Consider the following 461373-nt stretch of genomic DNA (forward strand, 5'->3'; position numbering starts at 1 on the left):
CATGTACAAAGTGGAAATAGTGCAGAACATGCACTCCTTGTACTAACGCGTACAGGGTACTCGTCCATACCTGTATTAGATCTGAAATATCGACTTCAAGGTTTACTTAGCATGAAAATGATTACCGAATCGATTCTTGGTCTTGAGCATATTGAATACGAAAAGCTACCTGATATTAAAGTTGACTCTATAATGGACAAAGAAATTGCCGTATTGAAGTTGACGGATACGTTCCAGCGAGCTTTAGATTTAGTCATTAACCACGCCTTTTTATGTGTAGTAGACGAAGACGGTACATTTGCAGGGATCTTAACAAGACGTGTTATTTTGAAGCAATTGAAAAAATATATTTATCAAAAAGAGTAGTAGCTTAAGAGGGAACTCAGATGAAAATCATGAGGCCCTCTTTGCTTGTAGTGGAGGTTTAAAGATTGATGGCAACAGAGGCAGAAGTATTAAAAATTTTAGCTGAAGAACGCAATATGCGGAAAGCAGCAGAGCGTCTATTCTTATCCCAACCGGCCCTTTCTCAACGATTACAAACGATTGAAAAGGACTGGGGTGCACAGTTATTTATTCGCTCACAAAAGGGGCTAACTGCAACTCCCGCTGGAGAACAGGTGATTGCGTATGCGAAGGAAATGCTAGCTAAAAAAGAAGAGATTTTTGAAACCATTCAATCCTTAACAACAAAGGTCAACGGGACATTAAAAATTGCCTGTGCATCCATTGTTGGTCAAAACTGGCTACCTAAAATTTTAAAGGATTTTGTGTCAAAATATCCTGAAGCTAAAATATCACTGATGACGGGCTGGAGCTCTGAAATTGTCAAGGCACTCTATGAGGGCGAGGCACATGTAGGCATTGTACGTGGCCAAGTTGACTGGAAGGGAGAAAAGATTCACCTTTTCAGAGATACTCTTTATTTAGTGGACAAAGAAGTTAAGACCATTGAAGATGTGTTGAAGACAGACCGTCCATTTATACAATATAAAAGTGATTCTAACTACTATCAAGAAATTCAACAATGGTGGCAACAGCATTTTGCATCAAATCCTAGAAAACAAATTTTAGTGGATCAAATTGAGATTTGTAAGCAAATGGCCTTAAATGGCATCGGCTATGCTATTTTACCTTCCATTACTTTAAATGACCACGATGCCATTCATAAAATCCCGCTGTCCAATGATGAAAAGGAATTTGGGCTTACGCGAGATACTTGGTTAATTGGCTATGAATCCTCCTTTGAATTGAGACAGGTAGAGGCTTTTGTTGAAGTAGTGCAGGATCATGCACGTTGTTTGTTTGATTATACAAAATAGCCAAAAAGGCAATTCCAAGTCATGTCGGAATTGCCTTTTTGTATTCATTATTAAATCGCTTATTTCTTAAGAGTTTATGAATATTCATGAAGATATCATAAGAAATGGAACAAAATGCAATTTAAATCGTATAATTATGTAACCATCTATTTACATAAAAAGGAGTTGAGCTTTTGAAAAAGACAAAAATGACGGCACTGACCTTATTAGTCATGCTTGTAATTAGCTTTTTATTGCCTTCTACACAGGCAAGTGCTGCTGCTACATTAGAGGTCAAAGCAACAGCGGGTATTTCAGGTAAAGCTAAATATCAATCAGTGGTGCCACTACAAGTAACAGTAAAAAATAATGGTGCAGATTTTTCTGGAGATATGGCCATTAATTCTGCCAATTCTTATGAGGCTGCATCAGCAATCGTCGTTCCAATCGATATAGCAGCAGGAGAAGAAAAGACATTTACTTTCTATCAGGATGGGTTAGCTGACTATAGTTATTCGGACGCAGATTTATTTGCCTTTTATGAGGGAAGCATTGAGAAAGGAAAAAAGGTTGCCTATAAAGGAACTAAACGCCTACAATCTAATTTTTTAGATCCTTCAGCAACGTTTATTTATACATTAACAGATAAAAGTGATCGACTATCGGCCTTTTTACGTTTATCAACATTTGTTGTTCAAAGCAGTGTCGAAGTATTTAATATTAATCAATTAAAAGATTATACATTCCCAGAAGATTCACAGGGACTTGCTATGGCCAATGTCATTGTAGTGGATGAAGTGGCGATAGCCGATTTAACACAAAAACAACAAGAGTCCTTACTAAAATGGGTACAAGATGGCGGTACATTACTCTTAGGGGCTGCTGACCAAATTGATGCCACAGCAGGTATTTTGAAAGAGTATTTACCATTATCATTATCACAAGAGATGACTTCTATTTCTGCAGAGGCATTAACTAAATTATCGGGTGGAGGCATTTTTACACAGCCTATTTCGGTTTACTCGTCTACTAGTAGTGAAGGAAGTTTACCAGTACTAACAGAAAATAATACAGTGTTAGCAGCAAAGAAAAAAATTGGTAGTGGAGAAATTATTCAAACAGCTTTCTCTTTAGGTGATCAACCGCTTGCATCAATGGACGGCTATGCTGCCCTTATAGCTAAAATGATTGATATTCAGAACATTTCGCAGCAAGGGATGATGAGACAGGGGCAATCATCACTCGACCAAATTTCTTATGAGCTTCGTAACATTAATGAATTATTTCCATCCTTTGAAGTATCAGTAAGCTATATGCTAATTGTCATTATTCTTTATATTTTAATTATCGGGCCACTGCTTTACGTTGTTCTTAAAAAAATGGACAAGCGTGAGCATGCATGGTGGATCATTCCATCGATTTCAATTGTCCTTTCAATTGTTCTCTTTATTGTTGGAGCCAAGGATCGTATTGTTCAGCCACAAGTTCAACAATCTGCATTCTATAAAGTAAACGAAGATAGTAGTGTAAATGGTTATTATGTAGAGTCGATTCTAACAAATCGTAGTGGGGATTTTGTGGTCAATGCTGATCAAAATACGACTGCCATTGCTTTGAGAAATTACAATAATTTCACAGGGACGATGGGAGCTTTGCATGAATCTTCTTATATAAAAGAAAATGCTAACGGTTCGACGTTAACATTACGCGACTTAAGCTACTGGTCTGTGCAATCCTTTGGTGGAAAAACGTCAGCTCAAAATATGGGCAAGATGGATATTGATATAACATTGAAAAATGAAAAGCTAACAGGAACGGTTAAAAATAATTTCCCATTCACATTAAAAGATGTCACATTAATTTCTGGTGTGAAAGAAGTGAAGCTAGGGGATATTGAAGCGAATGGAACGTTACAGGTTAATAAGGAACTGAAAACAACGGTTCTTCAAAAACCATCGATATTCAATAATTATAATTATAGTTACCCATCGAAGAAGGATGAGGTAGACCCAATGCGTATTGAAAGAATGAAATCATTAGCATTACCGCTTGTAGAAAATGATAACCAGCCAATACTCACAGCTTGGACAGATCAAGCTCTTGTAGGAGTAGAACTAGAAACAAGTGCTAATATGTCACCGATTACTACGCTTGTTCAACCGTTTAAAGGAAAAGTGGAGCTATCAGGTCCATTTACAATGAAGCGCAATAACTTCACTTATACATTAGTACCACTTTCAGCAAGTGGACACTATGAAAAAATTGATGAATTGAACAATTGGTACCTATCTGATGGTTTATACGAAGTCACAATGGCAATGCCAGATCAATTTATGGATGCTGTTCAATCACTTAATGAGCTCACAGTTTCCAATAAGGATGTTGCACGTATGCAGATAGCGATCTGGAATAATGAAACTAACGTATATGAACCACTGGTAGATACAAAGCAAGTGTTTACGGATAAAATTTCAAAGTACTTTAATCAAGATGGAGAACTGCGAATGGAAATAAAATATGGTCCTGATCCATCTGGAGAACAAACGAAATTACCAGATATAGAGCTGAAAGGAGTGGCAAAATAATGATAGAAATTCGTGACTTAACGAAACGATATGGCTCCTTTACAGCATTAGATCATTTAAACTTGTCCTTAGAAGAAGGCGTTGTATTTGGATTTGTTGGTGCTAACGGGGCAGGGAAATCTACAACATTCTCTATTTTAGCCACACTATTGTCGCCAACTTCTGGTGATGCCTTGATCAATGGCAAAAGTGTTGTGAAGGAACCGAAGGAAGTGCGCAAGCAAATTGGCTATATGCCTGATTTCTTTGGTGTCTATGACCAGCTAAAAGTAGATGAATATTTAGATTTTTATGGTGCGAGCTACGGTATTCAGCTAGCAGAGCGTCAAGTGTTAATTCCACAACTATTAGAGCTAGTGAATTTAACAAACAAACGCTATGAATATGTGGATTTATTATCACGGGGGATGAAGCAACGCTTATGTTTAGCCCGTGCCCTTATCCACGATCCCAAGGTATTGATTTTGGATGAGCCTGCATCAGGTTTAGATCCGCGAGCTCGTGTGGAAATGCGAGACATTTTACGGAATTTAAAATCCATGGGGAAAACCATTTTAATTTCCTCGCATATTTTGCCAGAGCTTGCTGAGATGTGTGATGAAATCGGCGTCATTGATAATGGCAAGCTAATTGCACATGGCAATGTAGCTGCGATTCAAGCACAACTACAGGGAGAAAAGCGTATTGTGATGAAAGTGACAGATCGACTCGATGCAGTACGTGCATTTTTAGAGGAAGATCCCCATATTTCTTCTATTGATGTCATCGATAATCGCTTAGAAATAGCCTTTAATTATCGTGGAACAGACGCAGAGCAAGTGTCATTACTGAAAAAGGCAATGCTTGCCGATTTACCGATTTATGCATTGAGTGAGGAAGAGAAAGATTTAGAGGATGTCTTTATGGCGATTACGAAGGGAGCGGACAATCAATGATGGAAAGATTTTATAATCCGGTACTCGTAAAAGAATTGAAGTTGCGCTTCCGTTCTTTTAAAAGCTTCTCAGGGTTAATGTTTTATTTAGCAGTACTGTGTATTTTCATTGCAGGATTTTTATTGCTTACGACTGAATTTACTGGCAGGGGCTTCTTTAGACCAGAAACAAGCTTTATGATGTTTGCTGTGCTAACCATTTTACAAATGGCATTAGTTCTTTTCATTACTCCAAGTTTAACTGCAGGTGCCATCAGTAGTGAACGTGAGAAGCAAACTTTAAATATTTTACTAACAACAACACAAAGTTCTACACAAATTGTTATTGGAAAATTATTATCCTCTGTAGCATTTCTAGTATTGATGCTGGTAGCAGGATTACCACTATATAGCTTAGTATTTCTATTCGGTGGTGTATCACCTTCACAGCTTATTTCTATATTTTTATTTTATTTAGTTACTGTAGTAGCAATAGGTAGTATTGGTGTGATGTTTTCAACAATTACAAAGAGAACCATTGTGGCCATGATTGCAACATATGGATCGATTATTTTTTTAGGTGGTATTACAGCATTCTTCTTCTTTTTAACAATGGCCTTTCATCAAATGGGTAATGCCATTGGTACAAGCACCTCCTTTATGACTTATTTTTGGGCGTCTATCAATCCAGGTGCCTTGATGTTGACGCTTATTTCACCAGAGATGGGTGATGCGTTAGCTGAGCTTTCTGGTATAGAACTACCTGTATGGATTATGTATTTAATTGCTTATGTATTGATTATTGTACTTTGTTTAACGATTGCAATTAAAAAATTACGTGCCAACATGAAAAGTAACCGATGAGGAGGAATTGGTATGGAGCGTCGTAAGCAGTTACGAAAATATATTCAGCGTGCAAAGTCGAGCTTAACTCTTGAAAGAAGTATTCCCATTGCACAGTACGGTTTGTTTTTGGCATTGCTTTCGAGTGCTTCTCTCGTTTTAATTTCCCGACTATTTGTTTGGCCATATTATCGTCAAATAGCATTAGGTGCATTCATTACTGTTATGGCTGCAACTACTGTTTACATATGGTGGAAACGTGTCAACGAAAGAGAGGCTTTGCATACTCTGGATCATTATTTTTCTCATAATGAGTTAGTGACAGCATTATCGTTTAAAGATGATCAGGACCCTCTTGTCCAATCTTTATTATCTAAAGCCATACAAAATGTTGAAAAAGCTTTTGCTGACTTTAAGGCTCGAAAGAAACATCTGTTTCGTCCAAAGGCATTTATCGGATTATTCGTCACAACAGTTGTACTAGCCATTCTTTATATGTTCCCGGCAGCGACGCAAATAGAAGCAATCGAGGTTGAAAAAGAGCAAGCTGTTATCGAAGATATGAAAAAGGAAGTTGCTGAACTAGAGAAAAAAGCACAAACAAAAGAAGTTAAGGAGCAATTGCAAGAGCTTCAAAATACTTTAAAAGAGGCTGAAACGGCAGAAGAGGCTTTACGGGAAGTTGTGAAAAAGCAAAAGGAACTAGCCCTAAAGGAACAGCAATTAAAGGATAAACAAACGGCTAGTCAAGATGGGGCAGAAGAAGAACAAAGCTTATCGAAGGAAGAGGTTGAGCAGCTAAAAGAGCTTGCTCAAATGCAGCAAGGGCTAACGGAAAATGCAAATGCTACTCAAACGGCTATGAGCAAGCTTGGTAAGCCAGCAAGTAATTCCTTACAAAATGCTATTGCTAGTGCCAATCATAATGCAAGCAGTAACAAACAAAACAATCAACAGTCTTCTGGCAATGCCCAACCTAGCAATCAGCAAAGCCAAGCAAGTCAGTCTGGTCAAAATAATGCTCAAAGTGGTTCCAAACAACAAGGACAAGGACAAGGACAGGGACAAGGACAAGGACAAGGACAGGGACAAGGACAAGGACAAGGACAGGGGCAAGGACAAGGACAGGGGCAAGGACAAGGCCAAGGACAAGGACAAGGTCAAGGAGCAGGAAGTGGCCAAGGCGGTCGAAATTTATTAACGACACCTAATCGAGTTGGCGGATCAAGTGAGACATCAGTAGATGGTGGAGCGTTAGGAGATGGTTCTCATGTATCTGAGCAACAGGGAAATGGACCAATAACAAAGGGCTCTATTCGACCATATGAAGAAGTAATTGGCTCCTATAAAGACAGCTATTTAGAAAGCTCAGAGCGTTTACAATTACCAAAGGATTTACAAAATGTCGTGCAATCTTATTTCACGTCAATTGAGTCGCAGTAGGAGGAAAAGAAATGGCATTTACAGAGCAACAGTATGTAGAGATGAGCGCGAAATTACACCAAGTAAAAGAAGAAATTCATCGCTTCATTGTTGGACAGGAAGAAGCAATTGATTATACGCTGTATGCAGTTCTAGCAGATGGTCATGCCTTATTAGAAGGTTTACCAGGATTAGGGAAAACAATGTTAATCCGTACAATTTCTGAAGTACTAGATTTGTCGTTTTCACGTATTCAATTTACACCCGATCTTATGCCTGCTGATATAACAGGGACAAGTATGATTGAACGGACGCCTGATGGCAAGCAACAATTTACATTTCAACCTGGGCCAATCTTTAGTCAAATGGTGTTAGCCGACGAAATTAACAGGGCAACACCGAAAACACAAAGTGCCTTGTTGGAAGCAATGGGAGAAAAAACGGTGACGATTTTGGGGGATACGAAAAAAATGGCGAAACCATTTTTCGTGTTAGCGACTCAAAATCCTATTGAAATGGAAGGAACCTATCCATTACCTGAAGCACAAATGGACCGTTTCCTTTGTAAAATTCTTGTACCGTATCCTGAAAAAAGTGAACTTATGGAAATTATGAAGCGAACGACAGGTGCGCAGGAAATTGGTTTACAGAAGATGATGAATACTGAGGGTCTTATGGAAGCTCAGCAAATGGTGAAAGAAGTAATGGTTGCCGATGAAATGCTGGAATTTGCCACAGATCTAGTGGTGGCTACGCATCCTGAAAGACCAGATGCTCTGGATGAAGTTAAACAATATGCCATGTATGGCAGTGGTCCACGTGGTTTGCAAAGCTTAATAAAACTAGCAAAGGCTAGAGCACTTATGAACGGACGTTTCCATGTTTCTGTAGCTGATATAAAATCTGTTGCAAAACCGGTTTTACGTCACCGAATGCTGTTGAATTATGAAGGGGAGGCTTCAGGGAAAACAGCTGATGATGTGATTGATGTTATTTTAGAAAAAGTTCAACAAGGTGTTAGCAAGTGACAGCAAAATACTTATTGCCCGAAGACTGGTTAGCAAAAATCAGTCGCTTTCAAGTAGCGACGGCCTCCAAACTACGCGGGCAGCATAAGGGTTCGCACCGTTCACAACGCTTCGGGGCTTCTCTCGATTTCTCAGATTTTAGAGAATACCATTTAGGTGATGATGTACGCCAAGTAGATTGGAACGTTTTTGCTCGAACAGATAAATACTTTATCAAGAGGTTTTTAGACGAGCAAGAGATGCGTGTACACATTTTACTCGATACTACTAAATCAATGGGGGAGAGCGCTAAGTGGCTATTTGCTCGTCAAATTGTGGCTTCCCTCGGCTTAATGGTGCTCGGTCGTGATGATCGTTTGTCTTTTTCGTTTGTCCAAGATGAGGTGAAACCACCGTTTCGACGGAAGGGTGCCGTGTATCGTCGAGCTTTTTTACAAGTAGTAACAGATATAGAAGAAGCGAATTATGCCAATCGATTTGCACAGGGTGCACTAAAAGCTATGCCTAAGGATAGTACCGTACTCTTCATTATTACAGATGGGTTAGAGCCAATTGAGGAATGGGAGCAGCTGTTAAAAAGGCTACCACGCTATGCTGGGGATGTTCGCATTTTGCAAATTGTTACGCAAGAAGAGTTATCACCAAATTATTTGGGGGATGTCCGCCTTCTTGATCGTGAAACAGGCAATGATGTCAATGTGACGATGTCTACTAAAGTATTAGACACCTATCATGCAAGACGATTATTACATGAAGAAGAATTTGAAGCCATTTGCCGTCGCTTTGGCGTTCGAAAATTACAATTGAAAGTGGAAGATGGACTGCAACATGCGATCTTTCAACAATTATTAAAAGCACATTGGATTAGGTGAGGTGAGCCGTATTGGGCTTTAGTCAAATTATATTTAGCTGGACGGCCATCATCCCGGTCATTGTCCTACTCTATTATTTCTTTCGTAAAAAATATACTGATCAAACTGTCTCTTCGACTCTATTTTGGTCTGAAATTATGCAGGAAACCCGTGTATCACCTTATTTAAAGCATTTACAAAAAAATGCCTTACTATATTTACAGCTGCTAGCCTTACTGCTACTTGTATTGGCGCTGATGAATCCATATGTGAAAAAATCAACCATTGTGGGTGCGCAAACGATATTTATTGTTGATACATCAGCCACGATGCTAGCAGGAAAAGATTCATCAACCTTTGACACACATAAGCAAGAAATGTTGACATTGATGGAAGAGTTGAATGGGCGACCTGTTACATTGATTACAACAGGTGCCGCTCCAAAAGCCGTTTTGCAGCAAGAAACAAATATGAATGACATTGAAAAAGCGATTAAAGATTTACAAGTATCCTATGAAACGGCTGAAATGACGAAGGCACTGGATGTTGCACAGGCATTTGTGGGTGATACACCGACTTCTATCTATGTTTTTACAGATACGCTTGATAAAAAGCAATTACCAATGGATAAAGATTCAGTGAAATGGCTAGTTAGAGGTGCTGCAAAAGACTTAACAAATATTGCCATTACACGCTTTGCTGCAACGACAGATGGTCAGGTTACGATGGCACTTGTACAGCTCCATAATGATACAACTGCTGAACAAAAGGTGACATTAGCGATACAAAATGCAGAGGGTGAAGAGCTGGTAGCAGAACATGTCGTTGTGCCTCCAAATGAAGCCGTTACGAAAACCTTCAAAGATTTGCCCTTAGCAAAATCGATGACAGCTATTATTGATGCAAACGATGATTATGCCGTAGACAATCAACAAACCGTCTTACTACAAACGACTACTTCAAAAATTGTTGTTGATCAGGGTATGCATCAGTTGATACAAAAAGGTTTTCAAAGTGTCAGTAGCGGCGTGAAAATCGTTCCGTCTTTACAAGTAGCTGACAATCAGGATGCAACTGTCATCACAAACCAAACGGCCTTATTGGAGAAGATGGAGAAACCGCTAGTATTATTTGGACGTGATGATGCCGAAAAAGTGGAAGCAAGTGGTACAGTAAGTGCTAAAAGTGATGCATTATTTGCTTTTAGCGAACTAAAGGATATTTATGTTAGTGCTATTTATCCTGGATTTTCGGATTATGAAACCATTGCTTCTGTAGGAGATGAGCCGTTTATCCAACGCTCTCCTAAAGGAGATATCGTTGTTTTAGCGGATATTGCTGATACAGATTGGCCATTGCATCCATCATTCCCGCTATTTTTATGGAGTACTGAGCAACAGTTAACAGAATCAGTCGGTTCACTTGGTATTTTCACACCGAATGAACAGCGTGCAGTAGCCTTAGCGCAAGGAGACTGGAGTGTTTATTCGCAAGAAGATGAGTTTATTTCTTCTATTACACAGGGCATGTTAATTGCACCAAAACAACCAGGTATTTATATGGTACGTTCAAATAATGAAGAAAAACAATTTATTGTGCAATTGCAAGCCCAGGAACGTGTTATTGAACAAGGAACAAGCTATACATTAGGCGACATTTCAGACAATGGGAAGGAAGAGGTATCGATGGCCTCCTTCGTACCTTGGTTAATTGTAATAGTTTTAATTTTGCTTGTTGCAGAGTGGGAGGTGCAACGACGTCGTGGATTTACGAATTGATACGCCATTAGTATTGTTGCTATTACTTCCATTGTTCTTGTATTTTGGATGGACTTATTTTCGAGAACGGCAGCGACTAAAAAAGAGTCATATTGTTGTGCTTGCTATTCGCATAGTAGCGATATGCTGTTTAGTTTTGGCACTTGCAGGGCCGTATTTATTATTACCGATAAAAGAAGAACAGATCGTGTATTTACTAGACCGATCTGCGTCTATGAATGGTACAGAAGATGAGATGGTTCAGTTTATACAGGAGAGCCTACAATCTAAAAAAGAACCCCAACTTGCAGGGATCTATTCTTTTTCTTCCACTTTACAAACAGAAGCCATTTTGTCTAAAGAATTAAAGGATGTACCGAAGCTTACAGAAATCAAAGCAACAGATCAAACGAATATTGAACAAAGTCTACAGCTTGCAACAGGCATTGTTGATCCTAAAAAAGCGACTCGCCTTGTATTATTAACAGATGGTAATGAGACAAAAGGAGATGCTTTAGAATTTGTCTCCAGATTGAAAGGTGCCAATATTAGTGTGGACGTTGTACCTTTTAGTCTACCAGTTGTCCATGATGTGTCGCTCAAAAGCTTTGTCTCTCCTCAGGTTGCTTATGTAGGAGAGCAGCAACAATTAGTAACAGAAATTCATGCAACAGCAGCAGGGCAAGGGGAGCTGTTATTATATGAAAATGATGAGCTAATTCATCGCGAGGCAGTTGAGCTGACGGAAGGTACAAATGTGTTTACCTATAAACACGCAGCAACAGCTGAAGGACTTGTAAAATACGAAGCAGTTATTCAAGTTGGGCAGGATGCTATTTTTGAAAACAATAAATTAACAAGTGTCACAATGGTACAAAGTGAACCCCATTTACTCATCGTCAATGGCTATGAAACAGCTTCACCTATCGCGGCAGCACTTGGTAGTCAATCCATTGCCTATGATGTTGTCGATCCTAAAAGCCTACCAAATGAACTGTCCAGCTATTTACAATATAATGCGATCATTTTTGACAATGTGCCTGGTCATTTAGTTGGTGAGGCGAAAATGAGTGTGATTGAGCAAGCAGTCAAAAACTTTGGGGTTGGTTTCACGATGGTTGGTGGAGAAAATAGTTTTGGTTTAGGAGGCTATTTTAAAACGCCAATTGAAACGTTATTGCCTGTGGAGATGGAAATTAAGGGCAAGGAGCAATTACCTTCATTAGGGCTAGTCATAGTGCTGGATCGTTCTGGCAGTATGCATGGCTCGAAGCTAGAGCTAGCTAAGGAAGCAGCGGCACGTTCTGTTGAAATGCTACGAGATGAGGATACATTAGGCTTTATCGCCTTCGATGATCGTCCTTGGGAAATTATAGAAACCGCGCCTCTTAAAAGTAAAGAAGAGGCAGTGGATACCATTCTATCAGTAACACCAGGAGGCGGAACAGAAATCTATAGTTCATTAGCTAAAGCCTATGAAAATCTCGCCGATTTAAAGCTTCAACGTAAACATATTATTCTTTTAACCGATGGGCAATCACAGTCTGGGAATTATGAGGATTTAATTGCTGAGGGAAAAGAAAATGGTATCACTTTATCAACAGTAGCGATTGGACAAGATGCTGATGCTAACTTACTCGAAGCACTTAGTGATATGGGTAGTGGACGGTTCTATGATGTCATTGATGAACAAACCATTCCTTCTATTTTATCTCGTGAAACAGCTATGATTTCTCGCACCTATATTGAGGATAATCCGTTTTATCCAGCAATTTATAATGCCGCAGGATGGAATTCGCTATTTGCCAATGGCGTCCCTCAAATGAATGCTTATATTGGAACGACAGCTAAGCAAGGGACAACCGTAATTGCAGAAAGTGAGAAGGAAGATCCTGTGTTAGCACAATGGCAATATGGACTCGGTAAAACATTTGCTTTTACATCCGATTCAACGGGTAAATGGACAGGAGATTGGGCAAGATGGCAGGACTGGGGAACATTTTGGCAGACGCTTATTTCACAAATGTTGCCAAGCTATAATGATGTTGCCTATGATGTGAGATTAGAAGCTGATGGCTCCTTTATGATTACAGACCCTACAAATGAAGCCGCATTTTTAGACATTGTAGCGGTTAATGAAGCAGGGGAGGAGTTAGAAACTCAGTTAGAAACCATTTCAGCCTCCCAAGTTCGAGCTGTTGTACAGGCCGAACCTGGATTGATTTTCTTCCGTATAGCGGATGAGCAGCAGGCCATTTATCAGGCAGGCCTAAGTGTTCCTTATAGTGCTGAGTATGAACTGCTCCCTGTTAATGAAAAACTGGTTGAAGAGTTAACAAATCAAACAGGGGGAGCCGTTTTAAAAGAACCACAAGATGTGTTCCGTGACTTTACAACCAAAGGAGCGGATCGACAAAACATTGCCACATGGCTTCTTTTAGCAAGTATGCTTCTATTCTTTATGGATATTACCATAAGACGTTTTGGGTGGAGTTTCCTAACAAAAACGAATAAAAAAGAGCAGCCAATTGAGGAGAAACCTGTACAAGCAGAAGACACGAACGTAGCCCAGCTATTAAAGGGTATGAAAAAACGATCATAATAGAGTGAAGGCAGTGCAAAATCATTCCATTTTGCACTGCTTTTTTAAATGCTTTGAGGTTTTAAAAAATGGTGGTTTCCGCTAGGAAAGGGGTGCAAAGGTGATTGACACAGTGCAGCCTTCGAAAAGTGCTTCTCGGGGGAGAGAGACGCTCATAAAGAAACGAACCCCGCTCAAAGACTAGAAAAGAAATCTTCTCGCACATCTTAAAGGATTTCCAAAATCAAAAAGCACTCAGCACCACTCAATAAAGCGAAGAATTAAAGCTCTTTACTGGTACCGATTTTCGCAAAGTGCTAGCTACCATAACACCTAAGATGGCCCCGATGGTACTTGATGTTAAAAAGGCTGGCATGAAGAATAATGCGGCTACGGATGTCTCCATAAGCAATTTTGCATAGGGTACGGCAATAAGTGAAGCTAAAATACCAGTGCCAAAAACTTCGCCGAATCCTGCTAGCCATGATTTTCTACTGTATTTGTAGGCAAGGGCCGCACACAATGCTCCAATGACGCTACCAGGAATCGCTAAAAGAGAGCCTGTACCAGTAAAGATACGAATGATGGCTGTCACAAAGGCAACTAGAACTGTTGGCACGGGTCCTAGTATAATAGCTCCTATTACGTTAACAGCATGCTGAACGGGGTAGGCGCGTGCGATGCCTGTTGGTATGGATACAAAGGTAGATCCTGCTACAGCAATCGCTACTAATAAAGCCATGATTGTCATTTTACGAATTGACATAAGGTTCACTCCTCTTGAATAAAATCATGAGGGAAATTAAAAGGCCGCTTCCTTTAAACAATAGGAAGCGGCCTTGCATAGACAATGATAGTAGCAAGTAGCGCCACTTCCCTCCGCTAGTATGAACTAGATCAGGTTCAAAGGGTCCGTACATCATCATATACGTCTCAGCCTTTTAAAGGCTCCCCTAGTGGTAAATATCATTCAATTTTATTAACCAACATTACTGTAACATAATGTTAAAAATAGTCAATGATTTTTCTGACTATTTCGTATCAGGATGCATTAGATGAGGTGCTTTTTTCAATGTCCAGATGAGTGCAAGGAAGAAGCAGGCTAATAATATGATAGATCCGAAAATATATGGACTGTTCATATTCCAGTCAAATAGTAAACCTGCTAAGGCTGGTCCAATCATATTGCCAAGGCTCATGTAAGCATTATTCAAGCCCGCAGCAAACCCTTGTTCTTTCTCTGCAAGCTTTGAAATTAGTGTATTTACAGCAGGACGAATTAGTGTTGTTGCTGTAGAGAAAATAGTTGCTACAACTAATATAAGAGCGAAGCCAGATACAAACAATATTAAGAAAATAGCAACAGATGCAATAAATAAATTGACTAACACAACTTTCATTTCACCAAAGCGATTAAAAAGTGGTGTAATCACAAACATTTGTACAACTACCCCAAAAGCACCACCGACAACTAAAATAATCGCAATATCTACGGGTGTGTAATTAAACTTTTCTGTCACAAATAATGACAAGGTTGTTTGGAAGTTGGCAATTCCGAACGAGAACACGAGCATGATAATGAGCATAACGAAATAAGGCATATGTATGGAACGAGCCATTTGCTTCGCCAGATTTTCTTGCTTTTGCTTGTCATGTGAAGTGTTTGGTTTAGTAGATGGTAATAAAAAGTAAGATAAAACAGATGCAAGTATGGCAGCAACTCCTGCCGTGAAAAATGGAAAATGTAAACTAACCTTTGCTAAGAAACCACCTATTCCTGGCCCTATCATAAAGCCCAGTGACATAGCAGCACCTAACATACTCATACCTTTTCCACGTTCCTCGTAGGTAGTAACGTCAGCTACAAATGCCATAATAGGAGGTGCAACAAATGCGGAACCTAGACCGCCTAAAAAGCGTGCTAAAAATAGCATCCAGACGTCTGTGGCTAGGCCAAAACCGATTTGTGCAAGACCTGTCACAATAAGACCGAAAATAATTAAATTTTTCCGACCATACTGATCCGAAAGATTCCCAGCAATTGGAGAAAATACGAATTGAGCTAAGGCGAACGTTGCAATTAGCATACCTAGAACTTGTCCTGCTGCACCAAAAATTTTTAAATACTCTGGCATGACAGGAATAATAATTCCAATACTCCCCATTGCGATAAACATATTAAACATTAAAATATATAAAGCCGCCTTATTGGACTTCTGCTGGGTCATCGAATGAACCCCCTTTTTATAATCAAATATACTAAAGTCTATCATAAGATATCCTATCATCATATCGGTTGAAAGTCTGAAATGAAACATACCTGCTAGTGCAGCAATACCAATCCACGATGTAGAAAAGAATAAACAGACAATAGGTGAGGTGCTGCCAGAAGCAGGAAGATAATAGAAAAAGGTCTATCGACAAAATAAAAATTCATCGATAGACCTTTATATGCTTTAACGAATACTCATTTTAAATTCTAAAAACAATTCATTATATTTCCCTAAATAGTCTGGTCCTAAATTTTTATAAACTTCTAATGTATCGCGTTGTTCTTCAGAAGGATAGTAGCGTTCATCAGAAACAACTTCTTCATCCATTAAGTCCATAGCAGCTATATTAGGCGTAGAGTAGCCTACATAATCGGCATTTTGTGCACCCGATTCAGCACTTAGCATGAAATTGATAAAGGCATGGGCACCGTCGATATTTTTCGATGTTTTAGGGATGACCATATTATCGAACCATAAATTCGAGCCTTCCTCAGGTACAGCAAAGTCTAGCTCCTCATTTTCATACATCATATCTGCTGCTTGCCCAGACCAAGTAAGGGCTACAGTGGCCTCATTGTTGATCATTAATGGTGTAATTTCATCTCCAATGATGGCTTTTACATTTGGTGCAAGTGTGATTAATTTATCAGTAGCCTTACGTAGTTCCTGATTATCTAGTGAATTCAAGGAATATCCGAGACTGTTTAAGCCCATTCCAATGACTTCACGAGCACCATCCACTAAAAAGACTTTTCGTTTTAAGGATGGATCCCATAAATCATCCCAAGAAGAGAAATCTAAATCTCCCACAAGGCTTGGATTGTAGACAATGCCTACTGTTCCCCAGAAATAAGGGACCGAATATTTATTGTCATCATCGAATGGTAAATCTAAAAAGTAAGGATCGATATTTTTAAAATTAGGGATTTTTGTTTTATCTAAAGGAATCAATAAATTTTCTTCCTTCATTTTTTCTATCATATATTCAGATGGAACGGCAATATCATATGCTGTTCCACCTTGTTGAATTTTGGTCATCATCGCTTCATTGGAATCAAATGTCTCGTAGATGACATGAATGCCTGTTTCTTTTTCAAATTGTTTCAACAAGTCAGGATCAATATATTCTCCCCAGTTAAAGATTGTTAACGTGTCTTTTCCACTTTTACCGCCGCCTACACTTAAGGCGTCAGCCGCATAGAATAAAAGGGCTGAAACAACAAGGATGGCGATGGTAGCTTGAATTAATGACTTCATCGTTGTCCCTCCATTCTTTTACTCGTACGACTTGTAATGAAATAATAACCAACAACGACTAACACCGTAACAAAGAATACCAAACCAGAAATAGCATTAACCGTTAAAGAAATACCTGCACGGGCCATGGAGTAGATTTCTACAGATAATGTGCTGAAGCCATTACCCGTTACGAAAAATGTCACGGCAAAATCATCTAAAGAATACGTAAGGGCAAGGAAGAAGCCCGCAAAAATCCCTGGTTGAATATAAGGAAGAATGACACGCATCATAATATCCTTTTTCGTAGCCCCTAGATCTAATGCTGCATCGATTAAGGATTTATTCATTTCTAGTAGTTTAGGTAAAACCATTAGAACAACAATCGGTACACTAAATGCGACATGGGCTAACAAGACAGACGCAAAGCCAAGCTTAATGCCAACCATTGTAAATAAAATTAAGAAGCTAGCACCAATAATAACGTCTGGGCTGACGATTAAGACATTGTTTAAGGATAGTAAAGTATTGCGCATTTTTGAATCCTTGACAGTCACAATACCGATTGCACCTAGTGTGCCAATAATAGTAGAAATCAAAGCAGAAAGTAATGCCACGATTACAGTATTAATTAATATAACAAGAAGACGTGAATCTTCAAAAACAGCTTTATAATGCTCTAAAGTAAAGGATTCAAAGTGATTCATGGAGCCGCCACTATTGAACGAGTAAAAGATTAAATAGAAGATGGGAGCATACAGAACGATAAAAACAATCGTTAAATAGACTTTAGCTGATGCAGATAGTTTGTTCATCGTACGCGACCTCCTTTATCTTTTTGTCCCGTAATGAGCATAATAATTACCATGAATAAAATTAAGAACACAGCAATAGTAGAACCCATCCCCCAATTTTGTGTTACAAGAAATTGCTGTTCAATCGCTGTACCAAGGGTGATGACGCGATTTCCGGCAATTAAGCGTGTAATCATAAACAGGGATAGCGCTGGAATAAAGACAACTTGAATTCCAGATTTAACGCCATCCATTGTTAATGGTAAAACGACACGGCGAAAAGTTGTAAAAGCAGAGGCACCTAAATCGCGTGCTGCATAAATAAGTGTTGGGTTTAATCGATCTAAGGAGTTGAAGATCGGTAAAATCATAAACGGAATAAAAATATAGACCGATACAAAGACAAAGCTAATATCCGTAAAGAGCATTTGCTTAGGATCGAAGCCAAATACTTCAATAAATGCATTAATTGGTCCATACAATCCAAAAATGCCGATAAAGGCATATGTTTTTAACAATAGATTAATCCAAGAAGGAATAATGATGAGCAGAAGCCAAAGCTGTTTATGCTTTGTCTTCGTTAAGAAATAAGCAGTTGGGTATGAAATTAATAAAGTAAAGAATGTAATTAAAAAGGCATACCAAAACGAGCTCAATGTCATCTTTAAGTAAACAGAAGTAAAGAACGCTTTATAGTTATCGAGCGTGAAATTGCCATGTAAATCAAGTAGGGAATAATAAACAACGAGGGCAATCGGCGCGATAACGAAAAAGGCAATCCATAACACATATGGAAATAACGCTGATTTCGATGTCTTAGTTTGCATCTTCATCGTCTCCATACGATTCTAATCGTTTATCGAACTCTTCCTCAGTTTCATTTAAGCGCATTACGTGAATAGCCTCAGGATCAAAGCCTAAGCCAATTTCTGTCCCTACTTCTGCTTTTTTCAATGAATGGACTAGCCATTCATTGCCATCCTTATCGTACGTCGATAATTCATAATGTACGCCTCGGAATAATTGTGTATCCACTTTCACCACAAGTTTCCCTTTATCGATAGTTGTCATTTCTAAATCTTCTGGTCGAATAACAATATCAATTTTTTCATTTGGTTTCATCCCTTGGTCGACACATTCAAAAATTTTGCCAGCAAATTCAACTTTGAAATCTTCAATCATCACACCTGGTACAATATTAGATTCACCAATAAAGTCAGCCACGAAGCGGTTAATCGGTTCATCATAAATATCCACTGGCGTACCTGATTGTTGAATTTGTCCTTCACTTAAAACAAAAATCTCATCACTCATAGCAAGTGCTTCTTCTTGATCATGTGTAACAAAGACAAAGGTTTTGCCAAGACGTTGCTGTAATTCACGCAATTCATACTGCATTTCAGTACGTAGCTTTAAGTCTAATGCGGAAAGTGGCTCATCCAGTAAAATGACTTCAGGGTCATTAACAATGGCACGCGCAATCGCCACACGCTGACGCTGCCCACCAGACATTTCAGAGATTTCACGGTTGCTGTAGCCTGCCAAATTGACAAATTTTAATGCCTCAGCCACACGTTCCTTTATTTCATTTTCAGGCAGCTTTTTAATGCGTAGTCCAAATGCGACATTTTCGAAAACATTTAAATGAGGAAATAGCGCATAATCTTGAAAAACAGTATTGACCTGACGTTCATTTGCAGGTACTGCATTAATTTTTTTATCGTGGAAAAATATATCTCCAGTCGTTGGTTCTGTGAAACCAGCAATAATTCGTAAAATGGTTGTTTTTCCACAACCAGATGGACCAAGGAGTGTATAAAATTTACCTTTTTCAAGCTCCAAGTTGATATTCTTTAAGACGACGGTACCGTCACTATAAGACTTTGAAACATTTTCAAAGCGGATAATGGAATTCGTTGTCATTGATGCGCCTCCTTAAGCTATAAATAAGAATCTGTTGCAACGAGTAAAATTTTAGTTTCATCTGCATGTGCATTGAAAATTTGATGATGATCTGTCGCGTCAAAATAAAGAGCATTGCCCTCACTTGCAATATACTGTTCATTCCCTAAAACAAGACGAATACGTCCTTTGACAACATAAATAAATGTTTCTGAGAGCGACGGCTCAAATTGCTTGAATTCGCCATCAGCAGCAAAGGTTAAGAAAATGGGTTCCATCTCTTTTTCGTTAGATGTAGGGATTAGCCATTGAATTTCATAATTTTTTTCTTCATCTGTATAGATAGATTGGTCTTCTTCTGTATAGACAACCTTTTGTTCAGGTGAGTCATCATCAAAAAAATCTTTAGGTGTTGAACCTAACACTTCCAAAATAGAAAATAATGTTTCAATAGAAGGTGAGTTTAAATCACGTTCTAATTGGGAGATATAACCTTTACTTAAATCTGTACGTTCTCCAAGTTCCTCTTGGGTAAGACCTTTTTTTAAACGAAGCGCTTTAATTTTTGCTCCTATTTGCATCTTTTCCCTCCTAGAAGAAGTTTAGCAATCATAAACTTTTGAAATACGAAGTTTACTTTAACGAAACTTTTAGTTTACTAAAACCATTACAATTATACATAATAATTTTTTTTTTGCAATCATTTTTCGTGAAAAAAATAGCTATAAAATGTTAAAAAAACAGGCATAAAGAAAATGGAGAAAAATTTTGTATAGGGTAGAATATTTTTGTTAAAAATAGTGAATAAATAGGCTGTAGCAGTCATTTCATTTGTGGATTTGACGATTTCTTGTCATGCCACTTCAAACGTACAAACGAGCGGAGTTTACTTGTTTGAAAAACTGCGGTTACTCTGCTATCGTAGAAGATGAGTTCGCTTGTGCGAATGGAATATATAAACTACATATTTATTCGGAGGGATTTATTATGGCAGAACGCATGGTAGGTAAACAAGCACCTGACTTTACAATGGAAGCAGTACTTTCAGACAAATCATTTGGTAAAGTATCATTAGAAGATATTAAAGCACAAGACAAATGGACAGTTCTTTTCTTCTATCCAATGGATTTCACATTTGTATGTCCAACTGAAATCACTGCGATGAGTGATCGTTATGACGAGTTCGAAGACTTAGATGCAGAAGTAATCGGTGTTTCTACAGACACAATCCACACTCACTTAGCATGGATTAACACAGACCGCACTCAAAATGGTCTTGGTGAATTAAAATACCCATTAGCTGCAGATACAAACCACCAAGTTTCGAAAGAATATGGTGTTTTAATTGAAGAAGAAGGTATCGCATTACGTGGTCTATTCATCATCAACCCAGAAGGCGAATTAAAATACCAAACAGTATTCGATAACAACATCGGCCGTGATGTTGATGAAACGTTACGTGTACTTCAAGCACTTCAAACTGGTGGTCTTTGCCCAGCAAACTGGCGTCCAGGTCAAGCAACTCTATAATCTAAATAGAGTCGAGTCATTATGGAACAAATTAAGAGTCCCCACGACAAGTTTGTGGGGACTTTTAACTGAATTTTTGTTTTTGAGAAGGGTTTTCAATTGTTATCGAACTAGTTGAAAACAACCTATATATTAGAGGAGGATTTTTATGAAACTTCGTGAACAAATGCCTGAGCTAGTAGGTGCAACGACTTGGTTAAATGGGGAAGTAACAAAAGCTGAATTAGTAGGCGAGAAACCAACATTAATCCACTTTTGGTCAGTAAGCTGTCATTTATGTAAAGAAGCAATGCCGGACGTCAACAATTTCCGTGATCAATTTAAAGATGAATTAAATGTTGTAGCAGTACATATGCCGCGTTCTGAGGCAGACACTGATTTAGATACAATCAAAGCAGTAGCAGCAGAACATGATATTGTGCAACCAATCTTTGTAGATAGTGAAATGAAACTAACAGATGCTTTTGAAAACCAATATGTACCAGCATATTTTGTGTTTGATAAAGATGGTCAGCTGCGTCATATGCAAGCTGGAGGAAGTGGCATGAAAATGCTAGAAAAGCGTGTCAATCGCGTGCTAGATGAGATGCGTAACGCTGAATAATAAAAAGAAGTTTAGACGGGGATCAAGATCCTCGTCTTTTTTGTTATCCAACATTGACGAATAGACTCTTGTTTTAACAATACATATGATAAAGAATAAGCTACAATGATGGTATAGTAGTTTTCGGAGGGATTTTTTATGATGAAAAAAGAGTTTGCGGTCATAGGGCTTGGACGTTTTGGAGGAAGTATTGTTCGTGAATTAATGAGTCAGGGTGCACAGGTGATGGCAATTGACCATTCTTCAGAGCGTGTAGATGAATTTGCCTCCATTGCTACCCAGGCTGTCATTGCAGATTCAACTGATGAATCGGTACTGAATTCATTAGGTATCCGTAATTTTGAGCATGTTATTGTAGCAATTGGTGAAGATATTCAGGCGAGTATATTAACAACGATTATTTTAAAGGAAATTGGTGTTGAGCAAATTACAGTAAAGGCTCAAAATGACTATCATGAAAAAGTTTTACGTAAAATTGGTGCAGATTTTGTCGTCCATCCTGAGCGAGATATGGGGATTCGTATTGCTAATAATATGTTATCTAATACAGTGCTAGATTATTTAGAGCTTTCGGATGAACATTCAATTATGGAGTTAAAGGCAAATGACGCGATTGCAGGATACTCCATTATGGATTTAGATATTCGAGCAAAATATGGCATTAACATTGTAGGAATCAAGCGTGGAGCTGATATTATCGTGTCTCCACAAGCAAGTGATAAGATTTTACTAGGAGATATTATGCTTGTGATAGGTGCTGACGTTGATATAAATCGCTTTGTTAAAAAGGCATTGAATGGGTAATGGCAAATGACTAAACGAAGATGGAGACTTGTTATTTTTGCCGCTGTTTTACTAATTGGTGCTTTTATCATGCAATATCGAGAAAAAAATGAAGATGAGGCAATCTCCTTAATTTTAGATCATGCCACAGAAATCGATGCAATTGAATTATTGCAAGGGGACCAATCTTTATTGCAAGCTACAGGAGATGAAGCAAAAGACTTTATAGAGAAACATCCATTAAGTCATGTAAGAGATCTTTCTAAAAAGGAAAGAACAATTTTTGAAGAAGAGCCAGCTTATCATATTGTTTATAAAATGAAAGAAAAGCCTCTTTATGAGGTGGAAATTTTAGAGGTAGCCATTCGTTCTGAGCTTGATGAAGAATTGCAACAAATGGTCTTCACCGTTGGCGATACACAATATTTGGTTTATTGGGCCAATGAGAAAAAAGCCCTCGAACAATCAACCAATACACAACGGTTACTCGAACAATTCGGACAATAACGCAAGTAGTGATTCAGCAATAAGGGCTGGTCACTACTTTTTTTATAAAAGTGGAAAGTAATATTTGGAAAAAATGTTTGATTTCTGTCTGATGGTTGAATTACACTTTGCATAAAGAAGGAGGTAGAAAAATGCAGTTTATAACAAGTAACTGTGTGATAGAGCCATTACAACCAGAACATTACAAAGCTATACATATGCTTTACTCCAATGAACAAGTTAGAACCTATCTTGGAGGTGTACCACAGGACAGCTATATAGAGGCATCCTTTAAAGGCATGCTAGCAGCACCATTTCCTAATACATATTTATATATATCATTAAAGACGACAGGTGAATTTATTGGTCTTGTTTCTATCGATGAATACCATGATAAAGAGTTATATGAGCTTTCCTATCAATTTTTACCACAGTATTGGGGAAAGGGGCTAGCTTTTGAAGTCCTTACAGCGGTGATGGAGGAGGGCCTGAATTATTTAGATATATCATCGATTGTGGCAGAAACACAAACTGCTAATAAGGCATCTTGTCACTTACTCGAAAAGTTAGGGATGCACAAAGTACAGGTGTTAGAAAGATTTGGTCATGAACAAGCCCTGTACGAAATAAAGAAAAACCATAAAGAGTCAAGATAAATTATTGCACAATCAGCAGGTGGATTTTCGCGGCAAATCCCTTCATTTATCGCTGACTATATTTTGCATCAAATGAACGAATCAAAATATATTTTACTCAGCATGCCATCATTAAGAACGAATAATGCAGATTACTAAATTTTAAAGAGAGAGGAACTTTACATGCTAATACGAGAAGCAACACGCAAGGATAGTACACAGATTATAGCTGTTATGACAAATGCAGAGGCATCCAATCTTATGCTATTTGGCCCAGGTGAGCGAAAATTAGAGCCCGAGCAATTTGGAAGCTATATTGAAAAGCTATATCATAGTCACCATTCAGCTTTATTCGTGGCGGAAATGGAACAAAAGATTGTTGCTTATTTAATTTTACAGGGCAATGAACCATCTAGAATTGCTCACCGTGCTTATCTTGTAATAGGCATACATAGTGACTATCGAGGAAGGAAAATAGGGACGGCATTATTTAATCATGTAGAGGATTGGGCAAAAGTTAATGGTATCCATCGTTTAGAGTTAACCGTTATGGAAAATAATGAGGCTGGAATTGCTTTATATAAGAAAATGGGATTTGACATAGAGGGAATAAAGCGAAATTCCTTATATGTAGATGGTCAATATATCAATGAATATTATATGTCAAAGCTATTATAATTTGATAGGGAGAGGAATGTACGTATGACGACACAGATCAATATCGGCATTTATTCACCATCCTCACCAGCAACGGTGACGGCGTTGAAACGTTATGAACGTGCCAAATTGTTTCTAGAAGAGAAAAACCTTCAAATCGTAACAGGTTCTCTTACTGGCAAATCAGATTATTATCGCTCTGGTTCACCAAAGGAACGTGCGGAAGAATTAAATGAATTACTACGCAATCCAGATGTGGATATCATTATGTCTACAATCGGAGGGACAAATGCCAATAGTATGCTGCCCTACATTGATTATGAGGCGTTTCGTCAACAGCCCAAAATAGTCGTAGGTTATTCGGATGCAACAGCCATTTTACTTGCTCTTTATGCAAAGACAGGTATAGCAACTTTTTATGGTCCAGCGTTTGTCCCTTCTTTTGGCGAGTTTGAACCATTAGTAAATGACACCTTCAAGTTTTTTGAGGATTATTTCTTTAAACCGCAAGCACTACCTTATGAAATGCCAATGCCCTCTTACTGGTCAGATGAACCTGTTAACTGGCTCGAGAAGACGGTCGATAAAAAGCTCAAGAAAAATGAATGGTTAACAATTCAGGAAGGGGTTGTAGAAGGTAGGTTAATTGGCGGCAATGTAAATGCAATGTACGGTTTTATTGGCACGCCTTATTTCCCTGAAATTTTGGAAGGTGACATTTTATTAGTGGAGGACTGCTTAAAAAATGCTGCTATTGTTGAAAAGAATTTTGCTATGCTGAAATTGCATGGTGTCTTTAATAAAGTAAGGGGCATTATTTTGGGCAAACATGAATGCTATGATGATTTAGGAACGGGCAGACAACCCTATGATATTCTACTTGAACAGTTGGATGGAATAGAGATACCTCTATTAGCAGAGGTGGATATTTGCCATACACATCCTATGCATCCAATAGCGATAGGGAAACGAGTAAAGCTAGATGCAACAGCTAAAAAGATATATTGTGTAGAAAAATGGTTGTAATGATAAAGTCTTGCATATGGAGCAAGGCTTTGTTTGCTAAAGATTTCTATAATCATCATCAGTGATGACGTACATTTTCACATTTTGGTATTTTCCTTTAACAAACATACTTTTGCGTAAAATTCCTTCAAATTGCATGCCTGATTTCTCCATAACCTTTTAAGAGGCTATATTTTCTTCAAAACATCGCGCTTGAATACGTACTAAATTTATTTCCTTAAAGCCAAAGTCAATCAGTTTTTTTTGTTGCTTCTGTAGTGAATCCTTTATTCCAATAATCCTCCGAAAGTACATAACCAATTTCTGCATATTGATGTGTGTTGCTAATCGTAACAAAATCGATTGTACCAATTAGTGTACTTCGATGCCCAAAAGTAGGAGATTACCTTGCTGATAGCCATTTAATATTCGTTTTAAAAAAGCTTTAGTATCCTCTAAACTTGTATGGGCCTGCCACGTCACATAGCGTGCCACATTTTCGCGAGAAGTGTAATCATACATCGCCTCTAAATCTAGTGGAGCAATAGGTCTTAAAAGTAGCCTTTCCGTTTTCAAAATAGGTATTGCATGTTTCATTTATTTCCCTCTTTAAATTGAAAAAGTCGACCCAATTTCTTAATACATTGGGTCGATTTTTTATCTTAATATCCTTAAGAGCTGTCTGGTGAAAAATCCTACTAGCTTCACTTTATGGATAACGTTTAGCAGTAGCTGAGGAATCCTTTGTGTTGGATTTATGTTGTTCGTCTTTCACTTTTTCATTCAGTTCTTCAACAGGTATTGGATCGACTGTTTTCATATCCTCGTGTTGATCGAAAATGCTTTTTTTATCTGTATCCAGTACATCAGGGTTGTTTGTATAACGAGTTTTCGCTTGTTTTTTTTCAGTCATTCATTATCACCTCTTACTATAAGCTTTCACTTTTTTACTAGAGTTTAAACATATTAGTTTTAGGTGATATGTGGACTAATCGTTTGTTGGCTTACCAGCAGCTAACAAGACTTTACTTCCAAGTAAGAAAAATCCTTGAATGAAAAGTAATATTCCTGTCCCTATTAGTAGCCATTCGATAGCAATTATATCAGCTATTGGACCAAAAATAAGCATACCTAAAGGCATCATAGAGGTAGAAATCATGCTAAGAATACCAAATACTCGCCCCATATAATCACTTTCTACTTTTTCTTGTAATAACACCGTTGCGGGTGTATTAAAGATTGGCATAGCTATTCCTGTAACAGCCATTATCACGAGATACAGCCAAAAAACAGGAATAATTCCAAGAGCCATTGTACAAAGACCAAATAATAAAGCAGATAATGTCATGGTATGCACTTTATTTTTAAAGCCACCCCATGTCGCGATGGCAATACCACCGATTAACATACCAATGGCAAAGGCCATTTCGATGGCAGTCAAACGCCATACATCATCGCCAAAGCTACGTGTAACTTGCAAAGGTGTTAAAAAGGCAGCAGGTGCAGCGAGCAACATGAAAAAGGCAAAGAACAAGAATAATTGTTTTAAGAAAGCATGCTCTTTAATGTAGATGAAGCCTTGTTTCATATCACTAAAATAGCTTGTTGTCTGTGGCTGATTCGCTTTGGCATGTGCAGGAATATGCAGAAATAATAAGAAGATGGTGATGGCAATAGCAGCTGTCGTCACATCAATAAAGAAAATGGATTCGATTGAAGCCATCGTTAATAATGCCCCACTTGCCATGGGTGCAAGAATCATGATAAAAGCTTGAATACTGCTGTTTATCCCATTAACCTTCATTAAATGCTCTTCAGGCACAAATTGAGGTAAAATAGCGCCTACAGCAGGTGTTTGAATACCTGCACCAACTGCACGTACCGCTGATATAACAAATAATAGCCAGAGCTCATCATAGCCAGTTAAAAATAAAATAGCTAAAATTAACGTGGATAAGGCAATCATGCCATCTGCCAAAATAATAAGCCATTTACGATTGTAGCGATCTGCCCAAACACCAGCAATTGGTGCTAAGAAGAAGGTCGGTACAAAACCGCAAATAATCGCAATGGTCATCATGATGCCTGATTGCGTTGTAAGTGTGATATACCATGTAATGGCATATTGCACTAGAGCAGAGCCAAAAAGTGAAATGGTTTGACTGCTTAAAAAAAGTATCGTATTGCGTTTCCAATGATCCAAATTCGTCATCCCTTTCTAACAGTAGTGCCTGTGTGGAAAGTTGAAAGACAACAAAAAAGAGGGGGTGTTGCAGTCCCCTCTCTTCCTGTATTCCTAAAACAGACTAGACTAATCCCATTTCCCTTGCACAGCAGGCAAAGTGTACACATATTTAGTTAATAATGTGAAATCGTAGTCTGATTGAAGCTGTCATTAGGAATACCTCCGTTCTATATAAGTTGTGTTGATTGTAGCATAAAGTTTATCTACGCGTAAAGAACGAATCAAACACCTTAACATTTTAGGACCAGAGCTAATAACAAGGGAAATGATAGTAAAATAACAAATTGCCGAGAAAAGCATTTCACCGCTCTCTTGGCTGTTTTTTTGTTTTGATTATACAGATTTTAGAATCAACTAAAGTATTTGATAAAATGAATGACAACAAAAAGTATCATTTAATAGTGCTATTAATTTATAGATTTTAAGCTGCTTCTTCTTAAATAGACGGAAATACTTATGACCGTATTATTTCATTCATCCAGTGAAGTATCTTTGGAGACGTGCATTTAGCGAGAACCTATCATATACTAAAATAGAAAAATAGCAAATGGAGGAAATATGAGAAAGAATAATAGTAAATGGAAACTTATCACTTTTGTCGCGATGATTTTTGTGTTATGCCTATCGACAATTCCTGAAAAGACAGCGATGGCAAGCACGACACAGCCGAAAAGGGAAATGCGGGCTGTCTGGATTTCAACGGTTCTTAATATTGATATGAAAGCGGGTATGACTAAGGAGCAGTATACAGCTTGGACACGCCAAACATTGGATCAATTAAAAGCCAGCAAATTGAATACAGTTATTTATCAAGTAAGGCCAACAAATGATGCAATGTATGCGTCTGAGCTAGCGCCATGGTCATCCTACATAACAGGGAAAAAGCAAGGTACAAATCCTGGTTACGATCCTCTTGCAATTATGGTAGAGGAAGCACATAAACGAGGGATGGAGCTGCATGCCTGGATGAATCCTTATCGTGTAACAATGTCTGGACAAAAACTAACAGACCTTGCTGCCGATAATGTGGCAAGAACCCATCCAAACTGGGTTGTCAAATATGGCAAACAATATTATTTAAATCCTGGTTTACCAGAAGTACAAGACTATTTAGTGGAAACAGTAAGAGAGCTAGTAGCCAATTACGATATTGATGCAGTCCATATGGATGATTATTTTTATCCATATAAAATTGCAAATGAAGTCTTTCCAGATCAAGCAGCTTTTAAAAAATATGGTGGTTCCTTTAAAAAGGTGGAAGATTGGCGACGAGATAATGTCAACCAACTTGTAGAAAATCTATACACAGCCATTAAAGATACAAAACCATATGTTCAATTTGGTATTTCTCCATTTGGCGTATGGCGCAATAAATCACTGGACAAAACAGGAAGCGATACGCGAGCTGGTGTCAATAATTACGATGATTTATATGCAGACGTCAGAACATGGATTCAAAATGGCACGATTGATTACATTACACCACAAATTTATTGGTCAAGAACATTAGCTGTTGCGAAATATGGGACATTGCTAGATTGGTGGAGCCATGAGGTACAAACATATGCAAAAACACACCCTGTTCATCTATACATTGGACTTGCTGATTACAAGGTTGGCAATGACAGTGATGCAGCATGGAAAAACAAAATGGAATTACCAAGTCAAATACTAGCGAATCGTTCGGAAAAGGTAGTAGCCAAAGGGCAAATGCACTTCTCCTTAAAAAGTATTCAAAACAATAAACTGGGCTATGCAACGATTGTTAATCAACAACTATATAATTATACAGCACTGACACCAGGTACAACTTGGGATGATGACACTAGGCCGAATAAGCCGACTTTTGTACAAGTGACAAAGGGAGCGACTGGTCGCAAAATTGACATTATAGACGAAAATGAAACACAACCACGCAAGTATGTCATTTATCGTTTTGCAGGGAACAAAGAGGGTTCTTATAATGATCCTCAAAATATAGTGGATGTTGTTTATAATATGGATGGCATCACTGAATTTGTGGACAAGACAGCTCTTGCTAAGCAAAGCTACACATACGGCATTACGGCTGTATCTGCTGCAGGTGTGGAAAGCAAGGAAGTTTTTGTGGTGAAAGATAATCAGTAAATAGCTTATGATAAAAAAACAGCTACTCATGCAATATAACTGCATGAGTAGCTGTTTTTTATTAATTTTCTTCAATATCTTTACGGTTTTTCTTTAACATTTTAGACAGCATTTCATAGACAATTGGTACAACAACTAATGTTAATAGTGTTGAAGATAGTAAACCACCAATTACAGTAATAGCTAAGTCTTTCGAAATTAAACCACTGCCACCAGAACCAAGTGCCATTGGAATCATTGCCCCGATTGTGGCAATGGCTGTCATTAGGATTGGACGTAAACGTGTTGCCCCTGCTTCGAGGATCGCTTCACGCATGGCAAGACCATCATGTTCCATATGAATGATACGGTCGACTAATACGATGGCATTGGTTACGACGATACCAATCAACATCAACAGACCCATCATTACAGATACAGAAATAGTTTGACCTGTAACGAATAAACCAATAAATGCTCCAATTACGGCGAATGGTAGGGAGAATAGAATAGCGAATGGAGCTAAACCTTCTCCAAATGTTACTACTAAGATGAAGTAAACAATGGCAATTGCCGCTAACATAGCAATACCAAGCTTAGTGAATGTTTCTTGCATATCGGCAGCAACACCTGCAACACCAGTTGTAACACCTTTTGGTAAATCTAATTTATCAATTTTCTTATCAGCAGCAGAAGTGGCTTTTGAAATATCGTCTCCGATAATCGTACCAGATACAGTTGCAAAGTATTCACCTTTTGAACGAGATAACGAGTTAAGTGTCGTACCTTCCTCGACATCAACTAATTCACCGATTGTCATGGTTGTGCCTAAAGCCGTTTTAATTTCAGTAGCTAAGACATCATCTAAGGAAGTAGCAGCTGCTTTAGCATCACGTTGAACGATCACATCAATATCTTTACCATCATTTTTAACGGTAGTTAATACTTCTTTTGTTGTATTCGAATTTAATGCCATCACGATTTGAGCTGTTGTTAAACCATATTGTAGGACATTTTTTTGTTCTACTTTTAGTACATGCTCTACGTATGGATCTTCGTTATCAGATTTAATATCTTCTAAGCCATCCACTTCTTTTAGGACACCTTCTACTTGTTTCACAGCATCTCGAAGTTTATCTAAGTCATCACTATATAATGTGTAGCTGACTTCGTTTGAAGACATAGACATAGAAGAGAAGTTTTGAGACTTCCATTCTCCTGATTGACCGATATTGAATACATAGTCTTCTACTTCTTCACGAGCTTTAGGGAAGTCTTCCATATCTGGATCAAAGATAAGGTACATTAAGGCACCACCAGCGCCTCCACCCATCATCATTGCTGATGGATCAACATTATTTGCATCCGTTATGGAAACTTGTAAAATATTAACGTCTTTACGCTTCATTAATTCTTTTTCTACTTTTTCAACATTCGCTGCCGTTTCATCAGCTAGCTCTCCAGTTGAAGGAGTATACGTTAAGTACATTACTTTTTCTTCTTGTGATCCCATGAAACTAAAACCAATAAGTGGTGTTAATGCAAGAGAACCAGCAAGTAAGACAATTGCAATGATAGAAGTAATAATTTTGTGATTTAATGTTTTTTCTAAAATACCTCTGTACCAAGTAGCAAGTTTCCCAACTTCTTTATGTTGGCTTTCTGTTTTCTCACCGTATAATTTTTTACGGAATAAGAAGTGAGATAATGCAGGTACGATGGTGATAGCTACTAATAGTGATGCACCTAGTGCAAATGTCATTGTTAGGGCGAATGGCATGAATAATTCGCCTACCATACCACCTACGAAAATTAGTGGAGCAAATACCGCTACCGTTACTAATGTAGACGAAAGAATTGGTTTAAACATTTCAATCGTTGCTTCACGAATTAGGGCACGACCCGTAAGTTTTTCTTGTTTTAAGTGAATGCGTCGATAAATGTTTTCAACAACTACGATCGAGTCATCGATCACACGCCCAATTGCGACGGTAATCGCTCCAAGTGTCATAATGTTGAGTGTGATATCCATCCAGTTTAATAGCAGTAATGCCATGAAGACAGAAACTGGGATAGAAATAATTGAAATAATAGTTGATTTGAAATCGCGTAGGAATAGTAAAATGATTAAGACTGCAATAGCGCCACCAAATACTGCTTTTTCGATCATTGTAAATACAGAATCTTCAATTGGGGCTCCTTGGTCAAGGGAAATATCTACATTTAAGCCGTCTAATCGTTTTTCTTCATCTTTAATAAGGTCTTTTACTGCATTAACAACTGTTACCGTATTCGCATCCTGACCTTTCACGATTTGAATGGCGATGGCATCTTGCCCATTTGTACGTGAAACAGATTGTACTTTACCTTCTACTTCAATTTTAGCAATATCACCTAGACGAACGAAAGGTGAAGGATTTGTAGCTGAAGGTGTAACTGGAATTAATAAATCTTTTAGCTCATCAACAGATTGTACTTTACCATCTACTGAAACAGCCTGTTCGCCAACAGTAAACTGATATAAACCAAGTGACAGTGACATATCACTTGCCTGAATCATTTGTTTAACTGTATCCTCCGTTAAACCAAGTGCAGCCATTTTTTCTTCATCATATTTAAATGATACTTGTTCAATGTGCTGACCTGTGATGGTCGCAGAGGCAACACCATCAATTTTTTCGATTTTCGGAAGTAACACGTCTTCTACTGTAGAAGTTAAGTCTACAATATCTTCCTTAGAGCTACTTACAGATAAAGCAACTACTGGCATCATGTTCATGCTAATCGCCATAATAGTGGGCTCTTGAGCACCTTCAGGTAGTTTAAGATTATCTAAAGCTGCTTCTAATTGACGTTTCTTCTCATCCATATCAATTCCGTAGTCGTATTCTACTTGAACTTGTGCTACGTTGGAAGAGGATGTTGAGTAAACAGCTTTCACATCTTCTAAGCTTTCTATGGATTTTTCAAATGGAATGGAAAGCTCATTCATTACTTGTTCAGGCGTTGCGCCAGGATATACTCCCATGACAATTAAATATGGGATTGAAATATCGGGTATTGATTCCATTTTCATTCTTGTACCGGAATAAATACCAGAGACAGTGATGATAATTGTTAGTAACCAAACTGCCAATTTGTTTTTTAATACGAAATTAACTAAACCTTTCACCTTCACACCTACCCTTTATTGACTATCTAAATTCAATTATTTATACTAATGACTAATCGGTCATTTGTCAACGAAATGCATTAGGAGAGATTTAAAAATATGTTAAAAAAGCAATTAATTATGGAGAAAGCGATAGAACTATTTTCTGAACAGGGTTTTGAAGCTACGTCAGTTCAACAAATTACAGAACGCTGTGGAATTTCTAAAGGTGCATTTTATTTATCCTTCAAAACAAAAGATGAGCTCGTTATTTCAATGGTGGATTACTATTTACAGCAGTTCATTACAGATATTGACCAAGTAGTCAGAGGAACCTATAGTAAAGAAACCGTATTGGTTGAATTTTATAAAAGCATCTTTCAAGCATTCAAAGCACATTCTACATCTGCTCGTGTGTTCTTTAACGAAAAGGTCTTTCTAACAAAAAAAGAGCTATTTCATAAAATAACAGCGTATGAAGCAGAAATGTCGAAATCAATCATCTATATGCTTGAACAACTTTATCAGGATAAATTACAAGAAACGAAATATGATGTGATGTATTGTATAAAAGGATTTATGAAGAGTTATGCTGAGCTTTTTATTTTTTCAGATATGCCACTAGATTTAGAGCAGTTGGCAAAATCTTTAGCAGAGAAGACAGATATTATTGCACACCATACAACCATTCCTTTTATTACAGCAGATCTTGTGCCATTTATTGCAAAACCTTGTGAACAAGATGTTTCAAAAGATGCTTTACTACAATTATTGGAGCAAAATATTGATCCTACTGAGGATCCTATTGTAAAAGAATCCCTTATGCTATTGAGACAAGAAATAGAAAATCCTACTTACAGTAAAGCCATCATTAAAGGGCTAGTAGAAAATCTACGTCAAGACACAGCCTATCATTGGATTGCTTATGTAAGCGCAAAATACTTTAATATTTAAACTACTGGATAGAATTGTTCACGTTATGTAGGTGAACAATTCTATTTTTTAGTGGGTGAGTGAGGGGACAGATTGCCAAGCCTCTAACGCACTATTAAAAGGGTCTTGAATCCATAATAGCCGTTCAAGAAAATCTTTGACTTCAATCGGTAATTTCAATTCTTGCTGCCAGGCTTGCTCTTTTCGTTTGCTTGGCTTGTAGTTTGAGTACAGTAAAAATAATAAAAAATGACCGACAAAATATAAATCGCTAATATGATTTTCTGCTCGTTTAGGATTTTCAATAGCAGAGAGGTCGATGTGCTTCTGATAAGTGGTAGCGAGACCAAAGTCAATAATATGCAATTGTTGATGGACTAGCAATATATTAGGAATACGTAAATCGCGATGAACAATACCATGATTGTGTAATTCAATAATTTGTTCTAAAAGTTGCTTTGTAATGGCAAGTGATTGAACAACTGTAAACTTGGCACCATCCTCAAAAATCAGTTGTTCAAAAGTTTGCCCATTGACATAGTCCATAATAAAAAATGGACTTTCTTGAATCGTTCCTGTTGAATGGATGGTAGGAACATAGGGCAGTGAAACTTGTTGGAGTATGTGTATTTCTTGTTTAAATTTTTGGATGGTTTTCTTGTGGTGACGGTGTTTGGGACGCAAGCATTTTAAGACAAATAGCTTTGATGAACAATCCTCAATCAAATATGCACGACCATATGCACCATAGCCAAGCAATTTTTTAAAAGAGAAGTTGGGATGTTTGCCAATGTAATGTGCTACAGCCTGATCGAAGCCTTTTTCGGATAGTCGCTTCCACCACATTAACTGCTAAAGAAACTCATTGAGCTGAAAAGACTACGTGAGCTTTTACGAGAGCCAAATTTATAATGCTTATGACCATAATAATTATGTCGTTTAGAATACTTGCGACGGCTACTCGATGAAGAATAACGACGTTTGGATTTACCATTGAACAAGGAATGAAGAATTTTATCTAGCATAAAAAACGCTCCTTTAGATGTTGTTATAACTATATACGTAAAAATAAAAAAGGAGGTTTCAATATTTCAAAAATAAAAAAGAAGCTATGTAAACTTTACATAGCTTCTTCACAAGAGGTTAAACCTCCATAATAATCGGTAGAATCATTGGTCGACGTTTTGTCTTTTCGAATAGATACGGCCCTAAAACATCAGTTATTTCATTTTTCAATTCTGTCCATTGAGGTGTTTTGCCTTGAATCGTTGCATTCAGATGACGATTTAGCATTTTCTGTGCCTCGTTAATCATCGTACCTGATTCACGCATATAGACAAAGCCACGTGAAATGATGTCAGGACCTGAAACGATTTTTTGGTTTTCCATATCTACACTAACTACTACAATGACCAGACCTTCTTCAGAAAGGATGCGACGATCACGTAATACGATATTGCCGATGTCGCCAATACCATTACCATCAATATAAACATCTCCAGAAGGGATACGACCGGCAACATGCGCTTCATTGGCACTTAATGCCAACACATCACCGTTTTCCATCACAAATGTATTGTCGAGTGGAACATCGCAATCTTCTGCTAGATGTGTATGCATTTTTAACATACGGAATTCACCATGGATAGGCATAAAGAATTTAGGCTTCATTAAACGAAGCATCAGTTTTTGTTCTTCTTGTGAGCCGTGACCAGATGTATGGATATTGTTTAATGCGCCATGAATGACTTCTGCACCTGCGCGGAACAATAAATTGATAATTTTATTAACACTCACAGTATTACCTGGTACTGGGGAAGAAGAAAAGATAACCGTATCGCCAGGTTGTATTTGAATCTGACGGTGCGTACCATTGGCAATGCGTGATAGGGCTGCCATTGGTTCACCTTGAGAGCCTGTACATAAAATCATCACTTCGTTTGCAGGAAGTCGGTTGATACTTTGAGCATCGATAAATGTATCCTTTGGAGCGGTAATATAGCCAAGCTCACGACCAATGGTAATAGCATTGTCCATGGAGCGACCAAAGACAGCAATTTTTCTTCCGTATTTTATGGCAGCATCTGTGGCTTGCTGTAATCGGTGAATATTTGACGCAAATGTAGCAAAAATAATACGACTATCCACTTTACGGAAAATCTCATCGATACTCTTTCCAACTGTACGCTCTGACATTGTGAAATTAGGCTTTTCAGCGTTGGTACTATCTGATAGTAAGCAAAGCACGCCATCACGTCCAATTTCAGCCATCTTCGTTAAGTTGGCTGGCTCACCCACTGGTGTAAAATCAAATTTAAAGTCACCTGTGTGAACGATATTACCAGGTGGTGTTTTCACAACAACACCATATGCATCAGGGATACTGTGTGTTGTTCTAAAGAAGCTCACAGATGTTTTTCTAAATTTAATAACATCCTCTTCTTTAATTTCGATTAGCTTTGTTGTACGTAGCAAGCCATGTTCTTCTAATTTATTACGTAATAAGCCAAGTGCAAGCTTACCACCATAGACAGGGACATTTACTTGACGTAAAAGGTAGGGAATACCACCGATATGGTCCTCGTGTCCATGTGTAATAAACAGTCCTTTAATTTTGTCGACATTACGTACTAAGTACGTATAATCAGGAATAACATAGTCAATGCCGAGTAAATCATCTTCTGGAAATTTAATGCCAGCGTCAATTAAAATGATTTCATCTTGAAATTGAACGCCGTAAGTGTTTTTGCCGATTTCGCCCAGTCCGCCGAGCGCGAAAACAGCTGCTTGGTCATTTTTAACAAACTTCATGTTTGTTAAATTTCCTCCAAGACGAAGTTCGGGCTTGCTTGTTCGTACTCTAAATAGTTACCTTCAAGCAGTTGAACGAACTCGATGTTGTAGTTACGGTCTTTTAGCTTTTGACGTACTTCGCGTTCTGAAGCAGCTTCAAGGTATAGACTTTTAGTGTTTTCGCGAACTGGAATCTCATTTGCATTTTCTTGATAATAAACTTTGTAAATCATAGTTTGCTCTCCTTTAATTGCGTACAATTTTCTTGCACCTTTGACTACTACCACACACGTGCTACAAGAAAACAACGAATTTCCTTCATAAAGAAATGTACGTTTGTAATTCTTGTATCTCAAAGCTTCAGCTGTGCACTATGTTTTAAATTTATATAGGAAGTAGTGAGACAGTGGTTGCGTATAGCCAAATAAATGCATTTCCTTTATATTATCACGCAGTTCCTCTAAAATAAAGAAAAGCCCTTCAAATAATGAAGGGCAAATGTTAGGCAATTGATTTTTTTCCGAGTACGCCACGAAGTTGCTTCAACAATTTCCGTTTTAGTTTCTTCAGCATGGCACATCACTCCTTAGGATCATTATAATAAAAATTATTGTCTATGTAAAGTCATTTACCTTGAAAGGATGCTATTTATGGAAATGGTTAATAAAATGAACAAAATTTTGTTTTTTGATGTAGATGGTACGCTTTATAACAGTGAAAAAAAATTACCTGCATCTGCAAAAGAGGCGCTTTTGGCAGCACGTCGAAATGGCTATGAACTGGCAATTGCAACAGGACGAGCTCCGTTTATGATTGAGTCACTACTAGAAGAATTAGAAATTGATACGTATGTTACTTTCAATGGACAATATGTTGTATACAAGGGTGAAGTTGTCTATACAAATGGCATTGAAAAGGAAGAACTAGCAAAAATCATTGCCTTTGGTGAGGCTCGTAATGAACCAGTAGTATTTTTAGATGATAAACGTATGATTGCCTCTATTAACGATCATCATATGGTAGCTGAGAGCTTAGATACACTGAAATATCCATATCCAGCATTAGACTCTTCTTATTATATGCAGAACAATGTATATCAAACACTTATTTTTATGGAAGAAAAAGATGAATCTTTATATTGTGAGACATTCCCAAATGTTCAATTCATACGATGGCATCGCTATTCTTGTGATATTTTACCAAAAGGTGGCTCAAAGGCTGCTGGTATCGAAAAGGTGCTAGAAAGAATGGGCATCACTTTACAAGATGCTTTTGCTTTTGGAGATGGTATAAACGATATTGAAATGCTGCAAGCTGTTGGGACAAGTGTTGCCATGGGGAATGGTCATGAGCGAGTGAAGGCGGTGGCACATCATATTGCCGACCATGTAGATGAGGATGGTCTTGCAAAAATCATGCGCAAGCTAGCAATTATATAAAAAAACAACTAGTTGGAAAAATTTCAACTAGTTGTTTTTTTATTATGACTAGTTTTCCTCAATGTTGACGACTTTTATTTGAATGCTTTTATCGGAAAAATGCTGAATCGTCTTTTTAGAAAGTGCATTGTCTGTGATAATGACATCTATGTCAGTCAAAGGACAAACTTGAATCGCTACATCCTTATTAAATTTGGAGGAATCTGTAGCAACGTAAACTGTTTGGGAGATAGAGATAATTTGTTTTCTAGTAATTGCCTCATCCAAACTAAAATCAGAAATACCTTTTTCAATGGAAACGCCACTAGCACATATAAACGCTTTATTGATATTCAAATGTTCAAAGCGGAATAAAAACTCATTCGATGTCACTGATTTTTCGGAATGACGAACTTTACCACCGATTAGTATAACCTCAATATTAGAGCCGATTAGATCAAATGCTATAGGTAGTGAGTTTGTTACTACTGTTAATTTTTCCTTGTTCAATAAAAAGGGGGTCATTTGATAGGTAGTGGTTCCACTATCGACAAAAATACACTCCCCATTTTCCACGAGTGAGGCACAAGCTTTGGCAATGGCGATTTTCTCTGCTAACTGCTCATGAAGTCTTTGATCGATTATTCCCTCAACAGGCTCAATATATTTAATACCCCCATAAAACTTTTCAATTTTCTTATCATGCATCAGCTGTTGGACATCGCGGCGAATTGTTTCCATCGAAACATTAAATTCTTTTGTGAGTGTTACTAACTTAACAACCTTATGTTGTCTTACATACTGCAAAATTTGATGTTGTCTTTCTATCATATACATGTTATCACCTCTACTAGATATTTACTCAAAATAATCATAACTTTGTCAACACTTAGTCAGAATTTACTCAACATTTACACAAAAATGCATTTTCCTTTACAAATGGTCACTATACTAAAGCTAAGAACTGAGAGAGGTGACCAATTTGTTAGAGCTAAAAAATATCGCAAAAAGCTATAAAAATAAGAAAGTTTTAGTAGATATCAATGTAACCATCGAATCAGGTGAAATCATTTCGTTACTAGGGCCAAGTGGTTGTGGTAAAACTACCTTGCTCAATATCATCTTAGGGCTTGTAGATCAAACGGCTGGACAGCTTGTCTACAATGGACAAGATATATCCAAGCAGTCGATGCAAGAAAGAGGTTTTAATATTGTGTTTCAGGATTTTGCGTTATTTCCTCATTTAAATGCATACGACAATATCGTTTATGGTTTGAAAAATAAGAACGTGCAAATGTCCAAAGAGGAGATACAAGAATATATCGATTTTTTAGAGCTAACACCTCATCTGCAGAAAAAGATTCACGAATTATCTGGTGGGCAAAAACAACGAGTTTCCATTGCGAGGACACTTGTGATGCAGCCTAAAATACTATTGTTAGATGAGCCACTAAGTGCATTAGATGGCGTCATTAAGGAATCCATCAAGGAGCGTATTAAATCTATTGCCCGTGAATTTAAATTGACAACCATTATCGTGACACATGATCCAGAAGAAGCCCTCACATTATCTGATAAAGTCATGATTATTAATGAGGGAACAGTTGCTCAATTTGGTACGCCTCATGAAATAGTAACAGCACCAAAAAATCAATTTATTGAGGACTTTATTTTAAGGCAGCTTCATATTAAGCGACATAACATCTATCAATTGTTTGGAGAAACATATGCTTAAAACGAATAAAATGATGAAATTGATTTTTCTACCGATTCTTATTTTTTTCCTATTCTTTTTAATTGTGCCATTACTTTATATGTTTTGGCAGTCTTTCAAAATAGGAAATGTGGTGACCATTCAAAATTATATAGATGCTTTACAAAATATCGAAATTCGAGAAGCCTTTATCAATAGCTTTAAAGTTTCTTTTGTAGCCTCAGTGATCACAACCATTTTAGCTTTTTTATTGGCCTATGCTGTTCATTTTACAACGATGCATCGCCATGCGAAAAAGCTTGTGCAAATAGGCATTACTTTGCCCATGCTTCTGCCAACCATCACCTATGGTTTTGTGCTGATTTATACATTTGGTAATCAAGGAATTCTAACGAAATTAGTGGGGCAACCCCTTTTTACAATTTATGGGTACAACGGTTTGGTGCTTGGTTACGTTTTATATACATTGCCAGTCGCTTTTATTTTAATGCAAAACTCCATGCAATATATCGACAAACGATTTTTACTGGTGTCCATTTTAATGCATGATCATTCACTTCGTCGCTTTTATCATACCGTATTCCGTCCAATGTTAGGTACGATTGGTGGTGCTTTTATTTTAACGTTTATTTTAAGTTTCACAGACTTTGGTATACCCGCATCTGTTGGTGGAAATTACACAGTGATTGCCACTGAACTTTATCAAGCGATGTTAGGCTCCATTGTCCATTTTGAGCGTGGCGCAGTGATATCAGTGTTAATGCTAGTACCTGCCGTACTTGGTGTTGCCCTATTAACAATTTTAGAGCGTTTCAATTTTCACTATAAACAAGGTGGGCGAAGTGACCTTGTAAAGCATCGTCTGCGTGACACGTTGTTTACTATTTATTCAATTGTCTGTGTGACGATCGTATTCATCATTTTTGCAACGATGTTTATTGTGCCTTTTACGAAAGGCTATCCATATAACTTCAGCTTTACATTAGAGCATGTTCAAAATGTACTAGCAGAGAAGGATTTAATAAAGGTATATGTCAATTCTCTTATCGTGGCAGTATTAACAGCTATATTAGGCGTGGTCATTACATTCCTGTCAGCGCTACTCAATGTTCGAACACCGTTAAAAGGAAGAAAAAGCTTAGATGTAGCCTCCATGATTACAAATACAGTACCAGGAATGGTGCTTGGATTGTCCTACTTGTTTTTCTTTAATGGAAGTTCATTAAAAGGTACATTTTTCATCATTGTTGCATGTAATATTGTCCATTTTTTTACGACACCTTATTTAATGGCGAAAAATTCATTACAAAAGATGGACCCTACATGGGAAGTGACAGCTGAGCTATTAAAGGATTCTTGGTTAAAAACCGTTAGACGAATTATTTTGCCGAATATTAGACCAACGATTTATCAAATGTTTAGTTACTTTTTTTTAAATGCTATGGTCACGGTTAGTGGTGTTATTTTCCTTGTCAGCACGAAGACAATGCTTGTCTCAACACGCATCAAAGAGCTTCAGCATTTCGCAAAGTACACCGATATTTTCGTACTATCAATATTCATTTTATGTACAAACCTCATTGTGAAATTAGGTTGTGATTATATAACAGCACATAAAGAAAAAGCGGAGGAGATATCAAAATGAACAAGTCAACAGGCATGATGTTAGGGACAATTAGTGCAGCGGCGGTTGTTTTAGCTGCGTGTGGAGGGGCTGCAGCTGATTCCAAAGAGCAAGTCATTATTTATTCAAATGCTGATGATGAAGCAACTGAAGTAATGGAATCCACATTAGATGATAAGGGCTATCAAGGTAAGTATTTAATCCAATCATTCGGTACTTCTGAGTTAGGTGGCAAAATGATGGCAGAAGGGACAGATATTGAAGCAGATGTTGTCACGATGGCTTCCTATTTTATAGAAAGTGCTCAAACCTCTAAAGCCATGTTTGTAGATATTTCTTCGGACTTAAAGCCACTTGATGGAGGAGTTACATATGCACTGCCGATTTTAGGCAATGTTGGCTCCATCTTTATTAATACAGAGGTATTGCAACAAAAAGGGCTAGCAGTACCGAAATCGATTAAGGATTTGACAGACCCTGCTTACAAGGAATTAGTATCCTTCCCAAATATTATGGATTCCTCAACAGGCTGGCTTTTAGTACAAGCCATTATAAATGAATATGGTGACGATGAAGGACAAAAGGTGTTAGCCGATTTAATTAAAAATGCTGGCCCACATATTGAAAGCTCAGGTTCTGGCCCTATCAAAAAGGTGAAAACTGGTGAGGTTGCTGCAGGCTTTGGTTTACGTATTCAAGCGATTGATGCTAAAAACGAAGGATTGCCGATTGAATATATTGACCCGACAGAAGGAAACTTCACTTTAACGGAATCTGTGGCTGTTGTGGATAAAGAAGGTGATGAAGCTTTAGCTAAAGAAATGGCAAAGGTGATCGCAACGGAGGCTCGCAGTGGTTTATTGGAGCAGTATCCTGTAGCTCTATATGAAGGGGAACAGGTAAAGGATGAGTATGTTCCAACTTATTTAAAAAAATGGGATACAACATTAACGGTTGATTTATTAGAAAAACATCAAGCCTTCTTTAAAGAAGCGCAGCGATAAGGAGTTATAGCAGATGAGTAACTATAAATTATTGACACCAGGACCATTGACAACAACTGAAGCGGTAAAACAAGAAATGTTAAAAGATCGTTGTACATGGGATGACGACTATAAAAATGTGACACAAGTGATTCGCAAGCAACTTTTAGCGTTAGCTCATGTCGAGGAGCCTGAATATACCACGGTGCTTATGCAAGGAAGTGGAAGCTTTGTCGTAGAGTCTGTACTAACAACTGCGATTGGTGATAACGATAAAGTACTAATTCTAACAAATGGTGCTTATGGTGAGCGAATTGTTGAAATGGCTAACGTTTTAAAGTTACAACATGTTGTTTATAGTGTCCCTTACGATGAACAGCCATCCTCATTAGAAGTTCAAGCTTTTCTTGAAAAAGATGCAAGTATTACACATGTAGCCGTAGTGCATTGTGAGACAACTACTGGTATTTTAAATCCAATAAAAGAAATAGGAGAAGTTGTTCATTTATTCGATAAAACGTTTATCGTGGATGCGATGAGTAGCTTTGGTGGTGTACCGATGGATGTATCCAATTTGCATATTGATTTTTGCATTAGTAGTGCCAATAAATGTATTCAAGGTGTGCCAGGTTTTGGATTTGTTATCGCGAACACAAAAGCTTTAGAAAAATGTAAAGGACAAGCCCGTAGCGTAGCATTAGACTTGTATAGCCAATGGGAAGTGATGAAGCAAGATGGAAAGTGGCGTTTCACATCACCTACTCATGTAGTGGCAGCTTTTGCGAAGGCGCTTGAGGAGTTAATCGATGAAGGTGGAATCGATGCCCGCCATAAGCGCTATGCGCATAATAATCATATACTTCGCTCTCGTTTGTCAGTGCTTGGGTTTGAAGCGTACGTTTCAGAAGAGCTTCAATCACCTATTATTACAACGTTTTTATTCCCACACAACGAGTTTACTTTTGAGCATTTTTATCAGGAAATGAAAAAAGCAGGTTTTGTCATCTATCCTGGTAAGTTGACTGATGTGGATACATTCCGTATTGGCAATATTGGTGATATTCATGAGGAAGATATGCTGACGTTATGTGAGGTCATAGAAAATTATATGGTGGTGAAAACGAATGAAAATTGAAACGGTTATTTTGGATTGGGCAGGAACAGCAGTAGATTTTGGTTGCTTTGCCCCTGTAAATGTTTTTTTAACGATTTTTGAAGATGCAGGTGTCACAGTTACACTGGAAGAGGCTCGTAAACCAATGGGTATGCTGAAAATTGACCATATCCGTACGATGCTGGAAATGCCAAGAATTGCTGATGAATGGCAACGTGTGCATGGACAAGCCTTTACAGAAGAAAATGTAAGTGCATTATACAAGCAGTTCGAAACAAAGTTAATGGAATCGTTGGCAACTTATACAGATCCTATCCAGCATGTGAAAGCGACCGTACAGCAATTGAGAGAAGCGGGAATTCGAATTGGCTCAACGACAGGCTATACTGATTCCATGATGGAAGTAGTGACAAGACATGCAGCTGACAAGGGTTATCAACCTGATTTTCTCGTAACACCTACACAGGTAGGGGATAAAGGACGACCATACCCATTCATGATTTTTAAAAATATGGAGGCATTAGGGTCAAAAGCAACAAAGCAAGTTGTGAAGGTTGGCGATACAACCTCAGATATAATGGAGGCCTTGAATGCAGGTGTTTGGGCTGTTGGTGTTATTATTGGAAGTTCAGAAATGGGACTTTCTGAAGCAGAGTTCCAAGCATTAACTGTTGAAGAACAACAGCAAGTGATAGCGAAAACGAAATGCATTTTTGAAGAAACTGGCGCTCATTATACGATTGAAACTATGGCAGAGCTACCTGCGTTAATTGAAACGATTAATGAACGTATAACTAGAATATAAACAAAACAAACCTCGGCAGATGTGGATAACTGCCGAGGTTTGTTTTTAGTCTCGCTCATATGGGATTGAATCTGGTATTTCGGCAAATGGATTTTTTTCATTAATTCGGTCATAAAACATAACACCATTCAGATGGTCTAATTCATGCTGAAATGCAATAGCCGGCAATCCTTTAAGGCGCATCTTTTTCTCTTCACCATCAATTGTTTTAAATTTTACTGTGATGCGTGCATGACGTGGCACATACCCAGGAATATTACGATCAACAGAAAGACATCCTTCTCCTGCTGATAGGTATGTGTTTTCGACAGAGTGGCTAACGATCTTTGGATTAATGGCCACAAAGCTTAATTGTTCGCCAGCCTCATCTTTTAAATGAAGGGCAAACATACGCTGTAAGCAATTTACCTGATTGGCAGCTAAGCCAATGCCACTACGCAAATTATATTTTTCGGCCATTTCAGGATCTTGGCTGTTGATTAAATATTGAAGCATATCCTCTGCAAGCTTTCTTGTTTCATCAGTTAAAGGGAATTTAACTTCCTCTGCTTTTGTGCGTAAAGTCGGATGACCTTCGCGGATAATATCATCCATTAAAATCATATAGTAATCTTCCTTTCAACTTTGTAGTGCCTTATTAATAAGTATACATCACGTCTTAAAACAATCACATGAAAAAAGACCTTATTTGAATATACTCAAAAAATTTTTCTAATGCTATTAGATTTTCGAGAATGGGGTATTCTACTAGGGGAAAAGCTGTGAGAAAACGTATGAGCTGTACGGTGTAAATAAGGTGTTGTAATACAGAATTTGAATATTACTGATACAGTATAGGACAGCAATGTTTGATTGTTATTCTAGAAAAAATCTTTGTATAGAGCAGTAATAGATGATTGACCGACAGTATTTTATTCAGTATACTGAATTTCAAGAATAAGTTGTACTAGTTAAAAAGGTGATTTATTTTAATACAGCTGAAAGGGAGATGTGACAAATGAGCAAGAAAAACAATAATATTTTTGATGCTAAACAAACGCTAACTGAAATCGAAGATAAGTTTGAAATGTTTCAAATTTTGAATGAAGAAGGCGAAATTATAAATAAAGAGGCAGATCCACAATTATCAGATGAGGAACTAGTTGAACTAATGACACGTATGGTTTATACACGTATTTTAGATCAACGTTCAATCTCACTAAACCGTCAAGGTCGTTTAGGCTTCTACGCGCCGACTGCTGGTCAAGAAGCTTCGCAACTTGCTTCTCATTTTGCGTTAGAACAAGAAGATTGGATTTTACCAGGTTACCGTGATGTACCACAAATTGTATGGCATGGCCTACCTTTAGATAAAGCGTTTTTATTCTCTCGTGGACATTTTATGGGGAACCAAGTACCTGAGGGTGTAAATGTTCTAGCACCACAAATTATTATCGGTGCTCAATATATCCAAGCAGCAGGTGTTGCACTAGGTATACAAAAGCGTGGGAAAAAAGCTGTTGCAGTAACTTATACTGGTGACGGTGGTTCTTCTCAAGGCGATTTCTATGAAGGAATTAACTTTGCAGGTGCGTTTAAATCACCAGCAATCTTCATCGTACAAAATAACCAATATGCAATTTCAACACCTCGTGAATTGCAAACAGCTGCTAAAACAATTGCACAAAAAGGTGTGGCAGCTGGTTTACCAAGTATTTTAGTAGATGGAATGGATGCGCTTGCAGTTTATGTAGCAACGCGTGATGCACGTGAGCGCGCAGTTAATGGTGAAGGTCCAACATTAATTGAAACAATGTGTTACCGTTATGGTCCTCATACAATGGCTGGGGATGACCCAACACGTTACCGTACATCTGATACAGATAATGAATGGGCACAAAAAGATCCACTTGTTCGCTTCCGTAAATACCTAGAAGCAAAAGGTTTATGGGATGAAAAGAAAGAAGAAGCAGTAATCGAACGTGCAAAAGAAGAAATTAAAGAAGCAATTAAAAAAGCAGATGCTGCTCCAAAACAAAAAGTAACAGAATTAATGGAAAACATGTATAAAGGCGAAATGCCATCTAATTTAAAAGAACAGTATGAAATCTATAAAGAGAAGGAGTCGAAATAACCTATGGCACAAATGACGATGATTCAAGCAATTACAGATGCACTTCGCACAGAATTAAAGAATGATGAAAACGTTCTTGTATTCGGGGAAGATGTAGGTGTCAACGGTGGGGTATTCCGCGCGACAGAAGGCCTACAAAAAGAATTTGGGGTTGATCGCGTTTTTGATACACCATTAGCAGAATCAGGTATTGGTGGCTTAGCAATCGGTCTTTCTCTTCAAGGATTCCGTCCAGTTCCTGAAATTCAATTCTTCGGTTTCGTTTATGAAGTAATGGATTCAATCAGTGGTCAATTAGCACGTATGAGCTACCGTAGTGGCGGGGTATATAATGCACCAGTAACAATCCGTTCACCATTTGGTGGTGGTGTGCACACACCTGAAATGCACTCTGATAGCTTAGAAAGCTTAATGACAGCACAACCAGGATTAACAGTTGTTGTTCCATCAACACCATATGATGCAAAAGGTTTACTTATTTCATCTATCCGTAATGACAACCCAGTTATTTTCTTAGAGCATTTAAAACTATACCGTTCATTCCGTGAAGAAGTACCTGAAGAAGCATACGAAATTCCACTAGGAAAAGCAGATGTAAAACGTGAAGGTACTGATTTAACAATTGTGGCTTACGGTTTAATGGTTCATGAAAGCTTAAAGGCTGCTGAAGAACTAGAAAAAGAAGGACATTCTGTAGAGGTCATTGATCTACGTACAATTCAACCGATCGATGTGGAAACAATTATCGCATCAGTTGAAAAAACAGGTCGTGCAATCGTTGTCCAAGAAGCTCAAAAACAAGCAGGTATCGCTGCAAACGTAGTAGCAGAAATTACAGAGCGCGCAATTTTAAGCTTAGAAGCTCCTGTTCTTCGTGTGGCTGCACCAGATACTGTGTACCCATTCCCACAAGCTGAAGGTGTTTGGTTACCAAACTACAAAGATGTAATGGAAACAGCGAAAAAAGTTTTAACATTCTAATAAAGCTTCTAAACTTGAACAACAGTAACTAGAAAGGATGGGTACACATGGCATTTGAATTCAGATTACCGGATATTGGCGAGGGAATTCACGAAGGCGAAATCGTGAAATGGTTCGTTAAAGCTGGAGATACAGTAAAAGAAGACGATATTCTTTGTGAAGTCCAAAATGATAAAGCGGTAGTAGAAATTCCTTCACCAGTTGAAGGAACAGTTGAGGAAGTTTTAGTAGGAGAAGGAACAGTTGCTGTAGTTGGCGATGTCCTAATCCGTTTGGATGCACCTGGCTATGAGGACTTAAAGCTAAAAGGTGATCATCATGCTGAAGAAAAAACAGAAGCACAAGTTCAGGCAACTGCAGAGTCTGGTCAGGACGTAGAGAAAGCTCCTGCTAAAGAGGAAAAGGCACCAGAAAAAGCTCCTGAAAAAGCGGAGACAGTGATTGATGAAACAAAACGTGTGATTGCAATGCCTTCTGTACGTAAATTTGCACGTGATAAAGATGTTAACATCCGTGAAGTGAAGGGTACAGGTAAAAATGGTCGAATCTTAAAAGAAGATATTGAAAACTTCTTAAAAGGTGGTGGCTCTGTAGAGGCTGATACGGCAACTGTTGAATCAGTTGATGCAACAGTTCAGCAAGAGGCAGCAGCTCCAGCAGCACCTGTAGTTCTTGAAGGGGAATTCCCAGAGACTCGTGAGAAAATGTCTGGTATTCGAAAAGCGATTGCAAAAGCAATGGTACACTCGAAACAAACAGCTCCGCATGTTACACTTATGGATGAAGTCGATGTAACAGCTCTTGTAGCACATCGTAAAAAATTCAAAGATATCGCTGCTGAAAAAGGTGTCAAATTAACATATTTACCATATGTAGTAAAAGCACTTATTTCAACTTTACGCGAGTTCCCTGAATTTAACCGCTCATTAGATGATGCAACGCAAGAAATTATTCAAAAGCATTACTATAATATTGGTATTGCTGCTGATACTGAAAGAGGCCTATTAGTACCCGTTATTAAGCATGCAGATCGCAAATCTGTATTTGCAGTGTCTAATGAAATCAATGAGTTAGCGACGAAAGCCCGTGAAGGCAAGCTTGCGCCACATGAAATGAAAGGTGCTTCTATGTCCATTACGAATATTGGCTCTGCGGGAGGACAATGGTTCACGCCAGTAATTAATCATCCTGAAGTAGCTATACTAGGTATTGGTCGAATTTCAGAAAAACCTGTAATAAAAAATGGTGAAATTGTAGCCGCACCTGTGTTAGCATTATCATTGAGCTTTGATCATCGTATGATCGATGGAGCCACTGCACAAAATGCTTTAAATCACTTAAAGCGTTTGTTAAGTGAGCCAGAATTATTATTAATGGAGGCGTAACAAAATGGTAGTAGGAGATTTCCCAATCGAAACAGATACTCTTGTCATTGGTTCAGGTCCTGGAGGATATGTAGCAGCAATTCGTGCAGCTCAAACTGGCCAAAAAGTAACAATCGTTGAAAAAAATGTACTTGGTGGTGTGTGCTTAAACGTAGGTTGTATCCCATCAAAGGCATTAATTTCAGTAGGTCACCGTTTTGAGCAAGCTAAACATTCAGATGACATGGGAATCATCGCTTCTGATGTGAAATTAGACTTCTCAAAAGCACAAGCATTTAAAGACAGCGTTGTTAAAAAATTAACAGGCGGTGTTGAAGGCTTACTTAAAGGTAACAAAGTTGAAATTGTACAAGGTGAAGCTTATTTCGTTGACGCTAACTCAGTGCGTATCATCAATGGTGAATCTGCTCAAACTTACACATTTAACAATGTCATTATTGCAACAGGTTCTCGTCCAGTTGAAATTCCAACATTCAAATTCTCTGATCGCGTACTAAACTCTACTGGAGCACTTTCTTTACAAGAAGTTCCTGGTAAATTAGTTGTTATCGGTGGCGGATATATTGGTACAGAGCTAGGTTCAGCATACGCAAACCTAGGTTCACAAGTTACAATTATTGAAGGCGGAAAAGATATTTTAGCTGGCTTCGAAAAACAAATGACGCAAATCGTGAAAAAAGGCCTTAAAAAGAAAGGCGTTGAAATGGAAGTTAACGCATCTGCAAAAGGCGTTGAAGAAACTGAAAACGGCGTAGTAGTAACTTATGAAGTTGGTGGAGAAGAGAAGAAAGTTGAAGCTGACTATGTATTAGTAACTGTGGGGCGTCGTCCAAATACAGATGAAATGGGCCTTGCTGAAATCGGTGTTGAATTCGGTGAACGCGGTCTAATCAATGTTGACAAACAATGTCGTACAAATATTTCAAACATCTATGCAATTGGTGATATCGTTGCAGGTCCTCAGCTTGCACATAAAGCTTCTTACGAAGGTAAAGTTGCTGCTGAAGCGATTGCTGGTGAAAAATCAGTTGTTGATTATCTTGCTGTACCGGCTGTATGTTTCACAGATCCAGAAATGGCGACAGTTGGTTACAACGAAGAACAAGCGAAAGCAGAAGGCATTGAATACACTGCAGCGAAGTTCCCATTCGCAGCAAACGGCCGTGCGCTTGCATTAAACCAATCAGAAGGTTTCGTGAAGCTTGTTGCTCGTAAAGAAGATGGCTTATTAATCGGTGCTCAAATCGTAGGTGCTGGTGCATCTGATATGATCGCTGAGATGGGCTTAGCGATTGAAGGCGGCATGACTGCTGAAGATATCGCTTTAACAATTCATGCTCACCCAACATTAGGTGAAATTACAATGGAAACTGCTGAAGTATTACTTGGCAACCCAATCCACATTGTAGCGAAAAAATAATTTGAATAAAGGAGTGTAGAAAAAGCGGATGTTCATTCGCTTATCTACACTCCTTTTTTATTTACAATTGTTTTCTTAAATGCAGCTTGTCGTTGAATAAAATAAATAAAAGGTAATAACTTGAAGATGTGGCCCTATGGATATTAAATTTTACTTTATGCATAAAAAATAGTATTATAATTGATAATAATTATCAATTAAAAATGAAGGAATGGGTTACGATGAATGAGCGCTACCGAACATTTATTTTATTAGCACAATACAAATCATTTACTGAAACAGCGAAGCAGATGTTTTGTTCCCAACCAACAGTTTCTCAGCATATTCAGCAATTGGAAAGTGAATTAGGCTGCCAGCTGATCTCACGGAAAAAACGACAAATCGAGTTAACTACACAAGGCGAAATGGTGTTGGCTTATGCGCAGAAGATGCAGGAAATGGACCAACAATTGCGAATAGCAGTAAAGCAGACACAACAGGAAAATATCAAATTATATATAAGTCACTATATTGCAGATAGCTTTTTTGACGAGCTATTTGATAAAAATAATAGCACATATAAACAATATCCATATGAAATTAATAGCTATTGCTATGAAGATTTAAAAAGTAGTTTAGTAGAAAACCATGCCAAATTTGCTGTGATGCCGATTTATGATGCTGATAAGATTGTTCACGAGTCATTTGATATCGATATTTTATTTGAGGAAGAATTAGTATTAGTGATGACAAATGATCATCCTTTAGCAAGTCGTCAAATCATTTATACAAGAGATTTGAAAAACTTATCGATGCTATTGTCCCAAAGTTCTTATTTGAATCAGCATATTAAACAAGCTTTACATCAGAAGGCAGTACCTGTTTATTATATACAGATGACTAATTTTGAAATTATTAAGAAGGCTGTGCAGCAGGGTATGGGCGTATCCTTTTTACCTTATAAATCAATAGAGGATAGTCTAGATAAATTAACGTTTAAATATGTGAAAGGTCTATCTATTAAACGAAAAAATGGTATTGTATTTAACCGTAACCAGATTTTAAATGAGCAAGAACAAGCATTTTGTGAACGTATAAAGAAGAAATTGAAGATAGAGTCTATCAGGTAAGTTAAACTTATAAAGGTAAATAAATCCTTTCTAGTGTTTCTTCTATTATATTTATTTTTACCATTATATTCATTAAAATAAAATATTTTCTAAATTAATCCAAGCAATATACGAAGCTCTTATTTACTGTTTCGTAATTGTTTGGGTTTTTTTATCTTAATTTAGCATCTATGCCAGCAGTATGGTAGCACTTCGAGGAATTTATATAGCTTTTCTGCGATGACTTCCAAGAATCATTTTTGATAGAATATCATCCTTCATTTGTAGGTTTATAGCATTCTATAAGAAAATGTAATAGTACAATAGGAGATTTTTATAATTCGAGAAAAACGGATAAGTGGACAGCGAAAATTAAAATCTTACACCTTACATGATATTGATAATCGTTATCAATGGTGATATAGTTCGAAATGCAAGGAGGTATGAAGATGTCAAAAGACTATATTGTTGTTCATCCATGTAATATTTTTTCTCAAGGCAAAGCAGATGAAAATTTTGAAATTGTAGATATGTATGATTTACCGAATATTGAGCTGTCTTCTTATAAATGTATGATAATTTTAGGGTTTGTCGATCAAGAATTTTTGCAAGAAAAGAAGCAAATTATCGCAGATTTTTTGGCAAGTAAAAAGATTGTATGCTTCTTCGGTAACTTAGTCACAAATTGGTTGCCAGGACAGCAGGCATTTATTGCAAAGGAAATTCGAAATCATTGGGATTATGACATCTCAATTGCGAAACAACACAGAATTTTTGCAGGTGTAAAGGAAGAAGATATGACAATAAATAAAGGTGTGAAAGGATTTTTTGCTCGTGGACATCATCCAGCACCTACAGATGCGGAAATTTTATTAACCTTGCCAGACGGTGAGCCTGTGACATTTATTGACCGAAGCTCAACAAATGGGACTATTTTTATGCATGCAGGTAATAATCTTTTAACTATTGGAGGCATGACACCGTCATCATCAAAAACAACCAGTCGTATTCCTACACAGCTAATGCAATGGGTACAAGAAGAATACATGTATTTAGCGGAAAGGAGTGTCAAGTAGTGCGTAAAATAGCTGTTATGTATAGTGGTAGTTCACAACATTGGCGTACATATAAGACATCTGAATTCGCTCAGTATATTGATCAATTGATTCCAGTGCGTCAGTTAGAGGAAGAAAATTTAGATGCCTTTGATGTATTAATCATCCCTTCTCAATCTCATACAGGGTTATTAGATAAAAATATTCAAAAGATCTATGATTTTGCGAATACAGGTAAAGTAGTGGTCACATTTGGCCCTCAGCACAGAGATTGGTTGCCAATGCATAATTGGGAATCTAGGCCAACTAATTTTTGGTGGTGGCTAGAGCCTAATGCTGATAGTGGCTTGCGTTTAATAGAGGCAACGCATGATTTATTTAAGAATTACCTTACATTGGAGGATGCAACTTGGCATCAACATGGTGTGTACTGGCCAAGTGAGGGCTGTGAAGTTTTAGTATCGACAGATGATGGTGGGGCCGTCTTATATATTGATCGAGTGAACACAAATGGGATTTGGGTCAATACAACATTGGATCCAGATTATCATTTTGGATCTTATTTTATGCCGGCAACAGAACGCTTCTTACGAGGATTTTTACCTTGGCTAAAGAAAGGGCAAATATAAGGAATGCTAAGTGCGCAAAATGATTACTAATAGCTCTATTTGAGACGCAAGTGTTAGTAGTATGTTGGTTCAAGGTTTTGACAGGAAAGCTTGCCGTACATAGTGTAGAAAAATAAGCTTGTGGTATTAAATTAATTATTTTGGAATTTGCTCGTCATTGGTACGGAAATTTTTTGATAAAAGAAAGTAGGAGAACTAGTGGAACCTATTGCTTATGTTGGCATTGATATTCAGTTTACTCGATTAACGGCTGAGGATCGTGAACGTGGCTTAGTATTTTTATATTTATATGATTTACCCTATGTTGATTTAACTGCCTATGCAGGAATAATTATCACAAATCATGTAGAAGAGCAATTTCTACTAGAACATAAAATGATTTTAGATGAATATTTGCTACAGGGTGGTGTTATCTTTTCACTGACAGAAATATCATTGCCATGGTTAGCAAATGTAGCTAATTGGAAACGCTCTCCTATTCCATTGAAAGATCGCGAAATCATGATTGAACAAGCTAATTGTTCTTTATTTAAAGGGATAGAGCCTTATGATATTAATTATCGAAAAGGTGTACGGGGCTTCTTTTCTCGTGGCTATTTTGAAGAATTACCAGCACATGCGGAAGTGTTAATTACAGATCAAAGTGGTGTACCGATACTTTATGTTGATCGACACTCAACAAATGGCACCATTTTTGCAGGGGCAGGTACCGATATTTACAAGGTATTTATGCATGAAGAAAATACATCGAAAAAGCTTAGTATGCAAATGCTAGATTGTATTCGTGAGGAAGCTAACCGCAATTATGCAAGTGGAGGTATGGGCAAATGATAGGGATTGTGACGAATGGCTTACCATTTCAAAATCGCTTTTTTGCAGAGCAAGAATTTCATTATTTATATGATGAAGTGCTACATATTCGCCACTTTCATCAATATGATTTAACAAAGTATGACACACTTATTTTATCTTGTCGCTTAGATATCCGTTCTTTAAAGCGGTATCAGTCACAATTACTGAAATTTGTTAATGCTGGCAAAAGACTGATTATTTTTGGTGAAATATTGGATTGCTGGTTTCCGACAATTGATTGGGAAGATTCTGAGGTCAATTTTAGTTGGTGGGTGAGAGATGGCGGTGATTTACCGATGAAAATGCAAAATAATGTGCATCCACTTTTTAAATACGTGACATTGCATGATATGAAATGGCATTATCACGGTTCTTTTTTACCACCACAAGGAGCGCAATCGTTACTAGATATTCCAAATGGACGATCGTTATTTTATGTAGATAATGTGAGTTTTAATGGAGAACTAGTTGTCACTACACTTGATCCGATGTTTCATATTGGACTAGGTTTTATTGATCAATCAAAGCCGTTTTTACATGGGATGGCAAAATGGTTAAGAGAGGAAGAAAAACATTGAAGAAGTATGGACTTGTCGCTGCTGTAGCACTAACAATGTTGCTGGCAGCTTGTAATAATAACAACGAAGAGACGCAAAATAATACTAAGCCTCAGGTGGAGCAACAATCATCAGAGTTACAAACGACAAAGGAAGAGAAGCTTGTAGTTGACCAATTAGGACGTGAAGTAACAGTACCAAATTCGATTGAGCGTGTTGTAATGGGAGGCATTCTTCCATACTTCTCTACTTGGTATGTAGCAACAAATTCTACAAAAGAAATTGCTGGTATGCATCCAAATTCGTATAATGCAGCAAAACATTCGATGCTAGCAAAAATGTCTCCAGATGTTTTAAAGGCTGATACTTCGTTTATTCAGAATGGCGAAGTCAATGTGGAAGAATTAATGAAAGTAAATCCACAATTATATATAGAGATTGCAACAGATGAGAAATCAATCCATAAAGTATCAGAGGCAGGTATTCCTGTGGTTGCGCTCAAGGCAATTGACGCAGCTGCGGCAGAGCCATTAGCTACCTTTAATAGCTGGTTAGAAATAACAAGCCAAATAACAGGCACAACAGAACGTGCTAATCGCTTCCTAGAGGAAGGCAAAAAAGTACAAGCTCAATTAGATGAAAAGTTAAAAACGATTGAAGAAAAAGATAAGCCTCGCGCGATGATGTTGTTTAGACATAATGAAAAGTCGATTACAATTGGAGGGAAAAACTTCTTTGGTAATCAATGGCTCAATGCGACGGGAGCAATTGATGTAGCTGAAAATGATATCCAAGGACAAAAAGAAGTCAATATGGAACAGGTATATACTTGGAATCCAGATATTATTTTTATTACCAATTTTACAGAGACACAGCCAGCTGATTTACTTGAAAATAAGATAGCTGGGCAGGATTGGAGTCAGGTGAAGGCAGTTCAGGAGGGTAAAGTGTATAAGATTCCATTAGGCATTTATCGTTGGTTCCCACCTAGTGGAGACGCACCTTTAATGTTAAAGTGGCTTGCACAAAAAAATCACCCAGCGCTATTTGATTATAAAATAGAGGATGAGATTAAAGCATATTATAAAGATTTTTATGAATACGATGTGACAGATGAAGATATTCAAGCTATTTTAAATCCGTCTTCAGAAGCAGCTAAATATTAAGGGATGATTGGTAAATGCAAAACTGGAAAAAGATTATTTTATGGCTCCTCCCCTTGGTGATTGCCGTTATTTCTCTTGGTGTAGGACGCTTTGAGGTTGGTATCGAGCAGCTATTAAAGATTCTTGCTTCACAGATTTTCCCTATAGAGCCGACATGGACAGAGATGGAAGAAACGGTTATTATCAATATTCGCTTGCCACGTATTCTTCTCGCATTGTTAATTGGTGGAGGTTTAGCAATTGCAGGTGCTAGCTTCCAAGGGATGTTTGGTAATCCGCTAGTATCACCAGATATTTTAGGTGTTTCGGCGGGAGCTGGCTTTGGTGCTTCTCTTGGGATATTATTGTTTGGGCAAAATTTTGCCACACAGATAATGGCATTGCTTTTTGGATTAGGTGCTATCGGCTTTACGTTTTTAATTGCTGGCGCACGCAAAAATGCCCCTATTTTTATGTTTGTCTTAGCAGGTGTTATTACATCGGCACTGTTTAATGCGCTTATTTCGTTAACTAAATTTGTAGCTGACCCAGAGGAAAAGCTACCTGCGATTACCTATTGGTTGATGGGTAGCTTAGGAACGGTTACTTATAAAGATTTATATATAGGTGGACCACTGATTATTATCGGTATGTTAATACTTTATTTCCTAAGATGGCGATTAAATATTTTAACCCTCCCAGAGGATGAGGCAAAATCAATGGGAATTTCTGTAGTGCCTTTGAAATGGATGATTATATTTGGTGCGACTTTGATTACTGCGGTATCTGTTGCGGTTGCAGGAATTGTTGGCTGGGTGGGTTTGATTATTCCACATGTTGCTCGTATGCTTGTTGGAAACAATAATCAGCATGTATTACCAATGTCGATTGCTATTGGAAGCGTCTATTTGTTAGTAATTGATAATTTAGCACGTTCTATAACAGCAACAGAAATACCTTTATCGATTTTAACAGCGATTATTGGTGCACCATTCTTTGCTTATTTACTGCGTAAATCTGGAGGTGGATGGGCGTGATAATTGAAGTGAAAAATGGCAATTTTTATTATGAAAAGCATCGTAAGAAATCCCAAAATCTTTATGTAAACAATATTAATTTTACACTGGAACCAGGACAAATTATGGCCATCCTTGGTCCTAATGGAGCTGGAAAGACAACGATGCTCAAATGTATTACAGGGTTACTAGAGTGGAAGCAGGGAGAAACCTATATAGATGACAAGCCATTGTCTACTGTCAAGCGTAAGGAGCTTTGGCAACGTATTGGCTATGTACCGCAAGCTCATAAAATGGTATTTGGTTTTACAATAGAAGAGCTTGTTGTGATGGGAAGAGCCCCTTTTATTAGTACATTGGCCCAACCATCAAAAAAAGATTTAGAAGCGGCGCATTTGGCATTAGATACAATTGGTATCGTCCATTTAGCAAAAAAATCATGCAATGAGGTAAGTGGCGGCGAGCTACAGCTGGCTTTAATAGCTCGCACACTGGTTGCCGATCCAGAAATACTTATTTTAGATGAACCAGAGTCACATTTGGATATTCAAAAACAAATTACTATTTTACAAACAATCAAGCAATTAGCGAGAGAACGTGGCATTTCTTGTATTATTAACACGCATTATCCTAATCATGCCTTTTATTTAGCTGATCGGGTCCTGATGACGGCAAAGGATAAGGGTGTTGTATATGGCGCTGTACGTGAAATAATGACGGAGGAAAGAATGCAGTCGTTTTTTGGTATCGAGCTAAAAAAAATACTGTATGAAGAAGAGAATTATGTGGTAGAAACAATGGTTCCACGTGCATTAGGTGCAGAAAAATAAGGAGTGCCGCTGGCTTGACTCCAATCAACCATTCTGCAAAAGTGTCTTTTCCTCTTTCATACTAGCCGTTGGGGACTAAATAACCCTTTATTTGTCTTATTAGAGAGAGGATAGACCCTTATTTTCAAGATGGAGAAGTGATGAGTGACAACACCCCTCCATAAAATGGGTAGTGGAAATCTTTGCTAAAAAGATAACCTTTTTATGGATTGGAAGGCTACTTGACTCCGATGGGATAGCGAGACAGGCGAGCCCACAGGAAAGCAAGTAGCCGGAAATCCATTTTCACCTTTCACAAACATTCTATGGATAGTTTTGTTTTTCCACACTATGTAGCATGTAGTTGTTTTCCCAACTACATGCTTTTTAGCTATTTTACTGTATTAGCTTGGTGCGTGAGTCGGCTACATTGATAATCAGGTAGTGGTATTGCCTTCAAATATTATTTGCAAGCTCCTTTAATTATTCTGAATAATCGATAAATGCTATAATGATAGCATTGTAGAAAGTAAGGGAGGATTTCATAGTGGAGCTTAATTTAACTGGGAAAGTAGCAATTATTACAGGATCGAGTAAAGGAATTGGTTATTATACGGCCATGCAACTTGTCAAAGAGGGGGCTCATGTTGTACTTTGCGCACGTGGAGAAAAACAGCTACAGGTGGCGGCTGGATGTATTAAAAACGAAACGGATGTGGATGTTTTAATTGTTCCAGCTGATGTTACAAAGGAAAAGGATTGTAAGTATTTAATTGAGCGTACAGTAGAACATTTTGGACGCATTGATATTCTCATTAATAATGCAGGTACGGCTTCAGCGAATCCCTTTGAGTCAGTGAGTAGTGAGCTGTGGCAAGCAGATTTAGATTTAAAAGTATTTGGGGCTATACATTGCTCCAAATATGCTGCACCATATATGCGTAAGGCTGGTGCAGGTGCAATCGTTAATGTGACAGCGGTGATGGCTAAGACACCTCCAGCAAGCTCGCTTCCTACTACAGTTAGCCGCGCTGCGGGACTTGCTTTGACAAAAGCGATGAGCAAGGATTTAGGGAAGGATAATATTCGCGTAAATTCTGTATGTATTGGGCTTATTCGCAGTGATCAGATCGAAAAGAATTGGAAAAAGGAAGAACCTAATTTATCGTGGGAAGAATATTCTCGTATGGTAGGGAAAACTATTCCACTTGGACGTGTAGGTGATACGCAAGAAGCCGCTAACGTCATCACATTTTTAGTTTCTGATGCAGCAAGTTATGTTACAGGGACTTCAGTGAATATTGATGGTGGCTCTGGTCACGCATTATAAATAGGATAATCTTTTTTAGGAAAATAATTTTAATGATGTCTCATTAAATTATGATGAGACAACCCCTATATTTCTCTTAATTAAAAGAAGAAAGCCATCCGCTTTCTTTTTTTATATTATTTTCCTAAAATTATAATAGACAGAAAATTCTTGCAGATGTAGAATGAACGATATAGGGGGTGAAAAGTGGCGAAATGTTGAACGAAAATTTTGCTGCGCTATTGTTGCGAGTTATTCGTATCATTGCTCAAATTGGCATACTGACGATTTTTTATTACATGGGGGTGGGAATAGTAACATATTTACACATACCTCTTCCAGGAAGTGTTATTGGATTACTATTATTAGCACTTTCACTCATGTTTAAAATCATTAAGGTGGAATATATTCAAGACGGTGCCAGTTTTTTAATTGGTATGTTAACATTGTTTTTCATACCAGCAACGGTAGGTGTTATTGATTATCCAGAACTCATGTCAGTCACTGGCCTGTTGATTATTTTAGCCGTTATTGCTAGTACATTAATCTCTATTTATGTCACGGGTTTACTGACACAAATCATTGAGAAAAAAGAATTGGCGAAAAAAGAAGGTACGGAAACCACTGTTGATGAAGGGAAGGGAGAGTTAACGGTTGATTGAAGCAATTGTTGTCCTAAGTACCGTCATTATGTTTGTATTGTTCACAAAGCTTTATCAGCGATTTCCACATCCCATCATGATCCCCTTGGTCACTACTACAGTGGTCAGTGTGATGATTTTACTTATATTCGATATTCCATATGCAACATATATGAGAGGTGGAGAATGGCTTCAGAAAATGCTTGGACCAGCAGTTGTCGCACTTGCCTATCCTCTCTATAATCAACGAGCTATTATTCTAAAATATAAGTATTCTATTTTATCAGGACTTTTCATCGGTATGATTACAGGCTTAATGACAATTTTTGTATTACTAAAATGGATTGGTGTAAAGTCTAGCTGGATGCTGACGGCCTTACCTAAATCATTAACCACGCCTGTTGGGATGCAGGTAAGCGAAACGATAGGGGGTATCCCGCCTCTAACTGCTGTTTTTGTGATGATTGCAGGATTTGTAGGGGCTATTATTGGACCATTCGTTATTAAATATGGCAAAATCAACTCGGCCGTTAGTAGAGGTGTGGCTGTAGGCAGTGCCTCACATGGTGTAGGTCTTGTAAAATTAAGAGAATATGGGGAACAGGAATTATCAGTTGGTTCATTATCGATGGGCTTAACCGCTGTTATTGGGGCATTTTTCTGTCCTTTATTTGTTTATTTATTTTTATAATCCAATTGTCGCTTTGTGCAAAAAAAGAGTTGTCTCAAAAACTATTTGAGACAACCTCTTTAGCTTTTTTCAATAATCAATTGAATCGTATGGGCTAGCCCAGTGTGTAGCATTCCTTCATGTCGAATTTGCTCACCTGTAAAAAAGTGGATAATTTTATATGCTTGACACCATTGAAGGACATCTAAAGGGTTATATAAAAAATCGAGTTGCTGTGGACCACCTGAAGCATAAGGGAGCTGATAAATGGAATATAACTCCATCATAATTCGCCCTCCTGGTTTGACTGAATCGATAATCTTTTGTATGACCGTTTGTTGTTGCTTTGCTGGAAAATGTCCAAATACCATAATGGCCGCATCATATTTATTAACGGGAAGCTCATCCAGCAGTAAATCGGCTAGCTTAGTTTGAACTGTCACTTGATGCTTCAGTGCTAATTGTTCAGTTTTTTGAAGGCCACTCTGTGCATAATCATAGGCAGTAACCGTATGTCCAGCTGTGGCTAAAAAAACAGCATTACGTCCTTCACCCTCTGCATAGGCGGCGATATTAGGGGAATCTTTCAAATAATATACATAATCTTTAATAAAGGCATTAGGTTGTTCGCCATAAACGTATTCTGCTCCTTGAAAACGTTGATCCCAAGTATTCATTTAGTTCACTCCCTTTTTTATATTGTAAATAATATAGATTGCTTATTCTAATTTTTAGCTTATTAGTTGAAAGCTTCAAAAAGCAAATCATAAATTCTTAAGTAATATTCAAGTACCATTTATTATGTAATTAATAATGATTGGGACAGGTAAAGAGAAATTTCTAAAGCTGCAATGATATCCAAGCATAGCAAAGCTCACATGAGTGTTTTAGAGATAATGAAAAAGCTAGCTCTTCACAATGAAGAACTAGCTTTTAATTTTTAAAAAATAGGTTTTCGTTCTTTTATTACCCGAATTGTTTTCAATGTTGTATCCTCGGGTCCTTGTACTGGTAAACCTGCTTCAATATTCATTTGAATATAATGAATATTTTCTTGTGTAATTATTTCCCCGGGAATAAAAATCGGAATTCCAGGAGGATAGACCATAATAAATTCTGCACAAATACAGTTATCCGCTTCTGCAAGAGGAACGACTTCTGTATCGGCATAAAAGGCATCACGTGGTGACATGGCAAGAGCTGGGATTTCTGGTACATTCACTACAGCTTCTGTGATAGCCGCTTCAGAATCGAATGCTTTTGACATACGAGTAAGTGCATTTACTAAAAGATTAATTTCTTTTTTCGTATCTCCCAATGTCACTAAACATAAAATATTGTAAAGGTCAGACAGTTCCACTTCAATATTGGCATTATATCGTAACCATTCCTCAGCTCTATGACCAGAAATACCTAAATCTTTTACACTAATAAGCAGTTTTAATGGGTCCATATCATAGGTCGCCGATGAATGTAATTTTTCCTTACCTGCACACTTTAAGTGCGCTATTTGATTGATGCGTTTACGCGCATCTTTTGCTAAACGCAATGCATCGTCGATTAAATCATATCCATGAATGGCTAGCTGGCGACGAGCTGTGTCAAGCGAAGCGAGTAATGGATATGAAGTCGATGTCGTTGTTAGCATGGAAAAGACAGCTTGTACACGTTTCGCTGAAACAAGACCTTCACGGACATTTAAAATGGAAGTTTGCGTCATGGAGCCACCGAGCTTGTGTACACTTGTTGCTGCCATATCTGCACCTGCCTCCATTGCTGAATACGGTAGGTCATCATGGAATTTTATGTGTACACCATGTGCTTCGTCTACGACTACTGGAATCTGACGATCATGAGCGATTTCGACAATGCGCTTTAAATCAGCTGTAAAGCCAAAATAAGTTGGATTAATAACAAGTACAGCTTTTGTGTCTGGATAAGCATTCAACGCTTTTTCGACAGCTTCAGGCGATATGCCATGAGAAATTCCATATTCACTGTCGACTTCTGGGTGAATAAAAATTGGAATTGCACCAGCGAATACAATCGCCGACATAATAGATTTATGAACATTCCGTGGCACTAGAATCTTATCACCTGGGCCGACGACGGTCAGAATCATCGTCATGATGGCGCCACTAGTACCTTGGACGGAAAAGAATGTATGATCAGCACCAAAGGCTTCAGCTGCAAGGCTTTGTGCTTCTTTAATAGCACCCTTTGGTGAATGTAAATCGTCTAGTGGAGCAATATTAATTAAATCAATTGATAAAACGTTGTCGCCGACGAATTCTCGGAAAGCAGGGTCCATCCCTTGCCCTTTCTTATGGCCTGGAATATGGAATTGAATTGGATGTCTGTTCCGATGTTTAAGTAATACGTCGAACAATGGAGTCTCTAGTTGTGACAACGCAGGTACCACCTCACTTTATAATATCTAAGAAAACAAATGAATTATAGCACCTAACGACACGAAAAAATAGACTTTTCATAAAAATAAAAGGTTTTTTTCAGGATAAAGAGAAATTAGTATCGAACGAAAGGGGAGGTACTATGAATTGGAATACACGTGTGACGGAGCTTTTGCAGGTTAAATACCCCATTATTCAAGGAGGGTTAGCCTATTTAGCATATGCTGATTTAGCGGCAGCTGTATCGAATGCTGGCGGTCTAGGGCAAATAACAGCCATGAGCTTACGAGATCCTAATTTATTACGAGCAGAGATCCAGAAAGTCCGAACATTAACAGATAAACCGTTTGGCGTAAATTTTGCGATTGGTCTGCATGGTATAGGCTTTGAGGAGATGGTGCGCGTTGCAGTTGAGGAAGAAGTACCAGTTATTACGATGACTGGAGGAAACCCAGCACCTATTTTTGAGTTGCTAAAAGGAACAGTTATCAAAAAATTGGTACTTGTAGCTGCTCGTAGACAAGCCCAAAAAGCTGAACAACTAGGAGCAGATGCTGTGATGGTTGTTGGTCAAGAGGGGGGAGGTCATCTTGGGCGAGATGACGTTGGCACAATGGTGCTAGTTCCTCAAGTGGTTGATAGTGTGAAAATTCCAATCATTGCTTCTGGAGGCATTGGTGATGGGCGTGGTTGGCTAGCTGCACACGCATTGGGAGCTGAAGGTATTGAAATGGGCACACGCTTTATTGCCACAAAAGAATGTGTCGATGCATCAGAGGCTTATAAAGAGGCTCTGCTTGCTAGTACGGAGGCTGATACGACGATTATTAAGCGTTCTATCGGCGCGCCAGCACGAGCTTTACGTAATGAATTTACGACAAAGATTTTAGAAATTGAGGAAAAAACACCAACATATGAGGCTTTAAAAGACTATATCAGTGGTTCAGCCAATAAGCGTTTTATTTACGATGGCAATCAAAATGAAGGCTTTGGCTGGGCTGGTCAAGTGACGGGAATGATTCACGATATCCCAACCGTAGCGGAACTTATTAATCGAATGGTTGCAGAAGCTGAAAGTATCCGGTTAAAATGGGGGCAATAACATAAAGGTGGTTTTGTCGAATGGAATATTCTTATCCGTTTTCAACTGATTGGTCCACAGAGGAAATTGTGGATGTCGTTCAATTCTTTGAAGGAATTGAGAAAGCTTATGAAAAGGGCATCAAGCGTGAAGTCATGCTGGCTAAATATCGTCGCTTTAAAGAGATTGTTCCATCTCAAGCAGAGGAAAAAACAATTTTTCGAGAATTCGAAGAGGCAAGTGGCTATATTAGCTATCCTGTCGTCAAACAAACCAAGGAAGCCGAAGATGGGATGCTTATAAAAATTGTCCCTAAAAACGGTCGATAAAAAATGGATGTGAGCACAACTCACATCCATTTTTTAATTTTTTGTGTTAAAAAACGACATTTTGCATAAACTACATCAATAAAAATCATCATTAAATGAATCTAAGTAAAACTATTTTCCAACAATGACGTTGTAAAGAGGAAGTAAGCGATTAAATGTTTCCTCTGTTAATTGTTGTAACTCGCTAGCTGTTAGCTTTGTCGCTTGCTCTTTTGGAATGTGACGACCAACCAAGAACTCACCTTTTTTGACATCTCGTAGTCGTATAAGCAATGCTTCAAGCTTGTCTTCTTTTGCCTCTTCGAGAGAAATGGCCTCAGGGGACATATGATCACCTGACACAATAAAATCAGTAGGAAGTTGCTCCAATAAAGATTTATGGGCAAGTAAACGCTCAGCCATAACATTTTTTTGCGGTGCTTCATAAATAATAGCTAAGACGATGAATAAATGTGTGTGCCATAGACCAATCTGAAAGTGAGGCAATGATTTATAACCTCTTTTATAGGGAGCGAAGGCAACCCAACTATCCTTTGGTGGGTTAACAGTTCTTCGAGCATGTTTGGCAACATGAGGGAAGAATTCTTCACCTAGTTGGCTAGAGAAATAAGCAGAAAAGTCTTCTCCTAGCTGATTGAATTTTGGACGTACAAGGGAAGTTAAAGCATCCATTCTTTGTTCTAAACCGTCTATTGTAAAAACATTAAAGTCTTTGTTTGTCCACTTTGTTTTTGGCAATTTTATTTTACTCCTTTCGTTTTATAAGGTTTATTTTACGCTGATTTTGGGAAAAAATCTTATAACAAGAACTTTATCGAAATAAAAAAGTTTTTGTAAAAAAAATTAAAAAAGGAAGTGTTTTTTATGAAACCTATCGTAAAAATTATACGTAAAGTTGACATTGAAAAGCAATATGAACACATTTTACAATTAGAATTAGATTATGAATTAGCATCACTCTTTGAGGCGATGAATGAAAAAAATGATATTGAAATTGAAAAAAGTAAAAAACGTCTGGCTGAAATACAGATGGAACTTGAAAGCTTGCACGCCTATGCGTAATCAAAATTTAATACCTATTTAAAAAATCACTTGCTGAATATTCCGACAGCAGGTGATTTTTATTGTGACAAAGGGTAAAATAGAAATTATATCAAATTGCAGTCCTCTGTTTTTTTATAGTCGAAACAAATGGTTAAGTGATGGAAAAGGTATGAGGAGCATAAAGAGAGCTAGAGAGCCTTTTCTTATATTCGAAGGGTGGGTTTTGAGTGCATTTACAACAAATTGATGAATTTGCAAAAAGTATCATTTTTGAAGCTGGAAGACGTATTCGAGAGGCTTTTTCGTATAATCTAGTTATTGAGACAAAATCAGGTGCAAATGATCTCGTTACCAATATTGACCGAGAGACCGAATTATTTTTTATCGAGCAAATTAAAGCTTTTGATCCAACCCATAAAATTTTAGGGGAAGAAGGAATGGGCGAAAAGGTCGAATCATTAGATGGTGTTGTCTGGATTATTGATCCGATTGATGGCACGATGAACTTCGTCAAACAACATCGTCATTTTATGATTTCTATCGGTATTTTTGTAAATGGTGTTGGAAAGTTAGGGTACATATTTGATGTTATGCGAGAGGATTTATTTAATGCCATTGAAGGTCAAGGGGCATGGTATAATGATTCACCATTGCGTAAACTACAGTCTGTCTCAATGGAGGAGTCGGTCATAGGCATTAATGCACATTGGGTGGCACCCAATCGACATATCCACCATGAAAAGGTGATAGAAATGGTTCGCAAAGTGCGTGGTACACGATCCTACGGGTCAGCGGCAATGGAAATTGCATTTGTTGTTAGTGGCAAACTAGATGCATATGTCTCCATGCGACTAGCACCATGGGATATTGCAGGCGGAACCATCATTGCTCAGGAGGTTGGGGCAGTTGCAACAAATTTACATGGAGAAGGCTTTGATTTCCTCCATCAAGATACTTTTATCATCGCCAATCCTTCCATCCATAAAGAATTATTAGAAAAATATATTGTGCCGTACGATTAAATAAAAAGGAGCCGTCTAGTAACTAGACAGCTCCTTTTCATGTTGATTGCTTATTTTTTCAGTGGGTTTTCAACCAGCTAAATTAACATCTGCCAAGGCATACTTGATTAAAGTAAGCCTTGTGTACGTAGTTTACGCTTCATTTTAAAGGCTGTCATGAAAATGACACAAGTTGCCACAATACCTGCTATTGCACCAAATACACTACTAGCCGCAACAGAATAGCCGATAGAGCACATTGCTAGTACAGCTGCTAATGCATAGATAGCCATTACGATTTTTGCACGATTCATAGCCTAGCCTCCTATATAAAAAATTTGTAAATCAAATATATTTTTTAGAATGATGGAAATTCTAATAAGGACATTTCTATCCTTCTTGTGCTATAATATCACAGTTAAACATTCGAAAAAAGAATATGGAGTGGAATAATGACAAACTTACGTCAAGATCTTCGCAATATCGCAATTATCGCCCACGTTGACCATGGTAAAACTACCTTAGTCGACCAATTACTAAAACAATCAGGTACATTCCGTTCAAACGAACGTGTTGAAGAACGTGCAATGGACTCTAATGATATTGAACGCGAACGTGGTATTACGATTTTAGCTAAAAATACAGCAGTAAACTATGAAGGAACTCGTATCAACATCCTTGATACGCCTGGACACGCTGACTTCGGTGGTGAGGTAGAACGTATTTTAAAAATGGTAGACGGCGTTTTACTAGTTGTCGATGCGTATGAAGGTTGTATGCCTCAAACACGTTTCGTACTGAAAAAAGCATTAGAACAACGCTTAACACCAATCGTTGTTGTTAATAAAGTAGACAAAGATTCAGCTCGTCCACTAGAAGTAGTGGATGAAGTGCTTGAATTATTTATCGAGTTAGGTGCAGATGACGATCAATTAGATTTCCCTGTTGTCTATGCTTCAGGTGTAAATGGTACAGCTTCTTTGGACGCAGATCCATCTAAACAAGAAGAAAATATGAAATGTCTATTCGAAAAAGTGATCGAGGCTATTCCAGCACCAGTGGATAACTCAGAAGATCCATTACAATTCCAAGTAGCTCTACTTGACTATAATGACTTCGTTGGACGTATCGGAATTGGTCGTGTATTCCGTGGAACAATTTCTGTAGGTCAACAAGTTGCACTGATGAAATTAGACGGTACAGTGAAAAACTTCCGTGTAACGAAAATCTTTGGTTTCTTCGGTTTAAAACGTGAAGAAGTAGAGACAGCAAAAGCTGGTGATTTAATCGCCGTTTCAGGTATGGAAGACATCAACGTTGGTGAAACAGTTTGTCCTGTTGAACACCAAGAAGCGCTTACACCATTACGTATTGATGAGCCGACTTTACAAATGACATTTTTAGTAAACAATTCGCCATTCGCAGGTCGTGAAGGGAAATGGGTTACTTCTCGTAAAGTAGAAGAGCGTTTACGTGCTCAATTACAAACGGACGTATCTTTACGTGTTGAAGATACTGATTCTCCAGATGCTTGGACAGTTTCAGGTCGTGGTGAGCTTCATCTATCAATTCTTATTGAAAATATGCGTCGTGAAGGTTTCGAATTACAAGTATCTAAACCGCAAGTAATCGTGCGTGAAATCGACGGCGTAAAATGTGAGCCATTCGAACGTGTTCAAATCGATGTACCAGAAGAAAATGTTGGTTCAATTATTGAATCAATTGGTGCACGTAAAGGTGAAATGCTTGATATGGTGAACAACGGCAGTGGTCAAGTTCGTTTAACGTTCTTAGTACCAGCTCGTGGTTTAATTGGTTATACTACTGAATTCATGTCGATGACAAAAGGTTTCGGTATCATCAACCATACGTTTGATTGCTACCAACCATTACTACCAGGTAAAATTGGTGGACGTCACCAAGGTGTACTAGTTTCAATGGAAACTGGTAAATCAACAACTTATGGGATGATGCAAATTGAAGACCGTGGTACACTGTTCTTGGAGCCAGGTACAGATATTTACGAAGGTATGATCGTTGGAGAAAATACTCGTGACGCTGATATCACTGTAAACATCACAAAAATGAAACAAAAAACAAACATCCGTTCAGCAAATAAAGACCAAACGAATGTTATTAAAAAACCACGTATTTTATCTTTAGAAGAAGCGCTTGAATACCTAGGTGATGACGAGTACTTAGAAATCACACCAGAATCTATTCGTCTGCGTAAAAAAATTCTTGATAAAAATGAACGTGAGAAAGCAGCGAAAAAATTACGTAACGCAGAACAATAATTTTCCGCTGACATGAAAGGAAGAGGAGTCTTGGATATTAAGTCCGCTTTATTGGGTGAACTAAATGTTATTCAAGTTGCTGCACAGACAAGTTCCGATGAAACAACAAGAGTTTATGGAAGAATGGCGGGTATAACTAGATTTTTATACGAAAATTTACCAAGCTATGAAATTGCAGGCTATGTTGTATTTCTTCTTGTATTTGCACTTTCTGCCATTGTCTATAAGTTAGGCTTTGCCAAGAAATTAAAACTATCTCAAAACATTATTATTTATGCGTTCCTATTTTTAGGTTGTATCATGCTAACGTTTTTCGCCCTATTCTTGCCAATGATTGAGGGTCTGATTGTGGCAGCCTTAATTTTAATCGTATATAAAACAAGATTATGGCGTGAAAAAAGAGAAGAGCAACAAGCTACCAATCAGTAACAAGTATGTATTTTATAATAAGAATTTTTATACAGTCTTAGCGATTATTACGCTAAGGCTGTTTTCTTTTGTATCAATTCTCGAGCTTGTTCGAAAAGTGCCTTCTCAAAAAAATTATTTGATGTACCTGACGCTAAATAATTGCTAAATCAAAATAAATTGGTAGGCACCGAAATCTTCTAATGTGAATAAGTTAATGTCGATAGGCTTATTTTCATCACATCAAGGAGGAAAGGGAATGCGTGGGCTTACAAAAGGTTTGCTATTAGGTGTCATTGCTTTGTTACTCCTTTCTTTGACAGCATGTAATAAAGCAGAGCTAGAAAAAGTCAAAGTAGGAGAAGTAACTCGTTCAATTTTTTATGCGCCACAATATGTAGCACTTGAGAAAGGATTCTTCGAGGAGGAGGGTCTTTCTGTTGAGCTACAAACGATTGCAGGTGGCGATAAAACTATGACGGCGTTACTGTCAGACGGGATTGATATTGCTTTAGTTGGATCAGAGACATCTATTTATGTCACTTTACAAGGTGCTAATGATCCCATTCAAAATTTTGCACAGTTAACACAAACTGACGGTACTTTTTTAGTAGCAAGAGATAAAATGAATAATTTTTCGTGGGATCAATTAAAGGGCTCAACATTTTTGGGGCAACGTAAAGGCGGTATGCCTCAAATGGCAGGAGAATTTGTGTTGAAAAAACATGGCATTGACCCTGTAGATGATTTAACACTTATTCAAAATATTGATTTTGCCAATATTGCTACTGCTTTTGCCTCAGGTACTGGTGACTATGTACAATTATTTGAACCAACTGCGAGCGTCTTTGAGAAAGAGGGGAAAGGCTATATCGTAGCTTCGTTTGGAACGGAGTCTGGCAATCTTCCTTACACGTCTTTTATGGCAAAAAGTAGTTATTTAAAGGATGAAGCGAAAACGGTTCAGGCTTTTACAAATGCATTGCAACGAGCACAGGATTTTGTACAAAATGAGAGTTCAGCAGAAGTAGCAAAAATGATTCAGCCATATTTTGAAAATGTCGATATAGCGATCATTGAAACCGTGATTGAGCGTTACAAAGCGCAGGGCTCTTATGCTACTGACCCAGTTCTCGATGAAGGAGAGTGGGATAACTTGCAAACAATTATGGAGGAAGCAGGTGAACTTCCTCAACGAGTGGAATATGACAAACTTGTGAATACAACCTTTGCCAAAAAGGCTGCTGAGTAATATGGAATTTTTACAGCTGGAGAACATTCACCATAGTTATTTTTCAAACACACAGGCAAAGGAAGTATTACGTGATATTAGTCTAGCGATTCGTGAAGGAGAATTTGTGTCCTTTATTGGACCGAGTGGCTGTGGGAAAACAACATTATTATCAATTATTGCAGGATTATTTCCTGCAACTGAAGGCAAGGTCTATATAGATGGTGAAGAGCTATCAGCACATAATCAATCTAGCATTGGCTATATGCTTCAGCAAGATTATTTATTTCCGTGGAAGACCATTGAGGAAAATGTAACAATCGGTTTAAAAATTATGGAACGAAGCAATAAAACACATAAAGTGACAGCCAATGCACTGTTACAGGAAATTGGCTTACCATATGTCGGGAATAATTATCCACGAGAATTATCAGGAGGTATGCGACAGCGTGTGGCTCTTGCTCGCACATTAGCCGTAAACCCAAAAATATTATTATTAGATGAACCATTTTCCGCTTTGGATTATCAGTCGAAATTAAAGCTTGAGGATTTAGTTGTGGAGACCTTAAAAACGTATAAAAAGACGGCTATTCTTGTAACACATGATATTGGCGAGGCTATCGCGATGAGTGAGCGTGTCTTTCTATTTTCAGCCAATCCCGGGGCATTGCACAGAGTGTTTGAAATACCTGAAGCTCTTCGTGAGCTATCACCCTTTGATGTAAGACAGCATCCAGCCTATACAGATGTTTTCCAAACCATTTGGAAGGAGCTGGAGAGTCTTGGATAACACATTATTTAAACAATATCAGCAATTACTAAAAAAAGAAAAACGCTTTGTACGGTTATATCAGCTTATCATTCTACTGCTATTCTTTGGTGGGTGGGAGCTTCTTTCAAGACTAGAGTGGATTGATCGTTTAATATTTAGCTCACCGACGCATGTTTGGCATACATTTATTGAAAAAGTAAGTGGTGGTACATTAACATTACATGTTGGTGTGACATTAATGGAGACGGTGATTGGTTTTATTGCTGGTACTTTACTAGGAACATTAATCGCTATAGTATTGTGGTGGTCTCCGCTACTATCAAAGGTTCTCGACCCTTATTTAGTAATTCTAAATGCGATGCCAAAAGTTGCGCTTGGCCCTATTTTGATCGTTGCGCTCGGACCAGGCTATTTTTCCATTATCGCCATGGGTGCATTGATTTCCATCATTATTACAACCATTGTTGTGTATACAGCTTTCAAAGGTGTCGATCCAAATTATAGTAAGGTCTTACAAACATTTGGGGCAACTAGATGGCAAATCTTTCGTGAAGTAATTTTGCCAGCTTCATTTCCTACGATTATTTCAACTTTGAAAGTTAATGTTGGCTTATCATGGGTAGGGGTGATTGTAGGTGAATTTTTAGTAGCTTCAAAAGGGCTTGGTTATTTAATTATTTATGGCTTCCAAGTATTTAATTTTAACCTTGTGCTCATGTCGCTTCTGATCATTGCGTTTTTTGCGACCATTATGTATCAAGTAGTTGAATTGGTTGAAAAAATAATTATTAAAAATAACGGATAAAAGAGGTTCTCTATAGTTGAGGTACTTCTCAGACTGTTGACAAAAGGAATCGAGTGTGAACTTCTCGATTCCTTTTGTCATTTTTGATACCTTTTTTTCCATTCGCAAAGACATGCTTCAAGGTTCCTCTGCGCTTTGCATAGATTTGTTTAATATTATAAGGATGTTGTAAATATTCAACTTCCGCTACCACGATTCCCCGATAGGACGTTGAATGAGTTTCTGATGATTATTACTTTTTATTCATTGTAATAAGGCTTAGGCGAGGGCACTTAATACAAATCAAAGGATTTGGGTAATATTCCACATTGAATGCGGTTTCTTTCATAGTTTGGGCATGGAGCCAATGCCAAAGATAAATAGAATAAATGTAAGAAAACATACTTGGACGTCCATAAGCTGAAGGGAGTTTTTCTACTAAGTTAAACGACAATCGATAGCAGCCTCTAGTATTCATACTAAGTAAACTTTGGGTATTAATGGATCAATCGCTAATTGTTCACGTTTATTGGTTTGCTTCATGGATTATCACCACAAAGGTTTACTTTTCATCAATACATGTAGATGGAGTACTTTATGTAAAAGTTGATTGGAACGAATGGCAGTGACTCCGCCCACGAAAAGCGTCCGCCTGTAGTGGAAAGTAAAAGAAAAAAGACTGAAGGCAAACGCTCGATTTTTTTGAGTTTGTCTTCAGTCTGAGAGGTGTCTCTATAGTTGAGGCACCTCTTTTTAATCTGTCATTTAGTTAAAATTCTTTATCCATTTGAGGTGAAGTACGATAAAAACGGAAATTGCCCGTTTCTATTCGTGCAAACGTATTTTCTTTAATACGATCATGACAAATTGTACACATATACGTATGAATTGGACGATTACGTAACTTCTTTGCTAAAGGCAGATTATCATCTAAATTATCAATCGTATCGCAAATAACGCATTTTACGCGCATTGCATTCCCTCCTATTCAGCGCGAATGGCTGATATGTTTTTAATAGGATTGTCAATATTTGAACCATCTTTTAATAATACATGGATTGGGCCATCTTCTAAAAGAGGCTTGCCGTCTTGGCTATATTTTAATATTAGTGTTGAAGCTTCTTCAATTGTGAATGGAAATTCTTGTCCATCTTTGCATTCTAAAACGATTTTTGTCGCTTCAGGTTTAATTTCAGCATTCTTCAAGAAATGACTTAATTGGATACCAAAAGTACCTGTTTCCATTCCTTTACGGTCAAATTTACGCTCTGATTTTAATGTAGGTGGGAATGTGGCCCCCTCCATAATTTCACGTGACCAGTGAGCACCAACCTCACGCATATATTTGATGTCAGAATCTTCCTCAATGTTTTGTGTCGTAAAGTAAGTGTTTAAATCTAATTTACGATCGTCGAATATCCATACAGTGGGATCTAATGTTAGTTGGTATGAGACGGCACCTGTGATAGGAATTATTGTTTCCATAATAGAAATCCTCCTTAAATCTTGTATATCCATGACATAGTATAACGCTAATGCCTAGAGATAATAAAGAAATATAAACCGAATTCTCTATTTTCCAATGAAGACACTTGCATTTTTAACGACTAGAAGATAAACTTTATTAAGATAGAATCGAAGAAATATCAGATAATGGGGGCGTCCTCATGGATACGAAATCACAAACTTCTTTTCAAGAGAAGGCTTTGGAGCTATTAGTTGCTGATGCAGACAAGATTGCTCGCCTTATTCGAGTACAAATGGATCATTTAACAATGCCACAATGCCCTTTATATGAGGAAGTATTAGATACACAAATGTTCGGCCTATCACGTGAAATCGATTTTGCTGTGAAGCTTGGACTGATTGAACGTGATAAAGGCAAAGAAATTCTCGATTCACTCGAGAAGGAACTGTCTGTGTTGCACGACGCGTATACAGACAAATAAAAAGAAAAACTCAAACGCTTCTTTGCGCTTTGAGTTTTTTTACTAGAACGAGGTTTTCTAATGAGACAATACTTAAAAAGATATGCACAAAATTTTGATTACCCCTTATTTTTTACGGTCCTATTATTAAGTTTATTTGGGTTAATAATGATTTACAGTTCAAGTATGATGGTAGCGATTGCGCAAAAAGAGCAAGCACCTGATTTTTTTTATCAAAAACAAGTTACCAATTTATTGGTGGCATTTATTGGTTTTATAGTGGCAGCCTTTTTCCCCTACAAGCATTATGCGAATAAGAACATTATGTTATTACTAACGATCATACTAGCGGTGTTATTCACATGGTTAAAATTGTTTGGTCACGGGGCAGATCAAGTAGGCTCTCAGAGTTGGATTGCTATTCCAGGATTAGGGAATTTTCAACCTTCGGAATATGCGAAACTATTTATTATTTTATATTTTGCAGCTGCTTTTTATAGAAAAGCGCAAAAACATACGTTTGAAAAGCTACAACCAACTGAAATTTTTTATCCCATTTTCCTATGGATTTTAGTGGTTGCTGGGGTAGCTTTCGAAACAGACTTAGGAGCAGTTATTATTCTGTGTGGAATAGCTGTATCTGTAGTAGCTTCAAGTGGCATTCCCTTTAAAACATTTTGGAAGTTCTTTGGTGTATTAGTAGCCTTCGGTACAGCAATCCTTGGTATCCTTTTGCTATTCAAGGGGGAACTACTGACTGATAACCGTAAAGGACGGATTCTATCTTATTTAAATCCGTTTGAATATGAGAGTGGTAGTGGTCACCAAGTGGTGAATAGTTATTATGCCATTGGCGGAGGTGGCTTAGAAGGACGTGGTCTTGGTCAATCGATTCAAAAATTAGGGTACTTACCTGAACCACAAACAGATTTTATAATGGCGATTATAATGGAGGAATTGGGAATATGGGGAGTTTTAATTGTCTTAGGTGGTTTAGGATTTATTGTATATAAAGGTTTTTCCATTGCATTACGAACAAAAGATCCGTTGGCACGCATGATTGCAGCTGGTATTGCGAGTTGGATAGGCTGGCAATCGTTTATTAATCTTGGGGGGATAACCGGGTTAATCCCGTTAACCGGTGTAACGTTACCTTTTATAAGCTATGGCGGTACATCTATAATCATTCTATCTTTAGCGATGGGAATATTAATCAATGTTTCTATGTTTGAAAAGGTAGAGAGGAAAAAAACACAATCATAAAGGGGGATATCTATGGAATCAATCAACAAAATTCTCGTAGCCAATCGAGGAGAAATTGCAATTCGTATTTTCCGTGCCTGTACGGAGCTGAATATCCAAACCGTTGCCATCTATTCAAGGGAAGATAGTGGTGCCTTTCATCGCTTTAAAGCAGATGAAGCTTATTTAGTGGGAGCTGGCAAGAAACCAATTGATGCCTATTTAGATATTGAAGGTATTATTGCCATCGCAAAAGATGCAGATGTTGATGCGATTCATCCAGGGTATGGTTTTTTATCAGAAAACGTGGAATTTGCACGTCGCTGTGAAGAAGAGGGGATTGTCTTTATTGGACCAACTTCTCAGCATTTAGATATGTTTGGGGATAAGGTCAAAGCACGTTCGCAAGCTATTGCGGCTGAGATTCCTGTTATTCCTGGTACAGATGGTCCTGTAGCCGATCTAGCAGAGGTAGAGGCATTTGCTAACGATTATGGCTTTCCAGTTATGATTAAAGCGGCACTTGGCGGTGGTGGGCGTGGGATGCGTCTTGTGCATACACCAGAGGAGCTTGCTTCTTCTTATGAAAGGGCAAAATCAGAGGCAAAGGCTGCTTTTGGATCTGATGAGGTGTATGTTGAAAAGGCCATCATCAAACCAAAACATATTGAAGTACAAATTATTGGCGATCAGCAGGGCAATATTGTGCATTTATATGAACGTGATTGCTCGATTCAACGTCGTCATCAAAAAGTGGTTGAGATTGCGCCATCCCATTCGATTTCACAAGAGTTAAGAAATCGTATTTGTGATGCTGCGGTGAAATTAATGAAGAATGTCTCGTACATAAATGCAGGGACAGTGGAATTTTTAGTTGCAGGAGAAGATTTTTATTTCATCGAGGTGAACCCTCGCATTCAAGTAGAACATACGATTACAGAAATGATTACAGGTGTCGATATTGTCCATGCCCAAATTAAGGTGGCAGCAGGCTATGGTCTACACAGTGAAGAAATTCATATGCCGAAGCAAGAGGATATGCCAATGATTGGCTATGCTATTCAGGCTCGTGTGACAACGGAAGACCCTGCTAATGACTTTATGCCGGATACAGGAAAATTAATGGTTTACCGTTCAAGTGGCGGTTTCGGTGTGCGTTTAGATGCAGGGAATGGATTCCAAGGTGCTGTCGTTACACCATACTATGATTCTTTACTAGTGAAAATCTCAACATCAGGCATGAACTTTAAAGAAGCTGCTGCGAAAATGGATCGTAATTTAAAAGAATTCCGTATTCGTGGTGTCAAAACAAATATCCCGTTTTTAAATAATGTCGTCACACATGAAAAATTTTTATCAGGTGCTTTTGATACAAGCTTTATTGATACAACACCAGAGTTATTTGAATTCCCTGTTCGAAAGGACCGAGGAACTAAGCTGCTAAGCTATATTGGGAATGTTACATTAAACGGCTTCCCTGGAGTAGAGAAAAAATCTAAGCCCATTTTTGTGCGACCGAACATACCTAAAATCGATCCACTTATTGTGCCACCAGCAGGTACAAAGCAAATTTTAGACACACAAGGGGCAGATGGCTTAGTACAATGGATTTTAGCACAGGATGATGTTCTGCTAACAGATACAACATTCCGTGATGCTCATCAATCCCTGCTCGCTACACGTGTTCGATCACAGGATATGTATCAAATTGCTGATGCAACAGCTCGTATGATACATCAACTATTCTCGCTGGAAATGTGGGGTGGGGCAACATTTGATGTAGCCTATCGTTTCTTGAAAGAAGACCCGTGGGAGCGTTTAGCCAAACTACGTGAGCAAGTGCCAAATGTGTTATTCCAAATGTTATTGCGTGGAGCCAATGCTGTTGGTTATACGAACTATCCTGACAATTTAATCCGTGAATTTATCGCCGAATCGGCAGCATCAGGCATTGATGTCTTCCGCATTTTTGATAGCTTGAACTGGATTAAAGGCATGGAAGTAGCTATTGATGCAGCGCGTCAATCTGGAAAAATTGCGGAAGCAGCGGTTTGCTACACAGGAGATATTCTGGACGACAGTCGTGCCAAATATTCGGTGCAATATTATAAAGATATGGCGAAAGAGCTTGAAGCAGCAGGTGCCCATATTTTAGCGATTAAAGATATGGCGGGTCTATTGAAGCCAGAAGCAGCTTATCGTTTAATTTCCGAGTTAAAAGAGACGACAAGTCTGCCAATCCACTTGCATACACATGACACAAGTGGTAACGGGATTTATTTATATGCGAAAGCCATTGAAGCAGGAGTAGATATCATTGATACAGCTCTTGGCTCTATGGCTGGCTTAACATCTCAGCCAAGTGCAAACTCTTTGTACTATGCGATGAAGGGCGGTAAACGCGAGGTACGTGCGGATATAGATGCTTTAGAGAAATTATCGTACTACTGGGAAGATGTACGTAAATACTATAAAGATTTTGAAAGTGGTATGATCAGCCCACATTCTGAAATTTATGTGCATGAGATGCCTGGTGGACAATATAGTAACTTACAGCAGCAAGCAAAAGCAGTGGGTCTTGGCGATCGTTGGGAAGAAGTAAAACATATGTATTCCCGTGTAAATCTACTATTTGGTGATATTGTTAAAGTAACACCATCTTCCAAAGTGGTAGGCGACATGGCACTTTTCATGGTGCAAAATGATTTAGATGAAAACACAGTGCTAACTCGAGGGCAAACGATTGATTTCCCAGATTCTGTTATTGAATTCTTCCAAGGCTATCTTGGACAGCCACATGGCGGATTCCCAGAGGCACTACAGCAGGTTGTGCTCAAAGACCGCCAAGCAATTACAGTTCGTCCAGGAGAGTTATTAGAGCCTATTCAGTTTGAACAATTAGAGACTGTACTGGAGGATAAGTTAAATCGTCCTGTTACGAAAAAGGATGTATTAGCCTATGCACTCTATCCAAAAGTCTTTGAAGAGTACGCGAAAACGGAAGAATCCTTCGGCAATATTTCGGTTCTAGACACACCTACATTCCTATATGGCTTAAAGCTAGGGGAAATTATTGAAGTTGAAATCGAAAAAGGAAAAACGTTAATTATTAAACTTGTTTCCATTGGTGAACCTCAGCACAATGGGACGCGTGTTCTGTACTTCGAGCTAAACGGACAATCTCGTGAATTGGTTATTCAAGATATGACTGTAGAGGTAGATGGTAATCTAGCTTTAAAAGCAGATCCAAGCAATCCAAATCAAATTGGTGCTACAATGCCAGGTACTGTGTTAAAAGTCGTTGTTTCCAAAGGTAGTCCAGTTAAACGCGGTGACCACCTATTAATCACAGAAGCAATGAAAATGGAAACAACCGTTCAAGCACCGAAAGACGGCGTTGTGAAAGAGGTTTATGCAAGTGCAGGGGATGCCATTTCAACAGGGGATTTATTGATTGAAATTGAATAAATAATCATGAAAAAGGTTATGAGATGCTATTTGAGTATCTACATAACCTTTTTCATTGTATTTAGACATTAAATCCTTTAAAATTTGATTAAGTAATCAAAAAAATAATTAATTAATCAAAAGGAGGATCTATGGGTAGCCATAAAAACACGTTTATTCAGGAAGCTAGAAAGCAACAAATTATTGCAGCAACTATAACGACGCTAGATGATATTGGTTATGTCAAGGCAAGTTTAGCACAAATTGCTAAACGGGCTACTATCAGTACAGCATTAATTTCATACCATTTTGCAGATCGTCAAGATTTGATCGACCAAAGTCTGCAAGCGTTACTTGAACAATCCGCAACATTTATTTTGACAAAAACATATGCTGCCGATGATCCAGCTACACAATTGGCAAATTTCATAGAGGCAAGTATTGCTTATCAAGCGACACATCCGAAGGAGAATGCGGCATTATTAGAAATTATATTCAATGCTCGTACAGCTGAAGATGTTCCTTATTATAAAATTTCGGATGATGGTGAAGATCCTTTATTGAAGGCTTTATGTAAAATATTAGAGGATGGTAAAGAACAGGGGACATTTACTGTTGACTCTGTCCAGGTGATGGCAAAAGTGATTCAAGGTGCTATTGGTGAATATATGCTAATAGGAGGACCGATTTCGGTTGAGGCAGAGGAATATAGTCAAGAAGTAATTAAGATTATGTGGACAGCAATGAAAGTAGAGGGACATAAAAATGCTTAAAGCACTATTTAATTGGATGTTTGTCATTGGTTTAATTCTATTAGGAGGTCGTCTTGTAACGGTTATTTGTCGATATTTCGATATTCCTTTTACAACATTTTTTAAAGACTATGCGCTAGTATCTATGATTATTTTAATTGTAGGAATTATAGGAACGGAGACCTTGAAGAAACAAAAATAAGAATCATAGAAAAAAGATTCGTCACATAATAGGTGGCGAATCTTTTTTGATAGCCTATTTCTTTTTTTCATTATAATTACTACGAGCAACTAACATGATCATGTAGCATAATAGACCGAATAAAAGGGAAATGAATAATGAATGCAGTAAAGCGACTGTTAAATTCAGTCTAGTGAGGACTACTAACATACCAGCAATCACTTGTAAAACTACTATAGTAAAGGCAATAACCCATCCATAGTAAATAACACGTTGATTTTTATATTCTTTCACAGCGTGCCAAGTTATGTATGCAATCCAAATGAAAATAATAAGAACAGCTAGTCGATGTCCCATTTGCACCCACTCGTACATGTTATTCGGTAGTGCGAAAGGTGTTTCATTATAGCAAAATGGCCAGTCAGGACAAATTAAGCTCGAATCTGTATGACGAACTAACGCCCCTGTATAAACAACTAAATAAGAATAAATTGTGACAGCAATTGTATGCCAACGTAACTTTTTACCAATAAATACGTTATCGGCATCAAATTTTCGATCGACCTCAAATACAATCATAGAAAGAAGAAGAACCGCAGCAAAGGAAATAAGAGAAATCCCAAAATGAAGTGCAAGGATGAAATCACCTTGTCCCCATAATACTTGAGCTGCTCCAATAAGAGCTTGTGCGATTAAGAAAAACATCGCTAAGAAACCTAATAGCTTTACTTCACGAATATGTCCGAGTTTACGCCATGTCCAAATGGTTAACACAAGAATTGAAATAGATACGACTCCAGTTACAAGACGATGTGAAAATTCAATCAGGACTTCTGGTGTAATCTCCTTTGGAATAAGAGATCCATTACAATCAGGCCAGTTTCGACCACAGCCTAAGCCACTATCTGTTTTGGTAACGAGAGCCCCACCTAGTAATATAAGGAGCATCCCTACTGTAGCGGCAACAGCAAACCACTTTAAATACCTGTTGTGTTGCATAAAATGAGTCACCTACTTTATCTATCAACATTACAAGAGCGTAATGTTTCTGCTACTAGATAATATCGAAAATACGTATAAAAAACAACTTGTAAAGAGAAGGGAGTAATAGATGTCGAATCCATTTCACAAATTGTTCATAATTTCGTGCTTTAACCTTCACAATTCATTTTAGAAAATGTTTTACTATAGATATGTTGTTTTTATTTATATTTCTAGACAAAACTAATTTTTACAACTTCATCTAAATTTCACTTAATGTCTAGAAATCAATCGCAAATTTCGCTATAGTTATTGTTAGCGGAATATGCTTACAAAAATGAAAGGAGAGGTATTATGTCAAACGGTCGTACACTGGCGGCTACTAGAAATACTGGCCCAGAAACAACATCTGTTGTAAAAGATTTCTTAGCACTAATAAAAATTGGCATCGTTAACTCGAATCTTGTCACAACGTTTACAGGGATGTGGCTGGCTTTTCAGTTTACTAGTAGACATTTCTTGCAAGAGCTTGATGTTATATTCTACACCATGCTGGGTGCGGCATTAATCATTGGTGGCTCAGGTGCAATGAATAACTTCATTGATCAGGATATTGATCCTATCATGAAAAGAACAAAAGCAAGACCGACAGTGACTGGCAGATTCAAGCCGAATTTTGTATTGACCATTGCCCTCTCATTTTTAATTGTAGGTGAAATTTTGTTATTTGCGGCATCGTTTGCAGCCGGCATGTGGGGACTAGCAGGAATATTTGCTTATGTCGTTCTGTATTCAATGTGGTCAAAGAGGAAGCATGTTAGTAACACGGTTGTAGGAAGTATTTCAGGGGCTATACCTCCGGTTATTGGATTTGCAGCGGTTGAACCTGCTTTAGGTCTAGGAGCACTTGCCTTATTTCTTATTATGTTTGCATGGCAGCCACCACATTTTTATGCGCTTGCTATGAAACGTACGGAGGAATATCGTGCAGCTAAAATACCAATGCTACCTGTAGTAAAGGGATTTAAACGTACAAAGTACTCAATGTTATTCTGGATTCTTTTATTATTACCGTTACCTTTCCTTTTACCAGAGCTTGGAATTGGCTTTTTAACTCTTGCCACTGCATTGAATTTGGGTTGGTTAATACTAGCTCTGAAAGGCTTTACAACAAAAGATGATATGAAGTGGGCAAATAAAATGTTTATTTATTCGTTGAATCATATGACCATACTATTTGTAGCCATCATAATATTTGCGCTGTTTAGCTAAAGTTAGGAATTCTTTCTTTTTTTTAAGAATTCATATAGACAGAACTAATGTCCTAGGAACACATGAAAATACAACAAAGAAAGAGGGGTTTAATTAAGCATGATGAAAGGGCTTAAAAAATGGCGTCTTTTTTCACTTCTAGCAGTGATGATGGTTTTCCTTTCAGGTTGTGGTGAAGATTATCTTTCTACACTAAAACCATCTGGAGAAGTAGGTAAACAACAATTAAATTTATTACTGTTAACTACTATAATTATGACGCTAGTAGTAGTAATCGTATCCGTTATTTATTTACTTGCATTCCTAAAATACCGTCGTTCACGCGTTGGTGAAAATGTTATCCCTAAGCAAGTAGAGGGTAGTCACACATTAGAAGTGATTTGGACAGTTATACCGATTATTTTATTATTAATTATCGCTGTACCAGTTGTTACAACTACTTATAAATTTGCAGATGTTGCTGCAATGGATGAGGTAGATGAAGAAGGGAATAAAACTGCCCTAACGATCAATGTAACAGCAAAATTATACTGGTGGGAATTCGAATACCCTAACCAAGGTATCGTAACGGCTCAAGAGCTAGTAGTACCAACAGGTGAAAAGGTTTACTTTAATTTAAAAGCTGCCGATGTTAAGCACTCATTCTGGATTCCTGCTGTAGGCGGTAAAATGGATACAAACGTAGAAAACTTAAACAAATTCTACTTAGTATTTGATAAAGAATCTAAAGATCTTAAAGATGGCGTATTTTATGGAAAATGTGCTGAATTATGTGGACCTTCACATGCATTAATGGACTTTAAAGTAAAAGCATTAAGCCCAGATGCATTTGACGCATGGGTTGATGCAATGAAAGCAACAGAAGGACAAATTGCTGACAAAGCTTCAACAGATCTTGGTGAAGCAACTTTTGCTAACAGCTGCTTAGGCTGTCACGCTATCTCAGGTTCAGGAGCAGGCGGTACACCAGGTCCAAACTTAACTACGTTTGGTGACCGTAACCGTGTTGCTGGTTTCTTAGAACACAATGAAGAAAACTTAAAAGCTTGGATTAAAAACCCAGAGGAATTTAAACCAGGTAACTTAATGATGAACGCTGAAGGCACTGCGCCTATTTACGGTGATTTATCTGATGAAGAAATTGAAGCTCTTGCAACTTATATCATGAGCTTATCAGTTGAAAAATAAATTTCGTTCTATGTAACAAATTTTGAGGGAGGTAAAAGTTGTGAGCTCATACACACAGAAAAAGGGCTTTGGAGCAACTGTCTGGGATTACATTACTACTGTTGACCATAAAAAGTTAGCAGTCATGTATTTATTAGCCGGCACATTGTTCTTCGCTATCGCTGGTTTTGAAGCGTTATTAATGCGTATTCAGTTAATGAAACCAAATAACGATTTCGTGTCAGCTGGTTTTTTCAATGAATTATTAACAATGCACGGAACAACAATGTTATTCCTAGCTGCTACTCCATTACTATTCGCATTTATGAACATGCTTGTACCATTACAAATTGGTGCGCGTGACGTTGCATTCCCGTTCCTTAACTCTTTAGGGTTCTGGTTATTCTTCCTAGGTGCTGTATTCCTTCACCTGTCATTCTTTATGGGTGGCGCTCCTGATGCGGGCTGGACTTCTTATGCATCATTATCTTTATATTCTCCAGGACATGGTATTGACTTCTATGTTCTTGGTTTACAAATTTCAGGGGCAGGTACATTAATTTCAGGTCTTAACTTCATCGTTACGATCATTACAATGCGTGCTCCTGGTATGACATTCATGCGTATGCCATTATTCACATGGACAGCTCTTGTATCAAGTGCATTAATTTTATTCGCATTCCCTCCATTAACAATTGGTTTATTAATGATGTTATTCGACCGTATGTTCGGTGGTAACTTCTTTGACCATACAATGGGTGGTAACACAGTAATTTGGGAGCACTTATTCTGGATCTTCGGACACCCAGAGGTTTATATCTTAGTATTACCGGCGTTCGGTTTATTCTCTGAGATTATTCCAGCGTTCTCTCGTAAACGTTTATTCGGATACTCTTCAATGGTATTCGCAACAATTTTAATTGGTTTCCTAGGGTTCATGGTTTGGGCTCACCATATGTTTACAGTTGGTCTTGGGCCAACAGCAAACGCAATCTTCGCTGTTGCAACAATGGCAATCGCGGTTCCAACAGGTATGAAAGTATTCAACTGGATCTTAACTATTTGGGGCGGATCTATTAAAGTTACAACACCAATGCTTTATGCACTTGGTTTCATCCCGTCATTCGTTGCGGGTGGTGTTACAGGGGTAATGCAAGCATCTGCACCTCTCGACTATCAATTACACGATTCTTACTTTATCGTTGCTCACTTCCACTACGTAATCGTTGGTGGTATCGTTACAGCATTATTTGGTTCAGCGCACTTCTACTGGCCAATTTTCTTCAACCGTATGTTAAACGAAACGCTTGGTAAAATTACTTTCTGGGTATTCTTTATTGGATTCCATTTAACGTTCTTCGTTCAACACTTCTTAGGTTTAATGGGTATGCCACGTCGTGTATTCACTTACATGGAAGGTCAAGGTTGGGATCAGTTCAACTATATCTCTACAATCGGTGCATTAATGATGGGTGTTGGGGTTATCTTAATGGTAATCAACTGCTTAATGTCTATTAAAGGCAAGCCAGCAGGTCGCGACCCATGGGGCGATGGACGTACTTTAGAATGGTCAATTCCACAACCAATTCCATTCTACAACTTCCGTCAAACGCCACTTGTACGTGGTTTAGATCCATGGTGGATTGAAAAACAAGAAGGTAATAAAGAAGTGACATTTGCTGAGCCAATCGGTGATATTCATATGCCAAATAACTCAGCGATTCCATTCGTTATTTCATTAGGTATGTTTATTGCAGCATTCGGTGCACTTTACAATCCAGATGCAGATAAACCATGGTCTATCTATGTATTAATCATTGGTTTAGCTATTACATTTGGGGCGATGATTGTTCGTTCAGTTAAAGACGATCATGGTTTCCACTTACACAAAGAAGAAATTCTTGAAATTGAAGAACATCTTTACGGCAAAGGAGGAAATAAATAATGGATTTCAATACTAAATTTACTCCTCATACTTGGCCAGATCATCCTGAACAAGCTACGATGGAAGGTAAAAATAAAGTCGTTGGTTTCTGGATTTTCCTTGCCTGTGAAGTTGTACTTTTCGCAAGTTTATTCGCTACTTATTTAGCGCTTAAGAACAAAGGGCCAGCTGGCATGGAGTTCACAACTCAAGGTTTATTTGAATTACCATTAGCATTTGCTATGACGATGTTATTATTAACATCATCACTAACTTCTGTTTATGCAATTTACCATATGCGTAACTTTAACTTTAAAGGGATGCAAACTTGGTTAGCCATTACTTTAGCTTTAGGTCTTGGATTCTTAGCACTTGAAATCTATGAATTCCAACACTATGTGCACCTTGGTTTTACATTTAACCAATCTGCATTCGCAACTGCGTTCTATTCTTTAGTTGGTACACACGGTTTCCACGTAACTTTAGGACTTGTATGGATTGCAACTTTAATGATCCGTAATGCGAAACGTGGTTTAAACTTGTACAATGCACCTAAATTTTTCGTAGCTGCTTTATATTGGCACTTTATTGACGTTGTTTGGGTATTTATCTTTACAGTAGTTTACTTGATGGGAGTGATCGGATAATGTCTTCACACGATACACCTATAGTTGCTAAGTCACAGGCACAGTATGAGTATGATCGTCATCATAATGCCGTTCATATGCGTAAACAAGTAATCAACTTTGCGATCATGATTTTCTTTACGTTTATCGCATTCGCAGTAGTTGCAGCTGATTTTTCTAAATACTTAATCATGCCATTCGTATTATTATTGGCTGGTGTTCAAGTTGTACTTCAGCTTTATTCTTTCATGCACTTAGAGGACAAAAAAACACACTTTGGTGGTGTTATTGGCTTCTTCATGTGGATGGGGATGTTAATCGCATTTACATTCTTCTTAGCATTTTTAACAATCATTTGGTGGTAATCACCAAAAGAGCACGTTCGTTATTTGTACGAACGTGCTTTTTCTTATGTTTTAAAGTTGTGAAGGTTTCAAAAAGAGACAAACACTGTTAAACTTAACATTTGTTCACCTTTCGTTCATTGCAGTATAGCTGTAAGCGTTTTATAATAGGAGTACTGAAGTTTAAAGGAGTGCGTTCTATATGCCACTTAGTATATTTGGTTTCCAAGCATTGTGGAGTCCCTATTTAATAGGAGTTCTTGTTTTTATAACGATTATCTATTTTTTAGTCACAGTAAAGTGGCGTAATGATTTTAAAGTAAGTGAACCTTTGAAAAAGGGAGAAGCCATTTATTTCGTGTTAGCCATGATTACTATTTATATCATTAAAGGTTCTCCAGTTGATTTAATGGCTCACATTATGTTTACCATGCATATGGTTCAAATGGCGATCTTATTATTGCTTGTTCCGATTTTCTTAATTAAAGGAATCCCTTGGTGGGTTTGGAAAGTTGCGATTGAAGCACCGGTTGTTAGAACGTTGTTTAAAGTACTGACATTACCAGTTGTTGCAGTCTTTGTGTTTATTGGTCTATTTTCCTTCTATCATTTGCCTTCAGTATTAGATTACATTAAATTAAATGAAACATTACATGGTACCTATACATTTGTATTATTTCTTTCAGCTATTTTTATGTACTGGCCTTTAATTCAAAATATGCCTAATAGTGCTAAAATGAAGCCTTTGCATAAATTAGCCTATATTATTGCAAATGCTGTGTTAATTACACCTGCTTGTGGATTAATCATTTTTGCTCCTAATGCAATGTATGAGACATATACAAATGGTGATGCCTGGTTAAAAGCAATGGAGCTGTGTGTACCAGCCTCTACATTATCAGGCTTATCATTATCAGGACCAGAGCTGTTTACAGACATGAAACCTGTTGCAGACCAGCAATTAGGTGGCGTATTAATGAAAATCTTACAAGAGCTTATTTTTGGTGTATTAATTGGGACAATCTTTACGAGATGGTATCGTTCTGAACAAAAAGATCCAGATAAAATTACGGCTGATGCATTAGCTGCACACCAAAAAAAATGGGAAAGTCAACAGCAACATTAATTGTAATATAGAAATTTACTTTGTATAAGGGGTTTTGACAATGGAATTGCAAATTTTGCCTACTATTAGTACATCGTTTATCGTCATTAGTGCTGTACTAGTAGCGATAGGATGGGGCTTAATTATAAAAAGAAATGTAGAGGGGCATAAGAAAGTAATGCTTGCTGCAGGTGTTGCGGCACTTATATTCTTTATTATCTATGCATCCCGTACAATCTTTATTGGAAATACGGCTTTTGGCGGTGGAGAACATTTAAAACCATATTATACGTTCTTTTTGATTTTCCATATTATTTTGGCGACATCTGGAGCCGTGTTTGGTATCGTTAGCATTATTTCGGGTTTGAAAACAAATATTAAGTTACACAGACGTATTGGACCAATCACAAGTATTATTTGGTTCTTTGTTGCCATCACTGGTGTACTTGTTTATTTATTGCTATATATTTTATTTGAACCAGGTGAAACAACATCCGTTATTAAAGCCATTTTAGGGTTTTAAAAAAAATCTCCCTCTTTATTATTGTAAAGGTGGGAGATTTTTTGTAGTTGGTTGAAATATAGAAAGTATCACTACAACAAGTAAAGGGCCTATTAATATCCCAAGAAAACCAAATATTTTAAAGCCGATAAACATGGCAATGAAGGTATTTAAGGAGGAAAGGCCAATTTTATCACCAATAATTTTTGGTTCAATCATTCTGCGGACTAGAAATTGCCCCACATTTAGTAACGTTAGAACGACAGCATATATATAGTCGCCTGCAAATACTTGATAAATGGCCCATGGGACTAAAAGGATAAATGAATCGAGAAAAGGGATAAAATCTAATACAACGAGTGATAAAGCTAACAGTATGGGAAATGGCGTTTTTAAATAATAAAATGCTGCGAAGGATATCGCAAAGATACTAGCACCAACAAGCAATTGTGCTTTTAAAAAGCCGAATAAGGCTAGTTTAACGCGCTGCCCAATAAAAATGATTTTTTGATGATAGTGAAAAGGAAAGGGCATTAATAATTTACGATTAATGGCTGGCAAATCTAAGAGCAACATATACAAGACAATCCAATAAACAAAAACATCAAATAAAAGGGAGGGGATATATGTTAGTAAAGTAGACAATACATTCACATTTGTTAAGGATATGGCGAATTTTTCTATAGAGGCTAAAGCATTTTCAATCATGAATTGAATTTGTAAAACGAGTTCTACAGGTAAATGATAGGTGTAGTTACTGAGCTTGGATTGCATTTGAATCCATAAGGCCGATAGTTGATTAAGGTACTCAGGAATATCGATGATAAAAGAAGAAAATTGTTTCCAGCTTATATAGAGTATAAGTGTACATAATAATAAAGAGATACTGAGAAAAAATAAAAAAAAGATGAAAACAACTATTTTACGTTTTTTTCGAAACCGTTTGCACATTCGAACAATAATCGGTTCTAAAAGTAACGCGGTTAAGTAGGCAAGGAGGATTGGTAACGATATAGAAATGAACCAGAGAAGCAGAAGCCCAATCGCTATGACGATTATGGGATGCCGAAAAAAAGGACGATTAAAAAAAGATAACATTTTTCTCACCTACATCCATGTAATAGATATAGGTAGTATGAGGAGAAAAAATTTTTTTACTCAAAATAAAAAAAGACTGGACCACCAGTCTTTTCATAAAATGAAGCTACTTACGCTATACTTGCTGTCACTTTAGTTTATTAAAGATTAGCGTGCGTTAACAGGTTCGAAGTTATTTTTATTTGTTGGCTCAATTGAGAATTGATCTAATTCTAATTTAACCTTTTTTAAGATTTCTTCACATTTTGTTACAAGATGTGCTGGGTAAACTTCATCATCCCCATATTCAACACCATGTGGGTAATAGTATTTACCTAGGGCTGGTTTCATTAACGTAAGGATGGCATCGTGTGCACCTACATCACCAGAAATGGCATATGCGAATACGCGTAGGTAATAGCGACCTTCACGAGTATCGAAACGTTTATCGAATGTCATACGTTCGTAATCCCAACCGCCATCACATTCTAAACCATGCTTTTTCATAATGCTGACAATTAGCTCTTGATCAGCTGTTAAATTTTCAAGGTTAGTATTTTCAAAATACATGTATAGTCCTCCTTTAGGTTCTCGTACAAAGTATACGCTCATTTTTATAATAGAGCATATTCGACATTGTTGCAATGACAACATTGTGTCAACCCAATTACAATTGATATAATAACTTACAATAATGGTGATGAAAAGGAGTCCTGTATGAAAGCTTTATTCCGCATTTTAATGGTTTGTGGCGCAATTGCATTAATTGGCTTTATGTTTTTCAATACCCCGCAGGAAAATGAGCCGTTAGAAGGACCAAATACCAATTCTAATATAATACCTCAAACACAACTAAAGCAACAGTCTGCTGTAGGAGCAATGACACGTCCTCAAACAGGCATATCAACTTTGGTAGGAAAAGGCATTCAAACCGTTTTAGAGCAATATGGGGAACCAACGAGAAAAGAACCGTCTTCATTTGGCTATCAATGGTGGGTCTACAATAAAGATGTTGCTACGTTTTTTATGATTGGTGTTGAAAATAATATTGTAACGCAAGTTTACATAGCTGGACAAGAAATCGATGCATTTCCTTTTAAAGTTGGACAAAAACGCGATGAAATATACCGTATGACGATTATTGATTACGAGGTAGCGGCCACTGTGGGAGAAAATATTTTCATTTTCTCGATGAGTGAAGAAGATATGCAAACAAGGTTGCTTGTCAAATTTGATGGCCTTTATGCACAGCTTTATATAGATAGGGAGACAAGTGAGCTACAGGGAATACGTTATACAGACAGTGAAACACTTGTCCTTCATCAACCATATGAAATGAGTTATCAAGGTGAACTAGTGAGACGTACGCCACCGTCTTCATTTTTGCAGCAAGAAATCGATGTAGCTAGCGCCAAACAGCTTGATGATCTCTTAAATGTTACGAGGGTACATCATGAATTACCACCTTTAGCAATGGATGAATCATTAGAAGAAGCTGCAAAAATGCATAGTGAAGATATGAAGGTGCAAAATTTCTTATCACATGAGTCTCCAACTAATGGAGATTTAAAAAAGAGATTACAGGCACATGACATCGACTATAGTGCAGCGAATGAAAATCTTGCCACTGCTTATTTTGATGCGATAGAAGCTATGCATGGTTGGACAAATTCGCCTGAACATAGGAAGGTGTTATTGGATGATCGATATACACGCGTTGGTTCCGGTGCTTTCGTAGATTATTATACACAAATCTATATAGAGCCTACTGCACAGACGATGGATAGTGAAGAGCAAGATAGAAAAAAACAAGATATTGAAGAACAGGATAACGAAGAACAGAGAAATAAAGAACCAGATAGTGAGGACCCTGTAGAGAATACAGAGCAATCCTCCTCATCCTAACAACAGAATATCAGTTTGAAGACAAGCTCGAATAGCCGAGCTTGTCTTTATTTTTTTATAAGGTAGTACTTTCACTGTAGGCTTCTACATTTTTCGTCACACCGTTACAAACGCCGTCATATGATAGAGAACGGAAAGGGGGAATGAGGCTTGCAACTAGCTGAGTTATTAAAAGATTGGCCATGTAGTGTGACAGGAGGATCCATTCGAACAGAAATTACAGGCGTAGAAGATTATGCACAGGCCGTACAACCCGGCGACATTTTTATTGTACGAAAGGGCAAAAAAACATCAGGAAGTCGTTTTGTTAAAGAAGCGTTGGCACGGGGGGCTGCTGCCATTGTTTCGGAAGAAAGTATTTCTTTGCCGATTATGGATAAAGAAATTCCTTTTGTGTGGGTTCCGAATACAGCATTATTTTTATCGTATGCGAGTGCGAAGCTTGCTGCTTTTCCAGCAGAGGCTTTAACGGTTATTGCCATTACCGGTACAAATGGAAAGACCACGGTGAGCCATTTTGTTAGTCAGCTTCTAAATGCCTTACATAAAAAAGCAGCAGTTATTGGAACGGTTGGCTTTTTCATCAATGGCGAGAAACAACAAACGGCTTACGAGCAACTAACAACATTGCAGGCCAAAGAATTGCATCCGATATTAAAGCAATGTGTACGAAAAGGGGTTACACATGTTGTGCTAGAAGCTTCTTCAATGGGCTTACAGCAGCATAGACTCGACCATTGCGATATTGACTGTGGTGTATTTTTAAATCTATCAGAAGACCATTTAGAAGATCATGGTGGTTTAGAAGCATATAAACGTGCAAAAAAAAGATTAGCCGATTTATCCAAAAAGTTAGTATTAAATGGAGATGATAACTTTTGTCGTTCTGTAGGGATTTATGATAAGAAAAAATCCTGTTCATTTGGCTTTGATAATCACAACGATCTACATATTCAAATTGTCAGTGAAACAGTTGGAAAAACCGTACTTTGCTTACAAACAACAGCGAGTGAGCATATTGTGGAAATTCCTTTTGTCGGAAAATATCATGTACAAAATACTATTGCTGCCTTAATGGCTATATGGCGCCTAGGTGTCCCGATGGAAGATCTAGTTGGTCATATGTGGTCCTTAAAACTACCAGAAGGACGACTTGAGAAGATTGATAATCCTTTGGGTATAGAGGTTTATGTAGATTATGCGCATACAGCAGAAGCCTTACAAGCCGTTTTACAAACCTTTAATCGTTCCAAAACAATTTACCTTGTTTTTAGTTGTGGTGGAAATCGTGATAAGGCGAAGCGCTTCGCCATGGGAGCGGTAGCAAGTAAATACGCGGACGTTATTTATTTAACAACAGATAATCCACGAGATGAAGATCCAATCGTGATAAATGAAAGCATTATTGCAGGCTTTACAGAGCAACAATATTATGAAATTTACTTAGATCGGAAGCTTGCTATCCATCAAGCGTTAGCAAAGGCGAAAAAGGGCGATATTGTCCTTGTGGCCGGAAAAGGGCATGAACAAACACAGCAAATTAAAAATCAAAAATTGCCTTTTTCCGATCAACAATGCATCAAAGATTATTTTGCCAGTCTCATTACAGACGACGCTGAATAACAAAGAAAGATCCTGTAGCAATAGCCAGCTTGCGACCTGTCTCATCTTCGATATCACATTCCATGACGAGTGTTTGACGTCCTTTATGAACAAAACGACCGCGTGCAATCAATTCTTTATTCGTTGTTGTGGCAATATACGATAGATTCATATTCGTTGTAACCACATTATATCCCTCTGGTACAGAGCGTGAAGCAAGTCCGCCCATAGCTGCATCGGCAATTGTCGCAATAATGCCACCATGAGGCACCTTAATTGTATTATGAATAACTGGTGTAATAGGGATACGAACCTCACTAATTTCAGGCTCAAATTTACCTACCATATGTAGGGCAGCATTAAGATAACGACGATGAATGCCTTGCTGCTTCTCTCTTAGCCCATTTAAAAGATGTAATAAAACTTCTTCATCTTCCTCAGTACTTTCTTGTAAAATTTCAGCTAGTAATTGTTCTATCTGTCCTTTAGATTTTGTCATTAATTGGCAAACCTCTTTCATTAAAAGTATCAATAATGTAAAATTACCATAAAATCTGTTATGATGGGAAAGAGATTGGGGGAATTAAAAATGATGATGACCTCTGACTGGGTACTCATTTTGGATGAGACCGAAGCGCTTTGTGAGATGATTCTTTCCTCAGAACCTGCGATTGCGCTACAGCAAGCGTATGATGCAGTCTATAGTGATGCACAAATTGTAGAAGCTATTTACGCATTTAATCGCATGAAAGAGCAGTACGAAGATGTACAACGTTTCGGAAAATATCATCCAGACTACCATACAATCATGAAGTCAATTCGCCAACAGAAAAGGGCACTTGACTTGAATGAAAAAGTTTCAGCTTTAAAAATTGCTGAAAACGATTTTCAGGATTTACTCGATGAGATTAGCCTATTAATAGGTAAAACAGTCTCTGAAGCTGTAAAAGTTCCTGTTAGTAACCCATTCTTTGCATCTGGTTCATCTTGCGGAGGAGGATGTGGCTCGGGCGGCTCATGCTCTTGCTCAGCATAAAATACGATGTGTATGTTACACATCTCTTCTAGACTGTAGACAACTCCAAGTATTCACAGGAGGTTGTTTACAGTCTTTTTTCAATTGATAGGAGGAAACATACTTGAATGGCTGTCATCCCTGGTGACAGGATAGGAAAAAAGTTGTTTAGGCTGCTAAAAAGGTTCTAAATCAAGTAGCTTTATTGGATGGCCTTACAAATATCCTTTTATATTATAGTCTAGTTGGATCCGTGGTATGCAAGGTCAAAAGGATTGGATACTCGATTTGAGGATTATTAAGATTTAGAGGCTTTCCTCAGATTTAAGACAGGGAGTTGGCCCATTTTTAAGGAGCTATCGTGGGAACCATGACGAGTTAGTAACGGTTTCTGGGGAAGAAAACGAATACAGTAATTCTTCAATATATTATTGCTCATGAAATCCATCAGATTAGACAAGCCCATATCTGCTCATTATATAGGTAGAACATTCAAATGAAGGGAAGGCACGTAACTAGTGTCCTTCCCCTTTATGTTCGTATCATGATAACGACTCTTGTTCCTGTAATAATTCAGCAGCTATATCAGGGCGATCTGTAATGATCCCCTTGGCGCCATTATGGATTAATTTTTTCATCGTGTCGATATCATTGATTGTCCAATAGTGGACAGGTATGTTGAGATGATTCAAAAATTGAATAAATTTAGGTGAATCTAATGCGATAACGCCTGATTTAGGTGGGATTTGGAAAACATCAACTTTCGGATGATATAAGTGCCCAAATTGACTTGAGAAGGAGGCAAATGCTTTTCTCACATCTGATTCACCGGCACCAAGTGCTACTTGATTTTGGGCATATAAATTAAAACGATCGATTTGCTCACCATAGAAGCTTGTCACAACGACACGCTGTTCAGCGCCTAGCTCTTCGATTAAGCGCCAAAGTTTAGAAGGCATCAAACTTCCCTCATAAGTATCTGGAGCATCTTTAATATCAATATTGATGAGCATATTTGGATAAGTTTCTAGTAGCTCTCGTAATGTCACTACATTAATTTTTTCCTCTCGATATGGAAAAGCGCCATCCAAATCTTCAAATTGATAGCCGTGATTTAAGGCATTGATTTCTGCTAAGGTCATATCGGCAATGAGACCATAGCCATCCGTTGTACGATCAACTGTATCATCATGGAAAACAATGATTTCCTCGTCTTTTGTTAAACGGATATCAATTTCAAAGCCATCGACTCCTAACTGTGCTGCTTTTTCAAATGCGATCATTGTATGCTCAGGTGCTAAAAGAGCCCCGCCACGATGCGCCAGAATGATGGGGCGATCAAATTGCAATGCTTGTTTGCCTTCACGTTGCTGTGGTTTAGAAATAGCTTTACTACCTGCCCAAGCCGCTGCACTTGCCGCAGCAATAGCAAGGGCAATTTTTGTTTTCTTACCCATATTCGTCCTCCTTAACAATTATCTTCATATAAAAAGTAATGGTGAATTCATTGTCAGTATTGATAATTAAAGTACCTACTAAAACTAATAGCTAGTAGAAGTGAATGATGCTTTTTTCATGCTGATATATGCAAAAGCAAAAAAATACGGAGCTATTACGCGGAGGCGTAAATGTTCCATGAAAACAACTAATTCATATCTCTACGATGTTTCTCGCAGTATGCTTTTCCATTATAACGGAAAATCGAGCTTTCTGTCAGCTAAACTCTGTTGCTATCATTTTCCGGTCTATGGTATTCTTTTATGTAAGAAATGAGGGAATCCAATATGAACGAACGACAAGGGCTAATCGTTTACGTCCATCAATTAAAACATGCTAAATCTCTTCGGAAATATGGTCATGTTCTTTATATTTCAAGAAGGCAAAAATACGTAGTGCTTTACTGTAATCGTGAGGACATTGATATGATGACAACAAAACTACAACGCCTTCCATTTGTGAAAGACGTTGTGGAGTCTTATCGTCCATTTGTGAAAACTGAATATGAAAATGCAAAACCAGATAAAGCAAAGGAATATGACTACAAAGTAGGTCTATAATCTTACGTCAATGCAGGTATATAGTTATTTAGTCTTAATATACCGATTAAGTATTGATAAAATAGTTTTGATTCCGAAAATATAGATGAGTGCTTTATTTCTACAACAACTGCTTTCCGATCGAGTTGTTCTATTTGTGCTTCAAACATTTTTTGTCGCATTGTAGGTTGTTCTTCATTATATGGGATGCCTTCTCGGCAAATATAGATAGGCATGAACTTACTTTCACCAACTGGTTTGAGAGCTACAGCTAATGAGATCACCTTTTTATCTTCTTTTGTAGATGTTAGTATAAAGGCTTGATGAAAGCGTTCCTGATTTGTTTTGATAATTTCGAGTAACTCGTAAACATCACCATAGCCTTCTCCTAATTCTATAAATTGTTGTGGCATAATAATTGCACATCCTTTCCAATACTCATAGTATCATGCTGCGGGAGGTCAAGCACATGAAATTTGCATTAAGCTTTTTTTCTATTTTAGCACTAATTATTACAGGAACGATATTTTTCCAGTATCATGCTTATTCATCTGATTTAGAAACAGGCATAGGGGATTTTCATTACTCTCAAGAAATAGAGATTGTCTATCGTGAAAATAGCTTAGATATTCGCCAGCATTTTAAAAATTTACCAAATCAAAAGGTGAAAATTAAATGGCCAGAAAAAGCGACAAATCCTAGTTGTTTTATCGAGAGCGAAAATAGCTGTGATCGTTTATCAGATGAGGTCTCTTATTTTGCCAAAGGGGAAACGAAATCACAATCTGTGTCATACATAATTCCAATTGAGGGCGGCTTAAAAAATAAGATGCTCCTTCAAAATGTTTTTGCTACACTAATAAATGGTGAAGCATCGTATTCAATTGTTCATATTTCTACAGATAGTAAAGTGAATGGACAGTGGATTACAGGTTTACCTTTAGTAGGGCAACAACAACTGTCTCTTGTGAATTACACAATGTTTAAAGGAAACGGTACCGTTCAAGATCTTTATTGGCAAGCAGGTAAACTTAAAGTACAAGAGCAAACACCGATTTTATCTATCTATGCACAGCAGTCAATTCCTAATGATTTCCTAAAATCATTAGAAAGCTTGCAGTTTTTGAATGATGAGCATATTGCTATTATTCAAGAAAAAAGTCCGGTAACAGCTCATGATGAAAGATTGTTATTTTTACCAACACTTACTGCACAAGCCGTTGAGCAGGAAGTGATTTTATCACAAATCAAATCACAATTTAAATTTGTAGATTCTCCAGAATGGTTGCCTGAAGTTGTGGCATCCTATTTAGTAAACGATTCAATTGGTGGAGACAAAACAAAGAAAATGGTTAAGACATTAAATGACTATATGACAGATAGTCAACAGCAAGCTTGGCAGGAAAAGCTGAAAAACCTTGGGGAAGAACCGCTTTCGCCTGATACATTGGACAAGTATTTATCACAAGCGTTAGATGCGAAAACATCTTATTTTACATTAAACGCAGCTCAGAAAGATGGAACATATCCGCTCTTATTTGAGGATGCTCGTGATGTGTATGTGGATGATGTATTAAAAGAAGACGTTCATGTTATTCTATATGAGGGTCAAGTGTTGTATACGGCAGATACGTTATTGCCTTATCTTGGCTATTCGGCTGAGGAAGGGAAGAATGGCTATTACGTAAATAGCGAGCATCGCACATTCCGATTCCCGAAAGAGCCTGGTTTCTATGTATTTAATCAGCGGAGATATGCAACAATTTCAGAGCCAATTATTAAAATTGCTGATCATTATTATGTGGAAGAAGCTTGGTTGCAACGTTTATTCCTAGTTGAACTACAAAAGAAGGACGAGCGAATTCAAGTATTAACACAAGAACAACAATAACTTTTGCAGCGGAGGGTCATCCTTTCGCTGCAAAAATACTTTATATGGATGAAAGTACGGTGATATGCTGTTATGAGAGTTGTAGCAGGAGAGCGCAAAGGAATGCCGCTAAAAGCAATAGCTGGAAATATGACAAGACCTACAACGGACAAAGTGAAGGAATCGATTTTTAATATTATAGGTCCGTTTTTTGATGGAGGAATCGCGCTTGACCTGTTTGCAGGAAGCGGTGGCTTGGGCATTGAATCACTAAGTCGTGGGGCAGAGCAAGCAATCTTTATTGAAAAAGATGCAAAAGCATTCCAAGTGCTACAAGAAAATATAAAAAAATGTCGTTATGAAGAAGATACAGAGCTTTTTCGTATTGATGCAAAGCGTGCTGTGAAAGCGCTGTTAAAACGTGATCTTACGTTTAAATATGTCTTTTTAGATCCACCTTACCATCAACAGGAATACTATGATTTAGTTCAGATTCTTGTGGACAATGATAAAGTTCAACGAGATGGTATTATATTATGTGAACATGCGAAAGAGGTACAATTGCCTCGAAATTTTGGTGAGTTTGTGTTAACAAGACAAGAAACATATGGCGGAACAATTATTTCTGTTTATCGCTGTACAGAGGAAGAGGGAGAATAAGTTGTCTGAGAAAATTGCTGTAGTTCCAGGAAGTTTTGACCCTGTCACATTCGGCCATCTTGATATTATCAAACGTGCGGCAGATGTGTTTGACATCGTATATGTAGCAGTATTAAACAATTCAGCAAAGAATCCGTTGTTTTCTGTAGAGGAACGCATGGCCTTAATGGCTGAAGTAACAAAAGCATTACCGAATGTCCGTATAGAAAGCTCTTCAGGTCTTTTAATAGACTATGCTAAAGAAAAAAAGGCGAAGGCCATTGTACGTGGTTTACGAGCTGTTTCAGACTTTGAATATGAAATGCAAATTACCTCTATGAACCGTTTTCTAGATGAAACAATTGAAACATTTTTCATTATGACGAAAAACCAATATTCATTCCTAAGTTCCAGTATAGTAAAAGAGGTTGCGAAATACGGTAGCGATGTTAGTGAGCTAGTTCCTACTTGTGTCGTAAAGGCTTTACAAGATAAATATGATTTTGCGCAATAATTATGCAGAGGATGTCAAAGCAAAGTGACATCCTCTTTTTGGTACATAGAGCGATCATTATTTCAGAAAAAATAGAGCATAAATAGTCGGAACAATGATTATGCTAAGGAGGCGGAATTTGATATAGGGTCTGACAGAAAGTTTTGCTGATTTTGCGATAACGAAGATTTGTAAGTGAATACTAATACTTTGCATCGTTAATAAAATGACAACTAGTAAGGTGATATGTGGAAGATCTGGGAAGGCTGTAACGGTCATTTTAAGACCATTCGTCACCTCAAGAATAGCTGCAAGAGAAAGTTCAATCGTATAGGGAAGTTTAGGGATTAGTTGATCTAGCCCCTGTTGGACAATGGTCTGAATGGTTGTGAAAAAGATGATGGTTGTACCAACTAACAGAATTGTTGGAGCTGTTTCTTTAATACTTTCTGAAAATGGTGCACTATACAGTGGTGTGTTGTGTACGGAAATAGTGGGTGGGTCAGTTTTGCGAAATAAGTAGTAGCCAATTACTAAGCAACAAATATTAAACGTATGTAGTAAACATAAAAACAACCATCCAAACGTATTACTGTGTAGTAAATCAAGACTTACAAAACCTAAAACGAACAGTGGACTTGGTGCATGACAAACAGCTAGTAGAAAATTTGCCTCTTTGGGGTGTAATTGACCACTATTTTTTAAATAAACAATGGTTGTTGCCCCTGTTGGATAGCCTCCAAGTGCGCTAATAATGTAGGCTTGTACGTATAATGAGGCCCTTTTCGTTTTAGTACGCATAGGGGCAGTTAAACGCAGAAGCCATTGTGTTAATACTAGATACGGCAATAAATACGGAAAAAGTGCTTCCATGAAAAGGTTAACGCCTAAATCAGTACCACTATGAGCGGTTTGTGGGAATAACAAGAGTAAGAGAATTAGAATTACGCAGAGCACTATTTGAATTGTAGCAAACATGTTATCAACTCGTTTCAACTTTTTGTCATTCACATAGGCAAATGCTAAAATCAATATATGTGAGAAAGGCAAAAACATGAACGTATGGTTTTGCAAGCGTCCTAGGAGGTGTTTTCAAGTGAAGAAAAAAATTGGTATTTATGCAGTGTTAATAGTCGTGATTTGTTTTATGATGTTATACCGACTAGACGCGTATATTATGAAACCTGGAAGTGCATATGATGTCAGTAAATTCGTGACGGTAGATAGCAAAGAGGCTGATAGTGTGGGGTCTTTAAGCTTAATGACTGTCGCGATGCAGCAAGCCACCCCATTTTCGTATTTGTGGGCTAAAGTTCAAAAATATCAAAAGCTAATGGATATTGAACAAGTACGCAATCCTTTAGAGGATGATGAGGAATATAATATTCGACAGTTAAAATTAATGTCTGATTCCCAATTTAATGCGAAATATGTAGCTTTCCAAAGAGCAGGATTAGAGACTAAAGTTCATTTTAACGGTGTATTTATATTAAATGTGTTAGATGGAGGAGCGTCTGATGGCATTTTAAAAGCTGGGGATGAAATTATCGAGGTTGACGGTCAAAAAATAACTAGTCAGCAAATGCTTGTTGACCTTTTAAAACCTAAACAGCTTGGAGATAAGGTAACAATACAATTTATACGTAATGAAGAGCAAAAACAGGAGACGATTACCTTACAGGAGATTCCGAATACACAGGAACATAGAGCAGGGTTAGGTATTTCTTATACGGAAAGTAAATCGATTGAAACAATGCCAAAAGTGACGATGAAAACAGAGGATATTGGAGGGCCCTCTGCTGGCTTGATGTTTACACTTGAAATATTGGACCAGCTTCTTGATGAAGATTTAACAAAGGGTTATGCTATTGCTGGTACGGGTGAAATGTTAGTAGATGGATCGGTTGGTAGAATTGGCGGGATTGATTATAAGGTCATTGCCGCTGATCGGGACGACATGGAAATCTTCTTCGCGCCCGATGATGAAATTTCTCAAGAAATGAAAGCGAAATACCCAGAGCTAGAATCTAACTATTCGACGGCTGTTAAAACGGCCAAAGAGATCAAAACTAAAATGAAAATCGTTCCGGTGAAAACGGTTGACGATGCCATTAGCTATTTAAAGCAACTACAGCCGAAATAATAGAGCGAAAAAGGGATGCTAGAATTTTACTAGCATCCCTTTTGATAGCCATTAACAACGGATAGGGGGTGTTTGATAATCTTTGGGAAGAGTCCAATCCTTTGTGCCTTGTTCGATACTTAAATTGTATAGCTCTGCTGCATGTATATCTATTGCTAACATTGCATCATTGGTAGCTGCCACTCGGCTAATTAAAGGTAATTGGATATCCTTTTTTTGCTTACCTAAATAAGCTTGCCCCACCGAGCTCATACCTAATAGCCGAATATAAGAGGGTGCTTCGAAACTTTGAAGCTGCTCTTTTGTAAACCCCGTGTATATATGTGTTATCATGCGTTGAAGGCGGGTCCATGTATAACGTTTAGATTTAATTTTTTCCATAAAGCTATTGAAGGAGGAGCTAGTTTTGGCTGCTTTCACAATAGCATTTTCAATTCCCTCTGTTACTTCTGCATAACGAGTCAGTTCTGAAGGCGTGTGTCTGATGATGGTAAACTGTAATAACGGCCAAAATGCTTCCCAGCTTGCAAATTGACTATACTGTTTATGCCAGTCTGTTAAATAACTATAAGTAGTCTCAGGAACAACATTTTGCACACTCTGTAAAGAATTTGTAGACGCAAGTGCTTTACGTATACCAGTGGCACTTGCAATCGATGTGTCTTCCTTTAATGCATCATGGTATCCTGCAGCTACGCGAGAAATAGTTAGTGGTTTGATGTGACTGTTAAGTGATTTCGCTGCTTCAAGATAATGAAAGCCTAGTATATTATTTGGCTGTGCGAGATCAATGTATGGAGCAGGGAACTTCTGAGAAAGCTGTTCATAGGCATAATGTAGGCTTTTCGGATAGCTTGCACCTGTTTTAAGGCTGTTTTTAATAAGCATGTCATATTCTGCACGGTTGTGGTCTATCAACTCATATGTGTTTAAAAAGGGTTGAATCGAGCCTTCTTCACTTCCGAAGGCAAATGAGTCACAGCCAACGGCGCTTAATAAGGAAATGGCACCTTTTGCGAAATCTGTGGCTGGTGCTGTACTATAGACGTAGGGCAGCTCAATAACAATATCTACACCACCAGCAAGCGCCATTTTAGTACGTGTCCATTTATCTACCATGGCTGGCTCTCCACGTTGTAAAAATGTGCCGCTCATAACAGCGATAACAAGTTCCGCCTGTGCTACTTTTTTAGCCTGTTTTAAATGATAAGCATGTCCGTTGTGAAAAGGATTATATTCAACGACAATTCCAACTGCTTGCATGCTTTTCCCCCTTATAATTTGTGTCATTATTTGAAACTGTTAGGAGCAAATACACTTCTCATAGTATTTAATTATAAGTGGGTTTTTAAGTGGTGACAAGAAATTATCTTGACATCTATTTTTACACATTATATAATCAACATTGTTGTCTCGAGGTGATTAAACGAATGAAATGGTCAATTCATCAATTATCTAAATACCGCCAAAACGGGATGCCAATCGATGCCTTTGTCCAGCTGGACGAAGTGATGGAGCGAAACCAGGATATTCGAGCAATTTCGCCCGTTCATGTAAAAGGGCTATGTACTTTTGGTGCATCGCAAATGACATGTCAGTTAACTGTGACAGCAACGTTAACACTGCCATGTGCTCGCACGTGGGAGGATGTTGAGTTTCCAATTGAAGTCGAAACAGTTGAAATTTTTAGCTGGATTGATGAAGATAAACGAGGAGACGATGACGGAGACATTCACTATATAGAAGGTGAAGTCATCGACATGAAACCAATTCTCGAGGAATTAGTATTGCTTGAGGTACCAATGCAAGTGTTCAAGGAAGATTCTGAAGGACAAGTGCAGGGCGGTAAAAACTGGTCTTATGCAACAGATGAAGACGTAAAGCTACACAAAAAAGCTGACGAACAAAAAGTGGATCCAAGACTAGCTTCTTTAGCTAAGTATTTTGATCAAACAGACGAATAGACGATCTGTAAGGAGGTGCCATCAATGGCTGTACCATTTAGAAGAACTTCTAAAACTGCAAAAAGAAAGCGTCGTACGCATTTCAAATTATCTGTACCTGGTATGGTAGCTTGCCCTAACTGTGGTGAGGCAAAATTATCACACCGTGTTTGCAAAGCTTGCGGACAATACAAAGGTAAAGAAGTAGTAAGCAAATAATACAGTGTTTGCTCACTTAAAAGGCTAGTAGAGAGACCATGGCTCTTTACTAGCCTTTTTGTTAGCTTGAAAAGACGGAATATTTCGCTGATTATGAAGTTCTTTACAATAGTAAAATAATTGTGTGATACAATTTATTCACAGGAATAAAGGGGGTAACAGTATGTCTTACACAATTGATAATCATGATGGCATTATGACATTTACCATTAACCGTGAAGAGAAGCGGAATGCTGTCAATGATGAGGTTATGAATGGTCTTCAAGAAGTCATTACATATATTCGTCAGCATGAAGATGTGCGTTTTTTGGTAGTGACAGGTGCAGGCGATAAATCATTTTGCTCAGGAGGGGATTTATCTGAGTTTCATTCACTGGAAACAGAGGATGAGGCATTTGGTATGTTAAGTAAGATGGGGAAAATATTATACGATCTTGCTACGTTACCTGTGCCCACTATAGCGCTTATAAATGGTACTGCTGTTGGCGGCGGCTGTGAAATTGCAACAGCTTGTGATTTCCGTTTAGTGGCAAGTCACGCGAAATGTGGCTTTATTCAAGGTACATTAGCCATTACAAGTGGATGGGGTGGCGGTACATATTTATTTGAACGAGGTTTACGCCATGATCGCGCGATGAAGATGCTAGTAGATGCAAAGCCGTATCCTGCACAACTACTATATGAAATTGGATGGGCGATGCGTGTATTTGAAGGCTCAAAAGAAGAGGCTTTAAATGATTTTATTGAACATATGCGAAAAATTCATCCTGCTGTTCATAAAGCCTATAAGGAAATTGAACTTCGGAAGTGGCGTGAACGCAATATGTATGAGCGTGTGATGGAGGAAGTTCGTACTTGCGCGAAGCTGTGGGAAAGTGAAGCGCATCACCAAGCAGTTAATAATTTCTTGACCAAGAAGAATAATAAGTAATGTATAAAGGCAGTGATGAGAGGGAAACATCATCACTGTCTTTTTTCATGCAATGATTCTATTTTGCCCACTTGTGCATATAGTAGTAAAAAATGCGAGGGTGATAGATTATGGAATTGAAAAAAAGAAAAGATCAATGGACAAAGGAAGACGATGAAAGACTAGCAGAAATTGTGTTGCATAATGTGCAAAATGGCAAAACACAGCTAGAAGCCTTTGAAATGGCGGCTGTAGAATTGGGTCGTACAAAGCAAGCTTGTGGCTTCCGCTGGAATAAAACATTGCGTGGTCAATATAGTCAGTCACTATTAGCTGTTCGAAATCAGCCCCAACAATCTATGCGAAGTCACTTGAAATTGGCATTGACAAGTTTTGACGAATTAACGGAGGCTTATCAAACGCTTGAGATGAAGCATCGTGAATTGCAAAATGAGCATGATAAGTTAGTGAAATGGCTACAACAGGGCTACTCATTGATGAAAGATTAAAGTTCTAAGTATGATGACTACATTATTTTTCTTTCCTGGCGATAAAACCCTTTCAGTGTATCGTCAACAATCGGTCTATCCTGTATAATAAAAGAACCTGCATAGAAGGTGCCTTAGAAGTAATCTGAGGCACCTTATTCTTATAGTTTTATTTTGGTTTAGCAATTGTTTTTTTGTGCCGAAAACATTCAAACGAAGGAGGGGTGGAGAAGATGGACGTAGCGGTAATTGGTGCAGGAGCGGTAGGTCAACTAACAGCGAGCTTTTTAGCGGAATCGGGTATGTCAGTAACGTTGGTTGCAAGGAGGCAGGAACAGGTCAATGAGCTAAATACAAAGCAGTTAACACGTATCAATGTTGATGGTACCAAAACTGTGCAAAATGTTGTTTCTACTACAGATTTGGCCACTCTACCACCACAAGATTTACTTGTGATTGCTGTTAAATATGGTCATTTGCAAAAGCTCTACAAACAATTTGCTGCATTATCGAGTGATATGCCATTGCTTTTTATGCAAAACGGCTTAGCGCATTTCGAGGAGGCACTCACCTTACCACAAAAAAATATTGCCTTTTGTTCAATTTCTTTTGGTGCTCAAATGATGGGGCAAGCAACAGTTCAACATAGAGGGGTGGGACACTGTAAACTTGCGGTAGAAAGAGGGGATCAACGGATCTTTCAAAAGCTATTACAATTACAAAATTCTTTGTTTCCTGTTGAGCTGGTTCGTAATGCTGAGCAAATGCTTTTTGAAAAAGCAGTGCTAAATAGCTTAATTAATCCATTATCAGCTGTATTGAAAGTGAAGAACGGTGAGTTGGTAACGAATCAACAGGCGTTTTTACTTATGGAAACTATTTATAAAGAGCTTACAGAAGCTTTTGAAGCTATTGAACAGACTATACCTTTTACTGATGTGGTAGACTTATGTAGGAAAACGGCCAAGAATACATCATCTATGCTTACAGATCGTCTACAGGGTCGAAAGAGTGAAATTGAAACAATTGTTGGTGTCATTCTAAACAAAGCTTTGGCTAACGGTCATAATTTACCTACTTTGCGTACTTTATATCACCAAGTACTTGCAATAGAGGAGAGCGGTGAACGAAGTTGAAAGACTTTTTACATATACTGATTAGTATCATCATTTTTTGTCCAATTGTTCTTTTTGTCATTGTTTATCTTGTTGGCAGAAAGGTTAAAATTCGCGGCACACATGCTTTTGGAGCAGCATCTGATGTGACGACATTGTGCTTGTTTTTTTCTGTTCCATTAGCTATTGGGGTGCTGTGGCGCGTGAATGTAGGAGCACTTTTAGTCATGCTTGCGATAATGATGGCTATGATTTTTACATATATTGATTGGAGAACTAAAAAGGAAATAGAAGTAAAGCCGTTACTAAAGAAAATTTGGCGTTTTTTATTTTTAATACTTAGTACAGCCTATGTAGTGATCTGGATAGTGGGGGTTATTCAATCCATTGTAGAATATTTACAGGTTGTCTAAGCATTTTCTTTTCATGTTGAAGCTATAAGCGTTAAAATAATAGCATCAAAATTAGTTATAAAAAAATCATTCTTTATGAATGGGAATATTGATTAAATTCATAGATCTTAGTGCTATAAGCATAGTTTAGTCATCTTGTGCTGTTGCTAGCTTATGTAATGATGAAAGATGGGCTAAAAACATTTAAGACATCATGTGCATAGTATGAATGGAATTAATTTCTCATTATGGAGTAAGAAAATGATTTAGTGAGTAGAGGAGTTTATGTTAAATGAAACTGGAGTCTATCCAAGTACCTATAAAAAATCATGTGCTAGCAGATTACTGGTCGCCAAATACCGCCATTCATCAATTTTTTGAGTATGAGTATAATGATCAAGCTTTTGAGGAAAGAGCGAAGCATTTAGCACAACATGCTCGAGACCAAAAAGAATTAACAGCCATCATTCGTCAATTTATGGAGCCGCTTGGGCTTTCTAACAAGGCGAATGAACATTTAGAACAACTAGAGCAAGGAGCTATGGTGGTAGTCGGTGGACAACAAGCAGGTATCTTAACTGGCCCTCTTTACTCCGTTCATAAAGCTATTTCAGTGATAGCATTAGCGAAAGAGCAAAGTGCTAAGCTTCAACAGCCTGTCATTCCTGTTTTTTGGATAGCTGGAGAGGATCACGACTTAGAAGAGATTAATCACACTTATACAGTACATGGAGAATTACTAAAAAAGCGTGCGTATAGTGAGCGCTCTAGACGTAAAACGATGGCTTCTGCAACAGTTCTAAATAAAGAGTTGATGACGCAATTGATTAATACAATTGTTCGGGATATTGGTGAGACAGAGTATACGGAAGCGTTGATGAAGCAACTAGTAGACGCGCTGAACGAAAGTGAAACATTTACAGACTTCTTTGCCTGTTTGATGAATCAACTATTCAAAGAGGAAGGTCTGCTGTTAATTGATGCAGCCAACTTCCAATTCCGTCAATTTGAAAGCAAATATTTTGCGCAAATTATCCACTACAATGAAGAAATTGCTAGAATAGTAACGGAACAGGAAGAGGAACTGGAGCGTGCTGGCTATGGTAAGCCTATTTTGGCGACATATGAAGCGGCCAATTTATTTTATGTAGAGGATGGAGAACGTCATCTTTTAGAAAGAAAAAATGAGCTATTTGTTAATTTAGCGGCAAATCTCAAATTTACACAGGATGAGCTGTTGGCAATTGCTGACAAGCATCCTGAACGTTTAAGTAATAATGTAGTGACTCGTCCGTTAATGCAGGAGATGACACTGCCTGTGTTGGCATTTGTTGGTGGCCCAGGTGAATTGGCTTATTGGGCAACACTGAAAAATGCATTTTCAGCATTAGATTTACAAATGCCGATTTTTGCGCCTCGTCTTCATATCACAATTGTTACACGTCACGCAGAGCAATTATTACGTGAGCATCAACTAACTGTGACGGATGTATGGGAAGGCAAAGCATTGCAGTTAAAAGAACGTTTTATTGCAGACGTGCAGGACAGTGAAGCAAAACGACAAATACAAGCTATGCAGCAGATAGTAACAGAAAAATATGAGGAGCTAGCTTCCTATTTAGAAAAACAGCATTTGCATTTAGAAAAGATCCTTGTGAAAAACCAAGAAAATCATGAGAAGCAATTTGATTATCTACAGCAAAAAATTGAACAAACTGTACTAAGCAAGCATGAAGCGACGATTCGTAAATTTATGACGCTGCAACATGAATTGTATCCAAATGATGGTTTCCAAGAGAGAATCTATAATCCATACCAATATATCAATGAGTTTGGACCTATGCTAATTACCGAAATGCTGAAACAAAATTACAGCATTGGTAAGCACCACTATTTACTCTATTTATAAATAATGAAATAAGTTCTTTTTACCTAATTATTCGTTTACCTCCATATGGATTTGGTGAATAATGTCGAGAAAAATAGTATATAAAGAGCTATCCTACTAAGGGTAGCTCTTTTCTTATGTCCTTTAGCATATATCGAAAAAAATCCTAAAGGCCAAATTGCATATTAAGTGATAAAATGTCAAGTTTTTTTTAAAAAAAGTGGAGGAAAGTGGGGGGATGTGGTACATTATTTAATAAAGTGGGGTGAGTAGTATGTTCATGGGAGAATATCAACACTCCGTTGATGCAAAAGGGCGAATAATCGTACCGGCAAAATTTCGTGAAGCTTTAGGCGAAACGTTTGTTGTCACAAGAGGTCTCGATAACTGTCTATTTGGCTATCCTATGAATGAATGGCGAAAACTCGAAGAAAAATTAAAAGGTTTACCAATGACCAAAAAAGATACCCGAGCATTTGCAAGGTTTTTCTTTTCTGGAGCAACAGAGGTAGAAATAGACAAGCAAGGGCGTATCAATATCCCAACTACTCTCATGCAACATGCACATCTTGTAAAAGAGTGTGTGGTGTTAGGGGTTTCAAATCGAATTGAGATTTGGGCAAAAGATGCTTGGGAAGCTTACTTTAGTGAGTCTGAACAATCTTTTAATGAAATTGCAGAAAATATGATTGGCTTTGATTTTTAACTTTTATAGGTATTACAACGCGATAGTTGTATGAGGTTAAGGCCTGAAAGGAGCGTGTGGTATGTTCGATCATACAACCGTGTTATTAAAAGAAACTGTTGATGGGTTGAACATCGATCCTGATGGTGTATATGTGGACTGTACGCTAGGTGGTGCAGGTCACAGTGAATATTTAGTACAACAATTATCAGATAAAGGTCGTTTGATTTGCTTTGACCAAGATACGACGGCCATTGAAAATGCGAAAATTCGATTAGCGCCCTATATTGAGCGTGTTACATTTATTCATTCGAATTTCCGTTATTTAAAAGAGGAACTAGTAGCTCATGGTTTCGAGCAGGTTGATGGCATTTTGTATGACTTAGGCGTATCTTCTCCACAATTAGATACACCTGAACGAGGCTTTAGCTATCACCATGATGCACCACTTGATATGCGTATGGATCAAACAGCAACGCTGACAGCATTTGATGTTGTCAATCATTGGGCATATGAAGATCTCGTTCGGATATTTTTCCGTTATGGGGAAGAAAAGTTTTCAAAGCAAGTGGCTCGTAAAATCGAAGAAGCTCGTAAAGTAGCTCCAATTGAAACAACTGGTCACCTTGTAGAATTAATTAAAGAGGGTATTCCAGCAGCGGCACGCCGAAAAGGTGGACATCCAGCAAAGCGCATTTTCCAAGCAATACGAATTGCTGTCAATGATGAGCTAGGCGCAGCAGAGGATTCATTAGTCGATGCGATTGATATGATTAACGTAGGGGGGCGCATTAGTGTCATTACGTTCCATTCATTGGAGGACCGCCTATGTAAGACAATCTTTAAGGAAGCGTCATCATTACCGGAATTACCACCAAACTTACCTGTAATTCCTGATGACATGAAGCCAACTTTAAAGCTGATTACACGAAAGCCAATTATTCCTTCTGATGAAGAATTGGCAGTCAATAATCGTGCACGTTCAGCGAAGCTTAGAGTGGTGGAGAAAATTAACGACAAAGGGCGTGAGTAAATGGCAGCAGTTCGTGTAAGGCAACAGCACCAACATCAACAAGTGCAACAACCGATAACACCACCTAGTCCACAACCCACTATCATACGTCGTAAAAAACCGAACCAGAAGTTTGAAAAGACAATGCTACTTGCTTTAGTTGGCATTATTATAGTTTTAGGAGTAATAGTGTTAAATAAACAAGCAGCTATTCAAACAACAAGTATAGACATTCAAAACATTGAATCAGAAGCAGAAGAGATTGCGAAACAGAATGTTGACTTGACGGTTCGTGTGAGTGAACTTTCTACATACGAAAACATATGGAAAAAAGCGAAAGAACTCGGTTTAACTCAAAATGAGAAAAATGTAAAGGTAGTGCCGGGAGAATGAAAAAAAAGAGATTTCGATTCCAATGGGGAGCCTTTCTATTATTAATTTTTTATGGAGGGCTCTTTTTTCTATTATTTACAAGAATGGTGACGATTCAGGCGACAGGGGAAGTAGAAGGACAAGAGCTTGCAGCGAGAGCCGCAGCGAAGTATGGTAAAGAAAGTGTACTTACAGCAAATCGTGGGAAGATTTATGATCAAAATGGGCAAGTAATTGCGGAAGATACATTAAGTTACCGCATAATTGCCATTGTAAGCGAAAAGGCTACGACAGATCCTAAGAAACTAAGACATGTAGTAGATTCTGAAAAAACGGCCGAGGTTTTGGCTAAGTATATTCCAGCAATGAAGGACAATGAAGAAGAGATTGTTAAAAAACTGAACAATCGATATAGAAGTGATGGCGAGCCTTTATACCAAGTTGAGTTTGGCAGCGCTGGACGAGGCATTAGTCACGAAGTCATGAGTAAAATAAAGGATGAAAAATTACCAGGAATCCTATTTGTCAGTGACTTAAAACGTTATTATCCAAATGGTGTATTTGCCTCCCATTTAATAGGCTATGCACTGAAAAAGGATAATGAAGATGGAACAGTTACAACAAAGGGAGAAATGGGCCTAGAGTATACGTACGATAAAGAGCTAACAGGCGTCAATGGCAAGATTAAATATGAGACGGATGCATTCCATTACTTACTCCCAAATAGCGAGAAAATGGTGACACCTGCCAAAAACGGGAATGACATTTATTTAACGCTCGATAAAACAATCCAAAGCTTTTTAGAGGAAGCAATGACAAAGGTTGAACAGGAATATAATCCTGAATCTATGACAGCGGTCGTAGCAGATCCGAAAACAGGGAAAATTTTAGCGATGTCTCAGCGTCCTACGTTCAACCCTGAAACACGTGAAAGTCAAAATATGAAGTGGTTGAATGAGGTGATTGAGGAGACAATCGAGCCTGGATCAACGATGAAAACATTCACGCTTGCTTCAGCTATTGATACAGGAAAATGGACACCGAATGAATGGTTTATGTCAGGATCATATACAGTATTTGACCGTACGATTCGAGATCACAATAGATATGGTTGGGGACCGATTACTTATTTAGAAGGGTTCCAACGATCTGCCAATACGGGTATGGCCCATTTATTAACGAAGATTGGTGATGATGTCTTTATTGAATATCTGGACCGCTTTGGTTTTGGTCATAAAACAGGTATTGATTTACCGAATGAAGCGGCAGGTACTATTTTATCGAAGTATCCTATTCAACGAGTGACAACAACTTACGGCCAAGGTTCTACAGTAACGCCTATTCAGTTAATCCAAGCGATGACAGCAATTGCGAATGATGGAAAAATGATGCAGCCATATGTTATTGATCGTATTGTCGACTCATCAACTGGAAAAGTTATTCAAAAGCATGAGCCCGTGGAAAAAGGACAACCAATTAAAGCTGATACAGCGAAACAAGTACGAGAAATCCTTGCTTCAACGTTAACCTCAGAAAAAGGTACGGCGAAGGATTTTATACTGGAGGATTATGAGGTTGCTGGGAAAACGGGGACTGCCCAAATTCCAAAAGCTAGTGGTGGATATCTTTCAAACCAATACCTCTATTCATTCTTAGGCTTGGCTCCTGTAGACGATCCACAGTTAATTGTCTATGTCTCAGTGAAAAAACCTAAGTTGAGCAACGAGCTTGGATCTGTACCAGTGTCAAAAGTATTTAACCCAGTTATGTTAAATAGCTTAAAGCATCTTAACATCAATCCAGATGATGTACAGCATGTCAATAAAGTTAGTATACAAGATTATACAGGTCAAAGTGCTGAAGCGGTGGAGGTAGAATTAGCGAATGATGGTTTACAGCCAATCATTGTTGGCGCTGGTGGTAAAATTATTGAACAATATCCAACGAACACTCAAAAACTTGTAAAAGGTAGTTTTATATTTTTAAAGACAGATGGCGAAATAACATTGCCAGACTTTACGAATTGGTCATTACGCAATTTACTTGTTTTTAAATCTATGACAGGGCTAGAGATGGAAATTTTCGGTGAAGGCTTTGTAGCGAGTCAAAGTGTATCCGCAGGAACTATCATCACTGATAGTTCACCGATTGTTGTCAAGCTCAAAACACCTGCAGAAAGCTTTGTGCAAGATGTTGAAGCCCCCGCTGAGGGTGAAGTTGAAGAAATAGAGGATGAATAATACTGAATAGAAGTCCACTTTATTTCATACGTTGTAAAAAACAAGGTGTGATGTCGAATGAAGTGGATTTCTATCCATTCTAAAAAGCGTTTACGTATTTTATATGTGTTGTTTATGTGTGTGGCTGTGGCAATTATTGTAAGACTGCTCTTTTTGCAAGTATTAGATCAAAAAGAACTGACAACGAAGGCAGAGGAGAATTGGGACCGAGAAATTCCATTTGCAAATGAACGTGGGCATATTACAGATCGAGATGGTGAAAGCATCGTAACCAATAAGCTAGCTCCAACCTTGTATTTCATGCCTTCACAAAGTAAGGATATTGAAGGGGCTGCAGAAAAAATTGCGCAAGTTCTGGAAGTAGACAAAGAGAAGCTACTAGAGAAAATGCAGAAAAAAGCCTATTTAGTGAAGTTAGCGCCGGAAGGGAAAAATATACCCTATGAAAAAGCGGTGGAATTACAAGGTATGCAAATTGAAGGATTATACAGTGGTGTGGACTATTCTAGGGATTATCCTTACGGCACACTCTTATCTCGATTTTTAGGCTTTACTGGCTATGATGCTCAAGGCTTAGCTGGGATTGAATATGAATATGATAAATTATTGCAGGCTAATTCTTCTGCGATTCGCCTCTTTACAGATGCAAAAGGTAATAATTTACCAAATGTTTCGAGTGCATGGAAAGCGGGAGAGGATGGTGCAACGATTGAGTTAACCATCGATGTCGATGTCCAGCAGGTTGTTGAGCGTGAATTGTCACAAGCTATGAAGCGCTATGAAGCTGACCAAGCATTGGCTATTGCTATGAATCCAAATAATGGTGAAATTTTGGCATTAGCCTCCTATCCGACTTTCCATCCAGCTGAATATCAATTAGTAGAGCCTGCGATTTATAATCGAAATTTACCTGTATGGATGACATACGAGCCTGGTTCAACTTTTAAAATTATTACCTTGAGTGCAGCCTTGGAAGAAAATTTAGTGGATTTAGAACATGATACTTTTTATGACCCAGGCTATACAATGGTTGCTGGTGCAAGGCTTCGCTGTTGGAAGCGTGAGGGGCATGGGCATGAAACATTTTTAGAGGTAGTTGAAAACTCCTGTAACCCAGGTTTTATAGAATTAGGACAGCGGTTAGGTAATGAGCGGTTGTTGCAATATATTAAAGATTTTGGTTTTGGTCAAAAGACAGGATCTAATATTGCTGGTGAAGCTTCAGGGATTTTATTTTCTAAGGAAGCCTTTGGACCTGTTGAGCAGGCCACCACTTCATTTGGGCAAGGGGTAGCCGTGACACCTATTCAACAAGTGCAGGCAGTAGCTGCTGCAATCAATGGAGGCAAGCTCTATACGCCATATGTTGTGAAAAAGGTATTTAATCCGAATACAGGGGAAGTTATACAAGAGACGGAGCCAGTTGTTAAAAATCAGGTGATTCGTGAGGAGACATCTGCCAAAGTACGAGGCGCATTAGAATCGGTAGTGGCGAATGGTTCAGGTCGACAAGCCTTTCGTGATGGCTTACGAATTGGCGGTAAAACAGGAACCGCACAAAAGGTTGAAAATGGTCGTTATAAAAGTGGAGAATATATCGTATCATTTATAGGCTTTGCGCCTGCAGACAATCCGCAAATTGTCGTCTATGTAGCTGTTGACAATCCGAAAAAGACAACACAGTTTGGCGGTGTTGTAGCAGCACCGATTGTTGGGCAAATTATTGAGGATGTTGCACCTTTTGTAGGTATTGAAAAATCGAAGGAACAGCTTGAAAAGGATTATCGTTATGGTGATCCAATTACTGTAAAGGTACCGAATTTTATTGGTCAAACAAAAGATGATATTGCCAAGCAATTTTATCCATTCCGCATAGAATGGCATGGGGAAGGGACCAAAATTGGTAACCAATTACCTGAAGTGGATAGTGTTATCAAACAAGATGGTACCATTCATTTATATTTGGAGAACTAAAATAACTTTACCTTTAAAAAATGGGAAAGAACCACTATTATTATGAAGGGTAGTAATAAATAAATGAAAGTTTATGCTTTTTTCTTAAAGAAGAAAGTGAAACAAGATTTAAAGGAGATTTTTCAATGAAACTCGCAACAACACTTACCATTTTAGCTCTTGCTTTTATAGTAACAGTTATCCTGGCACCAATTAGTATTCCACTTCTTCGTCGTCTAAAGTTTGGGCAAAGTATTCGTGAAGAAGGACCAAAATCACATATGAAAAAAGCTGGTACACCAACAATGGGAGGAATCATTTTTTTAATATCTATCGTCCTTACAACTGTTGGTGTAGGTAGCTTTTTAGATTTATTAACGACACAAACCGTAGTACTTTTATTAGTATTAGCAGGGTTTGGTTTAATAGGTTTATTGGATGATGGTTTAAAAGTTGTATTTAAAAGAAATTTAGGTTTAACTTCTCTTCAGAAGTTGATTGGTCAAATTGTTATTGCTATTCTTGCTTATTTCCTGCTGTATGTAGCATCATTTGATACAACGCTCGCTATTCCGTTTACTGAGTGGACAATAGATCTTGGGGTATTCTATGTAGCCTTTTTAATTTTCTGGCTAGTAGGCTTCTCCAATGCCGTAAATTTGACGGATGGTTTAGACGGGCTAGTGGCAGGCACTGCTTCAATTGCCTTTGCAGCATTTGGCGTTATTGCGCTCTTCCAAAATCAAGCGGATATTGCACTATTTACATTTGCTGTAACAGGTGCTTTATTAGGATTTTTATTATTTAATGCCAATCCTGCCAAGGTATTTATGGGAGATACGGGTTCGTTAGCATTAGGTGGGGCATTAGCGATGGTATCTGTGCTAGTAAAGGAAGAATTCTTGCTTTTGCTAGTTGGTTTAGTGTTTGTTATCGAAACATTATCCGTTATTTTACAGGTAGGTAGCTTTAAGCTTCGCAAAAAGCGTATTTTTAAAATGAGTCCTATCCACCATCACTTTGAATTATCAGGTTGGTCAGAATGGAAAGTCGTGCTTGTCTTCTGGTCAACTGCTCTAGCAGTAGCATTGATTGCAGTCTTATCGGAGGCGTTCTAATGAAAAACTATACAGATTTACAACATAAAAAAGTACTTGTGTTAGGTCTAGCAAAGAGTGGTGTAGCCGCTGCTGAAATTTTACATGAGCTTGGCGCCTTTGTAACCGTCAATGATTCCAAACCATTTGATGAAAGTCCAGATGCACAAGGTTTATTACAAAAGGGGATTACAGTGATTTGTGGTCGTCATCCTGAAGATTTACTAGATGAAGGCTTTGAATTAGTAGTCAAAAATCCTGGGATACCATATAGCAATCGAATTGTGGCTGATGCCCTTCGTCGTGAAATACCTGTCTGGACAGAGATTGAGCTTGCTTATTTAATTAGCGATGCGCCATTTATTGGTATAACAGGATCAAATGGCAAAACCACAACGACAACTTTAATTTTTGATATGTTAAATAGTGGGAGTAAAAATCCTCTAATTGCGGGGAATATTGGGACAGTAGCCTGTGGTGTCGCAAAAGAAGCTAATAAAGATGACATCATTGTAACTGAGTTGTCTTCATTCCAATTGATGGGAATAAAAACGTTTAAGCCAAAAATCGCTATTTTAACAAATCTTTATGATGCACATCTTGATTATCATGGGACATTTGACAATTATGCTGGAGCAAAGTTTGGTGTGACACGTAATCAAGATGATAGTGATTATTTTATTTATAATGCGGATCAACCGATTGTTGTTGGATATGCAGCACAATCGAATGCTCAAAAAGTCCCATTCAGTTCAAAGGGACGTACTACAAGCGGCATTAGTGCAGATGAGACAACGATTTATTGGCAAGGTGAGCCATATATGGAGCGTGCTCATATCGCCCTGCCTGGCAAGCATAATTTAGAAAACATCCTAGCAGCCGTTGCAGCTTGTATTTTAGTTGGCTGTGACAAGGCGAAGATGGAAGAGGTGTTAGCGACTTTTGGTGGCGTTCGTCACCGTACACAATTCGTTCGCGAATGGAATGGTCGAAAGATTTACAATGATTCTAAGGCAACCAACTGCTTAGCAACAAAGAGTGCTTTAGATGCTTTCCAAGCACCTATTATTTTACTCGCAGGTGGCTTAGATCGTGGACATTCTTTTGAAGAACTTCGCCCTTGTATGCAGCATGTAAAAGGTGTTGTTGCATTTGGAGAAACAGGCTTACGCTTTGTAGAATTTGCAAAGTCGTGTGGTGTCCAACAGACAGTCATTGCCCAAAATGTAGAAGACGCTGTACACTATGCAGCACCGATGTCGGCAGAGGGAGATATTATCTTACTATCTCCAGCATGTGCAAGCTGGGATCAATATGACAGCTTTGAAATACGCGGAGATGTTTTTATTGATGCTGTAATGAAGCTGTAATGAGCCTGTAACTATTTTAGAATATACTTGACTTGGAAGGATGGCATTACTGAGAGGTAAAGAAAGTTACTTATTGCTCGTCACAACTTTGATGCTATCAATAATCGGCATTGTTTTCGTCTATTCTGCAGGTACCTACTGGAGTGCCGTTCATTATAGTGGAAAAATGCCGTTTTATATGAAGCAAAGCATATACTTTGTGGTAGCCATTATCGTATTTTTAATCACGATTCGATTAAATATTTTGAGAGAGCAGTCCTTTTGGAAAATGGCCTATATATTTTCGTTAATTTTACTTGTTCTCGTACTAATTCCAGGTATTGGGCTTGTGAGAAATGGCTCGCAAAGCTGGATTGGTTTAGGTCCATTAACAATTCAGCCAGCAGAGCTAACGAAAATTACAGTCATTGTGTACTTGAGTCATATATTAGCGCAACATAAAACAGGAAAACCGATTGTTAATTGGCGCCATGGGGCGATTCTTCTACTACCCGTTGCCCTTATTATGTTGCAGCCTGATTTCGGCTCAGTATTTATTCTTGTTGTCTCTGTGTTTTTATTATTTTTTGTCGCTGGCTATCCTCTAAAACTGTACGCCATGATTATGCTAGTTGGTGTTGCTGGATTGGTAGGGCTCATTGCGACAGCACCCTATCGTCTAAAGCGTATAGAAGCATTTCTTGATCCATGGGCAGATCCCTTAGTAAGTGGATTCCAAGCAGTGCAATCCTTAATGGCAATTGGTCCAGCAGGGATATTCGGTCATGGTTTTGGTCAAAGTCGTCAAAAATTCCTTTATTTACCTGAACCGCAAAATGATTTTATTTACGCGATTATTTTAGAAGAAGTCGGATTAATTGGTGGCCTTGTCATTTTAGCGCTCTTTGTTCTGACAATTTATGCAGGCTATAAATTTGCTGTACAGGCTAAAAATCGAACATCCTATTATGCGATTATCGGGCTTGTTACGATGTTGATGGTGCAAGCATTTCTAAATATAGCTGTCGTAATAGGTTTAGTGCCAGTAACGGGTGTTACATTGCCCTTTATTAGCTACGGAGGTACATCTTTAGTAACAATGTGGTTAATAATAGGTATTATTTATCAATTAGCGAAATAAATATAAAGGAGGAGTACTTTTTGGAGAAAGTAATCGATATAGAAGATCGCATACCTACGCTTAAAAAGCGACGAAAAAAGCGTACTAACCGGAAATTTATAGTGCTAATATTACTTTTCTTTATTGTGTTAGCAGTACTCCTTTATTTTCAATCTCCATATAGCAATATCAAGAAAATCACAGTTCATGGTGCTAAGCTAGCGAATGACGAATATTATTTGGAGACAAGTACCCTTGTTCCAGGTAAATCAATGTGGGGTTTCAAAGTGGAAGATGTTGAGCAGATTTTATTAAAGGATAAATGGGTAAAAGAAGCACATGTTAAACGTAACTGGCTACAAGGCGTTACAATTGAAATAAAAGAATGGAAAAAGGTTGCGTACTTAGCTGGAGACGGCACCTACTATCCTTTGCTAGAAAACGGCAAACGCTTTGAACAAACTGGTAATGATACACCAATTGATGCACCTGTTTTTATCGGGATAACCGGTGAAAAAACCATTAATAAGCTTGTTGAGCAGCTAGCGCAATTAAAGCCGGAAGTTTTGGCTTTAATTTCTCAAGTTAACACGAATAGTAATGATGCGAATCCAAATGCGGTCAAGCTTTATATGAATGATGGCTATGAAGTACGTGCTGTGATTCAGACGCTGGCGGAAAAGTTAGATTACTACCCCTCGATCGTTGCGCAAATTGCCAACTTAGAAAAAGGTGTGATCGATTTAGAGGTCGGTTCATACTATCGTCCTTTTAATGAGGAGTACAACAAGATAAGTATTGACTTGGAAGCAAGTGCAGATGGGGAAATGGTTAACCAGGAAGTGACGGAAGATGAACAACAAGAAGAATAGCAAAGGGAGTTTTTTTTCTAGAAAACAATTTGAATTACTAATTGTTTGTGTAACAACAGGATTTATCATAGGCTATTCATACAACCAAGCAAAAGACAATCGGGAAGCAGGCACTATTAATTCAGAGCTTTTTGAGCAAGAGGACTCTTATCGTGAGGAGTTAATCACTCAACAAGAACGCAATAAAGAGCTTACAGAAGAGCTAAATAATTTACAAGAACAGATTCGAAAGTATGAAAAATCATTTGCTTCAAATGAAAAGGATTATAAGAAGCTTGTTGAACAAGCAGAGGATTTACGTTTATTACTTGGTGAACTAAAAAGTGAGGGAAAAGGCATACGTGTAACTCTTCAAGATGGAGACTATGATCCGAAATCTTTGAATCCAAATGATTATATCGTTCATGAAAGCCATGTTTTTAAATTGTTGAACGAACTGAAAATTTCAGGTGCTCAAGCCATTGCTATCAATGGACAACGTGTTATGGCTAATTCCTATATTCGCTGTAATGGACCAGTGATAACAATTGATGGGACACAGCACCCAGCGCCATTTGTGATAGAAGCAGTAGGTGATTCAGAAACTTTAATGGCTTCTTTAAATTTAAATGGTGGTGTGGTGGATCAGCTATTAAATGACAATATTATCGTGTCATTGGAAGAAAATCAAAAGCTGACAATGCCAAAAGTAAAAGTAGAGAGTTAAGGACAAGCTTTATTGATCCTACTTAAAGTCTAACTTAGCCTCCAGATAAATAGACGATTGTAGTATTTACAATTCAAATATGAATTCTGCGGGGCATGCGATACGTCTAGGAGGGGCTATTTTGAAAAGAAATATGTACACCCGAATAACGATCGTGCTATTTATTATCGGTTTGATGATAGCGGTACAATACAATACCATACAAAAACCAGCTGAGCGAGATACACGAGATATTTGGGCAATAAGAGAGGAATTAGCACAAGAAAAACAAAGACATTCCGCATTACTGGCAGAAATTCGCTCACTTCATGAAGTAGTGGATCGCTATGAGCAATCTGAGAAAGTAAATCAGCAAGCAGCTTTAAATGAAACATTAAATCGTTTAAAGCTACAGGCAGGATTAACAGAAGTTATGGGGGCAGGCGTCATACTACATGTTGAACCTGCACCAGAATTAATTGAAATGGGGTATGAAATTAAAGAAATTTCACCCGATTTATTAACTCAGTTATTAAATACGCTTTTTAAAAATGATGCTACGAGTGTTTCCATCGATGGCAACCGTGTTGTACAAACAACAGCCATTCGGGATATAAATGGTAAGACAACAGTGAATAGTATACCATTGTCTTCCCCTACTTTCGAGGTTCATGTTGGGACAAGCAATTATAAAGCAGCACAAAAATTGTATAATTCACTACAAGCCTCAACATTTGTAGACTCATTTTATTTAGATAATTTTAATTTAGTGATTGAAGAGCCAACTGAGCAGTTACAAATTCCAGCATTTGATCAGCCATTGACAAATGATTATTTAGCAGAGGTAAAAAAAGGAGATTAATATATGTGGCTACCATTTTTAGGTTTGCTATTTGGACTTGCCCTTGGCTTGTTAACAAATATACAAATCCCCTCTATGTATGAAAATTATCTGTCAATAGCTGTTTTAGCAGCTTTAGATACATTATTTGGTGGTATTCGCGCGCAATTACAGCAAGTTTACGACGATAAAGTATTTGTATCAGGATTCTTTTTTAATATAGTTCTAGCAGCGGGTTTAGCCTTTATAGGCGTGAACTTAGGGATTGATTTGTATTTAGCAGCCATTTTCGCTTTTGGAGTACGTTTGTTCCAAAATATAGCAATAATTAGGCGTATATTACTAACCCGCTTAGATGAAAAACGTCACAAGAGAAAAAGAACTTCCATAGAATGAGAGAAAAATTGACCAAAATACTCGATTTGCTTAGACATTATGCCAAATTTACAATAGAATGAAAATAAGAGCATTTTTCAAGGAGGTGCAGCGAATTGAATCAGCAAGATTTATACATTTCACTTGATATTGGGTCCTCCTCTATCAAGGTATTAATAGGTGAAATGAGTGACGGGCAATTACATGTAATTGGCGTCGGAAATGTAAAATCGAATGGCGTTCGAAAAGGTGCAATTGTTGATATTGATGCAACAGTACAATCTATTCGAAAAGCAGTAGAACAAGCCGAACGAATGACAGGTTATCAAATTCATGAAGTCGTTTTAGGCGTTCCAGCTAACCAGACGATGTTACAGCTAGTTAAAGGTGTTGTCGCTGTGAATAGTGAAAATAGAGAAATTACAGATGATGATTTAGACAGAGTGGTAGAATCTGCACAAGTCATGTCGATACCTCCTGAACGTGAATTAGTTAACATCATTCCAAGACAGTTTATTGTAGACAACCTTGATGAAATTAAAGATCCTCGTGGTATGATTGGCATCCGCCTTGAGATGGATGCAACAATGATAACGACTTCCAAAACGCTTCTACACAACGTTCTTCGCTGTGTAGAACGAGCTGGTTTAAGTATACGAGAAATATATTTGCAGCCATTAGCATCAGGCTACTTTGCATTAACTGAAGATGAAAAAAACCAAGGGACTGCCTTTATAGACTTAGGAGGCGGATCTACAACAATCACGGTATTTGAAGAGGGTTTGTTAACGCATACGGGTGTCATACCAGTTGGTGGTGATCATATAACGAAAGATATTTCAATCGTTTTAAAAACACCAACAGAACAAGCAGAGCAGATCAAACACCAATTTGGACATGCCTTTTATGACGATGCATCTGATGATGAAGTCTTTGAAGTGCCTGTTGTAGGTACAGATTCAACTGATCAGTACAGTCAGCGTTATATTTCAGAAATTATTGGCGCTAGATTAGAAGAATTATTGGAGTTAGTGATTGATGAGTTGGCGCGTTTAGGTGTTCGAGATTTACCAGGTGGCGTTGTTTTAACCGGTGGCGTTGCAAAGCTTGAAGGAATAGCCCAATTGGCACGTCAAATTCTACAAACGCGTGTAAGAATCTATACACCCGATTATATTGGCGTTAGAGAGCCTTCATTTGCGACGGCAGTTGGACTTATTCGTTACGCCTATTTAGAAGATGATTTTTACGGTAAGAGTACGAATACGCAACCTGTTGAATATGCAGCTGTAGGGGCTCAACCAGCTATAAATAAAAAGCAAGAGTATTCTACACCTTCAGAACCAAAAGAAAGCGTAATCGGGAAAGCAAAAAAATTATTTGATAAGTTTTTTGATTAACTAGAATGCGTAATGAATGATACAGAGTCGAGTTACCGTGGGAGGAAAAAGAGATGTTAGAATTTGATACAAGTGTTGATGAACTTGCAGTAATAAAGGTCATAGGTGTTGGTGGCGGCGGTAACAACGCGGTCAATCGAATGATAGAACATGGTGTACAAGGCGTTGACTTTATCGCAGTGAACACAGATGCACAGGCATTAAACTTATCCAAAGCGGAAATAAAGCTACAAATTGGTGCTAAATTAACGCGTGGACTAGGTGCAGGTGCAAATCCTGAAGTAGGAAAAAAGGCTGCTGAAGAGAGCAGAGAACAGCTAGAAGAAGTTCTTCGTGGGGCAGATATGGTATTTGTGACAGCCGGTATGGGTGGCGGAACAGGTACTGGTGCAGCCCCAGTTATTGCACAAATTGCACGTGAATTGGGAGCCCTTACAGTAGGGGTTGTCACACGCCCATTTACGTTTGAAGGACGTAAGCGCCAAACACAAGCAATCGGTGGAATTGGTGGCATGAAGGAATCAGTAGATACACTGATTGTGATTCCGAACGATAAGCTTTTACAAATTGTTGATAAATCAACACCAATGTTAGAAGCCTTCAGAGAAGCTGATAATGTTTTACGTCAGGGTGTACAAGGTATTTCGGATTTAATTGCAACACCTGGTCTTATTAACTTAGACTTTGCTGACGTGAAAACAATTATGTCTAACAAAGGTTCAGCATTAATGGGCATTGGTATCGCAACAGGCGAAAATAGAGCTTCTGAAGCTGCGAAGAAAGCAATTTCAAGTCCATTGCTTGAATCGTCAATTGATGGTGCTAAAGGTGTCCTTATGAACATTACAGGTGGTTCAAATCTAAGTTTATTTGAAGTACAAGAAGCGGCAGATATCGTAGCTTCTGCGTCAGATGAAGAAGTAAATATGATTTTCGGTTCTGTTATTAATGAAAATCTTAAAGATGAAATCATTGTTACAGTTATTGCGACTGGCTTCACTGAAGAAGCACTACAGCAACAACGTAATACAGCAAAACCGTCACTCAACATAAACAGACAATCTGCTCCACAACAACAGGCGCCGATTCGTGAACAACGACAAGAAACGCATGTTCAACAAGAGCAGCCACGTCAAAATCAGCAACATTATGCACAGGATGACATGCTTGAAGTACCTGCATTTTTACGTAACCGCAAAAATCGCGGATAAAACAAGCATAAATCTTCTAGAAAGCTCGTATTCTACTTAGGTAGGGTACGAGCTTTTTATATTGCATAACATGTTGTTCAAATGTGTAAGGAAACCATGTATTTTGTCAAAACATTTTCAGGAAATGATGCGATTGTTTGACAATATTTGTGGGAATAACGTGCTAACTTTGTAAGTAGGAGGCGGCTGTTATGTATGGAGAATGGCTGGTGCTCATTAATACGCTTTTTAATCTAGCAATACTCACGTTTACGGCAAGAGTAACAGGGGTCTTGGTGAAGAATTCAAGATTATTAATGAGTTCAATTTGTAGTAGTTTTGTAGCTGTCATTGGCGGTCAAATGCTGTGGACGACGATTCTTAGTTTTATATTGCTAATTGGTATAGCATTTCACTTCAAGATTCGAAGTTTTCAGAAGCAAGGTCCTATTGTATTAACAGCAACAATCGTTATTGGCGGTTTATTAACAGCTCTACAACCTTTTTTGAAAAATCTTTCTGTTACCCATTTTATTATGATTTGCTTTTTACTTGCAGTTTTAAATCTTATTGCATTCTACAAGCAATGGGGTTTTGTAAAGCTAGAACGCTTAAGTGGTCAATTTGTTTTTGATACAACTTTAAAAATTTTTGGGGCAACCATACCACTTTCTGCTTTTGTGGATACAGGTAATCAAGCTATTGAGCCATTATCAGGAAAGCCGGTTCATTTTGTTTCCTATACAGCTTTACGGCCACATTTACCTTCAGCGTTCCGTCAATCATTAATAGAATGGCAAGAAACAGATCCGTACAATGTATCCATGTTTTCAGAAGATTATCAGCGTTATATACGATTTATTCATGTTAATACGGTACAGCAGCAAACCGTAGTGCTTGGTTTTCGTTTTGATGAGTGGCATATAAAGGGGGAGCCCTCACAAGTGAAAACGAATGAATATATCGTTTTAACCAAGAAAGCTAAAAATTTTCCACATAGCACAGCAGCAATTTTACATTTTTCAGCGCTTTCAAATAACTCATAGAGGGGGAGAACTATTGCTTCTTAGGCTACTTGCTAGCTTGAAAAAATTATGGAGTAAGTTTCGGAGTCGTGAAACGTACTATATAGGGGGAAATGATTCATTGCCAGTGCCATTAAGTCGAGAAGAAGAAGTTACAGTCATTGCATCCTTTATGAACGGTGATTTACGTGCTAGAGACACACTAATTGAACGTAATTTACGTCTTGTTGTATATATTGCAAGACGTTTTGATAACACAGGCACGCCAATAGAAGATTTAATCAGCATAGGCTCGATTGGTTTAATTAAGGCGATTGAAACGTTCAATACTGATAAAAATATTAAGCTTGCAACATATGCATCACGTTGCATTGAAAACGAAATTTTAATGCATTTACGAAAAACAAGTCGTATGAAGGGTGAAGTTTCACTAGATGAACCACTAAATTCTGATGCAGATGGAAATGAATTATTACTGTCAGATATTTTAGGAACAGAAGAGCATATTATTCTTGATAATGTTGAGAAGAAAATTGAACGTCAGCATATGTTCCATGCGATTAATTTATTAGGTGCGCGAGAGCGGTATATTATGGAATGTCGTTTTGGTCTCAATGGAAAAGTTGAAATGACTCAAAAAGAAGTGGCAGATCATTTAGGCATATCGCAATCATATATTTCCCGATTAGAAAAGAAAATTATTCAAGATTTACGTGAAAATTTAAATCAACCGATTTCGTAGAAAGGGAAATTTAACCTACCTAAAATTGGTCGCAGCTTTTGTGCATATTCTTGTTTCTCTCGGACAAACTGATGTCACGGTTTAGTCAGAGAATAACATCCGGAGGAATCGAATATGCGAACAAAAGTAGATCTTTGCGGCTTAGATACATCGACTTTGCCAATTTTAAAGCACGAGGAAATGAAGGAACTCTTCATCCGTTTACAAGCTGGAGAAACTGAGATTAGAGAAGAGCTTGTCATGTGCAATTTAAGGTTAGTGCTTAGTATTGTCGGTAGATTTGCCTATCGGGGTGAACAGGCAGATGATTTATTTCAAGTGGGCTGTATTGGGCTCATGAAAGCCATTGATCATTTTGATTTAAAGCATAATGTACGATTTTCGACATATGCTGTACCAATGATTATTGGTGAAATTCGTCGCCATCTGCGTGATCATCATGCATTGCGTGTATCGCGCTCTCTAAGAGATATAGCTTATAAGGCAATGCAGGCAAAAGAGCAATGGATAACCGATAATTTGCGTGAACCAACGATTGAAGAAATTGCTGAGATGATTGACATGAAAAAAGAAGATGTTTTATTCGCTTTAGATGCCATTCAAGATCCAGTTTCATTACAGGAGCCCATTTATTCAGACGGTGGAGACGCTGTTTATATGATGGACCAATTACGTGATGATGATGTATCAGAGGATCAATGGGTTGCCTACGTGTCGGTAAAGGAAAGCTTGCAAAAGCTAGATGAACGTCAGCAAATGATCGTTGCAAAACGTTTCTATTATGGCGAAACGCAAACGGAAATCGCGAAGGAATTGGGGATTTCCCAAGCACAAATTTCACGTCTTGAAAAAAATGCTATTGAAACAATGCAAAAAGATTACAAATAAAAAAATGCGCATCGGATTATTCGGTGCGCATTTTATCTTCATTCAATGAACAAGTGGTACATAAATATAAAGTAACAGCTAAGTTTGATGATAGAAATGAATGTACAAAAATAAAGAATAGAGGAGGTATGTCATTGCGTTTTTCATTATTACAGCAAAAAGAAGTGATTGAAGCAGGAAATGGGCGATTTATAGGTTTTGTAATAGATGCTGAAGTCTCAAAAGAAACGGGCTATGTGACAGCATTTTTGATTGCAGAGCCTCGTAAATATCTTGGTTTTTTTAAAGGGGAAGAGTCTGTAAGAAAAGTGTATATGAAGGATGTGCTTGTCGTTGGCAAGGATGTTATTTTAGTTAAAGCACTTTCCTAAGACTATGTTAATAAAATTGTGGTGAATGTAAACTGACATAGGTCAGGCTATTCATTGATAAATCAAGCATTGCTTGTTACAATAAAAGAAACTATTGTTGTAAAGTTGGGAAAAACAGTGACAAAAATCTTAACAAATTTAAACAAACTACATGATTTAATAACAGCAGCAGAAAAAAAAGGCAATCGTCAGGGTGATAAAGTCCAAATAATTGCCGTAACGAAAGAAGTTTCTGTTGAAAGAACACAAGAAGCAATTGATGCAGGACTCTCTCATTTAGGAGAAAATAGACCTGAAGGCCTGCAACGTAAAATTGCAGAGATTCATGCTGATGTACATTGGCATTATATCGGGTCACTTCAAACACGTAAAGTAAAACAAGTCATTAACAGCATTGATTATTTACACTCCTTAGATCGTTTGAGTCTGGCAGAAGAAATTGAAAAAAGAGCAGATCGGCCAGTTAAATGTTTTGTACAAGTAAATGTTTCGGGTGAAGAATCAAAACATGGCTTAAGTATCGAAGAAGTTTTGCCTTTTGTAGAAGCGTTAAAGAGTTTTACAAAGATTCAAGTTGTAGGTTTAATGACCATGGCACCAAATACAGAAGACGAAGCAATCATTCGCTCTGTTTTCAAGCAATTAAAACAATGTCAACAGCAAATAGCCGAGCAAGGATTCGCACACGCACCTTGTACCGAGTTATCAATGGGCATGTCTAATGACTTTGAAATTGCGGTAGAGGAAGGGGCTACTTTTGTTCGAGTCGGAACGGCTCTTGTTGGAAATGAAAGAGGGGAACAGGATGAGCATGAAAAATAAAATTAAAAACTTCTTTTACCTTGAAGAAGAACTAGAAGAAGAAATCACGCAAGCTCCTATTCAGCAGCAACAGCCCATACAACAACAGCAACCGATTCATTCCGTAAAGCCTAAAAAAACGATTAAAGAGCGTAGGGCGCCTATTCAAGAAATTATGCCGCAAAGTTCAGCAACGCCTAACAACATTGTAAGCTTGCAGGCAGCTATGAGCTCTAAGGGAGCAAAAGTTGTTTTAATTGAGCCTAGAGTTTATGCAGAAGCACAAGATATCGCGGAGCATTTAAAAAATAAGCGTGCTGCAATTGTCAATTTACAACGTATTGAACGAGAGCAAGGTAAACGCATTATTGATTTTTTAAGTGGTACAGTCTATGCACTTGCCGGGGATATCCAACGTATCGGTAAAGATATCTTCCTTTGTACGCCAGATAATGTAGAAGTGACTGGTGAAATTACAAACTTTATTTTAGACGATAATTAATAGCGAGGATTGTAGTTTATATGACTTTTTTTATAATACTTGGTTATGTATCATTAGCATTTAGAATCTATTCATTTATGCTAATTGGCTATATTTTAATGTCTTGGGTGCCTGCCGCTCAAAATTCAGCCATTGGACGTATGCTTGAAAAAGTGTGTGAGCCGTATTTAGGGATTTTCAGAAAGTTCATTCCACCACTTGGAATGATTGATATTTCACCAATTGTGGCTATCTTCATGTTGAATTTTATTGAACGAGGGCTTGTTATAGTCATCCAGAAAATATTTCTTATGTTCGTTTAGCAGTAAATCCTCACTCTTAGGTGGGGATTTTTTATTTAGCAATGTTTTTGTACGGAAAGAGCAACGGTGGTTCAAAAAAATAGAGGGTGATAAAGGTTTATTTAACGGGTGTTCAAATATCCTTGTATAATGAGACTGCCCCAGTGGAAAAAAGAGCTTTTTAAGTAAATGTAAAAAAATTATACTCAATGATGCAAAGACGTCATAACTTGGAAATACTATGTTCATCCAGCCCACCAAGCATATAGAACTAGTGAAAGAGGAGACAACGAGATGGAACACTTAATTCAGCATTTTCGAAAAGATGAACAACCGTTTATTGAACAAGTAATAAGTTGGCAGCGTGAGGTAGAGGATCGCTATGCACCTAAGCTAACAGATTTTCTTGATCCCAGACAGCGTTTTATCGTGACATCTATTATCGGACAGGACGACACATTGAAAACGGCATGTGCAGGGTTATTTGACGGGGCAGAAAGACAGCGTATGCTTATTTATCCTGCTTACTATGAAGTTATGGAGGAAGACTTTCAGCTGACAGTATTTACAATTCACTATCCTATGAAATTTGTCCAGCTCCGGCATCCAGATGTGTTAGGGGCCTTGTTATCATTAGGCTTGAATCGTGGTAAATTTGGTGATATACGTGTCAATGAGCAGCAGGTGCAATTTGTAGTAGCACAAGAGGTAGCAGATTATGTTCGTTTGCATTTAACGGGTATTGGTAAAGTCAAGGTACATGTTGAATCTTTAAAGCAAGACGAGCCACTTCTCTTCAATGAGGATGAGTGGTTTGAGGAATCTCATACTGTTTCATCCATGCGTTTAGATGTGATTATCGCTACCATTTTAAATGTGTCACGTCAAAAGGCACAAGCTTTGATTACTGGGAATAAAGTACGTGTCAATTGGACAGAGCGAGATACAGTTGCCTTTGAATTACAAGAAGGGGATATTTTATCGATACGAGGGAGCGGTCGTGTGAAAATTATTATGACAGAAGGCCGTACAAAAAAGGATAAAATCCGTCTGCAAATCGGTCGATTGGCCCAAAAAAGCTGAAAGTGAAGTAAATTTCATTAATTTTTACTGCTAAGTTGTCGGAACAATTGTATAATAGAAATTACGAATGTACATGTAAAGGAGAGAAGGATTGTATGCCATTATCACCTATTGATATACATAATAAGGAGTTTACAAAAGCTTTCAGAGGTTATGCTGAAGATGAAGTAAATGAATTTTTAGACCAAATCATTAAAGACTACGAAATTTTGTTACGTGAAAAAAAAGAGGTTGATAAGCAATTAGAGATGGCCTTAGAACAGGCGAGGCATTTTAGCTCCTTAGAAGAAACTTTGCAGAAGTCCATTGTTGTTGCACAAGAAGCGGCTGATGAAGTGCGAAGAAATTCACAAAAAGAGGCTAAACTCATTGTAAAAGAGGCTGAGAAAAATGCTGATCGAATTGTCAATGATGCTTTAACAAAAGCTCGTAAGGTGACGATTGAAATTGATGAGCTTAAAAAACAATCTAAAGTATTCCGTAATCGTTTCAAGATGCTTGTTGAGGCACAGCTTGATTTGCTTAATGCTGATGACTGGGATCATTTGCTTCAATATGATATTGATTTAACAGAAATTCAAGCATCTGTTGAGGAAGCACAAGAATCTGAAGAGATGTAACTTTTCTTTTTAATGGTTGCACTCGACAAATGAAACTTGACGCCATTGTTTGAATTTCATATACTTTGTAATAGTAATTATTTTGAAAAGATATGCATACAGGCAGAGACGAAGACAGTATTTGTTAGGCGTAGTTAAGCGATTTGGGGACAGTGAGAGCCCAAACATGCAACTAACATTGAACATCACTTCTGAGCTAAATAGCTGAAAAAAGTAGGTTATTTCGTGATGCACGACGTTAACGTGCTTGAAAGAGGTAGTGCAATATTTTTGTGCTACAAGTAGGGTGGTACCGCGAGTAGAAGCTTCTCGTCCCTTAGTGGGATTGAGGGCTTTTTTTATTTGTTCACGAATTGTTTGAGTTGCGTTTGCCAATAACTGTCCTAGAAGTAATTGTCTATATGCTTGGGTAAAATAAAGGAGGAATTTTAATGGTTGAATACAAAGATACGTTATTAATGCCAAAAACAGATTTCCCAATGCGTGGGAATCTACCGGCGAATGAGCCAAAAACGCAAGAAAAATGGAATGACATGGATATTAACAAATTACAGATGGAACGTACTGCCGATCGTCCAGAATATGTTCTACATGATGGTCCTCCCTATGCAAATGGTGATATCCACATCGGCCATGCCTTAAATAAAGTATTGAAGGATATGATTACACGTCATCGTTCAATGACTGGCTACCATGTGAATTATATTCCAGGCTGGGATACGCACGGTCTACCAATTGAACAAGCACTGACAAACAAAGGTGTAAAGCGTAAAGAAATGTCAGTAGCAGCATTCCGCCAACTTTGTGAAGAGTATGCATATGAGCAAATTGATAATCAACGTGCCCAATTCCGTCGTCTAGGCATTCGTGGTGATTGGGAAAACCCTTATATTACATTAAAGCCTGAATTTGAAGCACGTCAAATTGAAGTGTTCGGTAAAATGGCTGAAAAGGGTTACATTTATAAAGGCTTAAAACCAGTTTATTGGTCACCATCTTCTGAGTCTGCTTTAGCAGAAGCTGAAATTGAATATAAGGACATCAAATCACCATCAATCTATGTTAGCTTTGCTATTAAAGATGCGAAAGGCATTGTACCAGCAGATGCTAAATTTATTATTTGGACAACAACACCTTGGACATTACCAGCAAACTTAGGCATTTCTTTAAATCCTGAATTTATGTATGTTGTAGTTGCTGTAGCTAATAAAAAATTCATCATTGCCAAAGAATTATTAACATCAGTAGCGAATGCCCTTGGATGGGAAGACTATGAGGTTGTTCAAGAAGTAAAAGGGGAAGCACTTGATCGTCTTGTAGCGCAGCATCCATTTTATGATCGTGAATCTCTTATTATGGTAGGAGAACACGTAACTGCTGAAGCGGGTACAGGTTGTGTTCATACAGCTCCTGGACACGGGGAAGACGATTATCATATTGGTAAACAATATGGTTTAGGCATTCTTAGCCCTCTTGATAATAGCGGCTGTTATACAGATGAAGCACCTGGTTTTGAAGGCGTGTTTTATAATGATGCCAACAAACTTGTAACAGAAAAACTAAAAGAAGTAGATGCATTAGAAAAACTTGACTTCTTTACGCACTCTTATCCACATGACTGGCGTACGAAAAAACCTGTTATTTATCGTGCGACACCACAATGGTTTGCCTCTGTTGAAGCATTCCGTGGTGAGTTGTTAGAAGCTGTAAAAGCTACAGCATTTACACCAGCTTGGGGAGAAACTCGTCTTTATAATATGATTCGTGATCGTGGAGACTGGGTTATTTCACGTCAACGTGCTTGGGGTGTGCCGATTCCAATTTTCTACGCAGAAAACGGAGAGCCAATTATTACACCTGAAACAATTAGCCATATCTCAGCATTATTCCGTGAGCATGGATCCAATATTTGGTTCCAAAAAACAGCAAAAGAATTATTACCAGAGGGCTTTACACATCCAGGTAGCCCGAACGGCGAATTCACAAAAGAAAATGATATTATGGACGTCTGGTTCGATTCAGGTTCATCCCACCAAGGTGTACTTGTAGAGCGCGGCATGAAATATCCAGCTGATTTATACTTAGAAGGCTCTGACCAGCATCGTGGTTGGTTTAACTCATCTCTTATTACATCTGTTGCTATTAATGGCTATGCACCATATAAAGGACTATTAACACATGGTTTTGTTCTTGATGGTGAAGGACGTAAAATGAGTAAATCATTAGGAAATGTGATCATTCCACAAAAAGTAATGGATCAGTATGGAGCAGATATTCTTCGTCTATGGGTTGCTTCTGTTGACTATACAGCGGATGTACGAATTTCGATGGATATGTTAAAGCAAGTATCAGAGGTGTACCGTAAAATTCGTAATACATTTCGTTTCTTACATGGCAATATCGCTGATTTCGATCCAAAGAAAGATCGTGTTGCCTATGCAGAGCTTCGTGAGATGGATCAATATGTCTATATGCGTTTACAGGATGTCTTACAAACTGTTCGTGCAGCATATGATCGTTATGATTTCGCTGCTGTTTATCACATCGTCAATAATTTTGTCGCAGTCGAGTTATCTTCATTCTATTTAGATATTGCAAAAGATGTTGTCTATATCGAAGGTCACGACAATAAAGATCGTCGAGCGATGCAAACAGTTATTTACGATACATTAATGACATTGGTTAAAATCATGACACCAATCATCCCTCATACAACAGATGAAATGTGGTCTTATCTACATGCCCAAGGTATTGTAGAGGAAGTTTCTGTTCAATTAACGGACTTCCCAGAGGTAGATGTTCAAGAGAATTTTGAAAGCCTACGTACAAAATGGGAAAATATTATTGATGTACGTGACGATATCTTAAAAGCATTAGAGGAAGCTCGTAATGCTAAAACAATAGGTAAATCACTAGAAGCAAAAGTAACAGTATATGCCAAAGAGGATGTTGTAGCCTTATTGAATGATGTGAACATTGACTTTGCACAGCTTTCAATCGTTTCTGCTTTTGAAGTAGCTACTATTGATGAGGCGCCTGCTGAAGCTTTAGCACTTGAGCATGTATCCATTGTAGTTGAGAAGGCAACAGGGGAGAAATGTGAGCGTTGCTGGTCAATTTCTGAAACAATTGGTGCAAATGAGGCACATCCTACAGTTTGTGCGCGCTGTGCAGAAGTTGTAGAAAAATATTACGTTTAACGGAAATGAATAATAAGAATCTGCATTTCTATTGTAGATCATACGCAAGTCTCCTTGATGGGGGCTTGCTTTTTTTCATGGAGGTTTTGCAGATTCTTGTTAGATTATTTAAATAAAATTTCTGTCGTATTGCGATAGTCCGTTGGAGAGATTCCTACATATTTTTTAAAGGTTAAACTATAGTAATTAGGTGTATTAAAGCCACAGGTGGAGGAGATCTTTTCTACGGTATAGTCGTACTTCCGTAGAAAGGGTAAGCTCTTGATGAGGCGTGTAAAGGCAACATAGTCAACGAAATTACGACCAGTCTCTTTTTTAAATAGCCTGCTAAAATGTGTGGGACTAAAGCTTATATATTTTGCAACATCACGAACGGTCAATTGCTCATCATAATGTTCTTCAATATAATGAATGGCCTTTTGAAGCTGCACATGCTTTGTTAAATCTTCATAATATCTGATATGAATATTATCTATAGGTGGTTTTCTACGTGCTTTTCGTGCTTGACTATAGGACTCCTTTACGTGCATTGCGTCCTGAAACACTCCTCCAACCCCCATGAAAAGATGGATACAATAGTCCTTTTTAAGTGTCTCGATGACCTCCAATAGACATGATTCGCCTACTGTCCAATGTTTAAAAGAGTTATACTCAGTCGGAATTCTCATGAGAAGTAATAAGTAGCGTTCGAAATGTAAAAAAGATAAGGGTGCTTTATTGGCAAAATGCTGACGAAAAACATTTGTAATGTTACTGCTTGCGTCATGAGGAATAGCATCACTATCGATATAGCCCTGAATTAGGAACACAATATTAGGAATACAATTTGTTGATAAAAATGATGCAGATTGAATGATTTCTTGTTCATTATCAATTTCGCCACGTATAAGACGTTTCAAAAATGCTTCTCTGAACGGAGAGGTATGATGCTGGGACACTTGTTGTGATAGCTCAAGCATTGTGAGTGTACTTGCTTTCTTGTCCTGATAGGATGTGTACAGTTTTTTTACGATTCGTAAAAATTTTGATTTCTGTAATGGTTTTATGAGAAGTGCAGGTAAAACTAATTCAATTGCTATACCAGTCGAGTAGGTGAGGTGTTCTGTAACAATTGGGACAATTATACTATTAGGATAATTTCTTTTTAATCGATTAATCTTCACCCAATCAAATAACCGATTGACCTCATAGACAATAATGACCTCATCTTCTCGCTTAGGCACTTTACACTCCTCCAAAGCATTTGGTAAAACCTCTTTTAACCATTCACTCATTTGCTGTTTATCAAATGAGCTTTCCATATACCATACCACCTTTAAAATGCTACCAGCCTCCTACGAATGAAAAGATAAAAATATTTTAACTTAAAATAGCAATTATTTGTACTAATACAGCAAAATTTTATATCTATATTGTGGTTGAAATAGAATAAAATAATTGTAGTGAATAATAATTTGAAATTTCAGATAATTATTCACTGATATGACAAAGGGGGAGTTAGCTTATGGCGGAAGTAGGCAGTCATGATTATGACTACGTGGAGGCAGGAACAATTGATGTGAAAGATCTACCGCCTCTAGATGCAACAACAAATAAAATTATGAAGGATGAATTTACAACAGGTTTAGGCTTAACGGTATTTTACTTTATTTTGATTTTTAGTATTCCTGTTATGAATTGGTTTGCTCCAGCATTTGCATTCAAGAAAATATGGGGCGGTATGACAGTCACATGGTTTGTGACAACGATTGTCATGATGGCTATGGCTTTTATTATTGCGTATGTGCATACGGCCATGTATGAGAAGCGTTTAAAAAAATACGATATAGCAAATAAGTAGGTGAAACAAAGGGGGAAGTGTTGAATGATGGAAGCTCTTTTAGAACCAAAGATGTTAATGACCGTTGCGTTAATGGGAACGATTGTCTACATTACGTATTTAACCAAGAGAAATGCAACAGCTTCGGATTTCTTTGTAGGTGGCCGAAGCTTTGGATGGTTTACAAATGGTTCTGCCATTGGCGGAGATTATTTAAGTGCAGCAACATTTCTTGGAATAGCTGGTTTAACATTTCAACTAGGTTATGATGGTGCTTATTATGCTTTTTGTTTCTCTATTGGATTAACATTATTAGCTATTTTCGTAGCGGGCCCTTTAAGAAGATTTGGTGCATTTACGGTTGCTGATTTTTTAGGTTATCGTTTTCATAGTAGCAGGGCTCGACTCGTAGCGGTTGCAGTCGTTTTAGCCATCTCAGGCTTTTATGCGGCTCCTCAATTACTAGGTGCTGCTCAAATATTAAGTATGTTTTTTGGTACTTCCTATGAATTTGGCATTATCTTTACATGTGTTGTCATGGTTTTTTATGTAGGGATAGGTGGAATGAAAGGTACGACAATCAACCAAGCTTTGGAGCTGTGGATTCGCCTTGGCGCATTTATTGTGATGTTAATTGCTGCAGTTTATGGTGGTTTGCATTACGATAAAATTTTAGCTGCCATCCATTCATTCAGTGGCCCTATTACAGGAACTTCTCCGTATGCCTTAGATGGTAATGATGTGAATTTTGATGGTGCCGCTTGGACAGGCACAGGCTTTTATTTCCCAACATTTTGGCAAACTATTAGTATGACCATTGGTTTAGCCTTAGGGACAATTGGGCTTCCCCATATATTATTACGCTTTTATACAAACCCAAGTGCTAAAGCAGCGCGTAAATCTGCGCTCATGGCTATTGGCATTGCTAGTACGTTTTTCTTATTAGCTGTTTATTTAGGTGTTGTAGGCCGATCTATTTTCATTTCGGGAACAGCTAGTGAGGAGGTAATGCGTGATTTAGTATTAGGTGGGAATAACATGGTCATTCCGACGACAGCCCTTGCGCTAGGTGGTAAATGGTTACTTGGTTTAGTAATTGCAGGTGCATTTGCAGCTATTTTCTCTAATCTTTCAGGGCTATTTATTACAAGCTCTGGCGCATTAGCCCATGATTTATATGCCAATATTATGAAAAAGGATATAACACAAAAACAACGTGTGGTTGCTGGTAAAGTGGCCATTGTATTATTAGGGATTTTATATGGAGCACTTGGTTTACTTGTCAAGGATGCATCCATCGGTCATTTAGTGGCGCTCGCCTTTACGGTTGCAGCAAGTACATTCACGCCAATCTTTATTCTCGGTATTTGGTGGAGGGGCATCACAGAGAAGGGTACCATTGCAGGATTGCTCATTGGTCTTGGCGTGTCAATGTGGATGATCTTTTTACCAGGAACATTACCAAGTTTCTTGCAGTTTAAAATACCAGGTATTGTGACAGTACCGGTTGGCTTCTTATCTGTTATTATCGTGTCACTACTAGATCGTAAAGTTCCGGCTGATGTCAATGATTTCATGAAGCGAGTGCATTCGAAAGAATCTGAAACCGTTTAACTCAACAAGTCAGAGCTATTTCTATTGCTTAAAAAGTAAATAGAAATAGCTTTTTTATATTCTTGAAGGAGATTGGGCATCCGCCATCTTTTGATGTGATATTAGTTATTGTGATGGGTGCTGTTATGGTAGAATAGGTAAGATGTTGAGTGAACGGAGGAATGACTGTGTATAAATATTATGGATTGGCTGCTTTTGTCGTTTTATTAGATCAATGGACAAAATGGCTAATTGTGAAAAATATGGAGTATGCTGAACGCATTGCTGTGTGGGACCCATGGTTTGGCATTTTATCTCATCGTAATAGAGGTGCAGCATGGGGGATGCTAGAAGGGCAAATGTGGTTATTTAGTATCGTGACAGTTGCTGTCATTTGTGCCATTCTCTACTTTTATCATAAAGAGGCAAAAGGAAAGCCCGTTTTTCAAGTGGGTTTAATGCTATTACTTGGTGGCGCATTAGGAAACTTTATCGATCGTCTTTTTAGAGGAGAAGTGGTCGATTTTGTTGATGTTTTAATTCCAATTATTAATTATGACTTCCCTATTTTTAATGTGGCAGATGCTGCATTAACTATAGCTGTCGTTGTACTAATGATTGGTTTGATTATGGAAGATAAAAAAGAAAAGAAACAGGTGAAACAATGACGCAAGTAACATATACAATCGAAGAACAGCAGCAAGGAGAGCGCATTGATAAAGCACTTTCAAGCTTACAATCAGAGTGGTCACGTACACAAATTGGGAACTGGGTTAATGATGGGATTATCAAAGTGAATGGCGATGCTGTAAAAGCAAAATATAAAGTAAAAGCTGGTGATGTCATCTTGATTGATGTACCAGAAGTAGAAATTCTAGATGTAATAGCCGAAAAATTAGATTTGGATATTGTTTATGAGGATGCAGATGTCCTTGTTGTCAATAAACCAAAGGGGATGGTCGTTCATCCAGCACCAGGCCATATGTCCGGTACACTGGTAAATGGTTTAATGTATCAATGTAAGGATTTATCCGGTATTAATGGTGTGATGCGACCTGGTATTGTCCATCGTATTGATAAAGATACGTCAGGTCTATTAATGGTGGCTAAAAATGATACAGCCCATGAATCGTTAGTGAATCAGTTAGTGAATAAAACGGTGACACGTAAATATATTGCCCTTGTACACGGTCATATCGCACATGATAAGGGGACAATTGATGCACCGATTGGTCGCGATCAAAAGGATCGTCAAAAACAGGCAGTCGTTGATAACGGTAAACATGCGGTGACACACTTCCAAGTTGTGGAGCGTTTTGGTGATTATACACTAGTAGAATGTCGTTTAGAAACGGGACGTACACACCAAATTCGTGTGCATATGAATTATATCGGCTTCCCACTAGTGGGAGATCCAAAATATGGTCCGAAAAAGACAATAGACTTTGGTGGACAAGTTTTGCATGCTGCAACTTTAGGATTTGATCATCCTTCTTCTGGTGAATATTTGGAGTTTGAAACACCACTTCCAGTTGATTATGAGCAATTATTAAATGATTTACGAAATAGGCATTGACGAATAAGAAAAGAAAGTCTATACTAACCACAGTGAATGAACAACATAACTAAATATTCACCTTTAATAGCAGTCCAGAGAGGCTGAGAAGGGACATGTGATAGTGTTGCAAAAATTTGTGCTGCAAATTTTTCGACATGCTTTTTTCGACACGTATACAACCCCTCTCAGGCTATTCGCCTCGAGAGGTTTTTTTATGGACACATGGCTGACACTAGAGTAGAGAGAGGAGGAACGGATATGGCACAAAATGAATTATTAGATGGCCCATCAATGACAAGGGCACTCACACGTATTGCCCATGAAATTATTGAACGCAACAAAGGAATCGATGAATGTATTTTAGTTGGCATTAAAACAAGAGGTGCCTTTCTAGCCAAACGTTTGGCACAACGAATTGAAAAAATTGAAGGTAAACCTATTCGTACAGGGGAAATTGATATTACGCTATACAGAGATGATTTAACAACCAAACATGAAAACGAACAAGCACATGTAGAACAAGTTGATATTGAGTATGTAGTGAAAAATCAAAAGATCATTTTAGTAGACGATGTACTTTATACAGGACGAACAGTACGTGCAGCACTGGATGCTGTAATGGATTTGGGGAGACCTGCTCAAATTCAACTAGCCGTGCTAGTGGATAGAGGGCATCGAGAGTTGCCAATTAGAGCAGACTATGTAGGGAAGAATGTTCCGACTTCTGGCTCTGAGCGCATCATTGTCAACTTACAAGAAGTAGATGGAGAAGATTGCGTCATTATTTATAAAGAAGACGAATAATAAAGTGAGGAAACAATATGTCAAATGCAGTTTTAGATATTAAGGATAAACCAACTCCACTTCAGCTTGTGACATTAAGTTTCCAGCATATGTTTGCGATGTTTGGATCAACAATTTTAGTGCCACAGTTAGTAGGACTTAGTCCAGCGATTGCTCTTTTAACAAGCGGGATTGCTACATTATTCTTCCTATTAATTACGAAATTTCAAGTACCAGCCTATCTAGGGTCGTCCTTCGCCTTTATAGCACCAATCATACTTGCGGCAGGCGGTTTAAATGATGATGGCTCGAGTGTCCACCCAGGCAATGCCATGATCGGTGCGATGGCTGTCGGGATTACGTATGGAATTGTATCCTTAATCATTTGGAAAAGTGGTTATAAGTGGATTATGAAAATTTTGCCGCCAATCGTGGTAGGTCCAGTTATTATGGTAATTGGACTTGGACTATCTGGTACAGCTGTGAATATGGCCATGAACGTCAATGGAGAGTATAGCTTTTTACACTTCTCAGCTGCTTTAGTTACGGTCTTTACAGCGATTATCTTTACGATTTTCTTTAAAGGAATTTTAAGCACTATGCCAATTTTGATGGGCTTAATCGTAGGGTATATTTACTCCATGATCGTAGACATCGTAGATTATACACCAATTGCCCAAGCAAAATTCTTCGCAATGCCTGATTTCTTAATACCAGGTGTGCATTATGAGTTTGAAATAACAACAAAAATTCTACTTATCATGGTACCAATCGTGATTGTAACAATTTCGGAACATATTGGTCACCAGCTAGTATTAGGAAAAGTAGTAGATCGAGATTATATTAAAGAGCCAGGGTTGCACCGTTCCCTATTAGGAGACGGACTTGGAACATTTGTGAGTGCTATAATCGGGGGGCCTCCGAAAACAACTTACGGTGAAAATATTGGTGTACTAGCTATTACTCGAGTGTACAGTATTTACGTTATTGCAGGTGCAGCAGTGGTTGCCATCTTACTATCATTCTTCGGGAAAGCAATGGCAGTGATTGCAACGATTCCAACCGCAGTACTTGGGGGAGTGTCCATCTTACTCTTCGGAATAATCGCAGCAAGTGGCCTACGTATGCTAGTAGATAATCATATTGATTTTGGTAATAGCCGTAACCTAGTTATTGCCTCAGTCATATTAGTCATTGGTATTGGCGGTGCCAAGTTTGTTATCTCTGAATCATTAAGTGTTGAAGGGATGGCGCTAGCCGCGATTATCGGTGTGCTATTGAATGCGATTCTACCAGGTAAGAAAGAAGCAGATATACCTGTACAATACAATCAAAATAAAGATTCATAGTAGTACCTTTTAATGAATTGTCCAGAGAGGCAAAAAAAGGGAAGTTGTGGACAGGCTGAAGTAGGATGTATGTCTTGCTGTAGTTTGTCACGCCTCCTTATGCCTCGTTGATGACATCAACGGGGCTTTTACTTTATATACAGAGAACGTCATACATAGACGTTCACGATTCACAACCTAATGGAGGTCACATGATGAAGAACTTATTATCGATGGAACATTTAACAACAGAAGAGATTAACCAAATCCTAGATCTTGCGCAAGCATTTGAAAATGGTGAAACATCATCGTTATCTCGCCCGTACAAAGTGGCCAATCTATTCTTTGAACCAAGTACTCGTACAAAAACAAGCTTTGAAATGGCAGAATACAAAATTGGCTGTCATGTTATCCCTTTCGATGCAGGGTTTTCGAGTGTTACGAAAGGGGAAACGATGTATGATACTGTCAAAACGTTAGAAATGATTGGTTTAGATGCTGTCATCATTCGAGCTTCAGAAGATGAATATTACAATGAGCTGCTGGGTGGTATTAATGTAGCGATTATTAATGCAGGGGACGGTGCTGGGCAACATCCTTCACAATCCTTATTGGATCTTTATACCATCAAAAAAGAGTTTGGCTGTTTCGAAGGGTTGAATGTCACAATTGCAGGAGATATCTCTCATAGTCGAGTAGCCAAATCAAATGCAACAGCATTACAAAATTTAGGGGCAAATGTTCATTTCCTTTGCCCAGAAGAATGGTCTGGCGGTTTTGAAGCGCATCATTCATGGGATAATCTGATCGAAATAAGTGATGTCATTATGTTACTACGTGTGCAACATGAACGTCATAAAGTAAATAAAAGCTTCTCAAAGGAAGGTTACCATCAAGAGTTTGGTTTAACAATTGAACGAGAAAAGCAAATGAAAGAATCCGCCATTATTATGCATCCAGCACCCGTAAATCGTGATGTTGAAATTGCTTCTGAGTTAGTAGAGTGTGATCGCTCTCGAATTTTTGAACAGGTGCGGAACGGTGTTTACACACGGATGGCTATTATGGAAACCATTTTAAAGGGGAGAGAATAACATGACAAAGGTACTTCAAAATGTACAAATGCTAGATGAACAAGGTGAATTGAAGACAGTCAATATTGCAATGGCAGACGGAAAGATTACGGCTATTGGTCAGGATGTGGCTGTAGCAGGTGCAGAACTGATTGAAGGACATGGTTTAATCGTGGCACCAGGCTTTATCGATGTTCATACACATTTACGAGAGCCAGGATTTGAGCATAAAGAAACCATTGCTACAGGCTCCGCCTCAGCAGCAAAGGGTGGCTTTACGACAATTTGTGCGATGCCTAATACAAAGCCAGTACCTGATTCGGTTGACAACATGCAGCTCATCAATGGGCTCATTAAGGACAGCGCTGTTATTCGAGTACTCCCATATGGTTCCCTAACAAAGGATATATCGGGCGAGGTTCGAACAAATATTGAAGAATTAAAATCACATGGAGCCGTAGCGTTCTCTGATGATGGTGTAGGCATTCAGCTAGCCTCAACGATGTATGAGCAAATGAAAGATGCGGCTCAGCACGATATGGTTGTTGTAGCACATTGTGAGGATAACTCATTAATCTATGATGGTGTGATGCATGAAGGAAAGCGTAATAAAGAGCTTGGGCTTCCAGGGATACCTTCCATTTGTGAATCAGTACAAATTGCACGAGATGTACTACTAGCAGAAGCGGCAGGGGCACGCTACCATGTTTGTCACGTTTCTACGAAGGAATCGGTGCGTGCAGTAAGAGATGCGAAGGCAGCAGGTATTCGTGTCACAGCAGAAGTTTGTCCACATCATTTATTACTAGAAGAGATGGATATACCATCTGACGATGCGAATTGGAAAATGAATCCACCATTACGCGCAGCTGATGATAAGGATTCTCTACATGCAGCACTACTTGATGGCACAATCGACTGCATCGCAACAGATCATGCACCACATACAGTAGAAGAAAAATGCTGCGGTATGGTTGGCGCACCATTTGGTATCGTCGGTTTCGAAACAGCTTTTCCATTGCTTTATACACAATTTGTTGAAACAGGAAAATGGACTTTAAAGCAATTAATTGATTGGATGACAGTGAGAGCAGCTGAGATTTTTGATCTGCCATATGGCACATTAGCAGTAGGCGCTTCAGCGGATATGATTTTAATTGATATTCAAAAAGAACAAACAATTGATGCAGATGGCTTTGTATCAAAAGGTCGTAATACACCATTCAACGGCTGGGTGGCAAAGGGTTGGCCAGTACTAACGATTTTTGAAGGCAATATCGTATATCAGGAGGCAGAGTAATGAAAAAACGTTTACTAGTTTTAGAAGATGGCACAGTATTTACAGGTACAGCATTTGGTAGCGAGCGCGCTTCACAAGGTGAGGTTGTATTTACAACAGGGATGACAGGTTATCAGGAAACGATTTCAGATCCTTCATTCTATGGACAAATTGTTACATTGACATATCCTTTAGTTGGTAATTACGGCATTAACCGTGATGACTTTGAATCGATTACGCCAGCCATTCGTGGATTCGTTGTGCGTGAATTGGCTAAAAAACCTTCAAACTTCCGCTGTGATTTAACTTTAGATGACTATTTGACAGCAAAGGATATCCCAGGAATTGAAGGCATTGATACGCGAAAATTAACACGTATCATACGCAGTAAAGGATCGGTTAAAGCGATTTTGACGGCTGCTGATGAAGAAGTAAATGTGGATGAAATTGTAGCACAATTACAAGTGACACCAGCCATTACACACCATGTCCGTGAAGTATCTCCAAAAGCTGCTTATCCATCTCCTGGTCGTGGTAAACGAGTTGTCTTAATTGATTATGGTATGAAGCACGGAATCCTACGCGAATTAAACAAACGTGATTGTGATGTGTTGGTAGTACCTTATAATACACCAGCTGAGGAAATTTTAGCTTGGCATCCAGATGGTATCATGCTATCCAATGGACCAGGGAATCCTGAAGATGTTCAGGAAGGTATTGAAACAGTACGTAACTTAATAGGAAAAGTGCCAATGTTCGGTATTTGTTTAGGACACCAAATCTTTTCATTAGCTAGTGGAGCAAAAGCCTTCAAACTACCGTTTGGACACCGCGGTGGTAACCACCCAGTCAAAGACTTACGCACAGGACGTACAGATTTAACATCTCAGAACCATGGCTATGCTATCGACATCGATTCATTAAAAGAAACGGATTTAGAATTAACACATATCGCATTAAATGATGGAACATGTGAAGGTGTGCGTCATAAGAAATATCCGATTTTCACAGTGCAATATCACCCAGAAGCATCACCAGGACCAGAGGATTCAAACCACTTATTTGATGAATTCATCGAAATGATGGAAGTAGAAGCAGGGAAGGGGAAACAACATGCCTAAACGTACAGATATTGAAACTATTTTAGTAATTGGCTCAGGCCCAATCGTTATCGGACAAGCAGCAGAATTTGACTATGCAGGTACACAAGCTTGTCTTTCATTAAAAGAAGAAGGCTACCGTGTTATTTTAATCAACTCAAACCCTGCCACAATCATGACAGATACAGAAATTGCGGACAAAGTATATATCGAGCCAATTTCTCTTGATTTTGTCTCTCGTATTTTACGTAAAGAGCGTCCAGATGCGATTTTACCAACACTTGGCGGTCAAACAGGTTTAAATATGGCGATCGAGTTAGACAAATCAGGTATTTTAGACGAGCTTGGTATTGAAATTCTTGGTACAAAACTAGATGCTATCCATAAAGCAGAAGATCGTGATTTATTCCGTAATTTAATGTATGAGCTAGGTGCTCCAGTTCCTGAGTCTGATATTATTCATAACTTAGATGAAGCGAAAAGATTTGTTGCGAAAATTGGATACCCTGTAATTGTTCGACCAGCCTTTACACTTGGCGGTACAGGGGGCGGGATTTGCTACAACGATCAAGATTTAGAAGAGATTGTGACATCGGGTTTAAAATATTCACCCGTAACACAATGTTTATTAGAAAAATCAATTGCTGGCTATAAAGAGATTGAATATGAAGTAATGCGTGATGCGGCTAACAATGCCATTGTTGTATGTAACATGGAAAACGTTGACCCAGTAGGAATCCATACAGGTGACTCAATCGTTGTAGCACCAACGCAAACACTATCAGATCGTGAAAACCAAATGCTACGTAATATTTCGCTAGATATTATTCGTGCACTTAAAATAGAGGGTGGCTGCAACGTCCAGCTAGCACTTGATCCATATAGCTTTAATTACTATGTGATTGAAGTAAACCCACGCGTATCGCGTTCATCTGCACTAGCATCTAAAGCAACAGGTTATCCAATTGCTAAGCTAGCAGCTAAAATTGCAGTTGGTTTAACATTAGATGAAATTAAAAACCCTGTAACAGGATCAACATATGCTTGTTTTGAACCTGCACTTGATTATATCGTAGCTAAAATTCCTCGCTGGCCATTCGATAAATTCGAATCAGCTAAACGTAATCTTGGTACGCAAATGAAAGCTACTGGTGAAGTAATGGCATTAGGTCGCACATTTGAGGAAGCTATGTTAAAAGCGGTTCGTTCTCTTGAGACAGGTCAAGTACACTTAGAGTTAAAGCATGCTGAGGAAAATTCAGATTCTTGGATTGAAAAACGTATCCGCAAAGCTGGAGATGAGCGCCTATTCTTTATCGGTGAAGCTTTACGTCGAGGTGTAGCAATTGAACAAATTCATGAATGGTCAGCGATTGATCTATTCTTCTTAAATAAGTTTAAAAATATCGTGGATATGGAACAAACACTTGCTGACAATAAAAATGATAAAGATGTCCTACGTACGGCTAAACGTTTAGGCTTTGCAGATAAGAAAGTTGCTGAGCTTTGGGAAACAACACCAGAAGCCATCTATGCTTATCGTAAAGAACATGGCATTATTCCAGTCTATAAAATGGTTGATACATGTGCAGCGGAATTTGAATCGGAAACACCATATTTCTATGGCACATATGAAGAAGAAAATGAATCTATTAAGTCAGAAAAACCTTCTGTTGTGGTACTTGGATCAGGCCCAATCCGCATCGGCCAAGGGGTAGAGTTCGATTATGCAACAGTACACTCAGTATGGGCGATTCAAGAAGCTGGCTATGAGGCAATTATTATCAACTCCAACCCAGAGACAGTATCAACAGACTTCTCTGTTTCTGATAAGCTCTACTTCGAGCCATTAACAATTGAGGATGTTATGCATATTATCGATTTAGAACAACCAATTGGTGTTGTTGTTCAATTCGGTGGTCAAACAGCCATTAACCTGGCCGATAAATTAGCAGCAAATGGTGTAAAAATCTTAGGTACATCTTTAGAAGATACTGACCGTGCAGAAAACCGCGATAAGTTCGAGCAGGCTTTACGTGAATTAAACATTCCGCAGCCGCTAGGGGAAACAGCCGTTTCTACAGAGGAGGCTCTTGCCATTAGTGAGCGTCTAGGCTTCCCAGTACTTGTTCGTCCATCGTATGTACTTGGTGGACGTGCAATGGAAATTGTCTACAATCAAGATGAATTACAGCACTATATGGAAAATGCAGTGGAGGCATCTCCAGATCATCCTGTTTTAGTAGACCGTTACTTAACAGGACAGGAAATCGAAGTAGATGCTATCTGTGACGGCGAAAATGTTCTAATTCCAGGAATTATGGAACATATTGAGCGTGCAGGGGTTCACTCTGGAGACTCAATCTCTGTCTATCCACCACAAAAATTAACACAGGTACAAAAGGATACATTAGTTGATTATACAACTCGTCTCGCGAAGGGCCTAGGCATCGTTGGCTTAATGAATATCCAATACGTAATTTCACAGGGCGAAGTATTTGTGATTGAGGTAAACCCACGTTCATCACGTACAGTACCATTCTTAAGTAAAATTACAAATATTCCAATGGCTAATATTGCAACGAAAGCAATCCTTGGAAAATCTATTGTAGAGCAGGGCTACCCAACAGGTTTAGCGCCTGAACAAAAGGGGGTATTTGTAAAAGTACCAGTGTTCTCATTCGCAAAATTACGTCGTGTAGACATTACATTAGGACCTGAAATGAAATCCACTGGTGAGGTAATGGGGAAAGATGCAACATTAGAAAAAGCCCTTTATAAAGGTTTAGTTGCAGCAGGTATGGAAATTCGTACAGAAGGTACAGTATTGTTTACTGTATCTGATAAAGATAAGGAAGAAGCGATTGCATTAGCAAAACGTTTCTCTACGGTAGGGTATCGCATTGTAGCTACTGAAGGTACAGCAAAAGCATTTGAAGAAGCAGGAGTACGTACAGATATTGTTGGCAAGATTGGTGCGAAAGGACAAACATTGATTGACCTTATCCAAAATGGTGAAGCTCAGCTTGTTGTCAATACATTAACTAAAGGGAAGCAGCCAGCTCGTGATGGCTTCCGAATCCGTCGTGAGTCTGTAGAAAATGGCGTACCTTGTCTAACATCTTTAGATACAGCAGAAGCAATGGTTCGTGTTATCGAATCCATGACATTTACAGCAGAACAAATGCCAAAAGCGGAGGTAGTACACTAATATGATACGTCAAGAGAAAATGACGGTCGTCTCTCAAAAGCAAATTGCGACAAACATTTTCGAACTGACACTTCATGGTGAACTGGTTCAGGAGATGACTCCTGGCCAGTTTGTCCATGTAAAGGTGTCAGATTCATTGGAGCCGCTTTTACGTCGACCAATTAGTATTGCAAATATTGATAAAGAAAACAATGAGTTTACTATGATTTATCGTGCTGAAGGGCGTGGTACGAAAGTGCTGGCGACGAATCGAGAAGGTCAACAAGTCAACGTGCTTGGTCCAATAGGTAATGGTTTCCCAGTAGATGCGGTACAAGAGGGAGGCACTGCACTATTAGTTGGCGGTGGAATTGGTGTACCACCTTTACATGAATTATCCAAACAATTGAATGCTCGTGGTGTGAAAACCATCCATGTCCTAGGCTTCCAAACAGAGGATGTCTGCTTTTATGAGGATGAATTTAGTGCACTTGGTGAAACACATTATGTGACTGTGGATGGCTCGAAAGGTACAAAAGGCTTTGTAACAACTGTATTAGAGTCAAGTGCCCCAAAGTTTGATGTATTTTATTCCTGTGGGCCATTACCGATGTTAAAAGCATTAGAGGGCTTTTATCCTGAAAAAGAGGGTTATTTATCATTTGAAGAACGTATGGGCTGTGGTATTGGAGCTTGCTTTGCATGTGTATGTAAAACAACTGATGAAGTTGAAAAAGACTATGTTAAAGTATGCTCTGATGGTCCAGTTTTCCCGAAAGGAACGGTGGCACTATGAGTCGTTTAACCATTCAAATACCAGGCTTAGCGTTAAAAAATCCAATTATGCCAGCTTCGGGTTGCTTTGGCTTCGGCCGTGAATATGCACAGCTTTATGATTTGTCAAAACTAGGTGCTATCATGATTAAGGCAACAACGGTCGAAACACGTGCCGGTAACCCAACGCCACGTGTTGCTGAAACAGCGGCGGGGATGTTAAATGCAATTGGTTTACAAAATCCAGGCATTGAAAAAGTGATGAATGAAGAATTGACATTTTTAGAGAGCTATGATGTGCCAATTATCGCTAATGTTGCTGGTACTGAAACGGCAGATTATGTGGAAGTAGCACGTCGTATTTCAGCAGCATCAAATGTCAAAGCGTTGGAACTAAATATTTCTTGCCCTAACGTGAAGTGTGGTGGCATCCAGTTTGGGACAGACCCAGCCACAGCACGTCAGCTTGTTGAGGCTGTCAAGGCTGTGTCTGAAGTGCCAGTCTATGTGAAGCTATCACCAAACGTGACAAATATTGTGGATATTGCTTTAGCTGTTGAAGCAGGTGGAGCAGATGGTATTACGATGATAAATACATTGGTAGGTATGCGTTTAGATGAGCGTACAGGAAAGCCTGTCATTGCTAATGGAACAGGTGGACTATCAGGTCCTGCTGTTAAACCTGTAGCAATCCGAATGGTTTATGAGGTGTACAAAGCTGTCAATATTCCGATAATTGGTATGGGTGGTGTAACAGAAGCACAGGATGTTATTGATTTTATGTCTGCAGGTGCTTCAGCTGTAGCAGTAGGAACAGCAAACTTTGTTGACCACTTTGTCTGTCCAAACATCATTGAAGAATTACCAGCAAAGCTTGATGCATTAGGTGTAGAACATATAACAGAGATTATCGGAAGGAGCCATCGCTGATGAATACGAAACCAATATTAGCACTAGATTTTCCAGGAGAAAAAGAAGTGTTTGATTTTCTAAAACAGTTCAATGAGCCTCTTTTCGTGAAAATTGGTATGGAATTATATATGCAAGAAGGGCCTGACATTGTTCGAAAAGTAAAGGATTTAGGTCATGATATTTTCCTTGATTTAAAATTACATGATATCCCGAATACAGTAGGCTCGGCGATGAAGGGTCTAGCAAAACTAGGGGTAGATTTAGTCAATGTGCATGCTGCTGGGGGACGTCCTATGATGGAGGCAGCACTAGAAGGACTTGAAGCAGGTACACCTGCTGGCAAAGAACGTCCAGCATTAATAGCCGTTACACAATTAACATCAACAACAGAAGAACAAATGCAAGCAGAACAACAAATTGCTCTATCTTTACAAGAGTCTGTCTTACATTATGCAAGTCTTACAAAACAAGCAGGTTTACAAGGTGTAGTTTGCTCTGTACATGAGGCGAAGGCAATTGCAGAAGTGTGTGGAGATGATTTTCTACGTGTAACACCTGGAATTCGTCTAGCAGGCGGTGCTGCACACGATCAAAAGCGTATTGCCACACCAGATGGCGCAAAGCGTGACGGTTCATCACTCATCGTTGTTGGGCGTGCCGTAACTGGTGCACAGGATCCAGTAGCTGCATATAAAATCGTAAGTGAATTATGGGAGGCATAAATGATGACATTACAAAATGAAATTGCACACGCTATGTTAAAAGTGGGTGCTGTAGAATTAAATCCAACTGAATTATTTACATGGGCGTCTGGTATTAAATCTCCTATTTACTGTGATACTCGTTTAACAATCTCAGACCCAGTTATTCGTAAACAATTAGCAAATGGCTTAGCAGCTGTTATCAAAGAGAATTTTGGTGCAACAGAAATCGTAGCAGGAACAGCTACAGCGGGTATCCCACACGCAGCATGGGTAAGTGATATTTTAGAATTACCGATGGTTTATGTACGGTCAAAAGCAAAAGAACATGGTCGTGGTAATCAAATCGAAGGAAAATACGCAGCAGGTCAAAAAGTAGTTGTTGTGGAGGATATCGTTTCCACAGGCGGTTCTTCGATTACAGCAGTAGAAGCATTGCGTGCAGCTGGCTGTGAAGTATTAGGCGTAGTTTGTGTCTACACCTATAATCTTCCACGCGCTGAGCAAGCATTTGATGAGGCTGGCATTCAGTATGTATCGTTAACAAACTTCGATTATTTAATTGAAGCAGCAAACGAATCAGGTGCTATTAAAGAAGAAGATATTCCATTTTTAAAAGAGTGGCATAGTAAATTAAAGGCTGGAGAGTTATAATGAAAAGCTGTTCTATAGGTTATTTGACCTGTAGAACAGCTTTTTTCTTTCTTTATTAAATAGGATGAGGGTATTTAAAATTGAATACTAAAACCATTAAAACGATGAATACCTGTCCCAAAACGTACTAGATTATTCTCACGAAGTGTCATAATTGCCCGTTTCACCTCCAATAAAATAGAAGGATCAAGACCTAATGTGTGATGTGAACCAAAAATTTTCGTAAGCGAAGGTAAGTTAGCTATTTTTTCTAAAGATTGAACTAAATCCTCGGGGGAAGTAGTTGGAAAAAATGCATAAATAGGTGCTTGATCATAGAGTAAGTCCCCTGTAAACAAATAACCATATTTATGATCCAAAATAGCAATATGGCCAGGCGAATGCCCGGGTGTGTGGAGAATTGATAATTTTCGGTTCCCCATATCTATAACATCCCCATCTTCTAAAAATCCAGAAGGCTGTCCCTGAAAAGGCTTGTAATTCGATGGATTAAACGTTTTAGGTGTAGGTAATGTAATATTACGTCCAATATCCTTTCTAATCTGTTCGATAGATAATTTAGGGATACCATTGATTAACCAATCAACTTCATCCTTATGAACATAAATATCATCAAATGCTCCATGGCTACCAATATGATCCCAGTGGACATGTGTTGTCATCACAGAAATGGGCAAAGAGGTTAATTGTTTACTAATCCTTTGAATATTATCAATGCCAAGACCTGTATCAATGAGAACAGCCCGTTTTTCTCCAAGCAATAAAAAGGAATGTACTTTTTCCCAATGACCATATTCACTTATAGCATATGTTTCATTATTGATTTCTTCTACTGTAAACCATTCATCATTAATTTTTGCCATCACAGACAACCCTTCCTTATGTTAATAATTTAATAAAACTTTGTCATTGGAAATTTTAACATAAAAACATGTAATTTCCTTTAAAAATATTCTAAATAGTATTTCTATATCGAAAATTGGAGAAAAAATCGGCAATCAGAAATAATTAAGAAGTATGGTAGATAGCTATAAACTAATAGCTATAAATTATTTTTTTAAAGTAATTTGAAATATTAGCACTTCAACGTCCAAAATTATTTATTGAAAACAAAAATGTGTGAAATATAACTTTTTCATAAAAAGTATTTTTTTTACTTTTCGCTTTAAAATACTGAATTAATTGAATTTTTAAGCATTTTATTTGCGCGAATAAATATAATGTGAAATATCATTAATTATATTTATATAATATTCATTTGTGAGAATTGTAACTTTGTAAAGAAAAAGTAAAATAATTCTTAACTTTAAATACTGAAATTACTATTTTTTTAAGGAAGAGGTATGGTGGAAATTTATATTTTGGTTTGTAATAATTTGAAAAAGGTACTTGCGTTTATACATGTTTTCTAGCTAAAATAATAGCACGGTTTAATTTTCAGATAATTCTATCAGCGGCTTACGCGTTTAAAGCGAAAAAATTATTAAAATTATACTAGCTATAATGAAAAAGAGAGGGGAAGAGAGAAAAATTAAATATGATTCTGATATAAAGTATCATTTGTATTTTCAGAATATTGAATAATAGAGGAGAGATTGTTTGAATACAGCAAAAGACTTATTAACAATTACAAATTTGTCTACAAGTTTTCGCATTAAAGATACATACCACGCTGCTGTAGATGATGTCTCACTTTCCCTTAAAAAAAATGAGGTATTAGCAATAGTTGGAGAATCTGGTTGTGGTAAAAGTACATTAGCGACTACTATTGTAGGCTTGCACAATGAAGTAAATACAAAGGTTTCTGGTGATATTTTTTATAATAATCAAAATTTAGCTCAATTGAATGACCAACAATTTAATAACTTACGTGGTAATGACATAGGATTTATCTTTCAGGACCCACTTTCAGCACTTAACCCTTTAATGAGAATTAACGAACAAATAGAAGAAGGGTTAATTTATCATACTAAGCTTTCAAAACAACAGCGAAGTGAAAGAGTATTAGAACTACTAAATCAAGTTGGGATTGCGAATCCAAAACGTGTCGCTAGACAATTTCCGCACCAGTTATCTGGTGGTATGCGTCAGCGTGTTATGATTGCAATTGCCTTATCATGTAAGCCTGCTATATTAATTGCTGATGAACCGACAACTGCTTTAGATGTGACAATTCAGGCCCAAATTTTGGACCTATTAAAAACATTACAGACTGAAACGGAGACAGGTATTATTCTCATTACGCATGATTTGGGTGTTGTAGCGGAGATGGCTGATCGAGTTGTAGTTATGTATGCAGGGGAAGTAGTGGAAGAGGCTCCAGTTCGGGAATTATTCAATAATCCAAGACATCCATACACTCGCTCGCTACTAAATTCAATTCCACAAACACATAGCGAAAATGAAAGACTCGAGGTCATTCAAGGGATGGTACCATCTCTAATAAATTTACCTCGAGAAGGTTGTCGTTTTTCAGGAAGAATTCCGTGGATTGATGCATCTTCACACGAAACAAAACCTCAATTACATGAAATTGCGCCAGGACATTTTGTGAGATGTACCTGCTGGAAACACTTTCATTTTGAAGGTGAAGAAGGGGGCGGGGCTATATGAGCTTTATGCAGATTAAGGATTTAAATGTTCACTATCCAATACGTGGTGGATTTTTTAATACTATTGTCGATCGAGTATATGCGGTGGACGGCGTGACGATGGAGTTTGAAAAAGGGAAAACCTATGGATTAGTAGGTGAATCAGGATCCGGTAAATCGACTACTGGAAAAGCGATCATTGGCTTAGAAAAAATCACCTCTGGTCAAATTTTTTATGAGGGCGAAAATGTCACAAATCAACGAAGACAGCGTGATTCAGCCTATAACAAAGATATTCAAATGATTTTCCAAGACTCTCATTCAAGTATGAATCCTAGGAAACGTGTTCTTGATATTCTTGCAGAACCCATTCGAAATTTCATGAAGCTTAGTGATCAAGAGGAACGCAAACGTATTAAAGAGCTACTAGCTATTGTTGGGATGTCAGAGGATGTCTTACTCAAATATCCACATGAATTTTCGGGAGGACAAAAGCAGCGTCTTGGCATTGCGCGAGCGGTTGCATGTAACCCTAAAATGATCATTGCGGATGAGCCTGTTTCTGCACTAGATCTATCTGTACAGGCACAGGTCTTAAATTTTATGAAAGATATCCAAAACGAATACGGTCTTACTTACTTATTCATTTCCCACGATTTAGGTGTTGTTAAACATATGTGTGATCATATTTCTATTATGTATAAAGGCCGCTTTGTGGAAACTGGTACAAGACATGATATTTATAAGAATCCACAGCATATTTACACGAATCGGCTTTTATCAGCCATTCCGAATATCGAACCAGAGACTAGGGATGAGCGCAAATTGATTCGACAAAAAGTAGAAGAGAATTATCAACAAGAGCAACATAAATATTATGATGAGCATGGAAAAGTCTATCCACTGAAATCCATTTCAAACACACATATGGTTGCAATGTCGGGAGGAATGTGAAATGTGGAAAACAATTGTTAGAAGAGTAATTTTAATGATTCCTCAAATGTTTGTATTAAGCTTAATCATTTTTATCCTAGCAAAACAAATGCCAGGTGATCCTTTTACGGGGTTAATTACTCCAGAGACGGATCCTGCAAGAATTGAGGAACTAAGAATTCAAGCGGGTTACTATGACCCTTGGTATGTACAATATTACCATTGGGTAATCAATGCCTTTCAGGGTGATTTTGGACAAAGCTATACATATAAACTTGCAGTGTCCACATTGATTGGCGAGCGTGCATTAAACACATTCTGGCTCGCTCTACTTAGTACCATTCTCGTTTATTTAATAGCTATTCCATTAGGAATGATAGCTGGACGTAAACAGGATACTTTGTACGATAAGTCGATTACTCTGTATAGCTTTATAAGCTATGCAATACCGACCTTTGTATTGGGTTTAATCTTCTTATATATCTTTGGATACCGTTTAATGTGGTTCCCAACGAGCGGAACAGTCGATGTAGGTGTAGAGCCTGGAACACTCGAGTATTATTGGAATCGCTTGTATCATTTAATATTACCTGCAATGACGTATGCAATTTTAGCTACAACGACGATTATTCAATACTTACGTTCAGAAATTATCGATGCCAAGACACAGGATTATGTTAAAACAGCACGTAGTAAAGGTGTACCGATGAAAAAAATCTATAGAAGACATATTTTCCGTAACTCCTTATTACCAATTGCAGCCTTCCTTGGCTTTACAATTACAGGTTTATTAGGCGGCTCGATATTCATAGAGACAATTTTTGGCTTCCCGGGCATGGGGCAATTATTCATCCATTCCGTAACAAGTCGCGATTATAGTGTTATTACAGCTCTTGTTATGCTTTATGGCTTCTTAGCGTTATTAGGTAGTCTATTGTCAGATATCATTATGAGCATTGTTGATCCACGTATCCGCATAGACTAACAGCTAAATTGAACGCATAAGGAGAGGTGAATAAAATGGATCAAAAAAATGATGTAGTGAAAGTTGAAAGTACTCCACCAACAGGAATTCAAGTGGTTATACGTGAATTTAGAAAAGATAAATTAGCATTATTTTCATTTATAGGAATAACATTACTTATAATTGCGATATTAATTATGTCCTTTTTTATGAACCAGGATGAAATATTACGAATTAAATTATTAGAGCGCTTTACAGAGCCTGGCGTTAATGGATATATCCTTGGGGCTGATGAAGCTGGGCGTGATATGTATGGACAGCTTATTATCGGTGCGAAAAATTCTATTTTAATTGCAATTGCTATCACTCTTATTGCAAATGCTTTAGGGATCGCACTAGGTATAATAATGGGCTACTATGGTGGCTTTATTGATAATTTATTTATGCGTATCATTGATTTTCTTATGACATTACCGACATTAATGATTATCATTGTATTAGTTACAATTATTCCTAAATATGGTGTTTTAGAGTTAATTTTGATTTTAAGTGCCTTTCAATGGATAGGTACTGCACGTCTTGTTCGAAGTAAAGCTTTATCTGAAGGACGACGAGATTATGTAAGTGCCTCCAAAACAATGGGGACTAGTGATTTTGCCATTATGTTTAAAGGGATACTACCAAATTTAAGTTCGTTGCTAATAGTCGAGTTAACGTTGAACTTTGCAGGGAATGTGGGTATTGAAACAGGTCTATCATTTTTAGGCTTTGGTTTACCTCCTTCTACACCTAGCTTAGGGACATTAGTAAGCTATGCAACAAACCCGATAGTATTATCTACAAAATGGTGGATTTGGTTGCCCGCATCATTATTAATTTTAGTTTTGATGCTTGGTATAAATTATGTTGGTCAAGCGCTAAGACGTGCGGCTGACGCAAAACAACGATTAGGATAAAAGGGGAGGATTTACACATGAAGAAGAATTGGTTATTCCTATCCGTACTTTTTGCATTCATGCTAATTTTAGCAGCCTGCAATGGTGGTGGAGGCAGTGGGTCTGAAAAAGGCTCAGAAACAGATAATACAGAAAAGTCAGGTGAAACAGAAAAATCCGGTGAATCTGAGGCAACAAATGATTCGTTACTTCCAATGGAGGTAACAAATGAAGGAGAAGCAATTCAAGGTGGTACATTACGTGTAGGACTTGTAGCAAGCTCTCCATTCCAAGGGATTTTCAACTATGAACTTTATGAAGATGCCTATGACTCAGATATTTTAGCATTTATGACAAATTCAATATTTGACGTTGATGGTGACTTCCTTATTACTGATAAGGGCGCTGCAAAATTAGAAGTTGACACTGATGCTAAAACAGCAACAGTCACATTGCAAGGTGATTATAAATGGTCTGATGGTACACCAGTAACAGCAGAAGATTTAATATATCCTTACGAAATTATTGGACATCCTGATTATACAGGTGTACGTTACGATGATGACTTCAGAAATATTGTAGGGGCTGAAGAATATCATAATGGCAAGGCTGATACAATCTCAGGTATTACAAAAGTAGATGATAAATCAATTAAAATTCAATTTAAAAAAGTATCACCTGCAATTTATTATGGCGGGGATGGCTTATGGGGTTATGCAGAACCAAAGCATCAATTAGAGTCAATTCCAGTAAAAGATTTACTAGCTTCAGATGCAGTACGAAAAAATCCTGTGACTCTTGGCGCATTTAAACTTGATAAAGTTGTTAATGGTGAATCTGTACAACTTGTAGCTAACGAACATTACTTTAAAGGAAAGCCGAAAGTTGATAAAGTTGTAATCGAAGTTGTTCCACCAACTTCAATTGGTGAGGCGTTAAGAACAGGGAAATATGACCTAGCAACATCTTATCCAACTACTCAATTTGATAGTATTAAATCTTTAGAAAATATTTCTGTACTTGGTCGACCAGAATTGTCTTATTCTTATATCGGTTTTAAGTTAGGAAAATATGATACAACGGCAAAAGTAAACGTGTTTGATGAAAAATCAAAAATGAACAATGTAGAGTTACGCCAAGCAATTGCTTTCGCAACAGATGTTGAGGGAGTGGCTGAAAAATTCTATCAAGGCTTGCGTGTACGTGGGAACTCTTTAATTCCACCAGTATTCTCATTCTATGATGAAACATTAGAGGGTTACCATTACGATCCAGAAAAAGCGAAAGAGTTATTAGATAAAGCTGGTTTTAAAGATGTTGATGGTGATGGAATTCGTGAAGATAAAGATGGTAAAAAATTCTCTATTCGTTTAGCTTCTATGGCTGGGTCAGAAACGGATGAAGCAATTGTTGAATACTTCCGTCAAAATTGGAAAGAAGTTGGTTTAGATGTACAGTTAACAACTGGACGTCTTATCGAGTTCAATGCATTTTATGATAAAGTACAAGCAGATGATCCGGAGATCGATATGTTTATGGCAGCTTGGAATACAGGAACAAATCCATCTCCAGCGGGTTTATATAGTGTAGGTGCTGAATTCAACTTTAGCCGCTATGTATCACCTGAGTTAACAAAATTATTAGCAGCTATCGACTCAGAAGATGCTATGGATCAAGATAAACGCTCTAAAGCTTTCCGTGAATGGCAAGAATATATGAGTGATAAAGCAATGGTAGTTCCAACATTCTTCAGAACTGAAGTTATTCCAGTTAATAAACGCGTGAAAAATTACAATGTTGATTATGCAAATCTTACAGAGTTACAAGATATTGAATTAATAGCAGATGCTCCAATAAAATAATAGGTATCAAAGAAGCAGTCTTTCTTGATAGAAGAAAGACTGTTTTTTCAAAACCTATTTAAGGATGCTGTGAATGAAAGAAAATTAAAGAGGTTATAGAGTAGAAAAGTTAATAAAATTTATTGTAAACATTCAATAACAATTATGTAAGTCTGGTATAGATGCCTTTTATAGAGAATTACTTTATACGGGTTTAGACTACAGTTAAATGTGGGTATAAAATAAAGAAACTCCTATCACAGCTGTAAACTGCGATAGGAGTGTCAATTTTATCGATTAGCAACCCAAGTTTTTACTAAATCAGCAGTACCATAAACATAATGTTGGTCGCCTACTTCATGATAGGCTGCACTTTGGTCAACCTCTGTATGCTTGTACTGAATACGTTGACGGCGCTTCTCTGACATCGGATCAGGAAGTGGGATAGCTGATAATAAAGACTTTGTATACGGATGAACAGGATGATTGTAAATATCATCTGCTTTACCGATTTCCATGATTTTTCCACGGTACATTACAGCAATTCGATCACTGATGTATTTGACCATGGAAAGGTCATGGGCAATGAAAAGATATGTTAAGCCACGTTCTTTTTGTAACTCTTTTAATAAGTTAACAACTTGTGCTTGGATTGATACGTCAAGCGCAGAAATTGGCTCATCCGCAATGATGAATTTAGGATCTAGGCTTAATGCACGAGCGATCCCAATACGTTGACGTTGACCACCAGAAAATTCATGTGCATAACGATTCGCGTGCTCTTTGTTTAAACCAACAGCTTCAAGTAACTCTTGGATTTTCGCACGACGTACCTTTTTATCCTTGTAAAGGCCATGGATATCAAAGGCTTCACCAATGATTTCACCAGCTGTCATACGAGGATTTAAAGAAGCATAAGGATCCTGGAAAATCATTTGCATTTGACGGTTAAATTTCTTTAACTCAGTTTTAGATTTTTTTCCTTGGACATTCTCACCATCGAAAACAATCTCGCCACCTGTAATATCATATAATCGAATGATTGAACGACCAGTTGTTGATTTACCACAACCTGATTCACCCACAAGACCAAGTGTTTCGCCTTCATAAACATCGAAGCTAATACCATCTACAGCTTTGATCGGATTACTTGGTGAACCAAAATACTGCTTTAAATTTTTGATTTCAAGAATTTTTTTCGCACCAGCTTTAGTCATTTTCTTGTGCCTCCTTTGCTAAATACCCTTCAATACGTTTAGCAACTGCTTCAGGAAGAGGAATCTTTGGTGCATCAGGATGCAATAACCACGTTTTTGCAAAATGCGTTTCACTCACTTGGAACATTGGTGGTTCTTGTTCATAATCAATGGCCATTGCGAACTCGTTACGTGCTGCAAATGCATCCCCTTTAGGTGGGTTCGTAAGATCTGGTGGTGAACCAGGAATCGTGCGCAATAACTCATCCGTATCATTATCTAGATCAGGCATAGAACCTAGTAGACCCCATGTGTATGGGTGTTTCGGATTATAGAAAATATCATTAACAGTACCATACTCCACGATTTGTCCAGCGTACATTACGGCTACACGATCTGCAATGTTTGCCACAACACCTAAATCGTGTGTAATGAAAATGATAGATGTTTTTGAGTTTTTCTGGATTTCTTTCATTAGCTCTAAAATCTGTGCTTGAATTGTTACGTCTAGGGCTGTTGTTGGCTCATCGGCAATCAATAGCTTCGGATCAGCCGCAAGGGCGATGGCAATAACAACACGTTGACGCATACCACCTGAAAATTCATGTGGATATTGGTTATAGCGTTTTTCAGGGAAGGGGATACCTACCTGTGTTAAAAGTTCAATTGCACGTTTTTTGGCATCAGCTTTGGAAACTTTTTTATGTTGCAAAATTACCTCAGTTATTTGACGTCCGACCTTCATAGTTGGATTCAAACTTGTCATTGGATCTTGGAAAATCATAGCAATTTCATTTCCGCGTACTTTTGACATTTCTTTATCCGTTAACGGAACTAAATCACGACCATTAAATAAAATTTGTCCTGACTCATAAATACCGGGTGGCTGTGGAATTAGTTTCATTAACGCATTACTCGTAACACTTTTACCAGAACCAGATTCTCCTACTATAGCGAGTGTTTCACCCTCTTTTAAATCAAAGTTAACACCACGTACAGCACGGACAAGCCCTGCATAAGTTTTAAAGTTAATTTTTAAATCTTTTACTTCTAGAATTGTTTTACTCATTTCGGCCACCTCCTTATTTACGTAGTTTTGGATCTAGTGCATCACGTAAGCCGTCACCAACTGCGTTAAACGCAAAGATTGTTAGTGAGATAAATACCGCTGGGAAAATCAAGCGCCATGGAGCATTGGCAATGGCTTTATTTCCGTCAGAGGCCATTGTACCCCAAGAAGCTGTTGGAGCAGGAACTCCAAGACCAAGATAACTTAGGAATGATTCAGTGAAAATAGCAGATGGAATTGTTAAAGTCATCGTAACTAAAATAGCACCAAGAGCATTCGGAACTAAGTGTTTAATGATTAAATGGCCTGTACTAGCACCTAATGTACGAGCTGCAAGAACATATTCTTGGTTTTTAATAGATAATACTTCACCACGTACAATACGTGCCATGTTAATCCATCCAGTGATAGACAGGGCAATAATCATTGGGAATAGACCTGGTTGCATAACAACTAAAAGTACGATTACTACTAAAAGGTAAGGTACAGCTGTTAAAACGTCAGCAATACGCATCATAATGTTATCAACACGACCGCCTGCTAAACCTGAAATACTTCCCCAGATAACACCGATAATTAAGTCAATAATCGCCGCTGCAATTCCGATAAATAGGGAAATACGAGCTCCTTCCCAAATACGAACGAAAATATCACGACCTAGATCATCTGTTCCAAACCAAAATTGTGCAGATGGAGGTGCATTGTAAACACCTAGTTGATCACTTGATTTATACTGAGAAAGCATTGGTACGAAAATAGCCATTAAAATAACAATGATTAAAATAATTATCCCAATGATGGCCATTTTGTTATGAGAGAAACGGAGAAATACTTCTTTCCAAAAGGAAACTGATTTATCAGCTAATTTTTCCGTTGCTTCATGATTGCCACCAACAATTTTGAACTTATCTTTTTCAATTTGCTGCTGTGTCATTATTTTTTCGCTCCTTTCAGTTTAATACGCGGATCAATCACACTATATAGTATATCAACGATTAATACCGCAAATAAAAGGATGATGGAATAGAACACAGTCGTACCCATAATGACTGTATAGTCACGGTTTGTAATACTTTGTACAAAGTGTTTTCCAAGTCCAGGAATAGCGAAAATTTGTTCAACAATGAAACTACCTGTTACCACACCAGCTGTTAATGGGCCTAGGTATGTTACAACTGGTAAAAGAGCATTTCGTAATGTATGGCGGAAAACAACTGTCCATTTTCCAATTCCTTTGGCACGAGCCATTTTTACATAATCACTATTGTTTTGCTCAAGCATACTTGAACGTGTTAATTTTGCGATAAAGCCCATATGTGAAAATGCAATCGCAAGGGCAGGTAAAATGCTGTAACCGAATCCTTTCCAGCCACTAACTGGGAACAACCCTAATTTAAAAGATAAGAAATACTGCATTAAACCCGCTAAAATAAATGAAGGTACTGAAATACCTAGCACCGCAAAGGACGTTGCCAAATAATCCGGGAACTTATTATGGTATAGCGCGGAAACTACGCCAATTAAAACTCCAAATCCAACTGCTAATAGCATAGCTTCAATCCCTAATGTTAAAGACACAGGGAAACTTTCAGAAATCATATCATTTGTAGAACGCGCTTTATACTTCATTGACTCACCGAAATTGAAAGAGGCCGTATCGATTAAATAATCTTTATATTGAATATACCAAGGGTTATTTAATCCATACGTTTCGTTTAACTTCTCCTCGATTTGAGGTGGAAAATTACGTTCACTCGCAAATGGACTACCAGGAGCGAGACGCATTAAGAAAAACGTAACCGTTACGATGACGAAAAGCGCGAGAAGTATATACATCAGCCTTTTCAAAATATATTTAATCACATAAAACTCCTCCTTCTATTTGTCAATTGTCAGACAAATATATGCCTTCGTATTTTAAAAAGAGCTGACTCGAGCCTAAGAGACTACGAGGCAGCTCTCTTTTTATAGAGCTTAATTAAACAATAGAATTATTCAGTAATTTTAACATCTTTAAGTTGAATGATACCGATTCTATCTGGAGACATATTTTGTACTTTATCATCTTTAACATATAAGTTAGTGTAGTAATAAATTGGTCCAACTGGGAATTCAGTCATAGCAATTGCTTCAGCTTGTTTTAAGATTTCAGAACGCTTTGCAGTGTCTATTTCTGAAATAGATTGTTTTAATAAATCTTTATATTGAGAGTTTTCCCAACCAGTATCGTTATTACCGTTGGCAGCAGTATCGTACATTTCTAAGAATGTATAAGCATCGTTGTAGTCAGCAATCCATCCCATACGACCAACTTGATAGTCTAATTGGTTAAGTTTTTCTAAATATACTTGCCATTCAGAGTTATCAAGGTTTACTGAAATTCCAAGGTTTTTGCTCCAACCTTCTTGGATAAATTGAGCGATAGCAGCATGTCCTTCACTTGTATTAAATGAAAGGTTGATACTGATTTCTTTTGGATCAGAAATACCAAGCTCTTTCATTCCAGCTTCAAGTGCAGCTTTTGCTCCTTCAATATCATTGTCTTTATAATAACCACGGTCTTCTTCAAAACCAGAAATTGCAGATGGAACCATACCTAGAGCAGGCTTTTGTTCACCTTTAGTAACGTTATCGATTAAGCTTTGGCGATCAATTGCTAATGTTAAAGCTTTACGAATGTTAGCGTTTCCAGTAATTTTATCTTTTGTATTAAATTTGTACCAATAAATAGCTGCATAATCCTCAATTTGTAATGAGCCATCAGTTTTGAAACCATCAATTGCATCAAGTGCTACTGTTTGGTATGGAGAACCTAAGTAGTCAATTTCTCCATTTTTAAACATTGTTACTGCCGTAGCTTCATTCTCAACCATGCCTATATTAACTGTTTCAAGGTCTACATTTGCAGCATCCCAGTAATCAGTATTTTTCTTAAGAACTATTGAGTCACTGTGTTTCCAAGTATCTAAAACGAAAGGTCCGTTTGTTACATAGTTTTCACCAGCATCAGTGTACCATTCATCATTACCTTCAACTACTTTTTGGTTAACAGGTGCGTACGTTTTGAAAGCAGTTAATTCTAAGAAGTAAGCAGTCGGATTTGCTAATGTAACTACTAAAGTTTTATCATCTTCAGCTTTAATTGCTACATCATCAACAGCACCTTCACCAAGATTGTAAGCTTCAGCACCTTTAATTGGGTAGAATACAGAAGCATATTCCGATAGATTTTCAGGATTTAAAGCCCATTTCCAAGCATATTCGAAGTCACCAGCAACTACTGGATCTCCGTTTGTCCATTTTGCATCACGTAAATGGAAAGTGTAAGTAAGACCATCTTCACTTACGTCCCATTTCTCAGCCATTGCTGGAGTTGATTTACCTTCTTTGTCTGTACGTGTTAAACCTTCAAAAATGTTAATTAATACTGCGCTAGATGTAGAATCCGTCGCAAGTTGTGGATGTAAAGATGGTGGTTCAGAAGCTACAACTAGGTTTAAGTCTTTAGAAGCTGTCCCAGATGAACCAGAATCTTTTCCATCGTCTTTAGATTTTTCAGACGAATCTCCACCGAAGCCACATGCAGCAAGTACTAAAGAAAATACTGCAAGAACTGTTAATAATAAAAACTTTTTGTTTTTATTCATGTGAATCCCCCTTATACAATTTTTAAGCCTTTTGTGAAGCTCCTATTTAATATACCAAAAAAATCATTGTGCACAAAATAAAAAAGATTCAAATTTATATAGTATTATCTGACATTTAATAGAGTGATAAATTTTTCTGATTTATCACTCTAATGGAATAGAGTGTTTATATGATAATATTTTGATAATTATCTATTTTGAATATCAAAAATAAATCAAAAATAAAAAAATGATTTACTATACCGAAAATTCCTATTTTTTTGATAATATTATCGATATTTGAAAAATGAATCAAAAGTCATGGATGTAATACCTTGAGGGATTTGTATAGATTTGTAGAAAATCTGTGTAAAACTAAGTGAATTAGTTTCTTTTGGAGGTAATTTCTTGTAATTTATGATCGCGAAACATGATTATTTTTATCTATTAATGATATATAAGAAACTTGTTTTGTAATTTTCTAGGATTAACCAATTGTGGATAGGAACAAGAAAAAATAGAGCAAATCTATGAAAAAAGGTACCCATTCTAAGGAAATTTTGGGTTTAACGAGAAGTGAATGATGATAATTATATTTTTTTGAAATAATTTACTAGCTAACTGACTATACATGCATATATGCAATGCTAACCTATTTTATTCATCCATTAATTAATGCAAGTATTGCTTGATTTTTGACCATATTCTCCCAAAACAGCCAACTATGTCAATGATGTTTTTTTAAGGATGTCATTTGTCTTGCTGACAAGGATTGATTATGCAAATAATTACTAAAAATCTGATTTTTAATTGATTGAAACCGCCTTCATTAGCTTTTCAGAAAGATATGCTTCTGGATTCATGAGGATAATATGTATGAAAATTACAAAAACAGTGCTCTCATATATATGAAATGCACTGTTTTTTAAGTTAAAGTTTGAAATGATTGATTTGATTCTGTAAATCTAAGGACTTTTCACTTAGATCAGAGGCAACTTGATTTATTTGTTGCATCGTAATAGATTGCTCCTTGCTTGCTGTAGCTACGATTTGAGTATTGTCTGAGCTAGTTGAAGCACCATGAGCAATTTCTGCAACAGAGGCGGCTACTTGTTCGGCACTGGCTGAAATTTCTTCAGAAGTAGCTGATATATCTTCTATTTGATCTGTCATCGTATTAATCGCTTTTACGATTGATTCAAATGCTTGCCCTGCATGTCCAATGGTTTTTACACCCTCTGTGACAGAGTGAAGCCCATCGAAAACTGCTTTTTCTACATTATGTGTATCTTCCTGAATTTCCTGTGTTAATGTAACAATTTGATTGGCTGATTGCTTGGACTCTTCAGCTAGCTTGCGAACCTCATCTGCAACAACGGCAAATCCTTTCCCATGCTCTCCAGCACGTGCCGCTTCAATCGCTGCATTAAGTGCCAATAAATTCGTTTGATCGGTAATGGCTGTAATGACAGCTGTGATTTGACTAATCTCTTCGGATTGTTTGCTCAACTTTTGAACAAGGGTATTGATTACTTGTGTTGATTCATGAATTACATTCATTTGTTGTTGAGCTTCTTCTACTGTGTTATTGCCATTTGTCGCTAATTCAAATGTTGTAACAGCATTATGATGTAGTTGTTGAGTTGCTTCCGCTATACGTTGAACACCTACTGCCGTTTCATCCATAGCATGTGCGCTTTCGTTGGCTGCAACTGTAGCGGCTACAGCTGCATTAGCTGTTTCATTTATACGCATTGTAATCTCGTCTGCAGAGGTAGTGATTTCTTCAGTTGAGGCAGAAAGTTCTTCTACGGAAGCTGTTAAATGCTCTGCATTATCTTGAATATGGGTTAATAAATTTTTTATATTTCCCTTCATTTCATTAAAAGCTGTCGATAGCTGACCAATTTCATCCTTTGAATAGTGAGTAAGATTTTCATGAAACAATTCACCGCTGGCAATATGGTTAGCTGCTTGAACTACCGATTTTAAAGGACGAGAAATAGTGCGTTGTATGTAGAATATTAGGAAAACACCTAGGGCAATACCAATAATAATAGCAATGACAGAAATAATTTGAGAGTTGGATACTGCCTGTTTCGATTCTTTTGTCACCGTGTCAAGCTGTTGTTTTTGATAGTTCCCAATTTTATCTGATATGTCCTGTATATTTCTATTGGCTTGCTGTACGTCACCATTGACCTTTTGCAAAGCTCCTTCAAGATTACCAGCTTCAAATAGTGCCAGTGCTTCTGTTGCCGACTTGTTAAAAGCATCATTATATGTAGCTAACTCGTTTGCATATGTTTCCATTTCAGCTGAATCCGCTTTTTCCGTTATTGCTTCTACATGCTTATCTAGCATACTTGCATATTTTGTAAAACTCTCTTTATTTGCTGGATTGTCTTCAATGATAATGGCACGAATGAAAAGTCCTTGCATGGCCATTTCAAATTGAATATCATCTGCTAACTCTACAAGAGCGACATGTCCTTCTAATGCATTTTCAATCTTTTTTTCAATGTTTGAAAATAGCAGGAACATAATCATTAATGAAATGATTAGCGTGAGAATAATTGTAAAGAAACCAAAGCTTAATTTTTTACCTACAGACATGTGGATACGCCCTTTCTGATGCTATTCAAGTTTTATATTTAAATATTGCTTTTCTGAAAGGGAGAAGTCAATAACTGATGGGAGAAACAGTTCAGATTATTCATATGTTTTTTTAATGTTATTATAATAAGGAAGATTGTCTGTAAAAAACAATGAAGATATGGCTGTTTTCATCGTTTTATAGTACGGATTACGTGTTTGTACTATAAAAAAGAAGAAACCGAGATGTTTTGTCTCGGTTTCTATCTTATGACTGTTTTTTTAACTGTAAAATGACAGCCTCATCAGGGTCAATATACAGTGTTTTCTGTTCAAAGTAAATGACAAAACCCGGTTTAGCCCCATTTGGTTTCTTGACCTGTCGAATTTCTGTGTAATCCACTGGCACAGAAGAAGATTCTCTAGCTTTAGAAAAATAAGCGGCTAATGTGGCAGCTTCTCGTAATGTTGTGTCGTCTGGTTCACTTGAATGGATGACAACGTGAGATCCTGGAATATCCTTTGTGTGCAACCAAATATCTGTGCGTTTTGCTATTTTAAACGTCAACATATCATTTTGCTTATTGTTTTTTCCAACAGAGATCGATACACCTGTAGATGAAACATAGCGCTCTGGTTCTGGCTTTACTTGTTTTTTCTTTTTCTTGGCATGACGTAGTTTTAAGTAGCCTTGCTCTGCCAGCTCTTCGCGAATTTCCTCAATATCCCCTGGAGAAGCTTGCTGTACTTGTTGTGCCAGCATTTCAAAGTAGGCAATTTCTTCTGTCGTTTTTTCAAGCTGCTCTTGAACCATAACCAAGGCGTTTTTTGCCTTTGTATATTTTGTGTAATAGCTTTGCGCATTTTCAATCGGTGTTTTACGTTCACTTACTGGAATCGTAATCACTTCGCCTGTTTCACTATAGTAGTTTGTTACCGTTACCTCTTTGACACCTTTTTTAAAGGCATAAATATTTGCCATTAATAGCTCACCATAAAGCTGAAATTGATCAAGCTTGGAGGCACGCTCGTAGTCCTTCGTCAGCTTTTTCGTTTTTAAGGATAGTTTATCAATTTCATTTTGTAGCCAGCGCTCTAAATCACCTGCTTGTTGTTTCACACGGTCTCGTTCTGCACGTGCAAAAAATACGCGGTCGAGAAGCTCGTGAACATTAGGGTAGACAGTTACTTCTCCCTGCAAATGACTCAACTCAATAGGTGAGAAATACGTTTTGTTATTAGAAAGTACATACATTGGCTTCATACCACCGTTTGCAAAGGATGTCATAAATTCCTTGAAACAGGCTGGTGCATTAGATGCTGTTGTCATGCGGTACAATAATTCTTCAGCGTGAAGAGGCGAAAAACCGGCTAACTGTGTTACGATCTCTTTGGTCGTTTTTGCTTCAGCGAAAAACATTGTTAGCTCTTCATCTGTAACCGTTAATGGGTTCCATTTATTTTGTGTGGGTGGTGCAATATACGGTTGACCTGGTAACACAGTTCGGAAGCTATTTACGGATGGAGGTAAATGCTTTAAGCTATCAATAATTTTCCCCGGTTCTTGATCAATCAACAGTAGATTGCTATGTCTACCCATGATTTCAGCGTGTATTTCCCTTACAATAGGATCGCCAATTTCATTTTTACTGTGAATTTCTACTATTATAATACGATCAAAATCATGTTGTTTTATGGATGAAATAAAACCACCCTCTAAATGTTTACGCAAAAGCATACAAAACATGGGAGGCTCTGCTGGATTTTCAATCGTATGCTCCGTAAGATGGACACGTGCATAAGAAGAGTGGATGGAGAACAGTAGTTTTTGATTTTTTCCGTTTGCCCGCACATGTAACACAACTTCTTGTGCATTAGGTTGATGTATTTTTGTAATCCGACCAGTGACAAGCTGTTGTAGGTCGGCCGTTACTGAATAAGTAAATAAGCCATCAAATGCCATATGAATTCCTCTTTCCAACGATATCAAGCATCTTGGTACTTTCGTATTTTTTTCATGGTGTAGTTGCTTTCGCTATCTGTCAGCTCCGACAAATACACAATTTGTATGTTTATCATAGCATTTTTTAGGTGAATATTAAAATATAGCTTCAATTGTGGTAGAATTAGCTTTTATTCTAACCAATTTTTTTTGGAGAGTCGTCATAATCGACAGAGCTTATGTTATAATAATCCCAGTATGCAAAGAAAGGTGTGACGAACCTTGGTGCGTAGTATGACTGGTTTTGGCAGAGGTGTCACAACAACTAGAGACTTTCAATTAACCGTGGAAATGCGCTCGGTCAACCATCGTTTTTTAGAAATTAACGCAAAATTTCCGAAAGAATGGCTTGAAGCAGAAATTTTTGCAAAGAAACTAATTTCACAAGCTTTGTCACGCGGCAAAATTGATGTGATGGTATATGTGAAAGACTTAGAGAACGTAGAGCAATCTATTGAAATTAATTGGTCATTAATTGAAGCGTATCGTAAGGCAAAAGAGCAATTAGCAAGTAAAGTACCACTTGAAGAAAAATGGACGATGCAAGAGCTTTTATCGCTAGAACAGGCACTTGTACAGCAAAAGCCACAGCTTACACCAGAGGATTTGCTAAGTGCTGTTGAACAAGCGATTTCACAAGCAATTAAACAGCTCGTACAAATGCGGGAACGTGAAGGGCAAGAATTACAAGAAGTTGTTGTACAATATAAAGAACAGTTGATGGAACAAGTGAATCAGATTCGTTTGTGCTCTTCTCTTGCTGTTGAAAAATATCGTACACGATTAATAGAACGAATTGCTGAAGTCGCAGATGGCACATTGCTAGATGATCGTTTACTAGCAGAAGTAGCGATTTTTGCAGAACGCGTAGACATCTCCGAAGAATTAGACAGACTAGATAGTCACTTTAATCAGCTGGAGGAAACATTACTTGAAACCATTTCAGTTGGACGTAAATTAGATTTTTTAATGCAGGAAATACATCGCGAAATTAATACGATTGGTTCAAAAAATCAATCTACAGAAGCAGCTGTTGCTGTTGTTCAGGCGAAAACAATTTTAGAAAAGATGCGTGAACAAGTGCAAAACATCGAATAACTTGCACGTGTCTGTTATAAATTAAGGGAGATATAGAGAATAAATGATAAAAGAACGTGGATTATTAATTGTTCTGTCTGGCCCATCTGGTGTAGGTAAAGGGACAGTGCGAAAAGAATTATTTTCTCAGCCGAATACGAATTATGAGTATTCCATCTCGATGACAACACGAAATCCTCGCGAAGGGGAAGTAGATGGTGTAGACTATTTTTTCAAGACGCGTGAAGCATTTGAAACGTTAATTGAACAAGGTGGCTTATTAGAGCACGCTGAATTTGTTGGTAACTATTATGGAACACCACTAGCCTATGTGAATGAAACACTGGATGCAGGTCGTGATGTATTTTTAGAAATCGAAGTGCAGGGTGCAGCACAAATTCGTAAAAAAGCACCAGATGCCTTATTTATTTTTTTGGCCCCTCCAAGTTTAACGGAATTAAAAGACCGTTTAGTTGGGCGTGGGACGGAAACAGAGGATATCATTGCGAAACGCATAGCTACTGCAAGTGAAGAGCTTGAAATGATGAGCTTGTATGATTATGTTGTGGAGAATGATGAAGTGACGAATGCCTGTGATCGTATAAATGCGATTATTAAAGCCGAGCATTGTCGTAGAGAACGTGTTGAAAAAAGATATTTGTCAATGTTGAGAGGAGAATAAAACAATGTTATACCCATCAGTGGACGCTTTAAAAAAAGAAATCGATTCAAAATATTCATTAGTGAGCCTTGCTTCTAAACGTGCTCGCCAAATGCAAGAAGAGCAAGATACAGAACGTTTACACAAGTATGTTTCTCATAAATACGTAGGAAGAGCACTTGAAGAAGTAGCGGCAGGTGTACTTACGAAGGTATCACAGGATGAGTCCGCTGTGTACGAAGACGAAATTTAACATACATGTAACGTAGTTGGGTTACATGCATGCTAGTTCGCAGTAGATTTTGATTATACAGAATGCCGAGAGCTCCCAGGGAATCCTTCTTTGGGAGCTTATCATTTGAAAGGACGACACCTAGCATGAATAAAAATATTTTACTATGTGTTTCAGGTGGAATTGCAGTATATAAGGCTGTTGCGCTCGTTAGCAAGCTATCACAAGCAGGGGCCAATGTAAAAGTTATGATGACAGCTTCTGCTAGACAGTTTGTGAATCCATTAAGTTTTCAAGTGATGTCCAAAAATGACGTTTATTTTGACACGTTTGATGAAAAAGATTCAAGTGTGATTGCCCATATCGATTTAGCAGATTGGGCTGATTTGATTTTAGTGGCTCCCGCTACGGCCAATATGATTGGCAAATTAGCCAATGGTATTGCTGATGATATGGTCACAACAACCTTGCTTGCTACTACAGCCCCTGTCTGGATTGCACCAGCTATGAATGTACACATGTATGACCATCCAGCGGTAAAACGAAATTTAGATCGGCTATCAGCTGATGGATACCAATTCATTGAGCCTTCAGAGGGGTTTTTAGCATGTGGCTATGTCGGGAAGGGACGTTTAGAGGAACCTGAAAAAATAACGGCCCTAGTAAAGACTTTTTTTTCAGGACAATCCAAACCATTAAAAGGTAAAACCGTAATTGTGACAGCAGGTGCGTTGCAAGTACCATTAGATGAAAAGCATATGATTAGCCCACAGGCAAGTGGCATTATTGGACGAGCATTAGCGAATGAGGCAAGGATACGTGGGGCACATGTGATTGAAATTGAAAATAGCAATTTGTATGATGTTATTCAACAACTGGAAGCCTATAAAATCCAATATCCCCAAGCATTTTTTATACATGCAGCGAATGTACCAACCATCGACGAAACGCCGATTATTTCTGTAGAAGGAACGAATGCAATCACTTTCGGACAGCAAGTGCAAGGTAAACCAATGATCAATATACTTTCTGATAGCTGGATTGATTTTAGTGAAAATGCTCAGCTTAATGGACAATTTTTGGCTACGACAAATCCCCAGCTTTTTGCACAGACACTCTGGTCTCATATTACAAAGGATGAGGTGCAATGAGCTTTTTAATAGCAGAGGTCATTGTAGACGTCTCTACCTACCATGTAGACCGTCCCTTTGATTATCAAGTACCTCTCGAATGGGTAAACGTAATAGAATTAGGCTGTCGTGTGAAAGTGCCATTTGGTCCAAGAAATGTTTTAGGCTTTATCGTTGGCTTGAAAAAGGAAACAGATGTACCACTGAATAAATTAAAGGCTATCACTCAAATTTTAGACATGGAGCCGGTCCTGACAGAAGAAATGCTGCTAATGGCGAAATGGTTAAAGAACAACACGATTTGCTATGAAATAGATGCCTTGCAAGTGATGTTACCATCTGCACTTCGGGCTAAGTATGAAAAAATAATTAAATTACAACAGTCTCAAAGTCTACCAGAAGAAGTACAGTACATTTTTGGTAAACGCCAACAAGCCAACTTTAAAGAATTTGAGCGAGCAGGTTTACTTCCTTTACTAAAGCAGTTGGTTGCAGAGAGCATTGTTTCAATTGAGAATGTTGTGAAGCAGCAGGGCAATGTAAAAGAAATCCGAATGGTTCAAATTACAGAAGACCAGCAACTTGTAGAACAGGCTTTGGAACAGTCAAAAAGAGCCGTTAAACAACGTCTATTACTACAATGGATGTGTCAACATCTAGGAGAAATTTTATCACCCCAGCACATTTGTGAGGAAACAGGAGTCTCGATATCGGTATTAGAGGCAGTAATTGAAAAAGGAGCTGCCCAGTTTATTCAAGAGGAAGTTTTTCGTGATCCATTTACGAAGAAAGTTTCTCGTACACAGGCCTTACAATTAACAGAGGAGCAGAGGGGTGCTCTTCAAGCTATTACTACAGCTATAGAGCAGCAACAAGCGCAAACATTTTTGCTACATGGTGTAACAGGGAGCGGTAAGACAGAGGTTTATTTACAGGCTATTCAAAAGGTGCTAGATGAAGGGAAAGAAGCCATTATGTTGGTACCTGAAATCTCTTTAACACCTCAAATGACTGAGCGATTCCGCAGTCGCTTTGGTGAGATGGTTGCTGTTATGCATAGTGGATTATCTGTTGGAGAGAAGTATGATGAATGGCGTAAAATTCAACAAGGTAAAGTGAAAGTAGTAGTTGGTGCTCGTTCCGCTATTTTTGCACCCTTTACGAATATTGGTCTTATTATTTTGGATGAGGAACATGAATCAACGTATAAGCAAGAAGACTCGCCGCGTTATCATGCAAGAGATGTCGCCATATGGAGGAGCGAATTTTATAAATGTCCTATTATTTTGGGTAGTGCAACACCAGCTCTAGAGTCATTTGCCAGAGCTAAAAAGGGCGTATATACGCTACTCTCATTAACGCAACGTGCTTTACACCAAGCATTGCCGACTGTTTTTATTGCAGATATGCGTGAAGAGCTTCGTCAAGGAAATCGTTCGATGTTCTCAGACTCTCTTGCTGAGGCGATTCGTATAAGACTTGAGAAAAAAGAACAGATGGTGCTGTTTTTAAATCGTCGTGGTTATTCATCGTTTGTTCTATGTAGGGATTGTGGTACGGTTGTACAATGTCCAAATTGCGACATTTCCTTAACCTATCATCGGACAACGGAGAAATTAAAATGCCATTATTGCGGTTACGAGGAATCTGTTCCTAAAATATGTCCACAATGTCAAAGCGATCATATTCGTTACTTTGGTACAGGTACACAAAAAGTCGAGGAAGAACTTTTTAAACTATTTCCTGAGGCAAGAGTGTTACGTATGGATGTAGATACCACGAAGCATAAAGGGGCACATGAAGAAATCTTAGATACATTTGGAGCTGGACATGCAGATATTTTACTGGGGACGCAAATGATCGCAAAGGGTCTTGATTTTCCTAATATTACTCTTGTCGGTGTACTAAGTGCTGATACATCCTTGCATTTACCTGATTATCGTGCAGCAGAGCGCACATTTCAGCTACTAACACAGGTAAGTGGAAGGGCAGGACGACATGATAAGCCAGGGGAAGTAATTATTCAGACGTATACCCCTGAGCATTATGCAATTGAGCTAGCCAAAACGCAGGAGTATGAACCATTTTATGAACGAGAGATGTTTTTACGTCGTCGCTCCAGCTATCCACCTTATTATTTTGTAGCCCTTATTCAATTATCTCATGAAGATGTCATGATGGCTGCTGAATATGCTGGACGAGTGGCAGATTGGCTACGAGGAAATTTATCGAATCAAGTAGCCATTATAGGACCAACAACGGCAAGTATTGCTCGTCTCCAAAATAGATATCGTTATCAATGTTTGATAAAATATAAAATTGAACCAAATCTAATTCCAGTGTTACAGCGACTGCTTGCCATGTATCGAGCAGAATGGATTAAACAAGGAATATTAATGACGGTAGATTTAGATCCGTCTACTATATAGTGAAATTAACAGCAAGATTTTTTTACAATAGTAAAATGAACAATCAGCTATTGCACTAGCTTGAATACAGAAATGAGGAAATGAGAATGGCTATAAAAAAAGTAATCGAAAACCCAGCAAAAGTACTATCAACACCATGTGCAGAAGTGACAGAAATTAATGATGGAATCATTGCATTACTAGATGATTTATATGACACAATGGTGGAATATGATGGCGTTGGTATTGCAGCGCCACAAATAGATGTAGGCTTACGCGTAGCAATTGTAGAACTAGGTGAGGAACGCGATATTTTAGAAATGATTAATCCAACGGTTATTGAAACAGATGGAGCGGAAATAGATATTGAAGGTTGCTTGAGCTTTCCAGGGTTATATGGTGAAGTAGAACGTCCTAACTATGTTAAAATTGAAGCTTGTGATCGTGAAGGACGTGTATATGAATTAGAAGCAGGAGGCTTTGATGCCCGTGCCATCTTACATGAAATTGATCATTTAGACGGCGTGCTGTTTGATTCGAAAATCAAGCGTATTATTACAGCAGAAGAACTTGAAGAACTGTACGCAGAAGAGGAGGAATAAAATGACGTCTATAATTTTTATGGGGACACCTGACTTCTCAGCACCTATTTTGCGTATGCTACATGATGAAGGATACGATATTAAAGCAGTTGTGACACAGCCAGATCGTCCAGTTGGGCGAAAGCGTGTATTGACACCACCACCTGTGAAGGCTGCAGCTTTGGAACTTGGCTTACCAATTATTCAACCAGAAAAATTGCGCGGCTCTGAAGAGTTACAACAAATTCTTGCTCTACAGCCAGATTTAGTGATAACAGCAGCTTTTGGACAAATACTACCAAAGGAGCTATTAGATGCTCCTGCTTTTGGCTGCATTAATGTTCATGCCTCACTACTTCCAAAATACCGTGGAGGCGCTCCTATTCATCAAGCTATTATAGATGGCGAGAAAGAGACTGGGGTAACCATTATGTATATGGCAGAGAAGCTTGATGCTGGAGATATTATCTCTCAAAGAGCGATTCCTATTGAAGAAAACGACTATACAGGTGGCCTTTTTGAAAAGCTAAGCATAGTGGGTTGTGAGCTCCTAAAAGAGACACTTCCTTCTATTATAAATGGTACAAATAGCCGAACAGTCCAAGATGAAGCACTTGTTACCTTCGCCAGCAATATTTCGAGAGAGCAAGAACGCATCGATTGGACAAACGATGCTGCTACTTTATACAATCAAGTACGTGGTCTTCATCCGTGGCCGGTTGCTTATACAACTTTTGAGGATGGTAATTTTAAAGTATGGTGGGCAGCTATTGGTAAATGCAAGCATGAGACGAATCCAGGTACAGTTGTAGCGATTGAGAAAGATCATTTTGAAGTAGCTGCTGGCAACGGTACAACTTTAGCCTTATATGACGTGCAGCCAGCTGGCAAGAAGCGTATGACTGCAGAGGAGTATTTACGTGGTACAGGTTCTAAATTACAGATTGGGGACCAATTTAAATGAGTAAAAAAAGTGTAGTGATTTGGGATGGAAATGTGCGAGATGCTGCATTATCTATTCTATTAGCAGTTGATAAAAACCAAGCATATAGCAACTTATTGCTAAACGAAACAATTAAACGACATAAAATTGAGGCGAAAGATCGTGCCTTATTAACTGAAATTACGTATGGAACTTTACAGCATAAAATGACGCTTGATTTTTATTTAGAGCCTTTTATTCGTGGGTCAGTCGATCATTGGGTACGTTGGTTATTAAGAATATCGTTGTATCAAATTCATTATTTAACTCGTATCCCACCACATGCTGCTGTAAATGAAGCAGTGGAAATTGCCAAGCGTAGAGGGCATCGTGGTATTGCTTCGACGGTGAATGGGATTTTAAGATCGGTGTTACGTAGCGGCGTTCCTTCTACAGAGGATATAGCAGATCCAATGGAGCGACTTGCTATTGAAACAAGCCATCCCGAGTGGTTAGTGCAACGATTTGTAGCAAACTACGGTTTAGAGCTAGCAACAGCAATGTTGCATGAAAACAATGTGCCAGCTATGCAAACAGTGCGTGTGAATACAACAAAAACAACGGTTAAACAGGCTATTGCTGAACTAGAGGAAGAAGGATTAACAGTACAGCAAAGTGATTTAATGCCTGAATGTTTACGTGTAACCAATGGTCAACCTGCACGTACAAAAGTATTTAAAGAAGGTCACATTACTATCCAAGATGAAAGTTCAATGATACCTGCTAAAGTGTTAAATCCATCTCCTGGCATGCGTGTCCTTGATATGTGTGCAGCCCCGGGTGGAAAAACAACACATTTAGCCGAAATAATGAAAAATGAAGGATCTATTTTAGCGACAGACCTTCATCCACATAAATTAGATTTAATCGACCATAATACAGAACGTCTAGGGCTTGATATTGTTGAAACAGCCCCAATTGATGGACGGAAAGCACCAGAATTTTTACAAGCAGCGTCTTTTGATGCTATTTTAGTTGATGCACCATGTAGTGGGCTAGGGGTTATGCGACGTAAGCCCGATATTAAATATACAAAGCGAGAAGAAGATTTAGAAAATCTACAAAAAATCCAATTAGCTTTACTTGAGGCAGCAACTAAAGTATTGAAAACAGATGGAAAGCTTGTGTACAGTACTTGTACAGTCGATCTACAAGAAAATGAAGGCACAGTTCATGCCTTTTTAACAGCGCATCCAGAAATGGAAGCAATACAACTAGAGTCTTTACCAACAAAATTAGCGGAAAAGCAAGCTAATGGCATGCTTCAAGTCTTTCCACAAGACTTTGGCAGTGACGGTTTCTTCGTTGCCGCCTTTCGTAAAAAAGGAGAATCCAACTAATGGTGGATCAAGAGAAATTTAATGAACGTATTAACGATTTAGTTGATGAAGCGGAAGACAAGCCCGTCCGACGTGTCAAGAAAGAAAAACCAAATTTAAAAGAATCTATTTATTCTTTACAGCCATATCAGTTAGAAGAATGGTTAACAGAAAACGGTGAAAAACCTTTCCGTGCTACTCAAATTTTTGACTGGCTGTATAATAAACGTGTAAAGACATTTGAAGAAATGTCGAACCTTTCAAAGGGATTGCGTGATAAGTTAACAGCCAATTTTGCTTTAACAACACTATCAACCATTATTAAGCAAGAATCTAAAGATGGTACCATTAAATTTTTATTTCAATTGCAAGATGGCTATTCAATCGAAACCGTATTAATGCGCCATGAATATGGCAACTCTGTTTGTGTAACAACACAAGTAGGATGTCGAATCGGCTGTACATTTTGTGCTTCCACTTTAGGTGGTTTGAAGCGACATCTACTAGCAGGAGAAATCGTGGAGCAAGTTGTCAAAGTGCAGCAGACTTTAGATGAAGTGGGCGAGCGAGTATCGCATATTGTCATTATGGGTATTGGCGAACCTTTCGATAACTATGATGCGATGATGAACTTCTTAAAAGTAATCAACCATGAAAAAGGGTTAAATATCGGTGCACGTCATATTACTGTATCAACATCAGGGATTGTTCCAAAAATTTATCAGTTTGCAGATGAACAATTACAAATTAACTTCGCCGTGTCACTACACGCACCAAACCAAGAGGCACGTCAAAAGCTAATGCCAATTGCTCGTGCATACAAATTGGATGAATTAATGGAGGCTGTTCGTTACTATACTAAAAAAACAGGGCGACGAGTGAGTTTTGAGTATGGATTGATGTCTGGTGAAAATGATTCAGTGGAAATTGCAGAGGAGTTATCGGCATTAATTAAAGGAATTAAATGTCACGTTAACTTGATTCCTGTCAACTACGTACCAGAACGTGATTATGTTCGTACGTCTCGTAGTCAAATTTTTGCTTTTGAAAAAACCTTAAAGAAAAATGGGATTAACGTAACGATCCGCCGAGAGCAAGGCTCAGATATCGCAGCTGCGTGTGGTCAATTACGTGCTCAAGAGAGATCTGAAGAAACGAGGTGACCAGTGTTGGAATACACAGTCGAAAGTGATATTGGTTTAAAACGATCAATTAATGAAGACCGTGCTGCATTTTTTAAACGTCCTGACGGGCTTGCACTAGCACTTGTGGCGGACGGCATGGGTGGTCATAATGCTGGTGATGTAGCAAGTGATATGGCAATTAAACAGATGGAATCCTTTTTTTTACAGGCAGACGCACATCATTTTGTATCAACAACATCAAAAAAAGAATGGTTATTGCACACAGTTAAGCAATTGAATAAAACGATATATGACTATTCTTTATCACATGAAGACTGTAAAGGAATGGGCACGACGTTTATTGCGGTGTTAATAGAAGAGTATCATTGCTTCATTGCACATGTTGGGGATAGTCGTGTGTATTATTTCTTTGAAGATGGTGCACAACAAATAACAAGAGATCATTCATATGTAAATGTACTGGTAGAAAATGGCGAAATAAGTGAAGAAGAAGCTTTGACACACCCAAAGAAAAATTTCATTTTAAAAGCTGTTGGAACAGAGGAAACGCTAGAGCCAGACTTTTATGAAGTAGATTTAGCATCAGAATCGTATTTACTCATTTGTTCAGATGGCTTAAGCAATAAACTCACTGTCTATGAAATGGCTTCAATTATAACGTATCCAGATGCCATTGAAGAAAAAGGACGTAAGCTTGTAGAATTGGCAAATGCCAGCGGGGGAGAAGACAATATCTCCCTCGTGCTACTAACAAAAAAGGATGAGGAGGTGTAAGAATGCTTGTAGGTAAAAGAATTAGTGACCGTTATAAAATTTTGCAGCTCATTGGTGGCGGAGGTATGTCCAATGTTTATTTAGCGCACGATATGATATTAAACCGTGATGTAGCCATAAAAATATTACGCTATGATTTTTCCAATGAGGATGAATTACATCGACGTTTTCAACGTGAGGCACTGTCTGCTACAAGTCTTACACATCCAAATATTGTTAGTGTTTATGATGTAGGGGACGATGGCGATCTACATTATATCGTGATGGAATATGTTCAAGGAAAAACGTTAAAGCAGTACATACAAGAATTTGCACCAATTTCTCCTGCTAGAAGTGTGCATATTATGAAACAATTAACGTCTGCCATTGCAAATGCCCATGAAAATCATATTATCCACCGTGATATTAAGCCGCAAAATATTTTAATGGATGCGGAGGGTAATGTAAAAATAACTGATTTTGGTATTGCCATGACGTTAAGTGCTACATCGTTTACACAAACGAATTCAGTGTTAGGTACGGTGCATTATTTATCACCTGAGCAAGCGCGAGGCGGGACGGCTACTAATAAATCAGATATTTATGCACTTGGCATTGTGCTATATGAATTATTAACAGGTGAATTACCATTTTCTGGAGAATCAGCAGTTTCCATTGCACTCAAGCATTTACAAACAGAAACACCTTCTGTTCGTGCTTTTGATGCAACCATTCCTCAAAGTTTGGAAAATGTGGTGCTGAAGGCTACGGCTAAAGATGCTTCCCATCGTTATAATACAGTGGAAGAAATATATGATGATTTGGAAACAGTCTTATCACCAACACGAGTAAACGAACCAAAATTTGTCATACCTGTTGATAATGATACGACGAAAGCTATACCAATTATTAAAGAGCCTGTTCATAAAAAAGGCGAAGATTTAACCCAAACGAGAGTTATGGAACCGATTATGGAAGTGAAAACACCATCTCAAGCAAAGCCTAAAAAAACTGTTGAAAAACCAGCTCCTGTTAAGGGAAAGAAGAAAAATTGGCCAAAGTATGTTGCTGGATTATTGATTGCTGTGATTGTCATCTTCCTATTCTTTTTATTTGCAACAGATTCGTTTAGCCCGAAAAAAATTTCTGTACCTGATGTAACAAATTTAACTGTGGAAGAAGCTACAAAAAAATTAGAAGCAGAGGGGTTTGTTGTTGGTGAGGAGCATCAGGAGCGGAACCATGAGGAAATTGAGAAAGGTAAGATCATTGAAACAGATCCAGCAAAAAATGCATTGCGTGCAAAAGGCACAGAGATTGATTTAATCGTCAGCTTAGGTGTGGAAATGACGACTGTAGATAATTATGTTGGACAGAATTATAGTCAAGTGGAAGCTTTAATAAAAGGAAAGTATAAAGAAGTACTAAAAGAGGATGTCCCTTCTAATGAACCAGAAGGAAGAATCATTGAGCAAAGTATACCCCCAAATACTGAAGTTGTTGCGAAGGAAGAAACAATTACGTTTAAAGTAAGCCAAGGGGTTAGAATGATAAGGCTTGAAAACCTCAATAATTATACAAAAGCGGATATGGATGACTATGTGAGGAGAGTTGGCCTTAATTGGCGTATTTCACGTGAAGAATATCATGAGTCGATTCCTGCGGGCAGTGTGATATCACAATTGACAAAAGCGGGTACTATGGTGGAAGAAGGTTCCTTCATATCCGTTGTGATCAGTAAAGGACCAGCGAAAAAGCCTGATAAACCACTGGTCATACCTGTAGTCATTGAGTATAAACCTACAGAAGAGGGTATAGCTCAAAACATTCGCATTGAAATTCAAGATAAAAATCATACATTTTCTGAACCAGTAGAGTTTCCAATTTTAGATGATACACCTTACAATATACAGCTTGTTATTGAAGAAGGCAAAGATGCAAGTTATAGAATTATCCGTGACTCAGAAATAATCTTAGAAGACAAAGTTAAATATGAGGATGTCAATTAAGGAGGAATTGGATGGCGCAAGGCCAAATAAGAAAAGCATTAAGCGGTTATTATTATGTTTATGATGGTCATCAACTTATTCAATGTCGAGGACGTGGGGTCTTTCGCAATCGCGGAGAATCCCCGCTTGTTGGTGATATTGTAGAATATTCAACGGAAACAGAAGGATCGGATGGTACCATTCAAAAGATTTTGGAGCGTCAAAATGAATTAGTTCGTCCGCCAATTGCCAATATTGATCAAGGTATTTTAGTATTTTCCGTAAAAGAACCTAATTTCAATACCATTTTATTGGATCGCTTTTTAGTTGTTTTAGAATCATTCCATGTACATCCTATTATTTGTTTAACAAAAATGGATTTGCTGGAAAATGATAAACGTGAGGAATTACAGCAATATATCGTCGATTATCAAAACATGGGCTATACGGTTTTACAAACCTATAAAGATGAGGAAGAATTAGTTGAACGCCTACAGCCTATTTTAAAAGGAAAAACCACTGTATTAGCAGGTCAATCTGGTGTTGGAAAATCAACTTTGCTGAATACACTAATTCCTGAATTAAACTTAAAAACAGGCATCATTTCGCAAAGCTTAGGGCGAGGAAAACATACTACTCGTCATGTCGAGCTTATTGAGGTCTGTGATGGTTTATTGGCAGATACTCCTGGATTCAGTTCTTTTGATTTTGATGAAATTGATAAAGAGGAATTAGGCGCATGTTTTCCTGAAATGGTCAGAGTGGCGGATGATTGTAAATTTAGAGGCTGTTTACACTTGAAAGAACCAAAATGTGCAGTAAAGGCAGCAGTAGAAACGGGAGAAATTCGTGACTACCGCTACAAGCATTATGAACAATTTATGCAAGAAATTATGGATCGAAAGCCGAGGTATTAATGATGATACAAATAGCACCATCAATTTTAGCAGCAAATTTTGCAAAATTAGGGGAAGAAGTAAAAGAAGTAGAGCAAGCAGGTGCAACACTGATTCATATTGATGTCATGGATGGTCACTTTGTACCGAATATTTCATTTGGCTCAATCGTATTGGATGCTATCCGTCCATTAACGAATTTACCGTTAGATGTACATTTAATGATTGAAAATCCAGATCAGTATATTGAACAATTTGCAAAAGCTGGTGCAGATTATATTACAGTGCATGTTGAAGCATGTCGTCATTTACACCGAACAATACAATTAATTCGTTCGTATGGTGTAAAGGCTGGCGTAGTATTAAATCCACATACACCAATAGAGTCGATTCAACACATTTTAGAAGATATCGATATGGTATTGTTGATGACTGTTAATCCAGGCTTCGGTGGACAAAAATTTATTCATTCTGTTGTACCTAAAATTGAAGCATTATCGGCAATTATTAAAGAGCGGGGTCTAGAGATTGCCATTGAAATTGATGGTGGTATTACTGCTGAAACGATTGTTCCATGTGCACAGGCTGGAGCGACGATTTTTGTGGCAGGATCAGCTATTTATAGTAAAGAAGATCGAACAGCTGCACTCCAAGAGATTTTAGCGGCTGGTGAGGCAGCGATTAAGAGATGACGATAGTCGTTGTTTGTGCAGGTGGTCCAAAACAAGAGCTTTGCTCATTTTCATCGTTTCAACAACAGGATGTAGTATTTATTGGAGCAGATCGTGGTGCTTTATATTTACTGGAGCATGGGATTACCCCTCATGCCATTGTTGGTGATTTTGATTCCTTAACAGATGAGGAATATCAATTTGTGCTGGCACAAACCAATGACCAACAACGTTTTCAGGAAGAGAAAAATGAAACAGATACGGATTTAGCTTTGCTTAAAGCCTATACTTATGCACCTCAAGAAATTGTCCTAACAGGTGTTACAGGTGGGCGCTTAGATCATTATGAGGCAGCGGTTCGTTCCATTTATCGACTCCAAAAAGAGCATCCTCAAGTTGAGCTGAAGATTATTAATCATGCAAATATGTTGCAATTTTTATTACCTGGTACGCATACTATTTTTGCAGATGATCGATACCGATACTTGTCTTTTTTTGCTCATGAGGAACCGATTCAAAATGTGACATTACGGCAAGTAAAATATGAAACAACGAATGAGGAAATCTCTTTAGGAACATCACGATTTACAAGTAATGAAATAATAGGAACTTCAGGGTCTATATCTTTCTCGCATGGCATATGTTTAATGATAAGAAGCATAGATTAGCGTAAGGGGGAGAGAGTCCTGAAAGTATATACGTTCCAGCTGCCGAAATTCGTGAGTAGTATCACGCGTACGTGTATTAACCTATTTAAAAAAGATAAGAAAGTAAAAAAATCCGACTAATGTTAGTCGGATTTTTTTACTTTAAGTATATTGAATACTGTAAAAAGAAAAAAATCGATTTGCGCCCAATGCGAAATCGATTTTTTAGAAGCGGCGATTAAACGCGCTCGATTTTACCTGATTTTAATGCACGAGCAGAAACCCATACACGTTTTGGTTTACCGTCAACTAAGATACGAACTTTTTGAAGGTTAGCACCCCAAGTACGTTTGTTAGCGTTCATAGCGTGGGAACGGTTGTTACCAGTACGAGCTTTACGTCCAGTGATTACACATTGTTTTGGCATGTTGTATTCCCTCCTTACTGTTGATGCTGAAAGATTATTATTTCAGTTCGGTATTTCACATACCATAATAATTTAACATACGATGGCGTTCAGTGCAATAGTTTTCACATATCCTTTCAAGAAAAAAACCTTTACAGGCAAAAATCAGTTAGTAAAAGAAGGGAAACTTAAGAAAAGAAGTATTACTACCCTTTTCCACGATAACCAAGTTTTGTCGATACACGTTTACCAGTATCAACTAAGCGCTCAATTAATGTATTAATATGATCTTGAGAGACATTAAAATTCACAAAGCCGATGCTCACTGCACCTATCACTTCACCAAAACCATCTTGTACAGATACCGCAATGGAGGAAGTACCAGCAGTTCGTTCTCCATGACTTATTGCATAGCCCTGCTGTCGGATGTTTTGAAGTTGTCCTTCTAATTCAGCAATTTCGTCTTTCGTTATTAGCTGTTCCAAAATTTCTTTTGACTGAGTGTCAGGCATAGAGGCAAGAATGGCTTTATTGGCTGCGCCGATATGCATAGGTATGCGAATGCCAAGTTGGTCATAAATACGAATCGGATTTGCAGCACTGTCTATTCTTTCTATAATAATCGTATCTAAACCAGCAGGCTTACTTAAATAGACACTTTCTTCAACTTCTCTTGCTAAGCGTTCTAATTCAGGTCTAATTTTACTAATATAATCCATCGTGTCATATACCTGTAAGCCAAGTTCCATCCATATTGTTCCGAGGCGATAATGCTTAGTCTGCTCATCCTGTTCAATCATACCTTGTTTAATCATGGCTTTTAAAATTCTATGTAAAGTACTTAGTGGTAAATTGCATTTTGTAGAAAGCTCTGAAATAGACAAGCTACGGTCATTTGCTTCAGATGCTAAAACCTTCGCAATCGTCATAGCTCGCTCTAATAATTGCATTTGTCCCACCTCCCTTCCTCCTATTTTATTTTTATTCTCCAATTACGTCTAGTTCCAATATTTTCGAGCGAATAGATGTCTATACAAAGATGTGTAAAATGAATCCTCGTACAATTGTTTTTCAATGGATAAATCAAATTTAGATTAAAGGAAAAATAAAAAGTTTTCTAAATATATTGACAGTATAGCATAAAACGAATATATTTTTCATATAAACTTTCCTCTTAACGGAAACGTTTTCCACTACACGGAAAAGGGGTGAAGGGAATGCATTATTGTTCATCAATGTATGCACCTTTGAAACACGTTATAGTAAAACATCCGAAAGATGCTTTCCGAAGCCAGGCACATCTTAGCGATGAATGGAAAACATTTAACTATTTATCTGAGCCTAACTATGAAGAAGCGCTAAGAGAATATGCTGAATTTATTAGGATTCTTGAAAAGTATGTTGATACGATTGATTATTTGCCTGCTAATGATGAAGTAGGGTTAGATTCGCTTTATGCACATGATCCAGTTAAATTCACACCAAATGGCGCCATTATACTGAAATCTGGCAAAAAATTGAGACAGTCAGAAGCAGCAGTATATAAGGCCTTTTTACAGGAGAAAGGTATTCCAATCATTGGGGAACTAACAGGAGAGGCGGTATCAGATGGTGGAGATCTTGTTTGGTTAGATGATCGAACACTCGTTGTAGGTAGAGGTTATCGTACAAATGATGAAGCTATCCATCAATTAAAGGAAATGACAGCGGATATGGTGGATGAGTTTATTGTTGTGCAGCTACTCCATGACTTAGGTGAAGCTGAGTGTTTACATTTAATGTCTTTCATAAGTATGGTAGATCGAGATTTAGCTGTTGTACATTCACGTTTAATGCCAGTATTTTTCCGACAACTGCTTATCGAGCGAGGCATCCAATTAATAGAAGTACCGAAGGATGAGTATGATGCACTGGGCTGTAATGTCTTGGCGCTTGCACCAAGAGTGTACGTTATTCCTGAAGGGAACAAAGTAACAAAACAACAGCTACTTGATGCTGGTGCAACAGTGTTTGAATATAAAGGTGATGAAATTACTGTTAAAGGAACAGGTGGGCCAACATGCCTAACTTGTCCAGTAGTAAGAGGATAAAGGAGACGAAAATTATGTTTAAAAATGTTATTGTTAAAAATCCAGGAAATAGTTTTGTAAACGGGTTAACAACTAGTGATTTAGGTAAACCCATTTTAGAAAAATTGTTTGAACAGCATGAAAAGTATATAGATGCTTTGAAAAAATGTGGCGTTGAGGTTACACAATTACCAGCAAATGAAGCATTCCCAGATTCAACATTTGTAGAAGATACGGCAGTATTAACATCTGAATTTGCTATTATCTCAAACCCTGGAGCAGCTGCTCGTAATCGTGAAATCGAAGATATTGAACCAGCAGTGAAACCATTCTTTGAAAAAATTTACTATATTAAAGGCTCTGGAACGCTTGATGGTGGAGATGTATTACAAGCAGAGAAGAAATTTTACGTAGGGATCTCAGACCGTACAAATGAAGAAGGCGCACAGCAATTTAAAAAAATTGTTGAGCAAGAAGGCTATGAAGCGACTATTATTCCATTAAAAGAGTTCTTCCATTTAAAAACAGGGGTTGCCTATGTTGGGGATAATCGTATGGTGGTAGCTGGTGAGTTTGTCGATCACCCTGCATTTGAATCTTATGATAAAATCGTGATTCCTAAAGAAGATGAATATTCTGCTAACTGTATTCAAGTAAATGATTATATTATTATTCCAGCTGGCTACCCAGAAACAAATCGTAAATTACAAAATCTTGGCTATCAAACTATTGAACTTGAGATGTCTGAGTTTAGAAAACACGATGGTGGCTTAAGTTGTTTATCATTACGTTTTTAAGACATGCTAACATTGCCCAATCAATTTAAAAGGGAAAATTGATTGGGTACTTTTATTCCTTGATTATCTGAATATTTACACTATATGGGAAGTAGGGATGGATGTTGAATAAAGGGGATCAGCTTCACAACAATCAATTAAATCGATCGATGAAAAGCCGTCACTTATTAATGCTTTCACTTGGGGGTGTTATTGGAACGGGCTTATTTTTAAATGTTGGCTATACCATTAATCAAGCAGGACCAGGTGGTGCTCTAATTGGTTACTTGTTTGGTGGCCTAATTTTGTTTATGGTCATGAACTGTCTTGGGGAATTGGCTGTTTATATGCCAGTTACAGGCTCCTTCCAAACATACGCTACACGTTTCATTAGTCCTTCAGCTGGTTTTTCATTAGGCTGGATGTATTTTGTCGGGTCTGCCGCCACAGCTGGTGTTGAATTTACAGCTGCTGGGATTTTAATGCAACATTGGTTTCCGACTGTACCGATATGGATTTGGTGTGCTGTGTTTATGGTTCTTTTATTTGTCTTAAATGCTTTAACAACAAAGGGCTTCGCTGAAGCAGAGTTCTGGTTTGCTAGTATCAAAGTTGTTGCAGTCATAGCATTTATCATTATAGGTGGTGCGGCCATTTTCGGATTAATTCCATTAGCAGATCGTCCAACGCCACATCTGACAAATTTAGCACCTACTGGTTTATTCCCAGCAGGTATTTCTATTATTTTTGTCACAATGATGAATGTTATTTTCTCTTATCAGGGATCAGAGCTTGTTGGTATTGCAGCAGGTGAAACCGAGAACCCTGAAAAAAATATTCCAAGAGCGATTCGTACTATTCTTTTTAGAATTATAGTCTTTTATATTGCCTCCATTATTGTATTATCGGCGATATTCCCAGCATCAGAGCTTGGTCTTGTAGAAAGTCCATTTGTAACGTTGATGAATATAGCAGGTGTTCCATATGCAGCTAGTATCATGAATTTTGTTATATTAACGGCTATTTTATCAGTCGGCAATTCATGTCTGTATGCGTCAACACGTTTATTATTTTCTATGTCACAAGAGGGAATGGCACCTAAGTTATTTGGTCGATTGACTAAAAATAAAGTGCCTTTAAATGCGCTCATTTTTACAATGGCTTTCTCACTATTATCCTTATTAACAAGTGTAATGGAAGCAGATGCAGTATTTGTGTTACTCATGTCGGTGGCCGGAATCTCTGTCACAATCTCATGGATGGGGATTTGTGCTTCTCAACTAATGTTCCGCTATCGTTATGTAAAGTCTGGAGGAAATTTGGCTGATTTAAAATTTAAAACACCTCTATTTCCTTTAATACCTGTATTTTGTATTATCTTTTGTGTATTTATTTTAGTATTTTTAGCGTTTGATCCAACGCAAAGAATCGGTTTACTGTACGGGATTGGCTTCTTTATTGCCTGTATGATTTTTTATCAATTGAAATTAAAAAATGCAACAACGACAGATAGTAAAAGTGAAGAGTCACTAGAAATTCGTTAACCAAAAATTTAACGAATTGAGGCTAAAGGAGAGTTTGTATGAATAATTATATGTGGAATACACCTGAAAAACTGCGAGCATTGCTATGTGAAATTGTCAGTTGGGAAAGCAGGACATTGACAAAGGGTGAAAATGACTTTGCCTATAAATTAAAAGATAAATTGTTAACGCTTCCATATTTTGAAAAACATCCAGAGCTTATTGAATTACATGATGCAGGGCTTGGAAGAAATGCTGTTACGGCATTTTATAAGCACCCAACAGCAACAGAAACAGTGGTGTTAATCAGTCACTTCGATACAGTGCATACGGAGGAATATGGAGAACTAGAGCCACTAGCTTTTTATCCAGAGGAATTAACAAAAAAACTGATGGAGTCTAAATACAAAGAAGATTTACCAGAAGCGGCTAGAATTGATTTGGAGTCAGGTAATTATTTATTTGGTCGTGGCACAATGGATATGAAAATGGGACTTGCTTTACATATGCAGCTCATTGAAAAGGCAAGCTTTGAACAATGGCCAATTAATTTGATTTTAACTACTGTACCTGATGAGGAAGTAAACTCTGCTGGAATGCGAGCTGCTGTTGTGGAGCTTGTGAGACTTCGTGAACAACATGGGCTAACCTATAAATTATTTTTAAATAGTGAACCTTCCTTTTCGCAAGGGCCATCTGATACAAATGAATATATCTATTCAGGTACTATAGGGAAAATAATGCCAGCTGCTTTATTTTATGGCAAAGAGACGCATGTTGGCGAACCTTTAAAGGGCATGACCGCTAACTTTATTGCTTCTTATATGACACAGTACATGGAGTGGAATCCTCTTTTCCGTGAAACAGATTTGGGAGAAAGTACGCCACTGCCAGTTTCTTTACAATTAAAAGATTTAAAAATGGAGTATTCTACACAAACACCATATCGTGCGGCTGCACTGTACAATGTATTTTTATTAAAACGTACAGCTGCAGAAGTAATGGCTATCTTTGAACAAGTGGCATTACAAGCCATGGCTGCTTGTAATGAGCAATACCAAAAAGTTTGCACCCGAGAAAAAGTACAAGGGGTAGGGAATGTACAGGTTTTGCGATATGAGGCATTGTTGGAGCATGCTATCCATAAATTGGGTGAGGAGGAAGTGCGAACGATCAAACAGCAAGTTCTTCAGCATCACGCATGGGACGATCGTGAAAAATCTATACGTATTGTTGATCAGCTCATGATTCGTTGTCAGGAATTAGCACCAGCAACAGTTTTGCTATATGCACCACCTTATTATCCAGCAATTAATTCATCCAATCATCCACTTGTTATTCAATCGATTGAATTGATGAAGAAAACGGCTCAAACATTTGCTATTGAGGTGGAGCAGATTCATTATTTTAACGGGATTTGTGATTTAAGTTATGTTAACTACACAGATGATTCAAACGAGTGGTTAGCATTCGAACGTAACACACCTGTATGGGGAGATACGTATAGTATTCCGTTTAAAGAAATGTCTGCATTACAGGGGCCTGTATTAAATGTCGGTCCCTTTGGCAAAGATGCACACCAAAAAACAGAAAGACTGCATGTGGATAGTGCCTTTAAAGAAATGCCTGTTATGATCGACAAGCTTATTAAAAGTCTTTTTTAGTCAAATAAATTTTAAAATATTGAACTGAATATAATATAAACAAAGTTGATGCTATAAAAGTATCAACTTTTTTATTTATCAAAAAAATTTCGACCTACTTGTATTTTTCATTCTTTAGACGATACATATAGAACATTATATAACTGAAAGCGGACAATAGGAGCGAGTATTATGAAAAATCAAGAAAAAATAGCTTTTTCTATTCGCAAAGAAATGGTTCAGTCGAATTTAAAAGGGATGAGAACAGTTGCTTGGTCACTTATGTATGTATCGGCTATTATTTCCCTTATTCATTATGGAGAGGTTTTCTTTGTCAAAGCAGAAAGAGCCATGGTCCCCGTCTATATTGCCATTCATATCGCCATGTTTTATATAGATATAGCCGTATTGTTATTTGTTAGGGAAAAACGAATTCACATTACCTCTGTTAATATACAGAAGTATGAACACCTAGTTGTTATTTATATTTACACGATTATGCTATTGATTACGGCAATTTCGGTAATGGATGTTTATTTCTTTCATCATGCAGCATTATATGAGGTGATTTTAATCATTATTTGTACGGTATTTGCATTACCTTTACGAAAAATTAGTTGGATTATTTTACTTTCTGCACCAGCAATTATTGCGAGTACATATTTGAGTGTTGGCATGTCCAGTGAGAATATTAAAGTCATATTACCGATGTCTCTTTTAATTCCGATTGGTATCATAATTCAATATCAGACCTACAAGGTTCGAAAACAAATAACTACGCAGCATATTTTATTGGATGAAGAAATGATCAAAACGAAACAATTATCAGAGCTGCTAGCTGTTAAAAATAAAGCATTAGCAGAGCAAGCACTAAAAGATCCTTTAACGAATCTGCCAAATCGACGAGCATTTAATCAGCAATTGACTAAAATAGGACATCAGCTTCATCAACCACAAACATTAACGGTAATGATGATTGATATTGATTATTTTAAAAAGTTTAATGATTACTATGGACATATACAGGGTGACGCGGTCATTGTTAAAGTAGCCTCCTTATTGGCGGAAATTGCAGAGAAGTATCAGGCGTTTGTTGCTCGTTGGGGTGGAGAAGAATTTATTATGATTAGTCAGCATACTGAGAAGTTTGCTGAGCCTATATGTGAAGAAATTTTAAAGGAAGTGCGTGACTTAAAGATTCCACATAGGCAATCAGATATTGTTCAATACGTAACGGTTAGTATTGGAATGTGTCATGCTAACCTGACAATGTATGAGCATTTACAAACATGCTGTGATATTGCTGACCAAGCGTTATATTTAGCTAAGCAGAACGGACGAAATAACTATTTTCGTAAAATGGCAATTTTTGACGGAAAGGAAAATGCGTCTATTTGAAGTCAGAAAACGTTGCTATAAAGCCTTTCTATACTGCCTTAGGTTGCTTAAATTATAACGAAAGTGTTACAATATACTTTAGTCAAAAAGAGCCAAGGAGGCATTCCTATGTCAATTGAATTAAACAATGAATTCGGCCAAATTGATATTTCAACAGATGTACTTGCACAAATTGCTGGTGGTGCTGCTGTAGAATGCTACGGTATTGTTGGCATGGCATCTAAACATCAAATTCGTGATGGTCTAACTGATATTTTACGTAAAGAAAACTTCGCAAAAGGTGTTGTTATTCGACAACAGGACGACGATTTACATATAGATATGTACATTATTGTTAGTTACGGGACAAAAATTTCGGAAGTTGCTTACCAAGTGCAATCGAAAGTGAAATATACAGTAGATAAAACATTAGGTATGAGCGTAAAATCTGTCAATATCTTTGTACAGGGCGTTCGTGTAGCGAATTAAGAGGAGGAACTAAATCGAATGCAGTCTTTAGACGGTATAAAGTTTGCTGAAATGGTACAAATGGGTGCGCATCATCTATACCAAAATGCAAATTATGTAGATTCATTAAATGTATTCCCAGTACCGGACGGTGATACAGGGACTAATATGAACTTATCGATGACATCTGGCGCAAAGGAAACAGAACTTGCCGCTTCAGAACATATTGGTAAAACAGCACAGGCATTATCAAAAGGTCTTTTAATGGGTGCGCGCGGAAATTCAGGCGTTATTCTATCGCAATTATTCCGAGGCTTTGGGAAGTTTATTGAAAAAGAAGCAACCATTGATGCAAAAGGCTTTGCAGCGGCTTTCCAAGCGGGTGTTGATACAGCTTATAAAGCTGTTATGAAACCTGTAGAAGGAACTATTTTAACAGTAGCACGTGAGGCGGCAAAAAAAGGTGTAGAAGTGGCAGAAACTGAAACCGATATCATTGCCGTGATGGAAGCTTTTACAGCAGAAGCAAAGGCTTCATTAGATCGCACACCTGAATTGCTACCTGTTTTAAAAGAGGTCGGTGTTGTGGATAGTGGTGGTCAGGGCTTACTATTTGTGTATGAAGGGTTTCTAGCCTCTTTAAAAGGTGAGCCTCTTCCAGAGAAAAATGATGCGACCTTAGATGATTTAATCAATGCAGAGCATCATAGAGTACAGGATTTCATGAATACTGAAGATATTGAATTTGGCTATTGTACTGAAATAATGGTGCGTTTAGAAGAAGGGAAAGAACCTTTCGATGAGGAGCATTTCCGTAATGAATTAAATCCTTTGGGGGATTCTTTGCTTGTGATCTCCGATGAAGAAATTGCGAAGGTTCATATCCATTCTGAGCAACCAGGTTCTGTTTTATCAATCGGACAAAAATACGGTAGTCTTATTAAAATAAAAGTTGATAATATGCGTGAGCAGCATTCAGCGATTGTTGGTGAGGAGCATAAAGCACCAACGACTGCCAAAAAAGTAGAAAAACATCCGTATGCTATCGTAACGATTGCGATGGGTGAGGGTGTGGCAGAATTATTGCGCTCTATCGGTGCTTCATATGTCATTGAAGGTGGTCAAACAATGAACCCTTCAACTGAAGATATCGTTAAAGCCGTACAAGAAATCGGTGCAGAAAAAGTATTAATCTTACCGAATAATAAAAATATCGTTATGGCAGCAGAGCAAGCGGTTGAACTATTAGAGATTGACGCAGCGGTTGTTCCTACGAAGACGATTCCACAAGGGATGGCAGCGATTTTAGCGTTTAACCCTGAAGCAGCTGTTGATCTAAATAAAAAGACAATGTCCGATGCATTTGCTAATGTGAAGACAGGTCAAGTAACCTATGCAGTGCGTGATACATCTATTGATGGTGTGGAAATCCGTAAAGATGATTTTATGGCATTAGCAGAAGGTAAAATTGTCCTTTCTACACCAGCATTAAAGGATGCAGCAGAAAAGGTAATCACAGATTTAGTCGATGAAGATGCTGAGATAGTTACAGTGATCTATGGCGAAGATACAACTGAACAGGCTGCTTCAGCATTAGCAGCTTTCATTGAAGAGAACTATCCAGATGTAGAAGTTGAATTATTTGATGGTAAACAAGGGTTATATCCATATATTATTTCAGTAGAATAATTACATGCTACTTTGCTATTCCGTAAAGAAAGCAGTGCACAAAACGTGTACTGCTTTTGTTTATGCTACAAAGAAGAGGATGTATAATATTTAGTAAAAACGTGCTAAATATGAACAGCTAGATGTACGTGTCCAGAGGATAAAAAATTTGGAATTATTGGAATATCAACTGTTTTATTGATGTGTATATATGGTGTGGACAAAAAATAAACCTATATAGTTACTATAAATTATAGTAGTGGTAATTTTCTGAAAGTTGATAAATTAAATGCTTTACTTTTATAGTAGCTATCAAGCATGATATAAGTAAAAATAAATATTATTATATGAATAGAATAGAGGGGTGTTTGTATGAAGTTTACTTCAGTATTTGATATTATTGGACCAGTCATGATTGGGCCTTCCTCCTCTCATACGGCAGGTGCAGCTCGCATTGGGCGTGTTGCAAGGGATTTATTTGGTAGACAACCTAAATGGGCAAAAATTCATTTATATGGATCATTTGCTGAAACGTATAGAGGACATGGTACAGATGTTGCGATAGTGGGGGGCCTATTAGATTACGATACATTTGATGACCGTATTAAAATAGCATTTGAAGAGGCCGAAAAAGTGGGATTAGAATATGAATTTATTCCCGAAACGGCTAATACGGAGCATCCCAATACAGCTCGGCTTGTCATTGGAGACGATGAAGGGGAAATGTCTGTAGTTGGTATTTCGATTGGTGGCGGAAAAATTGAAATCAGTGAAGTCAATGGTTTTAAGCTACGTTTAACAGGTGGTATGCCAGCAATTCTTGTTGTGCATGATGATCGTGCTGGCTGTATTGCCAATGTAGCCAATTGTTTAGCAATGCATGAAGTCAATATTGGGCATATGGAAGTTTCACGTATAGAACGTGGTTTAACAGCTCTAATGGTGATTGAAATTGATCAAAACATTGAAGATAAGGTGCTACAGCAAATATCTTTAATTCCACATATTACAAAGGTTTCTAAAATTAATAACTAAGGGGGTGTCCCAAAATGGACGTTTTATTTCATAATGTTCGTGAGCTTGTAGAACGAGCAGAGCAAGAAGGAAAATTAATATCAGAAATCATGATCGAACAGGAAATATTGATTACTGGCAGAACGCGAGAAGAAATCATCCAACAAATGGATCGAAATCTAACCGTGATGGAAGAAGCCATTGAACGAGGATTACAAGGTGTGCAATCAGTAACAGGTTTAACTGGTGGGGACGCCGTATTGCTTCAAAATTATATTGCGCAAGGAAAATCACTATCAGGTGATTTATTATTAGATGCTGTAAGCAAAGCCGTTGCAACAAATGAAGTAAATGCAGCGATGGGAACAATATGTGCAACGCCGACAGCGGGTTCTGCAGGTGTTGTACCAGGAACGCTTTTTGCAGTGAAAAATAAATTAAATCCAACTCGTGAGCAAATGATCCGTTATTTATTTACGTCAGGAGCTTTTGGGTTTGTGGTTGCGAATAACGCTTCCATTTCAGGTGCTGCTGGTGGTTGTCAGGCAGAAGTTGGTTCTGCTGCAGGAATGGCTGCTGCTGCCATTGTTGAAATGGCTGGAGGTACGCCACAGCAATGTTCGGAAGCATTTGCCATTACCTTAAAAAATATGCTTGGTCTTGTCTGTGATCCAGTAGCAGGTCTTGTTGAAGTACCATGTGTCAAACGTAATGCCATGGGTGCATCTAACTCGCTAGTAGCGGCAGATATGGCACTTGCAGGTGTAACAAGTCGTATTCCCTGTGATGAAGTAATTGGCGCTATGTATCGCATTGGACAATCCATGAGTCCGAATCTGAAAGAGACTGCACGAGGCGGTCTAGCGGCAACACCAACAGGAAAGGCTATTAGTAAAGCTATACTTGAAAATGGTGGCCTACAAAGTATTAAAGCTCTTCAATAAAACTGGTGAAACATGCTATCTAAAAAGGTAGCATGTTTTTATATTGGTTTAGTTGCGAATGATTTTAGTATAATAAAATAAGCACCCATTTTGTAAGGGGGGCTTTATCAGACGCTCCATTCCTTTGTAGGAACGCTCAAGGTAAATTAAAAGGAGTTTTTTTAGTGGAAATAACTAATCTACCATTTTTAACAAAACAAGCTATAGAGGATCGTCGTTATCTTCATCAATATCCAGAGCTTTCTGGACAAGAATTTGAAACAAGTCAATTTATTCGTAAACGATTAGAGCAGCTTCAAATTGAAATATTAGAGTATGATCCTCCTAGCGTAGTGGCTATGATTCAAGGAACAAAAGGTACGAAGACAATTGCCTTACGAGCAGATATAGATGCCTTACCAATTGTTGAAGAAGGTGATAAGCCCTATATCTCTCAAAAGCCAGGTGTGGCACATATGTGTGGTCATGATGGGCATACAGCGATTTTATTGGCAGTAGCACAATGGATAGCGATGAATAAGGAAAAAATCGAGTCAAATATTATGCTTATTTTCCAATCAGCTGAAGAAATCACACCAAGTGGAGCAGATTTTTTAATTCAAAATGGCGTGCTAGAAAATGTTGATGCTATTTTTGGTATTCATTTATGGCAAGGTTTAGAGAAAGGGAAAATAGGCTTAACGCATGGGCCAATGATGGCTTCGGTCGATGATTTTGAAATTGAGATTCAAGGTCATGGTGGACATGGTTCAATGCCACATGAAACGATTGATCCCATTTATATTGCGAGCCATTTAATGCAAGCCTTTCAGAGTATCATTAGTCGAACAATCAATCCTATTGAGGCTGGCGTTATTACAGTAGGAAATATTCAAGCAGGAACAACGTATAACATTATTCCAGAGACAGCAAAATTAATAGGAACGATTAGGGCATTAACTCCTGAAACAGTAGCTACCATTCAAGCGAAGATGGTAAGTTTAACAGAAGGGATTTGCCATGCTTTTGGGGCGAAAGGGACAATCGATTTTATTATAGGGACGCCTCCCCTTATCAATGATCCTCAGCAATCACGCTTCGTAGAATCTATCGTTTGTGAAAATTTTGGGCAGGATGTATTCGAGCTTGTTGATCCAGTAATGGGGGGCGAGGATTTTTCATATTATCTAAAGCATAGGCCAGGTGCATTTATTTTTGTTGGGATGGGTGGCGAAAAAAGCCAATATCCACATCATCATCCAAAATTTGATTTAGATGAAGATGTCTTTCCTGATGCCATTAAGCTTTTTATTGACATGATTTTGCAATATAAATGACAGACGTTTATAACCCTATCATGCATTGATGGGGTTTTTGCTTATGTGTAGAGGCTGCGAATTAATATATGATACATTAGATATAGGAAGCTAGGATGGTTACATAAAGAGTACCACTTGAATGAAGGGAGTTGTGGGATAGGATGACTGAATTATTTAGCCATGTCAATGAAGTGAAAGGCATCGGGAAAGAAACAGCAGCACATCTTGAATCACTAGGCATCAATACAGTAGCTGATTTATTATGGACGTTCCCACATCGACATGAAGATTTTCGTTTAAAAGATTTAGCGCAAACACCACATAACGAACGCGTTACAGTTGAGTGCAAGGTAGAACGTGAGCCTACGATATTATTTTTAGGTCGTAATAAATCAAGACTTCAAGTAACAGTTTTGGCAGGACGTCACTTAGTAAAAGTTGTATTTTTCAATCAAGGCTATTTAAAGCAAAAGCTTGTACCGGGTTCCATTATTACCGTGACGGGGAAATGGGATCGTGGTAGACAAGTAATCAATGGTACAACTGTCACATTTGGGCCAAAAACAGATCAAGTAGACTTTGAGCCAGTGTATAGTCTGAAAGGTTTGATTCCACAAAAAAGATTTCGTAAATATATGCGACAAGTGTTAGATGATTTTGGTGCAGAGCTACCAGAGGCGATTCCATATTATTTACAGGAGTCCTATAAGCTTGTTCCGATACGAGAGGGCTTGGAGGGTATCCATTTTCCGCTGGATGCTGGGCATGCTAAACAAGCAAGAAGACGCTTTGCTTATGAGGAGCTATTAAACTTCCAATTGCGTATACAGGCATTACGTAAAACGCGGAAAGAGAGTGAGCGTGGCACAATCATTCAGTTTGATGTGCATAAACTACGAGCATTTATTGCTTCATTGCCCTATGAATTAACAAATGCTCAAAAACGAGTGGTTAATGAAATTTGTAAAGATTTGAAGGAACCACATCGAATGAATCGTTTGCTGCAAGGCGACGTAGGTTCTGGGAAAACAGTAGTAGCGGCAATCGGTTTATATGCAGCTGTGACAGCGGGCTTTCAAGGAGCCTTAATGGCACCAACTGAAATTTTAGCGGAACAGCACTTGGAGAACTTAAAAGAATGGTTTCAACCCTTTGATGTTCGTGTTGCTTTGTTATCTGGGTCAACTAAAACAAAGGAGCGACGTGGGATTTTAGCAGATTTGGCAAATGGTGATCTTGACATTGTCATTGGCACACATGCGTTAATTCAGCCAGATGTTATATTTCAAAAGCTAGGTTTTGTCATCACAGATGAGCAGCATCGCTTTGGTGTGGAACAACGTCGAATTTTGCGTGATAAAGGGGAGAATCCAGATGTCCTCTTTATGACAGCTACTCCTATACCGCGTACACTTGCTATTACTGCATTTGGGGAAATGGATGTATCGATAATTGATGAAATGCCAGCGGGCCGTAAACAGATTGAAACGCATTGGATGAAAAAAGAGCAACTCGGCTCTGTGATGTCCAAGCTAGAATTGGAGCTAGCGGCTGGAAGACAAGCTTATGCTATTTGTCCACTTATTGAGGAATCTGATAAGCTTGATGTTCAAAATGCTGTAGAAATTTATGAGCAACTAGCCACTTATTTTAAAGATCGTTATCAGGTCGGTTTAATGCATGGACGTTTATCAGCCGATGAAAAAGATGCGGTGATGCGCGATTTTAGTGAAGGAACAATTCAGCTTTTAGTTTCTACAACAGTTGTGGAGGTAGGTGTTAATGTACCGAATGCTACCTTTATGATTGTCTATGATGCTGAGCGTTTTGGCCTAGCGCAATTGCACCAGCTCCGAGGGCGTGTCGGGCGTGGTGAGCACCAGTCATACTGTATTTTACTTGCTGATCCTAAGTCTGATGAAGGGAAAGAGCGTATGCAGTCGATGACGGAAACGAATGATGGTTTCCGTTTAGCTGAAAAAGATTTAGAATTAAGGGGACCAGGGGACTTTTTTGGTAGAAAGCAAAGTGGTTTGCCAGATTTTAAAGTAGCTGATTTAGTACATGATTATCGTATACTCGAGACCGCAAGAAAAGATGCAACAGAGATGCTTGAAACAAAAGCGTTTTGGCAGGATGATGACTATCAATACTTGCGTAAAATGCTAGAAGAGTCGGGTGTATTACAGGGAGAGCGCTTCGATTAGTATTGAGGGCTTATGAGCATAGGAGAATGTGAGTACTTGATTTCAAAACAAGTCTTGCATTCTTTTTTTATACTCTATATACTGATATTAGTACCAAGTGCTAATAACAACTCAAAAGGTGGCGAATGATGTTGAGACGAACGAAAAAAGAGCGACAGCGACTACTATCTGAAACGATAGCTGAAAATCCATTCGTCACAGATGAACAGCTAGCAACACAGTTTCAGGTAAGTGTCCAAACAATTCGTTTAGATCGTATGGAGTTATCTATACCAGAATTACGAGAGCGAATTAAAGATGTTGCTTCTAAAAACTATGAAAATGAAGTAAAATCTCTACCGATTGATGAAGTCATCGGAGAAATTGTAGATATTGAATTAGATAATCGAGCACTATCGATTTTTGATGTACAAGAAGAGCATGTTTTTCAGCGCAATGGCATCGCACGTGGACATCATTTGTTTGCACAAGCAAACTCATTAGCGGTCGCAGTAATTGATGACGAACTAGCATTAACCGTACATTCCAATATAACATTTGTGAAACCTGTGCGTGCTGGAAATCGTGTTATTACAAAAGCGATTGTTATCGGACGAGATGATCTTAATCATCGTACAAAAGTCGAGGTAACATCTACCGTAAATGGTGAAACCGTTTTTGTTGGTGAATTTGATATGTACCGCACGAAAGGTAAAGGTGAGTAACAATGAAATTAGCGCTTGATGGAATGGGTGGAGACAATGCACCAAAATCAGTTGTTGAAGGTGCACTCTTAGCATTAGAGCAAATCCCAAATTTAGAAATCCAATTATATGGTCAGCAAGATAAGCTTGAGCCATTTTTAAAACAACATGATCGATTAACAATCATACATTGTGAGGAAATAGTAGAAGGAACGGATGACCCTGCACGTGCTGTTCGTCGAAAAAAGGATTCTTCAATGGCTCGTATGATGGAATCGGTGGAAGAAGGTAGAGCAGATGCTTGCCTATCTGCTGGGAATACCGGAGCGTTAATGGCAGGGGGCTTATTTAAAGTTGGCCGAATTGAGGGGATAGCCCGTCCAGCTTTGGCTACAACATTACCGACATTGGATGGTAAAGGCTTCTTAATGCTTGATTTAGGAGCAAATGCAGATGCACGACCAGAGCACTTAGTGCAATATGCGATTATGGGTGATATTTATGCTAAAAAGGTTGGAGGCTTACAAAAACCACGAATTGGCCTATTAAATATCGGTACTGAGGAAAAAAAGGGTAATGAATTAACGAAAGCTGCCTTCGAATTATTGAAGGAAGCTGATTTGAATTTTATTGGTAATGTAGAAGCGCGTGATTTGCTTGAAGGAGTAGCGGATGTTGTTGTAACAGATGGCTTTACAGGCAATATGGTGTTGAAGTCTATTGAAGGGACGGCTGGCGCTTTATTTTCAATGTTAAAAGAGGCATTTATGTCATCAACGAAAACGAAAATTTCAGCAGCACTCATGAAAAATAATTTACGTGACTTAAAAAATAAAATGGACTACACAGAGTATGGTGGTGCAGGGTTGTTTGGCTTACAAGCACCTGTAATTAAAGCGCATGGCTCATCGAATGCAAAAGCAATTTTTAGTGCGATTCGACAAGCTAATACGATGGTAGAGCATGCTGTTATTTCGACGATTACTGATACAGTACGTCACTTAGAAATTGATTAAACAAAGGGGATTATTCAAATGACGAAAATAGCATTTATTTTTCCAGGACAAGGTTCGCAAGTAGTAGGGATGGGTCAAGAGTTTGTTGAAAATGCAGCAGACAGTAAAGCATTTTATGATCGTGCAGATCAAGCTCTTCAATTTGAATTATCTAAGTTAATGTTAGAAGGTCCAGCTGAGGAGTTAACACTGACATACCACGCTCAGCCAGCACTTCTTACTACGGGTGTAATGGTAGCTGAAAAGCTGCGTGCAGCAGGAATTCAGCCACACTATGCTGCGGGTCATTCGCTTGGAGAATATGGTGCATTGGTTTTAGCAGGCGTAATGTCATTTGATGATGCCGTGTCTATCGTGCATAAACGTGGTCTTTATATGAATGAAGCTGTACCAGCAGGACAAGGAGCGATGGCAGCGATTCTAGGGATGGAATTAGAGGCATTGAACGCAGTTACAGAGCTGGTTTCAGCAGCGGGTGATTCTGTGCAGGTAGCCAATGTGAATTGTCCAGGACAAATTGTTATCTCAGGCACTAAAGAAGGTGTAGATAAAGCGATTATTGCTGCAAAAGAAGCAGGGGCAAAGCGCGCAATACCTTTAGTTGTGAGCGGTCCATTTCATTCTGAATTGATGCGACCATCCTCAGAGAAACTGCAAGCAGCATTAGCAGAGATTACTTTATCTGCACCTGAAATCCCTGTTATCGGCAATGTAATGGCGAAGGAATTAAAGGATGTACCAGCGATTCAGCAGGAGCTAGTTGAACAGGTATATAGTGCAGTGCAATGGGAAGCATCTATGCGTGAAATGATTGCACAAGGTGTCGATGTCTTTATCGAATGTGGACCTGGCAAAGTATTAAGCGGTCTCTTGAAAAAAATTGATCGTTCAGTTGCTGCTTATTGTGTCTATGATGAAGCATCATTAGAAGCGGTTTTAGAAGCGTCGAAGGAGTGGTCAATCAATGCGTAAATTAGAAGGTAAAGTAGCTGTTGTAACAGGAGCTTCAAGAGGGATTGGACGTGCTATTGCTGTAAAGCTTGCTGAGGAAGGTGCTAAGGTTGTAGTAAACTATAGTGGCTCACAGGCAAAAGCGGAAGAAGTCGTTGAGATGATTCAAGCAAACGGTGGGGAAGCCATTGCGGTGCAAGCTAGCGTTTCACAGACGGAAGAAGTAACCGCATTAATGGATGCCGCTGTGAAAACATTTGGTTCTCTTGATATTTTAGTGAATAATGCAGGTATTACTAGAGATAACCTGTTAATGCGTATGAAGGAAGACGAATGGGACGATGTATTAAATACGAATCTTAAAGGGGTTTTCCTTTGTACAAAGGCGGTAACACGTCAAATGATGAAGCAACGTGCAGGTCGTATTATTAATATTTCTTCCATCGTTGGTGTAGCGGGTAATGCTGGTCAAGCAAACTATGTTGCGGCTAAAGCAGGTGTTATTGGACTCACAAAAACGACGGCAAAAGAATTAGCTTCACGCAATATTTTAGTTAATGCGATTGCGCCAGGCTTTATTGAAACAGAAATGACAGAGCAACTACCAGAAGATATTAAAAAAGGTATGCTTACGCAGATCCCTCTTGCGAAACTTGGACAGCCAGAGGATATTGCCAAGGCAGTAGCTTTCCTTGCTTCCGATGATGCTAACTATATGACAGGGCAAACGCTTCATATAGATGGTGGTATGGTAATGTAATTTCGATTAGGCATATACGCTGATTTTTTGTATAATCATTTGAGGGGAGGTGAATCATTTGTCTACAGTATTAGAACGTGTAACAAAAGTAATCGTGGACCGTTTAGGTGTTGAAGAAAGCGAAGTAACACTTGAAGCTTCTTTCCGTGATGATTTAGGTGCTGACTCATTAGACGTAGTTGAACTTGTAATGGAACTTGAAGACGAGTTTGATATGGAAATTTCTGATGAAGATGCTGAAAAAATCTCAACAGTAGGTTCTGCAATTTCATACATCGAAAGTAAATTAAACTAATTTCGTTAAAACTTTATTTAGCGAAAATGGATCACCTTTATAGATGTGATGGTCATCATAATACACAATGGTATTTATGATAGCATGAATAAAGTAGAAATAGTTTGTCTGCTTTGACTTGATAGAAGAAGCAGCTTCAATGAACAAAGATGTATTCAAAGGGGACGAAATAGATCGATTTTCGATCTATTGACGTCCCTTTTTCATGTTAAAAATCGGGGGCATAATGTCTAAAATTTTTTTGAGCTGACGACTGGAGTTAACCAAAAATCATCCCACAAGCATTCAACTTTCATTTTAGAGGAGATCATTTTCTATGAATAAGATAAATTTTCGAAAAAATTTCCAAAACATTGTGTTTAAGCCGAAATACTTTTGCATAAACGCCTTGAAAAAGGTACACTAAAACGGTAGAAACTATTAGGAAGGCAGATTTGTTCAATGGCTATGAAAAGAAAAGGAACTATGCAGAAATCTGGCGTACTTCCTGAAAAAGTACGCAACCAATTCGAGCTGTTACAGCATGAATTAAATATCACTTTTATTAATAAAAATTTATTGTATCAAGCATTCACGCATTCATCTTATGTGAATGAGCATCGCCGTAAGCTATTTACGGATAATGAGCGTCTTGAATTTTTAGGAGACGCAGTACTTGAACTATCTGTTTCTAAATATCTTTTTGAGAAATACCCAAATATGAGCGAGGGTGAGTTAACAAAGTTAAGAGCTTCTATCGTTTGTGAGCCATCACTAGTTATTTTTGCGAATGAATTAGGCTTTGGACGCTTCGTGTTACTTGGAAAAGGTGAGGAATTAACAGGTGGTCGGGAACGCCCAGCGCTACTTGCAGATGTGTTTGAATCATTTGTAGGTGCACTCTATCTAGATCAAGAATTACAAACGGTCGTGTCGTTTTTAGAGCGTATCGTGTTCCCAAAAGTAGAAGTAGGTGCTTTTTCGCATGTGATGGATTTTAAAAGTCAATTGCAAGAAATGGTACAACAAACCAATAATGGACTTCTTCATTACGAAATAATCGATGAAAAAGGCCCAGCACATAACCGTACCTTTGTATCAAGCGTATTATTGAACGGGCAAGAGCTTGGTATTGGTCGTGGAAAATCAAAAAAAGAAGCCGAGCAGCAAGCTGCACAATGTGCAATGCGAATGATGCGTGAAGAAGCTGCAAAAGAGGAGGCTTAATAGATGTTCCTAAAACGACTAGAAGTGATTGGCTTTAAATCCTTTGCGGAGCGCATTGGAATTGATTTTGTACCCGGTGTTACAGCGGTTGTTGGACCAAATGGCAGTGGAAAAAGTAATGTCACAGATGCGATTCGTTGGGTACTTGGGGAGCAATCGGCAAAGTCGTTACGTGGAGCAAAGATGGAAGATGTTATTTTTGCTGGCAGTGACTCTCGTAAGCCACTCAACTTTGCAGAGGTAACACTTATATTAGACAATACTGACGAGCAACTTGCTTTTTCTTATACAGAAGTCAGCGTAACAAGACGCGTATACCGTTCAGGTGATAGTGAATATTTATTAAATAACCAACAGTGTCGCCTGAAGGATATTACGGACTTGTTTATGGATTCAGGGCTTGGGAAAGAGGCATTTTCAATTATTTCTCAAGGCCGTGTTGATGAAATCTTAAATAGCCGCCCTGACGACCGTCGTTCGATTTTTGAAGAGGCAGCTGGCGTTTTAAAGTATAAAATAAGAAAGAAAAAAGCAGAGCATAAGCTTGTAGAGACAGATGAGAATTTGTATCGTGTATTAGATATACTCCATGAATTAGACAACCGATTAGAGCCGCTTGAAATGCAGGCTTCTAGTGCGAGAGACTATGTCCAAATGTCTACCGAGCTAAAAGATTTTGATATTGCCATTCTTGTGCATGATTTTAAAAATTGTGCACAATCTTTGCATGCACTAAAAGCTGAATTTACCGAGCTGTCTGCAACTGAGCAACAACAAGCTCAAAATATTGCAACAATCGATATACAAACAACCAATATTCGCAAGTTATTAAAAGAACTTGATGATTATTTGGATGTTTCACAGGCTGATCTTGTCAATGCCACAATGGAGGTAGAGCGTTGGGATGGTCGTAAAGCACTAATGGCTGAAAAACGACAAAATGCTTCCAATCAACTACTGCAGCTGAATGCGACATTACAAGAAGCAAAAGAAGAAGTAGACGTACTGCTTGTACAAGAACAGGAGAAAAAAGAAGCATTTTCAGAGAAACAGCAAGCACTCTCCATACTCAAGCAGAGCATTAAACAGTTAGAACAGTCATTAAATCGTTCTGTTACGGAAATTGAACAAGAAATTGAAGAACAAAAAAATCGATATATTGATTCATTGAATGAAGAAGCAACTATTAAGAATGAATTGAAAAATATCGATCAGCAATTAGCGCAACAAAAGGCTATGGCAGCAAGAATGTCCAATCAAACTGATGAAATTGGACAAGAGCTTACGCAAATTGTTGCTGAGAAAGAAAAGCTAGTCGCTGAACACACTTCCACAACAAATGATTTGCAAGCTAAGCTTGAACAATATGAGTCGCTGCAAGTTCAGTTAAAAAATACAAATTCTTCCTTTGCTGAGAAACAGGATATGCTGTATAAAGCTTATCAGCATCAGCAGCAATTAAAGGCGAGAAAAGATACATTAGCTGAATTGGAAGCCGATTTTTCAGGATTTTTCCAAGGAGTTAAAGAAGTTTTGCTTGCTCGTGATAAAGGTGAATTACAAGGAATTGAGGGGGCTGTCGCTGAATTACTACAAGTTGAGGGGAAATACTCTCAAGCGATAGAAACAGCTTTAGGTGCAGCCTCTCAGCATATTGTCACAACGAATGAACGACATGCACAGCAAGCCATTCATTGGTTAAAGCAAAAACGAGCTGGACGAGCTACTTTTTTACCAAAAACCGTGATGAAGTCACGTAAAATTAATCCAGCTACGATCCAATTAGCGATAGAGCATCCAGCTTTTATTCAAATAGCAGATGCGCTTGTGACATTTAATGAAGATAATCGTACAATTGTTGAAAATCTTTTAGGGCATGTCATTGTGGCAGCAAATCTGGAAGGGGCCAGTCAAATCGCTCGATTATGTGGTTTCCGATACCGAGTGGTCACACTTGATGGAGATATTGTCAATGCAGGGGGTTCTTTAACGGGTGGTGCTATGAAACAGCAATCCTCACTCTTTACAAGAAAAGCCGAATTAGATGATTTAATCCTCAAGCTAGAGTCATTACAGGATTCCATTTATAGTGCTGAACAGGCTGTAGCAACCGAAAAAGACAAGCTTGCAACACTTCGAGATCAAGTAGAACAGTTAAAGCTTGAAGGAGAGCAATTACGAAAAGATGAGATGCAACAGGCTGGTCGTATCCGCGAGTTAGAGGTTGTTGAAAAAAGCTTATCAGCCCGAGTATCTTTTACTTCAACTGAAACTCAAGATGTAAAAACACGTGAGGAAGCATTGTTATCACAAAAGCAAGAGGCAATGGAGCGATTAAACGCACTCGCCGATGAGCTTGTCGAAATCAATGATACTGTCGAGCAATTAAGTAAGGTAAAGCTACAAGGTGAGACAGAGAAGGACGTATTACGAGAGCAACTAGCGGAAAAACGTTCACAATTAGCAGTAATGCAAGAACAAATGTCGCAAGTTCAAATTTCCACTGCTGAGCTAGCACTACAATTGAACAAAGCTCAACAAAAAGTTGAAAATATTTCTCAGGAAATATTATGGCTTCAATCCGATGAATCGACAAATCATTTAAGTGATGAAGAGGTTGAGGAGCAGGTAATCACATGGAAAGCGAGAAGAGATGCCTTACAAGAGACTATTTCTCGAAAGAAAGAGGAGAAGGTAGGGCAACAACAAGAACTCACAACATTAGAAGAACAACTGAAAGAAATGCAACGTATACATAAAGGATACCTTGAAGCAATACGTGCAAATGAGTTGAAACAAAGCCGTTTAGAATTTGAAATGGATAATTTCAAAGAACAACTCGAAGAAAACTATCAGTTAACATTTGAAGAGGCAGAGGAAGAAGCTCTTTCGATAGAAGACGAAGAGTTCGTACGACGCCGTGTGAAACTGTTGAAAAAATCCATTGAAGAGCTTGGTCCTGTTAATTTAGGGGCGATTGAGGAATATGAACGAGTACTTGAACGTCATACATTCTTAACTGAACAACGAGAGGATTTACTTGCTGCACAGGAAACATTGCATGAAGCCATTAAAGAAATGGATGAAGAAATGACATTGCGCTTTAGTGAAACGTTCTATGCAATACGAGAACAATTTAAACTTGTTTTCCGTGAATTGTTTGGCGGTGGGCAAGCGGATTTAGTGTTAATTGATCCGCAAAATTTACTAGAAACAGGCATTGAAATAGTGGCACAACCTCCAGGGAAAAAACTACAAAATTTAAGTTTGCTTTCTGGTGGTGAGCGAGCACTGACAGCAATTGCCTTATTATTCTCTATCCTAAATATACGACCTGTACCATTCTGTATTCTCGACGAAGTAGAGGCGGCTTTGGATGAGGCTAATGTTGTGCGCTATAGCCAGTATCTAAAAAGATTTAGCCGTGACACACAATTCATTGTTATTACACATCGTAAAGGGACGATGGAGGGAGCTGATGTCTTGTATGGTATAACAATGCAAGAATCGGGTGTATCAAAACTCGTATCAGTAAAATTAGAAGATGAACCCGTACTTGCGGAGCAAAGGAGCGAACAAGCATGAGTTTTTTTAAGCGTTTAAAAGATAAATTAATGGGAAATCCAGCCGAGGAAGAAAAACTAGAGGCGCTTGACAATGAGCAGGATGCTGATCTTCAAGAGCTAGATCTAGATGAAGCAAACGAAACGGCTGCTATTGAGACTGTTGATGTAGAAGTGGTTGAGCAAATAGAAGAATCTCCAGAGATGGAAATTGTGAAAGAAGCAGCAGTAGAACCTTCAACTGAAATAGAAAAAGAACAACCAGAAATACAGCCAGAAGTACAAGATCTGGAAGTACAAGAGCTAGCAGTTATTGAGGATACACCAGTAGAGGAGAAAAAGCCTTCTGCTTGGTCGATTACACAAAAATTCAAGGCTGGTCTTGAAAAAACACGTAATTCCTTTACTTCTAAAGTGAACGACCTTGTTGCGCGTTATCGTAAAGTGGATGAGGATTTCTTTGAAGAATTAGAGGATTTATTATTACAAGCTGATGTCGGCTTTGAAACAGTTATGGAGCTAATGGATAAACTGCGTTTCGAAGTACAACGTAAAAATATAAAAGATACGAACGGTATCCAAGCCGTGATTTCTGAGAAGCTTGTAGAAATTTATGAGCAAGGTGAAGAAGATTTAATTGATCTAAATATGCAGCCAGATGGTGAGCTGACAGTTATTCTATTTGTCGGAGTAAATGGCGTTGGAAAAACGACAACGATCGGCAAACTAGCGCATCGCTTAAAAACACAAGGGAAAACCGTTGTTTTAGCTGCTGGTGATACGTTCCGTGCTGGTGCGATAGATCAATTACAAGTATGGGGAGATCGTGTCGGTTGTGAAGTTATCAAACAATCTGAGGGCTCTGATCCAGCGGCAGTCATGTATGATGCGATTCGTGCAGCCAAAAATAGAAAAGCCGATGTATTAATTTGCGATACAGCTGGTCGCTTGCAAAACAAAGTGAACTTAATGAATGAACTTGAAAAGGTACATCGTGTCATTTCACGTGAAATTCCAAATGCGCCACATGAAGTATTATTAGCATTAGATGCCACAACAGGCCAAAATGCACTTGTGCAAGCACAAACATTTAAAGAAGCAACGAATGTAACAGGTATTGTCTTAACGAAGCTAGACGGTACAGCTAAGGGCGGGATTGTGCTTGCTATTCGCAATAAGCTGCACATTCCTGTGAAATTTGTTGGTCTTGGTGAGAAAATGGATGATCTACAGCCATTTGATGCTGAACGATATGTTTATGGTTTATTTGCCGATGGTTTGGATAAAGAATTAGAAAATAATGAAGATTAACAGCGAACATCGCTGAGTAATTTTATAAAACGCTCGACTGTGTATAGGTGAATTGACTTGTTTAAAAGAGTAATACTTGCTAAAGGCGTAAAATATGCCTGCAAGCAGACATTTAAGCTTTTAGACAAGGAGATTACCTTGACACAGACGGGCGCTTTTCGTTATGATACAAATGACTAATAGCGGGAGGAGAAACATTCGATGCTACTTGAAAAAACAACACGCATGAACTTTCTCTTCGACTTTTATCAAGCATTATTAACAGATAAGCAAAGAAGTTATATGGAACTATACTATTTGGATGATAACTCTCTAGGAGAAATCGCTGAATCGTATGGAGTTTCACGCCAAGCTGTTTACGATAATATTCGTCGAACAGAAGCGATGCTTGAGGAATATGAAGAAAAATTATGTTTACTTGAAAAATTTCAACAACGTACCCAAATGCTGTCACAGCTTACAATGGGGATTACAGAGAAAAGTATGACAGATGAACAGCAGTTAGCACTTATTGAACAGCTGAAAGAATGGGATTAGGAGGCGAAAGCAATGGCTTTTGAAGGATTAGCGGAACGACTCCAAGGAACGATCCAAAAGATTAAAGGCAAAGGGAAAGTATCAGAGCAAGACGTTAAAGAAATGATGCGAGAAGTCCGATTTGCTTTAATCGAAGCGGATGTTAACTTAAAAGTAGTCAAAGAGTTTGTGAAAAAGGTAAGTGAGCGTGCTGTCGGTGTTGAAGTTATGCAAAGCTTAACACCAGGGCAGCAAGTTATTAAAATCGTACAAGATGAATTAACGGAATTAATGGGTGGCGAACAAAGCCCTATTAAGTTTAATACAAAGCCGCCAACAGTCATTATGATGGTCGGTTTACAAGGTGCGGGTAAAACGACGACTACAGGAAAACTGGCAAATGTCTTACGGAAAAAATTTAATCGTAAGCCGTTACTAGTTGCCGCAGACGTTTATCGCCCAGCAGCCGTTCAACAGCTACAAACATTAGGTAAACAGTTATCATTACCTGTTTTTGCTTTAGGAACCGAGGTATCTCCAGTAGAAATTGCTCGTCAAGCAATCGAATTGGCAAAGGAAGAGCATCATGATGTGGTGATTATCGATACGGCTGGTCGTCTTCATATCGATGAAGATTTAATGCAGGAATTAAAAGATATTCGTGCATTAAAAGAGCCAGATGAGGTATTCCTTGTTGTCGATGCTATGACAGGTCAGGATGCTGTCAATGTGGCAGAAAGCTTTAATGAGGCCATTGGTATTACAGGCGTTGTTTTAACAAAACTTGATGGTGATACTCGTGGTGGTGCTGCATTATCCATCCGTTCTGTAACGCAGAAACCGATTAAGTTTGTCGGTATGGGTGAGAAAATGGATGCGCTAGAGCCTTTCCATCCAGAGCGTATGGCGTCTCGTATATTAGGTATGGGAGATGTTCTGTCGCTGATCGAAAAGGCGCAAGCAAATGTAGATGAAGCAAAAGCCAAAGAATTAGAAGAAAAATTCAAGTCCCAAACCTTTACATTTGATGATTTCGTTGAACAATTACAACAAGTCAAAAAAATGGGGCCACTTGATGAAATTTTAAAAATGCTCCCAGGTGCAAACAAAATCAAAGGCTTGGATAATGTAAAAGTAGATGATAAACAAATGGGGCGTGTAGAGGCCATTATTTACTCGATGACCCCTGCTGAAAAGACCAACCCAGAAATCATAAATGGTAGCCGTAAAAAGCGTATTGCTAAAGGCTCTGGGACATCTATTCAAGAGGTGAATCGTCTCATTAAGCAATTCGATGAAATGAAAAAAATGATGAAGCAAATGACTGGAATGGCAAGTGGTAAAGGCAAGAAAAAAATGAAATTACCAGGCTTTGATTCATTGTTTAAATAATAATTTTTAGGTGTTAAGAAAAAACACTTTACAAACAACCTAAACATTGATAATATACTATCTTGTGTGAAACTTATTCGGAGGTGCTATTAAAATGGCAGTTAAAATTCGCTTAAAACGTATGGGAGCTAAAAAATCTCCTTTCTATCGTATCGTAGTTGCAGACGCTCGTTCACCACGTGACGGTCGTCAAATCGAAACAGTTGGTACTTACAACCCACTAACTCAACCAGCTACTGTAAACATTGATGAAGAGAAAGCTCTTAAATGGTTAGCTGACGGTGCAAAACCATCAGATACAGTGCGTAACCTGTTCTCAGAACAAGGTATCATGGAAAAATTCCATAACCAAAAATTCAGTAAATAATCGGGGGCGACGTCTTTGAAGCAGCTGATTGAAGCAATCGTTTTACCGTTAGTCGATTATCCAGAAGAAGTTCGTATTGAGACGGATGAAAATGCAAATCGAATTGTTTATAAACTTTTTGTTCATCCAGAGGATCGAGGGAAAGTCATAGGCAAGCAAGGGCGAGTAGCGAAAGCGATTCGTACAATTGTTTATTCAGCGGCAGGTAGTCACCATCAAAAGAAGACCTACGTCGATATATTGGATTAATAGAAAAGATTTTCACGCTCTTGCAACAAGTACAAATGAGTCCTGATAGGTGTGTTTACATGTCGCTTAGGAGTTCAAAGTGGCTTTTAGCATGAAACGTAAAATCTGGACAAAGAAGGAGGGAGCTTGTAGGTTCCTTCCTTTTTTTATCTTGTTTTAACAGCAGCATGTATCTAGTACTTCTGTTTAAGCAGAACAGAAAACTGTTATAACGATTACAGCTAAAGGGTATTGCTTATATTAATAATGACAAGACAAATCAGTCTTAGCTAAAACGACATTCTTCCAAGCATATCTGTAAGCGGTGATAAATGAGCGAACGGTAGCTATTTATTTGGTGAGCAGGATGCTTTATGGAGAGAAGTTTTTTACGAGGTGAAAGTTGAATGGAATGGTTTAATGTAGGTCGTATTGTCAATACACACGGTATTCGTGGTGAGATACGTGTATTATCGACAACAGACTTTGAAGAAGAGCGTTTTGCAGTAGGAAATAAACTTGCTGCCTTTAAAAAAGACGATAAGAAGCCAACCTGGGTAACGATTGGTTCGGTGCGTCGTCATAAAAACTTTATTCTTTTAACTTTTGAAGGCATGAACAATATCAACTTGGTTGAGCCGTTTAAAGAAGGCATGCTGAAAGTAACAAAAGATCAAATGACAGATGATCTACTTGCAGAAAATGAATTCTTTTTCCATGAAATAATAGGCTGCACAGTTATTTCTGAAGAGGGCGAAACAATTGGTGTTGTGGCAGATATCCTGCAAACAGGAGCAAACGATGTATGGGTAGTTAAAGGCTCGAAGAAAGAGCATTATATCCCTTATATCGAAGATATCGTAAAAGATATTGATGTTGTAGATAAAAAAATTATCATCCATGTAATGGAAGGCTTATTATGATGAACATTCATGTATTAAGCCTGTTCCCTGATATGTTCTCAGGCGTTTTTGGTGCATCTATTTTAAAGAAAGCGCAAGAAAAAGGTGCTGTAAAGCTAGAGGTCACGGATATTCGTACATTTTCAGGGAACAAACACAAGCAAGTCGATGACTATCCATATGGTGGTGGTGCGGGTATGGTTTTAAAGCCTGAACCTATGTTTAGTGCAGTGGAGGCCATCACTGCTGGCAAACAACCACGTATCATTTTAATGTGTCCTCAAGGTGAACGATTCACCCAGAAAAAAGCAGAAGAGCTAGCACAAGAAACGGAGTTAGTGTTCTTATGTGGTCATTATGAAGGCTATGATGAGCGTATACGTCAGCACCTCGTGACAGACGAGATTTCCATTGGCGATTTCGTGTTAACCGGTGGGGAATTAGGCGCTATGACTGTTATTGATAGCGTAGTTCGATTGTTGCCTGGTGTCTTAGGGCAAGAGAATTCGCATATCCAGGATTCTTTTTCAACGGGTCTACTTGAGCATCCACATTATACACGACCTGCGGAGTTTCGTGGGATGAAGGTACCTGATGTTTTAGTATCGGGGAATCACGCTAGAATCGAGCAATGGCGAGAGGAACAATCGCTGAAAAGAACTTTTGAGCGCCGTCCTGACTTATTGGAGCATTATCCATTAACAGACAAGCAAAAATTGTATCTAGAAAAACTAAAAAACAATCATCAAGATGCTTGATTGCCTGCTCTATTTATGATAACATCTAATCTGTACTTCTATGTGAAGTGCTGAATTACGGTGTTCCGCTGTGGCATAGATTGCGTGCAAGAGCATCTGTCTAAGGAGAGAAAACAATGTCAAACATTATTACAGAAATTACAAAAGCTCAGCTTCGCACTGATCTACCAACTTTCCGTCCTGGTGATACTGTTAAGGTACACGTGAAAGTAGTAGAGGGTACTCGTGAACGTATCCAACTTTTCGAAGGTGTAGTAATTAAACGTCGTGGTGGCGGTATTAGCGAAACTTTCACAGTTCGTAAAATTTCTTACGGTGTAGGTGTTGAGCGTACATTCCCTGTACACACACCAAAAATCGCTAACTTAGAAGTTGTACGTCGTGGTAAAGTACGTCGTGCTAAACTTTACTACCTACGTAACCTACGTGGTAAAGCTGCTCGTATTAAAGAAATTCGATAATTATGACTTAAAAGTGAGGGGCTTGTGTTCAAGCCCCTTTTCTTTTTGCTTGTCATCTTTATTCACTATCATCTAAAATAGTGTTAGACAAGGGGGCAATTCTCAATGGAAAAACAAGTGAAAGAAAAGAATGAATTATGGGAATGGACAAAAGCACTATTAATTGCATTTGCGATTGCTGCAGTGATTCGATATTTTTTATTTACACCCATTGCAGTTGATGGAGAGTCCATGATGCCAACCCTTGAAGATGGCGACCGGATGATTGTGAATAAGATTGGTTATAAAATAGGTGAACCAAAGCGTTTTGATATCGTTGTATTTCATGCACCTGAACAAAAAAATTACATAAAGCGTGTAATAGGACTGCCAGGAGATACGCTGGAATATAAGGACGATCAATTATATATTAATGGTGAACCAATAGATGAGCCCTATTTAGATGCATATAAAGCGCAAATTGCTGGGGGGACCCTAACAGAAGACTTTACCTTAAAAGATATTGATGTTTCCGTGGATACTATTCCAGAAGGATATGTTTTTGTCATGGGGGATAACCGTCGAAATAGTAAAGATAGTCGTCATATTGGCCTTGTTGAACAAAAGGAAATTATTGGTAATACAAGTTTGATTTTCTGGCCATTTAGTGACATAAAAATTGTAAAGTAATGCAAGAAAGGGAGAGCTTAATCACTCCCTTTTTCTTTTAGTTTAGGAGGTATAGCTATGACAATACAATGGTTTCCAGGGCATATGGCGAAAGCCCGACGTGAAGTAACGGAAAAATTAAAGCTTGTCGATATTATATTTGAATTAATAGATGCACGTTTACCGCTATCCTCACGTAATCCGATGATCGACGAAGTGATTAACCAAAAACCACGTCTTTTAATTTTAAATAAAGCGGATATGGCAGATGAGCAAGAAACACGTAAATGGGTAGAATATTTTGCACAACGTGGTCATAAAGCCGTAGCCATAAACTCACTTGAGGGTAAGGGCTTACAGCAAGTAACAAAAGCGGCGCAAGAAATTTTAAAAGAGAAATTTGATCGCATGAAGGCGCGAGGTATGAAACCTAGAGCTATTCGTGCCATGATTGTTGGAATACCTAACGTAGGGAAATCCACACTGATTAATCGCTTGGCGAAAAAAAATATCGCTAAAACTGGAAATACACCAGGTGTAACAAAAGCACAGCAATGGATTAAAGTTGGTAAAGAGCTAGAGCTACTGGATACACCAGGTATTTTATGGCCAAAATTTGAAGATCAAGAAGTAGGCTTTAAATTAGCTTTAACTGGTGCGATTAAGGATACCATCACAAATATGGAAGATTTAGCTGTCTATGGCTTGCGTTTCTTATCCGATCATTATCCAAAGCGTATGGAGGAACGTTATGGTTTCGAATTTATCCATGAGGAGCTAGTGGATACTTTTGATCATATTGGCAAGCTACGCCGTGTATTTGGACCTGGCGGAGAAATTGATTATGATCAAGTAGCACAGCTGATTGTTCGAGATATACGCGGCTTACAATTAGGCAAACTGACCTTTGATTTTGTTGATGAACAGCTAAAAAAAGAGGCTGAACAATTATAAGTATTGAAACTGTCACATGTTCTTTTGTGACAGTTTTTCTTTTAGGAATGAATTTTCTTACCGATAATGACTATAGAGAGGAAAATAGTTTTCAAGTGAATGAGACTACATAAAGAACTGAACATGATATAGTTTTATTGAGTAGAAGCAAGAAGGAGCACTTAAATGAAAACCATTAAAGAAATTAACACTGCATTGAAAGGTGCAGAAGAATGGCAAGATTGGATGATAGAAATAGCAACGGATGAAAGAACAGGTGTACAGAAGGCGTGGCATACTTGGCAAAAACGACAAGATAAAAAACGTCAATTACTGCAAGAACATCAAGCGAAAGTAGCATTTGATTTAAGCTATGGGAGTATCGATACATTGGTTGCGGGTGTAGATGAAGCAGGACGTGGACCATTAGCGGGACCTGTTGTGACAGCAGCTGTTATTTTACCTACAAATTGTGAGGCCCTTGTTGGTCTGAATGATTCAAAGCAATTATCAAAGGAGAAACGAAACGCCTTTGCAACGTTAATTAAAGAGCATGCCATTAGTTATTTTGTTCATTTCCAATCCGCTCAGCAAATCGATACACTGAATATATACGAGGCAACCAAACAATCTATGAAAGCAAGTGTAGAATCATTGGCGACAAAGCCTGATGTAGTTTTAGTAGATGCTATGACATTACCCATTTCGATTCCTCAGGATTCAATTATCAAAGGGGATGCCAAGAGCTTAGCAATCGCAGCTGCCTCCATTCTAGCTAAAACAGCCCGAGACGATTATATGGAGCAACTAGACAAAGAATTTCCTATGTATGGCTTTGGGCAACATGCAGGCTATGGGACAAAGCAACATTTAAATGCATTGGAAGAATATGGACCAACAATTCACCATCGTAAATCATTTGAACCGATAAAATCAATGATTCAATAAAGCTACAGAATGGGACAATGACACGAGGGAGTAATTGATGAAAGGAGTATGTATATGTCAGCCACATCATTTAATCCGATTCAACTACAACAAAATGCCATGACTTCAGCAAATCAGCCACTTGCTTTAAAGCAGGGACAAGTATTTCACGGTACCATTAAGCAATTATATCCAGATCAAATGGCAGAAATACAAGTAGGTAATCAAAAATTTATAGCGAAACTTGAAGTACCGTTAAAGACGGGTGATGCCCATTTCTTTCAGGTAACAGGAACAAATCCACAAACCGAATTAAAAGTGGTTACAGGACCAATGGCACAAGCATCTTCTCCAAATCAACAAATCAATCAGCTACTAGAATCCATGAATTTGCCTAAAACAGCAGAGATGCAGCAATTGCTAGGACATTTTATGAAGGAACAGTTACCTATTTCAAAAGAGCAATTAATGCAGGCAGAAATGTGGCTAAAGGCATTACCAGAGGGCATTTCAAAAGCGGATGCACTACAGGTCATTCAAAAAATGATAGAGCTTAAAATGCCAATGACGAATGATGTTTTTCAAGCCTTACTAAGTGGACAAAAAACATCTGGTATGGCGATGACTATGGATAATTTTGCACAGCTTTTAGCAAGGGATACTACTTTATCTGAAGTGCTTAAGCAAAATTTGATGCAGCAGGTACAAGCGATTGCTAAACCTTTTGAAATAGAAACAGGCAGTCTGATTTTAGCTAGAGCGATACAGAGCTTAACAAATGATGCTGCTGCGATGAGTGAAAAAATGCAAGCCTTAACAATTTTAAAGGAAGCAGGCATACTGCCACAACAAGCAACATGGCAAAACTGGACGAATATCAATGACCCTAAAGCGGCACAACCAATGCAGCAGGCTGGCCAAGTTGTACAAACGATCCTTGCATCAAAGCCTGAAAATGTAAGTCAGCTAATTGAACAGTTGAAATCATGGACAACCAACCAAAATTTCTTAACAAATGAACAAAAACTACAGCTCAATCAGTTAATGGATCGTTTTAATCAATTACCAGTATCGAAGCAAACATTAGAAATTTTTGCTAAACAAATGCAGGAGCAGTTAATAAAAGCGTTTGCTCAAAATACTGCTGATCGTTTATTTACACAGGATGCTAATGCATTGTCTAGCAAGGAACATTTGCTATCTCTTATAAGGCAAGAAGCGACGACTCCATTACAAAATGAAGCACTGATGCGTAACCTTGTTAAAACTAGTGTTGAATCACCGCAACCGATGATTCAACAAATAGTGACACAAGCTGATGCACTTGTACAAAATTCGGTGGATAGTAAGGCGATGCAGCATGCTCTTAAAACGGTGTTAAAAAATTTAGGGATTAGCTATGAGGCGACATTGGGGAACAAATCAGCAGATATACAAATGATTACCCATCAATTAAAGCCACAGCTCCACACATTATTGCAGGAAAGTAATATTACACCACAATTGAGAGAAGCGGCAGAAATGTTGATGACGCGTATGAATGGTATGCAGCTATCTTCAGGAGAAAATGGCCATCAACATCAGCTCATTATGCAAGTCCCGCTTGAATTTTTCGGCAAAAAGATGGATGCAACATTACAGTGGAATGGTCGCATGAAGGAAGATGGCAAAATTGATGCCAATTATGCACGCGTATTATTTTATTTACAGATGGCATCCATGCAAGAAACGGTAATTGATATGCAGGTTCAAAATAGAGTAGTTACAGTAACGATATTTAATGAAAATTCGGATATTCAGCCACTTGCGGAGCCATTAAAGGCTGCCTTGAAAATGGGATTGGCAGAAAAGGATTATCAACTATCAGGTGTTTTTATTAAACAATTTGACAAGGGGCAAACAGAAAAAGGAAGTACTGTAGTAGAACAGCGAGAGGAGCAGAGTGGGGTGGATATCCGCGTATGAGCGAAGAAAAATTTACTCGAAAAGAAGCAATTGCACTTACCTATAAACTTGGACAAATGGATAGTCCGACTGTTGTAGCAAAGGGAAAAGGGAAAATTGCCGAGAATATTTTGGCACGTGCAAATGAGCATAATGTGCCGATTTATGAGGATCCTAACCTTGTGCAGTTGCTTGGTCAATTAGATTTAAACGAGTCTATTCCAGAAGAATTATATCAGGCGGTTTCGGAGGTTTTTGCTTTTATTTATCGTTTAGATCAACAACATGCGAAAAAATACAGAAAAAACGAAGTATTCTGACTGTTTTGCAAGCTGTTTTAGTACACAAAATAGAAAAAAGCGTCATAATAAGAGAGAAAATTCGAACTAAAGACAAAGTGTAGACTTTATCAGAATGTTTCGTTAGAATAGTCTATGTTAGTAAAACAATTCTATGCAAATGTTTGATGGGAGGATGTATTATGAATATCCATGAATATCAAGGGAAAGAGATTCTGAGAAAATATGGTGTAGCAGTACCAAACGGAAAAGTTGCTTTTTCCCCTGATGAAGCAGTAAAAGTAGCGAAAGAACTTGGCTCAAACGTAACAGTTGTCAAGGCGCAAATTCATGCAGGTGGTCGCGGTAAAGCAGGCGGTGTAAAAATCGCTAAAAATCTTGACGAGGTGCGCACATACGCAAAAGAGTTATTAGGGAAAATTTTAGTGACTCATCAAACAGGTCCAGAAGGAAAAGAAGTAAAACGTTTGTATATTGAAGAGGGTTCTGATATCCAAAAAGAATACTATTTAAGTCTAGTATTAGACCGTGCCACATCTCGTGTTACGATGATGGGATCTGAAGAAGGCGGTATGGATATTGAAGAAGTTGCGGAAACAAATCCGGAAAAAATCTTCAAAGAAGTAGTAGATCCTGTAGTTGGATTAACAAGCTTCCAAGCACGTCGTATGGCGTTTAATATGAATATTCCAGCAAACCTTGTGGGGAAAGCTGTTAAATTAATGTTAGGCTTATATCAAGCATTTATCGACAAAGATGCATCAATTGTAGAAATTAATCCACTTGTAGTAACTGGACAAGGTGATGTAGTGGCATTAGATGCTAAATTCAATTTTGATGCCAATGCATTATATAGACATAAGGATATTGTCGAATTACGCGATTTCGACGAGGAAGATCCAAAAGAAATCGAAGCATCCAAATATGATTTAAGCTATATTTCATTAGAGGGTAACATTGGCTGTATGGTTAATGGTGCTGGTCTTGCTATGGCAACTATGGATACAATTAGCTATTATGGCGGTAGCCCTGCTAACTTCCTAGATGTAGGGGGCGGTGCAACAGCTGAAAAAGTAACAGAGGCTTTCAAAATTATCCTTTCTGATTCAAACGTAAAAGGCATTTTCGTAAACATTTTTGGCGGAATTATGAAGTGTAACATTATCGCTGAGGGTGTTGTAACGGCTGCTAAAGAAATCGGTTTAGCTGTGCCATTAGTTGTACGTTTAGAAGGTACAAATGTAGAACTTGGAAAAGAAATTTTAAATGCGTCTGGTTTAAACATCGTTGCAGCGGATTCAATGGCTGACGGTGCACAAAAAATTGTGGGACTAGTAGGCTAAGGAAGGCAGGGAGAGAACAATGGCTGTATTTATTAACAAAGATACGAAGGTAATTGTACAAGGGATCACGGGCGAAACAGCTCTTTTCCATACGAAGCAAATGCTTGAGTATGGCACAAAAATCGTAGCAGGTGTAACACCAGGTAAAGGTGGACTTGAGATCGAGGGAGTTCCTGTTTTCAATACAGTAGCAGAAGCTGTAGCTGCAACAGGTGCTACAACTTCAGTTATCTATGTACCTGCACCATTTGCGGCAGATGCAATTTTAGAAGCTGTTGATGCTGAATTAGAATTAACGATCTGTATCACAGAGCACATTCCTGTCCTTGATATGGTGAAAGTTAAACGTTATATGGAAGGTAAAAAGACTCGCTTAGTAGGTCCAAACTGTCCAGGTGTTATTACAGCTGATGAATGTAAAATTGGTATCATGCCAGGTTACATTCATACAAAAGGCCATGTAGGAGTAGTTTCTCGTTCTGGTACATTAACATATGAAGCAGTACACCAATTAACGCAAGCTGGTATTGGTCAAACAACAGCTGTAGGTATCGGTGGAGACCCTGTCAACGGTACAAACTTCATTGATGTTCTTGAAGCGTTTAATAATGATCCAGAAACTTACGCAGTAGTTATGATTGGTGAAATCGGCGGTACGGCTGAAGAAGAAGCAGCTGAATGGATTAAAGCAAATATGACAAAACCTGTTGTAGGCTTTATTGGTGGACAAACTGCCCCTCCAGGAAAACGTATGGGTCACGCTGGTGCGATCATTTCTGGTGGTAAAGGAACAGCAGCTGAGAAAATTAAAGCAATGAACGCTGCTGGTATCGAAGTTGCAGAAACACCTTCTGTCATTGGTGAAACATTGATTAAAGTAATTAAAGAAAAAGGGCTATACGAAAAGTGTAAAACCCATTAAAATGGAAGATGTAGCTATTGCGGCTACATCTTTTTCATTATTTACACGCTGCTATCATATTTCATGAAACAAATTCCTACTTACTTATGAAAAAAACGACAATTTTATGGCAGATGTATAAATAATGATGAAAAGTTGTGTTGCATTATCATGCGGTCATTTAATTTCTTCTATTATAAAGGAGGTTTATTGAATGATCCTTGCAGTAGATACACAGAGATTACTAGCTTTGCATTATATATACCCGTTACCTCTTCAGAAACTTCAACAATTATTGTCCCCGGTAAATATGTTAAGCTCTTTTGAAGACATTCATCATGATGAGATAGCGAAAATTCTACAAATATCGGCACAAAAAGCATATCAGCTCTCTCAAAGTTTTCGACAAATTATGATAAAACCTTTTGGTGCTGCGTATGCACAAGCCAATATTTTCCCCATACCGTTTTATCATCCATATTTCCCGGCGCAATTATTTGAAATATCCAATCCACCTACTGTATTGTATGTGAAAGGTCAGTATTCTTTGTTAACAAATAACAAACAGATAGCTATTATAGGCTCTAGGAAGGCTACAGCGTATTCTAAGAGGGCAATGGACCTCATAGTACCGCCTCTTGTTCAAAGTGGTTATACGGTCGTTAGTGGGCTTGCTAGAGGTGCTGATACAATGGCACATAGAGCAACAATTGATATGGGTGGTCACACAATTGCTGTACTTGGACATGGTTTTAATTATCTCTATCCAGCAGAAAATCAGATTCTTGCTAAACAAATGGCAGAGCACCAGCTATTAATAACGGAATATCCCCCTCATATGAAGCCTGAAAAATGGCATTTCCCGATGCGTAACCGAATCATTAGTGGTTTATCCCGAGCTTTAGTTGTGACAGAGGCTGCCCTAAAAAGTGGTACGCTTATTACGACAGAGCTCGCATTAGAGCAGGGGAAAGATGTATTTGTGGTGCCTGGACCTATTGATGCGACACAATCTAAGGGGACCAATCAATTACTTTTAGAAGGTGCAATTCCAGTCATGAATGGTCATCAAATCGTTGAAACACTGGAGCTCTTTTCTAACAAAAATTGAAAAAAAGTTGCATTATCTTAAAATCTGTTATACATTTTGCAACAGGTAACTTAAAAAAATTAGTAATAGACCTCGCTAAGGGGGAGACATAGATGGCGGATTATTTAGTGATTGTAGAATCACCAGCAAAAGCAAAAACGATTGAACGATATTTAGGAAAGAAATATAAAGTAAAAGCGTCGGTTGGACACGTACGAGATCTTCCACGTAGCCAAATGGGTGTTAGTGCAGAAAATAACTTTGAACCTAAGTATATTACGATACGCGGTAAAGGACCTGTTTTACAGGAATTAAAATCTGCGGCTAAAAAAGTGAAGAAAGTATATCTAGCGGCCGATCCAGACCGCGAGGGAGAAGCGATTGCTTGGCACCTTGCGACTGCGCTAAATATTGATATTCACTCGGATTGTCGTGTGGTATTTAACGAAATTACCAAAGATGCGATAATAGATTCCTTTAAAAACCCACGTCCAATCAATATGGATTTAGTAGATGCACAACAAACAAGACGTATTCTGGATCGACTTGTTGGCTATAACATTAGTCCGATACTGTGGAAAAAAGTGAAAAAAGGTTTATCTGCAGGTCGTGTACAATCTGTAGCGCTACGTATGATCATTGATCGTGAAAATGAAATTAAAAACTTTAAACCAGAAGAGTATTGGACAATTGAAGGAACGTTTGAAAAAGGTAAAAAAACATTTGATGCGCTTTACTATGGAAATGGTAAAGAAAAAATTAAATTAACAAATGAGGCACAAGTAAAGGCAATATTAAAAGATGTAAAAGGAACAAACTTTGATGTTGTCAATGTTACGAAAAAAGAACGCAAGCGTAATGCTGCACCAGCCTTTACAACATCTTCCTTACAGCAGGAGGCAGCAAGAAAATTAAATTTCCGAGCTAAGAAAACGATGATGCTAGCTCAGCAATTATATGAAGGTATTGATATTGGGAAAAAAGAGGGAACAGTCGGGTTAATCACCTATATGCGTACCGATTCCACACGTATTTCAGATACGGCAAAAGCAGAAGCGGTTACTTATATTGAAGGAAAATATGGCAAAGAATTTATTGCAACAGATATAAAACAAACGAAGAAGGCTTCGAATGCACAGGATGCTCATGAGGCGATCCGTCCAACGAGTACAATGAGAACACCAGAAGAATTAAAAGCAGTTCTTAGTCGTGATCAGTTACGTTTATATCGTTTAATTTGGGAGCGCTTTATCGCGAGCCAAATGGCACCAGCAGTTCTTGATACAGTAGCTGTAGATCTTCAAAATGGTGATGTACTATTTCGTGCAAACGGCTCACAAGTTAAATTCGCAGGCTTTATGAAACTATATATCGAAGGTACTGACGATCAAACAGAGGAGACGACAAAGCTTTTACCTGAGATGGCAATTGGTGATCAAGTAAAATCGCTCGAAATTGAGCCTAAACAACATTTTACACAGCCACCACCACGTTATTCAGAGGCGCGACTTGTTAAAACTATGGAAGAACTAGGCATTGGGCGCCCATCCACATACGCACCGACCCTCGATACAATTCAGCGCCGTGGCTATGTTGTATTAGATGCTAAACGCTTTATGCCAACAGAGCTAGGTGAAATTGTACATCAACTCGTACTAGAATTTTTCCCAGATATCATAAACATCGAATTTACAGCACAAATGGAACAAGATTTAGATGATATTGAAGAAGGCAACCGTCAATGGAAAAGTGTTGTGGAAGAGTTTTATACAGATTTTGAAGTGCATGTAAAACATGCAGATGAAGCTATGGAAAAAGTTGTGATTAAAGATGAGCCTGCTGGAGAGGATTGCGAACTTTGTGGATCTCCTATGGTCTTTAAACTGGGTCGCTATGGTAAATTTATGGCTTGCTCAAACTTCCCAGATTGTAGAAATACAAAAGCTATTATGAAACCAATTGGTGTAAAATGTCCTTCCTGTGAAACAGGCGAAATTGTGGAGCGAAAAAGTAAAACAAAACGTCTATTCTATGGTTGCAATCAGTATCCAGAATGTGAATTTGTATCATGGGACAAGCCAATTAGTAGACCATGTCCAAAATGTAATGCATTATTAGTAGAGAAAAAGATAAAAAAAGGTGTGCAAATTCAATGTACGAAATGTGACTATGAAGAAGCACCAACTCAATGATAGGAAGATGGTAAGAAACATGACTGAACAAGTAGTAAATGTAATAGGAGCAGGTCTTGCTGGTAGTGAAGCTGCATGGCAAATTGCAAAGCGTGGGGTAAAAGTAAGACTTTATGAAATGCGTCCAGTAAAGCAAACTCCGGCACATCATACTGATAAATTTGCAGAGCTTGTTTGTTCTAACTCATTGCGTGCAAATGGTTTAACAAATGCTGTAGGCGTTATTAAAGAAGAGATGCGTACGCTAGATTCGGTTATCTTAAAGGCAGCAGATCAGTGTTCAGTACCAGCTGGAGGTGCATTGGCGGTAGACCGTCATGAATTTGCGGGCTATGTGACAGAGACTGTGAAAAACCATCCACTTGTGGAGGTCATTCATGAAGAAGTCACAGAGATTCCTGAAGGTATAACAGTTATTGCTACAGGTCCACTAACATCAAAAGCTTTAGCTGAAAAAATTCAAGGTTTAACTGGCTTGGATTATTTATACTTCTACGATGCAGCAGCACCTATTATCGAAAAAGATAGCATAGATATGGATAAAGTTTATTTGAAATCTCGTTACGATAAAGGAGAAGCGGCTTATTTAAACTGTCCTATGACAAAGGAAGAATTTGATCGTTTCCGTCAAGCCTTGATCGAAGCAGAAGTTGTGCCATTGAAGGAATTTGAAAAAGAAATTTACTTTGAGGGTTGTATGCCGATTGAAGTTATGGCAGCTCGCGGAGAGAAAACCATGTTATTTGGACCGATGAAACCAGTTGGTCTTGAAGATCCAAAAACAGGAAAACGTCCGTATGCGGTTGTGCAACTTCGTCAAGATGATGCTGCTGGTACCCTTTACAACATTGTAGGCTTCCAAACTCATTTAAAATGGGGTCCACAAAAGGAAGTGCTACAGCTAATTCCAGGGTTAGAGAATGTAGAAATTGTACGTTATGGCGTCATGCACCGAAATACATTCATTAATTCACCAAAAGTTTTAGAAAAAACATATCAGCTTCGTGAGCATAAGAATATTTTCTTTGCAGGTCAAATGACGGGTGTAGAAGGATATGTTGAATCAGCAGGAAGTGGATTAATTGCAGGAATTAATGCAGCTCGTTTAGCACTTGGACAAGAGCCTATTATTTTCCCATTCGAAACGGCATTAGGCAGTATGGCGCGTTATATAACAGAAGCACAGTCGAAAAACTTCCAGCCGATGAACGTTAACTTCGGTATATTCCCTGAATTACCACCTGGTCGTCGTTCAAAACCAGAACGTGCGGAAATGCATGCAACACGCGCAATAAGCTCAATTCGCAATTTTGTGAATTCACAAACAATTTAATTGCAAAAAGCCTCTAAAAGTTGATATACTCTTAGAGGCTTTTTCTTTTTGTAGACAAAATGCTTAATTAGACGTATTTTATTATTTTGTATGAAGATTTTCTCAATTTATAACTAATTACACTTGCTATATTATGAAGATAGGTTTAGTGTCAGTATGTATGTTTATTAATGAAATGAAAAACGATACAAACTTGTAAGAGATGACAAAGAAATATTTATCCGTTATATTACAAGTGTCAGTCATTTGAGAAAATTATTAATAAATCATTGGTGGTGAATCTTTCCATGTTAGTTTCGTCCCAAGATGCACTCGAACAGTTCATGCTTTACATCCAAGTTGAAAAGAACTTCTCTGTTCATACAGTGCGAGAATATGAATCAGACCTGCTAGATTTTTTAACCTTTTTACAAAGAGAGGGCATCGATGATTTAGCGAGTGTTGAATATATACATGCACGTCTTTATGTAACAAAGTTGTACGATGAGAAAAGAGCAAGGGCCTCTATTTCTAGGAAAATTTCCTCGATACGCTCCTTTTTTCGCTTTCTAAATAGACAGTACGGATTAGATGACGGAGCATTTCGTTCTCTTTATCATCCAAAAAAAGAATCACGTTTACCCAATTTTTTCTACGAAGAAGAATTGAAGCAGCTATTTGATGCGAATACTGGTGATGATTTGAAATCATTGAGAAATATAGCTATATTAGAGCTGTTGTATGCGACAGGTATTCGTGTAAGTGAACTGACTTCAATCCAAGTAGGGGATGTAGATTTTCATTATTCGATTATACGGGTAATGGGAAAAGGTCGAAAAGAACGAATTATTCCATTTGGTCAATTTGCGAGTTTAGCAATGCAGGACTACATAGAGCAAGCTCGTCCACGATTGATGAAAAAAACTAGTCACCAGCAGTTGTTTGTCAATATGCGTGGTGGGGAACTTACTCCTCGAGGGGTACGTCATATTTTAAACGAAATGATTGACAAGGCCTCACTCCATACGAAAATTTACCCACACATGCTTCGCCATACTTTTGCCACACATTTATTGAATAATGGCGCAGATTTGCGGACAGTGCAGGAGTTATTAGGTCACTCACATTTATCTTCTACACAAGTTTACACACATGTAACAAAAGAGCATCTTCGTCAAACATATATGAATGCCCATCCAAGGGCATAATAGAGCTAAGGAGGAAGGCAGATGGGACAAATTCATGCGACAACGATATTTGCAGTTCATCATAACGGAGGCTGTGCCATGGCTGGTGATGGTCAAGTAACATTGGGAAATGCAGTTGTGATGAAGGGAACAGCAAAAAAGGTCAGACGTCTGTTTAATGGGCAGGTCCTTGCAGGTTTTGCAGGTTCCGTCGCTGATGCATTTACACTTTTTGAGATGTTTGAAGGCAAACTAAATGAGTATAATGGTAATTTACAGCGTGCAGCAGTGGAAGTAGCAAAGCAGTGGCGCGGTGATAAAATGCTTCGCCAGTTAGAAGCGATGTTATTAGTAATGGATAAAACGACATTGCTACTCGTTTCAGGTACAGGGGAAGTCATTGAACCGGATGATGGCATTTTGGCTATTGGTTCTGGTGGAAATTATGCATTATCTGCAGGTAGAGCATTGAAAAAATATGCAGGTGAAACAATGACTGCTCGTGAAATTGCTGAGGCGGCATTAGAAACAGCTGCTGAAATCTGTGTATTTACGAATCATAATATTATCGTGGAGGCGCTGAACTAATGACGCAAAAAAATTTAACGCCAAGACAAATTACTGAGCATTTAGATCGTTATATTGTTGGGCAGAATGAAGCTAAGCGCGCTGTAGCCATTGCGTTACGTAATCGCTATCGTCGTTCGTTGTTACATGAGGATATGAAGGATGAAGTTATTCCTAAAAATATATTAATGATTGGACCAACAGGTGTCGGAAAAACGGAAATTGCAAGAAGAATTGCTAAGCTTACAAATGCTCCTTTTGTGAAAGTTGAAGCGACAAAGTTTACTGAGGTAGGTTATGTAGGGCGTGATGTTGAGTCAATGGTACGTGACTTAGTAGAAGCCTCACATCGTCTAGTAAAGGAAGAAATGATGGAGTCTGTTAAGGAACAAGCAGAAGAATTAGCAAATGAAGCGATTGTGAAACTTTTGGTGCCTTCTTTACGTAAGAAACAGGCGATGCAAAATCCGTTTGAAATGCTATTTGGTGGTAAAGAGCAACCAACGACTGATGATTCTTCAACAGATGAGGTTGAAGTACGCTCTAAGCGTGCACAAATTGCGATTGATTTACGTAACGGTAAATTAGAAAATGAGTGGGTTACTGTGGAGGTAACAGAACAAAATCCATCTATTTTTGATGCGTTACAAGGAACGGGAATGGATATGTCTGCGAATAGTGGCATGCAGGATATGTTATCCAGTTTGATGCCGAAGAAACAGAAAAAACGTCGTGTACAAGTGAAGGACGCCCGTCGTATTTTAACAGTTGAAGAAGCGAATAAGCTGATAGATGCAGATGAAGTGGCACAAGAGGCTATTACTAGAGCTGAGCAAACAGGTATCATTTTTATTGATGAAATCGATAAAATTGCTAGTAAAGAAGGCAATTCTTCAGCAAATGTCTCACGTGAAGGTGTCCAACGAGATATTTTACCAATCGTTGAAGGTTCAACTGTTACAACGAAATACGGTGCGGTGAAAACGGATTATATGCTGTTTGTAGCTGCTGGTGCATTCCATATGTCGAAGCCGTCAGATTTAATTCCTGAATTGCAAGGACGCTTTCCAATTCGTGTAGAGCTTGAAAAATTAACAAAACAGGATTTTGTACGTATTTTACAAGAACCAGACCAATCACTTATTTTGCAATATAAGGCATTGTTAGAAACGGAAGGCGTGGAAATTCATTTCACAACAGATGCTATTGAACGAATTGCTGAAATTGCTACGGAGGTTAATCAGGAAACTGACAATATCGGAGCTCGTCGATTACACACGATATTAGAACGTTTACTTGAAGAACTATCGTTTGAAGCTTCTGAAATTGCACCAGCAAGTATCCCGATCAATGCTGCGTATGTAGATCAAAAACTTGCGGGTATAGTAAAAAACAAAGATTTGTCACAGTTTATATTGTAAGAAAAAGCTAATTAGTATCATTCAATAATAAAAACCTTTAGAATATTTAATAAATACTCTTCGGATTATTTATAGGAGGAACATATAATGAATTTATTAGAAAAAACACGTAAAATTAACTCGATGCTTCAAGCATCTGCTGGTAAACCAGTAAACTTTAAGGAAATGGCTGATACATTAGGCGATATTATTGATAGTAATGTCTATATTTTAAGTCGCAAAGGGAAATTATTAGGTATTTCAATTCACCAACAAATTGAAAATGAGCGTATGAAAAAAATGTTCGAAGAGAGACAGTTCCCAGAAGAATACACACATAGCTTGTTTACGATCTCTGAAACATCATCAAATTTAGATATTAACAACGAACATACTGCTTTCCCAGTTGAAAACAAAGATTTATTCCAAAACGCTTTAACAACAATTGTACCGATTGTTGGTGGTGGTGAACGTTTAGGTACATTAATCCTTGCTCGTTTATCTTCACAATTTGAAGATGATGATCTAATTTTAGCAGAGTATGGTGCGACAGTAGTTGGTATGGAAATTTTACGTGAAAAATCAGAAGAAATTGAAGAAGAAGCCCGTAGCAAAGCTGTCGTACAAATGGCTATTAATTCACTTTCATACAGTGAGTTAGAAGCAATTGAGCATATCTTCGAAGAACTTGATGGCAATGAAGGCTTACTAGTTGCTTCTAAGATTGCTGACCGTGTGGGTATTACGCGTTCAGTGATTGTCAACGCATTACGTAAACTTGAATCTGCTGGTGTCATTGAATCTCGCTCTTTAGGTATGAAAGGTACTTATATTAAAGTGCTAAACGATAAATTCTTAAATGCTTTAGCAGAAATTAAAATGAAATAAATACTTCTTTAAGAAGATTCTGAAAGCGTCTAGGGTAAAACTAGGCGCTTTTTTTGTGTATTAGCCCGTGAGGGAGAAGATTTTTGTGCTTATTTTTTTGCCATAAGTACAAAAATGCTGATTATTGTAGGTTCTTATTTCTTTCTTCCTAATGCTGTTCAAAAAATCGTCACTACCTTTAGCATATAAAAATGTAATGTGTGTTACTTTAGAAGAATGGTGAAAAACTTGTTCAAATATGTGTCACATTCATAGGCAAAATATGCTTGTGTTGATTGAACTAGTAAAATGGGACCTTTATTTAGTCAATATTTATAAGGCGATAAAGCTCAGAAAAAGGCATATTTAATACAAAAACCGTAAACACTGTCGAAATGGTGTAAAATAACTAGATGTCTAATAACCTTTGATAAACCTTAGAGACATAAGGGATGCAGAAGTTTTGTCATGGTTATACATTAGAAAAAATAGGGCGGATAGACTATTAAAAAGTGACAAAAGACAATAGACACTAGGTATCATCTTAATTACAATTGTATTATTGGATAAATTAACAAGTACATAAATTGAAATAAAATGAGGTGAACAGTTTTGAATTTATTTGGTGGAACTATTAGTAGCCTGGAAAACGGACTTTCCTATGCAACTTTGAATCATAAAACAATCGCAAACAATATTGCGAATGTCGATACGCCTAATTATAAGGCGAAAAATGTTAGTTTTAAGGATATGTTGGTAGAACAGCAAAGTATGTCTATTTCCGCATATCGTACTGACAGCAGACATTATGATTTCACAATTCGACAATCTACGCCTGGCGTTAATAATGTTGAGAACTTGCGATATAGAAATAATGGCAATGCTGTAGATATGGATGCTGAGCAGGCAAAATTAGCAGAGAATCAAATTTATTACAATGCTTTAATTGACCGTGTTAATGGAAAATTAAACACATTGAATACCGTTATAAAGGGAGGTAAGTAATAGATGTCTATATTTCATGGGATGAATACCACTGCCTCTGCTTTAACAGCGCAACGATTACGAATGGATGTTATTTCTTCCAATATGGCAAATGTGGATACGACTCGTGCTCGTCAAGTGAATGGGGAATGGGAACCGTATCGACGTAAGTCTGTGACGTTCGCAGCACAAGAAGGACAATTCTCGAAATTTCTGAATGTAGCCCTTGGTAAAAATGCGAAAAGTGGTGTTGGCAATGGTGTGAAAGTTTCTCGAATTTCAGAAGATCAAGAAACACCTTTCAAACTTGTTTATGACCCAACTCATCCAGATGCAAATGCAGATGGTTATGTGAATATGCCAAATGTGGATCCATTGAAAGAGATGGTAGATTTAATGTCAGCAACACGTTCCTATGAGGCGAATATAACTGTATTTAACGCAAATAAATCCATGCTAACAAAGGCTTTAGAGATTGGTAAATAAATAAGTAGAAAGGAAGATACATAATGACTATTTCGTCCGTTTCGCTAATGACACCTACTCAGGTTGTAAATGAAACAAATAAACTCAATACAACACCTTATGAAGCGCAACAAAGCTTCGCGAACTCGTTAAAAGAAGCAATAGCCAAAGTAAATGATCAGCAAATAACTTCTGATAAATTTACTCAAAAGCTAATTAAAGGTGAAGATGTGGAGTTGCATGAAGTGATGATTGCTTCACAAAAGGCGAGCATTACATTAAACGCAACAATTGAAGTTCGCAATAAGGTGATTGAAGCTTACCAAGAAATAATGCGAATGAGTGTTTAATTTTATTGTCTAGATAAGGAAACTCTTTTCAAACTAGATTAATAACCACTACTATAGTGGACTCATTATGTTCGCAAATTATTGATGGCTAGGTTATTCACTATAACCGGAGGATTCATAATGAATGAACGATTGACGAAAATAAAAAACGACACCAGTCAATTTTGGACAAGTCGAAGTAAAAAGCAAAAAATAGTTATGATTGGCTCCGTGGTAGGCGTCATCGCACTTGCAGCCATCGTGACGTTTTTTGCTTCGAAAACTACATATGTTCCACTTTATAAAGATTTATCAACAAGAGAAATTGGACAAGTAAAGGAAGCACTAGATTCCCAAGGTGTGAACTATGAAATTGCTCCAGGTGGAACATCTATTTTAGTGCCAGAAGAGCAAGTTGACTCCTTGTTAGTACAATTAGCTTCAGAGGGCTATCCGCAAACAGGTACAATTGATTACTCATTTGCTAATAGTTCAGGATTTGGTATGACAGATAATGAATTTAACCTCTTAAAAAAAGCAGCAACTGAAACTGAAATTGCTAAGCTTTTTAAAAATTTAGAGGGTGTAAAAGATGCCAAAGTAATGATTACAGTTCCTGAAGAAGGGGTATTCGTAACGGATGTGCAAGGCGAGGCAACGGCATCTATTGTTTTAAATACAGACCCTGGCTATAAATTTACAGAGCAGCAAATTACTACTATGTACAATTTGGTGTCAAAAAGTATTCCCAATTTAAAAACTGAAAACATCGTAATCTCTAATCAATTCTCAGAGTACTTTGATTTGAATGCTGCTACTACTGATGGTACTTCCACAGCGACAGCCGAAGGTCAATTACAAATGAAGAAATTAGTAGAACGTGATCTACAGCGTCAAGTGCAAAATATGCTAGGAACGTTGATGGGACAAGATAAAGTGATGGTTTCTGTTACAACGGATATTGACTTCAAGAAAGAAAATCGTGAAGAAAACCTTGTGACACCTGTTGATGAAGAAAATATGGAAGGTATCGCAATTAGTGCTCAACGAATTACAGAGCAGTATTCTGGTACAGGCGCAGCAGCTGCAGGAACACCTGAAGCTGAAACAACTACAGATAACTTCACAACGTATAACGAAGGTGCAACAGGGAATGGTGACTATGAACGTACAGAGGAAACGATCAATAATGACGTGAATCGTATACGTAAAGATATCCAAGAAGCTCCTTATAAAGTTCAAGATATTGGAATTCAAGTCATTGTTGAACCACCAACAGCGACAGATGCAGCGTCATTACCAGATGGTGTTCGTGAAGATATCGAGAAAATTTTAAGTACAATAGTTCGTACAACAATTTCCAAAGATGTGGCAGCAGAACTTACACAAGAGCAAATTGACGAGAAAGTAGCTGTTTCAGTACAACCTTTATATGGTAAGGCGACAGAGGTCGCTGATGAAAAACCAGTTATCCCATGGTGGGTTTGGGTCATTGGCGGTATCTTATTAGCTGTTATTTTATTACTAGCATTCTTTATTATCCGTTCTCGTAAGCGTGCGCAGGAAGAAGAAGAGCTAAGTATCCTAGAAGAACAAGAAGAATTAATGATTGATGATATTAATGAAGAAATTGAAACGGAAGCTACAATGCGTCGTAAGCAGCTTGAAAAAATGGCTAAAGAAAAGCCAGACGATTTTGCAAAGTTACTGCGTAGTTGGATTGCGGAAGACTAACTAGGAGGTTCGGCTGTGTCCAAGAAAGATAAGGAATTAACCGGAAAACAAAAGGCCGCACTCTTGTTAATTTCATTAGGGCCTGAGGTTTCAGCTTCTGTCTATAAACACTTAACAGAGGAAGAAATTGAACGTTTAACATTAGAAATTTCAAGTGTTAAAAAAGTAGAATCAAATGTCAAAGAAGAGATTATTGAAGAATTTCACAATATCGCACTAGCGCAAGACTATATCACACAAGGTGGTATTGGCTACGCGAAAACAGTATTAGAAAAAGCGCTTGGTGTTGAACAAGCGCAAACGATTATTAATCGTCTAACATCTTCTCTACAAGTGCGTCCGTTTGATTTTGCTAGAAGAGCTGATCCAGCACAAATTTTTAACTTTATTCAAAATGAACATCCACAAACAATTGCCCTGATTCTCTCTTATTTAGAGGCGGGGCAAGCGGGTGTTATTTTATCTTCACTACCACAGGAAGTACAGGCGGATATTGCTAAACGTATAGCAGTAATGGAATCGACTTCTCCAGAAGTAATTAGTGAAATTGAATCTGTATTAGAGCGTAAATTATCGTCAACAGTTACACAGGATTACACTGAAACAGGTGGTATCGATGCTGTCGTAGAAGTGTTAAATGGCGTAGATCGACAAACAGAAAAAACAATTCTCGATGCACTCGAAATACAGGATCCAGAACTTGCAGAGGAAATCAAAAAACGTATGTTTGTGTTCGAAGATATCGTTACACTCGACAATCGTTCCATTCAACGTGTTATTCGTGACTGTGAAAACGAAGACTTACTGCTTTCAATGAAGGTATCAAGTGAAGAAGTAAAAGATATTATTTTCCGCAATATGTCACAGCGTATGGCTGATACATTTAAAGAAGAAATGGAAATTATGGGACCTGTACGATTACGTGACGTAGAGGAGGCGCAATCTCGAATTGTTGCTGTTATTCGTCGTCTAGAGGATGCTGGAGAGATTATTATTGCTCGCGGTGGAGGAGATGACGTCATTGTCTAGAATCATCCGTTCTATTTACACCCAGTCTGATAGCGATAGTATTAAAGAAATCCAAATCCGAGATATGTTTGAACCGATTGAAGTAGACCAACATGAAGTCTCATCTCAGCATCAATTAACATTGGATGAAATAATGGCAGAGCGAGATCGTTTACTTGCAGAAGCTAGAGCTACTTTGCAAGCAGAACGTGAGATGTTTGAACAAGAAAAGCAATTACACTTCCAAGAAATTGAACACTTAAAGTTAAACTGGGAAGAAGAGAGACCGAATCGAGTGCAAGAGGCGTATGATGAGGGGTTTGGGCAAGGCTATGAAGATGGTATGAACAAAGCCTCTGAAGCAATGGCCCAGTCACTTCAAACTGCGAATGAAGTTATGATTCAAGCGAAACAAAATGCACAAAAATATATTGAAGATCAAGAAGCGGTCATTTTAGAGTTAGGCTTAACTGCAGCAGAACGAATTATTGGCACCTCACTAGAGCAAGATAACGAACTGTTTGTGTCAATTGTGCGTCGAGGGTTGAAAGAAGCAAGGGAAATGAAAGAAATTAAAATTTATGTTTCCCCAACATACTACGCTTTAATTACCACTAATCGAGATGAATTAGCAGAAATGTTCCCGATGGATGTACCATTTATGATTTTTGTGAATGAAGATTTAGACAATGAAACAGATTGCTATATTGAAACAAATCATGGTCGCATTATGGTTAGTATTGATGAGCAATTGAATGAGCTTAGATTAAAGCTACATGAAATATTAGAGAGTAAGGAATGATCTTGATGAAAACGGCTCAATTAATCGAACATATTCCTCATATACCTACTTTTAAAAAGTTTGGTAGAGTAACTAGAGTTGTCGGCTTGATGATTGAGTCGCAAGGTCCAGATAGTTCCATAGGTGATGTCTGTAAAATTCATGTGGAAACTGTAAACAATGGTCACCAAATCATTTTAGCAGAGGTTGTTGGTTTTAAAGATGAGATAGTTGTCTTAATGCCATTCACCTCTTTACGTGAAATATCTATTGGCTGTCTTGTTGAAGGGACTGGTGCCCCTCTAGAAGTAAAAGTGGGCCCTGAGTTAATAGGAAAAGTATTGGATTCTATGGGGAATCCAATCGATGGCACCTTATTACCGAAAGGGTTAATGACCGTCCCTACTGAGCAAGATCCACCGAACCCACTGACTCGTCCACCAATTGACGAAAGACTCGAAGTAGGGGTGAAGGCGATTGATGGCATGCTAACAGTTGGTAATGGTCAACGTGTTGGTATTTTCGCTGGTTCTGGGGTCGGAAAAAGTACGTTACTAGGTATGATTGCTAGAAACACGCAAGCAGATTTAAATGTCATTGCGCTCATAGGAGAACGTGGTCGTGAGGTTCGTGAATTTATCGAACGTGATTTAGGCGCAGAAGGTTTAAGTCGCTCCATTGTTGTTGCAGCCACATCAGATCAACCAGCATTAATGCGGATTAAAGGCGCTTTTACAGCGACAGCGATTGCCGAATATTTTAGAAATCGAGGCTTAAATGTCATGCTGATGATGGACTCCGTTACACGTGTAGCCATGGCACAACGTGAAATTGGACTTGCCACGGGAGAACCACCGGCACAAAAAGGGTATACGCCTTCTGTATTTGCGATATTACCTAAATTATTAGAACGTACTGGTACTAATGAAAAGGGCTCAATCACAGCATTCTATACCGTTTTAGTTGATGGTGATGATATGAATGAACCAATAGCTGATACTGTGCGAGGGATATTAGATGGCCATATTGTATTGGATCGAAATCTAGCCAATAAAGGTCAATATCCAGCCATCAATGTTTTAAAAAGCGTAAGCCGTTTGATGAATCATGTTGCAGAGCCAGCGCATAAAAAAGCTGCTGAACGATTAAGGGAACTCTACTATACATATGACAAATCTGAGGATTTGATCAATATTGGAGCTTACAAAAGAGGAACTTCTAAAGAGATTGATGAGGCCATTCATTATGAACCGCTCATTACGCATTATCTTAAACAAGGCTATTTAGACAAAGTAACATTAGAAGAAAGTGTCAATGAGTTAATAACATTATCGAACGGTGGTGCGAAATAGATGGTCAGTTATGTGTATCGTTTTGAAAAAGTGTTAACAATTCGTGAGCAAGAAAAAAACGAAACCGAAATGGCTTATAAAGAATCTGTCCGTTCTTTTGAAGAAATAGCAACAAGATTATATGAATTACTTAAAAAGAAAGAAGACTTAATCGCATTTCAGCAGGAGCGTTTAACGATTGGCTCATCTATTGACGAAATTCATCATTATAGTCGTTTTATAGATAGTCTTGAGAAAACAATTGCAGATGTACAACAGAAAGTGATACAAGCTCGTGCGAAGATGAATTGGCACGAGGAAAAATTATTAGAAAAAAACTTGGAAGTACGTAAATTTGAAAAAATGAGAGAAAAAGATTTGAAGCTATTCCAGCAAGAGCAAGATCGTATAGAAAGCCTTTTTCTAGATGAAATTTCATTACAAACGTATAACAAGAGAGAAATCAGGTGATTTCATGGCAAAAAAAGACAATCGATTGACAGCGGAGTTAGTAGAAGTGCAGTCAAAGAAAAAAACAGGGGGCTTTCTAAAGTTTTTTACTTGGATTGTACTACCGATTATGTTTGTAGTAGCGGTTTTACTTGTTGTGGCAACGTTAATGAATACGAATGTCTTTGATTTAGGGAAAAAGGCAATAGGAAGTTTACCCTTTGTCCCATCAGAAGAGCAACAAGCTAAAGATGCTGCCATTAATAACGACTCTAAATTAGTTAATTTACAGGCAGAGATACAAGAAAAAGAAGCTGAAATTACACAGCTACAAAAAAAGCTTGATACAACAACAACTGAAAAAGAGAAGTTAGTGATAGAAAAAGAACAGTTGCAATTTGAAATTGAAAAATTGAATCGACAACAAGATGATGTAAAGCGTGACTTTAATGATATCTTATCAACGTTCGATAAGATGTCTCCGAAAGCTGCAGCACCAGTATTAATCAATATGAGTGATGCGGAGGCGCTACGAATTTTAACGAATTTAAAGCCTGATAAGTTAGCAGCCATATTAGAGAAAATGGATGCCAAAGATGCAGCAAAATATACGGAGTTAATGGCTAAACAATAAGATAAATGAAAGGAGGTGAAAGAACAATGGATGTAGCAATGATGCAAATGATCACTAAGTCTGTACCTAATAAAGCAGCAAAATCTTCAACCGTTAATAGTCCTGAAGGTAAGGTCAATGGAACTCCGAATAAAGAAAATGTATCGAATTTCGGGTCTGTTTTTAGTAAAATGATGTCGTCTTCAACGCAAACAAACCAATCTTCGCAGTCAACTGCAACAAAGGAGCTAGCCGATTTACAAGCGGTTTTAAATGCTGATTCAATGGAGGAATTACTAGATTTACTAGGAATCCCTCATGATGATGGGTTATTAATGCTTCAGCTTGGCGAAGACAATAAAGCAGTGGCAATGGATGAAATGCTTAATTTAGAAAATATACTAAATGCATTAGGTATTGATGAAGAGCAACTTCAAAAAATAGTCCAACAGCTGCTAGGAGAAGAGAAGGAAGCTAGTGATGTTTGGGAGCTACTATCACTAGTAGATGCCCAAGCGCCGATACTGCAGGCACAAATAGGACCTGCTTTACAAGGTGAAGGACAAGTAACACCAAAAGACGCTACACAACTGCTTCAAGTATTGAAGCTAGCACAATTAGTCGGACAGAAAACGGACTTAACAACTTCACAAGAAAACTTATTAACAACGGTTAAGAGTCTATTAACATCATTACAAACGCAAGTAGAAACTACACAACTAACAACAACCAAAACAACTGGAGCATTGCCATTACAAGGCTTTCAGCAAGTAGTTCAGCAAGTACAAGTGACGAAGCAGAGTGAGACAAGCACAAATGACATGGTTACACCGCAAACAGTTCAAACAAAACCGGATACATTCCATGTCACATTACCAACTGCCAAACCTGCGCAGTCTGAGGCTTTGTTAAAAGAAATGCAGGCTATTATGAATAGAGCACAAATTTCAAATGCACAAGGGATCACACGTTTAACGATTAAATTGTACCCAGAAAATCTTGGGACAGTTCGTATTGAACTTGTACAAAATGATGGCGTACTGACAGCTCGTTTACTAGCTTCTACAGCTCATGGACGTGAATTACTTGATAGTCAAGCACATCAGCTAAAACAAGCTTTTGTTCAACAAAACATTCAAGTAGATCGTCTTGATATAGCACAATCACTACAAGATGCAGATCGCCAGCAACGCGATCAAAGCTTCTTCAATAATTTCTTTAAGCAGCAACAGGATGAAGAGCAAGAACATAAAAATGAAGATGAAGATGAAGGACTATCCTTTGATGACTATTTAATCAATGAGGAGGTGTAATAATGGCAGATGCAACAAAAAATGTAAGCAATACATCCATAACGGATGATTTGTATTACTCGAATTATAAAAAACCAACGAAACAAACAGGTAATAGTGAGCTTGGCAAAGACGCCTTTCTACAACTTTTAATTACACAATTACAGCATCAGGACCCTACAAATCCTATGGATGACCGAGAATTCATTTCTCAAATGGCACAGTTTTCTTCTTTAGAACAAATGCAAAACATGACAAAGACAATGGAGTCATTATTGGCATCACAGCAACAAACACAGATGATGAATTATGCATCCTTTGTTGGTAAAGAAGTGAAATGGCATGAAATTACAGATAAAACAGATGAAAAAGGGGATCCTGTTGTAAATGAAGGAACAGGTGTAATTGAATCCTTGAAATTTGTAGATGGTAGTGTTGTATTCAAATTAACAGATGGAAAAGAAATAACGCCTGGTAATATTTCAGGAATACTAGGTGGCTCTGGAACAAATACAGATGGCGGTAATACTGTACCAGAATCTCCGCTTGTACAGGCAAGTAAACTGATTGGTAAAAATGTTACGTATAAAGATGGCGACCAAGAATTACAAGGTCGAATTGTCTCTGTTTCAAATAAAGATGGCGTTATCTATTACGTATTAGATAATGATAAAAAACTAACAGATAAAGATTTTACAGTAATTAGCGAATAAAGGTGGAGAAGAATGATGGATAAATTTTCAATTCATCGTGTACCCTTGCATCCATCTATTCGCACAATACAACCTAAGCCAATTCAATCGCAGCAATCCTTTAAAGCTCATTTACAGGAGGCTGCAAAGCAAGAACTAAAGGTGAGCAAACATGCGCATGAACGGATCATTGAACGTAAAATTGACATCTCTGAACAAGAATGGCAGGTAGTATCGGATAAGGTATTTGAAGCACACTCAAAAGGTGTCAAACAACCATTAGTCTTGATGGATCAAGCAGCTTTAATTGTCAGTGCTAAAAATGCTACTGTCATTACAGCAATGGATCGCACGGAGGCAAAACAACAGTTATTTACAAATATTGATGGCACGATTGTGCTGTAAAGGCTGGACCTTCTTATGTAAGGAAGCCTTGGTGATGCTGATTGATAGAGGCACACCTATAAAAAACGAAGGGAGAACGAAAACTTATGTTACGTTCTATGTATTCAGGTATTTCAGGTCTTAAAAACTTCCAAACGAAGCTAGATGTTATTGGTAATAACATCGCAAATGTTAATACTGTTGGCTTTAAAAAGGGGCGTGTTCTTTTTAAAGATTTAATGTCTCAAACACAAGCTGGTGCATCTGCAGCAACAGCTACACGAGGTGGTGTTAACCCACAACAAGTTGGTTTGGGTTCTCAATTAGCTGCTATTGATACAATACATGGTGGCGGCTCATTACAAGGTACTGGGCGTGGACTTGACTTAGGGATTGAAGGAGATGGCTTCTTCATGGTAGCTGACGCAAATGGAGCTCCAGACCCAGATAGTGGTTTTATTGGCGAAGAAGGTTTCAATAATACCCTATTTACTCGTAATGGTGTTTTCTATATGGATAGCAATGGCTATATAGTAAATGCTGATGGTAAATATCTAGTAGGAGTATCTGCTGGAGAAGAAATTGTTATGGAAACTGATGACGATGGTATCAATCCAGATGAAGCACCAGTCGCTTCTGGAGATGAAGGTGCTAACTTATTTGATGATGATGGTGTACTAGACCCAGACGATGGTGAGGTAGGGCCAATCCGTATCCCAACGACTGCTAAAGAAATTAGCATCGGAGCTAATGGTACGATTGAATATGTGGACCTAAACGGTGATCGTAAATGGGCAGGACAGCTAATTATGGCTAAATTCCCAAATGCGGGTGGTCTTTCTAAGGTTGGAGGAAACTATTACCAACAAACAGCAAACTCTGGTGCTGCCTATGCACAAGTAGCCACTGTTGCAGGGATGGGTAAAGTAGTACCTGGCACAGTAGAAATGTCCAATGTAGACTTATCAGAAGAATTTACAGAGATGATTGTGGCTCAACGAGGTTTCCAAGCGAATACTCGTATTATTACAACATCAGATGAAGTGTTACAAGAGCTAGTAAACTTAAAACGATAATGATTATATAGTTCTTTAATTCATAACAGGTGTTTGATAAAACATATTTTCATATGAGGGAGGGTCGGGCCGGCTCTCACGCTAGACCCGGCCCTATTTCAATGATCGAACTAACACGTCTTAATGGCAAAGCATTTACATTAAATGCTTTATACATAGAAACAGTCGAATCGTTTCCAGATACGACTATTACTTTAACAACTGGAACAAAAGTAATTGTTTTAGAGAGTGAAGATGAGGTGCGACAAAAGGTAACTGCCTTTTATAATAATATACAAATTTTATCCAACCCGCATCTACGAGGTGAAAAAGATGAAGAATAATAAAATGTTAACAATGATTATTATTTTGCTAGTAGCAGTCATACTGATTGGCGTTATTTTATTTGTATTGCTTACACAATTTAATAAGCCAACAGGAGCTGTTGAGCCATCCATTGATGAGATTGTAGAATCCTCTGTGGAGGTACCTGAAATCACGACGAATCTTGCAGATAACAGAGTTGTACGCTTGTCATTAAAAATTCAAACGACAAGTAAAGATGCTGCTACAGAATTAACAAAGCGTGTTTTCCAAGTGCAAAATATTGCCATTCAAGAGCTTTCTGAAATGGAGCAAAAGGATTTAGAGGGTAAGCAAGGGAAACAAATTTTCCAAAAATCATTAAAAACAAGGTTAAATGAATTGATGCAAGAGGGAGAAGTTCAGGAAGTATATTTTACCTCCTTCATCACTCAATAAAACAGAAACTGCTTGAAATGGAGGTGGGCAAATGGCAGGAGATGTGTTATCTCAATCCGAGATAGATGCGCTGCTTTCCGCTATATCAACTGGGGAAATGTCAGCTGACGATATAAAAAAGGAGGACGAGGGACGCAAGGTTAAAGTTTATGACTTTAAACGAGCACTTCGATTCTCAAAAGATCAAATCCGAAGTTTGACCCGAATACACGAAAACTTTGCACGACTATTGACAACCTTCTTTTCTGCACAGCTTAGAAGCTATGTACAGATTACGGTTGCATCGGTAGACCAAATACCATTTGAAGAGTTTGTACGTTCGATTCCGAATATGACACTCATTAATGTGTTTGAAGTGCCACCATTAGATGGTAATATATTGATGGAAATAAATCCGAACATTGCCTATTCCATGTTAGATCGTCTAATGGGCGGTAGTGGGGCAAGTCATAGTAATGTAGATAACTTAACAGAAATTGAAACAAAGATTATGACAAACCTTTTTGAACGCTCATTCGACAATTTACGCGAGGCATGGGAAAATGTTGCAGAAATTGATCCAATATTAGTGGAGCTTGAAGTAAATCCACAATTTTTACAAATGATCTCACCAAATGAAACAGTGGTCGTAATTTCGTTAAATACGATTATTGGTGAGACAAGCGGTATGATTAACATCTGTATCCCGCATGTTGTGTTGGAGCCTATTGTTCCAAATCTATCTGTTCGCTACTGGATGCAGACAAATACAAAAGAGATGTCTCCAGAGCAAACAAAAATGCTGGAAACACGTGTGAAACAAGCACAATTACCACTTTCAGTTGAACTGGGTCTGTCGGACATTACCATTGAGGATTTCCTTACAATGCAAATTGGTGATGTTATACAATTAGATCAAAAAATCGAAGATCCATTAATACTGAAAGTTGGAACATTGCCAAAATTCACGGTTCAACCAGGTAAGCAAGGCAAAAAATTAGCAATCCAGATTATCGACCCTTTGAAAGGAGGAGACGAAGATGAGTGATGAAATGCTCTCCCAAGAAGAAATTGAAGCGTTATTAAGGGGCGAGACGTTGGAAGATAAAAACAGCGACACTGCAGCTTCTTCAAATGATGAGACTAATGATTTAAGAGTTGAGGATTACCTTGATTCGTTTGCACAAGATGCATTAGGTGAGGTAGGTAACATTTCTTTCGGAAGTTCTGCTACAGCACTTTCTGCGTTATTAGGTCAAAAAGTAGATATTACTACTCCAAGTATTTCCATGATAAACCGTAATAAATTAGAAGAGGAGTTTCCTCATCCTTATGTGGCTGTACAAGTGGAATATACGATTGGTTTAACAGGTATGAATTTACTTGTTATTAAACAATCGGATGCAGCCATTATTGCTGATTTAATGTTAGGTGGCGATGGTTTAAATCCGAAGCCAGACTTAGGTGAAATTCAACTAAGTGCTGTTCAAGAGGCTATGAACCAAATGATGGGTTCAGCGGCAACATCGATGTCGACTGTATTTAATAAAAAAGTGGATATTTCTCCACCGACTATTGATTTAATGAATATTTCACAGGATGAAGGCCGTGACAATATTCCAGAAGACGATTTATTAGTTAAAGTATCCTTTAGACTACGCATTGGTAATTTAATTGATTCAAATTTAATGCAATTATTACCGCTTAAATTTAGTCAAAACATTGTAAAATCTCTTTTAGGTGAAACAGAGTCTATTGAAGAACCAGTAGCTGCAACGATTGCCCCTGAGGCACCATCAATTGCAGCGCCACCAGTTCAACAACAAGCACCTGTAACACCACCACCTGCACAACCAGTATATCAACAGCAGACAGCACCAACACAGCAACCTATTTATCAAGAGCAACCACAGTTTACGCAACCAGCAAGACCTGCACAACCTGTGAATGTGCAACAAGCACAGTTTGCTAGCTTTGATCCAAATGTAATCTCTCAATCTGAAGCTAGAAATTTAAATATGCTACTTGATATTCCATTGCAAGTTACTGTAGAGTTAGGACGTACGAAACGTTCTGTTAAAGAGATTTTAGAACTATCGAGTGGTTCAATTATTGAGCTAGACAAATTAGCGGGGGAGCCTGTTGATATTTTAGTCAATAGTCGTTTAATCGCTAAAGGTGAAGTCGTTGTTATTGATGAAAACTTTGGTGTCCGTATTACAGATGTTTTAAGTCAAGCAGAGCGTTTAAATAATTTAAGATAGTTTCAATTGGAGGAGTTAACCATGTCTAAAAGAATTTTAATTGTAGACGACGCTGCATTTATGCGCATGATGATCAAGGATATTTTATCAAAAAATGGATTTGAAGTTGTTGGAGAGGCAGCAGATGGCTTACAGGCTGTTGAAAAGTACAATGAATTAAAACCCGATTTAGTAACAATGGATATCACAATGCCTGAGATGGACGGTATTGCGGCTCTTAAAGCGATTAAGGGAACAGATCCAAGTGCAACTGTAATTATGTGTTCAGCCATGGGACAACAAGCAATGGTAATCGATGCAATTCAAGCTGGCGCGAAAGACTTTATCGTGAAGCCTTTCCAAGCAGATCGTGTAATTGAAGCGATTCAAAAAGCACTGGGATGATTGTATGAGAATGTTAAAATCATTTCGTTTCACGATGATTTTCGCATTTCTTGTATCCTTCCTGTTTTTGTACCCGACACCAACTTCTGTTTATGCGGATGCTGATACGAATAGTGTCACTGATTGCATTGAAAACCCAGAAGCTTGTAATGGAGATACTACCGATCCAGCTGCTAAACAAGAAATAAATGTATCAGCAGCTGGAGATATATCTGCATGGGAATACATAAAAATGGTTTTGGCGCTTATTTTTGTTGTAGCTTTATTTTATGGATTGATGAAGTTTTTAAATAAACGAAATTTAAACTTCCAACGTAATCAAATGGTACAAAATTTAGGCGGTTTATCGTTAGGTGCTCAAAAGTCAGTTCAGCTTTTACAAGTAGGTAAATCATTGTATTTAGTAGGGGTTGGAGAAGATGTGCAACTGTTACGTGAAATTACTGATCCTGAAGAAGTTGAAGCATTGCTAGCACTCTATAACGAAAGGCAAGAACTTGCAACAACATCACCGTATATTGCAGAAGTACTTTCTAAGTTTAAGAAAAAAGAGCAAGTGAGTATGCACAATGAACAAAAGCAAGATTCATTTGGCAAACTATTTGAAAAAAAGATATCTGAAATAAAACAGGAGCGTAGTGATGAGATAGAGAGATGGAAGCAAAAGGAGAAGGATGATAAATGAATGATTTAATCAATGTTTTTTCCAATAGCGATCCAACCAACGTCTCTACATCTGTTAAGCTCCTACTGTTACTAACGGTTTTATCTCTTGCACCGAGTATCTTAATATTAATGACATCTTTCGCTAGAATTGTCATTGTCTTATCCTTTGTGCGGACGGCATTAGCGACACAGCAAATGCCACCAAATCAAGTGATTGTTGGTCTAGCACTATTTTTAACGTTCTTTATTATGGCACCAACTTTTCAAGAGGTGAATAAAGAGGCATTACAGCCGTTATTTGCTGAAGAGATTGGTTTAGAAGAAGCATATGATCGTGCTAGTGCACCATTTAAAGAGTTTATGAGTAAGCATACAAGGCAAAAAGACCTTGAATTATTTTTATCTTATAATCAAGCAGAAAAACCAGCATCAGTGGAGGAAATCCCACTAACAATGCTCGTCCCAGCATTTGCTTTAAGTGAAATAAAAACAGCATTTCAAATTGGTTTTATGATTTTTATACCATTCCTTGTCATCGATATGATTGTTGCGAGTACTTTAATGTCGATGGGGATGATGATGTTACCACCAGTAATGATTTCCTTGCCATTTAAAATCTTATTATTTGTTCTGGTCGATGGCTGGTATCTAGTCATGAAATCGTTACTACAAAGTTTTTAGGGGATGATACAGTATGACAGGTGAATTGGTTATTTCCATAGCAGAACGTGCCATTATGATTATCCTTCTAACAAGCGGTCCGCTATTATTAGTTGCTTTAATCACTGGTTTAGCGGTAAGTATCTTTCAAGCAACAACTTCGATACAAGAGCAAACATTAGCATTTGTACCCAAAATTGTCGCTGTCCTAGTGGCCATCGTATTCTTTGGCCCATGGATGTTATCTCAAGTTACTAGCTATGCGAGAGACATATTCGAGAATTTAACACGTTATATAGGGTGAGTCCATGAATGAATTAATTCCACATTTAACGGTTTTCTTATTAGTACTTGTGCGTGTTTCAGCATTTTTTGTTACGGTCCCCTTTTTTTCATATAGGACCATTCCGCCACAAGTCAAAATTACTCTCGCACTGGTATTAGCTTGGATGATGTACTATACAATTGATGTTGAGCCATTGGTCTTCAATGATGAATACATATTATTAGTGATGAAAGAAGCACTTGTTGGACTATTGCTTGGTCTTATGGGCTACATCATCATGTCTGCAATACAAATTGCAGGAAGCTTTATTGATTTTCAAATGGGATTTGCCATTGCCAATATTATTGATCCACAAACAGGTGCGCAAAGCCCATTAATTGGTCAGTTCTTTAATATGCTAGCACTTCTTTTTTTATTAGCGATTGATGGCCATCATATGATTCTGAATGGAATTTACTATAGCTATCAATTTTTACCGATGGATCAATTTCCAAGATTTGCTAGTGAAAGCTTACCGAAATTTATTATGACGACTTTCACAGCCGTTTTCGCGATAGCATTTCAGATGGCTGCTCCTGTTGTGGCGACCTTATTTTTAGTCGATTTAGCTTTAGGAATAACAGCAAAAACAGTACCGCAATTAAATATTTTTGTGGTCGGTTTTCCGATTAAAATCGGAGTTAGTTTTTTAGTAATGTTTACAATGATGGCTGTGATGATTCAAGTTATTCAAAAGCTCATTACGATTATGATCTACGGTATACGGGATTTAATGGCCATTTTAGGTGGTGGATGATATGAAGCTACTACTAAGTTTAGATATCCAGTTTTTTGCAGGTGAAAAAACAGAAAAGGCAACCCCTAAAAAACGTCAGGATGCTCGAAAAAAAGGGCAAGTTGTAAAGAGTCAAGATATTTCTAGTGCCATTGTCATGCTTATGGTATTTATCTTTTTATTTTTCTTTGCTGGCTCCTTGCGTGATGAATTATTAGCTTTTTTTAGACAAACATTTATTCATAACATACGCATCGAAAAATTAACGATTGATAGTGTGATGCGCTTATTTACAGAAACATTGATACAGATGGCTTTTATTATTGTGCCCATCATGGCGATTGCTTTTGTTGGAGCTCTTGCGGGTAATTTCCTGCAGTTTGGCTTTTTATTTACATTAGAACCAATGAAATTTGATTTAAAAAAGATGGATCCTATTAAAGGGTTAAAAAAAATATTTTCTGTTAAGGCCATTGTTGAACTGCTGAAGTCGGTCTTAAAGATTGGCTTTATAGGAAGTGTCACAACAATTATTATTTGGACAAACCTACCAGAAGTTTTGGCTTTATCTTTTAAAAGTCCATGGATGACGCTCATTACAGTAGGGAAGCTTGTCGGCATAATGGGTATAGCCGCATCTTTAGTTTTACTTTGTGTATCCGTTCTGGACTGGATGTATCAAAAACATGAGTATGAAAAAAATCTTAAAATGTCTAAGCAAGATATTAAAGATGAATATAAAAATAGTGAGGGTGACCCGCTGATTAAATCCAAAATCAAACAACGTCAACGCGAAATGGCGATGCGTCGTATGATGTCAGAGGTGCCGAATGCAGATGTTGTTATCACCAACCCTACTCACTATGCGATTGCCCTCAAATACGATGAGGACAATATGGATGCCCCACGTATCGTTGCGAAGGGGACAGACTTTGTCGCCCAAAAAATTAAGCTGATCGCCAAAGAGCATGATGTCATAATGGTTGAAAATAGACCTTTAGCACGTGCGATGTATGATCAGGTAGAAATTGGTGATCAAGTACCAGAGGAATTTTTTAAGGCAGTAGCAGAAATACTCGCTTATGTTTACCGTATTAAGCGAAAAATTTAAAGCTTTTAAGTAGGAGGGACACAAATGAAAGTTCGCGATATTGGGGTTTTAGGTGCGGTTATTTTAATCGTTGCGATGCTCATCATCCCTCTTCCTCCGTGGATGTTAAGTTTCTTAATTGTCATTAATATTACATTAGGATTAATTGTACTGCTAACAGCAATGAGTATGAAGGAAGCATTGGACTTTTCTATCTTCCCATCGGTCATTTTACTGTTAACCTTGTTCCGATTAGGACTAAGTGTTTCCACAACCCGTGCTATTTTAGCAAATGGTGATGCAGGGTCAGTCGTTGAAACCTTTGGTGATTTCGTAGTTGGCGGGAATGTTCTTGTTGGTTTAGTTGTCTTCTTAATTCTAGTGTTAATTCAGTTTATTGTAATTACAAAGGGCGCGGAGCGTGTAGCTGAAGTAGCAGCACGTTTCACACTCGATGCAATGCCTGGTAAACAAATGAGTATTGATGCTGACTTAAATGCAGGGGTCATTTCCGAAAAAGAAGCACGTGAACGACGTGAAAAGGTATCGGGAGAAGCAGACTTCTATGGAGCGATGGATGGTGCCACAAAATTCGTAAAAGGGGATGCCATTGCCTCAATGGTAATGGTTATTATCAACCTATTATTTGGGATCATTATCGGGGTAGTGCAAATGGATCTTCCATTTGCAGAAGCAGCAACTCATTTTTCTAAACTAACAGTTGGAGATGGTATTGTATCCCAAATCCCGGCTTTACTTATTTCAACAGCTACAGGGATTGTTGTAACCCGTGCCTCTTCAAAAGGAAGTCTTGGCCAGGATATAACAGGACAATTATTTGCTCAGGCAAAGCTTCTTTATGTAGCTGGTGGAACGATTATCTTACTTGGATTATTTACACCAATTCCAGATTGGATAACGATTCCAATTGGTGCGTCACTCATTACAGGAGCATATATGATGGGGCGTAAGAAGCCAGAGGATGAAGAGGAATTACTTGAAATTGAGGAAGAAGTGGCAACAGATGGCATGAAGAGCCCTGAAAATGTTGTGAATTTATTAAATGTGGACCCGATCGAATTTGAATTTGGTTATGGATTAATACCTTTAGTAGATGCTACACAAGGTGGGGATTTATTAGATCGTGTTATTATGATTCGACGACAGCTAGCATTAGAATTAGGTATCGTCATCCCAGTTGTTCGTATTCGAGATAATATTCAGCTGCAACCAAATGAATATCGTATTAAAATAAAAGGGAATGAAATGGCACGAGGCGAGCTCTTATTAGATCATTATTTAGCGATGAGCCCTGGTGATGATGACTCTATTGAAGGAATTGATACTGTGGAGCCATCATTTGGACTACCAGCGAAATGGATTACGGAGCAAGTGAAAGAAGATGCCGAAATGTATGGTTACACAGTTGTTGATCCACCAAGTGTGGTGTCAACACACTTAACAGAAATCATTCGAGCAAATGCACATGAGTTACTAGGACGCCAAGAGACGAAGCAGTTAATCGATCACTTACGCGAAACACATCCTATTTTAGTCGAAGAATTAACACCGACTCCTTTGTCTACTGGAGAAATCCAAAAGGTACTTGGCAAGCTTCTTCGAGAAAATGTGTCTGTACGTAACTTACCTATAATTTTTGAGACATTAGCAGACTATGCAAAATTAACGAGTGATACAGATATTTTAACGGAGTATGTCCGTCAAGCATTAGCACGTCAAATTACTGCACAATATGTTGGAGATAGTTCAGCATTAAAGGTGATTACGGTGTCAGGTAAAGTAGAAAAAATGATTGCTGATAGTATTCAACAAACGGATCACGGAAATTATTTAGCAATGGATCCTCAAGATTCTCAAACCGTTTTAGAGACTATTGCAGCAGAAGTAGAGCGTGTTTCCTTTATGGAGCAATCCGCTATCATTTTATGCTCTCCAGCAGTTCGTATGTATTTACGACAATTGACGGAGCGTTATTTCCCTCAAATTCCAGTTCTCTCTTATAATGAGCTGGATGCTTCAGTTGAAATTCAAAGTGTTGGGGTGGTGAATGTTCAATGAAAATGAAAAAATATTATGCATCATCCATACCAGAGGCGATGAAGCAAGTGCGGGCAGAATTAGGTGAGGACGCAGTCATTTTAAATTCAAAAGTAGTCATCACAAAGAAATTTTTCGGTATGATTAAAAAGAAAAGTTTTGAAGTGGTCGCGGGAGTTGATGTTATGGAGCCAAGTTATGTGGCTCCAGCACCAGCTGTACTACCTGTAGAAACAAAAGAAAATGCAAGGTTACAAGAGATTACAAATGCTATTCAAGCAAAAGTCCATCAAGAGCCAACACCACATGTTGCAGCAGTGCATGAGGATACTAGCATCTCTGAAGAATTGAGGAAGGAAATTGCAGATTTAAAATCTTTAATGCAATCGATGCATAAAAAGACCACCCAAGCTCAATATCCCGATGAACTCTTCCCCTTCATTGAATACTTAAGACAGCAAGAGCTAAGTGAAGAGCTCATCACAACGATAGGTGATGAGCTTTTTATGCATTTCAAAGAAGCGTCAGAAATAAATTTTTCACAATGTAAATTAATAACGAAAAATTTACTACGTAAGCAGCTAGAGGCCCTTCCTGTCGGAGGATTGTCCTATGAAAGAAAGTATATAAATGTTTTAGGCCCAACAGGAGTTGGAAAGACTACAACGATTGCTAAAATGGCAGCGCGAGCTGTGTTAGAAAAAAAGAAAAAAGTCGGCTTTATTACGACCGATACGTATCGAATTGCTGCCATAGAACAGCTAAAAACATATGCAGGTCTTTTACAGGCTCCAGTTGAAATTGCTTATAATGCGACCGATTTCGAGCAAGCAATCCAAAGTTTATCCCATTTAGATTTGGTGTTTATTGATACAGCAGGTCGCAATTATAAAGAGGTCAAGTATGTGGATGATCTCCAACGTCTCATTAAGTTCGATGATCAAGCAGAGTCTTACTTAGTCCTTGCTATGACAACGAAAGAAAAGGATATGGAGAACATTGTAGACCAATTTAAGCAATTACCAATTGAAAAATTCATTTTCACAAAAATTGATGAAACAAATTCTATTGGCACAATGATCAATTTAATGATTAAATATAATAAAGGACTTGCTTACTATACGAATGGTCAAGAAGTACCAGAAGATATTGAGGAAGCTGATTTAGAAGCAGTACTTAATTTGTTTTTTCAAGGTGAAGAAAAATGAGAGACCAAGCTGAAACATTACGCTTGAAAATGATGAGGCAGCAGGGCGAACTAGGTAGAGCCATCGCAGTTGTCAGTGGCAAAGGTGGAGTAGGTAAAAGTAACTTCACCATGAATTTTGCTATAACCTTGGCCCAAAAGGGAAAAAGAGTTGCCATTGTAGATATGGATATTGGGATGGGGAATATTCATATTTTAATTGGGAAAAATGCTTCTTATAGTTTGAAAGACTATTTAGAAGGAAATAAATTACTAGATGAGGTAATATTTGAAGGACCTTATGATCTAAAGTATATTTCAGGTGGGTCTGGTATGACGAGCGTTCTAGATTGGTCACAAAGTATGTTTGAGCGATTGATTCATGCCTTTGAACAGCTTCAAAAAAACTATGATTATATTTTATTTGATATGGGGGCTGGTGCGACAAATTGGTCATTAGACTTACTGACATCCATTGATGAAATTATTGTCATTTCAACAGCGGAGCCTACTTCTATAACAGATGCGTACTCCATGATGAAATATATTCATGTACGTGATCCAGAGAAGGAGTTTTACATTCTTTGTAACCGTGCTTTTAGCAAAGAAGAAGGAATTGAAACGAATGAACGTTTAAAAATAACGATGAAACGTTTTTTAGACAAAGAAATAACCATTCTAGGTTCATTACCTGAAGATCCAGTTGTGCGTAAGGCTGTGCGTGAGCAAGTACCATTCTCGCTTGCTTATCCAGACGCACTAATATCAAAGACATTACAACTTATAGTCGTTCGTTTTATGGAACATCGTGCAGAGGAAATACACGCACATGAACAAACAGCTAAAAAATTTTTATCGAAACTCAGAAGTATTTTCTCGAAAGGGCGTGATTAATTGGACTTTTTACATAAAAGCAAGCTATTAGTTGTGGATGATTCTGCTTTTATGAGAAAGCTAATTAGTGACTTTTTTGTTGGCAACTCTAAGGTGGAAGTAGTTGGAACGGCACGAAATGGAAAAGATGCGATCAAAAAAATACAGTCGTTGAAGCCAACAGTTGTGACAATGGATATTGAGATGCCTGAAATGAATGGGCTCGATGCTTTAAAAGAAATTATGATTCAATGTCCAGTTCCTGTAATAATGCTCTCGAGTACCACTCAACGTGGGACAGAAAATGCAATAGCAGCAATTGAGAGTGGCGCAGTAGATTTTGTCGCAAAGCCAAGCGGAACCATTTCTCTTGATTTACATAAAATCCAAAATGAGCTTGTTCACAAAGTAGAGCAAGCGGCAATGGTGCCGATTTCCAAACTGAAAAAACCTTCTGGTAGTAAAAAACAACAAGAACCAGTGACAAGAGCGAGTACCGTAGTAAAGGAGCCACAACAGCATGGACGAACACCAACTCTTATGAATGTTGCTGCTAGCAATGTAGCTACATCAAAGCCACTGGTAGAATGGAGTAAAGTTGGAAAGAAAATGGTGTTAATTGGTACATCAACCGGAGGACCTCGTGCACTTCAGGAGGTCATTACTAAAATTCCTAAGTCCATACAAGCACCTATATTAATTGTTCAGCATATGCCAGCTGGATTTACTAAATCACTTGCTACTCGTCTGGATCAGCTAAGTGAAATTGCTGTAAAAGAAGCGGAACAGGGCGATATATTGCAAAATGGAGTAGCTTATATTGCACCGGGTGGTTATCATTTAAAGCTGAGAAAAGTAGGAACGACTTTTGGCATTGTTCTTGATAATCAGGAAGCACCGAGATCAGGCCATCGCCCTTCTGTAGATGTAATGTTTGAAGATGTTAGTCAATATAAGGATTTTGATAAAGTGGCAGTCATTATGACTGGTATGGGCCATGATGGTTCTAATGGACTGAAAGCATTGAAAAAAAGTGGTAATGTCATAGCTATTGCAGAATCAGCCGAAACTTGCATTGTATATGGTATGCCAAAAGCAGCAGTAGAAACGCAACTTGTTGATGAAGTTGCAGATGTAGATGATATTGCACAAACAATAATGAAATATTTGCCTTAAAAGGGGTGTCCTCTTATGGAAGTCAATCAATATTTAGAGATGTTTATCGAAGAAAGTAAAGAGCATTTACAAGCATGTAGTGAACATTTATTAGAATTAGAGAAGAATCCAGATGATTTGGCCATTGTTGGGGAAATATTCCGCTCTGCCCACACGTTAAAAGGTATGTCTGCCACAATGGGCTTTGAAGATTTAGCGGATTTGACACATAAAATGGAGAATGTTTTAGATGCTATTCGTAATGAGAAAATCCATGTCACACCTGAAATACTAGATGTTGTCTTTGAATCTGTTGATCATCTAGAAGAAATGGTGATGGATATTGCGAACGGTGGAGATGGTAAACGTGATGTTTCATCAACTGTTGCTCAACTGAAGCGCATTGAATTAGGTGAGGAAGCAGTACCAGAAGTGGTAGCAACAGTGGCACCAGCAGTCGTTGCAAGTGTTTTAGAATATGATAGCTTTGAACAAACAGTTATTACACAATCATCTGAACAAGGCTTCAATGCATTTGAAATTGCAGTTACATTACGTGAGGATTGCCTATTAAAGGCTGCACGTGTATTTATGGTGTTTGAAATTTTAGAAAAAGATGGAGATGTCATTAAGTCCAGTCCATCTGTTGAAAAGCTTGAAGATGAACAGTTTGATCAACAATTCTATGTTGCTTTTGTGACAAAAGAAACAGCCGAAGATATGCAGAAAAAAATAATGAAGGTTTCAGAGGTTGATGAAGTCGTTGTGACAACAATTGACCTGAAGAAATTTAGTGAAAAACAATATGAAGCCCATCAGGAAGTAGCAGCAACAGCAGTGGTAGAAGCAGAACCAACACCAGCAGCTACGCCTGCGAAAGCTGAACCTGTTGCGGCACCAGCCAAAGCAGCAGCACCAGCTAAAGCTGATAAAGCTCATGCACCTGTAGGGAATAAAACGATTCGTGTAAATATTGAACGTCTTGATATTTTAATGAACTTGTTTGAAGAGCTTGTCATTGATCGTGGTCGACTACAATCGATCGCTACAGAAGTGAATCATGGTGAGTTAAATGAAACAGTAGAGCGCATGAGTCGTGTGATGGGTGATCTACAAACAATTATTTTAACGATGCGTATGGTACCAGTGGAAACAGTATTCAACCGATTCCCAAAAATGATTCGTCAGCTATCGCGTGACTTAAATAAAAAGATCAACCTAGAAATCATCGGTGCAGAAACCGAGTTAGATCGTACGGTTATAGATGAAATTGGGGATCCACTAGTTCACTTAATCCGTAATTCTGTGGATCATGGGATTGAGAATCCGACGGCTCGTCGTGCAAAAGGTAAGCCAGAAGAAGGAACAGTTGTCCTACGTGCGTATCATAGTGGAAACTATGTCTTTATTGAAATTGAAGATGACGGCGCGGGCATTAATCGTGAAAAAGTACTAGCGAAAGCTATTTCAAAAGGCATTGTGACACAAGAACAATCATATTCAATGTCTGATAAACAGATTAATGAGCTTATTTTAGCTTCAGGCTTCTCAACTGCCGATGTCATTTCTGATGTTTCTGGTCGTGGGGTAGGTTTAGATGTTGTGAAAACAACGATTGAATCACTTGGTGGTAATATTTCAATTGAATCTACACAGGATGTTGGATCTATCTTCTCGATTCAATTACCACTGACATTATCGATTATTTCAGTCATGCTGGTGGAGATTGAAAAAGAAATTTATGCAATTCCACTATCTTCTATTATTGAAACATCTATTATCCGTTCATCAGAGATTATGAATGCGCATAATCAAAAAGTAATCGACTTCCGTGGCAAGGTTGTTCCATTGGTATTCTTAGAGGAAATCTTTGAGGTTCCTCGTAAAGAGTCACAAGATGAAGAATTCCATTCAGTTGTAATTGTTCGCAAAGGTGAAAAACTTGCTGGTCTAGTAGTGGATTCTTTCATTGGACAACAAGAGATTGTCTTGAAGTCATTAGGAAATTACTTAACAAATATCTTTGCCATTTCAGGTGCAACGATTTTAGGTAATGGTAAAGTAGCCTTAATTGTAGATTGTAACGCACTAATTAAATAAGGTGAATGAATAAGAGAGGTGTAAAGTATGACAAACGCAGTGGAACAAGAAAGTATTAAAGTAATTGTCTTTCAGCTAGCAGATAAAGAATATGCAATTCCCGTGTCCCATGTACAAGGAATTGAAAAATTAATGCATATTACGCGTGTACCGAAAACCGTGAAATATGTGAAAGGTGTAATCAATCTACGAGGTGTTGTTACACCAATAGTCGATTTACGTGAACGCTTTGAACTACCTGTTTCTGAACATGAAGAAACAACACGCATTATCATTATTTCATTAGAAGATATGGAAGTAGGTTTTGTTGTAGATTCAGCGAACGATGTTATTGATATTCCAGCAAGTGCAATTGAACCGCAACCAGAGGTCGTTGGCTCACTTGAAGAAGAATTTATTTCAGGTGTTGCCAAAGTAGAGAAACGATTATTAATCTTGTTACATTTAGAAAAAGTATTAAATCCACTAAAGTAGGGATCGATAATGACATTTAATCAAAAGATTACATCGCTACATTTAGATGTATTAAAGGAAATTGGAAATATTGGTGCTGCGCATGCCGCGACAGCACTTTCCAATTTACTTGGGAAAAAAATTGATATGCGCGTTCCAAAGGTAGAAATGGTGTCCTTTAACGAAATGATGGAACTGGCTGGCGGATCTGAAAACGTTGTAGTTGGTATTTACCTTCGTATTGAAGGAGATGCTGAAGGAAGTATGTTCTTTATTTTACCTATCGAGCAAGCAAATCGCTTTATCCGTCGTCTTATTTTTGATGATACATTTGACTTTAAAAAGCAACCAGTTTCAGAGCTAGGCTTATCAGCTATGCAAGAAATGGGCAATATTTTATCGGGCTCCTATTTATCTGCCTTATCGGACTTTACCAATTTGAAAATTTACCCAACAGTACCTGGTCTAAGTGTAGATATGTTTGGCGCTATTATCAGTATTGGTTTAATCGAATTATCACATGTAAGTGATAATGTTATTGTGATAAATACATCCATTTTTGAAGAAGGTGTAGAAGACCACGAAACGGTGAGAGGTCATTTCTTCCTGCTTCCCGATCCCGACTCATTCGATGCAATTTTTAAAGCATTAGGAGTTTCATGATGATGTTAAGCAGCAGTAGTGGACAAGTAATTAAAGTGGGAATTGCACAAATGGATGTAGTAAAGTTACCTAACACCATTCGAACTTCTGGTCTTGGTTCTTGTGTGGGCGTTATTTTATATGATGAGTCAAAAAAAATTGCTGGTTTAATCCATGTGATGTTACCAGATTCAAGCTTAGGTAGAGCTGAGTCAATCAATGTGGCAAAATTTGCAGATTCAGGTATTGCAGCAATGATAGATTTATTAAAATTAGAAGGCGTTCAAAAATTTAAACTAAAGGCAAAAATTGCAGGGGGGGCGCAGATGTTTCAATTTACATCTGACAAAGATACGATGCGTATCGGTCCCCGCAATGTAGAAGCAGTTAAACATGAGTTAAAGAGACATGGAGTACCTTTAGTGGCCGAGGATACTGGTGGAAATAGTGGTAGAACGATTGAATTTAATCCTGCAACGTCGATATTACATATTCGAACAGTTAACCAAGGAGTGAGCGAAATCTAATGTTTGGTTCTATTTTTTACAATCTATGGGGAGCATTAATTGCTTTTTCAATTTATTTTTTCAGTACATTTCAAAAACCATCTACTCCCCTTCGCATCATCATCAGCGCTTTTGTTGTAGCAATTATCGTCTTTATCGCTATGTATATAGTACGTTTTTTAATTGCTTACATCATGTTTACGCCAGAGGCTAATGAAGAAGTGGATGAAGATGGTCTAACAGATCATGAACTTGATGCTACTGATGGCGCAAAGCAAGAAGCTCCAGCAGTTAATTCAACGGTTGAATTCCAAGATGAAAATTCCGAGGAAATTGCTCAAGTAGTACGAACGATGATGAATCGAGAAGAAGAGCAACAAGTGAATGCGTAAAAATGAGTCGCGAATAGCGGCTCTTTTTTTATTGGGCATTTGAAGGCTTTATTATACGAGAAACTCAAAAGCTCAGGCTAGCTTATTAGCGCACTTTATTACAGGAGGAAAACCACCGCTTAATGAAGCAGATAAGCAAAAATGGTCAAAAGGAGGGGGAGGGCGAACATGGTATTAGTAATGGGCTGAAGCAATCGCTCGTAGATCTCAATATTCAATGGAAAAATTATTTCTAGCTCTATAGCACGTTTTTGAAACGACAATTGGTGCATTGTGGATGCAATGTAGGTATTATAACCTTTTTGTTCAATGTCATAGTTATGATGCACCTTAGCATCGAATTAAATAGCGTCCTAAATTATAAGTTTAATTCTGTAGACAAATTTTAGAACTGTATCCAACTGTTCATCATAACAAGGGTACAGTTTTTCTATGAGATTAAAAAATTAAGGAATATATTAGAGAGTAAGAGAAACAAATGAAATTATAGTCGATTCTTGTTATAATATAGGAAAGATGGCAACTGCTTATCGAGTTTTTAACTATTCGAAGCTCACGTCTAGATTAGCTTTAATGTGGATTTTTTACAAAGATTAACCGAAAAATCCTGTTGAATGATTAATTTTATGAGCGCAAATAGTCAGTGGCAAACGGGCGCGTAAAGCGTTTTTAGAGAGGTGGATTTCATGACACAACCAATTCTGAACGATGAGCAAAAACTATGGAATCGCTGGATTCATGAGCGTGATCCAGATGCTGGTGATTTACTTATAAAAAAATATATTTCTTTAGTATCTTACCATGTCCAACGTATTGGTGCGGGTTTGCCAAAGAGCGTATCACGAGACGATTTAACGAGTTTAGGCATGGTAGGGCTTTTTGATGCATTAAATAAATTTGATATTAACAGAGATTTAAAATTCGATACATATGCTTCGTTTAGAGTAAGAGGCGCTATCATTGATGGTTTACGTAAGGAAGACTGGTTACCGCGTTCAGCGCGTGAAAAAGCCAAAAAATTAGATGCTCAAATTGAACAATTAGAGCAAAAATATATGCGTCATGTAACACCTGAGGAACTTGCGGAGCATATGGAAGTATCTGTTGAAGATGTGTATCAGACAGTGCAAGAGCATTTTTTTTCAAATGTTCTTTCCATTAATGAGCAACAGGATCAAGAGGAAGCGGACGGTAAGTCATTTGTCATCCGAGATGATACGACAAAAACACCTGAGCAAACTGTTATTAAATCGGAGTTATTAGGTGACTTAGCTGAGAATATTCAAAAGCTCAATGAAAAAGAACAGCTTGTACTTAGTTTATTTTACACAGAGGAATTAACTTTGACTGAAATTGGTGAAATGCTTGAACTGTCAACATCACGTATTTCACAGATTCATTCAAAAGCGCTATTAAAGCTACGAAAGCTATTATCAAGTGAAATGATTAATGCGTAAATATCCTTGAGGGAGAGATTCCAATGAGTTTAAAAGGTGTCGAATTACAAATTGCTATTCCAAAAACATTTGAAGCGGGGAAAATGGCAGATCAGGCACAGCAACAAGCATTAGCCCAACAGGCACACGCAAATGAAGCATTAAAAAAAGAAGTAGAGCGCAAGCAAAAAATTGTCAATACAACAGAAGGTATGGATGAAATTAGTGAGGATGAGGATGCAGGTGGCGAATATTTAACAGGTATTCATAAAAAGAAGAAAAAGAAGCAGGGTCAACAAGAAAAACAGGCACAACATCCGTTTAAAGGGAATTTCGTGGATTTTAGTGGATAGGAGTTTACAATGACAACCATACTAATAGCGTTACTATTCTTTTTACAGCTACTTTCATTTTACTTCCTTATTATTTTAAATACAAAGCTAGCAAAATTTAAGGATTTAGAAAAGAAGCAAGAACGTTTAATGAGGGAAATGGACGATACGATTACGGCTTATTTAGCAGAAATGAAAGATGAAAATGACCGTCTTATTAAAGAGTTACAAAATGTCAAACAGCCCGAAATAGCGGCGAGTAGCTTGCAGCAAATAGAACAAAGTGTGACACCAATGGAACAGTCGTCTTCGGATTTAACCCAAGGGACTAAAAGTGATAGTTCGCTAAGTTTAGATAAAGATTCTCGTATCTACGTACCTAAAAAAATTGTAGCAAATGCTTATTCACGTCAGCAACATACTGGTGCAAAAAAGGCACAAGCAGTGCCATCTCCAAAAGAGGAGATGGCAAGTCTACCTGAAAAAGAAAAAATGCTGACGGTGGAACAGCAAGCGCTAGAATTAACAAAGCAGGGAAAATCGGTAGAGGAGATAGCGAAACAACTGCAAAAGGGGAAAACAGAAATCGAGCTTTTACTGAAATTTCATCACTAAATTGTTGCGAATCAATCAAAGCTATGATATAGTTGCAAATGGTGTTATTACTACACACGCATTTTGATGTAGTAAGTGGTGCTCTAAGCTTAGGGTAGCTTGTTGCAGATGATAAATGCGGAGGATAAAAACCAAACATACTAGGAGGAAATTCACATGTCAGTAATTTCTATGAAACAATTACTTGAAGCTGGTGTACATTTCGGTCACCAAACTCGTCGTTGGAACCCAAAAATGAAGAAATATATCTTCGTTGAACGTAACGGGATCTACATCATCGACTTACAAAAAACGGTTAAAAAATTAGAGGAAGCTTATGACTTCATGCGTCAAGTTGGTCAAGACGGTGGTAAAGTTCTTTTCGTTGGTACGAAAAAACAAGCACAAGAAGCGATCAAAGATGAAGCTGAACGTTCAGGCAACTACTACATCAACCAACGCTGGTTAGGTGGTACTCTTACAAACTTCGGTACAATTCAAAAACGTGTTGCACGTATGAAACAAATCGAAAAAATGGAAGAAGAAGGAACTTTCGAAGTTCTTCCTAAAAAAGAAGTAATCCAACTTAAAAAAGAACACGAACGTCTAATCAAATTCCTAGGCGGTATCCGTGATATGCACGATCTTCCAGACGTAATGTTCGTGGTTGACCCACGTAAAGAGCGCATTGCTGTTGCAGAAGCTCGTAAATTAAACATCCCTCTAGTAGGTATTGTTGATACTAACTGTGATCCAGATGAAATCGACTACGTAATCCCTGCTAACGATGATGCTATTCGTGCTGTTAAACTTTTAACTGCTAAAATGGCTGACGCTTTAATCGAGTCAAAACAAGGTGAAGAAGAAGCTCCAGCTGTAGAAGCTGCTGCTGAGTAATTCACGTTTACAAAAAGGTGATAAGTGGCTCAAAACCCTTATCACCTTTTTTAGAACCTATCATTAAATAGTTCAACCAATTTGAGGAGGAAACACTAAATGGCAAACATTACTGCACAATTAGTAAAAGAATTACGCGAAAAAACTGGCGCTGGTATGATGGATTGTAAAAAAGCGTTAGTAGAAACTGATGGTAACCTAGAAGCTGCAATCGACTTCCTACGTGAAAAAGGTCTTTCGTCAGCTGCTAAAAAAGCTGACCGTATCGCTGCAGAAGGTACAACTTACATTTTAGAACAAGGTAACGAAGCGATTATCGTGGAAGTAAACGCTGAAACTGACTTCGTTGCGAAAAACGACAAATTCCAAGTATTAGTTTCTTCTTTAGCAGAGCAATTACTTGCTGCTAAACCAGCTTCAGTTGAAGCCGCTTTAGAGCTTACAAATGCTGAAGGTGTAAAAATTGAAGATCAAATTTCAACAGCTGTTGCAACAATTGGTGAAAAAATTACACTTCGTCGTTTCGAAATTAAATCAAAATCTGATGCAGATGCATTCGGTGCTTACTTACACATGGGCGGCCGTATTGGTGTATTAGTGACTTTAGAAGGTTCTACTGATGCAGCAGCAGCTAAAGATGTTGCGATGCACATTGCAGCAATCAACCCAACATATGTTTCTCGCGATGAAGTTTCTGCTGAAGAAGTTGAACGTGAGCGTAAAGTATTAACAGAGCAAGCTCTTAACGAAGGTAAACCAGAAAACATCGTTGCGAAAATGGTTGAAGGCCGTCTTGGTAAATATTTCGAAGACGTTTGCTTGCTTGATCAAACATTTGTTAAAAACTCAGATCAAAAAGTACGTGATTTCGTAGCTTCAACTGGTGGTTCAGTAAACGGCTTTGTACGTTACGCTGTTGGTGAAGGTATCGAAAAACGTGAAGATAACTTTGCAGAAGAAGTAATGAGCCAAGTTAAAGGTAACTAATTTCGCTTGCATTTGATTCTAATCAAATAATATCTAGATTATCTAGACTAAAATGGGGAACACAACATAGCGTGTTCCCTATTTTTCCGAAATGAACGAAAAACGGATATAATTTTCTATTCTGCCTTATTCACAACTAGCAATTATTGTTAGATATACTATAATGGAAAAGGGAATAGAAAGGTTTTAAATAAAGTCTTACGGAGGTTTACAATGAGTGTACCGCAATATAAACGAGTAGTTATTAAACTAAGTGGTGAAGCGTTAGCTGGAGAAGCGGGCTTCGGTTTATCACCAAAAATAATCAAGTCTGTTGCAGAAGAAGTAAAAGAAGTAGTAGATCTTGATGTAGAAGTTGCTGTTGTTGTAGGTGGCGGTAATATATGGCGTGGTAAAATAGGTAGTGAAATGGGAATGGATCGTGCTGCAGCCGATTATATGGGCATGTTAGCAACCGTTATGAACTCACTAGCTTTACAAGATGCTCTTGAAAAATTAGGTATTGAAACACGCGTTCAATCTTCTATTGTGATGACTCAAGTAGCGGAGCCATACATTCGTCGTAAAGCAGTTAGACATCTAGAGAAAAAACGTGTCGTTATCTTTGCAGCAGGGACAGGTAATCCGTTCTTCTCTACTGATACTACTGCCGCATTACGCGCAGCAGAAATTGACGCAGATGCGATTTTAATGGCTAAAAATAATGTCGATGGCGTTTATTCGGCAGATCCAAAAGTGGATGAAACAGCCATTAAATATGATACACTCACATACTTAGAAGTTATCCAACAAGGCTTACAAGTAATGGATTCAACGGCTTCCACTTTATGTATGGATAACGATATCCCGCTAATTGTTTTCTCAATTACGGAGCCAGGTAACATTAAACGTGCTGTACAAGGCGAAAAAATCGGAACAGTTGTTAGGAGGAACGTATAATGGCTAAACAAGTCTTAGAACAAGCAAAAGAAAAAATGAACAAAACAATCACAGCTTTCTCACGTGAACTATCATCTATTCGTGCGGGTCGTGCGAACGCATCTTTATTGGATCGTATCATGGTAGACTACTATGGGGCACCAACACCAATTAACCAACTTGCAGGTGTTTCTGTACCAGAAGCTCGCTTACTAGTCATTACACCTTACGATAAAACAATTTTAGGTGATATTGAAAAAGCAATTATGAAATCAGATATCGGGATTACACCAACAAATGATGGTTCGATCATTCGTTTAATGATTCCAGCGCTAACAGAAGATCGTCGTAAGGATCTAGTAAAGCAAGTGAAAAAAGAAGCAGAAGACGCAAAAATTGCTGTACGTAACGTTCGTCGCGATGCAAACGATGATTTGAAAAAACTTGAAAAAGCTGGCGAAATCACAGAAGACGATCTACGTGGCTATGGTGACGATATTCAAAAATTAACAGATGAATTCATTGTGAAAGTAGATCAAGTAGCGAAAGATAAAGAAAAAGAAATTTTAGAGGTGTAAACAAGACGTTTTACATGTCTATGATGGAACTTTTTGATGAGATGAAGGCGTCCTATACATAACAGGACGTCTTTTCGCTTTATTGTTCATAATCAATTGCTTTGTCATATAAAGAGCATACATGAAATGCGAAAAGATCATTAATAACAACATCATCGATTTTCTAACAAACTTATTCTTTATTATGTGTATAGTTCTAAAATAAGCTAGTACATACATAGTCAATTTAGAGGGAAAAAAAAGACAAAAAGCGCTTTTGTTTGTTATGATAGGTTAGTATACGTCCGATTAGTTGTAGTGGGGGAGTTAGCATGTTTAAAAAGCTATTAGGAAAACAAATAAATATGGATACACTATCATTGGAGGAGCGTGTGGCCCTAACTAAAAGCGAGCCGATTCCTGCCCATGTAGCGATTATTATGGACGGAAATGGACGTTGGGCGAAAAAACGTGCTATGCCACGAGTTGCTGGTCATCATGAAGGAATGAAGACCGTACGTAAAGTAACTAGGTTTGCGTCGGATTTAGGAATTAAAGTTTTAACCGTATATGCATTTTCCACAGAAAATTGGAAGCGACCAAAACCAGAGGTTGATTTTCTTATGCGTCTACCTGTTGAATTTTTAGGTTCTTTCTTACCAGAAATGATGCAGCGTAATGTACGTGTCGAAATGATTGGCGATCCATCCTTATTACCTGCTCATACGCAAAAGGCGTTGTATGAGGCAATGGAAGAAACAAAGCATAATACAGGGCTTGTCTTAAATTTTGCGCTGAACTATGGGAGTCGTTCTGAAATGGTCAATGCCATGAAAACGATGCTGCAAAAAGTGCAGGACGGTCAATTAACGATGCAAGACATAACAGAAGAATGCTTAACGTCTCATTTAATGACGGCCCATTTGCCTGAACCAGATCTTCTAATTCGTACAAGTGGTGAAGTACGATTAAGTAACTTTATGTTATGGCAGCTCGCCTATACAGAATTTTGGTTTACAGATACATTGTGGCCAGATTTTAGTGAGGAAAGCTTACTGGAAGCGGTGGAAAATTATCAGAAGCGTAATCGCCGTTACGGTGGGTTGAAGGGAGAAGAAACAACTTGAAACAACGAATTATCACGGCAATAATTGCAGCAGCACTTTTTATTCCGTTCGTTATTTATGGCAAAGTACCATTTACCATACTTGTGCTTGCAATGGCTATTGTCGGTTTTTATGAAATCTTAAAAATGAAAGGGATTTCCATTTTTTCTGTGCCTGGTTTTCTAGGGTTAATAACATTAGTATTACTTGTTATACCGAAAGATTGGAGTGAAAAAGTTGTAGAGACAATAGGCTATTCATCCAATTTAATGGTTGTTTATGGTCTAATGATGTTACTGCTGATTTACGTGGTCCTTGTAAAAAATAAAATAACCTTTGACGAAGTGGGCTTTATTTTATTGGGTGCATTTTATGTGGGGTTAGGATTCCATTATTTAATTGAAACAAGAAATGTTGGATTAGAGTATGTTGTCTATTGTTTATTAGTTGTTTGGACAACAGATTCAGGTGCCTATTTTGTAGGAAGAAAATTAGGAAAGAATAAGTTATGGCCTGAAATCTCACCGAAGAAAACGATTGAAGGTTTTCTAGGCGGAATTGTCATTGCGATTATTTTTGCAGTTGGTATGCAACTCATTTACCCATTTGCAAATGGTTATATATCACTTGTTTTTGTCACGATTTTTGCCTCTATTATTGGACAAATGGGAGATTTGGTAGAATCAGCTATCAAACGTCATTTTGATGTAAAAGATTCGGGCAATATTTTACCAGGGCATGGCGGAATTTTAGATCGCTTCGATAGTCTATTATTTGTCGTGCCTCTCCTTCATTTTTTACATTTGTTTGGTAATTAATCTGTATATTAAAAGACATCTTGCTAAATCATTTGCTTAGATAGAAAAAGGGGACAATTTGTTGTGAAAAAAATTAGTTTATTAGGTGCAACGGGTTCAATCGGTTGGCAAACCTACGATATTTTAAAAGAACAACGTGATGCGTTTCAATTAGTGGCTTTTTCTTCAGGGAAAAACATTGAGAAAACACGAGAAATGATTGAAACATTAAAACCCGAGCTAGTTTCTGTGCAGCTAGAAGAGGATGCACGAGACCTTGCGAAAGATTATCCTGAAATCCAATTTACATTTGGGGCGAAAGGTCTTGTAGAAGTTGCTACACATCCAGACTCAACTGTACTCGTCAATGCTGTGCTAGGCAGTGTTGGTCTGGAATCAACATTAGCAGCTATTCGCATGGGCAAAACGATTGCCATTGCTAACAAGGAAACACTTGTTACAGCTGGTCATTTAGTCATGGCAGAAGCCAAAAAACATAAGGCCACGATTTTACCTGTTGATAGCGAGCACTCAGCCATCTTCCAATCAATGAATGGCGAAAATCCCAAAAATATTGAGCGTTTAATTATTACAGCTTCAGGTGGTAGCTTCCGTGATAAAACACGTGACCAATTACAACATGTGACGGTCGCAGATGCATTGAATCACCCGAACTGGTCTATGGGCGCAAAAATTACGATAGACTCCGCAACAATGATGAATAAAGGATTAGAAGTCATTGAAGCACATGTTTTATTTGATATGCCATATGATAAAATAGATGTACTTTTGCATAGAGAAAGTATTATTCACTCTCTTGTTGAGTATCATGATACTAGTGTGATTGCTCAGCTAGGCACGCCAGATATGCGCGTACCGATTCAATATGCTTTAAGCTATCCTGATCGTATACCATTACATAATGGTCAGCGACTAAATTTAGCGCAAATTGGACAACTACATTTTCAAGATATGGACTTTGAGCGTTATCCGGCTTTGCGTTTAGCATATGAGGCTGGTCGTACAGGTGGTACCATTTTGACAGCGATGAATGCAGCAAATGAAGCGGCAGTTGCAGCCTTTTTACAAGGGAAAATTACATTCCTTGAAATTGATGAGACGATTGAACGAGTAATGCATGCACATCAAAACATTGCAGTACCAGATTTACAAACGATTTTACATGTGGACAGTGAGACAAGAAAAATAGTGTTAGACATGGTAAAATAACGAAAGTACTGTATCGTTAACTAATCGCTATTAAAGGTGGGATATTATGCAAACAGCCATTGCATTTATTTTAATATTTGGGATGCTCGTCTTCTTCCATGAACTTGGACATTTCTTATTTGCTAAACGTGCAGGTATTTTAGTGCGTGAATTTGCTATTGGAATGGGTCCCAAAATTTATGGGAAAACGCATGGAGAAACAATGTATACTATTCGATTATTGCCTATCGGTGGGTATGTTCGTATGGCCGGCGAGGATATGGATGGCACTGAACTACAGCCAGGCTATCGAATAGGGCTAATTGTCGATGAAGATAATGTTGTGAAAAAAATTATTTTCAATCAAAGTAATAAGCAGCTACCAGATTTATTATTTTTAGAAGTTGAGCGTGCTGATTTAGAGAAGAATTTATTTGTAGAAGGCTATGATGAAGAAGAACGTCTAGTTCGTTATGACGTAGCAAGAGATTGTGTTCTTGTGGAAAATGGTCGTGAATTGGTCATTGCACCACATGATCGTCAATTTAATGCAAAAACAGTTGGTCAACGTGCGATGACAATCTTTGCAGGTCCTTTGTTTAACTTTATTCTTGCGTTTGTGATTTACTTGGTAATTGGGTTAATCCACGGTGTCCCAACATACGAGCCGATTATCACTGAAGTAGTAGAAAATGATCCAGCTGCACAGGCAGGAATGCTTGCGGGAGATAGAGTAACAGCCATTGACGGACAAGCCGTTGAAAAATGGCAGGATTTAGCCGCTATTGTTCAAGATCATCCAAACGAAGAAATTACAGTGACTGTGGAACGTGATGGACAATCTATGAACTTAAATATGACTGTGAAAGAAATCCAGCAGGATGGCGAAAAATATGGTCAAATTGGTGTGCGCTATGACAGTCCGAGAGAATTTAATCCATTAAAAGCTGTAGTTTATGGAGCACAAGAAACCTATAATATGACCATGAAAATATTTGAGCTTCTTGGTATGTTGATTACTGGTAAGTTCACAATAGATGCGCTTTCTGGACCTGTTGGCATTTATAAAGCAACAGAGCAAGTAGCCCAGTATGGTATTATGAACTTAATGAATTGGGCCGCAATGTTAAGTATTAACTTAGGAATTATGAACCTACTTCCATTACCAGCACTTGATGGTGGTCGTTTATTATTCTTTGGTTTTGAAGCTTTACGTGGTAAACCAATCGATCGTCAAAAAGAGGGAATTGTCCATTTCGTAGGAATTGTCCTACTGATGATTTTAATGGTTGTCGTGACATGGAACGATATTCAACGATTCTTCTTTTAAACCAATGACAGTTAAATGAAATTTCATTTTCTAGCTTTGAGCGCAATTACTATGAAACATTGCGCTCAAAGCTAAATTTGTTTATGCTATTGAGAGTATAAACTTATCTATTAAAAAAGGTGGAACACTGAATGAAGCAAAGTAAAACATTTATCCCAACATTACGTGAAGTACCTGCGGATGCTGAGGTAAAATCACATAAGCAATTATTACGAGCAGGGTTTATTCGTCAAAATACAAGTGGGGTATACTCGTATTTACCGCTTGCAAAACGTGTCTTAACAAAAATTGAAACAATTATCCGTGAAGAAATGGAAGCCATCAACTCTATTGAGCTTCTAATGCCTTCTTTACAATCTGCTGAGCTTTGGCAGGAATCAGGTCGCTGGGAAAAATACGGACCAGAATTAATGCGCCTAAAAGACCGTCACAACCGTGATTTTGCATTAGGACCAACTCATGAAGAAGTGATTACAACTTTAGTACGTGATGAAATTAAATCCTATAAAAAATTGCCGTTAACATTGTATCAAATTCAAACTAAATTCCGTGATGAAAAGCGCCCTCGCTTCGGCTTACTACGAGGAAGAGAATTTATAATGAAGGATGCTTATTCTTTCCATGCATCACGTGAAAGTTTAGATGAAACATATGAAGATATGTATCGTGCGTATTCAAATATTTTTTCCCGCCTTGGCTTAAACTACCGCGCTGTCATTGCAGATGCAGGTTCGATTGGCGGTAAAGGTACACATGAATTTATGGTGCTATCTGAAATTGGGGAAGATACGATTGCCTACTCAGATACTTCTGACTATGCAGCAAATATCGAAATGGCTGAAGTCATTGCGGATTATCAACCATCAGATGACGCTTTAAAAGAAGTTGAAAAAGTGGCAACACCAGAGCAAAAAACAATTGAAGAAGTATCAGCGTTCTTAAATGTAGAGCCAGCCAGTGTGATCAAATCTTTAGTGTTTGATGTAGACGGGGAGCTTGTGGTTGTCCTTGCACGTGGGGATCATGAAATTAATGATATCAAGCTGAAAAATGCACTTGATGCAGGTTCTGTGGAGCTGGCTAGTGAAGCAGCAATCCGTGAATTATTAGGCTGTGGCGTTGGTTCAATTGGGCCAGTGAAATTACCAGTAGACGTAAAGGTAGTAGCGGACCAAGCTATCAAATCTATCCGTAATGGTATTGCAGGTGCAAATGTAGATGGATTCCATTTAGTGAATGTCAACCCAGAGCGTGATTTTGCTGTGAATGACTACTTAGATATTCGTTTTATTAAAGAGGGAGATCCTTCCCCAGACGGACAAGGGTTTATTAAATTCGCAGAAGGTATCGAAGTTGGTCATATTTTCAAATTAGGTACTACATACTCTGCTAAAATGAATGGTACTTTCTTAGATGAGCAAGGGAAGGCTCAACCGTTTATTATGGGCTGTTACGGTATTGGGGTATCTCGTATTCTAGCTGCCGTGGCTGAGCACTTCCAAGATGATAATGGATTTACTTGGCCAATACAATTAGCACCATATGATATTCATGTTGTGCCAGTTAACACGAAAGATGAGGCGCAAGTGGCATTAGCAGATGAACTTTACGGTTTATTAAAATCATATCGTTATGATGTACTTTTAGATGATCGTGCCGAGCGTGCAGGTGTAAAATTTGCAGACGCTGATTTAATTGGTTTACCTGTGCGTGTAACGGTTGGTAAAAAAGCATCTGAAGGTATGGTAGAAGTGAAATTCCGTCAAACTGGTGAAACATTTGAATGGAAAAAAGAAGAGGTCATTGATCGCCTTAACGAATTTTTCCGTAAAAACTAATGGCTTGTTAAGAGATCGGTTATAATTGGAAGTTAATGCTTTTGATAGAGGCTTTCGTAAAATTTTGATAAGATAGAGATAAATAATTCGCGACACTTCTGCGGGACAGTGAGCCAAGCAAGAAACAACAGATGGTAAAACTCTGTTAAGCTTGAAGAGCGCCCGCAGTGAGGGAGCGAATTTTTTTCTTGAATTCTCTCGTGTCTTTGAGACGAATTAGAAGAGGAGGCTTAACAACCTACCTCTTTCTGAAAGTAGGTGTCGTTAGATTGGAACAGCAACAAGAGGCAAGAATGAGACTTCGAATGCTCTTGCAACAATTAGAATTAACAGATGATGTGTACATGTCATTTTTTGAGGAAGGTGAATTATCACGCCTAACAGTCCATAAAAAGGTTAGACTTTGGCATTTCACCATTAAATTACAAGATATACTGCCGTTTCCGTTATATCAGCTTTTCCGTACACATTTAACGGAGAAATTTTCAGCAATTGCACAAATTAATACTACCTTTGAAACGGTAGAGAAAAATGTGACAGAGGAACTGGTGCAAGCTTACTGGTTAAGTGTTGTGGAACAAATTGATGAGATGGCACCGACGCTTAAAAGCTGTCTCATCTCTCAAGTGCCAATGTGGAATGGCCAAAAAATTACTTTGTCCTGCATGCAGGAAATGGAATTTATGATGCTGAAAACAAAGTATGCTGACAAGCTTTCCGAAAGCTATGGTCAATTCGGCTTCCCCCATATGGTAATCGACTTTGTACTACAAGAAGAGACGGAAGAAATGATCGCGGCACAAGAGGCGTTTATGGAGCAGAAACGTATGGAAGAAGTGGCCCTAGCGCAGCAAGCGATGCAAGATTTCCAAAAACGTGAGCAAGAGAAAAAGGATAACCCGGCATTGGCGAATCTTGGTGACCGTCCATTCCAGCTTGGAATGCATATTAAAGATGATGAAATAGTGGAAATTAAACGGATTGTCGAGGAAGAACGCCGTGTCATTATTGAAGGGTTTGTTTTTGATACGGAGATTAAAGAGCTAAAAAGTGGACGCTCCTTATTACAAATTAAAATTACCGACTATACAGATTCCATCATCGTTAAAATGTTCTCTCGTGATAATGATGATGCAGAATTAATGCAGCATCTGAAAAAGGGCATGTGGGTTAAAGTGCGAGGCTCTGTTCAAACGGATACATTCATCCGTGATTTAATTGTCATGGCGAATGATATTAATGAAATCAAAAAAGAAACACGACAAGATTTAGCACCAGAGGGCGAAAAACGTGTTGAGTTACATTTGCACACACCGATGAGCCAAATGGACGCAGTTACACCTGTTGACCGGCTTGTTGCACAGGCCGCAAAATGGGGGCATCCAGCAATAGCTATTACGGATCATGCTGTTGTGCAATCCTTCCCTGAAGCATATGCAGCAGGAAAAAAACATGGGATCAAGGTCATTTATGGTCTAGAAGCAAATTTAGTAGATGATGGTGTACCGATTGCCTATGCTCCTGAACATCGTTTATTAGCAGACACAACGTATGTTGTCTTTGACGTAGAAACAACAGGGCTATCTACGGCTTACGATACGATTATTGAATTGGCCGCAGTAAAAATTAAAGACGGGCATGTCATAGATAAATACGAAAGCTTTGCCAATCCACATCATCCACTTTCGGCTACTACCATTGAACTAACAGGAATTACAGATGATATGGTTCGAAATGCACCTGAAGTGGAGCAAGTGATTAAAGAATTTCATGCCTTTATTGGTGACGCAATAGTTGTTGCTCATAACGCATCATTTGATATAGGTTTCTTATATACAGGCTATAAGAAATTTGGCCTTGAAGGAACAACCCATCCGGTCATTGATACATTAGAGCTTGCAAGATTGCTTTATCCTACTATGAAAAATCATCGTTTAAACACACTGTGTAAAAAATTCAATATTGAATTAACACAACATCACCGAGCGATTTACGATACAGAGGCGACAGGCTATCTACTATTACATTTATTAAAAGATGCAGATGAGCTAGCGATTAATTACCATGACGACTTCAATAAGCATATTGGTGGTGGCGATGCCTATAAAAAAGGTCGACCAATGCATTGTACGATTTTAGCCGTTGATAATGTGGGCTTAAAAAACTTATTTAAAATCGTCTCACATTCTCATACGAAAACATTCTATCGTGTTCCTCGAGTGACACGGGCTGTACTCGAGCAGTATCGCGAAGGTTTATTAGTAGGTTCAGGCTGCAGTAATGGTGAACTCTTCGAAACGATGATGAATAAGTCACCTGAGGAAGCAGAGCAAGTTGCTCGATTCTATGATTATATCGAGGTACAACCGAAAGCTGTGTATGCGCCACTAATTGAACGCAATGTTGTACGTGATGAATGGACGTTAGAGGATATTATTCGTAAGCTTGTTAAGCTTGGGAAGAAGATAGATAAACCTGTTGTTGCCACTGGAAATGTCCACTATTTAGATCCAACAGATGCCATGTTTAGGCAAATACTTATTGGTTCACAGGGTGGAGCTAATATTTTAAATCGATCCAAGCTACCTGAGGTTCATTTTAGAACAACGGATGAAATGCTCAAGGAATTTGATTTTTTAGGACCAGATCTTGCAAAAGAAGTGGTTGTAACGAATGCGCAAAAAATTGCAGAGAGTATTGGTGATGTAAAACCGATTAAGGATGACCTCTATACACCAAAAATTGAAGGCTCCGATGATGAGGTAACCAATTTAACGTACGAAATGGCCCATCGTATTTATGGTGAGGAGTTACCAGAAATCGTGAAAGCTCGAATTGAAAAAGAATTAAAATCGATTTTGGGACACGGCTTTGGTGTTATTTATTTAATTTCAGCCAAACTGGTGAAAAAGTCATTAGCTGATGGCTATTTAGTTGGTTCACGTGGTTCGGTTGGTTCTTCATTAGTCGCAACCTTCATGGAAATTACAGAGGTTAACCCATTACCTCCTCATTATATTTGTCCTAATTGTAAGCATTCTGAGTTTTTTGATGATGGTTCGGTCAGCTCAGGCTTTGACTTGCCAAATAAAGACTGTACGGAATGCGGCACACCTTATAAAAAAGATGGACAAGATATACCATTTGAAACCTTCCTTGGTTTTAAAGGTGACAAGGTACCCGATATCGATTTGAATTTTTCTGGTGAATACCAACCACAAGCTCATAACTATACGAAGGTGCTATTTGGAGAGGATTATGTTTATCGTGCTGGAACTATTGGTACAGTGGCAGAGAAAACAGCATATGGCTATGTAAAGGGCTATGCAAATGATCATAATTTACATTTCCGAGGTGCGGAAGTCGACCGTTTAGTGCAAGGCTGTACAGGAGTAAAACGTACATCTGGGCAACACCCTGGGGGAATTATCGTTGTACCTGATTACATGGATATTTATGACTTTTCTCCAGTGCAGTTCCCTGCAGATGCACAGGATGCAGAATGGCGGACAACCCATTTTGACTTCCACTCTATTCATGACAATATTTTAAAGCTTGATATACTTGGACACGATGATCCGACGGTTATCAGGATGTTGCAGGATTTATCTGGAATAGATCCAAAAACAATCCCAACCGATGATCCTGTCGTAATGAAAATTTTTAGTTCTCCAGAAACGTTAGGAGTCACAGAAAAGCAGATTGGCTGTAAGACAGGAACATTGGGTATCCCGGAATTTGGTACACGTTTCGTACGTCAAATGCTTGAAGATACAAAGCCTTCCACATTCTCAGAGCTTGTCCAAATTTCTGGACTTTCCCACGGAACCGACGTATGGCTAGGCAACGCACAGGAATTAATTCAAAACGGTACATGTGTGCTGAAAGAAGTAATTGGTTGTCGTGATGATATTATGGTGTATTTAATTTATCAAGGTCTAGAACCATCACTGGCCTTTAAAATCATGGAGTCTGTACGTAAAGGGAAAGGCTTATCTGAGGAGTTTGAAGCTGAGATGCTCGCCAATAAAGTCCCAGGCTGGTATATCGAATCTTGTAAAAAGATAAAATATATGTTCCCGAAAGCCCATGCGGCAGCATATGTGCTAATGGCTGTACGTATTGCTTGGTTCAAGGTACATTTCCCAATCCTCTATTACGCAGCGTATTTCACAGTTCGTGCAGATGACTTTGATTTAATTGCGATGGTTCAAGGGTCGCAAATGATTCGAGCACGTATTGATGAAATCAATATGAAAGGTTTAGATGCATCCACTAAAGAGAAGAACTTATTAACGGTGATGGAGCTTGCATTGGAAATGTGTGAACGAGGCATGAGTTTCCAGAAAGTTGACTTATACCGTTCTCAAGCAAGTGAATTTGTCATTGATGGCAATTCATTAATTCCTCCGTTCGATGCGATTCCAGGACTTGGAACCAACGTTGCCAAAACGATTGTAGCCGCTCGGGAAGAGGGAGAGTTTTTATCCAAGGAAGATTTACAGCAACGTGGGCGTGTATCGAAAACACTTATCGAATACATGGACCAACTTGGTTGCTTAGAAGGCATGCCTGATGCCAATCAGTTATCACTTTTTTAGTAAGTGATTTGTGTCGTGGCGAAAGGTCACTGTAGAATTTCAAAATCCTGACACAATATGGTTAACTGTCATGAAGGAAATTTGCATTGTGCCGAGAACTGTGCTATCCTTATGGTAATAATTTGTTGATATTTTTCCAGCAAAAGAGTGGGGCATACCCGCTCTTTTCTGTTGTTATACCGTAGCAAAACAAATTTTGACTAACAGCAGGTAAGACCGTAAAATTTCACCAAAGCAACTGGTGGAATTTCTGTTTTATTATGATTCATTACTGCATTAACTTACAGTGATGAACAATTCATACGCTAGAATTTGATAAATACAGGAGGCAACAATGAGCAAAGTACCATCTTTAATTGAAGAGCTCGCTAAACCAATTGTGGATGAGTTAAATCTTGAGCTAGTGGATATTGAGTACGTCAAAGAAGGACGTAACTGGTTTTTACGTGTTTATGTCGATACGCCTGAGGGTGACATTGACATTGACCAATGTGCTCAAGTTAGTGAACGACTAAGCCTGTTATTGGATGAAAAAGATCCAATTACACAAAACTATTATTTAGAAGTTTCTTCACCTGGAGCAGAGCGCCCCTTAAAAAAAGATACGGATTTTGAAAAAGCAATTGGCAAATTTATTTATGTAAAAACCTATGAACCCATTAAGGACATGAAGGAATTCCAAGGCTACTTAACGTCATACGATGAACATACATTAGTGGTGGAAGTACGTATTAAAACACGTAAAATGACAGTAACAATTGAACAAGAAAAAATCGCATTGGCACGACTTGCCATTGATTTTTCAGCATAATGCATATTTAGGAGTGAAAACAAAATGAGTAGTGATTTGTTAGATGCGTTGAATGCGCTAGAAGAACAAAAAGGAATTTCAAGAGATGTGTTAATTGAAGCCATTGAAGCGGCATTAGTTACAGCTTACAAACGCAACTTTAATCAAGCACAAAATGTTCGAGTGGACTTAAATTTAGATAAGGGCTCTATTCGTGTATTTTCACGTAAAGATGTTGTGGAAGAGGTAGAAGATGATCGTTTGCAAATTTCTTTAGAAGATGCAAAAGTCATTAATCCAGCTTATCAGCTAGAAGATATCGTGGAACAGGAAGTAACACCACGCAACTTCGGACGTATTGCCGCACAAACAGCAAAACAAGTTGTCACACAACGTGTACGTGAAGCGGAGCGAGGATTAATCTATGAGCAATATGTAGACCGTGAAGATGATATCGTAACAGGTGTCGTGGAACGTTTGGATGCTCGAAATATCTATGTAGGTTTAGGGAAAGTAGAAGCTGCATTGCCAATTAATGAACAAATTCAAGGCGAATCTTATCATCCACATGATCGTATCAAAGTATATATTACAAAGGTTGAGCGTACGACACGTGGACCACAAGTGATTGTGTCTCGTACACATCCTGGTTTATTACGTCGATTATTTGAGATGGAAGTACCTGAAATTTATGAAGGTATTGTAGAAATTAAATCAATTGCTCGTGAAGCTGGAGATCGCTCTAAAATTTCTGTCCATGCACATAATGAAGAAGTAGATCCAGTAGGTTCATGTGTTGGAGCTAAAGGTGCTCGTGTACAAACGATTGTCAATGAACTAAATGGTGAAAAAATTGATATTGTAGAATGGTCTGAAGATCCAATTGTATTCGTAGCCAATGCATTAAGCCCATCGAAAGTATTAGATGTTCAAGTGAACGAGGAAGAAAAATCAACTACGGTTGTCGTACCAGACTATCAATTATCATTAGCAATTGGTAAACGTGGGCAAAATGCACGTCTAGCTGCAAAGCTTACTGGTTGGAAAATTGATATTAAGAGTGAAACAGATGCTCGTGAATTAGGTATTTATCCTTCTGCTACAAGCACTTTCATCCCTGCTGAAGATGAAGAAAGTGATTTTGATGACGTGGCAGTTGACTTATATCAAGACGACGAAGAATAAGTAAGAAAGCCCGTGTGACGAGTTAGCTGACAGTATTCAGTGGGCCCCCTACGCCGACTGAATACTGTCAGAGCGTCAAGTAGAGCATGACTTGTCCACCTCTTACGACAAGCTTCAGAGAGGAATGGTGATTCTTATGGCTGTAAACAAAAAGGTACCTCTTCGTAAATGTGTAGCAACTGGAGAAATGCTACCAAAGAAAGAGATGGTACGTGTTGTTCGTTCAAAAGAGGGCGAAGTAAGTGTAGATATCTCCGGAAAAAAGCCTGGGCGTGGTGCATATGTATCTAAATCAGAGAATGCAATCGACATCGCGCGCAAAAAAAATGTATTAGGGCACCAGCTTGATGTTAAAATTCCTGAAGAAATTTATGAGGAACTTATTTTGCTGATTCGTAGGGAGTCAATTTTATGATAAATCAAGCAATATTTAATTTGCTTGGGATCGCAGCAAGAGCACGTAAAGTGATTTCAGGAGAAGAGTTAGTAGTAAAGGAAGTTCGGAATGGCAATGCTAAGCTAGTATTGCTTGCAAACGATGCCTCTAAAAACTCTAGTAAGAAAATTCAAGATAAGTGCACGTACTACAACGTTGAGTATCATGTAATTGGAGATCGCTACGATCTAGGACATGCTACAGGTAAGGAGGCCCGAGTGGCTTTAGCTATTACCGATAAAGGTTTTGCACGTAAATTGTCTAGTCTACTCAACGAAAACTAATCGGGGGTGAGCAGATGACCAAAATCAGAGTTCATGAATATGCGAAGCAAGTGAATAAAACGAGTAAAGAGGTTATTGAAGCACTAAGTAAATTAAATGTGAGTGTAACAAACCATATGTCGATGTTGGAAAAAGATATTGTGGCAAAGTTAAACCAATCATTTAAAGCAACACCTGAGAAAAATGTAGCAGCAAAAAAACCCATTCAAAATATGGGGCAAAGACCTCAATCGAATGGACAGCAAAAACCACAGCATTCGGTGAAAATGCAAGAAGGACAAAGGCAGCAATCTGCTACTTCTAAGCCTAAAGCAAACAATCAGCAACACACACAGCAAAACTCAAATTCGTCTAACGAAAAATCTAAGAATACAAAAGGTAATCAAAATAGAAATATGACACAAAATAATAATAATAACAATAATAATAATAATCGTAGAGGTGGCGGTGGTTACAACCAACGTCCAAAACCAGGCATTCATGGAGGCAAACGTCGCCATCCAAAAACGCATCAACCGTCTATACCAGTAAAACAAAAGGAACTGCCAGAAAAAATTACTTTTGTTGAATCATTATCAGTAGCGGAATTAGCAAAAAAATTACACCGTGAGCCATCTGAAATCATTAAGAAATTATTTATGCTTGGTGTAATGGCAACAATTAACCAAGAATTAGATAAGGATGCAATTGAATTAATCTGCGCAGACTACGGTGTAGAAGTGGAAGAAGAAATTCGTGTAGATATTACGGATTTAGAAACACACTTCGAGCAAATAGAAGAAGTGAACGAAGCAGTATTATCAGAACGTCCACCAGTTGTAACAATCATGGGTCACGTTGACCACGGTAAAACAACATTATTGGATTCTATTCGTAATACGAAAGTGACAGCAGGAGAAGCCGGTGGTATCACACAACATATTGGGGCATACCAAGTAACGGAAGGCGACAAGAAAATTACTTTCCTTGATACACCAGGACACGCTGCTTTCACAACAATGCGAGCACGTGGAGCAAAAGTAACTGACTTAACCATTTTAGTAGTTGCTGCTGACGATGGTGTCATGCCGCAAACAGTAGAAGCGATTAATCACGCTAAAGCAGCCGAAGTACCAATTATTGTAGCTGTGAATAAAATGGATAAACCATCAGCAAATCCTGATCGTGTCATGCAAGAATTAACAGAGCATGGCTTAGTTCCTGAAGCATGGGGCGGCGAAACAATTTTCGTACCGATTTCTGCATTAAAAGGTGAAGGCATTGATACATTGTTAGAAATGATTTTACTTGTAGCCGAGGTTGGTGAGCTTAAAGCGAACCCAGATCGTTTAGCGCTTGGTACAGTTATTGAAGCACAGCTTGATAAAGGACGTGGCTCTGTTGCTACGCTATTAGTACAAGATGGAACATTAAAAGTAGGAGATCCAATTGTTGTAGGTCATACGTATGGTCGTGTACGTGCGATGGTGAATGACAAAGGTCGTCGTGTAAAAGAAGCTGGCCCATCGACACCAGTAGAAATTACAGGTTTAAACGATGTACCTCAAGCTGGTGACCGCTTCGTAGTCTTTGAAGACGAGAAAACAGCACGCCAAGTTGGTGAAACTCGTGCCATGTCAGCAATTCAAGCACAGCGTTCAGAAAAACAACGTGTTACGTTGGATAACTTATTTGAACAAATGAGCCAAGGCGAAATGAAAGAGCTTAACTTAATTGTGAAAGCTGACGTTCAAGGTACTGTTGAAGCAATGGCTGCCTCATTAATGAAAATTGATGTAGAAGGCGTAAATGTGAAAATTATTCACACAGGTGCGGGTGCTATTACAGAATCTGATATTTCTCTTGCAGCAGCTTCCAATGCGATTGTTATTGGATTTAACGTACGTCCAGATGTTAACGCAAAACGTGCTGCAGAAGAAGAGGGTGTAGATATTCGCTTACACCGCATCATCTATAAAGTAATTGAAGAGATTGAACAAGCGATGAAAGGTATGCTTGATCCTGAGTTTGAAGAAAAAATTATTGGTCAAGCAGAAGTTCGTCAAACAATTAAAGTATCAAAAGTTGGTACAATTGCTGGTTCATATATAACAGAAGGAAAAGTAACGCGTGATTCAGGTGTACGTGTAATCCGCGATAATGTGGTTATATTTGAAGGTGAGCTAGATACGCTTAAACGCTTCAAAGATGAAGTGAAAGAAGTAGCAAGAGGATACGAATGTGGTATTACGATTACAAACTTCAACGATATTAGAGAAGGCGATATTATTGAAGCCTATATTATGGAAGAAGTTAAACGCGTCTAATGATCGTTTATGCAGAGGTTGAATTCATCATTCAAACTGCCCATTCGTTAAAGGAAAAACGCGCTGTCTTACAGCGTATGATTACCCGCACAAAGCAGAAATTTAATGTTTCTATTGCGGAAATTGACCATCAAAATGTATGGCAGCGTACGAAATTAGGACTTGTTGCTGTTTCTTCATCAAAAGATGCAGCTGAACGGGAAATAAATCATGCGCTCCATTATTTGCAGTCAAATCCATCATGGGAACAGCTTGATGTGTGGCGAGATTATTTATAAGCAATAGTAGATAGCTGTAAGCTTGATACAGCAATGAAATGCACAGCTATCTGTACATCGAAATAGAGGTGACAAATTATGTCTCTACGTTCAAACCGTGTTGCTGAGCAAATGAAAAAAGAGCTTGGCGATATTATTGGCCGTAAAATAAAAGATCCGCGTGTTGGTTTTGTGACTGTTACAGGTGTTGATGTAACGGGTGATTTACAGCAAGCGACAATTTATATTACATCTTTAGGCAATGAGCGTGAACGTGAAGAAACGCTTAAAGCTTTAGTAAAAGCTTCTGGCTTCATTCGATCAGAAATCGGATCACGCATTCGTTTACGACGTACACCAGAACTACTCTTTGAATTTGATTCATCGATTGAATATGGTAACCGTATTGATTCATTGTTAAGAGGTTTACACAAAGAATAAGCTAAAAAAGTCTGCCACATGCATGTTAATGCAGGCAGACTTTTATCTTTATGGAAAAAGATTATGTCAATACGTAGTCGATGATAGAGAAGGTAACTGGGAGGCACTAATATGAACGGTATTTTACCACTTTGGAAAGAAAGAGGCATGACGAGCCATGATTGTGTCTTTAAATTACGGAAAATTTTGCGCACAAAAAAAGTTGGGCATACAGGGACACTAGACCCGGGAGTAGAGGGTGTGCTACCTATTTGTATTGGCCAAGCAACGCGTATTGCTGAATATTTAACCGATGCAGGAAAGGTCTATGAAGCTATCATTTCAATCGGCCGTACTACAACAACAGAGGATGCAGAAGGCGAAACGGTTGCGCAAGATCAGACCACAAAAAGCTTTTCTCGTGAGCAGCTGTTAGAGGTGTTAGCTACATTAACAGGTGTTATTGAACAAACGCCACCAATGTTTTCAGCGGTAAAAGTAAATGGAAAACGTCTCTATGAGTATGCCAGAAAAGGCGAAACGGTTGAAAGACCAACACGTCAAGTAACGATTTATGCTTTAGAGCTGCTTGATGAGATTGAACAATATGAGGGGCAAGAGATTACATTTCCGGTTCGTATTGCTTGCAGTAAAGGGACCTATATTCGTACACTAGCTGTGCAAATTGGTGAAGCTCTTGGCTATCCTGCACATATGAAGGAGCTCGTACGCACAGCCTCAGGCACCTTTACTCGTGATAACTGCTTTACATTAGCGCAGGTTGCTGAGCTAATGGATGCAGAGCAAGCAGCTACCTGTATTTTACCTGTCGAGTATGCATTAGCAGACTATCCATATATTGAGATTACTGCCGCCAATGAAAAAGAAATTTTCAATGGACAAGTGCTTCCAGCAGATGCATTATTAAAGAGTCATGATAAAATTGTGTTTGGAATCAATGGAAAGGCAGTGGCGGTTTATCAGGCTCACCCTACGAAGGATGGTTTGATGAAGCCACACAAGATGTTTCCGACGATAGAGTAGGAGGATTTTTCAATGGAGGTCATTCATTTAAAATACCCACATCAATTACAGCAACGAGAAAGCATGCAGCCATATTCGCTTGCTCTTGGCTTTTTCGATGGTGTACATAGAGGGCATCAGGCAGTTATCAAGACAGCGAAGGAAGAGGGAAATAAGCGGCAAATTCCGACTGCAGTGATGACATTTGATCCACATCCTTCATTAGTTCTTGGTGGACGTAATGAAAAAGTTTTTTATATTACACTCTTACAACAGAAATTACAGCTCTTTGAAGAACAGGGTGTGGATACGGTGTTTGTTGTCCATTTCACCTCTGATTTTGCTAAGCTTTCACCAGCAGCATTTATTGATACTTTTATTCGTGGATTAAATATTCAACATGTTACAGCTGGCTTTGATTATTCGTTTGGGGCATTCGGAAAAGGAACTATGGACGATATGCGTGCATTAAGTAATGGTGAGTATGGTGTAACCATTGTGGAGAAGAAAACAGACGATGTTGAGAAAATCAGCTCTACCCGTATCCGGAAGCTACTACAAGAGGGCGATATGGAAGAAGCTACAACACTATTAGGCAGACCATTTGAAATCAATGGGATTGTTGTACACGGTGATAAACGCGGACGTACTATTGGCTTCCCTACAGCAAATGTCCAAGCTTTAGAAGGCACTTTCATTCCAGCAAGTGGTGTTTATGCTGTTCGTTTACTCGTGCAAAATAACTGGTATGATGGTGTTTGTAATGTGGGCTACAAACCAACTTTCAAAGATCCAAATGATAAGCAATTATCGATTGAGGTCCATATTTTAAACTTTGATAAAAATATTTATGGTGAAGAAGTACATGTAGCTTGGTACAAACGGATTCGAAGCGAACGAAAATTCGATGGGATTGAGGCGTTGAAAGCGCAAATCGAAAAGGATAAACAAGAAGCTATCCGATACTTTAACGATTTGTAAGCGTCACAGCATGATGAGATGACAACATTCAAGCCGACGTTTTACTTGCTTGATCAAATGATTTATGGTAACATTCATAAGTGCATAAATGCTTAACCTTAGCTCGGTATATCGATGACTCCAACGTTTACTGTGCTAATGGGGATTCATTATATTTTAGGAGGTCCATTCAAATGGCTATTACAAAAGAACGTAAAAACGAAATTATCGCTGAGTACCGTACTCACGAAAGTGACACTGGTTCACCAGAAGTACAAGTTGCAGTATTAACAGAGGAAATCAACGCTCTAAATGCTCACTTACGTACACACAAAAAAGATTTCCACTCTGAGCGTGGTCTTCTTAAAATGGTAGGTCGTCGTCGTCACTTATTAAAATATCTTCGTGAAACAGACGTACAACGTTACCGTGAACTAATCAACCGTTTAGGCTTACGTCGCTAATTCAAAGCGCAAGTATAGCTGTATTAGACTGTAGACAAATTTTAGTTTGTCTACAGTCTTTTTTTATGGTTGAAACTTGCGACATATATGCAGCGTATTGTTCATAATGCAGGTTTATTCTCGTCTATTATTTTATGTTGTTCAACAATAAGCCATAACTTTATTACACAACGATGAACGAATCATCAAAACAATTTAGTATGGTTGAAAAGGATGGTATATTCTAATCACATTTCGCAACCAAATTCAAAAACTATGCGATAGTCTATCTTTGTTGCTGCTCAATGCATTGAACGAATTGAATAGTGGTTGTTTTTTCGTTTACGAATGAATAGTCATTTATAAAATGTTCACAATCTACGAAGGACAACAGGGTGCAAGTGTGGAGAATAGCTGATCTCTATAGATTTATTGAAGACCGTTGTGAAAAGTAAAAAATAGAGAGTAGGGATTGGTTAATGTTTAATACATTTTTAAGAGAGAATAACATTGTTGCTGCTATTCTAACAGCCGTGCGTATTTACTTGGGCTGGCATTGGCTGACAGCAGGTTGGAGTAAATTGACGAATGGATTTGATGCCTCAGGGTTTTTAACATTTGCATCAGAGAATCCTGTCATGAGTGGAGAAAAAGTGGTATATCCTACATATGTAAAATTTATAGAGTCATTTGCCTTGCCAAATGCTGAAATATTTAATGTGGTCATTCCTTGGGGAGAATTCCTTGTCGGTCTTGGCTTAATACTAGGGTGCTTAACTACATATGCAGCATTTTTTGGAATGGTTATGAATTTTGCCTTCTTGCTAGCTGGTACGATTTCTAGTAATCCATTTGATATTCTACTGGCGATCTTTATCGTTGTGGCAGGCTATAATGCTGGAAAATTTGGGCTTGATCGCTTCGTAATGCCTATCATAAGCAAAAAAATGAAGCTAGAAAAAAATACAATGCACTCCATGACGAAAACTACATAACTTACGATTTCATAAAATCAAATACCCTGTAGCAAATCGTTACAGAGTATTTGATTATGTTGTTGAAAAAAGGTGATAGCAATAGCAGAAAAAGAACCTTTCGCAAGGCGAGGGGTTGATTTCCGTTCCGCCAGTGTCCTTTCCAGGGGGCGTCCGATGAGCCGCTTCACTCACTGCGTTCGCTCCGGGTCTCAGCTATGACGCTAAATCCCCTAGGAGTGACGCTGGCTCCACTCAATCAACCATTCTACAAAAGTGTCTTTTCCTGAACAAAATTGCCCTTCATTTATATTATTAGAGAGAATAGGCTCTTATTTCAATGTAGAGAAGTGATGAGTGACAACACCTCTCTGTAAAATGAGTAGTGAACATCTTCACTCGAACCTTCGCTAAAAAGTGAACATTTTTATGGATTGGAGTGGAGGAAGCGGCTTGGCGCTCGCCTACAGGAAAGCAAGTAGCCTGCAACGGAAATCTACTTTCATCTTTCACAAAAATGCTCTAGATGGTTTTGTTTTTCAACACTAAGATCAAATACCCTGTAGCAAATCGTTACAGGGTATGATTGATAGTACCTCTATTTTTGTTTTAGCTTTACTTGCTATGTGACTTTCTTTATACTGATAAGATGTTGTATGATGAGCGCAATGTTATCATAAATTGATATTTAAGCTTGTACCTTTTGGTAGGAATCCATTGAAAATCCGTATACCAATGTAAAAAATGCTTTTTCAATAAAATATAGAAATAAATCTTAAATAAATTGGCAATAACTGAATTTAAATGTATGATTATTTCATGAAATATTATTTAGCATAGAACAAGCATTTTTGGTACACTTACTATTAGTACATACAGACGAAGTAAGTGTTTTTATAATAGAGAGGGGTTCATTGAATGAACGAAAAGAAAGTCTATTCCTATGAATGGGCTGGCCGTCCACTTGTAATTGAAGTTGGACAGTTAGCAAAACAAGCAAACGGAGCCGCATTAGTACGCTATGGCGATACTTCTGTACTTGCCACAGCAACAATGTCAAAATCACCAAAACCACTTGATTTCTTCCCATTAACAGTTAACTATGAAGAACGTCTATATGCTGCAGGTAAAATTCCTGGCGGCTTTATTAAGCGTGAAGGGCGTCCATCTGAAAAGGCGATTTTAGCAAGCCGTTTAATCGACCGTCCAATTCGTCCGATGTTCCCAGATGGTTTCCGTAACGAGGTACAAGTCATTTCGATGGTTATGTCCAATGATCCTGACTGTACATCTGAAATGGCAGCGATGGTAGGTTCATCATTAGCATTATCTATTTCTGATATTCCATTTGATGGACCAATAGCAGGTGTACAAGTAGGTTATATTGACGGAGAATTCATCGTTAACCCGACAGTGGAGCAATCGAATCACTCAACAATTCATTTATCTGTAGCAGGCAACAAAGATGCCATCAACATGGTTGAAGCGGGCGCACTTGAAGTGCCAGAAGAAATCATGTTAGAAGCTATTATGTTCGGTCATGAAGAAATCAAAAAAATCATTGCTTTCCAAGAACAAATTGTGGCAGAGGTAGGTAAAGAAAAGTTACCAGTGACATTATTTGAGATTGACGAAGCGATTCAAGCCGATATAAAAGCAGCTTGTGAGACTGATATGCATGATGCGATTCAAACTGCGGAGAAGCATGCGCGTGATGAGGCCATTCAAGCTGTAAAAGATCGTGTTATCGCTTCCTATGAAGAGCAAGAAGCCGACGATGAAACAATGAAACAAGTGTATAACATTCTTGATAAAATGGTAAAAGAAGAAGTGCGTCGTCAAATCACGGAAGATAAGATTCGCCCAGATGGTCGTAAGCTCGACGAAATTCGACCACTTTCTTCTGAAACAGGCTTATTACAACGTACACACGGTTCTGGTCTATTTACACGTGGACAAACACAAGCCCTATCTATTTGTACATTAGGGGCGCTAGGTGATGTACAAATTATTGATGGCTTAGGTGTAGAAGAATCAAAACGCTTTATGCACCATTACAACTTCCCTCAATTCTCTGTAGGGGAAACAGGTCCAATCCGTGGTCCAGGCCGTCGTGAAATTGGTCATGGTGCGTTAGGTGAGCGTGCGCTTGAAGCTGTTATTCCAGATGAATCGGCTTTCCCATATACAATTCGTTGTGTATCTGAAGTACTTGAATCAAACGGATCCACTTCACAAGCTTCTATCTGTGCATCTACATTAGCCATGATGGATGCAGGTGTACCATTAAAAGCACCAGTTGCAGGTATTGCAATGGGTCTTATCAAAAAAGGCGAGCACTATTCCATTTTAACGGATATTCAAGGGATGGAAGACCATTTAGGTGATATGGACTTTAAAGTTGCTGGTACAGCTAAAGGTGTAACAGCACTACAAATGGATATTAAAATCGACGGTTTATCTCGCAATATTTTAGAAGAAGCACTGACACAAGCGAAAGTTGGTCGTATGCATATTCTAGAGTCAATGCTTGCAACACTTGCTGAACCTCGTGAAAAATTGTCTGAATTTGCACCGAAAATTGTCATCGTGAAAATTAATCCAGATAAAATTCGTGATGTGATTGGACCTGGTGGTAAACAAATTAACAAAATTATTGAAGAGACAGGCGTTAAGATTGATACAGAACAAGATGGTACAATCTACATTTCTTCTGCAAATGAGGAAATGAATGCACGTGCAAAACAAATTATTGAAGATATCGTACGGGAAGCAAAAGTAGGGGAATATTACTTATCGACTGTGAAACGTATTGAAAAATTCGGTGCATTTTGTGAGATCTTCCCAGGAAAAGATGGTTTGCTACACATTTCCGAAATTCAAGAGGAACGTACAAAGCAAGTGGAAGATGTCTTAAAACTTGGCGATCAATTACTTGTGAAGGTTATTGAAATTGACAAGCAAGGTCGTGTGAATTTATCTCGTAAAGTAGTAATACAAGAGGAAAAAGAACGCGCTGAACAAGAAAAATAATAATGATTCCAAAGGCTGCGTATGATTGCGCAGCCTTTTTAAATAGTAGCAAAAAGACTAGTAGAGAATTTTTATAATTGGGGGAGATTTTTTGGTTCAAGTACATACATGTCAAAATGGTGTTCGGCTAGTATCAGAGCATATAGATCATGTGAGGTCTGTTGCATTAGGTATTTTTGTGAATGCAGGTTCTCGCTATGAGCTACCAGAAGAAAATGGCATCACACATTTTATTGAACATATGTTGTTTAAAGGAACAACAACTCGCTCAGCCCGTCAAATTGCTGAAGAATTTGATCGAATTGGCGGAGAGTTAAATGCCTTCACATCGAAAGAAAATACATGTTATTATGCAAAAGTTTTAGATCATCATGCAGAGCTTGCTGTCACAATACTAGCAGATATGTTTTTTCATTCTACGTTTGCGGAAGAAGAATTAGAAAAAGAGCGACAAGTGGTATTAGAAGAAATATTAATGAGTGAGGATGCGCCTGATGATGATGTTCATGAAAAACTGTGGAGTGTCATGTATCCGAATGATGCACTTGGTCGTCCGATATTAGGAACTGCTGAGACATTAAAGACTTTTACAGCTGACGCCATACGACATTATATGGACAAACATTATGGTCCAGAATCTGTTGTTATATCCATTGCAGGGAATATTTCAGCTCAGCTTATGCAAACGATTGAAGATTTATTTGGACACTACCAACCTTCTCCACAAGCGATTGCGCCTGTACTGACAAATCCTGCATTTTATCCAGGAGAAATGACGAAAATTCGTGATACCGAGCAAGCACATCTTGCGATTTCATATCCAGCAATTGGTGTGAAAGATCCAGATATGTATAGTTTTATTGCACTGAATAGTATTATTGGGGGCAATATGAGTTCTCGATTATTTCAAGAAGTACGAGAGGAACGTGGGTTAGCTTATTCTATCTTTTCCTACCAATCCTGTTATGCCGATGTTGGCGCGTTTACGATTTATGGTAGTACTAGTCGCCAGCAATTAGCTCAGCTTCAGCATACCATTGATGCTACTTTACTGGACATTGTCGCTGGTGGCATCACAGCAGAAGAGCTTGATAATGCAAAAGAGCAGCTGAAAGGTAGCTTTGTCCTTGGTTTAGAAGGCACGGGGGCCCGTATGAATCGCAATGGGACAAGTGAGCTTGTGCATCGTAAGCATCGTACTGTAGACGAGGTACTTGCATCTATAGATGCTGTATCCATGGAGTCAGTAGATCGACTAATTGCCAAAATTTTAAAAGCCGAACCAGCTATCTCGATTATTGGCCCAAGCGAATAAAAGAGCTTAAAATGATACTAATTATCCAAGTTATAACAATTTATTCATTATAGTAAAAAGGAGAACTTTGAATATTTCCAAGGTTCTCCTTTTAGTGTTGAAAAACAAAACAGTCAATTGAAAGGTAGAAATGGATTTCCGTTGCAGGCTACTTGCTTTCCTGTGGGCGAGCGCCCCGAGCCGCCTCCTCCGCTATCACTCCGTTTAGAGGCTCGCCTGTCTCGTTATGAGCTGCACCCAAAATATTGGACTTAAAAATCTACTATAGGGGGTGCAGGTAGTGATTTCTGATGAACAAAAATTAGCCGCAGTTCTAGCTTACTTTGAAGAAAAAGAAAGTACGTATCAGATTGCCAATCGATTACAGAGGGATCGACAGTACATTCGATTATGGATTGAATTATATCGCTATCATGGCATCGAAGGAATTATTCGTCCTCAAGGGTTCACGAATTACGAAGATTCTTTTAAAATAAAAGTAATTCAACACCTGATAGAGACGGGCGATTCGCTCCTTCAGACTGCTGCGAAGTTTAATATTCCTTCCCGTGAAACCGTTCGGAGATGGAAAAAACAATGGATGTCAACGGCTGGTGAGGTGCTCTATCAAGTAGAAAAGGAGCGCCAATCAATGCCAAAAAAACAACCACCTTCGTCCGATTTAAATGGAAAAACAACGGATGAGTTAAAAGCCGAAATTGAGTATTTACGGATGGAAAATGCCTATTTAAAAAAGTTGAAAGCCTTAGTTCAAGAAAAGGATGCCTTCAAATCCAAGAAAAAGTAAGAGCTGTCTATGAGCTAAGGTTGGATTTTCCTCTTCAAGCTCTATTAAAAGTCGCGAAACTTAAGAAAAGTACGTATTATTATCATCTCCAAAAATGGGTAAAACCAGATAAATATCAAACGATCAAAGAACGAATTCAGACGCTTTTTCATTACCATAAGGGGCGTTATGGCTATCGTCGTATTTGTTTAGCCCTCCGAAATGAAGGGTTTTTCATCAACCATAAAACGGTCCAACGATTGATGCAAGAATTGGGCTTAAAAGGGACGGTACGCCCTAAAAAATACCGTTCGTATAAAGGGACAGTCGGCTATGTCGCAGAGAATGTCATCCAACGTGATTTTGAAGCCACTGCACCCAATCAGAAATGGGTAACCGATGTAACGGAGTTTAAAATAAACGGTCAAAAAATCTATATATCCGCTGTATTAGATTTATTCAATCGAGAAATCGTTGGGTATGAGGTATCAAAATCACCTAATTTTGAGTTAGTTCAACAGTCTTTTAAGAAGGCGTTTACGTATACAAAGTTATCGAAAAAGAGTGGCTTAATCGTCCATTCTGATCAAGGATGGTTATATCAAATACCACGTTTTAAAGCGTTATTGGCAACACATGAAATCAAGCAAAGTATGTCACGGAAAGGAAATTGTTTAGATAATGCCGTGATAGAAAGCTTTTTTGGCATTATGAAATCAGAATTTCTATACGCAACAACGTTTAAGAACTACGAAGCATTCAAAAAAGCGTTAGTAGACTTTATCCACTACTACAATCATGAGCGGATAAAAATAAAACTCAACGGAAAAAGTCCAGTTGAGTTTCGAAGAGTTTCTTAAAAGTTCAAATTTTTGGGGTCAGTTCACGTAAGTGAGTGAAGCGGCTCATCGGACGCCCCCTGGAAAGGACGCTGGCGGAACGGAAATCACCCCTCCCCTTGCAAAGTTGCTTTTTCTGCCTTTGACATGATCTTTTTTCAACAACATGAGGAGAACTTTGAATATTTTCAAAGTTCTCCTTTTTTAATGTTTATTTTCTTCTCAATTAAGCATTGAAATTCTCAATTAACTTTGATAGTATGAATGATATTGAAAATCATTCGCATTTAAATTGGAGGATATTTATCTTATGAAAAAATGGCTTGCTGTCAGTACCCTGACATTATCACTAGCGCTAGCTGGTTGTGCAGATCAGGAAGAAAAGAGTACTGACAAAGAAATAAAAGAAGAAGCAACAACACAACAAGAAACAGCAGATACAGCTGATGTGCAAGAGGATGCATTTCAAGATGGTGTCGATGAGGAAGCATTCCAAAAGGCATTAGCAAGCTTCCCAACAACAGCACCAGAAAAAATTGTCACGACATCTGTGCCTTTAACAGAAATGTTACATCTTTTGGACATCACACCAGTAGGAGTGCCAACATCGACAAACCCTATCCCAGCAGACTTTGATTCTATTACAAAAATCGGCTCGCCAATGTCGCCCGATTTAGAGGTTATTTCAAGCTTACAAACAGACTTAATCCTTGGGGCATCATCATTACAAAGCTCACTTGATCAAGCACTACAGGGAATGAATTTACCGACAGCTTATTTACCAACGGATTCATATGAAGACTTAAAATTAAGCTTTAAAGTGCTCGGTACGTACTTTGGTAAAGAAGAAAAAATGAATGAGGTTTTACAAAATCTCGTAGCAAAAGAAAAAGAATTGGAAGAGAAAGCACAAGGAAAAGAATTACCATCTGTGATGCTTGTCATCGGTACATCTGATTCCTTTATGGTAATGAACGACCAATCCTACTTAGGAAGCTTAGTAGAACGATTAGGTGCAGACAATATTGCGAAATCGGTACTAAAAGCAGAATCAACGTATTCGCCAATGAATTTAGAAGATATTGTTGTAGCTGATCCGGACATCGTTTTTGTTTTAGCATCAGGTGATCATGGAGCAAATGAAGATAAATTTAAACAAGAGATTAAAAAGAATAGTGCATGGCAACAATTATCAGCCTATAAAAATGACAAAATCTATATGCTTGATTATAGTACATTCGGTGTCACATCCATTACAAATGCTGAGAAAGCACTAACAACAATTGCAGATTATTTTTATAAATAAGTTCGTGAGGTAGAGGTATGATTCATACAGCAAGAAGTCGCATGATTATTATCACGACCTTTGTGGTAACGATTTTAGCAGCCATTGTAGCGATCGGGTTAGGCAGTGTTCATATTTCCGTACCTGATATTTTATCTACCCTGATCAATGGACATGATCAAGAGGGTGTTTATACAACCATCATCTGGGATATTCGCCTACCGCGCGTGCTGCTCGCATTAATTATTGGTGCTAGTATCGCCATTTCGGGTGCCTTATTGCAGGCAGTTATGGGCAATCCATTAGCCGATCCTGGGTTAACAGGGGTAACGAGTGGGGCAGCGGCCTTTGTGTTACTTATTCTTTTAGCTAATCCAGAGCTAACGCATTTGATTCCGCTTGCAGCTTTTGTTGGTGGCTTAATTGCAGCAGCCATAGTATATGCTCTTGCATGGAGACGTACAGGCATTACACCCATCACCATTATTTTATCAGGGGTAGCCGTAAATGCATTGTGTGGTGGAGTCATTGGATTCTTATCCATTCTTTACAGTGATCGTTTACCATCAGCTGTGCAATGGATGAATGGTAGTCTTGCAGCAAAAGGAAATGCATCACTGCATATGATTTATGTGTATGCCATTATCGGCTGGATTCTATCCATTTTTGCCATCCGAAAAGCTAATATTATTCGTTTAGGCGATCAGGTCGCAACCAATTTAGGAGAAAGTGTGACCCGTATTCGTATTATGTTATCTATTTTAGCTGTCTTTCTAGCAGCAATTTCGGTTGCAGCAGTTGGCATGATTGGCTTTGTCGGATTAATCGTCCCGCATATGGCTAGGCTACTAGTTGGCTCCGATTATAAGTACATGTTGCCTATGAGTATGGCTATGGGGGCTATTGTCTTATTGATTGCCGATACGGGTGGACGGACATTATTTGCACCACTTGATATTCCAGCAGGTATTTTAATGGCTGTTCTCGGTGGACCTTACTTCTTATATTTAATGAGAAAGAGGGCGTTCTAATGTTAACAATTGATCAGCTATCCATCAGCTATGAACAAAAGGAAGTTGTCCATAATTTTTCATTTGAAGTGAAACAGGGCGAAATTTTATCCATTATTGGACCGAATGGCTCCGGTAAGTCAACGATTTTAAAGGCGATCGCACGGATGCAGCCGTATCATGCAGGAACCATCCTATTTGATGGTGTAAATATGCGTCAATTATCCTCAAAGGAAATCGCACGCAAAATGTGTATGCTGAGTCAACAAAATCAAGCACCGAGCGATATTTCCGTCAAAAATTTAGTCGCCTATGGTCGTTATCCACATAAAAAATGGTTTGAGCGTCTCAATGCAGAGGACGAGGCCATAATTGATTGGGCATTGGAAAAAACCTACCTCTCACATTATAAAGAAAAGCCTATTGCCGCTTTATCTGGTGGGGAGGCGCAACGTGCATGGATTGCAATGGCATTGGCACAACGGCCCCAAGTGCTATTATTGGATGAGCCCACGACCTTCTTAGATATTGCCCATCAGCATGAAGTGCTAGAATTAGTGCGAGAGCTTAATCGTGATATGGGCATGACTGTTGTGATGGTGCTCCATGATTTAAACCAAGCCTCTAGCTATAGCGATCAAATCGTTGTTGTAAAGGACGGCTTACGAGCACAAATGGGTACACCGGATGAGGTCATGACGGAGCAAATGATCCAACAAATTTATCGTATGGAAGCAGAAATTCAATATGTCACATGGGATAATGCCCCACGGATTCAATTAAAAAATACGGTCAAAGTATAGGAGGAAACAGCATGCCAAAAGCAATTGATATTGAACAAGTAAAACAAAACTATGAAGCATTTATTCAAGGTAAAAAAAATTGTGTATTAAGCTTTGTAGATGGGGAAGGCAAGCCTTTTAGTAGTACAACGCCTTTTATACGTTTGAATGGGAAATTTTATGTGTATATTAGTCGTATTGCCGAACATTACCAGTTAATGGAGCAGTCAGAAGTAGTCGATTTAATTTGTGTAGCAGATGAAGCTGTGACAGCCAATCCATTTGCCACAGAGCGAGCACGCTGGCAATGTCAGCCTAAAAATTTAGGAAATGAAGGTCATGAGGAGATTTTTGCTGCCTTCGATCAACTATTTAATGCAAAAATGATGGAAATGTTACGTTCACTCGATTTCTCATTATTTGAATTAACACCTCTAGACGGACGCTATGTAGTTGGATTTGGCAAAGCCTTTACGATTGATATTGCCAATGACACATTAATCCATGTTGTAATTGATAAAAAATAGGTTGCCAATAGGCAGCCTATTTTTTGATGGTGATTAGCAAATTTCTCGCGTCGTATATAAATGAAGCCATTTAAGGTTTTTCAAGCCTGAAAGCCTCATTTCCTTCATGTTTAAGTGCTAAAGCCTCGATTCCAAACGCTCCCGGACGTCTTCTCACAATCGCATGCTCTGGCAAATCCCTTACTTCCTCACTATTCCCTTTGAAAATCCCATAATCATAAGAGGGCATCCTTACTTTCGCTCAATAAAATTTCACCTTTATGAATCAACTTAATATAGTCAGCATTTTTTTCTAAATCGCTTGTAATATAGGAAGAAAATAAAATGCTATGTGTTTCATCCTGCATCAATGCTAAAAATAAATCCAAAATTTCAGCCCGAATGATAGGATCGAATCCACTTGTTGGTTCATCTAAAATCAATAATTTTGGATGATGTGACAATGCTAATGCAATTGACAGCTTCATCCTCATACCTCTTGATAGTTCCTTGATCTTCTTCCTCTTTGGGACATTAAATTGAGCTAATCGTTCAAAATAATAGCCTGAATCCCACGTTTGGAATACTTTTCTCATGATTTTGTCGAGTTGCGTCGCATTTAGCGTTTCTGGTACGTGTAAATCGTCAAATACGACTCCGCTGTCGTTTTTTATCGATAGTTCATGTTCGACATGATCTTTATTAAAAAGCAATATTTCGCCATATTCTTTTTTTAGTAAGTTCAGCATGCATTTAATGGTTGTGGATTTTCCAGCTCCATTTTCTCAGATAAAGCCTACACGGTTCCTTGAGGGACTGAAAAGCTTACATCTTTTAAAGAAAAGCCTTCAAAGACCTTATGTAAATCATGAATCTCAATGGCATTCCTCTTAATTGTCCACCTCTACTGTTAAAGATAGGAGTTCCTGCAATTTTTCATTAGAAAGACCGGCTGTTTTCGCTATTTTTACGGCCTTTTGCAAATGCTCCTCAAGCTGTCGCAGAAGTTCCTTGCGTAGAAAATCTTGATTGCGCTCTGTAACAAAGCTCCCTTTGCCTGCAACTGTTTTGATGAAGCCGTCTCGCTCTATATCGGTGTATGCACGTTTGGTCGTCATGACACTGACCTTTAAATCCTTTGCTAGAGCACGGATAGATGATAGTGCATTACCTGCATGTAATTTATTCGCTAGAATGCCCTCTTTGAGCTGTATCGTGAGGTTTATCACTGGCATTACTTAAATGGATATGCACAAATCCTCACCCGTTATAACGGTGTATATACACTATGTACAGATGTCGATGGGAATGCAACACATTCCTACTTTTGGTAGGGGGCACGATTTGCAAAAACTCGCATATATTGAGGTAATGGCACAAGGAGGGAGATGAGGCATGCTACTATCTGAGATGGTGGATAAGGAGTTAATTCAAATTGAGGGTGGCGTACATTTTGGCATCTTGGCACATACAGAATGCCTATTAGATGTGCAAACAGGGAAAATACATGGCTTTGAAATTGTGAAAGATAAACTACCATTCCAAAAAAAGAAAATGAAAGTTAGTGAAATGATACCTTGGCACGAAATTATCTTAATTGGTGAAGATCGGATTTTATTTAATAAAACATCTTCAGTACAGTCAGAATATTTACAGTGAGGTGAGCTTTTGGAAAACGAAAAATGGCTTGTTATCGGTGAGGACTCACGATTAAAGGAATTAGCGACAATGCTAAGAAGTCCATCGAGAACAGTGTTTTATAAAAGAACGACCGTTTGGAACGAGGAGTTAAATAAACTGGTTTTAGAATACCAACCAAATAAAATTATCCTACCAATTCTTCCATTAAAAATAGAAGTTGAGCAGCTCTATGGAATATCACAAGTTAAATTTTATACAGGCCGATTAACGATGCATTGGAAGCAATTACTAGAGAAAAATGAATCCATTTGCTATTTGCAGCAAGAATCGTTTATATGGCAAAATGCTCGGTTAACAGCGGAGGGATTTATCGCCACGTTTTACGGACTCGAGCAAAAATGTATTTACGGACAAAATTTTACAATCGCAGGCTTTGGACGCATCGCCAAAATGCTCGCCTCTTTACTAGTTAAGATGGGGGCGAACGTCCACATTGTTGCACGTTCTGTTGTACAAGTGAGCGAGGCAAAAGCATATGGCTATAAAGCTACGAATTTAGATGATCGTCGATGGTCTATTACGGATGATATTTTCATCAATACAATTCCAGCAAAATGGATTACAGAATCATTTATAGAGCATGTTCCAGCAGTTTTATATGATTTGGCCTCAGAGCCAGGCTGTTTAGATATAGATGCGGAGCAATTACAAACGTATGTACTATTGCCATCATTGCCTGGGAAATACTTTGCACATGACGCTGCTACAATCTTGTGCAAGGCAATAGAGGAGGAAGAAGATTGTTAACGGGGAAACGAATTGGGCTAGGTATTACAGCCTCACATTGTACGTATGAAGATGTCATACCTAAAATTCAAAATTTTATTGATGTCGGAGCAACGGTTGTGCCAATTATTACTCACTCCGTTTTACATGCAGCTACTCGCTTTGGTACTGGAGAGGAGTGGATTGCCAAAATAGAAGCATTAACAGGAGAAAAGGTTATTTCTTCTATAAAAGAGGCGGAACCATTTGGTCCATCCAATCCATTAGATGCAATGGTGATTGCGCCAATGACGGGCAATAGCATAAGTAAGTTTGCGAATGCAGCAACAGATAGTCCCGTATTAATGGCAGCGAAGGCAACATTGCGTAATGGATCACCTGTTGTATTAGGTATTTCAACAAATGATGCACTTGGTTTAAATGGTATAAACATTATGAAGCTGTTGAATGCCAAAAATATTTATTTTATTCCTTTTGGTCAGGATGCCCCCCTCTCCAAACCGAATTCTTTAATTGCTGATTTTGATCAAATGGTGGATACTGTTCATGCAGCAATTACGCAGAAAAAGCAATTACAACCGCTGTTGATACAATATTTCAAATAAATCATAGATTACACACAATTTTCAGTATTTTTGTGATACAATAGCACACATTATGGAACATGTATTCAAGGAGAGATGACAGATGACAAAGCAGTTAACAGTTGCGGTTGTTGGGGCAACAGGAGCAGTAGGTTCGAAAATGATGGAGCAATTAATTAAACGTAAATTTCCGATTGGGCATATTAAATTTCTAGCCTCTGCTCGTTCAGCGGGAAAATCAATCGAATTTAATGGTCAAACATATACAATTGAAGAAGCGACACCTGAAGCTTTCGAAGGCGTCAATGTCGCTTTATTCTCAGCTGGTGGGTCAGTATCAGCTGTGCTTGCACCAGAGGCAGCTAAGCGTGGTGCAGTAGTTATTGATAATACGAGCCATTTCCGTATGGATCCAGAGGTACCGCTTGTCGTACCTGAAGTGAATCGAGGCGACTTAGCGAAGCATAAAGGGATTATTGCGAATCCGAACTGCTCTACAATTCAAATGGTGGCTGCACTTGAGCCAATTCGTAAAGCATTTGGTTTAACGAAAGTAATCGTTTCAACATATCAAGCCGTTTCAGGAGCGGGTATTTCTGCTATTCAAGAATTAAAGGCACAGAGCGCAAATTGGGAAGCAGGTAAAGATGTAGAAGCAACTATTTTGCCGTCTGGTAGTGATAAACGTCATTACCCAATAGCACGCAATGTCATTCCACAAATCGATAAATTCACAGATAATGGATTTACATACGAAGAAATGAAAATGATTAATGAGACGAAAAAAATCATGCATGCACCAGAGCTCAAAGTAGCTGCTACTTGCGTTCGTGTTCCAGTCGTTTCAGGTCACTCTGAATCTGTTTATATTGAGGTAGAGAAAGAAGCGTCAATCCAAGAGATTTTTGACGTATTACGCAATGCACCAGGTGTAGTATTACAAGATGATATTGCAACACAAACTTACCCAATGCCTATTTATGCAGAAGGGGAAGACGCTACTTTTGTAGGACGTATCCGTCAAGATTTAGACAACAATAAAGGATTCCATCTATGGATCGTTTCTGACAATTTATTAAAAGGCGCCGCATTAAACTCTATCCAAATTGCAGAAGCAATGCTTGAGGATAACTTACTATAAGAGGGGTGTAAGGATGAATTTAGGTCGAATTGGGACGGCTATGATTACGCCGTTCAAAGATGATGGCACGATTAATTATCCAGAACTAGAACGTATTATTAATCATTTGATAGACAACGGTACAGACTGTATCGTTGCCTGTGGTACGACTTCTGAAAACCCAACAATGTCTACTGAGGAAAAAATCGAAGTTGTGCGCTTTACAGTAGAGAAAGTAGCAGGACGCGTACCGGTTATTGCAGGTACAGGGGACAATGAAACAGCCTACTCGATAGCGATGACTCATAAAGCAGAAGAAAATGGAGCAGACGGTATTATGCTTGTAGCTCCATATTATAATAAGCCGAATCAACGTGGTATTTTCGCTCACTTTGAAACCATCGCTAAACAAACAAGTCTACCTGTTATGCTCTATAATGTCCCTGGGCGTACAGGTGTCAATGTTGCCTATGAAACTTCTGTTGCTTTAAGCAAGATTCCAAACATTGCTTGGATTAAAGAAGCGAGCGGTAACTTAGATCAGATGGGAGATGTTATAGAGAACATTGATCCAGATGATGACTTCTTAGTGTATAGTGGGGATGATGGTTTAACATTACCGTTAATGGCCATAGGCGGAGCAGGCGTTATTTCTGTAGCAGCCCATGTTGTAGGCAATGATATGCAATTAATGATTAAAGCGTTTGAAGAAGGAAATCATAAGCTAGCAGCCAAAATTCACCGAGCATTATTACCTTTAGTACGTGCGCTGTTCGCTCAACCGAACCCATCGCCTATTAAATATGCGATGACAAAGTTAGGCTTTGATACACTCAATGTACGTCTGCCAATGATGGAAATGACAGATGAAGAAAAAGAGAACTTTGACCGAATTTGGGATACGTACCAAGAAAAAGCGAAAAATTTTCGATAATGAGCAACGAGGCTGATAACTCTATCGGCCTCGTTTTTGTATGCTATAAACATCCATTCATCACTTCTCATCCTTAAAAATACTTGATTAACTCTATTCGTACAAGGTATCCAATATTTGTTTTTCCATCTACTAGCAATCAGCAAATCAAAAGAAAATCTATTTCCTACGTGAAACATGTATTTTTAATTTGTGCAAAAGCTTTGCAAACCGTATAATAAATGTTAAGTGGTTGCTGTTCGGGATATTTTTTAGGAGGAAATAAATTGACAAAAAAGAAAAATGAATTGATTCGTATCATCCCTCTTGGGGGTGTAGGCGAAATTGGGAAAGCAATGTACGTAGTAGAAATTGATGAAGAGCTATTTGTAGTGGATAGCGGCTTAATGTTCCCAGAAGATGAGATGCTAGGTATAGATATCGTGATTCCTGACATTACGTACTTAGAAGAAAATAAAGAACGTGTGAAAGGTATTTTCTTAACACATGGTCATGAAGATGCGATCGGCTCTATTGCCTATGTTTTACAAAAAATAAAGGCACCTGTGTACGGATCGAAATTAACCATTGCATTAGCAAAGGAACATTTAAAAGAATTACCTGCACCACATCAGGTGAAATTTTTCGAAGTAACAAACCGTAGTCGTATGAATTTTAACTCAACGTATGTAACATTCTTCCACACAACACATAGTATTCCCGATTCGTTAGGGGTAGTGTTCCATACATCTGAAGGCGCGATTGTTCATACAGGAGAGTTTAAATTCGATCAGTCAGCGACAGGTAAATTTAAACCTGATTTAGCAAAAATGGCACAGTTAGGGGAAGACGGCGTCTTTATTCTATTATCTGAGTCTTGCGAAGCTGAACGACCAGGCTATACGACATCGGAAATTGTGATTGAAGAGCAATTATCAAAAACATTCCACTCAGCACCAGGTCGTATTTTAGTAGCTGTCTATGCATCGAATTTTATTCGTATTCAGCAAGTTTTTGCCCAAGCCCAAAAATCATTCCGTAAAGTTGTGATTGTTGGTAAGCCATTGGAAAAAGCTGTTGATTTAGGTGTACAGCTTGGTTATTTAACAGTTGAAGAAGAGACAATTATTCCAATTTCAGAAATGCAAAAATATCAAGATGATGAAATTATCATTATTACAACTGGCAATAGAGGAGAGCCTCTAGATGCATTAGAAAAAATTGTCCGTAAGCACCATCGTGACATTAAAATTAAACAAGGTGATACGGTGTTAATTACATTTACACCTTCTCCTGGTATGGAAGTACAAATGGCTAATACGATGAACTCTATGTCAAAAGCAGGCGCTGAAATTTTGACTTCTAGTAAAAATGTCCACGTATCAGGACATGGTAGTCAGGAAGATTTGAAGCTGATGCTGAATTTAATGCAGCCAAAGTATTTTATTCCTGTTCAAGGTGAATATCGTATGCTCATTGCTCACTCGAAGTTAGCGCAACAGCTCGGTATGCAAAAATCACAAATCTTTATCGCCGATAAAGGGGATATCGTAGAATACAAAAATAATAAAATGCGCATGAGTGGTCGTGTACAAGCTGGTAACGTATTAATTGACGGTATCGGTGTAGGCGATGTAGGAAATATTGTACTTCGTGATCGTAAATTATTATCGCAGGATGGTATTTTCATTGTAGTCGTGACATTAAATCGAGCACAAAAGAAAATTGCCTCTGGCCCAGAAATTTTATCACGAGGCTTTGTCTATGTACGAGAATCAGAGGAATTAATGATTGAGGCATCTGACATTGCAAAAAATGTGATTGAAAAATATGTTGGGAAAGATACATTTGAATGGACGAATATTAAACAAGAAATTCGAGATACACTCAATACGTATTTATTCCAAAAAACAAAACGTCGTCCAATGATTATTCCAATTATTATGGAATATTAATTGAACGAGCTCATCGTAAAGGTTTTGAGGAAAAAGTAGATGAAAAGGATTTTCTCCCAATTGCGGTGGAAAATCCTTTTTTTGAAATATTCGAGTTCTACATGTTATGATTCGCTACATATATAAAATGGATCGCAGAAGAAGGTGAAATAGATGGCAGTTAGTAAAAGAAAAAAAGTGACTAAAAGTAAAGCGACAACTGAAAAAAAAGATATGCATCCGCTTATGTATGAAATTTTAGGACTGCTTTTAATTGCATTAGCAGTCATTATGATTTTTGAATTTGGCATGATTGGTCGGATTCTAGAAAACATCGCAATGTTCCTTTTAGGTAATTTACATTTTGCTGTTCCATTTATGCTTATATTTGTTGCATTGTTAATGATGATTGGTCGTAAAAAAGTCAGTATGAAGGATCGATTAATACTTGGCATGGTACTCATTATTATGAGCTTAACGATTTTTAGTCATGGCATATTATTTGAACAGTTATCAAAATCAGGTGGTCTATTATCTGATTCTGTGCTGCGTGAATCGTGGCGAATATTAATCAATACAGATGGCATTATTCACCGCAGCAATGCTCTGGGCGGTGGGATGATTGGCGCCCTTTTATTTAGTGGGCTTCATGTATTATTTGAAGCCTCGGGGGCAAAAGTTGTTGCTTGGGTCATCTTCTTTATTGGGCTCATACTTGTCACTGGCAAAGCATTAGTGCCTTATTTAGCAGAAAAAACACCAGATCTATTTGGCAAATGGAAAAAAAAGCATCATGATAAAAAGAAAAATAAACCGAAAAAACCAAACAATCGCCGCTCAAGGGTAGAAAGTGGAGATGAGGTTGCGGCTGTAAATCAAATTACGGATGTGCCTGAACAAGAGGAAGAAATACCTCATGAGCCGATTATCTCTGCTTTTACGCAAAATGTCTCGCAGGAAAGAGCTGTGTTTGATACGCCTGCTATGGTGGAAAATGAAGTAGAAGAAGCAACGGATGAGGTTCATATTCAAGGTACAGATGCAGTGGAAAATGCAGACTATCAGCTACCGTCTTATAACCTATTACAACTACCACCTCAACATGATCAAAGTGGTGAATATTCAGTTATCCAGGCGAATGCCAAAAAGCTTGAGCAAACATTACAAAGCTTTGGTGTAAAGGCAAAGGTAACACAAGTGCATTTAGGACCAGCTGTCACAAAATATGAAATTTTGCCAGATATAGGTGTGAAAGTAAGTAAAATTGTCAATCTGCAAGATGACCTTGCATTAGCACTTGCAGCTAAAGATATTCGGATGGAGGCCCCAATCCCTGGAAAATCTGCGATAGGTATTGAAGTGCCAAATAGCGAAGTGGCTATTGTAACACTTCGTGAGGTATTGGAATCGAAGGACGGTGCGAAGCCAGAAGCATTATTACAAGTAGCCTTCGGGCGTGATATTACAGGACAAGCTGTACTAGCCGAACTCAATAAAATGCCACATTTACTTGTAGCTGGTTCAACAGGCAGTGGGAAAAGTGTTTGTATAAATGGCATCGTTGTATCCATACTAATGCGTACAAAACCGCATGAAGTAAAACTTATGATGATCGACCCAAAAATGGTGGAGCTCAACGTTTATAATGGCATTCCTCATTTATTGGCTCCTGTCGTAACAGATGCACGTAAAGCTTCGCAAGCACTGAAAAAAGTGGTATCTGAAATGGAACGTCGCTATGACTTGTTCTCTCATACAGGTACACGAAATATTGAGGGCTACAATGCACATGTTCAAAAAGTGAATGAACAAACAGAGGAAAAAAATCCAAAGCTACCTTATATTGTAGTCATAGTGGATGAGTTAGCAGATTTGATGATGGTCGCATCAAGTGATGTTGAGGATTCTATTACACGATTAGCTCAAATGGCACGTGCAGCAGGAATTCATTTGATTATTGCAACACAACGACCAAGTGTAGACGTTTTGACAGGTGTTATTAAAGCGAATATTCCATCGAGAATTGCTTTTGCCGTTTCGTCAGCCATCGATTCAAGAACGATTTTAGATATGGGTGGAGCTGAGCGCCTACTTGGACGGGGTGATATGTTATTTTTACCTGCGGGCGCTTCCAAACCGAAAAGGGTGCAAGGTGCCTTTTTATCGGATCAAGAAGTAGAAGCAGTCGTTCATTTTGTTATAGAACAGCAAAAAGCGCAGTATCAGGAGGAGATGATTCCTACCGAAGAAGAAACCATTTTAGAGGAAACGGATGAATTATATGATGAAGCTGTCCAATTAGTTGTCAATATGCAAACAGCATCCGTTTCCATGCTGCAACGTCGCTTCCGTATTGGCTATTCAAGGGCTGCACGAATTGTCGATCAAATGGAGCAACGTGGGGTTGTAGGGCCACCAGAGGGCAGTAAGCCTCGTCAAGTACTTGTTCACCAATATGATAACTAAGCAAAAAAGCTAGATGTCGAAATGGTGAGAACTACTGTATATTTGTCCAAATATTTGCAAAGAAAATGAAGAAAGAATGAATTCTATAACAGATTTTATTCAAAACTGTTTATTTCATTCTGCAAAAATGTTATATTTATGAACGATTAGTAGGAATGTTGTACATCAGATGTCTGATCTCTGATTTGGTGGTGATATATGTGACTATTAAAGCAGATCATCGTCATCTCTATCTTCAAGTTATCGATCGTTTAAAATCTGACATTGAGGCTGGCATTTTTAAAGAAAATGAAAAGCTGCCTTCAGAGTTTGAATTATCGAAATCACTAGGAGTCAGTCGAGCTACTCTTAGAGAAGCTCTTCGACTGTTGGAAGAGGAAAATGTGATTGTGCGCCGACATGGGGTTGGGACTTTTGTCAATCCTAAGCCGTTGTTTACATCAGGCATCGAGCATCTATCGAGCATTTCTTCTATGATCGAAACAGCAGGTATGGAGCCGGGTTCCCGTTTTTTAAAGGCAACTGAGCACACACCTTCTGAAGAAGATTTAAAACGCTTCCAATGTGATGGCGACGATAAAATACTCACGATTGAACGTGTCAGAACAGCGGATGGTGAGCCAGTAGTTTACTGCATAGACAGGCTACCCGCAAGCTTCCTGCCTACTGACTTTGTCGAAAAAAAAGAAGTTTCACTGTTCTCTGCTTTAGAGCAATCAGGCAAAATTCATGTAGCCTATGCTGTAACTTATATTGATCCAATTGGGTATCATGAACAAGCCTCACCGATTTTAAATTGCGGACGTGAAACAGCTCTTTTAGTGTTAAAGCAGTTGCATTACGATGACCATGATCAAGTAGTGCTCTATTCAAAAAATTATTTCCGAGCTGATAAATTCAGCTTCCATGTAGTTCGTAAACGGGTGTAGAACATTTCTAAATTTTTTTCCTGCTAATTACAATACCTTTGGGGGGTTAATTAAATGAAAAAACGTAAATTTGGTTTAGTATTAACATCAGTATTAGCGGCAAGTGCTATTTTAGGTGCTTGTGGTACGAAAGACGACGAAAAACCTGCAAAAGACAATGACAATGCTTCAGGCGGCGACAAAACAGAAGAAACTTTCTCAGTAGCAATGGTTACTGATGTAGGTGGCGTTGATGACAAATCATTCAACCAATCTGCATGGGAAGGTGTACAAGCTTACGGTAAAGAGCACGGCTTATCAAAAGGTGATGGTTTTGATTACCTACAATCAAAATCAGATGCAGACTATGATTCAAATTTAAATGCATTACTACGTCGTGACTTCAATTTAATTTTCGGTATTGGTTATATGATGGAAGATGCAATGGCTGCAATTTCTGAGGAAAATCCAGATGGCCAATTTGCAATCATTGATGCTGAAGTAAAAGCAGACAACGTAGTATCAGTAATGTTCAAAGAGCAAGAAGGTGCTTTCTTAGCGGGTGTAGCTGCAGCGAAAATGTCTAAATCAGGTAAAATCGGCTTCGTAGGTGGCGTAGATATCCCAGTTATTAATCGCTTTGAAGCTGGATTCCTTGAAGGGGCAAAAGCTGTAAACCCAGATATCATCATCGAAGATAAATACACAGGTGCATTTGATAAAGCGGATGTTGGTAAAATTACAGCAAGCGGTATGTTCTCATCAGGTGTTGATGTAATCTTCCACGCTGCTGGTGCAACTGGTAACGGTGTATTCTCTGAAGCAAAAGAACGTAAGAAAAAAGATCCAGAGGCAAACATTTGGGTAATTGGTGTAGATGCTGACCAATACGAAGAAGGTAAAGTAGACGATAAAACAAACGTAACATTAACTTCAATGTTAAAAGGTGTTAATACAGCAGTAGTAGATATTTCAAATAGAGCAAAAAATGGTGATTTCCCAGGCGGAGAAACACTTACTTATGGTTTAGCTGAAGACGGTGTTAAACTTGCAGATTCACGCGGTGCGATTCCAGAAGATGTACAAAAAGTAATTGATGAATATAAAGAGAAGATTGCTAAGGGTGAAATCAAAGTTCCAGAAAAAGTGGAAAAATAATTCAACTCTTGATCATCATAAGGGACTTTTAGAAGGACCTTATGATGATTTTTCAATCTATCGTTATATTTAGATTATTCGCAATACTCTATTTAACTAGATTTATAGGAATCTTATAGAGGTAAATCATGATGGTAATAAGTTAATAGAAGAAAGGTTTCTAACGATGACCTTTCCTGTATTAATTTAGCAAAACAACTACCTCTATAGGTGGGTTTAGATCAAGCAATAATTCTAGCCTCTGGTAGAAATTGACTACTGGACGTATGGCTTATCTGTACCATCAATCATGTAGCAGCAGATACTATACGCTAAGGCAAAAATACTTAATAAGTGCCTATTAAGGGAGTGACAATTTTGGAATATGTGATTGAGATGCTTGGAATCCGTAAAGAATTCGGGAGTTTCGTGGCGAATAATAACATCACCCTCCAACTGAAACAAGGCGAAATCCATGCATTGCTTGGTGAAAATGGTGCAGGTAAATCGACTTTGATGAACGTCCTTTTTGGTTTATATCAACCAGAGGGTGGCGAAATTCATGTTCGTGGGAAGGCTGTAAAAATTACAAACCCGAATGTTGCCAATGATTTAGGAATTGGCATGGTGCATCAGCACTTTATGTTGGTAGAAAACTTTACGGTTACAGAAAACATTATTTTAGGCACGGAGCCTACTAAAATGGGGATTGTCAATATAAAAGATGCGGCGAAGAAAGTACACGCACTTTCTGAAAAATATGGATTGGATGTTGATCCAAATGCCAAAATCGAAGACATCACAGTTGGTATGCAACAACGTGTTGAAATATTAAAAACATTGTATCGTGGTGCCGAAATTTTAATTTTTGATGAACCTACGGCTTCATTAACACCACAAGAGATTACAGAATTAATTCAAATTATGCGTCGACTGATTGCAGAAGGTAAATCTATTATTTTAATTACGCATAAGCTAAAAGAAATTATGGAAGTTTCAGATCGTGTGACGATTATCCGTAAAGGAGAAGGGATTGGCACTGTTGTAACCGCTGCCACAAATCCTGATCAATTGGCTGAAATGATGGTTGGCCGTCAAGTTGAATTTAAAACAGAAAAAATTGACGCAAACCCAACTGAAGAAGTGCTATCGATTGAAAAGTTGGTAGTAACGGATTACCGAGATATTGATAAGGTAAAAGGTTTGAACTTAAATGTTCGCAGAGGTGAAATCGTAGGTATAGCTGGTATCGATGGTAACGGTCAGTCCGAATTAATCGAAGCCATTACAGGACTACGTAAAATCAAAAGTGGGACAGTTAAGTTAAATGGCAAAGATATTACCAATATGAAGCCTCGTAAAATTACAGAGGAAGGCGTCGGTCATATCCCACAAGACCGTCATAAACATGGTTTAGTGTTAGATTTCCCGATTGGTCATAATATTGCACTGCAAACGTATTACCAATCTCCAATTGCAAAGGGTTTTGTCATGGATTATAAAAAAGTGTCGGAAAAAGCTCGTCAAATCATTGAAGAGTATGATGTGCGTACAGGTAATGGTGAAATGACACCGGCTCGTGCATTATCTGGAGGTAACCAACAAAAAGCTATTATCGGTCGTGAAATCGACCGTAATCCAGATTTATTAATTGCTGCTCTACCAACACGTGGACTTGACGTAGGGGCTATTGAATTCATTCACTCTCGTCTCATTGAGCAACGTGATAAAGGAAAAGCCGTTCTGTTAATCTCATTTGAATTAGATGAGGTCATGAATGTATCGGATCGTATTGCTGTTATTTATGATGGACAAATAGTAGATGAGTTAAATCCAAAAGAAACAACAGAACAAGAGCTAGGCTTACTTATGGCAGGGCAAAGTAAAAAAAATAATAAGCATGATGCGAAGGAGGGGAACGACTAATGTCAAATCGTGTCATTAATCTACTCGTTCCTATCATCTCTATCATTATCGGTTTAATTGTAGGGGCTATCGTTATGGTAGTCAGTGGCTATGACCCAGTAGAAGGTTATATTGCTCTTTGGACAGGTATTTTTGGAGATTCATATTCAATTGGGAACACAATTCGTCAAATAACACCTTATATTTTGGCAGGTCTTGCAGTAGCATTTGCATTCCGCACAGGACTGTTCAATATTGGGGTTGAGGGTCAGCTGATTTTAGGTTGGCTAGCAGCAGCTTGGGTAGGATACGCATTTGAGCTACCTAAAGTTATTCACTTACCATTGGCATTACTTGCTGCTGCAGCTGCAGGTGCATTTTGGGCCTTTATTGCAGGTTTCTTAAAAGCGAAATTTAAAGTCCATGAAGTTATTGCGACAATTATGCTCAACTATACTGCGCTTTATATTGCCAACGCAGTGATTAAAAAATTGTCCGATGGAAGCTTTAAAACAGAACGTATCCATGAATCAGCTTCTTTACGTTCTCCGTTTTTAAGAGAGCTTACAGACAATTCAAGTCTTCACTATGGGATCATTGTTGCACTATTAATGGTAGTAGTTATGTGGTTCATTTTAGAAAAAACAACACGTGGATACGAGCTAAAAGCAGTAGGCTTTAACAAAAATGCTGCCGATTATGCAGGTATGAGTGTTAATAAAAATATTATTTTAGCGATGACGATTTCAGGAATGTTTGCAGGTCTTGGTGGTGCGATGGAAGCTTTAGGTACATTCCAAAACGCATCTATTAAACCTGGCTTTACAGGAATCGGTTTTGACGGTATCGCCGTTGCGCTACTTGGTGCGAATACACCACTTGGGGTAGTGTTTGGAGCATCACTATTCGGTTCATTAAAATATGGTGCATTAAATATGCCAAATGCTGCGGGTATTCCAGAAGAAATCGTATCAATTATCATCGCATTGATTATCTTCTTCGTTGCATCAGGCTATATTATTCGAGTAGGCTTGCAAAAGCTGAGCAAGAAAAAGGAGGGACAATAACATGAGCTTTTTAGAAATGTTATATTTCATCATCCCTTCAGCGATTCTTTATGCAACACCTTTGATTTTTACTGCTATCGGTGGAGTATTCTCTGAACGCTCTGGTGTAGTCAACATCGGGCTAGAAGGCTTAATGATTGTTGGTGCTTTTGTTGGTATTTTTGTCAATTTAGAATTCGCTTCATCATTAGGTGTGGCAACGATTTGGGTAGCGATGTTAGCAGCTATGATTATTGGTGGGATTTTCTCTCTTTTCCATGCTGTTGCTTCGATCTCTTTCCGTGCCGATCAAACAGTTTCAGGTGTAGCCATTAACTTACTTGGCTTAGCTGCTACAGTTTTCTTAGTTAAAATGATTTATGATAAAGGTCAAACGGATATGATTACACGTCCAATCGACCGTTTCGGTATTCCTTATTTAGAGGATATTCCATTCTTTGGTCCTTTATTGTTCCATGATGTTTACAGCACATCTATTTTAGCATTTGCGGTAGCCATTGGTGCTTGGTTTATTATCTATAAAACACCATTCGGCTTGCGTTTACGTGCTGTGGGTGAGCACCCAATGGCAGCAGATACAATGGGGATTAATGTTAATAAAATGCGCTATATTGCCGTTGTTATTTCTGGGGCATTAGGTGGTCTTGGTGGTGCAGTCTATGCACAAACAATTACACATGACTTTTCGCATGCAACAATTGCTGGACAAGGTTTCATGGCCATTGCCGCTATGATTTTCGGGAAATGGCATCCAATTGGTGCATTAGGAGCAGCCTTATTCTTCGGTTTAGCGCAAACTTTAAGTATTGCAGGAAGTCAAATTCCATTCATCGAGAATGTACCAGCCGTTTATCTGCAAATTTTACCATACGTCTTAACAATCCTTGCTTTAGCAGGCTTTATTGGTAAAGCGAATGCTCCAAAAGCAAGTGGACAGCCTTATATTAAAGGTAAACGTTAAGAAAAATGAATCAAAAAGACTGAGTGAACGATGCTCAGTCTTTTTTTACATATGAAATTGGTGCATTTTTTAATTTTTCCCATACATACTTTGGATTCTTTTTGCAATTATAGACAATAGACATGTATAGTATGTGTAGTACATCGTTATATTAAGAAGGATAGGAGGGTTTCATATGTTTAAAACAATACCTTTTGCAAAAGGTGTCAATTTGCATATCCGACAAACAACCCAATTTAAAACCGTAAATTTTTCGATTAAATGGAGAAGAGCATTAACTGCAAAAAGTGCATCGGAACGTACAGTGTTAACCAATGTACTACAGCATAGTAATGCTAAATATAAAACAACTGCTGCTTTCCGTAGCTTTTTAGATGATTTATATGGTACTGTTTTATATTTTGATACATCAAAACGAGGTAATGAACATACGGTGCTAATGAATGTGGAGACTGTGAATGATCATTATCTAGCAAATACAAGTGTCTTAAACGACGTACTTGGTTTATTGCACACAGCTATTTTTGAGCCTAATTTAGAAAACGGTGTCTTTAAGGAATCGATTGTAGAACGGGAGAAGAAAACAGTCATTCAACGGATTGAATCTATTTTTGATGATAAATCTCGTTTTGCTCAGTTCCGTTTACAACAAATCTTGAGACCAAACGAGCCTGCATCGATTTCGGCTAATGGTAGCGTAGAAGAAATTCAAAAAATTACGCCTGCTTCTTTATTTGAGGCATACCAATCCATGCTCGCTAACGACAAAATAGATATTTATGTTGCTGGAGACATTAATGAAGAGGAACTTGTAGCGAAATTAAAAAAAGCGCTACCATTTAATGATCGCACACCAGAGGAAGTGCCAGCAGTATTACCACAACAGCATCCTGACAATGATTACGTAAGAGAACAGCATGAAATGAAACAAGGTAAGCTTCATATTGGCTTTAGCACGCCTATTCGATTTGGAGATGCTGATTTTGCTAAAATGCAGATTTTTAATGGCATTTTTGGAGGCTATCCTCATGCTAAATTATTTATGAATGTGCGTGAGAAAGAGAGTCTTGCTTATTACGCATCAAGCTCCTATGCATCGCATTACGGTCTTCTGTTTGTTGTTTCTGGGATTGAAGCTAAAAATGAAGAAAAAGCATTGTCTTTAATTAAAGAACAACTTGCTGTCATGCAGGCTGGAGACATTACAGATTTAGAGCTGGAGCAAACAAAGGCTATGCTGACAAATCAGCTAAAAGAGTCCTTGGATTCTGCGCGTGGACAAATTGAAATTTTTGACCAATATAAAGATTTACCTGAGGAATTCTCTGTTGAAGCCTGGGCAAATAAGTGGAAAGCTGTAACAAAGGAAGACGTTGTTGCAATGGCTAAGCAAGTGCAGCTTGAAGCGGTCTATTTCTTATGTGGAAAGGAGCAAGCCGCACAATGAAAACAATTGAATTTAAACAACTAGATGAAACACTTTACTATGAAAAACTAGACAATGGCTTAGATGTATATATTTTACCAAAAAAGGGCTTTTCCAAAACATTTGTAACATTTACAACAAAGTACGGCTCTGTTGATCGTACGTTTGTACCAATCGGTGAAACGGAAAGTATTACAGTGCCAGATGGTATTGCACACTTTTTAGAGCATAAAATGTTCGAAAAAGAAGATGGTGATGTTTTTCAAAAATTTAGCGAATATGGTGCTTCGGCGAATGCCTTTACGTCGTTCACACGCACAGCTTATTTATTTTCATCTACTGACAATATATATAAGAGCACAGAAACTTTATTGAATTTTGTGCAAGAGCCATACTTTACAGAAGCTACTGTCAACAAAGAAAAAGGAATTATTGGGCAAGAAATTACGATGTATGATGATCAACCAGACTGGCGTCTATATTTTGGTACGATTGAAAATATGTATCATCAACATCCTGTAAAAATTGATATAGCAGGAACGATTGAATCGATTGACGGCATTACAGCAGAGCATTTATATACGTGCTACAATACGTTTTATCATCCTTCAAATATGTTATTATTTGTCATTGGCGCTGTAGAGCCAGAGGAAATGATGACTTTTATTCGTGACAATCAAGGTAAAAAAGAGTTCCCAGAGCCAACACCAATTCAACGTTTCTTTGATACAGAACCAACAGACGTAGCGATTAAAGAACGTACATTAAATATGGATGTACAAAAGCCGAAAATTTATGTTGGTTTGAAAGCAAAGGATACGAATTTATCAGGACAGGATATGTTAAAGCATGAGCTGTCTGTTCAAATCGCGCTTGAACTTATTTTTGGCCGTACATCTAATTTTTATGAACGTGTCTATGAAGAAGGTTTAATCGATGAGACCTATGCATTTGATTTTACGTTAGAAAATGGCTTTGGTTTTGCCATGATTGGTTCGGATTCAGCAGAGCCTGATAAATTGGCCCAAGCGATAAAAGAAGAATTAGTGAAATATGAGGGGAATAGCCAATTGGATAGTGCTGGTTTGGAACGTATAAAACGTAAAAAAATTGGCTTCTTCCTACGAGCATTAAATTCGATTGAGTTCATCGCAAACCAATTTACACGTTATTCCTTTAATGATATGAATTTGTTTGATGTGGTACCAGTTCTTGAAACATTAACAATAGAGGATTTACACAAAGCCTTTACTTCTATTCAAGGAGAATCCCAACAAACAGTCTTTAAAATTTTGCCAAGCAAGCAGGGAGCACAGTGAAAAAATTTGCCCTTGTTTTAGGCGCATCAGGTGAGATTGGTCGTGCCATTTGTCAAAGTCTTGCAGAAGATGGATGGTCCATCTATGTGCATTATTCGAATAATAAAAATGCGGCACATAAATTATGTGATTCGCTTTCTAAAACCTTCCCTGCACAAGAGTTTATGCTTGTGCAGGGGGATTTTTCTATTTTAACAGGAGCGGAAATGGTAGCCGCGCAAATTTTTAATGTGCAGGCCATTGTCTTTGCAAATGGGCAGGCACATTATTCGCTGCTCGAAGATACAACAGTGGAGGATATGGATGCTTTATGGCGTGTCCACGTTCAAAATCCAATGCGACTGACAGCTTTACTATCTGAGAAACTGCGTAAGCATGAGGTGAGCTATGTATTATTCATTGGCTCCATTTGGGGAGAGGCTGGCTCAGCGGGTGAGGCACTTTATGCAACCGTTAAGGGAGCACAACATGCTTTTGTCAAATCCTATGCAAAAGAAGCGGCACTATCCCGTATTCGAGTAAATGCTGTTGCTCCAGGGTTTATAAATACGTCAATGAACAGCCATTTAAATCAAGAAGAACTTAATTATATTTTAGAAGATATTCCTTTAGGTACCATTGGTCAGACAAAGGATGTAGCTGAAATGGTACGTTTTTATTTGTCTGGTAAAGCAGATTATGTGACAGGACAAATCATACGATTAAATGGCGGTTGGTACATATAATATTCTTTTTTGCACATACTACATGTGTAAAGGAGGAGGAAATATGACCATTTTAGAAAACTGGCAAAAATGGACATCGTTTTTAGGACAAAACGTTATGCAAGCTGAATCGAGTGGTATGCCGAAGAAAATGATTCAAACGGCTGCTGTCCAAATTGGGGAATATTTAGCGACAAATGTCGATCCTAAAAACGAACAAGAGCGAGTGCTGTCGGATTTATGGGGCGTTGCCTCTGAAGATGAGAAGCATGCATTAGCGAATTGTGTCATTAAGCTTGTACAAAATAAGCATGTGCAGTAAATAAAAGAGGAGAGCCAATCTCCTCTTTTTTCTATATAAAAAAGCTATTTATCTACGAAAAAGGGAACGTATGTAAGCCTAATCTACATGCATCAAAAAAAATTAGTAAATAACGCCGTAATTCCATGTATTCTAACTTTCCATTACATAAAAAATCAGCTATGATGGAACTTATAAAGGATTTTTTACGTTAACTAATAGGAAGGGAACGAGTGTGTTGAGCGATTGGTACTTTGAATATGAAATTCAGGTGAATCGCCCTGGATTATTAGGAGATATTGCTTCACTTTTAGGGATGCTTCGTGTCAATATTATATCAATAAATGGTGTCGATGAGGACCGACGTGGTATGTTAGTGCATACAGACAATGATGAGGCGATTGAACGTTTTCGTACAATTGTTTCGACAATGGAACATATTAACGTAACCAAATTTCGACAACCAAAACTTCGTGACCGCCTAGCTATTCGGCATGGTCGTTATATTCCTCGAGATGCAGACGAAAAAAACACTTTCCACTTCGTAAGAGACGAACTTGGTATTTTAGTCGATTTTATGGCAGAGCTTTTTAAAAAAGAAGGACATAAGCTAATTGGTATTCGTGGTATGCCACGCGTTGGAAAAACTGAATCCATTGTAGCTGCAAGTGTTTGTGCCAATAAAAAATGGATTTTCTTATCGTCTACAATGATTAAACAAACTGTTCGTAATAAACTTGTGGGAGACGAATTTAGTCGTAACAATATTTTTATTTTAGATGGTATTGTGACTCGGCGTTCATCTGATGAGCGACATTTGCAATTAGTGCGTGAAATGATGAATATGCCTTGCATTAAAGTTGTTGAGCATCCAGATATGTTTGTGCAGCATTCAGAATATAAAATAGAGGATTTTGATTATATCATTGAATTACGTCATCACACGGATGAAGAAATTACTTATGAAATAATGGAAAAAAATCACATGTCCGAATCCGATTCATTTGGAGGATTTAATTTTTAATTTGATGTTAAAGTAGGTGTTATTAGTGGCAGAATTAGGTACTCGACTGAAAGAGGCGAGACTGTCTAAAGGCTACAGCTTAGACGATTTACAAGAAATAACGAAAATTCAAAAGCGTTATTTAGTAGGAATTGAAGAAGGCAATTATTCCATTATGCCTGGTTCGTTTTATGTACGAGCTTTTATTAAGCAGTATGCAGAAGCTGTTGGTTTGAACGCAGAGGAAATTTTAGAGACTTATAAAAAAGAACTACCGAGTACTCCAAATGACCAAGTAAGTCAATCGATGACGAATAGTCCAAGTAGAAGAAAAGTTACGAAAGGCCCTTCGAATAAAATGATGGAGGCTATGCCAAAAATCATTGTAGCTTTATTTATCGTTGTAATCATTGTGGCCATATGGATACTATGGCAATCTAAAAATAGTTCAGGGACAAGCGAAGTAGAAAATACTACTCCTGAAATGGAATATGATACTAATATTCAACCAATTGATAGTGAAAAGGATAAAAAAGACAAAGAAAATAAAGATGCACAGAAAAAAGATAAAGAAGATACAAACTCTACAGAGGAAACACCAACTGATGAAGATCAAACAGATCAAACAGAAGAGATGAAGCAAACAATTTCCGCGGGGACGGTTGAGGCGGATGGGGCGACGACTTCTTATACCTTAACAGGTACAGATACAATGAAAATTAAAATCGAAGTATCAGGTCCTACATTTGTGGGTATTCGCAACCAACAGCAACAAGAATTATTAACGGACACACGTGTCTATAATGCTGGAGAAGTAGTTGAGTTTGATGCTACAACACAAAACTATGTACGTGTCCGTCTTGGTAATTCAACGCAGGCTAAAATCTATATTAATGACGAACTTCTACCGTATGCACAGCAGATTGTAACGCAAAATATCGTCATCAATTTCAATAAAGAACAGTAGTCATCAGGTGATGGCTACTTTCTTTCATCATGAAAGGTGTTAGAAAAATGAACATTCCAAATAAAATTACCATCTCTCGAATTTTGCTTATTCCATTTTTTGTCATTGTGATGATGTTTGATTTCGGCTGGGGAACTTTGACACTATTTGGCGCTGAGATGCCGATCCACCATTTTATAGGTGCACTTATTTTTATCTTTGCTTCAACAACAGATTGGGTGGATGGTTATTATGCACGTAAGTATAATCTTGTGACAACATTTGGGAAATTTTTAGATCCCTTAGCTGATAAATTACTGGTTTCAGCAGCCTTCATTTTAATGGTAGAACTTGATATGGCACCTGCCTGGGTAATCATCATTATTATTAGCCGTGAATTTGCCGTAACTGGCTTACGTTTGATTTTGGCAGGTGAGGGAGAAGTTGTTGCTGCTAATCAGCTCGGTAAAATCAAAACTTGGGCACAAATTGTAGCGATTGCAGCTGCTCTTTTACACAATACAATCTTTACACTGTTTGGTATTCCATTTGATACGATCATGCTCTATATTGCATTGTTCTTTACGCTTTGGTCTGGGTGGGATTATTTCTATCTAAATCGACGTGTTTTACTTGAGTCTAAATAAGAAAGGTCTTGTGAATCATGAATGCTGAAATTCTTGCGGTTGGCTCAGAACTATTATTAGGTCAAATTACGAATACAAATGCGAGATTTATCTCAAGTCAATTATCCGAGCTTGGTATCAACGTTTTTTATCATACTGTAGTAGGCGATAATACGAAACGTTTAGAACAGGCTATTGAAGTGGCGGAGACTCGTGCCGATTTAATTATTTTTTCGGGAGGACTTGGACCTACGAAAGATGATTTAACGAAGGAAACGATTGCTCGTCATCTTGGTGTTTCGCTTGAGTCTGATGATGTAGCATTAACGTATATTGAGCAATTTTTTGCCAAACGAGGACGTCCAATGACGGAGAATAATCGGAAACAGGCATTAATTTTAGCTGGCAGTGAAGTGCTAGCCAACCACCATGGAATGGCGCCAGGTATGATTTTCACAAAAAATGACCGCACCTATATTTTACTTCCAGGACCACCAAAAGAGCTGGAACCTATGTTTCAATTTGAAGCGAAACCAAAGCTTGCTGCGATGCTTAATGATGGAGGGATCATTGCATCACATGTGATGCGTTTCTATGGGATTGGTGAAGCAGAGCTTGAAGTACGAGTTCAAGATATTCTAGATGCCCAAACAAATCCTACAGTTGCCCCACTTGCCTCTGATGGAGAAGTAACATTACGTGTTACAGCTAAAGCGGCTACAGAGCAGGAAGCTCAACAGCTTATAGCTACAAAGGTTGCTGAGATACAGGCACTTGTGGGAGATTATCAATATGGTGTAGATGACGACTCTCTTGCCTCTAAAACGGTAGAAATGCTACTTGATAATCAGTTAACCATTGCTGCCGCAGAAAGTTTAACAGCTGGGTTATTTCAATCTGAGCTTGCGGAAATTCCTGGGGTAGGCAATGCACTGATTGGTGGCGTTGTTACCTATGCTGCTGATGCAAAGATAAAACAGCTTGGCATTTCAAAAGAATTAATTGATACACATGGTGTAGTTAGCAGTGAGTGTGCGGCGGCAATGGCAAGTGCTGTTCGCGAAAAGTTTGCTACTAATATTGGAATTGGTCTTACAGGAGAGGCTGGTCCGACAGCGCATGATCACCAGCCAGTAGGTACGGTTTGGATTGGTATTGCTATCAATGATGAGGAGCCACTTACTTATTTACTGCATTTATCAGGCATGCGAAATACAAATCGACTACGTGCGGTGAAATTTACATGTCATTATTTAATGCAGCTTTTAGAAGAACGCGGTTATACAAAACGATATTAAATAGAGTGAAATAGAAATTTGGGTAGAGGAAAACTATCCAAATTTTTATTTTGAAGAAAAATCGAATAAATGTTCGCTTTTTTCTTGCGCGTTTTCTTAAAAACAAGTATAGTAGAGATAGATAAAAACAGTGAACAGTTTTCGAAGGAGGAAAATGAATGAGTGATCGTAAAGCAGCCTTAGAACAGGCTCTAAAACAAATTGAAAAGAATTTTGGTAAAGGTTCCATCATGAAACTTGGTGAAAGAACCGATTTAGAAATTGCGACATCTTCAAGTGGTTCGCTAGCACTTGATGCAGCATTAGGCGTAGGTGGTTATCCACGTGGACGTATTATCGAAGTATATGGTCCTGAATCATCTGGTAAAACAACAGTTGCTCTACATGCTATTGCAGAAGTGCAGGCAACAGGTGGACAAGCAGCATTTATCGATGCAGAGCATGCATTAGACCCAATCTATGCACAAAAATTAGGTGTTAATATTGATGAGCTATTATTATCACAGCCAGATACAGGGGAGCAAGCACTTGAAATTGCAGAAGCATTAGTGCGTAGTGGTGCTATTGATATTATTGTTATTGACTCTGTTGCTGCCTTAGTGCCAAAAGCAGAAATTGAAGGCGATATGGGTGACTCTCATGTCGGCTTACAAGCACGTTTGATGTCTCAAGCATTACGTAAGCTTTCAGGTTCGATTAATAAATCAAAAACGATTGCTATTTTCATTAACCAAATTCGTGAAAAAATTGGTGTCATGTTCGGAAACCCAGAAACAACACCAGGTGGACGTGCGCTGAAATTCTATAGCTCTGTCCGTTTAGAAGTGCGTCGTGCAGAAGCAATTAAACAAGGTAATGATATTGTTGGTAACCGTACAAAAATTAAAATTGTTAAAAATAAAGTAGCGCCACCTTTCCGTACAGCTGAGGTAGATATTATGTATGGAGAAGGAATTTCTAAAGAAGGCGAAACAGTTGATTTAGGTGTAGAATTAGATATTGTGCAAAAAAGTGGTTCTTGGTATGCATATGGTGACGAACGCCTAGGTCAAGGTCGAGAAAATGCTAAACAGTATTTAAAAGAAAATGTAGCTGTTTTAGAAGAAATCGCTAATAAAATTCGAGCTTCTTATGGTATCGCGGCTTCTTCTTATACAATTGCGGCACATGATGAAGAAGAGATGGATGACGAATTAATGTTGCTTCTTGAAGAAGAAAAATAAACGATTGCATTGTTCCCGCTTTATTTAAGGGGACAATGCATTTTTTTGTCTATAATCTTCAATTTTTACACATAATAAGAGAGAGGCTCTAAGCCTTAGACGTGTTATTTCTAATGTACTGTTTTTATGGTAATTGTTTTGAAGGTGAATTTTTTTCTAGTGTAAAAGTAATAGGGAAAAAATTCACTGAATGGATAGGACTTACTTTTTTTTATCCGATGGGGCGAGCAGACGCCTGACTAACCTTGACAGAGTTTGAGGCTAGCTATACAATTAAATATGTATAATTTCTGAATTATGACTTTAAATAGGCAGTACATTTTGTCTTCATTTAGCAAATGTTTATAGTGAAATGGACATTACACTTTTTAAGATTTCCTTGTTATGGGTGGTTGTTGTTCCTTTTCAATAGATGTCTAAACACCTACTGAATGAAGCGAAAGCTTTGGCTAATAAAACGGATTTTGCACAAGTAAAATCTAGCACATTTTTGCCAAAGTGACATAGATGTATGCGCCGACTGAAACTGTAATACCCAAATAGCAAGAGGAGGTGTTCATATGGATGGAATTACTATCATCTCCGCTTTGCTTGGACTCATCGTTGGTGCCGCTGTTAGCTATATCTACATGAAAAAAGTGAATGACTCAAAAATCACTGGTGCTAAACATGTCGCTGAAACAATCGTTGAAGAAGGAAAACGAGAAGCGGAGGCAATGAAGAAAGAAGCACTACTTGAAGCCAAAGATGAAACTCACAAATTTCGTACTGAAGCCGAAAATGACATTCGTGAACGTCGTTTAGAACTTCAAAAACAAGAGAACCGTTTATTGCAAAGAGAAGAGAATCTTGATCGCAAGGATGATGCTCTAAATAAGAGAGAAGCAAGCTTAGAGCGTAAAGAACAAGCTCTAGCTGAAAGACAACAGCATATTGAACAGATGGAGAGCAAAGTGGATGAGCTCGTTGCATCACAGAAAACAGAGTTAGAACGTATTTCTGCTTTAACTAGAGAAGAAGCTAAATCAATTATCCTCAATGAAGTAGAAAAAGAACTGACAACTGATATAGCTGTGATGACGAAGGAAGCTGAAACACGTGCAAAAGAAGACTCAGATAAAAAAGCACGTGAAATTTTATCATTAGCACTACAACGCTTTGCTGCAGATCACGTAGCAGAAACAACTGTCTCTGTTGTGAACTTGCCGAATGATGAAATGAAAGGTCGTATTATTGGTCGAGAAGGCCGTAATATCCGTACTTTGGAAACGTTAACAGGCATTGATTTAATTATTGATGATACGCCAGAAGCCGTTATTTTATCAGGCTTTGACCCAATTCGTCGTGAAACGGCTCGACTTGCACTTGAAAAACTTGTACAAGATGGTCGCATTCATCCAGCTCGCATTGAGGAAATGGTGGAAAAAGCTCGTCGTGAAGTGGATGAACAAATTCGCGAAACAGGTGAGCAAACTACATTTGAAATTGGTATTCATAACTTACATCCGGATTTAATGAAAATTTTAGGCCGCATGAAATATCGTACAAGCTATGGACAAAACGTCCTAAAACATTCAATTGAAGTCGCACATTTAGCAGGATTACTTGCTGCTGAACTTGGTGAAGATGTAGCATTAGCTCGTCGCGCAGGTTTATTACATGATATTGGGAAAGCAATTGACCATGAAGTTGAAGGTAGCCACGTTGAAATCGGTGTGGAATTAGCAACGAAATATAAGGAACATCCAGTCGTTATTAACAGTATTGCTTCGCATCATGGTGATACAGAAGCAACATCTGTCATTGCGGTATTAGTCGCAGCAGCTGATGCATTATCAGCAGCTCGTCCAGGAGCACGTAGTGAAACACTTGAAAACTATATCCGCAGACTTGAAAAGTTAGAGGAAATTTCAGAAAGCTATGATGGCGTAGAAAAATCTTATGCAATTCAAGCTGGACGCGAAATTCGAATTATTGTACAACCTGAAAAAATTGATGATTTAGCCTCCCATCGTCTTGCGCGAGATATCCGCAAACGTATTGAGGAAGAATTAGACTATCCAGGTCATATTAAAGTAACAGTCATTCGCGAAACACGTGCTGTGGAGTACGCGAAATAATATTGAAAGTTAGAGGTTTCTTTAGATTCATATCTAGAGAGCCTCTTTTTTACTTTCAGTAGAGTCATGTTTAAGGAGCTCTTATCATAAAAAAGAACAAGGCTATATTTTGATTAACGATGAAAGATGTGATGATCCTGATTGATCTCCATGCACATGTATTATACGGTGTAGATGATGGACCCCAAAATGAAAGAGATTCCTTGAATATGTTAAGGCAAGCTGCTAAAGAAGGAATTACAGAAATCATTTGTACATCCCATGCCATGCACCCACAATATCATGTCCCATATAAAAAAGTCGAAGAGCGAGTCAAGAGTTTACAACAATTGTTACAGCATGAGCAAATACCAATTACACTCCATACTGGCCACGAAATACGCTTACATGATGAGCTTCCTACACTACTTCAGCAACAACAGCTCCATACATTAGCAAAGTCCAACTATATTTTATTGGAACTTCCTTCTAGCACTATCCCCGCCTATACGGTAGAAATGATAAGACAATTAAAAATAGCGGGTTATAAACCCATTTTGGCCCATCCTGAACGAAATATGGCTATTAGAGAAAATCCAAAAAGGCTGAATGCCCTCATTCAACAAGGGGTATTTACACAATTGACGGCGGGTAGTTTAACCGGATTGTATGGTAAGGAAGTACAGCGATTATCACTTGCTTTAGTGAGGGCCAATTACATTCATATGATAGGCTCTGATGCCCACGATCTACGCACAAGATGCTTTTATTATCAAGCAGCACTGCAATATCTGGAGAGAAAGAAAGAGGGAGATTCGATCAATCGCCTCTTAACGAATAATGCAAGCATTTTAGCAAATAAGCCAATTTTGCCACTCGAATTGGATGATATGGCTTTAAGGAAACGATGGTATTTCTTTCATATGTCTTTGTAGGATTTGAGCGTGACAATCACATGAAAATATTCTACACATTAATGTTTAGCACACTTATTTTTATGAGTCTCATGCAGCCAGTCGCTGGTATTTATCATAAATTATCTTTAGTAATCGGCTTGTTCATCATAGTGATATCTGTACTCCTGCATAAAAAAATACATATTCACAATGTACAAGCCTGTGTTTTCTTTAGTCTGTATACATTTTTTTGTGTCATAGCAGCAGGTATGAATCAGGACATGATTTTATTGAAAAACAGTTTACAATTGATGTGCCTGTTTATAGCTGTTTCTATTTTTTTTAATGATCTTGTGAAAGCACAAGTATTAGAAATCGTGTTAAATAGTGTGCTAATCGCCTATATCCCATTTTTAATGCTATGTTTTCAGCAAGCACATTATATGTTTGAAGCTTTTGCTGGTGTATTTGAAAATCCAAATACAATGGGGTTTTCTATGATTGGTTTAGTGATAGTAGTATTAATGAAACTGTATAACGTGACAATACAGATGTTACATGGGCAACAAAAGGTAAAATACATGCTGTCTTTTATACTTTATACGGTCGTCTATTTAATTAGTTTGTATGTTATTTTGCTATCAAATGCGCGTACATCATTATTAACCGTTGCTCTTGCCACAGTTGTTGTCATGGTTTGGATTGTTAAAAGCATGAACAAAACCTTCCTGCCCTTCATAAAGTTGGTCACATTGTTTACATGTTTAGGTGTAGTTGTAGTAATGGTGATGATGAAAATGGACATGATGCAAGAGGCGGTACAAAGTATTCTATTAAAAATGGAGAAAAAATCTACGAACATAACAGATGGTCGCCTTGAAATTTGGCAATATGTTTTTGAGCATTTTCATTTTTGGGGACACGGTGTTGAATCATTGTGGTCTATAGGTGTTTCCCATGCACATAATACATTGATTAATATTTTACAGGAGGCAGGCTTGCTGGCACTGGTTAGCTACTGTTTGTTTCTTTTTGCCATTGCCAAGGGTTATCGTCAGATGAATGAACAGCTTATCGTTTTTACAGCCTTGGTCGTGGTTGCCGTATTAGGGGTTTCTACATTTGAAATACTTTATTTTAATATGCTTCATCTCCTTGTATTTGTTGTAAGTGGAAGTATGAGGGATAGGGGCAAAAGCGCGACTTTGTCCGAATAACCAGTAGGCTTGTTTAATATACTTTATTAATATTGTGCACGATTTGCCTATTAGGAGGGGATCCATTTGTGAATGAAGAAATGACAATACAAAGTCTCATAAAAGTATTGCTAAAACGCTGGTTCTTCATCCTCATGCTCATGCTTCTATCTATGGGCATCGCTATATTGATAAGTTATTATATTCAAACGCCGATATATGAAGCGGAAACGCAATTATTGGTCAATCAAAAAAGCTATGAAAATCAGCAACTAGTAGGTGCACAAAATGTTGATACGGATCTGCGACTCATTAATACGTACAATGTGATTATTAAAAGTCCTGTTATTTTAGCGAAGGTTATTGATGTACTGTCACTTGATACGACACCAGATGAATTAATGAAGCAAATAGAGGTTTCAAGCGCCAATAATTCCCAGGTGGTGAATATTCGCGTACAGGATAAAAATGAAGAGAATGCAGTGAAAATCGCCAATTCAATTGCAGAAGTGTTTAAAGAGGAAATTCCTGTCTTGATGCATGTAGACAATATTAATATTCTTTTTGTTGCCCAAAGCAGTGAGCAGCCAGTACCAGTAAAGCCAAATAAAATGCTGAATCTTATTATAGCTGCTATTTGCGGCTTCGCTTTGGCTATTGTGCTAGCGTATTTTTTAGAAACGATTGATAGGACCATTAAAACAGAGCAAGATATCGAGGAGATTTTATCATTACCAGTGATTGGGGTCGTCAGTAATATCGAATTACAGACGAGAAAAAAACTGAGGGTCAGGGGGCCATCCTAATGTTTTTTAAGAGAAAAACAAAGAAAATACCAATGGCTCGAAAGCTGATCACCGTTTCCGATATGTCGTCGATTCCATCAGAGCAATATCGAACAATTCGCGCAAATATTAAGTTTTCACAGCCTAATCGAGATGTGAAGACGATTTTAGTAACCTCTTCCATTGCTGGCGAGGGAAAATCTACAAATGCGGCGAATATTGGTGTGGTATTTTCGCAAGAGGGTAAAAGCGTGCTGATTGTAGATGCTGATATGCGTAAACCTACTTTGCACCATACGTTCTATCTAGACAATATTTTAGGGCTTTCCTCAGTATTATCACGGCAATCTGCACTACAAGAGGTGATTCAAGAAACTTTCGTCGAAGGAGTAGATATCATTTCGAGTGGGCCAATTCCTCCCAATCCGACAGAGTTATTAGCTTCAGAAACGATGACCTCCCTCCTGGCTGAAGTGAAAAATATATACGATATCATTATTTTGGACGCACCACCGTTACTTTTTTTATCGGACGCACAAATTTTATCGAATAAATGTGATGGCACCCTTTTAATTGTCAATACAGGGGCGGTTGGGCAAGCAGACGTTATCAAATCGAAGTCAATCTTAACAGTTTCTAAGGCTAATATTTTAGGTGTTATCTTGAATAACTATAAGATCAAGGGCAATACGTACGAGCATTATTATGGCAAAGAATAAGGATGGAAAATAGCTTTGAAAAAAATTTTGCATATTATTCCAACAACAGATTTCGGCGGTATTACATCGATGGTTGTCGACATTTGGACGAATACGAATAAATCAATGTACCATTTTGATTTTCTATCGTTTAATAAAGGGCAATACCATGAGACATTAGTTCAACAGGGCTCCAAGATATTTTACGAAACATACATTACCCAGCAAGGACCACTTGCTTATATGAGGAAACTTTATCGAATCCTAAAGCAGCAACAATATGACGCAGTTCACGATCATACAGGCTATCGAGCGATCTTTACATTGCTGGCAGCTCGTTTAGCGGGTGTTCAATGCCGTGTTTTACACAGCCATACGAATGTTGCTGAGGAGTGGAACAATAAGATTATGTTAGCATTGTTGAAAAGACTAAGTGTTTACAATGCAACGAAATTGGTGGCATGTAGTCAAAAGGCGGGGGAATTTTGCTTTAGTAAAAGGCCTTTTGAAGTAATAGCAAACCCAATTGAACTTCAAAAAGTAAAATGTATATCATTTGAAGAGAGAAAAAAATGGAGAGAAGAACTAGGGATAAAAGATGATGAATTAGTGTTAGGGCATATTGGACGCTTTGTACCAGTGAAAAATCATTCTTTTTTAATTGAACTCTCCGTCTATTTAAAACAGCGGGGTATCCCTTTTCAACTATTTTTGATAGGGGATGGGCCTTTAGAGCAAGAAATTCACCAGCTCGTCCAACAAAAAAATGTAGAGGACTGTGTACGATTTTTAGGACAGCGTGCAGATATACTCACGCTCCTTCAACTCTTTGATAAATTTCTCCTGCCATCACACTTTGAGGGCTTTGGGATTGTCCTTTTAGAGGCACAAGTTTGCGGGACACCTGCTATTGTTTCTTCCTCTTTACCGAGAGAAGTAGATTTACATATTGGTTTAGTGCATTATCTAGATCTACATGGAGAGATTGATAGTTGGCTTCAGGCCATTGTAACTCAGAATGGTCAAGTGGATCACCAAATGATTCATGACCATATCAAAATGAAAGGACTTGATGCACAAGCGATTGCAAGCAAATTGTGCACGCTCTACATATAACGAAACTACATCAAAGGATGAGACTATTCAAAAGAAGATTAAAATTATGCATATCATCACGACCATTGGCCTTGGTGGAGCAGAGGCCATGCTTTATCGTCTCTTAGAAAACATGGATCGGGATAGTTATGAGGTAGAAGTCATCTGTTTAACGGAGATGGGAACGTATGGTGAGTTAATAAAAAAGCAATTAAATATTAAGGTAACGATATGCGATCTGCGTAGCAATCGTGTCAACGCATTTATGAATTGCTATCGTTTATGTCAAGAAAGCGACATTATTCAAACATGGATGTATCATGCTAATTTACTAGGATATATCCTAGCGATATTGCTAAAAAAGAAATTAATTTGGGGAATTCACCATAGTAATCTCAATAAACAAGATAATAAACGCCGGACAATTTTTATTGCCAAGCTTTGTGCAAAATTGTCAAAACGTGTAGATGCTATTATTTCATGTGGACCAAAAGTAAAAGAAATCCATGAAGCGATTGGCTACAGTGGTAAGCAGCATCGTGTCATTGTTAATGGCATCAACACAGATCAATATCAGCCAAGCACGAAGAGGCAATATTTTGTAGAACAATTTGACATCATCAATCAACCCATTTTATTGCATGTTGGCAGATGGGACCCATTAAAGGATTATGAAAATTTGATGGCTAGTGTAAAAAAGCTAAGGCAGCAACGGCAAGATTTTTATTTGTTTTTAGTAGGCTTTGAAATTGATGATGCCAATAGGGATTTACTACAACTGATTGAGTCGGCCCAGTTAGAGGAAGTGACGTTCTTATTAGGCAGTAGAGAGGATATTCCACAATTAATGGCAGCAGCTGATGTATTCGTTTTATCCTCAGTAGGAGAGGGGCTACCGAATGTGCTAGTGGAGGCATTGGCAAGCGGCACATGCTGTGTCACAACGAATGTTGGAGATTGTGCTTATTTGGTCGGGAATAGTGGTGAGGTTGTAGCTGCCAAGGATGCAGAGGCTTTAGCAAGTGGGATTAATACGGCTTTAAATTACAGTTCACGGCAATATGCACAAAAAGCGAACCTTGGTCGTGAACATGTGTTAGCAAATTTTCAAATTCAACAGGTTGTTGCGCAATATCAATCATTATATCCAGCAATTCTAAAGGAAAGTCCATCCTAACTAATAGAAAGGTGTGCTCATGAAAGAAATAAAGATTGGAGCCATTCTTTCTTATATAACAATCGGCTGTACAATGCTCTCTTCACTCATTTTCACACCGATTATGATATCACTCCTTGGTCAGAAAGAATTTGGTCTATATTCCTTAATGATTGTACTTGTAGGTTATCTCTCCATTTTAGATTTGGGGTTAGGTAATGCTATTGTACGCTATATTGCTAGAAATCGAGCAGCAGCAGATCCAACATTAGAAGCAGCATTAAATGGATTTTTTCTGAAATTATTTGTTGGTATCGGCTGTCTTACTTTATTAATAGGATTTTTCTTATTTTCCCATGTGGATATTATTTTTGGGCAAAGCTTATCTGGGGAACAATTAGAAAAGGCAAGGCTAATGGGCTTTATAATGACGATTAGTTTAGCAATGCAATTTCCGTTAGGTGTCTTTACTTCCATCTTACAAGCATATGAAAAATTTATTTTTATTAAATTAACGACATTATTACAGGTGATTGTGCAGCCCCTGACAATGTTGTTTTTTCTTTTACAGGGAACAGATGCGGTGACATTGATCTATATTATTGCTATTTACAACATACTTTTTTTACTGTTAGATGCCATTTATTGCATGAAGGTACTGTCCATCCAATTCACATTTAGTCTCCAAAATACAACTCTCATAAAGGAAATTTTCATCTATTCATTTTTTATTTTTATTACTGTGATTGTTGATAAAATTTATTGGCAAACAGATCAAGTGTTATTAGGCATATTTAAGGGGACCGAGGATGTTGCCATCTATGCAGTAGCGATTCAAATTGTGTTGATCTTTATGTCACTGGCTTTAGCGATTAGCGGATTGTTTTTACCTCGTATTTCTATGCTAGTGACAAAAGAAGATGGCTTAGTAGAAATAAATCAGCTATTCGTAAAAGTTGGCGCGATTCAATTTTTAGTTGTGGGCTATATATTAGGGGGCTTTTTTCTTTTTGGTCAAGAGTTTCTAGTATTATGGCTAGGTCAAGAGTTTATTGCCATTTATGCGATTGTCCTCATTATTATGGTGCCGTTTAGTATTGATCTCATACAAAATCTAGGTCTTAATGTGTTGAAGGCAAAAAATTTGTTTAAATTTAGAACCATTTTATTAATCATTGTTGCCGTTGCAAATATTTTTGTATCAATACCGGCTATTTACTTTTATGGCAAAATCGGTACCGCGATTGTTACAGCTTGTTCATTATTTATTGGAAATGTAGTGATTATGAATATGTATTACCACAAGAAAATTGGCTTGGATATCTTTAGGTTTTGGCGAACTATTGGCAGGCTAGTACTGGCCTTTGTTGTTGCTATTTGCTGTAGCGAACTTTTATGGGAACTAACAAACCCTTCAGTTACTTGGCTATCTATTAGCCTATCTATTTTTTACTACACGCTACTGGCAGGTATCAGTCTATTTTGTATTGCTTTGACGAAAAAACAAAAATCAAAGTGGCTAGAGCTTTTTCGTAAAGGAGGCGCAATATTTTGGCGTCCAAAATCTTAGTGAGCGTTATTGTACCTGTTTACAATGCTGAGCCCTATTTGGAGAAATGTTTAACAAGCATTTGTCAGCAAACATTAAAGGATATTGAGATTATTGTCATTAATGATGGCAGTGAAGATCAATCATTAACGATCTTACAAAAGTTTGCACAAATTGATGCACGTATGACCATTTTTACGAATGCCAATAGTGGTGTTAGTAAAGCAAGAAATGTTGGAATACACCATGCCAACGGTCAATATGTTACCTTTGTTGATGCAGATGATTGGCTAGAGCTAACGATGCTTGAAGAATTGTATCAAGCATGTAAGCTGACAGGCTCTGCTATTGCAAAATGTGATTTATTTTGGCAAGCAGCGGAGGGCAGCAGGTCGTTATATTATCCATCCAACAGCTACTGTACTTACAGTGCCATTGATTGTTTACACAAATTATTTACTGAAATAGGGGAAACACATTTTGGTTTTGCCAGCTGTAAATTGTATAAAAAATCCTTTTTAGATTTCCATAGGCTACGGTTTGATGAAGCGATGAGCTTTGCAGAGGATACAGTGTTTCTGACAAGGGCTGTCATACAAAATCAGTCCATCTGTTATGTTCCAAGACAGCTTTATTATTATAATGTGGCGAATGAAAGCTCCTTAACAAAAAAAGCCATGGTCCATTTACGACACAATTATGATGTATTGTATAAAAAGCTTTTGAAGGAACTACAGGATGGCGAGGTTTATGCGGAAGTGAAAAATAGCTTTCTGAATTACCAATTGGAGGGGCTATTGATTATTCTTCATCAAAGTGCTACTGCACAAGAGATGAAGTATGAGATTCAATCCTTTTTAAAGGCTTATCCAGACGTATTAAAGGTTAAGTTAATGAAACGAAAGATGAAACAAATTGTTTTTTTAAAGCTTATCAAAAACAATTGGCTTACACTATCTTCAACACTAATTTATTTAAATGTGAAAAAGCATCAAGTGATTTCGCGTTGTTAGATTGATCTTGATTTAGCCGATGTTTTTTGCAATGAAGACGCCAACTGAAATAGGGAGACACCAAAAGGAGCAATAACGGTGTGACCAATATCATGTTGCTCCAAGGATACTGGCGGAGGTTATTGATATTGAAGAAAGCCTGCACGATGCAGGTCAGTTAATTGTTGTCACAGGTCGTGACGGTCTTAGGTTAACTTCTACTTGTTAGCTCGAAAAAATCTGGAAGCATTGTTTATCTGCGCAAAGGCGAAGTATCAGCGGCAATGACGCCGAGGCGTCATTGATATTTTATTTTGCGTAATCCTCCTCCTAGCGTTACAATTAGTGATGGTATTCAGGTGCGAAGTTAAAGTCTCTGAAGCATAATGATATAGAGGCGTAATGGAAAGAAAGAGTGGTTAAAAAATGAAGGTTTTATTTATTGGCGATATTGTAGGTTCAATTGGTCGAGATGCGGTGGAAAAATATTTACCTCGCTTAAAAAAGAAATATAATCCAGACGTTGTCATTGCCAATGGTGAAAATGCTGCGGCAGGACGTGGCATTACTCATAATATTTATAATAGCCTGCTACAAATAGGTGTAGATGTAATTACAATGGGTAATCACACATGGGACAATAAAGATATTTTCGATTTTATCGATGATGCGGATTATTTAATTCGTCCAGCTAACTTTTCAAGTGAGGCACCTGGTAAAGGTATGGTGCAAATTTCTAAAAACGGTGTGACATTATCTGTCATTAATTTACATGGTCGTGTATTTTTACCTCCTCATGAGGACCCATTCGCAATGGCAGATAAGCTAATTGAGGAAGCCCGTCAAACGTCACCACTTGTTTTCGTAGATTTTCATGCGGAAGCGACTAGTGAAAAGATTGCCCTTGGCTGGCATTTAGATGGCAAGGCTTCTGCGGTTGTGGGGACACATACACATGTACAAACGGCCGATGCAAGAATTTACCCGAACGGCACAGCCTATATCACGGATGTAGGTATGACAGGTCCATATGATGAGGTTTTAGGCATGACGAAGGATAGTGTCATTTATAAATTCCAAACAAATATGCCATCCCGTTTTGAAGTACCGAAAAAAGGACGAGAGGTTTTAAGTGGTTTCTTTGTAGAGATGGATGATCGAACAGGGAAAGCTACTGCCTGTGAACGAATTTATATAAATGAAGATTATCCGTTTCAAGGATAAATAAGTCGAAGTATGTTGGTTTACGACTCTTTTGCTGTGGATACAGGTTTATTTGTGAAACTAGTCTATTTCCGTTTTGCGGAGCATAAAATGTGCTACGGACAATAACTTGAGGTCCAAAAAGGGGGACATGAGTTGTTGAGCGTAAACACTATTCGCGAAACGGGGAGGAATAATTGTGGATTCATTAAAAGTATCATCACGCTCTAATCCAAATTCAGTTGCAGGTGCATTAGTCGCGGTAATCAGAGAAAAAGGGCAGGCAGAAATGCAAGCAGTTGGGGCAGGTGCACTTAACCAAGCCGTAAAAGCAGTGGCCATTGCACGCGGATTTGTAGCGCCAAGTGGCACAGATTTAATTTGCGCACCGGCGTTTGCCGATATTTTAATTGCTGGTGAAGAACGTACAGCCTTGAAGCTGCTCGTGGAAAAACGTATTCGATAAAAAAGTAATGAACTAAAATGCCTTGTCACATAATAACGTGGCAAGGCATTTTTTCGTTTTCCTGTTTACATATGATACATGTCACTTGAAATAGAGGTGTGATTTTGCTTGGATTTGAAAATTACAACTTTATGAACAGGATTTTCAGTCAAAGGTCTGATTTTCGCCTAAATCGTTGAGAAACAATAGTGCAGAAGGTTTCTTCGTGTTAAACTTATGAAGGAAAAATAATAGTACACATTGGATTTAAGGAGTTGTTGACATGTTACATCAGCTTTCATGGAAAGTCGGTGGGCAACAGGGTGAAGGGATTGAGAGTACAGGTGAAATTTTCTCAATGGCAATGAATCGTCTAGGCTATTTCCTATACGGTTATCGTCACTTCTCTTCTCGAATTAAAGGTGGCCATACGAATAATAAAATTACAGTTCGTCCAACAGAAGTGCGTGCAATTGCGGATGATTTAGATATTTTAGTGGCATTCGATCAGGAAACAATCGATGTCAATTATAAAGAGCTCACAGAAAACGGTGTTATTTTAGCGGATGCAAAATTTGACCCGGTCAAACCAGAAGATTCAAAGGCGCCATTATTTGCTGTTCCATTTACAGAAATAGCAGCAGAGCTTGGTACATCGTTAATGAAAAACATGGTAGCCATCGGAGCAACAGCATCATTGCTTAACCTAGAGGATGCAGTGTTCCAAAATGTTGTCGATGATATTTTTGGGAAAAAGGGCGAAGAGGTCGTTCAAAAAAATATGGAAGCCATTACACGTGGTCGTCAAATTATGAATGAGCTTTTGGGTGAACGTGTAGGCCAATGGGAACTTGCACCTGCAGATGGCAAACGTCGTATGTTTATGATTGGTAACGATGCCGTGGCACTTGGTGCATTAGCTGCTGGGACACGCTTTATGGCAGCATACCCAATTACGCCAGCTTCTGAAATTATGGAATACTTAATTAAGAAGCTACCGAAATTCGGTGGGACAGTTATCCAAACGGAGGATGAGATTGCTGCGGCAACAATGGCAATCGGAGCTAACTTTGGTGGTGTACGTTCCTTTACTGCTTCAGCAGGCCCTGGTCTTTCATTGATGATGGAGGCAATTGGTCTTTCCGGTATGACAGAGCAACCATTAGTAGTAGTAGACACGCAACGTGGAGGCCCTTCAACTGGACTACCAACAAAGCAAGAACAATCGGACTTAATGGCTATGCTTTACGGAACACATGGAGAAATCCCTAAAGTAGTCATTGCGCCTTCAACAATGGAGGAAGCATTTTTTGATACAATCCAAGCATTTAATATTGCAGAGGAATTGCAATTACCAGTTATTTTAATGACAGATTTACAATTGTCTCTAGGGAAACAATCGGTAGAACCGTTTGATTACGATAAAATTGAAATTCGTCGAGGTAAAATTGTGATTGATGACCTTGATGAAGCTGTCGATAAAGCCTACTTCAAACGCTATGAAGATACTGAAGATGGGATTTCACCTCGTGTTTTACCAGGTACATTGCATGGTATTCACCACGTTACAGGTGTTGAACATGATGAAACAGGGAAGCCATCTGAGGCAACGGGCAATCGTCAAACACAAATGGATAAACGCTTCCGTAAATTAGAGAGTTTGAAATTTGATAACCCTGTCTTTGTCAATGCACCACATGAGGAAGCGGATATCTTATTAGTAGGCTTTAACTCAACAAGAGGAGCTATCGAGGAAGTGCAAGAACGACTTAATGCGCAAGGAATGAAAGTGAATCATGCGCATATTCGTTTAATTCACCCATTCCCATCTACGGAAATGGCACCTCTTGTAGCACAAGCGAAAAAAGTGATCGTTGTAGAAAATAACTATACGGGTCAATTGGCTAATATTATGAAGATGAATATTGGTGGTCACGATAAAATCGCGACAATCACTAAATATAATGGTACGCCATTCTTGCCAGGTGAATTAGAAAATCGTGTGAAGGAGTTGACTCGCTAATGGCAACATTTAAGGATTTTCGTAATACAGTGAAACCAAACTGGTGCCCAGGTTGTGGAGACTTCTCTGTACAAGCAGCTATTCAACGTGCTGCAGCAAATGTCGGAATTGAGCCAAATGAACTTGCTGTGATTTCAGGAATTGGTTGTTCAGGACGTATTTCGGGCTATATTAATTCTTATGGATTCCATGGTATTCATGGTCGTGCACTACCGATTGCACAAGGATTAAAAATGGCCAATCGTGATCTACATGTCATCGCTTCTGGTGGTGATGGTGATGGATTTGCTATCGGTATGGGGCATACAATTCATGCTATCCGTCGTAATATTGATATTACGTATATTGTAATGGATAACCAAATTTATGGTTTAACAAAAGGTCAAACATCGCCACGTTCTGCTGCTGGATTTATTACAAAATCTACACCAGGTGGAGCGATTGAACCATCATTGAAACCATTAGAGGTAGCATTAACAAGTGGTGCAACATTTGTGGCACAAGGCTTCTCTACTGATATTAAAGAGTTAACAGCTTTAATCGAAGCTGGTATCAACCATAAAGGCTTCTCATTTATCAATGTCTTTTCACCTTGTGTAACGTATAACAAAGTGAACACATACGATTGGTTTAAAGAGAACTTAACAAAACTAGCGGATGTAGAAGGCTATGATCACAATGATCGTGGTATGGCAATGCGTACAGTGATGGAGCATGAGGGCTTAGTAACAGGTGTTATTTATCATGATACGGAAACAACATCGTATCAAGAAAAAGTACCTGGCTACTCAGAGCTACCATTAACAGATATCGATATTAAAATGAGTGAAAATGATTTCAATGATTTAGTAAAAGAATTTATGTAAAAATGATAGAATCAAAGCATTTGGAATGAGGACATTCCAAATGCTTTTTTTTATGCTCTAGTAAGGAATCGCGAGTAAAAGCCTAGCTACCGCGAGTATTTAGAGAAGAATCGCGAGTAAAAGCACAGCCACCGCGAGTATTTGATATTGAATCCTTATAAAATCCTTATAATTGTTTTTTATACTAAGGTCATCGAAAGGATGATGAATAATGATGAAAGATTTAATATTGAAGATAGAAAATCTTAATAAGTCGTTTAAAGGGCAAAAAATTGTGGATAATGTATCGTTAGAAATCCAACGTAATACAGTCTACGGTTTACTTGGACCAAACGGAGCGGGGAAATCCACAACATTAAAAATGATGACAGGTATGTTACGACCAAATGCCGGAAATATCATTTTTAATGGACATACATGGACACGAAATGATTTACAGGACATCGGCGTGTTAATTGAAACACCTCCCTTGTATGACAATTTAACAGCAACGGAAAATTTACAAGTTCGCACGATAGCGTTAGGTCTACCGCAAAGTCGTATTGAAGAAGTATTAAAAATTGTAGATTTAACGAAAACAGGGAAAAAACGGGCCGGACAGTTTTCCTTAGGTATGAAGCAACGATTAGGTATAGCGATTGCGCTGTTAAACAAGCCAAAGCTGTTAATTTTAGATGAACCTACAAATGGACTGGATCCGATTGGTATACAGGAGCTTCGTCAGCTTATTCGCTCATTTCCAGAGCAAGGCATTACCGTCATTTTATCTAGTCATATTTTGTCTGAGGTGGAACAGGTCGTGGATGACATTGGCATTATTGCTGATGGCAAGCTTGGCTATCAGGGACCGGCACCACAAGGTCAGGAATTAGAATCACTGTTTATGCAGGTTGTAGCTACCAATAGAAAGGTAGGTTACTAGCATGATAGCCATAATGAAAGCGGAAAAATTAAAATGGAAGCGAACATTTATTGCCAAACTACTTTGGCTTACGCCCCTTGTGACCTTACTGATAAGTGCCGTGCTGATGGGTGGCGTGTATTTTCAAACAGGTGCTTATAACTGGTGGTATACTATGCTGCTACCAGGCGCACTGACGATTTGCTGTGCCTTAGTGGTCGAAAAGGATAAAAAAATAAAATACCATAGTATTCTTGCTTTACCACTGGATCTTAAAAAGATTTGGCTAGGAAAAATAGTATCATTAAGCATATGGCTTCTTGTGATTACGATTATTTTCTTTGGGGGAATCACGGCTGGGGGCAGGCTATTCGGTCATAGTTTACCAATAGAGAGCAGTTTACTAAGTACTTTTGTTATTTTCCTGACGTTTTTGTGGCAAATACCTTTATGTCTTTTCCTAGCAGCTAAATTAGGCACCTATTTGACTATCTTACTCAATGTAGTAGCCAATATCTTAGGGATTGTTGCCTTTGCGGATGGGGAACTATGGTATTACTATCCATTTGCAATTGGTGCACGTTTATTATGTTCAACACTTGGCATATTACCAAACGGTCTACCAGTACCACAAGGCAGTCCTTTATTGGATAAAGGCGTTATACTTCCGGGCTTACTGATAGCACTAGCTTGGTTTATGATGATTAGCTTTCTTACTGCGAAGTGGTTCCAAAAAAGGGAGGCGAACTAGCGGATGGACATGTTACGATTATTGAGAGTGGAATGCCTTAAAACAAAACGAACACCTTTTTTGCTGACACATATACTTGTCCCCCTTGCTATTTCTGGGCTATTTCTAGCCTACTACTCCTATTCGCCATGGGATTTTCAAGGAAAAGTAACTGCCTATTTTCAGGGGTTAGCTTGTGGGCTACCGATTATTATAGGATTAGTATGTGCTATGGCATCTGAGCAAGAAGCAAACGCTGGTCGTTTCCAAGGCATGCTAGCTACAACAAACATAAAAATAAAGGCATACATGAGCAAGCTCATCTTATTATTATTGTTTAGCTTTGGAGCCATCTTTCTATCTATAGCTATTTTTAGTTTTGGCTTTAGAGAATTATTACATGAAGTAGATTTGAGCTATTCATTTTATAGTATGGCTGCTTGTATTCTATTCGGCAGTCATGTGATTTTCTATATGTTACATTTATTTGTAAGCCTCCAATTTGGTAAAGGCGCTTCGATTGGTTTAGGTATTGTAGAAGCGCTGTTGGTCGCCCTATTGCTTACAGGCTTAGGGGATCGTATTTGGCCCTTTTTCCCTTATGGATGGAGCGGTCATTTTGTTTCATTATGGATTTTAACATCGATGGGAACCGATTTAACATTGCTCAAAACAAGTATTCAAACTGGCATAATGGCGTGCTTAGGGGGTATCCTATTGACTTTTGCGCTGTCTTGTTTATGGTTTTGGAGATGGGAAGGTAGAGCATCTGAAAATTAGAGGGTGAATTATGGCAAATATATTAGTAGTGGATGATGAAGTAGATATTTTAATGTTGATAAAGAATGCACTTTATAAAGATAAACACTTAGTAACCATTGTGTCCGAACCGACAGAAGTAGGAAAGATGGATTTAGGTTCCTTTGATTTAATTTTGCTTGATGTGATGATGCCTATTATGGATGGCTTTACATTATGTGGGCAAATTCGGCATGCTGTAGATTGTCCGATTCTTTTTCTTACAGCTAAATCCTTAGAAGAAGATGTGATGTATGGTTTAGGCTTAGGTGCAGATGATTATTTGATTAAACCATTTGGCATTGGAGAGCTACGGGCAAGGGTGAATGCGCATATCCGACGGGAAAGCAGAGAGAAGCGGAACATCCTTTATAGTGATAAAGTTCATTTTAATCTTTCTGGTAAAGAACTGTTTGTTCAGAATGAGCGCGCCCTGCTAACTAAAAGTGAGTATGAAATATGTGAATTTTTAGCACGGCATCGTGGGCAAGTTTTCTCAAAAGAACAGATATACGAATCAATTTTTGGGTTTGATGGCAAAAGTGACAGTACAGCGATAACAGAACATGTCAAAAATATTCGGTCAAAGCTACATGCGTTTGACATAGATGTCATTGATACGGTTTGGGGGATCGGCTATAAATGGAGATGATAAAACCGAGGAAAGGAACACACCTTCATACATTTTTCCTGAGATATTTATTCTTTCTTTGCTTAAGTATCATTTTATTAGGGGCACTATTAATCGGTTTATTTATGTTTGCTTTTTCAGCTACTATTATTTTGCCAGCCAATTATGCTGAAACACAAATCACTTTAGCGAAAGACCGTATTGCTACAAGCAGTGAGGTCACAGATGATATGATTCCTGATCTTGTAGACTACGCAGTGATTTCTAATAAGGGGGAATTTCTTTCTGGTACTTTAACAGAAAAAGAGGCTTCCCATGCATGGCGTTTAAAGGAAAAGGGAGAGACGAAAAGTAATGTTCGATTTTATGCATTTGTTGAGCGAGAACAGGAAGTGTGTATTTTACGCTATGGTTTAGTCCCTGAGTATCGCTCACCTGTTATGAGAAAATATTTACCTAATCCCCAATTAACGGCTTTACTATTGTTTATTATAGGCGTTATCGTACAGGCAACGGTACTTGCTGTGCATTTCGGCAGAAGACTTAAACGAAAAATGTTGGGCCTACAAGAAGCCATTGAAAAAATCCAACATCAAAATTTAGATTTTCATATAAAACCATCTGGGATTCGAGAAATTGATGATATTGCACTCTCCTTTGAGCAGATGAAGGAGGCATTAAATACTTCATTGACACAACAATGGCAGGCAGAGAGAGCACGCAGAGAACAAATTTCTGCACTTGCTCATGATTTGAAAACACCTCTTACGATTATTAGAGGAAATGCGGAACTTTTATTGGATACTGTTCAAGATGAAGTACAAAAAGAATACAACACTTATATATTAAAAAATACGCTAGAAATTGAAAAATTCACAAAGCAATTAATGGATATATCCAATATGGAGCAAAGTGTTGGTGGTGTAAAAACAACTGTAGAGCTGGCTTCATTTATACAACAGCTAGAACAGCAAATGAAGGCGCTTGCTTTAGAAAAAAATCTTGAAGTTAGTGTAGAAAAGGATAAACTGCCTGATGCCTTTATGATAGAGGAGGAGCTTTTTTATCGAGCTTTATTAAATTTGATCGTTAATGCTATAGAGCACACGCCACATAATAGCAAAGTCACTTTATCTGTTCAGAGAGAGGCCGATATAATTCATTTTACTGTGATGGATAGTGGGGCTGGTTTTTCATCGCAAGATTTAAAGAGAGCCACAAAGCAATTTTATCGGGGAGATCCAAGTAGAAATGCAGCAGACCATCATGGCATGGGGCTTTATATTGCCGAGTCCATCATTCAAAAACATGGTGGAACACTAACGTTGGCTAATGATTCAATAACGGGAGGAGGAAAAGTGATAATCACTATTGCGACGTCTTAATTATAAGATGTCTTTTTTATTGTTAGCGATCAATCGCGAGTAAAAGTACTGCTACCGTGAGTAAAGACACTGCAATCACGAGTATTCAATGTACAATCGTGAGTAAAAACACAATTAAAGGTTTCATGTAAAAATTGTAGGGGGCGGTGCGGGCAATGTTCTTTTAAAAAATGCTACAATAAAAGAAAAAAAGAGGCGATGCACGTGAATAACGTCATTGATTTTATTGCAAAGAAAAAGGAACGTGAAGATCGAAAGCGTGCTCAGGATTTAGAGCGTTATGTAGCTACACAGTGTAATTTTCAGCAACCTGAAAATATTGATGCTCTTGTAGATGACAAACTGATTGAAGTGAAGGATCATACGTTGTTTCTGGGCTTTCTATCTATTTTAAAAGATGAGCAAATCGAGCCGCTCACGATTTTTCAAGATGTCTTTACGTTAGAACCTTCTCGTTTTGAGATGTCCTACAATATGAGATGGTGGTCAGTTGTGCAACTGGCGTTTACATTTTTAACAATTTTAAAGGAAAATGAGCCGCATACATATGCAGATTTTTTAGGTCTCTCCAAATAATCTAGGTATGTGTACGTCTGGTAAAGCCAACGTACACATACAAAACTAGATTTCTTCTTCATCTCCTCCATTCAGCTTTACAATGCTCCTTCACTTATTAAGTATTTTCATAGATATTTATAATTTCTCAATAATTTTTACTAAATATTTTTAAGACCTCCATACTTGCTTAATGTTTGTTTTATACCATTAGGGTTGTAAGCAAATAAAAATAAACCAAAACAAATGGAGGGTCCAACACATGGCAATTCAAAAATTGTGGAAAAAAGGTCTAATCGGTGCATTAGCCATTTCCATGTTGGCAGCATGTTCTGACAGTTCATCTAGTGCAAATGAGGTAAACAAGGATTTATCGCTTGAAGAAATTACAGAAAAAGCAAAGGAAGAGGGCACTGTTAACTCTGTTGGTATGCCAGATACATGGGCGAACTGGGTGGAAACTTGGGAAGAGCTAGGAACCGAATATAGCATCAAACACAAGGATACGGATATGTCGAGTGCTGAGGAGTTAGCGAAGTTTGAAGCAGAGAAAGATGATGCGACAGCCGATATTGGGGATGTTGGAATTGCCTTTGGACCAATCGCTAAGGACAAGGGCTTAACATTACCATATAAAACTTCCTACTGGGATGAAATACCGGATTGGGCAAAAGACGATGAAGGAAACTGGATTGTTGGCTATACTGGAACAATTTCATTTTTAACAGATACAAATAATGTAAAGAATGCCCCGACCTCATGGGAGGATCTGAAAAATGGGGATTATACAGTCAGTATTGGAGATGCATTAACAGCTAACCAAGCGCAGTTTGCTATTTTAGCAGCAGCTATGGCCTTTGGTGGAGATGAATCAAACATCCAGCCAGGCGTTGATTTCTTTGCTGAATTAGCGAAACAAGGTCGTTTACAGGGGGATCCATCAGTAGCGAACTTAGAAAAAGGTGAAATCGATGTAGCGATTTTATGGGATTTTAATGCATTAGGCTATCGTCACCAAATCGATGAGGAGCGCTTCGATGTAGTGATACCAAAGGAAGGATCTGTTACTTCTGGTTATGCAACAATTATTAATAAATATGCCAAAAACCCTCATGCTGCCATGCTAGCACGTGAATACATTCTATCTGACGCTGGTCAAGAAAATTTAGCAAAAGGCTATGCGCGTCCGATTCGAGACAACGTAGAACTTCCACAAGATGTAAAGGATTTATTATTACCAGCAGATATGTATACGAATGCACAGCCAGTAAAAGATCAAAAGAAATGGGAAGAAACAACAAAGCAAATCCCTCAACTCTATCAAGAGCAGGTGTTAATCCATGCAAAATAACAAAGTGGTTCTTATTGTCATCGATGCATTGCGCTTTGATACAGCCTGTACACATATGGGATTCTTGCACCATTTAGTGGAGCGTCAGGTGGCTGCTCGCTATAAGATTTGCGCAGAGGTGCCATCATTATCAAGGCCATTATATGAGACGATTTTAACGGGGACACCCCCTATTGTTCATGGCGTTACTAGCAATATGACGGTACGCTTATCGACTCAGAAAAGTGTCTTTCATGTCGCGAAGGAGCATGGTTTGTCCACGGCAGCCTCCGCCTATTATTGGGTGAGTGAGCTTTATAATAGAGCACCATTTAACTATATGGAGGACAGGCTACAGCTTGATACGCAATTACCGATTGAGAATGGCTTGTTCTATTTTGAGGATCATTATCCAGATAGTCATGTATTTGCTGATGCAGCTTGGTTAATGGATCAAAAGCAGCCTGATTTCCTTTATATTCATCCTATGAATGTTGATGATGATGGTCACAAATTTACGGCGGATTCTGCACAATACCGCAATCGTGTGTTAGCGATGGATGCCCTGCTCTCATTATTTATTCCAAAGTGTATGGCACAGGGCTATGAGGTAATTGTGACGGCTGACCATGGTATGACAAGTGATGGTAATCATGGTGGAACAACGCATGAGGATCGTCATGTCCCACTGTTTGTCATTTCGGATTCCGTCAAGGCTGGTATAAAAGAAGGGACTATTTCGCAATTACAAATTGCACCACTGTGCTGTCATTTATTAAATATGGAGCCTGCGGATGATATGGTGCCCCTTTTGCTAGAAGGTGTGTATACAGCAAAAGAGGTATAGCTAAGAATAGTCGCTCCTTTTAGGTTGGAGCGACTACTATCCTTTTTGAGCCGCAAGTAATTATAGAAAGAAGTGGTTGTGTTGATATCGAAGCGGCAGTCCATTGCCTGGCTTTCGCCTTTTCTTGTACTACTCTTATTATTTTTCCTAGTGCCTTTACTGTATATGCTTATTACGAGCTTTCAAAATAGTGAGGGCTTTACATTAACGCAATACGAGTCCATTTTTACGAACGACTATATATTGCAAGGCTTTAAAAATAGTATTACATTGTCTGTTGTATCGGCTGTTATTGCATTAGTAGTCACATTGTTCGCTGTTTATGCCATGATGAAGTTGACTGAGCCAGTACGGGAGAAAATTTTAATACTAACGAACTTAACATCCAATTTTTCAGGTATACCGCTAGCATTTGCTTTTATCGTTTTACTTGGTAATAGTGGTCTATTTACATTGTTATTTGAAAAATGGGACATTGATGCTTTGACATCCTTTTCTCTTTATAGCTGGGGCGGTTTGTTACTTATTTATATTTACTTCCAGCTGCCATTATCGCTTATGTTGTTATATCCCATTTATGATGGGATTCAGCAACAGTGGAAGGAGGCAGCAGCTTTATTAGGAGCGTCTAGTTGGCAATTTTGGCTGAAGATTGGTTTACCAGTTATGTTACCTGGGATTGTAGGAACGTTTAGTGTGTTATTCGCTAATGCAATGGGAGCGTATGCCTCTGCCTATGCTCTAACAAGCAGTAATTATAATTTAGTGGCCATTCGTATAGGTTCCTTAATAAAAGGTGATATTTTTGCTCAGCCAGAGCTAGCTAGTGCCATTGCTGTTATATTAGCAGTGACAATGGTGACAGCCATGCTAATTAGTGAGTGGAGTATCTCTAAAACAAGGAGGAAAGTAAAATGAAAAAGCGAGGCTTGGCTGATTTCTTTTTCCTCCTGTTAGTGGGGTATTTACTATTGCCAGTATTGGCAACGACGCTTTATGCATTTGCATCGAAATGGAATAAAACAATATTACCAGAAGGACTTACATTAAAATGGCTTGCCACATTGTTTCAGGATACCGATTTTATCCAGGCATTTGGCCGTTCTGTGTTATTAGCAAGTGGTGCGGTTAGTATTGCACTCCTTGTCATTGTGCCAGCCATTTTCGTTATTGTTTTGTATTTTCCTACATACGAAAAATGGATACAGATAGCAGTGGTCATGGTCTATTCTTTCCCTGGAATCATTTTAGCTGTAGGGCTCATTCGAGTGTATAGCCAAATAGGTATACCAATGATATTCGTTGTTCTAGGAGCCTATGTGGTGGGGATTCTTCCTTATATCTATCAAGGAACAAGAAATAGTTTAAGAAATATAGATGCAAGGCAGCTACTTGATGCGGCCCAATTGCTTGGTGCATCAAAAAGGCAGGCTTTCACAAAAATTCTACTACCTACCGTTTATCCAGGCTTATTTGCAGGTGCTTTGTTATCATTCTCCGTCTTATTTGGTGAATTTGTCTTGATTAACCTTGTGGTTGGTTCTCGCTTTGAAACAGTTCAAATTTACTTAATGAAAAAGCTTAGCACAAGTGGACATATTGCAAGTGCAGTTGTTTTTATCTATATCGTGCTAATGGGTCTATTAACATTTGTCATTGCCATTGTAACAAAACGATCGAAAGGTGCTATAAATCTATGAGTTATCTTATTATTGAAGGGCTTCATAAAAAATATGGACAAGCAACGGTTTTAAGCAATATTCAGATGAATATCCAAAAGGGTGAATTTATAACATTGTTAGGTCCTAGCGGCTGTGGCAAGAGCACCATTTTGCGCATTGTGGCAGGCTTAACAGATGCATCGTCTGGTAAAATTACAATTGAAGGAAAAGATATGAGTGGCGTACAGCCAAAGGATCGTCAAGTGGGCATGGTCTTTCAATCCTATGCACTCTTTCCTAATATGACTGTGCAAGAAAATGTTGCCTTTGGTTTGCGCATGCAAAAAGTCAATGCGGCAGACATCGAGCAGCGTGTTCAAGAAATGCTAGCCCTCGTTCATCTAAGTGAGAAAGCCAATGCTTACCCGAACGAATTATCGGGGGGGCAACAGCAGCGTGTTGCTCTGGCACGTGCGTTAATCGTCCGTCCTAAAGTGCTGCTATTAGATGAACCCCTTAGTGCACTCGATGCTCAAATTCGCAAGAAGCTACAAGCAGATTTACGAGCTATTCAACGTAAGCTCAATATGACAATGATTTTGGTAACGCACGATCAGGAAGAGGCTATGGCCGTTTCAGACAGAATATTTGTCATGAATAATGGGAGCATTGCTCAAAACGGTACACCAACAGAGATTTATACAAGACCGAATAATGAATTTATTGCAAACTTTATTGGGCATTATAATGTCTTTACACGCGAGACTTTAGAAAACATGCTTGGAGAATCTTTAGTCGAGCAAGCCTCTAAATTTGCCATTCGACCAGAAGCACTGCATCTCAATCAACGAGAAGGAGATATGTGTCTAGTAGGAATCGCTAAACAATCATTAATGAGTGGCAATATTATTCGTACTACATTTGATGGTGAAACGGTGTTTACAATGGAACAACTACATCAACAAGGCTATTCGATTGAAATGGGCAAATCCTATAACTGTTATGTCGCAAAAGAAGATGTGATTGCACTATCATGACGTACGCCAAACTTGAAAGATTTGATTTTATATTAAAGCAATTAGAGAGAGACGGGAAAATCATTGTTGCCAATATTGCCGATGCCCTTCAGGTAGCACCAGAAACAATTCGCCGAGATTTTGATGAATTAGAGCAGCAGCATTTATTATCAAGAGTCCATGGTGGGGCTATTAAATATACGAACGTGCGCAACGAGCCCGTATTTTTACGCAAGCTGCAAATGCAAAAAGAGGCAAAGCGCCAAATTGCTCGTATGGCAGCAAAACGTATTTGTGATGGCGATACCATTGCAATTGATACAGGTACGACAACGGTCCATATGGCCGATTTTTTACTAGCGGTTGATGATATAACGGTTGTAACGAACTCGATTGCAGCAGCAATACAATTTAATTTAGCCATAGAAGAACGACGTATGACAGGCAAGGTCATATTACTAGGGGGCACTGCGAATCCAAAACAATCTTCAGTTGCAGGCGCTATGACTTTAGAGATGCTTGAGAATATGAATTTTGATAAGACATTTTTATCGTGCGGTGGCATTAGTGAGGGCATTGTTTATGATTACGATTTGGATGAATCCCTTATTTCTAAGAAGATGCTCAAGCATAGTAAAGTGAGTTATTTATTAGCCGATGCAACCAAAATAAATGGCAAATCATTTTTTCAAATTTGTCATCTTGATGAATGTACAGAAATTCTTTGTGAAAGTACTTGTCCATTAGAATGGCAAGCCTATGAGGAAAAATGGACGGTATGTAATGGAGGGAAAAGCTGATGACAATTGATTATCATGTACATTTAGAAGAGGGACCTTATTCATTTCGCTGGCTAGAGCGTACATCACAGGCACTGGAGTTTTTCCAGCATGAGGATGAGGCGAAAAAAGGCTCCAAGCAACAAATGTCCTGTCAAGTACAGCGGTTAGTACAGCGAGTGCAAAAGGGGTGTTATAGTGAGGAATGGTTGGATTTATATCTCGAACAGGCCAAGCAGCTTGGCTTGCGTGAGGTAGGCATTGTTGATCATTTATATCGTTTTCAAGAAACGCGTGCCTATTTTGAACGCTTTATGAGGTTGGATGATAGTGAGATTGGTCAAGTACAGCGCTATTGGCTAGATCGCGTGATGACAGAGAATATAGATGCCTTTGTGTCGACCATTCAGCAGGCGAAGGAAAAATGGCATCAACATGGCATTACTTTGAGACTGGGTATAGAGGCAGATTATTTTATTGGCGGGGAAGAGCAATTAGCTGCTTTATTAGCTGGTTATCCTTGGGATTATGTGATTGGTTCTGTCCATTTTGTTGACGGCTGGGGCTTTGATAATCCTCAAACACAACATCTTTTTGAGCAAATGGATCAGTCTGCTTTACAACAAAGTTATGAGCAATTTTTTAAGGTTGTCGAGCAAATGATTCATTCCAATATGTTTGATTTTGTTGCACATTTAGATAATTTTAAAGTATTTAATTATCAGGTGGAGAATCATGCTTTTCTTGATGCCTGGTATAAACGGATTGCCCAGGCCCTAACGACAACTCAAACTGCCACTGAAATCAATGCTGGGCTGTATTATCGTTACCCTGTAAAGGAAATGTGCCCAGGCCCTCGTTTTTTACAAACCTTACTTGACCATGGAGTGGCTTTTACTATATCCTCTGATGCGCATTTCCCTGATGATCTAGGTAAATATACAAGTGCTAATACCGAGCTACTAAAAAATCACGGTGTTCAAGCTATTGTTGCTTTTGAGCAGCGAGTCAAAAAAATGATAGCATTAACGTGATGGAAAAAAGGTGATGTCAACAGCAGAAACAGCCATTTTGAAAGGCGAGGGGTTGATTTCCGTTCTGCCAGCGTCCTTTCCAGGGGGCGTCCGACGAGCTGCTTCACTCACTCCGTTCGCTCCAATGTCTCAACTGTGACGCTAATCCCCTAGGAGTGACGCTGGCTCCGCTCCAATCAACCATTCTGCAAAAGTGTCTTTTCCTGAACAAAATAGCCCATTATTTATATTATAAGAGAGGATAGCCTCTTATTTTCAATGTGGAGAAGTGATGTGTGACAACACCCCTCCATAAAGAGTAGTGAATACCTTCACTTGAACCTTTGCAAAAAAAGTTAACATTTTTATGGAGTGGAAGGCTACTTGACTCCCGTGGGATAGCGAGACAGGCGAGCCGACAGGAAAGTAAGTAATCTGCAACGGAAATCCATTTTCACCTTTCACAAAAATTCTATGGATAGTTTTGTTTTTCAACACTATGAAAAGGCACTAAAGTTACATAATAGTGCCTTTTCATTCTGTTACATAAGTATAATGTAGCTGGCATACAAATGATTAAATTCATTTTTATAATGTGAGGCGAGTCAAATTGACATGTATAAAAGAACAACCCTTTTTACCTATTATTATACAATCGGGTCAGTATGCCTACGGGGTTGCCCGCTCTTTTTATGAAGCGTATCGTATCAAGAGTCTTGTTATTGAGCCCACCGTAAAAGGGGCAACAATGCGTTCACTCTTTTTGGGAGGCTCACAGGGAATTGCTACGCAAAATAGTAGCATTCTGGATTTTCACTATGTAGAGCGTCTAGATGACCCTGCCCATTTTGTACAAGCTTTAATCCAGGTTGCCATGCAATGCCAACAGAATAAATTGATTTTAATCGTTTGTGACTGCTATTATGCAGAGCTTATCATTGAAAATAAAGAACGGCTTGAAAAATATTTTATTTTACCTTATATAGATCAAGCTTTACTAAAGAAGGTGCAAACGAAGGAAAAATTTTATCAGCTTTGTGATCAGTATAAGTTAAACTACCCCAAAACCATGATCATAACTAATGAGCATCACGCAGTCAGCGAACTCCCTTTCCAGTATCCCATTATCATTAAACCTTCCAATGCAGTGACATATACGCACTGTTCATTTCCCGAAAAGAAAAAAATATTTCTTGCAAATAATGCCAGTGAGATGCAATACATTATTCGCAGTATTTATCGTTCTAGCTATGAAGATTCCTTGATTGTTCAAGAATTTATTCCAGGTGATGATTCTTCTATTCGTGTACTAGATGTATTTGTAGGAAGAGATCACAAAGTCAAATTGATGTGTGTCAGCAATAAACTGCTTGAAGATCCTTCTCCGCAAAATAAAGGTATTTCTTTAGCTGTTATGACAGACTACGATGAACAGCTAATGGATTCCATTCGATACTTTTTAGAGGACATTGGCTATACAGGTTTTGCTAATTTTGATATGAAATATGATGCTCGAGACGGGATCTATAAGCTATTTGAAATGAATTTGCGAGCAGGGGCTTCCAGCTACTATGTGACGGCGAGCGGTCATAATTTAATGCAGTATATGGTGGATGATTATTTGCTTGGCGTTTATCATGAACGAACGTATGTCCAAACTAAGCATCTATGGTCACTACTTCCGCTAAAAACTTTATTTAAACACATGAACAATGAAAAATTAAAATTAGAAGCAAAGCGATTAGTGAAAGAAGGACAATACACAGATGCATTACTGTATAAAGAAGATATGAATATTAAACGTTGGATGAAGCTGAAATTGTATAATCAGTACTTACATGTAAAGTACAGCAAGTATTTTAATGAAAGCGATGGTTAGCATATGTAAACGAAAGGATAGCGCTTCAAAACTGAAGGATAGAACGCTAAAGCTGATGGATAATTACTCCTATCATCATGTAATTAAGTCGAAACCACGACATTTGAGGCGCAAACCTTGTAGGAAGTATCAACTATTCAGTATAATAATAAAATGGGAATTCAAGTGCATGGATTTCGTTTGAAAGGAGTTACCTGATTGCGATGAATGAGGAACAACGCTTAGCTAATCAACAGGTCAATCAACCAAAAAAAGAAGACAAGCTTGAAAAGGATTATAGTAAATATTTTGAGAAGGTCTTTACAGCACCTTCCTTAAAAGATGCTAAAAAACGTGGCAAAGAAGATGTCAAGTATCATAAGGATTTTAGCATTGCAGAAGAGTTCGCAGAAATGGGCAAAGATCGCACCTTCTATATTCGTACTTATGGCTGCCAAATGAATGAGCATGACACAGAAGTGATGGCCGGGATTTTTATGCAGCTTGGTTACACACCAACAGAGATGATTGAAGAGGCTGACGTTGTCTTGCTGAATACATGTGCTATTCGTGAAAATGCAGAAAACAAAGTATTTGGAGAACTGGGTTTCCTGCTGAAATATAAACGAAAAAACCCTGAGATGCTTATCGGGGTTTGTGGCTGTATGTCGCAAGAGGAATCTGTTGTTAATAAAATTTTAAGAAGCTATCCACACGTCGATATGGTATTTGGTACGCACAATATTCACCGTTTACCAAACATTTTAAAAGAAGCCTATATGTCGAAGGAAATGGTGATTGAGGTTTGGTCTAAAGAAGGCGATGTCATTGAAAATCTGCCGAAAAAACGCCTTGGCTCCATTAAGGCTTGGGTTAATATTATGTATGGTTGCGATAAATTCTGTACGTATTGTATCGTTCCATATACTCGTGGTAAAGAGCGCAGTCGTCGTCCAGAGGAAATCATTGCCGAAGTTCGTGAGTTAGCGGCTGCGGGCTATAAGGAAATTATGCTGCTGGGACAAAATGTCAACGCTTACGGGAAGGATTTTGAGGATATCGACTATCGTCTTGGCGATTTAATGGATGAATTAAGAAAGATCGATATTCCACGTATCCGTTTTACTACGAGTCATCCGCGTGATTTTGATGATCATTTAATCGAAATCCTTGCAAAGCGTGGCAACTTAGTGGAGCATATCCATTTACCAGTTCAATCTGGCTCGAATGACGTCCTAAAAATTATGGCGCGTAAATACACACGTGAGCATTTCCTTGGTTTAGTAGACAGAATTAAAGCCGCAATACCTGAAGTAACATTAACAACAGATATTATCGTTGGCTATCCGAATGAAACAGAGGAGCAATTTGAGGAAACATTGTCCTTATATCGTGAAGTTGGCTTTGAGGCTGCATTTACGTATATTTATTCTCCTCGTGAAGGAACACCAGCTGCCAAAATGGTCGACAATGTACCTGAAGAGGTGAAAAAAGAGCGTCTTCAACGTTTAAATGAAGTGGTGGGTGAATACTCACGCAAAGCATTAGAACGGTTAAATGGTGAGGTTGTCGAAGTATTAGTTGAAGGTACAAGTAAACGACGAGACGATGTGCTAGCGGGCTATACGCGGAAAAATCGTTTAGTTAACTTTAAAGCACCAGCAGAAGTAATTGGTCAATTAGTAAAAGTAAAAATAATAGAGACTACATCTTATTCACTTACGGGTGAATTTGTGGAAGTCGTAAAAAATGAAAAGGTGGAAGCGTAAATGACACAAGTGTTATATACAAAAGAAGATTTAATTAAAAAATCACATGAAATTGCACATATGATTGCAAATACACCAGAGGTTGAATTTTTCAAAAAGGCAGAAGCACAGATTAATGAAAATCAACAAGTACGTGAACGTATTGCAAGCTTAAAAAGCTTACAAAAACAGGCGGTTAATTTCCAACACTTAGGGAAAGAAAAAGCATTAAAAATGATTGAAGATAAAATTGCTAAAATCGAAGAAGAAATTAATGCTATTCCAGTTGTGCAACAATTTAAAGAATCACAAGGCGATGTCAATGACTTATTGCAACTGGTATCGAATACCATTGCTAATAATGTTACAAATGAAATTGTTCGCTCAACTGGTGGCGATGTTCTTCGTGGTGAAACGGGTTCATACGTAGAAAATACTCAGCCAGGTAGCTGCTCTTAATAAATCCTCGAAATCAAAGCTCGAATGACAGCATTCGAGCTTTTTTCATGTCTTCTTCTATTGAAGCATTCCCATGCTATAGCAGACCTCTCACGGAAAAAGATTTGGACGATACTTTTCATTCTCTAAAAATATATGTTCACCCAATGGGCGCTACCTGCATATGATGGAGTGAAAAGAGTCGAAGGAGGAATTGCGCTGAAACGTTTACGACAAATCGTGACGAAAGCAGTAGTTGCCAAAGGGAAGAAGAGAACGGAAGAACGTGTAACATTATCACCAACAAATAAACCGACAAGTATTTTAGGATGCTGGGTAATCAATCATACTTGCTCTGCGAAAAGAGTCGGGAAATTTGTAGAAGTAACTGGGAAATTTGATGTCAATGTGTGGTATGCCTATAGTAACCATTCGAAAACAGCTGTGTTTTCCGAAACGGTTCACTATAAAGACAAAGTGAAGCTTCATTATCGTGAAGGTGAAATTAGCGTTGGTGATGATGTTCGTGTACGTGTGATACAAGAACCAAATTGTATTGAAGCGATTATCTCTCCATGTGGTACGAAGTTTGAAATTGTTGTAGAACGTGAAGTAGTTGTCGAAGTAATGGGTGAAACAACAATTTGTATTAGTGTCCATCCATTAGACTATGAAGAAGATTGGAGCTTTAATGATGAAAGTTCTTCATCCTCCTCATCAAGCTCCAGCTCATCTTCCAGCTCTGATGGAGAAAGCAGGTATGTGTTAGAGTCCTCATCGTTTCCTGATGAACGACCAAGATAAGTCTAAAAAACATCATTTTTTGATACATGCGAAATGCTAGCATCTTAAAAAAGGTGAAGGAAGCGTTTCGCATGTATCTTTTGTTATAATAAAAATATCTATATGGTAAGAGCGAGGTAAATAATTATATGACAACATATACACCAATGATGCAACAGTATCTACAGGTAAAGGAAGACTACAAAGATGCCTTTTTATTTTTTAGATTAGGTGACTTTTATGAAATGTTTTTTGAGGATGCCATCAATGCCTCACAAATTTTAGAGATTACATTAACGAGCCGAGATGCAGGCGCAAAAGAGCGAATACCAATGTGCGGTGTGCCGCATCATTCGGCTAAAAATTATATTGAAACACTTGTGCAAAAGGGCTATAAAGTGGCGATTTGTGAACAAACAGAAGATCCAAAGCAAGCAAAAGGTGTGGTCAAACGTGAAGTGGTTCAGCTTATCACACCCGGAACCATTATGGAAGGTAAGGCGCTTGACGGTAAAACCAACCACTTTATTGGGGCAGCAGAGCAATTAGATGACACGACATTTGGCTATGCCTATTTAGATTTATCGACAGGTGAAGCAGTGGCTTCTTCTATTGAAGGCGATGGAAAAGCCCTCTTAATGCAAATGCAGGCTTATGGTATTCGAGAGCTTATTGTAACGGATAGTTTACAGCTACTATTAGCAGAGCACGCCGTTCATGCTGGGATTGTGCTATCAGTTGAAGTGGATGAAATGCCTATGGACAAAGCAGCAAGCTATTTAGAAGCCGTACCTCAGCCATTACAAGTTGCCTGTCTTCGTTTGTTAGCGTATATCGATCAAACACAAATGCGCTCTTTATCGCATATTCAAGCTTTCACGTTTAATGAAATTAAAAATTATTTACGCATTGATTCTAGCTCCAAACGAAATTTAGAGTTGATTCAATCGATTCGTGGTGGAGACCAAAAAGGAACACTTTTATGGCTATTAGATGATACCGTGACAGCAATGGGTGGGCGAAAATTAAAACAATGGCTACATCAGCCGCTGGCTACTCGTACAGCGATTGAGGACAGGCTGGCGATTGTCACGGATTTATTGGAAGAATATTTTGTGCGCACTGAGCTACAAGCTTCCTTAAAACAAGTATATGATTTAGAGCGTTTGGCTGGTCGTGTTGCGTTTGGCAATGTAGGCGGACGTGATTTAGCCCAATTACGTGATTCATTGCGCCAAGTGCCAGCTATTCAGCAGCAGCTGATGGGGGCAAATAAAGAGACGTTACAGCAACTAGGTGCAGCACTTGATACATGCACAGATGTCGAGGCTTTATTAGCAATGGCGATCACTGATAATCCACCTATTACCATTAAAGAAGGGGATGTCATCCGTGATGGCTACAATGAGCGCTTAGACGAACTACGCTATGCTGCTCGCAACGGTAAAGATTGGATTGCCCAACTTGAACAAGAAGAGCGAATGAAAACAGGCATTAAAAATTTAAAAATAGGCTATAATCGAATTTTTGGTTACTATATTGAAATTACAAAATCGAATATTCATTTAGCGGACTTAACACGCTATGAGCGCAAACAAACGTTGGCGAATGCAGAGCGCTATATTACACACGAACTAAAAGAAAAAGAAGCATTAATTTTAAATGCAGAGGAAGAAAGCTTAACATTAGAGTACAATCTGTTTGTGGAAATTCGGGAGGCATTAAAGGCATATATCCCACGTGTACAAGCACTTGCAGCAAGTATTAGTGAGCTAGATGTTTTACTAAGCTTTGCAAGTGTTTCAGAAAAATATCGTTTTACAAAACCAGAATTTCATGGTGGACGTGCGCTCGAAATTATAGAGGGACGACATCCAGTTGTTGAAAAAATGTTAAATAAGCAAATGTATGTACCAAATGATTGTGTGCTAGAAGAGCAGCATAATATGATGCTTATTACAGGGCCGAATATGTCTGGTAAAAGTACTTATATGCGCCAAGTAGCCTTAATTGTTGTTATGGCGCAAATGGGCTGTTATGTACCTGCTGAAAAGGCGAGACTGCCTATTACCGATCAAATTTTTACGCGCATTGGAGCGGCTGATGATTTAGCAGCAGGACAATCCACATTTATGGTAGAAATGCTTGAATCACAACATGCTATTATGCATGCAACAAAAAATAGCTTGATGCTATTTGATGAAATCGGACGTGGCACATCGACTTATGACGGCATGAGTTTGGCACAATCGATGATGGAATATATTCATGATAAAATCGGTGCAAATACGTTGTTTTCTACGCATTATCATGAATTAACGGCACTGGAAAAGGATTTACCTCGCTTACAAAATGTCCATGTATCGGCTACGGAAAAAAATGGAACGGTTGTGTTCTTGCATAAGGTGAAAAAAGGAGCCGCTGATAAATCCTATGGTATTCATGTAGCACAGCTCGCACAATTGCCAGAAGAAATTTTAGCGAGAGCGCGTGTTTTACTGGAGAATTTTGAGGCTGGGAAAGAAGTAGTTGCTGAAACACAAGTAATGGCTGAACAACCCGTGCAAATGTCTTTGTTTGCAGAGGAAGAGCCGATTTCACCAGCCGAGGCAGAGGTGCTAAAAAAATTAGAAAAAGTCAATATTTTAGGCACTTCACCTATGCAGGCAATGAATATTTTATATGAGCTACAGCAAGAGCTAATCAACGTAAAAAAATAGATAAAGGAGTGATACGTTAGTGGGAAACATACAAATTATGGACGAGTGGCTATCCAATAAAATCGCAGCAGGAGAGGTAGTAGAAAGACCAGCTTCTGTTGTCAAAGAGCTAGTGGAAAATGCCATTGATGCGGGGAGTACGTCCATTGATGTTTTTTTACTAGAAGCGGGTCTCACTTCCATTCAAGTAATAGATAATGGTAATGGTATGGATGAAGAGGATGCATTGATGTCATTCTCTCGCCATGCTACTAGTAAAATTCATCAGGAACATGATTTATTCCGCATTCGTACACTTGGTTTCCGTGGGGAAGCATTGGCATCCATTGCTTCTGTTTCTAAAATGACGCTGATAACATCAAATGGTGAATCTGGAACGCATTTAGAGCTTGAAGGTGGACATATCCTAACACATAAGCCTGGCCCTTTGCGTAAAGGTACGGATTTAACGGTATCTCAGCTATTTTTTAACACGCCCGCACGCTTAAAATATATGAAAACTATTCAAACTGAACTTGGGCATACGATAGACCTAATGAATCGCCTAGCACTTAGCAATCCACAAATTGCATTCAGATTACTGCATAATGGTCAACAATTATTGCAAACCAATGGGCGAGGAGATGTGCAACAAGTACTGGCCGCTATTTACGGTGTACATAATGCCAAGAAGATGGTGCCGTTCCAAGGCGAATCATATGATTATCGAATTTCTGGCTTTGTGTCCTTGCCTGAGGTGACACGTGCTTCCAAAAATTATATGTCTCTGTTTGTTAATGGTCGCTGGGTCAAGCATTATTTAGTGCAAAAAGTGGTTGTGGATGCCTACCATACGTATTTACCCATCGAACGCTATCCGATAGTTGTCCTTTATATAGAGGGAGATCCTTATTTAACAGATGTCAATGTGCATCCTGCGAAACATCAAATTCGTTTAAGTAAAGAGCCAGAGCTTTTGAAATTAATCGAGGAAACCATCCGTGAAAAAATACGCAGCGTTATTCGCGTACCTCAGATGGAGAAGAAAGAAAAAAGTGTCAAACCTACTAATGAGCAACTTAATATTTGGAAGCCTGCTCCCAAAATAGATGTAGAGAAGATGCATGCAATTGTTGAGAAACTATATGATGTCCAAACCATTCAAGAGAGCAATCGTGAACAGTTGGTCGTGCCAGAGCCTGTACCTACTATGATAGAGGATAGCTGGCAGCCCGATCTGCGATTGGAGACTGAGACAGTTGAACAAGTAAGCAGTGTAGAACAACAAGAAGTAATTGAGAATGAGTCTACGAAAGAGCCATTTCCTGAACTAGAAGTAGTTGGGCAAATCCATGGCACATACATTGTTGCACAAATGGAAGATGGTTTTTATTTAATTGATCAACATGCTGCACAAGAACGCATTAAATATGAATTTTTCCGTGAAAAGGTCGGTCAAGTCAATCCGCATGAACGTCAAGCATTATTGCTTCCACTAACTTTCCACTATGCGGCCGATGAAGCACTTATTTTACGAGAATACAAGCATGAGCTAGAAGCTGTAGGTGTATTTTTAGAGGAATTTGGTCAGTCATCTTTTGTTGTACGTGAGCACCCAAGTTGGTTCCCACAAGGGGAAGAGCAGGAAATCATTGAGGATTTAATTGAACAGGTGCTAACAACGAAAAAGGCCGATGTCAAAAAATTACGTGAAGCAGCGGCGATTATGATGAGCTGTAAAAAATCGATCAAAGCCAATCATTATTTAACAAAAGAACAAATGGAAACATTACTACGAGATTTACGTAATGCAGATAATCCATTTACATGCCCTCATGGACGTCCAGTGCTTATTCATTTTACATCGTATGAAGTGGAAAAAATGTTCAAACGGGTTATGTAGAGACAAGGGGGAAGTTGGGATGGGCGAATTTATTTTAGCGATTGATCAAGGAACGACAAGTTCAAGGGCTATTTTATTTAATAAAAAAGGTGAAATTGTTCATGTCGCACAAAAAGAATTTCAGCAAATTTTTCCGAAGGCTGGCTGGGTAGAGCATAATGCAAATGAAATTTGGGGTTCTATTCTAGCCGTTATTGCGGCGGTCTTAACCGAAAGTGGGCACGAAGCAAGTGAGGTACATGCCATTGGTATTACCAATCAACGCGAAACGACAGTTGTATGGGATAAAAAGACAGGTCAGCCCATTTACAATGCGATTGTCTGGCAATCGCGCCAAACACAGGACATTGTGAATACCTTAAAAGATCAAGGCCATGAAGAGCTTTTTCAGCAAAAAACAGGGCTACGCCTAGATGCTTATTTTTCTGCAACAAAAATTAAATGGATTTTAGACAATGTGGATGGCGCACGCGCAATGGCAAACAATGGAGATTTGCTATTTGGGACGATTGATTCTTGGATTGTTTGGCGATTATCAAAAGGAAAGGCTCATGTAACCGACTATTCAAATGCAGCTCGAACATTGCTTTACAATATTCATGAATTGCAATGGGATGATGAGCTTTGTCAGCTTTTAGCTATTCCAATGTCAATGTTACCTGAAGTGAAAAATTCATCTGAAATATACACGGAAACAGCACCAAGTATTTTCTTTGGTGAAAAAATTCCGATTGCAGGGATTGCAGGTGATCAACAAGCCGCTCTTTTTGGTCAAACTTGCTTTACAAAAGGAATGGCTAAAAACACTTACGGTACTGGCTGTTTTATGCTATTAAATACAGGCCAGCAAGCAGTGACCTCTGAAAATGGTTTACTGACGACTATTGCTTGGGGGATAGATGGAAAAGTGACCTATGCATTAGAAGGTAGTGTTTTTGTAGCAGGGTCAGCAATCCAATGGCTACGAGATGGGCTACGTATGATTCGTACTGCTGAGGATTCCGAAACCTATGCTAAAAAGGTGAAGAACACGGATGGTGTCTACATTGTCCCTGCCTTTGTTGGTCTAGGAACGCCTTATTGGGATACAGATGCTCGGGGTGCCATTTTTGGCTTAACACGAGGAACATCAAAAGAGCATTTCATCCGGGCAACACTTGAATCATTAGCCTATCAAACAAAGGATGTACTGGATGCAATGGAAGAAGCAGCGGGTACCCCGATTGAAGTACTCCGTGTCGATGGTGGGGCTGTTAAAAATCAGTTTTTAATGCAGTTCCAAAGTGATGTTTTACAGCTACAAGTTGAGCTAGCACAGCTTAATGAATCAACAGCACTAGGTGCAGCCTATTTAGCAGGTCTTGCCACAAACTTTTGGCCAAACCAAGAGACCTTATCTGCATTATGGATGAGTGGCCAAACCTACCAACCACAAATGGAGGACGAGCAAGCCACAGCTCTTTATACTGGCTGGCAAAAGGCTGTAGAGGCCACACGAATTTTTAAATCATAGCTATTGGGGGAGAAAGGTATGTTTTCATTTGAGCATCGTCCAAAAATTTTATATTATCTAGAGCACTATAGCTTTGACGTATTAGTCATTGGTGGTGGTATTACAGGTGCAGGAATTGCATTAGATGCCGCATCAAGAGGCCTTTCTGTCGCATTAATTGACATGCAGGATTTTTCAGCTGGTACGTCGAGCCGTTCAACCAAGCTGATTCATGGTGGCCTACGTTATTTAAAGCAATTTGATGTGGGTGTCGTAGCGGAAGTGGGGCGTGAACGTGAAATCGTTTATGATAATGCGGTTCATGTCACAACGCCTGAAAAAATGCTATTACCTTTATATAAGAAGGGCTCACTTAGTCCGTTTACAACATCTATAGCATTAAAGGTTTATGACCGCTTGGCGGGTGTCAAAAAACATGAACGTAGAACAATGTTAAACGTCCAAGAAACCCTAGCATTAGAACCTTTACTTAATGAAGATGGACTTGTGGGTGGAGGGTATTATGTTGAATATCGTACGGATGATGCACGTCTGACGATTGAAGTATTGAAAAAGGCTGCAGAATATGGAGCATTGTGTCTCAATTATGCAGAGATGACGGAATTTATCTACAAAAAGAAAAAGCTTGTTGGCATTAAAGTGAAGGATCATGTTACGGGAACAATACTCGATGTACATGCAGCACAAATTGTCAATGCTACAGGCCCTTGGGTAGATGACGTACGACACAAGGATAAAGTAACAGATAACAAGCAATTACGTCTGACAAAAGGCGTTCATATTGTCCTCAACCAAAAGGATTTTCCACTGAAGCAAGCTGTTTATTTTGATATTCCTGATGGGCGTATGGCTTTTGCAATTCCGCGAGATGACAAAACCTATATAGGGACAACGGATACAGTCTTTGAGGGAAATCTTGTACACCCTGTTGCTACACAGCAAGATGTAGATTATTTAATTGAGGCTGCTAAAAAAGTCTTTCCAACTGCTACTATTACAAGAGAAACGATTGAATCATCCTGGGCAGGAGTACGCCCGCTCATTTATGAAAAAGGAAAGGACCCTTCTGAAATTTCAAGGAAAGATGAAATATGGACAGCGCCAAGTGGTTTAATGACAATCGCTGGCGGTAAGCTCACAGGCTATCGTCAAATGGCTGAAACAATTGTCGATAAAATTGTAAAAGCTCGTCGCTATAAGCATGCAAGTGCTTGTTTAACACGTGAGCTCTCACTGTCTGGTGCAAAAGGAATCAACGCGATTAATTTCCCTGACTATATGGCTTATAAAGCACGAGAAGGTGTACAATACGGCTTAAATTATGATGAAGCCAAACAGCTTGTACAAAAGTATGGCACAAATGTAGATGGATTATTTAATCGTGTGAAATTTTTACATGAACATGGCAGTACAATGCCTCTAGCTTTACACGCTATGCTACTGTATGGCATGGAAGAGGAAATGGTCTATACACCGAGCGACTTCTTTATTCGTCGTACAGGCTTGCTTTACTTCGATATTGAGGCTGTCAAGCTTTATAAGCAGCAAGTAATTCAAGTGATGCAACAACACTTGAATTATACGGAGGAACAAAAACACAAGTATATGGCTGAATTAGAGCAAGCCATTAAGGATGCAACAAATTTTGTGAAAAAAGGGGAGTAAGGGATGGAGCGTTATATTCAAATGTCGGATGGACATTTTGTCTTTACTCGAACATTGGAGCCCACAACGCCATGTATTGGTCATATTCACATTTTGCATGGTATGGCAGAGCACAGTGGTCGCTATTTAACATTTGCTAAAACACTCAATGCGGCAGGCTATGCTGTGACGATGCACGATCATCGTGGTCATGGTGAAACGGCGGCCTATAATGGCACGTTAGGTTTTTTTGCTGAAAAGAACGGCTTTGAGCGTGTGGTAGAAGATGCCCATGAAGTGGTCACGCAATTACATGCACCTTATGCAAATGTACCATTCATTATTTTTGGTCATAGTATGGGGTCATTCATTACTAGACGATATATTCAACTGTATGGTGAACAAGTAGACAATGTTATTCTCTGTGGTACGGGAAATGTGACAGCCCTGCATACTGTTGGAAATATCGTAGCCAAGGTATTAGCTAAGGGGCTAGGGAAAGAAACTGAAAGTAAGCTGCTAAATCAATTGAGTTTTGGTAGCTTTAATAAACAGTTTCCAAATCCAAAGACGGCCTATGACTGGCTATGTTCTGTCCAACAAGAGGTGCAGAAGTATATAGATGACCCATATTGTGGCTTTATTCCAACCAATCAATTTTTTGTCGATTTAACAACGGGCTTTGCAACACTTAATCGTAAAAAAGAATTAGCAAAAATAAGAAAAAATCTTCCTATTCTCTTGATAAGCGGAAGTAAAGACCCGGTTGGCGAACAGGGGCTGGGCGTTTACACAGTTGCTGAACAATTGGCAACAGTAGGAGTAAAAGATGTAACGGTTTATTTATTTGAGGACAAACGGCATGAAATTTTAAATGAAGACAATCAAGAAGCGGTCTTTCAAGTATTATTACGGTGGTTAGAAAAATATGATAGTAACTAAATTACAGCAGGCAGAGGTCGTAGCGATTGTAGGACCAACTGCCTCTGGTAAAACAGCTTTAAGCATTGAACTGGCGAAAAAATATAACGGTGAAGTCATTAATGGCGACTCCATGCAAATTTATAAAGGACTCGATATTGGGACTGCTAAAATTAAGGAAGAAGAGATGGAGGGCGTACCACACCATCTACTCAGTTTTTTAGAGCCGACAGAATCTTTTTCAGTAGCGGATTATCAAAAATTAGTCCGAGCAAAAATTGCAGAAATCCAATCTCGACAAAAATTACCCATTATAGTAGGTGGCTCAGGCTTATATGTACAAGCGGTCCTCTATGATTTCCAATTTACTGATGAGAAAGTTGATGAGGAAGCACGAAAAGCCTACTATGATGAATTAGCAAAGCTTGGCCCTGAGGCAATGCATGATAAATTAAAACAACTAGACCCTCAAACAGCGGAGACGATTCATCCAAACAATACGCGTCGTGTCATTCGTGCATTAGAAATGCTGGAATTAAGCGGTGTATCCAAAGCAGCTGAAGCACAAAACCGAGGGGAAGTACCTCTTTATAAGCATGTCATTTTGGGGTTAGGTCAAAATATGACCCGTGAAGTGCTTTATGACCGCATTAACCGTCGTGTTGATTTAATGATGGACAATGGCCTTTTAGAAGAAGTCAAAGGTTTATGGCAGCAAAATATTCGAAATGTGCAGTCCATACAAGCAATTGGCTATAAGGAATTGTATGATTATTTGGATGGCAAATGTACCCTCGAAGAAGCTATTGATAGCTTAAAACAAAATTCACGCCGCTATGCAAAAAGACAACTTACCTATTTTCGCAATAAAATGGATGTCCATTTTATTACGACGGATGAACAATTATAATAATTAAGAAAAATTTCTAAAAATTACTAATTGATAAATTGGTAGAACATGCTACTATAGGAGTGAAGAGGTAGAAAGTTAGTGGGGAGGCTATTTGATGAAATCAATCAACTTGCAAGATACGTTCTTGAACCAACTACGTAAAAACAGTGTTTTTGTAACTGTATTTCTGTTAAATGGATTTCAGTTAAAAGGGACTGTGAAATCATATGACAATTTTACAGTTTTATTAATGGATGCTGAAAATAAGCAGCACCTAATCTACAAGCACGCCATTTCTACATTCGTTCCAGCAAAACAAATAGAGTTTTTAGAGACAGAAGGATAAAAAATTGTTAAACAGCTTGTGTTCACCACACTGGCTGTTTTTTTTGTTACAAGCTATAATGTAAGTGGAATTTGAAATTTTGGAGGAAAAAAGTTCATGAAATCAATGGAAACAACACAATTACTAGAACGATTAGATGCAAATGAGGACCTATATATTATTGATGTACGTGAAGAGGATGAAGTAGCACACGGCATGATTCCTGGTGCCAAGCACATTGCCCTTGGGACAATCCCGGAACGTTTAGAGGAATTAGACGTAGAAAAGCCATATATTGTTGTTTGTAAGGCTGGTGCTCGTTCTGCTAATGCATGTGCTTATTTAGAAGCGCAAGGATTTGATGTAACAAATCTTGAAGGCGGCATGCTAGCTTACGATGGGGAATTAGAATTTAAATAAATGACATAATGAAAAATAAAACCATCCATAGCATTTTTGTGAAGGGTGAAAATGGATTTCCGTTGCAGGCTACTTGCTTTCCTGTGGGCGAGCGCCGAGCCGCTTCCTCCGTGCAGAGGCTCGCCTGTCTCACTATCCCACGGGAGTCAAGTAGCCTTCCATTCCAATGCATAAAAATGGTACCTTTTTAGCAAAGGTATTCACTACTCTTTATGGAGGGGTGTTGTTACTTACCACTTCTTCACATTGAAAATAAAGGGCTATCCTTTCTCTCATCAGACAAATAATGGGCTATTTTGTTCACTACGGTTCGTATGAAAGAGAAGGAAAAGCCACTTTTACATATGGTTGATTGGAGTGGAGCCAGTGTCACTCCTAGGGGATTTAGCGTCACAGAGGGGACCTTGGAGCGAACGCAGTGAGTGAAGCGGCTCATCATCGGACGCCCCCTGAAAGGACGCTGGTGGAACGGAAATCAACCTCTCGCTTTTCAAAGTGGCTGTTTCTATCATTGACATCACCTTTTTTATATACTTATTTTCGGAGTGTGTTCATGATGAGGCTGAAATTTTTTTCAAAGTTAATATACGGATTCACATTTTTTTGCCCACGAACCTTTAAAGCATAACTGGAAAAATTTAAACCAGCACCATATATTTGTAAAGCACCATTCGCAAGATCCCCCTTTTGAAGAAGTTCAAGACCATCTTTTAAGAAATTTTCACTCTCATCGAAGTGACATTCCGTCATGTATTTATCCCCGCTATAATATAACTTCAAATTTTCGATGATTATATTCGCTGTTTCGTTACTTATACTAGCATCGACATTCATTAATAACTGATTGATTGGTTTCACTAACTGAGCGTAGTGACTATCATAATTTTCACAAGTCTCCGCAATGGCATTTCTCAATTCTCTTGCATTCATCCTAATTCCTCCTCAAAGAAAATTTATGACCTACCTTACATTATACATACTCGTAATATTATGAAGGGATTAGTGATCCCTTTCTTTATAAAACTTACTCTTTAATTTTCAGAAATATGTTACAATTAAGTAGGTGAAGGAGGGATTTTGTATGTTTCGTTCAATAGCACCCCCAACAATGTCTTTACAGTAGAATCTACTGTTTAGGCATACAATAACAGTTTGCTCATTTTCAATAGATTCTACTGTATAGGTTAATACTTTATACGTAGAAAGTAGGAATTTGTAATGAGCGGAAAATTAGCATTTGTATTATCCATGATTATTTTTGGAGCAGTTGGTGTTTTTGCCAAGTATATTCCGTTAACTTCAAGTGAAATCGCTTTTTGGATGAGTTTAATAGGTGCTTGTTTTTTAGAAGTGATTTTTATTTATAAAAAGGGGAATTTTTCGAAATTAGAGATTATAAAAAATAAGTGGAAATTAATACTTTCTAGTATCGCCTTGTGTGGGAACTGGATTTTTTTATTTCAGGCTTATAAAGCAACAACGATTGCCAATGCTGCATTGAGTTATTATTTTGCACCAGTACTCGTTATCTGCTTATCTCCAATTATTTTAAAAGAGAAGCTAGTTGGCAGAAAAATAATGTATGTCTGTGTGGCCCTTATCGGACTATATTTGATTGTCCAAAGTCAAGGCACTGGGGACAGTGAGCATTTTATAGGCATTGTCTACGGTCTTATCGCGGCATGCTTTTACACAGCGCTAACATTGACAAATAAATTTATATGCGGCTTAAAGGAACCAGAAAATACAATGATTCAACTTTCTTTAGCAGCATTTTTCCTTAGCTTCTATCTACTTGGAACTACAGGATTTCAGGTCATGAAAATCAGTTTTGAATCAGTCCTATTCTTAATTACATTAGGCATTGTCCATGCAGGGGTTGGATTTTTATTGTTCTTTTTAGGCATGTCACAGTTAAAAGGACAAAGTATAGCCATTCTTAGCTATATTGATCCACTGACATCATTAGTAATTTCCACGATGATTATAGGAGAAAAAATGGCGCTTCTACAAATAATAGGAGCGGTCCTATTATTAGGCTCAACATTGCTAAGCGAAATAGAAAAAGAATAGGTAACCGAAGAAATGGTACAAGGCGAGTATTCTAATATTGACAGAAAAAATACGCTGTCGTAGATTATAAATAGTTTAATAAAAGCATTAGGTGCCCAATAGGGAGAATAGGGAATAAAGTGAAAAACTTTAGCGGACCCGCCACTGTATAAGGGAGTGTCATCGTAAATGCCACTAGCGAATCGCTGGGAAGGCACGATGATATGTTGAACTTGAGCCAGGAGACCTGCCTACTTGCTTCGGAAGTATATAGATGATGGAAAAGTCTGTAGTTTATTTGTCATGACAATAAACTACAGACTTTTTATTTTGTCTTCATGTAGAACGAGAGGAGAAACAATAATGCAATTATTACAAGACACGATTCAAAATATCCAAGAGGCTGATATGAATAGTATGGACCAAGCTAGAAAGCGAATTGATGCGCTTTGTAAGCCCCCAGGTAGCTTGGGTAAACTAGAATCACTTGCCGTACAGCTTTCAGGCATAACAGGACAATTATATCCAATGGTCGATAAAAAAGTGATGATTGTCTGTGCAGCAGATCATGGCGTTTGTGAGGAAGGCATAACAACGAATCCACAAAATGTTACGGTCTTTCAAACATTAAATTTTCCTAAAGGAGGTACAGGCGTTTGTGCGATTGCGGGCATTACCAATGCAAAGGTAGTAACAGTAGATGTTGGGGTAAAAGAAGATATTCCGCTTGATGCAGGTGTCATCATTCATAAAATTAAGCATGGCACAGATAACATGGCACAGGGCCCTGCTATGTCAAGAGAAGAGGCTATTCAATCCATTGAAGTGGGGATTCATGTGGCAACAGATGAAATCACAAAAGGAGCCAACCTACTTGGAACAGGTGAAATGGGCATTGGTAATACAACGCCGAGCACTGCCATATTAGCTGCTTTGACTGGCTATGACCCTATTGAAATAACAGGGTTTGGCGCAGGAGTTGGTCAAGGAGGGATTGCTCATAAAGCAGCAGTAATTGAAAAAGCAATTACTCTCAACAAACCCAATCCTAACGATATCATTGATGTTCTAGCTAAAGTTGGAGGGCTAGAGATAGGGGCTATGGCTGGTATCATGCTGGCTGCCGCAAGTCACCGAAAACCTGTTATTATTGATGGTTTTATTTCGACTATTGCTGCGCTTATTGCTTATCAAATTGAACCGAAAGTAAAAGACTTTATCATACCTTCCCATGCTTCAGAGGAACCAGGGGCTAAAATTGCCGCATCATTACTTGGTGTAGAGCCAATGCTGCATATGAACATGCGATTAGGCGAAGGCTCTGGTGCTGCTCTAGCCTTTCCTCTTTTAGATGCTGCTTGTTCTATGATGAAAAATATGGTGACATTAGAAGAAGCCATGAATCTTTTGGCTAAATAGTTACTGAATAACAAATAAGCGCAAATAGTTAATGAACTCTTTGCGCTTATTCATTTTTTTATCAATTACAGTATCTATGCCCGATTCAACCTTCGCAAAGGCAAACGCCACTTCATCATATAGGAAAGAATGCGTAATGCTGTAATCACTGCAAATAATACATAAAGGAAAATGTCTCCAGTCAAAACTTCAAATCCGATAACAAGCCCTGCGAGAGCAGCCCAAACACCATAGACTTCATCACGGAGAACTAGTGGCTTCCGTCTAGCTAATAAATCTCGCACAATACCACCACCTGAACCTGTTAAAACAGCAGCTACAACGACTGCGCTAATTGGCATATCTAGCTTCACGGCATAGAGTGCACCTTGAATAGCGAACGCGGATAAGCCAATGGCATCTGTGAAGTTGCCCCAACGATGCCAATGCTGAATCAGATGATGCGGGAAAATAAAAAATATCGTAATCGCAGCTAGTGCAATTTGAAACATCATATCCTGTCCCCATAAGGTTGTGACAGGCAGCCCGATGAGTAAATTTCGAATAGCTCCTCCACCAAAAGCAGTGACAATACCGAGTATATATACACCGAATAAATCGTATTCTTCTTCCATGGCAATGATTGCCCCAGAAATAGCAAAGGCAATTGTTCCAATAATACTAAAAACCTCCCAAGCCATCCCTTTCACCCCTTCTATCAATAAATGAACTTCTTTTTTTAAAGTTAAAAGACTTTTTTTGACGTAACAGAATCTATGAATTTAATAGCCAAAATCAGTCATTACATACGCTTCTTGAAGTAAGTCCGCACATTAGCTTAGCGTAAAATTCGCTTAGAAACAATAGGCAAGTTTTGCAGGGGTTCATACAAATTGATAAGATGTTATTGAAATAAAGAAAAACATTCGTCAAAAGCGTTGATATACCAGTAGTTATTTAGGGAATTCTAGAATGAGTGAAGTCAATTTAGAGAGTCGATAGATCTTACTGATTGAAATGCGGGACAATTGTGAAATGGAGAAGAAAAGAATGACGTTTACATCTAATTTATCAGCACAAACGCTATCCTTAGCGTCAAAAATAGAGGAGCAAGTTCGACCCTATCATGCAAAGGTAGAAGAAATGGCGTTTTATAATCAACAGAAGGTGCTAGCAGCATTTCGCAAGCATCAAGTAAGTGACTATCATTTACATCCATCCAATGGCTATGGCTATGACGATGAGGGACGCGATAATTTAGAGCGTGTTTATGCGGAAGTTTTTGGGGCGGAGGCTGCCATTGTACGACCACAAATTATTTCAGGAACACATGCAATCACGCTTAGTCTATTCGGTGTCCTTCGTCCTGGTGATGAGCTGCTTTATATTTCTGGTCAGCCATATGATACATTGCAATCCATTGTTGATGGTGGTAACAAAGATACCGGTTCACTGAAAGATTATAAAATAGGCTATCGACATGTGGATTTAGTGGAAAATAAAGCAATTGATTGGGTAGGTGTAGAAGCAGCCATTACTACGCAAACAAAAATGATTGCCATTCAACGTTCGAAAGGCTATGCGACACGTCCATCCTTTACGATTGCAGAAATTGCTGATATGTGCGTAAAGGTGCGCAAATTAGCCCCACATGCCGTTATTTTTGTAGATAACTGCTATGGTGAGTTCGTAGAGGCGAAGGAACCTACAGAGGTTGGTGCTGATTTAATGGCAGGCTCACTCATTAAAAACCCTGGTGGAGGATTGGCGAAAATTGGTGGCTATATTGCTGGCCGTGCAGATTTAGTAGAGAAATGTGCGTATCGTATGACATCTCCAGGTATTGGGGCAGAGGCAGGGGCAACATTAAATACATTAGGAGATTTTTATCAAGGATTTTTCCTAGCCCCACATGTCGTATCACAAGCCTTAAAAGGTGCGATCTTTACAGCAGCTATGCTGGAGGAAATCGGAATGAGCACTTCTCCAAGCTATGATGCAAATCGTACGGATTTAATCCAATCCGTTTCCTTCCAAACTGCACAGCAGATGATTGCCTTCTGTCGTGAAATACAAGCCAATTCTCCAATAAATGCCCATTATGCTCCAGAACCAGCTTATATGCCTGGTTATGAAGATGATGTCATTATGGCTGCGGGAACATTTATTCAAGGCTCCAGCATTGAGCTGACAGCAGATGGTCCAATCCGTCCACCATATACAGCCTTTATCCAGGGTGGACTAACATATGAACATGTTAAATTTGCTATTTGTAGTGCTGTTCAAGCCATTCAAAAAAAGTAATATGAAAATAAATAAACCTTAAATTTGAATAGTTTTTTACAATTTTCTATCGGATTGAAAAAAATAACGCCTTACATGTTAGGAAACCTCACATGGTTGGTTGACAGTGAAAAAATTTCGTTATATGATAAGCGGGTATTGGAGGAGGACTTAAATGAGTCGTGAAATTAGACGAACTATGCCGTTATTATCAATGAGTATTGTGATGCAATTAACTGAACTCTCGGCACGACAAATTCGTTATTATGAAGAACACCATTTAATTGAGCCGCACCGAACAGAAGGCAATCGTCGAATGTTTTCATTAAATGACGTCGACACATTGCTTGAAATTAAAGACTACTTAGAGCAGGGTATGAATATGGCGAAGATTAAAAAATTATTTGCTAAAAAGAAAGATCCTGTTGCTACAGATGAACAAGATTTAAGTGATTCAGAATTACGCCAAATCATGCGCGAAGAAATGCGTCAAGCTCAGCGCATGCAAAAATCATCCATCCGACGAGGGGATTTATCTCGATTCTATTAATAAATAGGGTAGGGTAAACATAAAAGCTAGACAAATTATAGGAGTGTGGAAAACTGTGGGTAAATACACAAAAGAGGACATTAAACGTCTCATCGAAGAAAAAAACGTAAGCTTTATTCGTTTACAATTTACAGATATTCTTGGCACAATCAAAAATGTTGAGATTCCTGTAAGTCAATTAGACAAAGCATTAGAAAACAAAATGATGTTTGATGGCTCATCTATTGAAGGTTTCGTTCGAATCGAAGAATCTGATATGTATTTATATCCTGATCTTGATACTTTCGTAGTATTCCCTTGGACTTCTGAAAAAGGGAAAGTGGCACGTCTCATTTGTGACGTATACACTGCGAAAGGCGAACCATTTGCTGGTGACCCACGTAATAACCTAAAACGTATTCTTAAAAAAATGGAAGATATGGGCTTCTCAAGCTTCAATTTAGGGCCTGAGCCAGAATTCTTCTTATTCAAATTAGATGCAAAAGGCGAACCAACGTTAGAAGTAAATGACCATGGTGGTTACTTCGACTTAGCTCCAACAGATCTTGGTGAAAACTGCCGCCGTGATATCGTATTAGAGCTAGAAGAAATGGGCTTTGAAATTGAAGCATCTCACCATGAAGTAGCTCCAGGACAACACGAAATTGACTTTAAATATGCCGATGCTGTTACAGCTTGTGATAACATTCAAACTTTCAAATTAGTTGTTAAAACAATTGCACGTAAACATGGCTTGCACGCTACATTTATGCCAAAACCATTATTTGGTGAAGCAGGCTCTGGTATGCACTTTAACGTGTCACTATTTAAAGGTAAAGAAAATGCATTCTATGATGAAGCTACAGAATTAGGTCTTTCTGAAACAGCTATGCAATTCATGGCGGGTGTTCTTGCACATGTACAAGGTTTCACAGCTGTAACAAATCCAACAGTAAACTCTTATAAACGTCTAGTACCTGGTTATGAAGCACCATGTTATGTAGCATGGTCTGCGCAAAACCGTTCACCACTAATTCGTATCCCATCAGCACGTGGACTTTCAACTCGTGTAGAAGTACGTTCTGTGGACCCTTCAGCAAACCCATATTTAGCAATGGCTGTTATTTTAGAGGCAGGTCTTGAAGGTATTCGTCAAAACTTAACGCCACCAGCAGCTATTAATCGCAATATCTATGTGATGTCGGAAGAAGAGCGTCAAGCTAATGGTATTGAAAACTTACCAGCAGCACTTGATGATGCTTTAACATTACTTGCTAAAGATAAAGTAGCGCAAGCAGCTTTAGGTGAGCATATTTACGCAAACTTTAAAGAAGCAAAAGAAATCGAGTTCGATATGTACCGTACAACCGTTCATCAATGGGAACGCGATCAATATTTAAAAATGTACTAAGAATTAATAAAAATAAAAAAACGAGTGCCTCTTCACTTGGAAGGTACTCGTTTTTTTGTCTATAGTTCCAGAGCATGATAGGGCAGCATGGCACCCCATCGTTATTGTTAACGGCCCATATGTTTACGATGGTGTGGCATATGACAAGGGTTAGGTGGCATACCGCACATTGTATGTGTTTCACAGCATTCATTAACAACAGACTCTGTGCATGGGAAATAGTATTGATGATCAATCATATGTTTATTTACTGTTGTGACATGTGCTGGTTGTACATGTGGAACAACCGTATGGATATAATTTGTGCGAACATATTGCTCTGGTGGTAAAAATTGTGGTGGATCAAATTGCGTTGGCATTGTTTGTGGCGGACAGCAGTGTGGACCTTTTGCCGGATGGCGTCTTCGTTGAAACATGTTATTACCTCCTGTTTTGATAAGTTGTAGTTCATTATTAAGATATGAGATATACGTCGATAGGGTCTATTTATTTGCCTATTATTGAATAGGTAAATCTAACAAGTCGCTGAAATGGTAGAAAATCTATAGCTGGTTAGATACATATTGGGTGAAAGAAGCAGCTACTGAAAGCCTCTCCCAACATCAAAATGACATTGCTTAGAGCTATTGTTTTAAATAAATGCCATGAATTTTAGTCAATTATCTATTACACCTCAGCATCATTGCGACGAAATTTTCATAATAAATACAAAAATCCTACACCTTCTAAACTATATGGGAGGGAGCTGTAGGCTAATCAAGATAAAAAATTATTAAAAAAGTATGTTTTTTGAAAAAAAAGATATTGTCAATAAAACGGTCGTACAGTATACTCTTTAATTGATAATGAATATCATTATTGATTATATTTTAGGAGGAAATGTATGTCGAAATTATCACTACGCAATAAAAATGTTTCTATTCTTTTTGCGCTATTCTTAACATTCTCACTTTTATTGGTGGGATGTGGAGATAAAGCATCGAACGGTAGTAGTTCACAAGAAAATGACAAAGCAGAAGAAAGTAACACAGAAGAATCTTCTAGCCGTGAGATTACACATGCTATGGGCACTACCACAATTGAAGGTACACCTACAAAAATCGTTACGCTATACCAAGGGGCTACAGATGTAGCAGTAGCGATGGGCATTAAACCAGTGGGGGCAGTAGAATCTTGGGCTGAAGCACCTTTTTATAATTATTTGAAAAAAGATTTAGATGGCGTTGCGATTGTTGGACAAGAAACGCAACCTAATCTTGAAGAAATTGCAAAACTTAAACCAGATTTAATCATTGCATCGAAAGTGCGTCATGAGGAAATTTATGATCAGTTATCACAAATTGCACCGACAGTTGCTCATGAAACGGTTTTTGATTTCAAGGGAACAGCTGAAATGATGGGTCAAGCAATGGATCAGGAAGAAAAGGTGAAAGAGTTACTAGGAGATTGGGATACGCGAGTTGCTGATTTCCAAACAAAAATTCAAGAGAAGCTTGGCGATAAATGGCCATTCCATGTTTCAGTTGTTAACTTCAGAGCAGACCATGCACGTATTTATGTAACAGGATATGCAGGTTCTATATTGTCAGAGCTTGGCTTCCAAGGTCCTAAAAATTTAACAGATGACTCATTGGAAATCGTGAAGCTAACGGATAAAGAAAGTATTACACAAATGAATGCCGATGTAATTTATATGTTTATGGAAAATGATGACGCAGTCAAGAAAAATTATGAAGAGTGGACAAAACATCCGCTATGGAAAGAGCTTGATGCTGTGAAGGCAAATCAAGTTTATCAAGTAGATGAAATTAATTGGAATCTAGCTGGTGGACTTATTAGTGCTAATTTAATGCTAGACGATATTTATGACAAGTTTGAATTAGAAAAATAGTAAAAGAGACTAGGGCTGTTGAAAGTGTTATAGAATACTTGAATGACAGCCCTCTCATTATAGGGATTGGACATATTAGAAACCTACAATCCCTTTCATAAGATAAATTGTGGATCAAGAAAGTTGGCGTAAAATGAGAATTATTCTTTCCAGTACCTCGATGAAACAAGTAGGCTTATTCATCAGTTGTTTGATCCTTTTGCTGGCATTTTTAATCAGCATAGCTATTGGTCAAACGTCCATACCCTTCTCGTCAATCTATGATGCCATTTTTCATTTTGATGCTGCTAATAAGGAGCATGTTATTATTCGGACATCGAGATTTACAAGAGCTGTGATCGCTACAGTAGTTGGCGCAAGTCTTGCCATCGCGGGAGCATTAATGCGGGCATTAACAAGAAATCCTTTAGCAGCTCCTGATATTTTAGGGATTAATGCAGGGGCGATATTTTTTATTGTTAGTGCCATTACTCTTTTTTCCATCAATTCTTTAATGAGCTATATGTGGATTGCCTTTTTAGGTGCAGGTGCTGCGGGAGCTATGGTATTTTTCCTAGGGTCGTTAGGAAGAGATGGTTTAACACCGATTAAAATAGTATTAGCTGGTGCAGCGATTACAGCTCTATTTGTCTCGTTTACGCAAGGGCTTTTAGTGATTGATGAACAAGGCTTACAAAGTGTTCTTTTTTGGTTAGCGGGATCTGTATCAGGTCGTAGCATTGACATGCTTATACCAGTTTTACCGTTTATTTTAGTGGTCACAGTTGTGGCAATAGGTATGGGTCGTTCTATAAATATTTTACAATCAGGTGATGATATTGCAAAAGGCTTAGGACAACGAACAATGATTACGAAAATCACACTCGGTCTCATTATTATCATTCTTGCAGGTAGTTCAGTTGCTGTAGCAGGTTCAATTGGCTTTATTGGTTTGATTGTCCCTCATATTGCGATTCAGCTTGTTGGTACGGATTATCGTTGGATTATTCCGTACAGTGCAGTATTAGGAGCAATATTGCTGCTGTTAGCTGATATGGCTGCGAGATATGTGATCATGCCATTAGAAATGCCAATTGGTGTAATGACTGCCTTTATCGGAGCTCCTTTCTTTATTTATATTGCACGAAAGGGGTTAGCGAAAAATGTCTAATTATAGGACAGTTCGAACGAAATCTGAACGTATATCTTTTCAAATTGCCAAAAGAACTAGTTGGATTTTACTACTATTAAGCTTATTATTAGTCATCATAACAGTCCTTGGTTTATCTGCAGGTAGTGAATTTATCCATCCTATCACAGTGGTGAGGGAATTATTGGGCTATGGTAATGGAGAGTACGATTTTGTCTTACATACATTAAGGCTCCCACGTGTATTGATGGCATTATTAGTTGGTGCAGCGCTAGGAGTTGCTGGATTAATTTTACAAGGGATTATCCGTAATCCACTTGCTGCTCCAGATATTATCGGTGTAACGAGTGGTGCATCCATGGGGGCGATTATCTTTATCGTGTACTTTATGGGATCAGTCAGCATTCAATTTTTACCGTTAGCTGCTATTTTAGGTGCTGGCATTGTCTCCTTTATCATTTATCTACTGTCATGGAGAAAAGGCGTCACACCTATTCGTATGGTGCTTATTGGTATTGGGATTTCAGCGTTAGCAAAGGCCGTTGTGACGATGCTGCTTGTGATCAGTAATGTAGCTGCAACAACGAAGGCCTATTTATGGCTGACAGGTAGTTTGTATGGGGCTAATATGCAGGATGTCTATTTGCTTTTACCATGGGTTGCTCTGTTATTGCCACTAACGTTTATTTTGGCAAGAACAGTAAATGTGAAGGAATTAGGAGATGAAATTGCGATAGGGCTAGGGGTAAAGGTTCAAGTGTACCGTTTACTTTTTTTACTCATTAGTGTGATGCTAGCTGGCTCTGCGGTTGCATTTGCTGGTGGAATTGCCTTTGTTGGATTAGTAGCCCCTCATATGAGTAGAATGCTTGTAGGGCGTTCCTTTGCTGGATTGATACCTGTGACTGCTATAATCGGTGGGATGATTGTTATCGTAGCCGACATCGTAGCACGCACTGCTTTTTTACCAAAGGATTTACCAACAGGTGTCTTTACGGCTGCAATTGGGGCACCATTCTTTATTTATTTACTATTTAGAACGCGCAATCAATAAAGCTACAGGAAATAACAGTTAAAAGCGTGAGAAGAAGGTGACGGGATTTTGAAAAATGTTTTAGAAGCACAAGATTTACATGTAAGCTATGGTGAAAATCTTATTTTGGAGGATTTGAATCTTCAAATACCAAAAGGGAAAATAACAGTACTAGTAGGTGCTAATGGTTGTGGAAAATCAACGCTACTACGAACGTTTGCACGATTACAAAAACCAAAGTCGGGTGAAATTTTCTTAGAAGATGATTCACTAGATACGATTTCAACGAAAGAGGTGGCTAAACGGTTAGCCATTCTCCCACAGGGACCTGTTGCGCCAGAAGGGCTAACCGTTCAACAATTGGTAAAACAAGGTCGTTATCCACATCAGAGTTGGTTAAAGCAATGGTCTACTGAAGATGAAAAAATTGTGAACAATGCGCTTGAGGTAACGCAGATGACAGAATTTGCAGATCGCCCAGTAGATGCATTATCAGGTGGTCAGCGTCAACGTGTATGGATAGCCATGACATTGGCTCAAAAAACAGATCTTATCTTACTAGATGAACCTACAACTTATTTAGATATGGCCCATCAAGTAGAAATTTTAGATTTACTATTTGATTTAAATGAAAATGAAGGGCGTACAGTCGTGATGGTCTTGCACGATTTAAACTTAGCCTGCCGCTATGCCCATCACATTGTAGCTGTGCGAAATAAACAGGTGTATGCGCAAGGTAAGCCAGAGGAAGTGGTAACACCTGAGCTTGTACAAGCTGTCTTCCGTATGGACTGTACGATTATGAGAGACCCTCTATTTGGTACGCCTTTATGTGTTCCACATGGCAAGGGACGAACAGTTCAGGTGGAGAAATTAGAGGAGGTAGGGTCAGTTGAGCTTACAACTGTCAGCTGAAGAAAAAGCAGTACTATTACGTGATTATCGATTGACAATTGAGCCAGCGGTAGATGCTGCTTACTCTCTACTAGCCCAAAATTTATTAGACACTGAACAAGCTTTAGCCTATTTACAAAAAATCGCACCTTTCTTTCATTCCACATCTACATTAGTTACAGCATCGTTATTTGCAAAGCGTTATAGCGTCTTAACGATGGCTTCAACATTCTATGCCATGTCAAGATATGATAAGGGGCTATATGTTGGTATTGAGAATATCTGGGTGGAAGCAGAAGATCATGCGAAACCATGGCTTCCAAACATTCGCTTAATCGATGACTCAGTGTCAGTGCCAACACAAGATCGTGAAGCATGGCGTGATGAGGTTCTCCAAGGAATCTTTGCAGGTAATCTAGCGAAAGTGTGGCAGTCATTAACAAAAAAAAGTAAAATCCCAAAAGCGATTTTATGGGAAAATACAGCTATTTATGTCAATTGGCTATATGAAACAAAAATAAGCGAAGGGGCCAGTGAGCAAGAAAAAGCTCGTATACAAGAAGACTATCACTATATTGTCAATCAAGCGCCAGGTTCTCTTTTTGGCGAAAGGAAAAATCCTTTGACAAATTATTGTGGTCCCAAAGTGACAATCAAGGAATCAGAGCAACCAATACGCTTGAGAAAAACATGTTGTTTCTATTATCACACCTCTGATGAAGCAAATGACTTTTGTATCTCTTGTCCCAAAATCAAAAGACTTGGCTAACCTCATGAAGCATTGACAATTCCACAAAGTGAATAAACAGTCGTGGGGTTTATTCACTTTCATGTTGGTGAAAAAAGATGATGTCAATAGCAGAAAAAGAACCTTTGGCAAGGTGAGCGAGTGATTTCCGTTCCGCCAGCGTCCTTTCCAGGGGGCGTCCGATGAGCCGCTTCACTCACTGCGTTTCGCTCTAGGGTCTTATCTGTGACGCTGGCTCCCCTCCAATCAACCATGTGCAAAAGTGTCTTTTCCCTCTATCTTTCATACTAGTCGAAGTGATCAAAATAGCCCATTATTTGTATAATTAAAGAATAGAGGTTCTTATTTTCATTGTAGAGAAGTGATGAATGACAACACCTCTTCATAAAGAGTAGTGAATACCCTTCACTTTATTTGAAGACCTTTGCTAAAAAGGTACCATTTTTATGGATTGGAGTGGAAAGCAAGTAGCCTGCAATCACCTGTCACAAAAATGCTATGGATGGTTTTGTTTTTTAACACTATGCAAAGAGGCGGAAAAGTTATTATCTATTTTTGCTATTTTCGAAATAATCGAGTTTCTTCCCAGCCTCGTTTCCTTCCTATTAAAATTTCTGTTTATCATAATATAATATTGATATACTAGTTTTAAAGAAAAAAACTATACTAATGATGTATAAAAATTCAGAAAATTGTAGAGTTGAACCATATGTGTTGTTGCGTTTACAATAGTTTTATAACACGATTATGTTATAAAAACATGAATAGAGTCATTGTTTTTCTATTTAAAGCTCAAAACTTCATTGTTTTTGTAATAGTACTATAACAGAAAGAGGAGGGAGGTATTGAATGAACACTACATGTTTAGCTTATAGAATATTACAGCAAACGAAGTATAGTGAAAGATAAAATAGGGGAATGCATCATACATAGTTACAAGTTTAAGCAATACTAAGAAATGAGGTTTCAGTCAAAAATGAAAAAGTATTCTGTTAGTACATATATTTATTTCATCATTCCTTCTTTAATTGGTATTTTTCTATTTATGACTCCTGTATTAACGGATGAGGGCTGGAAAGTACCGATTGCTATTTTAGCAAATATTTTAGCAGGTGTAGTGGCTCCAGTCATTAGTTATTTTACGATTATTATGTTTGCAATTTCCGCGTTTGGCGCACTTATAGCTAAATGGATTCCTCGAAAAAATATGAAAGAACCTAGTATTTTAGATACATTGTTTTATGTCAATTGGTTTTGGACGATTACTCGCTTTTTAGGTTTAACTTTTGCTTCGATGGTTGTCTTTCAATTTGGACCTTCTGCCATCAACAATGAAAATACAGGTGGGCTACTGATGGATCCAAACGGTGGACTTGTGACGTTTTTATTTACCATTTTTTTATTCGCAGGTTTCCTTTTACCATTTTTAACAAACTTCGGTTTACTTGAGTTTTTCGGTACAATGATGGTGAGAATCATGAGACCTCTTTTTAAAAGCCCAGGGCGTTCTTCGATTGATGCTCTTACGTCATGGGTCGGTGATGGAACGATTGGAGTGTTAATGACGAGTAAGCAATACGAGATGGGGAATTATACTAAAAAAGAAGCAGCGATTATTGCTACTAGCTTCTCTGTTGTCTCCATCACCTTCTGTATCGTAGTATTGGATACCGTCCACTTGGCACGCTATTTTATTCCTTATTATTTAACAGTAGTACTTTGCGGTGTTGTACTAGCGATTATTATGCCTCGAATTTATCCTCTTGCACAAAAGGAAGATACGTATATCGATGGTACTCCAGTAGACTATTCGCGTGAGGAATTGCCAGAGGGCTATAATTCTGTGTCGCATGGCTTAGAAAATGCACTTGCTATTGCTCATGCAAATCGTGATCCGCGCCAATTTTTAAAAGATGGTTCTAGAAATGTTATTGATTTATGGGTTGGCGTTGCTCCTATTGTTATGGCATTTGGTACAATTGCCTTAATGCTTGCTGAATTCACCAGTATCTTTGTGATTTTAGGAAAACCATTTGAGCCGATCCTAACTGTACTAGGCTTACCTGAAGCGGCAGAAGCGGCTCAAACGATGGTCGTAGGCTTTGCCGATATGTTTCTGCCTTCTATTTTAGGTGCAGGGATCGAATCAGATGTTACTAGATTTGTCATTGCTGTTGTTTCTGTATCACAGCTAATTTATATGTCTGAAGTTGGTGGACTTATTTTAGGAACAAAAATTCCATTGAAATTTTTCGATTTAGTCGTTTTATTTATATTACGTACACTTATTTCCCTACCAATCGCTGCATTGGTTGGTCACATACTCTTTTAATGAAAAAGCCAAGTCTAGATCGACTTGGCATTTTTCATGAGATAATGATAACTGCCTTTTTTACGTATACATAAATAGATATAATGAGATACAAATTTGGAAAAAGTAATTTAAAACACAAGGAATAGATGCACTTCAATCAAAGAATAAGGGACAACCATTCATAAAAAGAATCAAATAAACAACAGAAACATCCTATTCCTATACAAAATAAGGTTTCCAAAAAGCCTTCTCAATGATGAGAGGGCTATTTTTGATGAGACTTTCCAATCAGATAAGCACTAAAAGGGATAAATGAAATGATTTTGATGAGCAGCATACAGACAAGTAAAGTGGATAAAAAAAGAGAAATGACTTGAAGAGCAGTAGTGGGTAGTAATGCGCTATAGGGAGCTAAATATTCTTGAATTAGCCAGTGAATTAAAAAGATCCCAAAGGAATAGCGACTTAAAATAGGGATAAAAGGGAGCTTAGGCAAAACCTGTGCAAACGCCAGTATGCAAAACGTCATCGCCAACACGAATAGCATAATATCAATTCTTCTTGATGTAATCTGTTGGGCACCTAAATAATAATTTGTATATAAAATAGCCATTGCAAGTATGACAGCTATAATTGTGAAATATTTATATTGGACGAGGTAGTGCGCGATTTTTTCATAATGACTGCCGATAATATAGGCTAGTGCAAAATATGGGAGCCAGCCGACAAAGAGCAGGCGCATAAAATGTTCATTTTGTATGAAATAATCTATATTGGCATTTGCTAGTGTCATATAGAAAATGCCAAGTAAGAACATAATGGGCGTAAACCAGATGCTGGATACCTGATATTTCTTGACAATATAGAAGAGAATATAGAGTTGGAAAATAGTCATGACAAACCATCCCGAAAAATCTCCTAAAATAATATGGCGATATAATGCCTCCAAAAAGCTTTCATCATAATGAAGAGCCGCGTTGGCTGCATATAACATGCCTGCAGCTATAAACGGAATAACAATAAACTGAAAACGACGTCCTATAAAATGGGGAGGTAGCTGATGTTGGTAGCGTTTAGCTAAAATTAAAATGGATAATAAGATAAAAGTGGGTGTAGCGAAACATAATAATAATCGAAAAAACTGATAGTAGGGTTGATCCATATAGCCATTAATACTTTCAATATTGGTCGTTGCATGTAATAACACAATACTCAGGCAAGCTACTACCCTTAAGACGTTCCACTCATATACCATATTCATCACCCTCATTTTCAGTAAATTGTTAGGCATTTCGTTACCGAATGCAACCTAACTATATATATGAACATGTCTAGCGTGATAAAACCTGCCTTACTTGCTATGGCTGAAAATAGTTTATGCCGCAAAATATTATTAAAAAATCCTAGTAACATGGCGAGAGCTCCATTTTTGCATATGTGTCACATAACCACTATGCATATACTGTGGCAAGAGGGGGGGAGGTGAGCTTTTATGAGAATTAATTGGAAGGTTCGTCTTCAACATATTCCATTTCTACTAGGGCTATTTTCATTGTTACTCTTACTCGCACAACAAGTTGCAGCGATTTTTGGCTATGATTTCACAGGGGTAATGAGTGAGCAAATGTCATCTATTTTAAATACAGTTTTATCCATTCTTGTATTAATGGGTGTTATTGTGGATCCAACGACACGAGGCACCAGTGATAGTGAGCGTGCCTTAATGTATAGGAGACCGAGATAAATTAAACAAAAAGTGTAATTTTACAATAAGGATAAATATGTTATACTGTTAGAAAATTGATAAAGTGGGGAGGATGATTGAATGTCTCTTGAATTGGAGCGAAGAATTGCTAAGCTCGAAGAGGAAATGGCAGATTTACGTCAGGAGTTGTCTTCGTTAAAAGGTACACAAAGTACCGAAAAAATAAATACTCTTGATGCCAGACAGTCGATGATCAAGCAATCAGAACCAATAAAACCAAAACCAGCACTGGAGTCGAAGCCTGTCCCGACTAAAGTAACGGAAAAAGAAGTGCAACCGCAGCCATCGATGGAGGAGCGTGTTATGTGGGCACTGCCAAAAGTATTCATGGTTATTTTAGTAATGGGCGTACTTTGGGGCCTAAAACTTGTTAGTGATTATGGTTATTTATCGAATGGCGTGAAAATCATCCTTGCCTATGCATTATCGGTAGGTTTGGCGGTTATAGCCTATGTACTAGAACGTAGAAAAGTAGGCTCATCTGCTATAACGATTTCCTTATATGGCGGGGCATTTATTGTCGGTATTTTAACAACTGCCGCGAGTGCCATTTTATATGAAATCATTGGTCTTACTCCAGCACTAGGCATTACACTTCTTTATATTGGCTATGGTATTGCCATTAGTTATTGGAAGAAAAATGAAGCACTTACCGTTTTTGTAGCCTTTACATCGTTATTGCTACCTTATTTATTAGAATATATGGATTTTAATGCGGTCATTATCTTGCTTTTTGTCGTGATATTATTTGCTTCATTGCAATGGGTCATTTATCAGCACAAGCAAAAGCTAGCTCTCTATATTGCTACATTCTTCTCGGTGCTAGCGGTGAGCGTAGTAGCGTTTATGAATATTGATAAGCAAGTTATCTTCGCATTTGGTTTATTGGTGATTCTATCAATATTTTACGTAATTTGGTGTTTAATGTACAACGCACAATCCAAATGGAAGCCTCTTCATATAGGGCTTCAATTTTCCTTAGGCTCATTTAGTTTATTGCTGATGAATCTTATTATTCGTTCACTTCCGCATGGAGAAATGCTGCTCCTTGTCCTAATGGCTTTATTTGGAGCGGTGGCGTTATATAGCTATCGCCAAAAATGGCAGGAAGTATTGGATAGCGCTGTTACACTCGCATTTATCACCCTATGTAATACGATACTTTTAATGAATATACCAAATAAAGTGGATGATTTACTTTATCCGATGATTGCTTTTGCTGGCGTGATGATGAGTTTGCGACTACGGGCAAGTATGATGAAGGTCGTTTCTTCATTTGTTCTTATCATCACATTCATTTTAAATTTCATCTTTCATGAACCAAAACCATTTTTCAGCATAGATCATTTAAGCTTGTTCATGCCAATTATTTATTTCGTTATTATTTACTTATATGCAAGACGTCCAAAAGAGACACTTACGACATTTGAAAAGGTCATGAAGGATCTGTATGTGATTGATATTTTAGCAGTGGCCACAACTGGCTATTTCTTAGCCTATATTGGCAAACTAGATACCGTTTATTTTGCAGCAACAAATGGCATTCCATATATGATGTGTATCGTATTAGCTGCCTTATTTACTGGCTCTCTATTTGTAGAGGAAACCTATAAAGGTCGTGCTTTAACACCAGTTCTCGGCTCATTTTTCCTATTATTCTTCTTGATGATCAGCACCAAGCCGACCATGATGGAAAGCTTAAATATTATAACTAGATTGGTATATATGGCAGTCATTGTCGCCATCATCGTAGATATTCTAGTAAAAGGGTTTATTTATCGATTGTATGAGGTGCGTCTGGGGAAATATGTAGATGCTATTGTAAGCACTGGTATCGTGCTCACGATGATTTCAATATGGGGGCTGATCCATCAATTTACGTTTAACAACGTCCTTGATTGGAAGCTAAGCATCGCACTGACAACCATTACATTATTTTTGACGGCAAGCGTTTCCCTATGGATAAGCTCCACACATCAATTAAAAACACTGCGCTCAACAGGTTTTATTCTGTTAGTCATGGCGTTTATTAAGCTAATTTTCTTTGACTTATCTGCCCTTGATTTATTAATTAGAGCTATTCTATTTATAACGATTGGTGGTATTGGCATGCTACTATCGGGTAGGTTGTTGAAGAAATAAAGAAGAAGAGATTCCAATGCATTTTGGAATCTCTTTTTCTATTGTTCTACTAATTCATTTTCTTTTATTAAAGTGATAGGATCGCCAATTTCTGTATGTCCTGAAGAAGGTGGTTGGATTGTGCCTTCTGTAAATGTAACGGAGGTACCTCCATTAGCTAGTAAATTATCAGAAATAATAGCTCCTTTAATGTGAGCGCCGCCTTCTAAAATGACAGAAGCATTTGGTGCAATAATATGTTGACCATTTGAGTTTGAACCACCATTAAAAGTAACCTTAGTTGCTCCTGCATATATATTCCCCGTTAATCCTATCCCCCCTGTGAATGTTAAATTGGCTTGCTTAGAATAAAGAGAGGCAGCGCTTTGTGTTTCTCCTGCAATTGTGATAGCTGATGCTCCGTTATAATATAAATTTATTTGATTAGCATTACCGTTCCTGTTTAAAGATCCTTTTAGATTAAAAGTATTATTAATATATACATTTAACTTTCCTGTTCCTACAATTTTAATATGCCCCTGTAGTATATTAAAATCTTCGATATATAAATTTTTATCTGTATCTCCTACATTTATAGTTAACGTATTATTTTGATCCACTTTGAACTGTTTGAAATGTGTATCACCATTTAACTGTAAAGTATAGTTATTAGTCATCCAATTATCAGCTAAAAAATGTCCATTATTAATAATGAAGGTTTTGTTGTGTGGATCTTTGATGACTTCTTGATTTGGAGGAACAGGTAATTTTGATAATTGTTGCATTTTCTCTAATGGAAATAAAGGCAGGATACTTGAACCAGGATATTTCCTACTTTGCGTAAGTTTTCTTGATAAATCTCCCATCCAAGATGGATATTGGAAATGATCACTTGAAGCACCTACAGTACCAGAAATAGATGAACCACCATCCAATGAAATTATACCGATGTCAGTAGCTACATCTCCCTTTATGGATGCCCCACCTGTTAGCTTAATATTGCCTTTAGTTTGTACTGCAAATTCAGGGGTAGCAGTATTTAAATTTTCCTCATCATCCCCACCATTATTATTAGTTGTTTCGGCATCAAGAACAAAGTCTACACTTTGCTGTAGTTCTCTTTTTTGTGAAGGCGATTCCCCATATGTACCGATAGAAGTTATCCAATATCGAAGATTCGTATCTAAATCCTGTTTTAGGGTAATCCTGGCAATAGGTTGCATTCCTAGTTGTTCTTCAAAATTATTTATAATGTTTTCGTTATTTAATAGTGGTTCTATTATGCTTTTAATATTCTCTTCATATAATTCTACAAATTTTTCATACTTTTTCTGTTGAATTGGTAAACGATCGTATTCTGCTTTTGCACTTTGATAAGCTTCATTCGCTTTTTCTAATAAAATTGCTTTTTCATAATTTACACCTGCCTCAGCAATGTAATAAATGGATTGATCTTCTCGCTCATGTTTAGAGAGTTTTAAGGAATTTGAAGATACAGCAAGTAAACCTAGACCTAAAATCGTCACTAATACAATGGTTAAAAAAACTAATAAAAATGAAAAGCCTTCATCATTTAGTAGACTTTTTTTCATCTTTTGCACCGTCACCACTCCTAAAAGATAGTTGTGTAGAGATTGTGTGTTCGTTAATACTTTCAATATTAATGGAAATAGAGTCGCCAATACTTGTTAAGGAAAATGAGTGTATATGAGTTGCAATAACCTCGTTGTTACGAGTAATCGTATTTTTTTCAGCATCAAAGATATATGTGTATTGAATAGAACCATCTCTGTTTTTAAATGTTGAATTATTAGGATCATACGTAATGGTTTTTCTCATATCTTTCGTAATGAGCTTTAAAACATAAGACAACTCGGATAGCTGTTCATTATTTTCAAGTTGTTTTTTATTAGTTTCTTTGCTAGACGAAAGTATACTAAAAAGAATTGTTGAAACAATGCTTAAAATTAAGATAACAGCAAGTACTTCCACGAGTGTAAAACCTCTGTTATTTTTTATGAACCACATGTATTCACTTCCTACTATATATATTTTCCATCTTGCTTTTGAGTACATCGTTCTCATAAACTTCGATAACAATAGTATCTAGATATTCATATTGACAATGGCGCTTAATGGTTAGAATAAACCGTCTATCTTCCATCTGTTTTTCATAGCTCCAAATAGTTGAAAATTTACTATTTTTACTACAACTAATATATTGAGGATTTTCTGTACTTGTATAGAGTAATTGTCTAGCTAGTTGTTCTTCTGTTCTGCCTTTGATTTCTCTAAATATATTTTCCATTTCATTTTGAGCAAGATAGGTAGAATCTACGATTGTGCTAGAAGTTTTGGAAGTTTTGTTAGATTGAATAAATAATCCGAAAAATGAAAGCAATATTATTGTAATTAGAATTAAAGAAGCAACGACTTCAATTAATGAAAAGCCACCTTCATTTTTAAAATTTTTTTGCAATAATATCGCCCCTTATAAGTTTTTTGTGTCAAAAGAACCAAATGGTTATTTAGTGAATTATGTATTATGAAAAGAGTAGTTCAAAAAGAGTGATTCTAATCGACTAGTAATAAAGTATTCATAACGATAATATAACATTATATAAGAGATAAACTAGTCTAAATCGTGAAATTTTTATATATTTTGAAGGGGTTATTTAAAATAAATTAGGTTTTTAGTAGTGTAATGTAGTAGTAAATATAGTATTCTAGTATCTGGATGAGCATAAAGTTGCAAACCAATAAATTACGATGTTTAAGGGGGATTGACAGATGAAAAAAATTATAACCATTACTGTATTATTGATTGGAATATTTATACTAGCTGTAGTCTGTCTACCTAATTTTATAATAAATGGGAAAGTTTTTGCTAGTGATGAGACAAAAAGTTCAACAATTGGAGGTATAAAAGTCGGGGGTGTTAATAGTGCAAATTTATTACCAACTGTGGAAAAAGCAATTAAAGACTGGCAGCAAACAGAAATAAATGTTAAAAGTACTAATATCTCTAAGACCATTGACCCGAAACAATTAATTTTTGATACTACTACAGCCATATCACAGTTTGAACTGCTGACAAAAAAACCATGGTATGCCTTTTGGAAAAATGAAAAAATTGTACATATCCCCATTCCTGTAACTGCCAGCGACACTGTTATTCAGGAACTAGATGAAATGGGCATTTTGGATACTGATAAAACGCTTCAAAAAATAATAGTACAAGCAAGTTATTTGAAAGAACATGAGGTTGAAGCAGTAATCAATGCTGCTGCTTTGCAAATGCAAGAAAGGATTGCCTTTCAAATTGCGGATGTACCGACAGATAGTCAAGGGGTTGCAAAACTAATCCCTTTATTAAATGACGTCACACTTGTACCGAACCAGTCATTCTCCTTGCTTTCACTTTTAGGGGAACAGGCTGGAGCTGCGAATGATACAGGTTTAGATTTTGTAGCTTCCATCCTCTATAGTGTAATTCTTCAGACAGAGTATGAAGTTCTAGAAAGACATTCTCAACAAACAAAGCCCAACTATTTACAACTGGGGATTGAAGCGGATGTCAATGCTGCATTAGCGAAAGACTTACAATTTATTAATCGTTCTCATCAGCTTGGCAAAATGCAAGCTACAATTGAGGGCAATCAATTAAAAATAGAAATATTTACAGCAGTAAAAGACAAAGATATAACGGTTCGTATCAGTAAAGATAAAATCGTTAAGCCACGAACTATTTACCGTTATTCAGAAGATTTAAAGGCTGGTCAAGAGCGTGTGGAACAAGAGGGGAAAGAAGGGGTGAGAGTTGAAGTTTATCGTTCCATTGTAGAGAACGGTGCAATGGAAGAACAGTTTATTAGCAGAGATTACTATGCGCCTCAAAATCGGATTGTGACACGTTCATCGCAGGAGCCTATTACAGTCACTCCACCAACAAAAAACGCAGGGCAAAGTATAGCAGATCCTGATTTAGAGATAGATTTAGATGGCAACGGCTTACCTGATATAAAACCTTCAACACCTGAAGAATCTGAGCAAGAAGATGGACCAGAAATTGTCTATGGTTATTATGACAAGGGCGGTAATTTTGTACAAACAAGTCCATAATGATTGGAGGTATTTTTATGGCGATGAAGCCAGGTCGTAAACGTTTAGGGGATTTACTTGTTGAATCAGGCGTTATTACAGCAGAACAGCTAGAGTATGCACTGACTACTAAGTTGAAAAATGAGAAACTAGGTGATTTTCTCATTAAAGAAAACGTCTTAACGGAGCAACAACTCATTGAAGTTTTAGAATTTCAGCTAGGTATCCCTCATATTAGCTTAAATCAATTTTCAATCAGCCCTGAATTATTGCAATTAATTCCTGCTGAGTTGGCAAAGCGGACAAATATTATGCCTATCCGCAAAGAGAAAAATAAATTGTTTATTGCGATGGAAGACCCGATGGATTATTTTGCTATCGAAGAAGTCCGTATGACGACAGGCTGTCAGATTGAAACAAGCATTGCTGCAAAAGATGATCTATATCGTACAATTACCAAATATTATGATTTGCAGGAGTCGATGGATGCTGCAATGTTAGATTTAGCGGCAACTAGTACTGAAACGCAAGACGAGATTGAGAATGAAGATTCACCCATTGTTCGTTTAGTAAATCAAATTATTGCCAATGGTGTAGCACAAAGAGCCAGTGATATTCATTTTGATCCACAAGAAACAGAGCTACGTGTGCGCTACAGAGTAGATGGAGTACTTCGTACAGAGAGGTCATTGCCCAAGCATATGCAAAACGTAGTATTGGCTCGGATTAAAATAATGGGCAATTTAAATATTACAGAAAATCGTATTCCACAAGATGGGCGTATAAAAACGAATGTCAATTTTAGGCCAGTTGATATACGATTAGCCACATTACCGACTGTCTTTGGAGAAAAAGTTGTTATGCGTATTTTAGATTTAACCAATTCGTCCAATGATATTGAGAAATTAGGCTTTAGTGCTACGAATGAAGTACTATTCAGGAAAATGATAAGCCGTCCCAACGGCATGATGCTTATTACTGGACCTACGGGTTCTGGTAAATCCTCTACGTTATATGCAGCTCTTTCGCATTTAAATGAGGAAGGCGTCAACATTATTACGGTTGAGGATCCTGTGGAATACCAATTAGATGGCATCAATCAGATCCAAGTAAAGGAAGAGGTTGGCTTAACGTTTGCGGTAGGGTTACGTTCGATTTTACGACAGGACCCTGACATTGTGATGATAGGGGAAGTTCGTGATCTTGAAACAGCGCAAATTGCTATACGTGCTTCACTTACAGGACATTTAGTGTTAAGTACGCTGCATACTAATAGTGCAGTAGAATCCATCTCACGTTTACATGATATGGGCATTGAACCATTTCTACTATCTTCCTCACTTGTAGGCATTATGGCTCAACGACTTGTACGTAAAGTTTGTCGTGATTGTGCTGAACCATATGTATTCACCTCACGTGAATTAGAAATACTAGAGGAAAATGGGCTGGAAGGTGTTACCCAAGGTAAAAGAGGGCGTGGTTGTCCTGCATGTAATCATACAGGCTATCGAGGACGTATGGCGATTCATGAAATCCTTCCAGTGGATCGAAAAGTGAAGGACATGATTTTAAATCGAGAAGGTGATTTGGTTCTTCGGGATTATATGAATGACAAAGGCTATCACACCCTATTAGTAGATGGACTATTAAAGGTTGTAGCAGGTCAAACAACAACATCAGAAATTTTACGTGTTGCAAGTGTAGATTAGGGGTGATAAAAATGACATCTTATTCAATCGTTGAATTATTAACACGTGCGTTTGAAGAAAAAGCATCGGATCTTCATTTAACAAAAGGTATTCCGCCAGTATATCGTATTCATGGGCAGTTGGAACATTACGGTGCAGATCCATTAGATTCTGAAGAATTAAAGGGAATGGTAAATGCCATTCTTCCTGTACATAAACAACAGGAGTTTGAGGAAAAGGGAGAAACTGACTTTAACTTTTCATTGCCTGGGAAATGTCGATTCCGTGTAAATGCCTATCATCAGCGAAATGAAGTGACAATAGCGGCTCGTTTAATTGAAGCTAAAATTCCTTCTATTGAAGCACTTAATATGCCACAAGTGTTATATAAGCTTGCGGAAAAACCACAAGGTTTAATTTTAGTAACTGGTCCAACAGGCTCAGGTAAATCAACTACATTAGCAGCAATGATTGATTATATCAACGAGACAAGATCAAAACATATTATTACGTTAGAGGATCCAATTGAATACTTGCATACTCATAAAAAGTCTATCATCAATCAGCGTGAGGTTGGTGTCGATACAATGAGTTTTGCGAATGGTTTACGAGCATCATTGCGTCAAGACCCAGATATTATTTTAGTTGGGGAGATGCGAGATTATGAAACGATTTCAACGGCTATCACGGCTGCTGAAACAGGGCATTTAGTAATGGCAACACTTCATACAAGTAGTGCACCAACTACAATCGACCGTATTATTGATGTATTTCCACCGCATCAGCAAAGTCAAATTCGAGTACAGCTTGCGAATGTACTGCAAGGTATTGTTTCACAGCGTTTATTTATTCGTAAAGATGTAAAAGGGCGCATTGCTGCGACAGAAATTTTAGTACAAGCTCCTGCCATTTCGAATTTAATTCGCAATGAAAAAATTCACCAAATTCCAAGCGTAATGCAGACAAGTAAAGCATTGGGCATGCACACATTAGAATCTTCGATGCAGCACCTGATTACCACAGGTAAGATCTCGCTAGAAGATGCACGGCCATACATGAACGCTGGTGATTATAGTTGACTGTATTTCGTTTTAGTGGTCGCACCAAAACAGGAGCACCTAAAAAGGGCATTATTGAAGCCCCAAATAAAAAAATTGCTATGGAGAAGCTTCGTGCACAAGGAATAAATGCGCGAGAGCTTCAAGAATCAAATAGCATTTTACATAAGGACATTGCCATTGGTACAAAAGTGAAGCACCAAGAGTTTGTTATTTATTGTCGGCAGTATGCGACATTAATTCGTGCTGGTGTCCCTGTCGTTGAAGCGACGCGTATTTTGGGTGAGCAAACACGGAATAAACCACTAAAGCGAGCATTGATGCAAGTTGAAGAGGATATTCGGAGTGGGATGGCATTTTCAGATGCAGCAGGCAAACATACCAAAGTGTTTCCCTTGCTTTTTGTCAATATGATGCGTGCTGGAGAGGCTACTGGTAACGTTGACGACACATTAGATCGTCTGGCAAGCACACTAGAAAAGCAATATAACATCAAGAAAAAAATTCAATCGGCAATGACCTATCCAGCAATATTATCCCTTTTAACGCTGGTGGTTGGCATGTTTTTAATGGTTTTTATTGTGCCTACCTTTATGGATGCATTTAAAGATATGGACTTAGAAATGCCGCTAATTACAGTTATTGTTGTTGGTATAAGTGATTGGCTGATTCAGTTTTGGTATCTCGTGATTTTAGGGCTATTAGTGTTAGTAGTGGGATCACGTTATTTTTATAAAAATAATAAAGAGTTTCATTATACGGTTAATGTTTTGTTACTCCGCATGCCTATCTTTGGCCAACTTTTACAAAAAGATATTATAGCGAGAATGACGAGAACTCTATCTACTCTTTTTAGTAGCTCGGTGCCGATTTTACAAGCCCTAACGATTGTTGAAAAAGTCGGAGGTAATCCAGTTATGGGAAAAGTAGTGCTGGAGGCCCGCGATAATTTAGAAAAGGGTGGCACATTATCAGAGCCACTTGAAAAAAGCTGGCTATTTCCACCTCTTGTTACACAAATGACAGCAATTGGTGAGAAAACAGGCTCCTTGGATTACATGCTTGAAAAAATTGCTGATTTTTACGAGGAAGAAGTAAACCGTGCCGTCGATACAATGAAGTCACTTATCGAACCTTTAATGATTATAGTACTTGCTCTTGTTGTAGGAGTAATTGTTGCGGCTATATTCTTACCAATGTTCCAACTATATGAAAATATGTAATTTTTAATTATATAAAACTTATTTAGAAATTGAATTAGAAGACCGTGTTTTCACACTTCATATAAAACTACTAAGGAGGAATTCTCTATGTTTAAAAAATGGAAAAATAAAAAACTATTGAAAAATGAGAAGGGTTTAACATTAGTTGAACTTTTAGCTGTAATTGTTATTTTAGCAATTATCGCAGCAATCGCTGTGCCTGCAATTGGTAATATTATTAATAAGTCAAAGGACCGTGCTATTTTAGCAGAAGCATCAAATATTCTATCTGGTGCTAAGATTGCTTATATTGATGGCGCTTGTAAAGGAGACAGCTCAGATAATGAGTGTGTGAAAGATGAATTAGAAGCGTTTGTAGATGGTATTGAGCTAGGAAGCAATGATAAAGTAACGTATAACGAAAGTGAAAAAAAATGGTCAATTTCATATGGTAGATTTGAAGAGATTAAAACAGAGAGTCTCAAAGTTAGCTCAACTGCAGGTGCAATAACAATATTTGAAGAAGAACTTAATAAACTATTAAAAAGTGCAGGAGTAGATAAGAAAAAAACAGAAAATACTAAAACTCAATAATCAGTCCTCCCAACCCATTCAGAAACGATAATTTTCTTGCGTTTCTGGCTGGGGAATGGATGACTAATTGATAAAATCATTTATACTGAATAGGAAAAGGAGGTCTTTTCACATGTTTAAGAGAAAGAGAAAGTCGCATGTATCGATTGAACTGAAGGATTATGTGCTACGTGCGATTGTGGCGAAAGGACCTGAGCCTAGTCAATGGCATGGCTATGAATATCCTTTACCAGCTGATATTGTTGAAAATGGAGCAATCATAGATGAGGTGGCTCTTTTTGAAATTATTAAAGAACAGGTTGTGAAGTGGACAGGAAAAAAACAGGCTGTTCGTATGTTTGTGCCTGATACAACTGTTTTATTAAAAAGTTTCGAGCATCCTAAAGATGTTAAACCTCAGGAATTACGAGGATATGCTGAAATGGAGTTGGGCCATTCTATTCATTTACCTTTTCAGGACCCGTTAATTGATGTTTATGATCCCGATGCGGAGGACGGTAAAGCGATATTATTTGCAGCACCTTCAGAGGAAATTACGAAAATAGTAGGAATGCTGTTAGATGTCTCCTTGGACCCTGAAGCTGCCGATATTCGTGCCTTATGCAATATACGTTTGTTAGAACATATGTCAATGTTAGTGCCTAATAAAACATATTTAATTGCTGATTGGTCTATCAATGAACTTTCCATTAGTATCTTTTCAAACGGACAGGTTGAGTTTTTGCGTTATCAATCGATTGAAACAGATATGGCACAATGGCAGGGCAAAAAAGTCGATGAATTTAGCTACCAATTTCTCTACAATGGTGAAACCGAAGATTACCAGATGGTCGTCATGGATCAGGTTTTAGAAATTGATCGGATGATGAATTTCTTTAAGTTTTCTTTACATAAAGGGGAAAAAACAGTAGATGAAATCATAATACTTGGTGATAACCCGTTACTCAAATCAATAGGAACCTTATTATCTTCTAATTTAGAGACACCTTTGATGATTGTTGATGGAGCAAAAATTGAAAAGTTCTTTCCTTATTTTAAAAAAGAATTTTCAACATTGCTAGGCTTAGCTTTGAAGGAGGTTCATTAATGGTTCCAGATATAAACCTCTTACCACAGCTTGAAAAACGGTCTACTTCACCAAAGCTTTTTTATAGCTTGATAATTGTCATAGTGGGTCTAATAGTAGCTTATTTACTATTTATATTTTTTACAGCTAAAAGTGATTTGTCACGTTTATCTGCTGAGGAAAAGACATTAACGACACAGCTTGAACAATTACAGCAAGAGTTAGATGTAAGACAAAGTGTTGATCAGGGATCATTGGAGGAATCTGTTGCCTATATTCAAGGTGTTTCTTATCCTGTAACCCCATTAATTGATGAAACGAAAACTTTACTACCAACTCAAACGTACTTGCGTAGCTACGTTTTTGGGGAAAATACAGTTAATATTGAAGTGGATTTTGAAACGATGACCGATATATCGAAATATGTAGAGCGACTTTTAATGAGTAGTTTTTTTACAGACGCACAAATTAATACAGTGTCAAACTTTGATATAGAGCTTGGCGAACAGAAGGAATTAACGCCTGAACAAAAATTTAAAGAAGTACCACGTTATTCAGTGTCCATTACGGCGACAATCGACTTTATGTATTTAGCTGGAGGACGACGCTCATGAATAAATTAACGAGTAGTAAAAATTCATCTATTATCTTGTTATTGACTTTAATCGTTTCTATTTTATTTGCGCTTTATTATTATTTATTATTACCAAGATTAAATGAAGTAGAAGCAAAAGAGAGTCATGTATCACAGATACAGCAAGAGATTTCTAGTGTAAAAGAACAATTAGCTCAATTAGACAAGGAGCAGGGTCAGCCGACTATCAATGTTTTAGCGTTAAGACAGAAGCTACCTACAACAAGAGCTGTTGAAAAGATCATACTAGATTTAGCTGAGATTGAGGAAGTGACAGGAACACGCATAAAGTCATTAACAGTTCAAAATGATGATGCGGCTGTTTCGCAATCAGATGTATCGCAAGACCTTAATCTGTTGGAGCAAGCTGAAGAAGAGGTTAATGGTGAGCAGGATAACAAGATTACGAGTTCACCGATTTCATCTATTTCAAAGGATTCCTTACCATCGAATTTAAAGTTGATTACTTTTATATTAGAGGTTGGGGCGCTTGATTTTAATTCTCTAGAGAGCTTTTTACAGGAAATTGAACAATTACAGCGTGTGATGAAAACGGATACTATCGAATTCAAATTGCCTGGAGAGCAGGATCAATTAGAAAAAGATACGGATCTTACTTTACAAGCTACCGTCCAGGTGACGACGTTCTATTACGAAGGAGAGTAATAATTGCATTGATAGGCGTTCCATACTGCATCTGTATGGGCGCCTATTAGTTTAGGAGGACAGAAAATTGGAAATGGCTTATACAATCTTTCTATTTTTATTTGGGCTTGTCTTTGGCTCTTTTTATAATGTGGTAGGCTTACGTGTGCCACAGAAGGAGTCGATTGTACAACCTCCTTCACATTGTACTAAATGTCAAAGGCAACTGACGGCGCTTGATTTAGTGCCAGTTTTATCTTATGTGTTTTTTGGGGGGAAATGTCGGAGCTGTGGTAATAAAATAGCTTGGATTTATCCAGTAATGGAATTATTAACAGGATTATTGTTTGCCTTTGCATATTGGCAGCTTGGTTGGAGCATAGAGTTTATAGTAGCCCTATTTTTTATTTCATTATTAGTCATCATTGTTGTTTCTGATATAGCCTATATGCTGATTCCGAATAAGGTGCTTTTATTCTTTTTACCCTTCCTTATTATTGGACGAGTATTGTCGCCATTAACACCCTGGTGGGACTGTGCTGTAGGTGCAGTCGTTGGTTTCGGCATATTATATAGTATTGCTGTGATATCAAACGGGGGCATGGGTGGAGGCGATATTAAATTATTCTTTTTAATTGGACTTGTTCTTGGTACAATGCATACACTGTTAACATTATTTATAGCTGCAGTTATCGGCATGATTGTCGGGCTTGTCGTGTTAACGAAGAACAAGCAGGGGAGAAAAACACCTATTCCTTTTGGACCTTCTATTGCATTAGCCGCTATCATTGTCTATTTTTATGGGGATTCATTAATCGATTGGTATTTAGGTTTTTGGTAATTGTTCAATCTTCAAGCATATGGAGGGAAGCAAGTGAAACCGATTATTGGCATTACAGCCTTTGTGGAAGATGATTTATCCTCTCGATTAAATGCTGCTTACAGTAAAAGTATCATTGATGCAGGTGGGATTCCGCTTATTATTCCACTTGGCGTAGAGGAGGATGCCACACAAATTCTATCCCTTACAGATGGTTTATTGTTATCTGGAGGCTATGACGTGCATCCATTTCTGTATGGGGCAGAGCCTGCACCAAAACTAGGGAAAATTCATCCAGCAAGAGATACGGTAGAGTTAGCATTAATTGAAGCGGCATTCACACGAAAGATGCCTATTTTGGGTATTTGCCGAGGCATTCAAATACTAAATGTAGCACTAGGTGGTACTTTATTTCAGGATATTGATAGTGACCATTTTAGTACTAAGCTGCTCAAGCATGTACAGCAATCTGCTCGAGCTGTAGCTACTCATTATGTACAAATTATGGAGGAGAATTTATTAGCGACCATTTTACAACAAGAGAAAATAGCGGTAAATTCATTTCATCATCAGGCAGTTAATGTATTAGCAGAGAAATTAAAAGTAGCAGCAAAATCGAGTGATGGCATTATCGAAGCAGTTGTTCATGAAGAGTTGCCATTTTGCTTGGCTGTTCAGTGGCATCCCGAGGAACTAGCTATAGCAGGAGATGAGCCTGCACAAAAATTATTTTCAGCCTTTGTTGAAGCTAGCTTAAAATTCAAAAAGGAAGCGTAGCAGGGGGACTGTACAAAGAATCCAACCATATATGGATTCTTTTTTTGCGTAAAAAAGAGGATACATGCTCTTAGAAGGAACACATAATCCTCAAAACCTACTTTAAATGATTAATGTACACGACGATATAGTCCTACAACTTGTCCTAAAATAGAAACTTGATCGACGATAATAGGCTCCATAGATGAGTTTTCAGGCTGTAAACGGAAATGATTTTTTTCCTTGAAGAAACGTTTGACCGTTGCTTCATCCTCTGCTGTCATGGCTACAACAATATCTCCGTTATTAGCTGTTGCCTTTTGCTTCACAATAACTAAATCGCCGTCTAAAATTCCTGCTTCAATCATAGATTCCCCCATAATCTCTAGCATGAATAACTGATCCTCGCTTGTGCCATACGTATCTGGTAATGGGAAATATTCTTCAATGTTTTCAATAGCAGTAATTGGGGAACCAGCAGTTACCTTCCCCACAAGTGGTACATGAATGACTTGCTGCTTTTGAATAGACTCTTCAGGCTCTAAAATTTCAATTGCACGTGGCTTTGTTGGATCTCGACGAATAAAGCCCTTTTGTTCTAATCGAGCTAAATGACCATGAACAGTTGAACTTGAAGCAAGTCCGACTGCTTCCCCGATTTCACGTACTGATGGTGGATATCCCTTAGCTCGTACCTCTTCTTTAATAAAAGCCAAAATGTCCTCTTGTCTTTTCGAAACTTTTTTCATGAGTGCTCACCTCTTTTTTCTAATATCATTCTTCTTATTTGATAGTATAACAGAATGCGAACATGTATGCAAACATAGGTTCGAAAAGTGTTTGACAAAAACGTTTGTTCGCTTTATTATGAGAACATACATTCCGAACAAACATTCTAGAAAAGGGGTTGTAACTATGACATGGTTAAAGAAAAATACACATATCTCCATTTTATTAGGAGCTTGTCTATTATTTGCAGGATACCTTTACATCACTGATCCAGGAGATGTTAATTACGCAGAAATTCAAATTGAACATGGGGATAGCTTGTGGTCGTTAGCAGAGCAATACCGTGGTAAGATGAGTACAGATGATTGGATTAAGCTGGTCAAAACAGAAAATGAATTAGCAGATATTAAAATTGTGGCAGGAAAGTCTCTAGTTATTCCTGTATTGGGTGATCAAGCCAATCCCATCCATACTATCGAAATTGCGAGAACTGAACAATGATGAATAAACAAATGTCGGCTGTTGTCTATTGCCGTGTAAGTACTGAAAAAGAAACACAAAGCTCCTCATTAGAGCGCCAACAGGAAGAGTTGCTGCGCTACGCTAGAGAGCAAGGCTATGAGGTAAAGGGTGTATTTAAGGATAAGCATAGCGGCTATGATGTGGAACGCGATGGCTTGCTTGAAATGCTTGATTTCATTAAAGAAAAGGGAATTAATGCCCTTTTTGTACAAGATGAAACACGATTAGGACGTGGGAACGCAAGGATGGCTGTGTTGCATTTATTGCAAAAATCAGCAACAGATGTTTTTTCCATGCGCGATGCAGGACCCGTTCAACTAAATGAAATGGACACGATGCTGCTTGAGATTTTAGCAATCGTGGAGGAGTATCAACGAAGAATCCATAATGCTAAAATACGTCGAGGCATGCGACGCGCTGTAGAAAATGGCTATCGTCCTGAAAATAATTTATCGAACCGAGGGAATCCCTATGGGCAGGAGCGAAAGGATCTACCTGTAGATGAAATTGTCAAGCTACGCAAACGTGGATTTACCTTTGAGGAAATTTCGATCACGCTTCGAGGGTTGGGCTTTGAAGTAAGTAAAGCGACTGTTCATCGTCGCTTCCAAGAACATCAAGAAAGATTAGCAGGCAAATAATATCGCCTGCTAATCTTTTTTATTCACAGTAAAAAATGCTATTGATAGGAAGCCAAACTGTCGATGATGATGTTAGTAGGTAGTTGAAAAGGATACTCTTTATTTATTCGATCATAAAACATTATGCCATTTAAATGATCGATTTCATGTTGGACAACGATCGCCCCATAGCCCTGAAACGGCAAGATGAATTCTTGACCATCAATGTCATATGCTCTGACCTTAATACGCTCGTATCTTGGCACAAAACCATGGACAGGTCGATTAACCGACAGGCAGCCTTCTCCATCAGGTAAATAAATCATATTGAGGGAATGACTTATGATTTTGGGATTGATAAACACCATTTCATTATGATCAAATAGTACAGCAAACATTCGTTTGTCTACACCTATTTGATTTGCAGACAACCCAGTTCCAGGGCGAAGCTTATATTTTTTTGCTAGCGTTGGATCTTGGCTGTTTTTGAGATATTGCAGCATAGCTAATAAAGTATTTCGATCCTCTTGGTTTAAGGGTGTCGTCACTTCTTCGGTTTGTTTTCGTAATAATACCGAGTCTTCTTTCACAAAATCTTTCATGGTAATGATCGAATCAGGAAGAAATTTAGTCATACATAAACACCTCATCAATACGGCTATTGAGGACTTTAGCCATGTTCAAAGCTAATGGCTCGTACTTATCATTTTCAATACAATTAATTGTCTGTCTAACAACACCGCATTCTTTCGTAAGTATAGCTTTGGTTATCCCTAATTTGTTTCTCAACATTTTGATCATACTCCTCAGGTTTATCCCTCCGTTTTGTCTGAAGTGTTAGCCATTTATTTTATACTCTTTTTACTGAATGACCAAATGTTGTTACTATGTAACACGGTCATTTTATAGAGTTCTATGCCATTCTTCTTGCAAGATTGCGTAATAGTATTCATCCCACCAATTGTCACCATGCGGTATACATTTTTTAAAAAATCCTTCACGCCGCATACCGATCTTTTCCATCACTCGGTAAGAAGCTATATTTTCGGGTTGGCATGTTGCTATTATTCTATGAAGCTTCAATTTGGAAAATCCATAATCTAATAGGGCTTGAGCAGCTTCTGATGCATAGCCATGTTGCTGATAAGCAGGATTCAATACCCATCCAATTTCATAGGTATGTTCGCCAAAGCATCGATGAAAAACTAAATGACCAATAACTTCTGGTTGATCGCGTAAAGTAATGGCAAAATGCTTAGCTTGATCCGCGCTATTTTCTGTTATAAATTTTTGGACTTGTTCTTCCGTTAAAACTCCTTCAGGCATATAATGCATCACCGTTTCATCAGACATATAGCTATAAACAGCCTGCCAATCTTGGGCTTCAAATTTTCGGATAAGTAATCGCTGTGTTGTGATGTTCATTTAATTTCCTCCAATAAATATAAATTTTTTCCTTTTATTATTAGTTATACACGACTAACATCTGGAAGTCATGTAAATTATGGCTAAGAAGTGTTATTAAGGGTTGGTATAACTGCATTTTAAGGGAAAGCATGCTATACTTTGCATACTGAAGTCATTAAGCTAGGTATTGAAAGGTGTGTAACAATGTTATCAAAGGAAAAAATTAACCGAATTAATGAACTTTCTGCTAAGGCCAAAAGTGGTCAATTAACAGAAGCAGAGGCTAAGGAGCGAACAGCGCTTCGCAAGGAGTACTTAGATACGTTTAGAGCGACTATGCGAGATACGATTGAAAATGTAAAAGTGGTAGATGCAGAAGGTAATGATGTGACACCAGAGAAAGTAAGACAAGCTAAAAAAAATAAATTTCTAAATTAATGTGACACAATTCAATAAAGTATGTATGAAAACGCAATTAGTATAACAAAAGCATTGTTTTCTAAAGCAATGTTGACTAAACTGTAAAAGAACAATATAGGACGAGAAAGGATGTCACAATATAATGACTCAACACGCGGATCTTTTAGCAATTAATGCTATTCGAACTTTGTCAATCGACGCTATCGAAAAAGCAAATTCTGGTCACCCAGGTTTACCAATGGGGGCGGCGCCAATGGCTTATACGCTATGGACAAAACAATTACGCCATAATCCAGCAAATCCAAAATGGTATAACCGTGATCGTTTTGTACTATCAGCTGGTCATGGTTCTATGCTTCTGTACAGCTTACTTCATCTTGGAGGCTATGGTTTACCAATGGAAGAAATTCAAAACTTCCGCCAATGGGATTCATTAACACCAGGACATCCTGAATACGGTCATACAGTAGGTGTAGAGGCAACAACTGGTCCACTTGGTCAAGGGATTGCTATGACAGTTGGTATGGCAATGGCTGAGCGTCATTTAGCGGCTACTTACAATAAACCTGGTCATGATATCGTTGACCACTACACATTTGCCCTTTGTGGTGATGGTGACTTAATGGAAGGTGTAGCAGCTGAAGCTATTTCATTGGCTGGTCACTTAAAACTTGAAAAATTAATCGTACTTTACGATTCTAATGATATTTCTTTAGACGGTGACTTAGAAAAGTCATTCTCAGAAAACGTACAAAAACGCTTTGAATCTTATGGCTGGAATTACTTAAAAGTGGCTGATGGTACAGATGTAGATGCCATTAATGCCACAATTGAAGAAGCGAAAAAATCAACTGGCAAACCAACATTAATTGAAGTAAAAACAGTGATTGGTTTTGGTTCTCCAAATAAATCTGGTAAAGCAGATTCACATGGTGCGCCACTTGGTACAGATGAAGTTGTCTTAACGAAAGCTGCGTATGAATGGGCACACGAGCCATTCCAAATTCCTGCTGAAGTGTATGATACATTTAATGCTGCTGCTGAAATACAAGGTGCACAATCTGAGGAAGCTTGGAATGCTAAATTTGCTGCATATAAAGAAGAGTTCCCAGAGTTAGCGGCTCAATTTGAAAAAGCGATGAATGGTGAATTACCAGAGGACTTTGCGTCAGAGCTACCAGTATATGAGGCAGGTAAATCTGTAGCAACACGTTCTTCTTCTGGTGACGCGATTAATGCCATTGCGAAGAAAACTCCTTCATTCTTTGGTGGTTCCGCTGACCTTGCTGGCTCCAATAAAACAACGATGAAGGGTGCAGGCGATTTCTCTGCAGACGATTATGCTGGTCGCAACATCTGGTTTGGTGTTCGTGAATTTGCAATGGGTGCTGCAATGAACGGTATGGCTCTTCATGGTGGTTTAAATGTATTTGGCGGTACGTTCTTCGTATTCTCTGATTATGTTCGTCCAGCAGTTCGTCTTTCTGCATTAATGGGGCTTCCTGTAACATATGTATTTACACATGACTCTATAGCAGTAGGGGAAGATGGTCCGACACATGAACCAATCGAACACCTTGCATCACTACGTGCGATGCCAAATCTCTCTGTTATTCGTCCTGCGGATGCAAATGAATCAGCAGTAGCTTGGGAGCTTGCCGTAGCATCAGAAAAAACGCCAACCGTTTTAGTATTATCTCGTCAAAACTTACCTGTGCTTGACGCCTCTATTGAAACAGTTCGTGATGGTGTTACGAAGGGTGCTTACACAGTATCTCCTGCTACAAAAGAAGTAGCAGATGCTATTTTAATCGCAACAGGCTCTGAGGTTTCACTTGCTGTTGAAGCACAGAAAGCGTTAAAAGCAGAAGGTGTGGATGTGGCAGTTGTTTCCATGCCGTCTATGGATCGCTTTGAAAAACAAGACGCAGCTTATAAAGAATCTGTCCTACCAAAAGCTGTGACAAAACGTCTTGCGATTGAAATGGGTGCATCATTTGGCTGGCATAAATATACTGGCTTTGAAGGTGACGTTCTTGCAATCGACAAGTTCGGTGCATCAGCTCCTGGTGAATTAGTAATGGAAAAATACGGATTCACTGTAGAAAATGTCGTAGCGAAAGTAAAAGCACTATAATTTATATTAAAATACCGCAACACTCAGTCGATGTTTAAGTTCGCTGAGTGTTGCGGTATTTTTTTATCGTTTTTCATTATGATAAAAGTGAGATTATTGCAGAGGTGCTGCATCATTTTGCCAAGTATCCAAAGGAACAATTTATCATGATCGGGGCTCGTGAAAATGATTTTGATGCTATCAGCGTGACATATGGTTATGGATCATGACAAGAATTAGAAAAGGTATATTGTGGATCTAATCAAGTATCTCTAAATACATGAAAAAACTGCATGCTGACATGCAGTTTTTTATGTAGGTGTTATTTAGCAAGGCCACTTTGAAAAGCGTAGACAACGGCCTGTGTACGATCTTGCACTTCGAGCTTTGCTAAAATATTGCTAACATGTGTTTTTACGGTCTTTAAGGCAATGTATAGTTCGTCAGCGATTTCCTGATTGGCTTTACCCTTTGCCATGAGCAATAATACTTCCATTTCACGGTCAGTGAGCTGTTCGTAAAGGGGCGTATTATTACCGTGGCGCATACGGTGCATCATTTTGGATGTGACTTCTGGCTCTAATACTGTTTCGCCACCTATGGTTTTACGAATAGCATCGGCAATTTGTTTAGCATTAGAAGTTTTTAAAATATAGCTTACCGCACCAGCCTCTAAAGCAGGGTAGACTTTATCGTCATCTAAAAAACTAGTCACCATCATGATTTTTGCCTCTGGCCATGCCGTTAAAATTTCCGCTGTTGCCTCTGCTCCTGTCATGATGGGCATGACATTATCCATTAAAATAATATCAGGTCTTAGGGCAAGGGCACGCTCCACAGCCTCTTTGCCGTTTTCAGCCTCACCTACAACTGTAATATCTGGTTGTGCTGAAAGATAGGCTGAAACGCCAATCCGTACCATTTCATGATCATCCACTATGAGCACTTGTATCATCGACATGAACCTCCTCCTTCTGTAGCGGAATTTTAACCTCCACAATCGTTCCTTCTTCAGGCACGGACACAATTTTGTATGTGCAGCCAATTTCAACAGCTCGTTCAGCTATATTTTGTAAGCCGTACGAAGTTGATTTATCGGCCTCCACATCAAAGCCTAACCCATTATCCTGAATTCGTAAAATGGCTAAGTCATCTCGTGCAACAAGCAGTAACTCCACTTCACTTGCTTTGGCATGACGGAGCGTGTTAGAGAGGGCTTCCTGTGCAATACGGAATAAATGGTCTTCTTCTGCTTTTGTTAAGGCCATTTCCTCTAGCTCATATTCAATATGGAAATAAACTTTTTGTTGAAGTTCAATAATCAATTCCTCTAAGCCTTGTGCTAGCGTTTTATTGTGTAGAGCTACAGGTCGTAAGTGGAGCAGCAATGCGCGCATTTCTAGCTGTGCCTGCTGAACAATCTTTTCCACCTGTTTTAAGCTAGTAGCATTTTCGTCATTTTCAGTTAATGCTGAGAGTAACATAGAAGCCGCAAATAATTGCTGTGATACGGAATCATGCAATTCCCTAGCAAGTCGTTGGCGTTCAGCAATAATACGCTCCTGAATAATTTTATCATTTGCTTCTGCCCGTTCATTGGAGAGTCGCTGTAAGCTTTTTCGCTGTGTATCGATTAATTCACTTGTTTGAACTATTGCCTTTTTTAATGATTTCGGAAGTGCTTGTTTTTTAGGGAAAATAAAATCAGGCTCGATTAATTGCTTCACAATGCGTGTTGCTTGAGCTTCTCGTGCTCGAGCAGTCATGCTGATCCAGCTAGCAAACAGGAAGCTAAGTACAAACAGGCTAACTACGATGATGCCTCCTAGCGGAATATTATCGTAAGTCTGCTGCCACAATGGCTCCCATGTTTTTTCATCCGGATTGCCCCATACCGCCACAAGCAGACCGAAAACAGCACTCATTAAAATGAAAAATAGCGTAAACAATCTTGAGATAAAGGCAATCATTTTCGTAGCACCTCCAAATCTCCCAGCCAGGTTGCGACATGAATAATTAAAACGCGTTTAGCATCCTCAGGGTTGCCGTCAGCGAAAGTAATACTTTCATTTAAGATGCGTTGTGGCCCCTTATGTAAGCAGATAAGCTCACCAAATAACGTCGTATACTGTAAACGGAAAGGGATTTCATAGGGAATATAGATTTGAACTTTCCCGATCCCTTGGCGAATTGTAATGAGACTAGTGCCAGCAGGTAAGATTGTTTGTGTTGTATCAATCGTAATATCTCCTGCAAGGCGTTGAATTTGTACATCTTGCCATTTGTACGCTTCTGTAGGTGCTGGCATTGTGCCAATCAAGTCATTTTTAGTTGTAGGAAGCTTTTCAAAAAGCTCTGCACCGACTACCTTTGGTTCGTTTTCTCGTTGTAGGTATTGATAAAGCATATATAAGAGCATGATGACGACGAATAAACGTAGGCTCCACATGGTAAACAAAGCAATAGCAATGAAGAAAATTCCTGTCCATTTAAAAAAACGAACTTTTTTGGAAAAACTTAAATAAAGAAGTACTGCCCCAATCAATAAACAGAAGGCTCCGCCATTATTAAAAATAGTAAGCTCTACAAAGACGAGTAAAAAGAAGCATAGTACCCAAAACGTGAGCTTATTTGTTGTGAAATTTTGCAAGAGGGTCACCCTTCCTTCTACTAATAGTATAAGAGAGGGAATGGGACCCTCTATTTTTAAACGTGAAAGAATGCGCCTTATAAAGTTGGCGCATTGCTTTCATTATAACATGTTATTTATTTTCAATTAGCAGTGGTGAGTGATCTTCTGCTGCTTTTTTTTCTAATTCTGCCAGTCTTGCCTCGAAAGTTGTTACCTCATGATCTTTATCGATTTGGTAAGCTAATTTATCGATATAGGCTTCTAAATCTTCAAAATTTGTTTTATTGTTTTTGGCAATCATGCCGTCCATTTGATGGTGAGCACGTGTTACATTTTCTTTTCCCATCAGCTGTAATTGACGTACTTTCATATCTTTAATTTTATGCTTCATTGTTTCGAATTTACGCTCTAGCTCGAAGTATTCACGTGTACTCGATTCAATGCTCGCTTGTAGTGTATGATTACGAGCTGTGTAAGCCGTTACTTCATCTGTAGCGAAATCAATTAAATCCTGTTCACCACTAGTTGTTGCCAATGTTAGTTGGGCTTCACGTTTAGCTAGTAATTCAGCATTTTGCTTATATTCTTGCTCTAGCTTTTCTTTTAATTGCCCTTGTCGTTCTAATAATTTACCTGTTTGTTCTGTTTGTTTTTCTGCCTCGCGAATGTATTGATTTAACATTGCAATCGGATTTTTTTGTTCCTTTTTATCAAATATTTGATGTAAGTCTGCCTCTACTGTATATCTAAAACGTTGAAATAAATTCATTTAATTTCGCTCCTTTTTATTTTGTTAAGTTTGACCATTCTTTTTCAAAGTTTGTAAACGGATCTTCTTCTTTTTTCCCTTCGATTGTAGGGATTTTTACATCTTCGCCATTCCATTTTTTATAGATGACATAGATAATAGCGATAGCTGCAAGACCGATCATTGCTGGAATGTTAGACACTGCTGATAGAACACCGATTAGACCAACTGTAAACCAGAAAATTTTACCGAATGTTGATTTGCTTGCCATGTAGAAATGCATGCCTAGTGCTACAAATAATCCGGAGAATAGTAAACCTGCCAGTGGTCCTATTAAGGCAAGTGCAACACATGCTGCGATGACGCCTCCAGTTAATAAAAGAAATTTTTTCATTTGTTTTAGCTCCTTTCGTTTGTACCTTTATGTTACCTCTATACAAGATTGTCTAAAACGGACTCGAAATTGATTTTGATCTAGGTCTTGAGGCTGAGAACCATCTAAGCTGTAACGAAAGTGGGTTTTTGGCGTATAAAACGAGCTGTTTTTTCTTGTTTTTGGAAAATAACTATTTTGTTTTATCAAAAAATACCATTTGTCATAAAGTCATTTATAGATGCGAAACTAGAATTTTTTCGACAAAAATAGAAGATAGATCCTTCCTTCGTTTGACAAATTAACAAGGTTGGATGAGCTATACTTATGGAAAAGAAACTGAGCGAAGGAGGATTTCTGGTGAGAACCTATTCTATATATAAGATAAAAGAAGAGCATTTAACATTTATTTTTGGCAGAGAGCGTAAGTTGTTAGAGATGATGCAAGGCTGTGAAGACGCCAACGAGAAATCCTTAAAAGAGCTTGCATATATATGTGAATCTGTTCGTTTTGAAGAAATTGCAGCGATGTTGGAACATCAACTTGATTCCAAATATGCACATTTAGAAAGAGCCCGCAATGCTTTGTTTTTAGAACATCCGATAAAAGGCAAAATGGCTATTTATTTGGTCGATCGTAAAATTTGTGTTTATTGTGAAGGTTCGCGAATGCTAGATTTAGATTTATTTCAAATGCTTGCCAAAATGAGTGAACGGTTTATTGCTTTTAATAAACAGGATAATGAGTGTGGGTGGTTAAAGCCGATGAAGTATACAATGCACTAGGAAAATTCACTACAATATATAGTAACACGCTATCATTTGGTGTATAATGGTGCGTGGAGAGTTTTTCTCGGTATATTGTAGTGGAGGAGGTTGGTTGTATGCCTACATGGGGCTGGATTATTATCGTAATTATCGCATTAGCAGCGGGAGCGGCACTTGGTTTCTATTTCGCTCGTCAAGCTATGATGAAATATTTAAAAGAAAACCCACCTATTAATGAGCAAATGATTCGTATGATGATGGCACAAATGGGTCGTACGCCGTCTGAAAAGCAAGTACGTCAAATGATGGCACAAATGAATAAATTCCAAAAGTAATCGGAATGATGAGAGCAACTAGTTCAAACTTAACTAGTTGTTTTTTTTATATTTTTTACAGTATTTAAAAAATTCTTGAAAATCATATAATTCTATCGGGAAACTATGTATAATAGAATTACCATACGGAAAGGGGTTATGTATTATGCAAAAAGAAAAGACAAATGTAGAAAGCTTTGATCTGGATCATACAAAAGTAAAGGCACCTTATGTTCGTTTAGCTGGTATTAAAACGGGCCAAAATGGCGACGAAGTGTACAAATATGATATTCGCTTTAAACAGCCAAATAAAGAGCATATGGATATGCCTGCCTTACATTCTTTAGAGCATTTATCTGCTGACATTATTCGTAACTACTCTGATCACATTGTTGATTTTAGTCCAATGGGTTGCCAAACAGGCTTCTATGTATCACTGATTAATCATAATGATTATGAGGAATTATTAACTATTTTAGAGAAAACATTTATTGATGTGACAAAAGCAACAGCTGTTCCTGCATGCAATGAGGTGCAGTGTGGCTGGGCTGCTAGCCATAGCTTGGAAGGTGCACAATCATTAGCTGAAGAATTTTTAGCAAAACGAGATGAATGGCATATCGTTTTTGGAGAATAATCATTTATAAAACCTTGCGGAGATAATTCCGCAAGGTTTTCTTAGTGTTGAAAAACAAAACAGTCAATTGGAAGGTAGAAATGGATTTCCCTTGCAGGCTACTTGCTTTCCTGTGGGCGAGCGTCCCGAGCCGCTTCCTCCGCTATCGCTCCGTTTAGAGGCTCGCCTGTCTCGTTATCCCACGGGAGTCAAGTAGCCTTCCACTCCAACCTACAAAAGTATTACCTTTTTAGCAAAGGTTTTCAAATAAGGCGAAGGTCTTCACTACTCTTTATGGAGAGGTGTTGTCACACATCACTTCCCCACATTGAAAATAAGAGCTTATTCCCTCTAAAAATAATGGGCTATTTAATCGCTATATTACTATGAAAAAAAGTAAAGACACTTTGCAGAATGGTTGATTGGAGTGGAGCCAGCGTCACTCCTAGGGGATTTAGCGTCACAGATGAGACCCTGGAGCGAGCGTAAGTGAGTGAAGCGGCTCATCGGACGCCCCCTGGAAAGGGCGCTGGCGGAACGGAAATCAACCTCTCACCTTGCAAAGTTGCTTTTTCTGCCTTTGACATGATCTTTTTTCATGTGTGCTAAAAATGGAATGGAATGACATTGGAGGAGGAAGACTCGGGATTGATTTTTTGGTAAATAAAACTTTCTAAAAAATCATGAATTAAATCCTCATATTCATCCATATTTTCATTAAAGGACTGTGCATGTGCCCCAGTGTCAAAAAGTTTTAATTTTTTGGGACCTGCTTTTTTATTGTAGAGATCTAGTGACATCGACGCTGGAATAAATGTATCAGGAATACTGTGAATAAAGAGTACTGGTTTTTCAATATGTGTCACGGCTTCAGCAGGTGTTACACTTTTGAAGGAGTAACCATCTCTGAGGCGAACAAAGAAATCGGCAAAGCGAATGGGAATAATGGAGCCATATTTAAATTCGGTTTTGGCGATTTGCTTCAACAACATGGAAAAATCGGAGAACGCACAGTCTGAAATATAGAAATCAGCACCATCTTCCACTGTTCCAGCATAAAGTAGCATAGTTGCTGCCCCCATGGATTCACCGTGAATCCCAAGGATAGCGTCTTCACCAATCATGGCTTTCACTGTCTTTACTACTGCATCAAGATCATTTTTTTCATAGTAGCCATAACTCGTTGTTTTGCCCCCAGATTCACCATGACGACGATGGTCAAAAATAACTGAATTATAGCCAAGTCTTTCAAATAATCGAGCATATTTTACGGAATTTATTTTATTTTCAGTGACACCGTGACAAATGATGATGGTGTTATTAGTTTGCAAAGGCTGAAACATAATGCCTCGAATTGAGTAGCCATTAGGAGAATCAATATTGAGTTCACATTTCAAGTTATTATTGTACCAAGCTTCATCAAAGCGCTTGGCAGTCGTTTCTCGTTCTCGAACAAACTCCGGGTCTTTTTGTTGGATATACATTAATTTATTGGAAAGCGCGAAGCCGAACAGACCTGTTGCAGCTGCGGCTAGCGTTGTTGTAATACCAGAGAATAAAAGCATCTTCTTTTTCATCATAAAACACCTCCACATGCTGTTTCTTATTTGTAATGTTCCCAACTAAGATTGTTTAAAACACGTCAACATTTTACAATATCTTTGGCAAAACTGCGATTATTTCTATTATCGAAAATCGTCAAAATATTTGTTAAAATATACATATCTGCTAGTAGCATATGCATGCAGTGTTGATTTTTGAACGGGGAAAAGGGGAGAATGATTATGACAAACGAGGTAGTAATCGTGAGTGCTGTGCGTACAGCGATAGGCTCATTTCAGGGGACATTAAAAGACGTACCAGCGACAACGTTAGGTAGCATTGTCATTAAAGAGGCGTTAGCACGTGCAGGTGTAGCAGGAGAACAAGTAGATGAGGTCATTATGGGGAATGTCTTAGCGGCAGGGCTTGGACAAAACCCAGCTCGTCAAGCGGCAATTAAAGCGGGGTTACCTCACGAGGTATCAGCATTAACAATTAATAAAGTATGTGGATCGGGTTTAAAGGCTGTTCATTTAGCCACACAGGCGATTATAGCGGGAGATGCTGAGATTGTTGTTGCGGGGGGCTTTGAAAATATGAGCCAAGCACCTTACGTCTTAAAAAATGCACGAGAAGGCTTCCGAATGGGCGATCAAAAGGTAGTAGATACAATGATTCAAGATGGCCTATGGTGTGCTTTTAATGATTATCATATGGGGATTACCGCTGAAAATTTATGTGATATGTATCAAATTTCTCGAGAAGAGCAGGATGCTTTTGCGGCTCGTTCTCAGCAACGTGCAGAGGCAGCGATTGCAGTTGGCAAGTTTGAAAATGAAATCGTGGCTGTCGAGATTCCACAGCGTAAGGGAGAGCCACTTCTTTTCAATAAAGATGAATTTCCACGAGCAGGTGTGACAGCGGAGTCCTTAGCTAAGCTACGACCAGCATTTAAAAAGGATGGCTCCGTTACCGCAGCGAACGCATCGGGTATTAATGATGGTGCAGCAGCAGTTGTGGTGATGTCAAAGGAAAAAGCACAAAAGTTAGGCATTCAACCAATGGCAATTATTACAGCGAATGCTAGCGCAGGTGTCGATCCAGCTATTATGGGGACAGGTCCTGTAAAAGCTGTCCAAAAAGCACTAACAAAAGCAGAGACAACTTTAGACGATATCGATTTAATTGAAGCAAATGAAGCATTTGCAGCACAATCAATTGCTGTAGATCGTGAATTAAGCTTTAATCATGATAAACTAAATGTTAACGGGGGTGCTATTGCTCTTGGTCATCCAATCGGTGCAAGTGGTGCTCGTATTTTAGTGACGCTATTGCATGAAATGGAAAAGCGTGACGCAAAAACGGGCTTAGCCACATTATGTATCGGTGGGGGACAAGGCGTAGCAACTGTTGTAAAGCGCCCTTGATATCAATAAGAAGGTGAATGTAATGGGAAAGAAACGAAAACAGCAGCAACGCACTGACAATAGCATGACAGCTAGCCTACCTAAGCAAGAGGCGGTCACATTAGCGGATCAGCTTGGCGGCGATGTGCTCGCAAAATTAAAAGCGGCGAAGCAAGATTTAACAGCCAAAGAGCAGGCGGCAGAGGAAGAACGTCAAGCAAAATTAGCGTTTGAACGCAAACAACGTGAAAAAAATAAATCGTTTGAAGAATTACTAAACGAATACGGCGATAAAGGCTCTAAATTTTAAAAATAAAGCAGTGAATTCACACAGGCGGGTTCACTGTTTTGTCTTTTACAGCATTTAAATTATGTCGTTATAGTCGATATACAAAGAGAGATTTTTGAATTTAATGGAACGGGAGACGCTGCCAATAACATATACCTAATTGTAGTTTAGTATCAATTAAATTATGTTAGGAGAACAACATGGTAGAATTACAGACAGAAAGAATAAGATTAATTCCTTTAAACGCCAAGTATCTAAAATTACTAATAGAGCATGAGAAACAAATGGCCAAGCAGTTGTCATTAAGTATGGGTGAGGGGCGTTTAGATTGTGAGCTTAAACAAGCATTGTATTTTAGACTTTCCAAAGTCGTAGAAGATGAGCAAAACTATCTTTGGCATACGAACTGGTTACTTGTGTTAAAAGAGAAAAATTGTGCTGTTGGTGGCATAATGCTAAAAGGTATGCCAAATGACCAAGAGGAAGTTGTGATTGGGTATTATACTTTTCCTCCTTATCAGGGGCAGGGCTATATGACAGAATCAATCATAGCTCTTCAAAACTGGTTACTTCATCAGCTAAATGTAAAATACGTTATTGCAGATACCGAAAAAGATAATGTGGCATCCCATCGAGTTTTAGAAAAAGCAGGAGCTACCTTGTATAAAGAAACAAACTCCCTCTATTTTTGGAGATTCCAACTTTAAAAAAATGGCTAAGACAAAAGACTATGATTGTGCCTTTTGTCTTTATTTTGGTTAAAAATGGTAATGTCACAAAAAAGATTTTTTAGCAAGGCGAGTAGTTCCGTTCCGCCAGCGTCCTTTTCAGGGGGCGTCCGATGATCTGCTTCCCTCACTTACGTTCGCTCCAGGGTCTTCTCTGTGACGCTGGCTCCACTCCACATTAACCATTCTGTAAAAGTGTCAGTAGCAGTAGTGAATAAAATATTTCTATTTTTAGAGAGTGGGACGCGATTAATCACCACTACCATCAATAAAGTAGTGAACACCTTCATTTTATTTGTGAAACCTTTGTAAAAAAGAGAACTCTTTTGTAGAGCGGCAAACCTTTTTTTACTTTAAATTCTATGGATATTTTGTTATTCAACACAATGAAGACAAAAGGCTACGGTAATGCCTTTTGTCTTTTATTTTTAAGTATTTTTCTCAGTGCAACAACGATACTCACAAAAACAATGGCTCCAGCTGTATCGACCAAGACATCTTGGAAGCTCATTGTGCGACCTGGTGTAAAGCTTTGACGAAATTCGTCAATGATAGCAATTGTAGCTGTTCCTGCAATGGCAATACTTGCTGCAAAATGTCTTTTTCCCCAAGCAAAATACAGACCAAGTGCAATGCATCCAAACCCAATAAAATGTGTCAATTTACGAATTAAAAACTCTACAAATGGAAAATAACCACGTTCTTCAACGGAAACGATGGTTCCCCAATAGGGAATTTTTAAAACAGATAGTTGTTTTTCAAAAGGTTTATTGGCAAGTAGATCTTCTAATTCTGGTAGGATACTCTGTTGCTCATAGGTCATACTAGAGGAGATTACTAATATGACAAGACAGATGATGAAGACCAGCCATTTTTTCATCGGTGTTCTTGATACTGCTCATTTTTAGTCAGTTTATTGGCTGCATTAAAATCTGTGATTACGTTGATTTTTTCATAGGCAGCTAGCGTTTGAGCTAGCTGTTGTTGTGAGCTTGCCCCAATTACCGTTGAAGCGATCGTAGGCTCTTTCAAATTAAAGGCGATGGCCAGCGCATGTAAATCATCATATTGTAAAGCTAAGTCTGTTAACGATGCTGTTAATTCCTCTGCCGTATAGCCGTTAAAACCATTGACCTGTTGTAGACGTTGTTGCCAGCTATTTGTTAATAAGCCTTTTGCCACTGTGCCACGTGTTACAACAGATGCACCTTGATTTGCAATAAACTCAAACCATTCTTCAGGGCGACGATCTAGAGCACTATATTGCATCATAACGCTTTTAGCTGAGCTTGCAGGTAAAAATCGCTGCAATACATTTGGACGAATAGAAGAAATGCCATATTCACGAATGAGCCCTTCTTTTTTAAGTCCTTCAAATGTGTCAATAATTCCATCCCAATCATCTTCGATTGTGCCGCCATGTAATTGATAGACATCAATATAGTCTGTACCTAGTCGTCGTAAGCTAGCATAGGCAGCTTCTTTAATATAGTCTGGGGATGCGTCCCAATGCCAACCATCGACGCCTTCTGTCCAACGGTTTCCTACCTTTGTTGCTAGGATGACATCATGACGACGTTTACCTAACGTTGTACCAATGATTTCTTCGTTTGCACCAAAATCATATAAATCCGCTGTGTCGATATAATTAATCCCGGCATCTAATGCCATATCGACAATGGCAGCTGCTTGCTTTTTATCTGTCGAAAGAGACATGCCTCCTAAACTAATCTCTGAAATAAACAATTCACTTATGCCAAGCTGTCTTTTTTTCATATGATCGTCCTCCTTCGATTTCTCTACTTGTAATGGTACAATGAACATATCTGAAGAACAAGCGAGGTTATCGTCAGTGAAAAAGTTTGAGGAAAAAACAACGACAACAACACCAATCTATGATGGAAGAATAATAAAACTACAAATTGATGAGGTAGCTTTACCAAATGGACAGGTTGCGAAACGTGAAATCATAAAGCATCCCGGTGCCGTAGCAGTTATTGCCGTTACGGACGAGGGGAAACTAGTGTTGGTAGAACAATATCGTAAAGCGCTTGAACGTTCAATCGTTGAAATTCCGGCAGGGAAGCTGGAACCTGGTGAGGAGCCAGTGGTGACAGCACGTCGTGAATTAGAGGAAGAGACAGGCTATGGAGCGCATAAACTGACTTTTTTACAAACATTTGCAACATCACCAGGCTTTGCGGATGAAGTTATTCATTTGTTTGTAGCGAGGGAATTATATACAATAGATAATAAAGCAGATTTAGATGAGGATGAATTTGTCGAATTATTAGAAGTTTCGTTGGAAGAAGCACAAATAATGGTGGCAGATCAGCGTATATATGATGCTAAAACGGCATTTGCAGTACTCTGGCTGGCTGCAAATTTAGAAAATAATCTTTTAGCATAATAGAGACGGACGAGCATAAGCTGTACAAACCTTGATAGAAAAGGAGCATGTTTATGTCTCGTACGGTGTCTATTTTTTATCACGCTTCCATCATTGCAGTAAGTTTTGTTTGCGGCGTTATTTTCTTTCATATTATTGGTGGACCGAAAGCGGAACCATTTATATTATTTATAGAGCCTCGTTTAGCAGATGGGGACAGGCACTCCATTTTTCGTTTAGTACTGCCTGTCACTATTTCTATAGGTCTTGTATTATTACTAGCAACACATAGCGTATTAAAAGTTTTAGTGCGTGTGACAGTAGCCATACGTGCCACTTTTTTTGGCTTTAGTTCTGTTTTTTTATTACAAAAACTTGAAGCTTTTTGGCTTTATACGATTTGGTGGTTTCCATTTCAGCTCATCTATTGTATATTGTTGCTAGTCCTATGCAATTTACTTGTACCCGCTTGGTCCAAGCGAAAAATCGGGAAACAAGTATCTGGTCGAACAATTTTGTTGAATTTTATCGCATTTTTCATCATAATAGTTGCTGAGTTTATTGTTATTGCTTATGTGTTAAAATGAAGGATTGAATGGACAGAAATTGTGATCAGATAAAAAATAGAAGCATGTTAGAAATCTATTCACTATCTTGTAATAGGATTTACTCCTTTGGTATAATGGAAAGAGTTTAGGGGGGCGTCACATGGAGAGCCGAATTGATCGTATAAAAAAACAGCTGCATAGTGCTAGTTACAAGCTGACGCCGCAGCGAGAAGCGACAGTTGCTGTCTTGCTTGAGCACGAAGAGGACCACCTAAGTGCTGAGGATGTTTATCTTTTAGTAAAAGAAAAAGCACCAGAGATTGGTCTAGCTACTGTTTATAGAACGTTAGAATTATTAACTGAGCTCAAAATTGTCGACAAAATCAACTTTGGCGATGGCGTATCGCGCTATGACCTACGCCAAGAGGGAGCTGCCCATTTCCACCATCATCTTGTTTGTATCGAATGTGGTGCTGTTGATGAAATTCAAGAAGATTTACTTGAAGATGTGGAAGCCGTTGTTGAAAAACGTTGGAACTTTATTATAAAAGATCACCGACTAACTTTCCACGGCATATGCTGGCGCTGTCATGATAAAAACGACGAATCGAATGAAGAAAAATAACAAAAAGCTGTCTGTTTTAATCTTAAGTATAGATTGAATCGGGCAGTTTTTTGTTTTTTTTGAGGCGGCAAATGTTTTGTTCCGAAAGCGAAGTGTAAGAACAGAAGTTTCCTCGGACGAGCTTAATGAAAGAGTTATTAATAACTTGGACACATTTAAGTAGAGTGGCCTTGGATTAATTATAATGTAACGATAATATGGTTGGATTATGTCGAATAGAGGGGGCTTTAGCACATTTCTTAAGGCCATGATAAAATAGAGAATAATTGACAGTGAGGGGGCGTTATGATGAATGAATTTCAATATGCAGTAGAGGACTATATCCATTTTATTCAGGTGGAAAGGCAGTTATCTGTTAATACATTAGCATCCTATCGCCGTGATTTAGAAAGCTATGTGCATTTTTTGCAGGAAGCAGAGGGGATGGCTGATTTTAGCCGTGTGGAACGAACAACTATTTTGCGGCATTTAGAGCAATTGCGAGCACAAGGGAAGACAAGCCGTACCGTTGCCCGTCATATTTCTTCTATCCGGAGCTTCCATCAATTTTTACTGCGAGAAAAGCGTGCAGAAACAGATCCGACTGTTCATTTAGAAATGCCAACTATTGAGCAAAAGCTACCGAATATCCTATCTATTGAAGAAATCGAAGCGTTACTAACAGCTCCGAATCGAAATAAGCCACAAGGTATACGTGATCTTGCCATGCTAGAGTTACTATATGGATCTGGCATGCGCATCAGTGAGCTCATTGCACTGGATTTAGCCGATATTCATTTAACGATGGGCTTTGTCCGTGTCTTTGGGAAGGGTGGGAAGGAACGAATTATTCCACTTGGCAAAAATGCCCTTTCGGCGATTAATGCCTATTTAAACGGTGCTCGTGGTCAGTTGCAAGGAAAGCACCCAAAAACAGATGCGTTTTTTATTAATCAAAGAGGGAAACGTTTAACAAGGCAGGGTTGTTGGAAATTAATGAAGGAGCATGCTTTAAAGGCAGGCATCCAACATGAATTAACCCCACATACATTGCGTCATTCCTTTGCTACTCATTTGGTCGAAAATGGCGCTGATTTACGAGCGGTGCAGGAGATGCTTGGTCATGCAGATATTTCTACAACGCAGATTTATACACATATTAGTAAAACAAGATTATCTGAGGTCTATAAGCAATTCCATCCACGTGCTTAAAACTCTTCAATAAGTAAAAATTATATTTTAGTCGGATGTCTGACCTTTATTTTTCGCATTTTTTTGGTAAAATAGAGTCATGAGATTAGGAGGCAACCATTATGAATAAACCGTTTAACAAAATCCATGTTGTTGTCATGGACTCAGTAGGTATAGGTGAAGCGCCAGACGCAGCCAATTTTGGTGATGTTGGTGCACATACATTAGGACATATCGCTGAAAAAATGAATGGGCTTACAATGCCAGTGATGGAGTCCTTTGGTTTAGCAAATATTGAATCATTGCAAGGTATGCACGCGGCTACAGAGCCAAAAGCATACTACGGTAAAATGCAAGAAGCATCTGTCGGCAAAGACACGATGACAGGCCATTGGGAAATCATGGGGTTAAATATCGATAAACCATTTAAGGTGTATCCAGAAGGATTTCCAGCGGAGCTTATTGCTGAGTTAGAGCAACGTACAGGTCGTAAAGTACTGTGCAATCAACCAGCAAGCGGTACACAAGTGATTGAAGATTTCGGTAAGGAACATATGGAAACAGGTGCGATTATTGTTTATACATCAGCCGATCCTGTTTTACAGATTGCTGCTCACGAGGAAATCATTCCATTAGAAGAATTATATAAAATTTGCGAAATGGCGCGTGAATTAACATTACAGCCTGAATATTTAGTAGGACGTGTCATTGCAAGACCATTTGTTGGTACGCCAGGCAACTTCACACGTACTGCCAATCGACATGACTACGCATTGAAGCCATTTGGTCGTACAACAATGAATGTTTTAAAGGACGCAGGATTAGATGTCATTGCCATTGGAAAAATCTCAGATATATTCAATGGTGAAGGTGTCACTGATTCGGTACGCACAAAAAATAATATGGATGGTATGGATCAATTTGCAGAGGTTGTCCGCCGTGATTTTCGTGGGATGAGCTTCTTAAATTTAGTGGACTTTGACGCCAACTTTGGTCATCGTCGTGATCCATTAGGCTATGGACAGGCACTACAAGAATTTGATGCACGCCTACCAGAAATTACAGAAGCGATGTCAGAGGATGATTTATTAATCATTACTGCCGATCACGGAAATGATCCAACCTTCCATGGAACAGATCATACACGTGAATATGTACCGTTAATTGTCTATTCACCACGTTTCAATGGTGGAGCAGAACTAGCTTTGCGTGAAACTTTTGCGGATATTGCAGCAACAGTTGCTGAAAACTTTAGTGTAGAAGCACCACCATTCGGCAAAAGTTTCTTACATGATTTGAAATAAGGGGGTTTTTCGTATGAATATGGTTCAATTGTTTGAAAAGAAAAAACAAGGAATAGAGCTATCTCAAGCTGAAATTCAGTATTTTGTTGAAGGCTATACGACGGGTTCCATTCCAGATTATCAAGCAAGTTCACTTTTAATGGCTATACGCTTACTAGGTATGTCTGATGATGAAACATTTTATTTAACAAAGGCCATGATCGAATCAGGGGATGTTATTGATTTAACGTCTATTGATGGCTTTAAAATCGATAAACACTCTACAGGAGGAGTTGGTGACAAGGTCACACTTGTTGTCACACCAATTATCGCTTCTTTAGGAATCCCTGTGGCGAAATTTAGCGGTAAGGGTTTAGGCATTACAGGTGGAACAATCGATAAACTTGAATCCATTGAAGGCTTCAAAACAGAGCTTTCATCACAGGAGTTTATTGACAATGTCAATCAGCATAAAATTGCAGTTGCCGGACAAACAGGGAATCTTGTACCAGCCGACAAAAAATTATATGCATTACGTGATGTGACAGGTACTGTCGATTCTATTCCATTAATCGCTGCGTCGATTATGAGTAAAAAAATTGCAAGTGGTGCAGATGGTATTGTACTTGACGTAAAATGCGGCTCAGGTGCGTTTATGAAGACGCAAGAAGAAGCACAGATTTTAGCGGATACAATGACGGCCATTGGAGAAAAACTTGGGCGTAAAGTTGTCGCACATATTAGTGATATGGATAATCCTTTAGGAAAAATGATTGGCAATAAACTTGAAGTTGTAGAGGCGTATGCCTTATTAAGTGGACGCTTGGAAGAAACGCATGAAGATTTGTTGGATGAATGTATTGTTATTTCTTCCTTAATGTACCAAGTTGCCGCTGGCGTGAATGAAGCGGAAGCGACCGCTGAGGTTAAGCGCGTGCTTGCTGATGGTTCTGCTGCTGCAAAATTTGAGGAGTTCATTGTTGCACAAGGTGGCGTAGTTTCTGATATTGTCCAAAATGAAACCGCTCATAAAGTAGCAGTGACAGCTGTTGCAGAGGGCACTGTGGAAACCATTAATGCGTTATTAGTAGGTGAAGCGAGTGTCAGTCTAGGTGCTGGACGATTAACGAAGGAATCGGTACTTGATTATGATGCAGGCATCCAGCTGATTGCTAAAAAAGGTGACCATGTCAATCATGGCGACACGATTGCTTATTTATATGCCAATCAACCAATTGTTGAAGAGACAATCAATAAAATACAGCAAGCATATACAATTGCATAAAGATTCGTTAGCGAGGGCTCTCACTTTAAGTGAGCTCTCGCTTTTTTGCGTTCTAAGGATCGTTAAACTTTAGCTAGCAATGGCGTTTAGAAAATGTAGATTTATCCCATACTGCACTTAACCTAAAAAGCTATAAGTATGTCGATTAGACACTATTTCGGAAGACTTTGCACTAGTTCTGTCAGCCGCAAGGATTCATTGCATTGAATGTGGAATTGCACGAGGAGGAGGCGATGTTCATGCATTATCAATTAGAAATGGTCACAAGAGAGACTGTCGTTATACGTTTGTTTGGGGAGCTCGATCACCATGCAGTAGAACAAATTCGAGCGAAAATTTCTACAGCAATTTTTCAAGGCACTGTGACGACCATCATTTGGAACTTAGAAGGGCTTTCCTTTATGGATAGTTCAGGCGTTGGCTTAGTGCTTGGTCGAATGCGTGAGTTAGAAGCAGTTGCTGGGCGAACTATTTTATTGAATCCATCGCCAACAATGCGAAAAGTATTTCAATTTTCAGGATTAGGGCCATGGATGATGGATGCAACAGAGGAACAAGCGATTGATCGCGTAAGGGGGATTGTAAATGGATAACGAAATGACATTAACATTTTTAGCACTTAGTGAAAATGAAGCCTTAGCCCGTGTGGCTGTTACAGGTTTTATTGCACAATTAGACCCAACTATTGATGAGCTATCAGAGTTTAAAACAGTTGTCTCTGAAGCGGTTTCCAATGCCATTATTCATGGCTATGAAGAAAATGGTAAGGGTGTTGTTACAGTTCATGCAAAACGTGAGGATGACATTGTAACGGTATCTGTCATGGATAAAGGAATAGGAATTGAGGACGTTAGTCGAGCGATGGAGCCATTATTTACAACGAAAAGTGCGATGGAGCGTTCGGGTATGGGCTTCACCATTATGGATAGCTTTTCAGATCAGCTAACAGTAATGTCTAAATGGCAAGAAGGAACAACTGTAACGTTTACGAAGAAATTTTACACAGTTCGCACAGCGGTAATGTGAGGTTGAGACAGTGAAGCCGCTAGAACAGTCGTCCGATAAGCTATTGTCTCAGGAGGAAATGCGTGATTTAATTGCACGCGCACAGCAGGGCGATCATGAGGCTCGTAAACGAATGGTAGAAGGCAATACGAGACTTGTGTGGTCCATTGTTCAACGTTTTACAACGAGAGGTGTTGAGCTTGAGGATTTATTCCAGATTGGCTGCATAGGGCTGATGAAATCTGTAGATAAATTCGATTTAACCTATGATGTGAAGTTTTCAACCTATGCAGTCCCTATGATCATTGGTGAAATTCAACGCTTTTTGAGGGATGATGGCATGGTGAAGGTGAGTCGCTCTATTCGTGAGCTAAATTTTAAAATTCGTCATGCTACAGATGAATTTATTAAGAAAAATGAACATCCACCAACCATTCAAGAACTTGCTCAGGTACTTGGTGTGACAACGGAGGAAATTGTCACAGCATCCGATGCGCTGAGAGATCCAGCATCTCTTCATGAGCAATTGTATGAAAGTGAAGGGGATTCCATTACATTGATGGACCAAATGAAAGATGAAAAATCTGAGCAACCATTTGATTATATCCCATTGAAGGAAGTACTCACGAGACTTGAACCGAGAGAGCAGTCTATTATTTATTTACGCTATTTTTCAGATTGCACGCAAACAGAAATTGCGAATAGGTTAGGGATATCACAAGTACAAGTGTCTCGTTTAGAGAAAAAAATCCTTGCCCAGCTGAAAAGTTGGATGGCTACAAGCGCTACCGTGGAGCAGGAAGCTATAAAAAAAGACATCTAAGAAAATGGTGACAGCATGACAAATAAATTATTTAACAGCTTAGAAGAAGCCGAAGATTTTCTTATTGAACATTTTGGTGACGGCGAATCATTTGACGTTGGTATTAAACACTTATTTGTCAAGGATTTGCCGGTCCTTTGTGCATATATTAGCGGGCTTGTGGACGGAGAAGCTTTAACACAGTTACTCTCTAGCATGCTTCCAAATGAAGACATTGACATTGATGTGGAGGATGAGAAGGAATATTTTGAGTCCTATTTTAATTTCCATGGGCGTTCAGAGGAAACAGAGCGAAAAGCCTATTTATTAGCCATTTTAAGTGGACAAGTCACCTTTATTACTAAAAGTGGCTATTGCTACGTTGCAGAGCTGAGGAATTATCCAGGACGTTCTCCAGAAGAGCCAGATAATGAAAAGGTAATTCGTGGTTCGCGGGATGGCTTTACAGAAGGAATTTCTCAAAATACGGCTTTAATACGTAGGCGAATTCGCAATAGTAATTTACGTTTCGAGCTACATAAAATATCCAAAATCGGCCAAACCGACGTGGCGATCGCGTTTATGAAGGATATTGCCAATGAAGATATGCTCGAAAATTTACGACAGCGCCTTGGACAAATTAATCACGATGGCTTGACGATGGCCGATAAATCATTAGAAGAATGGCTTTTTAAGCAAAAATTCCATCCAGTGCCATTTGTACGCTATACGGAACGACCTGATATTGCAGCAGCGCATCTGCTTGAAGGGCATATAGCGATATTGGTCGATACCTCTCCATCCGTGATTTTAGTACCTGTTACTATATTTCATTTATTACAGCATGCGGAGGAATATCGACAGGCACCAACAGTTGGTACGTTTGTGCGATTTATGAGGTATTTTGGTTCTGTCATGGGTTTACTTTTATTACCATTGTGGTATGTGTTTGCTACAAATGAATCCTTACTGCCGGATGCCTTATCCTTTTTAGGCACCGAAGAGAAATCGCATGTACCATTATTATTGCAAATATTGATTGCAGATATAGGTATTGAATTTTTAAGGATGGCCGCCATTCATACTCCGTCACCATTATCGACTGCGATGGGATTGGTTGCGGGGGTAATCATTGGTCAAATTGCTATTGATGTAGGATTATTTTCTGCGGAGGTAGTTCTTTATACAGCAGTAGCAGCTATTCTTATTTTTATCATTCCATCATATGAACTCAGTATCTCGATCAAAATTTTTAGGTTGCTGTTATTAATTATAACGGGTCTCTGGGGTGTCAATGGCTTATTTATTGGCTTATTTTTATTGTTTACGTATTTATGTTCATTACGACCTATGCAGGCACCTTATTTATGGCCGCTTGTTCCATTCTTCCCAACGGCAATGCTTCGTGTCATCATTCGTTTCCCAATGACTTCCGATGCATTAAGACCTTATGTAGTCGCTTCCAAACAGCGAAAAAGATCATAGGAGCCGTTGCACTCGTTTTTTTCATGTGATAAAGTTCACATATAGTATTTTGTGATTTTTGCAAAAATTATTTTCATTCAAGAAAAAGTAGGGTATATACATTTTTCTTTTAATATTTTTATGGAAATAATTACTTGATGGGATGCCACGAAAGTCCCTACAAAGTGTGAAAATAACAAGATGGAACGATGTGAAAAGGGAGAGATGCACATGCATTTATATGGAACACAAGCGATTTCTGAAGATGGTCATTTAACAATTGGACAGGTAGACACACTAGAGCTAGCAAAAGAGTATGGTACACCACTTTTCGTGTATGATACTGCACTTATTCGTAAGCGTGCACGCGGCTTTATCGATACGTTTAAAAAATTAGGCGTAAAAGCAGAAGTAGCTTATGCTTCAAAAGCATTTGCATGTGTAGCGGTGTATCAATTAGCAGCAGAAGAAAATTTATCCTTGGATGTTGTATCTGGTGGGGAGTTATTTACTGCCTTAAAGGCAGGCTTCCCAGCAGAGCGCATTCATTTCCATGGTAATAATAAAAGCATTGCTGAAATAGAGCTAGCTTTTGACTCCAAGATTGGATGTATGGTTGTAGATAATTTCTATGAAATACAGCTTTTAAAAGAAATTTCGGAGCGCCGTCAGCAAAAAATGCGTATTTTATTACGTGTTACACCAGGTGTGGAAGCACATACGCATGATTTCATCACGACAGGTCAAGCAGATTCAAAATTCGGCTTTGACTTAAACAATGGTCAAGCGGATGAAGCATTCCAACAAACATTTAACCATGAATTCCTAGAGCTACTTGGCTTACATTGTCATATTGGCTCACAAATTTTTGATACTGCTGGCTTTGGCTTAGCTGGAGAAAAATTGATTGACAAAATTTCTGATTGGAACAAGACTCACGAATTTACGTGTACTGTGTTAAACTTAGGTGGGGGCTTTGGTATTCGTTATACTGAAGAAGATGCACCGCTGGAACCACAAGTTTATGTAGAGGATATGATAACAGTTGTGAAAAATAAAGCAACTGTGCTTGGACTGAAGATGCCAGAAATTTGGATTGAACCAGGTCGATCACTTGTAGGTGATGCAGGAACATCTCTTTATACAATCGGTTCACAAAAAACAGTGCCAGATGTGCGCAAATATATTGCGGTTGATGGTGGGATGAGTGATAACATCCGCCCAGCATTATACGATGCTAAGTATGAGGCAGTCATTGCAAGTAAAGCGAATGAGCCGAAAAACGAACTCTATACAGTGGCTGGTAAATTATGTGAATCTGGCGATAAATTAATTATTGATGCGAAACTACAAGATGCTGCTTCAGGCGATGTGTTAGCCGTATTCTGTACAGGTGCGTATGGTTATTCGATGGCTAGTAATTATAACCGTGTGCCAAGACCTGCTGTTGTATTTGTAGAAAATGGACAGCATCAACTAGCTATTCGCCGCGAAAGTTATGAAGATATTGTGCAAAACGATCTCCCGCTAACTTTAAAAAAGGGTGAGTAAATTTGAGGAAAAATAAGTGGGTATTACTAGCGTCCATTTCAACTTTTATTTTGTTGTGGGGCGTTGTCTATTGGGTGTTGGCGTCTAAAGGTATTCTCGGACCTGGTTCGTAAGACAGAAATTGGCTTGCGGTAAAAGTACAAATCGTGTAGGATAGTCAAAGATTATGTACAGCTAGAAAAAGAGGGAATAGACAAATATGTTAATTCGATATAAGAAAGCTTTAGAGAAAATAGCAATGGGGCTACTTTCATTTATGCCTAATGAAAAAGACGTAAAAAAGCTTACAGAGACCATCCACTCCTATGAAAATGACGATAATTGGGTTTTATATTTATGGAAAAAGAATGATGAATATGTTGGCATTGTTGGGCTTGTCATTGATGAGCATAATACAGCTACCATCCAGCATGTATCGGTGATCCCTTCCTATAGGGGTGAAGGCGTAGCAACGGAAATGCTTCAAGAAGTGGCAGAACTTGGCCAATATGAAAGTGTACGTGCTACCGATGCAACACGGAGCTTGGTTCAAAAATGTATCCATTGTAAAGATGAAAAAGCAGACGATTAACAGCGTCTGCTTTTTCTTTGTTTGCTTTCTTGCCGCTCTGCAAGAATATGTGAGCGATCTCGTAGCATATGTTTATGAAGAAGATAGTTTGAACTACTAGAAGGCAAGAGCTGTATACGTGCAATCGTTAACTCCAGCAAATTGGGAGAGAGAGGGAGCTGGATAGCTTGAAAGGAATTGCCCGTTTTCAACGAAATAAGGGTCGTTGTTACTTGTGTTAGGAGTTGCTGATAATCAATTTCTTGGAAAAAAATATGGCCTTCATTTTCTTGGAAATTATGAAGTGCCTTTTCTAAAATTCGTATAGCGCCAGTATTGTTACCACGTCGCCAATGATAGAAACCTGTTGCAAGCTGCACATAGCCAACAAGCGGATGCATTTTATCACCAGGTGCAATTTCCTTCCAATATTCCTCCAGCACTTCATGGCATTCAAAAAAATCTTGATTGCCATTAAAATAAGCACAGTAATCTATAAATAAAGTATGATGCTGTGGATGCATTTTGGACTCCTTTCCACTATACTAAAAGAACATAGAATCTCAGGGTGGTAAAATAATGTCTTATGAAGTAAAATTAGAAGCCTTTTCAGGGCCTCTTGATTTATTATTGCATTTAATTCACAGATTGGAAATTGATATCTATGATATCCCAATGGCTGAAATTACACAACAATATATCGACCATATACATGCAATGCAAGTACTGGAATTAAATGAAGCAAGTGAATATTTAGTAATGGCAGCAACATTGCTGGCAATTAAAAGCCGCATGCTATTGCCGATTCATGAAGGTGAAATGGAAGACGCAGAATTAGAAGTGGACGGCCCTGACCCTCGTGAAGAACTGGTGCAACGCTTAATTGAATATAAAAAATATAAGGAAGCAGCCAGTAATTTGCAAGAGCTTGAAACGGATCGATCACAAGTATTTACAAGGCCACCAGCTGATTTAACAGGGTTGGCCTCGGATGAACAAATGGCTTTATTTGATTTAAATGTGAACATCTATGACATGCTTGGAGCATTTCAAAAATTGATGCGTCGCAAAAAATTAAAGAAACCACTAAAAACGACAGTAGCGAGGCAGGAAAGATCAGTAAAAGATCAAATGCGTTCTGTTGTTGATTCTTTACGTTTAACAGGTGGACGTGCATCATTTTTCGAGCTTTTTCCCTATGAAGATAAGCCGACACTTATTCTGACGTTTGTTTCCCTTCTAGAACTGATGAAACGTCAGGTCGTCGTCGTAGAACAAGATGGTAACTTTGAAGAATTAACGGTTACCTTGCAGAAGGAGGAATGGGAAGATGACGAAAACTTTGATGTTACAGAGTAGAATTGAAGCCTTATTATTCGTTGTTGGAGATGATGGCTTAACGATTAAACAGCTATCGCAACTTTTAGGAGAACAGGAAGAGCTGATTGTTCAGGCGATGAGTGCATTGAGAGAAGCCTTTGACGAAGATGTAGCAAGAGGCATTACTGTGAAGGAAATTGCAGGCGTTTATCAGCTCATTACAAAATCTGAGTTTGCTGATACGATTCAAAGATTAGTAGAGAATCCAACGGCACAATCCCTATCCCAAGCCTCCTTGGAGGTGCTGGCGATAGTGGCTTACAAACAGCCCATTACACGTGTAGCAATAGAAGATTTGCGCGGTGTAAAGTGTGAACGACCAATTCAAACATTAGTGTCACGAGGATTAATTAAAGAGGTAGGGCGTTCAGAAGGAACTGGACGTGCCATACTATATGGAACGACAAAAGAATTTTTACATTATTTTGGCTTAAATACTATTGAAGAAATGCCGCCTCTACCTGAAGAGGATCTTGTTGAAACAGAACAAGAAACAGATTTATTTATGACAAAGTTCCAAGAGACATTTAGCAGTGCAAAATAATGATTAGGTATAATGCGTAGCCTTCAACATAAATATGAATCTATATTTTCCTATCACATTAAATAAGGAGTGGCTCGTTGCTTCGGTTATTTCGTTTAACACTGTTCATGCTCATGATATTAATGGTAATGCTTCCTCAAACTAGCTTTGCCAGAGGGGGAAGTGGCTATGCTGTCTTAGATGGTGCTACAGGCCGCGTTTTAATAGGGTCTAATAGCGATGAACGCTTACCTATTGCTAGCCTAACAAAAATTTGGACAGCACTTGTTGCAATCGAAAATAGTGACCTGCGAGATGAAGTTGTGATATCACCGAATGCTGCTATGGCTGAGGGGAGTTCTATTTATTTACAGGCTGGTGAAACAGTAACAGTCGAAACGTTATTGTACGGTTTAATGCTGCGTTCAGGCAATGATGCTGCGACCGCTTTAGCAGAACACGTAGGGGGTTCTGTGGAGGGCTTTGTCAAATTAATGAATGAAAGAGCTGTGATTGCAGGTCTGACTAACACGGTTTTTATGAACCCTTCTGGTCTTCATCATGATGAGCATTTATCGTCAGCAAGAGATACTGCTGAGATGTTAAGACTTGCTTTGCAAAATAAAACATTTGAGAAAATTGCTTCAACGATTCTTTATCGGGCGAATACGGTAAACGGAATGCTTTGGGAAAATAAACACCGATTATTAAGAGAAGGTTCAGGGATGGCTGCACATATAGATGATGAAACGGAGCAGCCTGTTAGTTCTTTAAAATCAGCGACTGGCACTGCGTTCGCTGGAAAAACCGGCTTTACAAAGGTTGCTGGACGTACACTAGCAACAGCCTTTCAAAAGGACGGGCAAATCTGCATTGTTGTCACTTTAAATGAATCCGATGATTGGAATGTACATCGAGGTTTATCGAATAGAGTATGGCAAGACTATAGCCTTGAAACCGTAGTGAAGAAGGGCAAATACAACGTCAACAAAAAGTTAGCTATTCGATTAGAAGAGCCCGTTCGCCTACAATTAAATAAAGAAGAAAAAGAACAGGTGCGGCAAGTTTTACATGTATCAAGAAAACGTCAAGAAGCTGTCTTGTCGATCTTTATTGGTGAAGAGCGTATTTATGCAACTCCAGTAAAAGTTGAATCAGCAGATCGTTAAAAACGATTTGCTGATTTTTTTAGTATGGAATCTCTGCTAAATGACGGATGACTATAGCATAAACAGCCAAGTGATTCAGTGCAATATGCTTTTATTTTGAGCCGTTCTTTCGTGCTCCTATAATCTGCATTACTAGACAACTAACTGCTTGGAAGAAAGGTGAGTAAATCAATATAGAAAAAGCTGACGTAACAATACATGCTAAAATTTTTTTGTGCTACAAGATGTTTTAACAATTGAGCAAACACTAACAAAATGATAGCTTTCTTGTCTGTTAAAATAAAGATTTTTAAGTCGATTCGCTTTTTTGCCAAATGAGTATACTGGTTATGAGGAACGTAAAATGTAGGTGCAAATGATAAGAAATTTGTGAATGAGAAATAATTTGGAATACTCAATTAAAAAATGTGAAATTTGTTTTTCTTTAATAATGCTTAAAAGTATGACATAATTTTCACAGATTAGCGGGAAAGATAACCCTATTCATTAGAGCGAAACCGAATGATGACGAAAGTGTCAATGTGAAAGAAAACTAGAGGTGAAAAAATGGAAAGATTACAAAAGGTCATTGCCTATGCAGGAGTTGCTTCAAGGCGCAAGGCAGAGCAATTGATAGTAGAAGGCAAAGTAAAAGTTAATGGTGTAGTTGTTCGTGAGTTAGGAACGAAGGTTTCTAATTCTGATACAATTGAAGTAGAAGGTGTGAAATTGGAAAAGGAAGATAAGGTATATTATTTACTTTACAAACCACGTGGAACAATTTCGGCTGTGACGGATGATAAAGGACGCAAAACTGTCACAGATTTATTTCACCATATTCCGCAACGTATTTTCCCAGTTGGTCGTCTTGATTATGATACATCTGGATTATTATTATTGACAAATGATGGGGAATTCTCCTATATGTTGACACATCCGAAGTTTAAAATTGATAAAACCTATATCGCGCGTGTCAAAGGTATTCCAACAATTGAAGGGCTTAAAAAACTTCAAAGAGGGATTAAATTAGAGGATGGGAAAACAGCTCCAGCTAAGGTTAGTATGACATCCTTTGACGAAAAAGCAGGCAAAGCCATTTGTGAAATTACGATTCATGAAGGACGCAATCGCCAAGTTCGTCGTATGTTTGAAGCCATTGGGACACCTGTTGTCAAATTAAAACGTGAACGCTTTGCATTCTTAGATTTATTCGGCCTTACACCAGGAGAATACCGTGAATTATCAAAGCATGAAGTCAAGCAATTACGTGTTTTAGCGGAGACTGGAAAGCTTGATTAAAGAACATTTGCCAAAAGAAAGTAGATACCACAATAGGTATTATTTGGGTGTTTACACTTTCTTTATGGTGAATTCGTTCATAAATCATTCATAATTAATAGCTAAGTGTTTTTGTATCATTTTGCTATAATAGGTGAGAATAGTACACCTAGTAACAGTTTGTTCAAAAGAACTGTTACACATACAATCTGGTATTGTTGACGTCAATTTGAAAGAAGTTTTTACATAATTAAAGACGTGTATAAAATGAAAAAGTTCATTGGGTCTGCATTAGGTAAAAGCTTCGCGTTTACAAACTTTACGCTAAGCCGTAATTGATAGGGGGTTTATTAACTTGGAGAAAAAGAAAAAGCGTCTCGTACTGCGAACGGTCATCTTAGCACTGCTAGCGTTGGCAATCGGGTACACAGTATATGGAACAGCGACAAAGGAAAAAGTAGAGTTAGTGGCAGTAGGCTCTGAAGCACCTGACTTCACGTTAGTAGATTTAAACGGTGAAAAACATAAATTGTCGGATTATAAAGGACAAGGGGTATTTTTAAACTTCTGGGGAACTTGGTGTAAGCCTTGTGAGAAGGAAATGCCTGCGATGGACAATCAGTATCAAGAATTTAAAGATCAAGGTGTACAAACTTTAGCGGTCAATATCGCTCAAACTGATTTTGAAGTGCAGAATTTTGTTGATCGGTATGGTTTATCATTCCCAGTAGTGATCGACAAAACGAAAAGTGTTATGACTGCTTATAATGTAGGTCAATTACCTGCTACAGTATTAATTGATCCTGAAGGCAAAGTGACTAAGATTATTACAGGTGAAATGACGGAGGAAAATATCGCTTCGTACATGGAATTAGTGAAGCCGGAATAAGGAGTATATGACGATGGAAAAAATCATTTGTGCTTGCGGTCATAGTAACCCATACGGCACGAAGCTTTGTGAGAAATGTGGTCGTCCTTTAACCGAAGAAGAACAGCAAAATAAAGTAGTTGATATGCGCTACGATGGTATGGCCATTCGCTCTAAAACATATAACAAGTCATTTATTGATAAAATATGGAATTTCTTCTCAAGTGTTAAAGTCGGTATATCCTTAATTATTATCACATTAATTGCTGCTTCAATCGGAACATTACTACCACAAGAGTTTTACGTGAAAGCTTCTGATTTGGAGAAGGGAGCTTATTACGCAGACGTTTATGGTACATTCGGTAAAATTTATTATACGTTAGGCCTTTCAGATTTATATAGCTCGTGGTGGTTCCAAATTTTAGTTGGTATGCTTGCTGTATCCATTATTGTGGCAAGTCTTGACCGGGGAATACCACTTTATAAATCATTGAAGAATCAACGTGTGAAAAGACATGAAAGCTTTATGAAGCGTCAGCGCATTGTTGCAGAAGGACAAGTGACAGCAGGCGCAGAGGAAACGCTTGATAAAGTGGCACAAAAAATGTCTGAGATGAGATATTCTGTTCGTCGAGATGGTAGCGCTCTCTTAGCTGAAAAAGGACGCTTTTCTCGTTACGGTCCGTACATAAACCATGTCGGTCTCATTATCTTTTTAGGTGGGGTCATGCTACGTCTGGTGCCAGGTTTCTATGTTGATGAATCAATCTGGGTACGTGAGGGCGAGACACGTGCGATTACTGGCATGGACGGTTATTTCATTGAAAACAATGATTTTGTTTTAGAGACACATGATAATGAACCACAGGGTGAGCAAGTAAAGCAGGGTGTAAATGTTGTTGCGAAAAATTTCCAAACAGATATTACACTATATAAGCAGCCTAAAGATGCTTTGCCAGGTGACACAGATAATCTAGAAAAAGTAAAAGACTATTCCATTCGTGTAAACCATCCTTTAAAGGAAGATGGCTTTGCGCTTTACCAAATGGATTATCGTTTAAATGAATTAAAGCAAATGAATTTCGAATTAATCAATAAAACGACTGAACAATCACTTGGTAAGGTGGAAATTGATTTAACAAATCCAAAAAAGGAATATGATTTAGGTAATGGTTCTTCCGTTCAAATTCTTGTTTATACACCAGATTTTGATGGATTTGAAAATGGTGAGCCACAAACAAAAACATCCATTCCAAATAACCCAGCATTCTTATTTAAAATGACAACACCAGAAACACCTGAAGGCGAAGTGAGCTTTGTTGAAATTATGCAACCTCCTTTAGAGCCACTTGGTGAAAATAAATACAGAATGAAATTTGCAGCAGCAGAAATGCGTGATATGTCAGGTATTACAGTACGTAAAGATCGTACAATTCCTATCTTATTTGTTGGGGGCGTCATCTTTATGATTGGTGTTGTTATTGGTTCTTACTGGAATCACAGACGTTTATGGATTCAAGTGGAACCAGATGGCCGTGTGTTAATGGCTGCCCATGTTAACAAAAATATGTTCAGCATGAAAAAGGATTTAGATGCTGTTACAACATTTGCTGCATTGCCTCCGTATCAAGATCAGTTAGAGAAAGATGAGGCTGGCGAAGAGTCCACGAATGGTGGCATTAAAGAAAAGGAAGGTGACAACACCTTATGAGTTTGATTGACATAAGTGGAAACCTATTATTTGTAGCTTTTATTGCTTATCTAGTTGCGACATTATTATTTGGTGGTTCAATTAAGCAAGCAAATGCTACTGGTAAAAATACTGGCAAATGGGGCAAGCTTGCCATTGTGGTAACCATTATTGGTTTCTTATCACAGCTAGGCTATTTTATTACGCGTTGGATCTATACAGGACATGCACCAGTAAGTAATATGTTTGAATTTACGACTGCCTTTGGTATGTTCATTGTTGGCGCGTTTATTTTAATTTATTTTATTTATCGTTTGACTGCACTTGGGCTAGTTGCATTGCCTGTTGCATTATTAATCATCTCCTATGCAGCAATGTTCCCGAAAGAAGTAAGTCCGTTAGTACCATCGTTACAAAGTCATTGGCTAACGATACACGTTATCACAGCAGCATTAGGGCAATCTATTTTAGCCATTAGTGCTGTAGCAGGGCTCATTTATTTATTAAAAGTAGTCGATTTAACAAAGCCTTCTAAACAACGTTTTTGGTTAGAAGCCGTGATGTACTGTCTTGTAGTAGTGGTTGGTTTTGTCGCAGTGACATCTACATTCGGTGCTATGGATTATGAGTCTAGCTATAATTATGTGGATAAAGAAGGAACTACTCGTAAAATTATTTACAATTTACCGCCAATTTTCGGTATGAATGAGTATGAAGCAGTTGAAGAACATGGCATGTCACCGCTAGTAGAAATGCCTGCATTAATTAATGCCAAAAAATTAACAACTGTTTTTTGGTCATTATTGGTAGGGTCAATCTTGTATTTATTAATTCGTTTAATTGCTCGTCGTCGAATTAGTGCCATTTTCCAACCACTTGTTAAACGCGTTAATTTGCAATTATTAGATGAAGTTGGTTATCGTTCGGTGCTGATAGGATTCCCTGTATTTACCCTAGGTGCTTTAATTTTTGCGATGATTTGGGCACAAATTGCTTGGAGTCGTTTCTGGGGTTGGGATCCAAAAGAAGTATGGGCTCTTATTACATGGTTATTCTACGCAGCATTCCTACATTTACGTCTATCAAAAGGCTGGGAAGGTCGAAAATCTGCTTGGTTGGCATTAATTGGTTTCGGAATTATTTTATTTAACCTAATTGCTGTTAACTTAATTCTTGCAGGTTTACACTCTTACGCATAACTTGTAAAATAACAAGCCTTTTCGCTGTGGCGAAGAGGCTTTCTTTTCTTTTCAATATGTGTCACACCATGTACAATAGAAGTTAGAGAAAGATTGGAAGAGAGGGATCGTGAAAGTGTCAGAAAATATTTCAGTATTAGTAGTAGACGATGAGGATCGTATTCGCCGATTATTAAAAATGTACCTAGAGCGAGAAGGATACCTTGTTGACGAGGCAGAAAATGGTGAACAAGCGATCGAAAAATCTTTAGAAAAAGAGTATCACTGTATTTTACTTGATATTATGATGCCTGAAAAAGACGGGCTAGAAGTGTGTGCGGAAATTCGAGAACGCGCAGCAACGCCGATTATTTTATTAACTGCAAAGGGCGAGGAAGCGAATCGTGTACAAGGCTTTGAGCTTGGCGCAGATGACTATATTGTAAAGCCATTTAGTCCTCGTGAGGTTGTGTTACGTGTGAAAGCTATTTTACGTCGTTCACAGGCTTTCTCACCAACGACAAATGCCTCTTCTTCAAAAGATTTAGTAGTGTTCCAGCATTTAATGATCGATCATGATGCACACCGTGTAACGGCAGAGGGCATTGAGGTTAATTTAACACCGAAAGAGTATGAATTACTATACTTCTTAGCAAAATCGCCAGACAAAGTATTTGACCGTGAACAATTACTAAAAGAGGTTTGGCATTATGACTTCTTTGGTGATTTACGTACAGTTGACACACACGTAAAACGTTTACGTGAAAAGCTCAACCGAGTTTCTGAAAACGCTGCTAAAATGATTGTGACGGTTTGGGGCGTTGGATACAAATTTGAGGTTGTCAATGAATAGAATATGGAATAGTGTTGTCGGGAAGCTATGGGTAACCATATTGCTTCTCGTTTCATTTGTATTATTTGTTTTCACGGTATTGATGCTTGAATTTCTTCAAAACTATCATATGCAGCAAGCCGAAATATCTTTACGGCAAACAGCTGCAACAGTAGCAAGTATAGTGGATGACAATGAAACAGCGGAATCTACTTCGGAATTATTAAAAGATATCTTACCTACAGGAACCAATGCATTAATTGCAATCAATCATGTTGAAGTATCCTTTGCCATGCAGGAGGGTGTCAACAAAAAAGAAATACAAGAGACCATTTTAGCCAATAAATCGTTTCGAGAAGTATTTCAATCAGATGAACCTATTACGAAAGAAATGATGATGCCTTCTTCGACAGATCAAGAAAAAATGGAATCTTATGTCGTGCTAGGTTTCCCATTAAATGTTGAAAATGCAGTACACGGAGCTGTCTTCATCTATCAAAGCCCAGATGCACTACATAAAACGTCTAAGGAAACAACGAAAATTGTTTTTTTGGCGGCTTTCATTGCATTTGTGCTGACGACATTCTTCGCGTTTTTCCTTTCCTCACGTATTACGTCACCACTTAGAAAAATGCGAGAGTTGGCTTTTGAAATTGCGAAGGGTAATTTTGAAGCGAAAATGCCAACAACTCAAAATGATGAAATTGGTCAACTTGCTGTTGCCTTCAATCAAATGGGCCGTCAATTAAAGCATAACTTAGAGGTCATCAATCAAGAAAATGAACAACTTTCAAATATTTTGACATCTATGACAGATGCAGTTATTACATTTAACCGTGACCTTACAATATTATTAAGTAATCCACCAGCTGAACGACTTATGCAAAAATGGTTCGTCAATAAAGGCTCACAAAGTGCTAAACCTATTCCTCCAGAGCTGTATCATATGCTTGATCATGTGCTAATGTTTGAGGATAAACTAGAAGAGGAAATTGAAATGGATGGTAACTACTATACATTTACTATTAGCCCTCTTTATAGTGGTGACATGATACGTGGTGCTGTGGCTGTTATTCGTGATATGACTGAGCAACATCGCTTAGAAAAACTACGATCCGATTTTATCGCCAATGTCTCTCATGAGCTACGGACACCAATTGCCATGCTGCAAGGATATTCTGAAGCATTAATGGATGATGATTTTATTCGGGATCAGGAAGAACGTAATGAGATTACTAAAATCATTTATGATGAATCGAAGCGGATGGGGCGTCTTGTAACAGATTTATTAGATTTAGCACGCATGGAATCGGGACATATGACGCTGTATAAAGATGAATTACCGATTAATTCTACATTTGAACGTATTACTCAAAAATTTGCACAGGTTGCAAAGGAAAAACACGTTCGTCTATTGTTTGAAAGTGAATTTAATGACGATGCCATGATTAATATCGATGAGGATCGTATTGAACAAGTGCTCACAAATCTAGTAGATAATGCACTTAGACATACGGATGAAGGAGCAGTCACTGTAAAAGTTGAGCAGGAACCAACATTCGCTAAAATATCTGTTCAAGATACAGGGCACGGCATTCCTCATGACGACTTACCTTATGTCTTTGAACGTTTTTATAAAGCAGATAAGGCACGTACCCGTTCAAAAGGTGGTACGGGTCTCGGCTTAGCCATTGCGAGAAATATTGTGAAGGCACACTCAGGTAATATTATGGTAGACAGTGTGCTGAAAGAAGGTACGACCTTCACGTTTTATTTACCGTTCGATTAATAACATGTATTGCTATTAATTGGCTGTAACTTTCACGAATGTAAGACGACAAATATTATAGAACGGGGGTGGAGTGCTTTGAATGACTCCGTGTTCCATCGACTATACGATGCATATCACCAAGACGTGTTCCAGTTTTTAATATATTTAGTAAAAAACCGTACATTGGCTGAAGATTTAGCACATGAAGTTTACGTACGAGTATTGCGCTCATATGATCAATTTGCAGGTAATAGTAGTGAGAAAACATGGCTTTTTGCTATTGCCAAAAATGTAGCGATTGATCATTTTAGAAAGCAGGCTGTACGCCAGAAGCATTCACTTGATTTCTTTGACTGGGAAACGGAACAGCTCCATTCAACCACACCATCACCGGAAGATATGCTACAGGCCAGTGATGAATTTATGCAAGTAGCGTCAGCACTGGAAAACTGTACAGGCGACCAAAAAATGGTCATTATTATGCGCTATTTTCAGGATTTATCGATTGCAGAAACTGCTCAAATATTAGATTGGACAGAAGCTAAGGTAAAAACGACCCAGCATCGAGCCATAAAATTTTTAAGGCAACAGCTACAGCCGATTAGAGAACAGGAGGCGAAACGGCAATGACGCATAAGCCATTTGATGATGAGCAGCTTGAACATGTATTGAACAATGCCCCTAAGCTTTCTGACCACCGTTCAAAAGAGGACATATTAAATCGGTTAATGGCAGATGCTCGCTTGCAGGATAACAGTTACCTTCAAGAAGCGATACAACAACCAAAAGAGGATGAACAAAAGCAAAGCAATTCCTCCATCCGAGAAGAACGAACAACACGATCTAAGCTTCGTAAAATGCCAATTTTTATGAGCATTGCAGCAGTTTTTGCGTTAACGATACTTGTAGGCTCAATGGTCATGAATAATGATGTTGGACATAAAGATCAAGCTAGTACTGCCGATACGGCTACCTATTCTACTTTACAGGAAGATCTTTCTCCAAAGGAGGCTGCTACGCAAGACGAAGCACTCCAATCTCCTATCGTAGCAGAGCATGAGCGCATGTTATCTTTACGGTCATCTGTCTATGAGGAAGATGTGAAAGATGCTGTCGTTTTCCGTATTGGCTTAGCAGGGCGAGATGCGGAAAGTGTACCAATGACGTATGTGATACCAAATGAGCGAGTAGCAACGGATTTTGGAACAGAAAAACCTTCTACTTTACAGATGTATGAAAAATACGCGCCTCAAATAGATGAGAAAGCTAAAGGATTTACTGATTACCATCCTTACAAAGGTGAGCTGAAGGAGAAGGACGATAAGCTTGTCCATGTGTTGCCAAAGGACAATAGCTATGATGTTGCTTCTGCTACTGTCAATGAGTACAAAGGAACTTTGGAGGATACATTCTCTGATTCTGAATATACAGAAGTTGAGATTCAAAATGAAGATGGAACACCTTATGAGTTTTCTCAAGAAGGTGAGCCAAGTCCACCTATGTCATTAACGAACGCCAAGCATTATAATTATTATATATATCAAGATGGTACAGGTGCAGAATATTTATCACCAGATTTCCGTCAAACATTTGCAAATGTCACAGAGGCGCTCACACTGATGAAAAATAAAAATGATGATGTCTATGTGTCGGTTGTTCCTGAAAACGTATCATATACGGTCACAGAGGAAGCAGAGGGCGTAGTCGTTACATTTGATCTCCCGCTTGATTTAACATCAATGGAACCGATTCGTGCCACACAACTGATTGAGGCCATGATGTTAACGGCTGCTAGCTTTGACCAACAATTACGCCTAAATAATGTTGTCCAAGAAAGCTGGGAGGGCTTTGATTTAAAAATGTTTTTACCAAAGCCTGTAGGGCCAAATAAGCAATATATGCCTTAGTCAAAGAAAATAACAATAAGAAATGGAGCATTCCTGTTCGGTGAGGATGCTCCATTTTTTTTTACAATGCATACAAGTCTAATAGGTTTTTTGAGCAGAACTATTTACTTTTTGTTGATAATTCTTTATAGTAAAACTGTAGTATAAAATAATAGTGATTCATCTTCGGGGCAGGGTGAAAATCCCGACCGGCGGTAATAGAGTGCTAAACCGTTAATGTTTATTCATTAACTCGAATGGTTTAGGCAAAACTCTTTAGCCCGCGACCTGTGCAAATTTATTTGCATGGCTGACTTGGTGAAATTCCAAGGCCGACAGTTACAGTCTGGATGGGAGAAGATGGAGGTACGATCGTCATTCATTGTTATGAAATGAACTATGACCGAGCGCTTTTTTTGTATGGCTTTTAAAATAGTGCTCAAAAAATAGTTTAGATTGACGCTTATTCGTCATGCCTTTCTCCCTTGTGCTTTTTAATGCATAAGGGTTTTTTCATGCTAACAATTGAAAGATCGTCACCTTTCTTCTTGCGAGATTGAATCAGCAAAGAGGAGAGAGTTTTCTATGAAGAAAAATGTTAAACTTCAATCGTTTATTACGATTGGTATGCTGAGCAGTATTTCGTTTTTATTAATGCTTTTTAATTTCCCAATACCGCCGTTCCCAGCATTTTTGGAAGTGGACTTTAGTGATATGCCTGCATTAATAGCGGCCATCACAATGGGACCTGTAGCTGGTATTTTAGTAGAATTATTTAAAAATGTGTTGGATTGGATTTTCTCGGGTACGCCAACAGGTGTGCCAGTAGGGCATATTGCCAACTTTACAACAGGCATTTTATTTATTTTGCCAGTTAGCTTTATTTTTAATCGTTTTAAAACGACTGCTGGTCTTGTTGGAGGTTTAGCGACAGGAACAGTCGTGATGGCAGTAGGAATGAGCGTTTTGAACTATGTTATATTTTTACCGATGTACACATATTTCCTTGGTATGGAACCTGTTGTAGGTGACTCCCTTTATAAAATGATCGTCGCTGGAATTTTACCATTTAATATTGTAAAAGGTATTTTATTAACAGCTATTATGGCGTTTTTATTTACTACAATGCGCAAATGGATCGACCGCCAGCGCTCTATGTATATAGCAAAATAATGGACCATAAACCTCGAGTAGTTAGCTCGAGGTTTTTTTGTAGGAAGAAGTGATGGGACGAATAAAATTAGAAAAAAGTAGTAGAAAATGCTCGTGCTCTAGTGCTTTATTATTATAATCTAGTCGAAGAACACATTTTCATGTAGAATAGAGGGGAGTTTAGAAAGTTTGAGGAGTTTGAAGAGATGAGTGAAAAAAAGGGACAGTGGTCTAGTAAATTAGGATTTATTTTAGCATCAGCGGGTGCTGCGATTGGACTAGGAGCAATTTGGAAGCTACCGTATGTAACGGGGCAAAGTGGTGGAGGTGCATTCTTCCTAATCTTTGTGTTATTTACGTTATTAATAGGGTTGCCAATGCTATTGTCCGAGTATGTTTTAGGGCGTGGTACACAATCGGAGGCGGTAACCGCGTATAAAAAGGTTGCTCCGACAAAACCAGGATGGGCTTGGATTGGCCGAATGGGTGTGCTAGGTTGTTTTTTATTATTAACATTTTATAGTGTTGTTGGAGGTTGGATTTTTATTTACAGCGGGCTAGGCGTCGCTGGTGCTGTGATAGATCCTGCGATTGATCCAGCTGCACTATTTGGAAAAATTATAGGTACACCTTGGATTACGCTAGTAGGTTTAGCTTTGTTTACATTAGCTAACGTACTCGTTATTTCATTAGGTGTACAAAATGGTATTGAAAAGGCGAATAAATGGATGATGCCGTTACTCTTTGTGATGTTCATTGTTCTGGTTGTGCGTGCTGTTACATTAGATGGCGCAATGGAGGGAGTGAAATTCTTCTTATGGCCTGATTTCTCAAATATTACTGGTAGGGCATTATTAGAAGCGTTAGGGCAATCATTCTTTGGATTAGCTGTAGGATTTTCTTGTCTTGTTACATATAGTTCCTATCTAAAAAAAGATGTCAGCCTTCCAAATTCAGCAGGTTCTGTTGTGCTCTTAACCGTGCTTGTATCATTTTTAGCGGGTTTAGCAATCTTCCCTGTTGTGTTTGCCTTTGATTTAGAGCCAGCCGCGGGACCGGGCTTGTTGTTCATGGTGCTGCCGACAGCTTTTAGTCAAATGCCGTTTGGAGAATTATTTTTAGCGATGTTTTTATTGCTATTTTTATTTGCTACATTAACGTCATCATTTAGTTTATATGAGATTATCGTAGCGGCATTTATGGAACATAGTCAGAAATCTCGTCCGATGTGGACGCTTTTACTTGGTGTAGTCGTATTGATTGCGGCTATTCCAGCGGCACTTTCTTCTAGTGTTTTATCGGATGTAACCATTTTTGAGAAAAGTATTTTTGATGCCACTGATTTTTTAGTGTCGAATATAATGCTGCCATTAGGAAATTTATTCATTGCGATTTTTATTGCCCACATAGTGGATAAGGAATTTGTAAGGAAAGAACTGTTAATGGGTAGTCACTTAGGGCAGGGCTATTATGCAACATATCGTATGTTAATGTTAGTCGTTGTACCGATCGTTATTCTAGTTGTGTTCATTAATATGCTATTACAATATTAAAATAAAAAAAGTGTATCCATTGTGGAAATGGATACACTTTTTTTATGCATCGAAAATCAAGATAAATATATTCTAAAAAAACTATGTTATAAAACCTAACATATCTATTGCGTGAATTTCAATTTTCATGTATTTTAAGAACAGTTATAAAAACATATGTTAACTAAATTTACATTGGAGTGGTGAAGAGTGAAACATTACACAAAAGAAGATATTATACGCCGAGTAAAGGAAGAAAATGTGAAATTTATTCGCCTACAATTTACAGATATATTAGGAACAATCAAAAATGTGGAAGTCCCTGTCAGTCAGTTAGAAAAAGCATTAGATAATAAAGTCATGTTTGATGGTTCATCCATTGAAGGTTTTGTGCGTATAGAGGAATCTGATATGTATTTAAAGCCTGACTTTGATACATTCGTGATTTTTCCTTGGACTGCTGAGAAAGGCAAGGTGGCTCGTTTCATTTGTGATATTGCCAGACCAGATGGAACGCCGTTTGAAGGAGATCCACGCTCCAATTTGAAACGCGTTTTAAAGGAAATGGAGGAGTTAGGCTTTACTTCCTTTAATTTAGGGCCAGAGCCAGAGTTCTTCTTATTCAAACTGGATGATAAGGGGCATCCAACACTAGAGTTAAATGATAGTGGAGGCTACTTCGATTTAGCACCGACAGATTTGGGAGAGAATTGTCGTCGTGATATCGTTTTAGAGTTAGAGGGAATGGGCTTTGAAATTGAAGCCTCCCATCATGAAGTCGCACCTGGTCAGCATGAAATTGATTTTAAGTATGCTAGTGCCATTGAGGCATGTGATAACATACAAACGTTTAAGTTAGTCGTAAAAACCATTGCTGCACAGCATGGTCTCCATGCAACATTTATGCCGAAGCCATTATTCGGTGTAAACGGCTCAGGAATGCATTTTAATCTATCATTATTCGAGGGTGATAAAAATGCCTTCTATGATGAACATGCAGACTTACAATTAAGTGCAACGGCACGTAGTTTTATGGCAGGGATTATAAAGCATGTACACGGCTTTACCGCTATTACGAATCCACTTGTTAATTCCTATAAACGGCTAGTGCCTGGCTATGAGGCTCCTTGTTATGTCGCGTGGTCTGCTCAAAACCGTTCACCACTAATTCGTATTCCAGCAGCTCGTGGACTATCTACTCGAATTGAATTGCGTTCAGTTGATCCAGCTGCAAATCCATATTTAGCAATGGCTGTTATTTTAGCATCTGGACTTGATGGTATACGGAAAGATTTAACGCCACCTGCAGCAGTAGATCGTAATATTTATAAAATGACAGCAGGAGAGCGAGAGTTGAACGGAATTGATAGCTTACCTTCCTCATTAGAATATGCGTTGATTGAATTAGAGATGGATACCATTGTTCGTAATGCACTAGGCGATCATATTTATGATAAATTTACAGTCGCCAAAGAAATTGAGTGGAATAAATATCGCACACGCGTCCACAACTGGGAACGTGAGGAGTATTTAACGATGTACTAAAAAGCGTTGGAGCTGTTTTGGCTCCAACACTTTTACATTTCCTTTCTTTTCATCTATTATTAGAGAAAAGGAGTGTGGGCAATGACACAAACGACCCAGGTTGTGACCATTCAAAACAATGATATTGTGCAATTTGAACATGACATTAACCGGGCTTTAGTAGATTTAAGAAGCTTTTTAATACTTGATATCAAATACAATACGCTCTATATTGGCGAACAGACAGTCATCCATTCTGCTTTAATTATTTATCAACAAAACGATTAGCAATATGTACTTGAGATGAGTCATGTCATTAAGACGTGACTTTTTTATTGAAATAAAGATAAAAGAAAGGCACGATCTTCTGGAAAAGTTAATGACAATTGGGCCACTTCATTTTTTGATTGCCAAGCAATGTCATAAATTAATTCGTCAGGATCATGAATCATCATTTGTCCGTCAATCATAACTGTTTCAAAGTAATGAACTTCCACAGCTTCATTCTGCTTACAATAAATTTCTTTTAGAATAGCCACTATATAGCCCGTTTCTTCATAAACCTCTCGAATACAGCAAGCCTTAAAATCTTCCGCTGCTTCTTTACCACCTGATGGAACAGCCCACGTTTTTTCTTCTTCCACCGTTCCTTGTAAAACCATTAATAATTGATTGTTATCGTTCAAACAAATAGCAGCAGCACCTTGCCATTTTCCCAAGAGAAAAACCTCCATTTCATTTCTATTTATACTTAATTTACCTATTAAAGAACGTAGTTGTAAATATGTGTAGGGTGGAGGGTGAAAATAAGTAGGGAGAATCGTCGGGAAAATACTTCCCTTTTAACCTGTCCAAAGTTAGCATAAAAAGACAGGTTATACAGCAATATCTATTTTATGATGGAATCAAGGAGTGAAAGCAATGAGTTGGATTGAGTCGATTCAAAAGGCCATTAATTTTATGGAGGATCATTTATTAGAGGACATTACGATTGAACAGATTGCACAGGAGGTTAATTCATCTGTCTTTCATTTTCAACGCACGTTTGCAATTTTGACGGATATGTCCATTGCAGATTATCTGCGACGAAGAAGATTGACATTAGCTGCACAAGAATTAATAGGCACGGAACAAAAAATAATCGATCTCGCCTACAAATATGGCTATGAAACTCCTGAAGCTTTTACAAAAGCGTTTCGTAAGCAGCACCATATAACGCCTAGTGAAGCAAGAAAGAAACAAGGGCCATTACAATCATACAATCGCCTGGTCATCCAGGTAAGCTTGAAGGGAGCAGAACCAATGAAGTATAAAATCGTAGAAAAAGAAAAGTTTCAAATTGTTGGAGTGAAAAGAACGTACAACTGTCAAGACGGGGAGAACACACGAGAAATTCCTCTATTTTGGCAAGAGGTAAATCAAAGTGGCTTCGACCATCAACTATACCAATTAAATAATGGCAATATCAATGGAGTACTAGGTGTTTGTGTACCAAATACAAACCAAGGACAAAAGGGTTTCATTGATTACTGGATTGCTACAGATCATGTAGGGGAAGTAGGAGAAGATCTATTAACAATGGAAGTACCTGCCTCCAAATGGGTTGTCTTTGAAGTACATGGCCCTATGCCAGATGCGATGCAAAATACGTGGAAGCAAATTTATTCAGAGTGGTTCCCGTCCAATCCATACGAACCAGCAGGAACAGCGGAACTTGAGGTTTATCCTGAAGAGGATGCCTATAGTCCTGACTCCTATTCTGAAATTTGGATTCCAATTAAATAACAAGAAAGCCAAGAATGCATGGATTAAGCATTCTTGGCTTTTATTATTCAAAAGAAAATTTATCCTTTTTTTAGGTGTGTTAAAGATGTAAAATATATGTATGTTTAAAATAAACGATTGAGTTAATCGTGATATATTTTCATGAGGGGGTTAAAGTATGATGAGAGGTACGATTCAAAACAAGCGTGTAGAAATTTCACAAGAGGAAGCACAGCATTTCTTAAAAGTAGGGCAAGTAGCACATGTTGCAACGGTTGGTGAGGAAGGTTTTCCATACGTTATTCCGTTTGTCTATGTATATGAGGGAGAAGATAAACTATATTTGCATATTGGTAATATTCGAGAAAGCCATTTTTGGTCAAATATTAAACAAAATCCTAAAATCTGTATCGAAGTGAGTGAGATGGGTGATTTACATCCAGGGAAAAAATATGCCTGTCAATCTGCACTTGTGTATCAAAGCGTGGTGTTGTTTGGACAGGTCGTACGCATTGAGGAGGAGTCGAAGAAAGAATGGTTTTTTGATGCACTGCTTGAGAAGTATGGCAATCCTGCATGGACATTTGAAAAAGAAGGCTATCCAATTCTGCCTAAAATCGAGTTGTTTGAAGTACAAATAGAGAAGTTAACAGGGAAAATTAATCATGGCATGTATCACTAAATGAAGAAGCTAAGAATGATAGAATTCTATCATTCTTAGCTTTTAAATTTGATTTCGCTAAAGCGTATAGTTAGCCAGCAAAGTAAAATTTAATTTTTTCCAGCCTCCAAGATTTTCGTGATATTGGATGCAAAATATGGCTATCTGCGCATCATTCAGTCCCTTTAACTAAATTTATCTATTATTATAAGAGAATAGAAATAACAGGAGGAGGTAGCATGATGAAAATTATAGAGGCTCATTACCCAATCATTAAACAAACCATTAAAAGAGCCCCGACATTTGTGTATAGTATACTAGATCAATTAATAGAAGGTACGGTCTATACAGACACAGAGAATTTACAAACATTATTATTTCAAACAAAATCAGGAATCTATTTTGTAGCTGGCGATTCAATTCATACGGTACTTGACGATCAGCTTGTCTGTTGTTTTCAACAGTCTATAGAGCAAAAGAAACGTTTTACCTTATTTTCTTATTCAGAACAGTGGAATATTAAAATTGAACAACTGCTAAATGACCAACTTCGAAAATTAGAGCGCTATACCTTTACTTTCGATGAAAGTTTGTATGATTCTAGAGAGGAGCGGGAAATACCCAATTTTGAGGTTATGCCTATTACTCATCATCATATAAAAAATGCACAGGCGTTTACCTATGCTTACTACGATGAATATTGGGATTCAACAGCTAATTTCCTTGAAAATGGTTTTGGCTATTGCTTAGTGCTGCAAGAGCAAATCGTTAGTGAAGCTGTCTCTATTTTTAAATCAAATGATTTTGCAGAAATTGATATTATGACAGATTCGAATTTTAGGGGGCAAGGATTAGCTGGCAGGGTTGCCCACATTTTTATCGATCATTGTCTTGCCAACCAGCTAAAGCCTTGCTGGGATTGTGATGTGTCAAATACCGCATCTATGTATCTAGGCACAAAGCTTGGTTTTACGACTCCGCAAAAATATGCTATTTATACAAAAAAGTAGCCCACGCTGTTTGCAAAAACATCGTGAGCGTCATTGTTAAAAAAATCGATGACGTAATTCGAAAACGCGATAAAACAAACGGGCATCTCTAGCCATTTTATGATTTGCATCCATATGGGGGCGGAGGCATTGTTGAAACAATTCATCACAGAACTTTGTGCTACCATGGCGTGCATAGCATTCATCATGCAATTTACAGCAACTATCCACAGCATTCGTAGGCTCACCTGGTCCTGAGCAACCAGGTCCACAGTATCGATAACCAGGATAACAAAAACCGAGCTTGCGATTTCTATTCATCTGTTAAACCTCTCTTTACGATGTTTTTACTATAAAATATGAAACATTTTTTTGAAGAAGCGGATGAAAAACTATAAGACTATTTTTGATTTGTAAGGTTCCTGTAAGCTTTAAAAAAAATAGCTGTAAGGATGGGGAGTTATGCTAGCTATAGCATAAAAGATAAGGAGTTAATTCAACATGAATCCATCTGTTACACAAAAGGAACGTATCGTTTCCTTAGACATTATTCGAGGATTAGCGTTATTCGGTATTTTATTTATTAATGTAGGTGCTTATGTGGTCCTCATAGAGGGAGGACCTATGCCTGATATGAGTGGTATCAATGGCATCATTGATTCACTTATTGATATTTTCATTGAAAAGAAATTCTTCTCTATCTTTTCATTTCTGTTTGGTGTTGGCTTTTATATTTTTGCTTCACGTGCAGAAGCTCGTGGGGATAAACCAAGAAAGCGTTTTGCTAGACGTTTATTCGCGCTATTATTGATTGGCATTATTCATATTTTTCTATTTTGGGGTTCCATCTTAGCCATTTACGCAGTGATTGGATTTTTATTGCTACCATTTTACTCTGTCAAGATTTCAACTATTAGTAAATGGTTATTTACCATCATTTCACTTCATATTCTTGTTATCCTAGGTCAAATGTATATGCCAAATAATGCTGTTTTATCAGCTATTTATGGCTTATTAGGAAATGATGCCGTAGCGATTTTTATCATGTTTTTAAGTGGTTTTTTAGTTGCAAAAGCTGGTTGGGTTGGCCATATTAGTGAGCATGCTCAAAAAATAAAAAGAGTGCTTTATAGTACATGTCCATTCTTTATTGGATTTTCTCTATGGATTTGGTTCGCATCACAAGCAGATGACCAACAAATCCAATCCATTATTGGCTTAGGAGTTGTGCCAACAACCTATTTTTATTTAAGCTGTTTATTTTTACTATTAGAAAATAAACAAATAGCGAAGCTGCTTCAACCAATTGGACGTGTAGGACAAATGGCGTTTACAAACTATTTGGCACAAAGCTTTATTGGGACGGCTATCATTTCGTTAATGGGCTTACAAGTCGTTTCACCATCAGAAATAGTAATCATCGCGAGCATTACTTTTATCATTCAAATTATTTTTAGTGTGATTTGGTTTAAATTCTTTTCAATTGGACCATTCGAAAAGCTATGGCGATTTATGACTTACGGCAAAAAAACTGTGACAAAGCAATCATAAAACTCTGGAAATCCCAAACATACAAACGGTTTGGGATTTTTTCTGGTAAGATGAACTGTATGTTTTTGTAAAAAGTGAAACCTAATATGGCAGATAACCGTAAACAAGAGAACAGAAACAAAGGAGCATTTTAGATATGGCAAAGCAAATGAAAAAATATATGGCTGTGACAACGGCATCTTTTATGGCTGTCCAATTAGCAGCATGTGGCAATAGCGAAACACAGACAGTAGCTTCTTCTACGTCTACCCCAGTAACGGAAGATCAAGGTCAAGGAAACACAAATGAAGAGATAGTAAGTGTTTATAATAGTGAAATGGCAGATGCCTGTGATGAATGGCAAGAAGGGGACGATGGTTCCTATGAATGCCTTGATGAAAATTCTCCTTACTATGCACAGCATTTCTTTAATGGGCTTATGTATGCAACTGCTGGAGCAATGATTGGAAGTGCTATTTATAAAAGTCGTAATTTAAAAAATGGCACAGATCGAAATGAGCAAAATGGTGGCGGTTCTGCAGTACCGCGATCGACACAAAGTGGTAATGCAAATAATAGATCTACAAATGGTATTACAAACAGTTCACAAAATAAGGCTGGTACAACTTCAAATGGTTCAAATACTTATTCGAGTGGACAACGCTCTTATTCAACAGACAGTTCATCAAAAAGCACGAACTCCTACTCTAATAGCTCCTCCTCCAGCACAGGAAAATCTGGTTTTGGTTCAGGTGGAGCATCCCGTGGCGGCTCGTCCTCCTCATAAAGTGTGGAAAGGGAGCAAATAACATGATGAATCATACACAACAACGGCAAGCGTTCTATTCAAAATTCCCAGACTTTTTTCCTGACTTTGAGGATTTAGAGTATGCGCTATATGATGTCTTAGAATTGCCAAAGCAGCAGATCGATCAACTTCACTACGCAACACAAATACTTTGGCGCATCTTTTTAAAAGTTGGGAAACAATTTAAGCATTTGTCGATTGATCAACTTTTAGCTTTAGGGATTCGCCCTGAAATGATACCGTATATTCAATTAGACTATTTACAACAGCAATCTGTTTTGACGCGATTTGACTTTGTTTGTACAGAGGAGGGCCACATTAAATGTCTAGAGTTGAATGGAGAAACACCGTTCCTTGTACAAGAAACCTTCGAGATAAATGAGGCACTTTGTCAGCATCTTGGCTATAACAATCCAAATGATATAATAGCTTTACAAAAAACATTGTCAGGTGCGCTTTTTGCTGCCATGCAATATTTACATAATGTTAAAAAGCCAAAGGTTGTCATCACGGGTAAAGCAGCCAAAGAGGATTATGAGGAGTATTGCCAGGTACAGTTTATTAAGCGCTGTATTCCTTTTGATATTGAGTATGTACCTATCCAGGATCTCATCATATTTACTAGTGATACACCACATATAGTACAAGGTCTTTATACACCTGCAATGGAGAAAATCGATATATTATTTCGACCTGCACATCCTGTAGAGTTTTTAATGGATGATGTAGCATCAGATGGTGATCGCATTGGGCTGCATTTGTTAGAACTTGTAAAAAAACGACAGTTAGCTATCATTAATCCGCCTGCTGCTTATGTATTACAATCGAAAATCTTATTGTGGTTAATATGGGAGCGGAGAAACGATCCTTTACTCTTTACCCCCGAGGAACGGGTAGCTATTCAGCAATATATGCTACCAACCTATCTTTCAGCTGAGCCGTTTATTCGTAATAATCTTCCTTATGTGAAGAAACCTGTTTATTCTCGGGAAGGAAATACAGTAGAAATTTACGCAGGAAGTGGGCAGAAAATAAATGCCTCCACATCCACACATTATGATGATAATTTATTTATTTTCCAACAGTATGTGGAGATGCCTAGCATGACAATTCAATTAAAAGAAGGATATCAGACTAAAAAATGGCTAATAGGTTCATTTGTTGCTGACAATCGAGCATGTGGTTTAAGCTGTCGTGTCGGTAATCAAATAACAGAATGGGATTCACATTGGCTAGCTGTGGGTTATAGGGACTAACAAATCTAGTTTTGTAGAAGGAGGCTGGGACAAAAGAAAAAATGTTAGACCATTTACAAGTTTGGTCTAACATTTTTTTGCGTTATTAGAACACATATACTTTAATAAATTACAAAAATAACATTCATTTTTTGCTTTTTCTCAATAAAATGAGTTATGTCCCAGCCTCATCGTTTAATCCTTATTCATTCCAGCCTTTACAGACATCAATCCATTCTTTATAAGGGGCATACGTTTCGAGTTCTGAAATCGTTACCTCAATGGCTGAATTGCTGCTACCACATGCAGGAAAAACAGTGGTAAAACGTCTCAAAGATTCATCTAAATAAATGGCTACACCTTCGTTCACACCAAAAGGGCAAACACCTCCGATATCATGACCAATCATCGTCTCCACATCGTCCTTGGATAACATCTTTGCCTTTGTACCAAACATTGCTTTATATTTTGCATTATCGATTTTAGCATCCCCTGCAGCAACAATTAATACCGCGCCATCATTCACAAGAAAAGATAATGATTTTGCGATGCGTTCGGGCTCACAGCCAAGGGCCTGCGCTGCTAATTCAACAGTCGCTGAGCTTTCTTCCAGCTCTTGTATTTTGTGCTCAACATGCCATTTTGCTAAATGACTACGTACTTTTTCAATCGCCATATGTACACTCCTCCTACTTTTATCAATGACGCCTCGTCATAATGGTGTCCTGATTCATTCGAGCTTGTTCTTCAAAAGCTCCTCTCCCTTTAAAGAGGGACTTTTCTGTTTTTTTGTAAAAACAAAAGAAGTCGTTAAATCAAGATAAATTTAATTTTAGCATAATTTTCAGAATATATAGTTGTGAATGCTCTATCTTTCAAGTATGCTAACTATAGGGAGTGTAAAATTACACTAAAAGGGGGTTCCAATGTTCAAGTTTATACAAATCGTATCTGTGTTGATTGGTTTATCAGTAGTGACATTAATGGTTGCATTGATTATCACACTGAATGGCAGCATTCATTTGATACAGTTAGTTTGGACAGTACCTGTTTGTTTATTTGTCCTGTTTATTTGTAGTGTATTTAAATGGACCAACACCAAAAGACGAAGAGGATGGTTATTTGGAGTAATGGGTATTGCCTTATTAATAGCTTCCATCAAACCAATCCAACATTATTATAAAATGAGCATTCCTACTGTTGATGCGGAAATTGATGTATCTGCCTATCAGCCATTTACGCTGGGCAATAAAGTGATAAAGCCTGACACAAAAGCATCCTTACAATTGACCGAGTCATTACCAAGATTAGATGGTGCAACAGCCATGTATCCTTTGTATGCGGCTTTTGTAGAGGCTACTTATCCCAAAGGTGACTATCAGCCAGATACTAGTAGAGTTCAAGTAAGCCGAACACCTGAAGCCTATCAAAATTTAATAGCAGGAGATGTGGATCTTATCTTTGCAGCAGCACCGTCCACCTCACAAGAGTGGCAAGCAGAAAAGGAAGGTCTTACATTTGACATGACACCAATTGGACGTGAAGCATTTGTCTTCTTCGTGCATCATAAAAACAGTGTGGATAATGTAACGCTTGAGCAGGTGAAGAAAATATACGCTGGTGAAATAACCAATTGGCATGATGTCGGTGGGGAGAATGAGCCAATCTGTGCTTTCCAACGCCCAGCAGATAGTGGAAGTCAAACAACATTAGAAAAATTGATGGGCAATATGCCAATTATGGAGGCGCCTTCTGAAGATATTGTATCGGGAATGGGAGGAATCATTCGTGAAGTGTCGCAATATCGAAATTATAAAAACGCAATGGGCTTTACGTTTAGATATTATTCTACAGAGATGGTAGGTAATCAAAAAATCAAATTACTATCCATTGACGGAGTAGCCCCAACAAAAGAAACGATTCAAAATGATACATATCCTTTAGTTGCTGAATTTTATGCCATCACAGCCGGAACAGAAAATCAAAATACGCAGAAACTTATTGAATGGATACTTTCTGAGGAAGGGCAAGCGATAGTTGAAAGGGTCGGCTATGTACCAGTGGAAAATTATTAAAAGGTTTGCTATACTAAGAGCAACAATCGAATGAAAAGTTTTCTAGGGTTCCGTAGCTTTTGCTAGTCTGGTCCGAGAGAAAACCACAAATTAATTTTGTGACACGGAAGGATAAAAGCCTGGGAGATACTGTTTAATGACAGTTTCTTCAGGCTTTTTTGTTTGGCTAAAATCATGTTATTTTGCGAAAGCTGAGGAAGGTGCTTTATCAATCAGTTAATCGACCGTGTCTCATAAAATGGAGGGATTTAGGATGAATAAACAATGGATCAGTGTCATTATAGCGGCTTGCTTTGAAGTAGGCTGGGTCATTGGTTTAAAGCATGCAACGAGTGTGCTGGAATGGATTGGGACAGTTATTGCTATTTTTATTAGTTTTTATTTACTCATAAAAGCGGGGGAGCATTTACCTGTTGGTACGGTATACGCTGTCTTTGTTGGATTAGGGACAGCGGGGACTGTTTGTGCGGATAGCTTGTTGTTTGGGGAGCCGTGGAAATTAGCCAAAATAATATGTATTGTTGTTTTACTTGCAGGAGTTGTGGGCTTAAAGCTTGTAACGGGAGAGCCGAAGGAACAAGAGGTGAATGAATAATGGCATGGATGGCATTAGTTATGGCAGGGTTATGTGAGATGATGGGCGTATATATGATTAGTAAATATAATAAAACAAAGACTATAAAAAATTTAGGGCTGCTGATTTTTGCATTTACCTTAAGTTTTGTGGGTCTTGCTTATGCGATGGAAACATTACCAATGGGTACTGCCTATGCTATTTGGACAGGAATTGGAGCAGCTGGGGGAGCACTACTGGGTATGTTATTTTTTAATGAATCAAAGGATTGGAGACGGATGGTTTGCATTGTACTTGTTTTAGGAGCAGCCATTATGTTGAAGCTATTGTCGTAAGAAAAAATGCACTTCCCCTTGTAAAAGTGGAAGTGCATTTTTTATATTATTTTTTTACGTCTTTTGTCCATTCTGCTACTTTATCTGGATTAGCTTCCACCCATTCTTTTGCAACCTCTTTTGGATCTTTGCCATCCATTACTTCAAGCATGACACTTTCTAAATCCTCTGCAGTCCAGTGGAAGTTATCAAGCACCGAGTATACATCTGGTAAATCTTCTTTTAAGCCTTTACGAGCGAATGTATTAATTGTTTCTTCGCCACCATATACACCTTTTGGATCTTCTAAGTATTTAAGATCATATTTCGCAAATTTCCAGTGTGGTGACCAACCAGTTACAATGATTTCTTCTTTATTTTTTAGCGCTTTTGCCAATGAAGTTGTCATGGCACCAGAAGAAGATGTAATAAAGTTCCAATCTGCTAAATTATCATATTCTCCTAAAGCTTTTTCTGTAGCAGCAGTAATACCAGCACCAGGCTCGATACCTGTAATAGTATGATCAGCTTCATTTGTTAAATCTTCAATAGAATTTACATTCATATAACTTGGGACAACTAAGCCAATTTTTGCACCAGCAAGGTTTTCGCCAAGCTCATCTAAATTAGCTTTATATTTCTCATATTGTGAGGCGTGTGTATGTGGTAACCATGCCGCTACCATTCCATCAGCCTCTCCTTTCGAAACAGCCTCCCACATAATCGCATTATCCAAAGGAGTTAATGCTACATCATAGCCTAAATCTTCGAGTACTTGCCCCACGACATTCGTTGAGGCGATTTCTGTATCCCATTCAACATAGGCTAAGTTGACCTCCTTAGAATCACTGTTTTTACCAGAGCTTGACCCTGTGTCGCCTCCACTACATGCAGCAAGCATGAGGCCTAGACCTAGAGCCATTCCTAACTTAGATAGTGTTTTCAGTTTCATCGAATCTCCCTTTCTATTCATCGTTTTGTATCAAACTGCCGACACCCATCGCTTGATGGCTGCAGGCGAGAAAGATTAACTATATTCTATACAGCTTTCTTTTTATTGAAGCTTTGTGTTAAACGGTCAATGATAATCGCAAAAATAACTAAGCCTAAGCCTGCAACGAAGCCATTCCCAACCTGTGTACGCTGTAAGGCTGTTAATACTTCACGTCCTAGACCTGGAGCTCCAATCATAGAGGCGATAACTACCATAGAAAGTGATAGCATAACGGTTTGGTTAATTCCTGCCATAATCGTTGATTTCGCAAGAGGAATTTCTACTTTAAATAGTTTTTGACTAGCCTTACTACCATAAGAGTCTGCGGCTTCTACTAATTCCTTTGGTACCTGACGAATACCTAGGTTTGTCATACGTACAGTTGGGGGTAAAGCAAAAATAACAGAAGCAAAGACACCAGGCACAATCCCGATACCGAAGAAGGCAACTGCTGGGATTAGGTACACAAAGCCAGGCATTGTTTGCATGAAATCGAGTATTGGTTTAATAATGTTTTCAGCTATTGTTGATTTGGACATTAGAATACCAAGTGGAATACCGATGATGATGGATATAATACTTGAAAAGATTACAAGCGTGGTTGTCTCCATAAGGTGAGTCCATAATCCTTGGTTATAGATAAACAGCAAGCCTATTAATGAAAATGCGGCAAGCCCGAATTTTTTACCAGCTACAAAGAAGGCAAATATCACGACAAGTAATATAAGAATAATGGCTGGGATACTAATTAGTAAATCAGTGACCTGATTCATGAGTAGTTTTCCAAATTGTTGAATCGTGTTAAAGAACGCTGAAAAATTACTCGTCAACCAGTCCATAGCTGATTCAACCCACGTAGCTAGTGGAATTGTTGGAATATTATCTAAAAAATTATTCATGTGCTTCGGCCTCCTCATCGCTCGTTGACAGTGCTTGGATGACAACGCCTCTAATCAGAACACCCAGTAAGCGGTCATCTTTGACAACTGCAATAGGAGTAGGTGAATTATAGATCATTCCTAAAATATCCTGTAAAAGCATATCTGGCGGAACAGTTAACACCTCTGATTGCACAATAGAATGGACTGTTTGTTCATGTTTTTTAGCTGCAGCCAGTGCATCATCAGCTGTAATAAAGCCTTTTAAATGTCTATTTTTATCAACAGCCATTAATAAACTGACAGCCTCTTGACGCATACGTTTAAGCGCTACTTTAGGACCGTCAAGGTCTACATTGACATAAACAGGACGCACCATAACGTTTTCTGCTGTTAATACTTTCGAACGGTCCACATCTTCCACGAATGTTTTGACATAGTCATTGGCTGGATTGGTTAATATTTCTTCTCCTGTACCAATCTGAATGATTGAACCATCCTTCATAATGGCGATGCGATCCCCAATACGTAATGCTTCATTTAAATCATGTGTAATGAATAAAATAGTTTTCTTCAATTTTTGTTGTAGATCAAGTAGCTCATCTTGCATTTCTTTACGGATCAATGGATCCAGTGCAGAAAAAGCTTCATCCATTAATAGTATTTCAGGATCGTTGGCAAGGGCACGTGCTAACCCAACACGCTGCTGCATACCACCTGATAATTGACTTGGGTATTGATCTTTGTATGCGAGTAATCCAGCATTTTCGAGAGCCTGTTCCGCTTTTGCTTGGCGTTCTTGCTTTGAAATACCTCGAACTTCAAGGCCATATTCGGTATTTTGAAGTAATGTGCGATGGGGGAATAAACCGAAGTTTTGAAAAACCATACTCATTTTATTTCTTCTGACAGTCCGTAGACTTTCTTTTCCCATAGTAGAAATATTTTCTCCATCGATATATATATTTCCGCTCGTTGGTTCAATAAGGCGGTTTAAGAGCCGTATAAGTGTTGATTTACCACTTCCTGACAGTCCCATGATCACGAAGATTTCTCCTTCGTTGACCGTAAAGCTTGCATCGTATACACCAACAGTCGCACCTGTTTCTTTTAAGATATCAGTTTTACTTTTTTGCTGTTTAACGAGTTCTAGTGCTTGGGGAATATGTTTACCAAACACTTTTGATACGTGTTCTATTTTAATTTTTTCCATAGAAGCACTCCTTTCGTAGATTATTACTATGTGAGGATAATGATACCCAAAAATAAACAAGTAACAACCTTACTGTAACAAAGAGTTGTTACTTTTGTCAAATCGACTAATAAGAAAAAAACCGTTTAAACGCTGTTATATCAGCGTTTAAACGGTTTTTAATTTGGATATAAAAAGCTTTGAACTCTGGCGAAGCTTTCATCATTTCCGACAAAATAAATAATGTCACCTTCCTCAAATGAGACATAAGGACCAGGGGATAGTAATAATTCATTGCCACGTCGGATACCGACAATGGTGCTTGATGTATTTTGCCAAAAATTTAAGGTTTGTACAGTTTGATGAATGCATGGACTATCAGCTGTCATTTCTAATTGATAAGGAATGAATGGATTGACCGAACGGTAATGCTCAGTGCGGCTAATGAGCTGCTTTGCCTTGTCTTGTAAATTAATTAATTCATGATGCTGCTTTTGAATACTCGTCAATAGTTCATTTTGTATTTCGTGAATGGATTGAACATCATGAAACTGTCTGACGAATTGTGCTGCTTTTTCATACGATTTAATAATTACGCCGCTACCTTTAGAAGCCTCAACAATTTCTAAGTCTTGTAACACGGCAATGGCTCTTCTCGCAGTCTCTGCTGAAACATTGTATTGACTTGCAAGAGAGGATCTTGCGTATATTTTATCGCCAATGCGGTATTTTCTTTCTACGATCTTAGAGGCAAGGTCGATGGCTATTTGTTGATATTTTGGCTGCTTTACTTGAACATTTTTTTCTAAGTTCATTTTAAACTTCCTTTCGTCATTACAGTACCACAGCTTATTATAGACTAGCCTGCACAGAAAAAATAGCACCTCCATAAGCTAGTGGTATATGATGAAAAAGTAATGCTAAAATTTTGGTATCTATCATTTATATTAAAAGAATAATAGCTGTTGTTTGACACTTTTTAGTTATTATTATAAACTAAGTTACGTTATGTAAGTGATGTAAAAATACATGTGCTCAGTTGGCGAATTCAGCCAACTGTTTCTATAGAAGGTTGGAGATTAATATGACAATTACGACTAAAGTTATGGACTTAGTGAAGGATAAAATGACAATCGTGAAGCATACAAATACAGAAAATATTTGTCTAGTTGGCCCAGTAAATTTGCCTGTAAAACAAGGCGATTTTTCTGCATCATTTCAATGGTATAACTGGCTAACAGTTGATGCAAATTTAACGAAAGAGGAAATTATTGATGGTTTAGCAAATGCCAATTTAGCATTTTTGCAACAATCATCTGTGCTGGTGTATGGTGATTTTACCCATTCCGAGGATGCTTTAATCCGAATGCATAGTATTTGTCACACTGGTGACATCTTTGGCAGTCAGCGCTGTGATTGTGGCTACCAGTTGCATGAATCCATGAAAATGATCGCAGAGCACGGCTGTGGCGCTATATTTTATTTAGCCGATCATGAAGGTCGTGGCATAGGGTTATTCTCTAAATCTCTTGCTTATTTATTACAAGAGGAAGGGCTAGATACAGTAGAAGCAAATCATGCACTCGGCTTCCCAGATGATACTCGTTCATATGACGAGGCACTTGCGGTATTAGCTACTCTACGCACAAAACCTGTCACACTTATTACAAATAATCCGAAGAAATTGGCTGCTTTACAGGCTCGCGGTATGGCTGCCGAAGGGCATGTTCCATTATGGGGCGGTTTGACAGAGACAAATCGTTTTTATTTAGAAACAAAAGTTGAAAAATCTGGACATATGCGCGAAAAACAATAGGTGGAGGTTGTGATGATGGCAAATGTTGATGAAAAGTATATGCAATTAGCACTCGATTTAGCAGCGAGTGCCAAAGGAAATACGAACCCTAATCCACTTGTTGGGGCTGTGATCGTGAAGAATGGCGTAATTGTAGGCACGGGCTTACACAGAAAAGCAGGTGAACCACATGCTGAAGTGCATGCTTTTCGTATGGCTGGAGAGCATGCACAAGATGCTACATTATATGTAACGTTAGAGCCTTGTTCGCATTATGGGAAGACACCACCTTGTGCGAAGCTAGTGAAGGAATCTGGTGTAAGTCGAGTTGTGGTAGCCATGCAAGATCCAAACCCAGCTGTAGCAGGGCAAGGCATTCAATTGCTACGGGATGCGGGAATAGTAGTTGAGGTGGGAGTTTTGGAGCAACAAGCTCGCCGTGTTAATGAACGTTTCATCCACAATATGCTGACACAACGCCCATTTGTTATTTCCAAATTTGCTATGACTTTAGATGGGAAAATTGCCACACATACAGGGCATTCTAAATGGGTAACTGGCGAGGCTGCACGTGAGGATGTTCACTATATTCGCCATGAAGTAGATGGAATTTTAGTCGGTGTGGGTACAGTCATTGCTGACAATCCTACTTTAACAACAAGATTAAAAGAAGGATACGGAAAAAATCCAACACGTATTATTATGGATAGTTCTCTACGCACACCCGATTATGCAAATGTGTTAAATACGGAGGAAGCACATACGATTCTTGTATGTAGTGAGGACGTAAGCCAAGAAAAAATGAAGCGATTTACAGACAAAGGTGTGACGGTTTTACCAGTACGTAAAAATGAATATGGACTTCAGCTTGATGATATGCTTGAAAAGCTTTATACACATGGCATTACGGATATTTTGCTCGAAGGAGGAAGTAAAATAAATGCTTCTTTTTTACAGCAAGAAGCGATCGACAAATATGTGGTGTATATAGCGCCTAAAGTTCTCGGTGGGAATCTATCATTAACACCGTTTGCTGGTTATAGTCCTTCTCAAATGAATGAGGCATGGAATGTTGAATGGACTTCATTTGATAAGGTAGGCGAGGATTTGCGTATTATTGCTTATCCAAAGCAAGGTGAAGAAAAGTGAACTATCAAGCAGATGTTTGTATAGTAGGGGCAGGACCAGCTGGCGCACTGTTAGCCTACTTACTAGCCAAAAAAGGGCTAACAGTGATCCTACTTGAGCAAAACGCAGCACTTGGTCAGTCATTTCGAGGCGAGCACTTAAATGAAGAGGGCGAGGCTGTTTTAAAAAATCATCATCTTTTTGAGGCAGTTGAGTCACACGGTATATTACGAATGGAGAAGCTGGAGTATTACGCAGATGGTAACGCCTTTAAAACGATTTTTCCTGATGAAGCAGTAGGTCATTTAGGCATACATGTCCCACAAGCTCATTTATTAAAGGGAATTTTACAAAATACACGGCCGTTTCCCAACTTTACATGCTTGCTACATACAAAGGTAACAAAGCTCATCGTAGACACTTCTGGTCATTATAGAGGAGTTATAGCAATAAAAAATGGAAACACTATTAAAATTGATAGCCAATTAATTATTGGTGCAGATGGTCGCTATTCTACCATTCGTAAGGAAGCACATATTGATGTTCAGAAACAGAAACATGGCTTTGATTTACTATGGGCTAAAATTCCTGCACCCCAAAATTGGGAACCTTCGATAAAAATGGCACTAATCGATGATAAGCAGCTGTCATTGTTTACGCAAGTTGGTGGTTATATTCAAATAGGCTGGAATATCGAACAGGGTAGTTTCCCTCAGCTGCGCAAACAAGCTTTTACTCCTTTTATCCAGCAGCTTACAACACAATTTCCACTATTAGCTAATACAGTACAAGAGCATATTCAATCTTGGAAAGATTTTGTGTTATTAGATGTTTTTAGTAGTCACTGTGACTGTTGGGGTACCCAGGGCATTGTATTGTTAGGTGATGCTGTCCATACGATGACACCAACTGGGGCATTTGGATTAAATAGTGCTCTAAAGGATGCCGATTGTTTGGCATCTTTGCTAAATAAAGACACGTTAGCACAATTTAATGTACAAGATTTTCAACAAATGCGTAAGCAAGCCATTGAGGAAGTATTAGCAAAACAAATTGAAAAAGAGCAAACATTTGCTTCTAACTTTATAAATAAGGCTTCTTGAAAGGGCGAACAACTAGATGAAATTTGGCTTTGATATAGATGACACTTTAATTGATTTACGAGCACACGCTTTTTTACTCTATAATAAAAAACTAGGTAAAAATGTTTCCTTTAAAACCTTTCAAGCCTTACAACGTGTAGAAATACATGAGCCTTTTGGTTTAACAGACGAAGAAGGTTATGCAATGTGGAATAGTACAATGGAGGAGATTTATTTTACGGACTGTCCTTCTTTTGAGGGGGCAATAAAAACGCTCCAAGCTCTAGCGGCGCAAGGGCATGATATTTACTATATTACATCTCGTCCCAAACAATACTGTGCACAAACAAGAGCATGGATGGAGGCGCAAGGTTTTCCAATAACGGACGGTCATTTTTTCTGTGGAATGCAGGATGCAGAAAAAGTCAATATTATAAAAGAGCTTGCGTTAGATGTTTATGTAGATGATAAACCAACAGTGCTGGAAACACTTCATGATGTGACAACAAAGGTGATCTTAAAAAATCAATCCTATAACCAGCATGTGAATCTTCCACGTTTATATGATTGGCAAGAGTTTCAAGTGCTGATACAAAAATAAAAGATTGGTACAACGATTATGCGTTCGTTGTACCAATCTTTATTTTTTTAAAATCGATTCAACTTAAAGGTTGATAAATCCTGTTTACTTTTGCCATCTACAATTAATTCCGCTAGTACTTCCCCTACAGCGCTACTAAATTTAAAGCCATGGCCCGAAAAACCTGCAGCAATAATAATATTTTGATGTTTAGGCAAAAAGTCAATTATAAAATCTTCATCAGGAGTCATCGAATACTTGCATGTTTTGCCGTATTTTATTGCACCATGCTTGGGCATAAACTGATGAATGAAATTTTGTAAATCAACAAGATCTGCATCATCAAATGGGCGCAAAGGAGTATTTGGATTGATCACTTCGCCACCATCATGTCGCCCAAGTTTTAATCCTGCTCCATCAATACTAGGAAAGCCGTAGTAGGTTGAATCTGCAAATTCAAAGCAATAGGCTGGGAAATTTTCATCACGATAAAGCTCCTCATCTGCCTCAAACCATGCAAACGTTTTACGTGTTGGGGTAACTGGGATGGTTACGCCCATCGTTTGTAGTAACTCGGTTGCCCATGCACCAGCCGTCACTATTAAGTGCTTTGCTTTGTAAAGGTTATGTACAGTTTGCACCTGTACAATTTCTCCAGCTTGAATAGCAAGTACTTTTTCATTCGTCTGTAAGCTTGCACCAGCCTCTAACGCCAATTTTTGATATGCTCGAATACATGCTTCTACCCGAAGGACGCCTGCTGTCGGCTCAAAGCAAGCCACTAAATCTTCTGGCAAGAATAGCCCTGGCCATTTGTTCATCGCTTCCGCTGCTGAATAATGTTCGAGTGCTAAATCATAGAGTGCTGAGCTTGCCTTGACATTCTGAATAAAGTCACAGGTTGGTTCTCCAATATTGACTACGCCAGTTTGTAAAAATAAGTTCTCATTGGCTAAAGACTCTAGCTCTTGCCAAAGCTCACCAGCTCTTTTTACAAAAGGTACATAGCTAGCCCCTTCACCATAAGCAAAGCGAATGATTCTTGTATCTCCATGATGACTACCTTCTTCATGCGGGGGAGTAAAGGCATCTAGCATAAGAACTTTGTTACCTTTCTTTGCTAAATAATAACCAGCCGCCATCCCCATGGAGCCAGCACCAACTATTATGACATCATATACCATTCTGAATCCCTACTTTTTTGCTCTAGTATAACAGATTAGCAGGGAAGGAAACAGAAATTTTAGAAAATAAATAGGCACAACACCTGCAATCCAAATGGACTAGAGGTGCTATGCATTGTAGATACTTGCTATTTTGAGCTTGGTAGAATTTTATTAAGGAAAATCGCTACTAGCGCAGCGGTTGCGATAGGCGATCCAAATAAATATTGAACGGTTGTAGGTAGTGAATAAAGGAAATCATCAGGCAATAATGTCAGAGCTAACGTTAAAATGACAGGAATCGCAATGACATACATTTCCTTTTCGCCAATATGTTCATTTTTCATCACCTGTAATCCGCTGATGGCAATAATGCCACAGACGATGACAAATACACCACCAATGACTGCTGAAGGAATGGCTGAAATAAGTGCCGCTAATTTACCAGAGAAGCCGAAGATGATAAACCAAATACCTGCTGCTATAAATACTCGACGGCTCGCAATCCCTGTAATTGAGATAACACCTGCATTTGTAGAGTAACCCGTCACAGGTGTAGAGCCTAGTAATGAAGCAATAAAACAGCCAATGCCTTCACCAATAACGCCTCGATTAATTTGTTGATCTGTTAATGGTTTGTCGATGACATTGCTAATGGCAAACCATGTTCCTGTTGTTTCCGCCATTAAGACAATATAAATAATGACCATTGTGATAATGGCTGAAATATTAAAGCTAAAGCCGAAATCTGCAAATGGAATTTGCGGCATACTAAACCATTTTGCTTGTGATACAGGAGATAAATCTAAAACACCCATCCTATTTGCCGCAATACTGCCGCCGATTAAGGCAATGATGACAGATGCAATACGGAATAGACGCCCTTTTTGGTGGAAGACTGTCCCTAACATGACACAAATGATTAATACAATGGCTGAAATCAAAGCTAAATAGATGTTCTGATTAATGGATGCACCTGCTCCATTAAAAATATTATCACTTAAACCGACAGGCATTAAGGAAAGACCGACAACAAAGATAATCGTACCGCCAACAATCGGTGGAATAAATGTTTGAACAATTTTATTGAAAATGCCTGTATAGCCTAAAATAATGACGCAAATAGCACCGATTAAGCTGGCACCTAGCACAGTGCTCCAGCCTAAATCACCACTGCCACTTGCCGCATAGATTCCAACAATAGCCCCTAGTGGAACATAGGAAGGGCCTTGTGCCATCGGTAATTTCATACAAAAATGGGTTTGTACAATAGTCGCAATTCCTGCCGCAATAAAGGTGGATTGAATTAATGCACCTGCCTGCCCTGTTTGTAGACCAATGAGCATGGCAATTAAAAATGGCACAACGTAAACATCCATGGCCATGACATGCTGTAAACCTAGTAGAGCTGATTGGCTGAACGAGATTTTTTCATCTGGTAATACGGTTAATTGTGTTTTTCTTGTTTCGTTTGTTCGTTTACTATGTTGCGTTTTCACGAAGTTGTACACCTCAAAATGATAGATTTTTAATGAATAAGAGAATGACTAGTCTCTCGCATGAACTTTACTTCCTTGCACCCATACCTCACGGATATTTTCTGGGCGTACAAGATACATTATTTTTTGGAATATATCGAGTAAATCTTCCTTTTGATCAAAAATTGGAAGCTTAGCAGTAGGGATTTTTGTATCTATAATTTGTACATCCCATGTATAGTTTTCTTGTAAACGCCCAATTGGAAGGCTTAAGCTTTTACCACCACCAGCAGTGGCTAGATAGAAGGCTTCATTAATGGTAATACGTGAATTTGGCACACCTCGTTTTTCAGCTGCAAGGGTTGTATCGACACCATCCTCTAACATTCTTGATGACATAACAGCTTGTCTTGCATTATCAAAAAGACTTGGAGAAAATCCCCCTGAAACATCTGAGCCTAATCCAATATCAATGCCCATTGCATGGAAGCGGGCGATTGGAATCACACTGTTAGCAAAATAGGCATTAGAGATTGGACAATGACCAATGGCAGTGCCTGTTTCAGCAAATAATTGAGCATCATCATCACTTAAAAAGTTACAATGAGCCATAACCGATTTATCACCTAATAAACCAAAATCATGTAAGGCTACTGCATCATTCTTATTAAATCTCTCTCTGACATAACCATGCTCCCAGTCACTTTCGCTACAGTGAGATTGAATATGAGTATCGTATTTCGCTGCTAAATCACCTAAGCCTATTAAGGCATCATCTGTACAACTTGGAATAAAGCGAGGTGTGACCACGGGGTAAACACCTTGTTTAGTTGTTTTCGCTAATTCTTTTACCGCTAAAATAAACTCTTCTGTATCAGCTAATGCGGTTTGTGTGTTTGCATCTCGATAAAAATCGGGATTTTGCTCAGGATCATCCATGACCACTTTTCCGACAAGGCCACGTTGGCCCTTTTCAGCACAGATTTTAGCTAACAGTATGCTAGCTTCTTTATGAACTGTCGCAAAATATAAGGATGTTGTTGTGCCATTGGCAAGCAGCGTGCTCACTAAATCCTCGTAAACCTCTTGTGCAAACGTTAAATCCGAAAATTTTGATTCGATTGGGAACGTATAAGTGTTTAGCCAGTCATAAAGTGGAATGTCTAAGGCTGTACCCGATTGTGCCCATTGTGGTGCATGAACGTGCAAGTCAACAAATCCTGGTAAGAAATATTGACCTTCAGCTAATGGATGGAAATTAGGTTGATGTTGATATGTAGTTAATAGTTGTTGGTAATCAGTACGTTCTGGACCGACTGCTTTATCAATCATGCCATCAGCATTTATGAAAAACAAATAATCTTTTAAAATTTGAACTTCAGTAGCAGATTTACTAGTAAAAGCTGTCCCTTTGAAAATATACGTATATTCAGTCATAAAAACCACCTTAATGTTCGTTTATTGATAATAACACGGATTATTATAGGCTATATAAACTATGAAGTCTATAAAAAACGAATATTAATGAGTTTGTGAAAGAAAAAAAGAAGCTGTCCAACTACATTTTTACAGCTTTGACAAGCATTGATGGATGAGAAGAAGGCACATGTTTTAGCGTGCCTTCTTTTTATAGAATGGATTCATTGATGATATGAAGAAAGTTATGAAAGGAGGGGGAATGGTGCTGTTCATTTTTTCGTGTACAAAGATAGATAGGACGTTGAATATCAATATCCTTAATAAAAACACGGGCAACCTGTTGCTGCTGGATAAAGCTAGAAGCTGCTATGGACGGAGCTAGCATTGTTCCGAAACCTGCTGCAATAGCATGGATCGATTCATTAATTCCATCTAGTTGCAGTCCTACTTTCGGTGGGGGAATTTTATGCACTTTACATAAAGCATTTAAATATTCTTTTGTGGAACTCCCGTCTTCCCTTGTCACAAAGGGCTGTTCCATAAGTTCTGCGAGGGAAACCGTTTGACCTGCTAATGGATGACTGTATGGCACGATAAACCAATAATCTAAATTCATCAGAAATTGATAATTAATATCAGGATGATGGCCATCTTCTTTAACGATAAAGGCTAAGTCAGCTTTATAATGCAATAATTCCTCAATGACTTGCTGTGAATTAGCCGTTTTTAAATGGAGATTTGTTGCTGGATAAATTTGTTTAAAATGAGCCAACCATTTGGGCAGTAAAAAATGGGAAGGCACATGCGTCGAGGCAATTTGTAATTCCTCATTGCCTGTATATTTCAGTTGTTCAATTTTATATTCAATATCGATTTCTAAATCAAATAATCGCTGTGCCTGTTTATATAAAAACGTGCCATTTGGTGTTAATGCAATGCCTCTCCCTTTGGATTCTATCAGGGTCAAACCTAGCTCTTTTTCTAAATTTCGTATTTGAATGGTGACAGCAGGCTGACTAATCATAAGCGTTTGTGCCGCTTTGGAAACACTATTGTGCTCAGCCACCTTTGTAAATAGCCGTAAAGCGTGTAAATTCATATGCAAGCACCTTTCATTAATTTTTTTTATGATTTTATATACATTATATATTAGATTTATTAATTTACGCTCTGTATCCTTATAATTACAGTAGGAAAAAGGGGAGGGGGATAAAAATGACTCGACAGCATATGGGGGTTGTCTTTGGAGGAATTTTATTACTAGTTGTCGCAATGGGAATTAGTCGATTTGCATTTACACCGATTTTGCCATTTATGCGTCATGATGTAGGATTTTCGTTAGAGGTGGCTGGATTTTTGGCTTCAAGCAATTATATTGGCTATTTCATTGGCGCATTATGGGCAGGATTTATTCATCGTCGACGTAAAAATATTTTATTGGCAAGTGTCGTTTTCAATGTTCTATCGGTGGGATTAATGGGCTTGCTAGAGGTGTATTCTGTATGGCTAGTTCTCCGTTTAATCGCAGGCATTACAGGTGGGCTTATTTTTGTTTTAACGTCTAGCATTATGATGGATTATTTGGCGAGACATTCATTATCGCGATGGTCTGGCTATGTATTTAGTGGCATTGGTTTGGGAATTGCTATTTCTGGCTTATGTGTTCCTACAATAGAAGCGAAATTTGCTTGGGAGGGAACATGGCTAGGTTTAGGTATGCTATCAGCTATCTTTTTACTCATTACCTTTATTCTGTGGAGAAATTTAGAGGTTCAAGACAGCATAAAAGTGATGAAAACGCTCGATACCAAAATGACAAGAGGCTTTATGCCATGGCTGATTCTATCCTATGGCTTAGAGGGATTAGGCTATATTATTACAGGTACTTTTTTGGTTGATATTATTCATAATATCCCTTCTCTCCAAGCTTACTCCTCTTACAGCTGGGTTATTGTGGGACTTGCAGCTATTCCATCAGCACCTGTTTGGACGGTCTTATTGGAGAAGTTTTCAGCGATAAAAATTTTGTTTGTGGCATACATACTTCAAGTGATTGGCATCCTATTACCCGTATTTTCACAAACTGTATGGAGCGTATTGTTAGCATCATTTTTATTTGGTCTGACCTTTGTAGGAATTGTCACGTTAACTACTTCCTATGCACGACAGCTTTTCCCGACACAGAGCGGTTTTGTTGTATCTTTATTAACAACCTTTTATGCTTTTGGACAAATTATCGGACCGATCGTCGCAGGAAAGCTGGTTGAAGTTTATAGTAGCTATAAAGCAGCACTTGTATTTGCTGGTGTCATCGTGTTTCTTGCATTGCTCGTTATGGTAATTGGTAGATGGCTAACTGTAAAAAAAGAAGCTGCTGCAGAACATACAATTTCTATATAGCGCATAAAAGCCAGAAATCCTATTTGGATTTCTGGCTTTATCATTTACTTAAAGAAGCCGTGCCTCTATCTACATGATATTAAAAAATATAATAAAAGTCTATATATTTTTTTCTTTATATGGAAAAATAGATAAGTGCACAAAGGACGTAACGTTACGATTCTACATTGAAATGGGGACTTTATATGAACACAGAACAAGCTATTCAACGTTGGAATCAATATGCAGAGCGGTATACAGCTACCTACGATGAGCAGGGTGACAATCATCGTGTAGTACTGTTAAATCCCACCATCTTTTCTTTACTGGAAGGGCTAGATGGAAAGCATGTATTAGATGCAGGATGTGGAGAAGGATATTTAAGTAGGTTACTAGCGAAGAAAGGGGCAAGCGTAACGGCTGTTGATTTTTCACAAAAAATGCTGGATATTGCTATGGAAAGAACACAACAGCAGGAAGCTATTCAATTTTTACACGGGAACTGTGAAAATTTAGCGTTTCTAGCAGATGAGCAATTTGATGGTATTGTGTCAAATATGGTTCTTCAAGATTTAGAGGACTACAAGGCTGCATTGCATGAAATGTATCGTCTTTTGAAACCTAATAGCATTTTTATTTTTTCAATTCTGCATCCATGTTTTGTGACACCAAATAGTGGATGGATAAGACATGAGCAGCTAGATCAACAGTATTGGAAAATCCAGCGTTATTTTTATGAAGGGGTTTACCAACAACTAGATGCTGACCCCTCAATTGTGCTGTATCACCGTACATTAACAAGCTATGTGCAAGCCATTATTCAAAGTGGCTTTACCATTGAAGCTATTGTAGAGCCAAAGCCATCACAAGACATGCTAGAGAAGTATCCTCAATTTGAGGAAGATTTGCATTGTGCAGATTTTATCGTCTTTAAACTTAGAAAATAAAGGAGAGTGAATCCATGCGTTTATTTCATGTCAGTGAGAACCCTACTATTACGATGTTTCATCCTCGACTACCTGAGCGAGCAGATTTAGATGCAACCAAAGGGCTTGTATGGGCCATCAATGAGAGATGCTTGCCAAATTATTTAACGCCGAGAGATTGTCCTCGTGTTTGCTTTCATGCAGGGGTACAAACAACAGAGCAAGATAGAGGGCATTATTTAGCACAAGCTTCTCATGTAGTGGTCATTGAAAACAAATGGTTTGAAGTATTGAAGAATACGAGACTTTACCTATATGAGTTTGATAGTAATGGATTCACATTACTGGATGATAATGCAGGTTATTATACAAGTGAATTAATACAAATGCCCATTAATGTCTCTGAGGTTAACGATATAGCTAAAGCATTATTGGAACGGAGTGTTGAATTGCGAATAGTGGATCGCTTGTGGGATATCCATGACGAAATCCAGTATACAAGCTTAAATTGGTCGATGTGCAGGATGCGCTTTGCACAGCCAAGACACTAAAGAACAAGCCTCGTCATGCTGCTAGTGCATGGACGAGGCTTGTTTGTCTATTAATTAGATAAAGGTATACAGCTAATTACGAGAAGCAGGGTGATATTCATTGAACCCTACCATCTATTCTTTGGTGGAAGAGCCAGATGGAAAGCATGTATTAGATGCAGGATGTGGAGAAAGATATTTAAAGTACTACTCTAACAAATTTTCAATCTCGTCTTCCAGTACGATCAAAATGAGGTAGTTTTAAAGGGTTTAGGTATATCGTTCATAGTGGTGTTCACTACTGAATGAAAAAGGAAAAGATACTTTTGCAGAATGGTTGATTGAAGTGGAATCAGTACCACTCCTAGGGGATTTAACGTCACAGACGAGACACTAGAGCGAACGCAGTAAGTGAAGCGGCTCAACGGACGCCCCCTGGAAAGGATGCTGGCGGAATGGACATTAGCCCCTCGCCTTGCTAAAAGGTCTTTTTCTGCTAGTAACATGATCCTTTTTCAACAACATTCCCTTTATAACTAGACAGCATGATAACGGCCAACAGGAACAATTAAAGGTGTTTTAGAAACAGGGTCTTCAATAACCATGCTATCTAAGTCAAATGTATCTTTAATTAACTCACTTGTCACAATATCTTTTGGCGAACCTTCTGCAAGTAAACGACCATTTTTTAATGCGAATAAGTAGTCCGCATAACGGGCAGAAAGATTAATGTCATGTAATACCATGACAATGGTTGTACCATATTTTTTATTTAAATCTGTTAGTAAATCTAAAATTTCAACTTGATATGTAATATCTAAAAATGTTGTTGGCTCATCTAAAAATAAAATATCAGTTTGTTGCGCTAATGCCATAGCAATCCACACACGTTGACGCTGACCACCTGAAAGTTCATCGATATTGCGGTCAGCAAACTCTGTAATGTTCATCATTTCAAGAGCTTCTGCAACTGCCTCATAATCTTGTTTGGACCAACCTTTAAATAATGTTTGATGAGGAAATCGACCACGGCCAACTAAATCAGCAACTGTAATTCCTTCAGGAACGATAGGGGACTGAGGTAAAAGTCCTAACACACGAGCTAATTGTTTTGGTGGCATTTGATGAATGGATTTGCCATCTAGCATGGCATGACCACCGGTTGGCTTAATCAGTCGTGCCATTGTTTTTAATAATGTAGATTTTCCGCAACCATTCGCACCAATAATAATGCTAATTTTATTACTTGGAATAGCAATGCTGACATTTTCTAAAATCGTCTTTTGCTCGTAACCAGATGTTATATGTTCAGCCTGAAGCGTATGTGTTGGTTTCATCATATATCTCCCTTTCGATTGATTCGAATTAACAAGTAAATTAAGTAAGGTGCACCAATGATTCCTGTAATAACACCTACTGGATATCTAGCTGTAAATGCGAATTGACCAATTAAATCAGCAGCCAATACTAAAATAACACCAATTAGACCAGCTGGAAGTATATTTGAAAACCCGACACCAACTAATTTTTTGGCAATTGGTCCAGCAAGGAATGCAACAAAGGCAATCGGTCCTGTAGTTGCTGTAGCAAGTGCAATGATTAATACAGAACAAAGCATTAAAATGATTCTTGTTTTGTTTGTGTCTACACCTAGAGAGGTGGATGTTTGTTCACCAAGCTCAAGCATTTCTAAATGCTTCCCGAAAAATAACAGTACAGGTGTAAATACAATGACGATCATCATTAATGGATAGAGTGACTCCATTTTCGCACCATTTAAGCTCCCACTCAACCATCTCATGGCACTTGGAATATCATGTGTATTGCCAATTAGCATTAAATAAGAGATGAATGCATTTAGCATTGCTTGAATACCAATCCCGATTAATATTAATTTGCCAATTGAAAAAGAAGAGCCTCTTGATAAAGCATAAATAATTAGGACAGTAGCTAAACCGCCAATAATTGAGGCGATGGATACAACGATATTACTTGCTTGCAGGACAATAATACAAAATACAGCAGCAGCACTTGAACCAGCTGTAATACCAATAACATTTGGATTTGCTAAAGGATTGCGCAACATAGTTTGGAAAATATAACCTCCAACACCAAATGCAAAGCCAGCAAATGTACCAGCTAACATGCGTGGTAATCGAATTGTGCCTACAGCGAAAGAGGCACCTTGTACATGTTGGCCAAGGAGAACACGGATAACATCTTCAACAGGATAAATCGTGTTACCAAGCATTAGCATTGTGCAACACAGTATTATGGAAATAACAGTCAGTACAGAAGTTATTATGACAAAGCGTCTTTTTCTTCGTTGTCTGCCTTTCATTATGGATATCAATGTTTCATTCATCATAACGCACGCATTTTCGCTTTCATCGTAATTAAAATCAAGATAGGGGCACCAATAAAGGCTGTTAAAATACCCACCTCTAGCTCACCAGGACTGCCGAGAAGTCGACCACAAACATCTGAAAACGTTAAAATAATTGCTCCTGTTAAAGCAGACATAGGAAGGATAAAGCGTATATCAGGTCCTATAATAAGGCGGACAACATGAGTTGCTAATAAACCGATAAAACCAATAGGTCCTGCTAGAGCGGTAGCAGCCCCACATAAAAGAACGCCACCTAGTGCTGCAAACATACGTAGTGTACCAGTACGAACACCTAAACCAGTTGCCACTTCATCCCCGAGTGCTAAAGCATTTAGTGCTGGAGCAGTGAAGAGGGCAATCAATAGGCCTACAACTAAAAATGGAATAAATAGCTGAATAGCGTCCCAGCTTCCAGCTCCTACACTACCAACTTGCCAAAATCGAAATTGATCCATTACATTTGTACGCGGAATCATAATCGCAACGACTAATGAAGATAAAATGGCACTTGTAGCAGCCCCTGCAAGTACAAGCTTTAATGGTGTAGCACCACTTGCACCCATAGAGCCTATTCCAAATACAAAAATAGCAGTGATAATGGCACCCGCTATTGCTAACCATATATATTGATTGGCTGAACTAATGTTTAAAAAGGCGATACCACAAACGACAAAAAGTGATGCCCCTGTGTTTACCCCCAAAATACTTGGATCTGCAATTGGATTACGTGTAACGGCTTGCATTAGTGCCCCAGAAACGCCTAATGCCGCACCACACAGTAAACTAAAAATTGTTCGGACGATTCGTTTTCGAACAACAACGGCTTCATGTGACTGAACATCAGGATGGAACAAGCCATCCATTAGTCCAGTCCAGCCAATTGTACGAGAACCGAATAGTAGCGAAGCAATTACACATAACGCAAGAAAAATGATAAGAAAAAGCAAAACTTTAGCGAAATTTTTAGGGATAAATAACTGCTTCTGTTCGGTAGCTTGTATCTTATTCATATTATTTTATATTTTTTGCTACGTCTGAGATTAATGATAAATAGTCATCAATTGTATAGGCAATTGATAGTGGGCTAGGGGTACCAGCAGCTGCAAGTGGCGTATTATCACCAATAACAACAACATTCCCATTTTGAATAGCAGGTACTTTCCCTAAAATTGGGTCAGCTTGTAATGCTGGTAAAGTTGTTTCATCTCCGTAAGCAATAAAGATTTCTACATCAGCTAAAGCATCTGCATTTTCAGCGCTTAATTCAATATAGAAGCTGCTATCATCCGAAATTTGTTTTGTAACGCTTTCAGGATATTCCATACCTAATTCCATTAAGAATTCACCGCGTGGATCTGCAGGTGTATAAACATAGAATTTTGATAAATCTGTTGGAGTAAACATAGCGAATGCAGCTTTTTTACCTTTAATAGCAGCATGTTCATTCACTTTATCTTGGATCAATTTTTCAGTGTCTTTGATTAATTGTTGACCTTGTGCTTCCATACCCATACCTTGAGCGTTTAATGTAACTTGGTCACGCCAAGAAGTTACCCAAGGAGTTTCTTTATAGGCTACAACAGGTGCGATTTGACTTAATGTCTCATACTCTTCTTGCGTAATACCAGAGTATGCAGCAAGAATGACATCTGGGTTAGAGTCAGCAATGGCTTCGAAGTCTAAACCGTCAGTATCTTGATAAATATTCGGATTTTCTTCACCAAGCTCTTTTAATTTTTCAGCAGTCCAAGGAAGCATACCACTACCATCTTGTACACCATAGTTAGCTGCAGAGAAACCAACTGGCACTACACCAAGTGATAGTGCAACGTCATGGTTAGACCAAGCAATTGTTGCTACACGCTCAGGCTTTTTATCAATAACAGTTTCACCAAAAGCGTGTTTAATTGTAATCGGATATTGCTGTTCATCAGTAGTTTCTGATGTATTGTCTTTTGTTTGTTCTTCTTTTTTAGCAGTGTCTTTATTAGATGAATCAGAACATGCTGCTAAAGCTAAAACCATTAATGATAAAAGCATTACTATGAACATAGAATTTTTAATTTTTGACATTTTTTTTACCTCACTTTATTTTAAAAAATGATAATGATAATCCTTATCATTCAGAGAAAAATATTACGCTAATTTCAGTAAAAGTCAACAAATATTTTTGCATTTTTGATGTTTTTTTGCTTTATCACAATTATACGATATTCGGTATAAAAACTGAGCTAGAAAAAAGCGGAAATGCCCCGCACTTCTTGGTTGAGAATTCTTAAACTATTATCCTTAATTACACATCCCTAAATTGGTATATGTAACGAATTTTTCCTAGAAGAGACGTTTAGAAAGCAAGCCCCGTCCTACACTTATTGCATGGACGAGGCTTCCTTGTCTATTAGACTGTAGATGTTTGTTCGATTGGTGTGGAAGAAATATGAACTAATTGTTTGTCTTGATAAGTGAAGATGTAATCATAATTAGTTGCCTCATTGAGCATTGTTGGTAAATAATGTTTTAAATCTGCAATGCCAACATTTTCAGGGTGGAAAATCCAAGTAAGGTCCTTCCAATCAAGAATACCCTCTGCAACTTTTATAGGTGTTATATATGTAAAAGATTCAGGTAGTTCTGCTATAA

The 461373-nt window shown here is 38.2% G+C and carries 455 protein-coding genes, 1 pseudogene, 4 riboswitches and 1 other annotated feature (2 of these 461 cut by a window edge); of the genes and pseudogenes, 374 read left to right on the forward strand and 82 right to left on the reverse strand.

All coding sequences use genetic code 11. From position 1 onward, the window contains the following. From cbpB to MHI22_RS20440, 10 genes are all read left to right on the forward strand, one after another. A protein-coding gene (cbpB, locus tag MHI22_RS20395) for a cyclic-di-AMP-binding protein CbpB (protein ID WP_036125716.1) crosses the window boundary here: on the forward strand, positions 1-366 show its 3' portion. It extends 75 nt beyond the left edge of the window; only the last 366 of its 441 coding nucleotides appear in the window; the start codon falls outside the window, past its left edge; the stop codon is at positions 364-366. A 68-nt stretch (positions 367-434) separates the two neighbouring features. Further along, on the forward strand, positions 435-1322 hold the full coding sequence (locus MHI22_RS20400) for a LysR family transcriptional regulator (RefSeq protein WP_036125714.1): 888 nt from the start codon (positions 435-437) through the stop codon (positions 1320-1322). Positions 1323-1495: 173 nt separating this feature from the next. Beyond that, the gene (locus MHI22_RS20405) at positions 1496-3886 is read left to right on the forward strand and encodes a DUF7408 domain-containing protein (protein WP_036125712.1); all 2391 of its coding nucleotides are present in this window, start codon (positions 1496-1498) and stop codon (positions 3884-3886) included. Further along, on the forward strand, positions 3886-4821 hold the full coding sequence (locus MHI22_RS20410) for an ABC transporter ATP-binding protein (RefSeq protein ID WP_036125709.1): 936 nt from the start codon (positions 3886-3888) through the stop codon (positions 4819-4821). Before MHI22_RS20405 ends, MHI22_RS20410 begins: the two co-directional genes overlap by 1 nt. Next, complete coding sequence (locus MHI22_RS20415; protein WP_036125707.1) at positions 4818-5663, forward strand: ABC transporter permease; 846 nt, start codon at positions 4818-4820, stop codon at positions 5661-5663. The genes MHI22_RS20410 and MHI22_RS20415 overlap by 4 nt, the downstream gene beginning before the upstream one ends. Positions 5664-5675: 12 nt before the next feature. After that, positions 5676-7085, forward strand: a complete 1410-nt coding sequence (locus tag MHI22_RS20420; RefSeq protein WP_340812612.1) for a hypothetical protein — start codon at positions 5676-5678, stop codon at positions 7083-7085. An 11-nt stretch (positions 7086-7096) separates the two neighbouring features. Next, the gene (locus tag MHI22_RS20425; RefSeq protein WP_036125553.1) at positions 7097-8092 is read left to right on the forward strand and encodes an AAA family ATPase; all 996 of its coding nucleotides are present in this window, start codon (positions 7097-7099) and stop codon (positions 8090-8092) included. Beyond that, positions 8089-8964: a DUF58 domain-containing protein gene (locus MHI22_RS20430; protein WP_340812613.1), complete on the forward strand. Its 876-nt coding sequence runs from the start codon at positions 8089-8091 to the stop codon at positions 8962-8964. The genes MHI22_RS20425 and MHI22_RS20430 overlap by 4 nt, the downstream gene beginning before the upstream one ends. A gap of 11 nt (positions 8965-8975) precedes the next feature. Then, positions 8976-10721, forward strand: a complete 1746-nt coding sequence (locus MHI22_RS20435; RefSeq protein WP_340812614.1) for a vWA domain-containing protein — start codon at positions 8976-8978, stop codon at positions 10719-10721. Continuing rightward, positions 10705-13302, forward strand: coding sequence for a VWA domain-containing protein (locus MHI22_RS20440; RefSeq protein WP_036125549.1), 2598 nt, complete (start codon positions 10705-10707; stop codon positions 13300-13302). Before MHI22_RS20435 ends, MHI22_RS20440 begins: the two co-directional genes overlap by 17 nt. A gap of 244 nt (positions 13303-13546) precedes the next feature. On the opposite strand, the gene thiW is transcribed toward MHI22_RS20440, so the two are convergent. From thiW to MHI22_RS20475, 7 genes are all read right to left on the reverse strand, one after another. Further along, positions 13547-14047, reverse strand: a complete 501-nt coding sequence (thiW, locus tag MHI22_RS20445) for an energy coupling factor transporter S component ThiW (protein WP_340812615.1) — start codon at positions 14045-14047, stop codon at positions 13547-13549. Positions 14048-14138: 91 nt separating this feature from the next. Beyond that, positions 14139-14246: riboswitch (TPP riboswitch) on the reverse strand. Positions 14247-14312: 66 nt separating this feature from the next. Continuing rightward, positions 14313-15509, reverse strand: coding sequence for an MFS transporter (locus MHI22_RS20450; RefSeq protein WP_036125545.1), 1197 nt, complete (start codon positions 15507-15509; stop codon positions 14313-14315). Between the two features lie 228 nt (positions 15510-15737). After that, the gene (locus tag MHI22_RS20455; RefSeq protein ID WP_101966414.1) at positions 15738-16811 is read right to left on the reverse strand and encodes an ABC transporter substrate-binding protein; all 1074 of its coding nucleotides are present in this window, start codon (positions 16809-16811) and stop codon (positions 15738-15740) included. Next, positions 16808-17605 carry an ABC transporter permease gene (locus MHI22_RS20460; protein WP_036125540.1) on the reverse strand — a complete coding sequence of 266 codons (798 nt, stop codon included), beginning with the start codon at positions 17603-17605 and terminating at the stop codon, positions 16808-16810. Before MHI22_RS20460 ends, MHI22_RS20455 begins: the two co-directional genes overlap by 4 nt. Next, complete coding sequence (locus MHI22_RS20465) at positions 17602-18411, reverse strand: ABC transporter permease (RefSeq protein ID WP_058843427.1); 810 nt, start codon at positions 18409-18411, stop codon at positions 17602-17604. The genes MHI22_RS20460 and MHI22_RS20465 overlap by 4 nt, the downstream gene beginning before the upstream one ends. After that, the gene (locus MHI22_RS20470; RefSeq protein ID WP_036125536.1) at positions 18401-19507 is read right to left on the reverse strand and encodes an ABC transporter ATP-binding protein; all 1107 of its coding nucleotides are present in this window, start codon (positions 19505-19507) and stop codon (positions 18401-18403) included. Before MHI22_RS20470 ends, MHI22_RS20465 begins: the two co-directional genes overlap by 11 nt. A 17-nt stretch (positions 19508-19524) precedes the next feature. Then, positions 19525-20067 carry a helix-turn-helix domain-containing protein gene (locus MHI22_RS20475; RefSeq protein ID WP_036125534.1) on the reverse strand — a complete coding sequence of 181 codons (543 nt, stop codon included), beginning with the start codon at positions 20065-20067 and terminating at the stop codon, positions 19525-19527. 406 nt (positions 20068-20473) lie between these two features. On the opposite strand from MHI22_RS20475, the gene MHI22_RS20480 reads away from it, so the two are divergent. The 7 genes from MHI22_RS20480 to MHI22_RS20510 all read left to right on the forward strand — a co-directional run bounded on the left by MHI22_RS20480 (position 20474) and on the right by MHI22_RS20510 (position 25207). Beyond that, on the forward strand, positions 20474-21016 hold the full coding sequence (locus MHI22_RS20480) for a peroxiredoxin (RefSeq protein ID WP_004224676.1): 543 nt from the start codon (positions 20474-20476) through the stop codon (positions 21014-21016). A gap of 148 nt (positions 21017-21164) precedes the next feature. Then, positions 21165-21620 (forward strand): TlpA family protein disulfide reductase, encoded by a 456-nt coding sequence (locus MHI22_RS20485; RefSeq protein ID WP_036125531.1) that lies wholly within the window; start codon positions 21165-21167, stop codon positions 21618-21620. Positions 21621-21761: 141 nt separating this feature from the next. Continuing rightward, on the forward strand, positions 21762-22424 hold the full coding sequence (locus MHI22_RS20490; RefSeq protein ID WP_004224679.1) for a potassium channel family protein: 663 nt from the start codon (positions 21762-21764) through the stop codon (positions 22422-22424). A gap of 6 nt (positions 22425-22430) precedes the next feature. Then, positions 22431-22910 carry a hypothetical protein gene (locus tag MHI22_RS20495; protein ID WP_089931904.1) on the forward strand — a complete coding sequence of 160 codons (480 nt, stop codon included), beginning with the start codon at positions 22431-22433 and terminating at the stop codon, positions 22908-22910. A gap of 131 nt (positions 22911-23041) precedes the next feature. After that, entirely contained in the window at positions 23042-23545 is a 504-nt protein-coding gene (locus tag MHI22_RS20500; protein WP_257982871.1) for a GNAT family N-acetyltransferase, read from the forward strand. A gap of 162 nt (positions 23546-23707) precedes the next feature. Continuing rightward, positions 23708-24202: a GNAT family N-acetyltransferase gene (locus tag MHI22_RS20505; protein WP_058843512.1), complete on the forward strand. Its 495-nt coding sequence runs from the start codon at positions 23708-23710 to the stop codon at positions 24200-24202. Between the two features lie 24 nt (positions 24203-24226). Next, a complete protein-coding gene (locus MHI22_RS20510) occupies positions 24227-25207 on the forward strand; it encodes a S66 family peptidase (protein ID WP_330493434.1) in 981 nt (326 codons plus the stop codon). A 229-nt stretch (positions 25208-25436) separates the two neighbouring features. Here MHI22_RS20510 and MHI22_RS20515 read toward each other — a convergent pair whose 3' ends face one another. From MHI22_RS20515 to MHI22_RS20530, 4 genes are all read right to left on the reverse strand, one after another. After that, the gene (locus MHI22_RS20515; protein ID WP_312019010.1) at positions 25437-25559 is read right to left on the reverse strand and encodes a GNAT family N-acetyltransferase; all 123 of its coding nucleotides are present in this window, start codon (positions 25557-25559) and stop codon (positions 25437-25439) included. Beyond that, on the reverse strand, positions 25559-25783 hold the full coding sequence (locus MHI22_RS20520) for a GNAT family N-acetyltransferase (protein WP_330493435.1): 225 nt from the start codon (positions 25781-25783) through the stop codon (positions 25559-25561). Before MHI22_RS20520 ends, MHI22_RS20515 begins: the two co-directional genes overlap by 1 nt. Positions 25784-25895: 112 nt before the next feature. Beyond that, positions 25896-26099: a hypothetical protein gene (locus MHI22_RS20525; protein ID WP_036125515.1), complete on the reverse strand. Its 204-nt coding sequence runs from the start codon at positions 26097-26099 to the stop codon at positions 25896-25898. Between the two features lie 75 nt (positions 26100-26174). Beyond that, positions 26175-27398 (reverse strand): MFS transporter, encoded by a 1224-nt coding sequence (locus tag MHI22_RS20530; protein WP_036125512.1) that lies wholly within the window; start codon positions 27396-27398, stop codon positions 26175-26177. 591 nt (positions 27399-27989) lie between these two features. On the opposite strand from MHI22_RS20530, the gene MHI22_RS20535 reads away from it, so the two are divergent. Further along, complete coding sequence (locus tag MHI22_RS20535; protein ID WP_340812616.1) at positions 27990-29558, forward strand: glycoside hydrolase family 10 protein; 1569 nt, start codon at positions 27990-27992, stop codon at positions 29556-29558. A 61-nt stretch (positions 29559-29619) separates the two neighbouring features. On the opposite strand, the gene MHI22_RS20540 is transcribed toward MHI22_RS20535, so the two are convergent. Further along, on the reverse strand, positions 29620-32709 hold the full coding sequence (locus MHI22_RS20540; RefSeq protein WP_330493436.1) for an efflux RND transporter permease subunit: 3090 nt from the start codon (positions 32707-32709) through the stop codon (positions 29620-29622). A gap of 99 nt (positions 32710-32808) precedes the next feature. On the opposite strand from MHI22_RS20540, the gene MHI22_RS20545 reads away from it, so the two are divergent. After that, complete coding sequence (locus tag MHI22_RS20545) at positions 32809-33642, forward strand: TetR/AcrR family transcriptional regulator (RefSeq protein ID WP_340812617.1); 834 nt, start codon at positions 32809-32811, stop codon at positions 33640-33642. Between the two features lie 48 nt (positions 33643-33690). On the opposite strand, the gene MHI22_RS20550 is transcribed toward MHI22_RS20545, so the two are convergent. The 4 genes from MHI22_RS20550 to MHI22_RS20565 all read right to left on the reverse strand — a co-directional run bounded on the left by MHI22_RS20550 (position 33691) and on the right by MHI22_RS20565 (position 36647). Continuing rightward, positions 33691-34467 carry a serine/threonine-protein kinase gene (locus MHI22_RS20550; protein WP_340812618.1) on the reverse strand — a complete coding sequence of 259 codons (777 nt, stop codon included), beginning with the start codon at positions 34465-34467 and terminating at the stop codon, positions 33691-33693. Further along, positions 34467-34646, reverse strand: a complete 180-nt coding sequence (locus tag MHI22_RS20555) for a hypothetical protein (RefSeq protein WP_340812619.1) — start codon at positions 34644-34646, stop codon at positions 34467-34469. The genes MHI22_RS20550 and MHI22_RS20555 overlap by 1 nt, the downstream gene beginning before the upstream one ends. Positions 34647-34764: 118 nt before the next feature. Continuing rightward, positions 34765-36432 (reverse strand): ribonuclease J1, encoded by a 1668-nt coding sequence (rnjA, locus tag MHI22_RS20560; protein ID WP_036125500.1) that lies wholly within the window; start codon positions 36430-36432, stop codon positions 34765-34767. A 5-nt stretch (positions 36433-36437) separates the two neighbouring features. Continuing rightward, the gene (locus tag MHI22_RS20565) at positions 36438-36647 is read right to left on the reverse strand and encodes a DNA-dependent RNA polymerase subunit epsilon (protein WP_012293082.1); all 210 of its coding nucleotides are present in this window, start codon (positions 36645-36647) and stop codon (positions 36438-36440) included. 435 nt (positions 36648-37082) lie between these two features. Here MHI22_RS20565 and MHI22_RS20570 point away from each other — a divergent pair, with 435 nt between their 5' ends. Further along, positions 37083-37853: a Cof-type HAD-IIB family hydrolase gene (locus MHI22_RS20570; RefSeq protein WP_089932152.1), complete on the forward strand. Its 771-nt coding sequence runs from the start codon at positions 37083-37085 to the stop codon at positions 37851-37853. Positions 37854-37901: 48 nt separating this feature from the next. On the opposite strand, the gene MHI22_RS20575 is transcribed toward MHI22_RS20570, so the two are convergent. Next, complete coding sequence (locus tag MHI22_RS20575) at positions 37902-38663, reverse strand: DeoR/GlpR family DNA-binding transcription regulator (RefSeq protein ID WP_089932154.1); 762 nt, start codon at positions 38661-38663, stop codon at positions 37902-37904. Positions 38664-38814: 151 nt separating this feature from the next. Between MHI22_RS20575 and MHI22_RS20580 the strand changes: the two genes are divergently transcribed. The 5 genes from MHI22_RS20580 to phnX are packed head-to-tail and all read left to right on the forward strand — an operon-like array spanning position 38815 to position 44072. Continuing rightward, complete coding sequence (locus tag MHI22_RS20580) at positions 38815-39567, forward strand: ABC transporter ATP-binding protein (RefSeq protein ID WP_058843433.1); 753 nt, start codon at positions 38815-38817, stop codon at positions 39565-39567. Continuing rightward, on the forward strand, positions 39560-41191 hold the full coding sequence (locus tag MHI22_RS20585) for an ABC transporter permease (RefSeq protein WP_089931909.1): 1632 nt from the start codon (positions 39560-39562) through the stop codon (positions 41189-41191). Before MHI22_RS20580 ends, MHI22_RS20585 begins: the two co-directional genes overlap by 8 nt. Then, positions 41188-42174, forward strand: coding sequence for an extracellular solute-binding protein (locus MHI22_RS20590; protein ID WP_340812620.1), 987 nt, complete (start codon positions 41188-41190; stop codon positions 42172-42174). The genes MHI22_RS20585 and MHI22_RS20590 overlap by 4 nt, the downstream gene beginning before the upstream one ends. Positions 42175-42187: 13 nt before the next feature. Continuing rightward, a complete protein-coding gene (phnW, locus tag MHI22_RS20595; protein ID WP_340812621.1) occupies positions 42188-43288 on the forward strand; it encodes a 2-aminoethylphosphonate--pyruvate transaminase in 1101 nt (366 codons plus the stop codon). Further along, positions 43278-44072 carry a phosphonoacetaldehyde hydrolase gene (gene phnX, locus MHI22_RS20600; RefSeq protein ID WP_340812622.1) on the forward strand — a complete coding sequence of 265 codons (795 nt, stop codon included), beginning with the start codon at positions 43278-43280 and terminating at the stop codon, positions 44070-44072. The genes phnW and phnX overlap by 11 nt, the downstream gene beginning before the upstream one ends. A gap of 45 nt (positions 44073-44117) precedes the next feature. Here phnX and def (MHI22_RS20605) read toward each other — a convergent pair whose 3' ends face one another. Continuing rightward, entirely contained in the window at positions 44118-44675 is a 558-nt protein-coding gene (gene def / locus MHI22_RS20605; protein WP_036125484.1) for a peptide deformylase, read from the reverse strand. A gap of 394 nt (positions 44676-45069) precedes the next feature. On the opposite strand from def (MHI22_RS20605), the gene pdhA reads away from it, so the two are divergent. The 15 genes from pdhA (at position 45070) to MHI22_RS20680 (ending at position 59763) form a co-directional block, all read left to right on the forward strand. After that, positions 45070-46185, forward strand: coding sequence for a pyruvate dehydrogenase (acetyl-transferring) E1 component subunit alpha (gene pdhA, locus MHI22_RS20610; RefSeq protein ID WP_058843438.1), 1116 nt, complete (start codon positions 45070-45072; stop codon positions 46183-46185). A gap of 3 nt (positions 46186-46188) precedes the next feature. After that, positions 46189-47166, forward strand: a complete 978-nt coding sequence (locus tag MHI22_RS20615; protein ID WP_036125477.1) for an alpha-ketoacid dehydrogenase subunit beta — start codon at positions 46189-46191, stop codon at positions 47164-47166. 47 nt (positions 47167-47213) lie between these two features. Further along, positions 47214-48551 carry a dihydrolipoamide acetyltransferase family protein gene (locus MHI22_RS20620; protein WP_089931913.1) on the forward strand — a complete coding sequence of 446 codons (1338 nt, stop codon included), beginning with the start codon at positions 47214-47216 and terminating at the stop codon, positions 48549-48551. Between the two features lie 4 nt (positions 48552-48555). Beyond that, the gene (gene lpdA / locus MHI22_RS20625) at positions 48556-49971 is read left to right on the forward strand and encodes a dihydrolipoyl dehydrogenase (RefSeq protein ID WP_036125472.1); all 1416 of its coding nucleotides are present in this window, start codon (positions 48556-48558) and stop codon (positions 49969-49971) included. A gap of 203 nt (positions 49972-50174) precedes the next feature. Then, complete coding sequence (locus MHI22_RS20630; protein WP_036125556.1) at positions 50175-51080, forward strand: LysR family transcriptional regulator; 906 nt, start codon at positions 50175-50177, stop codon at positions 51078-51080. A 428-nt stretch (positions 51081-51508) separates the two neighbouring features. Next, the gene (locus tag MHI22_RS20635; protein WP_089931916.1) at positions 51509-52135 is read left to right on the forward strand and encodes a hypothetical protein; all 627 of its coding nucleotides are present in this window, start codon (positions 51509-51511) and stop codon (positions 52133-52135) included. Beyond that, positions 52135-52743, forward strand: a complete 609-nt coding sequence (locus tag MHI22_RS20640; RefSeq protein ID WP_058843442.1) for a hypothetical protein — start codon at positions 52135-52137, stop codon at positions 52741-52743. Before MHI22_RS20635 ends, MHI22_RS20640 begins: the two co-directional genes overlap by 1 nt. A 198-nt stretch (positions 52744-52941) precedes the next feature. Beyond that, positions 52942-53574 (forward strand): hypothetical protein, encoded by a 633-nt coding sequence (locus MHI22_RS20645; protein WP_036125465.1) that lies wholly within the window; start codon positions 52942-52944, stop codon positions 53572-53574. Beyond that, on the forward strand, positions 53571-54173 hold the full coding sequence (locus MHI22_RS20650) for a hypothetical protein (RefSeq protein ID WP_036125464.1): 603 nt from the start codon (positions 53571-53573) through the stop codon (positions 54171-54173). Before MHI22_RS20645 ends, MHI22_RS20650 begins: the two co-directional genes overlap by 4 nt. After that, a complete protein-coding gene (locus MHI22_RS20655; protein ID WP_058843443.1) occupies positions 54170-55318 on the forward strand; it encodes an ABC transporter substrate-binding protein in 1149 nt (382 codons plus the stop codon). Before MHI22_RS20650 ends, MHI22_RS20655 begins: the two co-directional genes overlap by 4 nt. Before the next feature lie 14 nt (positions 55319-55332). Continuing rightward, positions 55333-56334: a FecCD family ABC transporter permease gene (locus MHI22_RS20660; RefSeq protein ID WP_036125460.1), complete on the forward strand. Its 1002-nt coding sequence runs from the start codon at positions 55333-55335 to the stop codon at positions 56332-56334. Further along, complete coding sequence (locus MHI22_RS20665; RefSeq protein WP_330493438.1) at positions 56331-57143, forward strand: ABC transporter ATP-binding protein; 813 nt, start codon at positions 56331-56333, stop codon at positions 57141-57143. Before MHI22_RS20660 ends, MHI22_RS20665 begins: the two co-directional genes overlap by 4 nt. Before the next feature lie 526 nt (positions 57144-57669). Further along, positions 57670-58452, forward strand: a complete 783-nt coding sequence (locus MHI22_RS20670; RefSeq protein ID WP_058843445.1) for an SDR family NAD(P)-dependent oxidoreductase — start codon at positions 57670-57672, stop codon at positions 58450-58452. A gap of 194 nt (positions 58453-58646) precedes the next feature. Further along, a complete protein-coding gene (locus MHI22_RS20675) occupies positions 58647-59093 on the forward strand; it encodes a CidA/LrgA family protein (RefSeq protein WP_058843446.1) in 447 nt (148 codons plus the stop codon). Beyond that, positions 59086-59763: an LrgB family protein gene (locus MHI22_RS20680; protein ID WP_058843447.1), complete on the forward strand. Its 678-nt coding sequence runs from the start codon at positions 59086-59088 to the stop codon at positions 59761-59763. The genes MHI22_RS20675 and MHI22_RS20680 overlap by 8 nt, the downstream gene beginning before the upstream one ends. Positions 59764-59822: 59 nt before the next feature. Here MHI22_RS20680 and MHI22_RS20685 read toward each other — a convergent pair whose 3' ends face one another. After that, positions 59823-60419 carry a class I SAM-dependent methyltransferase gene (locus tag MHI22_RS20685; protein WP_058843448.1) on the reverse strand — a complete coding sequence of 199 codons (597 nt, stop codon included), beginning with the start codon at positions 60417-60419 and terminating at the stop codon, positions 59823-59825. 263 nt (positions 60420-60682) lie between these two features. Then, complete coding sequence (locus tag MHI22_RS20690) at positions 60683-62152, reverse strand: aminotransferase class I/II-fold pyridoxal phosphate-dependent enzyme (protein ID WP_058843449.1); 1470 nt, start codon at positions 62150-62152, stop codon at positions 60683-60685. Positions 62153-62295: 143 nt separating this feature from the next. Here MHI22_RS20690 and MHI22_RS20695 point away from each other — a divergent pair, with 143 nt between their 5' ends. Continuing rightward, positions 62296-63255, forward strand: a complete 960-nt coding sequence (locus MHI22_RS20695) for an NAD(P)H-dependent flavin oxidoreductase (protein WP_340812623.1) — start codon at positions 62296-62298, stop codon at positions 63253-63255. A 20-nt stretch (positions 63256-63275) separates the two neighbouring features. Further along, entirely contained in the window at positions 63276-63563 is a 288-nt protein-coding gene (locus MHI22_RS20700) for a UPF0223 family protein (RefSeq protein ID WP_036125382.1), read from the forward strand. Positions 63564-63674: 111 nt separating this feature from the next. On the opposite strand, the gene MHI22_RS20705 is transcribed toward MHI22_RS20700, so the two are convergent. Then, positions 63675-64301, reverse strand: coding sequence for a YktB family protein (locus MHI22_RS20705; RefSeq protein ID WP_036125380.1), 627 nt, complete (start codon positions 64299-64301; stop codon positions 63675-63677). A 126-nt stretch (positions 64302-64427) separates the two neighbouring features. On the opposite strand from MHI22_RS20705, the gene MHI22_RS20710 reads away from it, so the two are divergent. Beyond that, entirely contained in the window at positions 64428-64625 is a 198-nt protein-coding gene (locus MHI22_RS20710) for a hypothetical protein (RefSeq protein WP_036125378.1), read from the forward strand. Between the two features lie 209 nt (positions 64626-64834). Beyond that, entirely contained in the window at positions 64835-65629 is a 795-nt protein-coding gene (locus MHI22_RS20715; protein ID WP_036125376.1) for an inositol monophosphatase family protein, read from the forward strand. Positions 65630-65736: 107 nt separating this feature from the next. On the opposite strand, the gene MHI22_RS20720 is transcribed toward MHI22_RS20715, so the two are convergent. Beyond that, positions 65737-65922: a DUF5325 family protein gene (locus MHI22_RS20720; protein ID WP_036125374.1), complete on the reverse strand. Its 186-nt coding sequence runs from the start codon at positions 65920-65922 to the stop codon at positions 65737-65739. A 138-nt stretch (positions 65923-66060) separates the two neighbouring features. Here MHI22_RS20720 and typA point away from each other — a divergent pair, with 138 nt between their 5' ends. From typA to MHI22_RS20745, 5 genes are all read left to right on the forward strand, one after another. Then, positions 66061-67905, forward strand: a complete 1845-nt coding sequence (typA, locus tag MHI22_RS20725; RefSeq protein ID WP_036125372.1) for a translational GTPase TypA — start codon at positions 66061-66063, stop codon at positions 67903-67905. 30 nt (positions 67906-67935) lie between these two features. Then, a complete protein-coding gene (locus MHI22_RS20730) occupies positions 67936-68334 on the forward strand; it encodes a YlaH-like family protein (RefSeq protein WP_036125369.1) in 399 nt (132 codons plus the stop codon). 238 nt (positions 68335-68572) lie between these two features. Continuing rightward, positions 68573-69565 carry an ABC transporter substrate-binding protein gene (locus MHI22_RS20735; RefSeq protein ID WP_058843452.1) on the forward strand — a complete coding sequence of 331 codons (993 nt, stop codon included), beginning with the start codon at positions 68573-68575 and terminating at the stop codon, positions 69563-69565. A 1-nt stretch (position 69566) separates the two neighbouring features. Next, positions 69567-70334, forward strand: a complete 768-nt coding sequence (locus MHI22_RS20740; RefSeq protein ID WP_340812624.1) for an ABC transporter ATP-binding protein — start codon at positions 69567-69569, stop codon at positions 70332-70334. Beyond that, the gene (locus MHI22_RS20745) at positions 70327-71121 is read left to right on the forward strand and encodes an ABC transporter permease (protein WP_340812625.1); all 795 of its coding nucleotides are present in this window, start codon (positions 70327-70329) and stop codon (positions 71119-71121) included. The genes MHI22_RS20740 and MHI22_RS20745 overlap by 8 nt, the downstream gene beginning before the upstream one ends. Positions 71122-71212: 91 nt before the next feature. Here the strand turns inward: MHI22_RS20745 and MHI22_RS20750 are convergent. The 3 genes and pseudogenes from MHI22_RS20750 to MHI22_RS20760 form a co-directional block, all read right to left on the reverse strand. Beyond that, positions 71213-71425, reverse strand: a pseudogene (locus MHI22_RS20750) (IS5/IS1182 family transposase); the annotation flags it as partial. Positions 71426-71869: 444 nt separating this feature from the next. Further along, positions 71870-72073, reverse strand: a complete 204-nt coding sequence (locus tag MHI22_RS20755; protein WP_036125360.1) for a YlaI family protein — start codon at positions 72071-72073, stop codon at positions 71870-71872. A gap of 11 nt (positions 72074-72084) precedes the next feature. Next, positions 72085-72585, reverse strand: coding sequence for a hypothetical protein (locus MHI22_RS20760; RefSeq protein WP_036125357.1), 501 nt, complete (start codon positions 72583-72585; stop codon positions 72085-72087). A 182-nt stretch (positions 72586-72767) separates the two neighbouring features. Between MHI22_RS20760 and MHI22_RS20765 the strand changes: the two genes are divergently transcribed. The 5 genes from MHI22_RS20765 to MHI22_RS20785 all read left to right on the forward strand — a co-directional run bounded on the left by MHI22_RS20765 (position 72768) and on the right by MHI22_RS20785 (position 78671). After that, positions 72768-73049, forward strand: coding sequence for a YlaN family protein (locus tag MHI22_RS20765; protein ID WP_036125355.1), 282 nt, complete (start codon positions 72768-72770; stop codon positions 73047-73049). 60 nt (positions 73050-73109) lie between these two features. After that, positions 73110-74291 (forward strand): FtsW/RodA/SpoVE family cell cycle protein, encoded by a 1182-nt coding sequence (locus tag MHI22_RS20770; RefSeq protein WP_101966399.1) that lies wholly within the window; start codon positions 73110-73112, stop codon positions 74289-74291. Positions 74292-74303: 12 nt separating this feature from the next. Then, positions 74304-77738: a pyruvate carboxylase gene (gene pyc, locus MHI22_RS20775; protein WP_340812626.1), complete on the forward strand. Its 3435-nt coding sequence runs from the start codon at positions 74304-74306 to the stop codon at positions 77736-77738. Positions 77739-77869: 131 nt separating this feature from the next. Then, positions 77870-78490: a TetR/AcrR family transcriptional regulator gene (locus MHI22_RS20780; protein WP_340812627.1), complete on the forward strand. Its 621-nt coding sequence runs from the start codon at positions 77870-77872 to the stop codon at positions 78488-78490. Beyond that, a complete protein-coding gene (locus MHI22_RS20785; RefSeq protein WP_036125343.1) occupies positions 78483-78671 on the forward strand; it encodes a hypothetical protein in 189 nt (62 codons plus the stop codon). The genes MHI22_RS20780 and MHI22_RS20785 overlap by 8 nt, the downstream gene beginning before the upstream one ends. A gap of 54 nt (positions 78672-78725) precedes the next feature. Here the strand turns inward: MHI22_RS20785 and MHI22_RS20790 are convergent, their stop codons facing one another. Continuing rightward, positions 78726-79649: a COX15/CtaA family protein gene (locus MHI22_RS20790; protein ID WP_036125337.1), complete on the reverse strand. Its 924-nt coding sequence runs from the start codon at positions 79647-79649 to the stop codon at positions 78726-78728. Between the two features lie 336 nt (positions 79650-79985). On the opposite strand from MHI22_RS20790, the gene cyoE reads away from it, so the two are divergent. From cyoE to MHI22_RS20825, 7 genes are all read left to right on the forward strand, one after another. Further along, positions 79986-80903, forward strand: a complete 918-nt coding sequence (cyoE, locus tag MHI22_RS20795) for a heme o synthase (RefSeq protein WP_036125331.1) — start codon at positions 79986-79988, stop codon at positions 80901-80903. 99 nt (positions 80904-81002) lie between these two features. Further along, positions 81003-82091 (forward strand): cytochrome c oxidase subunit II, encoded by a 1089-nt coding sequence (coxB, locus tag MHI22_RS20800; protein WP_036125330.1) that lies wholly within the window; start codon positions 81003-81005, stop codon positions 82089-82091. A gap of 40 nt (positions 82092-82131) precedes the next feature. Next, entirely contained in the window at positions 82132-84015 is a 1884-nt protein-coding gene (gene ctaD, locus MHI22_RS20805; RefSeq protein ID WP_036125328.1) for a cytochrome c oxidase subunit I, read from the forward strand. Continuing rightward, positions 84015-84641, forward strand: coding sequence for a cytochrome c oxidase subunit 3 (locus tag MHI22_RS20810; RefSeq protein ID WP_036125326.1), 627 nt, complete (start codon positions 84015-84017; stop codon positions 84639-84641). Before ctaD ends, MHI22_RS20810 begins: the two co-directional genes overlap by 1 nt. Next, on the forward strand, positions 84641-84985 hold the full coding sequence (locus tag MHI22_RS20815; RefSeq protein WP_036125323.1) for a cytochrome C oxidase subunit IV family protein: 345 nt from the start codon (positions 84641-84643) through the stop codon (positions 84983-84985). Before MHI22_RS20810 ends, MHI22_RS20815 begins: the two co-directional genes overlap by 1 nt. Before the next feature lie 181 nt (positions 84986-85166). Continuing rightward, complete coding sequence (gene ctaG, locus MHI22_RS20820; RefSeq protein ID WP_036125321.1) at positions 85167-86090, forward strand: cytochrome c oxidase assembly factor CtaG; 924 nt, start codon at positions 85167-85169, stop codon at positions 86088-86090. Positions 86091-86130: 40 nt separating this feature from the next. Next, the gene (locus MHI22_RS20825) at positions 86131-86592 is read left to right on the forward strand and encodes a DUF420 domain-containing protein (RefSeq protein WP_036125319.1); all 462 of its coding nucleotides are present in this window, start codon (positions 86131-86133) and stop codon (positions 86590-86592) included. An 18-nt stretch (positions 86593-86610) separates the two neighbouring features. Here MHI22_RS20825 and ytvI read toward each other — a convergent pair whose 3' ends face one another. Both ytvI and MHI22_RS20835 read right to left on the reverse strand, forming a co-directional pair. Then, a complete protein-coding gene (ytvI, locus tag MHI22_RS20830) occupies positions 86611-87669 on the reverse strand; it encodes a sporulation integral membrane protein YtvI (protein WP_080717108.1) in 1059 nt (352 codons plus the stop codon). A gap of 147 nt (positions 87670-87816) precedes the next feature. Further along, on the reverse strand, positions 87817-88218 hold the full coding sequence (locus MHI22_RS20835; protein WP_051891699.1) for a YugN family protein: 402 nt from the start codon (positions 88216-88218) through the stop codon (positions 87817-87819). Positions 88219-88365: 147 nt separating this feature from the next. Here MHI22_RS20835 and MHI22_RS20840 point away from each other — a divergent pair, with 147 nt between their 5' ends. Both MHI22_RS20840 and MHI22_RS20845 read left to right on the forward strand, forming a co-directional pair. Continuing rightward, entirely contained in the window at positions 88366-89553 is a 1188-nt protein-coding gene (locus tag MHI22_RS20840; protein WP_036125317.1) for a CAP domain-containing protein, read from the forward strand. Between the two features lie 150 nt (positions 89554-89703). Then, positions 89704-91176, forward strand: a complete 1473-nt coding sequence (locus tag MHI22_RS20845) for a UDP-N-acetylmuramoyl-L-alanyl-D-glutamate--2,6-diaminopimelate ligase (RefSeq protein ID WP_036125315.1) — start codon at positions 89704-89706, stop codon at positions 91174-91176. Here MHI22_RS20845 and MHI22_RS20850 read toward each other — a convergent pair. Next, on the reverse strand, positions 91157-91654 hold the full coding sequence (locus MHI22_RS20850; RefSeq protein ID WP_340812628.1) for a PaaI family thioesterase: 498 nt from the start codon (positions 91652-91654) through the stop codon (positions 91157-91159). The two genes, MHI22_RS20845 and MHI22_RS20850, sit on opposite strands and share 20 nt — an antisense overlap. 90 nt (positions 91655-91744) lie before the next feature. On the opposite strand from MHI22_RS20850, the gene MHI22_RS20855 reads away from it, so the two are divergent. Next, positions 91745-92191 (forward strand): YlbF family regulator, encoded by a 447-nt coding sequence (locus MHI22_RS20855; RefSeq protein WP_036125306.1) that lies wholly within the window; start codon positions 91745-91747, stop codon positions 92189-92191. A gap of 521 nt (positions 92192-92712) precedes the next feature. On the opposite strand, the gene MHI22_RS20860 is transcribed toward MHI22_RS20855, so the two are convergent. Beyond that, a complete protein-coding gene (locus MHI22_RS20860) occupies positions 92713-93627 on the reverse strand; it encodes a glycerophosphodiester phosphodiesterase (RefSeq protein ID WP_036125304.1) in 915 nt (304 codons plus the stop codon). Between the two features lie 327 nt (positions 93628-93954). Between MHI22_RS20860 and MHI22_RS20865 the strand changes: the two genes are divergently transcribed. Then, complete coding sequence (locus MHI22_RS20865; RefSeq protein WP_036125303.1) at positions 93955-94227, forward strand: YlbG family protein; 273 nt, start codon at positions 93955-93957, stop codon at positions 94225-94227. Positions 94228-94229: 2 nt separating this feature from the next. On the opposite strand, the gene MHI22_RS20870 is transcribed toward MHI22_RS20865, so the two are convergent. Further along, positions 94230-94619 (reverse strand): DUF7147 family protein, encoded by a 390-nt coding sequence (locus MHI22_RS20870; RefSeq protein WP_036125301.1) that lies wholly within the window; start codon positions 94617-94619, stop codon positions 94230-94232. Between the two features lie 56 nt (positions 94620-94675). On the opposite strand from MHI22_RS20870, the gene MHI22_RS20875 reads away from it, so the two are divergent. From MHI22_RS20875 to coaD, 3 genes are all read left to right on the forward strand, one after another. After that, complete coding sequence (locus MHI22_RS20875; RefSeq protein WP_036125299.1) at positions 94676-96097, forward strand: hypothetical protein; 1422 nt, start codon at positions 94676-94678, stop codon at positions 96095-96097. A 72-nt stretch (positions 96098-96169) separates the two neighbouring features. Further along, positions 96170-96736, forward strand: a complete 567-nt coding sequence (gene rsmD, locus MHI22_RS20880) for a 16S rRNA (guanine(966)-N(2))-methyltransferase RsmD (RefSeq protein WP_330493441.1) — start codon at positions 96170-96172, stop codon at positions 96734-96736. A 1-nt stretch (position 96737) separates the two neighbouring features. Next, positions 96738-97229, forward strand: coding sequence for a pantetheine-phosphate adenylyltransferase (gene coaD / locus MHI22_RS20885; protein ID WP_036125293.1), 492 nt, complete (start codon positions 96738-96740; stop codon positions 97227-97229). A 57-nt stretch (positions 97230-97286) separates the two neighbouring features. Here coaD and MHI22_RS20890 read toward each other — a convergent pair whose 3' ends face one another. After that, positions 97287-98204 (reverse strand): hypothetical protein, encoded by a 918-nt coding sequence (locus MHI22_RS20890; protein ID WP_340812629.1) that lies wholly within the window; start codon positions 98202-98204, stop codon positions 97287-97289. Between the two features lie 100 nt (positions 98205-98304). On the opposite strand from MHI22_RS20890, the gene MHI22_RS20895 reads away from it, so the two are divergent. Next, entirely contained in the window at positions 98305-99351 is a 1047-nt protein-coding gene (locus tag MHI22_RS20895) for a SepM family pheromone-processing serine protease (protein ID WP_036125288.1), read from the forward strand. Between the two features lie 51 nt (positions 99352-99402). Here the strand turns inward: MHI22_RS20895 and MHI22_RS20900 are convergent, their stop codons facing one another. Further along, complete coding sequence (locus MHI22_RS20900) at positions 99403-100614, reverse strand: nucleotidyltransferase (RefSeq protein WP_036125284.1); 1212 nt, start codon at positions 100612-100614, stop codon at positions 99403-99405. A gap of 167 nt (positions 100615-100781) precedes the next feature. Between MHI22_RS20900 and MHI22_RS20905 the strand changes: the two genes are divergently transcribed. From MHI22_RS20905 to ileS, 31 genes are all read left to right on the forward strand, one after another. After that, the gene (locus tag MHI22_RS20905) at positions 100782-101315 is read left to right on the forward strand and encodes a YceD family protein (RefSeq protein WP_036125282.1); all 534 of its coding nucleotides are present in this window, start codon (positions 100782-100784) and stop codon (positions 101313-101315) included. 24 nt (positions 101316-101339) lie between these two features. Continuing rightward, positions 101340-101513, forward strand: a complete 174-nt coding sequence (gene rpmF, locus MHI22_RS20910) for a 50S ribosomal protein L32 (protein ID WP_010858320.1) — start codon at positions 101340-101342, stop codon at positions 101511-101513. A gap of 163 nt (positions 101514-101676) precedes the next feature. Then, positions 101677-102444 carry an enoyl-CoA hydratase/isomerase family protein gene (locus MHI22_RS20915; protein WP_058843463.1) on the forward strand — a complete coding sequence of 256 codons (768 nt, stop codon included), beginning with the start codon at positions 101677-101679 and terminating at the stop codon, positions 102442-102444. A 110-nt stretch (positions 102445-102554) separates the two neighbouring features. After that, positions 102555-102932: a transcriptional regulator gene (locus MHI22_RS20920; protein ID WP_036125273.1), complete on the forward strand. Its 378-nt coding sequence runs from the start codon at positions 102555-102557 to the stop codon at positions 102930-102932. 212 nt (positions 102933-103144) lie between these two features. Next, entirely contained in the window at positions 103145-104047 is a 903-nt protein-coding gene (locus MHI22_RS20925; RefSeq protein ID WP_340812630.1) for a ketopantoate reductase family protein, read from the forward strand. Continuing rightward, positions 104044-104439 (forward strand): DUF3397 domain-containing protein, encoded by a 396-nt coding sequence (locus tag MHI22_RS20930; RefSeq protein ID WP_036125267.1) that lies wholly within the window; start codon positions 104044-104046, stop codon positions 104437-104439. The genes MHI22_RS20925 and MHI22_RS20930 overlap by 4 nt, the downstream gene beginning before the upstream one ends. Positions 104440-104710: 271 nt before the next feature. Further along, the gene (gene bshC, locus MHI22_RS20935; RefSeq protein ID WP_340812631.1) at positions 104711-106327 is read left to right on the forward strand and encodes a bacillithiol biosynthesis cysteine-adding enzyme BshC; all 1617 of its coding nucleotides are present in this window, start codon (positions 104711-104713) and stop codon (positions 106325-106327) included. A 253-nt stretch (positions 106328-106580) separates the two neighbouring features. Continuing rightward, positions 106581-107012: a division/cell wall cluster transcriptional repressor MraZ gene (gene mraZ / locus MHI22_RS20940; RefSeq protein WP_036125263.1), complete on the forward strand. Its 432-nt coding sequence runs from the start codon at positions 106581-106583 to the stop codon at positions 107010-107012. Positions 107013-107073: 61 nt separating this feature from the next. Next, on the forward strand, positions 107074-108024 hold the full coding sequence (rsmH, locus tag MHI22_RS20945) for a 16S rRNA (cytosine(1402)-N(4))-methyltransferase RsmH (protein ID WP_036125261.1): 951 nt from the start codon (positions 107074-107076) through the stop codon (positions 108022-108024). Next, a complete protein-coding gene (ftsL2, locus tag MHI22_RS20950; RefSeq protein ID WP_036125259.1) occupies positions 108025-108396 on the forward strand; it encodes a cell division protein FtsL in 372 nt (123 codons plus the stop codon). Then, complete coding sequence (locus MHI22_RS20955) at positions 108393-110615, forward strand: penicillin-binding protein (protein ID WP_340812632.1); 2223 nt, start codon at positions 108393-108395, stop codon at positions 110613-110615. The genes ftsL2 and MHI22_RS20955 overlap by 4 nt, the downstream gene beginning before the upstream one ends. Before the next feature lie 57 nt (positions 110616-110672). Beyond that, a complete protein-coding gene (locus tag MHI22_RS20960; RefSeq protein WP_036125256.1) occupies positions 110673-112589 on the forward strand; it encodes a stage V sporulation protein D in 1917 nt (638 codons plus the stop codon). Between the two features lie 125 nt (positions 112590-112714). Further along, positions 112715-113686 carry a phospho-N-acetylmuramoyl-pentapeptide-transferase gene (gene mraY, locus MHI22_RS20965; RefSeq protein ID WP_340812633.1) on the forward strand — a complete coding sequence of 324 codons (972 nt, stop codon included), beginning with the start codon at positions 112715-112717 and terminating at the stop codon, positions 113684-113686. Then, positions 113686-115035: a UDP-N-acetylmuramoyl-L-alanine--D-glutamate ligase gene (gene murD / locus MHI22_RS20970; protein WP_036125250.1), complete on the forward strand. Its 1350-nt coding sequence runs from the start codon at positions 113686-113688 to the stop codon at positions 115033-115035. Before mraY ends, murD begins: the two co-directional genes overlap by 1 nt. A 40-nt stretch (positions 115036-115075) precedes the next feature. Continuing rightward, positions 115076-116155 (forward strand): putative lipid II flippase FtsW, encoded by a 1080-nt coding sequence (gene ftsW / locus MHI22_RS20975; protein WP_058843467.1) that lies wholly within the window; start codon positions 115076-115078, stop codon positions 116153-116155. Positions 116156-116175: 20 nt separating this feature from the next. Further along, positions 116176-117006 (forward strand): cell division protein FtsQ/DivIB, encoded by an 831-nt coding sequence (locus MHI22_RS20980; RefSeq protein ID WP_036125245.1) that lies wholly within the window; start codon positions 116176-116178, stop codon positions 117004-117006. After that, on the forward strand, positions 116987-117712 hold the full coding sequence (locus MHI22_RS20985) for a DUF881 domain-containing protein (protein WP_036125243.1): 726 nt from the start codon (positions 116987-116989) through the stop codon (positions 117710-117712). Before MHI22_RS20980 ends, MHI22_RS20985 begins: the two co-directional genes overlap by 20 nt. Before the next feature lie 121 nt (positions 117713-117833). Further along, positions 117834-118553, forward strand: a complete 720-nt coding sequence (locus MHI22_RS20990; RefSeq protein ID WP_036125239.1) for a DUF881 domain-containing protein — start codon at positions 117834-117836, stop codon at positions 118551-118553. A 3-nt stretch (positions 118554-118556) separates the two neighbouring features. Then, complete coding sequence (locus MHI22_RS20995; RefSeq protein ID WP_036125237.1) at positions 118557-118928, forward strand: small basic family protein; 372 nt, start codon at positions 118557-118559, stop codon at positions 118926-118928. Positions 118929-119023: 95 nt separating this feature from the next. Further along, a complete protein-coding gene (gene ftsA, locus MHI22_RS21000; protein ID WP_036125235.1) occupies positions 119024-120307 on the forward strand; it encodes a cell division protein FtsA in 1284 nt (427 codons plus the stop codon). Positions 120308-120360: 53 nt separating this feature from the next. Further along, positions 120361-121518, forward strand: coding sequence for a cell division protein FtsZ (gene ftsZ, locus MHI22_RS21005; protein WP_058843469.1), 1158 nt, complete (start codon positions 120361-120363; stop codon positions 121516-121518). Positions 121519-121709: 191 nt separating this feature from the next. Beyond that, entirely contained in the window at positions 121710-122543 is an 834-nt protein-coding gene (locus tag MHI22_RS21010; protein WP_036125177.1) for a sigma-E processing peptidase SpoIIGA, read from the forward strand. Positions 122544-122556: 13 nt separating this feature from the next. After that, positions 122557-123264, forward strand: a complete 708-nt coding sequence (sigE, locus tag MHI22_RS21015; protein ID WP_009373518.1) for an RNA polymerase sporulation sigma factor SigE — start codon at positions 122557-122559, stop codon at positions 123262-123264. Between the two features lie 114 nt (positions 123265-123378). After that, the gene (gene sigG, locus MHI22_RS21020) at positions 123379-124152 is read left to right on the forward strand and encodes an RNA polymerase sporulation sigma factor SigG (protein WP_004227313.1); all 774 of its coding nucleotides are present in this window, start codon (positions 123379-123381) and stop codon (positions 124150-124152) included. 128 nt (positions 124153-124280) lie between these two features. Continuing rightward, positions 124281-124523 (forward strand): PRC-barrel domain-containing protein, encoded by a 243-nt coding sequence (locus MHI22_RS21025; RefSeq protein WP_230593885.1) that lies wholly within the window; start codon positions 124281-124283, stop codon positions 124521-124523. A 117-nt stretch (positions 124524-124640) separates the two neighbouring features. After that, complete coding sequence (locus tag MHI22_RS21030) at positions 124641-125345, forward strand: YggS family pyridoxal phosphate-dependent enzyme (RefSeq protein ID WP_036125178.1); 705 nt, start codon at positions 124641-124643, stop codon at positions 125343-125345. Next, the gene (locus MHI22_RS21035; protein WP_036125175.1) at positions 125329-125826 is read left to right on the forward strand and encodes a cell division protein SepF; all 498 of its coding nucleotides are present in this window, start codon (positions 125329-125331) and stop codon (positions 125824-125826) included. Before MHI22_RS21030 ends, MHI22_RS21035 begins: the two co-directional genes overlap by 17 nt. Positions 125827-125846: 20 nt before the next feature. Further along, positions 125847-126128, forward strand: a complete 282-nt coding sequence (locus MHI22_RS21040) for a YggT family protein (protein ID WP_058843470.1) — start codon at positions 125847-125849, stop codon at positions 126126-126128. 273 nt (positions 126129-126401) lie between these two features. Then, positions 126402-127190 carry a YlmH family RNA-binding protein gene (locus tag MHI22_RS21045; protein WP_058843471.1) on the forward strand — a complete coding sequence of 263 codons (789 nt, stop codon included), beginning with the start codon at positions 126402-126404 and terminating at the stop codon, positions 127188-127190. A 95-nt stretch (positions 127191-127285) separates the two neighbouring features. Then, positions 127286-127810, forward strand: a complete 525-nt coding sequence (locus tag MHI22_RS21050) for a DivIVA domain-containing protein (protein WP_036125171.1) — start codon at positions 127286-127288, stop codon at positions 127808-127810. A 96-nt stretch (positions 127811-127906) separates the two neighbouring features. Continuing rightward, positions 127907-128130, forward strand: a binding site (T-box leader). Positions 128131-128241: 111 nt separating this feature from the next. Beyond that, the gene (gene ileS, locus MHI22_RS21055; protein ID WP_036125168.1) at positions 128242-131010 is read left to right on the forward strand and encodes an isoleucine--tRNA ligase; all 2769 of its coding nucleotides are present in this window, start codon (positions 128242-128244) and stop codon (positions 131008-131010) included. Positions 131011-131114: 104 nt separating this feature from the next. On the opposite strand, the gene MHI22_RS21060 is transcribed toward ileS, so the two are convergent. Then, positions 131115-132311 (reverse strand): helix-turn-helix transcriptional regulator, encoded by a 1197-nt coding sequence (locus MHI22_RS21060; protein WP_036125166.1) that lies wholly within the window; start codon positions 132309-132311, stop codon positions 131115-131117. Positions 132312-132514: 203 nt separating this feature from the next. Here MHI22_RS21060 and MHI22_RS21065 point away from each other — a divergent pair, with 203 nt between their 5' ends. The 14 genes from MHI22_RS21065 (at position 132515) to pyrE (ending at position 147774) form a co-directional block, all read left to right on the forward strand. Further along, complete coding sequence (locus MHI22_RS21065; RefSeq protein WP_036125161.1) at positions 132515-132850, forward strand: hypothetical protein; 336 nt, start codon at positions 132515-132517, stop codon at positions 132848-132850. Positions 132851-132874: 24 nt separating this feature from the next. Then, positions 132875-134443: a sodium/solute symporter gene (locus MHI22_RS21070; protein WP_340812634.1), complete on the forward strand. Its 1569-nt coding sequence runs from the start codon at positions 132875-132877 to the stop codon at positions 134441-134443. A gap of 167 nt (positions 134444-134610) precedes the next feature. Then, complete coding sequence (gene lspA / locus MHI22_RS21075) at positions 134611-135090, forward strand: signal peptidase II (RefSeq protein WP_036125155.1); 480 nt, start codon at positions 134611-134613, stop codon at positions 135088-135090. After that, positions 135087-135998: an RluA family pseudouridine synthase gene (locus MHI22_RS21080; protein WP_036125153.1), complete on the forward strand. Its 912-nt coding sequence runs from the start codon at positions 135087-135089 to the stop codon at positions 135996-135998. Before lspA ends, MHI22_RS21080 begins: the two co-directional genes overlap by 4 nt. 240 nt (positions 135999-136238) lie before the next feature. Further along, the gene (gene pyrR / locus MHI22_RS21085; RefSeq protein WP_089931954.1) at positions 136239-136784 is read left to right on the forward strand and encodes a bifunctional pyr operon transcriptional regulator/uracil phosphoribosyltransferase PyrR; all 546 of its coding nucleotides are present in this window, start codon (positions 136239-136241) and stop codon (positions 136782-136784) included. Between the two features lie 17 nt (positions 136785-136801). Beyond that, positions 136802-138112, forward strand: coding sequence for a uracil-xanthine permease family protein (locus tag MHI22_RS21090; protein ID WP_058843474.1), 1311 nt, complete (start codon positions 136802-136804; stop codon positions 138110-138112). 194 nt (positions 138113-138306) lie between these two features. Then, positions 138307-139185 carry an aspartate carbamoyltransferase catalytic subunit gene (locus MHI22_RS21095; protein WP_271913535.1) on the forward strand — a complete coding sequence of 293 codons (879 nt, stop codon included), beginning with the start codon at positions 138307-138309 and terminating at the stop codon, positions 139183-139185. Position 139186: 1 nt separating this feature from the next. After that, positions 139187-140464: a dihydroorotase gene (locus MHI22_RS21100; RefSeq protein WP_340812635.1), complete on the forward strand. Its 1278-nt coding sequence runs from the start codon at positions 139187-139189 to the stop codon at positions 140462-140464. Next, positions 140464-141564 carry a glutamine-hydrolyzing carbamoyl-phosphate synthase small subunit gene (gene carA / locus MHI22_RS21105; protein WP_271912489.1) on the forward strand — a complete coding sequence of 367 codons (1101 nt, stop codon included), beginning with the start codon at positions 140464-140466 and terminating at the stop codon, positions 141562-141564. Before MHI22_RS21100 ends, carA begins: the two co-directional genes overlap by 1 nt. Further along, entirely contained in the window at positions 141557-144754 is a 3198-nt protein-coding gene (carB, locus tag MHI22_RS21110; RefSeq protein WP_340812636.1) for a carbamoyl-phosphate synthase large subunit, read from the forward strand. Before carA ends, carB begins: the two co-directional genes overlap by 8 nt. 1 nt (position 144755) lies before the next feature. Continuing rightward, the gene (locus MHI22_RS21115; protein WP_101966394.1) at positions 144756-145529 is read left to right on the forward strand and encodes a dihydroorotate dehydrogenase electron transfer subunit; all 774 of its coding nucleotides are present in this window, start codon (positions 144756-144758) and stop codon (positions 145527-145529) included. Next, on the forward strand, positions 145526-146437 hold the full coding sequence (locus tag MHI22_RS21120; RefSeq protein WP_036125043.1) for a dihydroorotate dehydrogenase: 912 nt from the start codon (positions 145526-145528) through the stop codon (positions 146435-146437). The genes MHI22_RS21115 and MHI22_RS21120 overlap by 4 nt, the downstream gene beginning before the upstream one ends. Next, on the forward strand, positions 146437-147141 hold the full coding sequence (gene pyrF / locus MHI22_RS21125; protein ID WP_058843479.1) for an orotidine-5'-phosphate decarboxylase: 705 nt from the start codon (positions 146437-146439) through the stop codon (positions 147139-147141). Before MHI22_RS21120 ends, pyrF begins: the two co-directional genes overlap by 1 nt. Positions 147142-147144: 3 nt before the next feature. Next, positions 147145-147774, forward strand: a complete 630-nt coding sequence (gene pyrE / locus MHI22_RS21130; RefSeq protein WP_340812637.1) for an orotate phosphoribosyltransferase — start codon at positions 147145-147147, stop codon at positions 147772-147774. Positions 147775-147848: 74 nt separating this feature from the next. On the opposite strand, the gene MHI22_RS21135 is transcribed toward pyrE, so the two are convergent. Further along, positions 147849-148637: an MBL fold metallo-hydrolase gene (locus MHI22_RS21135; protein WP_036125068.1), complete on the reverse strand. Its 789-nt coding sequence runs from the start codon at positions 148635-148637 to the stop codon at positions 147849-147851. A 736-nt stretch (positions 148638-149373) separates the two neighbouring features. Between MHI22_RS21135 and MHI22_RS21140 the strand changes: the two genes are divergently transcribed. From MHI22_RS21140 to MHI22_RS21160, 5 genes are read left to right on the forward strand one after another with little or no spacing between them, the layout of a single operon-like run. Next, the gene (locus MHI22_RS21140; RefSeq protein WP_089931966.1) at positions 149374-150387 is read left to right on the forward strand and encodes an ABC transporter ATP-binding protein; all 1014 of its coding nucleotides are present in this window, start codon (positions 149374-149376) and stop codon (positions 150385-150387) included. Then, positions 150384-151319, forward strand: a complete 936-nt coding sequence (locus MHI22_RS21145) for an ATP-binding cassette domain-containing protein (protein ID WP_089931969.1) — start codon at positions 150384-150386, stop codon at positions 151317-151319. Before MHI22_RS21140 ends, MHI22_RS21145 begins: the two co-directional genes overlap by 4 nt. Position 151320: 1 nt before the next feature. Next, on the forward strand, positions 151321-152283 hold the full coding sequence (gene opp4B, locus MHI22_RS21150) for an oligopeptide ABC transporter permease (RefSeq protein ID WP_089931972.1): 963 nt from the start codon (positions 151321-151323) through the stop codon (positions 152281-152283). A gap of 35 nt (positions 152284-152318) precedes the next feature. Beyond that, entirely contained in the window at positions 152319-153218 is a 900-nt protein-coding gene (locus MHI22_RS21155) for an ABC transporter permease (protein WP_036125031.1), read from the forward strand. A 17-nt stretch (positions 153219-153235) separates the two neighbouring features. After that, a complete protein-coding gene (locus tag MHI22_RS21160) occupies positions 153236-155059 on the forward strand; it encodes an oligopeptide ABC transporter substrate-binding protein (RefSeq protein ID WP_036125028.1) in 1824 nt (607 codons plus the stop codon). A 269-nt stretch (positions 155060-155328) separates the two neighbouring features. On the opposite strand, the gene MHI22_RS21165 is transcribed toward MHI22_RS21160, so the two are convergent. From MHI22_RS21165 to MHI22_RS21195, 7 genes are all read right to left on the reverse strand, one after another. Next, the gene (locus MHI22_RS21165) at positions 155329-156255 is read right to left on the reverse strand and encodes an ABC transporter ATP-binding protein (protein WP_036125026.1); all 927 of its coding nucleotides are present in this window, start codon (positions 156253-156255) and stop codon (positions 155329-155331) included. After that, positions 156248-157303: an ABC transporter ATP-binding protein gene (locus tag MHI22_RS21170; RefSeq protein ID WP_058843482.1), complete on the reverse strand. Its 1056-nt coding sequence runs from the start codon at positions 157301-157303 to the stop codon at positions 156248-156250. Before MHI22_RS21170 ends, MHI22_RS21165 begins: the two co-directional genes overlap by 8 nt. A gap of 13 nt (positions 157304-157316) precedes the next feature. Then, positions 157317-158237, reverse strand: a complete 921-nt coding sequence (locus MHI22_RS21175) for an ABC transporter permease (RefSeq protein WP_036125023.1) — start codon at positions 158235-158237, stop codon at positions 157317-157319. Continuing rightward, positions 158237-159166 (reverse strand): ABC transporter permease, encoded by a 930-nt coding sequence (locus MHI22_RS21180; RefSeq protein WP_036125020.1) that lies wholly within the window; start codon positions 159164-159166, stop codon positions 158237-158239. The genes MHI22_RS21175 and MHI22_RS21180 overlap by 1 nt, the downstream gene beginning before the upstream one ends. 128 nt (positions 159167-159294) lie before the next feature. After that, positions 159295-160950: a peptide ABC transporter substrate-binding protein gene (locus MHI22_RS21185; RefSeq protein WP_036125017.1), complete on the reverse strand. Its 1656-nt coding sequence runs from the start codon at positions 160948-160950 to the stop codon at positions 159295-159297. A gap of 909 nt (positions 160951-161859) precedes the next feature. After that, positions 161860-163545, reverse strand: coding sequence for a methyl-accepting chemotaxis protein (locus MHI22_RS21190; RefSeq protein ID WP_340812638.1), 1686 nt, complete (start codon positions 163543-163545; stop codon positions 161860-161862). 247 nt (positions 163546-163792) lie between these two features. Then, positions 163793-165487 (reverse strand): Rqc2 family fibronectin-binding protein, encoded by a 1695-nt coding sequence (locus MHI22_RS21195; RefSeq protein WP_340812639.1) that lies wholly within the window; start codon positions 165485-165487, stop codon positions 163793-163795. Between the two features lie 273 nt (positions 165488-165760). On the opposite strand from MHI22_RS21195, the gene MHI22_RS21200 reads away from it, so the two are divergent. The 15 genes from MHI22_RS21200 (at position 165761) to spoVM (ending at position 180157) form a co-directional block, all read left to right on the forward strand. Further along, positions 165761-166624 (forward strand): YicC/YloC family endoribonuclease, encoded by an 864-nt coding sequence (locus MHI22_RS21200; RefSeq protein WP_254777840.1) that lies wholly within the window; start codon positions 165761-165763, stop codon positions 166622-166624. A 43-nt stretch (positions 166625-166667) separates the two neighbouring features. Beyond that, on the forward strand, positions 166668-167285 hold the full coding sequence (gene gmk / locus MHI22_RS21205) for a guanylate kinase (RefSeq protein ID WP_036125005.1): 618 nt from the start codon (positions 166668-166670) through the stop codon (positions 167283-167285). A 4-nt stretch (positions 167286-167289) separates the two neighbouring features. Further along, the gene (gene rpoZ / locus MHI22_RS21210) at positions 167290-167517 is read left to right on the forward strand and encodes a DNA-directed RNA polymerase subunit omega (protein WP_036125003.1); all 228 of its coding nucleotides are present in this window, start codon (positions 167290-167292) and stop codon (positions 167515-167517) included. A gap of 125 nt (positions 167518-167642) precedes the next feature. Then, the gene (gene coaBC, locus MHI22_RS21215) at positions 167643-168647 is read left to right on the forward strand and encodes a bifunctional phosphopantothenoylcysteine decarboxylase/phosphopantothenate--cysteine ligase CoaBC (protein ID WP_058843484.1); all 1005 of its coding nucleotides are present in this window, start codon (positions 167643-167645) and stop codon (positions 168645-168647) included. Next, the gene (gene priA, locus MHI22_RS21220) at positions 168644-171055 is read left to right on the forward strand and encodes a primosomal protein N' (protein WP_036124935.1); all 2412 of its coding nucleotides are present in this window, start codon (positions 168644-168646) and stop codon (positions 171053-171055) included. Before coaBC ends, priA begins: the two co-directional genes overlap by 4 nt. A gap of 86 nt (positions 171056-171141) precedes the next feature. Further along, a complete protein-coding gene (def, locus tag MHI22_RS21225) occupies positions 171142-171636 on the forward strand; it encodes a peptide deformylase (RefSeq protein WP_036124934.1) in 495 nt (164 codons plus the stop codon). Position 171637: 1 nt separating this feature from the next. Next, the gene (fmt, locus tag MHI22_RS21230; protein WP_036124932.1) at positions 171638-172579 is read left to right on the forward strand and encodes a methionyl-tRNA formyltransferase; all 942 of its coding nucleotides are present in this window, start codon (positions 171638-171640) and stop codon (positions 172577-172579) included. Then, positions 172576-173937: a 16S rRNA (cytosine(967)-C(5))-methyltransferase RsmB gene (rsmB, locus tag MHI22_RS21235; RefSeq protein ID WP_036124929.1), complete on the forward strand. Its 1362-nt coding sequence runs from the start codon at positions 172576-172578 to the stop codon at positions 173935-173937. The genes fmt and rsmB overlap by 4 nt, the downstream gene beginning before the upstream one ends. Beyond that, positions 173937-175079, forward strand: a complete 1143-nt coding sequence (gene rlmN, locus MHI22_RS21240; protein ID WP_036124927.1) for a 23S rRNA (adenine(2503)-C(2))-methyltransferase RlmN — start codon at positions 173937-173939, stop codon at positions 175077-175079. The genes rsmB and rlmN overlap by 1 nt, the downstream gene beginning before the upstream one ends. 6 nt (positions 175080-175085) lie before the next feature. After that, complete coding sequence (locus tag MHI22_RS21245) at positions 175086-175835, forward strand: Stp1/IreP family PP2C-type Ser/Thr phosphatase (protein ID WP_058843486.1); 750 nt, start codon at positions 175086-175088, stop codon at positions 175833-175835. A gap of 2 nt (positions 175836-175837) precedes the next feature. Next, entirely contained in the window at positions 175838-177823 is a 1986-nt protein-coding gene (gene pknB / locus MHI22_RS21250) for a Stk1 family PASTA domain-containing Ser/Thr kinase (RefSeq protein WP_036124923.1), read from the forward strand. A gap of 11 nt (positions 177824-177834) precedes the next feature. After that, positions 177835-178719, forward strand: coding sequence for a ribosome small subunit-dependent GTPase A (gene rsgA, locus MHI22_RS21255; RefSeq protein ID WP_036124921.1), 885 nt, complete (start codon positions 177835-177837; stop codon positions 178717-178719). 2 nt (positions 178720-178721) lie between these two features. Beyond that, entirely contained in the window at positions 178722-179390 is a 669-nt protein-coding gene (gene rpe, locus MHI22_RS21260) for a ribulose-phosphate 3-epimerase (RefSeq protein ID WP_058843488.1), read from the forward strand. Then, positions 179387-180037, forward strand: a complete 651-nt coding sequence (locus MHI22_RS21265; RefSeq protein WP_101966391.1) for a thiamine diphosphokinase — start codon at positions 179387-179389, stop codon at positions 180035-180037. Before rpe ends, MHI22_RS21265 begins: the two co-directional genes overlap by 4 nt. An 18-nt stretch (positions 180038-180055) precedes the next feature. Further along, positions 180056-180157 (forward strand): stage V sporulation protein SpoVM, encoded by a 102-nt coding sequence (spoVM, locus tag MHI22_RS21270; RefSeq protein WP_099805045.1) that lies wholly within the window; start codon positions 180056-180058, stop codon positions 180155-180157. 97 nt (positions 180158-180254) lie between these two features. Here the strand turns inward: spoVM and rpmB are convergent, their stop codons facing one another. Further along, positions 180255-180443 (reverse strand): 50S ribosomal protein L28, encoded by a 189-nt coding sequence (rpmB, locus tag MHI22_RS21275; RefSeq protein ID WP_004227417.1) that lies wholly within the window; start codon positions 180441-180443, stop codon positions 180255-180257. A 185-nt stretch (positions 180444-180628) separates the two neighbouring features. Beyond that, positions 180629-181372: an IclR family transcriptional regulator gene (locus MHI22_RS21280; protein ID WP_036124840.1), complete on the reverse strand. Its 744-nt coding sequence runs from the start codon at positions 181370-181372 to the stop codon at positions 180629-180631. Between the two features lie 267 nt (positions 181373-181639). Here MHI22_RS21280 and MHI22_RS21285 point away from each other — a divergent pair, with 267 nt between their 5' ends. From MHI22_RS21285 to MHI22_RS21800, 104 genes are all read left to right on the forward strand, one after another. Beyond that, positions 181640-182512, forward strand: coding sequence for a dimethylarginine dimethylaminohydrolase family protein (locus MHI22_RS21285; protein ID WP_340812640.1), 873 nt, complete (start codon positions 181640-181642; stop codon positions 182510-182512). Positions 182513-182526: 14 nt separating this feature from the next. Beyond that, positions 182527-183288 carry a dimethylarginine dimethylaminohydrolase family protein gene (locus MHI22_RS21290; protein WP_036124824.1) on the forward strand — a complete coding sequence of 254 codons (762 nt, stop codon included), beginning with the start codon at positions 182527-182529 and terminating at the stop codon, positions 183286-183288. Between the two features lie 101 nt (positions 183289-183389). Then, positions 183390-184811 carry an amino acid permease gene (locus MHI22_RS21295; RefSeq protein WP_036124822.1) on the forward strand — a complete coding sequence of 474 codons (1422 nt, stop codon included), beginning with the start codon at positions 183390-183392 and terminating at the stop codon, positions 184809-184811. Between the two features lie 38 nt (positions 184812-184849). After that, positions 184850-186454, forward strand: coding sequence for a M20/M25/M40 family metallo-hydrolase (locus MHI22_RS21300; protein ID WP_036124820.1), 1605 nt, complete (start codon positions 184850-184852; stop codon positions 186452-186454). A gap of 171 nt (positions 186455-186625) precedes the next feature. Beyond that, positions 186626-187831 (forward strand): GGDEF domain-containing protein, encoded by a 1206-nt coding sequence (locus MHI22_RS21305; RefSeq protein WP_058843491.1) that lies wholly within the window; start codon positions 186626-186628, stop codon positions 187829-187831. A 108-nt stretch (positions 187832-187939) separates the two neighbouring features. Next, on the forward strand, positions 187940-188299 hold the full coding sequence (locus tag MHI22_RS21310) for an Asp23/Gls24 family envelope stress response protein (protein WP_004269431.1): 360 nt from the start codon (positions 187940-187942) through the stop codon (positions 188297-188299). A gap of 18 nt (positions 188300-188317) precedes the next feature. Further along, the gene (locus MHI22_RS21315; RefSeq protein WP_058843492.1) at positions 188318-189967 is read left to right on the forward strand and encodes a DAK2 domain-containing protein; all 1650 of its coding nucleotides are present in this window, start codon (positions 188318-188320) and stop codon (positions 189965-189967) included. A 351-nt stretch (positions 189968-190318) separates the two neighbouring features. Then, positions 190319-190981 (forward strand): L-serine ammonia-lyase, iron-sulfur-dependent subunit beta, encoded by a 663-nt coding sequence (sdaAB, locus tag MHI22_RS21320; protein WP_036124814.1) that lies wholly within the window; start codon positions 190319-190321, stop codon positions 190979-190981. Positions 190982-190995: 14 nt separating this feature from the next. After that, positions 190996-191904 (forward strand): L-serine ammonia-lyase, iron-sulfur-dependent, subunit alpha, encoded by a 909-nt coding sequence (sdaAA, locus tag MHI22_RS21325; protein WP_249645909.1) that lies wholly within the window; start codon positions 190996-190998, stop codon positions 191902-191904. A gap of 164 nt (positions 191905-192068) precedes the next feature. Then, on the forward strand, positions 192069-193220 hold the full coding sequence (locus MHI22_RS21330) for a M20 metallopeptidase family protein (RefSeq protein ID WP_271912503.1): 1152 nt from the start codon (positions 192069-192071) through the stop codon (positions 193218-193220). Positions 193221-193363: 143 nt separating this feature from the next. Further along, a complete protein-coding gene (recG, locus tag MHI22_RS21335) occupies positions 193364-195409 on the forward strand; it encodes an ATP-dependent DNA helicase RecG (protein WP_036124807.1) in 2046 nt (681 codons plus the stop codon). A gap of 131 nt (positions 195410-195540) precedes the next feature. After that, positions 195541-196113, forward strand: coding sequence for a transcription factor FapR (gene fapR / locus MHI22_RS21340; RefSeq protein ID WP_036124838.1), 573 nt, complete (start codon positions 195541-195543; stop codon positions 196111-196113). Between the two features lie 2 nt (positions 196114-196115). After that, positions 196116-197108, forward strand: a complete 993-nt coding sequence (plsX, locus tag MHI22_RS21345; protein ID WP_058843495.1) for a phosphate acyltransferase PlsX — start codon at positions 196116-196118, stop codon at positions 197106-197108. A gap of 18 nt (positions 197109-197126) precedes the next feature. Further along, on the forward strand, positions 197127-198080 hold the full coding sequence (gene fabD / locus MHI22_RS21350; protein WP_058843496.1) for an ACP S-malonyltransferase: 954 nt from the start codon (positions 197127-197129) through the stop codon (positions 198078-198080). Continuing rightward, the gene (gene fabG, locus MHI22_RS21355) at positions 198073-198819 is read left to right on the forward strand and encodes a 3-oxoacyl-[acyl-carrier-protein] reductase (RefSeq protein WP_058843497.1); all 747 of its coding nucleotides are present in this window, start codon (positions 198073-198075) and stop codon (positions 198817-198819) included. The genes fabD and fabG overlap by 8 nt, the downstream gene beginning before the upstream one ends. A gap of 58 nt (positions 198820-198877) precedes the next feature. Beyond that, positions 198878-199114 (forward strand): acyl carrier protein, encoded by a 237-nt coding sequence (gene acpP, locus MHI22_RS21360; protein WP_036124798.1) that lies wholly within the window; start codon positions 198878-198880, stop codon positions 199112-199114. Positions 199115-199555: 441 nt separating this feature from the next. After that, positions 199556-200320 carry a ribonuclease III gene (rnc, locus tag MHI22_RS21365; RefSeq protein ID WP_036124796.1) on the forward strand — a complete coding sequence of 255 codons (765 nt, stop codon included), beginning with the start codon at positions 199556-199558 and terminating at the stop codon, positions 200318-200320. Between the two features lie 3 nt (positions 200321-200323). After that, on the forward strand, positions 200324-203905 hold the full coding sequence (gene smc, locus MHI22_RS21370) for a chromosome segregation protein SMC (protein WP_058843498.1): 3582 nt from the start codon (positions 200324-200326) through the stop codon (positions 203903-203905). Beyond that, positions 203902-205194, forward strand: a complete 1293-nt coding sequence (gene ftsY, locus MHI22_RS21375) for a signal recognition particle-docking protein FtsY (RefSeq protein WP_036124791.1) — start codon at positions 203902-203904, stop codon at positions 205192-205194. The genes smc and ftsY overlap by 4 nt, the downstream gene beginning before the upstream one ends. Positions 205195-205395: 201 nt before the next feature. Further along, positions 205396-205731: a putative DNA-binding protein gene (locus tag MHI22_RS21380; RefSeq protein WP_036124788.1), complete on the forward strand. Its 336-nt coding sequence runs from the start codon at positions 205396-205398 to the stop codon at positions 205729-205731. A 12-nt stretch (positions 205732-205743) separates the two neighbouring features. Beyond that, on the forward strand, positions 205744-207102 hold the full coding sequence (ffh, locus tag MHI22_RS21385; RefSeq protein WP_036124787.1) for a signal recognition particle protein: 1359 nt from the start codon (positions 205744-205746) through the stop codon (positions 207100-207102). 94 nt (positions 207103-207196) lie between these two features. Continuing rightward, a complete protein-coding gene (gene rpsP, locus MHI22_RS21390; protein WP_004269411.1) occupies positions 207197-207469 on the forward strand; it encodes a 30S ribosomal protein S16 in 273 nt (90 codons plus the stop codon). A gap of 15 nt (positions 207470-207484) precedes the next feature. Beyond that, on the forward strand, positions 207485-207718 hold the full coding sequence (locus tag MHI22_RS21395) for a KH domain-containing protein (RefSeq protein WP_004269410.1): 234 nt from the start codon (positions 207485-207487) through the stop codon (positions 207716-207718). Between the two features lie 386 nt (positions 207719-208104). Continuing rightward, complete coding sequence (gene rimM, locus MHI22_RS21400) at positions 208105-208620, forward strand: ribosome maturation factor RimM (protein WP_036124784.1); 516 nt, start codon at positions 208105-208107, stop codon at positions 208618-208620. After that, complete coding sequence (gene trmD / locus MHI22_RS21405) at positions 208620-209357, forward strand: tRNA (guanosine(37)-N1)-methyltransferase TrmD (protein WP_036124836.1); 738 nt, start codon at positions 208620-208622, stop codon at positions 209355-209357. Before rimM ends, trmD begins: the two co-directional genes overlap by 1 nt. A 116-nt stretch (positions 209358-209473) precedes the next feature. Further along, on the forward strand, positions 209474-209818 hold the full coding sequence (rplS, locus tag MHI22_RS21410) for a 50S ribosomal protein L19 (protein ID WP_036124783.1): 345 nt from the start codon (positions 209474-209476) through the stop codon (positions 209816-209818). A 105-nt stretch (positions 209819-209923) separates the two neighbouring features. Next, positions 209924-210487 (forward strand): signal peptidase I, encoded by a 564-nt coding sequence (lepB, locus tag MHI22_RS21415; RefSeq protein WP_036124779.1) that lies wholly within the window; start codon positions 209924-209926, stop codon positions 210485-210487. Positions 210488-210544: 57 nt separating this feature from the next. Next, positions 210545-211420, forward strand: a complete 876-nt coding sequence (gene ylqF, locus MHI22_RS21420; RefSeq protein WP_036124777.1) for a ribosome biogenesis GTPase YlqF — start codon at positions 210545-210547, stop codon at positions 211418-211420. Between the two features lie 165 nt (positions 211421-211585). Next, positions 211586-212347, forward strand: a complete 762-nt coding sequence (locus tag MHI22_RS21425; RefSeq protein WP_340812641.1) for a ribonuclease HII — start codon at positions 211586-211588, stop codon at positions 212345-212347. A gap of 54 nt (positions 212348-212401) precedes the next feature. After that, positions 212402-214291, forward strand: coding sequence for a hypothetical protein (locus tag MHI22_RS21430; protein WP_340812642.1), 1890 nt, complete (start codon positions 212402-212404; stop codon positions 214289-214291). Further along, on the forward strand, positions 214288-214590 hold the full coding sequence (locus tag MHI22_RS21435; protein ID WP_058843501.1) for an EscU/YscU/HrcU family type III secretion system export apparatus switch protein: 303 nt from the start codon (positions 214288-214290) through the stop codon (positions 214588-214590). The genes MHI22_RS21430 and MHI22_RS21435 overlap by 4 nt, the downstream gene beginning before the upstream one ends. Before the next feature lie 161 nt (positions 214591-214751). Then, positions 214752-215912, forward strand: coding sequence for an ADP-forming succinate--CoA ligase subunit beta (sucC, locus tag MHI22_RS21440; RefSeq protein WP_036124767.1), 1161 nt, complete (start codon positions 214752-214754; stop codon positions 215910-215912). Positions 215913-215931: 19 nt separating this feature from the next. Beyond that, positions 215932-216834 (forward strand): succinate--CoA ligase subunit alpha, encoded by a 903-nt coding sequence (sucD, locus tag MHI22_RS21445; protein WP_054610302.1) that lies wholly within the window; start codon positions 215932-215934, stop codon positions 216832-216834. Between the two features lie 193 nt (positions 216835-217027). Beyond that, positions 217028-217924: a DNA-processing protein DprA gene (gene dprA / locus MHI22_RS21450; protein WP_036124762.1), complete on the forward strand. Its 897-nt coding sequence runs from the start codon at positions 217028-217030 to the stop codon at positions 217922-217924. A gap of 92 nt (positions 217925-218016) precedes the next feature. Then, positions 218017-220095 carry a type I DNA topoisomerase gene (topA, locus tag MHI22_RS21455; RefSeq protein ID WP_036124760.1) on the forward strand — a complete coding sequence of 693 codons (2079 nt, stop codon included), beginning with the start codon at positions 218017-218019 and terminating at the stop codon, positions 220093-220095. Between the two features lie 19 nt (positions 220096-220114). Next, entirely contained in the window at positions 220115-221428 is a 1314-nt protein-coding gene (trmFO, locus tag MHI22_RS21460; protein WP_058843502.1) for an FADH(2)-oxidizing methylenetetrahydrofolate--tRNA-(uracil(54)-C(5))-methyltransferase TrmFO, read from the forward strand. Between the two features lie 287 nt (positions 221429-221715). Next, complete coding sequence (xerC, locus tag MHI22_RS21465) at positions 221716-222615, forward strand: tyrosine recombinase XerC (protein WP_036124756.1); 900 nt, start codon at positions 221716-221718, stop codon at positions 222613-222615. Between the two features lie 21 nt (positions 222616-222636). Next, positions 222637-223182: an ATP-dependent protease subunit HslV gene (gene hslV / locus MHI22_RS21470; protein ID WP_036124754.1), complete on the forward strand. Its 546-nt coding sequence runs from the start codon at positions 222637-222639 to the stop codon at positions 223180-223182. Then, complete coding sequence (gene hslU / locus MHI22_RS21475; RefSeq protein ID WP_036124752.1) at positions 223182-224582, forward strand: ATP-dependent protease ATPase subunit HslU; 1401 nt, start codon at positions 223182-223184, stop codon at positions 224580-224582. The genes hslV and hslU overlap by 1 nt, the downstream gene beginning before the upstream one ends. A gap of 87 nt (positions 224583-224669) precedes the next feature. Next, positions 224670-225449, forward strand: a complete 780-nt coding sequence (codY, locus tag MHI22_RS21480) for a GTP-sensing pleiotropic transcriptional regulator CodY (RefSeq protein ID WP_004229266.1) — start codon at positions 224670-224672, stop codon at positions 225447-225449. Positions 225450-226040: 591 nt separating this feature from the next. Further along, positions 226041-226433, forward strand: a complete 393-nt coding sequence (flgB, locus tag MHI22_RS21485) for a flagellar basal body rod protein FlgB (protein ID WP_036124750.1) — start codon at positions 226041-226043, stop codon at positions 226431-226433. Between the two features lie 3 nt (positions 226434-226436). Beyond that, positions 226437-226898 (forward strand): flagellar basal body rod protein FlgC, encoded by a 462-nt coding sequence (flgC, locus tag MHI22_RS21490; protein WP_036124747.1) that lies wholly within the window; start codon positions 226437-226439, stop codon positions 226896-226898. Positions 226899-226921: 23 nt separating this feature from the next. After that, a complete protein-coding gene (fliE, locus tag MHI22_RS21495) occupies positions 226922-227227 on the forward strand; it encodes a flagellar hook-basal body complex protein FliE (protein ID WP_036124744.1) in 306 nt (101 codons plus the stop codon). 120 nt (positions 227228-227347) lie between these two features. After that, positions 227348-228940 carry a flagellar basal-body MS-ring/collar protein FliF gene (fliF, locus tag MHI22_RS21500; RefSeq protein WP_036124742.1) on the forward strand — a complete coding sequence of 531 codons (1593 nt, stop codon included), beginning with the start codon at positions 227348-227350 and terminating at the stop codon, positions 228938-228940. 15 nt (positions 228941-228955) lie between these two features. Continuing rightward, the gene (gene fliG, locus MHI22_RS21505; protein WP_036124740.1) at positions 228956-229969 is read left to right on the forward strand and encodes a flagellar motor switch protein FliG; all 1014 of its coding nucleotides are present in this window, start codon (positions 228956-228958) and stop codon (positions 229967-229969) included. Further along, on the forward strand, positions 229962-230750 hold the full coding sequence (fliH, locus tag MHI22_RS21510; protein WP_058843503.1) for a flagellar assembly protein FliH: 789 nt from the start codon (positions 229962-229964) through the stop codon (positions 230748-230750). The genes fliG and fliH overlap by 8 nt, the downstream gene beginning before the upstream one ends. Positions 230751-230755: 5 nt before the next feature. After that, positions 230756-232081, forward strand: coding sequence for a flagellar protein export ATPase FliI (fliI, locus tag MHI22_RS21515; RefSeq protein WP_036124834.1), 1326 nt, complete (start codon positions 230756-230758; stop codon positions 232079-232081). Further along, the gene (gene fliJ / locus MHI22_RS21520) at positions 232082-232531 is read left to right on the forward strand and encodes a flagellar export protein FliJ (RefSeq protein ID WP_036124736.1); all 450 of its coding nucleotides are present in this window, start codon (positions 232082-232084) and stop codon (positions 232529-232531) included. It abuts the gene before it with no gap. Positions 232532-232535: 4 nt separating this feature from the next. Then, positions 232536-233144, forward strand: coding sequence for a MotE family protein (locus MHI22_RS21525; RefSeq protein ID WP_036124734.1), 609 nt, complete (start codon positions 232536-232538; stop codon positions 233142-233144). A 26-nt stretch (positions 233145-233170) separates the two neighbouring features. Continuing rightward, positions 233171-234436: a flagellar hook-length control protein FliK gene (locus tag MHI22_RS21530; RefSeq protein ID WP_058843504.1), complete on the forward strand. Its 1266-nt coding sequence runs from the start codon at positions 233171-233173 to the stop codon at positions 234434-234436. 2 nt (positions 234437-234438) lie between these two features. Then, a complete protein-coding gene (gene flgD, locus MHI22_RS21535; protein WP_036124730.1) occupies positions 234439-235128 on the forward strand; it encodes a flagellar hook assembly protein FlgD in 690 nt (229 codons plus the stop codon). A gap of 15 nt (positions 235129-235143) precedes the next feature. Further along, positions 235144-235512 carry a TIGR02530 family flagellar biosynthesis protein gene (locus tag MHI22_RS21540; protein ID WP_058843517.1) on the forward strand — a complete coding sequence of 123 codons (369 nt, stop codon included), beginning with the start codon at positions 235144-235146 and terminating at the stop codon, positions 235510-235512. Between the two features lie 86 nt (positions 235513-235598). Further along, positions 235599-236567, forward strand: coding sequence for a flagellar basal body rod protein FlgG (gene flgG, locus MHI22_RS21545; protein WP_036124729.1), 969 nt, complete (start codon positions 235599-235601; stop codon positions 236565-236567). A gap of 101 nt (positions 236568-236668) precedes the next feature. Further along, complete coding sequence (locus tag MHI22_RS21550) at positions 236669-236890, forward strand: flagellar FlbD family protein (protein ID WP_036124831.1); 222 nt, start codon at positions 236669-236671, stop codon at positions 236888-236890. Beyond that, on the forward strand, positions 236880-237308 hold the full coding sequence (gene fliL, locus MHI22_RS21555; RefSeq protein WP_036124726.1) for a flagellar basal body-associated protein FliL: 429 nt from the start codon (positions 236880-236882) through the stop codon (positions 237306-237308). The genes MHI22_RS21550 and fliL overlap by 11 nt, the downstream gene beginning before the upstream one ends. Positions 237309-237339: 31 nt before the next feature. Beyond that, complete coding sequence (gene fliM / locus MHI22_RS21560) at positions 237340-238335, forward strand: flagellar motor switch protein FliM (protein WP_036124724.1); 996 nt, start codon at positions 237340-237342, stop codon at positions 238333-238335. Continuing rightward, a complete protein-coding gene (fliY, locus tag MHI22_RS21565) occupies positions 238328-239551 on the forward strand; it encodes a flagellar motor switch phosphatase FliY (protein WP_058843505.1) in 1224 nt (407 codons plus the stop codon). Before fliM ends, fliY begins: the two co-directional genes overlap by 8 nt. A 21-nt stretch (positions 239552-239572) precedes the next feature. Beyond that, complete coding sequence (locus tag MHI22_RS21570) at positions 239573-239935, forward strand: response regulator (protein ID WP_004269288.1); 363 nt, start codon at positions 239573-239575, stop codon at positions 239933-239935. Between the two features lie 10 nt (positions 239936-239945). After that, positions 239946-240620, forward strand: a complete 675-nt coding sequence (locus tag MHI22_RS21575; protein WP_230593865.1) for a flagellar biosynthetic protein FliO — start codon at positions 239946-239948, stop codon at positions 240618-240620. Next, positions 240617-241282, forward strand: a complete 666-nt coding sequence (gene fliP / locus MHI22_RS21580; RefSeq protein ID WP_036124231.1) for a flagellar type III secretion system pore protein FliP — start codon at positions 240617-240619, stop codon at positions 241280-241282. The genes MHI22_RS21575 and fliP overlap by 4 nt, the downstream gene beginning before the upstream one ends. 13 nt (positions 241283-241295) lie before the next feature. Beyond that, positions 241296-241565 carry a flagellar biosynthesis protein FliQ gene (gene fliQ / locus MHI22_RS21585; RefSeq protein ID WP_036124229.1) on the forward strand — a complete coding sequence of 90 codons (270 nt, stop codon included), beginning with the start codon at positions 241296-241298 and terminating at the stop codon, positions 241563-241565. Between the two features lie 4 nt (positions 241566-241569). Beyond that, complete coding sequence (gene fliR, locus MHI22_RS21590; RefSeq protein WP_036124227.1) at positions 241570-242343, forward strand: flagellar biosynthetic protein FliR; 774 nt, start codon at positions 241570-241572, stop codon at positions 242341-242343. Between the two features lies 1 nt (position 242344). Then, entirely contained in the window at positions 242345-243433 is a 1089-nt protein-coding gene (gene flhB, locus MHI22_RS21595; protein ID WP_036124225.1) for a flagellar biosynthesis protein FlhB, read from the forward strand. 24 nt (positions 243434-243457) lie between these two features. Further along, on the forward strand, positions 243458-245491 hold the full coding sequence (gene flhA / locus MHI22_RS21600) for a flagellar biosynthesis protein FlhA (RefSeq protein WP_340812643.1): 2034 nt from the start codon (positions 243458-243460) through the stop codon (positions 245489-245491). Beyond that, positions 245488-246678: a flagellar biosynthesis protein FlhF gene (gene flhF, locus MHI22_RS21605; RefSeq protein ID WP_058843506.1), complete on the forward strand. Its 1191-nt coding sequence runs from the start codon at positions 245488-245490 to the stop codon at positions 246676-246678. The genes flhA and flhF overlap by 4 nt, the downstream gene beginning before the upstream one ends. Beyond that, positions 246675-247550: a MinD/ParA family protein gene (locus MHI22_RS21610; protein WP_058843507.1), complete on the forward strand. Its 876-nt coding sequence runs from the start codon at positions 246675-246677 to the stop codon at positions 247548-247550. The genes flhF and MHI22_RS21610 overlap by 4 nt, the downstream gene beginning before the upstream one ends. Beyond that, complete coding sequence (locus MHI22_RS21615) at positions 247551-248705, forward strand: protein-glutamate methylesterase/protein-glutamine glutaminase (RefSeq protein WP_082673691.1); 1155 nt, start codon at positions 247551-247553, stop codon at positions 248703-248705. A 15-nt stretch (positions 248706-248720) separates the two neighbouring features. Further along, complete coding sequence (locus tag MHI22_RS21620) at positions 248721-250784, forward strand: chemotaxis protein CheA (RefSeq protein ID WP_036124212.1); 2064 nt, start codon at positions 248721-248723, stop codon at positions 250782-250784. A 27-nt stretch (positions 250785-250811) separates the two neighbouring features. Then, complete coding sequence (locus MHI22_RS21625) at positions 250812-251258, forward strand: chemotaxis protein CheW (RefSeq protein ID WP_036124209.1); 447 nt, start codon at positions 250812-250814, stop codon at positions 251256-251258. A gap of 9 nt (positions 251259-251267) precedes the next feature. After that, a complete protein-coding gene (locus MHI22_RS21630; protein ID WP_036124206.1) occupies positions 251268-251900 on the forward strand; it encodes a chemotaxis protein CheC in 633 nt (210 codons plus the stop codon). After that, positions 251900-252406, forward strand: coding sequence for a chemotaxis protein CheD (locus tag MHI22_RS21635; RefSeq protein WP_369802726.1), 507 nt, complete (start codon positions 251900-251902; stop codon positions 252404-252406). The genes MHI22_RS21630 and MHI22_RS21635 overlap by 1 nt, the downstream gene beginning before the upstream one ends. Then, positions 252406-252777 (forward strand): hypothetical protein, encoded by a 372-nt coding sequence (locus MHI22_RS21640; protein WP_036124203.1) that lies wholly within the window; start codon positions 252406-252408, stop codon positions 252775-252777. Before MHI22_RS21635 ends, MHI22_RS21640 begins: the two co-directional genes overlap by 1 nt. Positions 252778-253463: 686 nt before the next feature. Then, entirely contained in the window at positions 253464-254234 is a 771-nt protein-coding gene (locus MHI22_RS21645) for a FliA/WhiG family RNA polymerase sigma factor (protein WP_036124200.1), read from the forward strand. A 23-nt stretch (positions 254235-254257) separates the two neighbouring features. Next, positions 254258-254566: a hypothetical protein gene (locus tag MHI22_RS21650; protein WP_036124197.1), complete on the forward strand. Its 309-nt coding sequence runs from the start codon at positions 254258-254260 to the stop codon at positions 254564-254566. A gap of 9 nt (positions 254567-254575) precedes the next feature. Next, entirely contained in the window at positions 254576-255160 is a 585-nt protein-coding gene (locus MHI22_RS21655) for a hypothetical protein (RefSeq protein WP_036124194.1), read from the forward strand. A gap of 156 nt (positions 255161-255316) precedes the next feature. Continuing rightward, positions 255317-256036 carry a 30S ribosomal protein S2 gene (gene rpsB / locus MHI22_RS21660; RefSeq protein WP_004269262.1) on the forward strand — a complete coding sequence of 240 codons (720 nt, stop codon included), beginning with the start codon at positions 255317-255319 and terminating at the stop codon, positions 256034-256036. Positions 256037-256135: 99 nt separating this feature from the next. Continuing rightward, complete coding sequence (tsf, locus tag MHI22_RS21665; RefSeq protein ID WP_036124190.1) at positions 256136-257023, forward strand: translation elongation factor Ts; 888 nt, start codon at positions 256136-256138, stop codon at positions 257021-257023. Between the two features lie 213 nt (positions 257024-257236). Further along, positions 257237-257962 carry a UMP kinase gene (pyrH, locus tag MHI22_RS21670; RefSeq protein ID WP_036124188.1) on the forward strand — a complete coding sequence of 242 codons (726 nt, stop codon included), beginning with the start codon at positions 257237-257239 and terminating at the stop codon, positions 257960-257962. Then, the gene (gene frr / locus MHI22_RS21675; protein WP_036124184.1) at positions 257962-258519 is read left to right on the forward strand and encodes a ribosome recycling factor; all 558 of its coding nucleotides are present in this window, start codon (positions 257962-257964) and stop codon (positions 258517-258519) included. The genes pyrH and frr overlap by 1 nt, the downstream gene beginning before the upstream one ends. A 311-nt stretch (positions 258520-258830) precedes the next feature. Next, on the forward strand, positions 258831-259625 hold the full coding sequence (locus MHI22_RS21680) for an isoprenyl transferase (RefSeq protein WP_036124181.1): 795 nt from the start codon (positions 258831-258833) through the stop codon (positions 259623-259625). Further along, positions 259622-260422 (forward strand): phosphatidate cytidylyltransferase, encoded by an 801-nt coding sequence (locus MHI22_RS21685; protein ID WP_340812644.1) that lies wholly within the window; start codon positions 259622-259624, stop codon positions 260420-260422. Before MHI22_RS21680 ends, MHI22_RS21685 begins: the two co-directional genes overlap by 4 nt. A gap of 63 nt (positions 260423-260485) precedes the next feature. Continuing rightward, positions 260486-261631: a 1-deoxy-D-xylulose-5-phosphate reductoisomerase gene (gene dxr, locus MHI22_RS21690; protein ID WP_058843508.1), complete on the forward strand. Its 1146-nt coding sequence runs from the start codon at positions 260486-260488 to the stop codon at positions 261629-261631. A 46-nt stretch (positions 261632-261677) separates the two neighbouring features. Then, a complete protein-coding gene (gene rseP, locus MHI22_RS21695) occupies positions 261678-262940 on the forward strand; it encodes an RIP metalloprotease RseP (protein WP_141903475.1) in 1263 nt (420 codons plus the stop codon). A gap of 131 nt (positions 262941-263071) precedes the next feature. Further along, complete coding sequence (locus tag MHI22_RS21700) at positions 263072-264778, forward strand: proline--tRNA ligase (protein ID WP_058843510.1); 1707 nt, start codon at positions 263072-263074, stop codon at positions 264776-264778. A gap of 269 nt (positions 264779-265047) precedes the next feature. After that, positions 265048-269379: a PolC-type DNA polymerase III gene (locus MHI22_RS21705; protein ID WP_089932000.1), complete on the forward strand. Its 4332-nt coding sequence runs from the start codon at positions 265048-265050 to the stop codon at positions 269377-269379. A 334-nt stretch (positions 269380-269713) separates the two neighbouring features. After that, the gene (gene rimP, locus MHI22_RS21710; RefSeq protein ID WP_036121405.1) at positions 269714-270190 is read left to right on the forward strand and encodes a ribosome maturation factor RimP; all 477 of its coding nucleotides are present in this window, start codon (positions 269714-269716) and stop codon (positions 270188-270190) included. Positions 270191-270214: 24 nt separating this feature from the next. Next, positions 270215-271354, forward strand: a complete 1140-nt coding sequence (gene nusA / locus MHI22_RS21715) for a transcription termination factor NusA (protein ID WP_058843511.1) — start codon at positions 270215-270217, stop codon at positions 271352-271354. Positions 271355-271490: 136 nt separating this feature from the next. Continuing rightward, positions 271491-271769 carry an RNase P modulator RnpM gene (gene rnpM, locus MHI22_RS21720; protein WP_036121399.1) on the forward strand — a complete coding sequence of 93 codons (279 nt, stop codon included), beginning with the start codon at positions 271491-271493 and terminating at the stop codon, positions 271767-271769. Further along, a complete protein-coding gene (locus tag MHI22_RS21725; protein WP_036121397.1) occupies positions 271766-272074 on the forward strand; it encodes a YlxQ family RNA-binding protein in 309 nt (102 codons plus the stop codon). The genes rnpM and MHI22_RS21725 overlap by 4 nt, the downstream gene beginning before the upstream one ends. A gap of 14 nt (positions 272075-272088) precedes the next feature. Then, positions 272089-274380, forward strand: coding sequence for a translation initiation factor IF-2 (gene infB, locus MHI22_RS21730; protein ID WP_089932001.1), 2292 nt, complete (start codon positions 272089-272091; stop codon positions 274378-274380). Then, positions 274380-274658, forward strand: a complete 279-nt coding sequence (locus MHI22_RS21735) for a DUF503 domain-containing protein (RefSeq protein WP_036121391.1) — start codon at positions 274380-274382, stop codon at positions 274656-274658. The genes infB and MHI22_RS21735 overlap by 1 nt, the downstream gene beginning before the upstream one ends. A 78-nt stretch (positions 274659-274736) precedes the next feature. Next, complete coding sequence (gene rbfA, locus MHI22_RS21740) at positions 274737-275078, forward strand: 30S ribosome-binding factor RbfA (RefSeq protein ID WP_036121387.1); 342 nt, start codon at positions 274737-274739, stop codon at positions 275076-275078. A 111-nt stretch (positions 275079-275189) separates the two neighbouring features. Beyond that, on the forward strand, positions 275190-276101 hold the full coding sequence (gene truB, locus MHI22_RS21745) for a tRNA pseudouridine(55) synthase TruB (RefSeq protein WP_036121383.1): 912 nt from the start codon (positions 275190-275192) through the stop codon (positions 276099-276101). A 12-nt stretch (positions 276102-276113) separates the two neighbouring features. Next, the gene (ribF, locus tag MHI22_RS21750) at positions 276114-277061 is read left to right on the forward strand and encodes a riboflavin biosynthesis protein RibF (RefSeq protein WP_036121380.1); all 948 of its coding nucleotides are present in this window, start codon (positions 276114-276116) and stop codon (positions 277059-277061) included. Positions 277062-277234: 173 nt separating this feature from the next. Continuing rightward, entirely contained in the window at positions 277235-277504 is a 270-nt protein-coding gene (gene rpsO, locus MHI22_RS21755) for a 30S ribosomal protein S15 (protein WP_036121378.1), read from the forward strand. 458 nt (positions 277505-277962) lie between these two features. Further along, positions 277963-278478, forward strand: a complete 516-nt coding sequence (locus MHI22_RS21760; RefSeq protein WP_036121376.1) for a DoxX family protein — start codon at positions 277963-277965, stop codon at positions 278476-278478. Positions 278479-279375: 897 nt separating this feature from the next. Next, the gene (gene pnp / locus MHI22_RS21765; protein WP_058845147.1) at positions 279376-281490 is read left to right on the forward strand and encodes a polyribonucleotide nucleotidyltransferase; all 2115 of its coding nucleotides are present in this window, start codon (positions 279376-279378) and stop codon (positions 281488-281490) included. A gap of 91 nt (positions 281491-281581) precedes the next feature. Continuing rightward, positions 281582-282805, forward strand: a complete 1224-nt coding sequence (locus MHI22_RS21770) for a M16 family metallopeptidase (protein WP_141903482.1) — start codon at positions 281582-281584, stop codon at positions 282803-282805. 280 nt (positions 282806-283085) lie between these two features. Continuing rightward, entirely contained in the window at positions 283086-283592 is a 507-nt protein-coding gene (locus tag MHI22_RS21775; protein ID WP_180957783.1) for a helix-turn-helix domain-containing protein, read from the forward strand. Then, entirely contained in the window at positions 283577-284431 is an 855-nt protein-coding gene (locus MHI22_RS21780) for an IS3 family transposase (protein WP_340812692.1), read from the forward strand. Before MHI22_RS21775 ends, MHI22_RS21780 begins: the two co-directional genes overlap by 16 nt. 289 nt (positions 284432-284720) lie before the next feature. Next, positions 284721-285716, forward strand: coding sequence for an ABC transporter substrate-binding protein (locus MHI22_RS21785; protein WP_058843934.1), 996 nt, complete (start codon positions 284721-284723; stop codon positions 285714-285716). 17 nt (positions 285717-285733) lie between these two features. Then, the gene (locus MHI22_RS21790; protein ID WP_340812645.1) at positions 285734-286726 is read left to right on the forward strand and encodes a FecCD family ABC transporter permease; all 993 of its coding nucleotides are present in this window, start codon (positions 285734-285736) and stop codon (positions 286724-286726) included. Beyond that, a complete protein-coding gene (locus tag MHI22_RS21795) occupies positions 286726-287508 on the forward strand; it encodes an ABC transporter ATP-binding protein (protein WP_089932007.1) in 783 nt (260 codons plus the stop codon). The genes MHI22_RS21790 and MHI22_RS21795 overlap by 1 nt, the downstream gene beginning before the upstream one ends. Positions 287509-287519: 11 nt before the next feature. Further along, a complete protein-coding gene (locus tag MHI22_RS21800) occupies positions 287520-288014 on the forward strand; it encodes a pyridoxamine 5'-phosphate oxidase family protein (protein WP_036121345.1) in 495 nt (164 codons plus the stop codon). Between the two features lie 70 nt (positions 288015-288084). Here MHI22_RS21800 and MHI22_RS21805 read toward each other — a convergent pair whose 3' ends face one another. The 3 genes from MHI22_RS21805 to MHI22_RS21815 all read right to left on the reverse strand — a co-directional run bounded on the left by MHI22_RS21805 (position 288085) and on the right by MHI22_RS21815 (position 289228). Continuing rightward, the gene (locus tag MHI22_RS21805) at positions 288085-288243 is read right to left on the reverse strand and encodes a hypothetical protein (protein ID WP_340812646.1); all 159 of its coding nucleotides are present in this window, start codon (positions 288241-288243) and stop codon (positions 288085-288087) included. After that, positions 288230-288742 (reverse strand): ATP-binding cassette domain-containing protein, encoded by a 513-nt coding sequence (locus MHI22_RS21810; RefSeq protein ID WP_230593795.1) that lies wholly within the window; start codon positions 288740-288742, stop codon positions 288230-288232. The genes MHI22_RS21805 and MHI22_RS21810 overlap by 14 nt, the downstream gene beginning before the upstream one ends. Positions 288743-288883: 141 nt before the next feature. Beyond that, positions 288884-289228 (reverse strand): GntR family transcriptional regulator, encoded by a 345-nt coding sequence (locus tag MHI22_RS21815; RefSeq protein ID WP_340810063.1) that lies wholly within the window; start codon positions 289226-289228, stop codon positions 288884-288886. A gap of 160 nt (positions 289229-289388) precedes the next feature. On the opposite strand from MHI22_RS21815, the gene MHI22_RS21820 reads away from it, so the two are divergent. The 59 genes from MHI22_RS21820 (at position 289389) to MHI22_RS22110 (ending at position 354054) form a co-directional block, all read left to right on the forward strand. After that, positions 289389-289652, forward strand: coding sequence for a sporulation protein, YlmC/YmxH family (locus MHI22_RS21820; RefSeq protein ID WP_036121342.1), 264 nt, complete (start codon positions 289389-289391; stop codon positions 289650-289652). A gap of 9 nt (positions 289653-289661) precedes the next feature. Further along, positions 289662-290441 carry an NAD(P)-dependent oxidoreductase gene (locus MHI22_RS21825; protein WP_036121339.1) on the forward strand — a complete coding sequence of 260 codons (780 nt, stop codon included), beginning with the start codon at positions 289662-289664 and terminating at the stop codon, positions 290439-290441. Then, positions 290435-291025, forward strand: a complete 591-nt coding sequence (locus MHI22_RS21830) for a dipicolinate synthase subunit B (protein WP_089932009.1) — start codon at positions 290435-290437, stop codon at positions 291023-291025. The genes MHI22_RS21825 and MHI22_RS21830 overlap by 7 nt, the downstream gene beginning before the upstream one ends. A gap of 82 nt (positions 291026-291107) precedes the next feature. Beyond that, complete coding sequence (locus tag MHI22_RS21835; RefSeq protein WP_058843933.1) at positions 291108-292145, forward strand: aspartate-semialdehyde dehydrogenase; 1038 nt, start codon at positions 291108-291110, stop codon at positions 292143-292145. 13 nt (positions 292146-292158) lie between these two features. Then, positions 292159-293058 (forward strand): 4-hydroxy-tetrahydrodipicolinate synthase, encoded by a 900-nt coding sequence (dapA, locus tag MHI22_RS21840; RefSeq protein ID WP_058843932.1) that lies wholly within the window; start codon positions 292159-292161, stop codon positions 293056-293058. A gap of 266 nt (positions 293059-293324) precedes the next feature. Continuing rightward, the gene (locus tag MHI22_RS21845; protein WP_058843931.1) at positions 293325-294992 is read left to right on the forward strand and encodes a ribonuclease J; all 1668 of its coding nucleotides are present in this window, start codon (positions 293325-293327) and stop codon (positions 294990-294992) included. Positions 294993-295145: 153 nt separating this feature from the next. Then, positions 295146-297437, forward strand: coding sequence for an FtsK/SpoIIIE family DNA translocase (locus MHI22_RS21850; RefSeq protein WP_340812647.1), 2292 nt, complete (start codon positions 295146-295148; stop codon positions 297435-297437). A gap of 200 nt (positions 297438-297637) precedes the next feature. Further along, positions 297638-298366 (forward strand): GntR family transcriptional regulator, encoded by a 729-nt coding sequence (locus MHI22_RS21855; protein WP_036121324.1) that lies wholly within the window; start codon positions 297638-297640, stop codon positions 298364-298366. Between the two features lie 54 nt (positions 298367-298420). After that, positions 298421-299503, forward strand: a complete 1083-nt coding sequence (locus MHI22_RS21860; protein ID WP_058843929.1) for a BMP family lipoprotein — start codon at positions 298421-298423, stop codon at positions 299501-299503. Positions 299504-299860: 357 nt separating this feature from the next. Continuing rightward, positions 299861-301408: an ABC transporter ATP-binding protein gene (locus MHI22_RS21865; RefSeq protein WP_089932014.1), complete on the forward strand. Its 1548-nt coding sequence runs from the start codon at positions 299861-299863 to the stop codon at positions 301406-301408. Next, a complete protein-coding gene (locus tag MHI22_RS21870) occupies positions 301408-302454 on the forward strand; it encodes an ABC transporter permease (protein WP_036121315.1) in 1047 nt (348 codons plus the stop codon). Before MHI22_RS21865 ends, MHI22_RS21870 begins: the two co-directional genes overlap by 1 nt. Before the next feature lies 1 nt (position 302455). After that, the gene (locus MHI22_RS21875) at positions 302456-303415 is read left to right on the forward strand and encodes an ABC transporter permease (RefSeq protein ID WP_036121312.1); all 960 of its coding nucleotides are present in this window, start codon (positions 302456-302458) and stop codon (positions 303413-303415) included. A 175-nt stretch (positions 303416-303590) separates the two neighbouring features. Beyond that, positions 303591-304862, forward strand: coding sequence for an EF-P 5-aminopentanol modification-associated protein YfmF (gene yfmF, locus MHI22_RS21880; protein ID WP_058843927.1), 1272 nt, complete (start codon positions 303591-303593; stop codon positions 304860-304862). Further along, the gene (gene yfmH, locus MHI22_RS21885; RefSeq protein ID WP_058843926.1) at positions 304859-306160 is read left to right on the forward strand and encodes an EF-P 5-aminopentanol modification-associated protein YfmH; all 1302 of its coding nucleotides are present in this window, start codon (positions 304859-304861) and stop codon (positions 306158-306160) included. The genes yfmF and yfmH overlap by 4 nt, the downstream gene beginning before the upstream one ends. After that, positions 306157-306885: an elongation factor P 5-aminopentanone reductase gene (ymfI, locus tag MHI22_RS21890; RefSeq protein WP_036121304.1), complete on the forward strand. Its 729-nt coding sequence runs from the start codon at positions 306157-306159 to the stop codon at positions 306883-306885. The genes yfmH and ymfI overlap by 4 nt, the downstream gene beginning before the upstream one ends. A gap of 43 nt (positions 306886-306928) precedes the next feature. Beyond that, positions 306929-307186, forward strand: coding sequence for a DUF3243 domain-containing protein (locus MHI22_RS21895; RefSeq protein ID WP_004224939.1), 258 nt, complete (start codon positions 306929-306931; stop codon positions 307184-307186). 217 nt (positions 307187-307403) lie between these two features. After that, positions 307404-308189 carry a DUF3388 domain-containing protein gene (locus MHI22_RS21900; RefSeq protein ID WP_008178931.1) on the forward strand — a complete coding sequence of 262 codons (786 nt, stop codon included), beginning with the start codon at positions 307404-307406 and terminating at the stop codon, positions 308187-308189. A 16-nt stretch (positions 308190-308205) separates the two neighbouring features. Further along, positions 308206-309135 carry a helix-turn-helix domain-containing protein gene (locus tag MHI22_RS21905; protein WP_170829781.1) on the forward strand — a complete coding sequence of 310 codons (930 nt, stop codon included), beginning with the start codon at positions 308206-308208 and terminating at the stop codon, positions 309133-309135. Between the two features lie 47 nt (positions 309136-309182). Next, complete coding sequence (gene pgsA / locus MHI22_RS21910) at positions 309183-309761, forward strand: CDP-diacylglycerol--glycerol-3-phosphate 3-phosphatidyltransferase (protein WP_036121302.1); 579 nt, start codon at positions 309183-309185, stop codon at positions 309759-309761. A 17-nt stretch (positions 309762-309778) separates the two neighbouring features. Beyond that, positions 309779-311038: a competence/damage-inducible protein A gene (locus tag MHI22_RS21915; RefSeq protein ID WP_058843925.1), complete on the forward strand. Its 1260-nt coding sequence runs from the start codon at positions 309779-309781 to the stop codon at positions 311036-311038. Positions 311039-311196: 158 nt separating this feature from the next. Beyond that, a complete protein-coding gene (recA, locus tag MHI22_RS21920; RefSeq protein WP_036121272.1) occupies positions 311197-312261 on the forward strand; it encodes a recombinase RecA in 1065 nt (354 codons plus the stop codon). Between the two features lie 560 nt (positions 312262-312821). Further along, positions 312822-314381 (forward strand): ribonuclease Y, encoded by a 1560-nt coding sequence (rny, locus tag MHI22_RS21925; protein WP_036121270.1) that lies wholly within the window; start codon positions 312822-312824, stop codon positions 314379-314381. 119 nt (positions 314382-314500) lie between these two features. Then, on the forward strand, positions 314501-315295 hold the full coding sequence (locus MHI22_RS21930; RefSeq protein WP_231745015.1) for a tyrosine-protein phosphatase: 795 nt from the start codon (positions 314501-314503) through the stop codon (positions 315293-315295). Continuing rightward, entirely contained in the window at positions 315268-316473 is a 1206-nt protein-coding gene (locus MHI22_RS21935; RefSeq protein ID WP_340812648.1) for an O-antigen ligase family protein, read from the forward strand. The genes MHI22_RS21930 and MHI22_RS21935 overlap by 28 nt, the downstream gene beginning before the upstream one ends. Positions 316474-316541: 68 nt before the next feature. Beyond that, a complete protein-coding gene (locus MHI22_RS21940; RefSeq protein WP_089932015.1) occupies positions 316542-317258 on the forward strand; it encodes a YveK family protein in 717 nt (238 codons plus the stop codon). Continuing rightward, positions 317258-317956 (forward strand): CpsD/CapB family tyrosine-protein kinase, encoded by a 699-nt coding sequence (locus tag MHI22_RS21945; RefSeq protein WP_036121265.1) that lies wholly within the window; start codon positions 317258-317260, stop codon positions 317954-317956. Before MHI22_RS21940 ends, MHI22_RS21945 begins: the two co-directional genes overlap by 1 nt. Before the next feature lie 15 nt (positions 317957-317971). Further along, complete coding sequence (locus MHI22_RS21950) at positions 317972-319051, forward strand: glycosyltransferase (protein ID WP_230593792.1); 1080 nt, start codon at positions 317972-317974, stop codon at positions 319049-319051. Further along, positions 319008-320207 carry a glycosyltransferase gene (locus tag MHI22_RS21955; RefSeq protein ID WP_257982868.1) on the forward strand — a complete coding sequence of 400 codons (1200 nt, stop codon included), beginning with the start codon at positions 319008-319010 and terminating at the stop codon, positions 320205-320207. The genes MHI22_RS21950 and MHI22_RS21955 overlap by 44 nt, the downstream gene beginning before the upstream one ends. Positions 320208-320226: 19 nt before the next feature. Continuing rightward, complete coding sequence (locus MHI22_RS21960) at positions 320227-321756, forward strand: oligosaccharide flippase family protein (protein ID WP_089932019.1); 1530 nt, start codon at positions 320227-320229, stop codon at positions 321754-321756. Further along, a complete protein-coding gene (locus MHI22_RS21965; protein WP_249646036.1) occupies positions 321738-322748 on the forward strand; it encodes a glycosyltransferase family 2 protein in 1011 nt (336 codons plus the stop codon). The genes MHI22_RS21960 and MHI22_RS21965 overlap by 19 nt, the downstream gene beginning before the upstream one ends. Before the next feature lie 405 nt (positions 322749-323153). Next, positions 323154-323951, forward strand: a complete 798-nt coding sequence (locus MHI22_RS21970; protein ID WP_058843922.1) for a TIGR00282 family metallophosphoesterase — start codon at positions 323154-323156, stop codon at positions 323949-323951. A 178-nt stretch (positions 323952-324129) separates the two neighbouring features. Beyond that, positions 324130-324396: a stage V sporulation protein S gene (locus MHI22_RS21975; RefSeq protein WP_004224903.1), complete on the forward strand. Its 267-nt coding sequence runs from the start codon at positions 324130-324132 to the stop codon at positions 324394-324396. Positions 324397-324658: 262 nt separating this feature from the next. Next, entirely contained in the window at positions 324659-326398 is a 1740-nt protein-coding gene (locus tag MHI22_RS21980; RefSeq protein WP_271912534.1) for a 2-oxoacid:acceptor oxidoreductase subunit alpha, read from the forward strand. Then, positions 326398-327264 (forward strand): 2-oxoacid:ferredoxin oxidoreductase subunit beta, encoded by an 867-nt coding sequence (locus MHI22_RS21985; protein WP_058843921.1) that lies wholly within the window; start codon positions 326398-326400, stop codon positions 327262-327264. Before MHI22_RS21980 ends, MHI22_RS21985 begins: the two co-directional genes overlap by 1 nt. 214 nt (positions 327265-327478) lie before the next feature. Then, entirely contained in the window at positions 327479-328186 is a 708-nt protein-coding gene (locus MHI22_RS21990; RefSeq protein WP_089932163.1) for a lantibiotic protection ABC transporter ATP-binding protein, read from the forward strand. 1 nt (position 328187) lies between these two features. Then, complete coding sequence (locus MHI22_RS21995) at positions 328188-328916, forward strand: lantibiotic immunity ABC transporter MutE/EpiE family permease subunit (protein WP_089932023.1); 729 nt, start codon at positions 328188-328190, stop codon at positions 328914-328916. Between the two features lie 3 nt (positions 328917-328919). Then, positions 328920-329675 carry a lantibiotic immunity ABC transporter MutG family permease subunit gene (locus MHI22_RS22000; protein WP_089932025.1) on the forward strand — a complete coding sequence of 252 codons (756 nt, stop codon included), beginning with the start codon at positions 328920-328922 and terminating at the stop codon, positions 329673-329675. Between the two features lie 10 nt (positions 329676-329685). Next, the gene (locus MHI22_RS22005) at positions 329686-330345 is read left to right on the forward strand and encodes a response regulator transcription factor (RefSeq protein ID WP_340812649.1); all 660 of its coding nucleotides are present in this window, start codon (positions 329686-329688) and stop codon (positions 330343-330345) included. Next, entirely contained in the window at positions 330336-331709 is a 1374-nt protein-coding gene (locus MHI22_RS22010; RefSeq protein WP_340812650.1) for a sensor histidine kinase, read from the forward strand. The genes MHI22_RS22005 and MHI22_RS22010 overlap by 10 nt, the downstream gene beginning before the upstream one ends. Before the next feature lie 198 nt (positions 331710-331907). After that, positions 331908-332285 (forward strand): 2-oxoglutarate ferredoxin oxidoreductase subunit beta, encoded by a 378-nt coding sequence (locus MHI22_RS22015; protein WP_230593789.1) that lies wholly within the window; start codon positions 331908-331910, stop codon positions 332283-332285. A 241-nt stretch (positions 332286-332526) separates the two neighbouring features. After that, a complete protein-coding gene (locus MHI22_RS22020) occupies positions 332527-333615 on the forward strand; it encodes an ABC transporter substrate-binding protein (RefSeq protein WP_101966385.1) in 1089 nt (362 codons plus the stop codon). Continuing rightward, positions 333605-334441: an alkaline phosphatase family protein gene (locus MHI22_RS22025; protein WP_340812651.1), complete on the forward strand. Its 837-nt coding sequence runs from the start codon at positions 333605-333607 to the stop codon at positions 334439-334441. The genes MHI22_RS22020 and MHI22_RS22025 overlap by 11 nt, the downstream gene beginning before the upstream one ends. A gap of 72 nt (positions 334442-334513) precedes the next feature. Continuing rightward, positions 334514-335359 (forward strand): ABC transporter permease, encoded by an 846-nt coding sequence (locus tag MHI22_RS22030; RefSeq protein WP_170829782.1) that lies wholly within the window; start codon positions 334514-334516, stop codon positions 335357-335359. Continuing rightward, on the forward strand, positions 335356-336141 hold the full coding sequence (locus MHI22_RS22035; RefSeq protein ID WP_340812652.1) for an ABC transporter permease: 786 nt from the start codon (positions 335356-335358) through the stop codon (positions 336139-336141). Before MHI22_RS22030 ends, MHI22_RS22035 begins: the two co-directional genes overlap by 4 nt. Next, complete coding sequence (locus MHI22_RS22040; RefSeq protein WP_271912541.1) at positions 336138-337139, forward strand: ABC transporter ATP-binding protein; 1002 nt, start codon at positions 336138-336140, stop codon at positions 337137-337139. Before MHI22_RS22035 ends, MHI22_RS22040 begins: the two co-directional genes overlap by 4 nt. Next, positions 337136-337918, forward strand: a complete 783-nt coding sequence (locus tag MHI22_RS22045; RefSeq protein ID WP_340812653.1) for a DeoR/GlpR family DNA-binding transcription regulator — start codon at positions 337136-337138, stop codon at positions 337916-337918. Before MHI22_RS22040 ends, MHI22_RS22045 begins: the two co-directional genes overlap by 4 nt. Beyond that, complete coding sequence (locus tag MHI22_RS22050; RefSeq protein ID WP_089932031.1) at positions 337918-338931, forward strand: histidinol phosphate phosphatase domain-containing protein; 1014 nt, start codon at positions 337918-337920, stop codon at positions 338929-338931. The genes MHI22_RS22045 and MHI22_RS22050 overlap by 1 nt, the downstream gene beginning before the upstream one ends. 589 nt (positions 338932-339520) lie before the next feature. Beyond that, positions 339521-340789 (forward strand): carboxylate--amine ligase, encoded by a 1269-nt coding sequence (locus MHI22_RS22055; protein ID WP_340812654.1) that lies wholly within the window; start codon positions 339521-339523, stop codon positions 340787-340789. A gap of 203 nt (positions 340790-340992) precedes the next feature. Beyond that, complete coding sequence (gene miaB, locus MHI22_RS22060; protein ID WP_340812655.1) at positions 340993-342537, forward strand: tRNA (N6-isopentenyl adenosine(37)-C2)-methylthiotransferase MiaB; 1545 nt, start codon at positions 340993-340995, stop codon at positions 342535-342537. Continuing rightward, a complete protein-coding gene (locus MHI22_RS22065) occupies positions 342538-342975 on the forward strand; it encodes a RicAFT regulatory complex protein RicA family protein (protein ID WP_058844648.1) in 438 nt (145 codons plus the stop codon). A 135-nt stretch (positions 342976-343110) separates the two neighbouring features. After that, positions 343111-343758, forward strand: a complete 648-nt coding sequence (gene cotE / locus MHI22_RS22070; protein ID WP_170829783.1) for an outer spore coat protein CotE — start codon at positions 343111-343113, stop codon at positions 343756-343758. 128 nt (positions 343759-343886) lie between these two features. Continuing rightward, positions 343887-346457 carry a DNA mismatch repair protein MutS gene (gene mutS / locus MHI22_RS22075; protein ID WP_058844649.1) on the forward strand — a complete coding sequence of 857 codons (2571 nt, stop codon included), beginning with the start codon at positions 343887-343889 and terminating at the stop codon, positions 346455-346457. 19 nt (positions 346458-346476) lie between these two features. Next, positions 346477-348339 (forward strand): DNA mismatch repair endonuclease MutL, encoded by a 1863-nt coding sequence (mutL, locus tag MHI22_RS22080; RefSeq protein ID WP_101966384.1) that lies wholly within the window; start codon positions 346477-346479, stop codon positions 348337-348339. 19 nt (positions 348340-348358) lie between these two features. Continuing rightward, positions 348359-349852, forward strand: coding sequence for a glycerol kinase GlpK (gene glpK / locus MHI22_RS22085; protein WP_271912546.1), 1494 nt, complete (start codon positions 348359-348361; stop codon positions 349850-349852). Between the two features lie 18 nt (positions 349853-349870). Next, positions 349871-351517, forward strand: a complete 1647-nt coding sequence (locus MHI22_RS22090; protein ID WP_036124680.1) for a glycerol-3-phosphate dehydrogenase/oxidase — start codon at positions 349871-349873, stop codon at positions 351515-351517. A gap of 3 nt (positions 351518-351520) precedes the next feature. Further along, the gene (locus MHI22_RS22095) at positions 351521-352438 is read left to right on the forward strand and encodes an alpha/beta fold hydrolase (RefSeq protein WP_340812656.1); all 918 of its coding nucleotides are present in this window, start codon (positions 351521-351523) and stop codon (positions 352436-352438) included. After that, a complete protein-coding gene (gene miaA, locus MHI22_RS22100; RefSeq protein ID WP_340812657.1) occupies positions 352425-353327 on the forward strand; it encodes a tRNA (adenosine(37)-N6)-dimethylallyltransferase MiaA in 903 nt (300 codons plus the stop codon). Before MHI22_RS22095 ends, miaA begins: the two co-directional genes overlap by 14 nt. A gap of 97 nt (positions 353328-353424) precedes the next feature. Then, on the forward strand, positions 353425-353655 hold the full coding sequence (hfq, locus tag MHI22_RS22105) for an RNA chaperone Hfq (RefSeq protein WP_036124674.1): 231 nt from the start codon (positions 353425-353427) through the stop codon (positions 353653-353655). A gap of 96 nt (positions 353656-353751) precedes the next feature. Beyond that, complete coding sequence (locus tag MHI22_RS22110; RefSeq protein ID WP_036124673.1) at positions 353752-354054, forward strand: rhodanese-like domain-containing protein; 303 nt, start codon at positions 353752-353754, stop codon at positions 354052-354054. A gap of 534 nt (positions 354055-354588) precedes the next feature. On the opposite strand, the gene MHI22_RS22115 is transcribed toward MHI22_RS22110, so the two are convergent. Then, a complete protein-coding gene (locus MHI22_RS22115) occupies positions 354589-354984 on the reverse strand; it encodes a hypothetical protein (RefSeq protein ID WP_036128186.1) in 396 nt (131 codons plus the stop codon). A gap of 288 nt (positions 354985-355272) precedes the next feature. On the opposite strand from MHI22_RS22115, the gene MHI22_RS22120 reads away from it, so the two are divergent. Next, positions 355273-356127 carry a DMT family transporter gene (locus tag MHI22_RS22120; RefSeq protein WP_340812658.1) on the forward strand — a complete coding sequence of 285 codons (855 nt, stop codon included), beginning with the start codon at positions 355273-355275 and terminating at the stop codon, positions 356125-356127. 72 nt (positions 356128-356199) lie between these two features. After that, positions 356200-356375, forward strand: a riboswitch (cobalamin riboswitch). A gap of 94 nt (positions 356376-356469) precedes the next feature. Then, positions 356470-357525, forward strand: a complete 1056-nt coding sequence (cobT, locus tag MHI22_RS22125; RefSeq protein ID WP_036128181.1) for a nicotinate-nucleotide--dimethylbenzimidazole phosphoribosyltransferase — start codon at positions 356470-356472, stop codon at positions 357523-357525. Between the two features lie 74 nt (positions 357526-357599). Here the strand turns inward: cobT and MHI22_RS22130 are convergent, their stop codons facing one another. Then, positions 357600-358205, reverse strand: a complete 606-nt coding sequence (locus MHI22_RS22130) for a trimeric intracellular cation channel family protein (protein WP_036128179.1) — start codon at positions 358203-358205, stop codon at positions 357600-357602. Positions 358206-358554: 349 nt separating this feature from the next. Between MHI22_RS22130 and MHI22_RS22135 the strand changes: the two genes are divergently transcribed. The 3 genes from MHI22_RS22135 to glnA (MHI22_RS22145) all read left to right on the forward strand — a co-directional run bounded on the left by MHI22_RS22135 (position 358555) and on the right by glnA (MHI22_RS22145) (position 361727). After that, a complete protein-coding gene (locus tag MHI22_RS22135; protein WP_340812728.1) occupies positions 358555-359808 on the forward strand; it encodes a methionine gamma-lyase family protein in 1254 nt (417 codons plus the stop codon). A 154-nt stretch (positions 359809-359962) separates the two neighbouring features. Continuing rightward, the gene (locus MHI22_RS22140; RefSeq protein WP_036128174.1) at positions 359963-360337 is read left to right on the forward strand and encodes a MerR family transcriptional regulator; all 375 of its coding nucleotides are present in this window, start codon (positions 359963-359965) and stop codon (positions 360335-360337) included. Between the two features lie 55 nt (positions 360338-360392). Then, entirely contained in the window at positions 360393-361727 is a 1335-nt protein-coding gene (glnA, locus tag MHI22_RS22145) for a type I glutamate--ammonia ligase (RefSeq protein ID WP_036128172.1), read from the forward strand. 107 nt (positions 361728-361834) lie between these two features. On the opposite strand, the gene MHI22_RS22150 is transcribed toward glnA (MHI22_RS22145), so the two are convergent. Further along, complete coding sequence (locus MHI22_RS22150; protein WP_036128170.1) at positions 361835-362143, reverse strand: CotD family spore coat protein; 309 nt, start codon at positions 362141-362143, stop codon at positions 361835-361837. Positions 362144-362610: 467 nt separating this feature from the next. Here MHI22_RS22150 and MHI22_RS22155 point away from each other — a divergent pair, with 467 nt between their 5' ends. The 6 genes from MHI22_RS22155 (at position 362611) to MHI22_RS22180 (ending at position 369754) form a co-directional block, all read left to right on the forward strand. Then, positions 362611-363618 carry an ABC transporter substrate-binding protein gene (locus tag MHI22_RS22155; RefSeq protein ID WP_036128169.1) on the forward strand — a complete coding sequence of 336 codons (1008 nt, stop codon included), beginning with the start codon at positions 362611-362613 and terminating at the stop codon, positions 363616-363618. A 133-nt stretch (positions 363619-363751) separates the two neighbouring features. Continuing rightward, a complete protein-coding gene (locus tag MHI22_RS22160; protein WP_036128167.1) occupies positions 363752-364768 on the forward strand; it encodes a FecCD family ABC transporter permease in 1017 nt (338 codons plus the stop codon). Next, a complete protein-coding gene (locus MHI22_RS22165) occupies positions 364761-365801 on the forward strand; it encodes a FecCD family ABC transporter permease (RefSeq protein ID WP_271912550.1) in 1041 nt (346 codons plus the stop codon). Before MHI22_RS22160 ends, MHI22_RS22165 begins: the two co-directional genes overlap by 8 nt. A 48-nt stretch (positions 365802-365849) precedes the next feature. After that, on the forward strand, positions 365850-366695 hold the full coding sequence (locus MHI22_RS22170) for an ABC transporter ATP-binding protein (protein ID WP_058843946.1): 846 nt from the start codon (positions 365850-365852) through the stop codon (positions 366693-366695). Beyond that, positions 366673-367443 (forward strand): IucA/IucC family C-terminal-domain containing protein, encoded by a 771-nt coding sequence (locus MHI22_RS22175; RefSeq protein WP_340812659.1) that lies wholly within the window; start codon positions 366673-366675, stop codon positions 367441-367443. The genes MHI22_RS22170 and MHI22_RS22175 overlap by 23 nt, the downstream gene beginning before the upstream one ends. A gap of 955 nt (positions 367444-368398) precedes the next feature. Then, positions 368399-369754 carry a YjiH family protein gene (locus MHI22_RS22180; RefSeq protein WP_036128387.1) on the forward strand — a complete coding sequence of 452 codons (1356 nt, stop codon included), beginning with the start codon at positions 368399-368401 and terminating at the stop codon, positions 369752-369754. Between the two features lie 247 nt (positions 369755-370001). Here the strand turns inward: MHI22_RS22180 and MHI22_RS22185 are convergent, their stop codons facing one another. Next, positions 370002-370991, reverse strand: a complete 990-nt coding sequence (locus MHI22_RS22185; RefSeq protein ID WP_340812660.1) for an acyltransferase family protein — start codon at positions 370989-370991, stop codon at positions 370002-370004. 237 nt (positions 370992-371228) lie between these two features. Here MHI22_RS22185 and MHI22_RS22190 point away from each other — a divergent pair, with 237 nt between their 5' ends. Both MHI22_RS22190 and MHI22_RS22195 read left to right on the forward strand, forming a co-directional pair. Further along, the gene (locus tag MHI22_RS22190; protein WP_016991985.1) at positions 371229-371480 is read left to right on the forward strand and encodes a phage holin; all 252 of its coding nucleotides are present in this window, start codon (positions 371229-371231) and stop codon (positions 371478-371480) included. An 81-nt stretch (positions 371481-371561) separates the two neighbouring features. Then, a complete protein-coding gene (locus tag MHI22_RS22195; protein ID WP_101966376.1) occupies positions 371562-373643 on the forward strand; it encodes a DUF2339 domain-containing protein in 2082 nt (693 codons plus the stop codon). Between the two features lie 38 nt (positions 373644-373681). On the opposite strand, the gene MHI22_RS22200 is transcribed toward MHI22_RS22195, so the two are convergent. Genes MHI22_RS22200 through MHI22_RS22210 form a run of 3 tightly spaced genes read right to left on the reverse strand, consistent with a single transcriptional unit; the run spans position 373682 to position 376101 of the window. After that, positions 373682-375214: a DUF7305 domain-containing protein gene (locus MHI22_RS22200; RefSeq protein WP_423791719.1), complete on the reverse strand. Its 1533-nt coding sequence runs from the start codon at positions 375212-375214 to the stop codon at positions 373682-373684. Then, positions 375192-375650: a type II secretion system protein gene (locus MHI22_RS22205; RefSeq protein WP_180957770.1), complete on the reverse strand. Its 459-nt coding sequence runs from the start codon at positions 375648-375650 to the stop codon at positions 375192-375194. The genes MHI22_RS22200 and MHI22_RS22205 overlap by 23 nt, the downstream gene beginning before the upstream one ends. Before the next feature lie 4 nt (positions 375651-375654). Further along, entirely contained in the window at positions 375655-376101 is a 447-nt protein-coding gene (locus MHI22_RS22210) for a prepilin-type N-terminal cleavage/methylation domain-containing protein (protein WP_058843953.1), read from the reverse strand. A 311-nt stretch (positions 376102-376412) separates the two neighbouring features. On the opposite strand from MHI22_RS22210, the gene MHI22_RS22215 reads away from it, so the two are divergent. From MHI22_RS22215 to MHI22_RS22260, 10 genes are all read left to right on the forward strand, one after another. After that, on the forward strand, positions 376413-377744 hold the full coding sequence (locus MHI22_RS22215) for a G5 domain-containing protein (protein ID WP_036128109.1): 1332 nt from the start codon (positions 376413-376415) through the stop codon (positions 377742-377744). A 17-nt stretch (positions 377745-377761) separates the two neighbouring features. Further along, positions 377762-379432, forward strand: a complete 1671-nt coding sequence (locus MHI22_RS22220; RefSeq protein ID WP_340812661.1) for a GspE/PulE family protein — start codon at positions 377762-377764, stop codon at positions 379430-379432. Positions 379433-379443: 11 nt separating this feature from the next. Next, on the forward strand, positions 379444-380490 hold the full coding sequence (locus tag MHI22_RS22225; protein WP_089932048.1) for a type IV pilus twitching motility protein PilT: 1047 nt from the start codon (positions 379444-379446) through the stop codon (positions 380488-380490). Then, positions 380487-381692 carry a type II secretion system F family protein gene (locus tag MHI22_RS22230; RefSeq protein ID WP_330493475.1) on the forward strand — a complete coding sequence of 402 codons (1206 nt, stop codon included), beginning with the start codon at positions 380487-380489 and terminating at the stop codon, positions 381690-381692. The genes MHI22_RS22225 and MHI22_RS22230 overlap by 4 nt, the downstream gene beginning before the upstream one ends. Positions 381693-381779: 87 nt before the next feature. Next, positions 381780-382265 (forward strand): prepilin-type N-terminal cleavage/methylation domain-containing protein, encoded by a 486-nt coding sequence (locus MHI22_RS22235; protein WP_036128097.1) that lies wholly within the window; start codon positions 381780-381782, stop codon positions 382263-382265. 112 nt (positions 382266-382377) lie between these two features. Further along, the gene (pilM, locus tag MHI22_RS22240) at positions 382378-383352 is read left to right on the forward strand and encodes a type IV pilus biogenesis protein PilM (RefSeq protein ID WP_330493476.1); all 975 of its coding nucleotides are present in this window, start codon (positions 382378-382380) and stop codon (positions 383350-383352) included. Then, a complete protein-coding gene (locus tag MHI22_RS22245; protein ID WP_089932053.1) occupies positions 383352-383945 on the forward strand; it encodes a PilN domain-containing protein in 594 nt (197 codons plus the stop codon). The genes pilM and MHI22_RS22245 overlap by 1 nt, the downstream gene beginning before the upstream one ends. Continuing rightward, positions 383942-384631, forward strand: coding sequence for a hypothetical protein (locus MHI22_RS22250; protein WP_089932054.1), 690 nt, complete (start codon positions 383942-383944; stop codon positions 384629-384631). The genes MHI22_RS22245 and MHI22_RS22250 overlap by 4 nt, the downstream gene beginning before the upstream one ends. A gap of 67 nt (positions 384632-384698) precedes the next feature. Beyond that, on the forward strand, positions 384699-385451 hold the full coding sequence (locus MHI22_RS22255; protein ID WP_036128085.1) for a prepilin peptidase: 753 nt from the start codon (positions 384699-384701) through the stop codon (positions 385449-385451). Between the two features lie 33 nt (positions 385452-385484). Next, positions 385485-386207, forward strand: a complete 723-nt coding sequence (locus MHI22_RS22260) for a gamma-glutamyl-gamma-aminobutyrate hydrolase family protein (protein WP_036128080.1) — start codon at positions 385485-385487, stop codon at positions 386205-386207. Positions 386208-386317: 110 nt separating this feature from the next. Here the strand turns inward: MHI22_RS22260 and lexA are convergent, their stop codons facing one another. Continuing rightward, the gene (gene lexA / locus MHI22_RS22265) at positions 386318-386935 is read right to left on the reverse strand and encodes a transcriptional repressor LexA (RefSeq protein WP_004232118.1); all 618 of its coding nucleotides are present in this window, start codon (positions 386933-386935) and stop codon (positions 386318-386320) included. Positions 386936-387101: 166 nt separating this feature from the next. Between lexA and yneA the strand changes: the two genes are divergently transcribed. Together yneA and MHI22_RS22275 are read left to right on the forward strand one after the other, a co-directional pair. Further along, positions 387102-387416 carry a cell division suppressor protein YneA gene (gene yneA / locus MHI22_RS22270; protein WP_036128077.1) on the forward strand — a complete coding sequence of 105 codons (315 nt, stop codon included), beginning with the start codon at positions 387102-387104 and terminating at the stop codon, positions 387414-387416. Continuing rightward, on the forward strand, positions 387413-388078 hold the full coding sequence (locus tag MHI22_RS22275; RefSeq protein WP_036128073.1) for a YneB family resolvase-like protein: 666 nt from the start codon (positions 387413-387415) through the stop codon (positions 388076-388078). The genes yneA and MHI22_RS22275 overlap by 4 nt, the downstream gene beginning before the upstream one ends. A gap of 38 nt (positions 388079-388116) precedes the next feature. Here MHI22_RS22275 and def (MHI22_RS22280) read toward each other — a convergent pair whose 3' ends face one another. Next, positions 388117-388692 carry a peptide deformylase gene (gene def, locus MHI22_RS22280; RefSeq protein WP_271912563.1) on the reverse strand — a complete coding sequence of 192 codons (576 nt, stop codon included), beginning with the start codon at positions 388690-388692 and terminating at the stop codon, positions 388117-388119. Between the two features lie 268 nt (positions 388693-388960). Next, on the reverse strand, positions 388961-389482 hold the full coding sequence (locus tag MHI22_RS22285) for a GNAT family N-acetyltransferase (RefSeq protein ID WP_058843964.1): 522 nt from the start codon (positions 389480-389482) through the stop codon (positions 388961-388963). A gap of 186 nt (positions 389483-389668) precedes the next feature. Between MHI22_RS22285 and MHI22_RS22290 the strand changes: the two genes are divergently transcribed. The 3 genes from MHI22_RS22290 (at position 389669) to MHI22_RS22300 (ending at position 392230) form a co-directional block, all read left to right on the forward strand. After that, positions 389669-389902: a DUF896 domain-containing protein gene (locus MHI22_RS22290; protein WP_036128062.1), complete on the forward strand. Its 234-nt coding sequence runs from the start codon at positions 389669-389671 to the stop codon at positions 389900-389902. A 124-nt stretch (positions 389903-390026) separates the two neighbouring features. Continuing rightward, entirely contained in the window at positions 390027-392021 is a 1995-nt protein-coding gene (gene tkt, locus MHI22_RS22295) for a transketolase (RefSeq protein ID WP_058843965.1), read from the forward strand. Between the two features lie 47 nt (positions 392022-392068). Further along, complete coding sequence (locus MHI22_RS22300; protein ID WP_271912569.1) at positions 392069-392230, forward strand: hypothetical protein; 162 nt, start codon at positions 392069-392071, stop codon at positions 392228-392230. A 92-nt stretch (positions 392231-392322) separates the two neighbouring features. On the opposite strand, the gene MHI22_RS22305 is transcribed toward MHI22_RS22300, so the two are convergent. The 5 genes from MHI22_RS22305 to MHI22_RS22325 form a co-directional block, all read right to left on the reverse strand. Then, entirely contained in the window at positions 392323-392955 is a 633-nt protein-coding gene (locus MHI22_RS22305; RefSeq protein WP_271913544.1) for a response regulator transcription factor, read from the reverse strand. Beyond that, the gene (locus tag MHI22_RS22310; RefSeq protein WP_036128054.1) at positions 392930-393970 is read right to left on the reverse strand and encodes a sensor histidine kinase; all 1041 of its coding nucleotides are present in this window, start codon (positions 393968-393970) and stop codon (positions 392930-392932) included. Before MHI22_RS22310 ends, MHI22_RS22305 begins: the two co-directional genes overlap by 26 nt. Beyond that, complete coding sequence (liaF, locus tag MHI22_RS22315) at positions 393967-394650, reverse strand: cell wall-active antibiotics response protein LiaF (protein WP_036128050.1); 684 nt, start codon at positions 394648-394650, stop codon at positions 393967-393969. The genes MHI22_RS22310 and liaF overlap by 4 nt, the downstream gene beginning before the upstream one ends. A 112-nt stretch (positions 394651-394762) precedes the next feature. Continuing rightward, positions 394763-395401, reverse strand: a complete 639-nt coding sequence (locus MHI22_RS22320) for a PspA/IM30 family protein (protein WP_036128047.1) — start codon at positions 395399-395401, stop codon at positions 394763-394765. 16 nt (positions 395402-395417) lie between these two features. Continuing rightward, positions 395418-395774 carry a lmo0954 family membrane protein gene (locus MHI22_RS22325; protein WP_036128044.1) on the reverse strand — a complete coding sequence of 119 codons (357 nt, stop codon included), beginning with the start codon at positions 395772-395774 and terminating at the stop codon, positions 395418-395420. 306 nt (positions 395775-396080) lie between these two features. Between MHI22_RS22325 and sirA the strand changes: the two genes are divergently transcribed. From sirA to MHI22_RS22340, 3 genes are all read left to right on the forward strand, one after another. Beyond that, a complete protein-coding gene (gene sirA, locus MHI22_RS22330) occupies positions 396081-396539 on the forward strand; it encodes a sporulation inhibitor of replication protein SirA (RefSeq protein WP_170829784.1) in 459 nt (152 codons plus the stop codon). A gap of 98 nt (positions 396540-396637) precedes the next feature. Then, a complete protein-coding gene (locus MHI22_RS22335; protein WP_004232154.1) occupies positions 396638-396856 on the forward strand; it encodes a YneF family protein in 219 nt (72 codons plus the stop codon). Positions 396857-397001: 145 nt separating this feature from the next. After that, the gene (locus MHI22_RS22340) at positions 397002-397472 is read left to right on the forward strand and encodes an S-ribosylhomocysteine lyase (protein ID WP_036128043.1); all 471 of its coding nucleotides are present in this window, start codon (positions 397002-397004) and stop codon (positions 397470-397472) included. A 584-nt stretch (positions 397473-398056) separates the two neighbouring features. Here the strand turns inward: MHI22_RS22340 and MHI22_RS22345 are convergent. Next, complete coding sequence (locus MHI22_RS22345) at positions 398057-399028, reverse strand: alpha/beta hydrolase (protein ID WP_036127977.1); 972 nt, start codon at positions 399026-399028, stop codon at positions 398057-398059. 207 nt (positions 399029-399235) lie between these two features. Here MHI22_RS22345 and MHI22_RS22350 point away from each other — a divergent pair, with 207 nt between their 5' ends. The 3 genes from MHI22_RS22350 (at position 399236) to MHI22_RS22360 (ending at position 401395) form a co-directional block, all read left to right on the forward strand. Beyond that, on the forward strand, positions 399236-400420 hold the full coding sequence (locus tag MHI22_RS22350; RefSeq protein ID WP_080717167.1) for an acetyl-CoA C-acetyltransferase: 1185 nt from the start codon (positions 399236-399238) through the stop codon (positions 400418-400420). Positions 400421-400442: 22 nt separating this feature from the next. Continuing rightward, positions 400443-400709, forward strand: a complete 267-nt coding sequence (locus tag MHI22_RS22355) for a YqkE family protein (protein ID WP_036127968.1) — start codon at positions 400443-400445, stop codon at positions 400707-400709. 179 nt (positions 400710-400888) lie between these two features. Further along, positions 400889-401395 (forward strand): GNAT family N-acetyltransferase, encoded by a 507-nt coding sequence (locus tag MHI22_RS22360; RefSeq protein WP_271912580.1) that lies wholly within the window; start codon positions 400889-400891, stop codon positions 401393-401395. A gap of 421 nt (positions 401396-401816) precedes the next feature. On the opposite strand, the gene MHI22_RS22365 is transcribed toward MHI22_RS22360, so the two are convergent. Next, entirely contained in the window at positions 401817-402296 is a 480-nt protein-coding gene (locus tag MHI22_RS22365; RefSeq protein ID WP_036127962.1) for a VanZ family protein, read from the reverse strand. Further along, positions 402293-403192, reverse strand: a complete 900-nt coding sequence (locus tag MHI22_RS22370) for an aldo/keto reductase (RefSeq protein WP_036127959.1) — start codon at positions 403190-403192, stop codon at positions 402293-402295. Before MHI22_RS22370 ends, MHI22_RS22365 begins: the two co-directional genes overlap by 4 nt. 76 nt (positions 403193-403268) lie before the next feature. On the opposite strand from MHI22_RS22370, the gene MHI22_RS22375 reads away from it, so the two are divergent. From MHI22_RS22375 to MHI22_RS22430, 12 genes are all read left to right on the forward strand, one after another. After that, positions 403269-403826 (forward strand): NUDIX domain-containing protein, encoded by a 558-nt coding sequence (locus MHI22_RS22375; protein ID WP_036127956.1) that lies wholly within the window; start codon positions 403269-403271, stop codon positions 403824-403826. A gap of 53 nt (positions 403827-403879) precedes the next feature. Further along, positions 403880-404392: a hypothetical protein gene (locus tag MHI22_RS22380; RefSeq protein ID WP_036127953.1), complete on the forward strand. Its 513-nt coding sequence runs from the start codon at positions 403880-403882 to the stop codon at positions 404390-404392. Positions 404393-404513: 121 nt separating this feature from the next. Continuing rightward, positions 404514-404978: a ferric iron uptake transcriptional regulator gene (gene fur, locus MHI22_RS22385; protein WP_004232171.1), complete on the forward strand. Its 465-nt coding sequence runs from the start codon at positions 404514-404516 to the stop codon at positions 404976-404978. Between the two features lie 288 nt (positions 404979-405266). Beyond that, positions 405267-406169 (forward strand): site-specific tyrosine recombinase XerD, encoded by a 903-nt coding sequence (gene xerD / locus MHI22_RS22390; RefSeq protein WP_340812662.1) that lies wholly within the window; start codon positions 405267-405269, stop codon positions 406167-406169. A 101-nt stretch (positions 406170-406270) separates the two neighbouring features. After that, positions 406271-407452 (forward strand): phosphopentomutase, encoded by a 1182-nt coding sequence (gene deoB / locus MHI22_RS22395; protein WP_340812663.1) that lies wholly within the window; start codon positions 406271-406273, stop codon positions 407450-407452. 13 nt (positions 407453-407465) lie between these two features. Then, positions 407466-408716 (forward strand): thymidine phosphorylase, encoded by a 1251-nt coding sequence (locus MHI22_RS22400; protein ID WP_089932073.1) that lies wholly within the window; start codon positions 407466-407468, stop codon positions 408714-408716. Between the two features lie 239 nt (positions 408717-408955). Further along, positions 408956-409309 (forward strand): anti-sigma F factor antagonist, encoded by a 354-nt coding sequence (gene spoIIAA / locus MHI22_RS22405; RefSeq protein WP_036127938.1) that lies wholly within the window; start codon positions 408956-408958, stop codon positions 409307-409309. Further along, the gene (gene spoIIAB / locus MHI22_RS22410; RefSeq protein WP_036127935.1) at positions 409302-409742 is read left to right on the forward strand and encodes an anti-sigma F factor; all 441 of its coding nucleotides are present in this window, start codon (positions 409302-409304) and stop codon (positions 409740-409742) included. Before spoIIAA ends, spoIIAB begins: the two co-directional genes overlap by 8 nt. A gap of 58 nt (positions 409743-409800) precedes the next feature. Then, positions 409801-410544 carry an RNA polymerase sporulation sigma factor SigF gene (gene sigF, locus MHI22_RS22415; protein ID WP_283778184.1) on the forward strand — a complete coding sequence of 248 codons (744 nt, stop codon included), beginning with the start codon at positions 409801-409803 and terminating at the stop codon, positions 410542-410544. Positions 410545-410559: 15 nt separating this feature from the next. Next, on the forward strand, positions 410560-412008 hold the full coding sequence (locus MHI22_RS22420; protein ID WP_089932075.1) for a spore germination protein: 1449 nt from the start codon (positions 410560-410562) through the stop codon (positions 412006-412008). A 210-nt stretch (positions 412009-412218) separates the two neighbouring features. Then, entirely contained in the window at positions 412219-413538 is a 1320-nt protein-coding gene (gene lysA / locus MHI22_RS22425; protein ID WP_340812664.1) for a diaminopimelate decarboxylase, read from the forward strand. A 199-nt stretch (positions 413539-413737) separates the two neighbouring features. Then, complete coding sequence (locus MHI22_RS22430) at positions 413738-414109, forward strand: GNAT family N-acetyltransferase (RefSeq protein WP_036127920.1); 372 nt, start codon at positions 413738-413740, stop codon at positions 414107-414109. Here the strand turns inward: MHI22_RS22430 and MHI22_RS22435 are convergent. Then, positions 414106-414612 carry a DUF309 domain-containing protein gene (locus MHI22_RS22435; RefSeq protein ID WP_036127917.1) on the reverse strand — a complete coding sequence of 169 codons (507 nt, stop codon included), beginning with the start codon at positions 414610-414612 and terminating at the stop codon, positions 414106-414108. The genes MHI22_RS22430 and MHI22_RS22435 overlap by 4 nt on opposite strands. A 55-nt stretch (positions 414613-414667) precedes the next feature. Between MHI22_RS22435 and MHI22_RS22440 the strand changes: the two genes are divergently transcribed. From MHI22_RS22440 to MHI22_RS22510, 15 genes are all read left to right on the forward strand, one after another. Continuing rightward, on the forward strand, positions 414668-415447 hold the full coding sequence (locus MHI22_RS22440) for a segregation/condensation protein A (protein WP_058843273.1): 780 nt from the start codon (positions 414668-414670) through the stop codon (positions 415445-415447). Next, positions 415419-416012 carry an SMC-Scp complex subunit ScpB gene (gene scpB / locus MHI22_RS22445; RefSeq protein ID WP_036127911.1) on the forward strand — a complete coding sequence of 198 codons (594 nt, stop codon included), beginning with the start codon at positions 415419-415421 and terminating at the stop codon, positions 416010-416012. The genes MHI22_RS22440 and scpB overlap by 29 nt, the downstream gene beginning before the upstream one ends. Before the next feature lie 77 nt (positions 416013-416089). After that, complete coding sequence (locus tag MHI22_RS22450) at positions 416090-417160, forward strand: D-alanyl-D-alanine carboxypeptidase family protein (protein ID WP_340812665.1); 1071 nt, start codon at positions 416090-416092, stop codon at positions 417158-417160. Between the two features lie 546 nt (positions 417161-417706). Then, a complete protein-coding gene (locus MHI22_RS22455; protein ID WP_036127908.1) occupies positions 417707-418438 on the forward strand; it encodes a pseudouridine synthase in 732 nt (243 codons plus the stop codon). Between the two features lie 334 nt (positions 418439-418772). Continuing rightward, positions 418773-419306, forward strand: a complete 534-nt coding sequence (gene resA, locus MHI22_RS22460) for a thiol-disulfide oxidoreductase ResA (protein WP_036127905.1) — start codon at positions 418773-418775, stop codon at positions 419304-419306. Positions 419307-419319: 13 nt separating this feature from the next. Further along, entirely contained in the window at positions 419320-420996 is a 1677-nt protein-coding gene (resB, locus tag MHI22_RS22465) for a cytochrome c biogenesis protein ResB (protein WP_036127902.1), read from the forward strand. Next, on the forward strand, positions 420993-422174 hold the full coding sequence (gene ccsB, locus MHI22_RS22470; protein ID WP_036127900.1) for a c-type cytochrome biogenesis protein CcsB: 1182 nt from the start codon (positions 420993-420995) through the stop codon (positions 422172-422174). Before resB ends, ccsB begins: the two co-directional genes overlap by 4 nt. 115 nt (positions 422175-422289) lie before the next feature. After that, positions 422290-423006, forward strand: coding sequence for a response regulator transcription factor (locus MHI22_RS22475; protein ID WP_004232215.1), 717 nt, complete (start codon positions 422290-422292; stop codon positions 423004-423006). Then, positions 422999-424774: an ATP-binding protein gene (locus MHI22_RS22480; RefSeq protein WP_036127897.1), complete on the forward strand. Its 1776-nt coding sequence runs from the start codon at positions 422999-423001 to the stop codon at positions 424772-424774. The genes MHI22_RS22475 and MHI22_RS22480 overlap by 8 nt, the downstream gene beginning before the upstream one ends. Positions 424775-424852: 78 nt before the next feature. Continuing rightward, on the forward strand, positions 424853-425386 hold the full coding sequence (gene sigX, locus MHI22_RS22485) for an RNA polymerase sigma factor SigX (RefSeq protein ID WP_036127894.1): 534 nt from the start codon (positions 424853-424855) through the stop codon (positions 425384-425386). Next, positions 425383-426663, forward strand: coding sequence for an RNA polymerase subunit sigma (locus MHI22_RS22490; protein ID WP_340812666.1), 1281 nt, complete (start codon positions 425383-425385; stop codon positions 426661-426663). Before sigX ends, MHI22_RS22490 begins: the two co-directional genes overlap by 4 nt. 157 nt (positions 426664-426820) lie before the next feature. Continuing rightward, positions 426821-427008, forward strand: a riboswitch (FMN riboswitch). Positions 427009-427227: 219 nt separating this feature from the next. Then, on the forward strand, positions 427228-427815 hold the full coding sequence (locus MHI22_RS22495; protein WP_036127840.1) for an ECF transporter S component: 588 nt from the start codon (positions 427228-427230) through the stop codon (positions 427813-427815). A gap of 185 nt (positions 427816-428000) precedes the next feature. Further along, positions 428001-429347: a sodium-dependent transporter gene (locus MHI22_RS22500; protein ID WP_036127836.1), complete on the forward strand. Its 1347-nt coding sequence runs from the start codon at positions 428001-428003 to the stop codon at positions 429345-429347. A 189-nt stretch (positions 429348-429536) separates the two neighbouring features. Continuing rightward, positions 429537-430871, forward strand: a complete 1335-nt coding sequence (glnA, locus tag MHI22_RS22505; protein WP_036127833.1) for a type I glutamate--ammonia ligase — start codon at positions 429537-429539, stop codon at positions 430869-430871. A gap of 81 nt (positions 430872-430952) precedes the next feature. Further along, positions 430953-431138 carry a sporulation protein Cse60 gene (locus MHI22_RS22510; RefSeq protein WP_036127831.1) on the forward strand — a complete coding sequence of 62 codons (186 nt, stop codon included), beginning with the start codon at positions 430953-430955 and terminating at the stop codon, positions 431136-431138. A gap of 44 nt (positions 431139-431182) precedes the next feature. Here MHI22_RS22510 and MHI22_RS22515 read toward each other — a convergent pair whose 3' ends face one another. Beyond that, entirely contained in the window at positions 431183-431569 is a 387-nt protein-coding gene (locus MHI22_RS22515) for an NUDIX hydrolase (RefSeq protein WP_230593962.1), read from the reverse strand. A gap of 202 nt (positions 431570-431771) precedes the next feature. Here MHI22_RS22515 and MHI22_RS22520 point away from each other — a divergent pair, with 202 nt between their 5' ends. From MHI22_RS22520 to MHI22_RS22530, 3 genes are all read left to right on the forward strand, one after another. Continuing rightward, complete coding sequence (locus MHI22_RS22520) at positions 431772-432635, forward strand: AraC family transcriptional regulator (RefSeq protein WP_089932077.1); 864 nt, start codon at positions 431772-431774, stop codon at positions 432633-432635. A gap of 157 nt (positions 432636-432792) precedes the next feature. Continuing rightward, on the forward strand, positions 432793-433296 hold the full coding sequence (locus MHI22_RS22525; protein ID WP_271912610.1) for a pyridoxamine 5'-phosphate oxidase family protein: 504 nt from the start codon (positions 432793-432795) through the stop codon (positions 433294-433296). A 218-nt stretch (positions 433297-433514) separates the two neighbouring features. After that, complete coding sequence (locus MHI22_RS22530; protein ID WP_340812667.1) at positions 433515-434285, forward strand: GNAT family N-acetyltransferase; 771 nt, start codon at positions 433515-433517, stop codon at positions 434283-434285. Between the two features lie 36 nt (positions 434286-434321). Here MHI22_RS22530 and MHI22_RS22535 read toward each other — a convergent pair whose 3' ends face one another. Then, the gene (locus MHI22_RS22535; protein ID WP_080717165.1) at positions 434322-434585 is read right to left on the reverse strand and encodes a Parvovirus coat protein VP1-like protein; all 264 of its coding nucleotides are present in this window, start codon (positions 434583-434585) and stop codon (positions 434322-434324) included. Positions 434586-434765: 180 nt separating this feature from the next. On the opposite strand from MHI22_RS22535, the gene MHI22_RS22540 reads away from it, so the two are divergent. The 3 genes from MHI22_RS22540 to MHI22_RS22550 all read left to right on the forward strand — a co-directional run bounded on the left by MHI22_RS22540 (position 434766) and on the right by MHI22_RS22550 (position 437858). Beyond that, positions 434766-435815, forward strand: coding sequence for a DUF418 domain-containing protein (locus tag MHI22_RS22540; protein WP_036127816.1), 1050 nt, complete (start codon positions 434766-434768; stop codon positions 435813-435815). A 136-nt stretch (positions 435816-435951) separates the two neighbouring features. After that, a complete protein-coding gene (locus MHI22_RS22545) occupies positions 435952-436581 on the forward strand; it encodes a hypothetical protein (RefSeq protein WP_330493493.1) in 630 nt (209 codons plus the stop codon). Between the two features lie 23 nt (positions 436582-436604). Then, entirely contained in the window at positions 436605-437858 is a 1254-nt protein-coding gene (locus tag MHI22_RS22550; RefSeq protein ID WP_340812668.1) for a glutathionylspermidine synthase family protein, read from the forward strand. A gap of 181 nt (positions 437859-438039) precedes the next feature. Here MHI22_RS22550 and MHI22_RS22555 read toward each other — a convergent pair whose 3' ends face one another. Then, a complete protein-coding gene (locus tag MHI22_RS22555) occupies positions 438040-438513 on the reverse strand; it encodes a YbaK/EbsC family protein (RefSeq protein WP_036127760.1) in 474 nt (157 codons plus the stop codon). Positions 438514-438763: 250 nt separating this feature from the next. Between MHI22_RS22555 and MHI22_RS22560 the strand changes: the two genes are divergently transcribed. From MHI22_RS22560 to MHI22_RS22570, 3 genes are all read left to right on the forward strand, one after another. Continuing rightward, positions 438764-439912 carry a PstS family phosphate ABC transporter substrate-binding protein gene (locus MHI22_RS22560; protein WP_340810116.1) on the forward strand — a complete coding sequence of 383 codons (1149 nt, stop codon included), beginning with the start codon at positions 438764-438766 and terminating at the stop codon, positions 439910-439912. 31 nt (positions 439913-439943) lie between these two features. Beyond that, positions 439944-440040, forward strand: a riboswitch (guanidine-I (ykkC/yxkD leader). Positions 440041-440165: 125 nt separating this feature from the next. Then, positions 440166-440507: a DMT family transporter gene (locus tag MHI22_RS22565; protein WP_036127755.1), complete on the forward strand. Its 342-nt coding sequence runs from the start codon at positions 440166-440168 to the stop codon at positions 440505-440507. Then, positions 440507-440821 carry a DMT family transporter gene (locus MHI22_RS22570; RefSeq protein ID WP_340810118.1) on the forward strand — a complete coding sequence of 105 codons (315 nt, stop codon included), beginning with the start codon at positions 440507-440509 and terminating at the stop codon, positions 440819-440821. Before MHI22_RS22565 ends, MHI22_RS22570 begins: the two co-directional genes overlap by 1 nt. Positions 440822-440867: 46 nt before the next feature. On the opposite strand, the gene MHI22_RS22575 is transcribed toward MHI22_RS22570, so the two are convergent. The 4 genes from MHI22_RS22575 to MHI22_RS22590 form a co-directional block, all read right to left on the reverse strand. Further along, positions 440868-441752, reverse strand: coding sequence for a glycine betaine ABC transporter substrate-binding protein (locus MHI22_RS22575; protein WP_340810119.1), 885 nt, complete (start codon positions 441750-441752; stop codon positions 440868-440870). Positions 441753-441838: 86 nt separating this feature from the next. Next, positions 441839-442693, reverse strand: a complete 855-nt coding sequence (locus tag MHI22_RS22580; RefSeq protein WP_141903573.1) for an ABC transporter permease — start codon at positions 442691-442693, stop codon at positions 441839-441841. Continuing rightward, positions 442686-443885, reverse strand: coding sequence for a quaternary amine ABC transporter ATP-binding protein (locus MHI22_RS22585; protein ID WP_036127743.1), 1200 nt, complete (start codon positions 443883-443885; stop codon positions 442686-442688). The genes MHI22_RS22580 and MHI22_RS22585 overlap by 8 nt, the downstream gene beginning before the upstream one ends. A gap of 158 nt (positions 443886-444043) precedes the next feature. Next, on the reverse strand, positions 444044-444679 hold the full coding sequence (locus MHI22_RS22590) for a TrkA C-terminal domain-containing protein (protein ID WP_036127739.1): 636 nt from the start codon (positions 444677-444679) through the stop codon (positions 444044-444046). Positions 444680-444948: 269 nt separating this feature from the next. Between MHI22_RS22590 and MHI22_RS22595 the strand changes: the two genes are divergently transcribed. From MHI22_RS22595 to MHI22_RS22610, 4 genes are read left to right on the forward strand one after another with little or no spacing between them, the layout of a single operon-like run. Then, positions 444949-445680 carry a GTP cyclohydrolase II gene (locus MHI22_RS22595; protein ID WP_089932088.1) on the forward strand — a complete coding sequence of 244 codons (732 nt, stop codon included), beginning with the start codon at positions 444949-444951 and terminating at the stop codon, positions 445678-445680. Between the two features lie 15 nt (positions 445681-445695). Then, the gene (ribD, locus tag MHI22_RS22600) at positions 445696-446808 is read left to right on the forward strand and encodes a bifunctional diaminohydroxyphosphoribosylaminopyrimidine deaminase/5-amino-6-(5-phosphoribosylamino)uracil reductase RibD (protein WP_271913547.1); all 1113 of its coding nucleotides are present in this window, start codon (positions 445696-445698) and stop codon (positions 446806-446808) included. After that, positions 446805-447890: an FAD-dependent oxidoreductase gene (locus MHI22_RS22605; RefSeq protein WP_271912618.1), complete on the forward strand. Its 1086-nt coding sequence runs from the start codon at positions 446805-446807 to the stop codon at positions 447888-447890. The genes ribD and MHI22_RS22605 overlap by 4 nt, the downstream gene beginning before the upstream one ends. Positions 447891-447906: 16 nt before the next feature. After that, positions 447907-448470: a 5' nucleotidase, NT5C type gene (locus MHI22_RS22610; RefSeq protein WP_271912620.1), complete on the forward strand. Its 564-nt coding sequence runs from the start codon at positions 447907-447909 to the stop codon at positions 448468-448470. Positions 448471-448517: 47 nt separating this feature from the next. On the opposite strand, the gene solA is transcribed toward MHI22_RS22610, so the two are convergent. From solA to MHI22_RS22630, 4 genes are all read right to left on the reverse strand, one after another. Beyond that, entirely contained in the window at positions 448518-449633 is a 1116-nt protein-coding gene (solA, locus tag MHI22_RS22615) for an N-methyl-L-tryptophan oxidase (protein WP_036127723.1), read from the reverse strand. Positions 449634-449761: 128 nt separating this feature from the next. After that, on the reverse strand, positions 449762-451111 hold the full coding sequence (locus tag MHI22_RS22620; protein WP_036127721.1) for a uracil-xanthine permease family protein: 1350 nt from the start codon (positions 451109-451111) through the stop codon (positions 449762-449764). Between the two features lie 48 nt (positions 451112-451159). After that, complete coding sequence (guaD, locus tag MHI22_RS22625) at positions 451160-452527, reverse strand: guanine deaminase (protein ID WP_271912622.1); 1368 nt, start codon at positions 452525-452527, stop codon at positions 451160-451162. A gap of 190 nt (positions 452528-452717) precedes the next feature. Next, positions 452718-453608: a LysR family transcriptional regulator gene (locus MHI22_RS22630; protein WP_271912623.1), complete on the reverse strand. Its 891-nt coding sequence runs from the start codon at positions 453606-453608 to the stop codon at positions 452718-452720. 116 nt (positions 453609-453724) lie between these two features. On the opposite strand from MHI22_RS22630, the gene MHI22_RS22635 reads away from it, so the two are divergent. The 3 genes from MHI22_RS22635 (at position 453725) to MHI22_RS22645 (ending at position 456365) form a co-directional block, all read left to right on the forward strand. Then, positions 453725-454909 carry a YbfB/YjiJ family MFS transporter gene (locus tag MHI22_RS22635; RefSeq protein WP_036127709.1) on the forward strand — a complete coding sequence of 395 codons (1185 nt, stop codon included), beginning with the start codon at positions 453725-453727 and terminating at the stop codon, positions 454907-454909. Between the two features lie 185 nt (positions 454910-455094). Beyond that, complete coding sequence (locus MHI22_RS22640) at positions 455095-455835, forward strand: class I SAM-dependent methyltransferase (RefSeq protein ID WP_036127705.1); 741 nt, start codon at positions 455095-455097, stop codon at positions 455833-455835. 14 nt (positions 455836-455849) lie between these two features. Then, entirely contained in the window at positions 455850-456365 is a 516-nt protein-coding gene (locus MHI22_RS22645; protein WP_036127702.1) for a DUF6886 family protein, read from the forward strand. Between the two features lie 515 nt (positions 456366-456880). Here MHI22_RS22645 and MHI22_RS22650 read toward each other — a convergent pair. The 5 genes from MHI22_RS22650 to MHI22_RS22670 form a co-directional block, all read right to left on the reverse strand. Beyond that, on the reverse strand, positions 456881-457681 hold the full coding sequence (locus MHI22_RS22650; protein WP_036127699.1) for an ABC transporter ATP-binding protein: 801 nt from the start codon (positions 457679-457681) through the stop codon (positions 456881-456883). Then, on the reverse strand, positions 457681-458712 hold the full coding sequence (locus tag MHI22_RS22655; protein WP_058843291.1) for a FecCD family ABC transporter permease: 1032 nt from the start codon (positions 458710-458712) through the stop codon (positions 457681-457683). The genes MHI22_RS22650 and MHI22_RS22655 overlap by 1 nt, the downstream gene beginning before the upstream one ends. Next, complete coding sequence (locus MHI22_RS22660; RefSeq protein WP_340812669.1) at positions 458709-459743, reverse strand: FecCD family ABC transporter permease; 1035 nt, start codon at positions 459741-459743, stop codon at positions 458709-458711. Before MHI22_RS22660 ends, MHI22_RS22655 begins: the two co-directional genes overlap by 4 nt. Before the next feature lies 1 nt (position 459744). Continuing rightward, complete coding sequence (locus MHI22_RS22665) at positions 459745-460806, reverse strand: iron-siderophore ABC transporter substrate-binding protein (RefSeq protein WP_340810127.1); 1062 nt, start codon at positions 460804-460806, stop codon at positions 459745-459747. 325 nt (positions 460807-461131) lie between these two features. Beyond that, a protein-coding gene (locus MHI22_RS22670; RefSeq protein ID WP_036127689.1) for an NUDIX hydrolase crosses the window boundary here: on the reverse strand, positions 461132-461373 show its end. The gene runs 244 nt beyond the window's last position; 242 of the gene's 486 nt are visible here — the last part of the coding sequence; the start codon falls outside the window, past its right edge; its stop codon occupies positions 461132-461134.

The organism is Lysinibacillus sp. FSL L8-0312, from assembly GCF_038003285.1.
Lineage (GTDB): Bacteria > Bacillota > Bacilli > Bacillales_A > Planococcaceae > Lysinibacillus > Lysinibacillus fusiformis_D.

What these genes read in the sequence shown, in the direction of transcription:
- MHI22_RS21430 (WP_340812642.1), top strand. Translation starts at nt 212,402, where the DNA reads ATGTCAGCCACATCATTTAATCCGATTCAACTACAACAAAATGCCATG.
- def (WP_271912563.1), bottom strand. Translation starts at nt 388,692, where the DNA reads ATGACTAAATTTCTTCCTGATTCGATCATTACCATGAAAGATTTTGTG.
- MHI22_RS21935 (WP_340812648.1), top strand. Translation starts at nt 315,268, where the DNA reads ATGGTATTTCTTTCATATGTCTTTGTAGGATTTGAGCGTGACAATCAC.
- MHI22_RS22010 (WP_340812650.1), top strand. Translation starts at nt 330,336, where the DNA reads ATGGAGATGATAAAACCGAGGAAAGGAACACACCTTCATACATTTTTC.
- MHI22_RS21540 (WP_058843517.1), top strand. Translation starts at nt 235,144, where the DNA reads ATGGATAAATTTTCAATTCATCGTGTACCCTTGCATCCATCTATTCGC.
- MHI22_RS21655 (WP_036124194.1), top strand. Translation starts at nt 254,576, where the DNA reads ATGACAACCATACTAATAGCGTTACTATTCTTTTTACAGCTACTTTCA.
- spoIIAA (WP_036127938.1), top strand. Translation starts at nt 408,956, where the DNA reads ATGCATTATCAATTAGAAATGGTCACAAGAGAGACTGTCGTTATACGT.
- MHI22_RS20710 (WP_036125378.1), top strand. Translation starts at nt 64,428, where the DNA reads ATGAAACCTATCGTAAAAATTATACGTAAAGTTGACATTGAAAAGCAA.
- rpoZ (WP_036125003.1), top strand. Translation starts at nt 167,290, where the DNA reads ATGTTATACCCATCAGTGGACGCTTTAAAAAAAGAAATCGATTCAAAA.
- MHI22_RS21265 (WP_101966391.1), top strand. Translation starts at nt 179,387, where the DNA reads ATGACGATAGTCGTTGTTTGTGCAGGTGGTCCAAAACAAGAGCTTTGC.
- MHI22_RS20630 (WP_036125556.1), top strand. Translation starts at nt 50,175, where the DNA reads ATGAAGGAATGGGTTACGATGAATGAGCGCTACCGAACATTTATTTTA.
- xerD (WP_340812662.1), top strand. Translation starts at nt 405,267, where the DNA reads ATGAATGAATTTCAATATGCAGTAGAGGACTATATCCATTTTATTCAG.
- MHI22_RS21835 (WP_058843933.1), top strand. Translation starts at nt 291,108, where the DNA reads ATGACAAAGCAGTTAACAGTTGCGGTTGTTGGGGCAACAGGAGCAGTA.
- MHI22_RS21620 (WP_036124212.1), top strand. Translation starts at nt 248,721, where the DNA reads ATGGAAGTCAATCAATATTTAGAGATGTTTATCGAAGAAAGTAAAGAG.
- pgsA (WP_036121302.1), top strand. Translation starts at nt 309,183, where the DNA reads ATGAACATTCCAAATAAAATTACCATCTCTCGAATTTTGCTTATTCCA.
- MHI22_RS22155 (WP_036128169.1), top strand. Translation starts at nt 362,611, where the DNA reads ATGTCGAAATTATCACTACGCAATAAAAATGTTTCTATTCTTTTTGCG.
- MHI22_RS20865 (WP_036125303.1), top strand. Translation starts at nt 93,955, where the DNA reads ATGAACGAACGACAAGGGCTAATCGTTTACGTCCATCAATTAAAACAT.
- MHI22_RS21630 (WP_036124206.1), top strand. Translation starts at nt 251,268, where the DNA reads ATGACATTTAATCAAAAGATTACATCGCTACATTTAGATGTATTAAAG.
- MHI22_RS22490 (WP_340812666.1), top strand. Translation starts at nt 425,383, where the DNA reads ATGACGCATAAGCCATTTGATGATGAGCAGCTTGAACATGTATTGAAC.
- flgC (WP_036124747.1), top strand. Translation starts at nt 226,437, where the DNA reads ATGTCTATATTTCATGGGATGAATACCACTGCCTCTGCTTTAACAGCG.
- MHI22_RS21945 (WP_036121265.1), top strand. Translation starts at nt 317,258, where the DNA reads ATGTTTTTTAAGAGAAAAACAAAGAAAATACCAATGGCTCGAAAGCTG.
- MHI22_RS22440 (WP_058843273.1), top strand. Translation starts at nt 414,668, where the DNA reads ATGTCTTATGAAGTAAAATTAGAAGCCTTTTCAGGGCCTCTTGATTTA.
- MHI22_RS20925 (WP_340812630.1), top strand. Translation starts at nt 103,145, where the DNA reads ATGGACGTAGCGGTAATTGGTGCAGGAGCGGTAGGTCAACTAACAGCG.
- MHI22_RS20545 (WP_340812617.1), top strand. Translation starts at nt 32,809, where the DNA reads ATGTTAAAAAAGCAATTAATTATGGAGAAAGCGATAGAACTATTTTCT.
- MHI22_RS21380 (WP_036124788.1), top strand. Translation starts at nt 205,396, where the DNA reads ATGCTACTTGAAAAAACAACACGCATGAACTTTCTCTTCGACTTTTAT.
- MHI22_RS21970 (WP_058843922.1), top strand. Translation starts at nt 323,154, where the DNA reads ATGAAGGTTTTATTTATTGGCGATATTGTAGGTTCAATTGGTCGAGAT.
- flhB (WP_036124225.1), top strand. Translation starts at nt 242,345, where the DNA reads ATGAAGCTACTACTAAGTTTAGATATCCAGTTTTTTGCAGGTGAAAAA.
- MHI22_RS21295 (WP_036124822.1), top strand. Translation starts at nt 183,390, where the DNA reads ATGTTGAATAAAGGGGATCAGCTTCACAACAATCAATTAAATCGATCG.
- MHI22_RS20470 (WP_036125536.1), bottom strand. Translation starts at nt 19,507, where the DNA reads ATGACAACGAATTCCATTATCCGCTTTGAAAATGTTTCAAAGTCTTAT.
- MHI22_RS22370 (WP_036127959.1), bottom strand. Translation starts at nt 403,192, where the DNA reads ATGAAAAAAAGACAGCTTGGCATAAGTGAATTGTTTATTTCAGAGATT.
- MHI22_RS20955 (WP_340812632.1), top strand. Translation starts at nt 108,393, where the DNA reads ATGAAAAAAAAGAGATTTCGATTCCAATGGGGAGCCTTTCTATTATTA.
- MHI22_RS21860 (WP_058843929.1), top strand. Translation starts at nt 298,421, where the DNA reads ATGAAAAAACGTAAATTTGGTTTAGTATTAACATCAGTATTAGCGGCA.
- MHI22_RS22200 (WP_423791719.1), bottom strand. Translation starts at nt 375,214, where the DNA reads ATGAAAAAAAGTCTACTAAATGATGAAGGCTTTTCATTTTTATTAGTT.
- pyrE (WP_340812637.1), top strand. Translation starts at nt 147,145, where the DNA reads ATGACATTACAAAATGAAATTGCACACGCTATGTTAAAAGTGGGTGCT.
- MHI22_RS21645 (WP_036124200.1), top strand. Translation starts at nt 253,464, where the DNA reads ATGACACAACCAATTCTGAACGATGAGCAAAAACTATGGAATCGCTGG.
- MHI22_RS21640 (WP_036124203.1), top strand. Translation starts at nt 252,406, where the DNA reads ATGTTTGGTTCTATTTTTTACAATCTATGGGGAGCATTAATTGCTTTT.
- MHI22_RS21980 (WP_271912534.1), top strand. Translation starts at nt 324,659, where the DNA reads ATGTTACATCAGCTTTCATGGAAAGTCGGTGGGCAACAGGGTGAAGGG.
- thiW (WP_340812615.1), bottom strand. Translation starts at nt 14,047, where the DNA reads ATGTCAATTCGTAAAATGACAATCATGGCTTTATTAGTAGCGATTGCT.
- MHI22_RS21040 (WP_058843470.1), top strand. Translation starts at nt 125,847, where the DNA reads ATGACTTTTTTTATAATACTTGGTTATGTATCATTAGCATTTAGAATC.
- rimP (WP_036121405.1), top strand. Translation starts at nt 269,714, where the DNA reads ATGAGCAAAGTACCATCTTTAATTGAAGAGCTCGCTAAACCAATTGTG.
- MHI22_RS22045 (WP_340812653.1), top strand. Translation starts at nt 337,136, where the DNA reads ATGACGTACGCCAAACTTGAAAGATTTGATTTTATATTAAAGCAATTA.
- MHI22_RS21795 (WP_089932007.1), top strand. Translation starts at nt 286,726, where the DNA reads ATGTTAACAATTGATCAGCTATCCATCAGCTATGAACAAAAGGAAGTT.
- carA (WP_271912489.1), top strand. Translation starts at nt 140,464, where the DNA reads ATGAAAAAACGTTTACTAGTTTTAGAAGATGGCACAGTATTTACAGGT.
- MHI22_RS22350 (WP_080717167.1), top strand. Translation starts at nt 399,236, where the DNA reads ATGACAAACGAGGTAGTAATCGTGAGTGCTGTGCGTACAGCGATAGGC.
- MHI22_RS21625 (WP_036124209.1), top strand. Translation starts at nt 250,812, where the DNA reads ATGACAAACGCAGTGGAACAAGAAAGTATTAAAGTAATTGTCTTTCAG.
- MHI22_RS20420 (WP_340812612.1), top strand. Translation starts at nt 5,676, where the DNA reads ATGGAGCGTCGTAAGCAGTTACGAAAATATATTCAGCGTGCAAAGTCG.
- cotE (WP_170829783.1), top strand. Translation starts at nt 343,111, where the DNA reads ATGTTCACCCAATGGGCGCTACCTGCATATGATGGAGTGAAAAGAGTC.
- MHI22_RS22150 (WP_036128170.1), bottom strand. Translation starts at nt 362,143, where the DNA reads ATGTTTCAACGAAGACGCCATCCGGCAAAAGGTCCACACTGCTGTCCG.
- MHI22_RS21525 (WP_036124734.1), top strand. Translation starts at nt 232,536, where the DNA reads ATGGCAAAAAAAGACAATCGATTGACAGCGGAGTTAGTAGAAGTGCAG.
- MHI22_RS21610 (WP_058843507.1), top strand. Translation starts at nt 246,675, where the DNA reads ATGAGAGACCAAGCTGAAACATTACGCTTGAAAATGATGAGGCAGCAG.
- MHI22_RS20825 (WP_036125319.1), top strand. Translation starts at nt 86,131, where the DNA reads ATGGAATTGCAAATTTTGCCTACTATTAGTACATCGTTTATCGTCATT.
- frr (WP_036124184.1), top strand. Translation starts at nt 257,962, where the DNA reads ATGGCTAAACAAGTCTTAGAACAAGCAAAAGAAAAAATGAACAAAACA.
- MHI22_RS22525 (WP_271912610.1), top strand. Translation starts at nt 432,793, where the DNA reads ATGATGAGAGGTACGATTCAAAACAAGCGTGTAGAAATTTCACAAGAG.
- MHI22_RS22195 (WP_101966376.1), top strand. Translation starts at nt 371,562, where the DNA reads ATGTCTCTTGAATTGGAGCGAAGAATTGCTAAGCTCGAAGAGGAAATG.
- truB (WP_036121383.1), top strand. Translation starts at nt 275,190, where the DNA reads ATGAACGGTATTTTACCACTTTGGAAAGAAAGAGGCATGACGAGCCAT.
- rimM (WP_036124784.1), top strand. Translation starts at nt 208,105, where the DNA reads ATGGAATGGTTTAATGTAGGTCGTATTGTCAATACACACGGTATTCGT.
- MHI22_RS20660 (WP_036125460.1), top strand. Translation starts at nt 55,333, where the DNA reads ATGCAAAACTGGAAAAAGATTATTTTATGGCTCCTCCCCTTGGTGATT.
- MHI22_RS20510 (WP_330493434.1), top strand. Translation starts at nt 24,227, where the DNA reads ATGACGACACAGATCAATATCGGCATTTATTCACCATCCTCACCAGCA.
- topA (WP_036124760.1), top strand. Translation starts at nt 218,017, where the DNA reads ATGGCGGATTATTTAGTGATTGTAGAATCACCAGCAAAAGCAAAAACG.
- tkt (WP_058843965.1), top strand. Translation starts at nt 390,027, where the DNA reads ATGACTCAACACGCGGATCTTTTAGCAATTAATGCTATTCGAACTTTG.
- hfq (WP_036124674.1), top strand. Translation starts at nt 353,425, where the DNA reads ATGAAATCAATCAACTTGCAAGATACGTTCTTGAACCAACTACGTAAA.
- MHI22_RS22215 (WP_036128109.1), top strand. Translation starts at nt 376,413, where the DNA reads ATGAAAAAAATTATAACCATTACTGTATTATTGATTGGAATATTTATA.
- MHI22_RS22595 (WP_089932088.1), top strand. Translation starts at nt 444,949, where the DNA reads ATGACAATTACGACTAAAGTTATGGACTTAGTGAAGGATAAAATGACA.
- dprA (WP_036124762.1), top strand. Translation starts at nt 217,028, where the DNA reads ATGATCCTTGCAGTAGATACACAGAGATTACTAGCTTTGCATTATATA.
- MHI22_RS22110 (WP_036124673.1), top strand. Translation starts at nt 353,752, where the DNA reads ATGAAATCAATGGAAACAACACAATTACTAGAACGATTAGATGCAAAT.
- MHI22_RS20780 (WP_340812627.1), top strand. Translation starts at nt 77,870, where the DNA reads ATGGGTAGCCATAAAAACACGTTTATTCAGGAAGCTAGAAAGCAACAA.
- MHI22_RS21680 (WP_036124181.1), top strand. Translation starts at nt 258,831, where the DNA reads ATGTTTAAAAAGCTATTAGGAAAACAAATAAATATGGATACACTATCA.
- fliE (WP_036124744.1), top strand. Translation starts at nt 226,922, where the DNA reads ATGACTATTTCGTCCGTTTCGCTAATGACACCTACTCAGGTTGTAAAT.
- MHI22_RS22400 (WP_089932073.1), top strand. Translation starts at nt 407,466, where the DNA reads ATGAATATGGTTCAATTGTTTGAAAAGAAAAAACAAGGAATAGAGCTA.
- MHI22_RS20425 (WP_036125553.1), top strand. Translation starts at nt 7,097, where the DNA reads ATGGCATTTACAGAGCAACAGTATGTAGAGATGAGCGCGAAATTACAC.
- fliY (WP_058843505.1), top strand. Translation starts at nt 238,328, where the DNA reads ATGAGTGATGAAATGCTCTCCCAAGAAGAAATTGAAGCGTTATTAAGG.
- MHI22_RS22325 (WP_036128044.1), bottom strand. Translation starts at nt 395,774, where the DNA reads ATGAAAAAATTTCTTTTATTAACTGGAGGCGTCATCGCAGCATGTGTT.
- glpK (WP_271912546.1), top strand. Translation starts at nt 348,359, where the DNA reads ATGGGCGAATTTATTTTAGCGATTGATCAAGGAACGACAAGTTCAAGG.
- MHI22_RS21190 (WP_340812638.1), bottom strand. Translation starts at nt 163,545, where the DNA reads ATGTCTGTAGGTAAAAAATTAAGCTTTGGTTTCTTTACAATTATTCTC.
- MHI22_RS20495 (WP_089931904.1), top strand. Translation starts at nt 22,431, where the DNA reads ATGACTAAACGAAGATGGAGACTTGTTATTTTTGCCGCTGTTTTACTA.
- MHI22_RS21895 (WP_004224939.1), top strand. Translation starts at nt 306,929, where the DNA reads ATGACCATTTTAGAAAACTGGCAAAAATGGACATCGTTTTTAGGACAA.
- MHI22_RS21570 (WP_004269288.1), top strand. Translation starts at nt 239,573, where the DNA reads ATGTCTAAAAGAATTTTAATTGTAGACGACGCTGCATTTATGCGCATG.
- MHI22_RS22035 (WP_340812652.1), top strand. Translation starts at nt 335,356, where the DNA reads ATGAAAAAGCGAGGCTTGGCTGATTTCTTTTTCCTCCTGTTAGTGGGG.
- MHI22_RS21735 (WP_036121391.1), top strand. Translation starts at nt 274,380, where the DNA reads ATGATCGTTTATGCAGAGGTTGAATTCATCATTCAAACTGCCCATTCG.
- MHI22_RS20760 (WP_036125357.1), bottom strand. Translation starts at nt 72,585, where the DNA reads ATGGAAACAATAATTCCTATCACAGGTGCCGTCTCATACCAACTAACA.
- MHI22_RS20740 (WP_340812624.1), top strand. Translation starts at nt 69,567, where the DNA reads ATGGAATTTTTACAGCTGGAGAACATTCACCATAGTTATTTTTCAAAC.
- MHI22_RS22480 (WP_036127897.1), top strand. Translation starts at nt 422,999, where the DNA reads ATGAATAGAATATGGAATAGTGTTGTCGGGAAGCTATGGGTAACCATA.
- MHI22_RS20410 (WP_036125709.1), top strand. Translation starts at nt 3,886, where the DNA reads ATGATAGAAATTCGTGACTTAACGAAACGATATGGCTCCTTTACAGCA.
- murD (WP_036125250.1), top strand. Translation starts at nt 113,686, where the DNA reads ATGAAAAACTATACAGATTTACAACATAAAAAAGTACTTGTGTTAGGT.
- hslU (WP_036124752.1), top strand. Translation starts at nt 223,182, where the DNA reads ATGACGCAAAAAAATTTAACGCCAAGACAAATTACTGAGCATTTAGAT.
- MHI22_RS22275 (WP_036128073.1), top strand. Translation starts at nt 387,413, where the DNA reads ATGATGAATAAACAAATGTCGGCTGTTGTCTATTGCCGTGTAAGTACT.
- flgG (WP_036124729.1), top strand. Translation starts at nt 235,599, where the DNA reads ATGTTACGTTCTATGTATTCAGGTATTTCAGGTCTTAAAAACTTCCAA.
- MHI22_RS20900 (WP_036125284.1), bottom strand. Translation starts at nt 100,614, where the DNA reads ATGCAAGCAGTTGGAATTGTCGTTGAATATAATCCTTTTCACAACGGA.
- MHI22_RS22345 (WP_036127977.1), bottom strand. Translation starts at nt 399,028, where the DNA reads ATGAAAAAGAAGATGCTTTTATTCTCTGGTATTACAACAACGCTAGCC.
- fliR (WP_036124227.1), top strand. Translation starts at nt 241,570, where the DNA reads ATGAATGAATTAATTCCACATTTAACGGTTTTCTTATTAGTACTTGTG.
- MHI22_RS21070 (WP_340812634.1), top strand. Translation starts at nt 132,875, where the DNA reads ATGATGGAAGCTCTTTTAGAACCAAAGATGTTAATGACCGTTGCGTTA.
- pyrR (WP_089931954.1), top strand. Translation starts at nt 136,239, where the DNA reads ATGGCACAAAATGAATTATTAGATGGCCCATCAATGACAAGGGCACTC.
- ftsW (WP_058843467.1), top strand. Translation starts at nt 115,076, where the DNA reads ATGGCATTACTGAGAGGTAAAGAAAGTTACTTATTGCTCGTCACAACT.
- ftsZ (WP_058843469.1), top strand. Translation starts at nt 120,361, where the DNA reads ATGTTAGAATTTGATACAAGTGTTGATGAACTTGCAGTAATAAAGGTC.
- MHI22_RS21425 (WP_340812641.1), top strand. Translation starts at nt 211,586, where the DNA reads ATGAAAACCATTAAAGAAATTAACACTGCATTGAAAGGTGCAGAAGAA.
- MHI22_RS20555 (WP_340812619.1), bottom strand. Translation starts at nt 34,646, where the DNA reads ATGCTAGATAAAATTCTTCATTCCTTGTTCAATGGTAAATCCAAACGT.
- lexA (WP_004232118.1), bottom strand. Translation starts at nt 386,935, where the DNA reads ATGAAAAAAGTTTCGAAAAGACAAGAGGACATTTTGGCTTTTATTAAA.
- MHI22_RS22585 (WP_036127743.1), bottom strand. Translation starts at nt 443,885, where the DNA reads ATGGAAAAAATTAAAATAGAACACGTATCAAAAGTGTTTGGTAAACAT.
- MHI22_RS22225 (WP_089932048.1), top strand. Translation starts at nt 379,444, where the DNA reads ATGACATCTTATTCAATCGTTGAATTATTAACACGTGCGTTTGAAGAA.
- MHI22_RS22510 (WP_036127831.1), top strand. Translation starts at nt 430,953, where the DNA reads ATGACACAAACGACCCAGGTTGTGACCATTCAAAACAATGATATTGTG.
- MHI22_RS22530 (WP_340812667.1), top strand. Translation starts at nt 433,515, where the DNA reads ATGATGAAAATTATAGAGGCTCATTACCCAATCATTAAACAAACCATT.
- MHI22_RS22655 (WP_058843291.1), bottom strand. Translation starts at nt 458,712, where the DNA reads ATGATGAATGAAACATTGATATCCATAATGAAAGGCAGACAACGAAGA.
- MHI22_RS20550 (WP_340812618.1), bottom strand. Translation starts at nt 34,467, where the DNA reads ATGTGGTGGAAGCGACTATCCGAAAAAGGCTTCGATCAGGCTGTAGCA.
- MHI22_RS22285 (WP_058843964.1), bottom strand. Translation starts at nt 389,482, where the DNA reads ATGAACATCACAACACAGCGATTACTTATCCGAAAATTTGAAGCCCAA.
- MHI22_RS20590 (WP_340812620.1), top strand. Translation starts at nt 41,188, where the DNA reads ATGAACAAGTCAACAGGCATGATGTTAGGGACAATTAGTGCAGCGGCG.
- MHI22_RS22235 (WP_036128097.1), top strand. Translation starts at nt 381,780, where the DNA reads ATGTTTAAAAAATGGAAAAATAAAAAACTATTGAAAAATGAGAAGGGT.
- MHI22_RS21100 (WP_340812635.1), top strand. Translation starts at nt 139,187, where the DNA reads ATGACAAAGGTACTTCAAAATGTACAAATGCTAGATGAACAAGGTGAA.
- MHI22_RS22570 (WP_340810118.1), top strand. Translation starts at nt 440,507, where the DNA reads ATGGCATGGATGGCATTAGTTATGGCAGGGTTATGTGAGATGATGGGC.
- MHI22_RS20840 (WP_036125317.1), top strand. Translation starts at nt 88,366, where the DNA reads ATGAAAGCTTTATTCCGCATTTTAATGGTTTGTGGCGCAATTGCATTA.
- MHI22_RS21725 (WP_036121397.1), top strand. Translation starts at nt 271,766, where the DNA reads ATGATAAATCAAGCAATATTTAATTTGCTTGGGATCGCAGCAAGAGCA.
- MHI22_RS21025 (WP_230593885.1), top strand. Translation starts at nt 124,281, where the DNA reads ATGTCATTGCGTTTTTCATTATTACAGCAAAAAGAAGTGATTGAAGCA.
- typA (WP_036125372.1), top strand. Translation starts at nt 66,061, where the DNA reads ATGACAAACTTACGTCAAGATCTTCGCAATATCGCAATTATCGCCCAC.
- guaD (WP_271912622.1), bottom strand. Translation starts at nt 452,527, where the DNA reads ATGACTGAATATACGTATATTTTCAAAGGGACAGCTTTTACTAGTAAA.
- flgD (WP_036124730.1), top strand. Translation starts at nt 234,439, where the DNA reads ATGGCAGATGCAACAAAAAATGTAAGCAATACATCCATAACGGATGAT.
- MHI22_RS21170 (WP_058843482.1), bottom strand. Translation starts at nt 157,303, where the DNA reads ATGAGTAAAACAATTCTAGAAGTAAAAGATTTAAAAATTAACTTTAAA.
- resB (WP_036127902.1), top strand. Translation starts at nt 419,320, where the DNA reads ATGGAAAAAATCATTTGTGCTTGCGGTCATAGTAACCCATACGGCACG.
- MHI22_RS21315 (WP_058843492.1), top strand. Translation starts at nt 188,318, where the DNA reads ATGCAGTCTTTAGACGGTATAAAGTTTGCTGAAATGGTACAAATGGGT.
- MHI22_RS21135 (WP_036125068.1), bottom strand. Translation starts at nt 148,637, where the DNA reads ATGGCAAAAATTAATGATGAATGGTTTACAGTAGAAGAAATCAATAAT.
- MHI22_RS22540 (WP_036127816.1), top strand. Translation starts at nt 434,766, where the DNA reads ATGAATCCATCTGTTACACAAAAGGAACGTATCGTTTCCTTAGACATT.
- hslV (WP_036124754.1), top strand. Translation starts at nt 222,637, where the DNA reads ATGGGACAAATTCATGCGACAACGATATTTGCAGTTCATCATAACGGA.
- MHI22_RS22520 (WP_089932077.1), top strand. Translation starts at nt 431,772, where the DNA reads ATGAGTTGGATTGAGTCGATTCAAAAGGCCATTAATTTTATGGAGGAT.
- MHI22_RS21805 (WP_340812646.1), bottom strand. Translation starts at nt 288,243, where the DNA reads ATGCCCTCTTATGATTATGGGATTTTCAAAGGGAATAGTGAGGAAGTA.
- MHI22_RS22535 (WP_080717165.1), bottom strand. Translation starts at nt 434,585, where the DNA reads ATGAATAGAAATCGCAAGCTCGGTTTTTGTTATCCTGGTTATCGATAC.
- MHI22_RS22135 (WP_340812728.1), top strand. Translation starts at nt 358,555, where the DNA reads ATGACGTTTACATCTAATTTATCAGCACAAACGCTATCCTTAGCGTCA.
- MHI22_RS20700 (WP_036125382.1), top strand. Translation starts at nt 63,276, where the DNA reads ATGGAATATTCTTATCCGTTTTCAACTGATTGGTCCACAGAGGAAATT.
- MHI22_RS20960 (WP_036125256.1), top strand. Translation starts at nt 110,673, where the DNA reads ATGAAGTGGATTTCTATCCATTCTAAAAAGCGTTTACGTATTTTATAT.
- MHI22_RS21280 (WP_036124840.1), bottom strand. Translation starts at nt 181,372, where the DNA reads ATGCAATTATTAGAGCGAGCTATGACGATTGCGAAGGTTTTAGCATCT.
- MHI22_RS20575 (WP_089932154.1), bottom strand. Translation starts at nt 38,663, where the DNA reads ATGATAGAAAGACAACATCAAATTTTGCAGTATGTAAGACAACATAAG.
- MHI22_RS20480 (WP_004224676.1), top strand. Translation starts at nt 20,474, where the DNA reads ATGGCAGAACGCATGGTAGGTAAACAAGCACCTGACTTTACAATGGAA.
- MHI22_RS21285 (WP_340812640.1), top strand. Translation starts at nt 181,640, where the DNA reads ATGCATTATTGTTCATCAATGTATGCACCTTTGAAACACGTTATAGTA.
- ctaG (WP_036125321.1), top strand. Translation starts at nt 85,167, where the DNA reads ATGCCACTTAGTATATTTGGTTTCCAAGCATTGTGGAGTCCCTATTTA.
- MHI22_RS22220 (WP_340812661.1), top strand. Translation starts at nt 377,762, where the DNA reads ATGGCGATGAAGCCAGGTCGTAAACGTTTAGGGGATTTACTTGTTGAA.
- bshC (WP_340812631.1), top strand. Translation starts at nt 104,711, where the DNA reads ATGAAACTGGAGTCTATCCAAGTACCTATAAAAAATCATGTGCTAGCA.
- MHI22_RS22140 (WP_036128174.1), top strand. Translation starts at nt 359,963, where the DNA reads ATGAGTCGTGAAATTAGACGAACTATGCCGTTATTATCAATGAGTATT.
- MHI22_RS20570 (WP_089932152.1), top strand. Translation starts at nt 37,083, where the DNA reads ATGAACAAAATTTTGTTTTTTGATGTAGATGGTACGCTTTATAACAGT.
- infB (WP_089932001.1), top strand. Translation starts at nt 272,089, where the DNA reads ATGACCAAAATCAGAGTTCATGAATATGCGAAGCAAGTGAATAAAACG.
- MHI22_RS20520 (WP_330493435.1), bottom strand. Translation starts at nt 25,783, where the DNA reads ATGAAACATGCAATACCTATTTTGAAAACGGAAAGGCTACTTTTAAGA.
- MHI22_RS21165 (WP_036125026.1), bottom strand. Translation starts at nt 156,255, where the DNA reads ATGACTAAAGCTGGTGCGAAAAAAATTCTTGAAATCAAAAATTTAAAG.
- MHI22_RS20870 (WP_036125301.1), bottom strand. Translation starts at nt 94,619, where the DNA reads ATGCCACAACAATTTATAGAATTAGGAGAAGGCTATGGTGATGTTTAC.
- pyrF (WP_058843479.1), top strand. Translation starts at nt 146,437, where the DNA reads ATGAATACGAAACCAATATTAGCACTAGATTTTCCAGGAGAAAAAGAA.
- MHI22_RS21530 (WP_058843504.1), top strand. Translation starts at nt 233,171, where the DNA reads ATGGATGTAGCAATGATGCAAATGATCACTAAGTCTGTACCTAATAAA.
- MHI22_RS22575 (WP_340810119.1), bottom strand. Translation starts at nt 441,752, where the DNA reads ATGAAACTGAAAACACTATCTAAGTTAGGAATGGCTCTAGGTCTAGGC.
- MHI22_RS21815 (WP_340810063.1), bottom strand. Translation starts at nt 289,228, where the DNA reads ATGCCAGTGATAAACCTCACGATACAGCTCAAAGAGGGCATTCTAGCG.
- solA (WP_036127723.1), bottom strand. Translation starts at nt 449,633, where the DNA reads ATGGTATATGATGTCATAATAGTTGGTGCTGGCTCCATGGGGATGGCG.
- opp4B (WP_089931972.1), top strand. Translation starts at nt 151,321, where the DNA reads ATGTGGAAAACAATTGTTAGAAGAGTAATTTTAATGATTCCTCAAATG.
- rsmB (WP_036124929.1), top strand. Translation starts at nt 172,576, where the DNA reads ATGAGTAAAAAAAGTGTAGTGATTTGGGATGGAAATGTGCGAGATGCT.
- sigF (WP_283778184.1), top strand. Translation starts at nt 409,801, where the DNA reads ATGCGTGATTTAATTGCACGCGCACAGCAGGGCGATCATGAGGCTCGT.
- MHI22_RS21155 (WP_036125031.1), top strand. Translation starts at nt 152,319, where the DNA reads ATGGATCAAAAAAATGATGTAGTGAAAGTTGAAAGTACTCCACCAACA.
- MHI22_RS22580 (WP_141903573.1), bottom strand. Translation starts at nt 442,693, where the DNA reads ATGAATAATTTTTTAGATAATATTCCAACAATTCCACTAGCTACGTGG.
- MHI22_RS22550 (WP_340812668.1), top strand. Translation starts at nt 436,605, where the DNA reads ATGATGAATCATACACAACAACGGCAAGCGTTCTATTCAAAATTCCCA.
- ribF (WP_036121380.1), top strand. Translation starts at nt 276,114, where the DNA reads ATGGAGGTCATTCATTTAAAATACCCACATCAATTACAGCAACGAGAA.
- MHI22_RS20835 (WP_051891699.1), bottom strand. Translation starts at nt 88,218, where the DNA reads ATGTATTTTGAAAATACTAACCTTGAAAATTTAACAGCTGATCAAGAG.
- deoB (WP_340812663.1), top strand. Translation starts at nt 406,271, where the DNA reads ATGAATAAACCGTTTAACAAAATCCATGTTGTTGTCATGGACTCAGTA.
- def (WP_036125484.1), bottom strand. Translation starts at nt 44,675, where the DNA reads ATGATTTTAATGGATGATATTATCCGCGAAGGTCATCCGACTTTACGC.
- rpsB (WP_004269262.1), top strand. Translation starts at nt 255,317, where the DNA reads ATGTCAGTAATTTCTATGAAACAATTACTTGAAGCTGGTGTACATTTC.
- trmFO (WP_058843502.1), top strand. Translation starts at nt 220,115, where the DNA reads ATGACTGAACAAGTAGTAAATGTAATAGGAGCAGGTCTTGCTGGTAGT.
- MHI22_RS21010 (WP_036125177.1), top strand. Translation starts at nt 121,710, where the DNA reads ATGTATGGAGAATGGCTGGTGCTCATTAATACGCTTTTTAATCTAGCA.
- mraZ (WP_036125263.1), top strand. Translation starts at nt 106,581, where the DNA reads ATGTTCATGGGAGAATATCAACACTCCGTTGATGCAAAAGGGCGAATA.
- MHI22_RS21115 (WP_101966394.1), top strand. Translation starts at nt 144,756, where the DNA reads ATGATACGTCAAGAGAAAATGACGGTCGTCTCTCAAAAGCAAATTGCG.
- fur (WP_004232171.1), top strand. Translation starts at nt 404,514, where the DNA reads ATGGAGAGCCGAATTGATCGTATAAAAAAACAGCTGCATAGTGCTAGT.
- recG (WP_036124807.1), top strand. Translation starts at nt 193,364, where the DNA reads ATGACTGAATTATTTAGCCATGTCAATGAAGTGAAAGGCATCGGGAAA.
- MHI22_RS22665 (WP_340810127.1), bottom strand. Translation starts at nt 460,806, where the DNA reads ATGTCAAAAATTAAAAATTCTATGTTCATAGTAATGCTTTTATCATTA.
- MHI22_RS20490 (WP_004224679.1), top strand. Translation starts at nt 21,762, where the DNA reads ATGAAAAAAGAGTTTGCGGTCATAGGGCTTGGACGTTTTGGAGGAAGT.
- MHI22_RS20585 (WP_089931909.1), top strand. Translation starts at nt 39,560, where the DNA reads ATGCTTAAAACGAATAAAATGATGAAATTGATTTTTCTACCGATTCTT.
- flhF (WP_058843506.1), top strand. Translation starts at nt 245,488, where the DNA reads ATGAAAATGAAAAAATATTATGCATCATCCATACCAGAGGCGATGAAG.
- MHI22_RS21850 (WP_340812647.1), top strand. Translation starts at nt 295,146, where the DNA reads ATGGCAGTTAGTAAAAGAAAAAAAGTGACTAAAAGTAAAGCGACAACT.
- MHI22_RS22335 (WP_004232154.1), top strand. Translation starts at nt 396,638, where the DNA reads ATGCCTACATGGGGCTGGATTATTATCGTAATTATCGCATTAGCAGCG.
- MHI22_RS22630 (WP_271912623.1), bottom strand. Translation starts at nt 453,608, where the DNA reads ATGAATTTACACGCTTTACGGCTATTTACAAAGGTGGCTGAGCACAAT.
- fliL (WP_036124726.1), top strand. Translation starts at nt 236,880, where the DNA reads ATGAAGAATAATAAAATGTTAACAATGATTATTATTTTGCTAGTAGCA.
- MHI22_RS20920 (WP_036125273.1), top strand. Translation starts at nt 102,555, where the DNA reads ATGGAATTGAAAAAAAGAAAAGATCAATGGACAAAGGAAGACGATGAA.
- MHI22_RS20450 (WP_036125545.1), bottom strand. Translation starts at nt 15,509, where the DNA reads ATGACCCAGCAGAAGTCCAATAAGGCGGCTTTATATATTTTAATGTTT.
- MHI22_RS22305 (WP_271913544.1), bottom strand. Translation starts at nt 392,955, where the DNA reads ATGATACAAGTGCTCATAGTGGATGATCATGAAATGGTACGGATTGGC.
- MHI22_RS20855 (WP_036125306.1), top strand. Translation starts at nt 91,745, where the DNA reads ATGATGATGACCTCTGACTGGGTACTCATTTTGGATGAGACCGAAGCG.
- MHI22_RS22245 (WP_089932053.1), top strand. Translation starts at nt 383,352, where the DNA reads ATGGTTCCAGATATAAACCTCTTACCACAGCTTGAAAAACGGTCTACT.
- pdhA (WP_058843438.1), top strand. Translation starts at nt 45,070, where the DNA reads ATGAGCAAGAAAAACAATAATATTTTTGATGCTAAACAAACGCTAACT.
- ftsY (WP_036124791.1), top strand. Translation starts at nt 203,902, where the DNA reads ATGAGTTTTTTTAAGCGTTTAAAAGATAAATTAATGGGAAATCCAGCC.
- coaBC (WP_058843484.1), top strand. Translation starts at nt 167,643, where the DNA reads ATGAATAAAAATATTTTACTATGTGTTTCAGGTGGAATTGCAGTATAT.
- MHI22_RS21160 (WP_036125028.1), top strand. Translation starts at nt 153,236, where the DNA reads ATGAAGAAGAATTGGTTATTCCTATCCGTACTTTTTGCATTCATGCTA.
- MHI22_RS20525 (WP_036125515.1), bottom strand. Translation starts at nt 26,099, where the DNA reads ATGACTGAAAAAAAACAAGCGAAAACTCGTTATACAAACAACCCTGAT.
- MHI22_RS21955 (WP_257982868.1), top strand. Translation starts at nt 319,008, where the DNA reads ATGCACAAGCGATTGCAAGCAAATTGTGCACGCTCTACATATAACGAA.
- MHI22_RS20915 (WP_058843463.1), top strand. Translation starts at nt 101,677, where the DNA reads ATGTCTTACACAATTGATAATCATGATGGCATTATGACATTTACCATT.
- fliF (WP_036124742.1), top strand. Translation starts at nt 227,348, where the DNA reads ATGAATGAACGATTGACGAAAATAAAAAACGACACCAGTCAATTTTGG.
- fabD (WP_058843496.1), top strand. Translation starts at nt 197,127, where the DNA reads ATGACGAAAATAGCATTTATTTTTCCAGGACAAGGTTCGCAAGTAGTA.
- MHI22_RS20620 (WP_089931913.1), top strand. Translation starts at nt 47,214, where the DNA reads ATGGCATTTGAATTCAGATTACCGGATATTGGCGAGGGAATTCACGAA.
- flhA (WP_340812643.1), top strand. Translation starts at nt 243,458, where the DNA reads ATGAAAGTTCGCGATATTGGGGTTTTAGGTGCGGTTATTTTAATCGTT.
- MHI22_RS22365 (WP_036127962.1), bottom strand. Translation starts at nt 402,296, where the DNA reads ATGAAAAAATGGCTGGTCTTCATCATCTGTCTTGTCATATTAGTAATC.
- sdaAA (WP_249645909.1), top strand. Translation starts at nt 190,996, where the DNA reads ATGGACGTTTTATTTCATAATGTTCGTGAGCTTGTAGAACGAGCAGAG.
- MHI22_RS20850 (WP_340812628.1), bottom strand. Translation starts at nt 91,654, where the DNA reads ATGACAAAATCTAAAGGACAGATAGAACAATTACTAGCTGAAATTTTA.
- mutS (WP_058844649.1), top strand. Translation starts at nt 343,887, where the DNA reads ATGACAACATATACACCAATGATGCAACAGTATCTACAGGTAAAGGAA.
- dapA (WP_058843932.1), top strand. Translation starts at nt 292,159, where the DNA reads ATGAATTTAGGTCGAATTGGGACGGCTATGATTACGCCGTTCAAAGAT.
- MHI22_RS22160 (WP_036128167.1), top strand. Translation starts at nt 363,752, where the DNA reads ATGAGAATTATTCTTTCCAGTACCTCGATGAAACAAGTAGGCTTATTC.
- MHI22_RS22005 (WP_340812649.1), top strand. Translation starts at nt 329,686, where the DNA reads ATGGCAAATATATTAGTAGTGGATGATGAAGTAGATATTTTAATGTTG.
- MHI22_RS22320 (WP_036128047.1), bottom strand. Translation starts at nt 395,401, where the DNA reads ATGAATTTATTTCAACGTTTTAGATATACAGTAGAGGCAGACTTACAT.
- MHI22_RS21700 (WP_058843510.1), top strand. Translation starts at nt 263,072, where the DNA reads ATGAAGCAAAGTAAAACATTTATCCCAACATTACGTGAAGTACCTGCG.
- miaB (WP_340812655.1), top strand. Translation starts at nt 340,993, where the DNA reads ATGAATGAGGAACAACGCTTAGCTAATCAACAGGTCAATCAACCAAAA.
- MHI22_RS21650 (WP_036124197.1), top strand. Translation starts at nt 254,258, where the DNA reads ATGAGTTTAAAAGGTGTCGAATTACAAATTGCTATTCCAAAAACATTT.
- MHI22_RS21305 (WP_058843491.1), top strand. Translation starts at nt 186,626, where the DNA reads ATGAAAAATCAAGAAAAAATAGCTTTTTCTATTCGCAAAGAAATGGTT.
- MHI22_RS22040 (WP_271912541.1), top strand. Translation starts at nt 336,138, where the DNA reads ATGAGTTATCTTATTATTGAAGGGCTTCATAAAAAATATGGACAAGCA.
- yfmF (WP_058843927.1), top strand. Translation starts at nt 303,591, where the DNA reads ATGTTTAAAACAATACCTTTTGCAAAAGGTGTCAATTTGCATATCCGA.
- nusA (WP_058843511.1), top strand. Translation starts at nt 270,215, where the DNA reads ATGAGTAGTGATTTGTTAGATGCGTTGAATGCGCTAGAAGAACAAAAA.
- yfmH (WP_058843926.1), top strand. Translation starts at nt 304,859, where the DNA reads ATGAAAACAATTGAATTTAAACAACTAGATGAAACACTTTACTATGAA.
- MHI22_RS21060 (WP_036125166.1), bottom strand. Translation starts at nt 132,311, where the DNA reads ATGGAAAGCTCATTTGATAAACAGCAAATGAGTGAATGGTTAAAAGAG.
- priA (WP_036124935.1), top strand. Translation starts at nt 168,644, where the DNA reads ATGAGCTTTTTAATAGCAGAGGTCATTGTAGACGTCTCTACCTACCAT.
- MHI22_RS22290 (WP_036128062.1), top strand. Translation starts at nt 389,669, where the DNA reads ATGTTATCAAAGGAAAAAATTAACCGAATTAATGAACTTTCTGCTAAG.
- MHI22_RS22495 (WP_036127840.1), top strand. Translation starts at nt 427,228, where the DNA reads ATGAAGAAAAATGTTAAACTTCAATCGTTTATTACGATTGGTATGCTG.
- MHI22_RS22430 (WP_036127920.1), top strand. Translation starts at nt 413,738, where the DNA reads ATGTTAATTCGATATAAGAAAGCTTTAGAGAAAATAGCAATGGGGCTA.
- MHI22_RS22640 (WP_036127705.1), top strand. Translation starts at nt 455,095, where the DNA reads ATGAACACAGAACAAGCTATTCAACGTTGGAATCAATATGCAGAGCGG.
- ribD (WP_271913547.1), top strand. Translation starts at nt 445,696, where the DNA reads ATGGCAAATGTTGATGAAAAGTATATGCAATTAGCACTCGATTTAGCA.
- def (WP_036124934.1), top strand. Translation starts at nt 171,142, where the DNA reads ATGGCTATAAAAAAAGTAATCGAAAACCCAGCAAAAGTACTATCAACA.
- lepB (WP_036124779.1), top strand. Translation starts at nt 209,924, where the DNA reads ATGGAAAAACAAGTGAAAGAAAAGAATGAATTATGGGAATGGACAAAA.
- MHI22_RS20455 (WP_101966414.1), bottom strand. Translation starts at nt 16,811, where the DNA reads ATGAAGTCATTAATTCAAGCTACCATCGCCATCCTTGTTGTTTCAGCC.
- MHI22_RS22115 (WP_036128186.1), bottom strand. Translation starts at nt 354,984, where the DNA reads ATGAATGCAAGAGAATTGAGAAATGCCATTGCGGAGACTTGTGAAAAT.
- MHI22_RS22610 (WP_271912620.1), top strand. Translation starts at nt 447,907, where the DNA reads ATGAAATTTGGCTTTGATATAGATGACACTTTAATTGATTTACGAGCA.
- MHI22_RS21550 (WP_036124831.1), top strand. Translation starts at nt 236,669, where the DNA reads ATGATCGAACTAACACGTCTTAATGGCAAAGCATTTACATTAAATGCT.
- MHI22_RS21635 (WP_369802726.1), top strand. Translation starts at nt 251,900, where the DNA reads ATGATGTTAAGCAGCAGTAGTGGACAAGTAATTAAAGTGGGAATTGCA.
- MHI22_RS22355 (WP_036127968.1), top strand. Translation starts at nt 400,443, where the DNA reads ATGGGAAAGAAACGAAAACAGCAGCAACGCACTGACAATAGCATGACA.
- MHI22_RS22185 (WP_340812660.1), bottom strand. Translation starts at nt 370,991, where the DNA reads ATGGTATATGAGTGGAACGTCTTAAGGGTAGTAGCTTGCCTGAGTATT.
- MHI22_RS22000 (WP_089932025.1), top strand. Translation starts at nt 328,920, where the DNA reads ATGGACATGTTACGATTATTGAGAGTGGAATGCCTTAAAACAAAACGA.
- cyoE (WP_036125331.1), top strand. Translation starts at nt 79,986, where the DNA reads ATGTCAAACGGTCGTACACTGGCGGCTACTAGAAATACTGGCCCAGAA.
- fabG (WP_058843497.1), top strand. Translation starts at nt 198,073, where the DNA reads ATGCGTAAATTAGAAGGTAAAGTAGCTGTTGTAACAGGAGCTTCAAGA.
- mraY (WP_340812633.1), top strand. Translation starts at nt 112,715, where the DNA reads ATGAAACTCGCAACAACACTTACCATTTTAGCTCTTGCTTTTATAGTA.
- MHI22_RS21090 (WP_058843474.1), top strand. Translation starts at nt 136,802, where the DNA reads ATGTCAAATGCAGTTTTAGATATTAAGGATAAACCAACTCCACTTCAG.
- MHI22_RS21200 (WP_254777840.1), top strand. Translation starts at nt 165,761, where the DNA reads ATGACTGGTTTTGGCAGAGGTGTCACAACAACTAGAGACTTTCAATTA.
- rseP (WP_141903475.1), top strand. Translation starts at nt 261,678, where the DNA reads ATGCAAACAGCCATTGCATTTATTTTAATATTTGGGATGCTCGTCTTC.
- MHI22_RS21575 (WP_230593865.1), top strand. Translation starts at nt 239,946, where the DNA reads ATGTTAAAATCATTTCGTTTCACGATGATTTTCGCATTTCTTGTATCC.
- rpmB (WP_004227417.1), bottom strand. Translation starts at nt 180,443, where the DNA reads ATGCCAAAACAATGTGTAATCACTGGACGTAAAGCTCGTACTGGTAAC.
- MHI22_RS20505 (WP_058843512.1), top strand. Translation starts at nt 23,708, where the DNA reads ATGCTAATACGAGAAGCAACACGCAAGGATAGTACACAGATTATAGCT.
- MHI22_RS20695 (WP_340812623.1), top strand. Translation starts at nt 62,296, where the DNA reads ATGAATTGGAATACACGTGTGACGGAGCTTTTGCAGGTTAAATACCCC.
- MHI22_RS20735 (WP_058843452.1), top strand. Translation starts at nt 68,573, where the DNA reads ATGCGTGGGCTTACAAAAGGTTTGCTATTAGGTGTCATTGCTTTGTTA.
- MHI22_RS20635 (WP_089931916.1), top strand. Translation starts at nt 51,509, where the DNA reads ATGTCAAAAGACTATATTGTTGTTCATCCATGTAATATTTTTTCTCAA.
- phnX (WP_340812622.1), top strand. Translation starts at nt 43,278, where the DNA reads ATGAAAATTGAAACGGTTATTTTGGATTGGGCAGGAACAGCAGTAGAT.
- lpdA (WP_036125472.1), top strand. Translation starts at nt 48,556, where the DNA reads ATGGTAGTAGGAGATTTCCCAATCGAAACAGATACTCTTGTCATTGGT.
- MHI22_RS22120 (WP_340812658.1), top strand. Translation starts at nt 355,273, where the DNA reads ATGAGCGGAAAATTAGCATTTGTATTATCCATGATTATTTTTGGAGCA.
- MHI22_RS21995 (WP_089932023.1), top strand. Translation starts at nt 328,188, where the DNA reads ATGATAGCCATAATGAAAGCGGAAAAATTAAAATGGAAGCGAACATTT.
- sirA (WP_170829784.1), top strand. Translation starts at nt 396,081, where the DNA reads ATGGAAAAGAAACTGAGCGAAGGAGGATTTCTGGTGAGAACCTATTCT.
- rsmH (WP_036125261.1), top strand. Translation starts at nt 107,074, where the DNA reads ATGTTCGATCATACAACCGTGTTATTAAAAGAAACTGTTGATGGGTTG.
- pyrH (WP_036124188.1), top strand. Translation starts at nt 257,237, where the DNA reads ATGAGTGTACCGCAATATAAACGAGTAGTTATTAAACTAAGTGGTGAA.
- MHI22_RS21985 (WP_058843921.1), top strand. Translation starts at nt 326,398, where the DNA reads ATGGCAACATTTAAGGATTTTCGTAATACAGTGAAACCAAACTGGTGC.
- MHI22_RS21185 (WP_036125017.1), bottom strand. Translation starts at nt 160,950, where the DNA reads ATGAATAAAAACAAAAAGTTTTTATTATTAACAGTTCTTGCAGTATTT.
- MHI22_RS20460 (WP_036125540.1), bottom strand. Translation starts at nt 17,605, where the DNA reads ATGAACAAACTATCTGCATCAGCTAAAGTCTATTTAACGATTGTTTTT.
- plsX (WP_058843495.1), top strand. Translation starts at nt 196,116, where the DNA reads ATGAAATTAGCGCTTGATGGAATGGGTGGAGACAATGCACCAAAATCA.
- MHI22_RS21300 (WP_036124820.1), top strand. Translation starts at nt 184,850, where the DNA reads ATGAATAATTATATGTGGAATACACCTGAAAAACTGCGAGCATTGCTA.
- MHI22_RS22165 (WP_271912550.1), top strand. Translation starts at nt 364,761, where the DNA reads ATGTCTAATTATAGGACAGTTCGAACGAAATCTGAACGTATATCTTTT.
- MHI22_RS21960 (WP_089932019.1), top strand. Translation starts at nt 320,227, where the DNA reads ATGAAAGAAATAAAGATTGGAGCCATTCTTTCTTATATAACAATCGGC.
- rplS (WP_036124783.1), top strand. Translation starts at nt 209,474, where the DNA reads ATGTCAAACATTATTACAGAAATTACAAAAGCTCAGCTTCGCACTGAT.
- MHI22_RS21145 (WP_089931969.1), top strand. Translation starts at nt 150,384, where the DNA reads ATGAGCTTTATGCAGATTAAGGATTTAAATGTTCACTATCCAATACGT.
- MHI22_RS22380 (WP_036127953.1), top strand. Translation starts at nt 403,880, where the DNA reads ATGTCTCGTACGGTGTCTATTTTTTATCACGCTTCCATCATTGCAGTA.
- pyc (WP_340812626.1), top strand. Translation starts at nt 74,304, where the DNA reads ATGGAATCAATCAACAAAATTCTCGTAGCCAATCGAGGAGAAATTGCA.
- MHI22_RS21435 (WP_058843501.1), top strand. Translation starts at nt 214,288, where the DNA reads ATGAGCGAAGAAAAATTTACTCGAAAAGAAGCAATTGCACTTACCTAT.
- codY (WP_004229266.1), top strand. Translation starts at nt 224,670, where the DNA reads ATGAATTTATTAGAAAAAACACGTAAAATTAACTCGATGCTTCAAGCA.
- cobT (WP_036128181.1), top strand. Translation starts at nt 356,470, where the DNA reads ATGCAATTATTACAAGACACGATTCAAAATATCCAAGAGGCTGATATG.
- carB (WP_340812636.1), top strand. Translation starts at nt 141,557, where the DNA reads ATGCCTAAACGTACAGATATTGAAACTATTTTAGTAATTGGCTCAGGC.
- spoIIAB (WP_036127935.1), top strand. Translation starts at nt 409,302, where the DNA reads ATGGATAACGAAATGACATTAACATTTTTAGCACTTAGTGAAAATGAA.
- MHI22_RS22420 (WP_089932075.1), top strand. Translation starts at nt 410,560, where the DNA reads ATGACAAATAAATTATTTAACAGCTTAGAAGAAGCCGAAGATTTTCTT.
- MHI22_RS21310 (WP_004269431.1), top strand. Translation starts at nt 187,940, where the DNA reads ATGTCAATTGAATTAAACAATGAATTCGGCCAAATTGATATTTCAACA.
- MHI22_RS21065 (WP_036125161.1), top strand. Translation starts at nt 132,515, where the DNA reads ATGGCGGAAGTAGGCAGTCATGATTATGACTACGTGGAGGCAGGAACA.
- sdaAB (WP_036124814.1), top strand. Translation starts at nt 190,319, where the DNA reads ATGAAGTTTACTTCAGTATTTGATATTATTGGACCAGTCATGATTGGG.
- ccsB (WP_036127900.1), top strand. Translation starts at nt 420,993, where the DNA reads ATGAGTTTGATTGACATAAGTGGAAACCTATTATTTGTAGCTTTTATT.
- MHI22_RS21045 (WP_058843471.1), top strand. Translation starts at nt 126,402, where the DNA reads ATGGAACACTTAATTCAGCATTTTCGAAAAGATGAACAACCGTTTATT.
- pilM (WP_330493476.1), top strand. Translation starts at nt 382,378, where the DNA reads ATGTTTAAGAGAAAGAGAAAGTCGCATGTATCGATTGAACTGAAGGAT.
- fliQ (WP_036124229.1), top strand. Translation starts at nt 241,296, where the DNA reads ATGACAGGTGAATTGGTTATTTCCATAGCAGAACGTGCCATTATGATT.
- MHI22_RS22500 (WP_036127836.1), top strand. Translation starts at nt 428,001, where the DNA reads ATGAGTGAAAAAAAGGGACAGTGGTCTAGTAAATTAGGATTTATTTTA.
- MHI22_RS20400 (WP_036125714.1), top strand. Translation starts at nt 435, where the DNA reads ATGGCAACAGAGGCAGAAGTATTAAAAATTTTAGCTGAAGAACGCAAT.
- MHI22_RS20650 (WP_036125464.1), top strand. Translation starts at nt 53,571, where the DNA reads ATGATAGGGATTGTGACGAATGGCTTACCATTTCAAAATCGCTTTTTT.
- ytvI (WP_080717108.1), bottom strand. Translation starts at nt 87,669, where the DNA reads ATGTTATCTTTTTTTAATCGTCCTTTTTTTCGGCATCCCATAATCGTC.
- MHI22_RS20465 (WP_058843427.1), bottom strand. Translation starts at nt 18,411, where the DNA reads ATGCAAACTAAGACATCGAAATCAGCGTTATTTCCATATGTGTTATGG.
- MHI22_RS21195 (WP_340812639.1), bottom strand. Translation starts at nt 165,487, where the DNA reads ATGGCATTTGATGGCTTATTTACTTATTCAGTAACGGCCGACCTACAA.
- rbfA (WP_036121387.1), top strand. Translation starts at nt 274,737, where the DNA reads ATGTCTCTACGTTCAAACCGTGTTGCTGAGCAAATGAAAAAAGAGCTT.
- fliM (WP_036124724.1), top strand. Translation starts at nt 237,340, where the DNA reads ATGGCAGGAGATGTGTTATCTCAATCCGAGATAGATGCGCTGCTTTCC.
- MHI22_RS22650 (WP_036127699.1), bottom strand. Translation starts at nt 457,681, where the DNA reads ATGAAACCAACACATACGCTTCAGGCTGAACATATAACATCTGGTTAC.
- rpmF (WP_010858320.1), top strand. Translation starts at nt 101,340, where the DNA reads ATGGCTGTACCATTTAGAAGAACTTCTAAAACTGCAAAAAGAAAGCGT.
- MHI22_RS22590 (WP_036127739.1), bottom strand. Translation starts at nt 444,679, where the DNA reads ATGAACTTAGAAAAAAATGTTCAAGTAAAGCAGCCAAAATATCAACAA.
- MHI22_RS21095 (WP_271913535.1), top strand. Translation starts at nt 138,307, where the DNA reads ATGAAGAACTTATTATCGATGGAACATTTAACAACAGAAGAGATTAAC.
- MHI22_RS22455 (WP_036127908.1), top strand. Translation starts at nt 417,707, where the DNA reads ATGGAAAGATTACAAAAGGTCATTGCCTATGCAGGAGTTGCTTCAAGG.
- recA (WP_036121272.1), top strand. Translation starts at nt 311,197, where the DNA reads ATGAGTGATCGTAAAGCAGCCTTAGAACAGGCTCTAAAACAAATTGAA.
- rpsO (WP_036121378.1), top strand. Translation starts at nt 277,235, where the DNA reads ATGGCTATTACAAAAGAACGTAAAAACGAAATTATCGCTGAGTACCGT.
- MHI22_RS20860 (WP_036125304.1), bottom strand. Translation starts at nt 93,627, where the DNA reads ATGGGTAAGAAAACAAAAATTGCCCTTGCTATTGCTGCGGCAAGTGCA.
- MHI22_RS22065 (WP_058844648.1), top strand. Translation starts at nt 342,538, where the DNA reads ATGACACAAGTGTTATATACAAAAGAAGATTTAATTAAAAAATCACAT.
- rnpM (WP_036121399.1), top strand. Translation starts at nt 271,491, where the DNA reads ATGGCTGTAAACAAAAAGGTACCTCTTCGTAAATGTGTAGCAACTGGA.
- MHI22_RS20755 (WP_036125360.1), bottom strand. Translation starts at nt 72,073, where the DNA reads ATGCGCGTAAAATGCGTTATTTGCGATACGATTGATAATTTAGATGAT.
- MHI22_RS20765 (WP_036125355.1), top strand. Translation starts at nt 72,768, where the DNA reads ATGGATACGAAATCACAAACTTCTTTTCAAGAGAAGGCTTTGGAGCTA.
- MHI22_RS20810 (WP_036125326.1), top strand. Translation starts at nt 84,015, where the DNA reads ATGGATTTCAATACTAAATTTACTCCTCATACTTGGCCAGATCATCCT.
- MHI22_RS21800 (WP_036121345.1), top strand. Translation starts at nt 287,520, where the DNA reads ATGCCAAAAGCAATTGATATTGAACAAGTAAAACAAAACTATGAAGCA.
- MHI22_RS20875 (WP_036125299.1), top strand. Translation starts at nt 94,676, where the DNA reads ATGAAATTTGCATTAAGCTTTTTTTCTATTTTAGCACTAATTATTACA.
- MHI22_RS22435 (WP_036127917.1), bottom strand. Translation starts at nt 414,612, where the DNA reads ATGCATCCACAGCATCATACTTTATTTATAGATTACTGTGCTTATTTT.
- tsf (WP_036124190.1), top strand. Translation starts at nt 256,136, where the DNA reads ATGGCAAACATTACTGCACAATTAGTAAAAGAATTACGCGAAAAAACT.
- MHI22_RS20535 (WP_340812616.1), top strand. Translation starts at nt 27,990, where the DNA reads ATGAGAAAGAATAATAGTAAATGGAAACTTATCACTTTTGTCGCGATG.
- MHI22_RS22565 (WP_036127755.1), top strand. Translation starts at nt 440,166, where the DNA reads ATGAATAAACAATGGATCAGTGTCATTATAGCGGCTTGCTTTGAAGTA.
- MHI22_RS21930 (WP_231745015.1), top strand. Translation starts at nt 314,501, where the DNA reads ATGAAAGATGTGATGATCCTGATTGATCTCCATGCACATGTATTATAC.
- coxB (WP_036125330.1), top strand. Translation starts at nt 81,003, where the DNA reads ATGATGAAAGGGCTTAAAAAATGGCGTCTTTTTTCACTTCTAGCAGTG.
- MHI22_RS21820 (WP_036121342.1), top strand. Translation starts at nt 289,389, where the DNA reads ATGCTACTATCTGAGATGGTGGATAAGGAGTTAATTCAAATTGAGGGT.
- fliI (WP_036124834.1), top strand. Translation starts at nt 230,756, where the DNA reads ATGAAAACGGCTCAATTAATCGAACATATTCCTCATATACCTACTTTT.
- MHI22_RS20905 (WP_036125282.1), top strand. Translation starts at nt 100,782, where the DNA reads ATGAAATGGTCAATTCATCAATTATCTAAATACCGCCAAAACGGGATG.
- fliP (WP_036124231.1), top strand. Translation starts at nt 240,617, where the DNA reads ATGAATGATTTAATCAATGTTTTTTCCAATAGCGATCCAACCAACGTC.
- ftsL2 (WP_036125259.1), top strand. Translation starts at nt 108,025, where the DNA reads ATGGCAGCAGTTCGTGTAAGGCAACAGCACCAACATCAACAAGTGCAA.
- MHI22_RS20565 (WP_012293082.1), bottom strand. Translation starts at nt 36,647, where the DNA reads ATGATTTACAAAGTTTATTATCAAGAAAATGCAAATGAGATTCCAGTT.
- MHI22_RS20475 (WP_036125534.1), bottom strand. Translation starts at nt 20,067, where the DNA reads ATGCAAATAGGAGCAAAAATTAAAGCGCTTCGTTTAAAAAAAGGTCTT.
- rpsP (WP_004269411.1), top strand. Translation starts at nt 207,197, where the DNA reads ATGGCAGTTAAAATTCGCTTAAAACGTATGGGAGCTAAAAAATCTCCT.
- ileS (WP_036125168.1), top strand. Translation starts at nt 128,242, where the DNA reads ATGGTTGAATACAAAGATACGTTATTAATGCCAAAAACAGATTTCCCA.
- MHI22_RS20720 (WP_036125374.1), bottom strand. Translation starts at nt 65,922, where the DNA reads ATGAATCGTGCAAAAATCGTAATGGCTATCTATGCATTAGCAGCTGTA.
- MHI22_RS22635 (WP_036127709.1), top strand. Translation starts at nt 453,725, where the DNA reads ATGACTCGACAGCATATGGGGGTTGTCTTTGGAGGAATTTTATTACTA.
- MHI22_RS20995 (WP_036125237.1), top strand. Translation starts at nt 118,557, where the DNA reads ATGTGGCTACCATTTTTAGGTTTGCTATTTGGACTTGCCCTTGGCTTG.
- smc (WP_058843498.1), top strand. Translation starts at nt 200,324, where the DNA reads ATGTTCCTAAAACGACTAGAAGTGATTGGCTTTAAATCCTTTGCGGAG.
- lysA (WP_340812664.1), top strand. Translation starts at nt 412,219, where the DNA reads ATGCATTTATATGGAACACAAGCGATTTCTGAAGATGGTCATTTAACA.
- MHI22_RS22340 (WP_036128043.1), top strand. Translation starts at nt 397,002, where the DNA reads ATGCAAAAAGAAAAGACAAATGTAGAAAGCTTTGATCTGGATCATACA.
- MHI22_RS22545 (WP_330493493.1), top strand. Translation starts at nt 435,952, where the DNA reads ATGGCAAAGCAAATGAAAAAATATATGGCTGTGACAACGGCATCTTTT.
- MHI22_RS21875 (WP_036121312.1), top strand. Translation starts at nt 302,456, where the DNA reads ATGAGCTTTTTAGAAATGTTATATTTCATCATCCCTTCAGCGATTCTT.
- MHI22_RS20500 (WP_257982871.1), top strand. Translation starts at nt 23,042, where the DNA reads ATGCAGTTTATAACAAGTAACTGTGTGATAGAGCCATTACAACCAGAA.
- MHI22_RS21810 (WP_230593795.1), bottom strand. Translation starts at nt 288,742, where the DNA reads ATGCTGAACTTACTAAAAAAAGAATATGGCGAAATATTGCTTTTTAAT.
- MHI22_RS22205 (WP_180957770.1), bottom strand. Translation starts at nt 375,650, where the DNA reads ATGTGGTTCATAAAAAATAACAGAGGTTTTACACTCGTGGAAGTACTT.
- MHI22_RS20785 (WP_036125343.1), top strand. Translation starts at nt 78,483, where the DNA reads ATGCTTAAAGCACTATTTAATTGGATGTTTGTCATTGGTTTAATTCTA.
- MHI22_RS22660 (WP_340812669.1), bottom strand. Translation starts at nt 459,743, where the DNA reads ATGAATAAGATACAAGCTACCGAACAGAAGCAGTTATTTATCCCTAAA.
- MHI22_RS22090 (WP_036124680.1), top strand. Translation starts at nt 349,871, where the DNA reads ATGTTTTCATTTGAGCATCGTCCAAAAATTTTATATTATCTAGAGCAC.
- MHI22_RS22130 (WP_036128179.1), bottom strand. Translation starts at nt 358,205, where the DNA reads ATGGCTTGGGAGGTTTTTAGTATTATTGGAACAATTGCCTTTGCTATT.
- MHI22_RS21050 (WP_036125171.1), top strand. Translation starts at nt 127,286, where the DNA reads ATGCCATTATCACCTATTGATATACATAATAAGGAGTTTACAAAAGCT.
- gmk (WP_036125005.1), top strand. Translation starts at nt 166,668, where the DNA reads ATGATAAAAGAACGTGGATTATTAATTGTTCTGTCTGGCCCATCTGGT.
- rny (WP_036121270.1), top strand. Translation starts at nt 312,822, where the DNA reads ATGGATGGAATTACTATCATCTCCGCTTTGCTTGGACTCATCGTTGGT.
- MHI22_RS21290 (WP_036124824.1), top strand. Translation starts at nt 182,527, where the DNA reads ATGTTTAAAAATGTTATTGTTAAAAATCCAGGAAATAGTTTTGTAAAC.
- rnc (WP_036124796.1), top strand. Translation starts at nt 199,556, where the DNA reads ATGGCTATGAAAAGAAAAGGAACTATGCAGAAATCTGGCGTACTTCCT.
- MHI22_RS20685 (WP_058843448.1), bottom strand. Translation starts at nt 60,419, where the DNA reads ATGAATACTTGGGATCAACGTTTTCAAGGAGCAGAATACGTTTATGGC.
- rnjA (WP_036125500.1), bottom strand. Translation starts at nt 36,432, where the DNA reads ATGAAGTTTGTTAAAAATGACCAAGCAGCTGTTTTCGCGCTCGGCGGA.
- MHI22_RS21870 (WP_036121315.1), top strand. Translation starts at nt 301,408, where the DNA reads ATGTCAAATCGTGTCATTAATCTACTCGTTCCTATCATCTCTATCATT.
- rsmD (WP_330493441.1), top strand. Translation starts at nt 96,170, where the DNA reads ATGAGAGTTGTAGCAGGAGAGCGCAAAGGAATGCCGCTAAAAGCAATA.
- MHI22_RS22645 (WP_036127702.1), top strand. Translation starts at nt 455,850, where the DNA reads ATGCGTTTATTTCATGTCAGTGAGAACCCTACTATTACGATGTTTCAT.
- rlmN (WP_036124927.1), top strand. Translation starts at nt 173,937, where the DNA reads ATGGTGGATCAAGAGAAATTTAATGAACGTATTAACGATTTAGTTGAT.
- trmD (WP_036124836.1), top strand. Translation starts at nt 208,620, where the DNA reads ATGAACATTCATGTATTAAGCCTGTTCCCTGATATGTTCTCAGGCGTT.
- MHI22_RS22190 (WP_016991985.1), top strand. Translation starts at nt 371,229, where the DNA reads ATGAGAATTAATTGGAAGGTTCGTCTTCAACATATTCCATTTCTACTA.
- MHI22_RS21990 (WP_089932163.1), top strand. Translation starts at nt 327,479, where the DNA reads ATGAAAGATTTAATATTGAAGATAGAAAATCTTAATAAGTCGTTTAAA.
- MHI22_RS22310 (WP_036128054.1), bottom strand. Translation starts at nt 393,970, where the DNA reads ATGATTGCCTTTATCTCAAGATTGTTTACGCTATTTTTCATTTTAATG.
- MHI22_RS22560 (WP_340810116.1), top strand. Translation starts at nt 438,764, where the DNA reads ATGTTCAAGTTTATACAAATCGTATCTGTGTTGATTGGTTTATCAGTA.
- scpB (WP_036127911.1), top strand. Translation starts at nt 415,419, where the DNA reads ATGACGAAAACTTTGATGTTACAGAGTAGAATTGAAGCCTTATTATTC.
- miaA (WP_340812657.1), top strand. Translation starts at nt 352,425, where the DNA reads ATGATAGTAACTAAATTACAGCAGGCAGAGGTCGTAGCGATTGTAGGA.
- sigG (WP_004227313.1), top strand. Translation starts at nt 123,379, where the DNA reads ATGCGAACAAAAGTAGATCTTTGCGGCTTAGATACATCGACTTTGCCA.
- MHI22_RS21080 (WP_036125153.1), top strand. Translation starts at nt 135,087, where the DNA reads ATGACGCAAGTAACATATACAATCGAAGAACAGCAGCAAGGAGAGCGC.
- MHI22_RS22555 (WP_036127760.1), bottom strand. Translation starts at nt 438,513, where the DNA reads ATGGCGATTGAAAAAGTACGTAGTCATTTAGCAAAATGGCATGTTGAG.
- ffh (WP_036124787.1), top strand. Translation starts at nt 205,744, where the DNA reads ATGGCTTTTGAAGGATTAGCGGAACGACTCCAAGGAACGATCCAAAAG.
- MHI22_RS20530 (WP_036125512.1), bottom strand. Translation starts at nt 27,398, where the DNA reads ATGACGAATTTGGATCATTGGAAACGCAATACGATACTTTTTTTAAGC.
- MHI22_RS21915 (WP_058843925.1), top strand. Translation starts at nt 309,779, where the DNA reads ATGAATGCTGAAATTCTTGCGGTTGGCTCAGAACTATTATTAGGTCAA.
- MHI22_RS21035 (WP_036125175.1), top strand. Translation starts at nt 125,329, where the DNA reads ATGAGCATGAAAAATAAAATTAAAAACTTCTTTTACCTTGAAGAAGAA.
- yneA (WP_036128077.1), top strand. Translation starts at nt 387,102, where the DNA reads ATGACATGGTTAAAGAAAAATACACATATCTCCATTTTATTAGGAGCT.
- MHI22_RS20770 (WP_101966399.1), top strand. Translation starts at nt 73,110, where the DNA reads ATGAGACAATACTTAAAAAGATATGCACAAAATTTTGATTACCCCTTA.
- rpe (WP_058843488.1), top strand. Translation starts at nt 178,722, where the DNA reads ATGATACAAATAGCACCATCAATTTTAGCAGCAAATTTTGCAAAATTA.
- MHI22_RS20675 (WP_058843446.1), top strand. Translation starts at nt 58,647, where the DNA reads ATGTTGAACGAAAATTTTGCTGCGCTATTGTTGCGAGTTATTCGTATC.
- MHI22_RS21785 (WP_058843934.1), top strand. Translation starts at nt 284,721, where the DNA reads ATGAAAAAATGGCTTGCTGTCAGTACCCTGACATTATCACTAGCGCTA.
- MHI22_RS22050 (WP_089932031.1), top strand. Translation starts at nt 337,918, where the DNA reads ATGACAATTGATTATCATGTACATTTAGAAGAGGGACCTTATTCATTT.
- xerC (WP_036124756.1), top strand. Translation starts at nt 221,716, where the DNA reads ATGTTAGTTTCGTCCCAAGATGCACTCGAACAGTTCATGCTTTACATC.
- MHI22_RS22360 (WP_271912580.1), top strand. Translation starts at nt 400,889, where the DNA reads ATGGTAGAATTACAGACAGAAAGAATAAGATTAATTCCTTTAAACGCC.
- MHI22_RS21790 (WP_340812645.1), top strand. Translation starts at nt 285,734, where the DNA reads ATGATTCATACAGCAAGAAGTCGCATGATTATTATCACGACCTTTGTG.
- MHI22_RS20815 (WP_036125323.1), top strand. Translation starts at nt 84,641, where the DNA reads ATGTCTTCACACGATACACCTATAGTTGCTAAGTCACAGGCACAGTAT.
- phnW (WP_340812621.1), top strand. Translation starts at nt 42,188, where the DNA reads ATGAGTAACTATAAATTATTGACACCAGGACCATTGACAACAACTGAA.
- sucD (WP_054610302.1), top strand. Translation starts at nt 215,932, where the DNA reads ATGGCTGTATTTATTAACAAAGATACGAAGGTAATTGTACAAGGGATC.
- ylqF (WP_036124777.1), top strand. Translation starts at nt 210,545, where the DNA reads ATGACAATACAATGGTTTCCAGGGCATATGGCGAAAGCCCGACGTGAA.
- sucC (WP_036124767.1), top strand. Translation starts at nt 214,752, where the DNA reads ATGAATATCCATGAATATCAAGGGAAAGAGATTCTGAGAAAATATGGT.
- MHI22_RS20415 (WP_036125707.1), top strand. Translation starts at nt 4,818, where the DNA reads ATGATGGAAAGATTTTATAATCCGGTACTCGTAAAAGAATTGAAGTTG.
- MHI22_RS22020 (WP_101966385.1), top strand. Translation starts at nt 332,527, where the DNA reads ATGGCAATTCAAAAATTGTGGAAAAAAGGTCTAATCGGTGCATTAGCC.
- MHI22_RS22015 (WP_230593789.1), top strand. Translation starts at nt 331,908, where the DNA reads ATGCACGTGAATAACGTCATTGATTTTATTGCAAAGAAAAAGGAACGT.
- fmt (WP_036124932.1), top strand. Translation starts at nt 171,638, where the DNA reads ATGACGTCTATAATTTTTATGGGGACACCTGACTTCTCAGCACCTATT.
- MHI22_RS21760 (WP_036121376.1), top strand. Translation starts at nt 277,963, where the DNA reads ATGTTTAATACATTTTTAAGAGAGAATAACATTGTTGCTGCTATTCTA.
- rsgA (WP_036124921.1), top strand. Translation starts at nt 177,835, where the DNA reads ATGGCGCAAGGCCAAATAAGAAAAGCATTAAGCGGTTATTATTATGTT.
- MHI22_RS22025 (WP_340812651.1), top strand. Translation starts at nt 333,605, where the DNA reads ATGCAAAATAACAAAGTGGTTCTTATTGTCATCGATGCATTGCGCTTT.
- MHI22_RS20485 (WP_036125531.1), top strand. Translation starts at nt 21,165, where the DNA reads ATGAAACTTCGTGAACAAATGCCTGAGCTAGTAGGTGCAACGACTTGG.
- MHI22_RS22180 (WP_036128387.1), top strand. Translation starts at nt 368,399, where the DNA reads ATGAAAAAGTATTCTGTTAGTACATATATTTATTTCATCATTCCTTCT.
- MHI22_RS21120 (WP_036125043.1), top strand. Translation starts at nt 145,526, where the DNA reads ATGAGTCGTTTAACCATTCAAATACCAGGCTTAGCGTTAAAAAATCCA.
- MHI22_RS20790 (WP_036125337.1), bottom strand. Translation starts at nt 79,649, where the DNA reads ATGCAACACAACAGGTATTTAAAGTGGTTTGCTGTTGCCGCTACAGTA.
- pnp (WP_058845147.1), top strand. Translation starts at nt 279,376, where the DNA reads ATGAACGAAAAGAAAGTCTATTCCTATGAATGGGCTGGCCGTCCACTT.
- MHI22_RS22095 (WP_340812656.1), top strand. Translation starts at nt 351,521, where the DNA reads ATGGAGCGTTATATTCAAATGTCGGATGGACATTTTGTCTTTACTCGA.
- MHI22_RS22250 (WP_089932054.1), top strand. Translation starts at nt 383,942, where the DNA reads ATGAATAAATTAACGAGTAGTAAAAATTCATCTATTATCTTGTTATTG.
- MHI22_RS21175 (WP_036125023.1), bottom strand. Translation starts at nt 158,237, where the DNA reads ATGACACAGCAGCAAATTGAAAAAGATAAGTTCAAAATTGTTGGTGGC.
- MHI22_RS20985 (WP_036125243.1), top strand. Translation starts at nt 116,987, where the DNA reads ATGAACAACAAGAAGAATAGCAAAGGGAGTTTTTTTTCTAGAAAACAA.
- MHI22_RS20615 (WP_036125477.1), top strand. Translation starts at nt 46,189, where the DNA reads ATGGCACAAATGACGATGATTCAAGCAATTACAGATGCACTTCGCACA.
- fliJ (WP_036124736.1), top strand. Translation starts at nt 232,082, where the DNA reads ATGGTCAGTTATGTGTATCGTTTTGAAAAAGTGTTAACAATTCGTGAG.
- pknB (WP_036124923.1), top strand. Translation starts at nt 175,838, where the DNA reads ATGCTTGTAGGTAAAAGAATTAGTGACCGTTATAAAATTTTGCAGCTC.